This is a genomic window from Streptomyces sp. WAC00040, assembly GCF_056835925.1.
In genome coordinates this window covers 402,797-856,733 of sequence record NZ_JAKQZE010000003.1, presented here as the reverse complement: position 1 = coordinate 856,733, position 453,937 = coordinate 402,797, and the positions used below count along the sequence as shown (strand labels likewise).

Genomic DNA, 453,937 nt, shown 5'->3' with positions numbered 1-453,937 from the left:
GTTCCGCCACCACCCGCTCGCGCCCGATCATCAACACCCGTGACGAACCGCACGCGGACGCCGAGCGCTACCGCCGGCTCCATGTCATCGTCGGCGACTCCAACATGTCGGAGACGACGATGCTGCTGAAGGTCGGCGCGACGGACCTCGTCCTGCGCATGATCGAGGCGGGCACGGTCATGCGCGACCTCACGCTGGAGAACCCGATCCGGGCCATCCGCGAGGTCAGCCACGACATAACGGGCCAGCGCAAGGTGCGCCTGGCCAGCGGCCGGGAGGCCTCCGCGCTCGAGGTCCAGCGCGAGTACTACGAGAAGGCCGTCGACTTCGTCGACCGTCGCGGCATCCGCACCGGCACGGTCGAGCAGGTCCTGGAGCTCTGGGGCCGCACGCTGGACGCGATCGAGGAGGAGGACCTCGACCGGATCGGCACCGAGATCGACTGGGTCATGAAGTACAAGCTGCTGGAGCGGTACCGCGCCAAGCACAACATGTCCATGTCGCACCCGAGGGTCGCGCAGATAGACCTCGCGTACCACGACATCCACCGCCGGCGCGGCCTGTACTACCTCCTCGAGAAGAAGGGCCAGGCCGCCCGGATCTGCAACGACCTGAAGATCTTCGAGGGCAAGTCGGTGCCCCCGCAGACCACCAGGGCGCGACTGCGCGGAGACTTCATCCGCCGGGCGCAGGAGCAGCGGCGGGACTTCACCGTCGACTGGGTGCACCTCAAGCTCAACGACCAGGCGCAGCGCACCGTGCTGTGCAAGGACCCCTTCCGTTCGGTCGACGACAGGGTGGAGAAGCTCATCGCCGGCATGTGATCCGAGCCCGTCGCACGTGTGTCGGAACGTCACCCGGGCCCCGTACGTTTCTCGTGCGGGGCCCTCGGCACGCCCTAGAGTGTCCGCATCTACCAAGCCGTTAGAGATCTGAGGAACACGTGCGCCGACTTGCCGGCCTGCTCGTCGTACCCCTGCTGCTGTTGACGACAGCGGCATGCGGCGACGACAAGGGCTCCGATTCCGCTTCCACCTCGATGACGAACGGGCTGCCCACGATCACCGAGGGTGCGAAGTTCGGCGAGAAGCCGACCCTTGCCAAGGGCGAGGGCGAGCCTCCCAAGGACCTGAAGGTCAACGTCGTCAGCGAGGGCAAGGGCCAGACGCTCAAGAAGGGCGACGTCGCCCAGGTCGACTACCTCGGCCAGGTGTGGGACGGCGAGGAGCCGTTCGACAACAGCTTCGACCGCGGCGAGCCGTTCACCGTGACGCTCGGCGGCGGCGGTGTCATCGAGGGCTGGCAGAAGGCGCTCGACGGCCAGAAGGTCGGCAGCCGTCTCGAGGTGGCGATCCCGCCGGAGCTCGGCTACGGCCCGCAGGAGCAGGGCAGCATCCCGGCCAACTCCACGCTCGTCTTCGTCATGGACATCGTCAAGGGCACCACGCTCCCGACTTCCGCCAAGGGCAGCGAGGTCGCCCAGGACAACATCGACCTGCCCAAGGTCGGCACGAACACCGACGGCGAGAAGCCGTCACTGACGGTGCCCAAGAAGGACGCGCCGTCCAAGCTGGTGTCGAACTACGTGATCGAGGGCACCGGTCCCGCGGTCAAGGCCACGGACACCCTGTCCGTGAAGTACCAGGGCGTCCTGTGGAAGGACGGCAAGGAGTTCGACAGCAGCTACGGCAGGGGCAACGCACCGGTGAGCTTCCCGCTCGCCCAGGTCATCCCCGGCTGGCAGAAGGGCCTCGAGGGCAAGAAGGTGGGCAGCCGCGTGCTGCTCGTCGTCCCGCCGGACATGGGCTACGGCGACCAGGAGCAGCAGGGCATCCCGGCCAAGTCCACCCTCGTCTTCACGGTCGACATCCTGGCCGTTCAGTAGGACGACCGGGACGTTCTGCAAGACTGTCCCGGTTGATCACACAGAGAAACGCAAGGAGCAAGACCGTGAGCATCGAGAAGCCCGAGATCGACTTCCCGGGCGGCGAGCCGCCGGCCGACCTGGAGATCAAGGACATCTGGGAGGGCGACGGCCCGGTGGCGAAGGCGGGCGACACCGTCTCCGTCCACTACGTGGGCGTGGCCTTCTCCACCGGTGAGGAGTTCGACGCCTCCTGGAACCGAGGCACCCCGCTGCAGTTCCAGCTGGGCGTCGGCCAGGTGATCTCCGGCTGGGACCAGGGCGTGCAGGGCATGAAGGTCGGCGGGCGCCGCCAGCTGACCATCCCGGCGCACCTCGCCTACGGCGACCGCGGCGCCGGCGGCGGCCGCATCGCCCCGGGCGAGACGCTGATCTTCGTCTGCGACCTCGTCGCCGTCTGAGGCCTCGCGGAGCGACGTCGCGAGGGCCCGTGCCTGCCGGCACGGGCCCTCGCTTTCGTCCGGACACCCCGGGGCGGTACGGTCGACGGGCGTAAGGGATTTCATAAAAGAGGTGAAGGGCGTCGATGGCGATTGCCAAGGCCGAGCGGCTGATGAATCTGGCGCTGTGTCTGCTGGGGACCCGGCGTCCCCTCAGCAAGCGCGAGCTGCGCGGGTCCATCGAGGCCTACCTCGAAGCAGGTTCCGACGACTCGTTCAACCGGATGTTCGAGCGCGACAAGGACGATCTTCGGGAACTCGGCCTGGTGATCGAGACGGTGGAGTCCCTCGACGGGGACATCGGCTACCTCGCGCGCCGGGACAGCAACCGGCTGCCTCCCATCACCCTGGACGCCGAGGAGGCCGCCGCCCTGGGCCTGGCCGCCAAGGTGTGGCAGCAGGCGCGGCTCGCCGGGGCCGCCAGCGGTGCACTGCAGAAGCTGCGGGCCGCCGGCATGCCGGAGGCCGAGGACGCCTACGAACTCCACCACAGCGCCCTCGAACCGCGTATCCCCGTCCATGAGGCGGCGTTCGAGCCGCTGATGCTGGCCTGCCGCGACCGCCGGCCGGTCCTTTTCGACTACCGCAAGGCCAATTCGGCCCGCCCCGAGCAGCGCCATGTGGAACCGTGGACGCTCGAGTGCTGGCGGGGCCACTGGTACCTGGCCGGCTTCGACCGCAGCCGCGGCGCCGAGCGGGTCTTCCGCCTCTCGCGCATAACCGGCAAGGTGCGTACGTCACGCTCGGGAGCGTTCACCGCTCCCGTACCCGACGTCGTCACCGTGCGCGAGACCGTCGAGAGCTGGGCCGGGGAGACGGCGACCCGGTCGGCGCGCATCAGGCTGCGTACCGACAGCGGCTACCCGCTGCGCTCGAGGGCGACCGAGGTGCGGGAACTCGGCGACGGGTGGGACGAGTTGGAGATCCCGTACGGACACGGTCTGGACGCCTGGCTCGTCGAGTTCGGTCCGGACGTCGTCGTGCTGGAGCCCGCGGACCTGCGGGCGGACGTGGTCGACCGGCTGCGCGCCGTGGCCAAGGGCTGAGGGGGCGCACGACATGGCGATCAACGCCATCGACCAGACCCGGCGGATGCTGTCGCTGGTGACATATCTGCGCGAGCGCCCCGGCGCCCGTATCGCGGACGTCGCCCGTGCCTTCGGCATCACCGAGGACGAACTGATCTCCGACCTCGACGTGCTGCCCATGTGCGGGACGAGCTTCCGCGGCGGTGACCTGCTCGACATCGACACCGACGGCGAGCGGATCTGGTGGCGCAACCCGGACGCGTCCGGCGAGTCCACCGCCGAGCCGCTGCGGCTCGCCGCCGACGAGGCGACCGCGCTGCTGGTCGCGGCCCGCGCCGTCGCCACCCTGCCCGGACTGCGGGAGGGTGACCGCGAGGCGCTGGTACGGGCCACCGCCAAGATCGAAGGCGCGGCCGGCGAGGCGGCGGGCGCCTCCTCCCGGCTCTCGGTCACCTTCGAATCGGAGGGCGGGGTCTTCGCCGAGGTGGACCGGGCGATCTCCGAGCGCCGGAGGCTCTGGCTGAAGTACTACTCGCCGGCGCGCGACGAGCTCACCGAGCGCGAGGTGGACCCGATCCGGCTCTTCGCCGTCGGCCACACCTATATGGAGGCCTGGTGCCGCCTCTCGGAGGCGCGCCGCACCTTCCGCCTCGACCGGGTAGCGGAGATCCGGCTGCTCGACGCCCCCGCCGCGCCGCCCGAGATCGAGCTGCGCGACCTCTCCGAGGGCCTGGTGCAGCCCTCCGCCGACGATCCAGAGGTCGTCGTCGAAGTGGCGCCCGGCGGACGCTGGGTCGCCGAGTACTACCCGCACGACCTGGCGGAGGAACTGCCTGACGGCGGTCTGCGCATCACGCTGCGTACGCCGTCGCCCGCCTCGCTGCGCCGGCTGGCGCTGCGGCTGGGCAGGGACGGCCGGATCGTGTCGCCGCAGGACCTCGCGGACAGCGCCCGCACGGCAGCGCGCGACGCGCTCGCCGCCTACGAGGCCGTGGAGCTCAGCGAAGAGCACGGCAAGTACCCGGAGCACCAGGACCGCCAAGAACAGGGAGCCGGCGCCTGATGACCGTGACGCCCGGTGTCCCGGCGATGACCCCTGTCCCCGCCCGTGTCGGGCCGGTGCTCTTCCGGGCCGCGTGCCCCGACTGCCGGGCCCGGTTCGAGCTGTCCGCCGGCGCCCTGCGCCTGGCGATAGGCGGCAGCCGCCGCACCACGTTCTACTCCTTCACCTGCCCCGAATGCGGCTCCGCGGTCCGCAAGCCGGCCGGTGAACGCATCGTGGAACTGCTCACCGGCGGCGGGGTGCGGACCCTGCGCCTGCACTCCACCGTGTGACGTCCCGCTCGGAAACCGCTCCAGGAACGGTCTAGGCTCTGCGCATGTTCTGGCCCATGCTCGCCATCGCACTCGGCTTCCTCGGGATCGCCGTCCTCGGCGTCCTCGGTGTCCGGGTCTTCATCGAGGCCCGGCGTCTGGGCAGCGAGGTCGCCCGCACCACGGACCGGATCAACAGGGCCGCGGAGGACCTGGAGCGGGCCGCCACGTCCCTGGCCCGCTCGGGCGAGACCCTCCGCTGAGCCGACGCGCCGCTCGAGCCCTGCCGGAGACCGCTGACGCCCCCTGCTACGGCGCAGGCCCTGGCGGTACGCTGCTGGTGGCGGCACCGGTGATGAGGCGCCGACCGCTGACGGGAGTACGCACGGGGATTGCCATGCGTTTACCCGTGCGAGTTACGATCGCTGCCGGTCGCGGTTCGGACGCCTGTCCTACCGCGGTCAGCAGCCAGAGCCCCAAGCCGCCTCGGTGAGAAGGTAGACACAATTATGTTCCGACAGATCGGGCCCACCGAGATCATCATTATCGCGCTCCTCATCCTGCTGCTGTTCGGCGCCAAGAAGCTTCCGGACATGGCTCGTTCGCTCGGCAAGTCCGCGCGGATCCTGAAGAGCGAGGCCAAGGCGATGAAGTCCGAGGGGCAGCCCGCGGCGGCCCCCGCGGAGCCCAAGGACCCGGCCCAGGGCGACAGCCAGACCCCGCACCGCACCATCCAGGCGGCGCCCGGCGACGTCACCAGCGCCCGCCCCGTGAGCGAGCCCACCGACACCCCCCAGCGCTGACCCAAGGTCACGTGACCGTGGCCTGCCGCACGAGATGAGGACGTGGGTTGCTCAAGCCTGCCCGCTCGAAACTGAAGGAGAAGGACCCCGAGGGGCGCATGCCGCTCGCGGACCATCTTCGTGAGCTCCGCAACCGGCTCGCGAAGGCGATGCTGGCGATCGTCATCGCCTCCGTCGCCGCCGTCGCATACAGCCAGGAGCTGATGGAGTTCCTCACCTCACCGGTGCCCGAGTGCGTCGGGGACGGCCCCCAGAAGGGCGGCGTCTGCGCCAGGGTCGTCTACACCGACCTCCTGTCGCCGTTCACCACGACCGTCAAGGTCGTGCTGATGGCGGGCATCATCGTGTCCTGCCCGGTCTGGCTCTACCAGATGTGGGCCTTCGTCGCGCCCGGCCTGCACAAGAACGAGAAGAAGTACAGCTACTACTTCGCCGCCGCGGCCGCGCCGCTGTTCGCCGGCGGCGCGTACTTCGCCTACCTCGTCATGCCGGTGAGCATGAAGGTCCTGCTCTCGATCACGCCCGCTCCCGCCGAGAACCTGCTGAGCGTGGACAAGATCCTGGACTTCACGGTCCGGATGGTGCTGATCTTCGGTTTCTCGTTCGAGCTGCCCCTGCTCCTGATCATGCTGAATCTGACCGGGATGGTGACCGGCCGGCGGATGCTCGGCTGGTGGCGCGGCGCCGTCATGGGCATCTTCGTCTTCGGCGCGATCGCCACCCCCTCGACCGACCCCCTGGGCATGATCGCCCTGTCCGGACCGATCATCCTGCTGTACTTCCTCGCGGTCGGGTTCTCAACGCTCAACGACCGTCGCCGACGCCGTAATGACCCCGATGCGGAGCTCGACGACGACGAGGCGTCCGACATCGATCTCACGCCGGCCGCGCTCGGCGAGGTGGAGCCCGTCTCCGTCACGGCCCGCGCGCTGCCCGAGCAGGCCACCGGCGAGGCCGACGGCGGCCGCACGAACCGCCTGAACGGCTACGACGACATCACCTGAGGCGCCACCGCCATCAGGCCCGTCAGCGGGGCCCGCCGATCCGGCGGGCCCCGCTCGCGTATGCATCGCCCAAGGCGTGCGCGGGTACTCCGAGCGGTAGGTGCTCTCGTCCGATTAAAGATCCGCTCAGTGTCAGAGGTGGCGGGTAGGCTCGTGAACAAGATGACCGAGGACCTCTCTCCCGCAGAGCGCTATGCCGCCGCCCGCGTCCGCGCCGCCGAGGAGGCCACTGCGCTGGCCCCCTTCCGAGCGATGTACGACTTCGACCTCGATCCCTTCCAGATCGAGGCATGCCAGGCCCTGGAGGCGGGCAAGGGCGTGCTCGTCGCCGCGCCCACCGGCTCGGGCAAGACGATCGTCGGCGAGTTCGCCGTCCACCTCGCCCTCGAGCAGGGCCGCAAGTGCTTCTACACCACGCCCATCAAGGCGCTCTCCAACCAGAAGTACACCGACCTGGTCAAGCGCTACGGCGCCGAGAAGGTCGGGCTGCTGACCGGCGACAACAGCGTCAACTCCGGTGCTCCGGTGGTCGTCATGACCACCGAGGTGCTGCGCAACATGCTGTACGCGGGCTCCCAGGCGCTGCTGGGCCTCGGCTACGTCGTCATGGACGAGGTGCACTACCTCTCCGACCGGTTCCGGGGCGCCGTCTGGGAGGAAGTGATCATCCACCTCCCCGAGTCGGTGACCCTGGTGTCACTCTCGGCGACCGTGTCGAACGCGGAGGAGTTCGGCGACTGGCTCGACACCGTCCGCGGCGACACCGAGGTCATCGTCTCCGAACACCGGCCCGTGCCCCTGTGGCAGCACGTCCTCGCGGGACGGCGGATGTACGACCTCTTCGAGGAGGAGACCGACCACGGCGGCCGCGGGGTCGCCCGCCGTGAGGTCAACCCCGACCTCGTACGGCTGGCCAGGATGGAGAACAGCCGCACCTACAACCCCCGTGACCGGCGCCGCGGGAAGATGGTGCGCGAGGCCGACCGGGAGCGCGAGCGGCGCCAGCGTAGCCGCATCTGGACCCCCGGCCGGCCCGAGGTCATCGACCGGCTCGACTCCGAGGGACTGCTCCCCGCCATCACGTTCATCTTCAGCCGGGCGGGTTGCGAGGCCGCCGTACAGCAGTGCCTGTACGCCGGACTGCGGCTCAACGACGAGGACGCGCGCAGGGAAGTGCGCGAGATCGTCGAGGACCGGACCGCCTCCATCCCCGGTGAGGACCTCCATGTCCTCGGCTACTACGAGTGGTTGGAGGGCCTGGAGCGGGGCATCGCCGCGCACCACGCCGGCATGCTGCCGACCTTCAAGGAAGTTGTCGAGGAGCTGTTCGTGCGGGGCCTGGTGAAGGCCGTGTTCGCCACGGAGACGCTCGCCCTGGGCATCAACATGCCTGCCCGCTCCGTGGTGTTGGAGAAGCTCGTCAAGTGGAACGGCGAGCAGCACGCGGACATCACTCCCGGCGAGTACACCCAGTTGACCGGCCGTGCCGGGCGCCGCGGCATCGATGTCGAAGGCCACGCGGTGGTCCTGTGGCAGCGGGCGATGGACCCGGAGGCGCTGGCGGGGCTCGCCGGCACGCGGACGTACCCGCTGCGCTCCAGCTTCAAGCCGTCGTACAACATGGCCGTCAACCTCACCCAGCAGTTCGGAAGGCACCGCTCGCGGGAACTGCTGGAGACGTCGTTCGCGCAGTTCCAGGCGGACAAGTCCGTCGTCGGCATCTCCCGGCAGGTGCAGCGCAACGAGGAAGGCCTCGAGGGCTACCGCGAGGGCATGACCTGCCACCTGGGCGACTTCACCGAGTACGCACGGCTGCGCCGCGAGCTGAAGGACCGCGAGACCGAGCTGGCCAAGCAGGGCGCGGCGCAGCGCAGGGCAGCCGCCGCGACCTCACTGGAGAAGCTCAAGCCGGGCGACGTCATCCATGTCCCGACGGGCAAGTTCGCCGGACTGGCACTGGTCCTCGACCCCGGGCTGCCGGCCGGACGCACCAACGGCCACCGCGGTCTCGAGCACCACGACGGCCCGCGGCCGCTGGTCCTCACCTCCGAGCGCCAGGTCAAGCGGCTGGCGTCGATCGACTTCCCCGTGCCGGTCGAGGCACTGGAGCGGATGCGGATCCCGAAGTCCTTCAACCCGCGTTCCCCGCAGTCCCGTCGGGACCTCGCCTCCGCGCTGCGTACCAAGGCCGGGCACATCGTGCCCGAGCGGCACGGCAAGCGGCGGTCCGCCGCCGCGGACGACCGAGAGATCTCCCGGCTGCGCGCCGAACTGCGCGCCCACCCCTGCCACGGCTGCGACGAACGCGAGGACCACGCACGCTGGGCCGAGCGGTACTTCCGTCTCCAGCGCGACACCCGCCAGTTGGAGCGCCGTATCGAGGGCCGCACGAACACCATCGCGCGGACTTTCGACCGGATCGTGGCCCTCCTCACGGAGATGGACTACCTCCGCGGCGACGAGGTCACCGAGGACGGCAAGCGCCTGGCACGGCTCTACGGCGAGCTGGACCTGCTGGCCAGCGAATGCCTGCGCGAAGGCGTCTGGGAGGGACTGAACCCGGCGGAACTGGCCGCCTGCGTCTCCGCGTTGGTGTACGAGGCACGGCAGTCGGACGACGCGGTCGCACCCAAGGTCCCGGCCGGGAGGGCGAAGGTCGCCCTCGCCGAGATGGTCCGCATCTGGGGCAGGCTGGACGCCTTGGAGGAGGAGTTCAGGATCAACCAGGCGGAGGGCGTCGGACAGCGGGAGCCGGACCTCGGCTTCGCCTGGGCCGCCCACCAGTGGGCCTTCGGCAAGGGGCTCGACGAGGTGCTCGGCGAGGTCGGGATGCCGGCGGGCGACTTCGTGCGCTGGTGCAAGCAGGTCATCGACGTGCTCGGCCAGATCGCGGCGGCCGCGCCCCGGGACAACAGCACCGTGTCGAAGAACGCCCGCAAGGCGGTCGACGCGCTGCTGCGCGGCGTGGTGGCGTACAGCTCGGTCGGCTGACGTCAGTTCCCAGTTCTCGAGTGCGACCGGTCCGTGGTGGGCCGACTCCTGTGGTTCCGACAGGAACAGCTCACCCGGCCGTCCACGTGCCCGGTCGGGCGGCCACGCACGCGAACGGCCGGACCGCTGGACGGCCGCAGCCTCGGTCGTCAGCTCCAGGGGCGCAGTCCGGGCCGTCAGCTCCAGAAGGCGTCCATCTCGTCGAGGTCCTCCGTGCACGCGTCGATGTCGGTGACCTTGCCGCCCACGACGGTGAAGAAAAGCCCTTCGCGGATCTCGATCCCCCGGTCACCGCGGTCCGCCCGGACGGTGTGGAAGGACATGACGTGTCCGCGCCCGTCTGCGAGCACCGCCTCGAGCTGGATCTGCATGGTTCCGTCGGTCTCCTCGCCCATACGCCGGAACAGGTCGAGGATCGCATCGCGGCCCTTGTGGTGCCCGGAGAGCGGGTTGTGGCCCGGGACGTGGTACACGGCGTCGGCCGTCATCAGGTTGCCGAGCGTTTCCATGTCGCCGGAGACGAAGGCCGTGTAACCCTGGCGGACGAGGGCGCAGTCCGGGTGCTCGGACATGGTGATCCACACCTTCCGTCACTCGATTTCCCTTTTCGTCCATCATCCGCCGGGTCCTACGGGCTGTCCACGGACGGGCTTCCGGCCAGGGCGACGGCGAGGCCGGTGAGCTCCGGGTACCGCAGTACCCGGTCGCCGAATCCCGGCAGCGGCACGTGCAGCGGCGCCGTCCACCGTTCCGGTACCGCCCCGATGCCATGGACCGCGCCCGCCAAAGCCCCTGTCACCGCCGCGACGGTGTCGGTGTCGCCACCCAGGTCGATCGCGGCTCCGAGAGACTCCTCGAACGACTCGGTGGTGCGCAGCGCCCACAGTGCCGAGCCGAGAGCGGGCCACACCGCGCCGTTGAACTCGGTGGCGTCATCGGGATGCCAGCCGGGGGACAGGACCACCGACCAGCGCGCACGGTGGTCCGGGTGGACGTGTCGGAGCGTCTCGGGGACGGCGGCCGACGGGTCCGCGCCGTCCAGCGCGACGCGGATCAGCTCGTGGAGGACCGCCGTGCCCTCCCAGGCCGCCCGGTCGCCGTGGGTGAGGGCCGCGATACGGCGGGCAGCGTCCATGGTCGCCCGGCGGCCCCCGCCGGCGAAGTACACCGCTGAGGTGGCCGCGCGCATCAGCGAGCCGTTCCCTGCCGCTCGTCCTGTCCTGGCGAAGTGCAGCTCCGCGGCCATGTCCCATGGATCGCCGCTGGTCAGGACCTGCTCCGTCTGGAGTCCGATGTCCTTGGGCCCGCCCGCCGCCCAGCGTTGAAAGCGTCGGAAGAGGTCCGCCGGTTCCGGTCCGCCGTGCTCCAGGAGCGATTCGCCTACCAGCACGGCCATCTGCGTGTCGTCCGTGGCCTCGCCTGGATCCCAGCCGCCGCCTCCGCGCATCTCGCCGACGCCGTCGGGGAAGTGCCCCCGGTACACGCCCGGTGCGCCGAACTCGAAGGGCGCGCCCAAGGCGTCGCCGACAGCGGAGCCCACGACGGCGCCGATGGCGCGGCTCGTGCGGGCCGCAAGGTGCTCGTCCGTCATCCCGTCAGGCTATGCGGCGGACAAGTCGCTTGGGCACGAGCAGGAAGTCCGCAGTCGGCCATCGAAAGATTTGGCCGGACACCAATCCGTGGAATCCCCGGCCGCGAATAGGAGCTGAGGACGGCGCGAGGCCGGCCCGGTGGGGAGTGGGGACGACGGTGCAGCGCAGGCGCACGGCCGTGACGGGCAACCAGGTGGCCGGACGGTCCACTTCTTCCTGTCCGGGCCGGCCTACGGTTGCACGGCTGTGGACCCCGTCCGCGCGGACCGCACGTTCGCCCCGTCACCGCCATCTCCCTCAGGAGGGTGTCCAGTGAGCGTTCCCGTCATTTCCGCGACCCCGCGAACGTCGTTTGTCGACCCGCGCCGCCGACCGGACGTCGCCCGCCTCCCCAAGTCCTCCTGGCTGCGCGCGGCGGCAGCGGAAAGGCGCATGAGGCACACGATCGGCCGGCTGCCGCTGCGGATACGGCTCACGGGAACCGCGCAACCGGTCGGCCGCGGCGGACCATTGATGGAGGTGAGCGATCCGCACTCCTTCTTCCGCCGCACCGGCGCGAACGGGCTGGCCGGCTTCAAGGAGTCATACACGGCAGGAGAGTGGGATGCGGGCGACCTCGTCGGCGTGCTGACCGTGCTCGCGCAGCACGCCGACGCGCTGGTCCCCGAGCCGCTGGAGCGGACGCGCGGCGCGCGGCGCACCGGGGGGCCCGGCCCGCGCCACCGCGCCCCCAAGGCCGCGCGGGCCGACGCCGCCCACGAACTGCTCTCCCTCTTCCTCGACGAGACGCTGACCTACTCCTGCGCGCTCTTCCGGGGATTCCCCGCAGAGCACCAACTGCTTTCCGCCGCCCAGCATCGCAAGATCGACCGCCTGCTCGACCTGGCACATGTCGGCCCCGGCACGCAGCTGCTTGAGATGGGCACCGGCCGGGGCGAGCTCGCGATACGGGCCGCCGCCCGCGGCGCGCGCGTCCTGACAGTGACGCACTCCGCCGAACAGCAGGAACTCGCCACGCGGCGTGTACGGGAGGCGGGAGCGGGAGACAGGGTGACCGTCCTGCTGCGGGACTACCGACGGGTGCTCGGCCGGTACGACGCCATCGTGGGTGTCGAGACGGTCGAGGCCGTGGGCGCCGGGTTCTGGCCGGAGTACCTGATGACGCTGGACCGGCTGCTCGCGCCCGGCGGACGGGTCGCTCTCCAGGCCGTCACGATGCCGCAGGAGCAGGTGCCCGGCTCCCGTGCGGCAGGGAGCTGGGCGGAGAAGTACATCTGCCCCGCGGGGCCGCTGCCTTCGGCCCAGGCGCTGGAGGAGTTCACCGGCCGGTTCACCGGGATGAGCGTCACCGAGCGGGACGCGTTCGGAGCGCACTACGCGGAGACGCTGAGGCTGTGGCGCGAGCGGTTCACCGCCCGCGCCGCGGAGGCCGATGCCCTCGGCTTCGACAAGACGTTCCGACGGTTGTGGCACTTCTGCCTGGCGCACGCGGAGGCAGGTTTCCGGTCCGGACTCCTCGATGTGCAGCAGCTCCAGCTCACGAAGCCCTAGCAGGGGACGGCGGGACAGGCGGGTAACGGGGGCGGCCGAGCCGGCGGGCCGGGTCGGCTCGCCGGAGAGCCCTTGCCCGACCGCCGGCGGCCGCCCATGGCCCACCCCACCCCTCCCCAGGCCCGGGCGCCGGCGCACCGATGCCGGGCCCCACCGCCGCCGACCGCGGGGCCGGACCACCGGCCCGCCGGACCACCGGCTCTCGGCCGCAGTCGTCGGTCGGTCAGGCGGGGAGCGCCATCAGGGCCAGCGGGTCGGAGGTCGGATGCGGGGAACCGCCTGCCGGTTCGACGGTTATGCCGATGCCGGACGCGTCGTCCAGCGGCCCCTCCATCACCACGGCCCCCGTGGCGCCCGACACGTCCAAGAGGCCGGCGGACCTCATGGAACCGCCGTCGGCGAACCAGAGTTGGTACACCTTGCCCTCGGGTGGGTTCGGCAGCCCGGTGGCGAGGAACGCGGCCTTGTCACGGGTCCGTGAGGCGACCACCGTGCCGGTCGCCCCGTCCGAGAGCCTGCGGGAGACGACCCTGGCGTCCGGGGCGGTGAGCACCGAGGCCAGGTCCGCCGCCCGGCGTTCCGTACGCCGTTCCGCGTCACGGGCGTCCCGCACCTCCTGGTACTGCCAGAGGGCCAAGGAGCCGAACGTGGTGGCCGCCGCGATGCTCGCGGCCAGCGCGAAGCGGGAGAGCGCTCGCCCACGCCGGGTGCCGCCGCGCCTGCTCTGGCGTGGGACTCGCGGCGGCGCCTGCCGCTCTGCAGCGATTTGGGCCATCACCCGCTGCTTGAGCACCGGCGGGGGTACGACGGCGACCGCGGAGGCCAGCTTGCCCGTGGTGGCGGCCAGCTCGCGTACCTCCTCCGAGCACGACGGGCAGCCCGGAAGGTGCCGTTCGAAGTCGGCGTGCTCCCCGGGCGGCAGGGCGTGAAGCACGTAAGCGCCCGTCAGCAGGTGCAGATCACCGGTGTTCACGCGCTCACCCCCAGGCAGTCACGCAGCCGGATGAGTCCGTCGCGCAGACGGGTCTTGACCGTGCCCAGCGGTACGGACAACAGCTCGGCGACCTCCCGGTATGTCAGTCCCCGGTAGTAGGCCAGGGTGACCGACTCGTGCTGAAGCTCCGTCAGGGTGCGCAGACAGCGCCGTACCTGCTCACGCTCGAGCCGGGCGTCCACCTGCTCGGTGACCTCGTCGTACGCGGGCGTACGCTCCAGCAACGCCGCCCGGCGCTCGCGGTCGGTCGCGGCCTGCGCCGACCGCACCCGGTCGACGGCCCGCCGGTGGGCGAGCGTGAGGATCCATGTCATCGCGGAGCCGAGGGACGGCTGGTAGCGGGTGGCCGAGCGCCAGATCTCGAGCAGTACTTCCTGAGCCACCTCCTCGGACTGGGCCGGGTCGCGCAGCACCGTGCGGACCAGGCCGAGGACGCTTCCGCCGACCGCGTCGTACACCTGGGAGAAGGCGCTCTGGTCGCCTCTGGCCACCAGGCCGAGCAGTTCCTGAAGATCAGGGCCCGCGGGGGCGGGCCCACCGATATGTACGGCTGTTTTCACGCGGCGATCCTCCACGGTGCGGACGCGTCGAACGGACATTCCACCGGGCATTCGTAGCCGGACGCCCGGCGGATCGGTGCGGTCCGCGGCATGGTGTCACGACCGTACGAGTGCCTCGCCGCCGGCCGGGCTGCGGTGCGCCGTGCGAGCGGCCCCGCACGGCGAGGAAGATCAGCAGACCGATCGGTGAGAGCAGGATCGTGAGCATCAGCAGCGGCCCCATCACCAAGGGGTGGATGCCGAGCCGCCGTGCCTCGCGGTACATCCACTGGCCGAGCAGCAGGTCCCATGCGATGACCTGCGCCCAGACGGCGCCGGCGCCGTTCGCACGGGCGGTGAGGTCACGGAAGACGTCGATGTCGGGACTGCTGACCGCGGCCCACAGTTCGGGGAACACCGGGATCGCCATGGAGAGATGGACGAGGAGCACGGGGACGACGGTCAGCGGTGAGGCCGCGACGCGGGCCGTGAGCCGTCGGTGCGGCGCGAAAATCATCAGCAGCCAGACGGGGGCGACGAGCCAGAAGGACAGTTCGAAGAGGAAACCGGTCATGCCGCGAACTCCTTGTGTGTGTCCGATCCGGTGGTCCTGCCGGTTCCGCCGGTCCTGCTGGTCGTCCCGGCCGTCGGGCCGCCGGGTGGGGTGGTCCGGTGCAGCGCAGCCCAGGTGCCGGCCGCCGCGGAGAGCAGGAGGACGGCCGCGGCCGTGAGCGTCACCCCGTCCGGGCTTACCAGGGCCTGCCCGCGCAGCGCCTGCCACGTCACCAGGGCGAAGACCCCGGTGTACGTCCCTGATGCCACGAGGACCAGCCGCAACCGGACGCGTTCGTCACGCAGCCGGGCGAAACGCGGGGCGAGTACGACCAGGGCGAGCAGGACGAAGGGCAGGACCTGGAGTGCGTGCAGTCCCACAAAGTGAGGAACCCTCAGGTCACCGCCCGTCATCTCCCAGCCGGTCAGCGGCATCGAAGGGCCGCCGTCCTGCACCCCGACACCGTGCGCGCCGACGACCTCCGGGTTCCCTGTCTCCGCCTCGGCGCGCTGCTCGGGCGTCGGCCGCGCCATCCGGAACCCGATCAGGGCACCGGCCAACGAGAGCACGGAGCCGAATCGGAGGGCCCAGGCGGACGCCCGGTCGGCCGGGCCGGTGCGGAACAGCAGGACGGCGACGACCAAGGCAGCTGTCCACAGCACGACGACGGTCACGGCCATCGTGTCGAACAGCGCCTCGTCGAAGGGCGTTTCGTTGTTGAAGTGGCTGCGCCTGCCGCGCATCGCCTGACCCGTGATCAGCACCATCTCGATCGCGCCGGTGACGGCGACGACGGTGCCTGCCCACCAGCCGGCGCGCCGGAAGCGCGGCAGCAACGACAGCGTCCAGGCGAGTGAGAGTGCGTAGGCGAGGAACGAGGCCGAGAACTTGAAGGGCTTGAACCAGACCGGTGATCCGGCGACGAGCCGGTCGTCCACCGCTAAGCCCACGGCCGTCATCACGGTCAGTACGGCCATCGAGGCGGCGAAGACCATGAGTGGCCGGTGCCAGGAGAGCCAGGGTGGTGAGGACGCGGAAGGAGACATGGGTGTACCCCCGGGGAAATTATGGATAGTGGCGCTTACCGCTATCAGATAGTGGAACTATCTATGATGGGGGCCGAGGATGGCAAGAGGCGAAGGGTGAACGCGCGGTGCGCATCGGTGAGTTGAGTCGCAGGACCGGGGTGCCGGTACCGACGATCAAGTACTACGTACGCGAAGGGCTGCTGACGGCCGGGGAGTTGACCAGCCCCAACCAGGCGAGCTACTCCGACGCGCACGAACGCAGGCTCCGGCTGATCCGTGCGCTGCTGGAGGTGGGAGGGCTCTCCGTCGCCTCGATCAGGGACGTGCTCGGGGCCGTCGACGACCCGGACAGGTCCGTCCACAAAGTGCTCGGCGCGGCCACGGACGGACTCGTGCCGCGGTACGCGAACGGCGACGAGTCACCGGCCGCCCGGGAGAAGGTCCGCGAACTGATCGCGCGCCGCGGCTGGCGCGTGGACGCGGCCCACCCCGCGGCGGAGGCGCTGACCGAGGCGCTGGCGGCGCTGGAACGGGTGGGGCACGGCGCGTTCGCCGAAGTGCTCGACGACTACGCCTCCGCGGCGGAGACGGTGGCCCGCGCGGACCTCGCCCACGTGGGGCGGCACATCGGTCTGGACGACCTGGTGGAGGGGGTGGTGGTCGGCACGGTGATCGGTGACGCGATGCTGGCGGCGCTGCGGCGTCTGGCGCAGACGGACGGGTCGTCGCGGGCGTACGGGGAGGGGTGACGGTCGCGTGCCGCCTGCGGCGGGCTTGTTCCCCACCCCGCCCCTTCCCGAAACCGGGCTCCGCCCGGACCCGCCGCCGCGCTCCGCGCGGGGTTTCGGGGGCTGTGTCCCCGCACCCCGCGCCTCAAGCGCCGGCGAGGCTGATTTCGCGAAGCGAAATGCAGCCGCCTGGGGGCACCTCGCACGGCCGCCAGGCCGTAGGGGGAGTGAGGGCACCGCGCGGAGCGCGGTACGCCGCCCGTCGGGCGCGCCCCGGTTCGGCAAGAGGCGGGGTGGGGAAACGCCCTGCGCAGCGGCGACGCCGCCCGTGCCGGGGCACGCTCCTGCCCGCGCCCCTGCATGGCGACGGCTTGCGCCGGGCCACCGCTCCCGCGCCGGGCCACGCTCCGGCGCCGCGGCCACGCTCCCGCGCAGCGGACGCAGCCCGTGCCGGGCTACCGCCTCACCGAGCCTCAGGCGCCCCGTTCCTGTTCGCGTTCCACCTGCTCGTTCCACTCGCGCTTGACCGCTCGCCATGCCTCGTCCGTCTGGCCCAGGCGCCAGTAACCCGAGATCGACAGCTGCTCCTTCGGCACGCCCCGCTCGACCCGGAGCAGCCGGCGCAGTTCCTTCACGCAGGCCGCCTCGCCGTGGACGAACGCGCAGACCTTGCCTTCCGGGAAGTCCAGTGCCGTCACTGCCTCGACGAGTGCCTCGCCGACCGGGCGGTCGCCGCGGTGGAGCCAGGTGATGCCGACGCCGTCCGGGGTTGCGGTCTTCTGTTCGTCCGCGGGGCCCTCGACCTCGACGAAGGCGTGGACGACGGCGCCGGTCGGCATCTGCTCCAGCGACGCCGCGATCGCCGGCAGTGCGCTCTCGTCGCCTGCCAGCAGGTGCCAGTCCGCGTCCGGGGCGGGGGCGTAACCGCCGCCGGGGCCGAGGAGGCGCATCGTGTCGCCGACGCGGGCGCGGGCGGCCCACGGGCCGGCCAGGCCCTCGTCGCCGTGGACGACGAAGTCGATCGTCAGCTCGCGGTGGGCGGCGTCCCAGGCGCGCACCGTGTACGTGCGGTTGGCGGGCCACTGGTCGCGAGGGAATTCCGCGCGGATCCGGTCGAGATCGAACGGCTCCGGGTATGTGACGCCGTCGGCAGGGAAGATCAGCTTCACGTAGTGGTCGGTCCAGCCGCCGAGCTCGAACGCGGCCAGCCCTTCGCCCCCGAGCACCACCCGCACCATGTGTGGGGTGATCTGTTCCGTGCGCACCACCTGCGCCTCATGGACCTTCGGTGACGTGCGGGCCGGACGTTCCGCTCGGTCTGCCACGGCGTTACTCCCCTGGACGATCGATGCTTAGGCTTACCTAAGTTAACACCTCGTCCGGTGACTCAGCGCTTCAGGGCGTTCAGCAGTCGCACCACCGCGCCGCCCAGACCCCACTGCTCCGTCAGCCGGTCGAGGGCCACCGGGTCGCGGGGCGCGCTCGGCAGTGCGGCGTCGAACTCGGGGAGGGCCACGTCGGTGGCGACCTTGACGACCTTCGGGGCCACGGTGACGTAGGCCCTGGCCTCGTCCAGTCGTCGGCGCTGCGCCGGGGTGAGCTTGGGGCCGCGGTCGCCCACGGCCGCCATGATCCCGTCCAGGTCCCCGTACGTGTCGAGGAGCTTGGCCGCGGTCTTCTCGCCGATGCCCGGCACGCCGGGCAGTCCGTCGCTCGGGTCGCCCCTGAGCAGCGCCAGGTCCACATAGCCGGGCCCGTCGACGCCGTACCGCTCGCGCAGCCATGCCTCGTCCGTCGTCTGGAGCGTGCCGACGCCCTTGAGCGGATAGAGCACCCGGCGTTCGCGCGCGTCGTCGACCAGCTGGAACAGGTCGCGGTCGCCGGTGACGATGTCGACCGGGCCGGTGGCCCGCGCGGTGAGCGTGCCGATGATGTCGTCCGCCTCGTAGCCGTCGGCGCCGACGCGGGCGATGCCGACCGCGGCCAGAACGGCTTCGATCACCGGGACCTGGGGGGTGAGGGTGTCGGGAACCGCTTCCTCGTCGGGGCCCTGGTCGTGCTCGGCCGCGACCCGGTGCGCCTTGTACGAGGGGATGAGGTCGACGCGCCACTGGGGCCGCCAGTCGTTGTCCCAGCAGGCGACCAGATCGTCCGGGCGGTGGTCCTGGACCAGCCGTGCGATGAAGTCGATGAGCCCGCGCACCGCGTTGACCGGTGTGCCGTCGGGGGCCCGGACCGAGTCGGGGACTCCGTGGTAGGCCCTGAAGTAGAGGGAAGCGGTGTCGAGGAGCATCAGGCGTCGGGTCACAGGGACGATGATGCCGCAACCCACCGACAGGCGGCCCACAGCTCGGCCATCGCACCGCAGTAGCCGTCGGGCCACCTCCGCCCGGACGCTCCACCGAAGGGGTGGGTCCCGCGGAACCGGCGGGACCCACCCCTTCCGGTACCTGTTTCACCCGGTTCCGGCCCGCTCCCGGGCCTTTGCTCGTGCGCTTGTCGAGTACGGGTGGACGGATGGTGCGTATGGTGAGACAGGACCCAGGGGAGGGGAGCCCGGCCCATGGACGCGAAGGACGCGAAGGACATGAAGGAGAGGGAAGAACCTCTCCGGGTGGGTGCTGCCGTGCGCAAACGACGGCGGGCCCTCGGTCTCACGCTGGCCGCCGTCGCCGCCCGCAGCGGCCTCTCCGTGCCCTTCCTCAGCCAGATCGAGAACGAGCGGGCCCACCCGAGCATGCGCTCGCTCCAGCGCGTCTCCGACGCCCTCGACACCTCGGCGGAACGGCTGCTCGCGGCCTCCGACGCCGCCCGCACCGTGGACGTCGTACGCGCCGGCGACGACGCCAGGACCTCGGGGCCGTCCGACGGCGTCCGGGCCCTTGTGCGTGGGCAGCACCAGCTCCACGCCCTGGAATTCAGCGGCGAGAAGGAGACGGGCCGGGAGTTCGAGCACCGCAACGACGAGCTGCTGTACGTCGCGGACGGGGCGGTGGAGGTCGAGGCCGAGGGCCGGGCCTACCGGCTCGGCCCCGGCGACGCGCTGTTCCTCTCCGGCGGTGTCCGCCACCGCTGGCGCGCCACCACCCCGGACACCCGCATCCTCGTCGTCTCCGTCTCCGACCACATCGCCACGACCACCGACCCGCGTGGCTGAGGCGGACCGGTGCGCGTCGTCTCCCTGGTGCCCTCGCTGACCGAGGCCGTCGCGGCCACCGCGCCCGGGCTCCTCGTGGGAGTCACCGACTGGTGCACCCATCCGCCCGGCCTCGACGCGGCCCGCGTCGGCGGCACCAAGAACCCGGATGTTCCCGCTGTGCTGCGGCTGCGGCCCGATCTCGTGATCGCGAACGAGGAGGAGAACCGGGAACCGGACCTGACCGCCCTGCGCGAGGCGGGCGTCGAAGTGCTGGTGACCGAGGTACGCGACCTCGACCAGGCCTTCTCGGAGCTTGAACGGGTCCTGGTCGCGGGCTGCTCGCTCGCCCGGCCGCGCTGGCTGGACGAGGCGCGCCGGGCATGGGCGGCGGTGGAACCGCTGCCGGAGCTGCGCGCCGTCGTGCCGGTCTGGCGCCGTCCGTGGATGGTGCTCGGCCGCGACACCTTCGCCGGGGACCTGCTCGCCAGGCTCGGCGTCGTGAACGTGTACGCACAGCACCCCGAGCGCTACCCGCGCATCCCGCTCCAAGAGCTGACGGCAAGCGGCGCGCAGGCCGTCGTACTGCCCGACGAGCCGTACCGCTTCACCGCGGACGACGGGCCGGAGGCCTTTCCCGGCCTGCCCGCCGCGCTCGTCGACGGGCGGTACCTGACCTGGTACGGGCCCTCCCTCCGCCGTGCCCCGGCGGAGCTCAGCGCGGCGCTCGCAGCAGCTCGCCGCGCAGCAGACCGCGCAGGGTGAGCGTCCCGGCGACCGCCCAGGCCACCACCAGGCACACGTAGAGGGCCGTCGCGGACCACTGGTACGCCACCAGGCCCGTACGGTCCGCGAGGCCCTGAGCGCCGGTCACACACGTGCCCACCGGGAACGTGAAGGCCCACCAGCCCAGGGTGAACGGCATGCCGCGCCGTGCCGCCCGCACCACCATCGCCGCCGCGAGGGCCAGCCACAGCAGAGCGAAGCCCATGACGGGCACGCCGTACACGACGGCGAACAGGCCCATGCCCGCCGCATACGGCGCGTCGAGCACCCCGGGAGCGGCGTCGGCCAGCTTGTTCACGGCGGTGGTCGACTGGCCGAGCGGACCGAGCACCAGAAACAGTGCCGGGGTCGCCGCGATCGGCAGCGGGCCGTGGTGCACGAGCCGGGCGAAGACCATCGGCAGGATCAGCAGCGTCGCCAGCAGACTCAGTCCGAACATCGCGTAGCAGGCGAGCAGCGCCGCCTCCTGCCACTGGCCCGGCGGCAGATACGGCACCAGGAGCGGACCCGACGCCGCGGACACCATCGGCGCGACGACGGGCAGCAGCCACACGGGCGAGGCGCTGCCGACCTCGACGCTGTGCCGCGCCACCATCAGATACGGCACCGCGACGGCGCCCACGAGCCCGACGAGCGTCCCCGCCCCGAAAAGCAAGAATGCGGTGGCCACAGCGGGTCCTTCACCCACCACTTCCGCGCCGACCGTGAGCGTGCCCGTGCCGACGGCGAGCAGAGCCATCGACAGACAACCGTAGAACGGGGCCACGGCGGGATCCATGAGATGGGCACGCGCCTGGTCCCGGTGGCGGACCCAGTGCCCCGTACGCGCCGCTACGACCGCGCCGAGAAGCACCGCCGACAGCGCCCAGACGCCGGTGAACACCGTCCGCAGTCCCGGGACGTCCAAGGGCAGCGCGGCACCGGCGCTCGCGACGACAGCCGTGCCCATGACAGCCGCGTACCAGTTGGGACCGAGATGCCGCAGGGACCGGGGCCGAGGCGCGACGGCGGTCCGGACCGGGTCCGGCGGGCGGGGGAGGGACTCTACGGCGGTGACCATGACGTCACGTTCGCCGACTCCCGCCGCCCCCCACCAGGGACCTTCTTCCTATCGCCTCATAAGCTGTTCTTATGAGCGAAGAGCAACGTGTGCCTCTGGCACACCGGGTGCCCGACCTGGGGGCGCTGGAACTGCTGCTCGCCGTCGCCCGCCACGGAAGCCTCGGGCGCGCGGCCCGCGACGTCGGCATCACCCAGCCCGCGGCGAGCAGCCGTATCCGCTCCATGGAACGCCAGCTGGGCGTCGCCCTCGTCGAGCGCTCCCCACGCGGCTCCCGGCTGACCGAGGCGGGAGCGCTCGTAACCGACTGGGCCCGGCGGATCGTGGAGGCGGCGGAGGCGTTCGACGCCGGTGCCCAGGCGCTGCGGGGCCGCCGGGACTCCCGGCTGCGGGTCGCGGCGAGCATGACGATCGCCGAGTATCTGCTGCCCGGCTGGCTCATCGCGCTGCGCGCACAGCGCCCGGACACTGCGGTCTCGCTGATCGCGGGGAACTCGTCGGCCGTCGCCGCACGGCTGCTCTCCGGGGAGGCCGACCTCGGCTTCGTCGAGGGCCTCGCCGTACCGGAAGGCCTCGACGGCACGGTCATCGGACACGACCGGCTGTTCGTGGTCGTGGCGCCCGGGCACGCGTGGGCCCGGCGGCGCAAGGCCCCGCTGACCCCCGAGGAACTGGCCAGAACTCCGCTCGTCCTGCGCGAACGGGGCTCCGGCACACGACAGGTGCTCGACTCTGCGCTCTCCCGCCACGGCGGTCTCTCGGCACCGCTGATGGAACTGGCCTCCACGACCGCGGTGAAGGCGGCGGCCGTCAGCGGGGCGGGTCCGGCGGTCCTCAGCGAGCTGGCGGTGACGGAGGAACTGTCCTCGCGCCGCCTGACGCGGGTGCCGGTGGAGGGGGTGGCGCTCGAACGCGACCTGCGTGCGGTGTGGCCGCATGCGCAGCGGCCGGTGGGGCCGGCGCGGGAGTTGCTGGGACTGACGCGGGGCTGACGGCTGGCGTGGCCGCTGCGGACGCCTGTTCCCCTACCCTCCCCTACGGCCTGGCGGCCGTGGGCCCCCACTTCCCGGAACCGGGCTCCGCCCGGGCCCGCACCGCGCCGCAAACTCCGGCGGAGCCGGAGTCGGGGGTACCTCCCACAGAGGGATCGAAGGCACCGCCCGCAGCGCGGTACGGGGGCCTGACCCGCCACGAGGCGGAGCCGCACAATCCGCACAGTGGGAAGGAGCGGGGAGGGGGGGCAAGCCCGCCGCCGCCGTCACCGCGCCGCCGTCACCAGCGCCGTCATCACCCGCGTGTCCGACCCCATCTCCGGATGCCACTGCACCCCCAGCACCCAACCGCCGCCCTCCGCCGGTTCGATCGCCTCCACCGTGCCGTCGTCCTGCGCATACGCACTCGGCACGAGGCCCTCGCCGAGGCGGTCCACCGACTGGTGGTGGTAGGTCGGGACGAGCGACGCCTCGGGGGCGATCGAGCCGTACAGCGTTCCCGGCACCGGCTTCACGGGGTGCTCACCGAAGACCCCGACCGACGTCACGTGACCGTCCAGGTGCTGCACCAGCGTCCCGCCGAGCGCGACGTTCAGCAGCTGCATGCCGCGGCAGATGCCCAGCAGCGGTGTGCCGGACGCCAGCGCCGCGCGGATCAGTGCCAGTTCCCAGGCGTCGCGTTCGGGTGCCGGAGGACCGGTGCGGGGCTCGCGCGGCGCGCCGTAGCGCTCGGGGTCGACATCGGCGCCGCCGGCGATGACCAGTCCGTCGACGCGGGCCACCGTGGCCTCCGCGAGCGCCGGTTCGTCCGGCGGGAGCATCGCTGCGATGCCGCCCGCCGACTGCACGTGACGCGGATAGCCGGCGGGCAGCAGCGCGGCGGGCAGGTCCCACACGCCCCACCTGGCGGACGTCTCCCAGTAGGTACTGATGCCGATCAGCGGCTTGGACACATGCATCAGGTTGTCAGTTCCGTTCCAGTTCGGCCTCCGCGGCCGCCAGGGCCGCGAACTCCTCCTCCGGGGCCCGTGCCACCAGATGGTGGCGGCTGTAGAAGGCGAAGTAGGCGAGCGCCACCGCGTACACGCCGAGTGCCATGAACGCGGCGTCCTTGTCCACGAGGAAGGTCGCGACCAGCGCTGACAGCGCGAGCACGAAGGCGACGGAGGAGGTGACGACGCCGCCCGGTGTCCGGTACGGGCGCGGCAGTTCCGGTTCCCGGCGGCGCAGCACGATGTGCGAGAGCGCCATCAGCGCGTAGCTGATCGTCGCGCCGAAGACGGCGATGTTCAGCATCCGTGCGCCGTTGCCGGTGCCCGCCGCCAGGGCGAAGCCGATCGCGCCGGGGATCAGCAGGCCGAGGTAGGGGGACTTGCGGCGGCTGGTCAGAGACAGGAAGCGGGGCAGGTAGCCGGCCCGGGAGAGGGCGAAGAGCTGCCGGGAGCCCGCGTAGATCAGCGAGAAGAAGGAGGCCACGAGTCCGGCGAGGCCCGCGTAGTTGACGAAACGGCTCAGCGCGGTCGGGTCCCCGTCGCCCTGGAGGGCGACCACCAGCGGGTTGCCGGCCTCCTGGATGGCGGCCGAACCGCGGGCTCCGCTCGCCGCGAAGAAGGTCAGCAGCGCGAGCAGCACCAGGATGCCCATGGAGATCGCCAGCGCCCTCGGCATGGACCGCACGGGGTCCTTCGCCTCCTCCGCCGCCAGCGGCACGCCCTCGACGCCGAGGAAGAACCACATGCCGAACGGGAAGGCGGCCCAGATGCCGAGCAGGCCGAACGGCAGCCAGGAGTTCGCGCCGAACGCCTCCGTGTCGACGGGGATGTCGTCCAGTCCGCCGGTGCTGAACTCGGTGAACGCTCCCACCGCGAAGATCAGCAGCGCCGCGACGGCGATGGCGGTCACGACGAGGCTGAAGCGCAGGGCCTCGCCGACGCCCCAGAGGTGGATGCCGATGAAGATCGCGAAGCAGGCCAGATAGACGGGCCAGCCCGACTCCAGTCCGAACAGGCCCAGTGATTCGACGTAGTCGCCGATGAAGATGGAGATCGCGGCGGGGGCGAGGATGTACTCGATGAGGATCGCGGTGCCGGTGAGGAAGCCGCCCCACGTCCCGAGCGCGCGCCGGGCGAAGCCGTAGCCGCCGCCGGCGGTGGGCAGGATCGCGGAGAGTTCCGCGAGCGCGAACACGAGACAGGCGTACATCGCGCCCATCAGGAGGGTGGCGACGGCGAGACCGCCGAAACCGCCCTTCGAGAGTCCGATGTTCCAACCGGAGAAGTCGCCGGAGACGACATACGCGACGCCGAGTCCGGTCAGCAGCAGCCATCCGGCGCTGCCTCTGCGCAGAGTGCGCCGGTTCAGATAGGCGTCCGACTCCGGGTCGGATCCGGGTGGGGCGGCGGACGGGGGGCGCGATGTGGTGCCTTCAGCCATGGTCGCTCCTGGCTCAGGTCAAAGGTTTGTGCGGACACCTTTGCGGCACTCCGGCCGCAGCGCAAGCCCTGTGCGTAAACCCGGCGTTACGGATCCGCCCGCCGCCCCTCGCGCGTTGCCGCGCGCCTGACCGTGCCGCCCGTCCGGCCTCCCGCCCCTTCGTGCCCTCGGCCCGGCCGCTCAAGCCAGGAAGCCACGCAGCAGCGCCGCCGTCCCCTCGCAGTGCTCGCGCATCACCTCGCGGGCCCCGTCCGGGTCGCCGTCGAGCACGGCCTCGACCAGTGCGGTGTGCTGGTGCTGCGAGTGCTCCAGGTTCCTCACCAGCAGCGGGATGCAGTCGAGCAGGTCGTTCAGGGTGGCCCGGACCGCCGCGTACTGCGCGGTGAGCGAGGCCGAACCGGACAGCTCGGCCAGGGTCAGGTGGAGCAGCGTGTCCTGCCTGCGGTACTCGGTGAGCGGCGCGTCGTGCGTTGCTGTCAGGGCCGTGCGCAGCCGCAGCGCGCCGTCGTCGGTGAGGCCGTGGGCAGCGCACAGACCGGCCGCCCCCACCTCCAGCACCTCGCGGAAACGCAGGGTGTCCTCCACGTCCACGCCCGCGACCCGGCGGCGCAGTTCCTCCTCGCCGTGGCTGTCGGTGCGGTGCAGCACGAACGTTCCGCCGTAGCGGCCGCGGCGGCTCTCCACCAGCCCCTGGTCGGTGAGCACCTTGAGCACCTCGCGCAGGGTGACCCGGCTGATGCCCATGCGCTCCGCCAGTTCCCGTTCGGCCGGCAGTCGCTCCCCGCCGGGCACCAGTCCGAGGCGCAGCAGCTGGAGGATCTGCTCGAGCGCCTCCTCGAAGCCGTTGCCCGCCCGCACGGGGCGCAGCACCGGTGTCAGCCGGTCCGTCGGCGTGCCCGCGGCCCCACTTGTCTTCGCCACCTCGCGTTTCCCCTTCCCAAGCAATGGTCTTCAGTAATACCTTATGGCTTCCGGCTGACCCAAGGAGGCACCGTCCCGTGGCAGACCGCAAACCCCCGCTCGCCCTCGACGAGCTGCGAGCGCTCGTCGCGAGCGGCGAGATCGACACCGTCGTCCTGGCCTTCCCCGACATGCAGGGACGACTGCAGGGCAAACGGTTCGCCGCCCCCTTCTTCCTCGACGAGGTCCTCGAGCACGGCACCGAGGGCTGCAACTACCTCCTCGCCGTCGACACCGACATGAACACGGTCGACGGATACGAGATGTCGTCCTGGGAACGTGGCTACGGCGACTTCGCCATGCTCCCGGATCTCACCACGCTGCGCAGGATCCCCTGGCACGAGGGCACCGCACTCGTCATCGCCGACCTGGCGTGGGACGAGGGCCGGCCCGTCGTCGCCGCCCCCCGCCAGATCCTCCGGGCCCAGCTCGAGCGCCTCGCCGAGCACGGACTCACGGCCCACGTCGGCACGGAGCTCGAGTTCATCGTCTTCAAGGACACCTATGAACAGGCCTGGGACCGCGGCTACCAGGGCCTCACCCCGGCCAACCAGTACAACATCGACTACTCGGTCCTCGGCACCGGCCGCATCGAGCCCCTGCTGCGCCGCATCCGCAACGAGATGACCGGCGCCGGGCTCACCGTCGAGTCGGCCAAGGGCGAGTGCAACCCGGGCCAGCACGAGATCGTCTTCAAGTACGACGAGGCCCTCGTCACCTGCGACCAGCACGCCGTCTACAAGACCGGCGCGAAGGAGATCGCCGCCCAGGAAGGCGTCTCCCTCACCTTCATGGCGAAGTACAACGAGCGCGAGGGCAACTCCTGCCACATCCATCTCTCCCTGCGGGACACCGACGGCCGGGGCGTCATGGCGGGGGACGGCCCCGACGGCATGTCGCCGCTCATGCGGCACTTCCTCGCCGGCCAGCTCGCCGCACTGCGCGACTTCTCCCTGCTGTACGCGCCGACCGTCAACTCCTACAAGCGCTTCCGCCCCGGCTCCTTCGCCCCGACCGCCGTCGCCTGGGGCCACGACAACCGCACCTGCGCCCTCCGCGTCGTCGGCCACGGCCCCTCGACACGCTTCGAGAACAGGCTGCCCGGCGGGGACGTCAACCCGTATCTCGCCGTCGCCGGCCTTGTCGCCGCCGGCCTGCACGGCATCGAGCAGCGGCTGGAACTGCCCGACGCCTGCACGGGCAACGCCTACTCGGGCGACTACGAACACGTCCCCACCACCCTGCGCGATGCCGCCGAGCTCTGGGAGAACAGCCCCGTCGCCAAGGCCGCCTTCGGTGACGCCGTCGTCGCCCACTACCGGAACATGGCGCGGGTCGAACTCGAGGCCTTCGACTCCGCGGTGACCGACTGGGAGCTCCGCCGCTCCTTCGAACGCATGTGAGGCACCCCTTGGCTGACACGCACCACGACGTACTCGACCCGGCCACCGGACACGTCGTGCGGACCGTCCCCGCGACGACCGTCGCGGAGGTCGACGCCGCCGTCGCCCGCGCCGCGAGGGCCCAGGGGCAGTGGGCGGCCGCCGCGCCCGCCGACCGGGCCCGGCTGCTGCGCCGCTTCGCCGCCGTCGTCGACGACCACCTCGAGGAACTGGCCCGGCTCGAGGTCCTGGAGGCGGGCCACACCATCGGCAACGCCCGGTGGGAAGCGGGCAACGTCCGGGACCTGCTCGACTACGCCGCCGGGGGAGTGGAGCGCCTGAACGGCCGGCAGATCCCCGTCCCGGGGGGCATGAACTTCACCATCCTCGAACCGCTCGGCGTCGTCGGCGTGATCGCGCCATGGAACTTCCCCATGCCGATCGCCGCCTGGGGCACGGCACCCGCCCTCGCCGCCGGCAACGCCGTTCTGCTCAAGCCGGCCGAGACCACCCCCCTGACCGCCCTGCGGCTCGCGGAACTCGCCCTGCTGGCCGGCCTGCCCGAGCACCTCTTCCAGGTGCTGCCCGGCGCCGGTGACGTGACCGGCGCCGCGCTCGTCGAGCACCCCGGCGTCGCGAAGATCGTCTTCACCGGATCCACCAGGGTCGGCAAGGGCATCATGGCCAAGTGCGCGGAGCGCGTGAAGCGGGTGACCCTCGAACTCGGCGGCAAGAGCCCCAACATCGTCTTCGCCGACGCCGACGTGGACGCCGCTGCGGCCGCCACCCCCATGTCCTTCCTCGACAACAGCGGACAGGACTGCTGCGCCCGCACCCGGATCCTCGTGCAGGCATCGGTGTACGACCGCTTCCTGGACCTGCTCGCCCCCGCAATCGAATCGGTCGTCGTCGGCGATCCGTCCGACGAGAAGACGCAGATGGGCCCGCTGATCTCGCGCACCCAGCTGGAACGGGTACGCGGCTACGTCCCCGACGGCGCCGAGGCGATCCGGGGCACCGCCCCCGACGGACCGGGCTTCTGGTTCCCGCCGACCGTCCTCACCGACATCGCCCCGGACGCGCCCGCCGCTCGCGAAGAGATCTTCGGACCGGTCGCCGCCGTGATCCCCTTCGAGGACGAGGAGGACGCCGTACGGCTCGCCAACGCCACCGAGTACGGCCTCTCCGGCTCCCTCTGGACCCGCGACGTGGCCCGCGCCCTGCGCGTCTCCCGCGCCGTTCGCGCCGGCAACCTCTCCGTCAACTCCCACTCCAGCGTCCGCTACTGGACCCCGTTCGGCGGCTACAAGCAGTCCGGGCTCGGCCGTGAACTCGGCCCCGAGGCGCTCACCGCTTTCACCGAGACCAAGAACGTCTTCATCAGCACGGAGGCCTGAGACACCATGACCGAGACCCCGCTCTGCCGCCGCCTCGAAGGCCGCACCGCAGTGATCACCGGCGCCGGCAGCGGCATCGGCCTCGCGGCCGCGCGCCGGCTCGCCTCCGAGGGCGCGAAGGTCGTCTGCGGCGACATCGACGAAATCGCGGGCAAGGCCGCGGCCGACGAGGTCGGCGGCACCTTCGTACGTGTCGACGTCACCGACGCCGAACAGGTCGAGGCGCTGTTCAAGGCCGCGTACGACACCTACGGCAGCGTCGACATCGCCTTCAACAACGCCGGCATCTCACCCCCCGACGACGACTCGATCCTCACCACCGGCATCGACGCGTGGCGGCGCGTCCAGGAGGTCAACCTCACCTCCGTCTACCTGTGCTGCAAGGCGGCAATCCCGTACATGCAGCGCCAGGGCAGGGGCTCCATCATCAACACCGCCTCCTTCGTGGCGATCATGGGGGCCGCCACCTCCCAGATCTCTTACACCGCATCCAAGGGCGGCGTGCTCGCCATGTCACGGGAACTGGGCGTGCAGTTCGCCCGCGAGGGCATCCGGGTCAACGCCCTGTGCCCGGGGCCGGTCAACACCCCGCTGCTCCAGGAGCTGTTCGCCAAGGACCCGGAGCGGGCCGCACGGCGCCTGGTGCACATCCCGGCCGGCCGTTTCGCGGAGGCGGACGAGATCGCCGCCGCCGTCGCCTTCCTCGCCAGCGACGACTCGTCGTTCGTCAACGCCACGGACTTCCTGGTCGACGGCGGGATCTCCGGGGCGTACGTGACCCCTCTGTAGCCATGCCCCCCGCCGCCCATAAGGTGGCGGGATGAGCATGACGACCCCTCCCGGCTGGTACCCGGACCCCAACGCGCCGCACACCGAACGCTGGTGGGACGGCACGGCCTGGACCGCGCACTCCCGCGCGGCCCAGGCCACGGGCGGCGTGCCGGGACATCCGCCGCAGGGGACGGTCGGGACGTTCGGACCTCCGCAGCCGCACACCGTCCCGATGCGGCCCGCCGGCACCGGTCCGGGCGGCAGCGGCAGCGGCAACAAGCGGCTCATGGCGCTCGCTGCCGCCGGGGTCGTGCTCGTCGGGGCGGTCGCGACCGGGGCCGTACTCCTCGGCGACGACGGCGGGTCCGCCCCGCAGACCGCACCGAGCAGCAGCCCGACGCCCGCCCCGGTGACGGCCGATCCGAACTACAGCGCCACCGCGTCGCCCCCTGCGACCGAGGACGCCACGGTGCTCGAGGACCAGCTCAACGGCATCACCCTCGCCATCCCGGACGGCTGGGTGCGGGCCACCAGCTCCCTCGAGGAGGGCGCCACGATCTACACGGACGAGACCTACGACTGCCCAGGAGGAGGGTCCTCCCTCTGCCGCCGCGGTCGGGTCTCCTCCCTCGCCGCGAACACGGCCGCCGCCACGGCGGAGGCCGTGGCCAAGGAGGACGTCTCCCGGTACGCGGAAAAGGTGTACGGCGAGGACACCCTCGGCAACCGTCCCCACGGCGGCATCGAGTCCCACAAGGTCCTCAAGTCGCAGAACTTCGCCGTCGCGGGGAAGGCCGGATATCTGGTGCGCTGGCAGGTCGTCACCGGCGCCGGTCCCGGCGGCTACGTGCAGACGATCGCCTTCCCCTCACCCGCCGGCACCGGTGCGCTGATGGTGGTCCGCTTCGCCTTCGACGCGGCCCCGTCCGCACCCGGACTCGACGTGATGGACGAAGTGGCCGCGAGCATCCGCCCCGTCGGCGAGACCACGGGCGGCGGCGTCGGCAGCAGCATCGGCCCCGGCTGACGGTGCACCGCTGCGGCAGGGCCGCGCACGGGCATCAGAGGAAGGTGCGGCCCTCGCCCCGGTACGTCGGCGCGGTGCCTGTCACACGGTCGCCCTCGACGAGGTGCAGTGTGTCGAAACGCTCGCACAGCTCACCGGCCTTGGCATGCCGGAACCACACCTTGTCGCCGATCAGCAGATCGTCGGCGGGCGGACCCAGCAGCGGCGTCTGCACCTCGCCCGCCCCCTCCTGGGGGTCGTAGCGCAGCGCCTCGGGCAGCCACGGCACGGGCAGCCGGTCCCGGCCCGCGGCACCGGAGGCGGGATAGCCGCCGCCGAGCACCGTGACCGCTCCCACGCCGGGCCGGCGCACCACCGGCTGCGCGAACAGCGCGGCGGGCCGGGCAGTGAACGACGTGTAGTTGTCGAACAGGCGCGGCGCGTACAGGCCGGAACCGGCCGCGATCTCCGTGACCGCGTCCTCGGCCGCCGTGTGCTGCACACTGCCGGTGCCGCCGCCGTTGACGAACTCCAGACCGGGCTCCACCGCCCGCACCGCCCGCACCACGGCCGCCCGGCGGGCCGCCAACTCCCTACGGGACGCCCGCTGCATCAGCCGAACGGCGCGCGAACGCACCGGCGAACCGGCGACCGCGTCGCCCACACCTGCGACATGGCCCTCGTACGCCATCAGCCCCACCAGGCGGAAACCCGGGCGACGCGCGATCGACCGCGCCATCTCCGCGAGCCTGGCCGGATCACGCAGCGGCGAACGCCGCGCGCCGACCCTCACCCGGCCGCCCAACAGGTGGAGCGCCGTGTCCAGTTCCAGGCAGAGCCTGATCTCTTCCGTGCCACCGGCGCGTGAGGCGTCGATGAGCTCCAGCTGCTCGGGGTCGTCGACCATCACCGTCACGGCGGCGGCGAGCTTGGGATCAGCGGCGAGCTCGGCGAAACCGGCCCGGTCCGCGGAGGGATAGGCGAGCAGTACGTCGTCGAAACCGGCCCGCGCCAGCCAGATCGATTCGTCCAGCGTGAACGACATGATCCCGGCGAACCCGTCCATGGCCAGCACCCGTTCGAGCAGCGCCCGGCAGCGCACCGACTTGCTGGCGACGCGCACGGGCTTTCCTCCGGCCCTGCGCACCAGATCGCCGGCGTTGGCGTCGAAGGCCTCGAGATCGACGATCGCGACGGGTGCGTCGAGGTGGGCGGTGGCCTTGTCATAACGGGCCCGGTCTGCGGAACGGGGAGTCATGGGCCGAGCTTGCCAGACAGGATTACCCCGGGGGTAGGGGATGTTTTGGGCAGATCCCCACGGACCGCAGGCAGGTGGCCGACGCCGTCGATCGTGCCCGTTAGAGTGACGGCACGAGGTGACGCAGCGCCTGCCCGGAAGGGTGATCAGCCGGCGGTACGTGATTGAGCAACGGGGGGTGGAATGAGCACGGAGGCGCAGCGCCCTTCCGGCCCCCAGCCCCCGCCCCGCTCCCGCATCTCGGACGCCTTGCTGCCCCCGGACGACGATGCCTCCGGCCCGTCCCGCTCCGGCCCGCTGTCGAAGCCCCCGGCCGCGCCGGGCTCTCCCGCAACGCCCGCGCCTGGCTCTGCCACGACGGCTCCGGGTGCGCCCGCGCCTGGCTCTGCCACGACGGCTCCGGGTGCGTCCACGCCTGGCTCTGCCACGGCGCGTCCCGATACGCCCGACACGACGGCTCCCCGCACTGCGACCGCCCGGTCGGGCGCCGCGGCATCCCCGGCCCGGACCGGGGCCGGCGTGCCTTCGGCGCGCCCGGGTACCGGCGCTGTCCCTGAGCGCCCCGCCTCCCCTCCACTGCCCGCCGGTTCCACCCGGGCGGCGCCCCCGCGCGCCGCCGCGCCGGGACCTGCGGCCCCCGCCCGGCCGGTGTCCCCGCCGCCTCCCCCCGCCGTGCCGCCGTCCCGCCCCGCCACTGGTGTGGAGCGTCCCGCCGCGGTGCCGCCGTCCCGTCCTGCCACCCGCACGGACCGGCCTTCCGCGTCCCACACGGCCCCGCCTGGAGCGGTTGCCACCGGCACGGACCGGCCTTCCGCACCCCACACGGCCCCGCCGGGAGCGGTGCCGCCGCCCCGCCCCGGCCGGGCGGACGGACCCGCGGACGGCTCGATCCCCGAGGTCGAGACCACCACGCGGCTCCGACCCGTCACTGAGGGGCCCCGCCCGTCGGCCCCGGCTCGCCCCGCGCGGCCGCCGCGCCCGGTCGGCAGCGTCGACATGACGCCGCGGCCCGACGCGCCGCGCCCTCCCGCACAGCTTTGGATCCCGCCGGAGACGCCGGCGGAGATGACGACCCGGCTGCGTCCCGTACGCACCAGGCATCCCGCACGGACCGTCGGGGCCGTCGCCGCCGTCGTGCTCGGTCTCGGGCTGATCGGCGGAGCCGTCACCGGCACCTGGCTGACCGGCGACTCGAGCGCCGACACGGCCGAGGAGAACGTCTACGCCGAGGTGCGCACCGCCTGGCACAGCGTCCCCGTGGACACCCTCTTCCCGCGGCAGCTCGACGGCGACGGAGCCGGGCCCGGCGGCGCGGACCGCGTCTGGACCCGGATCGCCGTCGCACCCGACAGCGACTGCGCCACCGCGCTCGACCCGCTGCTCACCAAGGCACTGGAGCCCGTCGGATGCGCCCGTGTCCTGCGCGCCACGTACACCGACGCGACGGCCAGCAGCGTCACCACCGTCGGCCTGGTCTTCACCGAGGCGGACGAGAAGGGGATGCTCGCCCTGCACAACCGGTTCACGACCGAGTCGCTCGGCGAGCGCACCGACCTCATGCCCCGCACGTTCCCGGCCAAGGGCACCGTCTCCGCCGGATTCGGCGACGAGCAGCGCGCCAGCTGGACGGTGGAGGTCGTGACCGAGGCCCCGGTCGTCGTCTACGCCGTCTCCGGCTTCGCCGACGGACGTGCCGTGGCCGATCCCCAGCCGGCCGACGAGGCCCAGGCCGAGGGCGCCACGAACGCGCCCGCCCAGGCCGGGCTCGGCCACGAGGCCACTGGGATCGCGGAACGCATCGAGAAGGGCCTGCGCGGCGCCGTGGGCAAGCGCACGGAGGAGCCGCGATGAGACGCCACCGCCCGCGCATCGTCGCCGCCCTCGCCGCCGCCTCGTTCGTCGTACTGCCGGCCACACCCGCGCACGCGGACGGCATCCGGGCCCAGCAGTGGAGCCTCGACGCCATGAACACCGAGGAGGCATGGCGGACCACCAAGGGCGAGGGCATCACCGTCGCCGTGCTCGACACCGGTGTGGACGACCAGCATCCCGACCTGGCCGGCTCCGTGCTGCCGGGCAAGGACTTCATAGGCTTCGGCGCCGAACGCGGTGACAGCACCTGGGCCCGGCACGGCACCGCGATGGCCGGTATCGTCGCCGCCCACGGCCACGGCCCGGGACAGGAGTCGGGCGTCCTCGGCATCGCCCCTGAGGCGAAGATCCTGCCGGTCCGCGTGATCCTCGAGGGCAAGGACAAGGCCCGCGACAGGGCGCGCAAGACCCGCGGAACGGCCCTGGCCCAGGGCATCCGCTGGGCCGCCGACCAGGGAGCCGACGTCATCAACCTCTCGCTCGGCGACGACAGTGAGTCCGCGCACCCCGAGGCGGGCGAGGACGCGGCCGTCCAGTACGCGCTCTCCAAGGGCTCGGTCGTCGTGGCCTCCGCCGGCAACGGCGGAGAGAAGGGCGACCGCATCTCCTACCCGGCCGCCTACCCGGGCGTCATCGCGGTGACCGCCGTCGACCGCTGGGGCACCCACGCGTCGTTCTCCACCCGCCGCTGGTACGCCACCGTCAGCGCGCCGGGCGTGAACATCGTCATCGCCGACCCCGACCGCCGCTACTACGAGGGCTGGGGGACCAGCGCGGCTGCCGCCTTCGTGTCCGGCGCGGTCGCCCTGGTGCGCTCGGCGCACCCGGACCTCATGCCCGCGCAGATCAAGAAGCTCCTCATCGACACCGCGCGCGACGCCCCCAAGGGCGGCCGCGACGACTCCAAGGGCTACGGCATGGTCGACCCCGCCGCGGCGATCAGCGAGGGAGCCAGGCTGCGCCCCGGCGACCCGAAGGCGGCCACTGCGGGCTACCGCGAGGAGTTCTTCGGCCCCGGCCCCGAGCCCGAGGGTGAGGCCGGCGGCCCTGGCGGCTGGCTCGCCCTGGCCGCCGGCGGCGCCGGCGCGCTTCTCCTGGCCATGGCAGTCGTCCTCTGGCGCGGCGGTCGCACACGCCAGCCCTGACCGACGGCCGCCTCCATTCGCGACCTCGGTGGCCCGTGACACGGCGCGGCCGTGCGCGCCCCCGTGACGCGGCACCCGCACACACCACCCCTGGCCCGGGCGCGGCCGTTCCGCCCCCGCGGCCCGGGTGGCCACCGCCGGCCCCGCCCCGGCAGCCGCCGACAGGCGGCCGCCGGCAGGGCGTTAGGCTCGGTGCGTGGCGCTCAAGAACATTCCCGACCCCGGTTTCTCCGACGACGACGGCACCGCCGACCCGGCCCTGGAGGCGGCGCTCGCCGCCTGGTCCGTGGACCGCGGTGCCGAGCAGCCGGTGCTGGAGGCGCTCCGGGGCGCCCGGCTCCTGGTCCCGATCGTCGCCGTGCTCGGTGAGGTCGAGGAGGACCCGCAGACCGGTCTGCGCCGTGAGAAGACCAGCGACATGGCCGTGCCGACGCTCACGGCCGGCTCCCGCCGGGCACTGCCCGCGTTCACGTCGATCGCCTCGCTCGCCCGGTGGGACCCGAAGGCCCGTCCCGTCGCCGTGCCGCTGCACCAGGCGCTCCGGGCGGCGGCCCACGAGAAGGCGGACACCGTGGTCCTCGACCTGGCCGGGCCGGTCCCGTACCAGCTCACCGGTCCCGCCCTGCTCGCCCTCGCCGAGGGCCGCACCAGCACCGACCCGCTCGCCGACCCGGCGGTCACCGGGGCGGTACGCACGGTGGTCGCCGCCGAACCGGCAGTGCTGCGGGCCCACCTCGGGCCCGGCCGGGACTCGGACGGCACGCTCGCCCTGGTGCTGGCCGCGGACACCGAGCCGGCGGAGGCGGGTGGCCGCGTCGCGCGGGCGCTCGCGGCGGACGACGTACTGAGGGCCCGCCTGGTGCGGGGCCTCGACCTGGCACTGCTGCCTGCCGGGGCCACCCCTCCGGGCGAGCCCTTCTACGTGAAGGAATAGGCCGGCCGGTCAGCCGTAGACCGGACCGGTGTACTTCTCGCCGGGGCCCTGGCCCGGCTCGTCCGGCACCAGCGACGCCTCACGGAAGGCGAGCTGCAGGGACTTCAGACCGTCCCGCAGCGGCGCCGCGTGGAACGAGCTGATCTCCGTGGTGCTCGCGTCGAGCAGTCCGGCGAGAGCGTGCACCAGCTTGCGTGCCTCGTCCAGGTCCTTGTGGTCCTCGCCGTCGTCGGTCAGGCCGAGCTTGACGGCCGCCGCGCTCATCAGGTTCACCGCGACCGTGACGATCACCTCGACGGCCGGGACCTCGGCGATGTCGCGCGCCATGGCGTCGAAGTCGGGTGATTCGGGTGTTTCGTTCGGGGAGGTCGCGTCACTCATGACGCACACGATATGCCCCGTCCCTCGCGGCCCGGCCCCGGCCGCCGGTTAGCCCCGCCCTCCCGGAGCTGCTAGCCTTGTGTCACGACCGGCTGGACACGTCCGTGTCCGGCCCGCAAGTGGAGGCTCCGATCTCCCACCTGGCTGTCCCTCGGGACGGCGGGTCACCGGTCAGGCGGCCACCATCGTTCCGTACGGACGATGGAGTCGCCCGATGTGCGCCCCGCGGTACACCGCGGCGGTGCTCCGGTATTCAAGGAGCTGCCGCCTGTGTCCCGTCCGGGGCATTTTTGACGTTCCGGGGCGGTTGGTCTGACGAAACAGACGTTACGCGGCTGTCTGCCAGACATCCGTGTGGTGCTACTTAGGAGGATCCATCAGCGCCGAGCCCCGCATCAACGACCGGATTCGCGTTCCCGAGGTGCGACTTGTCGGTCCCAGCGGCGAGCAGGTCGGGATTGTTCCGCTTGCCAAGGCCCTTGAGCTTGCTCAGGAGTACGACCTCGACCTCGTCGAGGTGGCGGCGAACGCCCGTCCGCCCGTCTGCAAGCTCATGGACTACGGGAAGTTCAAGTACGAGTCGGCCATGAAGGCCCGTGAGGCGCGCAAGAACCAGGCGCACACGGTCATCAAGGAAATGAAGCTCCGGCCGAAGATCGATCCGCACGACTACGACACCAAAAAGGGTCACGTCGTCCGGTTCCTCAAGCAGGGCGACAAGGTCAAGATCACGATCATGTTCCGTGGTCGTGAGCAGTCCCGCCCCGAACTTGGCTTCCGTCTGCTGCAGCGCCTCGCCGCGGACGTAGAGGATCTCGGCTTCATCGAGTCGAACCCGAAGCAGGACGGCCGGAACATGATCATGGTTCTCGGCCCCCACAAGAAGAAGACCGAGGCGATGGCCGAGGCGCGTGAGGCCCAGGCCGCACGCAAGGCGGAGCGCCAGGGCTCGCCGGAGGGCGAGGGCGTCGACGCCCCGACCGACACACCTTCCGAGGCGTGACCGAGGGGCTGCCCCCGTGGCAGCCCCGGGCCCGGCCCGGAGACCACAACCAAGATCTGACGCTCCTGTAGTCCGGTGCCCGCACCGGGGGAGCGCCACTGACGAGGAGATAACGGCGCGATGCCGAAGAACAAGACGCACAGCGGTGCCAAGAAGCGCTTCAAGATCACCGGCTCCGGCAAGGTGCTCCGTGAGCGCGCCGGCAAGCGCCACCTGCTCGAGCACAAGCCGTCCAAGCTGACGCGCCGCCTGACCGGCAACGCCGAGATGGCCCCGGGCGACTCGAAGACCATCAAGAAGCTTCTCGGCAAGTGACGTTCGTGTCCCTTCGACGGGACACGCGCCGAGACCGGGACCAATTCGTTTCCGGGCCGTGTGACCACAACCACGGCCCCGCTACAAGGAGTTAACAAGTGGCACGCGTCAAGCGGGCAGTCAACGCCCACAAGAAGCGCCGGGCGATCCTCGAGCAGGCCAGCGGTTACCGCGGTCAGCGTTCGCGCCTGTACCGCAAGGCCAAGGAGCAGGTCACCCACTCCCTGGTCTACAACTACAACGACCGCAAGAAGCGCAAGGGCGACTTCCGTCAGCTGTGGATCCAGCGCATCAACGCCGCTGCACGCCAGAACGGCATGACGTACAACCGCCTCATCCAGGGTCTGAAGGCCGCCAACATCGAGGTGGACCGCAAGATCCTGGCCGAGCTCGCCGTGAACGACGCCAACGCGTTCGCCGCGCTCGTCGAGGTTGCGCAGAAGGCCCTGCCGAGCGACGTCAACGCCCCCAAGGCCGCCTGACACCCGCATCGAGCCGACCGGACCCGCAGGCCTCGGCCTGCGGGTCCGGTGCGTTTGCCCGCCCCTTCGCCCCGGCCCTCCCGGGCGAATGGAAGCGCCGTACCGAACCTCTTCGACCTTTCGACTTTCGTACGCAGCCCCGTGAGAGAGAGCCGCCGAGCCGCATGCCGACCCCCGAGCTGATCTCCCCCCGCTCCCCGCGCGTCACCGCCGCGCGGCGGCTCGCCAAGCGCAACTTCCGGGGCAAGGACCGTCTGTTCATCGCCGAGGGACCGCAGGCCGTCCGGGAGGCGGTCACCCACCGCGGACCCGACGGCGCGGCGACGCTGGTAGAGCTGTTCACCACCGTCGAGGCCGCCGAGCGCTACGCCGACATCGTCGACGCCGCCCACGCCGCGGGAGCCCGCGTCCACCACGCCGCGGACACCGTGCTCGCCGAGGTGTCCCAGACCGTCACGCCGCAAGGGCTCGTCGGCGTCTGCCGGTTCCTCGACTCGCCGTTCGAGGACATCCTGGCCGCCCGGCCCAAGCTCGTCGCCGTGCTCGCGCACGTACGCGACCCCGGGAACGCCGGAACGGTGCTGCGCTGCGCCGACGCGGCCGGGGCGGACGCGGTGATCCTCACCGACGCGTCCGTCGACCTGTACAACCCCAAGTCGGTGCGGGCGTCGGTCGGCTCCCACTTCCACCTGCCGGTCGCCGTCGGCGTACCCGTGGAACAGGCCGTCCTGGGGCTGCGCGAAGCCGGCGTACGCGTCCTCGCGGCGGACGGCGCCGGCGAGCAGGACCTCGACGACGAACTCGACGCCGGCACCATGGGCGGCCCCACCGCATGGATCTTCGGCAACGAGGCCTGGGGCCTGCCGGAGGAGACCCGGGCCCTCGCCGACGCCGTAGTCCGCGTCCCGATCCACGGAAAGGCCGAGAGCCTGAACCTGGCGACCGCCGCCGCCGTATGTCTCTACGCGTCGGCGCGCGCCCAGCGCGCCGGGGCCAAGGGTGCCCCGGCAAGCTGACGGACCACTCGCTCAGGGGGTCGGCGACGTCACTTTCAGCTAGTAGGGTGACGCACTCGGGGGCCCACTGCGCCGGCGGAGAGGTGGGGTACGGGGACATGACGGTCGGGACCAGCAGGCCGACACAGCCACAGGAGTTCCACCTGGGCCCCTCCGGCCGCCCCGAGGCTCCCGGGATCGATCCCGACGACCTCCCGGACGGCCTCGTCGTGGCCGACGAGACGGGCCGGGTCGTCTGCTTCAACCGGGCCGCCGTCCGCATCACCGCCGTGGCGAGGGCCGACGCGATCGGACGGCCACTGGAGCGGGTGCTGCCGCTCGAGGACCTCAAGGGGCGCCGCTGGTGGACCCTCACCGACCCCTACGGCGGACTCACCACCCGCGTCGGCCAGCCGGAGAGGAACCTGCTGCTGCCCGGCGGCCGCGAGGTCCTCGTCTCCGCCCGCTACGTACGCGAGGTCCCCACCGGGCCGGTGCGCAAGCTCGTCGTCAGCCTCCGCGGCACCGAGGCCCGGCGCCGCAGCGAACGCAGCCACGCCGAGCTGATCGCCACCGTCGCCCATGAGCTGCGCTCCCCGCTGACCTCCGTCAAAGGCTTCACGGCGACACTCCTCGCCAAGTGGGAACGCTTCACCGACGACCAGAAGCGGCTGATGCTGGAGACCGTCGACGCCGACGCCAACCGCGTCACCCGCCTCATCGCGGAGCTCCTCGACATCTCCCGCATCGACTCCGGACGGCTCGAGGTGCGCCGCCAGCCCGTCGACCTCGCCGCCGCCGTGCGCCGCCACGTCGACGCGCACGTGGCAGCCGGCCAGACCCCGGACCGGTTCAGGGTGGACGTGACCGGGCCGCTGCCCGACCTGTGGGCCGACCCCGACAAGGTCGACCAGGTGCTCGGCAACCTGCTGGAAAACGCGGTGCGCCACGGCGAGGGAACTGTCACGATCGACATAGCGCCCTCGCCGTCTGCCGGCGAGCAGAGCGGTATCGGCACCGCCGTCACCGTGAGCGACGAGGGTCCCGGCATTCCGGAGGAGTCGATGGCACGGGTCTTCACCCGCTTCTGGCGGGGGAGCAAGCGCGGTGGTACCGGCCTCGGGCTCTACATCGTCAAGGGCATCGTCGAGGCCCACGGCGGGACGATCACGGTCGGCCGTGGCCCCGGTGGTGGCGCCCGGTTCCGATTTATCCTGCCCGTCGGCACGCCGGCGCATCTCCTGTAGCGATCCTCCCGGATCGGCCGGCGAGAGCGTCCGAGCAGCCCGCGGGCTCATTCACCGTTCCACACCCCGTTAGACTCGACTTTTGGCACCTTTGCGTCCTCGGTCGTCCCTGGTCGACGTGCGGGGTCCCCAGCCAGCCCATCGGAAGTACGGGAAGAGATGTCCGCACCCAATAAGTCGTACGACCCTGTTGAGGTCGAGGCACTGAAACCGGAAGAGATCGAGCGCATGCGGGACGAGGCGCTCGCCGCCTTCGCCGCCGCGGACTCGCTCGAGGCGCTCGCCCACGCGAAGTCCGCGCACACCTCCGGCACCTCGCCGCTCTCCCTCGCCAACCGTGAGATCGGGGCACTGCCGCCGCAGGCCAAGGCCGAGGCCGGCAAGCGCGTGGGCCAGGCCCGCGCCGCCGTCGGCCGCGCGCTCGCCACCCGCCAGACGGAGCTCGAGGCCGAGCGCGACGCCCGGGTGCTCGTCGAGGAGGCCGTCGACGTCACGCTGCCCCACGACCGCGTCCCCGCCGGTGCCCGCCACCCCCTCACCACGCTCTCCGAGCGCATCGAGGACGTCTTCGTGGCCATGGGCTACGAGGTCGCGGAAGGGCCGCAGGCCGAGGCCGAGTGGTTCAACTTCGACGCGCTCAACATCGGCCCCGACCACCCGGCCCGCGGCGAGCACGACACCTTCTTCGTGCAGGACGCCGAGGGCGGCGCGGACTCCGGCGTCGTGCTGCGCACCCACACCTCGCCCGTGCAGATCCGCTCACTGATCGACCGCGAGCCGCCGGTCTACGTGATCTGTCCCGGCCGGGTGTACCGCACCGACGAGCTGGACGCCACGCACACCCCCGTCTTCCACCAGGTCGAGCTGCTCGCCGTCGACGAGGGCCTGACCATGGCGGACCTCAAGGGCACCCTCGACCACATGGTCCAGGCGCTGTTCGGCGAGGGCATGAAGACCCGGCTGCGGCCGAACTTCTTCCCCTTCACCGAGCCGTCCGCCGAGATGGACATGGTCTGCTACGTGTGCCGCGGCGAGTCCGTCGGCAATCCCGACCGGCCCTGCCGCACCTGCTCCAGCGAGGGTTGGATCGAGCTCGGCGGCTGCGGAATGGTCAACCCCAAGGTGCTCACGGCCTGCGGCGTCGACCCCGGCAGGTACAGCGGGTTCGCCTTCGGGTTCGGCATCGAGCGGATGCTGATGTTCCGCCACAACGTCGAAGACATGCGAGACATGGTCGAGGGTGACGTCCGGTTCACCCGGCCGTTCGGGATGGAGATCTGATGCGGGTCCCGCTTTCTTGGCTGCGGGAGTACGTCGACCTGCCGGCGACGGAGACCGGCCGTGACGTGCAGGCCAAGCTCATCGCCGCCGGGCTCGAGGTCGAGACCGTCGAGCGGCTCGGCGCGGGGCTCAAGGGCCCGCTCGTCGTCGGCCAGGTGCTGACCATCGAGGAACTGACGGAGTTCAAGAAGCCCATCCGCTTCTGCACCGTCGACGTCGGCCGGGCCAACGGCACCGGCGAGCCGCAGGAGATCGTCTGCGGTGCCCGTAACTTCGCCGTCGGCGACAAGGTCGTCGTGGTCCTCCCCGGCGCCGTGCTGCCCGGCGACTTCGCCATCGCCGCACGCAAGACCTACGGCCGGACGTCCCACGGCATGATCTGCTCCGGCGACGAGCTCGGCATGGGCGACGACGGCAGCGGCGGCATCATCGTGCTCCCGCCCGAGCACGAGGTCGGCACCGACGCGATCAAGCTCCTCGAGCTTGTCGACGAGGTCCTTGACATCGCCGTCACCCCCGACCGCGGCTACGCCCTGTCCATGCGCGGCGTCGCCCGAGAGACGGCCACCGCCTACGGTCTGCCCCTGCGCGACCCGGCGCTGCTCGACGTGCCCGGACTCAACTCGTACGGATACGGCGTCAAGGTGGCCGACCCGATCGGCTGCGACAGCTTCACCGCGCGCACCGTCGTCGGCCTCGAGCCGGAGGCCCGCTCCCCGATCTGGCTGCAGCGCCGTCTGCAGAAGGCCGGGATGCGCCCGATCTCGCTCGCCGTCGACATCACCAACTACGTGATGCTCGAGCTCGGCCAGCCGCTGCACGCCTACGACCGCTCCCGCCTCGACGGGCCGATCGGGGTGCGCCGCGCGGAGCCCGGCGAGAAGCTCACCACCCTCGACGGCACCACCCGCGTCCTCGACGCCGAGGACCTCGTCATCACCGACGACCGCGGGCCCATCGGCCTCGCGGGCGTCATGGGCGGGGCGAACACCGAGATCGCCGACGCGGCCCCCGACCCGGAGACCGGCCGGATCAACGGCACCACCGACGTCGTCATCGAGGCCGCGCACTTCGACCCGGTCGCCATCGCCCGGACCGCGCGCCGGCACAAGCTGTCGTCCGAGGCGTCCAAGCGCTTCGAGCGCGGCGTCGACCCGCAGGCCGCCGCGGCGGCCGCGCAGCGCACCGTCGACCTGCTGGTGCTCCTCGCCGGCGGCACGGCGGAGGGCGGCGTCACCCAGGTCGTCGCCCCCAGCGCTCCGCGCACCATCGCCATGCCGGCGGACCACCCGGACCGGGTCGCGGGCGTCACGTACGGCCGCGAGACCGTGGTGCGCCGCCTCCAGGAGGTCGGCTGCGACGTCTACGGGCAGGACGACCTCGTCGTCACCGTCCCCTCTTGGCGGCCCGACCTCGCCGAGCCCAACGACCTCGCCGAAGAGGTCATCCGGCTCGAGGGCTACGAGAACCTCCCCTCGACCCTGCCCACCCCGCCGTCCGGCCGCGGTCTCACCGCACGCCAGCGGCTGCACCGCCGGGTCGGCCGCGCGCTCGCCGGCGCCGGCTACGTCGAGGCGCCGAACTACCCCTTCATCGGCGAGCCGGTTCTCGACCAGCTCGGCCTGGAGGCCGACGACGCCCGCCGCCGGGTCGTCAAGCTCGTCAACCCGCTCTCCGACGAGGAGCCGGCGCTGCGCACCACGCTGCTGCCCGGACTCCTCGGCGCCCTGCGGCGCAACGACGGGCGCGGCAGCCACGACCTGGCGCTCTTCGAGACCGGTCTCGTCTTCCGCCCGACGGGCGAGGAGCGGCCGGCAGCCACGCCGCCGGTGGACCGCAGGCCCACCGACGAGGAGATCGCCTCGCTGAACGCGGCGCTGCCGCGTCAGCCGCGCCGCGTCGCCGTCGTCCTCGCGGGCGCCCGCGAGCAGGACGGCTGGTGGGGCAAGGGCCGCCCGGCCGACTGGGCGGACGCGATCGAGGCCGGCCGTGTCGTCGCCCGCGAGGCGGGCGTCGAGCTGACGATCCGCGCCGACCAGCACGCGCCGTGGCACCCCGGCCGCTGCGCCGCGCTGTACGCGACGGTGGACGGCGAGGAGACCCTCGTCGGCCACGCGGGCGAACTGCACCCGCGCGTCGTCAAGGCGCTGCACCTGCCGGACCGCACCTGCGCGATGGAGCTGGAGCTCGACGTACTGGAGCAGGCGTCGAACGGCGTCGTCCAGGCCCCGCGGATCTCCACCTTCCCGGTGGCCACGCAGGACGTCGCGCTCGTCGTCGCGAATGATGTGCCCGCGGCCGACGTCGAATCCGCCCTGCGCGAGGGCGCGGGCCAACTGCTGGAGTCCATCCGGCTGTTCGACGTCTTCACGGGCGAGCAGATCGGCGAGGGCCACAAGTCGCTCGCGTACGCGCTGCGTTTCCGCGCGGTGGACCGCACACTGACCGTCGACGAGGCGTCGGCCGCGCGTGACGCGGCGGTGTCGCTTGCGACGGAGCGCACGGGAGCGGTGCTGAGGGGCGCGTGAGCCGTACCGCGTGCTGTGGAAGGGCCCGCCCGGAGCGATCCGGGCGGGCCCTTCCGCGTGGCTGGGGCGGGGTGGCGCCTGCGGCGGCCCTCCCGACCTCTCGCTCGGCATGCCACCGGTTCGGGCGGTCACGCGCCGTTGACGTCGACGGCGCGGGGGCGACGCGGTGCGGCCGGCCAGGGGTGCCCTCCGGCGCAGGACCGATCGCGCCCCGAGGGGTAGACCAGCGTGTACGACAGGGGCGGGGCGACCCGGGCCGGGTACGCGACCGGCACGTCGGTCGCGTCATCGCGCAACGCCCGCCACCTCGACGGATCGCCAGTAATCGTGCTTCCAGCCGTACGGCACCTGCACCGGCCTGGTCAGCCGGCGGGCGTCCGTGTGCGCAGCGTGCCGGCACGACGGTTCCGGCCTCCGGCCGGCCGCGCCGGAAGGCGTGAGCGCACACCCGGTCGTGCAGCGCCTCGGACAGGATGGACAGCGGTGGGGTCTCGCGGAGACCGACCACTCCGTCGTTCAGCCGGACTGTTCGTCCGGGCCGCTCCAGTCGAAGGGGAAGTGCTTGCTCGACTTCCCCGACCGCTCCCAGGAGAAGCCGTAGGCGTCGGCGCGGTCGGTGGTGGCCCTTCCCCAGGTCGCGACCTGGCCGGGCCCCACCTCGGCGCCCGGTGCGTTGTGCACCTGTACGCGTGCTCCCTCCGAAGTGGTCGGCCCGGTCAGCGCCTCGGCGCGTGCCGATACCCGCCCGGGGATCTCCGCGCGCCAGGCGCCGAGGCCCTCGTCTATCTCGATCCGGATGGGAGCGAACTCCACGCCCCGCATCTCGGGGCCGAACATCTCACCGAACTCCGCGGGCCATCCGCCCGCCTCACCGCCGAAGATGCTCTGAAGGGCGGCGCGCTGCTGTTCGTCGGCGCGCTCGTCGAAGAACACCGCGGCGTAGGCGTCGGTGTGCTCGCGGGCCCATGCGTTGCCGACGAAGGAGCCGAGCATCAGCACGTTGAGATCGTCCAGCCGCACGTCACCGAAGGTGCCTTCCCGGATGTGCCAGGCCAGCACGCCCTCGCAGTCGCCGTAGGTGGGGGGCTGGGCGAATGTGCAGGGGCACGGAATGGCGCACTTGCACACGTCGAACCAGTCGCCGGTCAGGTGCCAGCGCGTACCGGTGGTGGCCTGTTCAGTCATCTCGCTTCCCTCCTGACGAGCCCGTACGAACTCACTGGGAGTGGCGAGACCGGGTGTCCCGGGCCCGCTCTCGAGGGATCGGGAAGCGGCCTCCATTCCAGAGTGCGCCTTACCGGCCCAGGAGGAAAACGGCTACATCGCGGGCCCGGACATCCGGAGGCCGGGCAGCAGCCATTCCTGGAAGGGTGCGAGTGCGGCCAGGACCAGGAAGGCGATGCCTACCGCCCAGGTGAGCCATGGGCCCCACCGCCACAGCTTCTCCAGGAAGATGACCGCCGCCAGGGCGGCCATGGCCGCCACGTTCATCACGCCGAGCGGAAGGAGGACGATCATCAGGCCCCAGCAGCAGCCCACACAGTAGAGCCCGTGATGCGCCCCCACGCGCAGATCACGGGCCCACGGCCGGAAGCGCGCGTACCGGACGAGGTGCGACAGCGGATTGCGGCAATGCAGCAGACATACGCGCTTCAACGGCCCGAACTGGTAGAGCCCCGCGAGCAGGAACGCGACGGCGCCCAGCCAGCGACCTGCCTCGGGACTGCCGTCCACCAGCGTCGCGGTCGCTGCCAATGCCCCGTACGCGACCAGGCCGAATGCCGTCCAGGCGATCAGATAGCCCCCGGCGAACTGGGCGATCCGAGAAGCGCGGGCGGCGCCGGCCGACTGCCGGCCGATCGCCCGCGCCCAGGTGATCGCCACCGGCGCCATGGACGGGAACATCATGGCGACCATCATGGTCACCCACAGCAGCAGGAAGAGCGGCAGCTCCAGACCCATGGTTCCCGGCTCCGTGCCCATGTCGTGGGACTGGGCGACTGTCAGTACCCATGCCGACCCGGCGAGCATGGCCATGAGGATCCAGGCGGCAGCGAGATCACGCCGCGGCAGGAGGTTGCCCGACTGCGCCGGCGAGGGGCCTGCAATGCGGTTGTGCAGCATGGAAATCCTCCCAGGGGCCGTCCCGCCGCCCGCTGCGACCGCCCGGCGATTTCACCACGGGCTCCTGACTGCCGCATCGAGTGCTGTCGGCCGCGAGATGACGCGCCGGCCCGACTCCTCCAGCACAGCACAGAAACATGCGCCGGAGAAGCCGGGCCGGGTCCGGACCGCCGCCACCCTGCCACCCCCACCCGCCCCGCCACGCGAAACGGCGCGGGCCGGAGGGGGAAGCCGGTCCGCGCCGTGCGAGGGGCGGGCCGGGAAGGGTCCGATGGACCGGCCGGGCCACCCGCGGCCTGGCGTCGCCCGCCCTGCCGCGGAGTGTCGGGCAGATCAGCAGGACGGACGACGCGATCGGGGCCGCCGCACTGTACGAGGGGGAGCCGGCGGCCCGGCCGCCTCTGTGAGAGGCAGTTCAGTCAACCGGTCCCGGCCGCACACCGGGAGCGTACGCAAGGCATGGAAGAGCGCACTTGTTTCACACCCCGTGCGAAACGGTCTCCACTACCCTGAGCGGACGCAAGTCACCGGAGGTGGCCGTGCAGCCGAACACCCTTCTCGACGCCCTGCTCGAAGAGGCGGGCTTCTCCCACGCCGGCCTCGCCGCCCGCGTCAACCGGGCAGGATCGTCCAGGGGTCTGTCGCTGCGCTACGAACACACGGCGGTGGCAAGGTGGTTGAAGGGCCAGAGGCCCCGCGGCCGGGTTCCCGATCTGATCTGCGAGGTGCTCGCGGAGCGGCTGCAGCGTGCGGTCACACTCGACGACGTCGGGCTCGGCGTGCCGGACGGACCCGTATCGCCCAGGAGTTCGTCGCTGTCCGGATTCGTGGAGCGGGCCACCGCCCTGTGGCGCTTCGACGCCCAGCAGCGGTCCGGGGACGCGGGTGCGCCCGCGCTCACCGGCACTCCCGCGGTGATGCCGGTGTGGGAGTGGGAGAACCCGCCCGAGGACTCGGACGTCTCACGCGCCGGGCGCACCCATGTCGACATGGCCGACATACAGATGCTCAGATCCGCCCGCGCGCACTACGAGTTGATGTACCGGCGGGCCGGCGGCATCGCGACCCGCTCGCGCGTCGTCGGCTTCCTCCACGCGGAGGCGGCACCGCTTCTGCGCGGCTCGTACGGCGACGCTCTCGGCCGCCAGTTGCACCGCGCCGCCGGTGGTTTGGTGGCGGTGGCCGGCATCTGCGCCTACGACTCCGACGCGCAGGGCCCGGCGCAGCGCTACTTCCATCAGGCGCTGCGGCTGGCCAAGGCGAGCGGTGACCGGGGGCTCGGCGCGTATGTGATCGCGCTGCTGGTCAACCAGTCGCTGTTCATGTCGGAGCACCGGCAGGCGGTCGCGTTCGCGGAGGCGGCGCTGCGGACGGCGGGCCGGCGGATCACTCCGGCGCTGGCTGCCGACCTGTACGCGATGCAGGCCAAGGCGTACGCGCACTTGGGGGACGGCCCGAGCGCGCGGCGCTGTATCGCGCGTGCCGAGTCGGAGGCCGAGCGGATCCGTCCCGGCCACGAGCCGGACGAGACCGGTTACGTCCAGCCGGGTCTGGTCAACGTCCAGGTGGCGGAGGCGCTGCTCGGTCTGGGTGAGCTGGCGGCGGCGAGGGAGCACGCGGCTGCCGCAGTCGGCACGCCGGCGCACGACCGTGGCCGGGTGCACAGGCTCGCCATGCTCAGTCAGATCGAGCTGCGTCAGGGCGAGGTGGACCGTGCGGCGCGGACGGCGGCGGAGATGGTGGAGCGTGCCCGGGGGATGGAGTCGCAGCGGCTGAGGGACCGGATGCGGGCGGTGCGCGAGCATCTGGCGGCGAGCGGCTGCGCCGGCGCGGAGGAGGCCGCGGAACTCATCGACGGTGCGCTCCGCGTTCCCCTCTGACCGTGCTCCTGCTGCCATGTTGGCCATCTACTTGTCGGAAGGTGGCAAAAACGTGCAGTGGACGAACTTGAGCGAACAAACCGTGTACGAGAACCGGTGGTTCAGGGTCAACCTCGCGGATGTCGAGCTGCCCGACGGCCGGCACCTGGACCACTTCCTGATCCGTCTGCGCCCGGTCGCCGTCGCGACCGTGGTCAACGATGCCAACGAGGTGCTGATGCTGTGGCGGCACCGTTTCATAACCGACAGCTGGGGCTGGGAACTCGCCGCGGGCGTCGTCGAGGACGGCGAGGACGTGGCTGCAGCGGCGGCGAGGGAGATGGAGGAGGAGACCGGCTGGCGGCCCGGCCCCCTCCAGCACCTGATGACCGTGGAGCCGTCCAACGGCCTCACCGACGCCCGCCACCACCTCTACTGGGCCGAGGAAGCCGCCTACACGGGGCACCCGGAGGACGACTTCGAGTCCTCGCGCCGCGAGTGGATACCGCTGAAGGTGGTGCCCGACATGATCGCCCGGGGCGAAGTCCCGGCCGCCGCGATGGCGGCCGGGCTGCTGATGCTGCACCACCTGCGGCTCGCCTGAGGCCGGGCCGGCTCGGTGGCGGGGTTCAGGAGTAGGTGTAGAAGCCCGAGCCCGTCTTGCGGCCGAGCCGCCCCGCGTCGACCATCCGCTGGAGCAGCGGGGGAGCGGCGTACAGCGGCTCCTTGTACTCCGTGTACATGCTGTCGGCGACCGAGGCCACGGTGTCGAGGCCGATCAGGTCGGACAGCTTCAGCGGGCCCATGGGATGGGCGCAACCCATCTCCATGCCGTTGTCGATGTCCTCGCGCGACGCGATGCCCGACTCGAACATCCGGATCGCCGAGAGGAGGTACGGGATGAGCAGTGCGTTGACCACGAAGCCCGAGCGGTCCTGGGCGCGGATCGGGTGCTTGTCCAGCACCTGCTGCACCACGGCCTCCGAGCGCTTGATGGTCTCCTCGGAGGTGGTCAGCGCCGGGATCAGCTCGACGAGCCTCTGCACCGGGGCCGGGTTGAAGAAGTGGATGCCGATGACCTGGTCCGGACGGGAGGTCGCGACGGCCAGCTTCACCAGCGGGATCGAGGAGGTGTTGGAGGCGAGGATCGCGTCCTGACGGGTCACCACCTGGTCCAGCACCTGGAAGATCTCCGTCTTGACCTGCTCGTTCTCCACCACGGCCTCGATGACGAGATCGCGGTCGGCGAACTCCCCGAGGTCGGTCGTGAAGCTCAGCCTGTCCAGGGTGGCGTCCCGCTCCTCGTCCGTGATCTTGCCGCGTTCGGCGGCCTTGGAGAGGGAGTTGAACAACCGGGTGCGACCGATCTCCAGGGCCTCGCCCGTGGTCTCGGCAACCTTCACCTCGAGGCCGCTGCGGGCACACACCTCCGCGATGCCCGCGCCCATCTGGCCGCAACCCACCACTCCGACGCGTGCAATGTCGGCCATTGAGTCCGTCACCTCGTGCCTTTCGCTGATCTTTCTGTCGGCAGGTCCCCCGTATGGTTCCGGCGCCCGCCCGACGCCCCGACGTTACTCCGAATGCCTGGGTGGCCGAGCGCCCGGGGCGGGCATGCTCTGCGGATACGACGGCGGACTCCGAGCCCGACAGGGGTGGAAATATGGGGCGAATCGGCAGAAGAGGGTTCGTGGTGACGGCTGCGGGGGCGCTTGCCGCGTTCGCGACAGCCGGTGACGCGGCGGCCCGTGTCCCCGCGGCGGCGTCCCATGGACGGGGGCGCGGCCGCCGATCCGGGCGCGAGTTCCGCGGGATGTGGCTCGCCACCGTGGGCAACCGTGACTGGCCCTCCCGGCCCGGCCTCACTGCCGACCGGCAGCGAGCGGAGCTGCTCGCCTACTTCGACACCGCCGTGGAGCGCCGGCTGAACGCCGTGGTCCTCCAGGTGCGGCCGACGGCGGACGCGCTCTGGCCGTCGCCGCACGAGCCGTGGAGCCAGTATCTGACCGGGGTCCAGGGGCAGGACCCGGGGTGGGACCCGCTCGGCACGGCCGTGCGGCAGGCCCACCGGCGAGGGCTGGAGCTGCATGCCTGGTTCAATCCGTACCGGGTGGCCAGTCACACCGACCCCTCCCGTCTCGTCGAGAATCATCCCGCCCGGCTGCACCCGGACTGGATCGTCGCGTACGGCGGGAAGCTCTACTACAACCCGGGCATCCCGGAGGTCCGGCGCTTCGTCGAGGACGCGATGATGGACGCGGTGGTCCGCTACGACATCGACGCCGTCCACTTCGACGACTACTTCTACCCGTATCCGGTGCCCGACCAGGTCTTCGACGACGACGCGACCTTCGCCCGGTACGGCGACGGGTTCCCCGACAAGGCGGCCTGGCGGCGCGACAACATCAACCGGCTGGTGCGGGAGATGGCGGCCCGGATCAAGGCCGCGAAGAAGCACGTCCGCTTCGGGATCAGCCCGTTCGGCGTGTGGCGCAACGCCGGCACGGACCCGCTGGGGTCCCGTACGGCGGCCGGTGTGCAGACCTACGACGACCTGCACGCGGACACCCGCCGCTGGGTCAAGGAGGGGTGGATCGACTACGTCGTCCCCCAGGTCTACTGGAACATGGGCTTCCCGCCCGCGGACTACGAGACGCTCGTGCCCTGGTGGGCGGAGGTCGCGGCCGGCACCGGCGTCGACCTCTTCATCGGGGAGGCCCTGTACAAGGTGGGCGTGGCCGGGCAACCGGAGGCCTGGCACGACCCGGCCGAACTCTCGCGGCATCTGACGTACGCGAAGCGGTACCCGGCGGTCGGCGGGCACTGTTACTTCTCGGCGATGGAGGTCGTGGCGGACCCGATCGGGGCGATGACCAGGGTGGTGGCCGACCACTACCCGACCAGGGTCCGGCCGCCGGCCTGACGCGCCGGGTGGTGTCAGGTCTTCTCGTGGTGCCTGACGACGGTGTCGGGTCCGGGGGACAACAGCGCTTCGTGCCCGTCCTCGAAGCGGACGCGGAACGGCGGATTGCCTTCGGACCCCAGCACCTCGACGACTTCGGCGACCTTGTCGTGCTGGCCCACGGTCCTGCCGTGCACCAGCAGTGTGTCGCCCACGTTCGCTTGCATCGCGACTGACCTCCTCGGAGCGGCTCTATCTATGGATTTGTCCGTTTTCTCGAGTCTACGGCCGGGGGAGTGCACCGCGCCTCAGGTGCGCCTCAGGTACGGGAACGCTGGGTGGCGGCGATGCAGACCAGGACGGCCACGGCCGCGAGCGGCGCCGCGGGGGAGAGCTCCTCACCCAGCAGCAGCACCGACCAGACGAGCGTCAGCAGCGGCTGGGCGAGCTGGAGCTGACTGGCCCTGGCGATCCCGATGCCGGCCATGCCCCGGTACCAGACGTACAGCCCGAGGAACGTGGATCCGGCGGCCACCCAGACCAGCCCGATCACACCGCGCACAGCGAGGTGGACCGGCTCGTACGCCAGGGCAACGGCCGATCCGGCGACGGCGAGCGGCAGGCAGAGGATCAGGGCCCAGCCGATCACCTGCCAGCCCGGCATCAGCCGCGCGAGCCGGCCGCCCTCCGTGTATCCCGCGGCACACACCAGCAGCGCGCCGAACAGATACAGATCTCCGGTGTGCAGTGCGCCGCCGCTCTGCTGCACCGTGAACGCGATCACGACCGCGGCGCCCGCGAGCGCCGCTGCCCAGAACATCCGGGACGGCCGGCGGCCCGTACGCAGGGCGGCGAACGCGGCGGTGGTCAGGGGCAGCAGACCGACCACCACGGCGGCGTGCGACGAGGTCGAAGTCTGGAGCGCGAGCGTCGTCAGCAGCGGGAAACCCACCACCACGCCGGCGGCGACCGTCGCCAGAGCGGCCCAGTGGCGGCGGTCGGGCAGCGGAACGCGGAGCGCCAGAAGGAACGTGCCCGCGATGGTCGCGGCGAGAGCGCTGCGCACGGCGACCAGCGACCAGGGGCCGAAGCTCTCGAGCCCCCAGACCGTGGACGGGAACGTCAGGGAGAAGGCGACGACGCCCAGCGCGGCGAGAAGTGTGCCGCTGCTGACCGCTATCGAGCCGGTGCCGGTAGCGCTATCCTGTGCTGTCATGCAAGAGCGTAGCAGTGTGGCCGAACTGGCGCAGTCGCTGAAAGCGGAGCTCGACCGCTACCCGATGGGTGGAAAACTGCCGTCAAGTCGTGCCCTCGTCGAGCGCTTCCGGGTGTCCCCGGTGACCGTGTCCCGCGCTCTCGCGCAGCTCGCCGCGGAAGGCCTCGTCGTGACCCGGCCCGGCGCCGGTGCGTACCGGGCGGAGCCGAGGCCCGACGCGCGCCCCGCGGGCGACACCTCCTGGCAGGAGGTGGCCCTCAGCGCCGACGCCGCGGCCGAGATCGTGCCGCGCGCGGTCGACGCCTCAGGCGTGCTCGTCACCCTCGCCGCCCCGCCGCCCGGTGTCGTCGAGTTCAACGGCGGCTACTTGCACGCCGGCCTCCAGCCGGAGAGCGCCATGGCAGCCGCGCTCGCCCGTGCCGGCCGGCGTCCCGGAGCATGGGGCCGCCCGCCCACCGACGGGCTCCCCGAACTGCGGGCGTGGTTCGCCCGAGGCCTCGGCGGCTCCGTCACCGCCGCCGACGTACTGGTCACCGCGGGCGGCCAGTCGGCGCTGACCACCGCTTTGCGTGCGCTCGCACCACCCGGCGCGCCCGTCCTCGTCGAGTCGCCCACCTATCCGGGCATGCTCGCCATCGCCCGTGCCGCCGGCCTGCGGCCCGTCCCCGTCCCGCTCGACACCGGAGGTGTCCGGCCCGAGCTGCTCACCGCCGCCTTCCGGGCCACCGGCGCGCGGGTCCTCGTCTGCCAGCCGCTGTTCCAGAACCCGACCGGTGCGGTGCTGGCACCCGCGCGGCGCCGCGCCGTTCTGCGCATCGCGCGGGAGGCCGGGGCGTTCGTCGTCGAGGACGACTTCGCCCGCCGGCTCGTCCACGAGGATGCGGGACCGCTGCCGCCTCCGCTGGTCGCCGACGACCGGGACGGAGTCGTCGTCCACGTGAGCTCACTCACCAAAGCGACCTCGCCAAGCCTGCGGGTGGGGATGCTCGCCGCCCGCGGTCCGGTCCTCGAACGGCTCCGCGCCATCCATGTCGTCGACAGCTTCTTCGTCCCCCGCCCTCTTCAGGAAGCGGCTCTGGAGCTGGTGGGTGCGCCCGCGTGGAGCCGTCATCTGCGCGGCGTCGCCGCCGAACTGAAGAGCCGACGGGACACCATGACCGCAGCGCTGCGGCTCCAGGTGCCCGACCTCGCCCTTCCCCACATCCCCTCCGGCGGCTACCACCTGTGGCTGCGGCTGCCTGAGGGCAGCGAGGAGTCCGCCTTCGTCGCCGCCGCCCTCCGCGCCGGCGTCGCCGTCGCACCGGGCCGTCCGTACTTCTCCGCCGAACCCCCGGGCGGACACGTGCGGGTGAGCTTCGCGGGCGTCGCCGGCGCGGCAGAGATCGCCGAAGGCGTGCACAGGCTGCGCACCGCCTGCGACGAAGTGCTGCGCTGAAACCGGTACGGCGGGACCGTCCTCCACTCGCGCGGGTGCTCCTTCGTCGGTGCGGCGGGCCTTTCCCTCGGCGGCCGTGCCTCGTGTGAGCCGGACCGATCCCGGCGGCCCGACCCCGCGGCCGCCGGCGCCGGGCGGGGCGGAAGCGGAGAGCCACCGGGGAACCCAGCGGCGCTCTCGCGGTGCGCCCGCCCACGGGAAACCCTTGACCTGCGAGGCTCCGGCCAGCACCATCACGCCATGAGTGTCCGGGTCACACTGATCGCCGCCGCGCGCACGTCCTCGCTGCTCACCGAGCGCTTCGACGACGACCGGCCGCTCGACCAGGCGGGCTGGCACGAAGTGCAGCTCGCCGCCCACGCACTCGTGCCGCTCAGCGCCGCGGAGCTTCGCTACTGCTCGCCGACGCCGCGCAGCCGGGCGACCGGGGAGGCCCTGGGCTTCGCGCCCCTGGCACAGCCCGCGCTGCGCGACTGCGACATGGGCCGCTGGCGCGGCTACACCCTCGCGGAGGTCACAGCCAGGGAGCCCGCCGCCGTCGACGCGTGGCTCTGCGACCCGCGCAGCGCGCCGCACGGCGGGGAACCACTGCTCGCGTTCATCTCCCGCATAGGGGGCTGGCTGGACACCCGCCCGACGGACGGAGGCTCGATCGTCGCCGTTGCGGAGCCCGCCGTGGTCCGGGCCGCTTTCGTGTACGCGCTGCGAGCGCACCCCTCGATGTACTGGAACGTGGACGTCCGGCCGTTGTCGACGGTGACGGTGACCGGTGTGCCCGGCCGCTGGAGCCTGCGCCTGGAGGCGGTCGCCTGATACGCGGCCCCGGCGCGGCCCGCCGGGGCCGGACGCCGCGCCGCGGCCGCCACGCCTTCCACGGCCTCACGGTTTCGGTGCTGGGCCCCGGCCGGCCGAGTGGCACGAAGCCCTCGCGGTGGCCACCGGTTGAACGCCGGGTCATCGCCGGCAGTGTCCCGACCACACCGCACACCGCCGTGACGATTTTGAGCCGGCGGGCGCCGCGCCGGGCGATGAGCAGGCCGATCGCGGCCACGGTGCTCCCAGATCCTCCTTCACGAGCACCAGCACCAGCACTGGCACCGGCACCGGCGTCAGCGCTCGATGAAGTGCTCCGACGGCCCCGGCCGCCGCCGGACCGCTACGAGCTGCGGCGCGGCTTGCCGCGCCTGCTGCCCTTGGCGCCGGCGGAACCGCTCCGCGGCCGCTTCCCGGCAGCGCTGCCCGCGGCCTTGCCCGCCGTCCGGCCGCCCGAGGACCTCCCGCCCGACGACTTACCGGACGTCTTTCCGCCCGACGTCTTCGCGCCGGTGACCTTCCGCCGTGCGTCGCCCGCTTCGGGACGCTTGCCCTTGGGCTGTTCCTGGGCCGGGCGGCCGCGTGAGCTGTTGACGGTCCGGCCCCGGACGATGCCGATGAACTGCTCCACGAGATCGGTGGTCCCGTCCTCCGGCCAGGACAGGGCGACACGCGACACCGGGGCGTCGGAGATCGGCCGGTAGGTGAGGTCCTTGCGGTGGTGCAGCCGGGCCAGCGACTGCGGCACGACGAGCACTCCCACTCCCGCCGCCACCAGTTCGACGGCGTCGGCCGTCGAGGCGGGACGCTCCATCGCGGGCAGCCCCGGCAGGCGCTCCCACTCGAGGGTGTCGTCGAGAGGGTGCAGGACGATGTCGTCGGCGAGGTCCTCGACGGTCACCTCGTCGACGGCGGCCACGGCGTGGTCCTTCGGGACCACCACCACCGTGGTCTCGGTGTAGAGGGGGATCGCGCTGAGATCGGTCCGGTCGATCGGCGACCGCACGAAACCGGCGTCGGCGTCGCCGCTTCGCAGCAGCCCAGGAGCTTCGGCCGCGGGGACGGCGACGAGGGTCAGTGGGACGTCCGGGAGCCGCTCGTGCCAGATCCGCACCCACTTGGTCGGCGTCACGCCGGGGACGTACGAGAGCCGGAACGAAGGGGATGTGTCGGAGCCTGTCACTCCGCCAGGTTACCGGTCGTGGTCAGAGGCATCGAACACCTCTCGATACGCTTGACACCATGACGTCGCACCAGACCACCCAGACCATGAAGCCCGCAACTGCGGCGAAGAAGCTGGGTGTGTACCTTCCGGCCACACCCACCGAGTTCCAGGAGGGTGTCGTCTCGCGCAACGAGCTCAATGCTCTGCAGGCCGACCCGCCCCAGTGGCTGCTGGACCTGCGCCGCGACGGGCCGCACCCCCGGCCGGTGGTCGCGGCGAAGCTGGGCGTCTCCATCGCCGGGCTCGCGCGGGGCGGAGTCACCGAGGCCCTGACCACGGAGCAGATCGACGGGCTGAAGAGGGACATGCCGGACTGGCTGCGGCAGGAGCGCGCCACCCAGGCCGAGGTCCGCAAGGAAGCCGCCCGCATCAAGGAGAAGAACGCGGCGAGGGCCGAGCAGGCCGGCGAGCGGCGTTCCTGACCCGACCTGCGCGACTGAGGCGGCGGTCGCCGGCGAATCTGTTCTGTCGCGGCGGATCGGGCGCCCGCCCGTGCCGGTCCGGTCGCGGCGGAGTCCGGGGTTCCTCATTCCGTGCCGAGGGCGGCCGGGATGTCGAGGACGGTGAGGAAGGCGGTCGCCGCGGGCGTGCGGCCGACGCGGTTCCAGACGACGTATTCGACGCGGGCCGGCGCGTCGGTGACCTCGATGGTGGTCACGCCGGTGAGTTGGGGCACGTAGGCGGCCGGGAGCATGGCGATGCCGAGGCCCTGCCCGACCAGTCGGGCCATGAAGTCCGCTGTGGTTACTTCGAAGGCGACGTCGCGGCTGAGACCGGCGGCCGCGAATGCCTGGTCGGACTGAATCCTTCCGGCCGTCCCGGCCGGCAGGTCCACGAACACCTCGGAAGAGAGCCTGCGCAGGTCGACCGTCGGTTCGTCGGCGAGGGGGTGGTCCGGCGCGACCACGGCGACGAGCCGGTCACGGGCGAGTTCGTGGGCGGCGACACCCTGAGGCCGCGCCGTGGTCGGCAGTCCGAGGAAGGCGACATCGACGATCCCTTGCTCGACCTGCTTGGCCAGGTCCTCGCTCGCGCCGACACGCAGGCCGATGCGTACGTGCGGGTACCGCCCGCGGAACTCCCGCAGCGCGGCTGGGACATCGACCGCGGCGACCGTCGGGATCAGGCCCACGGCGAGCCGTCCGCGTACCTCGCCGACAGCCGCGGCCACTTCGGCGGCCGCGCGCTCGGCGGCGTCCAGGCACTGGCGGGCGGCGGGGAGGAACGCCGCGCCGGCCGGTGTCAGCCGCACCCGGCGGCTGGTGCGTTCGAAGAGCCTCGCGCCGAGTTCCTGTTCCAGTCGGGCGATCTGGTGGCTGAGGGCGGACTGGACCACATGACACCGTTCGGCGGCGCGAGTGAAGCTGTTGGTCTCGGCGACGGCGATGACGTAGCGCATCTGCTGGAGCTCCATGGATCTATCGTGAATTGAGATCGGTGGAGTGACAAGCATGTATTGGACTCATTGATCGCAGCCGGGCGAGACTGCGGGTGTGACAAGTCCAGGAGCACAAAGAGTCCTTGACCGAGCCGGCAGCGGTGTCAGCGGTGTTTCCCGAGGAGGAAATCTGCCGCGGAGCGTCCTGACGGCACTCGCTCCGCTGGCGTGGGGCACGACCTATGTCGTCACCACCGAGCTTCTCCCGCCCGGACACCCTCTGTTCGCGGGACTCCTGCGCGCGTTGCCCGCCGGTCTGATCGCACTGGCCATCACCCGGATGCTGCCGCGCGGCGCGTGGTGGTGGAGGGCCGCGGTGCTCGGAGTGCTGAACATCGGGTTGTTCTTCCCGCTTCTGTTCATAGCGGCCGAACGCCTGCCGGGAGGTGTCGCCGCCACGTTGGCGGCAGCGCAGCCGCTCGTCGTCGCGGTCCTCGCGGTGCCGGTCCTTCGGGAGGGCCTGTCCGCGTGGCGCCTGTTCTGGGGAGCGATCGGGGTCGTCGGCGTCGGCCTGGTGGTGATCGGGCCGAACGCGGCGTTCGACGGCCTCGGCGTCGCGGCGGGCCTGGCGAGCGCGGCCACGATGGCGCTGGGGGTGACACTCACCAAGCGCTGGGGACGCCCGGCCGAGACCGGTCCCACCGCCTTCGCCGGGTGGCAGCTCACCGCGGGAGGCCTGTTCCTGGTGCCCGTCACCTTCCTTGCGGAGGGGGCACCGCCTCACATCGACCCGGCCGCCGCCCTCGGCTACCTCTGGCTGGGTCTGGTCGGCGGTCTGGCCGCCTATGTCCTGTGGTTCCGCGGCATCACCACGCTGCCCGTCGCCTCTGTCGCGGTGCTCGTCCTGCTGTCGCCATTGGTCGCCGCGGTCCTCGGCGCCGTCCTGCTCGGCGAGACGTTCGGGCCGGTCCAGCTCGCGGGGTTCGGCCTCTCGCTCGCCGCGATCGTCGCGGGGCAGCTGCCCGCCCCCACCCGCGCACGGGCCGGTGTCGCGACCTCCCGCCGGGAGTGACAGTGGACGAGGACCGCCGCCGTTCGCCGCTTCTGGCAGCGCCGGGACGCGGTGTTCGGACGAGTGTCCTCCCGACTGGGCAGCCTTGAGGCGCCCGTGGGAAAGGGCCTCGCCGTGAAATTCAGACTGCACGGCCACGTCTGGGGGATCTGCGCCGATGTGGAGGGCCTCTTCGGTGAGCCTCGGCGCGGGACGGACGAACTGTTCGGCCGGCCCCTGCGCCTGCCGCTCGTGCCGGTTCCACCGGCACGAGCGGCGGTGGCGGCGAGGTCGCGTCACGCCACGGCGGTCCCCTCGAGTTCGACCATCTGGCCGGGGATCGCCAGCCGCGTCACCCCGAGCATCGTGGTGGTCGGCGCCACCCCGGCGGCGCCCAGCCGCGCCGCCAGCACCCCGTAGTGCTGGAACAGCAGATCGACGTCGGTCGTGTAGACGTTGAGCCGGACCAGGTTCGCGAGAGACATGCCGGCCTCGGCGAGCACGGCCTCCACGTTGTCGGTACTCAGCCCCAACTGGGCCGCCATGTCACCGTCATGCTGGGGCTTGCCGTCGCCGCTCATCGCGGTCTGCCCGGAGATGTACAGGGTCCGGGTGCTCCCGGATACGACCTCGCCCTGGTTGAAACCCAGGTCCACGGACCACGCCACCGGGTTGACGGCCGTTCGTTCCATTGCCACTTCAGGCTCCATTCGATTCATGGGCAGTACGGACGTCCATCGGCTCGGTAGCCGCCGGCTTCGACGTCGTGTCGAGGAGCCTCGCAGCGAATCACGACATCCATGGTCATGTATTTCGATAAAGTTCTCGTATGCGCGCCGACCGGTTGGTCTCACTGGTGCTGTTGCTGCGTCAGCGCGGTCGGCTGACTGCGGACACGCTCGCCCGCGAGCTGGAGGTATCCACCCGCACCGTGCTGCGTGACATCGAGGCATTGTCCGCGGCCGGCGTCCCGGTCTACGCCGAACGCGGCCGGCACGGCGGTTTCGCGCTGGCGCCCGGTTTCCGGACCGAGCTCACCGGTCTGAACCGGGACGAGGCCCTTGCCCTGTTGACCGCCGGCTCGGGGCGCGGCGAGCAGGTGTTCGGCCTCGGCTCGGCCCTCGCTTCGGCCGTGCGGAAGGTGGTCGACGCGCTGCCCGAGAACCATCGGGCCACCGCGAGCGACGCGGCTCAGCGATTTCTCGTCGACCCGGATACCGACCTGCTCTCGCGTCGGCTGGTCACCGAGGAGGTACCGGGCACCACGATGATCGAGGTACGGCGCGCGGTGCTCGCCGGACACAAGCTGCGCATCCACTACGCGGCGACAGGCCGGGCACCGCGGTGGCGCACGGTGGACCCGATCGGCCTTGTCACCGTACGTGACCGGGGCTACTTGCTGGCCGCGAGATCCGGGGAGGATCGCACGTACCGGCTGTCGCGGGTGCTGGCCGCCGAGGAGCTCCCCGAAGCGGCAGAGCGGCCGAACCGGGTCGATCTGGACCGGATCTGGCGGGAACGCTCCGCGCAGTTCCTCTCCGGCGGCGACCACATCACAGTGTTGGTACGGCTGAACCCGGCGCGGCGGGAGGAACTGCTGGACACCGCGCTGGCCGTCCGCGCGGAAGCCCCCGACGCGGACGGCCGGCTGCGGCTGGAGGTGACGTTTCAGGATTCACGGCACGCCGAATGGGCGCTGTGGCAGCTCGGTACGGACGTGGAAGCCCTGGCCCCGCAGTCGTTGCGCACCTCGCTGCGCGACCGCGCCGCAGCCATTGCCGCCCGCTACGCCGAGTCGTTGTGAGAGTCCCGCGCCCGCGTCTGGAAGATCTCATCGCGCGGCCGCTGCCCACACTGTTCGTCACGGCCCCGTCCGGTGGATCCCCGCAGGCCTTGTCCAGTGGCGAAGCCGGATTCGTCGCCGACCGGATGTGCCGGAAAAGAGGCAGGCCGGCGCGCCGGCGGCACCCATTGGTGATCGACTGCCCACCCACTGGCCGCGCGGAGCGCGGCACACTCCACCCGATTGCATAAACCTGCGTAGCTGCGTATAGTCATGCCATCGATGAGGAGGATTTCGATGACCGTACGAGCAGCAGTGGCAGGGGCGAGCGGGTACGCGGGCGGAGAGCTGCTCCGGCTGCTCCTGGCGCACCCCGAGGTCGAGATCGGCGCCCTCACCGGCAACTCCAACGCCGGCCGGCCCCTCGGCACCATGCAGCCGCACCTGCTGCCCCTGGCCGACCGCGTGCTCATGCCGACCACCGCCGACGTGCTCTCCGGGCACGACGTCGTGTTCCTCGCGCTCCCGCACGGGGAATCCGCCGCCGTCGCCGAGCAGCTCGGGGACGACGTGCTGGTCATCGACATGGGGGCCGACTTCCGGCTGAAGGACGCCGCCGACTGGGAGCAGTTCTACGGCTCCGAGCACGCCGGCACCTGGCCCTACGGCCTGCCGGAACTGCCGGGCGCCCGCGCCGCGCTGGAGGGGTCCAGGCGTGTCGCGGTGCCCGGCTGCTATCCCACCGCAGTCTCGCTCGCGCTGTTCCCCGCGTACCAGGCGGGAATCGCCGAGCCGGAAGCGGTGATCACCGCCGCCACCGGGACCTCCGGCGCAGGCAAGGCGCTCAAGCCGCATCTGCTCGGCTCCGAGGTCATGGGCTCCATGAGCCCCTACGGCGTCGGCGGCGGCCACCGCCACACCCCCGAGATGATCCAGAACCTGAGCGCGGTCGCGGGGGAGCGGGTCACTGTGTCGTTCACGCCCACCCTCGCGCCCATGGCCCGCGGCATCCTCGCCACCTGCTCAGTGAAGGCGAAACCGGGCACGACGGCGCACGACGTGCGGGCCGCGTACGAGAAGGCGCTGGCCGACGAGGAGTTCGTGCACCTGCTGCCCGAGGGGCAGTGGCCCGCCACCGCCTCCGTGTACGGGTCGAACGCCGTGCAGATCCAGGTCGCCCACGACGAGAACGCCGGTCGCGTCATCGCCATCAGCGCCATCGACAACCTCACCAAGGGCACCGCCGGCGGCGCGGTGCAGAGCATGAACATCGCCCTCGGACTCCCCGAGAGCACCGGTCTTTCCACGATTGGAGTTGCGCCGTGAGCGTGACCGCAGCGAAGGGATTCACGGCAGCGGGCATCGCCGCCGGGATCAAGGCCAACGGCAACCCGGACCTGGCCCTCGTGGTCAACACCGGGCCCCGCCGCGCCGCCGCCGGTGTCTTCACCTCCAACCGTGTCAAGGCCGCGCCCGTCCTGTGGTCCGAGCAGGTCCTCACCGGCGGTGAGGTCAGTGCGGTGGTCCTCAACTCCGGTGGCGCCAATGCCTGTACGGGCCCGAAGGGCTTCCAGGACACCCACGCCACCGCGGAGAAGGTCGCCGAGGTGCTCGGGCACAGCGCCGGCGAGGTGGCCGTCGCGTCCACCGGCCTGATCGGCGTCCTGCTCCCCATGGACAAGCTGCTCCCCGGCGTCGAACAGGCCGCCGCCCAGCTCTCCGAGCACGGCGGTGAGAAGGCCGCCATCGCCATCAAGACCACGGACACCGTCCACAAGACCGCGGTCGCCCAGGGCGACGGCTGGACCGTCGGCGGCATGGCAAAGGGCGCCGGCATGCTCGCACCGGGCCTCGCCACGATGCTCGTCGTCCTCACCACTGACGCCGACCTGGATCCCCCCACCCTGGACAAGGCACTGCGCGACGCCACCCGGCAGACCTTCGACCGGGTCGACTCCGACGGCTGCATGTCCACCAACGACACCGTGCTGCTGCTCGCCTCCGGCGCGAGCACGATCACCCCCCGCTACGAGGAGTTCGCCGAGGCCGTACGGGCCGTCTGCGACGACCTCGGCCGCCAGCTGATCGGCGACGCGGAGGGAGCGAGCAAGGACATCAAGATCGAGGTGATCAACGCGGCCACCGAGGACGACGCCGTCGAGGTCGGCCGCTCCATCGCCCGCAACAACCTCCTCAAGTGCGCCATCCACGGCGAGGACCCCAACTGGGGTCGGGTCCTGTCCGCCATCGGTACCACCCGTGCCGCGTTCGAGCCGGACCGGCTGAACGTCGCCATCAACGACGTCTGGGTCTGCAGGAACGGCTCGGTCGGCGAGGACCGCGACCTCGTCGACATGCGCTACCGCGAGGTCCGGATCACCGCCGACCTCGCCGCCGGCACCGAGTCCGCGGTCATCTGGACCAACGACCTCACCGCCGACTACGTCCACGAGAACAGCGCGTACAGCTCATGAGCAGGACCAGGAAGCACACCGCGCTGCCCAAGGCACAGATCCTCATCGAGGCCCTGCCGTGGCTGACCCGCCACAACGGCAAGACCGTCGTCATCAAGTTCGGCGGCAACGCCATGATCGACGAGGACCTCAAGGCGGCCTTCGCCCAGGACGTCGTCTTCCTGCGCCACGCCGGCCTCAAGCCGGTCGTGGTGCACGGCGGCGGCCCACAGATCTCCGCGGCGCTCGACCGCCATGGTCTGGTCAGCGAGTTCAAGGCGGGCCTGCGGGTCACCACCCCGGAGGCGATGGACGTCGTACGGATGGTGCTCGCCGGGCAGGTCCAGCGCGAACTGGTCGGCCTGCTCAACCAGCACGGTCCGTTCGCCGTCGGCCTCACCGGCGAGGACGCCCACACCATCACCGCGACCAAACACCAGCCGCAGATCGACGGCGAGTTCGTCGACATCGGCCGGGTCGGCGAGATCACCGACATCGACACCGGTGCCATCACGGCGCTCCTCGCCGACGGTCGGATCCCGGTCATCTCCTCGATCGCGCGCTCACAGGACGACGGACATGTCTACAACGTCAATGCTGATACGGCGGCTGCGGCACTCGCTGCGGCGCTGGGCGCGGAGACCCTGATGGTCCTCACCGACGTCGAGGGCCTCTACGAGGACTGGCCCGACAGCGACGAGGTGATCAGCCGGCTCACCGCCACCCAGTTGGAGAAACTGCTGCCCGAGCTGTCCAGCGGCATGGTCCCCAAGATGGAGGGGTGCCTGCACGCCGTGCGCAACGGGGTCAACACCGCCCGTGTGATCGACGGCCGCGTCCAGCACTCGATCCTGCTGGAGATCTTCACGGACGAAGGCATCGGCACCATGGTCGTGCCCGACGAGGTACAGGGGGAAGCATGAACGGCAACGGGAACGAGCAGCTCGCCCAGCGGTGGCAGAGCGTCATGTCCGACAACTACGGCACGCCCGAACTGTCGCTGGTCCGCGGTGAGGGCTCCAAGGTCTGGGACGCGGACGGCACCGAGTACACCGACTTCGTCGGCGGCATCGCCGTCAACGCGCTCGGCCACGCGCATCCCGCCGTCGTCGAGGCCGTCACCCGGCAGATCTCCCGTCTCGGCCACGTCTCCAACCTGTACGTCGCGGAGCCGCCCGTCGCCCTCGCCGAGCGGCTTCTCCAGCTCTTCGGCCGGCCGGGCAGGGTCTACTTCGCCAACTCCGGTGCCGAGGCGAACGAAGCCGCCTTCAAGATCGGCCGGCTGACGGGCCGCAAGCACATGGTGGCCACCACCGGAGGGTTCCACGGGCGGACGATGGGCGCCCTCGCGCTCACCGGACAGCCCGCGAAGCAGGACCCGTTCCTGCCGCTGCCGTCGGACGTCACGCACGTCCCGTACGGCGACGTGGAGGCGCTGCGCGCCGCGGTCACGGAGGACACCGCCTTCGTGATCATCGAGCCGATCCAGGGCGAGAACGGCGTGGTCGTGCCGCCCAGGGGCTACCTCGAGGCTGCCCGCGAGATCACCCGCGCCACCGGCACGCTGCTCGTCCTCGACGAGGTCCAGACCGGTATCGGACGCACCGGCCACTGGTTCGAGCACCAGGCCCACCAAGGCGTCGAGCCCGACATCGTCACCCTGGCCAAGGGCCTCGGCGGCGGGCTGCCCGTCGGCGCGACCGTGGTCTTCGGTGAGGCAGCGGAGCTGCTGAAGCCCGGCCACCACGGCACCACCTTCGGCGGGAACCCTGTCGCGTGTGCGGCCGGCCTCGCCGTCCTCGACACGCTGGCGGCCGACGGAGCGCTCGACACCGTCAAGCGGTTGGGCGAGAAGCTGCGCGGGGAAATCGAGGCTCTCGCTCATCCGCTGGTCTCCCACGTCCGCGGCAGCGGCCTGCTGCTGGGTATCGTGCTCACCGGGCCCCTCGCGCCGAAGGTGCAGCAGGCGGCCCAGGATGCAGGGTTCCTGGTGAACGCCCCCGCGCCCGATGTCGTACGGCTCATGCCGGCACTGACCATCACGGACGCGGAGGTGGACGCGTTCCTCCATGCGCTGCCCGGCATCCTTGGTGCGAGCACGCCGGCCACGGCGGGCAACGGGGAAGGACGATCCGGGGAATGAGACGACGATGACCGACGCGAACGGCACCGAGCACGGCGGGCCCGCCGTACCGCAGACCCGCACGGCCCGCCACCGCCGGATCGTGGACATCCTCAACCGGCAGCCGGTGCGCTCCCAGAGCCAGTTGGCGAAACTCCTCGCGGACAACGGACTGCACGTCACCCAGGCGACGCTCTCCCGCGACCTCGACGAACTGGGGGCGGTGAAGATCCGCAACACCGGCGGCGAGCTCATCTACGCGGTGCCCAGCGAGGGCGGCTTCCGCACCCCGCAGGCCCCGCTGGGCGAGTCCGCGAAGGAGGAGCGCATGCGGCGCCTCTCCGGCGAACTGCTGATCTCGGCGGAGGCGTCGGCGAACCTCGTGGTCCTGCGCACACCGCCGGGCGCGGCGCAGTTCCTCGCGTCGGCCATCGACCAGGCGGAACTGCACGATGTGCTCGGCACGATCGCGGGGGACGACACGCTGATGCTGATCAGCCGCGATCCGGCGGGCGGTCAGGCGCTGGCGGACCACATGCTGAGGCTGGCCCAGAACGACCGCTAGGCCCTGCGGGGTGTTTCACCGGCCCCCCACGGCCTGGCGGTCGTGGGGGTCACTGTCCGTGCTCCGCGCGGTGTTTCGGGGGCTCCTCCCCCTACGCCTGGCGGCGTGGGGGACCCCTGCCGGACCCCGCGCCCCAAACGCCGGCGGGCTCGACTTGCCGTCGGGGCCGCACCCGCGGAGCGAAATCCGGCCTGCCCGGGGGCACCTCCCACGGCCGCCGCCCGGAGCGCGGCAGGGCGGAGCCGGTTTCGGGAGGGGCGGGGCGGAAACGGCTCGCGGCAGACGTCACGCGCACGCGGCCGCGGCCGACGCCCCCGCTCAGTCCGTGCGGGCCGGCAGCGGCAGCGGCAGGGCCGGGAGGCCGTCCAGGCTCACGCCGACCTTCTTCTCGCAGTACGCCGCGAACTCCTCCTGCGACTTCCGCCCGAAGTGCTCGGCGTGCTGCGTCCGTTCCTCCCGGTAGTCCATGAACGGCACGGCGAAGCCGCAGGCCTGGCTGATGCGGCGGGCGTGGACGACGATGATCGCGCGGGCACCCGGGCCGTCGGCGTCCTTGAAGCGGCCGATCAGTCCGGCCCAGCGCGGATCGTCACGGAAGACCGCCTCGCCCTGCCCGTGCACCCGTACCACCTGCGGCGGACCGGAGAACGCGCACCACATCAAGGTGATCCGCCCGTTGCCCTCCTCCCGTACGTGCGCGATCGTCTCGGCGCCGCTGCCGCCGAAGTCGAGGTAAGCGAGAGTCGATTCGTCGATGACGACGAGCGTGCCGCTGCGCCCCTTGGGCGACAGGTTGACGTGCCCGTCACCGGCCAGCGGGGCGGTCGCCGTGAAGAAGACCGGCTGCTGTTCGATGAAGTTCCGGAGCCGGCCCTCGATGCGTTCGAATGTTTTCCCCATGAAGGGATTATCGACGCCGTGATCCCCCGGCCCTCGGCCGGCCTCTGCGGCGGAGCGGTCAGGCAGGCGCGAGGCCGATCCGCCGGCGCGTCAGGTCCATGACGTGGTCGCTGAACAGGTGCGCGCACTGCCGGAGCAGCCGGTCCACCTCGGCGTCACCCGGGGGGACCTCGCGCATCCAGGTCAGCTGCTGCACCGAAGATTCCGCAGTGCCCCGCAATTCGGGGTCGCCATCCGCCAGCAGGGCCACGGAAGCCCGGAGTCGGACGAGACCGCCCTGCTCCCGCAGCAGCCGGAATGCGGCCCGGCGCGTCGGGGTGGGCCACCCTGGCGCCAGCCGCTCGGTGAGCCGGTCCGCGCAGAGCCTGCGGGCGTACGGGAGCAGCGCCCGTGCCGCCTCGCGGGCGACGGCCGCCGCCGGGTCGTCCACCAGCGGGAGCACGGTCTCGACGGAGGCCGATTCGAGCAGCCGCAGTCCGGCCACGGCCTGCGCCCGTACGCCGTCGGACGGATGCCTCAGCAGCGGTCGGAGCAGTGCGGCGTCCTCCCGCCGTCCGCACTCGGCGAGTCCGGCGACGACGTAGGGCGCCACGGTGTCGAGGTGCTCGCACAGCTCGAGACAACAGGCGTGCGGATCGCCGCCGTCCTGGCTGATGACCCAGCGCGCGCAGGCACGTACCAGTGCCGACCGGTCGGCGAGGTGGTGCACCGCCTCCTTCGCCCGCCCCGCCCGCCGCAGCGCCGTGACCCCCGCCGACCGTACGAACGGCAGGCGCCCGCCGAGCAGGATGTCGACGGCACGGTCGTCGGATCCGTCGGCCGCCATCCCGGCGAGCGCCGCGTCGGACCACAGCCGGGCCAGGGCCGGATCCCGGTCGTCTGCGGCGTGGCGCGCCAGCGCCCGCACGTCCAGCAGGCCGCGGTCCAGGATGATCCGCGCGGCGAGACGCCGCGTCGCGCTGTCCCGCGTGTCCCGCAGGAGGCTCGGGGCGAGCTGCGGAACGGCGCGCAGCGCTGCCTCGAACAGGTCTCGCGCCCAGGCGCCCTCCTCGCGGCGGCCCAGACGCAGCACCAGCGGCGTGAGTGCGCGCAGGGTCTGTTCCGTTCCGCTTCCAAGCCGCTCCTTGAGCAGTGCGCGGGCGCGCAGCCGCACCGGCTCCGCCCAGTCGGTGCAGCGCACGACGACGAGGTGCCAGAAGGCGGGCGTCCGGGGACCGGTCGCGAGCGCGTCCTCGCGGACCCGCCCGTCCGGGTGGCACAGGGCGGTCTCCGGCCGCTGCCGCAGCCGGTGGGACGCCCCTGGGTCGTACTCCTCCCACCCGTACCGCCCGAAGGCCCGGGCGGCCTCGTCCAGTGCCGTCCAGCAGACCGGGTCGTCGAAGTCCAGCGCCTCGCTCGCCGTGCGCCCCTCCAGCAGGAGCCGCACGGCCTCCCTGGCCGCCGCGTCGTTCCACCGCTTGCCCATTGCGCCGCCCCTCCCGAGCCGATGAACGCGGCCCACCCTAGGAGCGGGAGAGCAGCGCCGACCAGCGGGTTTCCCCGTCGATTGACAAACCATACGGAGGACTGCATAGTTATACCCATCAGCGTATGCACCGTAAGGAGAAACCCGTGACCGAGCGCGTCGTACTCGCCTACTCGGGCGGCCTGGACACCTCCGTCGCCATCGGCTGGATCGCCGAGGAGACGGGCGCCGAGGTCATCGCCGTTGCCGTGGACGTCGGCCAGGGCGGCGAGGACCTGGACGTCATCCGCAAGCGCGCGCTCGCCTGCGGTGCGGTGGAGGCCGAGGTGGCCGACGCCAAGGACGAGTTCGCCGAGGAGTACTGCCTCCCCGCGATCAAGGCCAACGCCCTCTACATGGACCGCTACCCGCTGGTCTCCGCCCTCTCCCGGCCGACGATCGTCAAGCACCTCGTCGCCGCCGCCAAGAAGCACGGCGCGACCACCGTCGCCCACGGCTGCACAGGCAAGGGCAACGACCAGGTGCGGTTCGAGGCCGGCATCGTCGCCCTCGCGCCCGAGCTGAAGTGCATCGCCCCGGTCCGTGACTACGCGATGACCCGGGACAAGGCGATCGCCTTCTGCGAGGAGAAGCAGCTCCCGATCGCCACCACCAAGAAGTCGCCGTACTCCATCGACCAGAACGTCTTCGGGCGGGCTGTCGAGACCGGCTTCCTGGAGGACATCTGGAACGCGCCGATCGAGGACATCTACGAGTACACCTCGAACCCGGCCGAGCAGCGCGAGGCCGACGAGGTCGTCATCTCCTTCAAGGCCGGCGTCCCGGTCGCCATCGACGGCAAGCCCGTCACCGTCCTCCAGGCCATCCAGCAGCTCAACGAGCGGGCCGGCGCCCAGGGCATCGGCCGGATCGACATGGTCGAGGACCGGCTCGTCGGCATCAAGTCCCGCGAGGTCTACGAGGCCCCCGGCGCCATCGCGCTGATCACCGCGCACCAGGAGCTGGAGAACGTCACCGTCGAGCGCGAGCTCGCCCGGTACAAGCGGCAGGTCGAGCAGCGCTGGGGCGAGCTGGTCTACGACGGCCTGTGGTTCTCCCCGCTCAAGCGTGCCCTGGACGGCTTCATCAACGAGGCCAACCAGCACGTCACCGGCGACATCAGGATGACCCTGCACGGCGGCAGGGCCGTCGTCACCGGCCGGAAGTCCGACGAGTCGCTGTACGACTTCAACCTCGCCACCTACGACTCGGGCGACACGTTCGACCAGTCCAAGGCGCAGGGCTTCATCGAGATCTTCGGCCTCTCGCAGAAGATCGCCGCCAAGCGGGACCTGGCGTAACCCGCCTGCGTTGAACAGTGCGCCTCCTCGTCGCGGCGGGGAGGCGCCTTCACACCCTCATCCAAGGAGCTCGAGCTGTGAGCAGCAACAACGGTGACGTCCGGCTCTGGGGCGGCCGCTTCGCCGACGGTCCGGCAGAGGCGCTGGCGAAGCTGTCCGCGTCCGTGCACTTCGACTGGCGGCTCGCGCCGTACGACATCGCCGGCTCCCGTGCCCACGCCCGCGTCCTGCGGAAGGCGGGCCTGCTCACCGACGACGAGCTGACGCGGATGCTCGACGGGCTCGACCGGCTCGAGGCCGACGTGGCGTCCGGCGACTTCACCGGCACCATCGCCGACGAGGACGTCCACACCGCCCTCGAGCGGGGCCTCCTCGAGCGTCTCGGCCCCGACCTCGGCGGCAAGCTCCGCGCCGGCCGGTCCCGCAACGACCAGGTCGCCACGCTCTTCCGGATGTACCTGCGCGACCACGCCCGGATCATCGGCGGCCTGATCGCCGACCTCCAGGACGCCCTCGTCGGCCTGGCCGAGGCCCACCCGGACGTGGCCATGCCCGGCCGTACGCACCTCCAGCACGCGCAGCCGGTCCTCTTCGCCCACCACGTCCTGGCGCATGTCCAGTCGCTCTCGCGGGACGCCGAGCGGCTGCGCCAGTGGGACACCCGCACGGCCGTCTCCCCGTACGGCTCCGGGGCTCTGGCCGGTTCCTCCCTCGGGCTCGACCCGGAGGCGGTCGCCGCCGACCTCGGCTTCGAGCGCGGCTCGGCAGGCAACTCCATCGACGGCACCGCGTCGCGGGACTTCGTCGCCGAGTTCGCCTTCATCACCGCGATGATCGGCGTGAACCTCTCGCGGATCGCCGAGGAGATCATCATCTGGAACACGAAGGAGTTCTCCTTCGTGACCCTGCACGACGCCTTCTCCACCGGTTCGTCGATCATGCCGCAGAAGAAGAACCCGGACATCGCGGAGCTGGCGCGCGGAAAGTCCGGCCGGCTCATCGGCAACCTGACCGGGCTGCTGGCCACGCTCAAGGCCCTCCCGCTCGCGTACAACCGCGACCTCCAGGAGGACAAGGAGCCGGTCTTCGACTCCTGCGACACGCTCGAGGTCCTGCTCCCCGCCTTCACGGGCATGATGGCCACGCTGACCGTCAACCGCGAGCGGATGGAGGAGCTCGCCCCGGCCGGCTTCTCGCTCGCCACGGACATCGCCGAGTGGCTGGTCAAGCAGGGCGTGCCGTTCCGCGTGGCGCACGAGGTCGCGGGCGAGTGCGTCAAGGAGTGCGAGCAACTGGGCATCGAACTGGACCAGCTGACGGACGAGCAGTTCGCCAAGATCTCCGAGCACCTCACGCCCGAGGTCCGCACCGTCCTGAACGTGCCCGGCGCGTTGGCCTCCCGCAACGGCCGCGGTGGCACCGCCCCTTCGGCGGTCGCCACCCAGCTCAACGAGGTCAAGGCCGACCTGGTGATACAGCACGCCTGGGCCACGGCCAAGCAGTAACGCGGGGGCGCCACGGCACCGCCGCCCCCTCCCGGCGCATCGACGCCGGACCGCTCCGACCGGTCCGGCGTCGATGCGCCGCTTCTTTCCCGCCGACGTCAGGAGCTCGTGAGGACGACGAGCTGCCTGGTCGCCCGGGTCATCGCCACGTAGCGGTCGACCGCTCCCTCGACGCCCTCGCCGAACTCGTCAGGGTCGACCAGGACGACCAGGTCGAACTCGAGCCCCTTCGACAGCTCCGGGGTCAGCCACCGGACCCGGGACGTCGATCGGGTTGTGCCCTCTTCGACGTCTCCGGCGCCGATGACGCAGGCGGTCCCGTCGGCATGCGCGGCGAGCCAGCCGTCGAGGATCGTGTCCAGCTCCGAAGCGGATCCGTGGACGACGGGGACGCCGCTGCTGCGGACGGACTTCGGCACGTTGGCGTCGGGGAGCGCCGCCCGGATCACCGGCTCTGCCTCGGCCATGATCTCTTCCGGCGTCCGGTAGTTGACGTTCAGGGACGCCAGGGTGATCCGGTCGAGCCCGACCCGCTCGAGCCGCTCCTGCCACGACTCCGTGAACCCGTGCCTGGCCTGGGCGCGGTCCCCGACGATGGTGAAGCTCCGGGACGGGCACCGCAGCAGCAGCATCTGCCACTCGGCGTCGGTGAGTTCCTGGGCCTCGTCCACGACGACGTGTGCGAACGGTCCGGCGAGCAGGTCCGGTTCGACGGCGGGCAGTTCGGAGTCGTCGACCAGACTGACCTTGGCGTCCTCGCCGCGCAGCATCGTCACCAGGCCTTCGCCGTCGTCGCCGTCGGCGCCCGAATCGGCCGCGGCCTGGATCAGGTTGTCGACGACCTGCGCCGTGCGCTCGCGCTGGGCGGCGAGGACGGCCTCGTGCCGACGCCTGCGTCGTGACGCCTCCGGGTCGCCGAGCCGCTGCCGCGCGGCGTCCAGGAGCGGCAGGTCGGACACCGTCCAGGCCCGGGGTTCCGCGCGCTGGAGCTTGTGGACCTCGTCCCGGCCGAGCCAGGGCGCGCACATCCGCAAGTATGCGGGTACCGACCACAGGTCTCCCACGAGGTCGGCCGCTTCGAGCAGCGGCCATGCGCGGTCGAGCGCCGTGATCAACTCCCTGTTCCCCCGCAGGGACTTGCGGAGCAGTTCGGGCGGGACGTCGTCCGCGCCGTCCGCGCCGTGCTTGTCCACCAGGATCGTCAGCAGTTCCTCCAGCACCTGGTCGCGCGCCTCGTTGTGCGGCGTACCGGGCTCCGCCGCTTCGAACGCCGCGGCCCAGTCGTGGGCGCTCAGCCGGATGTCGGACCAGTGGGTCGTGACCGTCATGCCCTTGGTGGGCGGTTCCTCGTAGAAGGCGACGGCCTTCTCGATCGCGTGCACCAGGTCCGCGGACGACTTCAGGCGGGCCACTTCCGGGTCGGCCTCGACCTCTGCCACGGCTCCTTCGGCGACGAGGTCACGCAGGGTGCAGATCTGCACGCCCTCCTCTCCGAGGCTGGGGAGGACGTCGGAGACGTAGCTCAGGTAGGGCCGGCTCGGACCGACGAACAGCACCCCGCCGCGGCGGTGACCGAGGCGAGGATCGGAGTAGAGGAGGTAGGCGGAGCGGTGCAGAGCGACGACGGTCTTGCCCGTACCCGGGCCGCCGTCGACGACGAGAGCGCCGCGGGACCCCGCGCGGATGACGGCGTCCTGGTCCGCCTGGATCGTGCCGAGCACGTCCCGCATCCGCGGCGACCGGTTGCTGCCCAGGCTGGCGATGAAGGCGGACTGGTCGTCGAGCGCGGCATGTCCGGCGAACCCGTCCGCCGTGAACACCTCGTCCCAGTAGTCGCTGATCCGGCCGCGGGTCCAGCGGTATCTGCGGCGGCTCGCCAGACCCATCGGGTCGGCGTGGGTTGCTCCGAAGAACGGCTCGGCCGCGGGAGAGCGCCAGTCGAGCAGCAGTCGGCGGCCCGTGCTGTCCTTGAGGCCGAGCCGTCCGACGTAGACGGGCTCGGGGTCGTCCGCGCCGCCCACCATGTGCCCGAGGCACAGGTCCAGACCGAAGCGGCGTAGTGCGCGCAGGCGAGCGGTCAGCCGGTGGATCTCCATGTCACGGTCCATGGCCTGCCGGCCGGTGCCGCCGGGTGCCCGGCGCTCGGCGTCGAGGCGGTCGGTCAGTTCGGCGATCGACTCCTCGAGGCACTGCGCGATGGCAGCGAAGTGCTGCTCGTCGCCGGCGATCAGCGTCGGGTCGGCCTTGGGGGAGAGGCGGTCGGGAAGGTCGAAGGCGCTGGTGGTCAGGGGGTTCACGTCATTGCTCCCATGTGAGGCCGCTTGCAGTCGTTGCGCGCAACAAGGCGTCGGGACCGGCGTGACGAATCCGGTGGCCATGGTGGGCGATGGCCATGAGGGCCACGTGCGCGTGCACTCGTGTTTCCGGTTCGTGGCTCGGCGGTCGCGTGATGTCACGCGGACACGGGCGGCCTCTCTCCGCCGGCCGTATCGAGCAGCAGCTTCGCGGCCACCGTCGCACCGTCGGTAAGGACCTTGCCGGCCATGGCCCGCGCCCGGTCGCGGGTCCCTGGCGCAAGGGCCGTCGCGAGCGCCGCCGACAAGGACTCGAAGGTCGGGGCAGGACCGTCGTGCGCCGCGCCGATGCCCAACTCGGCCACCCGGCCCGCCCAGTACGGCTGGTCCACCGACTGAGGCACAACCACCTGCGGTGCGCCGGAACGGGTGGCCGTCGTCGTGGTGCCCGCGCCGCCGTGGTGCACGACGGCGGCCACCCGGCCGAACAGCGCCTGGTGGTTCGCCTCGCCCACGGCGAAGCAGTCGTCGTGGTCGTCGATCAGTGCCAGATCGGCCCAGCCGCCGGAGACGAGTACGCGGCGGCCCTGTGCGCGGACGGCCTCGACGGCCACGCGGGCGGCGTCCGGCGAACCGTGCAGGGGCATGCTGCCGAAGCCGACGTACACCGGTGGTTCGCCCGCGTCGAGGAACGCCTCCAACGCGTCCGGGAGCGGGCGTTCGTCCGGCAGGAACCACGCGCCGGTCTGCACCACATCGAGATCCGCGGGCTCCAGCCACGGGTCGAGGACCGGGTCCGTCGCCAGCCACGGGCGGTCGCCGACCACGTAGTCGCGGACGTGCTCCACCGGGGGCAGACCGATCGACGCCCGGTGGATGTCGAGCGCCTCGCCGAACAGCGCGTCGATGCTCTGCTTGTCCAGATCCCACAGCACCCGGTTGTCGGTCACGTCCGGCGGGAAAGGCCTGCCCGCGTACGCCAGCGGCGAGTGGTACGGCGAGGGCAGGGTGAGCTGCTGGAAGGTCACGGACACGGAGCGGATGCCCAGTTTCTCGGCCACCGACAGCGCGCCGGCCGCGGCCGGCATCGGGCCCGTCGCCACCAGAACGTCACATCCCTCGGCGGCCGCGGGGATCGCATCGAACTGACCGGCGATCAACGCGGCCGCGCGCTCGGGCAGGGACGCCGGCGCCGGTGCGGCCGTCGTCAGCGCGCGCGCCGACGGGCCGACCGGCACCATCGGTACGTCCACGCCCGCCAACCGCTGAGCGAAGTCCTCGTCCGGCGGCGCGCACACCCGTACCTCGGCGCCCAGTTCCCGCAGCCGCACCGCGAGTCCCACCAGCGGTTCGACGTCACCGCGCGACCCGTACGTCGACAACAACACTCGCATTTCGTGACTCTCGCTTCCGCAGATTCCGGCTCAGGCCGGAGATTCTGCGTCACGACAGGGGCCTTGCCGCAAGCCCCCCAGTGCGCTATACCTTGAGAGTGGCAAGGAGTGGGCACAGCCCCCTTGCCCTTTTTCGTACCTCCGGACGGAGAGTTCCGGACCTGCAGCCCCGACGGGCAGCTTCGTCTCTCCGGACGGACAACCCGCCGGACGCGGATGCAGGTCGCGGGGAGCCGGTCAGTCGATCTGATCGCAGATGTCCGTCGTCGATCCATGGGCCATGGTGACCTTCTTGTAGCCGGACGGGCTGATGTCCAAGGTGTAGACGCCGTCCACGACGTACAGGCCCCGGTCGAGATTGCCGGCGCCCTCGCCGACCCCGACCAGTACCGGGCCGAGCACCGACCAGAACTGGGAGCCGTCGGTGCGGTAGTCGACGACAGCCGCGCCGCTGACGTCCGCGTGGTAGGAGTCGCCCGTCTCCTTGTTGGTGACCCGCACGATCAGGTCTCCCTTGTAGGCGACCAGTTTCGGCCTTCCGTCGGGGTGGCTGTCCAGCACGCGCCGGACCACCTCGTCCACGACGGGTTCGCCGTGGACGGGGAAGTCGCAGCGCAGGCCCGCCGCGACGTCCCAGGGCGCGGACGGCGCCGGCTCCCAGCCGGTGTCGAGGCCGGCGGCGAGTCCGGCGTCGACACCGGCGGACCGCGCGGCGGGCGCGGCGGCGGACGCGGGCGCGGCGCCTATGAGTGTGGTCGCGGCAACTGCCGCCAGGGCAAAGGCGATTCGTAGCATGGAGACTCCTTGAAGAGGTGGTCCGACCGAGACGTGACCGGGCCGGGAAGGACCGGACCGGGCAGTGGCCCCGCTGTCCGCCCCAGCCTGTCCCCGCCGTCTGACCACGCCCTCACCACCGCTGTGCACCGTCGCGCCCGCCAATTAGGCTCGCGGCTGCCATGGAGTTCCAGCTGCTGGGTCCGTTCGAGGCCCGTCACGAAGGAGAGCGTGTCCCGGTGGGCAGCCGCCGCCAGGAGCGCTGCCTGCTGTCGATCCTCCTGCTGGAGGCGGGACGGGTCGTGACCACCGGCCGTCTCATCGAACTGCTGTGGGACGGCGACGGGCCCACGTCCGCGCGGGGCACCGTCCACACCTACATCGGCCGACTCCGCGCCCGGCTGGGCGCGTACGGGGTCCGCGTCGAGACACGCCACGACGGTTACGTCCTCGACCCCGGCGTCCACGCGGTCGACGCCCACGAGTTCACGGACCTCGCTCGCCGCGCCGGGGGCGTTGCCGACGCGGCCCAGCGGGTGCGCCTGTTCGACCGGGCCCTCGGGCTATGGCGGGGGCCGCTGCTCGAAGACGTCGCGGACGACGGACTGCGTGAACGGCTCGGCGGGTCACTCGACGAACTCCGGCTGTCCGCGCTGGAACAGCGGGCGGAGGCCCAGCTGGAGCTCGGTATGCACGACAGGGTCGTCACCGACCTGACGCCGCTCGCCCGCGCGCATCCCGGCAGGGAACGGCTCGTCGCCGCGCAGATGACGGCCCTGTACCGGAGCGGCCGGCAGGCGGACGCACTCGAGCTGTACCGCGTCACCCGCAAGTCGCTGGTGACCGGCCTGGGCATCGAGCCCGGCGCCGCGCTGAACACCCTCCACGACCGGATGCTGCACGGCGATCCCCGGCTGAACCGCCCGCCCGCGCCCCTCTACGCGGCACGGGTCGACGAGGAGTGGCTGCCCTGGACCACCAGCGGCCATCCGGCGCTCGAGTTCTGCAACACCTACGCCGGCTGGGGCGGGCCGGGCCTGCCCGGATCGGAATGGCTGCGCAGCTACCGGACGCTCGCCGTCTGGGCGAGGCATCTGGATCTCGCGGAGGACTGGCTGGTGACCGGGCTGCTGAAGCGGGCGCGGCAGCGGCCGGACGAGGCCGCGGCCGTTCTGGAGGAGGCGCGGGAGTTCCGTGCGCAGCTGTACGCCGCTCTGACCGGTCCCGACGACGCGAGGGCGTTCAAGGCGGTGGCGGATGTCGCGGAGGACGCCGCGAAGGAGTCGGTGTTCGTCCGAGGCGAGGACGGCCTCGGCCACTGGCGAATGTCCCCGTCCGCCGGTCTGCGGCTGCCGGTACTCGCCGTGGCCCGCAGCGCCGCCGAGCTGCTGGCGGACCCGGGGAGGTTCACCGTCCGTGCCTGTCCCGGTGCCGACTGCGGTTGGCTGTTCCAGGACAGTAGCGGCCGGCGTAGATGGTGCAGCCTCCGGACCTGCGGAAAAGAGACGTCTGCGCACTGAATGAGACAATGATGTCTCACATGGTCTATGCTTGTCCCATGGCCATGGATCGAGACCACGTGCTGCGCGCCGCCGCCGCCCTCCTCGCCCGGAAATCGACCGCCACCATGGACGAGGTCGCCCGGGCCGCGGGCATCGGCCGCGCCACCCTGCACCGGCACTTCGCCGGCCGTGACGCGCTCGTCAGGGCGCTGGAACAGCTCGGCATCCAGGAGTTCGAGGCGGCGATCGACCGGGCCCGACTCGACGAGGACGGCGCCGCCGAGGCTCTGCGCCGGCTGATCAGCGAGATGCAGCCGGCGGCGGACCTGCTGGCCTTTCTCTACAGCGAGAACCAGCTCTTCGAGGGCGACGAGATCAACGAGGGCTGGGCCCGCCTCGACGCCCGCGTCTCCGACCTGTTCCGGCGAGGCCAGAACGAGGGCGAGTTCCGCATCGATCTGACACCGGCCTGGCTGACCGAGGCGTTCTATGCCCTTGTCGGCTCCTGCGCCTGGGCCGTCATGGACGGCCGCGTCGCCAAGAAGGACTTCCAGCACATGACCGCCGAGCTGCTGCTCGGCGGAGCACTACGGAGAGTGGATCAATGAGTAGCACCGTCCGGCTCACGGCAGGGACGGACGAGACCGTGTACCGCCCCGGCCGCTGGCTGGCCCTCGCGGTCCTGGTCCTCGCCGTCCTCCTCGTGGCCGTCGACGCCACCGTCCTCGGCCTCGCCACCCCGTTCCTCAGCGAGGACCTGGCGCCGACCGGCACCCAGCTCCTGTGGATCGGCGACGTCTACTCGTTCGTCATCGCCGGACTGCTCGTCTCCATGGGCAGCCTCGGCGACCGCATCGGCCGCAAGAAGCTGCTGCTGAGCGGAGCCGTCGCCTTCGGAGCCGTGTCGGTTCTCAACGCGTACGCCACCACCCCGGAGATGATGATTCTCGCGCGGGCGCTGCTCGGCGTCGCCGGCGCGACCTTGATGCCCTCCACGCTGGCGCTGATCCGCAACATCTTTCACGACCCCAGGGAACGCAGCTTCGCCATCGGCATCTGGGGCGCCGCCGCGTCAGCGGGCGCGGCAGTGGGCCCCGTCGTCGGCGGCTTTCTGCTGGAGCACTTCTGGTGGGGCTCCGTCTTCCTGATCAACCTGCCCGTGATGGCGGTCCTCGTCGTCGTCGGCGTCAAGCTCCTGCCGGAGTCGAAGAACCCGGTCACCGGCCCGTGGGACCTCCTCAGCGTGGCCCTGTCCCTCGTCGGCATGGTCGCCGTCGTCTACGCCGTCAAGGAGGCCGCCACTCACGGGGCGAGCTGGGAAGCGGGCGTGGCGGCACTCGCCGGCGCCGCCGGCCTGTACGGCTTCGTCCGCCGGCAGCTCACCCTGAGCGCGCCCCTGCTCGACATGCGGCTGTTCCGGCACCGCGGATTCTCGGGCGCGGTGCTCGCCGACCTGCTGACCATCCTCGGCCTGTCGGGTCTCGTGTTCTTCCTGTCCCAGTTCCTGCAACTGGTCCAAGGGCGCGCACCGTTCGAGGCGGGACTGGCGGAACTGCCCGCCGCGATCGGCGCGGTGGCGACCGGGCTGGTCGCGGGCCGGGCCGCCCGCCGGTTCTCCGTACGGTCCGTCGTCGCCGGCGGCCTGGCCGCCGTCGGGCTGGCCCTCGCCGTGCTGACGCTGCTCACCGGGTCGACCGGCTACCCGCTGCTCGGCGCGTCGCTGCTGGTCGTCGGCGCGGGCGCGGGATTCTCGTTCACGGTCACCGCGGATGTGATCCTCTCCAGCGTTCCCAAGGAGCAGGCCGGAGCCGCGTCCGCGGTGTCGGAGACGGCGTACGAGCTGGGCGCGGCGCTCGGCATCGCAGTGCTCGGCTCGATCGTCACCGGCGTCTACCGCGGCTTCACCGCGCCGGACGGTACGCCGTCGGACGTGGCCGCGGCCGCCCACGAGTCGCTCGGCGGCGCGGTGGAGGCCTCGGCCGCCCTCCCGCCGGCCCGCGCGGAAGCCCTGGTCACGGCGGCGCAGGAAGCGTTCACCGAGGGCTTGCGGATGGCTGCGGGGGTGGGGGCGGTCGTGCTCCTCACCACGGCGGCGGTGGCGTGGTTCCTGCTGCGGGGGCAGAAGCTGGCGGAGGACGTCGAGCACTGACGGGGTCGGCGGCGCGGGGTGCTGCCTGCGGCGTGCCTTTCCCCTCCCCGCCCCTTCCCGAACCGGGGCCTGCCCCGGTTCGGGAAGGGGCGGGGAGGGGTTGGGAAGCGGCTTACGCCGCCTTCGCCTTGGTCGCGTACATGTCCACGTACTCCTGCCCCGACAGCCGCATGACCTCCGACATCACCGAGTCCGTCACCGCCCGCAGCACATAGCGGTCACGGTCCATCCCCTCGTAGCGCGAGAACTCCATCGGCTTCCCGAAGCGGAGCGTGACCCGGCCGGGCCGGGGCAGGCCCGCGCCGCCGGGCTGGAGCTTGTCGGTGCCGATGACGGCGAAGGGGACCACCGGCGCGCCGGTCATCAGGGTGAGGCGCGCGATGCCGGTACGGCCCCGGTACAGACGGCCGTCGGGGGAGCGGGTGCCCTCGGGGTAGATACCGAAGATCTTGCCCTCCTCCAGCACCCGGCGGCCCGTCATCAGCGCGGCCACGCCGCCGTTGGCGCCGTCCCGGTCGACCGGGATCATGCCGCAGCCGGTGAAGAACCAGGCCATCGCGCGACCCTTGAGGCCCTTGCCCGTGACGTACTCGTCCTTGCCGATGAAGTACACCGGGCGGTCGCAGACCAACGGCAGGATCATGGAGTCGATGAAGGTGAGATGGTTCCCGGCGAGAATCACGGCCCCCGTCCCGGGGATGTTCTCCGCCCCTTCCACACGCGGGCGGAACATCAGGCGCAGGATCGGCCCGAGCACTGCCTTGATGAGCGTCAAGCGGGACAACGGGTCCTCCGGTGTCATGGGACGGGCGGTTATGACCGGTGAAGTCTGTGCAGGTGAGGACGATACTCGCGGGTCGCCCTCGCTCGCACATCGGGTTCACCGAGGTGATACGCAGTGTTGACGTGTGTTTCCGACGCGTTCGCGCAGGGTCTGCCGCAGGTAAGAGGTAACTGCCTACCATCAGGCGTTGCTTGGCAGGTGCGGGACATCACACGCGGTACATCACATGGAGGAACGTTTCATGACACACGGTGCGAGCAGCAGTCCGGCGCGTCGGAGCGTGCTGGGAGCCGCGGTCCTCACCACCGCGGCCCTCGGGGCCGGTGCGGGCGCGGCGCGGGCGGGTGAGCGCACCGGCGCTGTCCGCCCGTCCGGCGAGGACCGGGGCTCCCTGCCCGTCCCCACCGTGATCGCCCACCGCGGTGCCAGCGGATACCGGCCCGAGCACACCATAGGCGCGTACCAGTTCGCCCTCGACATGGGCGCGCACGTCATCGAGCAGGACCTGGTGCCCACGAAGGACGGGCACCTCGTATGCCGTCATGAGAACGACATCACGGGCACGACCGATGTCGCCGCGCACCCCGAGTTCGCCTCTCGCCGGACCACCAAGTCGGTCGACGGCGTCAGCCTCACCGGCTGGTTCACCGAGGACTTCACGCTGGCCGAGCTGAAGACGCTGCGTGCCAAGGAGCGGATCCCCGGCACCCGGCAGGAGAACACCCTCTACGACGGCCGCTGGACGGTGCCCACCTTCGAGGAGGTGCTGCAGTGGGCCGAGAAGGAGGGCCGCCGCCGCGGCCGCCCCGTGTGGCTCTACGTCGAGACCAAGCACCCCACCTACTTCCGGAACATCGGTCTCGGTCTGGAGGAGCGCCTGGCGAAGCTGCTGCGCCGGTACGGGCGGCACCGCGCGAGTTCCCCGACGTTCCTCCAGTCCTTCGAGCTGACGAGTATGGAGCGCATGGCCCGTCTCGTGGGCACTCCGCGTGTCGTCCTGTTGTGGACCCCGGACGACCGCCCGTGGGACTTCCGCGAGTCGGGCGACCCGCGCACGGTGGCAGATCTGGTCGAGCCGGACGGCCTGGACTGGATCGCGGGCTTCGCCCAGGGGATCGGCCCGCTGCTGGACCTCGTCATCCCCAAGGACGCGAACGGCCGGCTCACCGAGCCCACGACGCTGGTGCGGGACGCCCACGCGCGGGGCCTGGTCCTGCACCCGTACACGATGCGCAACGAGAACAGCTTCCTGCCCGCCGACTTCCGGCGCGGCACCGATCCGAACGCGTACGGCGACGTCTTCGGTGCGTACAAGGCGTACTTCGCGACGGGCATCGACGGCATCTTCACCGACAACCCGGACACCGGCCTGCTGGCCGCGTCCGACTTCACCGCCTGACACCGGCGGCCGGCGGCGCCGGCCTCCCGGGCCTGTGCATCCGCGAGGTTGACGCCCCGTCACGGGCGCGGCACGGGAAAGGGGCGCCGACGGCGCCCCGTACGGGTGATCGCGCCCCGGCCGGGCAACCACGGCCGGCCCCGGGCCGTCCCGCCCGGCATGACCGTTCTCGAAGAGCCCCCCACCTCCGGACAGGTCGTCGGCGCCCTCAAGGCGCTCGTGAGCGCGGAGGCGACGGCGGAAGCGCCAGGCGCCGCCATGGAAGCCGGCGACCTCGAACAGGCCGTGTGGGTACGGCTCCTGGAACGCCTCGGCGACGGCGGCCCGCCGCCCGACGCCGCCCGCTGGGTCAAGGCCGCCGTACGCGCGGAAGCCCGCCGTGCCCGCCGGACGGCCGCACGCGAACTCCCGTACCGCCACGAGCCCTCCGCCGACCCCGCGGGCGGCCCCGAGCGCGCCGCGCTGCTGGAGGAGCGGCGCCGGGTACTGCGGGCGGCCGTCGCCCGCACCCCCGGGAACTGCCCCCGTCTGCTGACTGCGATGTTGGCGCCGCACGACCCCACCTACCGGGAAATCGCAGGGACGTTGGGTATCTCACAAGGAAGTCTGGGGCCGATGCGTTCCCGTTGCCTGGGATGTCTGCGCAGAATGCTGGCGGCAGAGGTTGCAGCTCCTGAACATCGGGGAAAGGAGCGGTAGACAACCGGCGGTGACAGGTGAGCGGGAGGCGTGCGCACATGGGCATGAGCGTGACCATCTCGGCGGCGGCGGAGACCGACGCGGAGCACATCCTCAAGCTGCAGTATCTGTGCTATCAGACCGAGGCCGAACTCTACGGCGACTACGGCATCGAGCCCCTGACCCAGTCGCTCGCCGACCTCCGCGCCGAGATCACCCAGGGGCCGGCGCTCGTGGCCAGGCTCGGTGACGAGGTCGTCGCCTCCGTGCGCGCGAGCGTCGATGCCACGGGGACGGCCCGTATCACCAAGCTCATCGTCCATCCGCGGATGCAGCGCCACGGTCTGGGCGGCAGGCTGCTCGACGCGATCGAGGCGCGCTTCGCCGGGGACCCGGCCGCCAAGCGGTTCCAGCTGTTCACCGGCCACCGCAGCGAGAGCAATCTGCGGCTCTACCGCAGCAGGGGCTACGTCCCGGTCTCCCGCGAGGAGGTCGGCCCGCGGCTGACGTTGGTCACACTGGAGAAGGAGACCTCCGCCGGCGCGTACGTCGCCAGCGCCTGACGGCCCGCCGAACCGCGCCGCACCGCTGTGCGTCAGCCGCGTGCGCGGCGCAGCCAGAGCATCCCGGTGACCGGAAGCAGCACCGGGATGAAGATGTAGCCCATCCCGTACTCGGACCACACGGTCGAGTCGGGGAACGCCGAAGGGTCGAGGACCGTCCACGTCCCGACGATCAGGACGCCCGCCAGCTCGGCGGCGCAGCACACCAGCGCCGCCTTGCGGGCCGTCTCGCCGCCCCGCACCAGCGTGTACGTGATGAAGGCGTACACGACGGCGGCGACGGCCGACAACACATGAGCGAGCGGTGCGCTGCCGAAGTCGGTGAGGATCTGGTAGACGGAGCGGGACACGGCGCCGACGGACATCACGCCGTAGAGCCAGACCAGCAGCAGTCCCGGGCCCGCGACCAGCTTCGCCGGCCGCTTCGCGTCCGTGGTGGGCTCGGCCATCGTCAGCCTCCCCAGATGTCGTGGAGCCGGACCTCGAGCACCGCGAGCACCACCGCGCCGGCCGCCACCGTCGCGGAGCCCCAGCGGGTCCGCTCCGCCAGAGAGAGGAAACCGGCCGCGGGCACCGCGAGGGCCGAACCGATCAAGTAGGACACGAAGATCGCCGTGCCCTCCGACGCCTCGTCGCCCTGCGCCAGCCGCACGATCCCCACGACCAGTTGTGCGAACGCCAGCACCGTCACCACGGCCATACCGATGAAGTGCCAGTCCTTGGTGGGCTGGTCCTTGTAGGCGGCGAAACCGCACCAGGCGGCGAGGGCGAGCGCGGTCACACCGACCGCGACCGTCAGGGCGTCAAGCATGGGCTCGAGGGTATTACGGGCCGCGGGCCGCGATGCGCCCGGCCCCGGGCGCACGGCCGGCAGCGCACCGTCGTTCCCTGGCCCACTCGCGGGCGTGCGGCCGGCACGGGGTCCCGGCGGTAGCCCCGCGCAGGGGCGTGCGGGCGGTGCTCCGACCGTGGTCTTGACCACAGACGTCGACCGCTACGGCCCGCCGGGCGCCGCCCGGGCCCCCTGCCCAGGCAGCGTGTCCGCGCAGGTCACGACGGGGGGAGCCGGTCCCGGTGGGACCGCTCGCAGAGATCACGGCTGCGGACGGAACTGTCCACATGGCGCAACCATGATGTCCGCTATGCGGACAAGCCCGGTTCGGTCGCCCGCCCGTCTGTTTAACTTGCAGCCATGACCACGACGAGCAGCCGCATCCTTGCGACCGAGGCGAACACGACGCCCGGTGCTCGCCGCATGTGTCGAATGTGCGCCATCTGAGGGCCCCTGCCTGAGCCTCGCGCCCCGAAGCGAGACCGACAGCCGCGCCGCGTCCGAACGTCCCCGGAGATCAGGAACGCCTCGGACCGAGCCTGCCCCGCGCACGCGTTGCCCCGGCCACCAGCCGAACCAGCCGCGCCGCGTCGGAACCGAAATGCCCCGTGCCCGGCGGACACATCGCCGTGCACTCGACAGTGACGGATACCCCTGTGATCACCACTACGGGCCTTACCAAGGTCTACCAGTCGCGCGACGGCCGCGAGGTCACCGCTCTGGACGGCGTCGACCTGCACGTCCGTGAAGGCGAGGTCTTCGGCGTCATCGGCCAGAGCGGCGCCGGCAAGTCCTCGCTGATCCGCTGCGTCAATCTCCTCGAGCGCCCCACCTCCGGCACCGTGACGGTCGCCGGAACGGACCTCACCGCCCTCGCCGGCCGCGGCCGCCGCGCCTCCAAGGAACTGCGCGAGGCCCGCAGCCGCATCGGCATGGTCTTCCAGCACTTCAACCTGCTGTCCTCGCGCACCGTCAAGGGCAACGTCGAACTGCCCCTGGAGATCCTCGGCGTCCCCGGCGACCAGCGCTCCCGCAAAGCCCTGGAGCTGCTCGACCTGGTGGGTCTCGCCGACAAGGCAAAGGCCTACCCGGGCCAGCTCTCCGGCGGTCAGAAGCAGCGCGTCGGTATCGCCCGCGCCCTCGCCGGCGACCCGAAGGTGCTGCTCTCCGACGAGGCGACCAGCGCCCTCGACCCCGAGACCACCCGCTCGATCCTCCAGCTGCTGCGCGACCTCAACCGACAGCTCGGCCTCACCGTGCTGCTGATCACGCACGAGATGGACGTCGTCAAGACGATCTGCGACTCGGCCGCCCTGATGAGGAAGGGGAAGATCATCGAATCCGGAACGGTGAGCGAACTGCTCGCCACCCCGGGCTCCGAGCTCGCCCGGGAGCTCTTCCCCGTGGGTGGCGACGCCTCCGGCCCCGGCCGCACGGTCATCGACGTCACGTTCCACGGCGAGGCCGCCACCCAGCCGGTCATCTCGCAGCTGTCGCGCACGTACAACATCGACATCTCGATCCTCGGCGCCGCGATGGACACCGTCGGCGGCAGGCAGATCGGCCGGATGCGCATCGAGCTCCCCGGCCGTTACGAGGAGAACGTCGTCCCCGTCGGCTTCCTGCGCGAGCAGGGACTCCAGGTCGAGATCGTCGGCCCCGGCCCCGCGCGCGTCCCGGCGCAGAACACCCCCGAGCCGGTCAAGGAGGTCGCGAAGTGACCTGGTCCGAGATGCAGCCCCTGCTCAGCCAGGGCACCTTCGACACCCTTTACATGGTGCTCTGGTCCACCCTCGTCACCGTGGCCGGCGGACTGCCGCTCGGCGTGCTGCTCGTCCTCACGGACAAGGGGGGACTGCTGCAGAACACCCCGGTGAACAAGGTCGTCGGCGTGATCGTGAACATCGGCCGCTCGCTGCCGTTCATCATCCTGCTGATCGCGCTGATCCCCTTCACCACCCTCGTCGTCGGCACCTTCATCGGCCCCACAGCGATGATCGTGCCGCTCGCTGTCGGCGCCATCCCCTTCTTCGCGCGCCTCGTCGAGACGGCGATCCGCGAGGTCGACCACGGGCTCGTCGAGGCCGTCCAGTCCATGGGCGGCTCCGTCCCCACCATCGTGCGCAAGGTGCTGCTCCCACAGGCCCTGCCCTCACTCGTCTCCGCCGTCACCACCACCGTGATCGTCCTCGTCGGATACTCCGCGATGGCCGGCGCGGTCGGCGGCGAAGGCCTCGGATCCAAGGCCGTCACCTACGGATTCCAGCGCTTCGAGACGCAGTTCATGCTCATCACGGTCGTGATCCTCATCGCCATCGTCACCGTCGTCCAGCTCATCGGCGACGGAGCCGTACGGCTGCTGGCCCGCCGGGGTCGCGCCGCGAGCTGAACCCCCCGAACCTTCTCCCCACACAGCCCGCACTCCTTGTCCGGGCGTTGTTCCACCACCAGAAAGAGGCACTCTTCGTGCGTAAGAACATCAAGCTCGCCGCGGCCGCCACCGCCACCGCCGCGCTCGCCCTCGGTCTCACCGCCTGCGGCACGGCCTCCGACCCGGGAGCCGGCGCGGACGGCGGCGGCAAGGCCGACGCGTCCAAGGCGCTCGTCGTCGCCGCGTCCCCGACGCCGCACGCCGACATCCTGAACTACGTCAAGGACAACCTGGCGAAGAAGGAAGGCCTCACCCTCGAGGTCAAGGAGTTCACGGACTACGTCCTGCCCAACACCGCCACCCAGCAGGGCCAGGTGGACGCCAACTTCTTCCAGCACAAGCCGTACCTGGACGACTTCAACAAGAAGAACAAGACGACCATCGTCCCGGTCGTCGACGTCCACCTCGAGCCCCTCGGCCTCTACTCCAAGAAGGCCGAGGACCTCAAGGACCTCAAGGCCGGCCAGACGATCGCCGTCCCCAACGACACCACCAACGAAGGCCGCGCGCTGGCGCTGCTCGCCGACAACGGCCTGATCACCCTCAAGGAAGGCGCCGGCACCGACGCCAAGCTCTCCGACATCGCCGACGCCAAGGGCCTGAAGTTCAAGGAGCTCGAGGCGGCGACGCTGCCCCGCGCCCTGAACGACGTGGACGCCGCCGTCATCAACGGCAACTACGCCATCGAGGCCGACCTCAAGCCCGCCCAGGACTCCCTGGCCCTCGAGAAGGCCGAAGGCAACCCGTACGCCAACTTCCTCGCCGTCAAGGAGGGCAACGAGGACGACGCCCGCGTGCAGAAGCTCGCGAAGCTCCTCAACTCGCCCGAGGTGAAGAAGTACATCGAGGACAAGTACGACGGCTCAGTCGTCGCCGCCTTCGGCGCTGCGGGCTGAGAACCCGCGCACCCGTCAAGTGACGCTCAAGAGAAGCTACTTGACTCCGGCCCCGTGCACCTACCAAGGTGCGCGGGGCCGCCTCGTACCGGCACCCGGCCAAGCGCGGCCCGGACCCGATGTTGCATGCTGTGCCTTTACGGCCAACACGCCGTCAGGTTCGACCCGTAAACGACAGTCTTCGGCATGGAGCTGCGCATGACTACCACCTTCCCGGACGTGTCCATCAGCACGGAGCGGTTGGTGCTGCGCCCCTACGAGGAAGCCGACATCGCGGCCCACACCGAGATGATGAACGACGAGATGGTCACCGCCTGGACCTCCGTGCCCCACCCCTACACGGCGGCCGACGCCGAGGACTGGGTGCGCAGGATCGCTCCTGCGGAGCGCACGGAAGGCCGCGGCATCGTGCTCGCCGTCACCGAGTTCCTCACCCAGCGGCTCGTCGGCGTCGTGCACCTGCAGAACACCAACTGGCGCACCCTCTCCACCGAGGTCTCCTACGTCACCGCCCCCTGGGCGCGCGGCGAGGGCTACGCGACCGAGTCCGTGCTCGCCGTGGCCCGGTGGCTGTTCCGCAACCAGAAATTCGAGCGCATGGAACTGCGCACCGCCGCCGACAACACCGCCTCCCAGCAGGTGGCACAGAAGATCGGCTGCATCAGCGAAGGCGTCCTGCGCAACGCCTGGATAGCGCGCACCCGGCCCGACGACGGCACCGGCGCCTGGGTGGACATCCGCACCGACCTCATTGTCTGGAGCCTCCTCCCGGAGGACCTCGAGGCCGACCGCCTCGCGGAGGCGGGCTACGCCTCCTACACCGACTGGAACTGACCCTCCCGGGCGTAACGACACCCCTCCCGAGGGCAGCCCGACCGGTCCGCCAGGTACCCTCACGTGCGACGCGTACCCGCGGAACTGCTCCGACCTGCGACAACCCCAGGAGACTGACGACGATGGCCGACCGGGTCACGGTGATCGGCTGGGACGGTTCGCCACTCACCCGAGCGGCCAGGTCCGCCCTCTCCGCGGCCACCCTGGTCGCCGGCGCCGCCCATCATCTGGCGCTGCCCGAAGTGCCGCCCGGCGCCGAGCGCATCCGCCTCGGCAGCGTCGGCCTCGCCGCCCGCCGGATCGCCGGACACCGCGGAAGCGCCGTCGTCCTCGCCGACGGCGACCCCGGCCTCTTCGGCGTCGTCCGCACCCTGCGCGCTCCCGAGTACGGCCTCGAGGTGGAGGTCGTCCCCGCCGTTTCCTCCGTCGCCGCCGCCTTCGCCAGGGCGGGCATGCCGTGGGACGACGCACAGATCGTCGTCGCACACCGCCGTACGCTGCGCCGGGCCGTCAATGTGTGCCGCGCGCACACCAAGGTCGCCGTCCTCACCTCCCCGGGCGCCGGCCCCGCCGAACTCGCGCTGCTGCTCGACGGCATCCATCGCACCTTCGTCATCTGCGAGGAACTGGGCACCGACCGCGAACGGGTCACCGTCCTCACCTCGGACAAGGTCGCCGACCACATGTGGCGCGACCCCAATGTCGTCATCGTCATCGGCGGCACCGCCGGTCCCGCTCCCCTTACCGGGACCGGCGGCTGGATCGCCGGACGGGACCCCGGTTACCCCCCGGCGGTACGAGGCTGGGCCCTGCCGCCCGCCGAGGCGCCCACTCGCGGCGAGGGCGAGTTCACCGGCCTGCGGGCCGCCCAGCTGGCCCGGCTCGGACCCCGCACCGGCGACCTCGTGTGGGACATCGGCTCCGGCAGCGGCGCACTCGCCGCGGAGGCGGGCCGGTTCGGCGCGGCTGTGATCGCCGTCGACAACGACCCCGAGGCGTGCCGCCGCACCGAGGCGGCGGCACGGCGCCTCGGCGTCCAGGTCCAGGTGGTGCACGGGCGGGCCCCGCACGTTCTCGAGCGGCTGCCCGAACCCGACGTCGTACGGATCGGCGGTGGGGGAGTGCCGGTCGTCACCGCCGTCGCCGACCGCAGGCCGCAGCGCATCGTCGCCCACGCGTCCACTCGGGACGAGGCGGAGGCCATCGGCGCCGCGCTCGCCGCCGGCGGATACGGCGTCGAATGCGCCCTGCTCCAGTCCGTCGAGCTGGACACGTCCGACTGGTCGGAGCGGGAACGCTCCGTTGTCTTCCTGCTCTGCGGAAGGCAGCCCGACCCTCGCCCCCGGCCCCCCTCGACGGACGGTCCGGGGTAGGCTGGCCGATTGTTGTACCGCAGCCGGGCGTTCGTCGCTTCGTTCGTCAATGTCCGGAAAAGGGAGCCATTTTGGTTCCCGCATGTGGTACGTCGATACCGGGGGGTCGCGCGACGTGGCGCAGCCCACAGCGAACCGCGGCGGATCTTGCTGCCGCAGTGGCGAACGACCGCGACAATGCTTTGGTCCGTGGGTCGATCGTGCCGCGCGGCGCACACGCTCGTTCTTGTTCAAGGGCGTCAGGTGTGCCGCTGTCGGACGCCCCGGGCGAAGGGCGAAGGAGCAACCGATGGGCGAGGGGTACGCGCATGACTGACACCGGCCAGATCCCGGGCGAGGGGCTGCCGGAGGACGCAGGCATGGTGGAGCAGCCGGGCGTCCCCGCTCCCGGCACGTACACCTTCCTCGAACCCTCCGAGAACAGCCCGGAAGAGGACGACCTCCTGCTGATGCCCGGCGCACAGGGGGCGTGGAGCGAGTCCCACCAGCACGTGCCCGCCGCCCAGCCGGCGCCCGTCGGCGACCAGTACGCGGCCGCGCCCGCACCGGCGACGGCGCACCAGGACGGGGCGACGCAGCACCACAGCGGCGAATACCAGGTGGACTACGCCGCCGCCGGTTACCCGGCACAGGACTACGCGGCCGCCCCGGCGGTGCACGGAGTCGAGCAGGCCGCGCCCGCCCCGGCCGTCACGGCGTACGCGGAGCAGCCGGCGGTGCAGAACGCCGCGGCGCCCGCCCCGGCCTTCGTCGAAGTGACCCCGGCGGCCCAGGCGGCCGACGCCACCCCGCCGCAGGAGCCGCAGGTCCACGAGGTCCGGTCCCCGGAACCGCAGGAACAGGCCTTCCAGCCGCACGACCCCCAGCAGGCCCCGGCCCAGGCGCAGGAAGCTGCCGCCCAGGAGCCGTTGGCGCAGGTGCAGGGCACCATGTCCGTCGTCCCCGGCGGGGCGCCGGCAGGCCCGGAGGCCGTCGTGGGCGAGGCGGGCTCCGACTCCGGCCACGCGGCCCCGGTCGCGCAGGAGGCGCCGGCCGCACAGCAGGAACAGGCCCCCGCGCCGCAGGACAGCGGTGCCCACGAGGCCGGCGGCCGTGATTCCGGAGCCGTCGACCTCGGTGCCGTACGGACGCCGGCCGCCGCCACCTCCGCCATGCCGACGCCCGCGCGCCGGCCGCTCCACATGGGTCCGCCCGTGCCCGACACCTCGAGCGGCGTGGTCCGTTCGCTCGCCGACCGCGGCCCGGCCGGTACGCCGCCGCACCCGATGGTCATCCGCTCGGCCGCGGCGCAGTCCGCCACCACCGGCGTGGAGTACCTTGACGTGCCGCGTGAGGAGCCCGCCGCCGAACTGCCCGGACCGCAGCTCGGTGAGATCCCTCCGCCGGCCGGTGCTCCGTGGGACCCCCAGCCGCCGCGGAACCAGGCGCCCGTCGCGGGGCCGGGGGTGCCCGCAGAAACGGTCGTCCCGTCGGGCGCGGCGGCCGAACTGGCGAACGCGGAAGCCACCGTGCCCGCGCCCAGGACCGGCGACGTCGAGCAGCGGCCCGCCGCGGAGGGGGAGCCGGCCGTGGCGCCCGCGCCGGCCGAGCCGCAGCCGCATGCCGAGGCCGTTGCCGAGAGCCAGGATGTCGTGCACGAACCCGCACCCGAGTCCGTCGAACCCGCCGCGCCCGAGGCCGCCGCGCCCGAGGCCGCGGTGCGGGAAGCCGCGGTGCGGGAAGCCGTGACCGAGCCGGTCGCCGAGCAGCCTCCCGTCGAGCCCGCGGCCGCCGCGCAGGCACAGGTCGTGGCGCCGGAGGCCCCGGCTCCCGCGGTCGTGTCCGAGCCGGTGGCCGTCGCCCCCGAGGCCGCCGTGCAGGCAGCGCCCGCGGAGCCGGGCGAGCCCTCGGCGGACGTCGCTGCGGCGCCCGTCGAGGCGCCGGAGCCCGGTGACGTCTCCGCCCCGGCCGTCCCGTCGGAGGAGGCCGCCACCGCACCGGCCGCCGAAGTCCTTCAGGCCGAGGCCCCTCAGACCGACGTCCCGCAGGAGCAAACTCCGCAGGCCCAGGCCCCTGAGGCCGAGGCTCCGCAGGTGGAAGCCACGCAGGACCACGTGAACCGCGCCCCCGCCCCGGCGGACGCCGACCCGTCGGCGCAGTCCGTCGGGGAGGACGCCTCCCCGGCCGCCGCGGGGGCTCCCGAGGAGGGCGGGTCGCCCGAGCCGCAGCCCGCCGCCGCGACGCCCCCCGCACCCGGTTACGACGACGCCGAACGCGAGGCCGTCCTGCGCGTCATGCGCGAACGCCGAGACATCCGCAACGGCTTCCGCAGCGACCCCATCCCGCACGAGGTCCTGCTGAGGGTCCTCGAAGCGGCGCACACCGCGCCCAGCGTCGGCCACTCCCAGCCCTGGGACTTCGTCGTCATCCGCTCCGCGGAGACCCGCCGGACCATGCATGAGTTGGCGCAGCGTCAGCGCGAGGCGTACGCCAAGTCGCTGCCCAAGGGCCGGGCCAAGCAGTTCAAGGAACTCAAGATCGAGGCCATCCTCGACACCCCGGTGAACATCGTCGTCACCGCCGACCCCACCCGTGGCGGCCGCCACACCCTCGGCCGGCACACCCAGCCGCAGATGGCGCCCTACTCGTCCGCCCTGGCCGTGGAGAACCTGTGGCTCGCGGCCCGCGCCGAGGGCCTCGGCGTCGGCTGGGTCTCCTTCTTCGACGAGCGCGAGATGGTGCGCACGCTCGGCCTGCCCGAGCACCTCGAGGTCGTCGCCTACCTCTGCGTGGGGTACGTCGACGAGTTCCCGGAGGAGCCCGAGCTGATGCAGGCGGGATGGTCCAAGCGCCGCCCGCTTTCCTGGGTCGTGCACGAGGAGACCTACGGACGCCGTGCGCTGCCCGGCGAGGAGCCGCACGACCTGCTCCAGGAGACCGTCACCAACATCCGCCCGCTCGACGCCAAGGCGCTCGGCGAGTCGTGGGAACGCCAGAAGCGGATGACCAAGCCCTCCGGCGCCCTCGGCATGCTGGAGATCATCTCCGCGCAGCTCTCCGGCCTCTCCCGGATGTGCCCGCCGCCGATCCCCGAGCCCGCGGCCGTCGCGATCTTCGCCGGTGACCACGGGGTGCACGCCCAGGGTGTCACCGCCTGGCCGCAGGAGGTCACGGGCCAGATGGTGGCCAACTTCCTCGGCGGCGGGGCGGTCTGCAACGCCTTCGCGAACCAGGTCGGCGCCGAGGTCTGCGTCATCGACGTCGGCGTGGCCTCCGACCTGCCGGCCACTCCCGGTCTGCTGCCGCGCAAGGTGCGGCCCGGCACCGCCGACTTCACCACCGGCCCCGCCCTGACCCGCGAGGAGGTCCTCTCCGCGATCGAGGTCGGCATCGAGACCGCCCGCGACCTGGTGGCCGCCGGCAACAAGGCGCTGCTGACCGGCGAGATGGGCATCGCCAACACCACCGTGTCCGCGGCGCTCATCTGCGTGTACACGGGTGCGGACCCGTCGGAGATCACCGGACGCGGCACCGGCATCAACGACGAGATGCACGCCCGCAAGGTCGACGTCGTCCGCCGCGCGCTCGAGCTCCACCAGCCCGACCCGGCTGACCCGATCGGCGTCCTGGCGGCCGTCGGCGGCCTCGAGCACTGCGCGCTCGTCGGACTGATCCTCGGCGGCGCCTCCCTGCGGACCCCGGTGATCCTCGACGGCGTCAGCACGGGCGCGGCGGCCCTGGTCGCCCGCGCCGTGGCACCGGAGGCGCTCGCGGCGTGCATCGCGGGCCACCGCAGCGCGGAGCCCGGCCATGTGGCGGCCCTCAACAAGCTGGGTCTGCGCCCCCTGGTCGACCTGGACCTCCGCCTCGGCGAAGGCACGGGCGCCCTGCTGGCGCTCCCGGTGGTCCAGAGCGCCGCCCGGGCGATGCACGAGGTGGCGACCTTCGACTCGGCAGGCGTCACGGAGAAGTAGTCCGAGGTCCGGCCCGCGCATCCGGTCCACAGTGGACCGGATGCGCGGTGGCGAAGGCGCCGGAGGCAACCGTTCCGCAACGGTCCGGTCCGCCCTTCACGCCGGGGCCGTATCGTGTTCGCCAGGACCCTCACCCGTTCCCACCAGCCGCTTCACCGTCGCAGCGGCCTCACTCCCGCATCGCACCGCCCGAGGAGCCGCATCGCCATGGCCGAGCACGTCCCGCACGCCGAGCACCCCGCCTACCCCGTCGGCCTCCGACTCGCCGGGCGCCGCGTCGTCGTCATCGGCGGTGGGCAGGTCGCCCAGCGAAGGCTCCCCGCCCTGGTCGCGGCCGGTGCCGATGTCACCCTGATCTCCCCTTCCGCTACGCCGTCCGTCGAGGCAATGGCCGAGTCCGGCGAGATCACCTGGACCCGCCGCCGCTACGAGGACGGCGACATCGCCGACGCCTGGTACGCCCTGGTGGCCACCAGCGACGCCGACGCCAACGCCCGCGCCTCCGCGGAGGCCGAGCGCACCAAGACGTGGTGCGTCCGCAGCGACGACGCCGACGCCGCCACCGCCTGGACCCCGGCGACGGGCCGCAGCGACGGTGTGACCGTCGCCGTCCTCACCGGCCGCGACCCGCGACGCTCCGCCGCGGTGCGCGACGCGATCGTCGAGGGCCTGCGCGACGGCACCCTCGCCGCGCCCCACCACCGCAGCCGCGCCCCGTTCGTCGCCCTCGTCGGCGGCGGCCCCGGCGACCCGGACCTGATCACCGTCCGCGGCCGCCGGCTGCTCGCGGAGGCGGACGTCGTCATCGCCGACCGGCTCGGCCCGCGCGACCTCCTCGACGAACTTCCGCCGCACGTGGAGGTCATCGACGCCGCCAAGATCCCGTACGGGCGGTTCATGGCGCAGGAGGCCATCAACAACGCGCTCATCGAGCACGCGAAGGCCGGCAAGGCCGTCGTCCGTCTCAAGGGCGGCGACCCGTACGTCTTCGGCCGCGGCATGGAGGAGGCGCAGGCGCTCGCGGAGGCGGGCATCCCGTACACGGTCGTGCCCGGCATCTCCAGCTCCATCTCCGTCCCCTCCGCCGCCGGCATCCCCGTGACCCACCGGGGCGTCGCCCACGAGTTCACCGTCGTCAGCGGCCATGTCGCGCCCGACGACCCGCGTTCGCTCGTCGACTGGAAGTCCCTCGCCCGCCTGCGCGGCACGCTCGTGATCCTCATGGGCGTCGACAAGATCGGCGCCATCGCGGAGGCCCTCATCGCGCACGGCAAGGCACCCGAGACGCCCCTCGCGCTCGTCCAGGAGGGAACGACCGCTGCCCAGCGCCGGGTGGACGCCACCCTCGCCACTGTCGCGGAGACCGTCAGGGCCGAGGACGTGCGGCCCCCGGCCGTCATCGTCATCGGGGACGTCGTCGCCGTCGGCACGCGTAAGTAACCACCGGTAACCCGAGCTTGCGGGAACCGTTGGCACCGCACATCCAAGAAGGCAGTATCACCCTGTGGCCGATCTCATCACCATCGACGACCCCGACGATCCCCGCCTGCGGGACTACACGGGCCTGACCGACGTCGAACTGCGCCGCCGCCGCGAACCCGAAGAGGGCCTGTTCATCGCCGAGGGCGAGAAGGTCATCCGCCGCGCCAGACAGACCGGCTACGAGATGCGTTCCATGCTGCTCTCCGCCAAGTGGATCGACGTGATGCGCGACGTCATCGACGAGGTCCCCGCGCCCGTCTACGCGGTCGATCCGGCCCTCGCCGAACGCGTCACCGGCTACCACGTCCACCGCGGCGCGCTCGCCTCCATGCAGCGCAAGCCGCTGCCCGACGCGGCCGAACTGCTCGGCACGGCCCGCCGGGTGGTCGTCATGGAGTCCGTCAACGACCACACCAACATCGGCGCCGTCTTCCGCAGCGCGGCCGCCCTCGGCATGGACGCCGTGCTGCTCTCACCGGACTGCGCCGACCCGCTCTACCGCCGTTCCGTGAAGGTCTCCATGGGAGCGGTCTTCTCCGTTCCGTACGCACGCCTCGACGCCTGGCCGAAGGGCCTCGAAGCGGTCCGTGAAGCGGGCTTCCGGCTGCTCGCCCTCACCCCGGACGAGAAGGCCACCTCCATCGACGAGGCGGCCCCCCACCGCCTGGAGCGGGTGGCGCTGATGCTGGGAGCCGAAGGGGACGGGCTGTCCACCAAGGCCCTCATGGCCGCCGACGAGTGGGTGCGTATCCCCATGTCCCACGGCGTCGACTCGCTCAACGTGGGCGCGGCGGCTGCGGTCGCCTTCTACGCGGTCGCCACCGGCCGCCCCGGAGCCTGACCCGTCACAGCTTCTGGGCGGCCGCGATGCCCAGCGCGACGATCAGCGTCACCACGAAGAAGACGGTGATCCGCTGACGCAGCAGCCGGGGATTGGCCGGCCGCCGGCCCGTCGAGGTGGTCCGCACCCCCGGTCTGGTGCCCGGCCGGCCGTTGGTACGGGCGGTGCCCCGCGGCTGCTGGGGCCGGGACCCGCCACCGGTGCGGGACGACGTCTGCGGCCTGGGCAGCGACCCGTCCGTACGCCGCTCCATGCGCTCGGTGCGATCCGCACGCTCCGGATACCGCGCCGTCGGCCGGTTGAGCTCGACCCGTTCCCGCTGCACGGGCGGCCGGGCGTCATGCAATCCCTGTGCCTCCCTGGCCGCGATCTCCTTGAGCCGCATGGACAGTTGCAGCGTGCTCGGCCGCTCCTCCGGATCCTTCGCGAGGCATGCGGAGACCAGCGGCGCCAGCGCGTCGTGCACCCCTTGCAGCTGCGGCTCCTCGTGCACCACCCGGTACAGCATCACCTCGGAACTGCCGTGCCCGAAGGGCGAGTCCCCCATCGCCGCGTACGCCAGGGTCGCCCCCAGAGCGAACACGTCGGTCGCCGGCGTCACCGCCGCACCGCGTACCTGCTCGGGCGCGAGGAAACCGGGCGACCCCACGGCCGTGCCCACATGCGTCAGGGTGCTGGCGCCGGTCGCCCAGGCGATACCGAAGTCGATGATCCGCGGCCCCTTGGGGGACAGCAGGATGTTGGACGGCTTCAGGTCACGGTGCACCACACCGGCCTCGTGGACCGCCACCAGACCCTCGGAGAGCGCGGCACCCACCGCGGCCACGTCGGCGGCCCGCAGCGGACCCTCCTCGACCACCTTGTCGTGCAGCGACGGCCCCGGCACGTACTGCGTGGCGAACCACGGCCGGTCCGCCTCCAGGTCCGCCGCGACCAGCCGGGCCGTGCAGCCCCCGCGGATACGCCGCGCCGCCGACACCTCGCGCGCGAAGCGCGAACGGAACTCCTGATCCTCCGCCAGGTCCGGCCGGATCACCTTCAGCGCGACCCGCTGCCCCCGCCGGTCCGAGCCCAGGTACACGACGCCCATGCCGCCCGCGCCCAGCCGCCGGTGCAGCCTGAACGAGCCGACGACACGCGGGTCCTCGCGCCGGAGCCGCATCATCGCCATGTCCGTCCCCTACCTACGGTGGGGAGGCCCCACCCCGCTGCCCGGTCGTCCGCTTTTGACGTGGCACAGCTTACGTACCCCCGCGCCGGTGCGCTCATAGGCCGCGCCCTCCCGACCGGATCGTTTGTCAGTGCCGGGTGGGAGAATTGAGCAGTGGTCAGCGGAGGGCGGATCCCTCTCCCCTGACCCGTGCGTGATCTCAACGGTCAGTCGCAGAAGGGGGATTGGATCGATGAAGGGTGACCGCGTGGAGATAGTCGTGGACGCGGGAGACACAACCCGTACGTATGAAGTGGTGGCAAGCCGGGCGGGCCGCAGGGTCGAGACGGCGGTGCGTAGAGGGGTGGTCGAAGTGAGCGAAGTCACCCGTTCCGGGTCTGTCGTCCGGACGGCCCGATTCATGGCCACTCGGGTGCTTGCCCTGGTGGAGCAACCAGTCCCGCGGGCCGACACCGCGGAGTGACGCACGCCCCCTCCGGGAAGACCCCAACTCCCCGCCCACCGTCTCCACCCAGGGGAGTACGCCGGGGGGTGACGGCTCATCCTCGGGGAGGCCCGGCAATCGGTACGAGGGCATGACGTCCGGGGCCTTCGGTTTCCCTAATGTTGATGTCAAGCGGCGGGTGCAGCACTCGTCCCCCGAGGTCAGACACCCGCCGCTGCCAACCACGACAGGAGAAGGACGATGGCGGACACGGCAACGCGGACACTGATCCGCACGCAGGGACGCAAGGCATCCGCCGCGTTCGGCGGCCGCCAGTCCGGCACGCGCCACCCTCTGGTGGCGACGGCCATGGTCCTTCCCCTCGCGGCACTGCTGGTGGTCGTCTTCGGCGGCTGGGACGCAGTGGTCACACAGGCGTCGTCCGTAGGCGTGATGCTGGGGCGCTGAACGGCGCCCCGGGCCCGGAAGAGCGGTCCGGGCCGGGGACATCCGGCCAACAACCCCGTGGGGACGGGGGTGCGGCGGACGGCAGTGATGGCCGGTCAGCTGGGGAGCTGACCGGCCATCGCGCATGCCGCCCACCGGCGCGCATCCGCGGGCCCCGCATCTCTGCCTTCCACCCTGCCTCCCACGCACGCGCCCTCCCGGCCCACCGCCACCCGCACCCGGCACCCCTCAGGAGGCCCGGCCCCGCCCCACTCAGAATGTCGGCGCCCCGGCGGACCGCACCGGCCCCGCCCGACCGGGCGCCCGCCCCCGATACGCTGCACCCGTGACCGCCTCAGTCGTCCGCGCCCTCGCCACCGTCGCCCGCGACGCCGCCCACCTGGTCACACCCCGCGGCTCCTGCCGCGCCTGCGGCGCCCACGACGCCGAGACGCAGACGCTCGCCGACCGCCCTGACGGCATCGTCGTGCGCCATGGCGCGGCCGTCGCGAAGGCCCACGCTCGCGACACCGACCGGGCAGCGCACGAGATACGTGTCGCCCTGGCGGCCCACCCCGCGCTGGCGGGAATCCTGCTGCCGCCGCTCCCGGCCGGCCCCCTGGCCGGAGCAGGTCCACTCCCGAGCGAACCACGCCCCGTCACGACCTGGCCCTACGGCCTCCCTGTCGACCCCGCGGACCCGGATGCCGCGCCCTGGGAGGAGGCCGCGGTCCTGCTGGCGCGCCTGCACCGCGTCGCGCCGTCCCGGCTGTCGTGCGCAGCCCCGGGGAACGCCACCGCCGCCGACCCGCCAGCCACCACCCCCGGCAGCACAGCCCCCCTCCCACCCATGCGCGGTCCCGCCAAGGCCGCCGCCGCCGTGGCCCGCATGGAGGCGGCCGCGCAGGACCACCCGGCCGCGCGCGGCGTGCGACGCGCCTGGGAGCGCCTGCCGGCCTGGGCGCGGGGGGAGGCGCCGTCCCCGCGCCGGGACGCGGTGTGCCACGGTGACCTGCACCTCGGCCAGCTCGTGCGCCATCCCGCCCCGGACGGCCCGTGGTTGCTGATCGACGTGGACGACATGGGGCTGGGCGACCCGGCCTGGGACCTGGCCCGCCCCGCTGCGTGGTTCGCGACCGGCCTGCTGGCGCCGGAGATCTGGCAGCGGTTCCTCGGCGCGTACACCGCCGCGGACGGCGGTGCTGTTCCTTCCGTCGGCGACCCGTGGCCCCAACTGGATGTGCCCGCTCGGGCGCTGACCGTTCAGACCGCGGCGCTCGCTCTGGCGAAGTCGGCAGCGGAGGGGCGTCAACCGGACGAGGTCGAGCGGGCGGTGCTGGACGCCTGTACCCGAATCGGGACACTGTGACCCGAGTTGGGGTTCGATGCTCCGTCGTAGGGTGAAGTCATCGTCGCCGGGCATGCATCCGGGCGACGTCGACCGAACGGCGAGGAGCTGACCAGACGATGCAGTGTCCCAAGTGCCATGCAGCGATGCACACGTACAACCGCAATGGTGTTCAGATCGAGCAGTGCAGCGGCTGCCGGGGCATATTTCTCGACTACGGCGAGCTGGAGTCGCTGACGCGGCTGGAGTCGCAGTGGACCCAGCAGGCCCCGCCCGTGCCGCCGGCCCCGCATGCCCCGCATGCCCCGCAGGCCTACCCGGCCGCACCCCCGGCTCCGGCGTGGGGCGCCCCGCACCATGGCGGTCACCACGGGCATCATCGTCAGCGGAGCTTCGGCCGGATGCTGTTCTCTTCCTGAGTGCTTCGGGTGCGGCGGCCGGGCCACTGGCCCGGTCGGCCCTCCCGGCCCCCGCGGGCACCGGCCCTACCCGCCCCGCGGCGGGCCTGCCACGGAACGACGGAGCCCCCGGCCGTCTCGACGGCCGGGGGCTCCGGGTGGTGCGCGATACTGGGATTGAACCAGTGACCTCTTCCGTGTCAGGGAAGCGCTCTCCCGCTGAGCTAATCGCGCGGGGTGACCTGCGTTACTGCACTGCGTACCCGATCAGCATCCTGCTGCCCAGGGCTGCGTGATCACTGCGTACTGCTTCCTGCGTGCGCGATACTGGGATTGAACCAGTGACCTCTTCCGTGTCAGGGAAGCGCTCTCCCGCTGAGCTAATCGCGCTCGGACCCTCGCGGATCCAGTGGACGATACTGGGATTGAACCAGTGACCTCTTCCGTGTCAGGGAAGCGCTCTCCCGCTGAGCTAATCGTCCTTGGAGGTGGAGACGGGATTTGAACCCGTGTAGACGGCTTTGCAGGCCGTTGCCTCGCCTCTCGGCCACTCCACCCGGAGTGCAGGGGGTTCGGGAAGATCCCCCACTTTCTCGAGCGGACGACGAGATTCGAACTCGCGACCCTCACCTTGGCAAGGTGATGCTCTACCAACTGAGCCACGTCCGCTTGTCGTTTCCGTTCCGCTTGCGCGTCCCGGCGACGTGTTGAACTCTAGCGGATTCCTGGGCCAGTACAAAAACGCGTTTGTGCAGCTTGCCGCCATGTGTTCACGTCGCAGCAGCTCACCGGCGGCTCACCGGTGACTCTCCGGCGGCTCAGTGGCGGCTGATCGGCAGCTCGCCGCCGGCCGAGCAGCGGCTGTTCGGCAGCTCGTCGGGGGCCCGGCGGGGCCGGGCCGCCCGCACCCCGTCCTCGCCGGTCATACACTCACAGACGTGCACGACCTCGCTCCCATGGCCCGCTTCGGCCCCCTCGTCGCCACCGGCCTCCGGGACGTCACAAGCGATCCCGCAGCCCTCGACTCCCGCGGCTTCTGGGCCGTTGCCGCCGACTTCGAGGGCCGTCTGACCTGCGCCCGCTTCAGCGATGTCCGCCGTGAACCGGTTCCGGAGCCCGTCCCGGGCCGCTGGCGGGGGCCGGCCGCCGAGGAGTGGACGTCGTCCCTGGACCGGGCCGCCTACACCGCCGGCGTGCGGCGCATCCGCGATCACATCGCGGCCGGCGAGGTCTACCAGGCCAATTTGTGCCGGGTCCTGTCGGCCCCGCTGCCCGACCCGGCCGCGGCCGATGTCGACGAGCTGACGGCGCTGCTGGCGCGGGGCAACCCGGCACCGTACGCAGGAACGATCCGCCTGCCCGCGCACGGCGTGGAGATCGCGACCGCGTCCCCCGAGCTGTATCTGAGCCGCGACGGGCGCACCGTCGAGTCCGGCCCCATCAAGGGCACGGGCAGGACCGCGGACGATCTCCTCGAGAAGGACCATGCGGAGAACGTCATGATCGTCGATCTGGTCCGCAACGACCTGGGCCGGGTCTGCACCACCGGCAGCGTCACCGTGCCCGCTCTCTGCGCGGTCGAGCCCCACCCCGGCCTCGTGCACCTGGTCTCCACCGTCCGCGGTGAGCTTGCCCCCGGAGCGGGCTGGGGCGAGCTGCTCGCGGCGACCTTCCCGCCCGGCTCGGTCACCGGCGCCCCCAAGTCCAGCGCGCTGAAGATCATCGACGCGCTGGAGCCCGCCCCGCGCGGTCCGTACTGCGGCGGTGTCGGCTGGGTCGACGCCGACCGGCGCACCGCGCAGCTCGCCGTCGGCATACGGACCTTCTGGATCGACCGCGCGGCGAACGTCCTGCGGTTCGGCACCGGCGCCGGCATCACCTGGGGCTCCGACCCGGAACGGGAATGGGCGGAGACGGAACTGAAGGCATCGCGACTGCTGGCGGTAGCGTCGGGCGCGTACGCGGCAATCGGAAGGACAGCTCGATGAAGGTTTGGGTCAACGGCGCGCTCTCGGAGATCGAGGACGCCCGGGTGTCCGTGCTCGACCACGGGATGACCGTCGGCGACGGCGTCTTCGAGACCGTCAAGGCGGTCCACGGTCAGCCCTTCGCCCTCACCCGCCACCTGGAACGGCTGGCCCGCTCCGCCGACGGCCTCGGCCTGCCGGAACCCGATCTCGACGAGGTGCGGCACGCGTGCGCCGCCGTACTGGCCGCGAACCCGATGCCGCTCGGACGACTGCGCATCACCTACACCGGCGGACTGTCCCCGCTCGGGTCCGACCGGGGGACCGACGGTCCGACGCTGGTCGTCGCGGTCGGCGCGACCACGCGCCGCCCGGACGGCACATCGGTGATCACCGTCCCCTGGACCCGCAACGAACGCGGCGCGCTGACCGGGCTGAAGACCACCTCGTACGCCGAGAACGTCATCGCTCTCGCCAGGGCGCACCAGCACGGCGCCTCCGAGGCCCTGTTCGCGAACACCGTCGGACGGCTCTGCGAGGGCACCGGCTCGAACGTCTTCGTCGTCCTCGACGGTGAACTGCATACCCCGCCCGTCTCCTCCGGGTGCCTTGCGGGCATCACCCGCGCCCTGACCGTCGAGTGGACGGGCGCCAAGGAGACGGACCTGCCCATGGACGTCCTCGACGGCGCGGAGGAGATCTTCCTGACCTCCACGCTCCGCGACGTCCAGTCGGTCGCACGCGTCGACGGCCGCGACGTCAGCGTCGTCCCGGGGCCCGTGACGACGAAGGCCATGCGCGTCTTCGAGGAGCGCGCGGCGGCCGACCCCGACCCGAAGTCCGTGTAGCCGGCCGGGGAGCCGGAGGAAAACCTGGTGTCGGAGGGTCGCGGGGCAGGTAGAAACTCCTCGATGACCACAACCCTGCGGCCCACGGGGCCGATCCAGTACGACGCCGACGGCGCCGCCTCCCGCGGCTACGACGTCTGCGTGAACGGCCGGCCGGTCGGGACTGTCGAACTCGCCACGGACACCGGCGGCGGCCGTCCGGTCGGCTCCATAAGGTCGCTGCACATCGACGAGGCCGACCGCAGACGGGGCCGCGGCACCGTCGCGGCCCTCGCCGCTGAGGAGGTGCTGCGCGGCTGGGACTGCACCGAGGTCCGCGCGGCCGTCCCGGCCGACGCCGGCCCCGCCCTGCGTCTGGTCACCGCGCTCGGCTACACCGAGCGTGGCCGCAACATGATCAAGGAGACGTCCCGGCCGCTGCCCACGCTGCCGGAAGGCGTAGAGAGCCGCCCGATGGACGAGGACGAGTTCGGCCGCTGGCTCTCGCACGCCGTGCGCCACTTCGCCCGGGACTGGGTCTCGCGCGGCGTGCCGGAGGACGAGGCACTCGCCCGCTCCGAGGCCGTCCACGCCCGCCTGCTCCCGGAGGGCCGCGCGACCCCCGGCGCCCACGTCCACTCCCTGCTCGCCGAGGGCACCGTCGTGGGGCACGTCTGGGTGTCGGAGTGCGAGGTACGCCCCGGCGAGGAGGGCGCGTACGTCTTCGACGTGGAGGTGGCGGAGGCCTACCGGGGCAGGGGCCACGGAAGGGCCCTGATGCTGCTCGCCGAGCGCATCGCCGGCGAGGCCGGCCGGCCACTGATCGCCCTGCACGTCTTCGAGGGCAACCGTCCCGCGCTCGCGCTCTACGAGTCCCTCGGCTACCGCACCACCCACCGCAACTTCGTCAAGCGGCTCCTGTAGCCGGACCCGGCCGCATCACTGCCCGGCCAGGAGCCGGTCTGCGATCTCTTCGATACGCGCTCGCAGCCCTTGCTGGCTCTTGCCGCCGTCGAGCCGCTCGCCGCCGATGACGTACGTGGGCGTGCCGGTCACCCCGATCGCCTTGCCCTCGGCCTGGTCGGCGTCGACGATCAGGATGTGCCGGCCGTCGATCAGCGCGGTGTCGAACTCCTCCACGTCCAGGCCCAGTTCGCCGGCGACCTCCAGGAGGAACGGCTCACCCTTGGCAGCCAGCTCCTCGGCGCGCGCCAGCACGGCCTCCGCGTACGGCCAGGCCTTGCCCTGTGCCGCGGCCTCCTCGGCGGCCTGCGCGGCGGCGAACGCGTGCTTGTGCTTGTCGAGGGGGAAGTGCCGCAGCCGCGGCTCGAGCCGGTCGCCGTAGCGGTCGCGAAGGGCCCGCAGGTCCTCCAGCGCGGTGCGGCAGTCGGTGCACTGGAGCTCGCACCACACGTCGAGGACGGCGGGGGAGCCGGTCGGGGAGTCACTCATGCGGACAGTCTCCCAGCCCGGCGTCCCGCGCCCAACCGGGACCTGGGGAGGACAGCGTCCCGGAGATCTCCCCCAGATGTGCCCCCCAGCGCCTCGCGCCGTGGCCCGGAACGGCCGGGGCGGTGCAGGATGGAGGGGACGCAACCGCTCAAGCCGCCAACGCCTGGAGGACCGGATGCTTGCCGAGACCATTTGTTCCGCGGTGTCCGCGGCGGGCCTGGGCATCGCCGCGATCACGGCGTACCGCAGGCGTTTCCTGTCCGCGGCGCGTATCGCGGCCTACTCGCTGCTGCCGCTCGGCCTCGTCCTCACCGGGGCGGTCGAGTGGGCGGTCGGCACGGCGTTCAGCCTGACCGCCTGGGTCGGCTTCGGCCTCCTCGGCGCCGCATGGCTGCTCTTCCTGACGACCAGGGCCGTCGAGCGCCGGACGGGTGGGACACGCAAGGAACGCAGGGCCGCAGCCGCGGCCGCCCACCGAGAGGCCGCCGAACCGGCCGCGTCCCGACCCTCGCTCGGCCGGTCCGCTCCGGCGACCGGCCAGGCCGCGCCGGCGAAACCGAAGGCGTCCCGCGCCGACGACGACTTCAGCGACATCGAGGCGATCCTCAAGAAGCACGGCATCTGAACCGACCGTCCGCTGGGCAGATCCACCGGGCGGGGCCACCCGCACACGGCCTTCCGCGGCTGACGCACCGCGCCCACCGCCTTCCGCGGCCGTCGGACCGGGCCACGGGATGTGATGAACCACCGTTGCCGCAGGGCGTGTTGGTCGATCATCACCGCTCCGGCTGCGCCATGATCACCCCGAGATGCTCGATACCTCGCGGGGCCAGGCCCCCGTACCGACCCAGGAGCCGCGCGGATGCCTTTTCGCGCTCTCCCAGCCGCCCCTGATGATCTTCCTCGGGGTGATCGGCGTCCTGCTGCTGATGGCGGCCGTGCACGACCTCTTCTGGCTGTGAGGGACGCGGTGGGACACCACGGACACCACGGTCCGCTCAGCCCGCGGCCTCCTTGCGGCGCGCCCGGTAGGCCGCGACATGAAGTCGGTTGCCGCATGTGCGGCTGTCGCAGTAGCGGCGCGACCGGTTGCGCGACAGGTCCACGAACGCGCGCCCGCAGTCCGGCGCCTCACAGCGCCGCAGCCGTTCCTGCTCGCCCGCGACGACGATGAACGCCAGCGCCATCCCGCAGTCCGCCGCGAGATGGTCGGCGACCGACGCGCCCGGTGCGAAGTAGTGCACATGCCAGTCGTAGCCGTCGTGGTCGGTCAGCTGCGGGGTCGTGCCCGCGGCCGCGACCAGTCGGTTGATGACCTCCGCGGCCGTCCTGCTGTCCGGCGCGGCGAACACCTCGGCGAACAGCGCTCTGATCGCCTGCACCGCCTTGATGTCCCGCTGGGTCAGCTCCCCCACCCCGCTGACCTTGTGGCTGCGTACGAAGTCGTACAGCGCCCCGACGTCCGTCAGCCTGTCGTCCTGCCCGCTCTCCGGTGCGGTGTTCACCAGATCGACGACGGTGTCGAGGGCGATACGGGTGTCGTGGGGGATCAGCACGAATTCGCTCCCTGGCCGGATGCGGGCCGGTGCCCGCCGAATTGCGCTGACTCTAGCGGTTCGTGCCGAGAGCGCACCGGCGCCGTCGCCGCGGTGGATTCCGCGACGACGGCGCCGGTGTCATTCCGTATGAGGTTGTCCACGCGGCGCCGTCTCCCCGAGACGGACGGCGCCGTGCGGTCCTTCGCCGGCCGGACTGGGCTCAGCTCTCGGCCAGAATGTGCGACAGCTCCGTGTCGAGATCGAAGTGCCTGTGCTCGGTGCCTGGCGGCACCGCTGCGTCCGTCCGCTTGAGGAACGATTCCAGGGCCCGCGCCGGGGCCTCCAGCAGGGCTTCGCCCTCCGGGGAGCTCAGCGCGATGCAGACGACGCCCTGGCCATGGCTGCGTGAGGGCCAGACCCGTACGTCGCCCGTGCCGGTGGGCCGGTGCAGGCCCTCGGCGAGAAGGTCGCGGGCGAAGACCCACTCGACCGTCTCTTCGGCTCCGGTGTGGAAGGTGGCGTGCACGGCATAGGGATCGGCCGTGTCATACCGCAGGCCCGCGGGTACAGGCAGTGAGGACTCGCTCGATACAACGAGGCGCAGGTGCAGCTCGCAGCTGACCGTGGTGTTCATAAGCGCCAGGGCCTTTCGCTCAGTGTGCGCTCGGGGATTCGCACGTCGGCGAAATCGACATGCCACCTACGGTGCCGTTGTAAACCCCTCTGACCGTTTTGGGGTCCTTCAGGTCGCTCGTACGGCGGTGCATTACTTTGCGTTATACGGCCATTCTGGTGACGGAGTCCGATCCGGTAGGTTTGGATTTATGAACGCGCAGAGTGACGAGCGGGACGAGGTCGTCGCCGCGACGACGACCGACCCCGCCACGGGGGACGTGACGGACGGAGCGGCACAGCCGCTCCAGGAGGCGGCGAAGGAGGAACCGGCGCTCGGCTCGAGGGCGCCGCACTTCATCAAAAGGTCCAAGCCGCTGCACATGAGCTGGCAGGTCGGCGTCTTCATCGTCGGCCTGGCCGTGGTCGGCGCCGGTGTGTCCATGCTGGTGCTGCCCGGACCGGGCTGGGTCGTGATCTTCGGCGGTATGGCGATCTGGGCGACCGAGTTCGTCTGGGCCCAGCTCGTCCTGCGCTGGACCAAGCGCAAGGTCACGGAGGCGGCCCAGCGGGCCCTCGACCCGAAGGTCCGGCGACGCAACATCATCCTCACGACGATCGGTCTTGTCATCGTCGCGGCGCTCTGCGGCATCTATCTCTGGAAGTTCGGCCTCGCCCTGCCGTGGGACATCGACGAGTGACCGCCAAGTGGTCCGGGGCACCGGCTGACATGGGGTAATGTTTGCCGTGCGCCCGGGCGATTAGCTCAGTGGGAGAGCGCTTCGTTCACACCGAAGAGGTCACTGGTTCGAACCCAGTATCGCCCACCCGGAACGGATGCCCCGGAGACTTGACGGTCTCCGGGGCATCCGTCGTTCCCCCTGCCGTCACCGCATGCGGCTCAGGCTCTCCCGCAGCCTGCGGGCGTCCCGGAGCCGCTGTTCGTACGTCGCGCCCACACCGAGCAGCAGCAGGCCCGCGAGCGCGGGCGGCAGCCAGCGGGGGAGAGCTCCGACGACCTGGGCCACGTACGGGGCGAGCTCGTGCAGCGCGTCCAGGGCCAGCACCGCGCCGCCGAGGACGAGCAGCGCCTGGAGCCTCAGCCGGGCGCCGGCCAGGGTCACCGCCAGGGCCGCGAGCCCCAGCAGCAGCGGGCGCAGCCAGTGCTCGTCGCCCCAGGCGGCGACGAGGCTCGGGACCAGGGTCACGGCCAGGCCCGGACCGTACGCCGTCCATGAGGAGGCCCGCGGGTCCTTCCGGCGGCGCAGCACCCCGAGCGCCAGCGCCGCGGCGGTGACGGGCAGGGTGTAGGCCTCCGGGGACGTCACGTCCCAGGCAGCGAGCCGGACCCAGGTGGCCGCCACGAAGCACACCGCGGCCAGGTGGCCGGCCACCGGGCGTCGCTCCTCCCGCACGGCCGTACCGGCGGCGACGACACCGCACAGCGCCAGGGTCAGCGCCAGCGTCGGCTCGTCGCCCGCCGCGAGCGGCAGCGCGACCAGGCCGGCAGCGGCGCCGGTGATCTCCACCGGCAGGGCGGCGGAGTGACGGCGCAGCACGGCGCCGAGCACCGCCGTGAGCACCGGCACGGACAGCAGCACCAGCGCGGTCCGGTGTGCCGGGAGGTCGAACGCCGCGGCGCCCGCTCCGGCGAGGACTGCCGCGTAGAACGTCGCGGTGCAGGCGAGCAGCGCCTGTACCGGGCCCTTCGTCCGCAGGGCCGCGAGGGCGAGGGCCCCGACGAGCACGCCGAGGACGATGAAAGTCGCAGGACGCGTCGCGAGCGACAGCAGCGCCACGCTCACCGAACCGCCGAGCCCGCACACCAGCGCGGTGAGCGAGACGTCCGGGAGCCGCACGGCGGTGGCGAGGGCGAGGACCGCCAAAGTGAGGACGAGCTGCCAGGCGACGGCCGCGGAGTGGCCGAAGCCGAACACGATCGGCAGCGTGACCGCGGCGGCCCAGGCCACCGCTACCGCGCCGCACCGGGCGGTCGCCCGCATCCGGTCGCCGTGAGCGCGTCGGACCGCCGTGGGGGACAACGGCGCCCCGGGCGGTGCACCGGGCCCGGCAGCGGGCGGGACGGGGGCGGCCTTGTCGGCCTCGTCCCGGCCCCGGTCGGGGGCGTCGTCCCAGTAGCGGGCCACGGCGGCCAGGACCGCCGCTACGGTCAGGAGCGTCAGCGGGGCGGGGAGCAAGGTCGTCGTCGTGGCGTCCGGGTCCGGCAGGCCGGACCCGCCGGACCAGATGTCCGTCAGCGTCGTCGCCGGGCCCGCCAGAGCCAGCGCCGTCAGCGGAAGCACCGCGAGGAGCGCCGCCGCGTGCACGGCTGCCGCCGCACCGGCGAGGCCGCCGAGCAGTCGCCGGGGCAGTGGGGTCCGTACGGCGCCCAGCACAGCCACCGCGCACAGCAGGTAGCCGAGCACCGCCCAGCCGCCGGGGACCACGGCGCGGATCACGCCGCCGACGCCCGCCACCACGGCCAGGCCCGCCACCGCGGAGATCCAGGCGGCGGAGGTGCGCCACGCGGCGAACAGGGCGACGGCCGCCGCCACGGTCAGCAGCACCGCCGGACCGGCAGCAGCCGCGGCGTCGTCCGCCATCAGCGACCTGAACACACCGGTCAACAGCGCACCGCCGCCCGTCGTCGCGGCAACCGTCCAGGCGACCACCTTCACGGCGGCAGGCCGGCCCCGGAGCACGACGGCGACATCAAGCGTGGCGGTCAGCAGCAGCGCCCACTCGATCGGCGGCGCGGCAGCTTCCGCGGTCAGTGCCCAGAGGGGCAACGGGAGCTGCGCCGCCACGACGGCGGCCGGCAACGGGGTCCGCAGCCGGGGCAGCGCGACGCCGTACAACGTCCACAGTGCGGCGAGCGCCGCCGATGCCAGGGCCGAGTATCCGAGCCCGTCGGCCTCCGGCAGCCCCACCCGGTGCAGGGCGTACGCGTCGAGGACGGTCAGCACCAACCCGAGCACGGCCACGGACTCGGCCGTGGCGAACAGGCCCCTGCGGAGCAGGACCAGCGGCGTGCCGAGAGCGGCGACCGTCACGGCGCCGAGCACCGCGGAACGGCCGCCGATGCCCATCTCGCCCCAGCTGACGAGGGTGAACGCGATCGCGGCGATCGCCAGCAGCAGCCCGCCAAGCGTCAGCAGCAGGTTCTGGACGCCGGGCGGCGACGTCTCGGCCGCAGCGGGCGCGGCGAAAGGCCCGCCGAAACCGGCGGGCGGCGGGGCGATGGGCGCGGCGACGGGTGCTGCGGGCCGCAGCGCGGCCAGCAGCCAGGCCCTGCGGGCCAGCAACTGGGCGCGGCGCGAATCGAGTTGGCGCAGCTCACGGTCGAGTGTCGCCAGTTCCTCGGCCGGTGGTGGCACGTTCTCCATGGCCGAAGTGTGGCCCCGGCCACAGCCGGCGGCATGGGTGCGGATACTCAATTCCCGGTGAGTACCCCCCGGCAGGTGGCGCAGACTGGCCCCATGGACTGGTGCCGCTACAACTTCCGCAGCGTCTGGGACCTGCCCGCCGCGCCCGGCGACGTCTACCAGGCGCTGTCACGGGTGGAGGACTACCCGCGGTGGTGGCCGCAGGTGCGGGAGGTGACGGAGGTCGAGGAAGGGGTCGGCACCGCCCGGTTCCGCTCGTTCCTTCCGTACGACCTGTGCGTCACGGGCAGCGCACAGCGCAGCGATCCGGTGGACGGTGTGCTGGAGGTGCGGATGGCGGGGGACCTCGACGGCTGGTCGCGATGGACCGTGCGGGCCGGCGGCAGGGGCACCCGCGCGTTGTACGAGCAGGAGGTCGTCGTGCGAAGGCCCCTGATGAGAAGGCTCTCCGTCCCGTGCCGCCCGGTGTTCCGGGCCAACCACGCGTTCATGATGCGCGCCGGGAGGCGTGGTCTGGAGGCCTACCTGGAAGGAGTTTGAACCGAGCCCGCGGTGCCCTGTATTGTTCAGTCCGTTCCCGGGCGATTAGCTCAGTGGGAGAGCGCTTCGTTCACACCGAAGAGGTCACTGGTTCGAACCCAGTATCGCCCACCCGGAGAGGCCGGTCCGTCATCGACGGACCGGCCTCACTTGTTCCACCGTCAGGCCGCGGCCGCCAGTCCCGGCCGCAGCGGCCACGCGGGATCGACCGTCTCCGGCGTACCGCTGCGGGCGAACCACGCCTGGAGCCCGCGAGCCTGAGCCGCGTGCCACACCGCTTGGAGCGTGTGCAGTTCCGCCGGCGACAGGCGCTCCAGACGAGCGTTGAAACGCCGCCCCACCGCCCGTACGACCTCCAGCGCCGCCAGCGCGTCGGCCGCCGCGTCGTGCGCCCCGTCGAGCACCACCTCGTACTGCGCGCACAGGTCCGTGAGCGTCCGCCGCCCCTTGCGGTAGCGGTCCAGATGCTTGTCCAGCACTCGCGGATCCAGCACGCACAGCGGTGAACGGTCCAGGTAGCGGCTCAGCGACGACGCCCGATGCCGCCTCAACTCCCGGTCCAGCAGCGTCAGATCGAACGGCGCGTTCATCACCACCAGCGGCCGGCCCGCTGCGCACTGCTCGGCCAGCGACCTCGCTATCTCCTCCATCACCGGCGCGGGCCAACGGCCGTTGCGCTGAAGGTGGTCGTCGGTCAGCCCGTGCACCTCGATGGCGCCCGGCGGCACGGGCACGCCCGGATTCACCAGCCAGCGCGTGATCCTCGGCCGCCCGCCGGGCGAATCCTGGACCACGACGGCCGCGGACACGATGCGGTCCTCCTCGACGTCCACTCCGGTTGTCTCTGTGTCAAATGCGGCCAGGGGGCCGTCATACCAGTGCGTCATCCGCGAACTCCTCGCACGTACCCGGCAGATGGCGACAACCCCTGCCCGAATCGGTGATACCCGGGCTGTTTGCACCGTACGCAGGCCGGTGACAACACAGGTGACGGGGAAGGAAATTGCCATGGCGCTCGCCCAGCCCGAGCCGGGAGGGCTGTCCCCTGCAAGCGGGCGGTTGCCCCCGCCCCAGCGGACGCCCCCGCTGCGCGGAGCACTCGCCACCACCGCCTGCATGGAGACGCTCCAGGTGGGCTATCTGCACGCCGTCGCCGCCGCGGCGGGGTGCTCGCTCTCCCAGCCGTTCCCTGACAACGGAATCGACTGGCACCTCAGCCACAGCTCGGCCGGCCACACGGTCGACGACGAAGTGACCATCAAGGTGCAGCTCAAGTGCACCTACCAGATCCCACCGCACCCGCCGGGGCCCGCGTTCTCCTTCACCCTCGACAACGACCACCTGGTGAAGCTGGCCCGCACCCCCGTCTCGGTGCACAAGATCCTGGTCGTGATGCTCGTCCCGAGGACCCAGGACGAATGGCTGCGGGCCAGCCACGACCGGCTCGACCTGAGGCACTGCTGCTACTGGACCAACCTGGCCGGCCACGCGGTGACCGGCAGGCACCGGACCACCGTGCGCATCCCGACCTCGCGGGTCTTCGACGACCGGGCGCTCTGCGAGATCATGACGCGCGTCGGGGCGGGAGGGAGACCCTGATGCACCGGCCCTTCGACGACCATGTGCGTCCGCACCCGAGCGCCGCGGAGCCTCCCGGCCCCTGGCGCGGGGCGGCGGAACCCGATCCGGCGGAGGTCGATCCCGTCGTCCTCGGCGCGCTCCTGGACCGGCACGGCTGGCGCCGCCGCGGCGGCGCCGCGGGCCGCTACACCCGCTGGACCCCGCCGGGACACCACACCGGCGGCACGAGTCTGCTCGTCCCGGAGAGCAAGGCCTTCCCCGACTGCGAGGACCTGCTCGGCGAGGCCATCACCGCCCTCGTCCGCAGCGCCGCGCCCTCCGCCAAGGACGTTCTCGTCGGGCTCACCGTCCCCAGCGACGAGATCCGCTGGTGGCGCGACACCCCCGCGGGCGGCCCCTCGGGCACCGCCTCATGGACCGTCCAGGAACAGCTCCGCTCCGCCGCCCGGCAGATGCTGCTCGCCGGCGCGCTCGCCGCACGGGAACGCGCCGGTTACTACGGCGGGCGCCACCGCAGGCAGGCGCAGGCACTGCTCGACGGCGTCCTCGTGGGACCGGCGCCCGGCGGCCGTTCGCTTACCGCCTTCGTGCCCGTCGACTCCGGGCGGGCACTGGCCGTCCGGCTCTGCCACGCCGTGCAGGCCACCAGGGAGGCCATCGACTACCAGCGGGCGACGGGCGGCACCGAGGCGTTCGACGCGGCGGTCCGGGCAGGGGTGAGCCGCGAACTCACCGAAGCGGTCATCGCCCTCGTGCGCGGCTCCGAAGGCGCCCGCGTCTCCGTCGAATGGTCCCCGGCCGCCGGGGTCCCGCAGGGCTGCGCCGCCCGCATGGAACCGGTCGAGTTCTCCCCGGGCGATTTGCCCGTGCTGCGCGAGGCCGGTGCCCGTTACCTCCAGGACGAGCCGTCCCTGCCGGTACGGATCACCGGCACCGTGGTGCGGATGCGGCGCTCGGGACCGCGTGGCGCCGGAACCGTGCGGCTGCGGGTGCTGTCGGGCGCCGACGTGCCGCACGTGCGTGTGGCGCTCGACGAGGACGCCTATCGCACGGCCGGCCGGGCCCACCTGGTGGGGCTGCCGATCCGGGTGGCGGGACGGCTCGAGAGCCGGGGCGGCTTTCGTCGGCTGAGCGACGCGTCCGGGGTGGCGCCCGTACCGGTGGACGAGGCGGAGCGCGACCGGCTGATGAAGTCGCTCCAGGAGAATCCGGACTTCTTCGACGAGGCGGGCGAGCAGGAGGGCGAGGGGCCGCCGTAACCGTTTCGCGAGCGGCCCCTCCGGCTCGGTACGATTCCGAGTGCGTACGCACTACGAATCGGGTACGCGCCCGCCTTCAGTCAGGAGAGACCGGTGTCAGACGTCCGTGTGATCATCCAACGCGATTCCGAGCGGGAAGAGCGCGTGGTGACGACGGGCACTACGGCCGCCGACCTCTTCCCCGAGCGCACCGTCGTCGCCGCCCGCGTGGGCGGGGAGCTGAAGGACCTCGCGTACGAGCCGAAGGACGGCGAGGAGGTCGAGCCCGTCGAGATCTCCTCGGAGGACGGCCTCAACATCCTGCGCCACTCCACCGCGCATGTCATGGCCCAGGCCGTGCAGGAGCTCTTCCCCGAGGCGAAGCTCGGCATCGGCCCGCCGGTCAAGGACGGCTTCTACTACGACTTCGACGTCGAGAAGCCCTTCCACCCCGATGACCTCAAGGCCATCGAGAAGAAGATGCAGGAGATCCAGAAGCGCGGCCAGCGCTTCTCGCGCCGCGTCGTCACCGACGAGGCCGCGCGTGAGGAGCTCGCCGACGAGCCGTACAAGCTGGAGCTCATCGGCCTCAAGGGTTCGGCGTCCTCGGACGACGGGGCGGACGTGGAGGTCGGCGCGGGCGAGCTGACCATCTACGACAACCTGGACGCCAAGACCGGTGAGCTGTGCTGGAAGGACCTCTGCCGCGGTCCGCACCTGCCGACGACCCGGAACATCCCGGCGTTCAAGCTGATGCGCAACGCCGCCGCGTACTGGCGCGGCAGCGAGAAGAACCCGATGCTCCAGCGCATCTACGGCACCGCCTGGCCGTCGAAGGAAGAGCTCAAGGCGCACCTCGAGTTCCTCGCGGAGGCGGAGAAGCGCGACCACCGCAAGCTGGGCAGCGAGCTGGACCTCTTCTCGATCCCGGAGCAGATCGGTTCGGGCCTCGCCGTCTTCCACCCCAAGGGCGGCATCATCCGCCGGGTCATGGAGGACTACAGCCGCAAGCGGCACGAGGAGGAGGGCTACGAGTTCGTCTACACCCCCCACGCCACGAAGGGGAAGCTCTTCGAGACCTCGGGCCACCTGGACTGGTACGCCGACGGCATGTACCCGCCCATGCAGCTCGACGAGGGCGTCGACTACTACCTCAAGCCCATGAACTGCCCGATGCACAACCTGATCTTCGACGCGCGGGGTCGTTCCTACCGTGAGCTGCCCTTGCGGCTCTTCGAATTCGGAACGGTCTACCGCTACGAGAAGTCGGGTGTCGTGCACGGCCTGACCCGCGCCCGCGGTTTCACCCAGGACGACGCGCACATCTACTGCACCAAGGAGCAGATGGCGGACGAGCTCGACTCGACGCTCACCTTCGTGCTGAACCTGCTGCGCGACTACGGTCTGACCGACTTCTATCTGGAGCTGTCCACCAAGGACCCGGAGAAGTTCGTCGGCTCGGACGAGATCTGGGAGGAGGCCACAGAGACGCTGCGGCAGGTCGCCGAGAAGCAGGGCCTTCCGCTGGTCCCGGACCCGGGCGGCGCCGCGTTCTACGGGCCGAAGATCTCGGTGCAGGCCAAGGACGCCATCGGCCGGACCTGGCAGATGTCGACGGTGCAGCTCGACTTCAACCTGCCGGAGCGCTTCGACCTGGAGTACACCGGTCCCGACGGCACCAAGCAGCGTCCGGTGATGATCCACCGTGCGCTGTTCGGTTCGATCGAGCGGTTCTTCGCCGTGCTGCTGGAGCACTACGCGGGCGCGATGCCGCCGTGGCTGGCCCCGGTGCAGGCGGTCGGCATCCCGATCGGCGACGCGCATGTCGATTACCTGCAGGACTTCGCGGCGGACGCCAAGAAGAAGGGCCTGCGGGTCGAGGTGGACGCCTCCTCGGACCGGATGCAGAAGAAGATCCGCAACCAGCAGAAGCTGAAGGTCCCGTTCATGATCATCGTCGGTGACGACGACATGAACGCAGGCACGGTCTCCTTCCGCTACCGCGACGGCTCGCAGGAGAACGGCATCCCGCGCGAGGACGCCCTGGCGAAGATCGCCGACGTGGTGGAGCGCCGCGTCCAGGTCTGAGCCCCGCCGGCGATGGGCGGTCCCTTCCCGGGGCCGCCCCTGGGGCCTCGCATTTCGAAAGACCCTCGCCGCATGCCGCGAGCAGCGCCGAATATGCTGGCCCGCATGACGACAGAGCAGCCGGAGCAGCAGATCGGAGTCGGGACGCCTGACGCGTTCCAGCGACTGTGGACGCCCCATCGGATGGCTTACATCCAGGGCGAGAACAAGCCCACGGGTCCCGGTTCCGGAGACGGCTGCCCGTTCTGCTCGATTCCCTCCAAGAGCGACGAGGACGGCCTGGTCATCGCCCGTGGTGAGCGCGTCTACGCCGTGCTCAACCTCTACCCGTACAACGGCGGGCATCTCATGATCGTCCCGTTCCGCCACGTCGCCGACTACACGGACCTGGACGACGCCGAGACCGCCGAGCTCGCCAAGCTGACCAAGCAGGCGATGACCGCGCTGCGCGCGGCATCCGGCGCGCACGGGTTCAACATCGGCCTGAACCAGGGCTCCGCGGCGGGCGCCGGCATCGCCGCCCATCTGCATCAGCACATCGTGCCCCGCTGGGGCGGTGACACCAACTTCATGCCGGTCATCGGCAACACCAAGGTGCTGCCCCAACTGCTCGGCGACACCCGCAGGATGCTCGCCGAGCACTGGCCGAAGGGCTGACGCTCACGCGTCGTAGACGTCCGCCTTGCCGGGCGTCGGGTCCTGGACGAAGCCGCTGACGACGGTGGCGCGGTTGCCGAACTTCGAGGTGTCGACGCCGTTGTCCTCGAGGACCTTCAGCGCGGCCGCGTGCGCCACGCGCAGCACCGGTGCGGCGGCGCGCATCGCGTCGTCGGCCATGAACCGGTGGCGCCATGGCTTCTCCGCCCAGGCGTGCCGCAGGCCGAAGGGCTCGGGCAGTACCAGTTGGCCGCCGAGGAAGTCGAGCAGCGGCGGGTACCAGGTGAAGGGGGCCCGCACGGCGAGGCGGACGACCTCCTTGGCGTCCACGAGGGGCAGCACCCGGTCCACGGTCTCCCAGAACCGGACGGTCTTGCTGACGGTGACCGTCTTGGGCTCCGGCTTCGTGGTGAACAGGGAGTGCACGGGGCCGAGCGCGTGGCCGGTGACCTCGACACGCAGCGTCTCGTGGAGCACGGTGACGGTGATCAGCATGGTGATGACCAGCTGGCCGTCCCAGAGGGTGAACTGCACGCCCAGGTAGTGGCGGTTGCCGCTGCCGAACTGCTGGTGGTTGCAGATGCGCTGTATCTCGTGGCCCTTGATCTGGAAGGTCTCGACCTCCTGGCCCTCCGGCCGGGCGACGGCGGCGGCGTTCTCGCCGACGGGGGAGACGATCCAGTGCTTGACCGAGGGGGGCGGGAAGCCGCCGGAGTTCAGCGGGCCGCGTTCCAGGAGCTTGAGCTTGTCGTGGATGGCCCGTATGACGTCCCAGCTGCGGAACTGGTTGATCTCCTTGGCCGGGTCGTGGGAGACGAGCTCCTCCGCCATCTGCCAGCTGCCCCAGCGGGTCCCCATGCCGAGTATGCCCTTGGGGCCGGCGTAGAAGACGACATTGGACTGCTGCTCGGCGGTGAGCTTCTCCAGTCCCTGGCGGAGCTGTTCGCGGGCCGCGTCGCCCGGATTCCCCGGAACCGCCTCCGGCACCTTGGCGCCGATGCCGCCGCCGGAGAGGAGGGCGTCCCAGCGGGCGCGCATGTCCTTGGCGGACGACTCGCAGATGCGTTTGGCGAGGAACCAGCCGAGGACCGGTGCGACGAGCATCGCGCGGATGTAGTACGCCCAGAAGCCGCCGAAGGGAAGCCGGACGAGGAAGATCACGGCGAGGATGCCGATCGCCGCCAGCAGCAGGCTGCCGAGGGCGCCGGCGCGCTTGTTCTGTGAGCCGGCGAGGGTACGGCGCAGCTGGAAGACGCCCAGCCACAGGAGAAGGCCGGGCAGGAAGAGCAGTCCGCACACGGCCATCACGGCGGTGAGTCTGCCGTCGCGTTCGCGGCGCAGGCGGTTGGCGGCCAGGCAGTGTTCGACGACGGACTGGGGTTCGGTGCCGAAGGACTGGATGAGGGCCTTGCGGGCGCCGCCGAGCATCCGGACCTGGACGGCCCGGGAGAAGGCTTCTCCGAGGTTGGGTTCGAAGAGCGAGATCTTTCCCGGTTTCACCTCGGACTTGTGCCACTCGCTGTTGGCTTTGAGGATCTCCTTGAGCTCTGTGTCCCGGTAGGCGGCCGATGCGAGGGCGTGCGTCGCCGCGGTCTGTCCGGCCGCCCCCATGAGCGGGACCTGCGCCCCGGGCGTGAAATCGAATACGTCGTTGGCCACTACCGCCCCCATCGCCGCGTGCTTCCGCACTGCGGCCTGTTCCCAACTACCGTGCCCCGCACACCTTCTGAGCTGGGCAGCCCAGTCGGTGCGGTCAGCCTATCGAGGCTGCGGCCCTCGGATAAGGGCGCGTTCGGCCGTCCGCCCGCCCGGCGGCCGAGGCCGGCCTCCGGGCGGGCGGCGGGGTGAAGAGGCGGGCCGTCAGGCGCCGTTCGTCTGTTCGCGCACCTTGTCGGCGACCTGCTGGGGCATCGGTTCGTGCCGGGCGTAGCGGCGGCTGAACCGGCCGGTGCCGTGGGAGATGGAGCGGAGGTCCACGGCGTATCTGCCGATCTCCAGTTCCGGCACCTCCGCGCGAACGAGGGTGCGGGAGCCGGGCGTCTGCTCCGTGCCGATGACTCTGCCGCGGCGGCCGGACAGGTCGCTCATGACCGGTCCGACGTATTCGTCGGAGACGAGGACCTGTAGTTCGGCGACCGGTTCGAGCAGGTTGATACGGGTGTCCGCGGCGGCCTCGCGCAGGGCGAGGGCTCCGGCCGTCTGGAAGGCGGCGTCGGAGGAGTCGACGGAGTGCGCCTTGCCGTCGCGCAGGGTGATCCGCACGTCGACCAGGGGGTAGCCGGCGGCGACACCGCGGGCGGCCTGGGCGCGTACACCCTTCTCGACGGAGGGGATGAACTGGCGCGGTACCGCGCCGCCGACGACCTTGTCGACGAACTCGATCCCGGAGCCCGGGGGCAGCGGATCGACATCGATCTCGCAGATCGCGTACTGGCCGTGTCCGCCCGACTGCTTGACGTGGCGGCCCCGGCCCGCGGAGCTGTCGCTGAACGTCTCCCGGAGCGACACCTTGTACGGCACGGTGTCGACCTGCACGCCGTACCGATTGCGGAGCCGTTCCAGGGCGACATCGGCGTGCGCCTCGCCGAGGCACCACAGGACGACCTGGTGGGTGTCCTGGTTCTGCTCGAGCCGCATCGTCGGATCCTCCGCGACCAGGCGGGACAGCCCCTGGGAGAGCTTGTCCTCGTCCGCCTTGCTGTGGGCCTGGATGGCCAGCGGGAGCAGCGGGTCGGGCATGGCCCACGGCTCCATCAGGAGCGGCCGGTCCTTGGCGGAGAGCGTGTCGCCGGTCTCCGCCCGGGACAGTTTCGCGACGCAGGCCATGTCGCCGGCGATGGCGTGGGGGAGGGGCCGCTGCTGTTTGCCGAAGGGGGCGGACAGGGCGCCGACGCGTTCGTCGACGTCGTGGTCCTCGTGGCCCCGGTCGGCGAGCCCGTGCCCCGACACGTGGACCGTGTCGTCGGGCCGCAGCGTGCCGGAGAAGACGCGGACCAGCGATATCCGGCCCACGTAGGGGTCGGACGCCGTCTTGACGACCTCGGCCACGAGCGGGCCGTTCGGATCGCAGGTGATCCGCGGGCCCGGTGCGCCGTCGGGGGTGGTGACCACCGGCGGTTCGGACTCGAGGGGTGTGGGGAAGCCGGCGGTGATCAGATCGAGCAGTTCGACGGTGCCGAGGCCCTGCTTGGCGCCGTTCCCTGCGGGCGCGGCGGCGAGGACGGGATGGAAGGTGCCGCGCGCGACGGCCTTCTCCAGGTCGTCGATGAGCGTCTTGAGGTCGATCTCCTCCCCGCCGAGATAGCGGTCCATGAGGGTCTCGTCCTCGCTCTCGGCGATGATCCCTTCGATCAGGCGGCCGCGGGCCTCCTCGATCAACGGCGTCTGCTCGGCGTCCGGCGGGTTCTCCTTCCGCTCGCCGGACGAGTAGTCGAAGATCTTCTGGGTGAGCAGGCCGACCAGGCCGGTGACGGGCGCGTGCCCGTCCGCGTGCTGTGGTCCGTACTGCGGCAGGTACAGCGGCAGCACGGCGTCCGGGTCGTCGCCGCCGAAGATGCCGGCGCAGACGGCGGTGAGCTCGTCGAAGCCGGTGCGCGCGGTCTCCAGGTGTGTCACGACGATCGCGCGTGGCATGCCGACCGCGGCGCACTCCTCCCAGACCATGCGGGTCGCGCCGGCCACGGCCTCCGCCTCCTGTGCGGCGGAGACGACGAACAGGGCCGCGTCCGCGGCCCGCAGGCCGGCCCGCAGCTCGCCGACGAAGTCGGCGTATCCGGGGGTGTCCAGCAGGTTGATCTTGCACCCGCCCCATTCGAGGGGAACGAGCGAGAGCTGTACGGAGCGTTGCTGGCGGTGCTCGATCTCGTCGTGGTCGGAGACGGTCGTGCCGTCCTCGACCCGGCCGGCCCGGTTGACCGCTCCCGCGGTCTGCGCCAGCGCCTCCACGAGGGTCGTCTTGCCTGATCCGCTGTGGCCGACCAGCACCACATTCCGTACGGATGCGGGGCGGTCGGCCGTTACTGCTCTGCCGGCGGCCCCGGGGTGGTGTGCATGCGCCTTGTCGCCCATGATCTTGCCTCCCGATCGATTCACGGCTCGATTGCACGGCGAGGGAAGGAAGCCGCGGGCGGCGGGGGAGCCATGAAGGCGTCCCGAAGGGCGTCCGGGGCAGCTCCGGCGTTGCCCGCGGTGGTCTTTCGAGCTTTCCACTCCCGTCACTGTGCGTCCATACGTCGGACGCCGCCTCCCGGGACGGGTGCGCGGCGCTGCGCCCGTACGGTCCTGGCTACGATGGGCCAGCCGGTGGCCGTAGGGGCCACGCGGCCCACCGAACCCTCGGGAAGGCCATGCTGAACAAGTACGCGCGTGCATTCTTCACGCGTGTCCTCACACCGTTCGCCGCGTTTCTGCTCCGCCGCCGGGTCAGCCCCGACGCGGTGACTCTCATCGGCACGGCCGGAGTGATGGCGGGAGCACTGGTCTTCTTCCCCCGCGGAGAATTCTTCTGGGGCACGATCGTCATCACGCTGTTCGTCTTCTCCGACCTGGTCGACGGCAACATGGCGCGCCAGGCGGGGATTTCGAGCCGGTGGGGCGCCTTCCTCGACTCGACGCTGGACCGGGTCGCCGACGGTGCGATCTTCGGCGGCTTCGCGCTCTGGTACGCCGGCGGCGGCGACGACAACGTGCTGTGCGCGGTGGCCATCTTCTGCCTGGCCAGCGGCCAGGTCGTCTCGTACACCAAGGCACGCGGAGAGTCGATCGGCCTCCCGGTGGCCGTCAACGGGCTCGTGGAGCGGGCGGAGCGGCTCGTGATCTCGCTGGTCGCGGCGGGCCTCGCGGGCCTGCACGGCTTCGGCGTCCCCGGTGTCGACATCCTGCTGCCGATCGCGCTGTGGATCGTCGCCGTGGGCAGTCTCGTGACGCTCGGTCAGCGTGTCGTCACCGTACGGCGCGAGTCGGCGGAGGCCGACGCCGCGGCGGCACAGGGAAGCGGGGCGGAGGCGTCATGATGCGGGACAAGCTGACGGACGCCCTCTACGGGCTCGGCTGGAGTGCCGTCAAGAAGATGCCGGAGCCGATGGCCGCACGCCTCGGCCGCACCATCGCGGACACCGCCTGGAAGCGGCGCGGCAAGGGCGTGCTGCGGCTCGAGGCCAACCTCGCCAGGGTCGTACCCGACGCCTCCCCCGAGCGGCTCATGGAGCTGTCCAAGGCCGGCATGCGCTCCTACATGCGCTACTGGATGGAATCGTTCCGTCTGCCGGTCTGGAGCAAGGAACGCGTCGCACGCAGCGTCGAGATCCAGGACCTGCACCACCTGACCGACGGCCTCGCCTCCGGACGGGGCGTGATCCTCGCCCTGCCGCACCTGGCCAACTGGGACCTCGCCGGGGTATGGGTGACCAGGGCCCTCGGGGTGCCCTTCACCACCGTCGCCGAACGGCTTCGGCCCGAGTCGCTGTACGACCGGTTCGTCGCGTACCGCGAGAGCCTCGGCATGGAGGTCCTTCCCCACTCGGGTGGCGCGGCCTTCGGCACCCTCGCGCGCCGGCTGCGCGCCGGCGGCCTCGTCTGCCTCGTCGCCGACCGCGATCTGTCGGCATCCGGGGTCGAGGTCAAGTACTTCGGTGAGCCGGCACGCATGCCGGCCGGACCGGCGCTGCTCGCGCAGCAGACCGGGGCCCTGCTGCTGCCCGTGACCCTCTGGTACGGCGAGGAGCCCTTCATGCACGGGCGGGTCCACGCTCCCGTCGACGTACCGGAGACAGGTACGCGCGCCGAGAAGACGTCCTCCATGACACAGGCGCTGGCCGATGCCTACGCCACCGGCATTGCCGAACACCCGGAGGACTGGCACATGTTGCAAAGGCTGTGGCTCGCGGACCTCGAGGAGCGCCGGGCGTGAAGATCGGCATCGTCTGCCCGTACTCGTGGGACGTACCCGGCGGTGTGCAGTTCCACATCCGCGACCTCGCCGAGCATCTGATCCGGCTCGGCCACGACGTGTCCGTGCTCGCCCCCGCCGACGACGAGACCCCGCTGCCGCCGTACGTCGTCTCGGCCGGACGGGCCGTGCCCGTCCCGTACAACGGCTCCGTGGCACGGCTGAACTTCGGCTTCCTCTCCGCGGCCCGGGTACGGCGCTGGCTGCACGACGGCACCTTCGACGTGATCCACATCCACGAGCCCGCGTCACCCTCGCTGGGGCTGCTCTCGTGCTGGGCGGCCCAAGGCCCCATCGTGGCCACGTTCCACACCTCGAATCCGCGCTCCCGCGCCATGATCGCCGCGTATCCGATCCTCCAGCCGGCGCTGGAGAAGATCAGCGCGCGCATCGCCGTCAGCGAGTACGCGCGGCGGACGCTCGTCGAGCACCTCGGCGGCGACGCCGTCGTCATCCCCAACGGCGTCGACGTGGGCTTCTTCGAGAAGGCCGAGCCGAAGAAGGAATGGCAGGGGAACACGATCGGCTTCATCGGCCGCATCGACGAACCCCGCAAGGGGCTGCCGGTCCTGATGAAGGCCCTCCCGACGATCCTGGAACAGTGCCCCGGCACACGGCTGTTGGTCGCCGGACGCGGAGACGAGGAAGAGGCCGTCGCGACCCTGCCGGCCGCCATGCGCTCCCAGGTCGAGTTCCTCGGCATGGTCAGCGACGAGGACAAGGCGCGGCTGCTGCGCAGCGTCGACGTGTACGTGGCGCCCAACACCGGCGGCGAGAGCTTCGGGATCATCCTCGTCGAGGCCATGTCGGCGGGCGCGCCGGTGCTCGCAGCCGACCTCGACGCGTTCGCCCAGGTACTCGACCAGGGCGCCGCCGGCCGGCTCTTCGCCAACGAGGACGCGGACGCGCTGGCGGCCGCCGCGGTCGCGCTGCTGCGCGACCCCGAGGGGCGGGCGGAACTCCGGGCGCGGGGCAGCGCGCACGTGCGGAGGTTCGACTGGTCGACGGTCGGCGCGGACATCCTCGCGGTGTACGAGACCGTGACGGACGGGGCGGCATCGGTGGCGGCGGACGAACGCACGGGGCTACGGGCACGCTTCGGGCTGGCGGCACGCGACTGATCGCTCCGCGGGCTGCGCGCAGAGATCCCGGGTGTATCCCGGTACCGGTTCGTGTCGCCCCTGCGGGGGTGGCTTCCGGCCGTGTGGGTGTCGTGCCCGTGCGGGGCGTTGCCCGGTAGCCGTCGCGCCCCTGCGGGGCGGATCCGGGCAGGGGCCGGTGGTGAGCGTGGTGGTCCCGGTACAGCGGGCCGTGCGGCTGCGTTGGGCCCTTGCGTGGTGTGGCCCGGGTGCGTGTGTCGCCCTCCGCAGGGCGTGGCCCGGCCCCCGTTGCGTTGCGCCGGGTGCGGGGCGGGGCTGCGCCGGTGGGTGGGGAGCTTCGGAGGGGCGGAATGGCTGTCCTCGGCGCGCTTCGCGCGAGTTGTGACGCTTCGCTTCCGGACACCTCCATCCTCGACCCGCCCCCTCCCGCGCGCCGCCCGGACCGGCCGGTGGTTGTCGGGTCGTGCGGGCGCACTCTCGGCCGGGGACGGTGGGTGTCGTTGGTGCCAGGCGTGCCGGTCGGACGTCTTGCGGCGCGAAGCTGCCGTCCTGGAGGGCGTCAGCCCCACCGAAACTTCCTCCCTCCCGGACGGGGCAGGGGGCGGCACCCCGTGGGGCTCGGGGCTTGCCGCGGTTTCGGAAAGTGGGGTGGGGGAAAGAACCCCGCCCAGCGGCAAGGGCCGGGGCCACGACCGGGCCGCGCAAGGGCAGTACGGGACGCGGGGGCGCCGGCCGGCACCATTCCTTCCCGGGAGGGGGCGGGGACGGCAGCCCCCATGGGTCCTGGGCCTGCCCCGGTTTTGGGAAGGGGCAGGGCTTTGGAAACGCTCCGCGCAGCGGTATGGGGGCGGGTCGCGCAGGGGTGGTGAGGGGCGTTCGACCCGCACATTCCGTCCGCCGGCGGGGAGGGGTGCGGGCGTCGGCCCGCACGGGGCCCGGGGCCTGCCCCGGTTCGGGAAGGGGCGGGGGAGGGGGCCGCAGCGGGAAGCGTCGCGCGGGCGCCCACCGAGGGCCCGGTAGCCTTGCCGCCCGTGAGCACCCTGATCTGGATCGTCGTGGCCCTCGTCGCCATCGGCATGTACCTCAGCTGGACCGCCGGGCGGCTCGATCGGCTGCACACGCGGATCGACGCCGCCCGTGCAGCGCTCGACGCCCAACTTCTGCGGCGGGCCTCCGTCGCGCAGGAGCTCGCGACCTCCGGCGTGCTCGATCCCGCCGCGTCGATCGTGCTGTACGAGGCCGCCCACGAGGCCCGTCAGGCCGAGGAGGAGCAACGTGAGGTCGCCGAGAGCGAGTTGAGTGCAGCGCTGCGGGCCGTGTTCGGCGCGCAGGAGCAGGTCGAGGCGGTGCGTCAGGTGCCTGGCGGCGAGGAGACCGCCGGGGAGCTCGCGCAGGCGGTGCGCCGGGTGCCGATGGCGCGTCGTTTTCACAACGACTCCGTGCGTGCGGCGCGCGCCCTGCGACGGCACCGGACGGTCCGGTGGTTCCGGCTGGCGGGCCATGCCCCGTTCCCGCTGGCCTTCGAAATGGATGACGAACCGCCCGCAGCACTGGCGGACCGGCCCACCTGACCGGCGAAAACGATCCACCGGCTTTCCATTGGCCCTTGCAGTGGCCTGGTCGGTGGATGTTCCATCGGTGACGCATCGCAACGTCGTCATCGAGTGAGGTCCCCGTGTCCACCAGCCCCCTCCCGCAGACCGCTGACTCTTCGGCGATCGGCACCTCTCGCGTCAAGCGCGGCATGGCCGAGCAGCTCAAGGGCGGCGTGATCATGGACGTGGTCAACGCCGAGCAGGCGAAGATCGCCGAGGACGCCGGCGCCGTCGCCGTCATGGCCCTGGAGCGCGTGCCCGCCGACATCCGCAAGGACGGCGGCGTGGCCAGGATGTCCGACCCGAACATGATCGAGGAGATCATCGACGCGGTCTCCATCCCGGTGATGGCCAAGTCCCGTATCGGCCACTTCGTCGAGGCCCAGGTCCTGCAGTCGCTCGGCGTCGACTACATCGACGAGTCCGAGGTGCTGACCCCGGCCGACGAGGTCAACCACAGCGACAAGTGGGCGTTCACCACGCCGTTCGTGTGCGGCGCCACCAACCTCGGTGAGGCCCTGCGCCGCATCGCGGAGGGGGCGGCCATGATCCGCTCCAAGGGCGAGGCCGGCACCGGCAACGTCGTCGAGGCCGTCCGCCACCTGCGCCAGATCAAGAACGAGATCGCCAAGCTGCGCGGCTTCGACAACAACGAGCTGTACGCCGCCGCCAAGGAGCTCCGCGCCCCGTACGAGCTGGTCAAGGAGGTCTCCGAGCTCGGCAAGCTGCCGGTCGTGCTGTTCTCCGCCGGCGGTGTGGCCACCCCCGCGGACGCCGCGCTGATGCGCCAGCTCGGTGCCGAGGGCGTCTTCGTCGGCTCGGGCATCTTCAAGTCGGGCGACCCGGCGAAGCGCGCCGCCGCCATCGTGAAGGCCACGACCTTCTACGACGACCCGAAGATCATCGCCGACGCGTCCCGCAACCTGGGCGAGGCCATGGTCGGCATCAACTGCGACACCCTGCCCGAGGCCGAGCGCTACGCCAACCGGGGCTGGTGATGACGACTCCCGTGATCGGTGTCCTGGCGCTCCAGGGCGACGTACGGGAGCACCTGATCGCCCTGGCCGCGGCCGACGCCGTGGCCAGGCCGGTCCGGCGCCCCGAGGAACTGGCGGAGATCGACGCCCTGGTGATCCCGGGCGGCGAGTCCACCACCATCTCCAAGCTGGCCGTGCTGTTCGGTCTGATGGAGCCGCTGCGCGAGCGGCTGCGTGCGGGCATGCCCGTGTACGGCACCTGCGCCGGTCTGATCATGCTCGCGGACAAGATCCTCGACCCGCGCTCGGGTCAGGAGACGTTCGGCGGCATCGACATGATCGTCCGCCGTAACGCCTTCGGGCGGCAGAACGAGTCCTTCGAGGCGGCTGTCGCGATCAAGGGTGTGGAGGGCGACCCGGTCGAGGGCGTCTTCATCCGCGCCCCGTGGGTCGAGTCGGTCGGCGCGGAGGTCGAGGTGCTGGCGGAGCACGACGGGCACATCGTCGCCGTACGCCAGGGCAACGCGCTGGCGACGTCCTTCCACCCCGAACTGACGGGCGACCACCGGGTACACGCGCTTTTCGTGGACATGGTGCGCGATAGGGCCTGACGGGATCCCGGTAGGATCTCTGGGGTTCGTTCAGTAAAGGGTTACGCGAAGGAGACAGGCAGATGTCCGGCCACTCTAAATGGGCTACGACGAAGCACAAGAAGGCCGTGATCGATGCCAAGCGCGGCAAGCTCTTCGCGAAGCTGATCAAGAACATCGAGGTGGCGGCCCGTACCGGCGGCGCCGACATCGACGGCAACCCGACGCTCTTCGACGCCATTCAGAAGGCCAAGAAGAGCTCCGTGCCCAACAAGAACATCGACTCCGCGGTCAAGCGCGGCGGCGGTCTCGAGGCCGGCGGCGTCGACTACGAGACGATCATGTACGAGGGTTACGGTCCGAACGGTGTCGCGGTGCTCATCGAGTGCCTCACCGACAACCGCAACCGTGCCGCCTCCGACGTCCGTGTCGCCATGACCCGCAACGGCGGTTCCATGGCCGACCCCGGTTCGGTGTCCTACCTCTTCAACCGCAAGGGCGTCGTGATCGTCCCCAAGGGCGAGCTGACCGAGGACGACGTCCTCGGAGCGGTTCTCGACGCCGGCGCGGAGGAGGTCAACGACCTCGGTGAGTCGTTCGAGGTGCTCAGCGAGGCCACCGACCTGGTCGCGGTCCGCACCGCCCTCCAGGAGAACGGCATCGACTACGACTCGGCCGAGGCCAACTTCGTCCCGACCATGCAGGTCGAGCTGGACGAAGAGGGCGCGCGCAAGATCTTCAAGCTCATCGACGCGCTCGAGGACAGCGACGACGTGCAGAACGTCTTCGCCAACTTCGACGTCTCCGACGACGTCATGGAGAAGGTCGACGCCTGACGCACAGTCATACGGCACCCACGGACGGGCCGACGGGACACGCTCCCGTCGGCCCGTCCGTGCTCTGTCGGTGGCAGCCGATAGCCTGCACAAACAGATGAACGATGGGGAGGGGCGCGTGCGCGTACTGGGCGTGGACCCGGGGCTGACCCGGTGCGGCGTGGGCGTGGTCGAGGGCGTCGCGGGCCGTCCGCTGACTATGCGCGGAGTGGGAGTCGTGCGGACCCCGCCGGACGCCGAGCTGGGCGCCCGGCTCGTCGCCATCGAGCAGGGCATCGAGCAGTGGCTCGACGAGCACCGGCCCGAATTCGTGGCCGTGGAGCGGGTGTTCAGCCAGCACAATGTGCGCACGGTGATGGGCACCGCCCAGGCCAGCGCCGTCGCCATGCTGTGCGCGTCACGGCGCGGCATCCCCGTGGCCCTCCACACGCCCAGCGAGGTCAAGGCCGCCGTCACCGGCAGCGGCCGGGCCGACAAGGCGCAGGTCGGCGCGATGGTGACCCGGTTGCTGCGGCTCGACGCACCGCCCAGGCCGGCCGACGCCGCGGACGCCCTCGCCCTCGCCATCTGCCACATCTGGCGCGCCCCCGCACAGAACCGCCTCCAGCAAGCCGTCGCCGCGCACCGCACGACGTACGCATCGAAAGGACGTACCGCATGATCGCCTTCGTGAGCGGCCCCGTCGCCGCGCTCGCACCGACCACCGCGGTGATCGAGGTCGGCGGCATCGGCATGGCCGTCCAGTGCACCCCGAACACCCTCTCCGAGCTGCGGGTCGGTCAGGACGCGAAGCTCGCCACCTCGCTCGTCGTCCGTGAGGACTCGCTCACGCTGTACGGCTTCGCCGACGACGACGAGCGTCAGGTGTTCGAGCTGCTGCAGACGGCGAGTGGCGTCGGACCGAGGCTGGCGCAGGCCATGCTCGCCGTGCACAGCCCCGACGCGCTGCGGATCGCCGTCGCCACCGGCGACGAGAAGGCGCTCACCGCGGTGCCGGGTATCGGCAAGAAGGGCGCGCAGAAGCTGCTGCTCGAGCTGAAGGACCGGCTGGGCGAGCCGCTCGGTTCCGGCCCCGCCGTCGGCGCCCCGGTCAGCCACTCGTGGCGCGACCAGTTGCACGCCGCCCTGATCGGCCTCGGCTATGCCACCAGGGAGGCGGACGAGGCGGTCGCCGCGGTGGCGCCGCAGGCGGAGGCGATGGGGGCGGCCCCGGAGGTGGGCCCGCTGCTGCGGGCTGCGCTCCAGTCGCTGAGCCGGGCGCGGTGAGCTCTCCGAGAGGGGCCGCTTCCCCTGACCGCACCACCCACCACCGAGAAGGCAGACACACGTGAACTGGGAAGACGAGACCACCACCGCCGCGGACGCCCGGCTGGTCACGCCCTCCGCCGACACCGAGGACAGTGCCGTCGAGGCGGCCCTTCGGCCGAAGACGCTCGACGAGTTCGTCGGCCAGGAACGCGTCCGCCAGCAGCTGGACCTCGTCCTGCGGGCCGCCCGGCAGCGCGGCGCCACAGCGGACCATGTGCTTCTCTCCGGCGCGCCCGGCCTCGGCAAGACCACCCTGTCGATGATCATCGCGTCCGAGATGAACGCGCCGATCCGCATCACCTCCGGCCCCGCCATCCAGCACGCGGGCGACCTGGCGGCCATCCTCTCCTCCCTCCAGGAGGGTGAGGTCCTCTTCCTCGACGAGATCCACCGGATGTCCCGGCCCGCCGAGGAGATGCTGTACATGGCGATGGAGGACTTCCGGGTCGACGTCATCGTCGGCAAGGGCCCCGGCGCCACCGCCATCCCCCTGGAGCTGCCGTCGTTCACCCTGGTCGGAGCCACCACCAGGGCCGGTCTGCTGCCGCCGCCGCTCCGGGACAGGTTCGGCTTCACCGGGCACATGGAGTTCTACGAGCCGGTCGAGCTCGAGCGCGTCATCCACCGGTCCGCGCAGCTCCTCGACGTGGAGATCGACCCCGACGGCGCCGCGGAGATCGCCGGCCGTTCACGCGGCACGCCCCGTATCGCCAATCGCCTGCTGCGCCGTGTGCGCGACTACGCGCAGGTCGAGGCCGACGGCCGGGTCGACCGCGAGGTGGCCGCCGCGGCGCTGCAGGTGTACGAGGTCGACACCCGCGGTCTGGACCGCCTCGACCGGGCCGTGCTGCAGGCTCTGCTCAAGCTGTTCGGCGGAGGGCCCGTCGGCCTGTCGACGCTGGCAGTGGCCGTGGGGGAGGAGCGGGAGACCGTCGAGGAGGTCGCAGAACCGTTCCTCGTCAGGGAGGGACTGCTGGCCCGTACTCCCCGTGGCCGAGTGGCCACGCCCGCCGCGTGGACACACCTCGGGCTGACCCCGCCCCAGCAGGCGCATGGCGCAAGCGGACAACAGGGTCTGTTCGGGACGTGACGGCGAGGAGACTCGCACGTCCAGGAACCACGGTGGGATGCTGGGCGTTGTTCCATCGATGCGGACTCGCTTAGACTCCGCCGATGCCGCCCGTACAGGTCGGCGTGCCCACCCCCGTAGATCGGCCGCTCACACAGCGCGGTCATGCGAAGGAATTCCCCCGTGGATATCTTGACCCTCCTCCCCTTCATCGTGCTCATCGGGGCCATGTTCCTGATGACCCGCTCCGCCAAGAAGAAGCAGCAGGCGGCCGCCAACATGCGCGACCAGATGCAGCCCGGAACCGGCGTGCGGACCATCGGTGGCCTCTACGCCACCGTCAAGGAGGTCAATGACGACACGGTCCTCCTCGAAGCCGCTCCCGGCGTCCACCTGGTGTTCGCGAAGAACGCGATCGGTGCCGTGCTCTCCGACGAGGAGTACAACCGCATCGTCCACGGCGACGACCCTTCGGCCGACACCGACGTCGTTCCCGACGACGCCTCCTCGCTGACCGCCGACGACGCGGACCAGGGCGCGGACGACGCCAAGCTCGACCTCGGCAAGAAGACCGAGAAGACCGAGAAGACCGAGGGCGGCGAGACGGCCGAGAAGGACGGCACCGAGCCGAAGGACGGCAAGGCCGACGGCGAGGCCGACGCGAAGTAGCCACGATTCGGGGACCGCGGCGGCGCCGGCAGGCGCCCGTGCGGTCCCCCGGGCGTGCCGACTGATCGCGGGGGCAGGCCCCCACAACACTTCGTGGCCGCCCCGGGCGCACACCCTGCGCCGTGGGCGGTTGGACAGGGAGAAACGAGAAGGTGGCAGCACCGAACAGGGGCCGAAGGCCCGCGGGGGCTCAGGGCAAGCCGGGGCGTGCCCTGGCTCTGATCCTGATCGCCATGGTCGCGCTCACGGGCGGGATGTTCTGGGCCGGTCAGCTCACGCCGCGTCTGGGCATCGATCTGGCGGGCGGTACGACCATCACGCTCGAGGCCAAGAACCAGCCTGGCCAGGAGAACGCGGTCAACGAGACCAACATGAACACCGCGGTCGGCATCATCGAGCGCCGTGTCAACGGTCTCGGCGTCTCCGAGGCCGAGGTTCAGACCCAGGGCAACAGTCACATCATTGTGAACATCCCCAAGGGCACGAACTCCGAGCAGGCCCGTGAGCAGGTCGGTACGACCGCCCAGCTGTTCTTCCGGCCCGTTCTGACGGTCGCCGCCGGCGGCCCGGCCGCCCCCGAGCCCTCGCCCAGCGCCTCGGCCGGCGGTGCGGCCAAGGACGACAAGGACAAGGAGACGGCCACCCCGCCGTCCGGTTCCCCGTCCGGCACGCCGTCGCCCAGTGCCACCACACAGGGCCGCGCGGTCACCGAGGGCCTCAAGGCCCCGGCCGCCACCCCCAGCCCGTCTGGGTCCGGATCGCCCAAGGCGTCCGAGAGCCCCAAGCCCGGTGAGAGCCCCGTGCCGACCCCGTCGGCCGACCCGGCCACCGCGGCGCTGGAGAAGCAGTTCACCACGTTGGACTGCACCGACGACAAGGCCCGCGGCACGCTCGGCGACAACGTCAAGCCGACCGAGCCGACCGTCGCCTGCGGCAAGAACGGCGCCGGCCAGTGGGAGAAGTACATCCTCGGTCCCGCCGAGGTGAACGGCAAGGACGTCGACGACGCCAAGGGCCAGCTCGACCAGCAGCGCGGCATGTGGATCGTCACGATGGACTTCACCGAGGCCGGTGCCAAGAAGTTCCAGACGATCACCAGCCGGCTGTCGCAGCAGCAGCCCCCGATGAACCAGTTCGCCATCGTCCTCGACGGTGAAGTGGTCTCGGCCCCGCAGGTCAACCAGACCCTGAGCGCCAGCGCCGAGATCACCGGCAACTTCGACCAGGACTCCGCCCAGAACCTGGGCAACATCCTGTCCTACGGCGCGCTGCCGCTGTCCTTCGAAGAGGACAGCGTCACCACCGTCACCGCCGCACTCGGCGGCGAGCAGCTCAAGGCCGGTCTGATCGCCGGTGCGATCGGCCTCGCGCTGGTCGTCATCTACCTGGTCGTCTACTACCGCGGCCTGTCGCTGATCGCTCTGCTCAGCCTCGGCGTCTCCGCGATCCTCACGTACACGATCATGACGCTGCTCGGCCCCGCCATCGGCTTCGCGCTGAACCTGCCGGCGGTCTGCGGCGCCATCGTCGCCATCGGTATCACCGCCGACTCGTTCATCGTCTACTTCGAACGCATCCGTGACGAGATCCGGGAAGGACGCACCCTGCGCCCCGCCGTCGAGCGCGCCTGGCCGCGCGCCCGTCGCACCGTCCTGGTCTCCGACTTCGTGTCGTTCCTCGCCGCCGCGGTGCTGTTCGTCGTCACCGTCGGAAAGGTCCAGGGCTTCGCGTTCACGCTGGGTCTGACCACCCTGCTCGACGTGGTCGTGGTCTTCTTCTTCACCAAGCCGGTGATGACGCTCATGGCCCGCCGGAAGTTCTTCGCCAGCGGCCACCCGTGGTCCGGACTCGACCCGAAGCGGCTCGGCGCCAAGCCGCCGTTGCGCCGTTCGCGCCGTACCACCGCCCCGACGACCGAACCGAAGGAGGCGTGAGATGTCGCGACTCGGCAATCTCGGCGCCAGGCTCTACCAGGGCGAGGTCGGTTACGACTTCGTCGGCAAGCGCAAGGTCTGGTACGGCGTCTCCATCCTGATCACGATCACCGCGATCGTCGCCCTCGCCGTCCAGGGCCTCAACATGGGCATCGAGTTCAAGGGCGGTGCCGTCTTCACGACCCCGAAGGCGGACGTGAGCGTCAGCCAGGCCACGGAAGTGGCCGAGGAGATCTCCGACCACATCCCGATCGTCCAGGAGCTGGGCACCGGCGGTCTGCGGATCCAGATCAGCGGCGTGGACACGGCCGAGGCCGACCGCGTCCAGGCGGAGCTCGCCAAGGCCCTGAACATCGAGGCCGCCAGCATCAACGCCGACCTCGTGGGCCCCAGCTGGGGTGAGCAGATCGCCAACAAGGCCTGGACCGGCCTCGCCGTCTTCATGCTGCTGGTCGTGGTCTACCTGGCCATCGCCTTCGAGTGGCGGATGGCCGTGGCGGCCCTGGTCGCGCTGATCCACGACATCACCATCACGGTCGGCATCTACGCGCTCGTCGGGTTCGAGGTCACCGTCGGTACGGTCATCGGTCTGCTGACCATCCTCGGTTACTCGCTGTACGACACGGTGGTCGTCTTCGACAGCCTCAAGGAAGGCCAGAAGGACATCACCAAGCAGACCCGCTTCACCTACAGCGAGATCGCCAACCGCAGCATCAACAGCACCCTGGTGCGTTCCATCAACACCACGGTCGTCGCGCTGCTGCCGGTCGCCGGCCTGCTGTTCATCGGCGGCGGCTTCCTCGGCGCCGGCATGCTCAACGACATCTCGCTGTCGCTGTTCGTCGGCCTCGCGGCCGGTGCCTACTCCTCGATCTTCATCGCCACTCCGCTCGTCGCCGACCTCAAGGAACGCGACCCGCAGATGAAGGCCCTGAAGAAGCGGGTGCTCGCCAAGCGCGCGGCCGCAGAGGCCAGGGGCGAAACCGGCGAGGACCAGCAGGGCGAGGCGCCGGACGACGCGGTGCCGGACGGCGCGGCGCCCGCCGGCGCGGTCGTCGGACCCCGCGGCCGTGGCCGCGGCCGCCCCTCGGGCAGGCGCTGATGACGCTCAGCACCCAGGAGCTGCTGCTCAGCCGCATCCGTGACGTCGCCGACTATCCGAAGCCGGGGGTGATGTTCAAGGACATCACGCCGCTGCTCGCGGACCCGGTCGCCTTCACGGCGCTGACCGACGCGTTCACCGAGTTCTGCGTCCGGCACGGCGCGACGAAGATCGTGGGCCTGGAGGCCCGCGGCTTCATCCTGGCCGCGCCGGTCGCCGTCCGCGCCGGCATGGGATTCATCCCGGTCCGCAAGGCGGGCAAGCTCCCCGGGGCGACGCTCTCGCAGGCGTACGAGCTGGAGTACGGCACCGCCGAGATCGAGGTGCACGCCGAGGACCTCAGCGTGGGTGACCGCGTCATGGTCATCGACGACGTCCTCGCCACCGGCGGAACCGCGGAGGCGTCCCTCGAGCTGATCCGCCGGGCCGGAGCCGAGGTCGCAGGCGTCGCGGTCCTGATGGAGCTGGGATTCCTCGGCGGCAGGGCCCGGCTCGAGCCGGCGCTCGCCGGCGCCCCGCTGGAGGCCCTGATCACCATCTGACGCGCCTTTGAGCTGCGGATTCACCGACAGCCAGGAGCGCTCGCCCGCCGAGACGGGCACCCGGGAACAACCGGGTGCCCGTCTCGCGTTGTGAGCAGCCTCCCCTCCCGGCGCGATCGGGGCGGCAGAGGTCGATACGATGGCCTTTCCGGGCCTGACCCGGGGGACCCGGACCCGCACGAGGAGCGCTCTTGCCAGACGAGGCCCAGCCCGCCGCCGCGCAGCCCGACCAGAAGGCCGAAAAGGCCGCGGCATCTCCTGTCACGCCCGAGCCCGAGCGGGCGGAGAGGCCGGGGCCGGCCGCGCCCGAGCGAGTGAGCCAGGTCCCCGTCACGGCGCCCAAGCCGTTGCCCCCGAGCACGGCGCGCACCGGCGGCTCCTCGAACCGGGTACGCGCGCGTCTCGCGCGCCTGGGCGTGCAGCGCTCCTCCCCGTACAACCCGGTCCTCGAACCGCTGCTGCGGATCGTGCGCAGCAACGACCCCAAGATCGAGACGTCGACGCTCCGCCAGATCGAGCGTGCCTACCAGGTCGCCGAGCGCTGGCACCGCGGGCAGAAGCGCAAGAGCGGCGACCCGTACATCACGCATCCGCTGGCCGTCACCACGATCCTCGCCGAGCTGGGCATGGACCCGGCGACGCTGATGGCCGGGCTTCTGCACGACACGGTCGAGGACACCGAGTACGGCCTCGACCAGCTCCGCCGTGACTTCGGCGACTCGGTCGCGCTGCTCGTCGACGGCGTCACCAAGCTCGACAAGGTCAAGTTCGGTGAGGCCGCCCAGGCAGAGACCGTGCGCAAGATGGTCGTCGCCATGGCCAAGGACCCGCGCGTCCTGGTCATCAAGCTCGCCGACCGGCTGCACAACATGCGCACCATGCGCTACCTCAAGCGGGAGAAGCAGGAGAAGAAGGCCCGCGAGACGCTCGAGATCTACGCGCCCCTGGCCCACCGCCTGGGCATGAACACCATCAAGTGGGAACTCGAGGACCTCGCCTTCGCGATCCTCTACCCCAAGATGTACGACGAGATCGTCCGTCTCGTCGCCGAGCGGGCGCCCAAGCGCGACGAGTACCTCGCCATAGTGACCGACGAGGTCCAGTCCGATCTGCGCGCCGCCCGCATCAAGGCCACCGTGACCGGCAGGCCCAAGCACTACTACAGCGTCTACCAGAAGATGATCGTCCGCGGCCGGGACTTCGCGGAGATCTACGACCTGGTGGGCATCCGTGTCCTCGTCGACACGGTCCGCGACTGCTACGCGGCTCTGGGCACCGTCCACGCCCGCTGGAACCCGGTTCCGGGGCGGTTCAAGGACTACATCGCGATGCCCAAGTTCAACATGTACCAGTCGCTGCACACGACGGTCATCGGGCCGAACGGCAAGCCCGTCGAGCTGCAGATCCGCACCTTCGACATGCACCGCCGCGCCGAGTACGGCATCGCCGCGCACTGGAAGTACAAGCAGGAGACCGTCGCCGGCGCCTCCAAGATCCGCACCGACGTCCCCAAGGCGGGCAAGGGCACGGCCGGCCAGGACACCGTCAACGACATGGCGTGGCTGCGGCAGTTGCTCGACTGGCAGAAGGAGACCGAGGACCCCGGCGAGTTCCTCGAGTCGCTGCGTTTCGACCTCTCCCGCAACGAGGTCTTCGTCTTCACGCCCAAGGGCGACGTCATAGCGCTGCCCGCGGGCGCCACCCCGGTCGACTTCGCCTACGCGGTGCACACCGAGGTCGGTCACCGCACCATAGGGGCGCGGGTCAACGGGCGTCTCGTGCCGCTCGAGTCGACCCTCGACAACGGCGACCTGGTGGAGGTCTTCACCTCCAAGGCCGAGGGCGCGGGCCCGTCCCGCGACTGGCTGGGCTTCGTCAAGTCGCCGAGGGCGCGCAACAAGATCCGCGCCTGGTTCTCCAAGGAGCGCCGCGACGAGGCCATCGAGCAGGGCAAGGACGCCATCGCGCGCGCCATGCGCAAGCAGAACCTGCCGATCCAGCGGATCCTCACCGGCGACTCCCTGGTCACCCTCGCCCACGAGATGCGCTACCCCGACATCTCGTCGCTGTACGCGGCGATCGGGGAAGGCCATGTGGCCGCGCAGGGCGTCGTGCAGAAGCTGGTGCAGGCCCTCGGCGGCGAGGAGGCCGCCAGCGAGGACCTCGCCGAGTCCACCCCGCCGTCCCACGGCCGCAGCAAGCGCCGCAAGAGCGCCGACCCGGGAGTGGTGGTCAAGGGCGTCGAGGACGTGTGGGTGAAACTGGCGCGCTGCTGCACACCGGTGCCGGGCGACCCGATCATCGGGTTCGTCACCCGCGGCAGCGGCGTGTCCGTGCACCGCGCGGACTGCGTCAACGTCGACTCGCTCTCGCAACAGCCCGAACGGATCCTCGACGTCGAATGGGCCCCCACCCAGTCGTCGGTGTTCCTCGTCGCCATTCAGGTCGAGGCACTCGACCGTTCCCGTCTGCTGTCCGACGTGACCCGGGTCCTCTCCGACCAGCACGTCAACATCCTCTCCGCGGCCGTGCAGACCTCACGCGACCGGGTGGCCACCTCGCGCTTCACCTTCGAGATGGGCGACCCCAAGCACCTGGGGCACGTCCTGAAGGCGGTTCGTGGCGTGGAGGGCGTCTACGACGTCTACCGTGTGACCTCGGCGCGGCGGCCTTAGATCGCGGACGACAAGGGCCGGTTCCCCCGGAACCGGCCCTTCGGCGTGACCTGGGCTTCGCGTTCGCACGCTGCCGTACCCGGCGTGGGTCGGGCGCCTGCCCATGGTCCGCACCCGCGCCAAGGCGTCCCGCACCACTCCTGCGGGCCTCTCATCGACGCGGAGGTCCAAGGGGCGATGATTTCCCTGAGCCTGCAGCTCGCACGGCTGCTCAGGTCGGTCGGGCGTAGCAGGGACGCTTCACCGTACGGGCAAGCGCTTCGTGCCCGAGGCGCTTCTTGTGTGCCGGTGCCTGGCCGGTCTGCTCCAGACCCGCGTGCAACCACAGCCAGGCGTGCGAAGTGCTCCGTCATGCGCTCGACAGCCTCCACGACAGGCCGGCCTCGTCCGCCGCGGGTGGGGCGGCGGTACCGGAGACCGCCCGCCGCACGCCTGAGCCGGGGACGACCCGGCGGCGGGTGAACGAGTGCGCAACAGCCGGCACGGCAGACGGAAGCGGCCCGGAACGCCGTCGCGTTCCGGGCCGCTTTCCACGCGGACTGCCTCAGCCCCCGAACTCGTGCAGACCCTTCAGCGCCTGGTCCAGCAGCGCCTGACGGCCCTCGAGCTCCTTGGCGAGCTTGTCGGCCCGTGCGTTGTTGCCCGACGCGCGGGCCGCGTCGATCTGGCCGCGCAGCTTGTCGACGGCCGCCTGGAGCTGGCCCGTCAGACCCTCGGCACGCGCACGCGCCTCCGGGTTCGTCCGGCGCCACTCGTTCTCCTCGGACTCCTGCAGGGCCCGCTCCACCGCGTGCATCCGGCCCTCGACCTTGGGACGGGCGTCCCGCGGCACATGTCCGATGGCCTCCCAGCGCTCGTTGATCGAACGGAAGGCGGCACGGGCGGCCTTCAGGTCGTGCACCGGCACCAGCTTCTCCGCCTCGGCCGCGAGCTCCTCCTTGAGCTTGAGGTTCTCCGCCTGCTCGGCGTCCCGCTCGGCGAAGACGCCGCTGCGGGCGGCGAAGAACACGTCCTGGGCACCGCGGAAGCGGTTCCACAGATCGTCCTCGGCCTCGCGCTGGGCGCGGCCGGCGGCCTTCCACTGCGCCATCAGGTCCCGGTACCGGGCCGCGGTGACACCCCAGTCCGTGGAACCGGAGAGCGCCTCGGCCTCCGCGACCAGCTTCTCCTTCGTCCTGCGCGCCTCCTCGCGCTGCGCGTCCAGGGACGCGAAGTGCGCCTTGCGGCGCTTGGAGAACGCGGAGCGCGCGTGCGAGAACCGGTGCCACAGTTCGTCGTCGGACTTCCGGTCGAGCCGGGGCAGGCCCTTCCAGGTGTCCACCAGCGCACGCAGCCGCTCGCCCGCCGACCGCCACTGCTCGCTCTGGGCCAGCTCCTCCGCCTCGGCGACCAGGGCCTCCTTGGCCTTGCGCGCCTCGTCGGTCTGCTTCGCCCGCTGTGCCTTTCGCTCCTCACGGCGCTTCTCGACCGTCGCCACGAGTGCGTCGAGCCGCACCCGGAGTGCCTGGAGGTCGCCCACCGCGTGGTGCTCGTCCACCTGCTGACGCAGATGGTCGATGGCGGCCTGGGCGTCCTTGGCCGACAGGTCGGTGGTCTTCACGCGCCGCTCGAGGAGGCCGATCTCGACCACCAGGCCCTCGTACTTGCGCTCGAAGTAGGCCAGAGCCTCCTCTGGAGTCCCGGCCTGCCACGATCCGACGACCTGCTCGCCCTCGGCAGTACGCACGTACACGGTGCCCGTCTCGTCGACGCGGCCCCACGGGTCGCTGCTCACAGCGCCTCCTCAACCTGATGCCGACGAGGGGTTCCTCCCCCGGGCATCGTCCACAGTTTCCCGGACGGGCCTCGCCCGCCCTCCACGGCGCGCGTCCAGCACGCGCCGTACAACGCCCAATCTAGGCGACCGGCCGCCCGGCTGTCCGCACTCAGCGCGGCCGAAATTGCCGGCTAAGCCTTCGGGACGGTGGCCTTCTCGATGGTCACGGCCTTCTTCGGCGGACCGTCCGCGCCGCCGCCCTCGACCCCGGCCTTCGCCACGTCCTGGACGGCCTTCAGGCTCTTCCCGTCCATGGTGCCGAACGGCGTGTAGGTGGGCGGCAGTTTGGTGTCCTTGTACACGAGGAAGAACTGGCTGCCGCCCGAGTCGGGCTGACTGGTGTTCGCCATCGCGACCGTGCCCGCCGGGAACGTGACCGTGCCGTCGGCGCCGGCCTTGCCGAGCGCGTCGAGGTTCTCGTCGGGGATCGTGTACCCGGGACCGCCGGTGCCGTCGCCCTTCGGGTCGCCGCACTGCAGCACGAAGATGTTCTCCGTGGTGAGACGGTGACACTTCGTGCCGTCGAAGTAGCCCTTGTCCGCCAGCGACTTGAAAGAGTTGACCGTGTGCGGCGTCTTCGCGGCGTCCATCGCGATCGCGATGTCACCCTGGTCGGTCTTCAGCCGGAACGAGTACTTGGCCTTCTTGTCGATCGCCATCGCCGGCGCCGGCGTGCTGCTCTCGGAGGGGGAAGCGCTCGGCGGGGGATCGAGCGGCGCGGCGTCGTCCTTCTTGTCCTCCCCGGTGAGGCCCAGCGCATAGACGGCGCCGCCGCCCGCGAGCACCACGGCGAGCGCCGCCGCGATCACGGAGTTGCGGACCTTGGCCTTCTTCCGCGCCTGCTCCCTGCGCTGCTGCTGGCGCTCGAACTTCTCCCTGGCGAGCTGCCGCCGTCGCTGATCGCTGCTGACCACCGGGTCTTCTCCTTGTAACTCGTGGGTCGAAGGTCGTTCAAGGCGCGTACGTCGGATGAGGCCGACCGCCGGGCTTGCCCGTACCGTATACGGGTTGGCTGTGTGATGAGCAGCGCCGGTAGGCTCTGATCTGCTGCAATCCACTGCAAACCACGCAGCGGCCGACCGACGACGACCGAACTGAGGACGATCGTGCTTATTGCCGGGTTCCCCGCCGGGGCCTGGGGGACCAACTGCTATCTGGTCGCCCCCGCCGCAGGCGAGGAGTGCGTGATCATCGACCCGGGCCACCAGGCCACCGAAGGCGTCGAGGAAGCGCTGAAGAAGCATCGGCTCAAGCCCGTCGCCGTCGTCCTCACCCATGGGCACATCGACCATGTCGCCTCCGTCGTCCCCGTCTGCGGCGCCCATGACGTCCCGGCCTGGATCCACCCCGAGGACCGCTACATGATGAGCGACCCGGAGAAGGCGCTCGGCCGCTCCATCGGGATGCCACTCATGGGCGAACTCACCGTCGGGGAGCCCGACGACGTCAAGGAGCTCACCGACGGCGCCGCGCTCAGCCTGGCCGGCCTCGATTTCTCCGTCTCGCATGCGCCCGGCCATACCAAGGGGTCGGTGACCTTCAAGATGCCCGAGTCGGCGGACGTCCCGTCCGTCTTCTTCTCGGGCGACCTGCTGTTCGCCGGCTCCATCGGACGCACGGACCTGCCCGGCGGCGACATGGACGAGATGCTCGAGTCGCTGGCACGGGTGTGCCTGCCCCTCGACGACTCGACCGTGGTGCTGTCCGGCCACGGCCCCCAGACGACCATCGGCCGCGAGCGCGCCACCAACCCGTATCTGCGGGAAGTGGCCGCCGGCCTCGGGAGCGGTCGGCCCGCTCCCCGACGAGGAATGTGACGAGACTCCACAGGTGAATACCTTCCAGGCCCCCAAGGGCACGTACGACCTGATCCCGCCGCGGTCCGCGACGTACCTCGCGGTGCGTGACGCGATCTCCACTCCGCTGAAGAACTCGGGCTACGGCTACATCGAGACGCCCGGCTTCGAGAACGTCGAGCTGTTCGCGCGCGGCGTCGGTGAATCCACCGACATCGTGACCAAGGAGATGTACGCCTTCGAGACCAAGGGCGGCGACAAGCTGGCCCTGCGGCCCGAGGGCACGGCGTCCGTGCTGCGCGCGGCCCTGCAGGCCAACTTGCACAAGGCGGGCAACCTGCCGGTGAAGCTCTGGTACTCCGGCTCCTACTACCGCTACGAAAACCCGCAGGCCGGCCGCTACCGCCACTTCTCCCAGGTCGGCGCCGAGGCGATCGGTGCCGAGGACCCGGCGCTGGACGCCGAGCTGATCATTCTGGCCGACCAGGCGTACCGGTCGCTCGGTCTGCGCAACTTCCGCATCCTGCTCAACTCGCTCGGCGACAAGGAGTGCCGCCCGGTCTACCGCGAGGCGCTCCAGACCTTCCTGCGCGACCTCGAGCTCGACGAGGACACCCGCCGCCGTATCGAGATCAACCCGCTTCGGGTCCTCGACGACAAGCGCGACGCGGTGCAGAAGCAGCTGGGTGGCGCGCCCATGCTGCGTGACTACCTGTGCGACGCGTGCAAGGCGTACCACGAGGAGGTCCGGGCGCTGATCACCGCGGCCGGTGTCGCCTTCGAGGACGACGAGAAGCTGGTCCGCGGTCTCGACTACTACACGCGCACCACCTTCGAGTTCGTGCACGGCGGTCTCGGCTCGCAGTCCGCGGTGGGCGGCGGCGGCCGCTACGACGGCCTGTCAGAGATGATCGGCGGCCCCGCGCTGCCGTCCGTAGGCTGGGCCCTCGGCGTGGACCGCACCGTGCTGGCGCTGCAGGCGGAGGGCATCGAGCTCGACACCCCGGCGGCCACCAGCGTGTACGCGGTGCCGTTGGGCGACGAGGCGAGGCGCGTGCTGTTCGGCATCGTGACCGAGCTGCGCAAGGCGGGCGTCGCGGCCGATTTCTCGTACGGCGGGAGGGGCCTCAAGGGCGCGATGAAGAACGCCAACCGCAGCGGTGCCCGGTACGCGATCGTCGCCGGCGAGCGTGATCTCGCCGACGGCGTGGTCCAGCTCAAGGACATGGAGTCGGGCGAGCAGGAGCCGGTGCCGGTCGCCGAGGTCCTCACCCGGCTGCGCGGCCGGCTCGGCTGAGACGCCGCGCGGTCCGGCCGGCAACGGCGATCGCGGGGCCCGTGGCGGACAACTGCCCCGGGCCCCCGCTCTGTTGCGGGCCGGGCGGACCGGCCGGTCCGGATCTTCCTTATCCGGATCGAACGGAGAAGATCCGTACCGGTGCGGCAGAATGGCCGTGCCCAGCAGCCCCGGAGCGATGGAACGGCGAAATGACGAGTGCAGCTGCCAAAGACGTGTCCCCCGACGAGGACGCACCCGGTGGGCGCGGGGTCGGCGCCGGCAGGGCCTTCGCCTGGCTGCTCGTCGTCACCGGCGCCGCCGGTCTGCTGGCCGCGTGGGTCATCACGATCGACAAGTTCAAAATCCTCGAGGCGAAGATCGCCGGCACCACCTTCACACCGGGGTGCAGCCTCAACCCGGTGGTCTCCTGCGGCAGCGTCATGGAGAGCGACCAGGCCGCGGCGTTCGGCTTCCCCAACCCGATGCTCGGACTGGTGACCTACGGCATCGTGGTCTGCGTCGGCATGAGCCTGCTCGCCGGTGCCCGGTTCCGACGTTGGTACTGGCTGACCTTCAACGCGGGCACCCTCTTCGGCGTCGGCTTCTGTACGTGGCTGATGCAGCAGTCGCTGTACGAGATCAACGCGCTGTGCCTGTGGTGCTGCCTGGCCTGGGTCGCCACGATCTTCATGTTCTGGTACGTGACCTCGCACAACGTCCGCCACGGGCTGCTGCCCGCGCCGTCCTGGGTGCGCGGTTTCCTCGACGAGTTCACCTGGGTGCTGCCCGTCCTGCACACCGGCGTGATCGGCATGCTGATCCTGACCCGGTGGTGGGACTTCTGGACCTCCTGACCGGATCCGGCGCTGTCAGTGGGCTGACATAGGCTTCACAACGTGGAGCCCGACCTCTTTACCGCCGCAGCCGAAGAACGCCAGGAGAAGGACCCGACCAGCAGTCCACTGGCGGTCCGGATGCGCCCGCGCAACCTCGACGAGGTCGTCGGCCAGCGGCATCTGCTCAAGCCCGGTTCACCGCTGCGCCGCCTGGTCGGCGAAGGTGGCGGGGGAGGGCCGGCCGGCGTCTCGTCCGTGATCCTCTGGGGCCCGCCCGGCACGGGCAAGACCACGCTGGCCTATGTGGTCTCCAAGGCGACGAACAAGCGCTTCGTCGAGCTGTCCGCGATCACCGCGGGCGTCAAGGAGGTCCGGGCCGTCATCGAAGGCGCCAAGCGCGCCGCGGGCGGCTTCGGCAAGGAGACCGTCCTCTTCCTCGACGAGATCCACCGCTTCTCCAAGGCCCAGCAGGACTCGCTGCTGCCCGCTGTCGAGAACCGCTGGGTCACGCTGATCGCCGCCACCACCGAGAATCCGTACTTCTCGGTGATCTCCCCGCTGCTCTCCCGTTCGCTGCTGCTCACCCTGGAGCCGCTGACCGACGACGACGTCCGCGGCCTGTTGCGCCGGGCGCTCACAGAGGAGCGGGGGCTCGGCGGTGCCGTGTCGCTCCCCGAGGATGCGGAGGCGCATCTGCTGCGCATCGCGGGCGGCGATGCCCGCCGGGCGCTGACGGCCCTGGAGGCCGCGGCCGGTGCGGCCCTCGACAAGGGCGAGGACGGGATCAGCCTGGTGACCGTTGAGGAGACGGTCGACCGGGCGGCGGTGAAGTACGACCGCGACGGCGACCAGCACTACGACGTCGCCAGCGCGCTCATCAAATCGATCCGTGGTTCCGACGTGGACGCGGCACTGCACTATCTGGCGCGGATGATCGAGGCGGGGGAGGACCCGCGGTTCATCGCCCGACGGCTGATGATCTCGGCAAGCGAGGACATCGGCCTGGCGGATCCGACCGCGCTGCCGACGGCGGTGGCGGCCGCCCAGGCCGTCGCCATGATCGGTTTCCCCGAGGCGGCGCTGACCCTCAGCCATGCCACCATCGCCCTCGCGCTCGCCCCCAAGTCGAACGCGGCCACGACGGCGATCTCCGCGGCCCAGCAGGACGTGCGAGGCGGCCTGGCCGGCCCGGTCCCGCGCCATCTGCGCGACGGCCACTACAAGGGGGCGGCGAAACTGGGCCACGCCCAGGGATACGTCTATCCGCACGACGTCCCCGGCGGTATCGCGGCCCAGCAGTACGCACCGGACGCCGTGCACGGCAGGCGTTACTACGAACCGACGCGGTACGGCGCGGAGGCGCGGTACGCGGACGTGGTGGAGAAGGTGCGTGCGCGCCTGCGCGGCGAGGAGGACTGAGTGGCGTCAGAGGGACGCCGCCTCGAACAGTGTGTGCATCGCGCGGCGCAACTCGGTCACGTCCGCGACGGGTGCGGGGAAGTCGAAGCGGGCGTCGAAGCAGTGCTCGCCGGTGAACCGCACCCGCAGCCCGAACCGGTCCAGCGCCAGCGGTACCGCTCGCCGTCCTTCCTCTGCGGCCGTTCCTTCCCGATCGCCGAGCAGGGAGCCCAGGGCCTGCACCTGGTCGCTGTGCGCGGAGTGCAGATGCTGGAGCAGTTCGGTCTCGTGGGAGACGAGGGGGTCGACGGCCGCGTTCGCGAACTCCTCGGGTTCGACGCGGGCGGCACCCCACAGGTCGTCGACGCTCGCCTCGCCGACCTCGAGACGCAGCATCATGTACCCGGGCTCGGCCGCGAGGCCCGGGACGCTGGTCAGCCATCCGGAGACCCGGGCGCGGCCCCGGATACGGTCGCGCACGGCGACGGGCGCGACGTCGGTGAGCTCCAGTACCGCCGACAGCTCGTCGTCCTGTGCGTGGGTCGCGGCCCGCACGGCGGGCGAGTCGGCGGCGAACAGCAGGAAGACCTCCCCGTCGGTGCCGACCGCCCTGGCGTGGGGGCTCAGCTGCTCCGGCCGGGCGCCCTCCAGCCCCGGGACGAGCAGTACCGCTGAGCATGTACTCTGTACGAGAGTTCGTGTGCGCTCGGCTGCTGACGGCATCCGAGTGATTTCAAGCCCGCTGGGACGCGGCTGACCATGAGCTGATCGGACCTCCGTCACCTCGATGCCCGAAGAGGCATCGGCGTTGTTTGTGCTGTCCGTGATGCGCTTGGTGTTCCCAGGGCGAGACATGCGATCTCCTTGAGTAAGGTGAGCCTAACCTAACCTACAACGGAGGTCTGGAGAACGTGCCTAACCAGTCGCGTCCCAAGGTCAAGAAGTCGCGTGCGCTCGGTATTGCGCTGACGCCGAAGGCTGTCAAGTACTTCGAAGCCCGCCCCTACCCGCCGGGCGAGCACGGCCGTGGCCGCAAGCAGAACTCGGACTACAAGGTCCGTCTGCTCGAGAAGCAGCGCCTGCGTGCGCAGTACGACATCAGCGAGAAGCAGATGGCCCGCGCCTACGACCGCGCGCGCAAGGCCGAGGGCAAGACCGGCGAGGCGCTGGTCGTCGAGCTCGAGCGCCGCCTCGACGCCCTGGTTCTGCGTTCGGGCATCGCCCGCACCATCTACCAGGCCCGCCAGATGGTCGTCCACGGCCACATCGAGGTCAACGGCGGCAAGGTCGACAAGCCGTCCTTCCGCGTCCGTCCCGACGACGTCGTGATGGTCCGCGAGCGCTCCCGCGAGAAGACCCTCTTCCAGGTCGCCCGCGAGGGTGGCTTCGCCGCCGACGGTGAGACCCCGCGCTACCTGCAGGTCAACCTCAAGGCCCTGGCGTTCCGCCTGGACCGCGACCCGCAGCGCAAGGAAGTTCCGGTCATCTGCGACGAGCAGCTCGTCGTCGAGTACTACGCCCGCTGATCCTGGCGGTCCCTCCCGGCACCAGCCGGGGGAGGCGGCCGCTCGCAGCGCTTCAGCCCGCCGCTTCCCCACCGTTCCCGGTGGGGGAGTTGGCGGGCTCCCGCGTTTCCAGGGGCCGTACCCGCTGCGTGCGGACCGGCCCCGGCCGCGTGCTGCCGGGCGCCGCGAGCGCACGCCGCACCGCCGCGTCGAGGGACAGTCCACGGCCGTCGCGTACGCACTCCTCGAACCGCTCGTCACCCAGCAGCCGTCTCGCCCGCTCCTCGGACAGGGCGCGCGGCGCACCGAAATAGCCGGAGCCGAACAGGGAGGGGCCCACCGAGCCCCAGAGCGTGGCCGCCGCGCCCTGCAGGACCGCGGCCTCCGCCGGATCCCCCTCGCTGGCCGTCACCAGAGCCAGCAGCTCGAGGGCCAGGACCAGGCCGACGAGGTCGTTGAACCTGTGGTCGATGGCGACGCACACGTTCAGCAACTCCCGTGCCCTGTCGTACGTGTTCGACTCCCAGGCCGCGTAGGCGAGCACATAGAGCGCGTACGCGCGGGCCCACTGCTCGCCGTGGTCCTCGCAGACCTCATTGACCGCCTCGCACAGCGTGACCGCCGCGTCCAGCCGGTCCTGGAAGACCAGCGCCATGGCCAGTTCGACCCGGCCCATCAGGACGTTGCTGTTGAGCTCGCCCAGGTCCTCGTACGAGGCGAGCGCCGAGCGCAGCAGACCCTCGGCGCGCGGCATCTCGTCGGCGAGCAGGGCCAGGCAGCCCTTGCGGTGCGTCGCATAGGCGGCGGCAAGCCGGTCCTGCGCCCGGTCCGCCCGCTCGGCGCACTCGTGCAGCGCGGCCGCCGCGGCCGCCGGGTCGCCCTGCAGGACCGCCACGTAGCCGAGCACCCACAGTGCTTTGAGCCGTGTCTCCTCGTGCCCCGAGTCATCGGCGAGGCACCGGTCGAGCCAGTGCCGGCCCTCGGCGAGCCGACCGCAGCCGACCCAGTAGAACCAGAGGGTCCCCGCAAGATGCCGGCCCAGATGGGCGTCCTCGGGCTGTTCCAGGCACAGTTCGAGCGCCGCCCGCAGATTGGGGAGCGCGCTGTCGGCGCAGGCAGCCACTTCCGCCTGGCGCGGGCTGAACCACTCCAGTTCGCACCAGGTGGCGAGCCCCATGTACCAGTCGCGGTGCCGTCTGCGCAGCCGCTCCGCGTCGCCGATCGCGTGAAGCCACTCCGCCCCGTACTCACGGACCGTGTCCAGCAGGCGGTATCGCAGGCCGGCCGGCGTCTCCTCGCGGCAGACCACGGACTGGGCGACCAGCTCGCCGAGCACGTCGAGGACGCCGTCGGCGGGCAGGTCGGGGCCGGTGCAGATGTACTCGACCGCGTCCAGGTCGAACTGTCCGGCGAAGACCGACAGCCGTGCCCACAGCAGCCGTTCCTCCGGTGAGCACAGCTCATGGCTCCAGCCCACGGCGGTACGCAGGGTGCGATGGCGCGGAAGGCCTCCCCGGCAGCCGCCGGTGAGCAGTCCGAAGCGGTCGTCGAGCCGGTGCAGCAACTGGTCCAGGGAGAGCGCCGGCAGGCGTCCGGCGGCGAGTTCGAGCGCCAGCGGGATGTGTTCGAGTCGGCGGCACACCTCGAGGACCGCGGGCCGCTCGGTGCCGGTGGCACGGTGATTCGGCAGCACTGCGGCGGCCCGGGCCTCGAAGAGCGCCGCGGCGTCCTCCTCGGTCATCGAGGCCAGCTCGAAGATCTGCTCCCCGTCGAGCCGCAGCGGTCTACGGCCCACCGCGAGGACCTGCACCCCGGGAGCGCGGCGCAGCACGTCCCGTACGAGCTCGGCGCACTCGTCGACGATCTGCTCGAAGCCGTCCACGACGAGCAGCAGGCTGCTGCCCGCGAGTTCGTCGGTCACGACATCGCGGGGCGGCCTGGAGGTGTGATCGGTGACGCCGAGGCTCTCCGCAAGGGCGTGGGCCAGCAGATCGGGGTCCCGTAACAGGGACAGTTCGCACAGCCGCACCCCGTCGGCGTACCGATTCTGCACGGCCGCCGCTGCGTGCACCGCAAGGCGGGACTTGCCGACGCCGCCGGGTCCGACGACGGTGATCAGACGGGAGCTGTCGAGGGTGCCGATGAGCGCGGACAACTCGTCGTTGCGACCCACGAAACGGTTCAGTTCCGCGGGAAGACTGCTGTGGCGACGTCGCATAGGCAACGCAGAGTACTCATGCGTAAGCACTGCGTACAATCGGCCCGGAGAACCGGGCCACAGCGCGCCGGTAATGCGGTACGGGCCGCCGTCGAGGGCGCGATAGGCTCGGAGGGCGATTTCCCGTACACCCGAAGACGATGCAGAGAGCGGTGCGCAGTGACCGGTGGAGAGGTTGCCGGGATTCTGGTGGCCGTCTTCTGGGCGATCTTGGTCTCCTTCCTCGCCGTGGTGCTCGTGAGGCTGGCCCAGACGCTCAGGGCGACCACCAAACTCGTGGCGGACGTGACCGAACAGGCGGTGCCCCTGCTGGCCGACGCCTCGGCGACCGTGCGCTCCGCGCAGACCCAGCTCGATCGGGTGGACGCCATCGCGACCGACGTCCAGGAGGTCACCTCCAACGCCTCCGCGCTCTCCACGACCGTCGCCTCCACGTTCGGCGGCCCGCTGGTCAAGGTGGCCGCCTTCGGCTACGGCGTCCGCCGTGCCATGAGCCGCAAGGGCGACGACAAGCCCGTCGCGCCGTCGCGCCGTTCCGTGATCGTCGGCCGCACCGTGCCGGCGGCCCGGCGCTGGAACCGGAAGGGCTGAAGCACCATGTTCCGCCGCACGTTCTGGTTCACCGCCGGCGCAGCAGCCGGCGTATGGGCCACCACCAAGGTCAATCGCAAGCTCAAGCAGCTCACCCCCGAGAGCCTCGCCGCCCAGGCCGCGAACAAGGCCGTCGACGCGGGCCACAGGCTCAAGGACTTCGCGCTCGACGTCCGCGCCGGGATGGTGCAGCGCGAGGGCGAACTCGCCGAGGTGCTGGGGCTGCACGCGCCCGTCGACGGCGAACTGCCGGCCCAGCGGGGGCCGGCGGCTGTAGGGCGGGGGGAGCCCGCGCAGATCACGTACCTGCACGGCGGGAAGCCGGGCGGGAAGTCGTACCGCAAGCATTCGAACACCGAGCAGCCGCCCGGCGAAGAGCCGCACGGCGAGCATTCGTACAACCGGAATGAGGACCACTGATGGAGTCGGCTGAAATCCGCCGCCGCTGGCTGAGCTTCTTCGAGGAGCGCGGGCACACCGTCGTGCCTTCGGCGTCGCTCATCGCGGACGACCCGACTCTGCTCCTCGTCCCCGCGGGCATGGTCCCCTTCAAGCCGTACTTCCTCGGTGAGGTCAAGCCGCCCGCCCCGCGGGTGACCAGCGTGCAGAAGTGCGTGCGCACGCCGGACATCGAAGAGGTCGGCAAGACCACCCGGCACGGCACGTTCTTCCAGATGTGCGGCAACTTCTCGTTCGGCGACTACTTCAAGGAAGGCGCCATCGAGCTCGCCTGGGAACTGCTCACCAGCCCCCGGGACAAGGGCGGTTACGGCCTCGAGCCGGAGAAGCTCTGGATCACCGTCTACCTCGACGACGACGAGGCCGAGCAGATCTGGCGCGAGAAGATCGGCGTGCCCGCCGAGCGCATCCAGCGCCTCGGCAAGAAGGACAACTTCTGGTCGATGGGCGTCCCCGGCCCCTGCGGACCCTGCTCCGAGATCAACTACGACCGCGGTCCGGAGTTCGGCCCCGAGGGCGGCCCAGCCGTCAACGACGAGCGCTACGTGGAGATCTGGAACCTGGTCTTCATGCAGTACGAGCGCGGCGCCGGCGACGGCAAGGAGGACTTCCCGATCCTCGGGGACCTGCCGAGCAAGAACATCGACACCGGTCTCGGTCTCGAACGCCTCGCCATGATCCTGCAAGGCGTGCAGAACATGTACGAGACCGACACCCTGCGCGTCGTGATGGACAAGGCCACCGAGCTGACCGGCGTCCGCTACGGCGACAAGCACGAGTCCGACGTCTCCATGCGCGTGGTCGCCGACCACATCCGCACCTCCACGATGCTCATCGGCGACGGTGTCACCCCCGGCAACGAGGGCCGCGGCTACGTGCTGCGCCGCATCATGCGCCGCGCCATCCGCAACATGCGGCTCATGGGTGCCACCGGCCCGGTCGTGAAGGACCTCGTCGACGTCGTGATCGACACCATGGGGCAGCAGTACCCGGAGCTGATCACCGACCGTAAGCGGATCGAGACCGTCGCCCTCGCCGAGGAGGCCGCCTTCCTCAAGGCCCTCAAGAGCGGAACCAACATCCTCGACACCGCCGTCACGGAGACCAAGGCCAAGGGCAGCACTGTCCTGCCCGGCGACAAGGCCTTCCTGCTCCACGACACCTGGGGCTTCCCCATCGACCTCACCCTCGAGATGGCCGCCGAGCAGGGCCTGACCGTGGACGAGGACGGCTTCCGCCGCCTGATGAAGGAGCAGCGGGACAAGGCCAAGGCCGACGCCAAGGCCAAGAAGACCGGTCACGCCAACCTCACGGCCTACCGGGAGATCGCCGACACCTCGGGCAACACCGAGTTCACCGGCTACACCTCCACCGAGGGCGAATCCACCGTCGTCGGCCTGCTCGTCGACGGCGTGTCCTCCCCGGCCGCCTCCGAGGGCGACGAGGTGGAAATCGTCCTCGACCGCACGCCGTTCTACGCCGAGGGTGGTGGTCAGCTCGCCGACCAGGGCCGGATCAAGCTCCACTCGGGCGCCGTCATCCAGGTCCGTGACGTGCAGCAGCCGGTCCCGGGCGTCAGCGTCCACAAGGGTGTCGTCCAGGTCGGCGAGGTCACCGTGGGCGCCTCCGCCTACGCCGTCATCGACGTACGCCGCCGCCGTGCCATCGCCCGCGCCCACAGCGCCACCCACCTGACCCACCAGGCCCTGCGCGACGCCCTCGGCCCGACGGCCGCCCAGGCCGGCTCGGAGAACTCCCCGGGCCGCTTCCGCTTCGACTTCGGTTCGCCGAACGCCGTCCCCGGCACGGTCCTCACCGACGTCGAACAGAAGATCAACGAGGTCCTCGCCCGTGAACTCGACGTACACGCCGAGGTCATGAGCATCGACGAGGCCAAGAAGCAGGGCGCCATCGCCGAGTTCGGCGAGAAGTACGGCGAGCGGGTCCGCGTCGTGACGATCGGAGATTTCTCCAAGGAGCTGTGCGGCGGCACGCACGTCCACAACACCGCCCAGCTGGGTCTGGTGAAGCTGCTCGGCGAGTCCTCCATCGGCTCCGGCGTGCGCCGCGTCGAGGCCCTCGTCGGCGTCGACGCGTACAACTTCCTCGCCAAGGAGCACACGGTCGTCGCCCAGCTTCAGGAGCTGGTCAAGGGCCGCTCCGAGGAACTGCCGGAGAAGATCGCCGCCATGCTCGGCAAGCTGAAGGACGCCGAGAAGGAGATCGAGAAGTTCCGCGCGGAGAAGGTACTCGGCGCCGCCGCCGGGCTCGCCGAGGGCGCCAAGGACGTCCGTGGCGTCGCCCTCGTCACGGGCACCGTGCCGGACGGCACGTCCGCCGACGACCTGCGCAAGCTGGTCCTCGACGTGCGCGGCCGCATCCCGGGCGACCGTCCGGCCGTCGTGGCCGTCTTCACGACAGCCAACGGCCGTCCGCTCACGGTCATCGCCACCAACGAAGCCGCCCGCGAGCGCGGCCTCAAGGCCGGCGACCTGGTCCGCGCCGCCGCCAAGACGCTGGGCGGCGGCGGAGGCGGCAAGCCGGACGTCGCCCAGGGCGGCGGCCAGAACCCGGGCGCCATCGGTGACGCCGTGGCCGCCGTCGAGCGCCTCGTCGCCGAGACCGCGTGACCGAGGACAGGCCGAAGATGCGCCGCGGACGTCGCCTCGCGATCGACGTCGGGGACGCCCGGATCGGGGTCGCCTCGTGCGACCCCGACGGGCTCCTCGCCACGCCGGTGGAGACCGTGCCGGGACGTGACGTCCCGGCCGCCCACCGGCGGCTGCGCCAACTGGTGGAGGAGTACGACCCGATCGAGGTCGTGGTCGGCCTGCCCCGCTCGCTCAGCGGACGGGAAGGGCCGGCGGCCAAGAAGATCCGGGGCTTCGCACAGACGCTCGCACAGGGCGTCAATCCGGTGCCCGTCCGGTTGGTCGACGAGAGGATGACCACAGTGACGGCCACCCAGGGATTGCGTGCTTCGGGCGTGAAGTCCAAAAAGGGCAGGTCCGTCATCGACCAGGCTGCCGCTGTGGTGATCCTTCAGAACGCTCTGGAGTCCGAACGGGCGTCGGGCAATGCCCCGGGGGAGGGCGTCGAACCGATTGTCTGATCGCGATACGGTAACGTTCCGCGCGATGCGGCGGTGTTCGAACAGCCGCCGCACAGAAAAGAGGCGGAACGTTCCGCGCCGTCTCGCGGCCCTAGGGGATCGATGACTGAGTATGGCCGGGGCCCCGGCTCCGAACCGTGGCACCCTGAGGACCCCTTGTACGGGGATCAGGGGTGGGGAGGGCAGCAGCCCGCGGCCGGTCATGCTCCGTACGCCGGCGATCCGCAGCAGCAGTACCCGCAGCCGCAGCAGGGCCAGTACGACACCGGCCAGGGCCAGTACGCCCAGGGCCAGTACGACACCGGCCAGGGCCAGTACCACACGGGGCAGGGCCAGTACGCCCAGGGCCAGTACGACACCGGCCAGGGGCAGTACGACACCGGCCAGGGCCAGTACCACGACCCGTACCAGCAGGGCGGTCAGCAGCAGTACCAGGACCCGTACCAGCAGCCCCGGAACCAGCAGCCACAGCAGCACTACGACGGCGGCGGCTGGGACACCGGTCAGCACTCCGCGGCGCCGTACGGCTCCGACCCGTCCGCCACCTACGGCGGCGAGCCCGCCGGGTACGGCACCCGCCAGGAAGCCGACTACTACGGCACGCCCGACGCCTACCCGCCGCCGCAGCCACCCGGCCGGCGCCGCGCCGAGCCCGAGGCGGCCACCGACTGGGACGCCGAAGCCGCACAGGAGGAGACCCACCCCTTCTTCACCGGCGACGACAGCCGCGACGAGGACGACGGCTACGACGAAGAGGCGCGGGGCCGCGGTGACGGTGGCGGCCGCGACCGCCGTGGCAAGGGGACCAAGAAGAAGGGCGGCCGCAACGGCCTGGCATGCCTGGTCGTCGCGGCGGTCCTCGTGGGCGGCCTCGGGACCGTCGGCTACTTCGGCTACCAGTTCGTTCAGGGCCAGTTCGGTGAGCCGGAGGACTTCGAGGGCACAGGTATCGCCGCGACCGTCGAGGTGACGATCCCCAAGGGCGCCACGGGCAGCGAGATCGGGAACATCCTCAAGGAACTCGGCGTGGTCAAGAGCGTCGATGCGTTCGTCTCCGCCCAGGCCAAGAACCCCAAGGGCGGCACCATCCAGGACGGCGTCTACCTCCTGAAGAAGGAGCAGTCGGCCAAGAGCGCGGTCGAGTCGATGCTCAACCCCGCCAGCCGCAACAACCTGACGATCCCAGAGGGCACCCGCAACGCCACCGTCTACACGTCGATAGACAAGAAGCTCAAGCTCAAGCCGGGAACGACAAAGTCGGTCGCGGAGGCCAAGGCCGACAGTCTCGGGCTGCCCGACTGGGCGAAGAACCACAAGGACGTCAAGGACCCGCTCGAGGGCTTCCTCTTCCCGGCTGCCTACCCGGTCTCGCAGGGCGACAAGCCGGAGGCGATCCTCAAGAAGATGGTCGCCCGTGCCAACCAGGAGTACGAGAAGGCCGGCCTCGAGTCCAAGGCGAAGGGCCTCGGCCTCGAGAACCCGTGGGAGCTGCTCACGCTGGCCAGCCTCGTCCAGGTCGAGGGCAAGACGCACGACGACTTCCGCAAGATGTCCGAGGTCATCTACAACCGTCTCAAGCCCGAGAACACCGAGACGAACCAACTTCTCCAGTTCGACTCCGCCTTCAACTACCTCAAGGGTCAGAGCAAGATCGACATCTCTGAGGACGAGATCAACAGCAACCAGGACCCGTACAACACGTACACCCAGAGGGGTCTGACCCCGGGGCCCATCAGCAACCCGGGCAACGAGGCCCTGACGGCGGCCCTCAACCCGACGGACGACGGCTGGCTGTACTTCGTGGCCACGGACGGCATGAACAAGACCGAGTTCGCGAAGACGCTCGCCGAGCACCAGAAGCTGGTGGACAAGTTCAACGACTCGCGGGGCAGCTGATGGCGCCGCCCCGCCGGGCGGCCGTCCTCGGCTCGCCCATCGCGCATTCGCTGTCCCCGGTGCTGCACCGCGCCGCCTACGCCGAACTCGGCCTCGGCGACTGGTCCTACGACCGGTTCGAGGTCGACGAGGCCGCACTGCCCGGCTTCGTCGCGGCGCTCGACGCGTCATGGGCCGGCCTGTCGCTGACAATGCCGCTCAAGCGGGCGATCATCCCGCTGCTCGACGCGATCAGTGACACCGCTGCTTCCGTCGAGGCCGTCAACACCGTGGTGTTCACCGACGACGGCCGCCGGGTCGGCGACAACACCGACATCCCCGGCATGATCGCGGCGCTGCGCGAGCGAGGCGTCGAGACGGTGGACTCCGCCGCGATCCTCGGAGCCGGGGCCACCGCCTCCTCCGCGGTCGCCGCCCTGGCGCGTGTCTGCACCGGCCCGGTGACGGCCTACGTGCGCAGCGAGGCGCGCGCCGCCGAAATGCGTGGCTGGGGCGAGCGACTGGGCGTGGACGTCCGCACCGCCGACTGGTCGGCAGCGGCCGAGGCACTGCACGCGCCCCTGGTGATCGCCACCACTCCTGCCGGCACGACCGACGCCCTCGCCGCCGAGGTCCCGGCCGCGCCCGGCACCCTCTTCGACGTGCTGTACGACCCGTGGCCGACGGCCCTGGCGGCTGCCTGGTCGGGGAACGGCGGCGGGATCGTGGGTGGACTCGACCTCCTGGTCCACCAGGCGGTGTTCCAGGTCGAGCAGATGACGGGCCGGTCACCCGCGCCGCTACGGGCGATGCGTACCGCTGGTGAAGGCGCGCTCCGGGCCCGCTAGGATCGGCGCGTTCGATCAGGGGCACGTCAACAGCACAGGGGGAGCCCGGCCATGGAAACCGGTCAGCCGCAGGCGTCGATCGCCAAGAACATCTTCGAGGGCATCGTCTCGTTCCTGCCCGACTGGCTGCAGATCCCGATCATCTGCCTGATCATCCTGCTGGTCCTCCTCGGCTGGGCGTCATCGATCCGGAAGAAGATCGCCCGGCGCCGCGCCGCGCGCAACCCTCAGCCGGTGCCCGCGGCACCGGGCAACCAGGGCAGCGGTGCCGACTTCCTCGGCCCGTACGCCCCTGCTCAGCAGGCCCCGCAGCAGCCCGGCGGCGCCGCTTTCCTCGGCCCTCAGGCCCCCGCTCAGCAGGATCATCAGCAGCCCAGCGGTGCCGACTACCTGGGGGCGTACGCGCCCCAGCAGCGCCGCGACGGCGTCTGACCGGCTCGGGACCGGCTGTCCACGGGCGTCCGCCAGGTGGACCGGTGGCCGGGAGCGGGGCGGGGACGTGGGAGGATCGAGACAGGCGGGCCAGGGCCGCGCCTCCCCGGCCGCTGCCGGGAGGTTTCCCCAGGCCGCGCCGTCGCAGTTCCACGCGCGAGCATGAGGAGCACCGTTGAGCAGGTTGCGTTGGCTGACCGCAGGCGAGTCGCACGGACCCGCACTGGTGGCGACGCTGGAGGGTCTTCCCGCCGGTGTGCCGATCACCACCGACATGGTGGCGGACCACCTTGCGAGGCGGCGCCTCGGTTACGGTCGCGGTGCCCGGATGAAGTTCGAACGCGACGAGGTCACCTTCATCGGCGGCGTGCGCCACGGACTGACCATGGGCTCGCCGGTGGCGGTCATGGTCGGCAACACCGAGTGGCCGAAGTGGGAGAAGGTCATGGCGGCCGACCCCGTCGACCCCGACGAGCTCGCCCAGCTGGCACGTAACGCGCCCCTCACGCGGCCCCGGCCCGGTCACGCCGACCTCGCCGGCATGCAGAAGTACGCGCTCGAAGAGGCCCGCCCGATCCTGGAGCGCGCGAGCGCCCGTGAGACCGCGGCCCGGGTCGCCCTGGGCGCGGTGGCCCGTTCGTACCTGAAGGAGACGACGGGCATCGAGATCGTCTCCCACGTGGTCGAGCTGGCCGCGGCCAAGGCCCCGTACGGCGTCGTTCCCGTCCCCGCCGACGAGGAGCGCCTGGACGCCGACCCGGTCCGCTGCCTGGACGCCGACGCGAGCAAGGCGATGGTCGCCGAGATCGACCAGGCCCACAAGGACGGCGACACCCTCGGCGGCGTGGTGGAGGTCCTCGCGTACAACGTGCCGGTCGGCCTCGGCTCGCACGTCCACTGGGACCGCAGGCTCGACGCGCGTCTCGCCGCGGCCCTCATGGGCATCCAGGCGATCAAGGGTGTCGAGGTCGGCGACGGCTTCGACCTCGCCCGCGTACCCGGCTCCAAGGCGCACGACGAGATCGTGCCCACCGACGAGGGCATCCGCCGCACGTCCGGCCGGTCCGGCGGCACCGAGGGCGGCATGTCCACCGGCGAGCTGCTGCGCGTCCGCGCCGCGATGAAGCCCATCGCGACCGTTCCGCGCGCCCTGCGGACCATCGACGTGGAGACCGGCGAGCCCGCTGCCGCCCACCACCAGCGTTCCGACGTCTGCGCGGTGCCCGCCGCGGGCATCGTCGCCGAGGCGATGGTGGCCCTGGTCCTCGCCGACGCCGTGGCGGAGAAGTTCGGTGGCGACAGCGTCACGGAGACCCGCCGCAACGTCCGCTCGTACCTCGACAACCTGCACATCCGATGAGCGCCCCGCTGATCGTCCTCGTCGGGCCGATGGGGTCGGGCAAGTCCACGGTCGGCGAGCTGCTCGCCGGACGGCTCGGCGTGGCCTTCCGGGACACCGACGCGGACATCGTCGCCGCCGAGGGCCGCGAGATCTCCGACATCTTCGTCGAGGACGGCGAGGACCACTTCCGTGACCTCGAGCGCGCGGCCGTCCGGTCCGCCCTCGCGGAGCACCCGGGCGTGCTCGCCCTCGGGGGCGGCGCGATCCTCGACGAGGGGACCCGCGCGCTGCTCACCGGCCTGCCCGTCGCCTACCTGTCGATGGACGTGGAAGAGGCGGTGAAGCGCGTCGGGCTGAACGCGGCCCGCCCGCTGCTCGCCGTCAACCCCCGCCGGCAGTGGCGCGAGCTGATGGACGCCCGCCGGCCTCTCTACAACGAAGTGGCCCGCGTCGTCGTGGCCACCGACGACCGCACGCCCGAAGAGGTCGCACAGGCGGTCCTCGACGCACTGGAGCTGAAGGACGCATGACTGACCAGGCAGTGACCCGTATCCAGGTCGGCGGAACGGCCGGTACGGACCCGTACGAGGTGCTGGTCGGCCGGCAACTGCTCGGCGAACTGCCGGGCCTGATCGGGACCAAGGCCCAGCGGGTGGCGGTGCTCCACCCGGAGGCGCTCGCGGAGACCGGTGAGGCGCTGCGCGCGGACCTCGCGGACCAGGGCTACGAGGCCGTCGCGATCCAGGTGCCGAACGCGGAGGAGGCCAAGACCGTCGAGGTCGCGGCGTACTGCTGGAAGGCGCTCGGCCAGACCGGCTTCACCCGCACCGACGTCATCGTCGGCGTCGGCGGCGGCGCCACGACCGACCTCGCCGGGTTCGTCGCGGCGAGTTGGCTGCGCGGCGTGCGCTGGATCGCCGTCCCGACGACCGTGCTCGGCATGGTGGACGCGGCCGTTGGCGGCAAGACCGGCATCAACACCGCGGAGGGCAAGAACCTCGTCGGCGCGTTCCACCCGCCGGCCGGTGTGCTGTGCGACCTGGCGGCGCTCGACTCGCTGCCGGTCAACGACTACGTCAGCGGCATGGCGGAGATCATCAAGGCCGGCTTCATCGCCGACCCGGTCATCCTCGACCTCGTGGAGGCCGACCCGCAGGGCGCCCGCACGCCCGCCGGTCCGCACACGGCCGAGCTGATCGTGCGCTCCATCCAGGTCAAGGCCGACGTCGTCTCCAGCGACCTCAAGGAGTCCGGACTCCGCGAGATCCTGAACTACGGGCACACCCTGGCGCACGCCATCGAGAAGAACGAGCGCTACAAGTGGCGGCACGGCGCGGCCGTCTCCGTCGGCATGGTCTTCGCCGCCGAACTCGGCCGTCTCGCCGGGCGGCTGGACGACGCCACCGCCGACCGGCACCGCACGGTCCTCGAGTCCGTCGGGCTCCCGCTTACCTACCGCGGCGACCAGTGGCCCAAGCTGCTGGAGACCATGAAGGTCGACAAGAAGTCCCGCGGCAATCTGCTGCGCTTCATCGTCCTCGACGGCCTGGCCAAGCCGACCGTGCTCGAAGGCCCCGACCCGGCAGTCCTGCTCGCCGCCTACGGCGAGGTCTCCGCATGACCCGCCGGGTGCTCGTGCTCAACGGCCCCAACCTCGGCCGCCTCGGCTCCCGCGAGCCGGACGTCTACGGCGCGACCTCCTACGCCGGTCTGGTGGAAACCTGCCAGGCCCTCGGCAAGGACCTCGGCTTCGACGTCGACGTGCGCGAGACGAACGACGAGGGGGAGATGATCCGCTGGCTGCACGAGGCCGCGGACGGTTCAATTCCGGTCGTTCTGAACCCCGGTGCCTTCACGCACTACTCGTACGGGATGCGCGACGCCGCCGCCCAGCGGACGGCCCCGCTCATCGAGGTGCACATCTCCAACCCGTACACCCGCGAGGCCTTCCGCCACACCTCCGTGGTGGCCGCGGTCGCCAGCGGCACGGTGGCCGGCTTCGGTATCGGCTCCTACCGGCTCGCGCTGCGCGCGCTGGCGGAGGAACTCGACGGCTGACGCGCCGCCGCGCGGAGCAGGGCACTTCGAGCCGCCCTGGGCCGTTGTCGCTACGGCGGCCGGGCCCGGTCGCACATCCGAGCGGCACCGGGAGGGTACCGTTCGATAGCACGACGGCCGTGTCGGCCGTCCGACAGAGCGTCAGTCGTACGAGACGGAGTGGCACCGGATGCAGCACGCAGTGGGGGCTCCGCTGCCGCCGCCCCACGGACCGGGGCAGGGACCGACCGGATGGATACACGGTGCGCAGCACCCGGGCCCCGGGCTTCCCGCGGGTCCGCCACCGCCGCCGCCCGCGGCGCCCGCCGGCCCTTTGCCGCCACCCCCGCAGGGCTCCCCGGCGGGGCCCTCGGCGCCTCCCGGCCGGCCCGGTCCGGCACCGCACGGCGCCCCGCCGCGGCCCTCCCGCGAAACGACGGGGCACATCCAACTCCCGCCCGGCGGGCCGGTCCCCATACCCGCCCCGCCCCCGGCGGACAGCGGCACCGGCACGGCCATGCTCGCCGTGCTGCTGATCGGCCCGGCCGGCGCCGGAAAGACCACGGTGGCCCGCCACTGGGCCAACCACCGCCGGGTGCCGACGGCGCACATCAGCCTCGACGACGTCCGGGAATGGGTGTGCTCCGGCTTCGCCGACCCCCAGTCCGGCTGGAACGACAACTCCGAGGCCCAATACCGCCTCGCCCGCCGCACCTGCGGCTTCGCCGCCCGCAACTTCCTGGCCAACGGGATCTCCTGCATCCTCGACGACGCGGTCTTCCCCGACCGCCCCGCCGTCGGCCTCGGCGGCTGGAAACGCCATGTCGGCCCCGGCCTGCTGCCGGTGGTGCTCCTGCCCGGCCTCGAGATCGTCCTCGAACGCAACGCGGAGCGCAGCGGCAACCGACGTCTGTCCGACGAGGAGGTCGCAGGCATCCACGGACGGATGGCCGGGTGGTACGGGTCGGGCCTGCCGATCATCGACAACTCGAAGTACGACGTGGAGACGACGGCGCGCGTCCTCGACGACGTACTGGCACGCGCGATCGCGAGCCCCCCAAGCTGGTAGGCGGGTCGGGGTGCCGCCGCCTGCGGAGGGCTGCGCCCCCCGTACGGCCCGGCGGCCGGGGCGGCCCACTTCTTGAAACCGGAGCCCGGCCCCTACCTCCTGCGGGGGCGTACCGCGCTTCGCGCAGTGCCGTCGGACTCCACCTACGGCCTGGCGGTCGTGGGAGGTGCCCCGAACGGGCTGGAAGTGTCGCTGCGCGGCCTCCAGCCCTGCCGGCGGCTCAGGCCGCCTCCGCCGGACGGAGGAAATTCCAGCCTCGCCGGCGTGTGAGGGGCGGGGATCCGGTGAGCCCGCACCGCCGGGCGTAGGGGGAGAAGCCCCCGAAGCACCGCGCGGAGCGCGGTGACCGGTCCGGGCCGAGCCCGGTTCAGGGAAGTGACGGGTCCCCGGAACGCACGGCCGCACGGGAACGCGTTCCCGCCGCGCGGACCCGCTCGGCCCTGTCACCGGGCCCTCCGCGCCCCACGCTCGTACGCTCGAAGAATGTCTGAGGTGTATGGGGTCCGTCGTGGCCGACTGCGCGATCGATGCGCCGCGACCGGCAGCGCGGCGGCCCTGATCTCCCGGCCCGCGAACGTCCGGTATCTCGCCGGAGGGGCTCCGCCCGGTGCGGTGCTGCTCCTCGGGCCCGCCGACGACGTGCTCGTCTGTCCCCGCACGCCGACCGGCGATCCCGCCGACGGGCGGCCGGACGAGGGGCTGCGGCTTGTCGTGATGCAGACGTCCACCGGTGACGCGGCGGTCGCAGCCGCCGAGCTGGCGCGTACGGAGGGCGTCGAGTCACTGGCGGTCGAGGAACACCATCTGACGGTCGCCCGGCACCGTGCGCTCGGATCGGTCGCCCCCCGGCTGCGCTTCGCCGATCTCGGGCTCGCCGTCGAGCAGCAGCGGATCGTCAAGGACGAGGACGAGATCGCCTGTCTGCGTATCGCCGCGGAGATCACCGACCAGGCGCTCGGTGAGCTGCTCGAGTCCATCCTCGTCGGCCGCACCGAACGGCATCTCGCCCTTGAGCTGGAGCGCCGTCTGGTCGACCACGGCGCCGACGGCCGCGCGTTCCCGACCTCCGTCGCCACCGGCCCCAACTCGGGACGAACAGGGCACCGCCCGAGCGACCGGCGTGTGGAGGAGGGTGATTTCCTCTCCGTCTGCCTCGGTGCGAACTACCGCGGCTACCGTTGCGAGATCGGCCGTACCTTCGTGATCGGCACGACCCCGGCCGACTGGCAGATCGAGCTCTACGAGCTCGTCTTCGCCGCTCAGCGGGCCGGCCGGGAGGCCCTGCTGCCCGGCACGGCGTACCGCGACGTCGACCACGCCGCACGGCAGATCCTGGATGTCGCGGGTCACGGGGAGGAGCTCCCGCCCCGCACCGGGCACGGTGTCGGGCTCGAAATCGACGAGGACCCGCAGCTCGCCCCTGCGGCCATGGGTAAACTGGACGCTTGTGTGCCGGTCACCGTCGAACCGGGGGTCCACCTCCCGGGCCGGGGCGGAGTCCGGATCGATGACACGCTCGTCGTGCGCCAGGAGGCGGACGGCGGACCCGAGCTACTCACCATCACGACCAAGGAGCTGCTCGCGCTGTAGCGAGCCGCGGTGCGAAAGACTTGGTCGTCCACCCAGCGTCAGTCCAGGAGATTCCGCAACCGTGGCTTCCACGAACGACCTCAAGAACGGCATGGTGCTCAAGCTCGACGGAGGCCAGCTCTGGTCCGTCGTCGAGTTCCAGCACGTCAAGCCCGGCAAGGGCCCGGCCTTCGTGCGCACCAAGCTCAAGAACGTGCTCTCCGGCAAGGTCGTCGACAAGACCTTCAACGCCGGCGTGAAGGTCGAGACGGCCACCGTCGACCGCCGCGACATGCAGTTCTCTTACATGGACGGCGAGTACTTCGTCTTCATGGACATGCAGACCTACGACCAGCTGATGGTCGACCGCAAGCAGGTCGGCGACGCCGCGAACTTCCTCATCGAGGGCTTCACCGCCAGCGTCGCGCAGCACGAGGGCGAGGTGCTCTACGTGGAGCTGCCGGCCGCCGTCGAGCTGACCGTCCAGCACACCGAGCCCGGCGTGCAGGGCGACCGTTCCACCGGTGGTTCCAAGCCCGCCACCCTGGAGACCGGCTACGAGATCCAGGTCCCGCTCTTCATCACCACTGGTGAGAAGATCAAGGTCGACACCCGCTCGGGCGACTACCTCGGCCGGGTGAACAGCTAACCGTGGCTGCCCGTAACAAGGCCCGCAAGCGCGCCTTCCAGATCCTCTTCGAGGCCGACCAGCGCGGGGCGACCGTGCACACGGTCCTCGCGGACTGGGTCCGGCACGCCCGTACCGACGAGCGGCAGCCGCCGGTCGCCGAGTACACGATGGACCTCGTCGAGGGGTACGCGGAGCACGCGGACCGTATCGACGAGCTCATCGCCACCTACGCCGTCGGCTGGACCATCGACCGTATGCCGGTCGTGGACCGCAACATCCTCCGGCTCGGCGCTTACGAGCTGGTCTGGAAGGACGAGACCCCCGACGCGGTGGTGATCGACGAGGCGGTGCAACTCGCCAAGGAGTTCTCCACGGACGAGTCGCCGGCCTTCGTGAACGGCCTGCTGGGCCGTTTCAAGGACCTCAAGCCGAGCCTGCGCCGCGACTGATTCGCGTCCCCGCCGGTTTCACCAGGCCCGGGGCGGAAGACGAAAGTCTTCCGCCCCGGGCCTGGTGTTTTCCCACCGCCCGTGCAGCCCCGCCGGCCCGCCCGCGCCCGGCGCGGGCCGGTCGGGTGTGGTGGGTGGGCCGGGTCCGGAGGCCGGGCTGTCCCGGCGGGGCCCACGCCCGGTGAGGCCGCGGCGGGGGAGCGGGCCCGAGGGATGCCGGGGCCGGGAATGGCGGAGGGCGGGGCCGGTGGAATCCGGCCCCGCCCTCCGGCGTGACGTTTTTTCAAGAGTTCATGCAGAGCCAGCCGGGGATCAGCTCTCCTCGTGCGCCACCGCACGGCGCGCGTCCGCGTCCAGCACACCCCAACTGATGAGCTGCTCGGTCAGCACCGACGGGGACTGGTCGTAGATCACGGCCAGGGTGCGCAGGTCGTCCTGGCGGATCGACAGCACCTTGCCGTTGTAGTCGCCGCGCTGCGACTGGATCGTCGCCGCGTACCGCTGGAGCGGGCCGGCCTTCTCCTGGGGGACGTGCGCCAGGCGCTCCAGGTCCAGGACGAGCTTCGGCGGCGGCTCGGCGGCACCGCCGGGCGTGGTGCCGGGCAGCAGTTCCTGCACCGGGACGCCGTAGAAGTCCGCCAGCTCGGCGAGGCGCTGCACCGTGACGGCACGGTCGCCGCGCTCGTACGAACCCACGACCACGGCCTTCCAGCGGCCCTGGGACTTCTCTTCGACGCCGTGGAGGGACAGCCCCTGCTGGGTGCGGATGGCGCGGAGCTTGGCCCCGAGCTGTTTTGCGTATTCGCTGGACATATAGCTCCCCGGACGCAGTGACGACGTGCGGCTCCGCCGCGTGGCTGGTAACTCACTGTGAGGTTACGCAGCGTTACTTGGATGAGTCAAGCCGAATGGGTCCGGACCGGTTCCGGCCGGTGGCCGGTGGACCCGGATCAATGCATCCATCAAGCCCTGGTAACGTTGAGCGCGCAATTCCGACGTCCTTTAAGGTCCGTCCCGTGAGGCGGAGAAGGAGGTCCGTTTCCTATGGACGCTTCCAGTAGTTCCGATGCCGCCAGGCCCGTTCTCGAAGGCCCCGACATCGCGCGGGTACTGACCCGTATCGCCCATGAGATCGTCGAGCGCGCCAAGGGCGCCGACGACGTGGTACTCCTCGGCATCCCGACCCGCGGTGTGTATCTGGCCCGCCGGCTCGCGCAGAAGCTCGAAGGCATCACCGGCCGCAGGATCCCGGTCGGCTCCCTCGACATCACCATGTACCGCGACGACCTGCGGCTGAAGCCCGCCCGTGCGCTGGCCCGCACCGAGATCCCCGGTGACGGCATCGACGGTCGCCTCGTCGTCCTCGTCGACGACGTGCTCTTCTCCGGCCGCACCATCCGCGCCGCGCTCGACGCCCTCGGCGACCTCGGCCGGCCCCGGGCCGTGCAGCTCGCCGTCCTGGTCGACCGCGGCCACCGTGAGCTGCCCATCCGCGCCGACTACGTCGGCAAGAACCTCCCCACGTCGCTGCGCGAGACGGTCAAGGTCCAGCTCTCGGAGGAGGACGGTCGCGACACCGTCCTGCTCGGTGTGCGGGAGACCGCCCCCACCGCGGAGCGCTAGCACCCCCGTACGGCCACCCCTTCGTACGGCGTGCCCTTCCGCGCCCCCGCATGCCTCGCAACCTCCACAGACCTGGAGAAATCCTCCGATGATGCGTCACCTCATCTCGGCCGCCGACCTCACCCGCGACGAAGCCGTCCTCATCCTCGACACCGCGGAGGAGATGGCACGGGTCGCCGACCGGCCGATCAAGAAGCTTCCCGCCCTGCGCGGCCGCACCGTCTGCAACCTCTTCTTCGAGGACTCCACCCGCACCCGGATCTCGTTCGAGGCCGCCGAGAAGCGCCTCTCCGCCGACGTCATCAACTTCGCGGCCAAGGGCTCGTCCGTCTCCAAGGGCGAGTCACTGAAGGACACCGCACAGACCCTGGAGGCGATGGGCGTCGACGCCGTCGTCATCCGGCACGGTGCGTCCGGTGCCCCCTACCGCCTCGCCAACTCCGGCTGGATCGACGCGCCCGTCATCAACGCCGGCGACGGCACCCACCAGCACCCGACCCAGGCCCTGCTCGACGCCTTCACCATGCGCCGCCGCCTCGTCGGCAAGGACGACGGGATCGGGCAGGACCTGGCCGGCAGGCGCATCACGATCGTGGGCGACGTACTGCACAGCCGGGTCGCCCGCTCCAACGTGGACCTGCTGCACACCCTCGGCGCCGAGGTCACCCTCGTCGCCCCGCCGACCCTGGTGCCGGTCGGCGTGGAGACCTGGCCCTGCGAGGTCTCCTACGACCTGGACTCGACCCTGACCAAGTCCGACGCGGTGATGATGCTGCGCGTCCAGCGCGAGCGGATGAACGCCGCGTTCTTCCCCACCGAGCGCGAGTACTCCCGGCGCTACGGCCTGGACGGCGAGCGGATGGCGCGGATGCCGGAGCACGCGATCGTGATGCACCCCGGGCCCATGGTCCGCGGCATGGAGATCACCGCAGAGGTCGCGGACTCACCCCGCTGCACCGTCGTGGAGCAGGTCGCCAACGGCGTGTCGATCCGCATGGCGGTGCTGTACCTGCTGCTCGGCGGCAACGAGTCCGACGCCCCCACCACGAACACCCGTACCGAGGAGAAGTAAGACGATGAGCAAGACCCTGATCCGCGGTGCGAAGGTACTCGGCGGCGAGCCCCAGGACGTGCTGATCGACGGCGCGACCGTCGAGCGCGTCGGCACCGGCCTCGAGGCCGGGGACGCGACGGTGATCGAGGCCCAGGGGCAGATCCTGCTGCCGGGCCTGGTCGACCTGCACACCCATCTGCGCGAGCCGGGCCGCGAGGACTCCGAGACGGTCCTCACCGGCACCCGCGCGGCGGCGAGCGGCGGCTACACCGCGGTGTTCGCCATGGCCAACACCTTCCCCGTCGCCGACACCGCCGGTGTGGTGGAGCAGGTCTACAGACTCGGCAAGGAGTCCGGTTACTGCGACGTCCAGCCCATCGGCGCGGTCACCGTCGGCCTCGAGGGCAAGAAGCTCGCCGAGCTCGGCGCCATGCACGAGTCCGCGGCCGGCGTCACCGTCTTCTCCGACGACGGCAAGTGCGTCGACGACGCCGTGATGATGCGGCGCGCGCTGGAGTACGTGAAGGCCTTCGGCGGCGTCATCGCCCAGCATGCCCAGGAGCCCCGCCTCACCGAGGGTGCCCAGATGAACGAGGGCATCGTCTCCGCCGAGCTCGGACTCGGCGGCTGGCCGGCCGTCGCGGAGGAGTCGATCATCGCCCGCGACGTCCTCCTCGCCGAGCACGTCGGCTCCCGCGTCCACATCTGCCACCTCTCCACCGCCGGCTCCGTCGAGATCGTGCGCTGGGCCAAGTCCCGCGGCATCGACGTCACCGCCGAGGTCACCCCGCACCACCTGCTGCTGACCGACGAGCTCGTCCGCTCGTACAACCCGGTCTACAAGGTCAACCCGCCGCTGCGCACCGAGCGCGATGTCATGGCGCTGCGTGAGGCGCTCGCCGACGGCACGATCGACATTGTCGCGACCGACCACGCCCCCCACCCGCACGAGGACAAGGACTGCGAGTGGGCCGCAGCGGCCATGGGCATGGTCGGCCTGGAGACCGCGCTGTCCGTCGTCCAGCAGACGATGGTCGAGACGGGACTGCTCGACTGGGCCGGGGTCGCCGACCGGATGTCCTTCAGGCCCGCGGTCATCGGCGGGGCGAAGGGCCACGGACGGCCCGTCTCGGCTGGTGAGCCCGCGAACCTCACCCTCGTCGATCCGTCATACCGTGGAGCCGTGGACCCCGCGGGCTTCGCCTCCCGCAGCCGCAACACCCCGTACGAGGGCCGTGAGCTGCCGGGACGCGTCACGCACACCTTCCTGCGGGGCCGGGCAACGGTTGTGGACGGGAAGCTGGCGTGACACCTGCACTGATGATTCTGGCCGCCGAGCAGAAGTCGGCGGAGGTGACGGACTGGGCCGCCCGCATCGGCTGGGTCGTCGGACTGCTGGCCTTCGTCGCCTTCGTCTACTGGCTGATGCGCCAGGGATGGAAGTGGCGCGGCAGCCTCCAGTCGGACCTGCCGGAGCTGCCCGGCGTGCCCGCGGAGCCCGGTGACACGAAACTGGCCATGACGGGCCGCTACCACGGCTCCACCACCGCCGGGCAGTGGCTCGACCGGATCGTCGCCCACGGACTCGGCACCCGCAGCCGCGTCGAGCTCACGCTCACCGACGCGGGACTGGCCGTGGTACGTCCCGGCGCACAGGACTTCTTCGTACCGGTCCGGGCGCTGCGCGAGGCCCGCCTCGACAAGGGCATCGCCGGCAAGGTCCTCGCGGAGGGCGGTCTGCTGATCGTCACCTGGGCGCACGGCGACAAGCTGATCGACTCCGGGTTCCGCTCGGACCACGCGGCCGAGCAGAGCGAATGGGTCGACACCCTGACACACATGATCAAGACGACGGAAGGCACCGCACGATGACGACCTCCACCCGGGGAGCCGCCAAAGCTCCCGCCGTACTCGTCCTGGAGGACGGCCGCACCTTCCGCGGCCGTGCTTACGGGGCCGTGGGGGAGACCTTCGGCGAGGCGGTGTTCAACACCGGCATGACGGGCTACCAGGAGACGCTGACCGACCCGTCGTACCACCGCCAGGTCGTGGTCATGACCGCGCCGCACGTCGGCAACACCGGCGTCAACGACGAGGACGACGAGTCGAAGAAGATCTGGGTCGCCGGCTATGTCGTACGCGACCCCGCCCGAATCCCCTCGAGCTGGCGCTCCCGCCGCACCCTCGACGACGAACTGGAGGCCCAGGGCGTCGTCGGCATCAGCGGCATCGACACCCGCGCCCTCACCCGCCATCTGCGTGAGCGGGGCGCGATGCGCGTCGGAATCTTCTCCGGTGACGCCCTCGCGGACGAGGCGACGCTGCTCGCCCGGGTCCTCGAAGCGCCCGAGATGAAGGGCGCAGACCTGTCCGCGGAGGTCGCCACCACCGAGGCGTACGTCGTCCCGGCGATCGGCGAGAAGAAGTTCACCGTCGCCGCGCTCGACCTCGGCATCAAGGGCATGACGCCGCACCGCATGGCGGAGCGCGGCATCGAGGTCCATGTCCTGCCGGCCACCGCCACCGCCGACGACGTGTACGCGGTGAACCCGGACGGGGTCTTCCTCTCCAACGGCCCCGGCGACCCCGCCACCGCCGACCTGACCGTCATCAAGGCGGTGCTCGAGCGCAAGACGCCGCTGTTCGGCATCTGCTTCGGCAACCAGTTGCTCGGCCGCGCGCTCGGCTTCGGCACCTACAAGCTGAAGTACGGCCACCGGGGCATCAACCAGCCCGTGCAGGACCGGACGACCGGCAAGGTCGAGGTCACCGCGCACAACCACGGCTTCGCCGTCGAGGCCCCCCTCGACAAGGTGTCCGACACCCCCTACGGCCGCGCCGAGGTCTCCCACGTCTGCCTCAACGACAACGTGGTGGAGGGCCTCCAGCTGCTCGACCAGCCGGCCTTCAGCGTCCAGTACCACCCGGAGGCGGCCGCGGGCCCGCACGACGCCGCGTACCTCTTCGACCGCTTCACATCTTTGATGAACACCGCCATGGAGGCCGAGCGTGCCTAAGCGCACCGATATCCAGTCCGTCCTGGTCATCGGCTCCGGCCCGATCGTCATCGGCCAGGCCGCCGAGTTCGACTACTCCGGCACCCAGGCCTGCCGCGTCCTCAAGGCAGAGGGCCTGCGCGTCATCCTGGTGAACTCCAACCCGGCGACGATCATGACCGACCCGGAGATCGCCGACGCCACCTACGTCGAGCCGATCACCCCCGAGTTCGTCGAGAAGATCATCGCCAAGGAGCGCCCCGACGCGCTGCTGCCCACCCTCGGCGGCCAGACCGCGCTCAACACCGCCATCTCCATGCACGAGCAGGGTGTGCTGGAGAAGTACGGCGTCGAGCTCATCGGCGCCAATGTCGAGGCGATCAACAAGGGCGAGGACCGAGACCTGTTCAAGGGCGTCGTCGAGGCCGTCAACGCCAAGATCGGCCACGGCGAGTCGGCCCGCTCGGTCATCTGCCACTCGATGGACGACGTGCTCAAGGGCGTCGACACCCTCGGCGGCTACCCCGTGGTCGTCCGCCCGTCCTTCACCATGGGCGGCGCCGGCTCCGGCTTCGCGCACGACGAGGAGGAACTGCGCCGTATCGCCGGCCAGGGCCTCACCCTCTCGCCGACCACCGAGGTGCTCCTCGAGGAGTCCATCCTCGGCTGGAAGGAGTACGAGCTGGAGCTGATGCGCGACAAGCACGACAACGTCGTGGTCGTCTGCTCCATCGAGAACTTCGACCCGATGGGCGTGCACACCGGCGACTCGATCACCGTCGCCCCGGCGATGACGTTGACCGACCGCGAGTACCAGCGCCTGCGCGACATCGGCATCGCGATCATCCGCGAGGTCGGCGTCGACACCGGCGGCTGCAACATCCAGTTCGCGGTGAATCCGGACGACGGCCGGATCATCGTCATCGAGATGAACCCGCGTGTCTCCCGGTCCTCCGCCCTCGCGTCCAAGGCCACCGGCTTCCCGATCGCCAAGATCGCCGCGAAGCTCGCCGTCGGCTACACGCTGGACGAGATCCCGAACGACATCACCGAGAAGACCCCGGCATCCTTCGAGCCGACCCTCGACTACGTCGTCGTCAAGGCGCCGCGATTCGCGTTCGAGAAGTTCCCCTCGGCCGACGCCACCCTCACCACGACCATGAAGTCCGTCGGCGAGGCCATGGCCATCGGCCGGAACTTCACCGAGGCGCTGCAGAAGGCGCTGCGCTCACTGGAGAAGAAGGGCAGCCAGTTCGCCTTCACCGGTGAGACCGGCGACAAGGACGAGCTGCTGCGTGAGGCGGTCCGTCCCACCGACGGCCGGATCAACACCGTCATGCAGGCCATCCGCGCCGGGGCCACCCCCGAGGAGGTCTTCGACGCGACGAAGATCGACCCGTGGTTCGTCGACCAGCTGTTCCTGATCAAGGAGCACGCGGACGAACTCGCCGCCGCGGAGAAGCTCCATCCCGAGCTGCTCGCCGACGCCAAGCGCCACGGCTTCTCCGACGCCCAGATCGCCGAGATCCGCGGCCTGCGCGAGGACGTCGTGCGCGAGGTGCGCCACGCGCTCGGCATCCGCCCGGTCTACAAGACGGTCGATACCTGCGCCGCCGAGTTCGCCGCCCGCACCCCGTACTTCTACTCGTCCTACGACGAGGAGTCCGAGGTCGCGCCTCGTTCCAAGCCCGCCGTGATCATCCTCGGCTCCGGTCCGAACCGCATCGGCCAGGGCATCGAGTTCGACTACTCCTGCGTCCACGCCTCCTTCGCGCTGCACGACGCCGGGTACGAGACCGTGATGGTCAACTGCAACCCGGAGACCGTCTCCACGGACTACGACACCTCCGACCGCCTGTACTTCGAGCCGCTGACGCTCGAGGACGTGCTGGAGATCGTGCACGCCGAGTCGCTGGCCGGCCCGATCGCCGGTGTCGTCGTCCAGCTCGGCGGCCAGACCCCGCTGGGCCTGGCCCAGGCGCTCAAGGACAACGGCGTCCCGGTCGTCGGCACCCCGCCGGAGGCCATCCACGCCGCCGAGGACCGCGGCGCGTTCGGCCAGGTGCTCGCCGAGGCCGGGCTGCCCGCGCCGAAGCACGGCACCGCCACCACCTTCGCGGGTGCCAAGGCCATCGCCGACGAGATCGGCTACCCGGTCCTGGTCCGCCCGTCGTACGTGCTCGGCGGCCGCGGCATGGAGATCGTGTACGACGAGGCGCGCCTCGAGGCGTACATCGCCGAGTCCACCGAGATCTCCCCGACCCGCCCGGTGCTGGTCGACCGCTTCCTCGACGACGCCATCGAGATCGACGTCGACGCCCTCTACGACGGCACCGAGCTCTACCTCGGCGGCGTGATGGAGCACATCGAGGAGGCCGGCATCCACTCCGGCGACTCGGCCTGCGCCCTGCCCCCGATCACGCTCGGCGGCTTCGACATCAAGCGACTGCGCGCCTCCACCGAGGCCATCGCCAAGGGTGTGGGCGTGCGCGGACTGATCAACATCCAGTTCGCCATGGCCGGCGACATCCTCTACGTCCTCGAGGCCAACCCCCGTGCCTCCAGGACCGTGCCCTTCACCTCGAAGGCGACCGCTGTCCCGCTCGCCAAGGCCGCCGCGCGCATCTCGCTCGGCGCGACGGTCGCCGAACTGCGCGAGGAGGGCCTGCTGCCGAAGAACGGCGACGGCGGCACCCTGCCGCTCGACGCGCCGATCTCCGTCAAGGAGGCCGTCATGCCGTGGTCGCGCTTCCGCGACGTGCACGGCCGCGGCGTGGACACCGTCCTCGGCCCGGAGATGCGCTCCACCGGCGAGGTCATGGGCATCGACACGGTCTTCGGCACGGCGTACGCCAAGTCGCAGGCCGGCGCGTACGGCCCGCTGCCCACCAAGGGCCGCGCGTTCGTCTCCGTCGCCAACCGCGACAAGCGCTCGATGATCTTCCCGGCCCGCGAGCTGGTCGCCCACGGCTTCGAGCTGATGGCCACCTCGGGGACCGCCGAGGTCCTCAAGCGCAACGGCATCAACGCGACCGTCGTGCGCAAGCAGTCGGAGGGCGAGGGGCCGGCCGGTGAGAAGACCATCGTCCAGCTGATCCACGACGGCGAGGTCGACCTCATCGTCAACACCCCCTACGGCACGGGCGGCCGCCTCGACGGCTACGAGATCCGCACCGCCGCCGTCGCGCGGGGCGTCCCGTGCCTGACGACGGTGCAGGCGCTCGCTGCCGCCGTCCAGGGCATCGACGCGCTCAACCGCGGTGACGTCGGCGTCCGTTCACTGCAGGAACACGCGGAACACCTGACCGCGGCCCGCGACTAGCAACGACGAGGGGGACACCGGAAACGGTGTCCCCCTCCTCATGAGGACACCACTTCCCATGTACAAGTTCTTCTTCAATCTGGTCTTCAAGCGGATGGACCCGGAGCAGGCCCACTACCTGGCCTTCCGCTGGATCCGGCTCGCGGTCCGCGTCCCCGTCCTGCGCACCTTCGCCGCCGCGGTCCTGGCGCCCCGCTACAAGGAGCTGCGCACCGAGGCGCTCGGCCTGCGGATGCACGGCCCCTTCGGTCTCGCGGCCGGCTTCGACAAGAACGCCGTCGCCATCGACGGCATGTCGATGCTCGGCTTCGACCACGTCGAGATCGGCACGGTCACCGCGCAGCCCCAGCCCGGCAACCCCAAGAAGCGCCTCTTCCGGCTCGTCGCCGACCGTGCCCTGATCAACCGGATGGGCTTCAACAACGACGGCTCGGCCGCCGTCGCCGAGCGCCTCGCTGCCCGCCGCGAGATCTTCCGCACGGTCGTAGGCGTCAACATCGGCAAGACCAAGGTGGTCCCCGAGGAGGAGGCGGTCGCCGACTACGTGACCTCCACCGAGCGCCTGGCCGCCCACGCCGACTACCTCGTCGTCAACGTCTCCTCGCCGAACACCCCCGGCCTGCGCAACCTCCAGGCCACCGAGTCGCTGCGCCCGCTGCTGACCGCCGTGCGAGAGGCCGCCGACCGGACGGTGACGGACCGCCGCGTCCCGCTGCTCGTCAAGATCGCCCCCGACCTCGCGGACGAGGACGTCGACGCCGTCGCCGACCTCGCCCTGGAGCTGGACCTGGACGGCATCATCGCCACCAACACCACCATCGCGCGGGAGGGCCTCGGCCTGAGGTCCCCGGCCGATCTGGTCAAGGAGACCGGCGGGCTGTCCGGCCGGCCCGTCAAGGAGCGCTCCCTGGAGGTCCTGCGCCGCCTCTACGCCCGTGTGGGCGACCGCATCACCCTCGTCGGCGTCGGCGGCATCGAGAACGCCGAGGACGCCTGGCAGCGCATCCTCGCCGGCGCCACCCTCGTCCAGGGCTACAGCGCCTTCATCTACGAGGGCCCCTGCTACGCCCGCGCCATCCACAAGGGTCTCGCCGCGCGCCTCGCCGCGAGCCCGTACGCCACCCTCGCCGAGGCCGTCGGCGCCGAGACGCGAAAGGCCGCTTCATGACCCTCCCGGAAACCTTCGGCACACGGCTGCGCCACGCCATGGACACCCGCGGCCCGCTCTGCGTCGGCATCGACCCGCACGCCTCGCTGCTCACCGCGTGGGGACTGAACGACGACGTCGACGGCCTCGAACGGTTCACCCGCACCACGGTCGAGGCGCTGGCCGACCGGGTCGCCGTCCTCAAGCCGCAGTCAGCGTTCTTCGAGCGCTTCGGCTCGCGCGGCATCGCCGTGCTGGAGAAGGCCGTGGCGGAGGCGCGCGAGGCCGGCGCGCTGGTGCTGATGGACGCCAAGCGGGGCGACATCGGCTCAACCATGGGCGCGTACGCGGAGACCTACCTCCGTAAGGACTCCCCGCTGTTCTCCGACGCTGTCACCGTCTCCCCGTACCTGGGCTTCGGATCGCTGCGCCCGGCCCTGGACCAGGCAGTGCTGAGCGGCTGCGGTGTCTTCGTCCTGGCACTTACCTCCAACCCGGAGGGCGCGGAGGTACAGCGCTCGACCGCGGCCGGTGGGAAGTCGCTGGCCCAGGTGATGCTCGACCACATGGCCGCGGAGAACGCCGGTGCGCAGCCGCTGGGACCGGTCGGCGCGGTCGTGGGTGCGACGCTCGGCGACGCGGGCGTGGACCTCGACATCAACGGGCCGCTGCTGGCCCCCGGCATCGGCGCCCAGGGCGCGACACCGGCGGACCTTCCCGGTGTCTTCGGTGCGGCCGTCCGCAATGTGGTGCCGAGCGTGAGCCGTGGTGTCCTTCGGCACGGACCGGACGTGCCGGGGCTGCGTGACGCGGCCGCGCGATTCGCCGATGAGATCCGCGCGGCGGTCGCCTCGGTGTGACGGCCGCCGACCCGCCCGTCGCGGAAGCTCTCCGTGCATACGGCGTCGGCTCTGTGTAACGCCGTCACCAGCGGCGGACGCGCGGAATGGGTCCTTCAGGGCCGCCGGTCACCCCTCGCGGGGCGTTCGAGGAGCGGCGGCAGGGAGCGTCGGGAAGATTCTTTGACAGTTTCTTCACCCAAATCCCGGTTGTTTTGCCTGAATTGTCCTGGTCGGTCGATCCTGACCAGGACTTTTCGTCTGTTCTCGCTGACTGGAGCGGCCATGGCCGCTAGTCTCCGTCGAAGAGAACGTGCAGGGCAGAAGCACTGCGTTGCTCGTTGCTCCCCCTGGTGTGGGGCGACTAGGTTCCTCACCGGTCCGTATCCGACAGTTCGACATCCGAGGTGACGTAGGCGTGGCTCTTCCGCCCCTTACCCCTGAACAGCGCGCAGCCGCGCTCGAAAAGGCCGCCGCGGCTCGCCGGGAGCGGGCCGAGGTCAAGAATCGACTCAAGCACTCCGGCGCCTCCCTCCACGAGGTCATCAAGCAGGGCCAGGAGAACGACGTCATCGGCAAGATGAAGGTCTCCGCCCTCCTCGAGTCCCTGCCGGGCGTGGGCAAGGTCCGCGCCAAGCAGATCATGGAGAGGCTCGGCATCTCCGAGAGCCGCCGGGTCCGTGGTCTCGGCTCCAACCAGATCGCCTCCCTCGAGCGCGAGTTCGGCGGCGGCGCCGCCTGACGTCCCGGGCACTCCCGGGAGGCTGGAATAATCGCTGCATGGCAGCAGAGGTACGTCCGCGGCTGACCGTGCTCTCCGGCCCCTCCGGGGTCGGCAAGAGCACGGTCGTCGCTCATATGCGCAAGGTCCACCCCGAGGTCTGGCTCTCGGTGTCGGCAACCACGAGGAAGCCGCGTCCCGGCGAGAAGCACGGCGTCCAGTACTTCTTCGTCAGTGACGAGGAGTTCGACAAGCTGGTCGCCAATGGCGAGCTGCTGGAGTGGGCCGAGTTCGCGGGCAACCGCTACGGCACGCCCCGTCGCGCGGTCCTCAACCGCCTGGAGGCGGGCGAGCCGGTGCTGCTGGAGATCGATCTCCAGGGCGCCCGGCAGGTGAAGGAGTCCATGCCGGATTCCCGGCTGGTCTTCCTCGCCCCGCCGAGCTGGGAGGAGTTGGTCCGCCGCCTCACCCGGCGCGGCACCGAGTCCCCGGAAGTCATCGAGCGCCGGCTCACGGTCGCCAAGGTGGAGCTGGCGGCCGAGTCGGAGTTCGACACCACCCTGGTCAACACCTCCGTCGAGGACGTGGCCCGTGAGCTGCTAGCCTTGATGGCAGTTGTTTGATCTTTTGTCCGATCTTTCTGCAAGTTCTTCGGAAGGCATAGCGTGTCCTCTTCCATCACCGCGCCCGAGGGCATCATCAACCCTCCGATCGACGAGCTGCTCGAGGCGACCGACTCGAAGTACAGCCTCGTGATCTACGCCGCCAAGCGCGCGCGTCAGATCAACGCGTACTACTCGCAGCTCGGTGAGGGCCTGCTCGAGTACGTCGGGCCGCTCGTGGACACCCACGTCCACGAGAAGCCGCTCTCGATCGCCCTGCGTGAGATCAACGCGGGTCTGCTGACCTCCGAGGCCATCGAGGGCCCGGCCCAGTAAGCGCGGCACATCTCTTCCCACAGGCCCGGCGGACTGTCCGCCGGGCCTGTGGTGTGCATCGAGGGCGATGCGAGACGCTCGTCCGTGAGTGATGCAGCATGAGGACGTAACGATCCGGGCCCAACGACCGGTGGGCACCAGTGGAGGGCGGGAGACGCGGTGGTGGACTCAGTGGACGGCTCGGTGGACGCGGCGGTCAGGCCGAAGGTGGTTCTCGGCGTGAGCGGGGGCATCGCGGCCTACAAGGCGTGCGAGCTGCTGCGCAGGCTCACGGAGTCCGGCCACGAGGTCCGGGTCGTGCCGACGGCGTCGGCACTGCAGTTCGTCGGCGCGCCGACCTGGTCCGCACTCTCCGGGCAGCCCGTCCACACAGACGTCTGGTCGGACGTCCACGAAGTCCCGCACGTACGCATCGGCCAGCACGCCGACCTCGTCGTCGTCGCGCCCGCCACCGCGGACATGCTCGCCAAGGCCGCCCATGGCCTCGCCGACGACCTTCTCACCAACACCCTGCTCACCGCCCGCTGTCCGGTCGTCTTCGCCCCGGCGATGCACACCGAGATGTGGGAGCACCCCGCCACCCAGGAGAACGTCGCCACCCTGCGCCGCCGCGGCGCCGTCGTGATCGAGCCCGCCGTGGGCCGGCTCACCGGCGTCGACACCGGCAAGGGCCGGCTGCCCGACCCCGGCGAGATCTTCGAGATCTGCCGCCGCGTCCTCGCCCGTGGGGTCGAGACGCCCGACCTGGCCGGCCGCCACGTCGTCGTCAGCGCGGGCGGCACCCGCGAACCCCTCGACCCGGTCCGCTACCTCGGCAACCGCTCCTCCGGCAAGCAGGGCTACGCTCTCGCACGCACCGCGGCCGCCCGCGGCGCCCGCGTCACTCTCATCGAGGCGAACACCGGGCTGCCGGACCCGGCAGGCGTCGACGTCGTCCGTGTCGGCACGGCGGTGCAGCTGCGCGAGGCCGTGCTCAAGGCGGCCGCGGACGCCGACGCCGTCGTCATGGCGGCAGCCGTCGCGGACTTCCGGCCCGCCGCCTACGCCGAGGGGAAGATCAAGAAGAAGGACGGCGTGGAGGCCCCGGTCGTCACGCTGGTGCGCAACCCCGACATCCTCGCCGAGATCTCCGCTGACCGGGCCCGCCCCGGCCAGGTGATCGTCGGTTTCGCGGCGGAGACCGACGACGTACTGGCCAACGGTCGCGACAAGCTGCGCCGCAAAGGCTGCGACCTGCTCGTCGTCAACGAGGTGGGGGAGAACAGGACTTTCGGCGCGGAGGTCAACGAGGCCGTCGTGCTGTCCGCGGACGGCGGCGAGACGCCGGTGCCGCACGGCCCCAAGGAAGCCCTCGCCGACACGGTCTGGGACCTCGTCGTGCCCCGGCTCGCCTGACGTCCCTCCCGCGTCGTCAGGCGGGCGCCGCGAAGCCCCCGTCGACACCGGGCGACACGGGAGCGACGGGCCGACCACGGAAACCTGCGAAATGTGGCGAATCGCTCACCACTAGGCGCTATCGTCGTACCGTCTCGGTCGTGATCCCCAGGTCAGCGGACTCCCAGCCTGCGAGACGGGTTGTCCGGTCCCGGAGCGCGACCGATAAACTGGTCGCGGAACGTCGCGGGGCGCAGCCCCCTGCCGGTCCGTCAATGATCAGCCAGCAGCCGCTGCAACCCCAGGGAGCGATGTGTCCCGCCGTCTCTTCACCTCGGAGTCCGTGACCGAGGGCCACCCCGACAAGATCGCCGACCAGATCAGCGACACGATTCTCGACGCCCTCCTTCGGGAGGATCCCGCTTCCCGGGTAGCCGTGGAGACCTTGATCACCACCGGCCTCGTGCACGTCGCCGGCGAAGTGACCACCAAGGCGTACGCCGACATCCCCACGCTCGTGCGCAGCAAGATCCTCGAGATCGGCTACGACTCCTCGAAGAAGGGCTTCGACGGGGCCTCCTGCGGCGTCTCCGTCTCCATCGGCGCACAGTCCCCCGACATCGCGCAGGGCGTCGACACCGCGTACGAGAAGCGCGTCGAGGGCGACGAGGACGAGCTCGACAAGCAGGGCGCCGGCGACCAGGGCCTGATGTTCGGTTACGCCTGCGACGAGACGCCCGAGCTGATGCCGCTGCCGATCCACCTGGCGCACCGGCTCTCCCGCCGCCTGTCCGAGGTCCGCAAGAACGGCACCATCCCCTACCTGCGCCCGGACGGGAAGACCCAGGTCACCATCGAGTACGACGGCGACAAGGCCGTCCGCCTCGACACCGTGGTCGTCTCCTCGCAGCACGCCTCCGACATCGACCTGGACTCGCTGCTCGCCCCGGACATCCGTGAGTTCGTCGTCGAGCACGTCCTGAAGCAGCTTGTCGAGGACGGCATCAAGCTCGACACGGACGGCTACCGCCTCCTGGTGAACCCGACCGGCCGTTTCGAGATCGGCGGCCCGATGGGCGACGCCGGACTGACCGGCCGCAAGATCATCATCGACACGTACGGCGGCATGGCCCGCCATGGTGGCGGCGCCTTCTCCGGCAAGGACCCGTCCAAGGTCGACCGCTCCGCCGCCTACGCCATGCGCTGGGTCGCCAAGAACGTCGTCGCCGCCGGTCTCGCCGCGCGCTGCGAGGTCCAGGTCGCCTACGCCATCGGCAAGGCCGAGCCCGTCGGTCTGTTCGTCGAGACCTTCGGCACCGCGACCGTCGACGTCGAGAGGATCGAGCAGGCCATCGCCCAGGTCTTCGACCTGCGCCCCGCCGCGATCATCCGCGACCTCGACCTGCTGCGCCCGATCTACGCCCAGACGGCGGCGTACGGGCACTTCGGCCGTGAACTGCCCGACTTCACGTGGGAGCGCACGGACCGCGTGGACGCGCTGCGCACGGCGGCGGGCCTGTAGAGCGGCACGTACACGGCTCGACGAAGGGGCCCCGGACCGTTCTCGGTCCGGGGCCCCTCTCGTGGTTCGTGCGCGTGGCTCGTGCCGCGTGTCTCGCGTCGCTGGACAGGTGCCGGGCAGGTGCCGGGCCCGCGGCGCTGTCAGTGGTCTCTGGCAGGATTTGGCTGTGAGCAGCGAGGACAAGCAGCCTTCCGAGCCCGTCGGTGACGGGCCGGAGCAGCTTGCGTTCATCCGCGAGAGCGTCCGCAAGGCCAAGGTTCCCAAGGCGAAACCACGCACCTGGCGCGGAGCCGCGCTCGCCAAGGACCTCCCCGTCGCCCGCGTCATGGTCAACAAGGGCGCCCTCCACCTCGACCAGTTCTTCGACTACGCCGTCCCTGAGGAGCTCGACGCCGAGGCCAGGCCCGGAGTGCGGGTGCGGGTGCGCTTCGGCGCCGGAGCACACCGCGTCCGCGGCGGACGCCGCGAAGGCGGCGGCCTGATCGACGGCTTCCTCATCGAGCGGCGTGCTGAGTCCGACTACCAGGGAGCGCTCGCCGCACTCGCCTACGTCGTCTCTCCCGAGCCGGTCCTCAGCCCCGAGATCCTCGCCCTCGCCCGTGCCGTCGCCGACCGGTACGCGGGCAGCCTCGCCGACGTGCTCCAGCTCGCCGTACCCCCTAGGAACGGCCGGGCCGAGGCCGCCCCCTCCCCGGAGCCGCTGCCGCCGCCCCCCGCGCCCGCCCCCGCCACCTGGCAGCGATACGCGCGGGGCCCGGCCTTCATCGAGTCCCTCGCGGCCGGCGGATCGCCACGCGCCGTGTGGACCGCACTGCCTGGACCGCACTGGCCCGACGAACTCGCCCGCGCCGTCGCCGCGACCCTCGCGTCCGGGCGCGGCGCCCTCGTCGTCGTCCCCGACGGCCGGCGCGCCGCACGCGTGGACACCGCGCTCACCGCCCTGCTCGGCGAAGGGCGCCACGCACTCCTGACCGCCGAATCCGGCCCCGAGAAGCGGTACCGGCAATGGCTGTCCGTCCGTCGCGGCTCCGTCCGCGCGGCCGTCGGCACCCGGGCCGCCATGTTCGCCCCCGTGCAGGACCTCGGGCTCGTCGTCGTCTGGGACGACGGCGACTCCAGCCACAGCGACGACCGCGCCCCCTTCCCTCACGTCCGCGAAGTCCTCGAACTGCGTGCCACCCACGACCGGTGCGGATTCCTGCTCGGCAGCACCAGCTGCACCGTCGAAGCCGCCCAGCTGGTCGAGAGCGGCTGGGCGGCGCCGCTCGTCGCCGACCGGGCCCAGGTCCGGGCCGTCGCCCCCGCCGTACGGACGGTCGGCGACCACGACCTGGCCCGGGACGAGGCCGCCCGCGCGGCCCGCCTGCCGAGCATCGCCTGGCAGGCGGTCAGGGACGGGCTCGCCGACGGGCCCGTCCTCGTCCAGGTCCCGCGGCGCGGCTACGTCCCGAGGCTCGCCTGCGAGCGCTGCCGCACGCCCGCCCGCTGCCGCCACTGCGCCGGACCCCTTGAAGCGCCCGACGAACGCGACCTGCGGTGCGGCTGGTGCGGGCGCACAGAGCCCCAGTGGCACTGCGGCGCCTGCGGGGCCGTCCGGCTGCGGGCGCAGATCGTCGGCGCCCGCCGCACCGCCGAAGAACTCGGCCGCGCGTTTCCGGCCGTGCCGGTCCGGACCTCCGGACGCGACCACATCCTCGACAGCGTCCCCGCGCGCCCCGCGCTCGTCGTCTCCACGCCCGGCGCGGAACCCGTCGCCGACGGCGGATACGCGGCCGCGGCGCTCCTCGACGGCTGGGCCATGCTCGGCCGGCCCGACCTGCGCGCCGGTGAGGAAGCGCTGCGCCGCTGGATCGCCGCGGCCGCGCTCGTCCGGCCCCGGACGGACGGCGGAGTGGTCGTCGTCGTCGCAGAGCCGACCCTGCGGCCCGTGCAGGCACTCGTCCGCTGGGACCCGGCGGGGCACGCACTGCGAGAACTCGCGGAACGGGCCGAGCTCGGATTCCCGCCGGTGTCGCGGATGGCGGAGGTCGTCGGGGCGGCGCCGGCCGTGACGGCGTTCCTCGCGGACGTGGAGCTGCCCCCGGACGCGGAGATCCTCGGGCCCGTCCCCCTGCCTGTCCCGGAGCGCCCCGGTGCGCGCCGGCCCGACACGCCCGCTGAGAGCGCCCGGGCGCTGCTTCGGGTGCCGCCGGGCAGCGGGTCGGCGCTGGCGGCCGCGCTCAAGTCGGCGCAGGCGGCGCGCCTGGCGCGGGGCGGCCAGGACCAGGTCCGCATCCGCATCGACCCGCCGGACATCGGCTGACGGGCCGGGCGCGGGCCGGCTTCGGGTGTGCCGTCCCCGGGGGGCGGGTCCGGAAGCGTGCCGCCCCTGACGGTCCGGTCCGGTTGCGTGTGGCCCCCTGCGGGGCGGCCGGCATGCGGCGTTGTGCCCTGCGGGGCCTGGCCGGCATTGAGGCGTGGTGCCCGGGCGGGGTGGGCCGTGGTCCGAGGACGCGGCCCGGGCGGGGTGCGCCCCGGTCCCCTGTGCGTGTCTCCCGTGCGGGGCGGGCCTGGTCGAGGGCAGCCTCCATGCAACCTTGCCGCCTCTCCTGGGAAGCGGCGGCCCGGGGCCGGGGCCCCGGCCCCGGGCTACGCCCGGAGTGTCAGCCGTTGCGGGGGCAAGGAAAGGCGCTCGGGCGGGGGTCGCTCGACTGCGGCGGCATCGAGCGGGCCGCCGGCACCGCGGGGACGGCGGACAGGCCCGGCGGCGGCAGCGTGCCCGTCGCGGCGCCCTCCGCCTGCGCCGCGGCGGCCTGCCGCCGCGAGCCGTAACGGCGGTGCACCGCCTGCTTCGTGACGCCGAGGGCCGAGCCGACCGCGTCCCAGGAGAAGCCGAGGGAGCGGTCGAAGTCCACGGCCGCGGTCACGAGGGTTTCGACGCTGTCCCGCAGTTCCTGCGCGAGGCGGACGGTCGGGGCGGGGGCCCTGCCGTAGACGACGAAGCCCGTGGAAGGGCCGGAGCGGCGGGGGCGGTAGACGTTCCCCAGCTGAGCGGTGAGCGTGCGCAAGGCGTCCACCTGCCGGCGGACCCGCTCGATGTCCCGCACCAGCAGATGCAGGCTGGCCCGGGCTTGGGCGTCGTGGGTTGCGTGGTCGGCCATTGACAAGCCTCTCGAACCGGCGGTTAAAAGGGGTCGGGTCGCGTCCGGGGCGGCCCGCTTCGGTCAATCTCTCTTGACCAACGCGCCGGTGGGGGGTCTGGTCACGCTTCGGGGCGTATGTGCCTGTGTGTGGGGCGCACGGGCTCCCGTACGCCCCCTGCTGCCACGGCTCATAGACTGGTGTGCTGCTCGTCACCGCACGCCCCAGTCTGAGAGGCAGTCAGCCACCGATGAAGCTCGTCTTCGCAGGTACTCCCGAGGTCGCCGTCCCCGCCCTGGACGCCCTGATCGCCTCCGATCGGCACGAGGTCGCAGCCGTCGTCACCCGGCCCGACGCGCCCGCGGGCCGCGGGCGGCGGCTGGTCGCCAGCCCGGTCGCGCAGCGCGCCGCCGACGCCGGGATCGAGGTGCTCAAGCCGGCGAGGCCGCGCGACGAGGAGTTCCTCGCGCGCCTGCGGGAGATCGCCCCCGACTGCTGTCCCGTCGTCGCCTACGGCGCCCTGCTGCCCAAGGCGGCCCTCGACGTGCCCGTCCACGGCTGGGTGAACCTGCACTTCTCGCTGCTGCCCGCCTGGCGCGGCGCCGCCCCGGTGCAGCACGCGATCCTCGCCGGTGACGAGATGACCGGTGCGGCGACGTTCCGGATCGAGGAAGGGCTCGACACCGGGCCCGTCTACGGCGTGATCACCGAGCCGGTGCGCCCCACGGACACCAGCGGTGATCTGCTGACGCGGCTGGCCTTCGCCGGTGCGGGACTGCTCGCCGCGACGATGGACGGCATCGAGGACGGCAGCCTGCGGCCTGTGCCCCAGCCCGCGGACGGCGTCACCATGGCCCCGAAGATCACCGTCGAGGACGCTCACGTCGACTGGACCGCTCCCGCGCTGCGCGTCGACCGGGTCGTGCGGGGCTGCACTCCCGCGCCGGGGGCGTGGACGGCCTTCCGCGGCGAGCGCCTCAAGCTCGTCCAGGTCGCGTTGCTTCCGGACCGCAAGGACCTCGCACCCGGCGAGCTCGACGCGGGCAAGAACCATGTGCACGTGGGCACCGGGTCCCATGCCGTGGAGCTCCTGTGGGTCCAGCCGCAGGGCAAGAAGCCGATGCGTGCGGCGGACTGGGCGCGGGGTGTGCGGATCGCTCCTGGCGAGAGGGTCGGCGCACCGGTCGTAGGCTGAGAGGGATCACGTTTCATCGAACGCGGAGCACCTTTTGAGTGAGCAGTCCCGTCACCGTCCCGCCAAGCCGTACCGCCGCCCCAAGAAGGACCCCGTGCGGATCCTCGCCTTCGAGGCGCTGCGGGCCGTCGACGAAAGGGACGCGTACGCCAACCTCGTCCTGCCGCCGCTGCTGAAGAAGGCGCGCGAGAAGGACGACTTCGACGGGCGGGACGCGGCACTCGCGACGGAGCTCGTGTACGGGACGCTGCGCCGCCAGGGCACCTACGACGCGATCATCGCGGCCTGTATCGACCGCCCGCTGCGCGAGGTCGACCCGCCGGTGCTGGATGTCCTCGCGCTCGGTGCGCACCAGCTGCTGGGAACGCGCATCCCCACGCACGCGGCCGTCTCCGCGAGCGTGGAACTGGCGAGGGTGGTCCTCGGCGACGGGCGGGCGAAGTTCGTGAACGCCGTGCTCCGCAAGATCTCGCAGCACGACATGGACGCCTGGCTCGAGCGGGTCGCCCCGCCCTACGACGAGGACGCGGAGGACCATCTGGCGGTCGTCCATTCGCACCCCCGGTGGATCGTCTCCGCCCTGTGGGACTCGCTCGGCGGCGGCCGCGCCGGCATCGAGGACCTGCTGGAGGCCGACAACGAGCGGCCCGAGGTGACGCTCGTGGCCCGGCCGGGGCGTTCGACCACCGGCGAGCTGACGGACGTGCTGGGCGAGGACTCCGTCCTGCCCGGCCGCTGGTCCCCGTACGCCGTCCGGCTGGCCGAGGGCGGCGAGCCCGGCGCCATCGAAGCCGTGCGGGACGGACGCGCGGGCGTCCAGGACGAAGGCAGCCAGCTGGTGGCGATCGCCCTCGCCAACGCGCCGCTCGAAGGCAGCGACGAGCGCTGGCTCGACGGGTGCGCGGGGCCCGGCGGCAAGGCGGCGCTCCTCGGTGCGCTCGCGGCCGGCCGTGGCGCTTCCCTGCTGGCCGCCGAGAAGCAGCCGCACCGCGCCCGGCTGGTGGAGCGGGCACTCGCCGGCAATCCTGGGCCGTACCAGGTGGTCGCGGCCGACGGCACGCGCCCGCCGTGGCGTGAGGGCGTGTTCGACCGGGTACTCGTCGACGTCCCGTGCTCGGGACTCGGCGCGCTGCGCCGCCGTCCCGAAGCCCGCTGGCGCCGCCGCCCGTCGGACCTCGAGGGCTTCGCCCCGCTCCAGCGGGAGCTGCTGCGTGAGGCACTGAAGGCCGTACGGGTCGGCGGAGTGGTGGGGTACGCGACCTGTTCGCCGCATCTCGCCGAGACACGTGTCGTCGTCGACGACGTCCTGCGCGGTCGCGGCGGCCCGGCCGTCGAGGCGGAGTGGGTGGACGCCCGCCCGCTGATGCCCGGAGTCCCGGCCCTCGGCGACGGCCCCGACATCCAGCTGTGGCCGCATCTGCACGGCACGGACGCGATGTACCTGGCGCTGCTGCGGCGCACCGCCTAGCTTCCCCGGGCCCGCGGCCGGCTCACGGCCGCGTGGCCGGCCGGGCGTCCTCGCGGGACAGTTTGTGGGGCCACCAGACCTTCGGGCCCACGTCCAGGAAGAGCGCCGTGACCAGCACGGAGCGGACGACCAAGGTGTCCAGCAGGACGCCCAGGGCCACCGCGAAGCCGATCTCGGCGAACGCGACCATGGGCAGTGTCGCGAGGGCGGCGAACGTACCCGCGAGGACCAGACCGGCCGAGGTGATCACCGCGCCGGTCGCGGCGAGGCCGGTGACCACGCCGGGCGCGGTGCCCTGCCGGCGGGCCTCCTCACGGATACGGGTCGTGAGGAAGATGTTGTAGTCGATGCCAAGTGCCACCAGGAACACGAAGACGAACAGCGGGAAGTCCGTCGTCTCGCCCGCGTAGTCGAAGAGGTACCGGAAGGCGAGTGCGCTCAGCCCGAGCGCGGCGGCGAACGACAGGACCACGGTGCCGATCAGCAGCAGCGGCGCGACCAGGGCCCTCAGCAGCCCAATGAGGATCAGCAGCACCACGAGCAGCACCAGCGGGATGATCAGGATGTTGTCGTGGGTCGTCGCGGCGTCCATGTCGAGCAACGCCGCCGTGCCGCCGCCCACCTGCGAGTCAGCGTCGGGGACGGCGTGCACGGCGTCCCTGACCTGCTCGACGGTGTCCTTGGCGGCCTGGCTGTCGGCGGGATCCTCCAGCGTGGCCTCGAACAGCACCCGGCCCTCGTGCACGGGGGCGGTTCCGGGCGGCAGACCGAGCGAGGTGGGCACCACACCGGGCGTCGCGGCCACCGCTTCGCCCACCTGACGGGCCTGCCCCGCGTTGCTGATGACCACCAGGGGGTCGCCGCTGCCCGCGGGGAAGTACTCGGCCTGGACCTCCTGGCCGGTGATCGAGTCGGGCTTGCCGGTGAAGGAATCGGCGTTGCTGATGCCTTCCGCCCGCAGTTGCGTGAGACCCAGGGCGCACACCGCGAGAGCGACCGCCGTGGCGCCCCACACCGCCCGCGGCCGACGGGAGATCCACCGTCCCGTACGGGCCCAGAAGCCGCGCTCGGTGGGCTCGGGGGAGCCCAGGTGGGGGACCACCGGCCAGAAGATCCAGCGGCCGAAGATCACCAGGAGTGCGGGGAACAGCGTCAGCATGGCGACGAGGGCGACGGCGACGCCGATCGCGGCAACGGGACCGAGACCGCGCGTGGAGTTCATCTCCGCGGTCATCAGTACGAGCATGCCGAGGACCACCGTCGCACCGCTGGCGAGCACCGCCGGCCCCGCCCGGTGCAGGGCCAGCGCCATCGCCTCGTGCCGGTCCTCGTGGCGGCGCAGCTCTTCCCGGTAGCGGGCCACCAGCAACAGGGCGTAGTCGGTGCCCGCTCCGAACACGAGGACGGTCAGGATGCCCGCGCTCTGGCCGTTGACCGTCAGATCGGCATGCTCGGCCATCAGGTAGATCACGGCCTGAGCGGCGCCGAGTGCCGCGATCACCGAGAAGAGCGGGACCAGCAGAAGCGTCGGACTGCGGTAGGTGATCAGCAGCATCACGATCACGACGGCCATCGCCGAGAACAGCAGCGTCGAATCGATGCCCTCGAAAGCCTCGGAGAAGTCGGCCGCGGTGCCGCCGGGCCCGGTGACGTGCACCGACAGGCCGTCGCCGCCGGTGCCCGTCTCGGCGCGGATCGAGTCGACGGCCGGGGCGATCCGCTCCCAGCCCTCCTCGTCCATGGTGATCGGTACGAAGACCTGGGCGGCCCGTGGATCCGCCGGCCGGTCGAAGACCGGGCCGCGGGTCTCGGCGCCGCGCACCCCGTGGTCGCGCAACTCCTTGACGGCCGCGACGTCCGCGACGATCCGCTCGCGGTCGGCGGCGGTGAGACCGTCCTCGCGCGCGTAGACCACGATCGCGGGGATCACCTCCGGCCGGAAGTCCTCCGCCTCGGTCAGGACCTGGGTGGACTCGGCGCTGCCCGGCAGCCAGGAGGCGGCGTCGTTGTCCTGTGCGTCCGTGAGCTTCTGCGCCAGGGGGAAGGCCAGCACGATGACCGCGAGCCACAGGACCAGCACGATCCACTTGCTGCGCCGTCCGCAGACGAGATGCGCGATTCCCTTGCCGGTCGCCCTCGGGGGTGCCGTGTCGTGTTGCGCGTCCGCCATGACGCTCCCGTTGTCTGCCGCTGGTGGGGACCGAATCGCCGGGATTGCGGGGGGCTGGGCCGGTCCGGTGTGTGGTTGGTCCATACCGAGTGCCGTCCCGGGGAGGGGAACTGCCCGGGGACATGGCAGTCTTGGCGCATGGCCGTTCAGATCAACCCCAGTATCCTCTCCGCGGACTTCTCGCGCCTGGCGGAAGAGGCCAAGGCCGTCGCGGGCGCCGACTGGCTCCACGTCGACGTGATGGACAACCACTTCGTGCCCAACCTCACCTTGGGCGTGCCGGTCGTCGAGTCGCTCGCCAGGGCGACGGACACCCCGCTGGACTGCCACCTGATGATCGAGGATCCCGACCGCTGGGCTCCCCAGTACATCGAGGCGGGGGCCGGTTCCATCACCTTCCACGTCGAGGCCGCCGCCGCGCCCGTGCGGCTGGCCCGCGAGATCCGGGCGAAGGGCGCGCGGGCCTCGATGGCCCTCCGGCCGGCCACCCCGATCGAGCCGTACGAGGATCTGCTCCCCGAGCTCGACATGCTCCTGATCATGACCGTGGAGCCGGGCTTCGGAGGTCAGGCGTTCCTCGACATCATGCTGCCGAAGATCCGCCGCACCCGGGAGCTCATCTCCAAGCACGGCCTCCAGTTGTGGCTGCAGGTCGACGGCGGGGTGTCGGCATCGACCATCGAGCAGTGCGCGGAGGCGGGCGCCGACGTGTTCGTGGCGGGCTCCGCGGTCTACGGCGCTGACGATCCGGAGGCGGCGGTGCGGAAACTTCGTGACCAGGCGGCGGCGGCGACCGCTTCCGCGGCCTGGGCGTGCGGGCACTGAACCGTGCCCGCGCTTGTTCAACCGATGTTGGCCCGGCAGGGCTGATCAAGGGCGCACGGATCTGACAGGATGGCGGATCCGGAGTGTGTCCAGCGGCAAGTTTGTACGGCATGAACAGCAGTGAGGAGATCGCGGTGTCTGCTAGGTCGGCGGGACGGTCTGCCCTGCGGATGGGGCCCGCTGAGCTTGTGCAGGCGGCGGCCATGGCCCGTCGCTTCTACCTCGAGGGCAAGTCCAAGATCCAGATCGCCGAGGAGTTCGGCGTCAGCCGCTTCAAGGTCGCCAGGGTCCTGGAGACCGCTCTCGAGCGTGATCTCGTGCGCATCGAGATCCGCGTGCCCGCCGAGCTGGACGCCGAGCGTTCCGACGCGCTGCGCGCCCACTTCGGGCTCCGGCACGCGGTCGTCGTGGAGTCGCCCGCGGAGGGCGCGGACGAGTCGCCCGACCCGGAGAACCTGGGCGAGGTCGCCGCCGATCTGCTCGGCGAGCTGGTGGCCGAGGGTGACGTGCTGGGCCTCGCGTGGGGCCGGTCCACCATTCACATGGCCGCGGCCCTCGACCGGCTGCCGCCGTGCACGGTCGTCCAGCTCACCGGTGTGTACGACGCGGGCACCGCGGAGCGCGGCTCCGTGGAGGCGGTACGAAGAGCGGCCCAGGTTTCCGGCGGCGAGGCCCACCCCATCTACGCGCCGATGCTGCTGCCCGACCCCGCGACGGCCGCAGCGCTGCGCCACCAGACGGGCATCGCGCGGGCCTTCGACTACTTCGACAAGGTCACCGTCGCCTGTGTCTCGATCGGCTCCTGGGAACCCGGCATCTCCACCGTCCACGACATGCTCTCCGACGAGGAGCGCGCCCACTACGCCTCCCTCGGTGTGGCCGCCGAGATGTCCGCCCACCTCTTCGACACCCAGGGCCGCCGGGTCGGCCGCGACCTGGGAGAGCGCTGCATCACCGTCGAGGCCGACCGGCTGCGCCGCATTCCCGAGGTGGTGGCCATCGCGGGCGGCCCCCGCAAGGCGGAGGCGATCGGGGCCGTGCTCCGCTCAGGACTGGTCACCAGCCTCGTGACGGACACCGCGGCGGCCGACCTGCTGCTGACCGCGGCGCCCGGCCCGCGCCCGGCGCTGGAGCGCGCCGACCCGGACGACTGAGCGGCAGCGGGCCCGGGGCCCGCTGCCGACGCCTTGGTGCGATCACACCAAGGCACCCCTGCTGACCTGGACGATTGGCCCGAGCGGTTCCGGGGTGCCGGCATGGGAGAATGAAGTACGTGCGATTTCCTCCGGCTGCATCGCCGGGGGGCCGACTCCGATCGACTGGGATGTTAAGCACGTGCGTTTCCTCAACGACATCAAGCCGCCGTACGACCTGACGTACGACGATGTGTTCATGGTGCCGAGCCGCTCGGCCGTCGGTTCGCGGCAGGGCGTGGACCTCTCCTCCCCTGACGGGACCGGCACGACGGTGCCGCTGGTCGTGGCCAACATGACCGCCATCGCCGGCCGTCGGATGGCCGAGACCGTCGCCCGCCGCGGCGGACTCGTCGTCATCCCTCAGGACATCCCGATCGACGTCGTCACCGACGTCATCTCCTGGGTGAAGACCCGCCATCATGTGCTGGACACCCCGATCGTGTTGGTTCCGCACCAGACCGTCGCCGATGCCCTGTCGCTGCTGCCGAAGCGGGCACACGGCGCGGGCGTCGTCGTGGACGAGGAGCGCCGGCCCGTCGGCATCGTGACCGACCACGACCTGGCCGGGGTCGACCGGTTCACCCAGCTGTCCGAGGTCATGTCCAAGGACCTGCTGCTCCTCGACGCGGACATCGACCCCCGCGAGGCGTTCAACACCCTCGACGGCGCCAACCGGCGCTACGCGCCCGCCGTGGACGGCTCCGGCAGGCTCGCGGGTGTGCTGACCCGCAAGGGCGCCCTGCGCGCGACGCTGTACACCCCCGCGGTCGACGCCGCCGGCCGGCTGCGGATCGCCGCGGCCGTCGGCATCAACGGTGATGTGGCCGGCAAGGCCAAGCAGCTGCTCGACGCGGGCGTCGACACGCTGGTCGTCGACACCGCGCACGGCCACCAGGAGTCGATGATCAGCGCCGTCAAGGCCGTTCGCGCTCTCGATCCGCAGGTGCCCATCGTCGCCGGCAACGTCGTCGCGGCGGAAGGCGTGCGCGACCTGATCGAGGCCGGCGCGGACATCATCAAGGTCGGTGTGGGCCCCGGCGCCATGTGCACCACCCGCATGATGACCGGTGTGGGCCGGCCGCAGTTCTCGGCCGTTCTGGAATGCGCCGCGGAGGCGAAGAAGTTCGGCAAGCACGTCTGGGCGGACGGCGGTGTCCGCCACCCCCGCGACGTGGCGATGGCGCTGGCCGCGGGTGCGTCCAACGTCATGATCGGCTCATGGTTCGCCGGCACGTACGAGTCCCCGGGTGACCTGCAGCAGGCCCCCGACGGGCGGTTCTACAAGGAGTCCTTCGGCATGGCGTCGAAGCGCGCCGTGCGCAACCGCACCAGCGAGGAGTCCGCGTACGACCGTGCCCGTAAGGGCCTGTTCGAAGAGGGGATCTCGCACTCGCGGATGTTCCTCGACGCGAGCCGTCCCGGTGTCGAGGACCTGATCGACTCGATCATCGCGGGCGTCCGGTCCTCGTGCACGTACGCCGGCGCAGGCTCCCTGGAGGAGTTCGCGGAGAAGGCGATCGTCGGCATTCAGAGCGCGGCCGGTTACGCGGAGGGCAAGCCCCTGCACGCCAGCTGGAACTGACCCGCCGTCATATGGTCCGGCCCTCCCGGGACGTGGGGGCCGGACCTTGTCGATTTTCGGCCAACTCGACTTTGTAGGCATGCGGCACGGCGTCGCGGGTAGGCGCGCTGTCGCACTGACATCGGAGCAGGGGAGGACGAAGTGTCCACGGCGAGCACGGTCCCGACCGAACTCACGCGGCCTGAAGCGCAGCGCCCGGAAATCGTGGAGCTAGGGCTTCCGGAAGTGGAGAACCCGGGGGAGGTTGCACCCAAGGACGCACGTGAGATCTCGAAGACCTTCTTCGTGCGGCTGGCCTCTCTTGAGGAAGGCACCCACGAATACCAATACGTGCGCAACACCCTGATCGAGCTCAACCTGGCCCTCGTGAAGTACGCCGCGGGCCGGTTCCGCAACCGCGCGGAGCAGATGGAGGACATCATCCAGGTCGGCACGATCGGCCTGATCAAGGCGATCGACCGCTTCGAGCTGAGCCGGGAGGTGGAGTTCGCGACGTTCGCCGTCCCGTACATCATCGGTGAGATCAAGCGCTTCTTCCGTGACACCAGTTGGGCCGTGCACGTCCCGCGGCGGCTGCAGGAACTGAGGATCGACCTCGCCAAGGCCGTCGACGAGCTCTCGCAGAAGCTCGACCACACCCCCACCACGGCCGAACTCGCGGAACACCTCGGTATGGACGAGGAAGAGATCATCGAGGGCGTGGTCGCGAGCAACGGTTACACCGCCGGCTCGATCGACATGCCGATGGACGACGCCTCCGACCACGGGGCCGTGCCGCTGTCCGACCGGCTGGGCGCACCGGACGCCGATCTGGAGACCGCGGAGAACGTCCAGGCGCTCAAGCCGCTGATCGAGGAGCTCGACGAGCGGGACCGGCGCATCCTTCAGATGCGGTTCGGTGAGGAGATGACGCAGTCGGAGATCGGCGCGGAGCTCGGCGTCTCCCAGATGCACGTCTCCCGGCTGCTGTCGCGGATCACCGGACGGTTGCGTGAAGGGCTCCTCGTCGTGGAGTGACCTCTGCGGCACCGGCGGGCGGCCACGGCCGCCCGCCGTTCACCGCGCCAGGGTCCGGGTCCCTCGAAGGGCCCGGACCCTCACCGGAGCCCCCCACGGGAGAAGCGGCGTCCTGTCCGCCAGGACGCCGCTTTCCGGCCCGTCGTGCGCGTCCGGCCCGTCGTGCGCGTCCGGTTCCTTCCTGCACGCGTCCCGTCCGTCGTGCGCGTCAAATCCGTGCTGTCCGAGGACCTCAGGTCGCCGGCGGCGGGTGTGGGAGGGAAGAGGGAGCGGCGGTCAGCCGCCGGCCGTGGCGGGGCGCGCCCAAGTCGCTCGGATGCTCTTGCCATGGGGGACCTGACGAACCTCCACGCAGCCGGCGAGCCGCTGCACCATGTGCCATCCGAAGCCGCCGCCGCCCGCGAGGTCCGGCTGCCGGGGGACCGGTGGCAGCGGGCTGGAGTCGTCCATCTGCACGACCAGGGTGTCGTGTCCGACCGTCAGACGCAGCCGCCACCAGCCGGCGGTGTGGCGCACGGCGTTGGTGACCAGTTCGGAGACGACCAGCAGCACCGCGTCGGCGTCGGCCCACGTGCAGTGCTGCAGCAGGAACTCCGCGGTGGCCGTACGGGCACCCGCGCTGTGCCTGCTCTCCTGATGGGGCGATTCCTCGATCACCACCTGCGGCTGTGCGTTCATCACCGATCGCATACCCAGAAGTCGCGCGAGTATCAACCCCGCGCACCGGTATCTCGCACCACGACGGGAGCGCCAGGGTTTCCGGCGTTCGGGCGTGGCCGGGCCGAGGTCGGTCATGACCCTCCTGTTTCACCGGAGCGCAATGTTTCCCCGTGGCTCCCGTCAGCGCGCAATGATGGTCCGCCGATGCGCAACAACGGTGCATTACGGCTGTGAGCAGCGGACTCGTAGGCTCGACCCCCGTACCAGGAGTGGCGGTGACCGTCTGCTCGGCGGTTCCCCACCCATGCGCGGGCTTCTTCTGCCTGCCTGCGGGCCGCCGTCGGGCCGCCCCGCCGAACCGCAGCGATGAAGGAGCCAACGACGTGCTGGACCAAGGCGCAGCGCCACCGACGACCGAGCCGTCGAACGGAAGGAGCCGGGGGACCGGCGCCCGGTTGATGAGAAGGAAGCCGGTCGAGCGGCTGGTCGCGGAGGGCGGGCAGGGTGAGGGCGGTGCGCTGCGCCGCTCGCTGTCCATGTGGCAGCTGACCATGATCAGCATCGGTGCCACGCTCGGCACCGGCATCTTCGTCGTGCTCGGCGAGGCGGTCCCCGAGGCGGGCCCCGCCGTCACAGTCTCGTTCGTGATCGCCGGTCTGACCGCGCTCTTCTCGGCCCTCTCGTACGCGGAGCTGGCCGGCACCATCCCGGTCTCCGGATCGTCCTACTCGTACGCCTATGCCACGATGGGCGAGCTCGTCGCCTGGGTCTGCGGCTGGTGCCTCATCCTCGAGTACGGGGTCTCCGTCGCCGCCGTGGCGGTCGGCTGGGGCGAGTACCTCAACGAACTCCTCGCCGGCACCATCGGCGTCACCATCCCGCAGGCCCTGTCGGCGCCGCCCGGCGACGGAGGGTTCTTCAACCTGCCCGCCCTCCTCGTCGTGCTGCTCGCCATGGTGTTCCTGCTCGGCGGGGCCCGCGAGAGCGCCCGCGCCAACACCGTCATGGTCGTCGTGAAGATCGCCGCCCTGGTGCTGTTCTGCGCCGTCGGCGTCCAGGGCTTCCGCAGCGGCAACTACGAGAACTTCATGCCGCTGGGCATGGCGGGCGTCAGCGCTGCCGGAGCGTCGCTGTTCTTCTCGTACATCGGCTTCGACGCCGCCTCCACGGCCGGCGAAGAGGCCAAGAACCCTCAGCGTGACCTGCCGCGCGCCATCATGCTGTCCCTCCTGATCGTCACCGTGCTGTACGTGCTGGTCGCCGCCGTCGCCGTCGGCGCCCGCCCCTGGAAGGGCTTCGGCGAGTCCGAGGCCGCGCTCGCCGGGATCATGGAGGACGTCACCGGGCAGAGCTTCTGGGCCGTGCTGCTCGCCGCGGGCGCCGTCATTGCCATCGCCAGCGTCGTGCTGACGGTGCTGTACGGGCAGACCCGCATCCTGTTCGCCATGTCGCGCGACGGTCTGGTGCCCAAGGTGTTCTCCCGGGTGCACGCCAAGAGCGGTGCTCCCCGGGCCAACACGGTGATCGTCTCGCTGTTCTGCGGCGTGCTCGCCGCTGCCGTGCCGCTGGGCCGGCTCGCCGACGCCACGAGCATCGGCACCCTGTTCGCGTTCGCGCTCGTCAACGTGGCCGTCGTCGTGCTGCGCCGGACCCGCCCGGACATGAAGCGGACCTTCCGGGTGCCGCTGTCGCCGCTCTTCCCTGTGATCGGCTTCGGGTTCTGCGTGTGGATGATGTTCAGCCTCGACACCATCACCTGGATCGTGTTCGGGGTCTGGATGGCGGTGGGCCTGGCCGTCTACTTCGGCTATGGCATGCGCAGGTCCGCACTGCGGTGAGGCCGCGCCGGGGACCCTCGCCCGTATCCCTGATGGATACTGTCTTGACCAGGGAGCCGCTGCTCCCCGGCACGGACCGAGCATGGTGTGAAAGTTGCTGAACGACCTCGATGAGCGCATCGTCCATGCCCTGGCGGAGGACGCCCGCCGCTCCTACGCGGACATCGGCTCGATGGTGGGGCTCTCCGCCCCGGCAGTGAAACGACGGGTGGACCGGCTGCGCGCGGAAGGCGCCATCACCGGTTTCACCGTGCGGGTCGACCCGAAGGCGCTCGGCTGGGCGACCGAGGGGTTCATCGAGATCTTCTGCAGCCGCAACACCTCTCCCGAGGCGATCGAGCGCGGCCTCAAGCGCTACCCGGAGATCGCGTCCGCCTCCACCGTCACCGGTGAGGCGGATGCGATCGTCCAGGTCTTCGCCTCCGACATGCGCCACTTCGAGCGGGTGCTCGAACGCATCGCGGGCGAGCCGTTCGTGGAGCGCACCAAGTCGGTCCTGGTGCTCTCCCCGCTGCTGCGGCGGTTCTCCTCCGGCGCTCCCGCGTAACGCCCGTGGCTCCTCGGGGCGGCCCGGCTCCCCGGGGTCGGCCCCGAGGCGCGATCGCGCTGGTGAGCGCGACGCCGGGGACAGCCGGGGGTGATCGGAGCGCGACGCACGGTGGCGTGTCCGGGTGCCCCACCGCACGGCCTGTCGGGCTGCGCAACGAATCGCCGGATCAGGCCGCAACGACGCAACACATCGACTGTCCGCGCGCAACGCTCGCGCCTTGTCCCGGCCGATCGCCGGACCGTACCGTCATAGACGTCTCCCGTTCACCCGTCCCATGCCCGAGGTCACCCATGCCCCTGCGCACCGCCCTTCTCCAGAGTTCCGGCCGTCCGGGCTCGGTCGCGGAGAACCTGAAGGTGCTCGACGAGGCCGCGGGCCGGGCCGCCGAGGCCGGTGCGGGCCTGCTCGTCTGCCCCGAGATGTTCCTCACCGGCTACGCGATCGGGGACGACGTGCCGATGCTGGCCGAGCGGGCTGATGGTCCCGGCGCGCTCGCCGTCGCCGACATCGCCGTACGCCACGGCCTCGCGGTGCTCTACGGCTACCCCGAGCGGGCGGACGAGGGCAGCGGCACGGCCGGCGACACGGGCACGATCCACAACTCCGCCCAGCTGATCGACGCGTCCGGGCAGCGTCTCGCGAACTACCGCAAGACGCACCTCTTCGGCTGCTTCGAGCAGCGATGGTTCACACCGGGCGAGGACACCGTCGTCCAGGCCGAGCTCGACGGCATCCGCGTCGGCATGCTGATCTGCTACGACGTGGAGTTCCCCGAGAACGTCCGCGCCCACGCCCTGGCCGGCACCGACCTGCTGCTGGTCCCCACCGCGCAGATGCACCCCTTCCAGTTCGTCGCCGAATCGCTGGTCCCGGTCCGGGCATTCGAGAGCCAGATGTACGTCGCGTACGTCAACAGGACCGGCCCGGAAGGCGAGTTCGAGTTCGTCGGCCTCAGCTGCCTCGCCGCCCCCGACGGGACGGTGCGCACCCGCGCCGGCCGCGGGGAGGAGCTCGTCATCGGCGAGGTCGACCCCGAGCTGCTCAGCGCGTCGCGCGAGAACAACCCGTACCTGCGTGACCGGCGGCCCGGCCTGTACGGCTCGCTGACCTGACGCCCGCCTGCCCCCGCCTCACCGCCCCACCGCTTCGCCTTTCCCCGCAAGGAGTCCGTACCCCATGACGTCCACGGTGCCCACCACCGCCGTCCAGCACAGCGACGCGCAGCCGCCGATCACCATGTTCGGTCCGGACTTCCCCTACGCCTACGACGACTTCCTCGCGCACCCCGCGGGCCTGGGTCAGATACCGGCGACCGAGCACGGCGCCGAGGTCGCGGTCATCGGCGGCGGCCTCTCCGGCATGGTCGCCGCGTACGAGCTGATGAAGATGGGCCTGAGGCCCGTCGTCTACGAGGCCGACCAGATCGGCGGCCGGCTGCGCACCGTCGGCTTCGAGGGCACCGGCACGGACGAGTTGACCGCCGAGATGGGCGCGATGCGCTTCCCGCCCTCCTCCACGGCCCTCCAGCACTACATCGACCTCGTGGGTCTGACCACCCGGCCGTTCCCCAACCCGCTGGCCCCCTCCACCCCGTCGACCGTCGTCGACCTCAAGGGCGAGTCGCACTACGCGGAGACCGTCGACGACCTGCCGCAGGTCTACCGCGACGTGATGAACGCCTGGAACGCCTGCCTGGAGGAGGGCGCCGACTTCTCCGACATGAACCAGGCCATGCGCGAGCGCGACGTCCCGCGTATCCGCGAGATCTGGGCCAAGCTCGTCGAGAAGCTCGACAACCAGACCTTCTACGGCTTCCTGTGCGACTCGGAGGCCTTCAAGTCCTTCCGGCACCGGGAGATCTTCGGCCAGGTCGGCTTCGGCACCGGCGGCTGGGACACCGACTTCCCCAACTCCATCCTGGAGATCCTGCGGGTCGTCTACTCGGAGGCCGACGACCACCACCGCGGCATCGTCGAGGGCAGTCAGCAACTGCCGCTGCGCCTGTGGGAGCGCGAGCCGCAGAAGATCGTCCACTGGCCGCTCGGCACGTCGCTGGCGTCGCTGCACGAGGGCGCCCCCCGCCCGGCGGTGACCCGGCTCTCCCGCACGGCGGGCAACCGCATCACGGTCACCGACGCGGCCGGCGACATCCGCACCTACCGCGCGGCGATCTTCACCGCCCAGTCGTGGATGCTGCTGTCCAAGATCGCCTGTGACGACGCGCTGTTCCCCATCGACCACTGGACGGCGATGGAGCGCACCCACTACATGGAGTCCTCCAAGCTGTTCGTGCCGGTGGACCGGCCGTTCTGGCTGGACAAGGACGAGGTCACCGGACGCGACCGCATGTCGATGACGCTGACCGACCGGATGACCCGCGGCACGTACCTGCTGGACAACGGCCCGGACAAGCCGGCCGTGATCTGCCTGTCGTACACCTGGTGCGACGACAGCCTGAAGTGGCTGCCGCTGTCCGCGAACGAGCGGATGGAGGTCATGCTGAAGTCGCTGGGCGAGATCTATCCGGACGTCGACATCCGCAGCCACATCATCGGCAACCCCGTGACCGTGTCGTGGGAGAACGAGCCGTACTTCATGGGCGCGTTCAAGGCCAACCTGCCGGGCCACTACCGCTACCAGCGCCGGCTGTTCACCCACTTCATGCAGGACCGGCTGCCCGAGGACAAGCGCGGCATCTTCCTTGCCGGCGACGACATCTCGTGGACGGCCGGCTGGGCCGAGGGCGCCGTGCAGACCGCGCTCAACGCCGTGTGGGGCGTGATGGAGCACTTCGGCGGCGCGACCGACCCGTCCAACCCGGGCCCGGGCGACCTCTACGACGAGATCGCGCCGGTCGAACTCCCGGAGGACTGAGGCCCGGGCCTCAGCGCCAGGGCGTCAGCAGACAGCGCCCGACCAGGCCGACACCGGCGTCCAGACGCTCGGTGAACTCCTCGGCCAGGTCGGGCAGGTCCCGCAGTCCCCACAGCAGCCGTGCGGCCGACCAGGCGCTGTCGCGGGCCCGTTCGAGGCTCCACGCGCCAACCAGGTGGGTCAGCGGATCGGCGATCTCGAGCAGGTCGGGGCCGGGCATCAGATCCTCGCGGATGTGCTCCTCCAACTGCACGAGGATGTCGCCGACACGGTCGAACCCGCTCTCCAGGTCGGCCGGTCGACGGCCGAGCGCACAACAGGTGTCCACGACGGCGAGGGCCAGGTCGTGCCCGATGTGGGCGTTGATCCCGGCGAGCGCGAACTGCAGTGGCCGTACACCGGGATGGTGGCGGTACTGGAACAACGGCCGCCAGCACGCGGGCGGCCGCCGGCCCTCTGCCGCGTCCTCCACGGCCGCCAGATAGCGGCGGGCGAAGAACACGACGAGCGCGTCGGCGCCCTCCCGGTCGGTGAAGTGCCCGGCCTCGGCGTGCCGGCCGAACTCCTCCGTGACCGCGAGATACACCCGGTTGAACACCGCGATCCCGTCGCCCTGGGGCAGGGCGGAACGCAGCGAGCGCATCTGCTCCACCACGGACCCGACCGGGGAAGGACCGTGGCCCGCCCGCACCGCGAACTGTTCCGTCTGCGCCATGGGGGCCAGGGTCCCAGCCCCGGGCGTGTCCGCGCGGAGACGGGCCGGGGCTTCCCCGGAAAGAGGGACGTTTCCGCAGTGACTACCGCCCGGTCGTCGGACCGTCCGGCGTCCCCGCGGGCTCGGGGCCCCGGAACCGGCGTCGTACGAGGAGGTGCCGGAGTCCAGCAGCGGCTCCTCGTCCTTCATCTGCTCCTTCATGCATGTGGGCGGGGGCGAAGGCGCGGAGCACGTGGTAACCGGCATGAGCGGGCGCTTAGGATGAGACGTTTTCGGCCAGCACTGCACAGGAGCCCCGACCGTGACCACGCAAGCCCCTCCGACATCCGCCGCCCCGCTCGCCTCCGGCGTCGAGCACGGCGTGCTCGTCCCGGCGGTCGTGCACTTCGACGACCTCGACGCGCTCGGGCTGCTCCACAACGCCCGGTACCCGCTGATGGTGGAGCGCGCCTGGGTGACGTACTGGCAAGAGCGTGGAGTCGCCTTCGAGGGCGACTGGGCAGCGGCCGGGGACGCCTGCAACGCCGTCAAGGAACTGCGCATCGGCTACGAGCGCCCCGTGAACCGGACCGGCGACTACGCCGTGCACCTGTGGCTGGAAAGGCTCGGCCGTACCGGCCTCACCTACGGCTTCCGTTTCTGTTCCGGGGACGGCGCCGTGACCTACGCACAGGGTGTCCGGGTCCTCGTCAGGCTGGACCCGGACACCCTGCGGCCCGCGCCGTGGAGCGAGCGGTTCAGGGCCGCGGGTCGCGCACTGCTGGCGCCGGCGGAATGACCTTCACGCTCTCCCGCCCGGCCGAGCGCAGCACACCGGCGCCGAGGACCAGACCGAGCGCGAGCGCCGTCACCAGGCCGAAGGACACGACCAGGCTCGTCGCGTCGGCGACCGCGCCGATCGCCGACGGGGCGATCAGCCCCGAGGTGTAGGTGATGGTGGCGACACCGGCGATCGCCTGGCTCGGGTTCGGCCCGCTGCGTCCGGCCGCGGCGAAGGCCAGCGGCACGACCACGGCGACGCCGAAGCCGATCAGCGCGAAGCCGCACATCGCGACGGCCGGATGCGGCGCCAGGACCACGAGCAGTCCGCCGATCGTCGCGAGCACCCCGCCGACCCGCACGGTCCGCACAGGCCCGAACCGGTCGACGATCCGGTCGCCCGCCAGCCGTGCCACCGCCATCGTCAGCGCGAACGCCGTGGTCGACGCGGCCGCCAGACCCGGCGAGGTGTCCAGCACGTCACGCAGATAGACGGCCGACCAGTCCAGGCTCGCTCCCTCGGCGAACACCGCGCAGAACCCGATCGCGCCGATGATCAGCGCCGATTTCGGCGGCAGGGCGAACCGCGGCGGCGGCTCCTCGTCGGCGGAACTGCGCAGGTCCAGTACGCCCTGACAGGCGATCAGCCCGAGCGCGGTCAGCGTCAGCGCCGCCAGGGTGTGGTGCAGGCGTGCGTCACTGCCCAGGTGGGCGGCGAGTGTGCCGCCTGCCGAGCCGATCAGCGCACCGGCGCTCCACATGCCGTGCAGTCCCGACATGATCGACCGGTCGAGACGGTTCTCCACCTCCACGCCCAGGGCGTTCATCGCCACGTCGGACATTCCGGCGGTGGCGCCGTAGACGAACAGTGCCGCGCACAGGCTGAGCAGGTTCGGGGCGAACGCCGGCAGGACCAGGCTCAGGGTCCACAGTGCCAGCAGTCCGCGCAGCGCCGTGCGTGCGCCGAAGCGGTGGGTGACGGCTCCGGCCAGCGGCATGGCCACGGAAGCTCCGAGCGCCGGGAATGCCAGGGCGAGGCCCAGCTGACCGGCACTGACCCCGGCGTGGTCCTGGATCCAGGGGATCCGGGTCGCGAAGCTGCCGGTCACCGCGCCGTGCACACAGAAGACGGCGGCCACCGCGAAGCGGGCACGCCGCAACCGGGGCAGCCCGACGGCCGTTCGGCTCGATGCGCTGGACATGCGTGTACCCCTCCCCGAGAACGTGAGCGGTAAACTATCAGGAACCCTGCCTGATAAATAGACGGTATGCGTCTGGAAGGATTCCGGCATGCGCGCCTCACCGAGCACCGCCCGGGCCATCAACGATCGGCTCGCCCTGGAACTCCTGCAGGAAGAGGGGCCGTTGACGGCAGGACAGTTGAAGACGATGACCGGCCTCTCCCGGCCCACCGTCGCCGACCTCGTGGAGCGGTTGCAGGGCTCGGGGCTCATCCGGGTGGTCGGCGAGGCTGGTGCCGAACGGCGTGGACCGAACGCCCGCCTGTACGGGATCGTCGCCGACCGCGCACACCTCGCGGCGCTCGACGTACGCACCGAGAGCGTCTCCGTCGTCATCGCGGACCTGCTCGGGACGCGTCTCGCCGAAGCCTCCCTTCCGATCGGCGGCGACAGCGAGCCCGGTCCCGTTGTGCAGCGTGCCGCGGCGCTGGTGGAGCGCACGTCCCGGAACGCCGGAGCCGCCGCGCTGCACAGCGTCTGCGTCGGCGCGCCCGGTCTCATCGACCCGGCGACCGGTGAACTCCGCGACACGACCGGCCTGCCGGCCTGGCACCGCATGCTGGTGGCCGCACTGCAGCGGCGCCTGCCGGCCCGGGTGATCGTCGAGAACGAGACCAACCTCGCGGCCGTGGCCGAACATCGCCTCGGCGCCGCGGGCGACCGCGACTCGTTCGCGTTCCTCTGGCTGGGACAAGGGGTCGGCGCGGGAATCTTCCTCGACGGCCGGCTGAGGAGAGGGGCGTCCGGCGGGGCGGGCGAGATCGGCTTCCTGCCGGTGCCCGGCACGGCGGGCATTCCCTCCGCCGTCGACTGCGCCGGCGGCTTCCACTCGCTGGCCGGGGCGGCGGCGATCCGCGAACTGGGGCAGCGGTACGGGCTCGTGGGGCCTACGGCGGCACGCATGGTGGCGGCGGCCGTCGCCGAGGACCGCGGCGACTTCCTCGACGCCCTCGCCGACCGCCTCGCCCTCGGCGCGGCGGCGGTCGCCGCGGTCCTGGATCCCGGATGTGTGGTCCTCGGCGGCGAGACCGGGCACGCGGGCGGCGAGGCGCTGGCATCGCGCGTCGCGGCGCGGGTGGCCAGTCTGTCCCCGCTGCCTACCCAGGTCCGTGCCGGCGTCCTCGGCGACGACGCGGTCCTCAGCGGCGCGCTGCTGACGGCGGGGGATTCGGCGCGGGGGGAACTGTTCGGCTGACCGCCACCATGACCCGCACGGCCATCGGGGCGGTTGCCGCTGGTCGTGGCGGGAGCGTCGTCCCGGACCCGCCGGGTCCGACGACGGCAGCCGCAGCTCCCACCGCTGCATCCGGTCGGTCCTGAACTCGACCTCATGGCTCAGCCGGTCGGATTCGAAGCGGAACCAGACACGTGGACCGGGCCGGCGCCGCGTTCACCGCGCAGTCATGCTCTCCGTCTCCTCTCCGTCTACCGGATCCCGCCCGCGCGGGCGGGGATCAGAGGCTGCGGTTCGGCAGCCTCGGCGGATCCGAGGGCGAGCGCCGAGGACATCGCCGAAGGGCTCCGCGGAGGCAAGGGCCCGGCGGCGGCAAGGGCCGGTGACCGCCGCCGGGCTGCTCTGCGAGGGATGATCAGCAGGTGCCGAGGTCCTGCCAGACACCCCACTCCCCGGTCGTACCGGGCTCCTCGCCCTTAGTCCACCACTTCGACTTCCACTGGTGCGACTTGTGGGAGACGGTCACCCCGCCCCCGTACTCGGACGTCGCGTTCCACGCCGGCGCGGCGCATGCCCCGGGCGTGCCCGGCTCGGAGGGGGACGGTGAGGGGGAGGAACCGGAACCGGGCTCGACCAGCTTCGTTCCGCGGCCCAGGTCACCGGCGAGGGCGTACGCCGTGCCGGCGATGTTCACGGTCCAGTTCGACGGGGTCGAGACCGGCAGGTAGTAGTTGAAGGACAGCTCGACCGTGCCGCCGGGGGCCAGTGACTGCCAGGCCGGGAGCTTCAGCGCCACCCGGTGGAAGTCGCCCTTCAGGCCGCCGATGTTGCCGCCGGTGTGATCGCTCTTGATCACCTTGGTGCCGAAGCCGGACTGGTCGGAGGCATTGGCCGGGGCGGCGGTCGCGTAGTCGAACTGGAACTCCGTGCCGCCGGGCAGCGTGGCCGAGGTGTTGTTTGTGATCTTCAGCTTGGGCGTGATCGGGTAGTTGGAGTCGCCCAGCTTGAACTCGGTGAAGTCCACCGAGATGTCGACCGCGTCGGTGGGCAGCGGGGAGTTGGACTTCTTTGCCCCGTACGGAGCGGCCGACTTGAACTTCTCGTACATCGACGTGGTCAGCGTGTCGCCGATCTCGTACTGGCCCTTCGCCGCGTTCCAGTCGTAGTCGCCCGCGAGTTCCCAGACCATCGTGCCGCCGATGCCCCGGTCGACCACGTAGTCCGCCTTCGCGGCCACCGACTGCTCGTCCTCGGTGGAGAGGAAGACCTTCTTCTCGGCGTTCCACAGCCAGGGCGCGGCCAGCGTGGAGTCGTACTTGCGCACGTAGGCGCCGGTCAGCCGGGTGTCGGCCGGAAAGCCGTACTGCGTGACGTAGTCGCCGACGATCCCCTTCTCGAGGTTCTTGGCGTGCCACATCGGGTTGGAACCCGCCGGGGACTCCTTGCCGTTGTCGTCCTTGTCGTGCCACAGGTTGTCGATGCCGACGGCGCCGTCACCGCACTTGGTGAGGCCGGAGCCGGCCGGGCAGGAGGCCGCGGCGGCCTTGCCCCACAGGCCGTCCGTGCCGCCCTGCACGTTCTTGTGACCGCGGGTGTAGTACGGCAGGCCGATGTTGATGCGGCCGGCCGGCATGGAGCCCCGGAAGTAGTGGTAGGCCCAGTCGGTGTTGAGGTAGCCGATGCCGCCGTACTGGGCGCTGCCGTAGACGTTCGCCGAGGCCAGTTCGGCGTCCTTGCCGTCGTCGAAGAGCGAGGCGTTCGGGCCGACGTACTCGTTCCACGCGCCGTGCAGGTCGTACGACATGATGTTGACGTAGTCCAGGTACTTCTGGACCTGGAAGGTCTCCATGCCGCGCAGCAGGTAGCCGGACGAGGGTGCCGCGACGGTGAGCATGTAGTGCTTGCCGTCCGCCGCGCCGGCCCGGTCGAGCTTGTCGCGCAGGGTCTTCATCAGCGCCGCGTAGCCCTTGTTGAGGCCCCCTCGGCGGGCGTTGGAGACGGGGAAGTCGGCAGGGTGGCCGGCGTCCTTCATCGAGGTCGGGTACTCGTAGTCGATGTCGACGCCGTTGAAGCCGTACTTCTTGATGAAGGCGACGGCGGAGTCGGCGAAGGTGTTGATCCCCGCCTGGTTGACCGAGCCGTCGGCGTTGGTGGCCATCGAGTAGAAGCCGCCCGAGTTCACCCGCACGCCGGTGTCGTCGAAGTAGCCGCCGGTCTCCGCCCAGCCGCCGACGGAGATCAGCGTCTTCACGTCCGGATGCTGCTTCTTGAACTTGTTGAGCAGGTTGAAGTGGCCCTTGTACGGCAGAGCCGGGTCCATCTCCGCCCCGGCCACTCCCGGCCAGGTCATCCCCGTCGCGGCGTTCTTCTCCCCGTCCGTGCCGACCGAGAGCTTGTTGGACGCGTCGATGTGGCCGAAGGCGTAGTTGATGTGGGTGACCTTGTCCCACGGGATGTCGGACGCGAGGTAGGCAGGCTGCCCGTTCTTGCCGGTGCGCCAGCCTGTGAAGTAGCCGATGACCCGGCGCTGGTGGTCCGCGCCCATCTTCTCGCGGCCCTCGGTGTCGTAGACCGAGCAGTAAGGGACGTCGACGCCGGGGGTGGCGTAGAGCCCGTCGGGGCGGCAGTTCTCCTGCGGCGCGGCATGGGAGACGCCGGGGGAGAGCATGCCGGCCAGCAGCGCGGCTGCGGCGGCACCGGCTGCGAGCAGGGACGCCCCGGCTCTGGTACGGGTGGGGGACTGCACGATCAGTTCCTCCTGGTGGGGATCCCCCTGTATGGCCCGCCAGGAGCGCAGGGGGGTTCGGCCTCGCACAACTGACAGATGGGGCAAAGGGGTTGGCCCCGGTGTGCGCACACCGGCGGGCCTGGTCCGCGGAGGTGTCGCAGACATTAAGAGGACTAGACCAAAGCGTCAATAGGTCTGGACCATTGGATTCCGGCGTGACGGCGGGTGACGCCGTGTGCCCCTATGTGAGCGAGTCCACAGACATCACCCGCATGGCTCACCGCCGGCCGTGGCACACTGGCCCTGTATCAGCAGCAGCGCACTCCGGGGTCGGTGCAATTCCGAACCGGCGGTTACAGTCCGCGACCCGTCCGCAGCCAGCGGCCGGTTGACCAGGTGAGATTCCTGGACCGACGGTTAAAGTCCGGATGGGAGGCAGTGCGCGGCGGATGGCACCGTCAGGTGCGTCGGCCGTCTGTCGATCGCCGTGCACGCGCGGCGATCGCCGTTCAGGCATCGGCGTCCCCCAGTGGTGTTCCTCCGCTCTCTGTCGTCATCGACAGGCCCCGGAGTCCGTGCCCGAAGAGGCAGGAGGACCCGGTGGCCACCGCAGTCGAAGCAGACGCCATGCGTCGGGCGATCACGCTCGCCGCCCGCGGACTCGGCTCCACCAGCCCCAACCCGGTCGTCGGGTGCGTCATCACCGACGCCTCCGGACACGTGGTCGGCGAAGGTTTCCACCAGCGCGCCGGCGGACCGCACGCCGAGATCCACGCCCTGCGCGCCGCCGGGGTCCTCGCCCGCGGCGGCACCGCGTACGTCACCCTCGAGCCCTGCAACCACACCGGCCGCACCGGCCCCTGCGCACAGGCGCTCGCCGAGGCCGGCGTCGCCCGCGTCGTCTACGCGGTCGCCGACCCGAACCCGGAGGCCACCGGAGGCGCCGAGACCCTGCGCGCGGCCGGTATCGAGGTCGAACAGGGACTCCTCGCCGACGAGGCGGCCGCGGGCAACGCCGGCTGGCTCACCTCCGTACGCCTGGGCCGCCCCCACGTCACCTGGAAGTACGCGGCCACACTCGACGGCCGCGTCGCCGCCGCCGACGGCACCAGCCGCTGGATCAGCTCCCCCGAGTCCCGCGCCGATGTCCACCGGCTGCGCGCCGAGGCCGACGCCGTCCTCGTCGGCTCGGGCACCGCCCGCGCCGACGACCCCCACCTCGCCGTCCGCGGCATCGCGGGCGCCACCCAGCCGCTGCGTGTCGTGATCGACACCGAGGCGGTCGCAGTGAAGCCCGGGGCAAGGGTCCTCGACGACGCCGCGCCCACCGCCGTCGCGGTGGCCGAGGACGTCCTGCCCGACGCGACCGCGCATCTCGGCGAGGTCTGGCGGCTGCCCCGCTCGTCCGGCGGCGGCCTGGACATCGCCGCACTGCTGGCCGCCCTCCACGCGCGCGGGGTGCGGTCCGTGCTCCTCGAAGGCGGCCCGACGCTCGCCGGCGCCTTCGTCGCCGCCGGAGCCGTCGACCGCGTCATCGGCTATCTCGCCCCCGTACTCCTCGGTGCGGGCCCCGCGGCCCTCGCCGGCGCCGGAATCACCACCATCACCGACGCGTTGCGGCTCGATGTCACAGAGACCGTCCGTATCGGAACCGACCTGCGGGTCACCGCCACCGTCCCCAAGGGAGCTTGAGTGTTCACCGGAATCGTCGAAGAGCTGGGCGAGGTCACCGCCGTCGAGGACCTCGGCGACGCGTCCCGCTTCCGTCTGCGCGGCCCGATCGTCACCGAGGACGCGAAGCACGGCGACTCCATCGCCGTCAACGGCGTCTGCCTGACCGTCGTCGAGACCGGCGACGGGGAGTTCACCGCCGACGTCATGGCCGAGACGCTGAAGCGCTCCAGCCTCGGTGTGCTCCGGGCCGGATCCCGCGTCAACCTCGAGCGGCCCACGGCGGTCGGCGCCCGGCTCGGCGGCCACATCGTCCAGGGCCACGTCGACGGCACCGGCACCGTGATCGGGCGCACCCCGTCCGAGAACTGGGAGATCGTCAAGATCTCGCTGCCCTCCGGTCTCGCTCGATACGTTGTCGAGAAGGGCTCGATCACGGTTGACGGTGTGAGCCTTACCGTGGTCGACGCGGGCACCGACCACTTCACGATCAGCCTCATCCCCACCACCCTCGCCCTGACCACGCTCGGGATCAAGCAGCCCGGTGACCCGGTCAACCTCGAGGTGGACGTCATCGCCAAGTACGTCGAGCGGCTGCTCGGCACACAGGCCGAGGAGAGTGCCGAGTGAGCGCCATCGACTGGCTGAACGGCGAGGCCTTCACGGCCTTCGGACAGCACATCAAGTGGTCGGACATGATCGGCAACACGATCGGGCTGATCGCCCTCGCCCTCGGCTGGCGGCGCTCGATATGGACCTGGCCCGCCCAGTTCCTCTCCGGCGTCATCCTCTTCGCCGCCTTCGCCACGTCCCACCTCACCGGCAGCGCCGGCAAGCAGGTGGTGGTCATGGCAGTGGCCGCATGGGGCTACTGGCAGTGGACCCGCGGCCGGCAGCAGGCGCAGGACGGGTCGATCGCCGTCCGGTTCGCGACCTGGCGTGAGCGGGCCTACCTGTTCGGCGGCGCTGTCCTCGGCACCGCCGCCGTCGGCGGACTGTTCACCCTGTACCCGTCCCTGTCGTGGGACCCGTGGCCCGACGCGTACATCTTCGTCGGGACCCTCGTGGCGATGATCGCCCAGGCCCGCGGCATGGTCGAGTTCTGGTTCGCCTGGCTCCTCGTCGACCTGGTCGGCGTCCCGCTCAACTTCGCCAACGGCTTCGCCTTCTCCGGCTTCGTCTACGTCCTCTACGGCGCGCTCGTCCTTTGGGGCCTGCGTGACTGGTGGCTGCGCTCGCGGACGAGCGGCCGGCCCGCACTGGAAGGAGCGGCAGCATGACCGTGCGCCCGTCACCCACCACCACCCTGCCCGAGGCCCTTCGGGCCGCCCCCACGACTCCAACCTGGTTCGCCGCCGACAGCATCGAGGACCTCTCCCTCGACCCGGTCGAGCAGGCCGTCCGCGACATCGCCGCGGGCCGCCCCGTCGTGGTCGTCGACGACGAGGACCGCGAGAACGAGGGCGACCTCGTCATCGCCGCGGAGAAGGCCACGCCCGAGGTCGTCGCCTTCATGATGAGCGAGTGCCGCGGCCTGATCTGCGCCCCCATGGAGGGCGACGAGCTGGAGCGGCTCGACCTGCCCCAGATGGTCGGCGACAACACCGAGTCGATGCAGACCGCCTTCACCGTCTCCGTCGACGCGGGCCCCGCCTACGGGGTGACCACAGGCATCTCGGCCGCCGACCGCGCCATGACCCTCCAGCTGCTGGCCGGCGGCGAGGCAGGACCCGCCGACTTCGTACGCCCGGGGCACGTCTTCCCGCTGCGCGCCAAGCCAGGCGGCGTCCTCACCCGCCCCGGCCACACAGAGGCCGCCGTGGACCTCGCACGGCTCGCGGGCCTGCGCCCCGCCGGCGCGATCGTCGAGATCGCCGGCGAGGACGGCGTGATGCTGCGGCTGCCCGAGCTCGTGCCGTTCGCCCGCAAGCACGGCCTGACGATCATCTCCATCGAGGACCTGATCGCCTACCGCCGCAGCGAGGAGCCCACAGTCAAGCGCGAGGCGGAGGTCCATCTCCCCACCGCGGCCGGTGAGTTCACCGCGTACGGCTACCGCTCCACCGTCGACGGCGTCGAGCACGTCGCCCTGGTGCACGGCGACATCGGCGACGGCGAGGACGTCCTCGTGCGCGTCCACTCCGAATGCCTCACGGGTGACATCTTCCACTCGCTGCGCTGCGACTGCGGTCCCCAGCTCAACGCCTCCATGGAGAGCATCACGCAGGCCGGGCGGGGTGTCGTCGTCTATCTGCGCGGGCACGAGGGCCGCGGCATCGGGCTGCTGTCCAAGCTGCGCGCGTACGAACTCCAGGAGCGGGGGAGGGACACCCTCGACGCCAACCTCGAGCTCGGCCTGCCGGCCGACGCCCGCGACTACGCGGCCGGCGCCCAGATCCTCGCCGACCTCGGCGTGCGCAGCGTGCGGCTGATGACCAACAACCCGGACAAGTCGACCGCGCTCGTCAGGTACGGGATCACCGTCCTCGGACGCGAACCGATGCCCGTCCAGGCGGGCGAGCACAACCTGACGTACCTGCGCACCAAGCGCGACCGGATGGGCCACGACCTGCCGTGGCTCGAGGCGGCCCCGGCGACGACGTGCGGCAACCAGTAGAACTCGTCATCAGCACAACCACGTACAGCAGAACCGCGTGAGGCGAGACACCTCGCGCGGCCGGTAGAACTTCGCAACCAGTGAGAATCGCGCCGCCAGCAGGACTGTCCGACCGGCAGGACTGCGCAACGGCGGTGAAGAACGGCTAGGGAGAAACATGAGCGGCAAGGGTGCGCCCGAACTGTCCGTCCGCAACTGCGGAGACCTGCGCGTCGCGGTGATCGCGGCCCAGTGGCACGAGAAGGTCATGGACGGTCTCGTCGACGGCGCGCTGCGCGCACTGCGCGAGCTCGGCATCGACGAGCCGACGCTGCTGCGCGTCCCGGGCAGCTTCGAGCTGCCCGTCGTGGCCAAGGTGCTCGCGGGCCGCGGCTACGACGCGATCGTCGCCCTCGGCGTCGTCATCCGCGGCGGCACGCCGCACTTCGAGTACGTGTGCCAGGGCGTCACCCAGGGCCTGACCCAGGTCTCCATCGACACCGGCGTCCCCGTCGGCTTCGGCGTGCTGACCTGTGATACCGAGGAGCAGGCCCTCGACCGGGCGGGTCTCGAGGGCTCGAACGAGGACAAGGGGCACGAGGCGGTCACGGCGGCGGTCGCCACCGCGACCATCCTGCGTTCAGTATCCGAACCCTGGCGCTGAGCAGCGGCCGCTTCCGCGTAGTCTGGGACCACCATGTCCAATAAGACGTTCGAGGAGCTCTTCGCCGAGCTCCAGCAGAAGGCCGCCGAGGGCGACCCCGCCACCTCCCGCACCGCCGAGCTCGTCGGCAAGGGCGTCCATGCCATCGGCAAGAAGGTCGTCGAGGAGGCCGCCGAGGTGTGGATGGCCGCCGAGTACGAGGGCAAGGAAGCCGCCGCGGAGGAGATCTCGCAACTGCTGTACCACGTCCAGGTGATGATGGTCGCGCGCGGAATCTCCCTCGACGACGTCTACGCCCACCTCTGAACCAGCCCACCCCTCCGCACGTACACATCACGCGAACAAAGGAAGCCCGTCTCATGCTGCGCATCGCCGTCCCCAACAAGGGTTCACTGTCCGGACCTGCGTCGGCGATGCTCCATGAGGCCGGCTACCAGCAGCGCAAGGAGTCCAAGGAGCTCGTCCTCGTCGACCCGGACAACGAGGTCGAGTTCTTCTACCTGCGTCCGCGTGACATCGCGATCTACGTCAGCTCCGGCAAGCTCGACATCGGCATCACCGGCCGTGACCTGCTGCTCGATTCCGGCGCCGACGCCGAGGAGATCCTCCAGCTCGGCTTCGCCCGGTCCACCTTCCGCTACGCCACCAAGCCGGGCACCGCGGGCGGTGTCGAGGACTTCGGCGGCATGACGATCGCCACCTCCTACGAGGGCATCGTCGCCGCGCACCTCGCGGAGAGCGGCATCGACGCTTCCGTGGTCCACCTCGACGGCGCCGTCGAGACCGCCATCGAGCTCGGTGTCGCCCAGGTCATCGCCGATGTCGTCGAGACCGGCACGAGCCTGCGCAACGCGGGTCTCGAGGTCATCGGCAAGCCGATCATGACCTCGGAGGCCGTCGTCATCCGCCGCACCGGCGCGGACGGCGAGGACCCGAAGGTGCAGCAGTTCCTGCGCCGTCTCCAGGGCGTCCTGGTCGCCCGCAGCTACGTGATGATGGACTACGACTGCCGGGTCGAGCACCTGGAGCAGGCCGTCGCCCTCACCCCCGGCCTCGAGTCCCCGACGATCTCCCCGCTGCACCACGAGGGCTGGGTCGCTGTCCGCTCCATGGTCGCGGCCAAGGAGGCCCAGCGGATCATGGACGACCTGTACGCGCTCGGCGCGCGGGCCATCCTCACCACGGCCATCCACGCCTGCCGCCTCTGAGGGACCGACGACACACCATGTCCGCACCTGCTCCGGCGCCTCGGCCGCCCGCGCTCCCGGTCACCTTCCGGCCGACCCGTACCCGGATCGTCCTGCTGACCGTGGGCGTGGCCATGTTCGCCGCCGTCACCACCGTCACCCTGCTCCTCGACAAGCTCAGCCCGCCCGAGCAGGTCAGCTTCATCTTCACGGCCCTGCTCTTCCTCGCGGTCCTCGCCCTGCTGAGCCGGCCGAAGGTCGTCGCCGACGACGACGGTGTCACCGTCGTCAACCTCACCCGTACGCGACGGCTGGCGTGGGCGGAGATCCTGCGGGTGAATCTGCGCGCCGGCGACCCGTGGGTCTTCCTCGACCTCAGCGACGGCACCAGCCTGCCGGTGCTGGGCATCCAGCCCGGTATCGCCAGGGCGCGCGCCGTCGAGGACGCCCGCGCCCTGCGTGCCCTCGCCGAGACCCGCGGGACCCGGCCGGAGGAACCCGGCGACACCCGGCCGGACCAACACTGAGCGTTGGGGCCGACATTTGGGGCAGCACCCCTGCCCTCCACAGCCCCGGCCTGATTACTCTGGTGGCGGCGGCGCCGAGTGCGCCCCGCCCCGCACCGCACGGCCCGTCGGCCGGCGGGGCCACCCTGCGACCCGAGGAGTGACTCCCTCCAGCAATGGACGGATCGTCCGGTAGTACCTGCGCCGCCCCCTCTCCGGAGGCGGCGGCATGATCGTCCCGCTTCTGCTGCTCGCCGCAGCATTCCTTCTCATCCTGGCCAACGGCTTCTTCGTGGCCGCCGAGTTCGGACTCGTCACCGTGGAACGCCCGGACGCCGAACGCGCCGCGGCCGAGGGAGACCGCCGGGCCCGCCGCGTCGTCGGCGCGCTGCGCGAGCTGTCCTTCCAGCTTTCCGGCACCCAGCTCGGCATCACCATCACCTCCCTCGTCGTCGGTATGCTCGCGCAGCCCGCGCTCGCCGGGCTGCTCGGCGGGCCGCTGACCGCGACCGGGCTGCCCGAAGGCGCCGTGCCCGGTGTGGCGGTGGTCGTCGGCATGCTGCTGGCGTCCGCCGTCCAGATGGTGATCGGCGAACTGGTCCCCAAGAACTGGGCGGTGTCCAGGCCGCTCCAGGTGGCCAGGTTCGTGGCAGGCCCGCAGACCGCCTTCTCGTCGGCCTTCCGCCCCGTCATCACCCTGCTGAACGCCGCCGCCAACCGCCTGGTACGGCTGGCGGGCGTGGAGCCGGCCGAGGAACTCGCCTCCGCGCGCACCCCGATCGAGCTGATGTCGCTTGCCCGCCATTCGGCGCGGGCCGGCACGCTGGAGCAGGACACCGCGGACCTGTTCGTACGCACCCTGTCGCTCGGCCACCTCACCGCGCAGCATGTGATGACCCCGCGGGTGAAGGTGAGCGCGCTCCAGTCCGACGCCACCGCGGCGGACGTCCTCAACCTCACCCGGGCCACGGGTCTTTCGCGCTTCCCCGTCTACCGTGAGCGCATCGACGAGATCGTGGGCATGGTGCATCTCAAGGACGCCCTCGCCGTACGGGCGGAGGAACGCCGGCGGGTCGGCGTCGAGCGGATCGCCGTCGTCCCGCTGATGGTGCCGGAGACCCTCCCGGTGCAGCAGCTGCTCGAACAGCTGCGCAGCGAGCAGCCCATAGCCGTCGTCGTCGACGAGTACGGCGGCACGGCCGGTGTCGTCACCCTCGAGGACATCATCGAGGAACTGGTCGGCGAGGTCAGGGACGAGCACGACTCCGACTCGGACGCCCGTCCGGAACTGGCGCCCGTCGCCCCGGAGGACGGACGGGCCGCGTGGGAGGCCGACGGCAGCTGCCGTGTGCTGACGCTCCGGCGGATAGGCCTCGAGGTGCCCGACGGCCCCTACGAGACCCTCGCCGGCCTCGTCGCCGACCTGCTGGGACGCATTCCCGCCCCCGGCGACCGCGCGGAACTCCCCGGCTGGCGGCTGTCCGTGCGCCAGGTCCACCGCTACCGCGCGGAGCGGGTCCGTCTGATCCGCACCGCCGACGCGGTCACGCAGGCGGAAGCCGTGACGGGGGCCACCCGGTGAGCGCTCTCCAACTTCTGTTCGCCCTGCTGCTCGTCGTGGCCAACGGGTTCTTCGTCGGCGCCGAGTTCGCCCTGGTGTCCGTACGCCGTAGTCAGATCGAGCCACTCGCCGCGGCCGGCTCCTCGCGGGCCCGCCGGGTCCTGCACGGGCTGGAGAACCTGCCGCAGATGATGGCCGCCGCCCAGTTCGGTATCACCGTGTGCTCCCTCACCCTCGGCGCCGTCGCGGAACCGACCGTCGCCCGCCTGCTGGAGCCCGTCTTCCACGCGGCACATGTCCCCGAGGGGATCATCCATCCGCTCGGCTACGCGATCGCCCTGGCCGTCGTGGTGTTCCTGCACCTCGTCGTCGGCGAGATGCTGCCGAAGAACCTCGCCATGGCGGCGCCCGAGCGCACCGCCCTGTGGCTCAGCCCCGGCCTGGTCGGCTTCGCCCGCCTCTGCCGCCCCGTCACCACCGCGCTCGGAGCCTGCTCCCGGCTGGTGCTGCGGGCCTTCCGGGTCGAGCCCAGGGACGAGGTCGAGGCCGTCTTCACCAGCGTGCAGCTGGGCCGCCTCGTCGAGGACGCGGGCCAGGCCGGACTGCTGGCCCCCGCGGAGCAGGAACGCCTCGAGGACGCCCTCGAGCTCGGCAGCCGCCCCGTCACCGACGTGCTGATCCCGCGCGCGGCGCTGGTCACGGTCGCCCCCTCGGTCACCCCCCGGCGACTGGAGGAGCTGACCGTCCGCACCGGATACTCGCGCTTTCCCGTCTGCGCGGACGGAGAGAGCCCGTTCATGGGGTATCTGCACGTCAAGGACGTCCTCGACCTCGAGGACGGGGAGCGTGCCGTACCCCAGCACGTCTGGCGGCCCATGGCGACCCTGCGCGCCGAACTGCCGCTCGACGACGCCCTCACCGTCATGCGCCGTGCGGCCACGCATCTCGCGCAGGTCGCCGACGCGTCCGGGCGGGTCCTGGGACTGGTCGCGATGGAGGACGTACTGGAAATGCTCGTCGGCGAGGTACGCGACCCTTCCCACCGGATCGCGCCCGGCACTCCCCGGACGGCCTCCGCCCCGGCGGTGGCGACCGCGCCCGCGCCCGCCGTCACCGATGCGCGCGACAGCGATGCAGGAGCGCTCGTGAAGGGCTGAGCGGCGTAGGCATCACCCGAAGGGAGGCTCCTGCGGGCCGCGGCCCGCAGGACCGCGGCCCGACAGGACTTCCCCGTACGCCTGCATCAGATCGGGCAGCCGCAGCGTCGACAGGTCCTCGCGGGTCGGTGGACCGGGACAGCCGGACAGCCGCAGATCGCGGTACGCACAGCTCTTCTCGTACAGCGTGCGCAGGAAGCGGCCGTTGCCCAGCTCGTCGATCCAGCCCTGGTCGACCACATGGCCGCTGATCGAGCGGAGCTCGTCGCGCGCCTCCTCGTCCCACACATCGCCGTTGTCGGCGGCCAGCACCCCGCCGATCGCGGTCAGCTCCAGCGGCCGGTACGACGGGAAGTCGACGCGGGTGGTGAAACGGGACGACAGCCCGGGGTTGGCGGCGAGGAGCCGGTCCATGCCCTCCGGATAGCCGGCCAGGATGACGACGAGGTGATCGCGGTTGTCCTCGGCGCGCTTGAGCAGCACCTGCAGGGCCTCGTCGCCGTACGCGTCGCCCTTGCTGTAGCCGGAGTTGGACAGGCTGTACGCCTCGTCGACGAAGAGCACGCCACCCAGCGCCGAGTCGATCAGCTCGTTGGCCTTCACCGCCGTCTGGCCGAGGAACTCCCCGACCAGATCGGACCGTTGGGCCTCCACCAGATGGTCGCCCCCCAGGAGGCCGAGAGCGTAGAAGACCCGGCCGAGGATCCGGGCGACGGTCGTCTTGCCCGTCCCCGACGGGCCGGAGAAGACGAAGTGCCGCTTCGGCGGCTGTACGGGCAGCCCCTGCACGGCCCGTAGCCGGGCCATCTCCAGCTGCGCCGACAGCGCCTTCACCTGCCGTTTCACCGGTTCCAGCCCCACCATGCGCTCCAGCTCCGCAAGCGCCAGCGCGAGCAGAGCCGGGTCGGTGGGCCCGGCGGGGAACCGGGGGGGAGAGGAGGGCGACGACGCGGCCGACCTGCGGCGCGGACCGTCGGCCGGCACGACCGGCGCGGGTCCCGGCACGGTGACACCGGTGTCACCGCCGAAGCGCGGCTCGGGGCCCTGGGCCGTCTCGCCCTCGGCCTGGACGTCAGCCGTGTCACCGCCGTATCCGGCCAGGGAGACGGCGGCCAGACCGACCGAGTCGTCGTACACGTCGATCCCGTCGTACTCGGCGATGGCCGCCAGGCGGGCCGCGGTGTCCATGAAGGCCGGATCGATGCGGTGCACCGCGCGGTACAGGGGCAGTGCCGCCGCGCTGCGGCCGGTGCCCTCGTGCGCCCGCGCCAGCCAGTACCGAAGCTCCTTGCGCTGCGGCTGCTCGCTGCGGCAGCGCATCAGGGCCGCGGACAGCAGTGGCTCCGCCTGCCCGTACATTTCCAGCCGCACACGGGCCATGCCGCCGAAGAGCCCGGCCTCGATGCCCAGCAGCGGGTCGTCGACCAGCGGCTCCGTATGGCGTACGAGCTGCTCCCAGTCCTTGACGAGATAGGCCCGGCAGGCGTGCAGAAACCGCACCTGAGGGTCGGTGTCCACCGGCGGCAGCGCGGCGAGCGCCCGGTCGAGCTCGGACACATGGCGGCCGTCGAGCCAGTGGGAGGCGTGCGCGAGCAGCAGATCACGTCCGCTCTCCAGCACCGGCTGCACCCACCAGCCCAGCCAGTACCAGGAGTTGAGGGTGCGGCGGTGGCGTGCCCGCTGCTCGCCGAAGCGGTCGCGACTGCGGTACATGTGCAGCAGCGCCGTAGAGGTGTCCACCCGCAGCGCGTGCAGCCCCAGCCAGGCGTCGGCCATCCCAGGGTCCAGTCGGACGGCCGTGCGGAACTCCTCCTCGGCCTGCGGGTACGCGCCCATGGTGCAGGCGTCCACGCCACGCACCCAGGCCAGGTCCGCCGGCGACCGTGACCCTTGCGTGCCGATGTCCATAGGGTCCCCCCACTCCCCCCTACAAACCGTGCACCAGTGTTGTCGCGCCGGGCGGAGACCCACGACCGCTGCCGGAACAGCCATGCCACGAGGGGGAGTTGGGCGCCCGACCGTGGCGTGGCAGCCGTCAAAGGCTTCCAGTCGTGCATCGTACCTGCGCACGGGGCGGCGATTAAGAGCGCCACAACGACCCGGTGACGGCGCGGAGACGGTGACCCAGGGTGAGCGAAAGTGGTTCGCAAGAAGGAAAGAAGAAGGAAACGGGCAGAACGAAGCCCCCGATCACGGGGGAACAACCGGGGGCTTCGCGTCTGCGACGGCTTCGAAAAGCCGCACATTGAGAACGTAAGACCTGTACGCCTCGTCGGTCAAGCAGAGTTGAGGCACTCTTGAGACGTAATCCCGACACCTCAGAATGCCGGGGGAAGGCCATTACTGCGAGTGATCGATTGGTGCGAACCTGCACTCCCGGCGGGCACCTCGAGCCACTCGTAACCCTTCGGGCGCTCGCGTATCAGGGCATCGGCGAACGGTGCCGAAGGATCGGACAAGAAATGGCGCATCTCCGCCGCTGTCCATCCGTCCCAGAAGCCCGAGAGCGCCGCACCGTCTCGCGCTCTGCCGCGTGCCCAGGACTCCTCGGCGTCCCGGTCCATCCACAGCAGCGCCGCGAGATACGGGCGCAGCGCCCGCCGCCCGGCCCCGACGCCCTCCACCAGGACCACGGGCGCCGTGGGCAGCACGCGCGGTGCGAGGAAGCGCCGGAGGTTCCAGTCGTACGGGTGATAGGCCGCGTCCAGGCCGTGCGCCAGGGGCTCGATCACCTGGCTCAGCATCCGTCCCGTCCAGTCGAACAGCTCCTCGTGGGTGGCCAGATCATCGAGGTGCAGTACGGGCACGTCCGCGCCGAGCGCGTCGGCGAGCCGGCCGGCGAACGTGCTCTTGCCCGAGCCCGCGTGACCGTCCACCGCGACCAGGCGCACGGGGCCGCAGGAGGGCGGCAATGTGCGCAGCCCGGCGGCCCGGTCCTCGAGGTCGTTCATGGGGCCACCCTAAGAGGCGCGCGTCCGGCGCGGCAGTCCGGTCCGGTACGGCGCCCCAGGTCACCCCGCTGACCCCGGCGGCGGAACCGCCGGTGGACCAGACCAATATTGCTCCCGCGACGCGAGTCGAATCCCTGGCAGAAGCGAGGCGCGAACCGCGATAGTGGCCCCACTGTCGCGCTCCTGACTTGGGGGTCCCATGGCCAGACCTACTTCGCGCAGAGACGTACTCGGTGCCGCCATCGCGGTGGCCGCCACCGCCGGATCGCTGTCCGTCGCGACCGGCCGGGCGGTCGCCGCGAGCGGTGCGGCCGCCGTCCCGGCGGCACCTGCCAGACGCACGCAGCCGCTCGTCGACAACCGCTTCTGGTCCTCCTACACGGACTGGCGCTGCGGCGACCACGCCGGCACCAAGGCCGTCGCCGGCCGGCGCCCGGGCGTGGTGATCGCCCGGCCCGCCGGAACCAAGGACTACACCGACCCGCACACCGGCACCACCGCCACGTGGGAGTACGCGACCTGGACCTCCCCGGTGCACCGCTCACGTGTGCCCGCCACGGAAGCCATCGCCTCCTGGAACGCGGACACCCCCGCCGGGACGTGGCTCCAGGTGGAGCTGAGCGGCGAGTACTCGGACGGCACCGCGACGCCCTGGTTCGTGATGGGCCGCTGGGCGGCCGGCGACCAGGACATCCGCCGGACCTCGGTGGACGACCAGGGCGACGGCAGGGCGAGCATCTGGACGGACACCTTCTCCGTCGACGACGCCGCGAGCGGGCTGCGCCTCGACTCGTACCGGCTGCGCCTCACGCTCTACCGCCGGCCGGGGACCACCCTCACGCCCACCGTGTGGCGGCTGGGCGCGATGACCTCCGATATCCCGGACCGCTTCGGCGTGCCCGCCTCCAAGCCGGGCCTCGCCCGCGAGCTGATCGTGCCGAGGTACTCCCAGAACACACACGTGGGCCAGTACCCGGAGTACGACAACGGCGGCGAGGCGTGGTGCAGCCCCACGTCGTCGCAGATGATCATCGAGTACTGGGGCCGCAGGCCCACCGCCGACGATCTGGCGTGGGTCGACCCCGCGTTCGCCGATCCGCAGGTCTGCCACGCGGCCCGCTTCACGTTCGACCACCAGTATGAAGGCTGCGGCAACTGGCCCTTCAACGCCGCCTACGCCGCGACCTACCGCGACATGAGCGCCGTCGTCACCCGGCTGAACTCGCTGACCGATCTTGAGAAGCTGATCGCCGCCGGCATCCCGGCCATAACGTCCCAGTCGTTCCTGAAGGAGGAGCTGACGGGGGCCGGCTACGGCACCGCGGGCCACCTCATGACGGTGATCGGCTTCACCGCTGACGGTGACGTGATCGCCAACGACCCGGCGTCGCCGAGCAACGAGGCGGTGCGCCGCGTCTACCGCCGTGCCGAGTGGGAGAAGATCTGGCTCCGCACGAAGCGCTACAACGCGAGCGGGAAAGTGGTCTCCGGCACAGGAGGCGTCTGTTACCTGTACTGGCCCGCGCACCCCACGGCCGCCCAGCAAGCGGCTCTGGCGGCCGTCGGCGTCCACTGACGCGCGGCGAGCCCCCGGCGGCAGTGACGAACGTCTCTACCCCGGGGGCCGGTGCCGCTGGCACTGTTGTGTGGCCAGGATCTTCCGCCCGATCCGGACGAAAGATCCCCAGGGGGAGCCACCTGCCGGACGACCGAACGAGACGCACCATGACCTCGAACGCAGCAACCGCCGACCGCACCCTGCCGACGACCCGCACAGGCGGACCGGACGACGGACCCGATTTCCTCGAGCACGTCCTCGGCTGGACGCTGGTCGTGGTCCTGGCGATGCTCATCACCCAGGTCGGCCTGCTCTAGTCCCCGGTCTCCCGCCGGCGACGCCCCACTTCCCGGGAAGCGCCCCGCGGGCTGCGGCTTCCTCCCCGGCGGACTCGTGACGCCCGCGTTCCGATCGGGCATACTCAGGCGCGCCACAAGCCGCCATGCAGCCTCTTTCGTGATCCGGAAGGGCACCATCGGCCTGGCAGAACAACCGGCGGCGCGCCCACACCCTTTGTGCGTGACCGCCGCAGCGCCCGACAGGGAGGAAAGCGCCGCCATGCCCGACCGCGCCCCGCAGCCGGTGGACCGTCAACTGCCCACCGAAGAGGCCAGGGATCTGATCACCCTGGTCCGCGACATCGTCCAGCGGGAGATCGCCCCCCGCGCGGCCGAGGAGGAAGACGCCGGGCACTTCCCGCGCGAGGTCTTCTCGCTGCTGTCCGAATCAGGACTGCTCGGCCTTCCCTACGACTCCGAGCTCGGCGGCGGGGACCAGCCGTACGAGGTCTATCTCCAGGTCCTCGAGGAGCTCGCGGCGGCCCGCCTCACCGTCGGTCTCGGCGTGAGCGTCCATTCCCTGTCCTGCCACGCGCTGGCCGGATACGGCACCAAGGAGCAGCAGGGCGAGCACCTGCCCGCGATGCTCGGCGGCGGTCTGCTCGGCGCCTACTGCCTCTCCGAGCCCGCCTCCGGTTCCGATGCCGCGTCGCTGCGGACCAAGGCCGTCCGGGACGGCGACGACTGGGTCATCACCGGGACGAAGGCCTGGATCACCCACGGCGGCGTCGCCGACTTCTACACGGTCCTCGCCCGCAGTGGGGTGGAAGGCCCGCGCGGCATCACCGCGTTCCTGGTGCCGGGCGACGCGCCGGGGCTGAACCCCGCGCTGCCGGAGAAGAAGATGGGCATGAAGGGATCACCCACCGCTCAGCTCCACTTCGACGGCGTCCGGATCCCCGACTCGCGCCGTATCGGGGAGGAGGGCCAAGGCTTCGCCATCGCGCTGTCGGCCCTCGACTCCGGCCGGCTCGGCATCGCCGCCTGCGCCATCGGCGTCGCGCAGGCCGCGCTGGACGAGGCGCTCGACTACGCCACCGGACGCAAGCAGTTCGGGCGTCCCATCGCCGACTTCCAGGGCCTGCGCTTCATGCTCGCGGACATGGCCACCCGGATCGAGGCGGGGCGCGCGCTGTATCTCGCCGCTGCCCGGCTCAGGGACGCGGGACAGCCGTTCTCCCGGCAGGCCGCCATGGCGAAGCTGTTCTGCACGGACGCGGCGATGAGCGTCACCACCGACGCCGTCCAGGTCCTCGGCGGCTACGGCTACACGCAGGACTTCCCGGTGGAGCGCTTCATGCGCGAGGCCAAGGTGCTGCAGATCGTCGAGGGGACCAACCAGATCCAGCGGATGGTCATCGCCCGCCACCTGGCCGGCCCTGAGACGCGCTGACCCGCGCGCTCTGCACCGGCGGCGCCGCGAGTCTCGCCCACTCGGGGTCGCGGCGCCCCGGCAGCGTTCTGCCCCGGCTCGCCCACAGTTGGAGAAGCTCACGGTAGATGGGCGGATCGGTCGGGTGCGGAACCGATTCTTCATGAACGGGCACGACAAGGCGACGGCCTTGCGTGGTCGGGGGATGCAGGCTCATGCCCGGCCAACGCGCCACACACGGAAGCGGTTACCGGCGGGACTATTCGAGCGCCAGTGCAAGGGCTACACGGTCGTCGACCGCGGCGCGAGGCGCAGCGCGGTCACGTTCCTGCGGCACCGGAAGCATCCGAGGCCAGGGGCACGTCCGGGTCGTGTTCATCGGCGCGCCGGGAGCGCGTGCGGCGCCCCGGGCGCGTCTGCGGGTCATATTTGTGGTCCGGGGAGCACGTCGGGCTCCCCGGGGCACGTCCTTCAGGCGGCCCGCCGCATCGGCGGCACCTTCAGCGGCCGCGAGCCCGGGCCGCCGACGTGCGAGAACGGCTGGGTGCGCCAGTCCAGGCCCTGCGGAAGCGTCAGCAGGAGCGCGGTGTCCTGCTCCTGGACCTCCAGCGACTCGTCGGCGGGACGGGCGAGGGAGGCGTCCCGGCCGGTGCCCGAGCAGACCCTCAGACCGAACGGGTTCCACGGGGTGGGGCACAGTGCGTGCTCGGGCAGTACGTCCTCGTCCGCCAGCAGCGCGATCGGCTGAGCGCAGTCCGGGCATATCACCCGGTACATCTCGAAGGTGTCGTACGCGTCCAGGACGTCCGTCTCCGCCGGTTCGGCCGGATCAACAGGCTCCGGTTCGGTACGTCCCGACTTGGAAGACACAGTCTTGACACTCTGCATGGAGAATCTCCCCCTTGGATGGGCCGACCAGGCATGTGCGGCCTCGACCACAGCAAGCAATGCCCACCGTGCAGGTCGGATAACCGTGGGGTCACGGCGCATCGACCGGGCAAACCTGTGGCGTTGGTCACATGAGAGCCTCTGGCGCCCGTCCGGACGCTCCGGGACTGTGCCGGAAGCGATCCGGGGCCATAGGTTGATCCGCATGGAGGAGCTGGATCGTCAGATCGTGGACCTGCTCGTCAAGGACGGGCGGATGAGCTACACCGACCTGGGCAAGGCCACCGGCCTGTCCACATCGGCGGTGCACCAGCGCGTCCGCCGTCTCGAGCAGCGGGGCGTCATCCGCGGATACGCGGCGGTCGTCGACCCGGAGGCCGTCGGGCTGCCGCTCACCGCGTTCATCTCGGTGAAGCCGTTCGATCCCAGCGCGCCCGACGACATCGCGGACCGGCTCGCCGGTGTGCCGGAGATCGAGGCCTGCCACAGCGTCGCCGGCGACGAGAACTACATCCTCAAGGTGCGCGTCTCGACCCCCCTCGAGCTGGAGCACCTGCTCACCCGTATCCGCTCGCTCTCCGGCGTCTCCACCCGTACCACCGTCGTCCTCTCCACCCCGTACGAGGCCCGCCCGCCACGGATCTGACCCGCGGCGGTCCGCGGGCCGCGGCCACGGACCACCGGCCCGGTACGGGGCGCGCCCACCGGCTCTCTAGGCTTGCCCCATGACCGAGAGCACCGCCCCCCAGAGCGAACACCGCACCGTGCTGCTGCGCGGTGGAGAAGTCCACAGCCCGGCCGACCCCTTCGCCACCGCGATGGTCGTCGAGAAGGGACACGTCGCCTGGGTGGGCTCGGAAGGCGCCGCCGACGCCTTCGCCACCGGTGTCGACGAAGTGGTCGACCTCGAAGGGGCTCTGGTCACACCGGCGTTCACCGACGCCCACGTCCACACCACCTCGACCGGCCTCGCCCTTACCGGCCTCGACCTGTCGGGTGCGGCCTCCGTCTCCGACGCCCTCCGCCTCGTACGCGAGTACGGCGCCGCCCACCCTGCTCCCGGCCAGGTCCTCCTCGGGCACGGCTGGGACGCGACACGCTGGCCCGAGCAGCGGCCCCCGAGCCGCGCGGAACTCGACGAGGCGGCGGGCGGACGGCCGTTGTACCTGCCGCGGGTCGACGTCCACTCGGCGGTCGTCACCACCGCGCTGCTGGATCTCGTTCCCGACGTCAGCGGTCTGGCCGGCTACCACCCCGACGCCCCGCTGACCGCGGCGGCCCACCATGCCGTCCGCGCCGCCGCCCATGCGGCGCTCACGCCCGCCCAGCGGCGGGCCGCCCAGCGGGAAGCGCTCTCCCACGCCGCGTCCCTCGGTATCGGCAGCATCCATGAGTGCGCGGGCCCCGAGATCTCCGACGAGGCCGACTTCACCTCCCTGCTCGCGCTCTCCCGTTCGGAGCCCGGCCCACGGGTCGTGGGCTACTGGGCCGAACAGGTCGCCGACGAGAAGGACGCCCGGCGCATCCGCGAGCTCGGCGCCTTCGGCGCGGCGGGGGACCTGTTCGTCGACGGCTCCCTCGGCTCGCACACCGCCTGCCTGCACGCCCCGTACGCCGACGCTCCCGCCACCACCGGAAGCGCCCATCTCGACGCCGCGGCCGTCGCCGCTCATCTGGCCGCCTGCACCCGGGCGGGGCTGCAGGCGGGGTTCCATGCCATCGGCGACGCCGCCCTCAGCGCGGTCGTCGACGGAGTCCGGGCGGCGGCCGACCTGCTCGGGCTCGAGCGGATCCGCGCCGCGAGGCACCGGATCGAGCACGCCGAGATGCTTACCCCTGAAACCATCGCCGCCTTCGCCGAGTTCGGCCTCACCGCATCCGTCCAGCCCGCCTTCGACGCTGCCTGGGGCGGCGAGGACGGCATGTACGCCCAGCGCCTCGGCGCCGAGCGGGCCCGCACCCTCAACCCGTACGCGGCACTGCTGCGCGCCGGGGTGCCGCTCGCCTTCGGCTCCGACAGCCCTGTGACCCCGCTCGACCCGTGGGGCACGGTACGGGCCGCCGCCTTCCACCGGACGCCCGAGCACCGCATCTCCGTACGGGCCGCCTTCACAGCCCATACCCGCGGCGGCTGGCGTGCCGTCGGCCAGGACGACGCCGGCGTCCTCGTGCCGGGCGCCCCGGCCGACTACGCGGTCTGGCACACCGGGGCGCTGATCGTCCAGGCGCCCGACGACCGGGTGGCCCGCTGGTCCACCGACCCGCGCTCCGGCACGCCCGGTCTGCCCGACCTCGGACCCGGTGCCGAACTGCCCGTATGCGTCCGTACAGTGGTGGGAGGACAAACCGTCTTCGAGGGACCGAACGGGTGACGTAAGGACGAATCGCGCCGTCGGGCCGCCTTCCCACCGTTCCGCCTCGACCTGCGGATCTTCGCCCCTGACCTGGTGGTTCCCGTAATTCTCGCTGATCAGGCGACTGTTGACAGCGAGCGCCCACCGGCCGGTAGGTTCGGGACAGTCCACCGAAGAACTCCGACCGGCAACCTCCACGCAAGTCGTCGAACGCCGCTGGGTCATGGGGTGGTGTGCCGCACCGGCGCACCACCACTGGGAGCCAGGTTCAGCGCCCGCGCCTCGGGGGCAGAGGGAAGGTTTCCGCCGATCGGCAGGTGCGACCCGGGTGGGGCCCGGCGTTCAGTAGACAACGGCTCTCGGTCGACCCGCAGCCAGCGGGCCCCAGGTCGGCCCGAAGGACGCCGGGCCCGATCCGCTGCGTCTCGGGCCGGGCCGGCGCGTCGTTCACTCCCCATGCGATGTCCTCGTCGTTCCGCCGCAGCTCCGAAGATCCGTGCCGCCGGAGACGCCATGTCGGGGCTCGCTATGGTTGGGCTCTGCGACGGACTTTAAGGGGCAGCAGTGAACGACGGTGGTGCGGTTCCCCATGGTGGACCCCAGGGGAGGCGGTACGGCCCGCTCGGCCGAGTGTTGGTGATCATTCCCACCTACAACGAAGCCGAGAACATCGGGTCGATCGTCTCCCGGGTGCGCGCCGCCGTGCCCGACGCGGACGTGCTCGTCGCCGACGACAACAGCCCCGACGGCACGGGCAAGTTCGCCGACGAGCTCGCCGTGCAGGACGAGCAGGTGCACGTTCTGCACCGCAAGGGCAAGGAAGGGCTGGGCGCGGCCTACCTGGCCGGCTTCCGCTGGGGCGTCGAGCACGACTACGGCGTCCTGGTCGAGATGGATGCCGACGGCTCCCACCAGCCCGAGGAGCTGCCCAGGCTGCTGACCGCCCTCAAGGGCGCCGACCTCGTCCTCGGGTCCCGCTGGGTGCCCGGCGGGCGTGTCGTCAACTGGCCCAAGCACCGCGAGATCCTCTCCCGCGGCGGCAGCACCTACTCGCGCCTGCTGCTCGGTGTGCCGCTGCGCGACGTCACGGGCGGCTTCCGGGCCTTCCGCGCCGAGACCCTGGAAGGCCTCGGGCTCGCCGACGTCGCGTCCCAGGGCTACTGCTTCCAGGTCGACCTGGCACGGCGGGCGGTGGCCGCCGGTTTCCATGTCGTCGAGGTCCCGATCACCTTCATCGAGCGTGAGCTCGGCGACTCGAAGATGAGCAGGGACATCGTCGTCGAGGCCCTCTGGCGCGTCACCGCGTGGGGAGTCGAGGAGCGAGCCGGCCGCCTCCTCGGCCGCAAGGCGTCACCGCCCCGACGTCCGCGATCTTCCTGACAGCCCCCTTACGCCGCTCCGGCAGGCACCCAGGCACACTGGGAGCATGACGACCGGCGCACCGCCCCCGACCGCCCCGAGGCGCTCCCGCGCCCGCACATTCGTCCCCCTGGCCATCGCCGCCTGGCTGGTCCTGGAGATCTGGCTGCTGACCGTCGTGGCGGACACGGCGGGCGGCTTCGCCGTCCTCGGGCTGCTCGTCGGCGCTGCCGTGCTCGGTGCCGTGGTGGTCAAGAGGGCGGGGCGGCGGGCCTTCGCCAACCTCACCGCGACGCTTCAGCAGCAGACGGGCAGCGAGGAGGCCGCGGTATCCGGGCGCGCCGAGGGCAACGGGCTGCTGATGCTCGGAGGTCTGCTGCTGATGCTGCCGGGTCTCGTCTCGGACGTGGCCGGGCTGGTCCTTCTGGTACCGCCGGTCCGGGCCCGGCTCGGCCGCGCCGCCGAACGCTCGCTGGAGCGGCGGATGAACGCCGCGACGGCCGGCGGCCTCGGCGACGCTTTCCAGCAGGCCCGCATGCGTCGCCCGGACGGCAAGGTCGTCCAGGGTGAGGTCGTCCGCGACAGCACGCGGCCCCGCGACGACGAGCCCGGCCGGCGGCCGCCGCTGACCCCCTGACCCCGCCGGCTGCGGCTCCTTCCATGACGGCCGGGGCCGCAAGGCGCCGCGAGATTCCCGGATGCGGACATGACGAGAGCCGCGGCCGGCCCACACGGTGTGTGGGCCGGCCGCGGCTCTCGTGCTGCTCGCTTCGCGCGCCTGAACGCGCTACGCGGACTTGCGGCTGTCGCGCGGGTGCACCGCGATGTTCATGGCGCCGGAACGAAGGACCGCCAGCCGTTCGGCCAGCACCTCTTCCAGCTCCTCGCGGGTGCGGCGCTCCATCAGCATGTCCCAGTGCGTACGCGCCGGCTTGCCCTTCTTCTCTTCGGGGCCGTCCCCGTCGACCAGGAGTGCCTGGGCGCCGCACGCCTTGCACTCCCACTCCGGCGGAATCTCCGCCTCGACCGAGAACGGCATCTCAAAACGATGTCCGTTCTGGCATGCGTACTCCACCGCCTGGCGCGGGGCCAGGTCGATGCCGCGGTCCGTCTCGTAGCTGGTAACCACAAGTCGCGTGCCGCGGAGAGCTCGCTCACTCATGAATCGTGCCTCCCGGGCTTGTCGCCCACAGGACAGGTGTCGCTGTCGTCGTCATCCGGTCAACGTCCGGTCGGCGGTAAAGATTCCCGTTCCGGGTCATGCGTCGCCCGTCGTGCCGCTGCTTTGCCATTGGTTGGGGTACCCACCAGTGCCCGGTTTGTCACATCTGACAGAAAGTGTCACCCACTGATTTCACTATTCCAGCACGCAGTAACGGTCCGCCTGGCAAGCCAAAGGCGTACACTACCGGCCTTTTACTCAGGCGTCTAAATCCGCTCCGGTACCGGGTTCCCCGCAGCGGCCACCGCACGCCTCACGGGAACCCTCGCGAGCAGCGCGAATCCCACTCCGAAGAAGATCACCAAAGAGATGATCGCGTCACGGTAGCTGCCCGACATCTGATACGCCAGACCGAATACGAGCGGTCCGAGCCAGCTGAGTCCCCGGTCGCTCATCTCGTAGGCCGAAAAGTACTCCGCCTCCTTGCCCCGCGGCACGAGATGCGAGAACAGCGACCGCGACAGTGCCTGGCTCCCGCCCAGGACCAGGCCGATGCCGGCCGCGAGGCAGTAGAACCACAGCGGCTCGCCCCGGGGCAGGAAGTACGCCGCGGCCAGGATCAGGGTCCACACCGCGAGCGAGGCGAGGATCGTGCGCTTCGCGCCGTACGAACGGGCCAGCCGGCCCATGCCCAGCGCCCCCGCGACCGCCAGCACCTGCACCAGCAGCACCGCGGTGATCAGGGTGGTCTGGTCCAGGTCCAGTTCCTCCGAACCGTAGACGGAGGCCTGCGAGATGACCGTCTGTACGCCGTCGTTGTAGACGAGGTACGCGAGCAGGAACGAAAGGGTGAGGGGGTGCCGGCGCATGTCGCGGAGCGTCGCGACGAGCTGCCGCCACCCCGATCCGACCGCGCCCTCGCCGGACGGGGCGATCCTGCGGTCGCGCAGCCGGCGCAGCGGGATCAGCGTGAAGGCGCCCCACCAGAGACCGGCCGAGGCCAGGCAGATGCGGACCGCGTCGCCCTCGGAGAGGCCGAACGACTCGTGCCCCGAGTAGACGATCAGGTTGAGCACCAGCACGAGGGCGCCGGACGTGTAGCCGAAGGCCCAGCCGCGCGAAGACACCGCGTCCCGCTCCTGCGGCCCGGCGATCTGCGGCAGATACGCGTTGTAGAGGACCATCGACACGGCCAACGCGGCGTTCGCCACGATCAGCAGGAGAGCGCCCAGCAGATAGCGGTCGCCGTCCAGGAAGAACATTCCGGTCGTCGCCGCCGCCCCGACGTATGCGGCGACCGCGAGCAGCGGCTTCTTGCGGCCCGTCCGGTCCGCGGCCGCCCCGGCGAACGGCATGATCAGCACCGCGAGAACCACCGAGACCGACACCGCGTAAGGGAAGACGGAACCCGCCCTCACCGGGATGCCCAGGGGATGGACGAAGCCCTCGGCGTCGGCCGCGGCCTTCGCCACCGACGTCAGATAGGGCCCGAGGAAGACCGTGAGCACGCTCGTCGAATAGACGGAGCACGCGAAGTCGTAGAAGTACCAGCCTCGTTGCTCGCGTCTGCGGGCACCGTCGTCCTCGCTGGTGCCCTCGGTGCTGTCCGCCGTGTCCGCACTCACTCGGCGCCCCCTCGCTCATGCCGTCGCAGACGCCGGTGCCCCCGCGGCCGCGCGGGCGCGATCAGACCCACACTCCCCGGTCGGTCAGCACCGTGCGCAACGTCTCAAGATGATCGGTCATGATGCCGTCCACGCCAAGGTCCAGGAGCCGGGCCATCCGGTCGGCATCGTTCACCGTCCACACGTGGACCTGCAGGCCCCGCCGGTGGGCCGCGCGCACGAAACGCCGGTCCACCACGCGGATCCCGCCCTGCATCTCCGGTACCTGCGCGCACACCGCACCGCTGCGTACCGCCGCCGGTAGCCCGTACGAGCCGAGCCGCAGGCCGAGCACGCCCCGCACCCCGTACGAGGTCGCCAGGCGCGGACCCGCGAGCCGCATCGCCCGGGCCACCCGGGCCTCGGAGAACGAGCCGACGCACACCCGGTCCCATGCCGCGCTCCGCCGGATCAGCTCCACCAGCGGCGCCAGCGCGGACTCCGCCTTCAGGTCCACGTTCCACCGGGCCTCGGGGAACTCCTCCAGCAGCTCCTCGAACAGCGCCAGCGGCTCGCGGCCGGCCACCCTCGCCCTGCGTACCTCGCTCCACGGCAGGGCGGCGATCCGCCCCTTGGCGTCGGTCACCCGGTCCAGGGTGGTGTCGTGGAAGGCGACGAGGCGTCCGTCCGACGTCGTGTGCACATCGGTCTCGAAGTAGCGGTATCCGGCCGCGGCGGCCCGGCGGAAGGCCTCCGCAGTGTTCTCGATGCCGTCGGCCGCCCCGCCGCGGTGGGCGAAGGCGAGGGTCGCGGGGTGGTCCAGATAGGGGTGGCGTATGCGGGTCACCTCGGCAGTATGGCCTGCGAGGGTGACCCGGTGGCTACCACGGTGCTGCGTCCGTCCCCCTCCCGTACGGCGAACAGGCGCAGGAACAGCTGCGCCAGCGGCCCGATCGCCAGCGCGTACGCCACCGTCCCGATACCGACGGAACCGCCGAGTGCGAACCCGGTAGCGACGACGGCGACCTCGATCGCGGTGCGCACCAGCCGGATCGAGCGCCCGGTAAGGCGGTGCAGCCCGGTCATCAGGCCGTCCCGCGGGCCCGGTCCGAAACGGGCCGCGATGTAGAGGCCCGTCGCCGCGCCGTTGAGCACGATGCCCGCGACCATCAGCGGGATCTGCCCGGCGACCGTCGTCACCTGCGGTACGAGGGAGAGGGTGGCGTCCATGGCGATGCCGATGACGAACACATTGGACACGGTCCCGAGGCCGGGCCGCTGGCGGATCGGTATCCACAGCAGCAGCACCACGGCGCCCACGATGATCGACACCACGCCGATCGTCAGCCCGGTCAGCTCGGCCAGCCCCTGATGCAGCACCCCCCAGGGCTCGAGACCGAGCCCTGCGCGCACCAGCAAGGCGGAACTCGCTCCGTACAGCGCGAGGCCGACGTACAGCTGAAGCAGTCGGCGGGTGAGATGCGCGGACACGATGGCGCCCCCTGTCTGGTGTTCGTGGACTGACGCATGACACTCTGTGGCTATGGAACGACCGGCAACCATGGCCAATTCGAGGAAGGTGGACCGACTTCCATGACGCAGTGGACTTCTGCCGTGGGCGCGGCCCAGCTCGCCCGACAGCTCACGTCCCAGCAGGCGCGCCCCGCGGGACCGGGCACCCGCAAGCCGCCGGCCTACCGCGCGCTCGCCGACGGCATCCGCCTGCTCGTCCTCGAGGGCCGCGTCCCGGTCGCGGCACGGCTGCCCGCGGAACGCGAACTGGCGCTGTCCCTCTCGGTCAGCCGCACCACCGTCGCGGCCGCGTACGAGGCACTGCGCGGCGAGGGCTTTCTCGAGTCCCGCAGGGGCGCCGGCAGCTGGACCGCCGTACCCGCAGGGAACCCGCTGCCCGCCCGCGGCCTGGAGCCCCTGCCGCCGGAGTCGCTCGGCTCCATGATCGACCTGGGCTGTGCCGCCCTGCCCGCGCCGGAGCCGTGGCTGACCCGGTCCGTCCAGGGCGCCCTCGAGGAGTTGCCGCCCTACGCCCACACCCACGGTGACTACCCGGCCGGTCTGCCCGCCCTGCGCCGGATGCTCGCCGACCGCTACACGGAACGCGGCATCCCGACCATGCCGGAACAGATCATGGTCACCACCGGCGCCATGGGTGCCATCGACGCGATCTGCCACCTGTTCGCCGGCCGGGGCGAACGCATCGCCGTCGAATCGCCCTCCTACGCCAACATCCTCCAGCTGATGCGCGAGGCCGGCGCGCGGCTCGTGCCCGTCGCCATGGCCGAAGGACTCACCGGCTGGGACCTGAACCGCTGGCGCCAGGTGCTGCGCGATGCCGCGCCCCGGCTCGCGTACGTCGTCGCCGACTTCCACAACCCCACCGGCGCGCTCGCCGACGAGCACCAGCGCCGGGCCCTGGTCGAGGCCGCCCGCTCGGCCGGGACGGTGCTCGTCGTCGACGAGACCATGTCGGAACTGCACCTCGACCCCGACATCGAGATGCCCCCGCCCGTCTGCTCGTTCGACCCCGCGGGCTCCACGGTCCTCACCGTCGGCTCCGCCAGCAAGGCCTTCTGGGCCGGCATGCGGATCGGCTGGGTCCGCGCCGCTCCCGACGTGATCCGCTCCCTCGTCGCCGCCCGCGCGTACGCCGACCTCGGCACGCCGGTCCTGGAGCAGCTCGCCATCAACTGGCTGATGCGCACGGGTGGTTGGACCGAAGCCGTGTCCATCCGCCGTGAGCAGGCCCGTGACAACCGTGACGCGCTCGTCGCCGCGGTACGCAAGGAACTGCCGGCCTGGGAGTTCGACGTCCCCCGCGGCGGCCTCACCCTCTGGGTCCGCACCGGCGGCCTCTCCGGCTCGCGCCTCGCCGAGGTCGGCGAGCGTGTCGGCGTCCGGGTGCCGTCGGGCCCGCGCTTCGGGGTCGACGGCGCCTTCGAGGGCTACGTGCGACTGCCGTTCACCGTGGGCGGCCCGGTGGCGGAGGAGGCGGCGGCCCGCCTCGCCGCGGCGGCGCGCCTGGTCTCCAAGGGAGCGACGACGGGCACGGAGGCCCCCCGCACGTTCGTGGCGTAGCCGCCCCCCGGTGCCATTCCTCAACGCCGTTCGACCGGGCGATCGCCCGGTCGAACGGTCGCCTGCCCAGGACCTAGGATTCCGCCGGGACCGTGGGCTGGCAGAGCGGCTTCGCCGGGATCGCCGGCGACGCCGGGGGAGCTTCCGGAGTGTCCGGGCCGGCGGGCAGGAGGGCCAGGACCGCCTGCCGGTGGGCCTCCGTCGTCGCGTCGTCGAACGGGTCGGGAGTCGCCGGGACCTGGAGCCGCAGGACCGGGCCGTTGCCCAGCCGTGCGTAGCCCCGGCCGGCCGGGACGTCGGGGACGGGCATGGAGCGCGGGGTCTCCCCGAGCACGGACCTGATGTCGTCGGCACCGGCCGCGCCGAGCACCACCCGGGCACGGGTGTGCGTGCGTACCGCCTCGGTCAGCGCGCCGACGCTGTCGAACTGCTCGGCAACGACCACCGTCACCTGCGCGGCCCGCCCGTGCCGCAGCGGCACGGACAGCAGCTCCTGGGGGTCCATGTGCCCGTCGGCCGCAGCCAGGTGTCCGAAGACGCCGGGCCGGTCCACCAGGATCCACAGCGGCCGCCTGGTGTCCTCGGGGGCCGGCTGCCCGGCCTGCCGGGCACGGTTGGCGGCGATGAGCCGCCGCTCCGTCTCGTGTGCGGCCCATTCCAGGCTCGACAGAGCGCCGGCGAGACCGCATTCGACGGCAAGGACCCCCGCACGACCGGTGAGGCAGGCGTATTCGCCGGTTCCACTGCCCTCCACGATCAGTACGTCCCCGTGCTGCAGCGCCTGCAGGGCGATGGAGCGGAGAAGGGTCGTGGTGCCGCTGCCCGGTTCGCCGACGGCCAGCAGGTGGGGCTCTGTGGAGCGGGGGCCGGTGCGCCAGACGACCGGGGGCGCCTGGACGGTCCCTTCGCCCGTCGTGACCGGCACCGTGCGCTGGACCGCGTCGGCGTCGGTGAAGCCGAGGACGGTCTCGCCGGGGACGGTGACGAAGCGCTGGGCGGCGATGCCGGTGGACAGGGCGGGCAGCACGCTCATCACGAGCTCGTTGCACTCCTCGTCCCAGGTGAAGAGGTACTCGCGCCCCCGGCCGGACTTCGCGTGCAGCAACTGCTCGATCCGGGCCCGGGCGGCAGCCTCCCCGTCTGTGAAGTACGCGGGATACGTGACGCGCAGCCGGGTGAGGCGGCCGTTGCCGTCGAACTCGTACTCACTCAAGGCCTTGCTCCACTCCCCGCCGTGGGCGAACAGTGGAGCCGGGTCCTCGGGGACGGAGAAGTACGGAACGAGTGCCTCGTACAGCGCACGCAGCCGGGCGGTCTCCGCTTCGTCGGGTCCGGTCCTGACGGGGGTACTGACACGGCCCTGCCAGGCAGCCGCGCCCATCACCGAGATCAGGGCGATCAGGGGCCCGTACGGGATGAGCGCGACCACCAGGACGCAGGCGGCGACAAGGAACAGGGTCGGACCACGCCGCTCCTTGGGGGTGCCGACCCACTTCTGCCGGCCCTTCGCGGCTAGCTTCCGCAGACCGCGGGAGACCGTGATCAGCGGATGGAGGACGTCCGTGGCGCTGTCGGCGGCCGTGCGCGCGATCTCTCGGCTTCGGGTGATCTGCGCGCTGCCGCTGCTCAGAATGCGGGGGAGTGGACGCCGGGCCACATCGTCTCCTGTGTGTGCCGAAGGGACAGGCGGTCAGAACTTGATCCCGCCCAGCAGACCGGCCAGGCTCGTCGTGCCTGCCTGGATGCTGGGGGCGATCGCGGTGCCGGCGAGGAAGAAGCCGAACAGCGCGGAGACGAGCGCGTGCGAGGCCTTGAGGCCGTCCTTCCTGAAGAACAGGAAGACGATGATGCCGAGCAGCACGACGCCTGACATGGACAGAATCATGAGGTTCTCCTGGGTGAGGGGACAGTCACCATGAGTTCTTCCAGCCTTACCGAAAGTATCTATGCGACAAAAGGTGCAAAAGAGTGAAATTCTGGGCATTTCACTGCACTGGTGGACAGTCGGTCGTTGCCCGGCGGGCAGAGGGCCGGACCGCCCCGCACAGCGCCTCCGTGGCGGGATCCATTGCCGCCGCCGCGCCGCGTCATGTCGGCCGTCGGGCAGTACCCTGTCGATTCACTCGTACGGCTGCTCCTGCCGTGCGGGCCAGGTCAAACGGTGAAAGGCGGTACGTCCGATGAGTGAGGTCCCGGACCCCGAGGTGATCGAACTCGCGACCAAGGTCTTCGACCTGGCGCGACAGGGGGAGACCGAGGCGCTCGCCGCGTACGTCGACGCCGGCGTCCCGGCCGACCTCACCAACGACAAGGGCGACACGCTCGTCATGCTCGCCGCCTACCACGGCCACGCGGCCGCAGTGGAGGCGCTCCTCGCCCGCGGCGCAGAACCGAACCGGGCCAACGATCGCGGGCAGACCCCTCTCGCCGGCGCCGTGTTCAAGGGGGAGGACGCCGTCATCCGCGCTCTGCTCGACAAAGGCGCCGACCCCCACGCAGGCACCCCGTCCGCGGCGGATACCGCGAGGATGTTCGGGAAGACGGATCTTCTGGAGTTGTTCGAAGGCCGCTGAGCGGCTCGCGGGCAGCCGCGAGGGCCACCGCGGGGGGCGCCGTAAATGTGGTCGCGGTGGCGAAATGGGTGGGTCATCATGACGTCAGCCCCATCCCGGACGACATCAACCGGGAGTTTCCCCTGGGGCCACCGAAGAGAGGCAGAGGAAGATGGTCTACACCGAGCGGAAGACGCGTACGACGACGGGCGGCCCTGCATGCTGCTGCGTGGCCTAGGCACAACAGTCCCCGGTTGCGTCGACAGCTTGATGTGAGGCATTTTCCATGTTCGATCCAGTCATAGCGCCGAGCGGCACCCTGCTCGGCCTGCTGCAGAGGGGCCGTGGCGACGGCACGCTGCACGCGCTCGCAGCTCCGCGGGCCGAAGCACTCGCCGCCCTCAACCACTGCGTGCTCAATGACCCCCGCCACGACTGGCAGGTCGAGAACCGCTCCCTCTACTACGCACGCCTCTACCTCGATCTCCACGGCAGCCTCGAGGAGATCGAACGGCACCTGTGCGACGCCGACGACCACCTCGACACCGAGGATTGCCGGACCGGTCTCGCCCTCGCGGTGCTCGGCCATCTCGCCTCCTACGGCAGGGGCGACGCACTCGCCCTGCTGCGGCAGTACGCGAGGAACGGCGCCAACTGGGCGTGGGCGCTCGACGAGCTCGCCCTCCGCGACGACGACGCGGGGCTGCGGGCACTCGCCGTGCCCGTCCTGTCCCGGTTCCCCGCGACACCCGAAGGCGATGCCGAACTGGCCGCGGCGGTGCGGGACTCCTTCGAACCGCGGCCCTGGCGGCTGTGGGCGGAGGACGCACGGGAAGGCGTGGGCGCCAGGATCAGGGCAGCACAGGAAGCAGGTTCCTTCGACCGCTGGCAACGCCAGATGCGTCCCTCGGGGCCCCGGCCCGGCTGGAGCGTCCAGGCGGTCCTGGACTGGGCGGACGAGGGACTGGAGCGAGGCAGCGCCTTGCACGTCCCGGCAGCCCGGTGCCTCAGCGCCGTCGCAGGGCCGGAAGACCGGCCCGCCATCGTCGAGGCCGCCCGCAGTGGCCCGGACGGCGCGCGCTGCACCGCCCTCCACTACCTCGCCGAGTCACGCGACGCCGTCGTCCTCGACCTGATCGAGGCCGCGGTGGGCGCCGGTTCGAAGACCGTCGCCGACGTCGCCGTCGCCGCCTTCGAGCGGATGTGCGGTGAAGAGGCCGTCGACCGCGCACGGGCCTGGGTGCACCGCCCCGACGCCCTTGGCGCCTCCGCGGCCGGGGTGCTCGCCTGCCGTGGCCTCCCCGGCGACGCGCAGCTCGTCCTCGGCGCCCTGCGCGAGACCGTGCGGGGCGACGGGCCCGACTCGCCACGGCTGTGGACCCTGCTCGACGGCGCGGGACGGCTCGGCATCGCCTGCGCCGCCCCCGTGCTGCGCCATGTGTACCGGGAAACCGCCTCCTCGCACCTGCGGGGCCGCGCCGCCCGCGCCCTCGCCACCACCGACCCCTCCTTCGCCACCGGCTTCGCGGTCGAATGCCTGTGGGACTGCGAGGAGACCACCAGAGAAGTCGCCGCACTCCACGCGGAGACGGGTGACGTACGCGTCGCCGACCGGCTGCGCAGGCTCGCCGCCGATCCGGCGGAGGAGGTGGAGGTGCAGACCGCAGTACGGAGCCGGATCGGCCCTGACCGGCCGACGGTGTGACACGCATCCCGTGATGGACCCCCGGGCGCCTCGGGGTCCTGGGACGTCGGCACCCGGCCCGGCCGACGCCCGCGGGGGAGGGCGATCGGTGGATCGCGGTGGCTGACACCCCCATCGGCACCCGGCCCGGACACAAACGCTCATGGGACGTTCCACATACGGAAAGATCCACGTTGGCGCAGCCACTCCGGGGCCGACGACAACACGGGTATGCGTGTCGTCATCGTCACCGAATCCTTTCCGCCAGACGTCAACGGTGTGGCGCACTGCGCCCAGCAGACCGCCCGGCATCTCGCCGCCCGCGGTCATGAACCGCTCGTCGTCGCCCCGGCCGCGGCCGGGGCGACGAGCTGTGAGGCGGCCGCCCCCTTCCCGGTCGTGCGCGTGCCCTCGCTGCCGCTGCCCGGCTATCCGCAGGTGCGCGTCGCCCTGCCGAGCCGCCGGGTGGCGGCGGCGATCACCGCGCACCGGGCCGACCTCGTCCACCTCGCCAGCCCCTTCGTGCTCGGGGTGCGCGGCATGGCCGCCGCCGCGCGCCTCGGGCTGCCGGCCCTAGCCGTCTACCAGACGGACCTGGCCGGCTATGCGCGCACCTATGTAGGAGCGGGCGAGGGTGCCGCGTGGCGGCGTATCAGGGCCGTGCACGGCGCCGCCGACCGTACCCTCGCGCCGTCCACCGCCGCCGTGCGCGACCTCGAGGAACACGGTGTCGAGCGGGTGCGGCTGTGGCCGCGCGGAGTGGAGACCACGCGCTTCCGGCCGCAGCTGCGGGACGGGGAGCTGCGCCGCACCCTCGCGCCGGACGGCGAGGTGATCGTCGGATACGTCGGCCGCCTCGCACCCGAGAAGCACGTCGAACTCCTGGCCGGGGTCTGCGCGCTGCCGGGCGTACGGCTCGTCGTCGTCGGCGACGGACCCAGCGGGACGGCACTGCGCGCCGCCCTGCCCGGCGCCGTGTTCCTCGGCCGGCGGACCGGCGACGATCTCGCCCGGATCTTCGCCTCCTTGGACGTCTTCGCGCACACCGGCCCCTACGAGACCTTCTGCCAGACCGTGCAGGAGGCCATGGCCAGCGGGCTTCCCGTGATCGCGCCGGCCGCCGGGGGCCCGCTCGACCTCGTGGCGCACGGCCGGACCGGGCTGCTCGTGGAGCCGCACAGCGCCGACGCCGTACGTGCGGCGGTCGCCACGCTCGCCTGCGACCCCGCCCTGCGGGCGGCGTACGGGCGGGCCGGTCTCGCCGCCGTCGAGGGCAGGACCTGGGCGGTGGTCGGGGACCTGCTGCTCGACCACTACGCCGATGTGCTCGGCGCGCGTACGGCGGTGGCCGCATGAGCGGCGGACACGGGCTGCGCATCGTACGTCTGGCGAACTTCGTCACCCCCTCGTCCGGAGGGCTGCGCACCGCGCTCGCCGAACTGGGCCGCGGCTACCTGGCCGCGGGCCACGAGCCGGTGCTCGTCGTCCCCGGTGAGGTGGAGAGCGACCGGCTGACCGAGCAGGGGCGCGTCATCACCCTGCCCGGGCCGGAGATCCCCGGCACCGGCGGGTACCGGGTGCTCGCCGGGCGGCGCCGGCTCCGCGGCCTGCTGGAGGAACTGGCGCCCGACCGGCTCGAGGTCTCCGACCGCACCACGCTGCGCTGGACCGGAGAGTGGGCGCGGCGGCAGCGGATCCCCTCGGTGATGGTCTCGCACGAGACCGCCGACGGAGTGCTGCGCACCTGGGGCCTTGCCGAGTCCGTCGCCGCCGCCACCGCCGACCGGCTCAACCGCCGCAGCGCATGGGCCTATTCATGGATCGTCTGCACGACGGAGTGGGCGGAGCGGGAGTTCGTACGGATCGGGGCGCGCAATGTCGTACGGGCACCTCTCGGTGTCGACCTGCGGCGCTGCCGGCCGGAACGCCGCAGCGCACTGCTGCGCGCCCGGCACGCGGCGGGAGCCGACGTACTGCTCCTGCTGTGTTCGCGGCTGTCCGTGGAGAAACGTCCCGCTACCGCCCTCGACGCGCTCGCCGCACTGCGCGAGAAGGGCCTGCGGGTGTCGATGGTCGTCGCGGGCGACGGGCCGCTGAAAGCCTCGCTCGTGCGCCGGGCGCACGCGGACCGGCTGCCCGTCCACTTCCTCGGCCATGTCCCCGACCGGGAAGCGGTCGCCGACCTCCAGGCGGCGGCCGACGTGTGTCTGGCCCCGGGGCCGGCCGAGACCTTCGGGCTCTCCGCCCTCGAGGCGCTGGCCTGCGGTACCCCGGTCGTCGCCAGCGCCTCCTCGGCGCTGCCCGAGGTCGTGGGCGACGCGGGAATCGCAGCGGCCGACACGGGCGCGGACTTCGCGGCCGCTGTTGTGGAGCTGCTCGCCCGCCCGGAGGCGGCGCGCCGCCGGGCGGCTCGGGCGCGGGCCGAACTCTTCGACTGGCAGCGTTCGGTGACGGCGTTCCTTGCCGCACACCAGGCGCTGCCTGCCGGGAACCCGGCGTCCGGCCCGGGGAGCGGACGATGACGCCGGCCGGCACACCGGACTGCCTCCCGCCGCCCGCGACGGGGCGGGAAGCGGACGCCGGGCGTACGGACGAGCAGGCCCACGGTCCCGGCGCCCCGGCCGCGCCGTCCCGCCGAACGGGTAAGGCGCGGGGCGGCCGTGCCGTACGGACCGTACGGACCGTACGGTTCGCGGCGCTCGGCGACTCGTTGACCGCCGGCGTCGGGGATCCGGTCGGAGGCGGCCGGCGGGGATGGGCGGCGCTGCTCGCCGGCACGATCGGCGGCGACGGCACGTCCGTGCTCTTCCGCAACCTCGCCGTCAGCGGCGCCCTCAGTAAGGACGTCGCCGAGGCCCAGACGCCCGCCGCTCTCGCGTTCGCACCGGACATCGCGTCCGTCGTCGTCGGCGTGAACGACACCTTGCGCCGCACCTTCGACATAGCCGACGTCGCGCGGCTGCTGGACGACGTCACGTCCGCGCTCGCCGCCCGCGGGACCGTGCTACTGACGGCGTGCCTGCCCGACCCCGGCGCCATGTTCGGCCTGCCCGGCCCGCTCGCCCGCCCTCTGGCCAGACGCCAGCGGGCGGTCAACGCCGTGGTGCACGCCCTCTCCGACCGCTACGACACCGTCCACCTGCACGCCGCCGACGCGGCATGGGTGGCCGACCGCGCCATGTGGAGCGCCGACCGGCTCCACCCGGGGGAGCGTGGCCACCGGATGCTCGCCCGGCGCTTCCACGAGTTGCTCGCCGCCCGCGGTCTCGCCGACGGCTGTCCACCGGACGCCGAGCCCGACCAGCCGCCTCCGACCACGGCGGAGGCGGTGCTGTGGCTGGCGACCGCCGGCACCGCCTGGGTGGGCCGCCGCTGCACAGACCTGCTGCCGCAGCTGCTGCGCCTCGCGGGTGACGAGGTGCACCATTGGGCCCGGGGCACCGGCGCCCGCCTCGACCGCAGCGCCGAACTGGCCCTGTCCGCGGCGCTCGCGGCGATGTCTCCGGCCGTGCCGGGCGGGCACCTCGGGCCGGGGACGGGGGAGTGAGTGTGGCGCGGCGGCGGGTGCCGGGTCCCCTGGCGAACGGGTCGTCGCGCGGCGGTCAGAGGAGTTCGCGGTCGCGCGTCTCCGGCAGGCCGGTCAGGGCGAGCACGGCGAGCCCGTAGCCGGCGGCGCCGAGGACCAGGGCACCGCCCACGCCCCAGCTGTCGGACAGGAAACCGACGAGCGTCGGCAGGAACGCGCCCACCGCGCGGCCGCTGTTGTAGGTGAAGCCCTGCCCGGTGCCCCGGACCGCTGTCGGGTACAGCTCGCTCAGGAACGAACCGAACCCGCTGAAGATGGCCGACATGCAGAACCCGAGCGGGAAACCGAGCACCAGCAGCAGGCTGTTGGAGCCCGGGGGGATGTTGGTGTAGGCGAGGATCCCCAGGGAGGACAGCACGGCGAACAGCGCGATGTTCTTCTTCCGGCCGATCCGGTCGGTGAGACAGCCGCCGGTCAGATAGCCGATGAAGGCGCCGGAGATGAGGAACGCGAGATATCCGCCGGTGCCGACGACCGTCAGCCCGCGTTCGGTCTTCAAATAGGTGGGGACCCAGGTGGCGAGGGTGTAGTAGCCGCCCTGGACGCCCGTGGAGAGCAATGTGGCGAACAGCGTCGTGCGCAGCAGGTCCTTCTTGAAGATCGTGGCGAACGATCCGCGCGCGACGCCGGCGCGCCGCAGCTCCGCCGCCATCGGGGCGTCGCTCACATTGCGGCGCACGTAGATCACCAGCAGTGCGGGCAGTGCGCCGGTCCAGAACAGCACGCGCCACGCGGTGTCTGCGTCGACGAACCGGAAGACGAGGGTGTAGACGATCACGGCGAGCGCCCAGCCGGCCGCCCAGGCGCTCTGCACCGCGCCGAGCGTACGGCCGCGGTGCTTGGCGGCGGCGTACTCGGCGACGAGGATCGCGCCGACCGCCCACTCACCACCGAAGCCGAGGCCCTGAAGGGCCCGGAAGACCAGCAGTGTCTCGTAGTTGGGCGCGAAGCCGCAGAGCACGGTGAACACGGCATACGTGATCACCGTCGCCATCAGTGCCTTCACCCGGCCGACGCGGTCCGCGAGGATGCCCGCGAGGGCACCGCCGACGGCGGACACGACCAGGGTGACGGTGGTGAGAAGCCCGGTCCTTCCGTTGTCGAGGCCGAAGTAGGCGGAGATCGCGACCATGCTCAGCGGCAGGGTGAAGTAGTCGTACGAGTCGAGGGCGTAACCCCCGAACGCGCCGCCGAACGCGCGGCGGCCGCGTGGGCCGAGGGCGCGCAGCCAGGCGAACGTGCCGGTGTCCTCGGGGAGTTGGTCGTTCTTCTGCCGGACCTGTGGCGTGCTCATCTGCACCTCGCTGGGGGAGGGGAGCGGGACGAAGCATCTGGCGGTGTACGGTCACGCCAAGGTAGAGGATTGTTGAACGATACGGCAAGAGTCGTGTTGAGCGTTCCGGCCGTCACTGCGCCGTCCGGGCCTCACGCCCGGCGATACGGAGGCGTACTCCCTCGCTTCCGCGAGCCCAACCGGTCCCCCGCGCGGCCGGGTTGAGGCCGTGCGTGAAATGTCCACTGCGGCGCCTTCGCGCGGGCGGCGCCGAGGCCGGCGCCCCAGGGCGGCCCGCACGGCGCGGCCGTCCCTGGCGGGCGGCGCCGACGGGTGCTCTGCGTCGTTTCGACCGTTGTCGGTGCGAGGACCTAATCTGTGCTCCGTGACTTCGCCTGCCTCGACGGACCTCGCTCCGCCCCAGCTCAGCGCGGGGCCGCGCCCCGCGCAGGGCCCGGCCGCCGACGAAGGGCTCGCGCGGCGGCTCCGCGCGCTCGCGTGCACCGCGCCCCTGCACGACCTGGACGTACGCAAGGCGAATCTCGCGGGCGAGTACTCGGTCTACGCCATGGCGGAGGTCGCCCTCGCGGCCATCGACCTCGTCACCCTCAACATGGACTTCGACACCGGCGCCGACCACGACCAGATAATCGTGCGCCTCCTCCCGCGGGTCGCCGCCCAGGCCCCGGGGCGGCCTGCCGCCGAACACGAGCGCGTCGCCCGCTGGGTGCTGGAGAACCTGATCAACGTGGGCAGCGTGGACCGTGGTTTCCGCGCCGTGTACGGCACCTTCGGACCTGACGGCGTCTACACCCGCCGTGACTACGACTTCAAGCTCATCGAGGAAGTCCCCGGTCGCGACGGCACCGTCTATCTGCGCACCACTGACGAAGCGGTCAACGTGCTGGTCGGCGCACTCGACACCGATGTCACCAGCGCGCAGATCGCCGCCGAGGTGAAGCTCGAGGTACTCATCAACCGCGGCCGCCTCGCCGACGCGCAACTCGCGGCCGAGCAGGCCCGCTACCGGACCGTGCAGTACAGCGAGACCCTGCGCCGCACCCTCGAAGCCACCCGGCGCAACGTCCGCGCCGTCGACTGGCTCCGTTCCGTCCCCGACATGATCGCCGAGGCGCTCGACCACGTCGCCGACCGCTACCGCCACGAGAACGCGATCCTCACCAACATCCGCAAGGCCCGTGACGAGGCCGAGACCGGCGCCGACCCGAAGACGGCCGAGCACAAGCGGCGCGCCGCCGAGCTCGTGGACATAGTCAAGGACTGCATCCGGCGGCACACACAGCTCCAGTCCCGGCTGCTGGAGGCCGGACCCCTGTTCCGCGCCGAGCAGGACCGGCAGGCGTTCGCCCGGCCCGCCGCCCGCAGCGGCCTCGACCTGTACGGCCAGCTGCTGGCCCCGCTGCTGCCGCTGCCCGTGGAGTCGGCCATCCGCGTCACCGACGCCTTCTTCGCGAGCGGCACCGGGCTGCGCACACCGTCCTCCGTACGGGTCGGCGATCTGGTCGACCTGCTGCTGACCCCGCCGGCGGAACGCGAACACCTCGGCGCGGAGATGCCGGAACCGGACCTGATCGCCACCCCCGACGACAGCCGCTTCAGCGAGGAGCAGCTCGCGAGCGCCATGGACCTGCTCGACCTCGAGCACGCCGCGCCGCGCCGCCTGTCGGGGCTGCTCGCCGAGGCCCGTATCCGGGACCCCGAACTGCCGTACCTGGTCGCGCTGCTGGCCGTCCACGCGGCGAGCCCGCCGGTCGGCACCGCCTACCGCCAGGGCGAGCAGCGACTGCTGTTCGCCGTCGACGACGGCACCGAGCTCGACGACCCGGAGTTCGGGGGCGCCGACCTCATCGTCGGCACGGCGCTGCTCGACGCGGTGGGCATGGCGGCGGCACGCGCGGAGGCGACATGAGCCTCCACCCCGCCGGCCGTCCCGCTGCGCACGGGGGCGGTGTGCCCTCCGCCCGCGCCGGCCGTCCCACTGCCGCACCGCCGTGCATGGACGCGACATCGAGACCGCACCGCGCCGGCCGTCCCGCCGCGGCACCGTCGTGCCCCGCCCCCACCTCCGCCCCGACCACTCACCACCGAGGAGCCCCGTGAGCGACCACCACGCCGAGCCCCCCGCCGCGTGGAGCGACCAGGCCGCCCCGCAGGGACCCCCTTCCGGCCCGATGGCCACCACCGCGGCCGGCCCCGGCGGCGTCACCCCCGCCGACGCGGCGGACGCCGCGCGGCTCGTCTCCTTCGGCCTCCAGCCCAAGCTGCTGCCGGCCCGCGACGCCGAATACGCCGACCTGCTGCGCCGCTATCGCGAGGACCCCGCCTTCGCCCGCCTCGCCGACGCGGTCGCGACCGGCCTCGGCCTGGTCGTGCTCGAGGTGTCGCCCCGGGCGGGCGTGGCCGTCACCGCCGGCGAGGACTCGGTGTTCGCCGTACGGATGGGCGACTACGCCCGCCGGGCCTCCGCCGAGTCCGCCGACCGCTTCCTGCACGGCCTGGCCCATCTCGCCGTCGCCGCCATGGCCTTCCCGCGCCCCGAGGACCTCGCCGACGACGGGTACATCGGCCGGATCACCGTCAACGGCGTCGATGCCTTCGTACGTCAGGCCTGCCGGCGTCTCGAGGAGCGCGCCGACGAGCAGGGCGACAACACCGACCCGGCCAGCGACGCCCCCGGCCTCGAGGCGGCGTGGCGGGTCTACGCGCGCCGCAGCGCCACCGGCGCCACCAAGGACGCCCGCCGCCTCGCGGGCTCGACCACCGGCATCGTCGGCAAGGCCGTCGCCTTCCTCACCGACTCCGGTTTCCTCCAGCGGACCGGCGACGACGCCGGAGGCGCGTACCGCACCACCGCCCGCTACCAGTTGCAGGTCCGCGACATGGCAGGCAGCGCCGCGATGGCCGAGCTGCTGGAGCTGGGCGTCGTCCCGGTCGGCGACGGCTCGGCCACGCTCGTCGCGCCGCCCGACGGCGACGACCTCGACCTGGCCGCCGACGCCGGCCTGCCCTTCCACGCGTAACCGCCCGCGCAACTGTTAGACGACTGAGAGTCCGCCGCCATGTACGAGTTGTCCCGGGTCCGCCTCTACTCCATCGGTCCGGCCGGTGCGCGCTACGCCGACACCGTGCTCGACCTGCGCGGAGTCGGCGAGCCGGTGCCCGATCCGGCCCCCACGCAGGCCGAGTTCTTCGAGGAGGAGCCGGTCGGCCCGCCGCGCCGGCCCGCGCCCGCGGGTGTGCTCTTCCTCGAGAACGGCGGGGGCAAGTCCGTCCTGCTGAAGCTGATCTTCTCCGTGATGCTGCCGGGCCACCGCAACACCCTGGGCGGCGCCAGCTCGGGCGTGCTGCGCAAGTTCCTGCTCGCGGACGACTGCGGACACGTCGCGCTCGAGTGGCAGCACACGCTCACCGGCGAACTGGTGGTAGTCGGCAAGGTCAGCGAATGGCGGGGCCGCCAGGTGTCCAACGACCCCCGTAAGTTCGCCGAGGCCTGGTACTCGTTCCGGCCGGGCCCCGGCCTCGGTCTCGACTCGCTCCCCGTGGCCGAGTCCACCGCTGTCCGTCCGCCCGTCGAGGGGGTCTCCGGCGCCCAGGGCCGCCGCCGCACCATGAAGGGCTTCCGGGACGCGATCACCGAGGCGGGCAAGGCGTATCCGCATCTCGACGTGTACTGGGAAGAGATCCACGACCGCTGGAACGAGCACCTCGGCGACCTCGGCCTCGACCCCGAACTGTTCCGGTACCAACGGGAGATGAACGCCGACGAGGGCGAGGCGGCCGGCCTGTTCGCAGTGAAGAAGGACTCCGACTTCACCGACCTGCTGCTGCGCGCCGTCACCGACACCCGTGACACCGACGGTCTCGCCGACCTCGTCAGCTCGTTCGGCAACAAGCTCGGCCGCCGGGCGGAGCTCACCGCGGAACGGGACTTCACCGCGGGCTCCGTCGACCTCCTCGGCCGGATCATCGACGCGGCGGAGGCCAGGACCAGGGCCCGGGACGTCCACGCCGGCGCGGAGCGCCGCACCCGAAACCTGGCACGCCGTCTCTCCGCCCGCGCCGTGGACGAGCGCTCCCGCGCCGCTGACCTCGCCCAGCAGGTCACAGCCGCCGCGCACACGGTCACCGGCGCCGAGCAGGAACGCGATCACCGCTCCCTCGTCGCCGCCGAACTGGCGTACCGGCACGCCTCACTGGCACTCGCCGCCGCGGAGAAGGGCGCAGCGGCACAGCGCCGTGAGCTGATCGACGCGCGCACGCTCCACTCGGCATGGCTGGCCGCGGAGGCGGTGCTGCGCCACCGGGCGGCCGCCGACCGGTCCGCCCGTGTCGCCGCGGCGATCCGCGAGGCCGAACGGGACGCCGCCCCCGCGCTCGCCGCCCGGGCCAGGGCCGCCGGCGATCTGGTGCGCGCCCTGCACACCGCCGCGGAGGACGGCGAACGCGTCGCCAACGAGGAGGAGGAGCGTTCCCGCGCCCTCCAGGAGACCGGTGAGGCCGCCCACCGCGACGCCACCGCCGCCGCGACCGAGGCGCAGCGCGCCCGCAGCGAGATCGGCCACCTTCGCCAGCGGCTGAGCGAGGTCGAGCAGGAAACCGCAGAGGCGGTACGGGCCGGATGGCTCGACGACACCGCTCCCGACGCCGATCCGGCACGTGCTGCCCTGGCGGCGAGCGACGCGGAGAAGACCGCCGTCGCCGCATGGGACGAGGCCCGTGGGGCGGCCCGCTCGACGGCGGACCGGGCGAAGGAGGCAGCCGCGGCGGAGTCGCGCGCGGAACTGACGGCGGCCCGCGCCGCGGACGCCGAGCGCGCCGCCGAGGACGCCCACGAGGCGGAGCGCCGCGCCGCGGAGTCCATCGCGGGGGACGAACGCCTCGCGGACCTGCTGAGTCTCGCCCCGGCGCTGCCCGTTGCCCTCCCCTCCCCACGCACCGCGGCGGCCGACGGACAGAGCCCCACGACGGACGCACCGGACACAGCCCACCGCTCGGCAACGGCCGACGGGGACACCCCCGCGAGCAGCCGTCCCGGCCGGCTCTCCGGAGGCCTCCGCGGCCCCCGCCGTACCGGCGAAGGGCCCCTCACCGTCGAGGAGTTCGACGGATTCGCCGACGAGCTGCGGGAACTGCTCGACCAATCCGTCTCCTCCGCGGAACGGCAGCTGTTCGACCTTCGTACCGCCGCGGCCGACGACGCCCGCATCCTCGGCGCGCTCGGCGACGGCGGTCTGCTGCCCCCCGGCCCCGACGTCCTTGCCACCGTCGAATACCTGGGCGAGCACGGCATCCCCGCCCTGCCCGGCTGGCGCTACCTCGCCCAGTCCGTCGACCCCGCCGATCACGCCGCCGTGCTGGCGGCGCGGCCGGAACTGGTCGACGGTGTCGTGATCACGGACCCGGCCTCGCACACCCGCGCACGCGAAGTCCTTGCCGGAGCAGCCCTGCTGCCGCGGTCCGCCGTGGCCGTCGGGACCGCCGCCGCACTGCTCGCCCCCGTACCGCAGGGGAACGCCGACGGGGACGAGGGCGTTTTCCTCGTGCCGCCGAACCCGGCGATGCACGACGAGCACGCCGCCGACGAGGAACGTCACGCACTGCGCGCCAGGGCGGCCGCGAGGGACGAGGAGATCCGCGTGCTCGCCGCACGCCTCGCCGCCGACCGGTCCCTCGCGGCCCGGATCGGCGCATGGCGTGCGGACTGCCCGCCCGGCATGCTCGCCGAGCTCGCCGAAGGCGCCCGCACGGCCCGCGAGGCCGCACACGAAGCGCAGGAGACACTCGAGGAAGCCCGCACCGCCCGTGCCGAGGCGGAAGAGGTGGCCGCCGACGCCGCCCGTGTCCGCGACGAGCGGCAGGAAGCGGCCCAGCGGGCCCGCCGTGCCGCCGACGCCCTCGCCGGCCTCGCCTTCCGGCTCCGCGAGCGGGCGGCCTGGCAGGTGAAGCTCCGCGAACTGGCCGACGAGGCCGCCGAGTCGGAGGCCCGCGCCGCGACCTGCCTCGAGCGGGCGAAGGCCGCCGACGAGGACCGCAGGGCCGCCCAGCGCGCGGCGGACGACGCACGCCGCACCGCCCGCGCGCTGAGGGCAGAGCGTGCCGAGATCGCCGGAGCGCCCGAAAGCCTGCCGGAGCAGGACGACCGGACCCCCCGCCCCTCGCTGCCCGCGCTGCGCGAGGCCTACCGTGCTGCCTCCCAGCTCTACGAGAAGGTCGGCGTCGGAGCGGACCTGCGCGCCGAACAGGCCCGTGCGGAGAGCGACGAGAGCGCCGCGCTCGCCGAACTCGACCGGCTCACCAACAAGGTCCGTACCCGCGCCGCCCAGCTCCTGGAGGGCACGGACGGCGCCGACGGGCCCTCACGCCAGGCGGCCGCCGTCCGCGCGGAGTCCCTGGTGCAGATGCTGGAGACGCGGGCCTCCGAGGCCAGCGAGAAGCTGGGCCGGCTGCGCGGCGAGGCCGAGCGGCTCGCCCCCGCCGACGGCGAAGCGCACACCGAACTGCCCGAGGACCTCGTCCCCGCCGACGCCGAGCACGCCCAGGCCCTCCTGCGCACGGCCACCGCCGGGCTGGCCGCCTGCAACGACACCCTGGAGACGGCCCGCGCCGCCCACGCCGGACTGCTCCACGCCCACCGGGGCGCGGAGGACGCGGCGGGCGGCTTCGACGAGACGGCCGCGCTGCTCCGCGACCTGCTGCGCGACCACCACCAGGACGACGAACCGGCGCAGAGCCCGGAGCCGTACCCCGGCACCCTGGAAGAGGCCCGCCACTCCGCCGCCGAGGCGCGCCGCTCTCTGCGTGGATGCGCCACCGACCTGTCCACCGCGGAGGCGGCGGTACGGGAGGCGAGCGACGTGCTCGTACGGCACGCCAACTCGACCCGTTACGAGCAGGTACGCACCCCAGCCCGGCAGCAGATCCGCGAACTTCCCGCCGCCGCGCTGCCCGAGCACGCGGCCAAGTGGGCGGAGGCGTTCGCGCCCAGGCTCCGCGTGCTCACCGATGAGCTGGAGCAGCTCGAGCGCAACCGCGACACCATCGTCGACCGGCTGCGCGGCCTGGTGGAGTCCGCGCTCGCGACGCTCCGCTCGGCCCAGCGGCTCTCCCGCCTGCCGGAAGGGCTCGGCGAGTGGTCGGGACAGGAGTTCCTGCGGATCCGATTCGACGAGCCGGACCAGGCGACCTTGGCGGAGCGGCTCGGCGAGGTCGTCGACGAGGCGACCCGCGCGGCGGTCAAGAAGAACTCCGACCTGCGCAGGGACGGCATGTCGCTGCTGCTGCGCGGAGTGCAGGCCGCCCTCGAACCGCGGGGCGTGGCCGTGGAGATCCTCAAGCCCGACGCGGTGCTGCGCGCCGAGCGGGTGCCGGTCGGGCAGATGGGCGACGTCTTCTCGGGCGGCCAGCTGCTGACCGCGGCCATCGCCCTGTACTGCACCATGGCCGCGCTGCGCAGCAACGACCGGGGCAGGGACAAGCACCGGCACGCCGGGACGCTCTTCCTCGACAATCCCATCGGGCGGGCGAACGCGACGTATCTGCTGGAGCTCCAGCGCGCGGTCTCCGATGCCTTGGGTGTGCAACTCCTCTACACCACCGGGTTGTTCGACACGACGGCGCTGGCGGAGTTCCCGCTGGTGATCCGGCTGCGCAATGACGCGGACCTGAGGGCGGGTCTGAAGTACATCAGCGTCGAGGAACATCTGCGCCCCGGTCTGCCGCAGGTGGACCCCGCCGACGCGACCGTCCACGGGGAGATCACCGCGACCCGTATGTTCAAGCGGGCGCCGCTGCCCGGGCAGACGACGGGGGAGCAGTCCGCCACCCGCTCCCCGGACGGCGCGCACGGTCGGGCATAGCGAGCCGCTCAGCCACGCGGCCCCCGGCCCACGTGCCGCCGGGCGGTCCCCGCTGTGCCGTGCGGCGGTACGGCGCCATGCCCGGTGCCGCACGGCACACCGGCGCTATGCCTGTGAGAGCCTTCCGCCGGACCGTTGCCGTATGCGTGACGCCCCCCTCGCGGCGGCACGCGCGGCCCGGCGGGCCCGGCGGCGGTCGCGGCGCAACTGGCGCGCGGTGCTGCTGGGCACCGAAACCACGCCGTTGCGCTGGTTCCACACCTGACGGGTCACCCACACGTCGAGCACCGCCCACGTGGCGACCACCGTGCCGGCCACGGTGCTCAGCACGAACGGGAAGGCCAGCCATGCCCCGGAGAGTGTGAAGAGCAGGGCCGTCATCGCCTGAATCATCGTCAGCGACACGATGATCACCGCGCGGACAGCGGCTCTGCGGACAGGCTCGGGCATACGCCTTCTGGTCGCCGGCTCCTCCACCCAGAGCTGCCGCGGCACATACAGGTCGTCCGCCGTCGGCGTCGCCTCACGACGCTCGTCCGTGTCCATGGATCGTGTCACTCCCCACCTCAAGTCCGACTTAACGGTGGCTGCCCGGATTCTGCCGCCCTACTCCGGTTGCCGCACAACCGCAGCGCATCGCACCGCACTTCACGTGCCCCGAAATCGCGATCCCCACCGACAACGGCCGGATCCTTGTGCGTGGCGAGTGCGAACCCCCGGCGCCCCCGCAGGGAATGACGTACGGCCAGGCGCGATGATTCCCGCAGAGCGAAGAGATCCAGCCATCTGCCCGGGTCCCGAAAACGACGTGCCGACGTCCTCGGCCCGTACTCGCGGTAATGCCATCTCCACGAATACGGGGACATCCCATGATCAGACGGCGTTACGAAGGCCGAAAATCGTCCGGACGTGTCTTCGAGATGCCTGTGCGTCGGTAGTAGGCTCACGCCGTTTGCTGACGGAACACCACCCGCACCGTGCGGGTCGAGCAGGGGGAGGCCATGCGCTTTCGCGGGAAGTCCATCCGCCGGAAGATCGTGGCGCTGCTGCTCGTCCCGCTGCTGTCACTGACGGCCCTGTGGGGCTTCGCCACCGTACTGACGGGTCGGGAGGCGAGCCAGCTACTGGCGGCGAGTTCCGTCGCGGAGCAGGTCGGCAAGCCCGTCGAGGACACCATCGACGTCATCCAGAAGGAACGCCGGCAGACGCTCGTGTACCTGGCGGACCGGCGCGCCTCCGGCGCGCAGCAGGCCATGAACACCGGTCGCCAGGCCACGGACAGCGCCGTCGCCGCCGTGCGCCGCAACGCGCAGTCGTCCTCGGTCCGCGAAGACCTGACCTCCGACTCGTCGCGCCGGCTCACCTCGCTGATCGAGGCGTTCGACGGGCTCGACGCTCTGCGCCGGTCCGTGGACACCAACACCGTGACCCGCACACAGGCGCTGGAGTTCTACAACGGCCTCATCGACCCGTCGCACGGATTCCTGCTGACGCTGCACGCCCTCGACGACGTCGAACTCGAACGTCAGGGCCGGGCACTGGTCGGCCTCTCACGGGCCCGCGAGATGCTCTCCCGCGAGGACGCGCTGATCGCCTCCGCGCTGACGACCCGGAAGACGACCGCACGGGAGATCCGCGAACTCACCGACGACGCCGCGCACCGGCAGGTCTACTACGAGACCAACCTCGAGATGCTGCCCGCCCGCGACCGGGGGACGTTCCAGCAGTACTGGCGCAGCCCCGAGACGGCGCCCCTGCGCGACGCGGAGGAACGCATCATCGCCGCCGGGCCTTCCGACGGGCTCCCGCCGTCGGAGGCCGAGCGCTGGCAGCAGGCCGCCACCCCGGTCCTCGACAACCTCGACCGTGAGGCCTCCGACGCCCGCGACCGCTACCAGGACCGGGTCGAACCCGCCGCGTACGGCGTGCTCGTCAAGGCGGGCGTGGCGGGCGTGCTCGGCTTCCTCGCGCTGCTCGTCTCCGTCATCGTGTCCGTCCGCATCGGCCGCGACCTGGTCCGCGACCTGTCCCGGCTGCGCAAGGAGGCCCACGAGGTGTCCGGCGTGCGGCTGCCCAGCGTCATGCGCCGCCTCGCCGCCGGAGAACACGTCGACGTCGAGACCGAGGCACCTCGGCTCGAGTACGAGAAGGACGAGATAGGCCAGGCCGGCCAGGCCCTCAACACCCTCCAGCGGGCGGCCGTCGAGGCCGCGGTGCGCCAGGCGGACATGCGGCGCGGCGTCTCCGAGGTGTTCGTCAACCTCGCCCGCCGCAACCAGGTCCTGCTCCACCGCCAGCTGTCGCTCCTCGACACCATGGAGCGACGCACGGAGGACACCGAGGAACTGGCCGACCTCTTCCGGCTCGACCACCTCACCACCCGTATGCGGCGTCATGCGGAGGGCCTGGTGATCCTCTCGGGTGCGGCGCCCTCACGACAGTGGCGCAAGCCCATCCAGCTGATGGACGTGGTGCGTGCCGCGGTCGCGGAGGTCGAGGACTACGAGCGCATCGAGGTGCGCAGGCTGCCGCGCATCGGCGTCGGGGGCCCCGCCGTCGCCGACCTCACCCACCTCATAGCCGAACTCCTCGAGAACGCCACGGTGTTCTCGCCGCCGCACACCGGTGTCCAGGTCCTCGGTGAGCGGGTCGCCAACGGCTTCACCCTCGAGATCCACGACCGCGGTCTCGGCATGGCGGCCGACGCCCTCCTCGAGGCGAACCTGCGGCTCGCGGAGACACCCGAGTTCGAGCTCTCCGACACCGACCGGCTCGGCCTGTTCGTCGTCAGCCGCCTCGCCCAGCGCCAGAACGTCCGCGTGTCGCTCCAGCAGTCCCCCTACGGCGGCACGACCGCCGTGGTCTTCATACCGGCGGCCCTTCTCACAGAGGCGCCGGAGACCCAGGGCACCGGATTCCGGCTCGACCGCAAGAGCGAGAGCGCCGCCGGCAGGCGCGGCGACGGCCGGCAGCCGGCCCTCTCGAAGCTGCCCAACGGCCTCGGGACGGCCGCCGTCCTGGACGGCCCCGTCGAACTGGAGGCCCCGGTCGGCGCGCTGGGCCTCGACGACCGGGACCGCTCGCTCCTCGGCGACGACCGTCCCGTGTCGGCGGACCCCGGCCGCCTCGCCGACATCGAGGGCAGCGAGAGCGAGCGGGGCGGCATCTTCCGCCCGCGCCGCCGCGGCGATGCGGCGGGCGAGCAGCACCAGCCGGCCCCGGCGCAGTCGCAGGGGCACCGTTCCGGCCCGGTGCCCCTCCCGAGGCGCAGGCCCCCGACGCTCGTCGCCGATCACGGCCGCAGGGTCGACGAGCGAGGCGTGGACGGTCGCGGCCATCCGGCCACGGAGTCGGGCCGGGCCGTGGAGCCCACCCCCTTCGCGAGGCCGCCGCTCTCGGCCGCCCCCACCCCGCCCGCGTCCGACCGCCGCGACCGGGGCAGGTCCGGGCCGGCGCCCGTGCCGCCGTCCGGCGCCGCGGCACGACCGTGGCCGGCGCGGCAGCCGGACGAAAGCCCCGTCCCCGCCGCTCCGCTGCCGGACGGTCTGCCCCGCCGCGTACGGCAGGCCAGCCTCGCACCCCAGCTCCGTGCCTCGGCCGCCGCTGCCGCAGAGCAGAGCGCCGCCTCCCCGGCGGCGGGCGGACCGGAGCGTGACGCGGACGAGGTCCGCAACCGCATGGCTTCAATGCAGCGCGGCTGGCAGCGCGGCCGCCGCCGCAACGCCGAGGAAGCCGCGGCAGAACAAGGCACCGACCCGGCCGTCGGCGACGGCCGGACCGCACCAGGATCGACATCGGAGGGGGACGGTCGATGACCGCACCGCACGCCGCAGCAACCGACGCCACAGGGGACCGCTTCGGGGCCCAGCGCCCGGGTGGTCTCAACTGGCTCCTCGATGAGCTGGTCGACCGCGTCGCCAGTATCCGCAAGGCCCTGGTGCTCTCCAGCGACGGCCTTGCCACCGGTACCTCCCGGGAGCTCACCCGCGAGGACAGCGAACACCTCGCCGCCGTCGCGTCCGGCTTCCACAGCCTGGCCAAGGGGGTCGGCCGCCACTTCGACGCGGGCCAGGTCCGCCAGACCGTCGTCGAGCTCGACGAGGCGTTCCTCTTCGTCACCGCCGCGGGGGACGGCAGTTGCCTGGCCGTCCTCGCGGACGCCGACTCCGACGTGGGTCAGGTGGCGTACGAGATGACGCTGATGGTCAAGCGCGTCGGAGCGCACCTCGTCACCGCGCCACGGACCGGTCAGGCCGCCGGAGGGTGAGGCCATGAGTGAATCGCTGCGGCACGGCCGCAGGTCGCACCACTGGATCGACGCCGACGCCGGCCCGGTGGTGCGCCCGTACGCGATGACCCGCGGCCGCACCAGCCATGCCGGCCGGCACCGGCTCGACCTGATCGCCCTGGTCGTGCCGGAGGCAGCGGCCGACGACCCGGGCCGTGACCAGACGCTCTCGCCGGAACACGTCGAGATCGTCGAACGCTGTGGCAGTACCCCCCAGTCCATCGCCGAACTGGCCGCCGGTCTCGACCTGCCCGTCGGTGTGGTCCGTGTCCTCGTCGGCGACCTCGTCGACGACGCACTCGTACACGTAACCCGTCCCGTTCCGCCGGCCGAACTGCCGGACGTGAGCATTCTCCGCGAGGTGATCAATGGTCTTCGGGCGCTCTAGCCGCCGCAAGGCGCCGATCGAGCCGGTGACACTGAAGATCCTGGTGGCAGGCGGCTTCGGCGTCGGCAAGACCACCCTGGTGGGCGCGGTCAGCGAGATCAAACCGCTGCGCACCGAGGAGACGCTCACCGAGGCCGGACGGCCGGTGGACGACATAGCCGGTGTCGAGGGCAAGACGACCACCACGGTCGCCATGGACTTCGGGCGGATCACGCTCCGCGAGGACCTCGTCCTCTATCTGTTCGGCACCCCCGGGCAGGACCGGTTCTGGTTCCTGTGGGACGAGTTGGCGCAGGGCGCGCTCGGGGCGGTCGTCCTCGCGGACACCCGCCGCCTCGAGGACTGCTTCGCGGGCGTCGACTACTTCGAACGCAGGGGCATCCCGTTCGCGGTCGCCGTCAACTGCTTCGAGGGGGCGAACCGTTTCCCGGAGGAGTCCGTCCGGGCGGCCCTCGACCTCGACCCGGAGGTGCCGCTGCTGATGGGCGACGCGCGCTCCCGCGAATCTGTCAAGGACATCCTCGTCGCCGTGGTCGAGCACGCACTGACCCGCGCCGACCAGGTCCGCGAACACGCCGCGACCGCCGGCACCTGAGGCCGGGCGCGTACCCCGCCCGCCGGGGACGGACACGGCACGCATCCCCGCCGGCACCTGCCACCGGGCCCGTACCCTCGCCGGCACCTGGGACGGACACGGCCCGTACCCCGACCGGGGTACGGGCCGTGAGCTTTTCGCCCCTGCCGCTACGGCCCACCTGGACGTCGTGGGACCGGGGTGATCCGGATGCGCCCGGACGGAAGCAGCTAGCTCCCGCCGGCCTCCTCCTCCCAGCCGAAGCTCTTCTCCACCGCCTTGCGCCAGTTGTGGTACTCGCGCTCGCGGACCTCCGCCTCCATCCGGGGCGACCACTCGACATCGCGCTGCCAGTGGGTCTTGAGTTCGTCCAGGTCCGCCCAGACACCGGTCGCGAGCCCGGCCGCGTAGGCCGCGCCCAGACAGGTCGTCTCCGACACCTTGGGCCGTATCACCGGCACGCCCAGCACGTCCGCCTGATGCTGCATCAGCAGATTGTTGGCGGTCATGCCCCCGTCGACCTTGAGCGTGGTGATCTGCACGCCGGAGTCCTGGTACATCGCGTCGACCACCTCCCGCGTCTGCCAGCTCGTCGCCTCCAGCACCGCCCGTGCCAGGTGGGCCTTTGTGACATACCTGGTCAGGCCGGTGACGACGCCGCGAGCGTCGGAGCGCCAGTAGGGCGCGTAGAGGCCGGAGAAGGCCGGCACGATGTACGCGCCGCCGTTGTCCTCCACGCTCGCGGCGAGTGTCTCGATCTCGCCCGCCGAGCGGATGATGCCGAGCTGGTCGCGGAACCACTGCACGAGGGCGCCGGTGATGGCGATGGAGCCCTCGAGGCAGTAGACGGGTGACTCGTCGCCGATCTTGTAGCCGAGCGTGGTGATGAGCCCGCTCTTCGAGGGGACGGGCCGGTTGCCGGTGTTGAGGAGCAGGAAACTGCCGGTGCCGTAGGTGTTCTTGGCCGTTCCGGTGTCGTAGCAGGCTTGGCCGAAGATCGCGGCCTGCTGGTCGCCGAGAGCGGAGGCCACGGGCACGCCGGCGAGCTGTCCGACGGCCGTCCCGTACACCTCGGAGGAGGACCGGATCTCGGGCAGCACCGCCTTGGGCACGTTCATGGCGGCGAGGATCTCTTCGTCCCACTGGAGGGTCCGCAGGTCCATCAGCATCGTCCGGGACGCGTTGGTGACGTCGGTGACGTGCACCCCGCCGTCCGTGCCGCCCGTGAGGTTCCAGATCAGCCAGGAGTCGATGGTGCCGAAGGCGATCTCGCCCCGCTCGGCACGTGCGCGCAGCCCTGGCACATTGTCCAGCAGCCAGGCGGCCTTGGGCCCGGAGAAGTAGCTGGCGAGCGGCAGGCCGGTGGTGTCGCGGAAGCGGTCCTGTCCGTCGGCGCCGCCCAGTTCGTGACAGAGCGCGGCGGTACGGGTGTCCTGCCAGACGATGGCGTTGTGCACGGGCCTTCCGGTGGCCCGCTCCCACATGAGTGTCGTCTCGCGCTGGTTGGTGATGCCGAGCGCGCTGAGCCGGTCGGCCCGCAGACCGGCCTTGGCGACGGCCCCGGCGACGACGGCCTGCACCTTCGACCAGATCTCGGTGGCGTCGTGCTCCACCCAGCCCGGCCTGGGGAAGATCTGGCGGTGCTCGCGCTGGTCGACGGCGACGATGGCGCCGTGCTGGTTGAAGATGATGCAGCGGCTGGACGTGGTGCCTTGATCGATGGCGGCGACGAACCTGTCCGTCATGGCGTCCCCTTGTCGGATCGGCTTCGGAATCGGCCCCTGGCCCGTCGGCGGGAGAGCCGAGGCGCAGGGACCGGAGGCCCTAGAAGGCTGCGTTGAAGATGACCCCGGCCAGTAGCCCGCCGATGATGGGTCCCGCCACCGGCACCCAGGCGTAACCCCAGTCGGAGGTGCCCTTGTTGGGGACCGGCAGCACGGCGTGCACGATGCGCGGGCCCAGGTCGCGGGCCGGGTTGATGGCGTAGCCGGTCGGGCCGCCGAGCGAGAGGCCGATGCCGACGACCAGCAGCGACACCAGCAGGATGGAGATGCCCGAGCCGTAGATCCCGGCGTCCTCACCGGGGATCTGCCCGATGCCGATGCCGTCGTTCCTCCCGAACGCGAGGAGCGGGAGCACGAGTCCGATCGTGGCGATGACCTCGGTGAGGACGTTCGCCCACGGCTTGCGGATCTCCGGACCGGTCGCGAAGATCCCCAGCGTCGGCTGGGCGTCGGCGATGTTCGCGTTCGCCTGGAACTGCGCGAAGTAGACGAGGTAGGCGAGTACGGCGCCGAGGACCGCGCCCACCATCTGCGCCAGGATGTAGAGCGGTACCTTGCCCCATTCCCCGGTGTCGACGGCGAGTCCCACGGTCACGGCCGGGTTGAGGTGGCCGCCCGACAGGGGGGCGGCGGTGTACGCGCCGGCCAGTACGCCGAAGCCCCAGCCGAAGGCGATGACGACCCAGCCGGCCGCCCTGGCCTTCGAGTGATGCAGTGTGACGGCGGCACAGACGCCCGCGCCGAAGAGGATGAGTATCGCTGTTCCGATGACCTCGCCGAGAAATATGTCCGAGTTGCTCATGGCGGCTCCTTGGCCCTCACCCGGGACACCGGCCCCGGCCCTCCGTGCAGGGTTCGCGCTCCATGTGCGTTCCCATGGATTCCATGGCTGCGGAGCCGAGGGCAGGGTAGGTCCCCGCCAAGCCCGGCGTCCGTGACGAGCGTGGTGAGCGTGTGCGGCGGCCTGCGGGGCTGCCGACGAACAGGCAGTTTTCACCTGCCGTGATGGACCGTCAAGGTCGCCGACAGCACGCGCAGTTCACGGCCGGTGCTGGACACCGCCGCCGGGAACGTCAAGGTACTCCGGACGCTCGCCGGATGCCCACGACCGTGGAACCATGGCCGAAAGGGCCCCCGTCCACGGTGACCGCGGCACACGCCAGGGACCCGCCGGTCGCCGACGGTGCCGCCCGCCTGCCGGGTCGGTTCACGCGCGGCCGAGCGTCGCGTCATGTCAGGGGTGTGCCACGGGAGGAACGGGCCGTCAGCGGTTCTCCGCCAGCCACTTGGCCGCGATCTCGGCCAGTTCCCCGTCCTTGCCGGACAGCATCATCCGGATCATCTGCACGTCACCGCGGAGCGACCACGCGGGATGCCCGAACGTCGCCGGGTTGTTCTTCTCGATGAGGAAGTGGGCCGGCCACGCCGTTCCGTACCCGATGAGCGGCAGGGCGGCCAGATACCGCTTCCGCCCCCGCGCCAGCCCGTACACGCTGACCGCGAGCCCGGTCAGCGTGCCCGTCAGATGCACCCAGCGGGTCGCCGCCCGCGAGTGCATCGCGACGTAGTAGGGCCAGAACTCCTCGTACGACTCGAACGTCTGCTGCTGCGCCATTCCCGCACGGTAGCCGCCACGGCGCGCGGCGTCAGCCCACCCGGTGCCCTGCCACCGAACGCACGGCGACGGGGAAGTCGAAGTACGTGCCGGGGAACGGCTCCGGCTTGTACGTGAAGTGCCACCACTCCTCTGGCAGGTTGACGAACCCGACCGCCGCCAGCGTGCCCCGCAGCAGGTCGCGGTTGGCGCGCTGTTCGCCGGTGACCCGCGGGTCGTCCGTGTGCGACAGTGTGTCGAAGCAGTCGTAGCCGGTCCCCATGTCGACTGAATTGTCCGGGAAACGGTCGTCCTGCGGCGCGTAGCACGGCACGAGCGCCTCACCGGGGACGTACGGACGCGTGGGCGCCGCAGGCAATCGCACGATCGTCAGGTCCACCGTGCTGCCCCGGCTGTGGCCGGACTTCTCCGCGATGTAACCGTCGGCGAACAGCCGCGACTTGTCGACCTGCGGATAGAACTCCTCCTTCATCGCCTCGTCCTCGAGATCCTTCGCCCACCGGACGAAGTGGTCGACGGCGCGTTGCGGGCGGTAGCAGTCGTACACCTTCAGTGAGTAGCCCTGCCGCAGCAGCTGTGACTGCGCCCTGCGCAGGGCCTCGGCCGCCGGGCGCGTGAGGATGCACACCGGTTGCCGGTAACCGTCCACCGGCTCTCCCACGAAGTTGTGCTCCGTCGTGTAGCGCATCTCCTGGATGATCGTCGGCGTCACGGTGCGCAGCGCCACGAACTCCCGCGGCGCCTTCGGCTCCGGAGCGGCCTGCGCGGTGGGCGATGCCACCGACGTGACGCAGAGCAGAGCCGCGGCCGCGGCGGTCAGCATTCGGACGGCTGAACCAAGTCGAGTCATGCCCACCGTTTATCAGTAACCGCTCCTCGCGCAAAGGGTGATCGGATACAGTCCGCGCGTGTCCAAGGACTCCCACTGCGGCCATTGCGGAGCGCCGTACGGCGCGGAAGCAGGCTGGCCGCGCACCTGCCCGGCATGCGGAACGACCGCCTACCGCAATCCGCTGCCGGTCGCCGTCGCCCTTCAGCCAGTGCACGATCCCGCCCACGGCACCGGCCTAGTCGTCATCACACGCACCATCGAACCCGCCCGCGGCGGAACCGCCCTGCCCGGCGGTTTCATCGATCACGGCGAGGACTGGCGGCACGCCGTGGTCCGCGAACTGTGGGAGGAGACCGGTATCAGGGCCTTGGCGCACGAGGTGCGGCTCGCCGACGTCCTCAGCTCCCCGGCAGGCCACCTCCTCGTGTTCGGGCTGCTGCCGAAACGCCCCGCGGCGGCTCTGCCGCCGTTCGTCCCTACCGCGGAGACCGGCGGCCGGCGGCTCCTGCACACCCCGGAGCCCTTGGCCTTCCCGCTCCACACCATCGCCGCACGCAACTGGTTCGCCGGCGCCTACGACCGCTGACGTCGCGCCCGCCTCATTCGAGTCCCCGCACGAGCACCGGCCCCTCCACCGCCGACTGCCCGTCGTCCGTGGCCCGTTCCACCACCACACGCCCGTCGGCCAGCCGTGACGTGTACCGCTCGATCTCCGGCTCCGTCCACCCGTCGCCGGCGTCCCGCACCACCAGGCCGCCGCCCCTGCGCCCCGCGGCCGGCGCCCACACCTCCAACCCGACCCGGCCCGACCGCATGCCGCCGTACCGATTGCCACCGCCCGGGGCCCCGCCGTCGTCGTCGAGCACCGGAAGCACCGCCCCCGCCCGCGCGAGCACCGGGATCCGCGACGGCGGCGCGTCCACCAGCACCTGCCCGGGACCCTCGTAGGGACGGCCCGAGCCCGTGTCGTACCACCGTCCGCGCGGCAGCCGCACGGCCCGCCGGTCGGCCCCGGGCTCCAGGACCGGCGCCACCAGCAGCGAGTCGCCCAGCAGGAAGGCGTCCTCGCAGTCCCGCAGGGCCCGGTCCCCGGCGGAACGCCACCACAGGGGACGCACATACGGCGCCCCGGTCAGCCGCGCAAGGTGCGCCAGGGTCATGAAGTACGGCCCGAGCCGCTCCCGCTCCACCAGCACGGCCCTCGCGTGCGCCGTCACTTTGGGCCCGTACAACCAGGGCGCCGCGGAATCCCGCACCCGCAACAGCGGCAGATACGCCGACAGTTGGAGCCGGCGCAGATACAGCTCGGCCGACATCCCGTCGGCGCCCTCCACGTCCGGGCCCGCGTACGGGACGCCGCAGAGCCCGAGGCCCAGCACCAGCGACAGCGCGGCACGCAGCCCCGGCCAGCCCGCCGTCACGTCCCCCGCCCAGCTGCCCCCGTACCTCTGCATGCCCGCCCAGCCGGAACGGGAGACAAGAAAGGGCCGCTCGTCGGGGAGCAGCCCGCGCATCCCCTCGTACGCGGCCCGCGCCATGGTCAGCCCGTAAACGTTGTGGGCCTCCCGGTGGTCACCGCCGCGGCCCTCCAGCACGTGCCGTGACGAACGGGGGAGCGTCGCGCCGGCGAACGCCGCACAGGACACCGGCTCGTTCCCGTCCAGCCATACACCGGCGAAGCCCTCCGCGGCCCCCCGCCCGGCCAGCTCTCCCCACCACTCGCGCACCCGCGGATCCGTGAAATCGGGGAACACGCAGTCCCCCCGGCCGGCCGTTCCCCGCACCTCCGAACCTGCGGCGTCCCGGACGAAAAGCCCCGCCGCAGAGCCCTGCCCGTACAGCACCTCCCCGGGCCGGGCTCCCACCGCCGGACCCAGCCCACGCGCCAACCGCACCCCGTCCTCACGGAGATCCTTCGCCAGGACGGAAAGCCGGGGAAAACCGTCGAGGTCCGCCGCGGGCCCGGACGGCGCACCAGGGAGGCCGCCGCCGACATGGACCGCGGACAGCGGCAGCCCGCCCTCCCGATGGGCGTCGACCGCGCGGCGCACGTCCTCCTCGCCCCCGGCCGGCAGGACATGCTGCGGGCCCAGCGCCCACGACGGGGGCAGCGCCGCCCCGCCGGTCAGCTGCGCCCAGCCGCCGAGGACGCGCGCCGGTGTGCCCACCAGCACCCAGCTGCGCAGCGGCCCGCCGTCCATCCGCACCTCGACCGTGCCGGGCCTGTCGTGCCCGGAACCGGCGCCCTCCTGGCCCTCGCGCACAATGACGCGGCCGTCCCACGTGTTGTCGTGGAACGCCAGGTGGCAGCCGGCGTCGGCCACCACGGTCTGCACCGGCATCGTGATGTGCAACGGATCCTCGCCGGGGCCGAACCCCGCCAGCGGCGCCGTGTTCCACAGCCGGTACGACCCGTCACGCAGCCGGGGGCCGGACCCCCGGCCGCCGAGGCCGAACACCCGGGCGTCGGCCGCGATCTCACTGCGCTGCACCCAGCGGGCCGGGCCCCCTTCCACCGGCTCCCACCAGCGCGGAGGCAGGTCCCTGCGCAGCACTACGCCGCCGGGTGTACGGATCTCCACCGCGCCGTGCCGGGAGACGGCGACCGTCAGCCGCTCGGACACCACCTGCCAGCCGCCGTCCTTGTCCGGCTCCAGCCCTGCCCGCGGATCCGGCTCCGGGGCAGCACCGGCCAGCGCGTACGACGGCTCCGGCCGCGCGTCGTCCCAGCCACGGAACACCGCCCCGCCCACCGTCACCATGATGTGCAGCTCGGAACGGGCGAACCTGACGGTCCCCCCGCCCGGCAGCGGCTCCGCACCCTCCGCCGGCCCGGGCACTCTGGCCCGCTCGGCACCCCGGGGCGGCAGCCCCACGGCATCGGCCCGGTGCCGGCGCCACGCCGAGCGCATCGCACGCAGCCCCTGTGCCGTACCGAGAGTTGTCACCGCGCGCACCAGATCACGACCGTCCATGCCGTTCACCCTGCCACCGGGCAGGGAGCTCCGACGCGCTGTTCAACTGCCGTTCACCCATGGTGGGAGCACATATTCGCCACGCCGACCATGGGGGATCCGCCCTGGTGCGAATGACGATCACATGGCATCGTCCTGTCAGCCGCGTCCGCGCACACCCCGCTCGTGCGCGGCGCACGCATACGCCGCGTAGAGCCAGCCCGGGAGCCGCCCCATGACATCAGCAGCGAACCAAGCCCCTCTCTGGCGGCCCGACCCCGACCGCATCGCCGCCGCTCGCCTCACCCGCTTCCAGGCCTGGGCGGCCGAGCACCACGGGGCTCCGGCCGAGGGGGGATACCAGGCGCTGCACCGCTGGTCCGTCGATGAGCTGGAGACGTTCTGGCAGGCGGTCGCCGAGTGGTTCGAGATCCGTTTCTGCACCCCCTACGCACGCGTGCTCGCCGACCGCTCGATGCCCGGTGCCCAGTGGTTCCCCGGTGCCACACTCAACTACGCCGAGCACGCCCTGCGCACCGCCGAGGACCCGGCGCGCGCACATGACCCCGCCCTGCTCCATGTGGACGAGACACATGAGCCGACACCCATCAGCTGGTCCGAGCTCCGCCGCCAGGTCGGAGCGCTCGCCGCGGAACTGCGCGCCCTCGGCGTACGTCCCGGCGACCGCGTCAGCGGCTACCTCCCCAACATCCCGCAGGCCGTCACCGCCTTTCTCGCCACCGCCGCCGTCGGCGCCGTCTGGACCTCCTGCGCCCCCGACTTCGGTGCCCGCAGCGTCCTCGACCGCTTCCAGCAGGTCGAACCCGTGGTCCTGTTCACCGTCGACGGCTACCGCTACGGCGGCAAGGAACACGACCGCACGCAGACGGTCGCCGAACTCCGCCGCGAACTGCCCACACTGCGCGCGGTCGTCCACATCCCGCTGCTCGGCACCGACGCCCCTGAAGGCACCCTCGACTGGTCCGCGGTGACCTCGGGAGACGCCGAGCCGGTCTTCGAGCAGGTCGCCTTCGACCACCCCCTCTGGGTGCTCTACTCCTCGGGCACCACCGGCCTCCCCAAGGCCATCGTCCAGTCCCAGGGCGGGATCCTGCTGGAGCACTTCAAGCAGATCGGCCTGCACTGCGACCTCGGCCCCGGCGACCGCTTCTTCTGGTACACCTCCACCGGCTGGATGATGTGGAACTTCCTCGTCTCCGGCCTGCTCACCGGTACCACCGTGGTCCTGTACGACGGCAGTCCCGGCTACCCCGACACCGGCGCCCAGTGGCGCGTCGCCGAACGCACCGGTGCCACCCTGTTCGGCACCTCCGCCGCCTACGTCATGGCCTGCGCCAAGGCCGACGTCCACCCCGGACGGGACTTCGACCTCTCCCGCGTAAAGTGCGTCGCCACCACCGGCTCCCCACTGCCGCCCGACGGCTTCCGCTGGCTCCACGACGAGGTGGCGGACGACCTGTGGATCGCCTCCGTCAGCGGTGGAACGGACGTGTGCAGCTGCTTCGCCGGCGCCGTCCCCACGCTCCCTGTCGAGATCGGAGAACTCCAGGCCGCCTGCCTCGGCACCGACCTCCAGTCCTGGGACCCGCAGGGCAAGCCGGTCATCGGCGAGGTCGGCGAACTGGTGGTCACCAACCCGATGCCGTCGATGCCCGTCCGTTTCTGGAACGACCCCGACGGCAGCCGCTACCGCGACAGCTACTTCGAGATGTACCCGGGCGTATGGCGGCACGGCGACTGGATCACCATCACAGACCGGGGCTCCGTGATCATCCACGGCCGCTCGGACTCCACGCTCAACCGCCAGGGCGTCCGCATGGGCTCCGCCGACATCTACGAGGTCGTCGAACGCCTCCCCGAGATCCGCGAGTCCCTCGTCATCGGCCTCGAGGAACCGGACGGCGGCTACTGGATGCCGCTCTTCGTCCACGTGGCGGAGGGCGCCGTCCTCGACGACGCCCTCCGCGCCCGGATCAAGCAGTCCATCCGCGAGAACCTCTCACCGCGCCACGTACCGGACGACATCATCGAGGTCCCCGGCGTCCCCCACACACTCACCGGCAAGCGCATCGAGGTCCCGGTCAAGCGGCTCCTCCAGGGCACCCCGCTCGCCAAGGCGGTCAACCCGGGCTCCGTCGACAATCTCGAGCTCCTCGGCTTCTACGAGGACATCGCCCGCAACCGCACGTGAGCCGGGCCGGGCCCGGACCCTCTCCAGAGAGCAGGTCCGGGTCCAGGGCGGCTGCCGGAGCCGATTGTCAGTGCCTCCCACTACCGTGAGTCACGAATCATCGACAGCGCACTGGGGGAATCGGCATGGCGCACACCAAGCAGTCCAAGCGGACCGGCACCAACGCATCGCTGCGGCGCGCATTGCGCCGCGAAGTCCCGAGCACGGTCGGCATCCTCGCCGACGAACAGGACTTCACACGGATGCGCCGCTACCGCACCTTCGCCTTCGACGACTACCCGGCCTACCTCAGGCAGTCGGAGCAATTGCTTAAAACCCTGTCCGCCCAGCAACTCCACACGTCCGTCGCCCTCTTCGACCCCGAGGAGTTCGCCGAGTACTGCGCGGAGGCCGGCATCGATGCCGACGCCCCCGCCGGCCGCAGCCGTTTCACCGCGGAGCTCGCAGCCCGCGGCGCGAACGTCCCCTACACCGGCCAGCCGCTGGGAACCCTGCTGCCCAAGCTGATCGACAGGACCGTCCGCCGGGCCACCTGGGAGTACGCCACCCTGCTCCTGGCCGGCCTCGGCACGTGCGCCGACTGCGGCCAGGACATCGGCAGGTCCGCCTTCGACCGGGCGTCGAGCATCCTGATGCGCCTCCTCGAAGTCGCCGGGCCCGGGGAGCACCACCTCGTCTGCAGCGTCCCGGGTCCGGACGAGCAACTCCTCGCCGTGCTCCACGCCCAGGGCGGCACAGCGCCCTCCGCCCGGATCGACGCGGAGGAAGGAGCCGAGTTCGTCACCGTCGTTGCAGCCGGTATCGCGCTCGAGAGCACCGGCGGACTGGTCCTGCGCACCAGCACGCCGGACACCGCCGACCGCGTCCACGGCTGGCGCCTCCACCAAGGGCACCTGGAGCCGCTCACCGCCGGCGAGGTGTTCAGCGCCTACTGCACCGACGCGGCCACCGGCGACCCGCTTTCGCCGGAACCGGGCGTCGAATACTGCGCGGGCTTCCCCGTCACCACGGACGACCCGCACAGCCACCACTGACGGCAGAAGGGGCTTCCCGCCGTCGGCGGGAAGCCCCTTCTGCACCATCGTCCGGAGAGTGCCTACTCCCCGGAAAGCACCGCCTGCGCGGCCGTCCGGGCCTCCTCGGCGGTGTCCGACGCACGCGCCGCGGCCGCCGCACGCTCGCACTGCGCCAGCGTGTACTTCGCCAGCGTCGCTCGCACGTACGGGATCGACGCGGCGCCCATCGACAGCGACGTCACACCGAGACCGGTCAGCACACAGGCCAGCAGCGGATCGGAGGCGGCCTCACCGCACACACCACAGCTCTTGCCCTCGGCCTTGGCGGCCTCCGCGGAAAGTGCCACCAGGTCGAGCAGCGCCGGCTGCCACGGGTCCTGCAGCCGGGACACCGCACCCACCTGCCGGTCGGCGGCGAAGGTGTACTGCGCGAGGTCGTTCGTCCCCAGAGACAGGAACTCGACCTCCTGAAGGATCGACCGGGCCCGCAAGGCCGCGGAAGGGATCTCCACCATGGCCCCGAACTTCGCCTGCAGCCCCGCCTGCCGACACGCGTCCGCGAACGCCTTGGCATCGGTACGGTCCGCCACCATCGGCGCCATGACCTCGAGGTAGACGGGCAGCCCCTGCGCCGCCTTCGACAGCGCCGACAGCTGCGTCCGCAGCACCTCCGGGTGGTCCAGCAGCGAACGCAGGCCGCGCACACCCAGGGCGGGGTTGGGCTCGTCGGCCGGCGTAAGGAAGTCGAGCGGCTTGTCCGCGCCGGCGTCCAGCACCCGCACGACCACGCGGCCCTCCGGGAACGCCTCGAGCACCTTGCGGTACGCCTCGACCTGCTTCTCCTCCGACGGCGCCTGCTTGCTGTCGTCCAGGAAAAGGAACTCGGTACGGAACAGACCCACGCCCTCGGCCCCGGCGTCCACCGCCGCAGGAACGTCCGCCGGTCCGCCGACATTGGCCAGCAACGGAACCTTGTGCCCGTCCGAGGTGGCCCCCGGCCCGCTGGACGCGGACAGCGCGGCCTTGCGCTCCGCGGCGGCACGCTCCATCTGCGCACGCTTCTCGTCGCTCGGCTCCACGAAGATCTCGCCGGTACTGCCGTCGACGGCGATCAGTGTGCCCTCCGCGAGCTCACCCGCCCCCGGCAGCGCGACCACGGCAGGCACCCCGAGCGCCCGCGCGAGGATGGCGCTGTGACTCGTGGGCCCGCCCTCCTCCGTGACGAACCCGAGCACCAGGGCCGGGTCCAGCAGCGCGGTGTCCGCCGGCGCCAGATCGCGGGCGATCAGTACGTACGGCTCGTCGCTGTCCGGCACACCCGGCATGGGCACGCCCAGCAGCCGTGCCACGATCCGGTTCCGCACGTCGTCCAGATCCGCGACCCGGCCGGCCAGGTACTCGCCGGCCCCTGCCAGCAGAGCCCGGTAGGCCGCGAACGCGTCGTAGACCGCACGCTCGGCGGTGCTGCCGACGGCGATACGGCGGTCGACGTCGGAGATCAGCTCCGGGTCCTGCGCCATCATGGCCTGCGCCTCGAGCACGGCCTGCGCCTCACCACCGGCCAGGTTGCCCCGTGCGATGAGGTCGGCGGCCACCGCTTCGACGGCCTGGCGGGCGCGCCCCTGCTCGCGCTCCGCGTCCTGCGCGGGAATCTGCTTGGCCGGCGGCTCCAGAACCGCCGTGCCCATGTGCCGCACCTCGCCGATCGCCACTCCGTGGCTCACGCCGACGCCTCGCAGCGTTGTCTCCATTTCACCGTCTCCGATTGAGCGGCGGTCCAGCCGCCGCGATGGATGTCCGACTCTCCGTCACCGACGTCGGCGGTTCACTGCCAGCCGAAGAGGCTTTCCCCGGCCTTCACGTCCCCGTTCTCACGGACATCGGACAGGGAGTCGGGTGTGGCCTCGAGTGCCACGACCGGGCAGATCGCGGACTTCCCCGCGGCCTCCACGGCCGCCGGGTCCCAGCGCACCACGGACTGGCCGCGCCGCACCGAGTCGCCCTTGTTGACGAGGAGCTCGAAGCCCTCGCCGTTGAGCTGCACCGTGTCGATACCGAGGTGCGTCAGCACACCGTGCCCCTCGTCGTCGACGACGACGAAGGCGTGCGGGTGGAGGGACACGATGATGCCGTCCACCGGAGAGACCGCCTCCGACGGCTCACGCACGGGGTCGATGGCCGTCCCGGGCCCGACCATCGCACCGGAGAACACCGGATCGGGCACGGCCGCGAGACCGATGGCCCGGCCGGCAAGAGGGGACGTCACTGTGGTCATGGAGCCTCCCAGGGGCGGAGATTCGGCAGGCGTCGTCAGTGCTGGGACCGGACGGCGCGCTGCTCTGAAGAGTAGGTCATGAGAAGTCCTAGTTCCGCCCGTGATCTACCAGTTGACGGACCTAGGTGTGCACTGGAAAGGATTTGCGTCATCTGCCGGCGGAGTTGTAGTCTCGTACCTCTGTTGGACCCCAACGCGACGCTGAGTCGGGGGTTGCCGGCAGCACCTGTCAGGGCGAGATCCTAACTGGTCTAAACCACTGGACGTCCTCCGGGACGACCGTCTGGTGGTGGTCAGGAGGGCCGGAAAAGCCTGATAGTGTTTGAAACACCGAAGGGAAGCGCCCGGAGGGCCCCGAGAAGGGCTCGAAGGAAGCGTCCGTTCCTTGAGAACTCAACAGTGTGCCAAAAATCAACGCCAGATATGTTGATACCCCGTCCATCTTCGGATGGTCGAGGTTCCTTTGAAAAAGTCCATCCCGTTTGCGGGGTGGCAATCACAGCGAGGACGCTGTGAACGACCGGTCTTATTCCGACCGGTTGTTCCGCTCTTCGGATGTGCACCCGATCACGGGTAAACATTCATGGAGAGTTTGATCCTGGCTCAGGACGAACGCTGGCGGCGTGCTTAACACATGCAAGTCGAACGATGAACCTCCTTCGGGAGGGGATTAGTGGCGAACGGGTGAGTAACACGTGGGCAATCTGCCCTTCACTCTGGGACAAGCCCTGGAAACGGGGTCTAATACCGGATAACACTGCGGATCGCATGGTCTGCGGTTGAAAGCTCCGGCGGTGAAGGATGAGCCCGCGGCCTATCAGCTTGTTGGTGGGGTGATGGCCTACCAAGGCGACGACGGGTAGCCGGCCTGAGAGGGCGACCGGCCACACTGGGACTGAGACACGGCCCAGACTCCTACGGGAGGCAGCAGTGGGGAATATTGCACAATGGGCGAAAGCCTGATGCAGCGACGCCGCGTGAGGGATGACGGCCTTCGGGTTGTAAACCTCTTTCAGCAGGGAAGAAGCGAAAGTGACGGTACCTGCAGAAGAAGCGCCGGCTAACTACGTGCCAGCAGCCGCGGTAATACGTAGGGCGCAAGCGTTGTCCGGAATTATTGGGCGTAAAGAGCTCGTAGGCGGCTTGTCGCGTCGGATGTGAAAGCCCGGGGCTTAACCCCGGGTCTGCATTCGATACGGGCAGGCTAGAGTGTGGTAGGGGAGATCGGAATTCCTGGTGTAGCGGTGAAATGCGCAGATATCAGGAGGAACACCGGTGGCGAAGGCGGATCTCTGGGCCATTACTGACGCTGAGGAGCGAAAGCGTGGGGAGCGAACAGGATTAGATACCCTGGTAGTCCACGCCGTAAACGTTGGGAACTAGGTGTTGGCGACATTCCACGTCGTCGGTGCCGCAGCTAACGCATTAAGTTCCCCGCCTGGGGAGTACGGCCGCAAGGCTAAAACTCAAAGGAATTGACGGGGGCCCGCACAAGCAGCGGAGCATGTGGCTTAATTCGACGCAACGCGAAGAACCTTACCAAGGCTTGACATATACCGGAAAGCATCAGAGATGGTGCCCCCCTTGTGGTCGGTATACAGGTGGTGCATGGCTGTCGTCAGCTCGTGTCGTGAGATGTTGGGTTAAGTCCCGCAACGAGCGCAACCCTTGTTCTGTGTTGCCAGCATGCCCTTCGGGGTGATGGGGACTCACAGGAGACTGCCGGGGTCAACTCGGAGGAAGGTGGGGACGACGTCAAGTCATCATGCCCCTTATGTCTTGGGCTGCACACGTGCTACAATGGCCGGTACAAAGAGCTGCGAAGCCGTGAGGCGGAGCGAATCTCAAAAAGCCGGTCTCAGTTCGGATTGGGGTCTGCAACTCGACCCCATGAAGTCGGAGTTGCTAGTAATCGCAGATCAGCATTGCTGCGGTGAATACGTTCCCGGGCCTTGTACACACCGCCCGTCACGTCACGAAAGTCGGTAACACCCGAAGCCGGTGGCCCAACCCCTTGTGGGAGGGAGCTGTCGAAGGTGGGACTGGCGATTGGGACGAAGTCGTAACAAGGTAGCCGTACCGGAAGGTGCGGCTGGATCACCTCCTTTCTAAGGAGCACATGGCCGACTGCGAGCGAATGACTCGCACGGTTGCTCATGGGTGGAACGTTGATTATTCGGCACTCTTGACCATCTCTGGTCTGTCAGTACTGCTTCGGCGTGGAACACGGACTCGGGGACGGCGAGAGGGCCGGGCACACTGTTGGGTGTCTGAGGGTGCGAGCGTTGCTCGTCCTTCGGGATGCCGGCCCCAGTGAACTCACCTTGCAGGTGGGGTGATGGGTGGCTGGTCGTTGCTTGAGAACTACACAGTGGACGCGAGCATCTGTGGCCAAGTTTTTAAGGGCGCACGGTGGATGCCTTGGCACCAGGAACCGATGAAGGACGTGGGAGGCCACGATAGTCCCCGGGGAGCCGTCAACCAGGCTTTGATCCGGGGGTTTCCGAATGGGGAAACCCGGCAGTCGTCATGGGCTGTCACCCGCTGCTGAACACATAGGCAGTGTGGAGGGAACGAGGGGAAGTGAAACATCTCAGTACCCTCAGGAAGAGAAAACAACCGTGATTCCGGGAGTAGTGGCGAGCGAAACCGGATGAGGCCAAACCGTATGCGTGTGATACCCGGCAGGGGTTGCGCATACGGGGTTGTGGGATCTCTCTTTCATTGTCTGCCGGCAATGAGACGAGTCAGAAACCGTATGAATAGGCGAAGGACATGCGAAAGGTCCGGCGTAGAGGGTAAGACCCCCGTAGCTGAAATTCATGCGGCTCGTTTGAGAGACACCCAAGTAGCACGGGGCCCGAGAAATCCCGTGTGAATCTGGCGGGACCACCCGCTAAGCCTAAATATTCCCTGGTGACCGATAGCGGATAGTACCGTGAGGGAATGGTGAAAAGTACCGCGGGAGCGGAGTGAAATAGTACCTGAAACCGTGTGCCTACAAGCCGTGGGAGCGTCGCTGTATGTGCTTGCACATGCAGTCGTGACTGCGTGCCTTTTGAAGAATGAGCCTGCGAGTTAGCGGTGTGTAGCGAGGTTAACCCGTGTGGGGAAGCCGTAGCGAAAGCGAGTCCGAACAGGGCGATCGAGTTGCACGCTCTAGACCCGAAGCGGAGTGATCTAGCCATGGGCAGGTTGAAGCGGAGGTAAGACTTCGTGGAGGACCGAACCCACCAGGGTTGAAAACCTGGGGGATGACCTGTGGTTAGGGGTGAAAGGCCAATCAAACTCCGTGATAGCTGGTTCTCCCCGAAATGCATTTAGGTGCAGCGTCGTGTGTTTCTTGCCGGAGGTAGAGCACTGGATAGGCGATGGGCCCTACCGGGTTACTGACCTTAGCCAAACTCCGAATGCCGGTAAGTGAGAGCGCGGCAGTGAGACTGTGGGGGATAAGCTCCATGGTCGAGAGGGAAACAGCCCAGAGCATCGACTAAGGCCCCTAAGCGTACGCTAAGTGGGAAAGGATGTGGAGTCGCAGAGACAACCAGGAGGTTGGCTTAGAAGCAGCCACCCTTGAAAGAGTGCGTAATAGCTCACTGGTCAAGTGATTCCGCGCCGACAATGTAGCGGGGCTCAAGCGTACCGCCGAAGTCGTGTCATTCCAGCATGAGGGCCAACGCCCGCTGGGATGGGTAGGGGAGCGTCGTGTGCCGGGTGAAGCAGCCGCGGAAGCGAGTTGTGGACGGTTCACGAGTGAGAATGCAGGCATGAGTAGCGATACACACGTGAGAAACGTGTGCGCCGATTGACTAAGGGTTCCTGGGTCAAGCTGATCTGCCCAGGGTAAGTCGGGACCTAAGGCGAGGCCGACAGGCGTAGTCGATGGACAACCGGTTGATATTCCGGTACCCGCTTTGAAACGCCCAATATCGAATCAGGCGATGCTAAGTCCGTGAAGCCGCCGGCTGAGTCTTCGGACGAGGTCGGAGTGGTGGAGCCGACGAACCAGACTTGTAGTAGGTAAGCGATGGGGTGACGCAGGAAGGTAGTCCAGCCCGGGCGGTGGTTGTCCCGGGGTAAGGGTGTAGGACGTGGGGTAGGCAAATCCGCCTCACACATAGTCTGAGACCTGATGCCGAGCCGATTGTGGTGAAGTGGATGATCCTATGCTGTCGAGAAAAGCCTCTAGCGAGTTTCATGGCGGCCCGTACCCTAAACCGACTCAGGTGGTCAGGTAGAGAATACCGAGGCGTTCGGGTGAACTATGGTTAAGGAACTCGGCAAAATGCCCCCGTAACTTCGGGAGAAGGGGGGCCATCACTGGTGATCCGATTTACTCGGTGAGCTGGGGGTGGCCGCAGAGACCAGCGAGAAGCGACTGTTTACTAAAAACACAGGTCCGTGCGAAGCCGTAAGGCGATGTATACGGACTGACGCCTGCCCGGTGCTGGAACGTTAAGGGGACCGGTTAGTCACTCTTCGGGGTGGCGAAGCTGAGAACTTAAGCGCCAGTAAACGGCGGTGGTAACTATAACCATCCTAAGGTAGCGAAATTCCTTGTCGGGTAAGTTCCGACCTGCACGAATGGCGTAACGACTTCTCGACTGTCTCAACCATAGGCCCGGTGAAATTGCACTACGAGTAAAGATGCTCGTTTCGCGCAGCAGGACGGAAAGACCCCGGGACCTTTACTACAGTTTGATATTGGTGTTCGGTTCGGCTTGTGTAGGATAGGTGGGAGACTGTGAAGCTTGGACGCCAGTTCAGGTGGAGTCGTCGTTGAAATACCACTCTGGTCGTGCTGGATGTCTAACCTGGGTCCGTGATCCGGATCAGGGACAGTGTCTGATGGGTAGTTTAACTGGGGCGGTTGCCTCCCAAAGGGTAACGGAGGCGCCCAAAGGTTCCCTCAGCCTGGTTGGCAATCAGGTGTTGAGTGTAAGTGCACAAGGGAGCTTGACTGTGAGACCGACGGGTCGAGCAGGGACGAAAGTCGGGACTAGTGATCCGGCGGTGGCTTGTGGAAGCGCCGTCGCTCAACGGATAAAAGGTACCCCGGGGATAACAGGCTGATCTTCCCCAAGAGTCCATATCGACGGGATGGTTTGGCACCTCGATGTCGGCTCGTCGCATCCTGGGGCTGGAGTCGGTCCCAAGGGTTGGGCTGTTCGCCCATTAAAGCGGTACGCGAGCTGGGTTTAGAACGTCGTGAGACAGTTCGGTCCCTATCCGCTGTGCGCGTAGGAGTCTTGAGAAGGGCTGTCCCTAGTACGAGAGGACCGGGACGGACGAACCTCTGGTGTGCCAGTTGTCCTGCCAAGGGCATGGCTGGTTGGCTACGTTCGGAAAGGATAACCGCTGAAAGCATCTAAGCGGGAAGCCTGCTTCGAGATGAGGACTCCCACCTCCTTGAGAGGGTAAGGCTCCCAGTAGACGACTGGGTTGATAGGCCGGATATGGAAGCCCTGTAAGGGGTGGAGTTGACCGGTACTAATAGGCCGAGGGCTTGTCCTCAGTTGCTCGCGTCCACTGTGTTAGTTCTGAAGTAACGAACTCGCCTTGCCGGCTTGAGTTCCAACTTCATAGTGTTTCGGTGGTCATTGCGTTAGGGAAACGCCCGGTTACATTCCGAACCCGGAAGCTAAGCCTTTCAGCGCCGATGGTACTGCAGGGGGGACCCTGTGGGAGAGTAGGACGCCGCCGAACAATCATTGTGGGAAAGCCCCGCACCTCTGGTGCGGGGCTTTCCTGCGTTCAAGGGGGGCACTGCACAGGCCGGCACTCACTGCAGGTAAGGTCAGGGAGCATCGTCGGCACGTTCCACACAGGAGGCCCCCGGGTGGAGGTCCAGGAGACCCGCGTTCAAACGGACCGGGTACTCACCATCCCCAACATCCTGAGCATGGCTCGCCTCGTCGGCGTGCCTCTGTTCCTGTGGCTGATTCTCCGCCCCGAGTTCGGCGGGCCCAAGAGTGACGGCTGGGCGTTGCTCGTTCTCATGCTCAGCGGCGTCAGCGACTATCTCGACGGCAAGCTGGCCCGACGCTGGAACCAGATCAGCAGCCTGGGGCGCATCCTCGACCCGGCCGCCGACCGCCTCTACATCCTGTCGACCCTTGTCGGTCTCACCTGGCGGGAGATTCTGCCGCTCTGGCTGACGGCCGCGCTATTGGCTCGTGAAGTGATGCTGCTGGTGATGGTGGGAATCCTCCGTCGCCACGGCTATCCGCCGCCCCAGGTGAACTTCCTGGGCAAGGCCGCCACCTTCAACCTCATGTACGCCTTCCCCTTGCTGCTCCTGAGTGACGGAACGGGGTGGCTTGCGTCACTCGCGGCGATTTTCGGATGGGCGTTCGCGGGATGGGGTACAACTCTGTATTGGTGGGCAGGAATCCTCTATGTGACTCAGGTCCGCCGTCTCGTCAAAGCGGACACAATGGCCGATTGACCTCGTCGGTGTGGGAGCGCGCTGTGTCGCCGGCCGCGCGTGTCACCACACGTCACCAGCGGTCACCTGTGGACGGGGTGAAGTCGGCCAGACAGTCGTCTCTTCAAGGAGGACGCTTCCGACATGAAGGCCGTCGTGATGGCCGGCGGCGAAGGTACCCGACTTCGCCCCATGACCTCGAGCATGCCCAAGCCGCTCCTGCCGGTGGCCAACCGGCCCATCATGGAGCACGTGCTCAGGCTGCTCAAGCGGCACGGGCTCACCGAGACCGTTGTCACCGTGCAATTTCTCGCCTCACTCGTGAAGAATTACTTCGGTGACGGCGAAGAGCTCGGAATGGAGCTCACTTATGCCAATGAGGAGAAGCCGCTCGGCACTGCCGGCAGTGTGAAGAACGCAGAGGAAGCGCTGAAGGACGATGCCTTCCTCGTGATTTCCGGTGACGCCCTCACCGACTTCGACCTGACCGACCTCATCTCCTTCCACAAGGAGAAGGGCGCGTTGGTCACCGTGTGTCTGACGCGCGTGCCCAATCCGCTGGAATTCGGCATCACCATCGTCGACGAAGAGGGAAAAGTCGAGCGATTCCTGGAGAAGCCGACGTGGGGGCAGGTATTCTCCGACACGGTCAACACGGGCATTTACGTGATGGAGCCCGAGGTCTTCGACTATGTCCAGCCCGACGTTCCCGTCGACTGGTCCGGAGATGTGTTCCCGCAGCTCATGAAGGAAGGCAAGCCGATCTATGGCTATGTCGCCGAGGGCTACTGGGAGGACGTCGGCACCCACGAAAGCTATGTGAAGGCACAGGCCGACGTCCTGGAGCGCAAGGTGGACGTTGAGCTCGACGGCTTCGAGATCTCTCCTGGTGTGTGGGTCGCGGAGGGCGCGGAGGTACATCCCGACGCGACGCTGCGAGGCCCGCTCTACATCGGCGACTACGCCAAGGTCGAAGCAGGCGTCGAGATCCGCGAGCACACCGTCGTGGGCTCCAACGTCGTCGTGAAGACCGGTGCGTTCCTGCACAAGGCCGTGGTCCATGACAACGTCTACATCGGCCCGCAGAGCAATCTCCGTGGCTGCGTCATCGGCAAGAACACCGACATCATGCGCGCTGCCCGCATCGAGGACGGCGCCGTCATCGGTGACGAGTGCCTCGTCGGCGAAGAATCGATTGTCCAGGGCAACGTACGGGTCTATCCGTTCAAGACCGTCGAGGCCGGCGCGTTCGTGAACACGTCCGTCATCTGGGAATCCCGGGGACAGGCGCATCTCTTCGGTGCGAGAGGCGTCTCCGGCATCCTCAACGTGGAGATCACGCCGGAGGTCGTGGTGCGCCTGGCCGGTGCGTACGCCACCACGCTGAAGAAGGGCGCCACCGTCACCACCGCACGTGACCACTCGCGTGGTGCCCGTGCCCTGAAGCGCGCCGTGATCTCAGCGCTGCAGGCCAGCGCCATCGATGTACGCGACCTGGAGAACGTGCCGCTGCCCGTGGCGCGCCAGCAGACGGCCCGCGGAAGTGCGGGCGGCATCATGATCCGTACGTCGCCGGGGGTGCCCGACTCCGTCGACATCATGTTCTTCGACGAGCGCGGTGCCGACCTGTCGCAGGGCGGTCAGCGCAAGCTGGATCGGGTGTACGCGCGGCAGGAGTACCGGCGTGCGTTCCCGGGCGAGATCGGCGATCTGCACTTCCCGTCGAGCGTCTTCGACTCGTACACCGGCTCCCTGCTTCGGAACGTGGACACCACCGGGATCGCCGAGTCCGGTCTCAAGGTCGTCATCGACGCGTCCAACGGCAGCGCCGGGCTTGTGCTGCCTAGCCTGTTGGGACGCCTCGGGGTCGACGCGCTGACGATCAATCCCGGCCTCGACGAGTCCCGGCCGACGGAGTCCGCGGACACCCGGAGGTCCGGTCTGGTCCGGCTCGGGGAGATCGTCGCCTCCGCGCGTGCGGCGTTCGGCGTCCGGTTCGACCCCGTCGGCGAACGAATCTCGCTGGTCGACGAGCGGGGCCGGATCGTCGAGGACGACCGTGCGTTGCTGGTACTGCTCGACCTGGTCGCGGCGGAGCGGCGCAGCGGCGGCGTGGCGCTGCCGGTGACGACGACGAGGATCGCCGAGCAGGTCGCGGCGTACCACGGCACGCAGGTCGAATGGACGACGACGTCCCCTGACGACCTGACGAGGGTGTGCCGGGAGGAGACCACGATCTTCGGCGGCGACGGTCGCGGCGGCTTCATCGTGCCGGAGTTCAGCAGCGTCTTCGACGGTACGGCCGCGTTCGTGCGGCTGGTCGGCCTGGTCGCCCGTACGCAGCTCACGCTGAGCCAGATCGACGCCCGCATCCCGCGGGCGCATGTGCTCAGGCGGGATCTCGCGACGCCGTGGGCGGTCAAGGGGCTCGTGATGCGGCGTGTGGTCGAGGCTGCCGGTGACCGGCACGTGGACACCACCGACGGCGTGCGCGTGGTCGAGGCCGACGGCCGGTGGGTGATGGTCCTCCCCGACCCGTCGGAAGCCGTCACCCATCTGTGGGCGGAGGGGCCCGACGACGCGTCGGCCCAGGCGCTTCTGGACGAATGGTCGTCGGTCGTGGACAGCGCAGGTCACTGACACATTGCCGGTGTGCCGGCGGACTCCTGTGGGGCGTCCGTCGGCTCACCGGTGGGGCCATTCGGCGGTAGCGGTTGCGACGTGCGACGATGTGCGGCATGTCGCAGCAGCCCCCCGTTCGGAGCACAGGTTTTCCGCCCGCGCGCCCTGATGCGTCCATGTCGCTGCTCACCAAGTTCATGGAGCACAGCCTCGACGACGGTTACGCGGAGGCGGCGGCGCGCCGGGCCGAGGGTGGCGGCATGCCCCGCACGCTGCGCGCCAAGCTGGGCCTGGCGGCCGGGCTCGTGCTCGCGGCCGCCGTCGTCACGCTCGGAGCGGCCGAGGCGCAGATTTCGGCACCGGTCCTGGCCAAGGAGCGCGAGGAGCTCATCGACCGCGTCGAGGCGCAGACCGAGAAGGCCGACGCCGTGGAGCGCGACGTCGAGGCTCTGCGGTCCGACGTCGAGGAGCGGCAGCGCAAGGCCCTGAACGCGCAGGGCGAGGAGCAGGGCGCGACGGTTCCTCTGCTGGCGGGCGCCACAGAGGTGCACGGCCCGGGCGTCAAACTCGTCGTGGACGATGCCAAGGGGACCGACCAGGGCGGCGACGGGCCGCGGGAGAGCAGCGGTTTCTCCGACACCGGCCGGGTACGGGACCGGGACATGCAGCGGGTCGTCAACGGCCTCTGGGAGTCCGGTGCCGAGGCGATCGCGATCAACGGGCAGCGGCTGACCGCCCTGTCGGCGATCCGCGCGGCCGGCGACGCCATACTGGTCGACAACAGGCCGCTGGTGCCGCCGTACACGGTGCTCGCGGTGGGGGACGGCAGCAAGCTGCGTACCGCCTTCCAAGGCAGTGCCGACGGGCAGTATCTCCAAGTCCTCAAAGAGGACTTCGGAATCCGCACCAGCATCTCCGACGAGGAGTCGGTACGACTGCCCGCGGCCCCGAGCTTGATCGTACGAACAGCTGAGCCGACGACCGCCGACGCCCCGCAGGGCAGTGGGCCGGGAGCGGCCGAATCAGAGAAGGGCACATCGTGATCGCGGTACTGGGCCTCGTCGTGGGAGTCGTGGTCGGGCTTTTGGTCCGGCCCGAAGTGCCGGCGGTGGTCGAGCCCTATCTGCCGATCGCGGTCGTCGCCGCGCTCGACGCGGTGTTCGGCGGTCTGCGGGCCATGCTCGACGGAATCTTCGTCGACAAGGTCTTCGTCGTGTCCTTCCTCTCGAACGTCGTGGTGGCAGCGCTGATCGTGTTCCTCGGCGACAAGCTGGGCGTCGGCGCGCAGTTGTCCACGGGCGTGGTCGTCGTGCTCGGCATCCGGATCTTCTCCAACGCCGCGGCCATCCGCCGGCATGTCTTCCGGGCGTGACGATGAGCAGCGAAGAGACCCCCCAGAACGAGGCGCCGCAGTCGCAGCTGCCGCGCGCCCAGCCGCTCCCGCAGGCGCAGCCGCCCGCGCCCCCCGTCGCGCGGGAACCCGATCCGTCGAAGACCGATGTCCGGACCGGGCGGCAGCGGCTCGGTGCGGCGGTGTGGCCGCCGCGGGTGACCCGCGCCCAACTCATCGTCGCGGTCCTGCTGTTCGTCCTCGGTCTGGGGCTGGCCATTCAGGTCCGTTCCAACAGCGACGAGAGCGCGCTGCGCGGTGCCCGGCAGGAGGACCTGGTCCGCATCCTCGACGAACTGGACAACCGCACGCAGCGGCTCGAGGACGAGAAGCAGCGCCTCGAGGACCAGCGCACCGAACTCGAGAACAGCTCGGACCAGGCCGATGAGGCCCGGAAACAGACGCAGCAGAAGGAACAGCAGCTCGGCATCCTGGCCGGCACGGTCGCCGCGGAGGGACCGGGCATCACTCTCACGATCCAGGACCCCTCCGACACCGTGGAGTCGGACATGCTGCTCGACACGATCCAGGAGCTGCGGGCGGCCGGGGCGGAGGCGATCCAGGTGAACGGCACCCGGGTCGTCGCGGACACCTTCTTCTCGGGCGCCGCTGGGGGCATAGAGGTCGACGGCAAGCGGATCACGGCCCCGTACACCTTCAAGGTCATCGGCAAGCCGCAGGACCTGGAGCCTGCCCTGAACATCCCCGGCGGTGTCGTGCAGACCCTGGAGAAGGAGCAGGCCACGGCTACCGTGGAGCCGGCAGAGAAGATCATTGTCGACGCCTTGCGACCGGCGGAGCGGCCTGACTACGCTCGGTCGTCACCGCAGTGAAGCAGGGGGACATGGGGAGTGCCGGACCCGGGCAGAGGATTGCAGGGGGGCGACGCATCACATATGTGGTGCGTGGTGGAAACTGTCCGGAGGGTACGGACGTTGTGAGGGTGTCCGGTTCAGCAGGTGTGTTGGTTGAGGGTTCGTCCTGCCCCACGGGCGGGTCTATTTCGGTCAAGGGGAAACGCCCGTGAAGTTGTTTGCGAAGTTGTTCGGCAAGAGTTCACGCGAGGACGGCAACGCCCGCCATCGCGCGCCGCGTCATGGCCAGAGCGAGGAGCAGAGCGGCGAGCGCCCGCTGTTCCGGGACGAGGTGGCCGGTGGTGACAATTCGGGCGGACAGGGCGCGTCGTCTGTTGACCCTGCCGGTGCCCGCGGCATAGGTTTCGGGGATCCATCAACCTCAAGTGCGGGTGGAGGGTTTGCCTCCGACCCGTATGCGACCAATCCCCACGCGGGGCAGCCGCGGCAGGAGGATCCGTCCATGGCGGGTTTGCCGGTTTGTTCGAGGTGCGGCCACCGGAACACCGAGGCCGGTCGGTTCTGCTCCAACTGCGGTGCGCCGCTGAAGGGTGGCGCACCGGCCGAGCGTGCGTCGGAGACGACGTCGACGATCTCCATCTCCGGCATCGAGGCCTACGACTCTGAGGTGACCGGCCAGACCGCCGTTCCCTCGCTCTCGCCGGAGGCTCAGGCCGCCGTCGAGGCGCTGCCGCTCGGCTCTGCCCTCCTGGTGGTCCGCCGCGGGCCCAACTCGGGCAGCCGCTTCCTGCTGGACGGTGAACTGACCACGGCGGGGCGCCATCCGCAGAGCGACATCTTCCTCGACGACGTCACGGTGTCGAGGCGGCACGTGGAGTTCAGGCGCGGACCGGACGGCGGTTTCACCGTCTCCGACGTCGGCAGCCTCAACGGCACGTACGTGAACCGTGAGCGGATCGACTCCGTGGTCCTTGCCAACGGTGACGAGGTTCAGATCGGCAAGTACCGGCTGGTCTTCTACGCGAGCCAGCGGGGCGTGTAACCCTCCCCAGACTCCGTCCGGGGTGACCCCCAGGGAAGGCACATGCTGCGAACACCGACGGGCGGTGCCGGTCACGGCACCGCCGCCGCGGGCGACCGCCCGATGAGCATCGGCGCGGTCCTCGGGCACCTGCGCGACGAGTTCCCGGAGGTCACGATCTCCAAGATCAGGTTCCTGGAGGCAGAGGGCCTGGTCGAGCCGAGTCGTACCCCCTCCGGGTACCGCAAATTCACGGCCCGGGACGTCGAGCGACTCGCGCTGGTGCTGCGGATGCAGCGTGACCACTACCTTCCCCTGAAGGTCATCCGCGAGCAGTTGGACGCCTTCGAGCGCGGCGAGCAGGTGCAGCTGCCCGCACAGGGCGCCCAGCGGGACCTCTTCGATGATTCCTGGGAACCGGAGGCCGAGCGTCCCCGCGGGGGCCGTATCGGCCGGGCGGCCCTCCTGGCCGCCGCCGAGGTGTCCGAGGAGGAGCTCGTCGAGTGGGAGTCGTACGGCCTGCTCACCCCGGACGCGAGCGGCGCCTACGAGCCGGAGGCGGTCACGGTCGCACGGATGGTCGCAGAGCTGGGCAGATTCGGTCTCGAGCCCAGGCACCTGCGTGCCATGAAAGCCTCCGCGGACCGCGATGCCGGCCTGGTCGAACAGATCGTCGCACCGCTGCGCCGCCACCGTAATCCACAGACCAGGGCCCATGCGGAGGCCACCACCAAAGAGCTCGTGACCCTGTCCGTGAAGCTCCATGCGGCACTGGTGCAGACCGCCCTCGGAGTGCGGCTCCACTGATCTTGGACCAGCCCGACTACCCAAACCGGTCGCGCACGTCCTAGGGTTGCTGTGTGAACGAGCTCGACGTTGTGGGTGTCCGGGTCGAAATGCCCTCGAACCAACCGATCGTGCTCCTGCGTGAAGTGGGAGGCGATCGGTACCTCCCCATCTGGATCGGTCCCGGGGAGGCGACCGCCATTGCCTTCGCCCAGCAGGGCATGGCACCGGCCAGGCCGCTGACCCACGACCTCTTCAAGGACGTGCTGGAGGCGGTGGGCCAGGAGCTCACCCAGGTCCGCATCACCGACCTGCGCGAAGGCGTCTTCTACGCGGAGCTGGTCTTCGCCAGCGGGGTCGAGGTGAGCGCCAGGCCCTCCGACGCGATAGCGCTTGCCCTGCGCACCGGTACGCCGATCTACGGCAGTGACGGGGTGCTGGACGACGCGGGTATCGCCATCCCGGACGAGCAGGAGGACGAGGTGGAGAAGTTCCGCGAGTTCCTCGACCAGATCTCCCCCGAGGACTTCGGGTCCAGCAACCAGTGACGGTTCCGCCGACGCGTGGGCGGATCGCTCCCGTGGCGGCGCATTCGAGCAGCCTTTCCCCGGATGGGGGCACGGGAAACCACTCTCAGGGTGATTATCACTCGGCGTGCCGAGTGTGGCGATCGTTGACGCACCCTTGGTGACTCCCTACCTTCGAGGTGGCAGGTCAAGGACGGAGGTCGGCGTGAGAAGCAGCGGCGACAGTACGGTTGGGGGCGGCCCCGGACCCGGTCCGGTGGAAAGCGGGCCGTACCCGCTGCACGACAGCGCAGCCGCGCCCTCCACCGACACCATCGGCTACCGCGGGCCCACGGCCTGCGCGGCCGCCGGAATCACCTACAGGCAGCTCGACTACTGGGCGCGCACGGGTCTGGTGGAGCCGAGCGTCAGGCCCGCGTACGGATCCGGCACCCAGCGGCTCTACAGCTTTCGCGACGTGGTCGTCCTCAAGATCGTCAAGCGCTTCCTGGACACCGGAGTGGCGCTGCAGAACATCCGGGCGGCCGTCCAGCACCTACGGGCCCGCGGTTTCCGGGACCTCGAGCGCATGACGCTGATGAGCGACGGCGCGACGGTGTACGAGTGCTCCTCGCCCGACGAGGTGGTCGGCCTCCTCCAGGGCGGTCAGGGCGTCTTCGGGATCGCCGTGGGCGTCGTGTGGCGGGACGTCGAGACGGCACTGTCGCAGCTGCACGGCGAGCGGATCGACACGGGGGAGACCCTGGTGGGCCACAACCCCGCGGACGAGTTGGCCAGACGCAGACGCGACCGGGCCGTCTGACGGCGCTCGCCGCTCCGCGTTGTCAGTGCTGTGGGGGAGCATCGGACATGTGAGAACCGCGCCGACGATCCTGCATCTCGACATGGATGCCTTCTTCGCCGCCGCCGAGCAGGCGGCGAAGCCGTCGTTGCGCGGAAAGCCGGTGATCGTCGGTGGACTCGGTCCTCGGGGTGTGGTGGCCACGGCCTCCTACGAGGCCCGGCGTTTCGGCGTGCATTCGGCGATGCCGATGGCGCAGGCCCGACGGCTCGCACCGAACGCGGCCTGTCTCGTACCACGCTTCTCGCTGTACCGCTCGGTGAGCGAGCAGGTCATGGAGCTGCTGGGGCGGCTGTCGCCGCTCGTGGAACCGCTGAGCCTCGATGAGGCATTCGTGGACCTGGAGGCCGGTGGCGCGGCGCATGACGCCCCGTCCGCCCGTGCGACGGGGGAGCGGCTGCGTGCCGACATCCGGGCCGTCACGGGACTCACCGGGTCGGTCGGGCTGGCCGGCTCCAAGATGATCGCCAAGATCGCTTCCGAGCAGGCAAAGCCGGACGGTCTGGTGCTGATCGACCCCGGCACCGAGCGTGAGCTGCTCGGGCCGATGCCCGTCCGGACCCTGCCCGGTGTCGGGCCGGCGACCGGGGAGCACCTGCGGCGGGCGGGCATGACCACCGTCGCGGACCTCGCGGAGGCGGGCGAGGACGAGCTCGTACGGCTGCTCGGCAGGGCGCACGGGGCATCGCTGTTCCGGATGGCGCTGGGGCACGACGACCGGCCCGTGGTGGCTGAGAGGGACGCGAAGTCGGTGTCCGTCGAGGACACCTTCGACGTCGACCTGCACGACCGGGTGCGGGTCCGGCTCGAGGTGGACCGGCTTGCCGAGCGGTGCGTGCAGCGGCTCCGCGGCAGCGGCCACTCCGGCCGGACCATCGTGCTGAAGGTCCGCCGGTACGACTTCTCGACCCTGACGCGGTCGGAGACGCTGCGCGGGCCGACGGACGACCCCACAGTGGTGCGGGAGGCGGCCGGCAGGCTGCTGGAGTCGGTGGACACCACCGGCGGCGTACGGCTGCTCGGCGTGGGCGTGACGGGGCTCGCGGACTACACCCAGGAGGACCTGTTCGCGCAGGCCGCGGCGGAGGCGGAGGCGGAGGCCGGGGCCGAGGCGGCCGAACCGGACGAGGGTGCCCCCACGGCCCCGGAGGGCGCACCCGCCGGGGCGGGTGAATCGCACCGTACCGAGCCCGGCCGGCCAGACCCGGCCGAGCGGCGCTGGGCTGCCGGACAGGACGTGCGCCATGCGACGTACGGGCCGGGCTGGGTCCAGGGGAGCGGCGTCGGCAGGGTCACCGTGCGGTTCGAGGAGCCTTGGTCGGCGCCTGGCAGGGTCCGGACCTTCCGGGTGGACGACGAGGACCTCGAGGCCGCGGACCCACTGCCGCTGGTACGGCCCGCCGGGCAGGCGGAGCCGCCGCAGGCCGCGGCCGGCGGGGAGGCTGATCCGGCTGCGACCCCGGGCGAGGAGGCGGGGAGAACGCCGGGGGCTTCCCGGCCCGCCACCGGCTCCGGGACATCCATGGAACCGGCGCCACCGGGGGCCTCAGCGGCTTCCCCCGAAGGGGCGACGCCACAGTCCTCGCCGGCAGGCGGCACCGAGGCGCCGGAGCCACCGGTCATGCCTCGGGCGCCTGTCCCGGACCGGAGTCAGGGCTGACCGGGCTGACCGGGCGCGGCAGGGGAGAGGCGACCCAACGGCGGTGAGCAGAGAGCCCGGCCGTGCGGCCGAGCCCGGGTGAAGCCGACGTGCGGGCGGTCAGTCCTCCTGACCCGCGACCCGGCCGAAGGACCGATCGCCGGAGGCGGGCGCCGGCGCGGGAGGCGGACCGGAGAGGTCGAGCCCGTAGTGGTGGTAGAGCTGGAGTTCCTGCTCGGGCGACAGATGGCGGCCCACTCCGAAGTCGGGCGCGTCCTTGATCAGCGCGCGTTCGTAGGGAACGTGCAGCGCGTTGTCGACGAGCTCGCTCGGCTCGAGAGGGACGAAGGCGTCGCGGCTGAAGAGGCCTGTGCGCACGGCCGCCCACTCGGGCACGCCCGTGGCGTCGTCCAGGTACACCTCGTCAACGGTTCCGATCTTGTTGCCGTTGCGGTCGAACGCCTTGCGGCCGATCAGGCTGCGCGGATCGATGTCGGTCTGCACGGTCCCTCCAAAAGGTCGCAGCTGCTCTCCAACGACTACAGAAGTCCACATTGCGGGTGTCGGCCACTCGAGCGATCGTGCGGGATGCACGCTGGTACCCTGGCAAACGGCCGCTGACCCTGTGCGGGAGAGTCCTCCGAAGAGCAGTCCGGAGGCGCCGAAGGAGCAAATCCTCCCCGGAATCTCTCAGGCACCTGTACCGCACGGACGAGGTCACTCTGGAAAGCAGAGCGGGCGTCGGACGGCATCCGCTCTCACCGACGGTGAAAGCCGGGATGTCGCTCCGTGACGCCCGGTGAAGCTCTCAGGTCGAGATGACAGAGGGGGAGGCCGTCCGGGCATCCCTGCCGTGATGCCCCTCGCAGGTCGTGAAGACCAGGAGGCCTCCCACCATGACCGCCAACCGCATTCCGCTCTCCCAGCTGGAGCGAGGGATCCCGTTCGAGCAGCGGCACATCGGGCCCGACGCCGGTGCCCAGGCCAAGATGCTCGCCCATGTGGGCTACGGCTCCCTCGACGAGCTCACCGCCGCCGCCGTACCGGACGTCATCAAGAGCGCCGAGGCCCTTGACCTCCCTGACGCCCGCACCGAGGCGGACGTCCTCGCGGAGCTGCGCGCCCTGGCGGACCGCAACCAGGTGCTCGCCCCCATGATCGGCCTCGGCTACTACGGGACGTTCACGCCGCCGGTCATCCTGCGCAACGTCATGGAGAACCCGGCCTGGTACACGGCGTACACGCCGTACCAGCCGGAGATCTCGCAGGGGCGGCTCGAGGCGCTGCTCAACTTCCAGACCGTGGTCGCGGACCTGACCGGGCTGCCCACCTCGGGCGCCTCGCTCCTCGACGAGAGCACGGCCGCCGCGGAGGCCATGTCGCTGGCCCGCCGGGTGGGCAAGGTCAAGAACGGCGTCTTCCTGGTCGATGCGGACGTCCTGCCCCAGACCCTGGCCGTGATAGAGACGCGTGCCGAGCCCACCGGTGTCGAGGTCGTCACCGCCGACCTCAGCGAGGGGATCCCCGCCGAGATCGCCGAGCGCGGCGTGTTCGGTGTGCTGCTGCAGTACCCGGGCGCCTCCGGTGCCGTGCGTGACCTCAGGCCCGTGATCGAGCAGGCGCACGAGCTCGGCGCTGTTGTCACGGTCGCCGCGGACCTGCTGGCTCTGACGCTGCTCACCTCGCCCGGCGAGCTCGGCGCGGACATCGCGGTCGGCACCACCCAGCGCTTCGGTGTCCCGATGGGCTTCGGCGGACCGCACGCCGGCTACATGGCCGTCCGGGAGAAGTTCGCCCGCAGCCTCCCCGGCCGCCTCGTGGGCGTCTCCGTCGACGCCGACGGCAACAAGGCCTACCGGCTGGCGCTGCAGACCCGCGAGCAGCACATCCGCCGTGAGAAGGCCACGAGCAACATCTGCACCGCGCAGGTGCTGCTCGCCGTGATGGCGGGCATGTACGCGGTCTACCACGGCCCGGACGGGCTGCGTGCCATCGCCCGGCGCACCCACCGCTACGCCGCGATCCTCGCCGAAGGGCTGCGGGCCGGCGGCGTCGAACTGCTGCACGGCTCGTACTTCGACACCCTGACCGCCCGGGTGCCCGGCAGGGCCGCGGACGTGGTCGCCGCCGCCCGCGAGCGCGGCGTCAACCTGTACCTGGTGGACGCCGATCACGTCTCCCTCGCCTGCGACGAGACCACCGGCCGCGAGCAGTTGTCCGCCGTCTGGGCCGCCTTCGGCGTGGACGGCGACATCGACGCCTTGGACGCGTCCGGTGCGGACGCGCTGCCGGCCGCGCTGCTGCGCGACGACGAGTACCTGGCCCACCCCGTCTTCCACCAGTACCGGTCCGAGACCTCGATGCTGCGCTACCTGCGTCGGCTCGCCGACCGCGACTACGCGCTGGACCGCGGCATGATCCCGCTCGGCTCCTGCACCATGAAGCTGAACGCGACCACCGAGATGGAGCCGGTGACCTGGCCCGAGTTCGGCCAGATCCACCCCTTCGCCCCGGTGGAGCAGGCTCAGGGCTATCTGACCCTGATCCACGAGCTGGAGGAGCGCCTCGCCGAGGTGACCGGCTACGACAAGGTCTCCATCCAGCCCAACGCCGGGTCGCAGGGCGAGCTGGCCGGTCTGCTGGCCGTCCGCGCCTACCACCGCGCCAACGGGGACGCGGGCCGCACGGTCTGTCTGATTCCCTCCTCCGCGCACGGCACCAACGCGGCCAGCGCCGTAATGGCCGGCATGAAGGTCGTCGTGGTGAAGACCGCCGACGACGGCGAGATCGACGTCGAGGACCTGCGGGCCAAGATCGAGCAGTACCGCGACGAGCTGTCCGTGCTGATGATCACCTACCCGTCGACGCACGGTGTGTTCGAGGAGCACGTCGCCGACATCTGCGCCCAGGTGCACGATGCGGGCGGCCAGGTGTACGTCGACGGCGCCAACCTCAATGCCCTGGTGGGTCTCGCCAAGCCGGGCCGGTTCGGCGGCGACGTCTCGCACCTGAACCTGCACAAGACCTTCTGCATCCCGCACGGCGGCGGCGGTCCGGGCGTCGGCCCGGTCGGTGTGCGCTCCCACCTCGCGCCCTACCTGCCGAACCACCCGCTCCAGCCGGCGGCCGGCCCCCAGACGGGCGTAGGGCCGATCTCCGCGGCTCCCTGGGGCTCCGCGGGCATCCTGCCCATCTCGTGGGCGTACGTGCGCCTGATGGGCGGAGAGGGCCTCAAGCGGGCGACGCAGGTCGCCGTGCTCGCGGCCAACTACATCGCCAAGCGCCTCGAGCCGCACTACCCGGTGCTCTACACCGGTCCGGCCGGCCTGGTCGCCCACGAGTGCATCGTCGACCTGCGGCCGCTGTCCAAGGCGACCGGCGTCAGCGTCGACGACATCGCCAAGCGCCTGATCGACTACGGCTTCCACGCGCCGACGATGTCCTTCCCGGTGGCCGGCACGCTGATGATCGAGCCGACCGAGAGCGAGGACCTGACCGAGCTCGACCGCTTCTGCGACACCATGATCGCGATCCGCGGCGAGATCGAGAAGGTCGCGTCGGGCGAGTGGTCCGCCGACGACAACCCGCTGCGCAACGCTCCGCACACGGCGTCCGCGCTCGGCGGCGAGTGGGACCACGCCTACAGCCGCGAGGAGGCAGTCTTCCCGGCGGGCGTGAACGCGGCCGACAAGTACTGGCCGCCGGTGCGCCGCATCGACGGAGCGTTCGGCGACCGTAACCTCGTGTGCTCCTGCCCGCCGCTGGAGGAGTACGACAACTGACGCGAGCCGCGCGGCACATGCGTCGGGGCCGGTCCGGAAGTTCTCCGGGCCGGCCCTTCTGTTTCCCGTGTTACCGAAGAGGCCTAGGCGGCGGTCACCAGCGGGCCGGCGTCCGCTGTACGGCGCGGGGCGATGATCCGGCCGTCGGGCAGCAGCTCGCCGGTGTCCTCGAAGAGGAGCACGCCGTTGCACAGCAGGCTCCAGCCCTGTTCCGGATGGTGCGCCACGAGGCGGGCCGCCTCACGGTCGGCGGAGTCGGATGTGGGACAGGCTGGCTGGTGCTGGCACATGGATGGGTTCTTTCGCTGTGATGTGGTGTGTGTCGTGCGGCTCGATGAGGTGTTCATGGCCGCTCCCCCGTATCTGTCGGTCGGTCCCCAGTGTTCACCCACGGAGGTCGCTCCGCAGGCATTTCACAGCAGCTCTTCCTACTGATTGATGACGCACCACCCGCTCGGGCGGTTCAGTTCAACAAGGCTGTCCTTTCGGGTGGTTCGCAGTGGCCCGGCCGGGCTAGTCACAACGGGCCAGTACCCGGACACCGATACGCCCCGCGACCGGGAGGTCGCGGGGCGTATCGAGTGTCTCCTGTGGGTGCAATGCCCGGGATGTTCTCCTGTCAAGCGGCCGGCGAATCGAGCAGCGGGGCCGGCGTCACCCGCAGGGTCATGAGAGGCAGGAGGTCCGCGACCCGGTGCGGCCGGTGGGCGGCTATGCCCGGTGGCGCGGGGGCGAGGGGGACGAGGACGTCGGAAGGCTGCGGGGTGCCGGATGCGGCGTCGGCCTCGACGTCGCCGTGCAGCCAGAGGGTGAGCATGTAGAGCTCGGGAACGGACAGCAGTCTGGGCTGGAACGGTGTTCCCGTCGATTCGGCCTGGCGCAGGGCGCGTTCGGTCGAGTCGAGGTAGGGGCCCTCGAAGAAGTGGGAGAAGGTCCAGCCGTCCGGCGTGAGCATGGTGTCCGCGGCGGCCACGGTGCGGTCGCCGCTGCGGATCAGGAAACGCCAGCCGGTGAGCCTGGTGTGCGGTGTGCGGCCGCTCGGCACGATCCGGTCCAGTACATGGACCGGCAGCGGCAGTTCGGCGCTCAGGGGCCCCTGGACGGACCTCAGAGCGGGTGTTCGGGCCTCGCGGACGGCCGCGGGGGAACCGAGTGCCGCGAGGACGCTTCGCAGGGCAGGCGTGGGGGCCGGGGGGACAAGCAGCGGCATGGTGGGTCGCCTCTCACTCAGGAGACACGGTGGAGCGTGAAGGTGCGGACGTCACTGTCTGCGTGCGGGGCGGCCAGCCGCCGGAAGACACCGGATACGAACTCACCGCCCTCGCGGAGTTTATACGACGCGTGTTCACGTAATGTTTCCGCTACCCGTCGCGGGTATTTCAGGCAAGGCGTGAACCGGCCCGTTTCTTGCGGCATTTCTGGGGCTTTCCCGCGCTGTCGAGGCCGCGGCCTGCGGTTTCGGCTCCGGTGCGGTAGGCCGAATCAAGCCTGTGGTTTTCGCCGCCGTCCGTGCCTGCAATTGCTGTTCGCCTCGTGCCAGGGGAATGTGCCTGCCCGGCGTCTGTGTCCAGACTACCGGCCACCGAGTCCGCGTGGGGCGTTATGGATCAATGAGGCTGGGCATTATCGTCCGTGACGTGAGCGGACCTCGCCACGTGGGACCCACACGAGGAGGGACCCTTCGATGGGGGAGAAGGTCGAGGCAGGCGGGTTCGACCTGTCCGATCGGCAACGGTACCGAGGCAAGCTGCAACAGTGCCTGTCCGGCCTGGGGCGGCTTCTGGCGGAGAAGAGGTTCGACCGGCCCAAGAATCTGATGGGGCTCGAGATAGAGCTGAATCTCGCGGGTGCGGACGGGACGCCTCGTATGATGAATGCCGAAGTTCTCTCCCGTATCGCCAGTCCTGATTTCCAGACCGAGCTCGGCATGTTCAATCTGGAAGTAAACATCGTCCCGCACCGATTGGGCGGCCGTGTGCTCGACCAGCTGGCGGAGGAGTTGCACACCGGGTTGGGATATGCCGATCGCAAGGCGCAGGAGCTCGGCGCCGGGATCGTGATGATCGGCATTCTGCCGACGCTGACGCAGCAGGACCTGGTATCCGCGAACCTCTCCGACGTGGACCGTTACATGCTGCTCAACGATCAGATCGTGGCGGCACGCGGGGAGGACTTCACCCTCGACATCGAGGGGGTGGAACGGCTGACGTGCACGTCCGCGTCGATCGCGCCGGAAGCCGCCTGCACGTCGGTGCAGCTGCATCTCCAGGTCACCCCGGGTCGGTTCGCCGACGTGTGGAACGCCGCGCAGGCGGTGGCCGCCGTGCAGGTCGCCGTCGGCGCAAACGCGCCGTTCCTGTTCGGCAAGGAGCTGTGGCGCGAATCGCGGCCGCCGCTCTTCCAGCAGGCCACGGACACCCGTCCGCCGGAGCTCCAGGTGCAGGGGGTGCGCCCACGGACCTGGTTCGGTGAGCGCTGGGTGGACTCGGCCTACGACCTCTTCGAGGAGAACGTCCGGTACTTCCCCTCGCTGCTGCCCTTCTGCGACGACGAAGACCCCCTGCGGGTGCTGGAGGACGGCGGAGTGCCGCGGCTCCAGGAACTGGTCCTGCACAACGGCACGATCTACCGCTGGAACCGTCCGGTGTACGCCGTCGTCGACGGCGTCCCCCACCTGCGGGTGGAGAACCGCGTGCTGCCCGCCGGGCCAACGGTGACCGACGTGATCGCCAACGCCGCGTTCTACTACGGTCTGGTGCGAGCGCTCGCGGAGGACGCTCGTCCGGTGTGGACGCGGCTGCCCTTCGCGGCCGCCGAGGAGAACTTCGCGACCGCGTGCCGGCACGGTATCGACGCCGAGCTGCAGTGGCCCCGTCCCGGTCGTGGCGGCGTCACACGGGTGCCGGTCGTCAAGCTGGTCCGGGACGAGCTGCTGCCGCTGGCCGCGGCGGGTCTCGACGCGTGGAACGTGGCGCCCGCCGATCGCGACCTCTATCTCGGCGTGATCGAGGAGCGGTGCCGGCGCCGGATGAACGGAGCCTCCTGGCAGGCGGACACGTATCACCGCGCCCGTGAGGCGGGGCTGGAGCGGGAGCTGGCGCTGGCGGCGATGACCCGTCGCTACTGCGAGCTGATGCGGGAGGGACAGCCGGTGCACACATGGCCGGTGGGATTCCCGGGGGCGCGCTCCTGACCGACCCGGGCGTGCGTGCGGCCGCGTGGCGGCCGGGCGCGTGCGCGGGACCTGGCTGCGACCTCCGTAGGTTCGTCGGGCAAGCTGTGACGTCCCATGCGGTGGAGCAACTGGAGGCTGTAGTGCAGGCGCAGGCGGGAGACGCGGCCGGGTCCTTTCCGCGGGAGGCGGTGTCGCGCGGGACCCTCCGGTCGGAGATGCTGCTCGTGCTCGCCCTGTCGCTCGGCGCCAGTGGTGTGTCCGCGCTGATCAGCTTTATCGGATCGCTGACGAAACCCGGCGGGCTGAAGGACCAGGCCGCGACCCTCAACGGGTCCTTCGCGCCGGGGCGGCCGTGGCTCGATCTGGCCTGGCAGCTCTTCGGGATCGCGACGGCGCTGGTGCCCGTCGTGCTCGTCGCGCATCTCCTGGTCCGCGAGCGTGCCGGGCTCTCCTCGATCGGCTTCGACCGGAGCCGGCCCTGGTCCGACATCGGCCGTGGCGCGCTCGTCGCCGCCGGTATCGGCAGCGCCGGACTGGCCTTCTATCTGGTGGCGAGGGCCTCCGGTTTCAACCTCACCGTCGTGCCGGAGGCGCTGCCCGAGGTCTGGTGGAAGTACCCGGTGCTGATCCTCTCCGCGATCCAGAACTCCGTGGTGGAGGAGGTGATCGTCGTCGGGTATCTGCTGCGCAGGCTCGATCAGCTCGGCTGGACACCGATGGCCGCGCTGGTCGCGAGCTCGGTGCTGCGCGGCTCGTACCACCTGTATCAGGGGATCGGCGGGTTCGTGGGCAACATGGTGATGGGCGTGGTCTTCGTGCTGCTGTACCGCAGATGGGGCCGGGTGGGGCCGCTGGTGGCGGCGCACGCGCTGCTCGACATCGTCGCCTTCGTCGGATACGGGCTGCTGTCCGGGAAGGTGGACTGGCTTCCCACGCCGTGAACGGCGGCCCGGCAGCGCGACCGAGGGGGTGCAGGGCGGAGGCCGTGCACCCCCTCGGTCGTGGTGCGTTCAGAAAGTGGTGAGCAGTTCGCCGTCGACCACGGTCACCGCGTGCCCGGTCAGCAGGGTGCGGTCGCCGCGCAGCGCGGTGCGGACCAGGCCGGACCGGGCCGACGCCTGGAGGCCGGTCAGCTCGTCGCGGCCGAGGCGCCCGGACCAGAAGGGCGCGAGTGCCGTGTGGGCGCTCCCGGTGACCGGGTCCTCGTCGATGCCGACCTGGGGGAAGAAGCCGCGGGAGACGAAGTCGTAGCCGGCGGAGGCGTCCGCCGCGGCGGCGGTGGCGATGATGCCGCGCTCGGAATACGCGACCAGGGCGGTGAAATCGGGATCCAGAGCGCGCACGGACTGCTCGTCGGCCAGTTCGACCAGCAGGTCCCCGATGTGGGGCCCGGTGTCATGGGCGGAGAGCACCTTCGCGCCGAGCGCCTCGGCGACGCCGTCGGGGACCGTCACCTCTCGCAGTGGGGCGGTCGGGAAGTCGAGGGTGATCGTGCCGTCCTCGTGCGCGGTCGTCAGCAGGTCGCCGCAACGGGCGGTGAAGCGCACCGTGCCCTTCGCCGCCCCCGTGGTGTGCAGCACGTGTGCGGTGGCCAGGGTGGCGTGGCCGCACATGTCGACCTCGGTGGCCGGGGTGAACCAGCGCAGTGCCCAGTCCGCGTCGCTCCCGGCGGGCAGGGGATGGGCGAAGGCGGTCTCCGAGAGGTTCAGCTCCGCCGCGACGTGCTGGAGCCAGGTGTCGGGAGGGAATCCGGTGGAGTCCAGCAGCAGCACTCCGGCGGGGTTGCCGGCGAAGGGACGGTCGGTGAAGGCGTCGACGATTCGAATCCGCATGGGGCCGACCGTAGAGCTCCGGCGAACCGGCAGGCCAAGGCCAATTCGAGGTCGGCGGCCCGGTGAGGCCTTGTCGTTCCCTTGTTTCCGATATATCGTTGACGCATCGCGACTGATCAACGGTGGAAGGAGCGGAGCGATGCGTTCACGTGGAAACGGGCCGGAAGGTGGCCGCGGACACTGCGGGCCCGGCCATCACGGTTGGAGTGAGTACGAGGGCCGTCGCGCGGCGTTCGGCCCCTGGGGACCGCCGTTCGGCGGGCCTTTCGGTGGCGGACGCGGGCGTGGCGGAGGCCGGGGCAGGGCGCGGCGCGGCGATGTGCGCGCCTCGATCCTGGCCCTGCTGAAGAACCGCCCGATGCACGGTTACGAGATGATCCAGGAGATCGACGAGCGCAGCGGCGGGGCATGGAAGCCCAGCCCCGGGTCCGTCTATCCGACCCTCCAGATGCTGGAGGACGAGGGTCTGATCGTCAGCGAGAGCGACGGCGGCAAGAAGCTGTTCACGCTGACCGACACCGGGCGCGCCGAGGCCGAGTCGGGGCCGGAGGCTCCCTGGGAGGAGGCCGGCCGCGGTGTCGACTGGGACACGGTCAACGAGATCCGGCAGGCCGGCTTCGGTCTGATGGAGGCGTTCGGCCAGGTCTGGAAGTCGGGCAGCGCCGAGCAGCGGCAGAAGGCCGTCGCCGTGATCAACGAGGCCCGCAAGAAGCTCTACTTGATCCTGGCCGACGAACACTGAGGCGGGCGTGAAGGGTCCCGCGCCGGCGCGGGGCCCTTCTGCTGTGCCCGCGGCCGGCGCCGTCCGTGGAGGGCTGACCGGCCGGCCCGCGCGCGGCCGCTGGGTCAGGCCACCAGTCCGCCCAGCTTCCGGAGCGACTCGTTGAGCGCCGCGGTCGCCGAGTCCTTCAGCTTGCCGGCCATGAGCGAGACGGCCGCGCCGGTGAACTCGCCGTCGATGCGCACATCGGTCGCGCCGCCGGCCGGGGTGAGTGAGTAGCGGGTACCCACGACGACGGACATCGGTCCCTTGCCCCTGATGGCGAGCACCCGCTCGGCCTGCAGTTCCTCCACGGTCCAGGTCACTTCGGCCGGGAAGCCCATCAGCTTCATGTTCTCCGCGAAGGTGGCGCCCGTCTCCAGCGGTTCGGGGCCGCCCGCGGGGAAGCTCGTGTGAGTGGCGTTCCAGCGGCCGTACGAGGAGAAGTCGGTGAGCTGGGCCCAGACCTTCGCGGCCGGTGCCTCGATGCGCGCCTCCGCGGTGACTTCGGCCATGGGACCACCCTTTCGTGTCGGGTTCCGGTGCGCGGACCGTAGCCGTACGTGCGGCAACATTCAATACTGACGACATGTCAGGTGGCGTCCGGTCGCTCGGCACCGGCACGGCCGCCGCAGGGGGAGACTCAGGGACGGCCCGCCCCTTCTCATCCGCAAGGAGGAGCAAACGCCCGGGTGTGCCCAACTCCGGTGGGATGCGCGAATGCTTCCCCACGTGGACGCCGGGGCCGCGGATGCCTGATGAGGTGGAAGGCGTGCGAAGCCCTGCCCCGTGCCTGCCTCGGCAGCACCCCGCCGCCCCCGTCCGTGCCGATCTCGAAGCCGCGCTCACCGCGGAGCTGGCATCGGTGGTCGCCGGTGCCCGCAGGAGGGCGCTGCGCGACGGCGACAGGCAGATCGACACCGCCCACCTCCTCCACTCCCTGCTGGAACAGGGCCCAGAGGTCCGGGCCTTGTTCGGGTCACCCGCCCAAGTGGCGCGTGTGCTCGGCTACCTCGTTCAGCGCAGCATCGGCTACGGGCTCGCCTGGCAGGGCTCTGTCGAGGACTCGGGCGCACTGCCGGTCGTGCGGGAGGGTGGTGCGCCACGGCTGCCGTCGCCCGGCACTGTGGGGCCCGATACGGCGCGGGCGGCAGGTGCCGCGCTGCCCCACCTGCCGGGCTGGTCACCGTCGGCCGTGACCGCCTTGGCGGGTGCGCTGGCCAGGGCGAGGCTCCGTGGGGACACCCGCGCCGAGGGGATCGACGTACTGGCCCGCCTCGCGGCCGACCGGGACTGCCGGGCCGCCGAAGTGCTGCGCAGGGCCGGTGTCGACGTACCGCTGCTGGGGGCGCGGATCGCGGAACGGGTGTCCGCGGGGCCCGCCGCCCGGTCGGCCCCGGGGTTGCCGGCCCGGAAGCGTCTCGACATGTGTCACAGGGGTGACGGTGCTGACGGCTGCTGACATGATGTGCCGATGCAGGCGTCTCAGGGAAGGAGCGCCGGCCTGGGACTCGCCCTGGGCTCGGCGTTCGCGTTCGGTGGATCGGGTGTCGCGGCCAAGCCGCTGATCGAGGCGGGACTCGACCCCCTCCATGTCGTGTGGCTACGGGTCGCGGGCGCCGCGCTCGTGATGCTCCCGCTGGCCTGGCGTCACCGAGGACTGCTGAGGCGCAGGCCCGCGCTGCTGGCCGGTTTCGGTCTGCTGGCCGTGGCGGGCGTGCAGGCGTGCTACTTCGCCGCGATCTCCCGCATTCCTGTCGGCGTCGCACTGCTCATCGAGTACCTGGCCCCCGCGCTCGTGCTCGGATGGGTCCGCTTCGTCCAGCGCAGGCCGGTGACCAGGGCGGCCGCCGCGGGCGTCGTGCTGGCGGTCGCGGGCCTCGCATGCGTCGTCGAGGTGTGGGCGGGGCTGCGGTTCGACGTGCTCGGCCTGCTGCTCGCCCTCGGCGCCGCCTGCTGTCAGGTGGGCTACTTCGTCCTGTCCGACCAGGGCGGCGACAGCGACGACGCCCCCGACCCACTGGGTGTGATCGCGTACGGCCTCCTCATCGGCGCCCTGGTGCTGACGGTCGTGTCCCGGCCGTGGGGCATGGACTGGTCACTGCTCGCCGGTGGCGCCGACATGGGGGGAACCGAGATCCCGGCAGTGGTGCTGTTGGCGTGGATCGTGTTGATCGCCACCGTGCTCGCGTACGTCACCGGTGTCGTGTCGGTGCGCAGGCTCTCGCCTCAGGTGGCCGGTGTCGTCGCGTGCCTCGAGGCGGTCATCGCGACCGTGCTGGCATGGGTGCTGCTGCGTGAGCACCTTTCTGCGCCGCAGATCTTCGGTGGCGCGGTCGTCCTGTTCGGGGCGTTCATCGCGCAGTCCCAGGCGCCCCGGCCGCCGTCCGGGCCGGTGGCGGCCGGTGGGCCGGAGGCTCTGCCCGTGGCGGCCGACGACGGGTCCGCCGCCGGCGAGTTGTCCGCGGGGCACCGTGCCCCGTAGGGTGGCGATCATGCATTCGACCGTACTCCCGCCGCCCGCCGCCTAGCGCGGGCGGACGTTCTCAAAGGACCTGGCTCGGGGTGTCTTCCCCGAGCGGTCGGTGCTGCCCGCGTGACTGAGCCGAGCGATCAGCCGTCCCGTTCTTCATACGGAGAAGTCACGTGTCGAATTCCCTCTCAACTCCTGCTGTCGGCGTGCCCGCCATCATGTCCGTGGGCCGCGGCCTGACCTGTCTCGTCTTCGCCGGGTTCGCCTGGGGAACCGCCGGCGCCGCCGCCTCGCTCGTCTTCCGGGTGAGCGATCTCGGGCCGCTCGCCCTGTCGTTCTGGCGGTGCGTCGGCGGGCTCCTCCTGCTGCTGCCCGTCCTCGCGATGCGCGCCCGGCGTCGCCGGGGGGCCGCCCCGTCCGCCGAACCGCGCCGGCAAAGGGTGCTGCGCATCCTCGCCACGGGGGTCGGCCTCACCGTCTTCCAGAGCGCCTACTTCGCGGCCGTCGAGGCGACCGGCCTCGCCGTGGGAACCGTCGTGACGCTGGGCGCCGGTCCTGTGCTCATCGCCGTGGGGGCACGGCTCACCATGGGCGAGCGGCTGGGCCGCGGCGGGTTCCTGGCCGTCGCGGGGGCGCTGGCCGGGCTCGGCGTCCTTGTCCTCGGCGGCGAGGGGGCGGAGGTCCGGCCGACGGGCGTCGCGCTCGCCTTGCTGTCGGCCGCCGGATACGCGGCGATCACCCTGCTGACGCGCCGGCTCGGCCGGGGCGGAGGCGGCGGTGACTCGTTGTCCACCACAGCGTGGGCGTTCGCGATCGGGTCCGTCGGGCTGCTGCCGATGGCGCTCGGCGAGGGGCTGCTGCCGCACACGGCGGAGGCGGCCAGGGTCATCGGACTGCTGGTCTACGTGGCGGCCGTCCCGACGGCCCTCGCCTACGCCCTCTACTTCGCGGGCGCGGCCGTGGTCAGGGCTGCGACCGTCTCCGTGATCATGCTGCTGGAGCCGGTGAGCGCGGCGGTCGTCGCGGTGACCCTGCTGGGCGAGCGCCTGACGCCGGCCACGGTGGGGGGGACGCTGCTGCTGCTCACGGCGGTCGCAGGTCTCGCGGCGGCGGAGGCGCGGGGCGCCGCGGTCCTGAGGCGGGTGCCTGCCGCGGCGTGAGGCGGTCCCTCCCGGCGGTGAGCGGCCCTGCCGACCCCCGTTCGGCAGGGCCGCGGCTCATGCACCGGCGCGGCGCGGCGCGTCAGAGGTAGGCGGGGAGCGGCGTCGACGGGGAGAGGTCCGGCGCCGGGTCCGGCAGTCCGCGGGTGGTGGTGACGGGGACGACCCCCGCCCAGTAGGGAAGGTCCAGATCGGCCGGCTCGTCGTGCGGGCCGCCCGTGCGGGTCTTCGCCGACACCTCCGCCAGATCCAGGCGGAGCACCGCCGTCGCCGCCAGTTCCTTGGCGTTCGCCGGGCGGGAGTCGGTGGAACGGCCGGGAACGACATGGTCCACGAGAGCGTCGAGCGCGGTGCGCTTCTCCGACGGGTCGGTGACCTGCCGGGCGGTCCCGTGGACCACCACCGAGCGGTAGTTGAGCGAGTGGTGGAAGGCGGAGCGCGCAAGGACGAGACCGTCGACATGCGTCACCGTCAGGCACACGGGCAGCCCCGGGTCCGCCCCGCCCGCCATCCGCAGGGGACGCGACCCGGTCGACCCGTGGACGTACAGCCGCTCGCCGACGCGGGCGTAAAGCGTCGGCAGGACGACAGGGGCTCCGTCGCGGACGAAGCCGAGGTGGCAGACGTACGCCGTGTCGAGTATCGAGTGCACCGATTCGCGGTCGTACGATGCCCGCTCCCGCGAGCGGGTGGGAATCGTCAGGTCGGTCGGCTCGTACGGGGCTTCCGCGGTCTCCGGCATTGCGGTCTCCATTGCACTAGTGCATAATATCTTTTGTGCTAGGAGAGTATCGGATCGTTGGGCGGCGTGCATCCGAGATCGCCGCGAGCATCGAGCGGGCAGTGGGCTCCGGAGAGCTTGAACCGGGCCGACTGCTGCCCCCGATGAGGGAGTTGGCCACAGAACTGGGGGTGAACCCGAACACCGTCGCGGCCGCCTACCGGACCCTGCGCGAACGCGGAGTGATCGAGACCGCCGGCCGCCGGGGCAGCCGGGTGCGCCCCCGCCCGGCCAGTACGGTGCGCGGATCGATCCGGGTCGACGCACCCCCTGGCGTGCGCGACCTCGGCGAGGGCAATCCGGACCTGGCGCTTCTGCCGCCGCTGCACGAGGCGCTCGCCGCCGCCGCGGTGCGGCACGCCGAGGAGCCCGGACTGTACGGAAGGGCGCCGCTTGACCCCGAGTTCGCGCGCCTCGCACGCGCTGCGATGGACGCCGACGGGGTGCCTGCCGGGCCGCTCGCCGCCACCTCCGGATCGCTGGACGCCATCGAGCGGGTGCTCGCCGCGCATCTGCGTCCCGGCGACGCGGTCGCCGTGGAGGACCCGGGCTGGGGGAGTCTGCTCGATCTCTTTTCCGCGCTCGGCCTCAAGCCGGTGCCCGTCGCACTCGACGACGACGGGCCACTGCCCGGGGAGGTGGAGCGGGCGCTCGGGGCGGGAGCCCGCGCGATCGTCGTCACCGACCGGGCGCAGAACCCGACCGGCGCGGTCCTGAGCCGCGAGCGGGCGGACGAACTGCGTGCCGTGCTCGCCCGGTTCCCCCGCACTCTGCTCATCGAGGACGACCACGGGCACGCCATCGTCGACCAGTCGCTGCACCCCCTCGCGGGGCCGACCGACAGCTGGGTGTTCGTGCGCTCCGCGGCCAAGGCGTACGGGCCCGATCTGAGGGTCGCCGTCCTCACCGGGGACACTGTCACCATCGACCGCGTACAGGGGCGGCTGGGCCTGGGACCCGGCTGGGTCAGCCGGCTGCTGCAGCACACCGTCGCGCATCTGTGGGCGTCCGGCGTCGTCGACCCCGCCGCCGTCGCCCGCTCCTACGGTGAACGGCGCGACGCTCTGATCGGCGCGCTGGCCCGGCGGGGTGTCGAGGCGCGCGGCCGCAGCGGGATGAACGTATGGGTGCCCGTCCAGGACGAGACGGGAGCGGTGGCGCGGCTGCTGCACGCCGGGTGGGCGGTGGCTCCCGGGGCGCGTTTTCGGATGTCGTCGCCGCCCGGAGTCCGTCTGACCGTCTCCGACCTCACGGCCGCGGACATCGAGCCGCTCGCCGACGCGGTGGCCTCGGCGGTCGGCCCGGTGCCCGCCCGCAGCTACGGCTGATCCGGGCGGTGGGCGGTGCCGGCGGTCGGCGACCGTACGCGACGCCGAGGGTCCCGGCGCCGGCGCGGCCCAGGGGAGCGGGCCGCCCGCCGCCGAGGTCCGGGACCTCGCTTCGCTTCGGGGGGCCGGGTGGCCCCGGGGCTCGGTCGGCTCCGGGGCGGCGACGGGAACTCACATGAGCCCCGGATCCCATGCGGCTCAGGCCCGCTTCGGCCGGCTCTGCGTCAGTGCCGCGCCCACCAGGACGATCAAGGCGCCCACCGGGGTGTTCCAGGCCAGGTGCTCGTCGAGCAGCGCCACGCCCGCCGCGGTGGCGATGACCGGGATGAAGTACGTGACCATCTGCGCCGTAGTCGGCCCTACCTCCGCCACCAGCCCGTACTGGATGAGCAGCGCCAGCCCCGTGCCGAGGACGCCGAGCGCGATCACCGCGAGCAGGGGAACGAGCGGGAACGAGTCCGGCACCGTGGTGAACAGCGGTGTGACGACGGCGAGTTGCACAGTCGCCAGGCCGAGCTGGGCACCCGTCAGCGAGAGGTTGGAGTGGCTGGAGCCCGCCAGGGTGCGGCGTACATAGATCCAGCCGATCGGATAGCTCAGTGAGGCGAGCAGTGCCATGGCCGTGCCGGAGAAGTCGAGCCCCGAGAAGCCCTGCCAGGCGCCGAGAACGGTGAGGACACCGAGGAACCCGATGCCGAGACCCGCGACGCGTCGCCGGGTCGGCCGGTCCTCGGACAGTGCGACGAGGGAGAGCGCCATGCCCCACAGAGGCGAGGTGGCGTTGCAGATGCCGGCGAGCGTCGAGGGGATCGTGAGCTCGGAATAGGCGAAGAGCGAGAACGGCAGCGCGTTGAGCAGGAAGGCCGCGACCGTCAGGTGACCCCAGGTGCGCAGGCCGCTCGGCAGCCGGTCACGGCGGACAGCCATCGCGACCGCGAGCACCGCGGTACCGAAGAAGAGGCGGCCGAAGGTGACCTGGAACGGCGCGTAGGCCCCCGTGCCCACCTTGATGAGAAGGAAGCTGAAGCCCCACACGGCGGAGAGCACCGCGAAGCGGATGCGCCAATCGACGGCCCGGCGGGGCGGGCGGCCGACGGGGGCTGACCCGGCCGGGGCGGTCCCGGGCGGAGCCGGGGGAAGGGTGCGGGCGCGGGCCTCGTCGGCCTCGGTGGTTGCGCTGCTCATGGCCCCACGATCGCGTCTCACACCTCTTAGGACAAGCGAGATTTTCTCGACCTCTTCCCTTAGTGTTGCTTACATGTTGAACCTGGAGCGCCTGCGCACCCTGGACGCCCTGGCCCGGCACGGGTCCGTCAGCGCCGCCGCCGACGGGCTGCACGTCACCACCTCGGCCGTCTCGCAGCAGATGGCGAAGCTGGAACGGGAGGTCGGGCAGCAGCTGCTGGCCAAGAACGGGCGCGGCGTGCGCCTCACCGACGCCGGCCGGCTCCTCGCCGACCATGCCGCGCGCATCCTCTCCCAGGTCGAGCTCGCCCAGTCCGACATCGAGGCACAGAGAGGGCAGGCGGTCGGCGAGGTCAGGATCGGGGCGTTCCCCACCGCGGCCCGCGGCCTGTTTCCGGCCGCGGTGTCCACCCTGCGCCGCGAGCACCCTGAACTGCGGGTGCTCTCCACGGAGTTGGAACCGGAGGCCGGTGTCAGGGGGGTCATCCGCGGGGACCTCGACCTCGCCGTGGTGCTCGACTGGAGCAATAAACGGCTTCCCGTCCCCGGCGGCCTGGCGCAGGCTCAACTGCTCGACGACGTGCCCGATGTCGCCATGCCCGCGAGTCATCCGCTGGCGGACCGCGCGGAGGTCGACCTCGAGGACTTCGCCGACGACGAGTGGGTGTCCTGGCCGGAGGGCGAGTTCTGCCACGAGTGGCTGATGTTCACCCTGCGCTCCAAGGGTTTCGAACCCCGGATCGGTCACAGGGCGGGCGAACACCACACCCAGCTCGCCCTGATCGCCGCCGGGCTGGGCGTCTGCGTGGCGCCCCGGCTCGGCCGGGGGCCCGTTCCCGAGGGTGTCGCGCTCGTCCCGGTACGGCAGCGGATGCGCCGCCACGTCTACGCGGTGTGGCGCACCGACGCCGACCGCAGGCCCTCCATCAGGGCAGCGGTGGAGGCGCTGCGGGCCGCCGCCGGGCCGGTCGCGGAGTCAGAGCGCTGACAGCTTTCGGAAGTCCCAGGACGCGACGGCGTCCGGTGTGAGCCGCAGCCAGGCGTGCCGGCCGTCGTGGGGCATCTCGTCGAGCCCGAAGTTCTTGCGGGCGAACAGGGCTTCCGGTACGGCGAGTTCGGGGCAGTGCTCGCCGGTCCGTGGGGCCTCGCCCACGAACACGGCCGTGCCGGACAATTCGACGCCCCGCAGCTCGCCGTACTCCTCGCCGGCGTCGACGACCACGGCGAGCCGCGGATCGCGGCGCAGCTCCGCCCAGCGCCTGCTGCGGGTGAGGGAGTAGAGCCACAGCGACGTGCCGTCCCAGGCGAACCAAAGCGCGCTGACGTGCGGCCGCCCGTCGGGCGACACCGTGGCCACCCGGCACGTCCGCTGCCGGGTCAGGAACGCGTCCAGCTCCGCGGGGGTCATCATGATGCGACGGCCCCGGCGCTGTATGGCGGTCATGTGCGGCCTCCCCGGAAACGGCTGACACGGCGGAAGCCGTGACTGACGAGTCGTCAGAAATGTTGTCCGGCCAGCATGGAGGCTCTTCCCCTCGGGCGCAACGGCGGCTACCGTCGCGCCTCCCGCGCCGAAAGGCCGGGACACCGAGGAGGAGTCGCGTGTCATCCTTCCATCAGCTCGCGGAGCAGCTCGAGGCGCCCACCACCGCACTCCTCACCGTCGAATGCCAGCAGGGCGTCGTCGGCAAGGACAGCGCCCTGCCGGAACTCGCCGCGGCGGCGAGCTCCTCCGGGGCCCTCCGCAACGTCGCCCGGCTGGTCGCCGCCGCCCATGACGCCGGAGTGCAGGTGCTGCACGCGGTCGCCGAGCAGCGGCCCGACGGCAGAGGGTCCAACCGGAACGCGCGGCTTTTCAGGGCAGCCGCCCGTCTGCCCGTCCAGCAGCACAGCGGGTCCGCGGCGGTGCGTATCGCCCCGCCGATCGACGTGGCGCACGAGGACATCGTCGTACGACGCCTCCACGGACTGTCGCCGCTGGCCGGCACGGACGTCGACCCGATCCTGCGCAACCTCGGCTGCCGCACCCTCGTCGTCACCGGGGTGTCCGCGAACGTGGCGGTGCCCAACGCCGTCTTCGACGCCGTGAACCTCGGCTACGACGCCGTCGTCGTGGCGGACGCCATCGCGGGAGTGCCCGCCGAGTACACCCCCGCGATGATCCGCAACACCCTGTCACTGGTGGCGACGATCGCCACCACCGACGAGGTGGTCTCCTGCTGGAAAGACCGGCGCCGCGTCACGCGAGCTTGATCGAGTCACCCTCCACCGTGATCGCGGCGGGCGGCAGCGGCTTCGTCGCGGGACCTGCCTTGACGCTGCCGTCCGCGGCGTCGAACCGGCTGTTGTGGCAGGGGCAGTTGATGGTGCCGTCCGAGATGCCCGACACCGCGCAGCCCTGATGGGTGCACTTGGACGAGAAGGCCTTGAACTCACCCGCCACCGGCTGCGTGATCACCACGTCGCCGACGATCTTGCCGCCGCCTTCCGGGATGTCGGAGGTCTTGGCGATCACCGTGCCTCCGCCCGCGCCACCCCCGTTGGCGCCTCCCGAGGAGGCACCCTCGCCGGCAGGCTTGTCCGACACGGACTGCGGCGAGTCGTCCGAGCCCCCGCACGCCGTCAGGGCGACGGAGAGACCGGCACCACCCACGGCGGCGACGACGGTACGGCGCGCCACGGTCCGGGCGGTCTCCTGCGTTCCGGTCATGCTGGCTCCCTCGTCTCGTCCGGCCCTGGTACCGGCCGGTTCATGCTGTTGTACGCGCCGAGGGATCGCGACGTTCAAGGAATCACGAATTCCCGGCGAGCGGTCAAGGCGTAGTTCCGCTGGGGGGTCCGGTTTCGCCAGGTCGTTCACGCCGCTGCCGGGGACGGCTCGTGAACTGGGGAGTCAAACATGAGTGGGGTCTTGTCAACTTGATTGCCTCGCGCTATATAAAAGGTGTCGGTAGCTGAAGCGGATGACGGCAATCGATGAGGAGGCGATGACGATGCTGCTGCGCTCCGACCCGTTCCGAGAGCTGGATCGTCTTTCCGAGCAGCTGTTCAAGGGTGCGCGGCCGACGACGGCATTTCCGATGGACGCCTGGCGTGAGGGTGACGCGCTGCGGGTGCAGTTCGATCTTCCCGGCGTGGACCCGGACTCCGTCGACCTGAACGTCGAGCGGGATGTCCTGACGGTGCAGGCCGAGCGCAAGCCGGTGACCGGGGAGAACGCCGAGGTGCTGGTGAGGGAGCGGCCCACCGGGACGTTCACCAGGCGGCTCTTTCTCGGCGAAACCCTGGACGCCGACAACATCGAGGCCACGTACGAGGCGGGCGTCCTGAGCCTGCGGATCCCGGTCGCGCAGGGCGGCGGACGTCGCAAGATCGAGATCCGGGGCGGTCGGCGGAAGGAACTGCGGACCTGACGCCGTTGGCGGACGGCTCGTGGGGGGGCAGCGCTCACGGTCGCGATCACCGCTCGTAGTGGAGATCGATGCTCTCGACCGAGAGTGAAGCTCCCAACGGGGTGGCAGAAAGACTCGGGTCCTGGGCGAAGGGCCTCAGGGCCCGAGTCGTGCCCACGGGCCGGATCACCAGGTCGCCAGGCCCGCCGGAAACACCGGCCGCGGTGCTGTCTCGTTGCAGGGCCTGGCGCGGCGGCGGTCTGGTGCGTCCGGTGCTGCGGTCTCCTGACGCCGGGCCTGCTGCGCCCGCGCCCTGCGGTCCGTGCGTCGATCGCGTCCTGCTCAGATGCCTGCCGGGGGAGCCGGTGCCGGGGACCGGCCCGGCAGCCAGGCGGGCCGTCTGCGAGGTGCCGGGGCGGGGTCGGCGCAACCGGATCCGGCCGGCGCGAGCAGGTGGTGGCTCACGGCCGTGCGTACGGTGGCCGCCGTCGCCTGGGGTACGCGGTCGGAGACGGCGAGACGGGCGAACGGCGCCGCCGCCGGACGGAGGTCGACGCGCGCCACGGGGCCACGGCGGGGGCGGATCGCGACGAAGTCCCGCACCTCCGCCTGCTCGCACACGTCGCGCTCACCGAGATGCAACAGATCGCCGATCCACACGCCCCGGGAGGGCTCGCCTCGCACCGCGCGCCGCCAGTCGCGTTCCACGGTCACCTTCTCCACTGCCGCTAGCGGCACCCGGACGTCCGTGTGCCGTGCGGTGATCTTCTCCCACCAGGTCAGTTCGACGATGAGCTCCTCGCCCCTGACTGCAAGGCGGGCCATGGCGCTGCACCTCCTTCGTGAAGTGTCCTCGGTCGGAGCCGTACTGCTGTCGGCGGGGCCTTGCCGGTCGGATCACCGTGGAACGCGAGGCTCGCCGCTGCTTTCCTCCGCCGGCGGCCCCAGCGGCTCCGGCTGGACGTGCGCGGACGACCCGAGGAGGCGTGCCCCGTGCCGCTCCGAGCGGTGCCCGGACGAGTCGGTGATCTTCAATCGGGGTGTCTGGCCCGCCCCCGGGGGCGTAGGGACGGGCCGCCGCGCCAGGATGCGGCCCACCCATCGGCGGCCGCAGATGGGGCACGGCGGTGCGCCCGCGGGCGTGTACGGGGAGGCCACCGGGGTGCCGTCACGGGAGAAGTACTCCCACTGCCCGCCCTGGTCGTCGCGGTACTGCTGGACGTCGTAGTCGGCGCTCCACTCGTGCCAGCACCTGCCGCAGGTGAACTCCACGCGTTCGACGGCCATCTCGGTGATCACGTCGTCCACCTCCATCCCGTCGGATGCGGCCTCAGTTTCCATCTTAGGTATCTCCGCAGGGACGGCCTTGACAACACCCGACTCAAGTTTTATGTACATATTTGTCGAGGATCAGCCCGGTTCAGGGTGCTGCCGCCCCGCTGGGAAAGGAGGTGGGCGAGATGCCGGGGCCCTATCCCTCCCGTGACCATTACACGGTGCTCGGCGTCGAGCCGTCAGCGACGCCCCGCCAGATCACCACGGCGTACCGCCGGCAGGTCCGGGCCCTGCACCCGGACTCCAGCCCGGACGGAGCGACGCGGCTCGAGGAGCTCGCCGCCGTCGTGGCGGCGTACGCCATTCTCCGCGACCCGGAGCTGCGGCAGCGCTACGACGCCGACCACCACCGCGGACGGGCCTCCGGCGCCCGGCGGATCCCGGTGACGGCCGACCGGTCGCCCGGCCCTGCGACCCGTATGCGACCCGCCGAACCGACGCCGGCAGAGCCGCCGGTGGTCCTGGGAGGCGCCCTTCGGGGGCCGAGCGTGCGCGCCGGCCCAGTCCGGGTACACGTTCTTCCGCAGGAGGCCCCGTACTCCTCGGATCCGCTGACCCTGCTGCTGCGATGGGCCATGGACGTGGACCCGTGGCAGTGGCCGTGACCCGCCGTCTCCGAACGAGCGGTGGTGCGGTGCCCCCCGCGGTCGGACCTCCGGCGCGGCGCGCCCCCGGCGGGCGCGCCGACGAGCCTGTGCAGGAAGGAGAGCTGAGATGACCCGTGCAGTCGGTATCGACCTCGGTACGACGAACTCGGTGGTGGCCGTCCTCGAAGGCGGCGAGCCGACCGTCATCGCCAGTACGGAGGGTGCGCGGACCACGCCCTCGGTGGTCGCCTTCGCGAAGAGCGGCGAAGTGCTCGTCGGGGAGATCGCCAAGCGTCAGGCGGTGACCAACGTCGAGCGCACCGCCCGTTCGGTCAAGCGGCACATGGGGGAGGCGCAGTGGCGCTTCCCGGACTCGGGGTCCATCGACGGCAAGCGCTACACCGCGCAGGAGATCTCCTCCCGGGTGCTGCAGAAGCTGAAGCGGGACGCGGAGGCCTATCTCGGTGAGGACGTGACCGACGCCGTGATCACCGTGCCCGCGTACTTCAACGACTCGCAGCGCACCGCCACCAAAGAGGCGGGGGAGATCGCCGGTCTCAAGGTGCTGCGGATCATCAACGAGCCCACCGCCGCCGCGCTCGCGTACGGCCTGGACAAGGAGAACGACCAGACGGTTCTCGTCTTCGACCTCGGTGGCGGAACCTTCGACGTCTCACTGCTGGACATCGGGGAGGGCCTGGTGGAGGTGAAGGCCACCAACGGTGACACCCACCTCGGCGGCGACGACTGGGACCAGCGCGTCGTCGACCATCTGGTCAAGCAGTTCAAGAACGGCTACGGCATCGACCTCTCGAAGGACAAGATGGCCCTTCAGCGGCTGCGGGAAGCCGCGGAGCGGGCGAAGGTCGAGCTCTCCTCCGCGACCGAGACGACGATCAACCTGCCCTACATCACAGCCTCCGCGGAGGGCCCGCTGCACCTGGACGAGAAGCTGACGCGTGCCCAGTTCCAGCAGCTGACAGCGGATCTGCTCGAGCGCTGCAAGGCCCCCTTCCACAATGCGATCAAGGACGCCGGCATCAGTGTCGGCGACATCGACCATGTGATCCTGGTCGGCGGTTCGACCCGTATGCCCGCCGTCACCGAGCTGGTCAAGGAACTGACCGGCAAGGAACCGCACAAGGGCGTGAACCCGGACGAGGTCGTCGCCATCGGCGCGTCCCTCCAGGCCGGCGTGCTGCGGGGCGAGGTCAAGGACGTCCTGCTGCTGGACGTGACCCCGCTGTCCCTCGGTATCGAGACCAAGGGCGGCATCATGACCAAGCTCATCGAGCGCAACACCACGATCCCGACCAAGCGGTCGGAGGTCTTCACGACGGCCGAGGACAACCAGCCGTCCGTGCAGATCCAGGTCTTCCAGGGCGAGCGCGAGATCGCGGCGTACAACAAGAAGCTCGGGATGTTCGAGCTGACCGGTCTGCCGCCGGCCCCGCGCGGGGTGCCGCAGATCGAGGTCACGTTCGACATCGACGCCAACGGCATCATGCACGTGACCGCGAAGGACCTCGGCACGGGCAAGGAACAGAAGATGACCGTCACCGGTGGCTCCGCGCTGCCCAAGCAGGACATCGACCGCATGATGCGCGAGGCCGAACAGCACGCGGAGGAGGACCGGCGCCGCAAGGAGGCGGCCGAGACCCGCAACCAGGCGGAGGGCCTGGTGTACAACACCGAGAAGCTGCTGCGCGACCAGGCGGACCAGATCCCGCAGGACGCACGGCAGGAGGTCGAGACCGCGATCGGCGACCTCAAGGAGAAGCTCAAGGGCGACGACACGACCGCGATCCGCGAGGCCACGGAGAAGGTCAGCGTGGCCGCCCAGAAGGTCGGCTCCGCCATCTACGCCCATGCCCGGCCCGAGGGCGGAGCCGGCGCGACGGGCGGCGCAGGAACCGCCGGTGGCCAGGCGGCCGGCGAGGGAGGGAGCCCGGCGGACGACGAGGTGGTCGACGCCGAGATCGTCGACGAGGACAGGCGGCAGGGAGGCGAAGGATGAGCGTCCCGAACGACCGACGCGCTCACAGGAAGGAACAGCGTCCACCCGTGATCATCCGCGACCGGCGCCGCATCGATCCGGTCACCCTCGAGCTGCGCGGGACCACCGAGGCACCCGGGCCCGCGACCTCGGCGGACCCCGGCGCCGCGGCGCCGCGGGAGCCCGGTGCGGATGCGGGGGCCGGCCCGGAACAGGCACGGCACCCGCGCCCGGAGCCGGAGCACGGCCAGGCCGAGGGCCCTGGGCGGGGGCGCGTACAGGAGCGGACACCGGAGCGGGCACCGGCGGCCGACGGGCCCGGCGGCGACGAAGCGTCGGAGATGGCGAAGCTGCGGTCACGGCTGTCCGAAAGGACCGCCGACCTGCAGCGGACGAAGGCCGAGTACGACAACTACCGAAAGCGCGTACGACGCGACCGCAGAGCGGTGCAGGAGATCGCCGTGTCCAATGTGCTCGGCGCTCTCCTGCCGGTCCTGGACGTCGTCGTTCGGGCGCGCGAACACGGCGAGGACTCAAAGGGGTTCACGTCCGTCGCCGACCTCCTCGAGGACCGGCTGGCCGCGCTCGGCCTGCAGTCCGTCGGAGAGGTGGGGGAGCCGTTCGATCCGACGGCTCATGAGGCGCTCGACTACACGGAGTCGGAACAGTTGGAGCGGCCGGTCTGCAGCAGCGTGCTGCGGCCCGGTTACCGGGTCGGAGACCATCTCCTGCGGCCCGCGCAGGTAGTCGTCACCGGTCCGCCGGCCACCGGCACGGGTGGGGCGGGCACCCGCACGGATGCGGACACCGGTTCGTACGGGGACACCGGTTCGGGCGGGGTCGCGGCTGGTGGGCACGGCCCGCCGGTCGCCGGCGAGCGGGACGCCCGTCGGGAATCACCGGACGGCGGGCCGGGGGAGGGCGGCCGGCTCGGGTCCCGGTCCGACGTGTGACGGGCGTCCTGCGTCCGGCCCGGCACCGGAGCCCGGCCCGGTCCCGCCCGCCCGGAAAAGCAGTGCGGGTGTCCACCGGCACCGCCGAGCTGCGCCGGTGGACGTACCGAGTCGTCGTCCATCGGGGATCCGCCGTCCAGCGGTGACGCTACGGGGCGCTCGGCATGGGCGAGCCGGGAGATGCCCTCACGGCGCCTGCTGCTCCGCAGGGCATCCGACCCGGCGACGAACGCATGCTGACCTGCGATGGTACGGCGGCAAAGAGCTGCTGCGCGCCTTGGCCGCGCATCCTCGCGTCCACCGCGACCGCCGGAGCTTCGTCTCCCTGGCCCTGCGACGCACGCCGGACCGAGCCGGGCGCGAGCTACGACGGCCCCCGGCCGAGCCGTGCGACGGCCCATGTCGCCCGCGCCGGCAGATCGCCCAGCGACGAGCGGAGCTGCTTGGCGATCGTGGTAAGCAGGACCTGTCCGTGCCCCATCGTCTCCCGCGCGAGCTCCGCCTCGCCGGCCTCCACGGCAGCGAGTACCAGCTCCAGATGCTGCTCCGTGATCATGCGGCCGAGGCCCCGGCGGTGCCACTCGGACACCGTTTCGTCCGGCACGGCGCCGTCGAGTCCCACCGCCGCACGCGCGCGCTCCAACGCCCGCCGCGCCGCCGTCAGATCGCCCTTGCGCAGTTCAAGCCGTGCCAGCACGTAGGCTTCCGCAGCCAGCTCCCACCCCGTGTCCCGCAGCGGCAGCAGGTCGAACTGCGCCCGGGCCGCCTGCGCGTGGTCGCCGAGCCGTTCCAGCGCGCGGCTCAACTCCTGGAGTACCGCCGCGTCCGGGCCCGTGTCGTCCAGCAAGCGGATCAGCGCGACCCGGGCGTGCTCCGTGCGGCCTTGCCGCCGTGCCAGCTCGATCCACGTGAACTCGCTCTGCGTCGATGGGTCCCGGCCGTGGCGCTCCGCGTCTTCCTTCCGGGCCTGCTCCGCGGCGCCGGCGGCGTCCGTCACCAGGCCCCCGGTCGCCTCCCGCAGCAGCGGCACATCCTCCGCGCGGCCGTGCAGGCCCACCAGTACGGCGGCAAGGCGGCGCTCCTCGAACCATTCGGTCCGTTGGGTGTTCTCGCGCTCCAGCACAAAGCGCAGCAACGGCAGATCCTGCGCCCGGCGGTCGTACTGCGCGGCCCGGATCATCCCGGCCCGCAGCACCGCGTCGCCGCCCACCTCCTCCCAGGAGCCGGGCACGCCGGACCGCATCCTTTCCAGGGCCTCCCGCCCCGGCGTCAGCACGACGTCGCACAGCGAGCGCCGCGGTGGGTCTCCGGGCAGGCGGTAGGCCCTCAACTCCTCGGCATTGAGCAGGACATGGTCCGGCTCTGTGCGCCCCGCGGCGGACTCCGCCCTGGCGGCCAGCTCGACGAGGGGACGCTCGGGCAGGCCCAGCCCGATCAGCAATGCCGCCCGCTGGGCGTCCAGTTCGGGGGCGAACCGTTCGCGCGCCTCCTCGTCCCCTTCGCGTACCGCGGCGAGCAGCCGCTCCTCGTCGAGGCCCGGGCGGACACCCTCGCACCACCAGGGCAGCCTGATGACCGTCTCCAGCGCCTCGGTGACACTGTCGGCGATCAGTACGGCGTCCCCCTCCGAGGACGCGTACAGCACCGCGCCACCGCCGCAGACGAAGTACGTGCCGCCGGTGTCGTTCCCGGCGACCGCTTCCAGCGGGGCGCCGGACGCCAGCCGGACGTCCTCCACGTGATCGGCACGGCCGATGTCGAAGTTGAACGGGAACGCGGCGAGTTCGGCGAGCTCCGGACGGGTGCGCAGCAGCTCCAGGGCGTGATCGTCCATGCGGGCGAACCCTACTCGGCTGCTGAAGATCCCCGACAAGTACTGTGCTGCTCCAGCAGGACCTGTGCCCGCTGTCTCGAAGCCGACGTTCCGGTCCTCTGCGACGGGCCGCATCGCCGCCAGGTCTGTCCCGCTCGTTCTCTCTGTCCCCCCGCAATTCGGCCGCTGCGCGGACCTCATGAGGTCCGCCGCCCGAGGACATCACGTGGAGTCGCGGACGATGAGTTCCGTGGGCAGGACCACGTGCTGCCGCGGTACGTCCGGGTCGGTGATCTCGGCCAGCAGGATGCGGGCGATGGTGCGTCCGATCTCCTCGACGGGCTGGCGCACGGTCGTCAGCGGAGGGTCGGTGTGCCGGGCGATGAAGGAGTCGTCGAAGCCGATCACCGCCACGTCCTCGGGGATGCGTCGGCCCTGCGCGCGCAGTTCGCTCATCGCGCCGGCGGCCATCACGTCCGATGCGACGAAGACGGCGTCGAGTTCCGGGATGCGTTCAAGAAGTGAACGCATGGCCTGCCTGCCGCCCTCCTCGGTGAAGTCGGCCGCGGCGACGAGATGTTCACCGGAGTCCCGGCCCGCCGCGTCCAGGGCGTCGCGCCAGCCGCGCAGACGGCTCCGGCCGACGTCCATGTCGAGCGGTCCGGTGATCGTCGTGATGGTCCGCCGGCCCCGTTCCACCAGGTGCCGCACCGCGGCGGCGGCGCCGCCCACGTTGTCGGAGTGAGCGTGGCTCAGCGACTCGGCGGGGGAGCGGCGGCCGGCCAGCACGGTCGGCAGCCCCATGTCCTCGAGGAGCCCCGGCAGGGGGTCCTTCTCGTGCACGGAGACCAGAAGTACGCCGTCCACCCGTCGCGCGGCGACCGAGTCGGTGAGCTGGTCCTGTTCGCCCTCGTCCCGGACGAGAACCAGCTGGAGCTGGGTCCTGGTGTCGGCCAGGCCCGTGCTGACGCCCCGGATGACCGCGGAGAAGTACGGCTCGGAGCCCAGCCGGCTCTCGGATTCCGGGATCACCAGGGCGATCGAGTCGGTCCTGCTGGTGACCAGTCCCCGGGCGACGGAGTTCGGTACGTAGCCCAGCTCCGCGATCGCCGCCAGGACCGCGTCCCGTGCTTCGTCGCTGACGAGCTCCGAACCGTTGATGACGCGCGAAACCGTCGTGCGGCCCACACCCGCCCGCGCGGCCACCGTCTTGATGGTCGGCCGCCGGCTGCCCCCCATGGCTCCTCCCTCGTCGATCGGCGTGACACGCCGCCAGGCAGCGCATTTTGCCAGAAGTCCGGGCCGTGCCCGGCGATCATGCCGGTTCGCCTCCCGGATGTGCCACGTCGCGATCATGGCCGACCTCGGCGTCGGCGCGTACCGGTTCTCGATCGCCTGGCCGCGCGTGCAGCCGACCGGCCGCGGCCCGGCGGTGCAGAAGGGCCTGGACTTCTACCGCAGGCTCACCGACGAACTGCTGGACAAGGGCATCCAGCCGGTCGCCACGCTCTACCACTGGGACCTGCCGCAGGAGCTCGAGGACGCCGGCGGCTGGCCCGAGCGGGCCACCACCGACCGGTTCGCGGAGTACGCCGCACTCGCCGCCGACGCGCTCGGCGACCGGGTCCGCACCTGGACCACCCTCAACGAGCCCTGGTGCAGCGCCTTCCTCGGCTACGGCTCCGGTGTGCACGCACCCGGCCGCACCGAGCCGGTGGCAGCCCTGCGGGCCGCGCACCACCTCAACCTGGCGCACGGCAAGGCGGTTCAGGCGCTGCGCGCAGCGCTGCCCGGCAGCGCCCAGGTGTCCGTCACCCTCAACATCCACCATGTGCGCCCGCTCACCGGGCAGGCGCCCGACGTCGACGCGGCGCGCCGCATCGACGCCCTCGCCAACCGGGTCTTCACCGGGCCGATGTTCGAAGGGGCCTACCCCGCCGACCTGCTGGAGGGCACGTCCCACCTGACGGACTGGTCCTTCGTACGCGACGGCGACACCGCCGACATCAAGCAGCGGCTCGACTTCCTCGGCGTCAACTACTACACGCCGACACTGGTGTCCGCCGCGGCCGAGGGGACGAGTCACGGCTCCGACGGCCACGGCAGAAGCAACCACAGCCCCTGGATCGGCGCCGACAACGTGGCCTTCCACCTCCCGCCCGGCAGCACCACCGCAATGGGCTGGGCGGTCGACCCGACCGGCATGCACGACCTCCTGGTGCGCCTGGGCGCGGACCTGCCGGGCATGCCCCTCGTGATCACCGAGAACGGCGCGGCCTTCGACGACTACGTCGACCCGAGCGGCGAGGTCCGCGACCCGGACCGTATCGCCTATCTGCACGGTCACCTCACGGCGGTGCACCGGGCGATGGAGGCGGGCGTGGACGTTCGCGGCTACTTCCTCTGGTCGCTGCTGGACAACTTCGAGTGGGGCTACGGGTACAGCAAGCGCTTCGGCACGGTCTACGTCGACTACCCGACGGGCAGGCGCATCCCCAAGGCGAGCTCGCGCTGGTACGCGCAACTGGCGCGCACGGGCGCGCTGACGCCCCTCGACTGACGTCCGCCACGGGCCAGGGTCCGGTGCGCGGCGCCGGACCCTGGCCCGCAGGGCTGCACGAACGTCGGGAGAGTGCTGGGCGCTCGTCCCGCCAGGGCAGGTCCGACGTGGGCGTCTCCGATGACAGGGAAGGGCTAGACGCCGTCCGCGCCGCGGCTGAGATCGCCGCCGGTGAGCGCGTCCACCACCGCCAGGGCCAGCAGGGCCACGCCGCCGAGCGAGCAGAGGAGCAGGAACGAGCCGAGCACCGAATTCAGGAGGCGCAGGTGCGGGGCCTGCGGCACCAGCACGTCCGCAGGATCGCGCGGGTCGTAGCTGACCGTGACGTACGGGCCGTCGTCGCCGTGCACGAAGCCCCGGTACGTGCCGGTGCCGTCCATGTACACATACGCGCCCGGCGTCGCCGCCGCCGTGGCCGTCACGGTGATGCCGTGCCGGCGCAGCCACCGCTCGCGCAGCCACCGACGAACCGTGTACACGCCGACTCCGATGCACACCCAGCTGATACCGCCGATCGGGAGCATGAAGATGACCGACGCCGCGGTGCCTGCCAGACCTGCGACCACGGTGAGGGCGACGAGCGCCACGAAGAACCCGAACATGCCCCACAGAAGCCGGCGCACGAACCTCTGGTGCCAGGTCGGGGTGAGGGCGCGGACGACGGTCAGGGCGGTGCCGTCGGTTTCGTCGTCCTCCCGGTCCGGGAGCATCGCGTTCACTCCGTCGGCGAAGACGGCGGCGGCCGCCTCGCTCACGTCCTCCACCTGGTAGACGGTCGGGGCTGTCCCGCGCGGGGCACGCAGTTCGATCGTCACCGTCCTGCCCTCGGCGCGTACCCGCGCGACGGCTGCCGGCACGAAGGTGACCTGCTCGCGCGGGCGGTCCAGGATCAGCGCGTCACGGTCGGCGGTGAGGACGGCGCCGCCGCGGCCGTGGAGGACGGGGAGAGAGGACGGAGTGATGGGCATGAACATGATCGTAGAGCGGACGGTCCGGAGCCGTCAGCCCCTTGGCACGTCCGCGACCGGCAGGCTGGTGTCGCGGACGAACACGGGCTCGAGGTGCTTCTCGGGCAGGGCGTCGGGGAGTTGTGCAGCCATCGCCCGGGTGCCTTGGGGCAGCTCCACGAGGCAGCTCCATGCCCGGGCGCGGAAGAAGGCGGGTGTCGGGCGCGCCTTCCCGGCGCAGCAGGACGGCCGCGAGGTCGCGCCGAACGGTGGTGCGGGCCGCCTCCGTGAGGGCACCCGCGGGGGACGGTCCGCCGGATCAAGGGCGTGGCAGCTCCTGTGGCGCTCGTTATGGACGCAGGCCACGGAACCGCGGGCACCGAAGAGGTGGCAGCCCCGACCAGGGAGTCTCACAATGGCGGCATAAGTGTCACTGACGTGCCATCGCGGCTGAGGCTGTGCCAGGAAATCCGAGGCCTGCATGACAGTGCTCGGGGCCTTACCGGAGGTTGTTCATGCCCCGTCCCATCTGGTCCGGCGCCATCAGCTTCGGGCTGGTCACGATCCCGATCAAGGTCGTGCCCGCCACGGAGAACCACAGCATCTCCTTCCGGCAGGTCCACCTGGAGGACATGGGCCGGGTGCGCTACCGCAAGGTCTGCGAACTGGACGGGAAGCAGCTGTCCGACGACGAGATCGTGAAGGGCTACGAGGTCTCGAAGGACCAGCTGGTCGCCGTGACGGACGAGGACCTGGCGGAGATTCCGCTGCCGACGGCGAAGGCGATCGAGATCGTGGCGTTCGTGCCGGCGGGGTCGATCGACCCGGTACGGATCGGCGACTCGTACTACCTGGAGGGCGACGGTCAGGTCGCGGCCAAGCCGTACAAGCTGCTGCGGCAGGCACTGCAGCGGTCTTCGAAGGTCGCGGTGGCCAAGTTCGCGCTTCGCGGCCGCGAGCGCCTCGGACTGTTGCGGGTCAAGGACGAGGCCCTGGTCCTGCATTCGATGCACTGGCCCGACGAGATCAGGTCCCCCGAGGCGCTGGCGCCGCCGGCCGTGGAGATCGACGATTCAGAGGTCGACGGGGCCATCGCGCTCATGGACGCGATGGGGGAGGAGGACATCTCCCACTACACCGACCACTACCGCGAGGCCCTCGAGGAGCTCATCGCCGCCAAGGCCGAAGGCAAGCAGCCCGCCCCCGCCGCGGAGGCGGCGGAGCCGGGCGGCCAGGTTGTCGACCTGATGGCCGCTCTCACCGCCTCCGTCACCCGGGCACGCGAGTCCCGTGGCGAGGGCGAGGGCGAGCACGCCACGGTGCACGAGATGCCCGAGCCGAAGAAGAAGGCGGCGGCCAAGAAGGTGGCCAAGAAGTCGCCCGCGAAGAAGACCACGGCCAAGAAGACCACCGCCGGGACCACGGCCAAGACCACCAAGAAGGCCACCGCGAAGAAGGCCACCGAACGGCGGAAGCCACGCGCCTCCTAGCCTGCGTCGAGGCCGGTCCTGCGGCGAGACGTTCATTACCCCCGGCGTAATCGACCGCTCTCCCGTCCCCGGGCAGGATCGAGCACATCGGGGGAACCCCCGCCGGGATCCGGCCGCAGCCGCGAGGAGAGCGCCATGTCCGTCACGTCCACTGCCGCAACGGCGAGTGCCACCACCGCGAGTTCCGACGCCGACGCCACCCGGGCCGTGGTGCGGGAGTTCCTTGCCGCGCGGCTGGCAGGTGACACCGTGCGGCTCGTCTCGCTCTTCGCCGAGACGGTCGACTGGGTGCTCGCCGAGAACCCCGCCGTCCCCTGGATCCGCCCGCGGTCCACCGCAGCGGAATGCGCCGCCCAGTTCACGGAGCTGATGGAGCACACCGTGCCCAAGGACGCGCGCGCCTCCGTCGACACCTTCCTCGTCGACGGCGTTGACGCCGTCCTGATGGGGCGGGTGTCGGGGACCGTGCGTGCGACGGGAAAGTCCTTCGAGGGCCCGTTCGCGCTGCACCTCACCGTCGAGGACGGCCGTATCACCCGGCACCACCTCTACGAGAACAGCCTGTCGATCGCCGAGGCCTGCGCCCCGTGAGCGCGGGGCGGGCGGGCCTCGGCCTCGGCCATCGAGGGGGCATCGGGCCTTGAGGCGGCCTGGGGCGCGCCGCGCCCCAGGCCGGACGGAGGCCGGGCGGCTCACCAGGAGCCGTGCGGGGCGCGGTGCCGGTTGAGCACCGAGAGGGTTCCCCGGCGTCCTTGACGGGCTACTGGCCGCCCGACCGTACCGGCCCGTGCGGGACGGGTCAGGCGCGCAGGTCGAGCAGGGCCGACATCGCCGCCACCACGGACGGGGCGACCCGGTAGTAGACCCAGGTGCCACGCCGTTCGCAGGTCAGGAGGCCGGCCTCGCGCAGCTTCTTCAGGTGGTGGGAGACGGTCGGCTGCGACACGCCGACATCGGCGATGTCGCACACGCACGCCTCACCGCCCGGGTGGGAGGCCACTTTGGAGAACAGTCGCAGGCGCACCGGGTCCGACAGCGCCTTGAACATGCCGGCCATCCTCTCCGCGTCCGCCTGTGACAGCTCCGCGGCGGTGATCGGCGGGCAGCACGGCACCACGCTCTCGCCCTCGAGGACTGGCAACCCCACCACTTCTGATTTCGACATGCGTCTATGTTGACACTCGTCGATACGAGTGGCAAGCTTCGATGTATTGACGGACATCGAAACAGGGGGTTGTCATGACATCGATCCGCACCGCGCTCCGTGCCGCCAAGGCGCGCCGCACCGCCCGCCACCTGGCCGGCGTCAGCTTCTGCGACAGTCGCGCCCAGGTCAGCGACAGCACAGGCCGAGCAGCGCGGATCCGGGCGCACGCCGAACTGACCGCACTCAGCTACGCCCGCTGACGGCCCCCCGACCACCCTTCCCAATGAGGAGACCGAGCACCGTGACCAGCCACCAGCTTCCCGTCGTCGTCATCGGAGCCGGCCCCATCGGGCTCGCGGCAGCAGCCCACCTGCTGGAGCGCGGCATCGAGCCCCTCGTCCTGGAAGCCGGCGACGCGGCCGGGGCCGCGGTGCGTGAGTGGAGCCATGTGCGGCTGTTCTCCACCTGGGGCGAAGTCGTCGACCCGGTGGCCGAGAAGCTGCTGGCCCCGACCGGCTGGGTGAAGCCCGACGCGGGCACCTACCCGACCGGCGGGGACTGGGCCGAGCGGTATCTCCAGCCGCTCGCCGACGTCCTCGGCGACCGGGTGCGCTTCGGCTCCAGGGTCACCGGTGTCGCCCGTGCCGGCCGTGACCGGGTGGTCGACGCCGACCGCGAGAGCCGGCCCTTGGTCGTGCATGCCGAGTACGCCGACGGCCGCGAGGAACGTCTGAACGCCCGCGCCGTGATCGACGCCTCCGGCACCTGGGCCACCCCAGGCCCGGCCGGCGGCAGCGGCCTGTCCGCCCTCGGCGAGAAGTCGGCGGCGGACCGTATCACCTACCGCGTCCCCGACCTGAAGGATCCGGCCGTACGCGCTCGTCACGCCGGCAGGCGCACGGCGGTCATCGGCTCCGGAGCCTCCGCTTTCACCGCGCTCGTGGGCCTTGCCGACCTGGCGAAGGCGAGCGACGGTGCGGGCACGCACGGCGTGTGGATCCTGCGCCGCGGCCTCTCCGGCTCCACCTTCGGCGGCGGCGAGGCGGACCAGCTCCCCGCCCGCGGCGCCCTAGGTCTCGCCGCGAAGGCCGCCGTCGACCGGGGCCACGCCGACGCGGTGACCGGTTTCCGCACCGAGGCGATCGAACGCGACGGCGACGGCCGCCTCGTCATCGTCGGCGACGACGGCCGACGCCTCGACCCGGTCGACGAGATCATCGTGCTCACCGGCCTGCGCCCCGACCTCACCTTCCTGAACGAGCTCCGCCTCGGCCTGGACGAGCGCCTCCAGGCCCCGGTCGAGCTCGCCCCGCTGATCGACCCCAACCAGCACTCCTGCGGCACGGTCTACCCGCACGGCGTCAACGAGCTCTCCCACCCGGAGAAGGACGTCTACCTGGTCGGCATGAAGTCCTACGGCCGCGCCCCCACCTTCCTCGCCATGACCGGCTACGAGCAGGTCCGCTCCATCGCCGCGTCCCTGGCCGGCGACCAGGAGGCCGCCGAGCGCGTGGAACTGACACTCCCGGAGACGGGCGTGTGCGGCGGGGCCGGGCTGTTCGACGAGCCGGAGACCGCGCAGGCCGACGGCGGAGGCTGCTGCGCCGCCCCCGCCACCCTCCGGATCGGCGTCGGCGCCCCCGCCACCTCCGGCGGCTGCTGACGCTCCACCACCCACCCCGAGCAGGAGGACCCTCATGTCCCGCATACAGCTCGCCCTGCGCGTCCCCGACCTGACCGCATCCGTCGCCTTCTACACGAAGCTCTTCGGCACCGGGCCGACCAAGCTCCGTGACGGCTACGCCAACTTCGCCATCGCCGAACCTCCGCTCAAGCTCGTCCTCGTCGAAGGCTCGAAAGGGGAGGACACGCGCATGGACCACCTGGGCGTGGAAGTCGAAAGCACCGAGGCCGTCCACGCCGCCACCACCCGCCTGAGCGAAGCCGGCCTCACGACAGCGGAGGAGAACGACACCACCTGCTGCTACGCCCTCCAGGACAAGGTCTGGGTCCACGGCCCCGGTCAGGAGCCGTGGGAGGTGTACGTCGTCAAGGCCGACGCCGACAGCCTCACCAAGCAGCAGGGCAGCACATGTTGCTCCGGCGAGGCCGTAGCCGACGCCGGTGCGCGCGGCCCCGTCACCGCCGGCAACTGCTGCTGACGCTGCACCGACCTTCGCACCAGTGGGGCCGCGACCGGAACCGGGGACCGGTCGCGGCCTCGCCGTCTTCGCGCCCGTCTGCGGCCGTGGCGTCGGCCGTCCACAGACGTGCGGAAGTGACGGTTCCGGCCACGCCGTTGATCCTGAAGTACAGCCACCGGATAGCCTGGGAAAATGCTTACAGAGGTCACCGCGACCCGTTACGTCACGCCCCTGCGCGAGGGCGGCTCGCTGCCCGGGATCGTCGAGGCCGACGACCTCGGTACCTACGTCATGAAGTTCACCGGCGCCGGGCAGGGGCGCAAGACCCTGGTCGCCGAGGTCATCTGCGGGGAGCTCGGGCGGCGGCTCGGGCTGCGGGTGCCCGACCTCGTCACCATCCAGCTCGATCCGGTCATCGGTCTGTCGGAGCCGGACCAGGAGGTGCAGGAACTGCTCAAGGCCAGCGGCGGGCTCAACCTCGGCATGGACTTCCTGCCGGGGTCGCTCGGGTTCGACCCGCTCGCCTACGAGGTCGCGGCGGCCGAGGCCGGGAAGGTGGTCTGGTTCGACGCCCTGATCAACAACGTGGACCGGTCCTGGCGCAACCCCAACATGCTGGTGTGGCACGGGGACCTATGGCTCATCGACCACGGCGCCACCATGATCTGGCACCACAACTGGCCCGGCGCGGCCGCCTCCGCCGCCAAGCCGTACGACGCGTCCGACCACGCCCTCGCCCCCTTCGGCCCGGACGTCGAGGCCGCCGCCGCCGAGCTCGCGCCGCTGGTCACGGAGGAACTGCTCACAGAGGTCGCGGCGCACGTGCCCGACGAGTGGCTGATCGACGAGCCGGGCTTCGACTCCACCGACGCGCTGCGCCGTTCCTACGTCGAGGCCCTGCTGCCGCGTGCCGCGACGATCCACGAGCGGATCACACTGAACGCCCCCACGAAGCAGCGGCCGTCCCAGGCGCCCGGCTGGCTGACCGAACACGCCACGCCGTGGCCGCACGCCACGAAGAACCACGCGCAGACGGACGAGAAGGACGCACGCCGGTGACCGACCGCGATGTTTTCGAGTACGCGCTGCTGCGTGTGGTGCCGCGGGTCGAGCGCGGGGAGTGCTTCAACGCCGGCGTGGTGGTCTACTGCCGCGCCAGGACCTTCGTGGCCGCCCGCACCCACCTGGACGAGGGCAAGCTGCGGGCGCTCGACCCGGAGGCCGACGTGACCGGCGTACGGGCGGCGCTCCACGCCGTGGAGGGCGTCTGCCGGGGCGGCGAGGACGCGGGACAGGCCGCCCATGACGATGCGGGACGGCGCTTCCGGTGGCTGATCGCACCCCGGTCCACCGTCGTCCAGCCGGGCCCGGTGCACACCGGGCTCACGGCCGATCCGGCGGCCGAGGTGGAGCGGCTGCTCGACCTGCTCGTGCGCTGACGGACGCGGCTGATCGATGTGACATGCGCCGTGGATCCCTGGTGCCGTTGACACCGCGTGCCAGGGCTTCTAGCGTCCTGTCTGCCGAAGGTACTAAGCGGTTGCTCAGTCAAGGACCGCGACAGTCGCCGGCACAGGGATTGACGGGCTTCAAGGGCGAGGAGAACCAGAATGTCCACCACCGAGCAGCGTGTGGCTGTCGTTACCGGGGGCGCGCGCGGCATCGGCGCCGCCACGGCCGTCCGGCTCGCGGCCGACGGCCGGGCCGTAGCCGTACTCGACCTCGACGAGGCGGCCTGCAAGGACACGGTCGAGAAGATCACCGCAGCCGGCGGCAAGGCGCTCGCGGTGGGCTGCGACGTCTCGGACGCCGCGCAGGTGGAGGCCGCCGTGGCGCGCGTCGCGGCCGAGCTCGGCGCGCCGACGATCCTGGTGAACAACGCCGGTGTGCTCCGCGACAACCTGCTCTTCAAGATGAGCGAGTCCGACTGGGACACCGTCGTCAACGTGCACCTCAAGGGCGCGTTCCTGATGGCCAAGGCCTGTCAGAAGCACATGGTCGACGCCGGCTTCGGCCGGATCGTCTCCCTGTCCTCGTCCTCGGCACTCGGCAACCGCGGCCAGGCCAACTACGCGGCGGTCAAGGCCGGCCTCCAGGGCTTCACCAAGACCCTGGCCAAGGAGCTGGGCAAGTTCGGCATCACGGCCAACGCCGTCGCCCCGGGCTTCATCGTCACCGAGATGACGGCGCAGACGGCGGCCCGCGTGGGTATGGGCTTCGAGGAGTTCCAGGCCGCCGCCGCCACCCAGATCCCCGTCCAGCGCGTCGGCCGGCCCGAGGACGTCGCGAATGCGATCGCCTTCTTCGCCGGTGACGACGCCGGATTCGTCTCCGGCCAGGTCATGTACGTGGCCGGCGGCCCGCTCAACTGAATCGGGGTTCGAACGACATGGCAGCACAGACGGCAGGGGCGGGGCAGGCCGCGGACAGCGGCAAGGTCGCGCTGGTCACCGGCGCGAGCCGGGGCATCGGGTACGGCATCGCCGAGGCGCTCGTCGCCCGTGGCGACCGGGTGTGCATCACCGGGCGCGGCGAGGAGGCCCTGAAGGAGGCCGTGGAGCGGCTCGGCGCCGACCGGGTCATCGCGGTGGCGGGCAAGGCCCATGACGAGGCCCACCAGGCGGCGGCGGTCGAGCGCACCATGGAGGCCTTCGGCCGCGTCGACTTCCTCGTCAACAACGCCGGCACGAATCCGGTCTTCGGCCCGATCACCGAGCTCGACCTGAACGTGGCGCGCAAGGTCTACGAGACCAACGTGATCTCCGCCCTCGGCTTCGCGCAGCAGACGTGGAAGGCGTGGCAGAAGGAGAACGGCGGTGCGATCGTGAACATCGCCTCGGTCGCCGGTGTCTCCGCGTCGCCCTTCATCGGCGCGTACGGCATGAGCAAGGCGGCCATGGTCAACCTGACGCTCCAGCTGGCGCACGAGCTCGCGCCCTCGGTCCGCGTCAACGCCATCGCACCCGCGGTGATCAAGACCAAGTTCGCGGAGGCGCTCTACGAGGGCCGGGAGGCCGAGGCGGCCGCCGCGTACCCCCTGGGGCGGCTCGGCGTGCCGGCGGACATCGGCGGCGCGGCCGCGTTCCTGACCTCCGAGCAGTCGGACTGGATCACGGGGCAGACACTCGTCGTGGACGGCGGTATCTTCCTCAACGCGGGCGTCCACTGACGCCGAGCGGACCGTCCTGAGGCGGTTTGTTCCTGAATGATCCAAGTGCCCCGCCGGGCCTCCACATTGACCCGGCGGGGCGCTGCGGTATGGTTCGCCGACCCATGGCTGAACGAGGAGCGTGCACGTGTTCTACCGGACCTGTCTGCAGGCCGCTGCAGCCCTAGCGTCCATATCTCTGCTGGCGGGGTGCGGCCTGTTCTCGGACGAGGACGCCGACCGTGAACAGAAGATCTCCGTCGGTACGACCAGCGAGCCGAGCACTCTCGACCCGGCTGCCGCATGGGACGGTTCGTGGGAGTTGTACCGGAACGTCTTCCAGACCCTCGTGAGCTTCCCGACGGGGAGCACCGTGCCGCAGTCCGACGCGGGCGAGTGCCGCTTCGCCGACACCGGCAACAAGGTCTTCGAGTGCGAACTCAAGGAGGGCCTCACCTTCACCAACGGCGACAAGCTCGACGCCGCCGCCGTCAAGCACTCCATCGACCGCATCCGGACCATCGCCGTGCAGGGTGGCCCGAAGGGTCTGCTGGAGTCGCTCGACAAGGTGGAGACGACCGGTGACCGCACCGTGACCTTCCGTCTCAAGACCGCCGACGCGACGTTCCCGTTCATCCTCGCCACCCCGGCCATGTCGATCGTGCCGCCCTCCGAGTACCCGGCCGACAAGCTCCGGGAGGACGGCAAGCTCACCGGCTCCGGTCCGTACGCCCTGGCCTCGTACGAGAAGGGCGACCGGGCGGAACTGACCCGCTTCGCCAAGTACAAGGGCTTCGCGAAGGTCAAGAACGACGCGGTGACGATCCGCTACTTCCAGGACTCCGGCCTCATGATGACGGCCCTGAAGAAGCAGGAGATCGACGCGATCAACCGTGGTCTGACCGCGGAGCAGGTCGTCGAACTCCAGGAGAAGAAGCCGGAGAACGACCACCTCCAGCTGGTCGAGACGGTCGGCGCCGACATCCGCTACCTCGTCTTCAATCCGGCCGACCCCAATGCAGGCAAGCTCGCCGTGCGCCGCGCGATCGCGCAGATCATCGACCGCGGCGCGCTCGTGGAGAAGGTCTACAAGGGCACCGCCGAGCCGCTGTACTCGATGGTCCCCAAGGGCATCGCCGGGCACACCACCGAGTTCTTCGACCGGTACGGCGAGCCGGACGTCAAGAAGGCGGAGGAGATCCTCGAGGACGCGGGCATCACCGGGCCCGTTCCGCTGAGCTTCTGGTTCACCACCGACCGGTACGGATCCGCGACGGCCCCCGAGTTCGCCGAGATCAAGCGGCAGCTCGAAGCCACCGGCCTGTTCAAGATCACGATCCAGGGCAAGCCGTGGGCCGAGTTCCAGAAGGGCTACCAGGCGGGCCAGTACCCCGTCTTCGGCCGTGGCTGGTTCCCGGACTTCCCGGACCCGGACAACTTCATCGCACCGTTCGTCGGCCCGAACAACGTCCTCGGCACCCCGTACGACGCACCGGAGATCGCCGAGCAGCTCGTGCAGTCCCGGCGTGAGAGCGACCGCGGAGCGGTCACCAAGCAGTTCGAGAAGGCGCAGGAGATCCTCGTCGACGACGTTCGCCTGCTGCCGCTGTGGCAGGGCAAACTGTACGTGGCGGCCAGCGAGGAGATCGGCGGCGGCGAGCGTGCTCTCGACCCGCAGACCGTCATGCAGGTGTGGGAGCTGTACCGCAAGGCCAGCTGGTAGGGCTGTCAGTGCCCCCGGGTAGGTTCTGAGATCTCGGTTCCGGGATCTCGGAACCGGCCCATCGACGGAGGTTGTTGACGTGACCGACACCGACATGCTGCCCGAGTCCTGGCGCGGCGTCCTCGGCGAAGAGCTGCAGAAGCCGTACTTCAGGGAGCTCACCGAGTTCGTCGAGAAGGAGCGGGCCAACGGGCCGGTGTATCCGCCGAGTGCGGAGGTGTTCGCCGCGCTGGAGGCCACACCGTACGAGCGGGTGAAGGTGCTCATCCTCGGTCAGGACCCGTACCACGGCGAGGGCCAGGGGCACGGTCTCTGCTTCTCCGTGCGGCCGGGCGTCAAGACCCCGCCGTCCTTGCGCAACATCTACAAGGAGATGCAGAGCGAGCTCGGCCATCCGGTCCCGGACAACGGCTATCTGATGCCGTGGGCACGCCAGGGCGTGCTACTGCTCAACGCGGTGCTGACCGTCCGGGCCGGCGAGGCCAATTCCCACAAGGGCAAGGGCTGGGAGAAGGTGACCGACGCGGTGATCCGTGCGGTGGCCTCCCGGCCGGACCCCGCCGTCTTCGTCCTGTGGGGCAACTACGCGCAGAAGAAGCTGCCGCTCATCGACGAGGAGCGGCATGCCGTGGTGAAGGGGGCGCATCCCTCACCGCTGTCCGCGAAGAAGTTCTTCGGCTCCCGTCCGTTCACCCAGATCAACGAGGCCGTCGCGGCGCAGGGCCACGACCCCATCGACTGGCGCATTCCCGACCTCGGCTGAGGCGCACCCGGCTGACAGGCTCGGGCCGCAGCCCGAGCCTGTGCGGGATCGGCCCCGGCGGCGGCTAGCGTCGGTGTCCTCAAGCAGCACTTCGCCGCGGACGAGGAGGCCACAGTGATGGAGCAGCAGGAGGCGTCGCAGGACATCGTCATGACCCGGATCGGGCAGGCGATGATGCTGTTGCACGGGGGTGACCGCGAGGAGGCGCGTAATCGCTTCGCGCTGCTGTGGTCACAGATCGGCGAGGAAGGGGACGCCCTGCACCGCTGCACCCTCGCCCACTGCATGGCGGACGTCCAGGACGACCCGGCGGACGAGCTCGCCTGGGATCTGCGTGCCCTGTCGGCGGCCGACGGGCTGAGCGACGAACGGCTCGCCCGGCACCAGACACTCGCGGTCCGGGCCCTGTACCCCTCGCTCCATCTGAACCTGGCGGCGGACTACGTCAAGCTGCACCGCCCCGAGGAGGCGCGCGCCCATCTGGAGCGGGCACGCGCGTCCACGGACGCCCTGGCGGACGACGGTTACGGCCGCGGGGTGCGGGCCGCCATCGACCGCCTGGAGCGCACCCTGGGGGCAGGCTGAGCCGGTTGCCGCCCTCGCCCGGTCACTCGCCCGTGGCGCCGTCGATGTGCTCGCGCAGCAGGTCGGCGTGGCCGTTGTGGCGTGCGTACTCCTCGATCATGTGGGTGAGGATCCAGCGCAGGCTGAACGCCTCGCCGCCGCGGCTGCGGGACACCGACAGGTCGTCGAGTTCGTGCGCCGCGGTGACCTTGCGGGCGTCGGCGACCTGGGTGAGCCAGGTCGTGTGCGCCTCGGCCCAGGTGTCCTGTTCGGTGACATGGAAGTCCCCGTCCCGGTCCTCCTCCGTTGAGTACAGGTCGGGAAGGTCCTCGTCGTCCATGATCTCGCGGAACCAGTAGCGCTCGACCTCGGCGAGGTGTCGCACGAGCCCCAGCAGGGTGAGCTCCGACGGTGCAAGCGAGGCCGTCCGCAGCTGCGCGTCGTCCAGACCGGCGCACTTCATGATCAGGGTCTCGCGGTGGTAGTCCAAGAAGCCTTCCAGCATGGCGCGTTCGCCGGCGGTGGTGGACGGCTCGGTACGTGTGTCTGTGGTCATGGCGATCATCCTGCGTCACCTCCCGCCGCGCTGCCAGGAGTTATTCGCTCTGGCCGGCTTGCGCGCCGAGCAGACCGCGCAACAACTCCTGGAAACCCTTGCGCAGTTCTTCCAGGCTCGGTACCGCCGCGTGGTACGCGCCGACGGCGCAGGCGAACATCAGCCCCTCGCACCATGCGACGAGGGACAGGGCGTGGCGTTCCGGCTCGGGTGAACCCGCTTCGGCCATCAGCGCGTTGAGCGGGGTGCGGAAGCGGCTGCCCGTCCGGTCGTAGAACTCGCGCAGTTCCGGGCGCCGGGTTGCCTCCAGAGCCAGTTCGTAGCGGGCGACAAGCAGTTCGCGGTGGCCCGTGAGATAGCGGTGCAGGGCGAGCGCCATGGCGTCCAGCAGGTCGGCCCTGCCGCCGAGTGCGGGCGGCAGGGCCGCCACGGTGAGGACGGCCGCCTCGCGGTCCGCCAGCCGGCGCACCGCCGCCTCGAGCAGCGCCTGACGGGTGCGGGCGTGGTTGGAGGTCGAGCCTTGCGGCAGCCCTGCCGCCTCGTCCACGGCGCGGTGGGTGAGCCCGCGCATCCCGCGCTCTGCGAGGAGCGCGAGCGCGGTGTCGGCGATGAGTTCTGCCCGTGGGGCGCCGGGCGGGGCGGTGCGTGCGGCCATGCCGTCAATCTACCGCCGGAACTACAGATGTAGTAGCTTGGCCATGGCACTACATCTGTAGTAACCGAGTGGAGGAGCAGCCATGCCCGTACCGCGTAAAGCCGCACACGCAGTCGTTGTCGGCAGTGGGATCGGCGGCCTCACCGCGGCCGTCGCCCTGCGGCAGCACGGCTGGCAGGTCACCGTCCTGGAAAAGGCCGCGTCCCTCGAGCCCGTCGGCGCGGGCATCGGACTCGCCCCCAACTCCCAGCGCGCACTGGACGTCGTCGGACTCGGCGACGAGGTCCGCGGCCTAGCCGCCTGGCAGGGCCCCGGCGGTATGCGCACCCCCGCCGGCCGCTGGCTGTCCCGCATCGACAGCGCCGCCGCCGCGGAACGGTTCGGCGGACCCCTCGTGCTCGTCCACCGCGCCACTCTGATCGACCGGATCGCCCGCCGGCTGCCCGAGGGCACCGTCCGCACCGGCTGCCCCGGTGAAGTGGCCGACGCGGGGACCGCCGGTGGACGCCCGGCCCGGGTGACCACACCCGACGGCGACATCGAGGCGGACCTCGTCATCGGCGCCGACGGCATCCACTCCGCCGTGCGCGGCGCCCTCTTCCCCGACCACCCGGGGCCCGCGTACTCAGGGATGACGACCTGGCGCGTGGTCGGCCCCGCGCCGGAGCAGCCCTTCGAGCCGCACGAGACCTGGGGCCCCGGCTCCCTCTGGGGCACCCAGCCCCTCAAGGACGGCCGGATCTACGCCTACGCGGCCGCCGTCGCCCCGCAGGGAGGCAAGGCGCCGGACGGCGAGAAGGCCGAGCTGCTGCGCCGGTTCGGCGACTGGCACGACCCCGTCCCCGGCGTCATCGCCGCCGCCGCACCCGAGAGCGTGCTCCGCAACGACGTCCACCACATGATCCGGTCGCTGCCCGCCTTCCACCGCGGCCGCACCGTGCTCCTCGGCGACGCCGCGCACGCCATGGCCCCGACGCTCGGCCAGGGCGGCAACCAGGCCATCGAGGACGCGATCGTGCTCGCCCACCACACGGCCACCGGCCTCGACCTCGGCGCCGGGCTCGCCGCCTACAGTGCCGAGCGGCAGCCCCGTACCACGGCGATCGTCCGGAAGTCGGCCCAGGTCGCCCGGCTGATGTCCCTGCGCGGCGCACCCGCCGTCGCCGTCCGCGACGCCCTCATGTCCGCGGTCTCCCGCCTCGGCCCCGGCCTGATGCTGCGGACCTTCGACGGCATCGCCGACTGGCGGCCCCCACGGCGCACGTATGCTGCCGGAGCACAGGACGCGCACGGAGAGCCAGGCGCGCACGAAGAACAACCGGCACGGCGGTGAACCGGCCGGGCATGTGAGGGGGAACCCCGTGAAGGTCGGCTGCATCGGGCTCGGCGACATCGCGCGGAAGGCGTACCTGCCGGTGCTCACCACCCTGCCCGGGGTGGAACTGCACCTGCAGACCCGCACGCCGGCCACCCTTGCCCGGACGGCGGAGACCCACCACATCCCCGTCGAGCGGTGTCACACCGACCTGGACCCGCTCCTCGCACAGGGACTGGACGCGGCCTTCGTCCACGCGTCGACCTCCGCCCACGCCGAGATCGTCACCCGGCTCCTCGAAGCGGGCGTGGCGACCTACGTCGACAAGCCGCTCGCCTACGAACTGGCCGACTCCGAGAGGCTGGTGGCGCTGGCGGAGGAACGCGGCACCAGCCTCGCCGTCGGCTTCAACCGCAGGTTCGCCCCCGGCTACGCGCAGTGCCTCGAGCACCCGCGTGAACTGATCCTGATGCAGAAGAACCGCGTCGGCCTCCCGGAGGACCCGCGCACCCTCGTCCTCGACGACTTCATCCACGTCGTCGACACCCTGCGCTTCCTCCTCCCGGGAACCGTCGAGCACACCGACGTACGCGCACGGATCGTCGGCGGCCTGATGCACCACGTCGTCCTCCAGCTGTCGGGGGACGGATTCACCGCCATCGGCCTCATGAACCGGATGAGCGGCTCCACGGAGGAGATCCTCGAGGTCTCGGGTCAGGACTCCAAGCGCGAGGTCCGCAACCTCGCCGAGATCGTCGACCACAAGGGCCAGCCCAGCGTCCGGCGGCGGGGCGACTGGGTGCCGGTGGCCCGCCAGCGCGGCATCGAGCAGGTCGTGCACTCCTTCCTCGACTCCGTGCGCACGGGGAAGGTCCTCAGCGCACAGGACGCGCTGAGGACTCACGAGCTGTGCGAGCGAGTGGTCCGCCTGGCCCTCGAGCAGGCCGCCTGAGGGTACGCACACCGCCGACGGCGGCCAGCACGGCCAGCAGCGCCACCGACGCGTACACCGGCCAGTCGCCGAACCGGACGTAGAGCGTGGTCCCGGACACCAAGGGCACCTCGTAGACCGCGGCGGTGGCGCTCTCCGTCGAGAGCGGTGCTCCCACCCGGTCGCCGCCCGCCCCGTACACCGCGCTCACGCCGGTGAGCGTGGCATGCACCATCGGCCGGCCGCTCTCCGCCGCGCGCAGCGCCGCCAGCGACGCGTGCTGCTCGGGTGCCCAGCTCTCCTGGAACGACGACGTCGCCGACTGGGCCACCAGCACCTGCGCGCCGTCCCGTGTCAGCCGCCTGCTCATGTCGGGGAACGCCGACTCGAAGCAGACCAGCGGGCCGAGCCGCAGACCGGGCGCCCGCGTGCCGTCGTCCGGCAGCGTCATCACCACCGGGGCACGCCCCCGCAGCCGGTCCTCGCCCGCCGCCCGGCCCACCGACGTGGCCCAGCCGAGCACCGACCGGGCAGGGATGTACTCACCGAACGGGACGAGCCGCATCTTGTCGTACCGGTCCCCGGTCGGGCCGTCGGGGCCGACGAGCACCGAACTCTTGTAGATCCCCGGCGCACCCGAGGCGCCCTCGCTCCGTGCGTCCACATTGACCAGCACCGGTGCGCCGATCTCACCGGACAGGGCGGCCAGGCGCTCGGCCAGATCGGGCCGCGCCCGCAGGTCCGCGCCGACGCTGCTCTCGCCCCAGACCACCAGATCGGGATCGCGGCCCTTCAGCTCGCGCGTCAGCTCCTCGCCGCGGTCGAAACGCCGCTCCGCGCTGAGCATGCCGCCGACGACGCCCGGCTGGACCACCGCGATCCTCGCCCGGCCCGCTTCACGCGGCTGCGGCGCCCACGCCCACACCAGGGTCACGCCGGTCGCGCAGAGGACGACCGCCGCCACAGCGGCCCTACGGGCGCTCCTGACCGCCACGAGCAGCACGACCACCGTGTTGACGGCCACCACCAGCAGGCTCACCAGCCAGACACCGCCGACCGAGGCGACCCGCAGAGCCGGCGTCACCTCCCACTGACTCGCGCCCAGCAGGCCCCACGGGCCGCCGAGCCCCTCCCAGGAGCGAACCAGTTCGATCATGAGCCAGCCCGCGGGCACGGCGCCGACGGCCACCGCCGCCCGGGCCGTCGACGGCGTCCCGCCGAGCATGACCCGCACGAGCACCCCCCACGGCGCGCACAACAGCCCCAGCAGCGCCGCCAGCACCAGCAGGAAGACATGGAGGCTCGGCAGCAGCCAGTGATGCATGGCCATCATGAAACCGGCACCGCCGAGCCAGCCCTCGAACGCCGCACGACGGGCGGTGGGCGCGGTGCGCAGCAGCAGCATCCACGGGACCAGCGCGAGAAAGGCGAACCACCACAGCGACGGTTCCGGAAAGGCGAGCGCGGGCAGCGCACCGGCCACGAACGCGACGGCGCCCCGCGAGCCCCGCGAACGGAGAAACTGCTCGTGCCACCCGTCGTGCCGCGTCCTGTCCCGCCTGCCGACCGGAATCCGCATGCAGCGCCTCCTCGTCCGGCCTCGAGGGGCCACGAGCCGTTCACCACCAGTGTGCGCGAAGATCGGCGTCGGCGAACAGTGCGCCTCACCCGCCCCAGGCGCCACCGACATACGCGTCGTAGCGGGTCTCTCGGCCGACAGCGCGACTCCGTCGTGTCCCGCGTCGCCGGGTCCCGCCCTCCGGTGCCCGGTGTCGGCGGGCGCCGCAACCGTGCCGCGTCATGCCTCGCCCAGCTTCCCGCCGCCGCGTCGCCACCTCTCCTCGATCACCAGGGACCGCAGCCGCCAGCCGGCCTCCTCGCGGATCAGAACGAAGTTGTAGCGACCGCCCGAAACGAACTCGTCACCCGATTCGGTCCGCATCGGATTGAGGTAGTCGGCGCGCACCTCGGCCCGGTCACCCGGATACCCGTCCAGGTCCTGGACGGTCACCCGCCGGTTCACGATGAGGTGCTGGCGGACGGGAAAGAGCCGCATCGCACGTGCCAACCACTCGGCGACCTCGGCCGCCGGCCCCTCGATACCCCCGGAGCCGCGGTAGTCGGCCCGGCCGTCGCCCGTGAACAGCGCACGGTAGGCCTCCCAGTCGCCGTCGTCGACGGCCACCGCGTAGTCGGTGACGACATCGTCGACGGCAAGCCTGTCCATCACGGTCGCGAGATCCACGCGCTGTGTCATCGGCTCAGTGTCGGCCAAGCGGCCTGCCAGGCCAAGAGCCGTGCGCACCCGTCACCCGCACGGCGTCGGCAACCGGCCACACCCCACTCCCGCAGCACGCTGCGACTCGACCGCCGTCTTCGGCGGGCCGTGCATGCCGCGGTCGGCGAAGGAGGCCACGGCGGAGGGGCACCTGGAGCCGACCGTGCTCACGCCGCCGCCCCGGCTCGGCGGGGGCGGGTGGGGGCACGCTCGGCGGTGTGCGCGAGACCTCCCGCGCCCGGTACAGCCGTTGGCAGCGGGCCGACGCCTGAGCGGCCCGCTGGGAATCAGCGCCGTACTGCCTTGAGCACGACGAACTTGGGATCGCCGGCGACCACTTCGCAGTTGCCGAACAGCCGCCGCAGCCGCACGTGGTAGCCGAGATGCCGGTTGCCGACCACCCACAGCTCACCGCCGGGACGCAGCGCACGGCGCGCGTCGGCGAACATCCGCCGGGCCGCCGTGTCGGTCGTCGCGCGGTGCGAGTGGAACGGAGGGTTGTTCAGCACGACGTCCACCGACGCGTCCGCGAGGGCGGACAGCCCGTCGCCGACGAGGAACTCCGCTGTGCCGGACGGCACGTTGTCGTGGAAGGTGGCCTCCGCCGAGGCCACGGCGGAGTACGACTCGTCGACGAACGTCACCTCGGCGCCGGGATCGGCCAGCGCGGCCGCCGTGCCGACCACGCCGTTGCCGCAGCCCAGGTCCACGATCCGCACCGGGCCGCGGCCCCGCGGCAGGTGGCGCAGGAAGAAGCGGGTGCCGATGTCGAGGCGTTCCGCGCAGAAGATGCCCGCGTGGTTGGTGACGGTGCGGCCCGCGAGGACGCCGGTGTCGGACGGCAGGGCGTACCGCAGCGGCCACGGGCTCGGGAGCCGGGGGAGGGCCGTGTCGGGGGTGCAGAAGATCAGCCGGGCCTTCTTCGCCGCGAGTGACGTCCTGGTCGGCCCGATGATGCGCTCGAACAGCTTCAGCGTGGACGTGTGGATCTCCGTGACCATGCCCGTGCCGACGACGACGGTGTCCGCGTCCACGGACGGCGCCAGCCGGTGCAACTGGTCCTCGAGGAGCGCGAGGCTCTTCGGCACGCGGATCAGGAGCACGTCGATGTGCTCCGGCGGTTCGTCCCGCGCGGTGAGCAGCCTCACCACGCCCGGCTCGACGCCGGCTCGGCGCAGATTGCCGCGGGTCGCCTCCTGGCCGAGGAACGAATCGGTGATCTGGACGGTCTCGCCCGTCCCGTGGGCGGCGAGGGAGGTGACCAGGGCGCCCCATCGGTCGCCGACGACGGCCACCGTGCCGGACAGGTCCGTCGGCGCCGCGTCGTCGATGCCGTGAAGATGGCGCAGCAGGTACTCGTCGGCGGCGTCCCAGGCGCGGAGCGTGTCGCGCGGGTCCTCGGGGAAGCGGGCGAGCTCGTACGCGCCCCATGGCGTGGTCAGACGGTTCATCGTGCACTCAGGCTAGCCGAGCGGGGGAGGGCGGCTGCCCGGTCACGGGCGTCGTGGGCGGGCAGCGGCACGGGGCGCGGCCGCCGCCCGCTGGGCGCTACGCGGCGCGCTGTACGTCCTCGCGTGCCGCAGCGGCCCACTCCACCACCAGTGCCTCGTACTCCGGACGCCGGTCCTCGGGGAGTGCGCCGTCGGCCCACAGCTCTCGGATCCGTGCGTTCAGCTCGGATGCGGACAACGAGGTTTCGGATTCGGACTCGCGGGGAAAGGCGGACATGTCTGCCAGGTTACGGCCTTCGCCCCGCGTCCGTCTTCCGCGCGAACTGCTCGCTCAGCCCGCCGACTCACCCGCGTGCGGGCTCAGCACATCCGTCCCCACCAGGATGTACAGCAGGATTCCGAGCAGAATCCGGTAGATCACGAACGGCATGAAGCTCTTCGTAGTGATGAATTTCATGAACCAGGCGATCACCGCGTAGCCCACACCGAAGGCGATGATCGTCGCGAAGATCGTCGGCCCCCAGGACACATGGCCACCCTCGCCCGCGTCCTTCAACTCGAACAGTCCCGAGGCGAGCACGGCGGGGATCGCCAGCAGGAACGAGTAACGGGCCGCCGCCTCACGGGTGTAGCCCATCAGCAGACCGCCGCTGATCGTGGCGCCGGAGCGGGAGACGCCCGGGATCAGCGCCATCGCCTGGCAGACGCCGTAGACCAGACCGTCGCGGACGCTCAGGTCCTTCAGCGTCTTGCGCTCCTTGACCACCCGGTGCCGGCCACCCGCCTCGTCGCGGGCGGCGAGCCGGTCCGCGAAGCCGAGGACGATGCCCATCACGATGAGGGTCGTGGCGATGAGCCGCAGATCACGGAACGGGCCCTCGATCTGGTCCTTCAGCGTGACGCCGAGCACACCGATCGGGATGGAGCCGACGATCACGAGCCAGCCCATCTGCGCGTCGTGGTCGCTGCGCATCGCCTTGTCGGTGAGCGAGCGGAACCACGCGGACACGATCCTCGCGATGTCCTTGCGGAAGTAGATGAGGACGGCCGTCTCCGTGCCGATCTGGGTGATCGCGGTGAACGCGGCCCCCGGGTCGTGCCAGCCCGCGAACGCGGCGGTGAGCCGGAGATGCGCGCTGGAGGAGATGGGAAGAAACTCCGTCAGCCCCTGGACGAGCCCGAGGATGAATGATTCGAACCAAGACATGAAAGCTACGCCACCCAAGAGCTGATCACGGTCTGTCAGGCGCGCGCGAAGGCACATGACCCGTGAGATACGACTCACGTACGTCATCGGGCCGGCGCCGGTTGGCAGCGTAGCGCCCCAAAATGAAGGGCTTGCCGCAGCCCCCGCCACGGAGTCGGGAGACGTACCCGCCCGCGCCTGTCAGGCGGGGGTCCGAACACCCCGGCGCCCGGCCGCCGGGCGGCGTCCCGAGGCGCGTGCGTCAGCGGCCGGAGACTCCTACGCCGTGACCCGTCCGGTGCCTTCGGCGACGCGGCTGTCGCTGCCGGGGCCTTCGGCACCGTGGGAATCGGCGGTGTCGGCGCCTCCGGCTTCGGCGGTGCGGCCTTCGGTGCCGCGCAGGCGGTGGCGCTTGGTCCAGGCGACCGCGGCCGCGGCCAGGCCCGTCACCACGATGAAGCCCATCGCGATCAGGAAGGCCGGCGACGTGGGCGAACCCGCCCGGCTGCCGGCGACGACGTACGCCGCCGTGTTGGGGATCGAGCCCAGACCGGTCGCGAGGAGAAAGGGCACATAGCCCATGCGGGACACGGCCGCGCAGTAGTTGGCGGCGGCGAACGGCACACCGGGGAACAGCCGGATCGCCAGCATCGAACGGAAACCGTGCCGGCTGAGCTGACCGTCGGCGGCCTTCAGCCAGCGGCCACGCAGCAGCGGCCGGAGCGCTTCCTGACCGAGCAACCGGCCCAGCGTGAAGGCGATTCCGGCGCCCAGCACCGTGCCGGCGAGCGCCGCCGCGAGCCCGGCCTGCGAGCCGAACAGCGCCCCCGCCGCCAGATTGAGGATGGGCCGCGGCACGAAGGCCGCCGTGCACACCCCGTACCCGACGCCGAACAGCACCACGGCCGCCGGCCCGCCCAAGTGCGGCGGCCAGCCGGCCGAGAGCAGCCGCTGCGGCTCGTAGAGCAGGACCGTCACCGCCGCGGAGGCAAGCACCACCGCGAGAAGGGTCAGCCGCGACCATGGCGAGAACAGGGCCCTGGAGCAGCGGAAGGCGAGACCGGATGCCGGCCTGGGGACGGGGTCGAGCATCCGGGGAGACTAACCGACAGCCGCCCGTGATCGCCTTATTGTGTGCCGTATGACGCACGTCGTACCGCGAAGCGATCTCGCCGACACCGTCATGGCCCGGCTCGTCGTCGTGTACCCGGCCGCGGGGGACGCCGAGCGTGCCGCCAAGGCCGCCGCGTACATGAAGGGCGTCGCCCCGTTCCTCGGGATCCCCACGCCCGCACGGAGAAAGCTGTCGCGCACGGTCCTCGCCGGCACACCCCGGCCCGACGAGGCCGACTGCACGGCCGTGGCGCTGCGCTGCTGGGAACTGCCCGAGCGGGAGTACCACTACTTCGCCGTCGACTATCTCCGCCGTCACGCCGGCCGCTGCTCCTCCGGCTTCCTGCCCGTGGCACGCGGGCTCGTCACCACCGTGCCCTGGTGGGACACCGTCGACATGCTCGCCGTCCATGTCGTCGGGCCCCTGGTGGCAGCCGATCCGGCGCTCGGTGAAGTGATGGACGAATGGATCGACGACGAGGACATGTGGGTGGTGCGCACGGCACTCCTGCACCAACTGCGCTTCCGGGCCGCGACGGACAGCGCCAGGCTGTTCGACCACTGCCTCCGCCGGGCCGGGCACCCGGACTTCTTCGTCCGCAAGGCGATCGGCTGGGCACTGCGCGAGTACGCGAGGACAGACCCCGACGCCGTACGGCAGTTCGTCGACGGCGCACGCGACCGCCTGTCGCCGCTGTCCGTCCGCGAGGCGCTCAAGCACCTCTGAGGGGCGCCGGTGCCGGCTGATCGCACTGCTTGCGGCGGGCGCCCGGCCGGGTCCCCCCGCCGGGCCGCTTCTGCGTGAACGGCCGTGCCGGGAAAACCGTTCGACGGCCGCACCCGCACCGGGTGATCATTCACCCATGTTCCGGTACGCCTTCCTCGCAGCGCCGTCCGCATTCGCGGACGCGCCGAAGGCTGCCGTTCTCCCCGCAGCCGATGCTGCCGCAGCGCCCCTCGACGGCGCCCGAAGCTGACCCTTCCCGGATCGTCCGGCGGACCCCACAGGGGGAGGGTCGGCCAGGCCCAGGGGTCCCACACTTCGAGTTCCGGGAAGGAACCATCGCGCCATGCCCAAGACGGCATACGTGCGGACCAAGCCGCACCTCAACATCGGCACCATGGGCCACGTCGACCACGGCAAGACCACCCTGACCGCCGCCATCACGAAAGTCCTCAGCGAGCGGGGGAGCGGCACGTTCGTGCCCTTCGACAGGATCGACCGGGCGCCCGAGGAGGCCGCGCGGGGCATCACCATCAACATCGCGCACGTCGAGTACGAGACCGACACCCGTCACTACGCCCACGTGGACATGCCGGGCCATGCCGACTACGTCAAGAACATGGTCACCGGTGCCGCCCAACTGGACGGGGCGATCCTCGTCGTCTCGGCGCTCGACGGGGTCATGCCGCAAACCGCGGAGCACGTCCTGCTGGCCCGCCAGGTGGGCGTCGACCACATCGTCGTCGCCATCAACAAGGCCGACGCGGGCGACGACGAGTTGACCGACCTCGTCGAGCTGGAGGTCCGGGAACTGCTGACCGCACACGGGTACGGCGGCGACGCGGCGCCGGTCGTGCGCGTCTCCGGGCTGCGGGCGCTCGAGGGCGAGCCGCGCTGGACGGCCGCAGTGGAGGCACTGCTCGACGCCGTCGACACCTATGTGCCGATGCCCGTCAGGTACACCGACGCGCCGTTCCTGCTGCCCGTGGAGAACGTGCTCACCATCACGGGGCGCGGGACCGTCGTCACCGGTGCCGTCGAGCGGGGCACCGTACGGGTCGGCGACCGCGTGCAGGTGCTCGGCGCGGACACCGAGAGCGTGGTGACAGGACTGGAGACCTTCGGCAAGCCGATGGAGTCGGCGGAGGCGGGGGACAACGTGGCACTGCTGCTGCGCGGCCTCCACCGCGACCGTGTCCGGCGCGGTCACGTCGTCGCCGCGCCCGGCAGCGTCGTACCGAGCCGGCGCTTCACCGCGCAGGTGTACGTGCTCTCGGCCCGTGAGGGCGGACGGACCACACCCGTCTCCACCGGCTATCGGCCGCAGTTCTACATCCGCACCGCGGACGTCGTCGGCGACATCGACCTCGGCGCGGCGGGCGTGGCACGGCCCGGGGAGACGGTCGCGTTGACCGTCGAGCTCGGCAGGGACGTCCCGCTCGAGCCGGGGCTCGGCTTCGCGATCCGCGAGGGCGGCCGCACTGTCGGCGCGGGCACGGTGACGACCGTGCTGTGAGACGGGGGCGGCGGGACGGGGACAATGGCCCGGTGAACGAGCCGATCCCCGTCCTGTGCGCCGTCGATGGCGGCACCGCCAAGCTCATGCCCGACGTGGACCGGGAGCGGGCCTGGCTGCTGACCGTCGACGGCGCCCCGCAGTCGTACGTCGACCTGGACGATCCGACGCACCTCGAGTTCGAGTACCTGCGCCGGCTCGGCCACGTCGTCGACTGCGTGGCCGACGAGGGTGCACCGCTCTCCGTACTGCACCTCGGCGGCGGCGCCCTCACCCTGCCGCGCTACATCGCGGCGACCCGGCCCGGCTCCCGTCAGGACGTGGTCGAGTACGACGCAGGGCTCGCCGCCCTGGTCGCCGAGCACCTGCCGCTGCCCGAGGGGTCCGGCGTCACCGTCCACCGGGACGACGCGCGGAAGTGGGTCGAGGGGGCGGCGGCGGACTCCGTGGACATGGTGGTGGCGGACGTCTTCGGCGGCTCCCGGGTCCCGGCGCACCTGACCACGGTCGAGTACGCGAGGGCAGCGGAACGGGTGCTCCGGCCGGGCGGTGTCTACGCCGCCAACCTCGCCGACGGCGCGCCGTTCACCTTTCTCCGCTCCCAACTGGCCACCTTCGCGGAGGTCTTCACCGAGCTCGCCCTGATCGCGGAACCGTCCGTACTGAGGGGACGCCGCTTCGGCAACGCGGTGCTGCTCGCCTCGCAGTCGCCGATCGACACGGCGCCGCTGGCACGGCGGACGGCGTCGGACGCCTTCCCGGCCCGGGTCGAGCAGGGGGCGGCGCTCGCGCGGCTGCGGGGCGACGCGGGGCCGGTGGACGACACGACGGCGGTGCGGTCGCCGGAGCCGCCGGACGGGACGTTCACCGTCGGGTGACGGTCCGCTGCCGGGGCGCTTTCCCCGCCCCCACCCCTTCCCGAAACGGGCTCCGCGCGGACCCGCCACCGCGCTCCGCGCGGTGTTTCGGGGGCTCTGCCCCCGGACCCCCGCGCCTCAAACGCCGGCGGGGCCGGAGCAGCCAGGCAACTTCAGCCCGTGGGGCACCTCCCACGGCCGCCAAGCCGTAGGACACCGTACGAAGCGCGGTACGAGGTCCGGGGGCCTGCCCCGGTTCGGGAAGGGGCGGAGTGGGGAACAGCCCGCCGCAGGCGGCACGCGCCCGCCCGCTACGCCTGCGGCGCCGCTTCCTTCGACAGCGTCGGCGTCGACGGCCCGCCCGCCGCGACCGTCGCCCCGCGCCGCTTCAGGTTCCGTACGTCCGGAACGAGCAGCACCGCCGCCGTCACGACCACCACCAGCGCCGCGCACCCCAGCAGGGACGCCCTCCGTCCGAACAGGGACTCCGCCGGGCCGGCGAGCGCCGTGGCGAGCGGCAGCATCGCGACCGAGCCGAACCAGTCGTAGGCGGAGACTCGCGAGAGCATGTCCTCGGGAATCTCCTGGTGCAGCGCCGTCATCCAGGCCACACCGAACACCTCGATGGCCACGCCGCTGACGAACATCACCACCGCGAGGCCCTCCACCTGGAGGGGCACCGCGAGAGCCGCGGACGGCGCCGCGAGGGGGAAGACGCACAGCGTTCCGGCGAGCAGCAGCCGTCGCGGTTTCCACCGCATCATCAGCAGCGCTCCGCCGAGCGTGCCCACGCCGAACGCCGCGAGCGCCACACCCCAGGGCGCCGCGCCGCCGAGTTCGTCCCTGGCGACCAGGGGCCCGTAGACGGACTCGGCCGCTCCCACGACGGCGACGACCACCGAGAACTGTGCCACGATCGCCCACAGCCACGGTCTGGCGACGAACTCCTTCCAGCCGTCGCGCAGGTCGGCGAGCAGCCCGCCGCCCGCTTCCCGGGGTCTGATGTGGCTCACGTCCAGGAACGCCCGCAGCGCGCCCGCGACCGCGAAGGCCGCGGCGTCCACGGCGAGGACCCAGCCCGGTCCGATCGCGGCGATCATCGCGCCGCCGAGCGCGGCCCCGCCGATGGCCGCGCCGTGCATGGCCATCCGGAACAGGGCGAAGGCCCGGCTCGCCTGCTCGCCGCTGACGCTGGACATCAGCATGCCCTCTGCGGCGGGGTTGAAGAACGCCTGGCCGGTGCCGCACAGCGCGGTCAGCAGCATCATCTGCCACAGCTGTGGTTCGCCGGACAGTACGACGAAGGCGAACAGCGCCTGCGAGACGCAGTTGAGGGCGTTGGCCGCGACCATCACCCGGTGTCGCGGAAGCCGGTCGGCGATCGCGCCGCCGATGAGCAGGAACAGCACCAGCGGGAGGGTGCGGGCTGCGGCCACCAGGCCGACGTCCCCGCCGTCGCCGCCCGCCTGAAGCACCGCGAACGCCGCCGCGATCAGCGCACCATGGCTACCCAGGTTGGTGATGATCGCGGCGGCGGTCAGCAGTGTGTAGTTGCGGCCCGCCCACTCGGGGCGGCGCGATGTGCGGCGTGGCGCGGCAGCGGGAGATGTCACCGGAGGACTATCCCCGGTGTCGCCCGGACTTGCCAAACGACTTGTCGCGCCTCATCCCGTGGACGGCGGTCGGCGGCTCAGCCCGAGCTGCCGGCCAGCCGAACGGTGCTGAGGATCTGCTGGATCGTGGCGTCGGGTACCTCGTCAGGCACGCCCGTGTTGGAGTACAGCACCCAGCTGGCGAAGTCACCCTTCTCGTTCTTGAAGCTGAACGCGATCGACTTCCCGTCCGTCTCGCACTTGTTCTCCTTCTTCACACCGAGGGCTGTGGCTGTGGAGACGCTGCCCTTGAGGCCCGACTTCGTCGTGTAGTCGACGGCCTTGGTGATCTTGACGGTTCCCTCGGGCTCCGTCTGGGCGTAGGCGGCCCAGGCCCAGTTGCCGGCCTCGTTGTAGGCGGCCTCCGCGGTGCTCTTGGCGCCCTTGCCGCCCTTGGTGCCGGTGCCGGCCACCCCGTAGTCCTCTTCGCTGCCGTCCTTGTCGGAGTCGAAGAGACACCACTTGCTCTTGAAGTGGGCGGGTGCGGACATAACCACGACGGGTGAGCCGTCGCCCTTCTTCTCGTCCTCGAAGCCGGTGGCCGTGCCGGAGCTCGACACCTCCCACTCCGCCGGCACGTCGAACTGGGTGCCGTGCTTGGGGTTGGTGACGACCTTCCAGCCGGCGACGGTGGGCTTGGCCTCACCGCCGCGCGGGTTGCCCGTCGGCGACGGGGCCGGTTCGTCCGAGCCCTTCGGCTTGTCAGAGGCGTTCGGGTCGGCCGGCTGCGAGGCGGCGACGTCACCGCCCTTGCCCGACGACTTCTCGTCGTCCGGCAGTACGACGATGCCTGTCACGACGGCGGTCGCGACGACCGCGGTGGCCGCCACGATCGCGATGATCGTCGTCTTCCTCTTGTCGTCACCCGCCGGCTGCGGCGCTCCCGGCGTCTGGCCGGGCACGGCGTACTGCGGCGCGGTCGGCTGCTGGTACGGGTTGGGCTGCTGGTACCCCTGCTGCTGGTATCCCGGCTGCTGGTACGGATTCGGCTGCTGGTACCCCGGCTGCTGGTACGGGTTCTGGTCCTGCGGGTTCTGCTCGCCCCCGGGCGGCTGCTGTCCTGGCCACATGGCCAGTAACCATAGAGGTGCGGCCGTGGCTCTTCCACGTCCGGGCCCCGCGGGGGATGGCCAAGCGCATCTACTCGTGGGTAACATCCGGGGCATGAGCGCAGACCAGATGTCCATCGGCGAACTGCTCGCCGCCACCGTCCCGATGGTCAAGACCCTTAATCTCGAGTACCTCGAGACGACCGCGGAACGAGCCGTGCTCCGGCTGCCGGACCAGCCCGAGTACCACAACCATGTCGGCGGGCCGCACGCCGGCGCGATGTTCACCCTCGCCGAGTCGGCGAGCGGCGCCGTCGTCCTGGCCGCGTTCGGTGACCAGCTGAGCCGCTCGGTGCCGCTTCCGGTGAAGGCGGAGACCAGCTACAAGAAGCTCGCCAAGGGCGTCCTCACGGCGACCGCGACGCTCGGCCGCCCCGTTGCCGACGTCGTCGAGGAGCTGGACGCAGGGGAGCGCCCCGAGTTCCCCGTCACGGTCGCCATCCAGCGCGCCGACGGTGCCGTGACCGGCGAGATGCACATCGTCTGGACCCTTCGCCCCAACAGCTGAGCGCGTTCCCGCACCGCACAGGGCCGCCCGGCACCCCTGAGGTGACCGGACGGCCCTTCGCGCGCAGTGACGCACCTGGCCAAAGGTGTGCCCCGCGCCGCCTCGGCCTGTGCGGGCCCCGCTCCCGCGCGGTGGGCTCTCGGGCCTCAGTCCTTGTGCGCGTCCCGGTGCTGGGCGGCCAGGTCCAGATAGACCGCCGCGTTGAGCTTGATGCCCTCCTGCTCCTCCTCCGTCAGCTCCCGCCGCACCTTCGCCGGCACTCCGGCCACCAGGGAGCCGGGCGGCACCTGCATCCCCTGCGGCACGAGGGCCTGTGCCGCGATCAGCGAACCCGCGCCGATGTGAGCCCCGTTGAGGACCGTGGCTCCCATGCCGACGAGGACGTCGTCCTCCACCGTGCAGCCGTGCAGGATCGCGTTGTGGCCGACCGAGACGCGTTCGCCCACGGTGACGGGGAAGCCGGGGTCGCTGTGGACGGTGCAGTTGTCCTGGATGTTGCTCCCCGCGCCGATCACGATCGGCCCGCAGTCGCCGCGCAGCACCGTCTGGTACCAGACACTTGCCCCCGCGGCGACGGTCACGTCCCCCATCACGACCGACGTCGGCGCTGTGAACGCCTCGGGGGCGACGTCGGGCTCCTTGCCGCCCACACCCGCAACCAATGCCCGCTCCGTCATGCCTGCTCCCTCGTACCTCACCGGTCGTCCCGCGCCTACCTGCACCGTAAGCCCCCCGATCCCGCGACATGCGGCGAGGGCTCGGGTTCGCACGCGCCGGCGCACCCGTGCGCGCAGCCTTGCCGTCTGTCGTCCTTGTCTGCGGCTCAATAGCCTTTCGCGCATTGCCCGTTGCTGACGAGGGAGCCCCATGGCCACCGCACAGCACATCCCGGACATCCTGTCGTCCGAGTTCGCCGCCGACCCCTACCCCGCCTATCGGGCGATGCGCGAGCACGCCCCGCTGCTGTGGCACGAACCCACCGGCAGTTATCTGGTCTCCCGCTACGAGGACGTGGAGCGCGCCTTCAAGGACAAGGAGTCGGTGTTCACCACCGAGAACTACGACTGGCAGCTCGAGCCCGTCCACGGGAAGACGATCGTGCAGCTCAGTGGACGGGAGCACGCCGTGCGCAGGGCGCTCGTCGCTCCCGCCTTCCGGGGCAGCGACCTCAGGGACAGGTTCCTGCCGGTCATCGAGAGCAACGCCCGTGAGCTGATCGACGCCTTCCGGCACAAGGGCGAGGTGGATCTCGTCGACTCCTTCGCCACCCGGTTCCCCATCGATGTCATCGCCGACATGCTGGGTCTGGACAAGGCGGACCACGACCGCTTCCGCGGCTGGTACACGTCCGTCGTCGCCTACTTCGGCAATCTCGCCAGGGACCCCGACGTCGCCGCGGCAGGTGAGCGGACCCGCGTCGAGTTCACCGAGTACCTGATCCCGATCATCCAGGAGCGGCGCGAGAACCCGGGCGAGGACCTGCTCTCCACGCTCTGCACGGCGGAGGTGGACGGCGTGCGGTTGAGCGACGAGGACATCAAGGCATTCTGCAGCCTGTTGCTCGCGGCAGGCGGCGAGACCACCGACAAGGCCATCGCCGGCATGTTCGCCAATCTGCTGCTCCACCCGGAACAGTTGGTCGCGGTGCGCGAGGACCGGAGCCTCATCGACCGCGCCCTCGCCGAGACGCTGCGCTTCACACCGCCCGTCCATATGATCATGCGGCAGACCGCCGCGGAGGTCACCGTCACCGGCGGCACCATCCCGGCGGGTGCCACGGTGACCTGCCTGATCGGCGCGGCCAACCGCGACGGCGAGCGGTACCGCGACCCCGACCGCTTCGACATCTTCCGCGACGACCTCACCGCGACGACCGCGTTCTCCGCGGCCGCCGACCATCTGGCCTTCGCGCTCGGCCGGCACTTCTGTGTGGGCGCGCTGCTCGCCAGGGCGGAGGTCCGGACCGGGGTCGGTCAACTACTGGACGCCATGCCGGACCTGCGGCTCGCCGACGGCTTCGTCCCCCGCGAGCAGGGCGTGTTCACCCGTGGACCCCGCTCCCTGCCCGTGCGCTTCACACCCGCGGCCGGCTGAACCGGCCGGTGCATCGGAGCGCGCCGCAGGGTACGGCTCCCGTGGAGGGGGTGTGATCCACGACTCTCTGTTCGGATCCACCTTGCGGAGACCGGACATGGTCAAGCAATCTTCCTCATGTGCTGAATGATATTCAGCGCATGGAGGGGAGTGTCGTATGACCAGTGAGCGCGCCGCGCTGTACGAGATGTTCGACGACCGGTTCCGGACCGGCCGTTGTATGAACGGCGACGACGGCTTGGAGGTCCTGTACACCGGCTGCCGCTGGGCGGAGGGACCGATCTACCTGCCCGCCTGGCGGCAGGTGGTCTGGAGCGACATCCCCAACGACCGGATGCTGCGCTGGGACGAGGAGACGGGCGCCGTCAGCGTCTTCCGCCGCACCGCCGGGCACACCAACGGCAACACCCTCGACCGGCAGGGCCGGCTGGTCACCTGTGAGCAGGGCAACCGCCGGGTGACGCGGACCGAGCACGACGGCACCGTCACGGTGCTGGCCGACCGCTGGCAGGGGAAGCGCCTCAACAGCCCGAACGACGCGGCGGTGAAGTCCGACGGATCGATCTGGTTCTCCGACCCGGACTTCGGCATCACCAGCGACTACGAGGGCCATCGTGCCGAGAGCGAGATCGGTTCCAACAACGTCTACCGCATCGATCCCGATTCCGGCGAAGTGCGGCTGGTCGCCGACTGCTTCGGCGCCCCGAACGGTCTCGTCTTCTCGGCCGACGAACGGCAGCTCTTCGTCTCCGACACCCGGGCCGGCTGCATCCGGGTCTTCGACGTGCACGACGGCGGCACGCTGTCGGACGGCGCGACCTTCGCCGAGGCCGGGGCCCGGCCGAAGGCCCGCTTCGACAACCTCCGCTTCGACGACTCCGGTCGGCTCTGGGCCGCGGCGATGGACGACGGAGTGCACTGCTACGACCCCGACGGCACGCTGATCGGGCGGCTCGACGTCCCCGAGCCGGTCGCCAACATCGCCTGGGGCGGAGCCAAGCGCAACCGTCTCTTCATCGCCGCGGAAACCAGCCTCTACTCGGTGGTCATGGGCGTCACGGGCACGCACCCCACCGGCCCGGGACGCCGGCCGTGGCTGGACCCGGAGCCCGGCGCCGCTCGTCCCAGGGCGCGGTGAGCCGAACGGGAAGCGGGCCGCCGCAGCTCGGCGGGGACCGCTCCTCTACCGCTGATTCCCGCTCCCGTACTCCCCGAGGGCCACGACCGGTGTGAAGCTCACCGGCAACGAGGCCAGCCCCCGCATCCAGACCGACGGCCGCCAGGCCAGTTCGTCCGGTTCCACGGCGAGCACCACGTCCGGCAGCCGCTCCAGCAGCGTCTCCACCGCGGTACGGGCGATCACATCGGCGAGCATCGGTGCCGGATAGGGGCACCGGTGCTCGCCGTGGCCGAACGACAGGTGCGCCGAGTTCTCGGCGCCGATGTGTCCCTCCGGCCAGATCCGCGGATCGGTATTGGCGGCCGCGAGCCCCAGCACCAGACAGTCGCCGGCCCGGATCCGGCGGCCGCCGAGCGTGGTGTCGCGCACCGCCCAGCGGCCGATGACGTTCTGCGTCGGAGTGTCCAGCCACAGCACCTCGTTGAGCGCCTGGCCCACACTGAGCCGGCCACCCGACACGTTCAGCGCGAAGCGGTCGTCGGTCAGCAGCAGCCGCAGCGTGTTGCAGATCCAGCCGGCCGTCGGCTGCTGGGCCGCGGCGAGGACCATGACCAGGTCCTGTACGGCCTCCTGGTCCGTCAGGGCGGCCGGGTGCGCCAGCATCCGGGAGGTGACGTCGGGCCCGGGCGCGCGGCGCTTGTCCTCCACCAGCCGCTGGATGCGCTCCTGGACACGGACGTACGCGGCGACCGGGTCGTCGTTCTCCGCCGCGTCCAACGAGATCCGCAGGTCCCGTACCAGGCCTTCGGTGTCCGCCCCGTGGGCCGGCATCCCGCACATCCGCACGGCGGCGCGCATCGGAAGGGCATGCGCGTAGGCCGCCGTCAGGTCCGCCTGCCCGCTGCCGGCGAATGTGTTGATGAGCAGTTCGGCGATCTCGCGGCACCACTGGGCGAGTTCGAACTGGTCGACGGCCTCCAGCGCTTGTGTGACGACCCCGGCGCGGCGCTGGTGCTCCGTTCCCTCGGTGAAGAGCACGGACGGCTGATGCCCGACGAACGGCAGCAGCGGCCAGTCGGCCGGAACGGCCCCCCACTGGTTCCAGCGCCGCGAGTCGCGGGCGAAGAGCTCGTCGTGGGAGGTGACGTACGTGACCTCGCTGTAGCCGAGGACCAGCCACACCGGAACGTCCCCCTCCAGCAGGACCGGCGCGACGGAGCCGTACCGGCCGCGCAGGGAGCGGTACAGCTCCGACGGGTCCTGCTGGAACGCGTGGCCGCGGAGCCGGACCGCCTCCTCGTGGGCGGGGCAGCCTGGCGGGTGCGGCGCGTGTGCCGTGGTGCCGATGGGGTCGTTCATGGTGTCGTCTCCCGGGCCTTGGCCAGTTCATGGAGGTGGTCGGCGAGGCTGAGCAGGACGTGCTTGCCGGAGGAGCGGATCCGCGCGTCGCACTCGACCAGCGGGACGTACGGGTCGAGCGCCAGGGCCTGGCGGATCTCGGTCAGGGAGTAGACGGACGGGTCGTCGTCGAACCGGTTGACGGCGACGACGAACGGAGTACCGCGGTGCTCGAGCCGGTCGATGGCATACCAGGAGTCGCTCATGCGCCGCGTGTCTACGAGGACGACCGCGCCGAGCGTGCCGGCGAACAGCCGGTCCCACAGGAACCAGAAGCGTTCCTGCCCGGGTGCGCCGAACAGATAGAGGACCATGCGGTCGTTGAGGCTGATCCGGCCGAAGTCGAAGGCCACGGTGGTGGTCGTCTTCTTCGTCGCGACTCCCGCGGTCTCGTCGATGCCGACGCCGGCCTGCGTCATCACCTCCTCCGTGTTCAGCGGGCGGATCTCGCTCACGGACCGGACGAGCGTCGTCTTTCCGACACCGAAGCCGCCCAGGATCACGATCTTGAGGCCGCTCTCCGCATCCCTGCCCAACGGCGTGCGGCCGGGAAGCTCAGAGGTTGCGGAGTCCATCGAGCACCTCCTTCAAGAGGTCGGAGTCGGGCAGCGAGTCGCGGAAGCGGTCGACCGGCGGATGGCGGGCGGTGACGCGGCCCGTGGCCAGCAGGTCGCCCAGGAGGATCCGGACGACCGTCACGGGCAGCCGCAGCGCTGCCGAGACCTCCACGACCGCCGTGGGGGCGCGGCACAGTTCCAGGATCCGGACGTGCTCCGACTGCATGCCGGGCGCCGGCTCGCATTCACCGACGATCAACGTGACCAGGTCGAACGAGTCGTCGTCGGCACGGCTGCGTCCGCCGGTGACGGTGTAGAGCCGCTCCGGTTCACCGATGTCGACGGGACGCCGGGTCATGACCGGGGACTGTCCTGGGCCGGCAGCCGCGGCGCCGCCCGCAGACGGTCGCCGATCTGTTCGACCAGTTCGGTCATCCGGTGGCCGACCATGCCCGGGTCTGCGCCGTCCGCCGCGACGACCGCGAGGTGGGCGCCGGCACCCGCCTCGACGATGAACAGCAGGCCGCCGTGGAACTCGGTCATCGAGTGCCGGACGCCGCCGGTGCCGCTGCCGAACTCGATCGACGCGCCTTGGGCGAGGGCCTGGATGCCGGAGCAGATGGCGGCCAGCTGATCGGCCTGATCACGGGTGAGATGCCTGGTCCAGCAGAGCTTGAGCCCGTCGCGCGAGAGTACGAGGACGTGCCGGGTGCCGGGCGTGCGCTCCAGCAAGCCTTCCAGGAGCCAGGTGAGACTGGTGTCGGTGATCTGCATGATCGGGGTGGGCCGGGCGTCCGGTGAGGACCGGGTGTCGGCCTGTGCCTCCTGTCGGTTCCGGTGTACGGGACGGGGACGGACGGCGCCGCTGCGGCGGCGCGCCGGGCCCTGCTACGGGTCGGCCGTCCCGGACGTCTCCTCGGGGGGACCGCCGTGAGGGTCCGTGTACGTGGGCGCCCCGGGCGGGAACGACGGGCCCGTTTCCGCGGCGGGGAACCCGGAGTTCCCGGAACGGCGGGAGCGGTGGAACGCGCCGAACTGGGTGCCCGCGTCCCGGCCGGCCCCGGCGTGGCCCTCCGACAGGCCCGCGCCGGGGTCGCGGCCGCGGTCCGCCGCCGCCATCGTGCGGCCCGCCGGCCGCACCGGCAGCCCGCCGGGCGTCGCCACCCGCCGCACACCCTGCGGCGGGACGGGCACGCTGCCACCGCCCGCGCCCGCAGCCGGCGTGATCCCGGCAGCGCCTTCCCCCGGGGTCGCTCCGACCGTGCCGGTCCCGGCGGTTGTGGTTGCTGCGGTGCCGTCCCAGAAGCCTGTCGGGGTGGCACCTTCTCCGCCTGCCGTGGTCGCTGCCGTGCTGTCCCACGAAGTCGTTCCGACCGTGCCTGCCCCGGATGTCGTGGGGGCGTCGAGCAGGGGGACCGTGATGCCGTGGGCCGGGGTCACGTGCCCGGTCGCCGCCTGCTCCGGCAGGCCGCCGCGCGGCTGCGCCATCAACTGCGGCGGCAGCAGCACCACCACACCCGTACCGCCGCGCGACGACGGTCGGAAGCTGACGCTCAAGCGGTACTTCACGGCCAGCCTGCCGACCACGGCCAGCCCGAGCCGGGTGCCCTGAAGTGTGGCGAGGTCGGTGATCCTGCCGGACACCGCTTCCTCGGCCCGCCGCATCGCCGCGTCCGACATTCTCAGGCCGCTGTCCTCGATGGTGACGACCAGGCCCGCCGTCCGCTCCTCGACATAGACGTGGACCTCGTCGACCGGCGGGGAGAAGTTCGCCGCGTTGTCCATCAGTTCGGCGAGCAGGTGCATCACGCCCTCGGCGGCGAAGCCGGCGACGGCGGCCGTGCTGGAGGAGTGCAGCCGCACCCGCTGGTACGCGGCGATGCGCCCGACCGCGCCGCGCAGGACGGATTCCATGGGGATCGGCTTGTTCCAGGCGCGGCTGGCCCGGCCGCCCATGAGGAGCGCCAGCCGGTCGGTCATCAGGCCGAGCTGGGAGGCGTTGTGGTCGAGCTTCAGCAGGTCGCCGAAGACCTCCTCGCCGTGCCGGTCCTGCATCTCGCGGAGATCGGCGAGCATGGTCACGGCCTTCGCCTGCACCCGGCTGAGGGCCTTCGCGCTCGCGCCCTGGGCGGCCGCGGCGCGTCGCTCGCTGAGCGCCAGCTCCCGCACGGTCGTCTCGAGCAGCACCCGCAGCCGGGAGTCCGCGGGCCGGTCCAGGCCCGCCATCACCGTGTCGGCCGACGCGCCGGTGCGCAGATGCGCCACCGCGGCCGGCAGGGCGACCGTCGTCATCCGGTCGACGCCGTCCGCGGCCAGTGCCAACTGCCGCACTGCCGCGGCGCAGTTCGCCGCGGAGGCCCGTGCGCGGTGTTCCGCCGCGCCGATCTCGCCGGCGAAGGCCTCGAGCAGGCGCCGTAGTTGCGCGTCCTTCGGACGCGGTGTGCCGTTCAGGGTGTCCTCGACGGTGGCGCCGTCGCGCAGCCGCTTCACGACGGAGGGGACGGTGACGTTGAGCAGGTGCGCCGATTCGGCGGCGAGCTGCGCCGACCGGGCCCGGAGTGTGCGCAGTTCGCCGCTCGCGGCGTCGTTCGCGCCCCGGTGCCGGCGCAGCGTCGCCGACGCGGTGCCGGCGGCGACGCCCAGCCAGGCGACGCAGACCGTCGCGGCCACCCATGCGCCGGCGGAGGCGGGAGCGGCCACGACGACCGCTCCACCTGCCACGGCGGCCGCCAGCAGCGCGGTCAGCGGAAGAGGCACGGAGGAACGCCGTGGCGTACGTGTCCGGTGTGGTGTCGGAGCCACTGACATTCCGCGATCCCTCGCTGCTCGAGTGCGGGAAGAGCTGTGGGAAACAGGCGGCCGGCGGCGCATCGGCCCGTATCGCCTGCCACGGGCGACTGTTGACGCCGATCACTGACGGTGATCCTCCGGGAGCGTGCGGTGCTCATGCTAGCCACGGGGGAGGTCGCGGACTCCGGAGTGCGCGCACTGTCCACAGAACGGTGGAGTTGCGCGCGAAGTGGCCTGCGAAAGCGGCTTCCCGTGGTAAACGGCGCTTGGCGGGTGGCCCTTGGGGTGAACATCACAGCACGTCACGTCCGTCGGGAGGCCCGGGCGGACTACCGTGGGCGGGTGCCGAAGAACAGAAACACGTTCTCATCGCCTGCCGCCTGGTGGCGCCGCGGGCTCGCACGTGCCGTCCACCGCGGCTGGCAGTGGGTGCAGGAGGCGGGCGCCGTCACGGCCGACCGCCCAGGGCGGCTCGACTTCCGGCGGATCGGTGGCGGCACCCGGCTCGCCTTCCCGCAGGGGACCGTCTTCGGCGAACCGTGGATCGAGCTGGGCGAGCACTGCATCATCGCCGAGCAGGTGACCCTGACCGCCGGGATGATGCCGGGACTGGATCTCGGCCCCGATCCGATCCTGACCCTCGGGGACGGGGTGGTCCTGGGGCGCGGCAGTCATGTCATCGCCGACACCCGGGTGACCATCGGCTCGGACACGTACTGCGGTCCGTACGTCTACATCACCTCGACGAACCACAGCTACGACGACCCGCATGAGCCGGTCGGCAAGCAGTGGCCCCGCACCGATCCGGTCTCGATCGGCCCCGGTTGCTGGCTGGGGACGGGCGCGGTGATCCTTCCCGGCGCCCGGCTGGGCCGCAACGTGGTGGTGGCGGCGGGCGCGGTCGTGCGGGGCGAGGTGCCCGACCACTCGGTGGTGGCGGGCGCCCCCGCCCGCGTCGTGCGGCGGTGGGACGAGGCGGGCGGCTGGCAGCCGCCGTTGCGTACGCCCGCGCCGGTGCCCATCCCGGCGGGCGTCACCCCGGAGCAGCTGCGGGCGCTCGCCGCGCTCGAGAAGGAACTGCCGAGGACGGGCGTCGACGGCGTGGCTGCGCCGCGCAGGAATGCCGGGGACGGGACGGCGCCGGGGGCGGCGGCTCCCGGCCGGGCCGTGTCCGAGCTCGAAGGGCGCTGATCAGCCGCTCGCCAGCAGGACCGTGCCCACCAGTGCCAGCCCGGCGCCCGCGGCCTGCACCGCGCGCAGCCGTTCCTTGAGGACCAGCAGCGCCGCGAAGACCGTCACCACCGGATACAGATTGGCCAGCACCGCGGCCACCGTGACCGGCCCGGTCTGCGCGGCGATCGAGTACGTGCCGTTGGCCGCCACGTCCGCGAGGCCGACGAAGGCGAGCGCGGGCAGCGAGCGCAGGACGGTCCGCAGGCCGCCGTCCTCCGGCAGCGCCCGGCAGCCGCGCCTGACCGACACCCACAGGGCGGCCCCGCCGACGGCGACGTTGGTCACGCGCTGGACGAACAGTGCCAGGAACAGTCCGGTGAGCGTGGTCGACGCCTCCGCGATCAGAGCCAGTACGGCGCCGAACCCGAAGGCCGCGACGAGCGTCATCAGGACGGCCTGGCGCTGCACCGGCGCGCCGCGCAGCTCGGGCCCGCCCGCGAGGACGATGCCGGCCACGGCCACCGCGATCCCCGCGAACTGGAGCACTCCGGGGCGCTCGCCCAGCAGGAGCCCGATGCCGACGGGGACGGCGACGCCGAGGGAACCGAGGGGCGAGACCACGCCCATCGGGCCGAGCGCGAGGGCCTTGTAGAAGCAGAGCATGGCCACCGGCCCCACCGCGCCGGCCGCCACGGCGTACCAGAGGCGCGGCCCGGCCTCCGCGAAGCCGCCGGTCGCGACGACGATCGCGCCGAGGACCACCACCGCGACGGACTGGGAGGCCACGACCACGGTGAGCGCGGGCGTGCGTCGCGTGAGCAGGCCGCCGCCGAAGTCGGCCAGTCCCCACAGAAGGCTGGTGGCCAGGGCGAACAGTGCGGTCATGCGATGCCTCGCAGTACAGTGCGGTGAACGAATCGGTGCACCACACGGTAGTGCAATGTATTGAGCTATGTCATAGAAGATATTGGACGGAATGTGTCGGACCTCGACCAGCTCACGCAGTCGCTCGCCCGCAACCTCAAGCACTGGCGCGGCGAGCGGGGCTTCACCCTGGACGCTCTCGCCGCCCGTTCCGGGGTGAGCCGGGGAATGATCATCCAGATCGAGCAGGCGCGCACCAACCCCAGCGTCGGTACGACGGTGAAACTCGCCGACGCCCTCGGCGTCAGCATCACCACGCTCCTTGACTACGAGCAGGGCGCCCAGGTCCGCATCGTCCCCCCGGAACAGGCCGTCCGCATGTGGTCCACCTCCACCGGCAGCTCCACCACGCTCCTCGTAGGCAACGAGCGCGGCGGGCCACTGGAGCTGTGGTCCTGGCGGCTGATGCCCGGTGACGCGAGCGCCTCCGACCCGCACCCCGAAGGGACGACGGAACTGCTGCACGTCACCGCCGGTGAGCTGACCCTCGTCGTCGACGGACAGGCTCACGCAGTCCCCGCCGGCACCTCGGCCACCTTCGAGGCGAACGTCCCGCACGCCTACCGCAACGAGGGCGCGGAGGCCGTCGAAGTGATCATGGCCGTCTCCGTCCCGCCCGTCCGCTGAAACACCCGATCGCCGCCGTACGGCGCGGTGTTAACGTGCGGCACATGCGCGCACCCATCGGGAAGTTCGACGACGCCACCCCCGCACCCGACTGCCTCGACCTCCTCGTCGCACCCGTCGCGGCGGCCGTGCGAGCGTGGCACGGCGACGTGCCGGCCGAGCGGATCCTTTACGTCGACACCGACCCGGAGATCGCCGACACCGCCGTCTTCGTCGAGCACTACGGCCGCGAGCTGCTCGAGCAGTCGGCGAACTGCGTCGTCGTCGCCGGGAAGCGGGGAGGAGCCACCACGCTTGCCGGATGCCTGGTCCTGTCCCACACCCGTGTCGACGTCAACGGTGCCGTGCGCAGACAACTGGGCGCCCGCAAGGTGTCGTTCGCGCCCATGGAGACCGCGACGGGCGAGAGCGGCATGGAGTACGGCGGGATCACCCCGCTCGGGCTGCCCGGCGACTGGCCGCTGCTGGTGGACCCGGCCGTCGTCGACACCGAGTGGGTCCTCGTCGGCAGCGGCCGCCGGCGCGGCAAGCTGATCCTGCCCGGCAAGGCGTTCGCCGCCCTGCCCGGCGCCGTGGTCGTCGAGGGCCTCGGCATCTGACACCGGGCAGATCGGGCGCATGCCCCGACCAGGAGCGACCGCGGCTCAGCCCAGCCGGGGGATCTCGATCGCGGGGCACCGGTCCATCACCATGTCCACACCGGCCGCCCTGGTGCGCGCGTAAGCCTCCTCGTCGATCACACCGAGCTGGAACCAGACGGCCTTCGCGCCGATGGCGACGGCCTCGTCTGCCACCGCGCCGGCCAGGCCCGAGTTCACGAACACGTCGACGACGTCCACCGGGAACGGGATGTCGGCAAGGCTCGCGTACCCCTTCTCGCCGTGGACCGTCTCGGCCTTCGGGTGCACCGGCACGATGCGCTTGCCGTAGCGCTTGAGCACGTCGGCCACGCCGTATGCCGCCCGCCTCTCGTTGTTGGACAGGCCGACCACCGCCCAGGTCTCACCGGTGGCCGTCAGGATTCTGCGGATCGTCTCTGCGTCTGCGTACATGCCACGAGAACGGGCGGGAGGCACTCACGATTCCCCGGTGGCCGGACCCGCCCCGGACGCCGCATAGGGTGGCCGGATGCAGGAGCAGTACCGGACGGTCGCCCGCGAGGGTGTCCACGAGACCGAGATCAACCGATCGCGCTTCATCTGCGCGATGGCCCCGGCCGCCACGGAGGAGGAGGCCCAGGCCTTCGTCGCGCGCATCCGCAGGGAGCACCCGACCGCCACGCACAACTGCTTCGCCTATGTCGTCGGCGCCGACGCGGCCGTGCAGAAGGCGAGCGACGACGGCGAACCCGGCGGCACGGCCGGAGTGCCCATGCTGCAGATGCTGATGCGCCGGGAGATCCGCTACGTCGCCGCCGTCGTCACCCGGTACTACGGCGGCGTCAAGCTCGGCGCGGGCGGGCTGATCAGGGCGTACGGCGGCGTCGTCGGCGAGGCCCTGGACGCGCTCGGCACCGTCACCCGCAAGCGGTTCCGGCTCGCCACCGTCACCGTCGACCACCAGCGGGCCGGGAAGCTGGAGAACGACCTCCGGGCGACCGGCCGTCAGGTGCGCGACGTCACATACACGGATGCCGTCCGCATCGGGATCGGGCTGCCGGACGCCGACGTCGGCGCCTTCCGCGCCTGGCTGGCGGACGTCACGGCGGGCACGGCCGGGCTGGAACTCGGGGGCGAGGCGTACGGAGATGCGTGAAGCCGCCCGCATTGTCCGACCCCACCGATACGCTCACCGATCATGAGACTCCTGCACACGTCGGACTGGCACCTGGGCCGGTCGTTCCACCGGGTGAGCATGCTCGACGCCCAAGCCGCCTTCCTCGACCACCTGGTGGCGACGGTGCGCGAGCGCGAGGTCGACGCGGTGCTGGTGGCGGGAGACGTGTACGACCGGGCAGTCCCGCCGCTCGCCGCCGTGGCGCTGTTCGACCAGGTGCTGCACCGGCTCGCGGACGCAGGGGTGCCGACGGTGATGATCTCCGGCAACCACGACTCGGCCCGCCGCCTCGGCGTCGGGGCAGGGCTCATCGACCGGGCCGGCATACATCTGCGCACGGACCCGGCGGGCTGCGGCACCCCCGTACTGCTCGCCGACGAACACGGCCCGGTGGCCTGCTACGGCCTGCCCTATCTCGAACCGTCCCTCGTCAGGAACGAGTTCGGGACGGAGAAGGCGGCCCACGAGACGGTGCTCGCCGCGGCGATGGAGCGGATACGGGACGACCTCGCCGCCCGCGAGGAAGGCACCCGGTCCGTCGTGCTCGCGCACGCCTTCGTCATGGGCGGCGAGGAGAGCGACAGCGAGCGGGACATCACCGTGGGCGGTGTCTGCGCCGTCCCCTCCGGCGTCTTCCACGGCGTGGACTACGTGGCCCTCGGGCACCTGCACGGCTGCCAGACCATCACCGAACGGATCCGCTACTCGGGCTCCCCGCTCGCCTACTCCTTCTCCGAGTCCGACCACCGCAAGACGATGTGGCTCGTCGACCTCGACGCCTTTGGAGCCGTCACCGCCGAGCGGATCGACTGCCCCGTGCCACGCCCCCTCGCCCGGCTGCGCGGCACCATCGAGGAGCTCCTGGACAGCCCGGGGCTGGATCGGCACGAGGAGTCGTTCGTGGAGGCGACCCTCACCGACGCCGTGCGCCCGGCGGATCCGATGGCCCGGCTGACCCGGCGCTTCCCGCACATCCTCAGCCTGGTGTTCGAGCCGGACCGCGCCCCGCAGGACGGATTCGCCTCCTACGCCCAGCGCCTGCGCGGGCGCAGCGACCAGCAGATCGCGGAGGACTTCGTGGCGCACGTACGCGGCGGCAACGGCCCCGACGACGGCGAGCGCACCGTCCTGCGCGCCGCCTTCGAGGACGCACGGGTCGACGCCGCTGTGCGCGAGGTGGCCCGGTGAGACTGCACAGACTCGCCGTCACAGCGTTCGGGCCCTTCGGCGCCACCCAGGAAGTCGACTTCGACGCCCTTGCCAGCTCCGGCATCTTCCTGCTGCACGGGCCGACGGGGGCGGGCAAGACGTCCGTGCTGGACGCCGTCTGCTTCGCGCTGTACGGCGCGGTGCCCGGCGCGCGCCAGAGCCCCGGGACCTCGCTGCGCAGCGACCACGCCCCGGTCGGCACGCCGACCGAGGCCAGCCTCGAACTGACCGTCGCCGGGCGGCGGCTGGAGATCACCCGGCGCCCGGCGCAGCCCCGCCCCAAGGCCCGCGGCAAGGGGTTCGTCACCGAGCGGGCGCACAGCACGCTGCGCGAGTACGACACGGCGAGCGGCGAATGGCGGCCACTCAGCAAGTCGCACCAAGAGATCGGTGAGGAGATCACCCAGCTCCTCGGGATGAGCCGCGAGCAGTTCTGCCAGGTCGTCCTGTTGCCGCAGGGCGATTTCGCCCGATTCCTCAGGGCTGATGCGGAGGCCCGCGGCAAGCTCCTCGGACGACTCTTCGACACACGCCGGTTCGCCGCCGTCGAGGACCACCTCGCCGAACTGCGGCGCGCCGCCGAACACCAGGTGAAGGCGGGCGACGAACGGCTGCTCGCAGTCGCCCACCGGATCGAGCAGGCCGCCGGCCCGGCGGCCTCGGAGTGGACCTGCCCCGAGCAGCAGCCCGGCGACCCCGGCCTCGCGGACGCCGTCCTGCAATGGGCGGCGGTGGCCCGCACCGGCGCCCGTGAACGGCTCGACATCGCCGAGTACGCCCTCGCCGCCGCCGAGAGCCGGCAGGCAGGCGCCCGCCGGGCCCTCGAGGCCGAACAGGAACTGGACCGGCTCCAGCGGCGGTACGCGGAGGCGCTGGAGCGCTCCGAGGCCCTCGAGACACGGCGCGCGGAGCACGAGAGCCGGTGCGCCCGGCTGGAACGGGGCCGCAAGGCCGCGCTCGTCGAGCCGGCGCTGCGGATGCGCGACGCGGCGGAGCGCGAACACCGCACGGCGGCCGCCGAACGCGAACGGACCAGGACCGCACTTCCCGAGGAACTCGCCGACGCCGGCGCCGACCGGCTCACCGCAGCCGAACGCGCGCTGCGCCAGGAGCTCGGCGGCCTGGACGCCGCCCGCAGGTCCGAGGCCCGCGCCTCGGACATCACCCGCGAACTGGCGGACCTCGACCGGCAGGCCCGCGCCGACGACGACATCCTCGCCGAGGCGGCGGACTGGCTCGCCGATTGGGACGGCGTCCGCCGCGGCCACCAGGAACGGATCACGGCCGCGCAAGAGGCCGCCACCCGGGCCGAACACCTCGCGGGCCGACTCGAACCGGCCCGCGAACGACTGCGCGCAGCGCAGGAACGCGACGACCTCGCCGCCCGCGCGGACAAGGCGGCCGAACGGCTGCGCACCCTGCACGAGCGCGCCAACGAGGCCAAGGCGACCTGGCTCGACCTGAAGGAGCGCCGGCTCCAGGGCATCGCCACGGAACTGGCCTCGGCGCTCGTCCCGGGCGAGGCCTGCGCCGTCTGCGGCTCCGCGGAGCACCCGGCACCGGCCCGAGCGGGCGCCGGACACGTGGACCGTGCCGCGGAGGACACGGCCTACGACCGGTATGTACAGGAGCGGAAGGCCAAGGAGGACGCGGAACGGGAGCTGGCCGTGCTCGGTGGGTCCCGGGCCTCGGCGGCTGCCAGGGCCCGCGGCCCGGAGTCGTCGTCCGCCGGACACTCCCGGCCGGGCACGACCGTCCCCGTACCCCGGTCCGGCGAGGACCCGGCGGTGGCGGACCTGCGCGGCGTGGTGGAGGAACTGGAGCGGGAGTACGCCGGCGCGCGCGACCTGGCGGCTGGAACCCACGGCGCCCGCGAGGCACTTGAACGCGCTGAACGGGAGTACGAGAAGCGGGTCACCGCCCGGCAGGGTGCGGAGCGGCGCAGTGCCGCCCGCACCTCCCGGCGGGAGGCCCTCGACCAGGAACTGGCCCTGCTCGAGGACGACCTGTCCCGAGCGCGGGACGGCGCCCGCAGCGTCGCCGAGCGCGCCGCGCAGTTGGAGAGCCGGGCCGGTCTGCTGACCGCCGCGGCGGACGCCGTCCGCGCCGTCGACAGCACCGCGCTGCGCCTGAAGGAGGCCGACGACCGGCTCTCCGACGCCGCCTTCCGCGCCGGCTTCGACACACCCGCGGACGCGGCGGCGTGTCTTCTGACCGACGCCGAGCAGCGCGACATCCAGCACCGTGTCGACGCCTGGCAGGCGGAGGCCGCCGCCGTCGCCGACCGGCTCGCGGAGGACGACGCCCGCGCCGCCGCGGCCGGGCCCGCCGCGGCGCCCGGGACGGCCCGCGCCGTCCACGAGGCCGCGGAACGCGCAATGCGTGACGCCGTATCTGCGCTCGACGCCGCACGCGCCAGGTGCGCCGAACTCGACCGGCTGTCCCGGCAGGCAGGCACGGAGACCCTCGCGCTGCGCCCGCTGCGCGAGGAGTACGACCTGGTGGCCCGCCTCGCCTCCCTCACCGCCGGAACGTCCGCCGACAACGAACGCAAGATGCGCCTCGAGTCGTATGTGCTCGCCGCCCGCCTGGAACAGGTCGCGGCAGCCGCCACCGTACGGCTGCAGCGGATGTCCTCCGGCCGGTACACCCTCATCCACTCCGACGCCCGCACCGGCGGGAAACGCGCCGGCCTCGGACTGCGCGTCGTCGACGCCTGGACCGGCAGGGAGCGCGACACCGCGACCCTGTCCGGCGGCGAGACGTTCTTCGCCTCGCTCGCCCTCGCGCTCGGCCTCGCCGACGTGGTCACCGACGAGGCCGGCGGCATGCGGCTCGACACCCTGTTCATCGACGAGGGCTTCGGCAGCCTCGACGACCAGACCCTCGACGAGGTGCTCGACGTCCTCGACTCGCTCCGCGAACGCGACCGCAGTGTCGGCATCGTCAGCCATGTCGGCGATCTGCGCCGGCGCATTCCGGCGCAACTGGAGGTCGTCAAGGAGCGCGGCGGGTCGGCCGTGCGGCTGCGGACGGAGGCCGCCCTCAGCGACTGATCGGGCGGCCGCGCAGCGGCGAGGAGTAGACGACGCTCGTCGTCACCGACCCCAGCGCGCCGATCTTCCCTGACACCTGCTCGAGGTGGCTCATCGAGCGGGCGGCGACCTTCAGCACGAAGCAGTCGTCGCCGGTGACATGGTGGGCCTCGAGGATCTCGGGCGTCGCGTCCAGCAGGTCGTGGAACGGCTTGTAGTTGCCGTTCGGGTAGCGCAACCGTACGAAGGCGAGGATCGGCAGCCCGATCCGCTCCTGGTCCACGACCGCCGCGTACCCCTGGATGACGCCCGCCTCCTCCAGCCTCCGCACTCTCTCGGTTACAGCGCTCGGCGACATGGAGACGGCCCGCGCCAACTCCGCGAAGCTGGCCCTGCCCCGGGTCTGGAGGGCCTCGAGTATGCGCCAGTCGGTGGCGTCCGGTGAATATCCCGTCATGGCCACACACAACAGGGGATCGCCCGGCCGATCAAGGCGAGCGCCGGGGAATCCCACTTCCTGGAGGCGATCACCGACCGTAGGTTTCTGGACATGACCACGACGCAGAGCAACACCCCGGTGGACCAGTCGGCCAACCCCGTCCTGCGGGTGCCGCCCGCCGACCCGGCCGCCGCGGCGGCCTACTTCGGTGCGAGCCTGGCCTTCCACGCCGACGTCTCCGATGTGGCGGCCGCGCTCTCGGCCGGCGGCGACCCCGGATTCGTCGTCCTGGACTCCCGTTCCACAGAGTCCTGGGACCAGGGCCACATTCCGGGGGCGGTGCACCTGCCGACCGCGCTGATTTTCGAGCAGGCCGGGGAGCTCCTCGACAGGTCCGTGCCGATCGTCACTTACTGCTGGGGCCCCGGCTGCAACGGAGCCACCCGCGCGGCACTCGCCCTCGCCCGACTGGGCTTCCAGGTCAAGGAGATGCTCGGCGGCTTCGAGTACTGGGCCAGGGAGGGCTTCGCGTTCGAGACCCGGGAGGGCCGTACAGTCCGCGACGCCGACCCGCTGACCGCGCCTGCCGGCGCGGACGACTGCGGCTGCTGAACCGGCCCGGGGCCGCGCACCGGCGGTTCGCGTACAGGCCGCTTCGGCCCCCGGACGGACCCGTGGGGAAGGACGGCGTCGACGTCGCGGGCGTAGTGGCCGCTCACCCAGGCGGCGTTGGCCTCGACGACGGCCCCGCCGCATGCTCCGAAGGGTGTTGTACGGGACCGCGCCGCCGTACCGGGTTCGCCAGGAGCGCCCGGTCCCGGAAACAGCATGACAACGCCCGATGGATCGATCAGGATGCATGGCTATGGCCGGACTGCCGTCTCCCTCCGCCGAGTCGCTGCGCCGGGACCCCCTCCCGCTGCGCGGCCGCACCGCTCTCGTCACCGGGGCCAGCCGCACGGGCGGCATCGGCTACGCGGTGGCTCGGCGCCTCGCCGCGTACGGCGCGAGCGTCTACCTCCACCACCACGTCCCGCACGACGCCGCCCAGCCGTGGGGCGCGGAGCCCGGCGGGCCCGAAGCGGTCGCCGCGGGCGTACGGGAGGCCCTTGGGGACCCAGAGGCCCTCGTGTGCCACGGTCCCGCGGACCTGTCCGACGCCGATGCCCCGGCCGAACTGCTGGCCAAGGCCGCGGACGCGCTCGGCGGCCGTCTCGACATCCTCGTCGCCAACCACGCACTGAGCGGCTTCGACGGTCCGCTGGACAAGATCGACGCCGCCGTGCTCGACGCGCACTGGGCGGTCGACGCCCGCTCCGTGATCCTGCTGGTCCAGGCGTACGCGCGGTCGCGTGCCGTGCTGCCGGCTCGGACGGCGGGCGGCCGCGTCGTGATGATGACCTCGGGCCAGGACATCGCGGGCGGCATGCCCGGCGAGATCTCCTACGCCCTCGCGAAGGGCGCGCTGGCCTCTGCGACCCGCTCATTGGCGACCTCGCTCGCCGGCCTCGCCGTGACCGTCAACTGCGTCAACCCGGGTCCGGTGGACACGGATCACCTGGACGGCGAAGTGTACGAGGCCATCGCGTCGATTTTCCCGGCCGGCCGGTGGGGCATGCCGGACGATCCGGCCCGCCTGATCGCGTGGCTGGCGACGGACGAGGCGGAGTGGATCACGGGGCAGGTCATCGACTCGGAGGGCGGGTTTCGCCGCTGACGCCGCGCGGGCGGAGGTGGGGCCCCTGCGAGGGGGCGTTTCCCCCACCCGTCCCTTCCCGAAAACGGGCTCCGCCCGGACCGGTTGCGGGGGCTCCGCCCCGGACCCCCGCGCCTCAATTGCCCGGCCGGCTGGATTTCGCTCCGCGAAAACAGCCCTGCGGCGATTGAGGGCACCGCGCGAAGCACGGTACGGGGTCCGGGGCCCGCCCCGGTCTCGGGAGAGGGCGGGGAAGGGAACGACCCCGCGCAGCGGTGAATCCGCCCCGCCCCCGTCGTCACAGGCGGGACAGCTCCTCCACCAGGTCGTCCAGCCCCAGTGACCCCTGCGAGAGCGCCGCCATGTGCCACGCCTTCGCGTCGAACGCCTCCCCGTGCGCCCGGCGCGCATTCTCGCGGCCCAGCAGCCAGGCCCGTTCGCCGAGCTTGTAGCCGATGGCCTGGGCCGGCATCGACAGGTACCGGGTGAGTTCGCTCTCCACGAAGTCCGCCGGCCGGCCACTGTGCATGCCGAAGAACTCCTGTGCCAGGCGCGGCGTCCAGCGCTCGCCCGGGTGGAACGGCGAGTCCGCCGGGATCTCCAGCTCGAGGTGCATGCCGATGTCGACGATGACCCGGCACGCACGCATCATCTGGGCGTCCAGGTAGCCGAGGCGGCGTTCCGCGTCCTTGAGGAAGCCCAGCTCGTCCATCAGGCGTTCCGCGTACAGCGCCCAGCCCTCGGCGTTCGCGCTCACCTGTCCGACGGAGGACTGGTAGCGGGAGAGCCGGTCGGCGACATGGGCCCACTGGGCGAGCTGGAGGTGGTGGCCGGGGACGCCCTCGTGGTACCAGGTCGACACCAGGTCGTAGACGGGGAACCGGGTCGCTCCCATCGTGGGCAGCCACGTCTGGCCCGGCCGCGAGAAGTCCTCCGACGGTGCCGTGTAGTACGGCGCGGCGGCTCCCCCTGGCGGTGCGATACGGGACTCCACCCTCCGTACCCGCTCGGCGAGTTCGAAGTGGGTGCCGTCGAGCGCCTCGATCGCCTCGTCCATCAGCTGCTGGAGCCAGACCCGCACCTCCTCCTCGCCCTCGATGTGCTCGCCGTGCACGTCGAGGTGGGCCAGCGCCTCCCAGGGGCCCGCGCCGGGCAGGATCTTCTCCGCTTCCTTCTTCATCTCGCCGAGCAGCCGGTGGTATTCGGACCAGCCGTACGCGTAGGCCTCGTCGAGGTCGAGGTCGGTGCCGTTGAAGTAGCGGGACCAGCGGGCGTATCGCTCGCGGCCGACGGTGTCGGGGGCGTCCGCAACGGCGGGGGCGTACACGTCGCGCATCCAGTCGCGCAGTTCCGCCACGGACCGGGTGGCGGCATCGGCGGCGACGTCCAGTTCGAGGCGGAGCGCGGCGGGACCGGCGGACGCGAACTCCTCGAACCAGCCGCGGCCGGTGGCGCCGCCGCTCCACTCCGTCAGCTGCTGGATGAAGGTGGCCGTGGCGCGCGGGCCGCCGTACAGCTTCTTCTCGAGTCCGAGGGCGAGGGACTCGCGGTAGCCCTCCAGCGCCCGGGGGACGGCGCGCAGCCGCTCGGCGATCGCCGCCCAGTCGTCTTCGGTCTCCGCCGGAGTGACGGTGAAGGTCTCGCGGACCGTGTGGGCGGGGGAGTGGATGTTGCTGACGGCGCGCAGGCTCTCCTGCGCGTCGTGGACGGCGAGTTCGGCGGTGAGGCGCTCGCGCAGCAGTCGTCCGCAGCGGCGCTCGACGTCACTGCCGGCGTCCGGCAGCTTCTCCGCGTCGTCGAGCCGGGCCAGGGTCTCGCGGGCGAGGTCGGCGAGCGCTTGGGTCCCCGCGGGCGAGAAGTCGGGGAGGAGCCCTGAACTTTCCTTGATTCCCAGGTAGGTACCGAGGGCCGGATCGAGTTCGATGAGTGCGTCGACGTAGGCGTCGGCGACCTGACGGGGCAGCGGGCTGCTGGAAGTGTCTGGCATGGGGCCCATCCTCGTACGAAGACGTGCCCCTCGTCACCACCAATGGGGCCCGGTCGCCTGACATCCGGCTAGAAGTGGATCATCCGCCCGTGGGTGCCGCCGGGGGCAGTAGCGGCCCGCACTCCCACTGCTGGAAGATCAAGCGGGTCTCGACCCTGGCCACCTCGCGCTGCGACGTGAACTCGTCGATCACCAGACGTTGAAGATCCGCCATGTCGGTCACCGCGACGTGGACGAGGTAGTCGTCGGGGCCCGTGAGATGGAACAGTGCCAGCGACTCCGGAAGCGCGCGGATGCGTTCGACGAACGGGCCGATCAGTTCCCGCCGGTGCGGCCGTACCTGGACCGACAGCAGCGCCTGGAGCCCCCTGCCCAGCCGTGCCGGGTCGAGCGCGAGGCGGTGCCCGAGGATGACACCGGAGCGGCGCAGCCTGGTGACCCGGTCCAGACAGGTCGAGGCCGCCACGCCGATCTCCGCCGCGAGGTCCCGGTACGTGGTCCGGGCGTCGTTCTGAAGCAGGCGGAGAATCTGGAGATCGATCGGGTCCAGTGCGACGGAATCAGCCATTTACCGAACGTAGCACGGAGGAGATCCGCTACCTCCCGGTAACTGTTCACAGTGCGGCCATGGAGAACGCAGCCTCGGCCGCGCCCGTGACCCGGGCCCTGGCCACCGATGCCGTGCACGCAGGACGCGAGGATCTCGCGGAGCTCGGCCTGCACGCCCCGCCGATCGACCTGTCGACCACTTACCCGTCGTACGACGCCGCAGGCGAGGCCGCGCGGATCGACGAGTTCGCCACGACCGGAGCCCGGCCGGAGGGTCCGCCCGTCTACGCACGGCTGGACAACCCCACCACCGCCCGGTTCGAGACGGCGCTCGCCAAGCTCGAGGGCACGGAGAGCGCCGTCGCGTTCGCCAGCGGCATGGCGGCCCTGACCGCCGTGCTGCTGGTGCGGGCGAGCATGGGCCTGCGGCACGTCGTCGCCGTCCGGCCGTTGTACGGCTGCAGCGACCATCTGCTGAACGCCGGACTCCTCGGTACCGAGGTCACCTGGACCGACCCGGCCGGCATCGCCGAGGCCCTGCGACCCGACACCGGACTGGTTATGGTCGAGACCCCGGCCAACCCGACGCTCGCCGAGGTGGACCTGCGGGCCGTACGGCACGCCTGCGGCTCGGTGCCGCTGCTCGTCGACAACACCTTCGCCACCCCCGTGCTCCAGCGCCCCGCGGAAGAGGGCGCCCGGCTGGTCCTGCACAGCGCCACCAAGTACCTCGGCGGCCACGGCGACGTGATGGGCGGTGTGGTCGCCTGCGACGAGGAGTTCGCCCGCAAGCTGCGCCAGGTCCGCTTCGCGACCGGCGGCGTCCTGCACCCGATGGCCGGATACCTGCTGCTGCGCGGGCTGTCGACGCTGCCGGTGCGGGTGCGGGCCGCGTCCGCCACGGCCGCCGACCTCGCCCGAAGGCTCACCACCGACCCGCGGGTCGCCCGGGTCCACTACCCGAGCATCGGCGGGGCGATGGTCTCCTTCGAGGTGTACGGGGACCCGCACGACGTGATCGCCGGGGTACGGCTGATCACGCCGGCGGTGAGCCTCGGCAGCGTCGACACACTGATCCAGCACCCGGCTTCCATCAGCCACCGCATCGTCGACGTGAACGACCGGCGCTCGGCCGGCGTGAGCGACCGGCTGCTGCGGATGTCGGTCGGGCTCGAGGACGTCGAGGACCTGTGGCGGGACCTGACGCAGGCGCTCAGCGCTCGCCGCGTCCGGTCCGCTCCGTCCGCTCGTAGCGGGATCGCGGACGGCCGGCAGCCGCATCCAGTCGGGCGGTGACCACCAGGGTCCCCTCCTCGATCTGGTAGTCGAGGGGCAGGCCGAGGCCGCGCATGGCGGCGACCATCGCGGTGTTCGACGACCGGGTGACGGCGTACACGCTGTCGCAGCCGGCCTCGGACGCCATGTCTGCCAGCCGCTTCAGCAGTTGCGAGCCGATGCCGCGGCGCTGCCAGTCGTCCTCGACGAGCAGCGCCACCTCGGTCTCGTCGCCGTCCCACAGCAGGTGGCCGAGGGCGACGAGCCGGCCGGAGGCCGTCTCCACCGCCAGGGTCCGGCCGAAACGCGGGCTCAGCAGGTGGTTGAGGTAGCGGTCCGCGTCCCGGACCGGGCCGTGGTAGCGCATCTCGAGCGTCCGGGCGGAGCACCGTTCGTGCATGGCGAGCGCGGCGTCCACATCGTCCTGGTCGGCGCGGCGCACGGAGATCTCGTTGCCCTCGGGGAGGGTGAGGATGTCCTGGCTGCGGGGGACGCGCGGACCGAGGCGTGCGTCGAGCTCGACGAGGGCGCGGGCGCGGGCGAACTCGGTGGGGGTGAAGGGCAGATAGGCGCGTTCGACGATGATCGCGCCGCCGTTCGGGTCGCGCAGGTGCATCACCGTCTCCTCGAGGACGCCCTCCACCGGGGGCATCTCGCCGGTGGGGCTGCCCGTGGGGGAGACGGCCGGGCGGGACCGGATGGTGCAGCGGCCGAGCAGTTGCCGGAGCGCCAGAGGCAGTTCGGCGGCGTCCAGGGCGGTACGGGTGGCGAGGCCGAGCACCCGGGTGGGCGTGTCGACGAGGTCGTGCGCGTCGGCGCGCTCCGTCCAGGTGCCGCTGCCGCCGGCCGCGGCGACCTCGCGGGCGAGCTGCGGGGCCTGTAGGGACGCGGGGGCCCGCAGCAGGAATTCGTCGACCGTCCCGTCTGCCAGTGGATGGGTCTGCAGGGTCAGGATGTCCACGTCGAGGCGGGCCAGGGCGTTGCACAGGGCGGCGAGGCTGCCGGGGGTGTCCTGGACGGTGGTGCGCATCCGCCACAGGGCGGTCCCGCGGGGGCTCTGCTCCCCGGCTGCCTCCTGGGACGCGGCGGGGGCCTGGGCGTCCGCCGCGTCCGGAGGCGGCGCATGACTGTGGCGCCGTGCCCACCATGTGTGGAACGTGGCCGTCGCGGCCAGCGCCACCGCCGAGGCGATGAGCAGGAACGGCCCGTCGGGAGTGTGCCCGATCAGTTTGGCGATGGTGTCGGCGACCGCGACGGCAGTGAACATGGCGGCCAGTTCGACGAGGTCCCGCCGCCAGTGGTGCGGACGGCGGGCGCTCTTCGCGGAAGTCACATCTGTCATGGCTTCACTGTGACCGACCGGTGTTGCGTGATCACGAACGCTTTGTGACTGATGGGTTAAGCGCCGATCTGGAGCGCTATCAGCCGGTTTTGGTCGATTCTGGCGTGCAGTGTTCGCTTCCATGGTTCAACACGTACCGGTTTCCGTTCCGGCGCGCGTCCGCCCGACCCCCGCCGGATCCCGTCACTGGCCGACACGCCCCGGCTGAAGTGCCTTGGTGAAAAGCACAGTTCCGCCCTCCGCGCGCAGCCGCACCGTCAGCTCGCCGCTGTCGGCGTCGATGTCCACCTCCCCGAAGTACTGCGGAGACTCCATCGGTGACACGTTCGCCCGCTTCGGCGCCCGCACGAATACCCGGTCGGGGCCGAACGTCCCGTCCAGCGTGTTCGCCGGAAATCCGCCGGCGGCGAGCGGACCCGAGACGAACTCCCAGAACGGCGCAAAATCCTTGAAGGCCGCGCGCTCGGGAGCGTAGTGCTGGGCCGAGGTGTAGTGCACATCGGCGGTCAGCCACACGGTGCCCGTGATCCGGCGGTGCTTGACGTGCCGCAGCAGTTCGGCGATCTGCAGCTCACGCCCCAGCGGCGCGCCCGGATCGCCCTGCGCCACGGCCTCGAAGTTCGCGGAGCCGTCCGGCACCACGAGCCCGAGCGGCATGTCGGCGGCGATCACCTTCCACACCGCGTTCGACCGGTCCAGCTCCCGCTTCAGCCACTCGAGCTGACCGGCGCCGAGGATGCCCTCGCCCCCGTCCGCCTGCCGGTTCGGCGAGTTGGCGTCGCGATAGGTGCGCATGTCGAGCACGAACACGTCCAGCAGCGGACCGTGGCGGACCACCCGATGCATGCGGCCCCCAGTGCCGTCGCCGGCGGCGGAGAGCGTGCTTACGGGGAAGTACTCGGCGAACGCCCGGATCGAACGCCGGGCGAGGACGTCCACGTCCTTCTCGCTGTACCGGGCGTCGTCGAGGATCTGCCCCGGGTACCAGTTGTTGCGCACCTCGTGGTCGTCCCACTGAACGATCGTCGGCACCTGGGCGTTGAACCGGCGGACGTTCTCGTCCAGCAGGTTGTACCGGAAGTTGCCCCGGTACTCGTCGAGCGTCTCGGCGACCTTCGACTTCTCCTCCGTGACCACATTGCGCCACACCCGCCCGTCCGGAAGCGTCACGCTCGGCACGAGCGGGCCGTCCGCGTACACGGTGTCCCCGCTGCACAGGAAGAAGTCCGGGTCCAGACGGCGCATCTCCTCGTACGCCCGGTAGCCGCCGATGTCGGGGTTGATGCCCCAGCCCTGCCCGGCGATGTCGCCCGACCACAGGAACCGCACGCCGCGCCGCCGGTTCGCCGGCGCGGTACGGAACGTCCCGTACACCGCCTCGCCGGTACGCCGGTCGTCGTCCGGGTCGGTGAGCGTCACCCGGTAGTGCACCTGCTCGCCGGCGGGCAGGCCCCGCAACGCCGTCTTCCCCGTGAAGTCCGTGCCCGGTCCGAGCAGCGGTCCGTGCCACCTGCGGGCACGCCGGAACGACCCGGTCGCGGACGTCTCCACGATCATCCGCGCGGGCCGGTCGGAACGCACCCACACCAGCCCGGAGGTGGCCGTGACGTCACCGGTCTGCACGCCCCAGGCCGCACGCGGCCGTCCGGACAGAGCCAGCGCCGGGGCCGCGCCGACGCCGGGCAATGCCAGCGCCGCGGAAGCGGCCACCGTGCCGCGCAGGACGGAACGGCGGGCGGGGGGAGAACTCTGCGGGGTCTGCGACATTGCTGCGCCTCCAGGCGGTTCGGCCGGTGTGCCGAGCCATGCCTAGCGGCAGGCCGAGTCCGTTGTGCGAACGCCGGGTGAACGGCGTGCCGCATCCCCTTCGCCGCCGCCTCCCCGGTCAGGTCGGCGGCACCCCGCGCCGGTCCTGGCCCTCGCCCCCCGCGGCCGGCTCCGGCTCGAAGTCCCACGAACCGCGCTTGAACAGGGGCCGGAAGTCGGGGTGGTCCTCCCAGTGCCGGGCGAGGCCCACCAGTTGGTCCCAGTTGTGCGCCAGCGTCTGGTCGATGACGCGGCGCAACTCCGTTTCGGCCCCGGCGCGTTGCTCGCAGATCCCCTTCACGGCCGCCGCGCTCTTGACGGCACCGCTCAGCGCGCGCAGGGCACGCGAGGTGTCGTCCATGCCGAAGCCGTGGTCACTGCCGTTCTCCGGATCGAAGAGGGGCCGGAGCCGGTCCTCGAGGAACGAGGTGATCTCCGAGAAGTGCTGCTGGTCCATCACGGCTCCGTTTCCGCCCCGCCGCCGTCGGGCGAGCGGGGTCATTCACTCGTCTCCCGCGCGAGCCGCCTCTGTCGTGTGCCGCCGCGGGGCATGGTCATTCTCCACGCGACGGGGAGCGCCTGGCGCACCACCGGCTGCCGTCCGCCGGACCGGTCGCCGACAAGGCCCTCCGTGCGGCGCGGGACCGGATGCGGCGTGCCGGTGGCCGACGCCACCGGGCCGGCTCAGGCGCTGCCGTCGAGCAGCACCCGCGCGACCAGCGCCGGGTCGTCGCTCATCGGGACGTGCCCGCAGCCGGGCAGCCTGACGAGGCGGGCGCTGGGGATCACGTACTTGGCCCGCACGCCCTGGCGGCGCAGCAGCAGCCGGTCCTTGGTGCCCCAGCCGATGGTGACGGGAACATCGCGGACGTCGTCGCGGAACAGCACACCGCCGCCGGCCGCGAGCGTCTCGTGGAAGCCGGTCGCCCCGCGCAGTGCGCGCGTCTCCGCGACGGCGGCCTCGGGCGAACGGCGGCCCGGCCGCGCGTAGATGGTGCTCACCAGCGCCGTACGCCCCACCGCCGATCGGGACAACCGCTCGATCACCGGCAGCGGCAGGGACCGCGCGCCCACCCGCATGGCCCGCAGGGTGGTGAAGGCGTAGCGCCGTTCCGCCTCCGACCAGAATCCGGCCGGGGAGAGCGCGGTCACCGAGCGGACCAGCTTCTCGCGACCCAGTTCGAGGGCGAGGAGCCCTCCGAGCGAATTGCCGGCGACGTGGGGCCGCTCGACCCCGAGAGCCCGGCAGAACGCGCCGAGCGCCGTGGAGACCGTTGCCAGGTCGTACGGGACGCCGTCCGGCAGCGCGGGTGAGGCGCCGAAGCCCGGCAGGTCGACCGCGATCACATCGCGGTCGGCGGCGAGTATCCCCATCACCGGCTCCCAGGCCTGCCAGTGGTGACCGATGCCATGGAGCAGCAGCAGCGGCTCGCCGGCGCCCCTGCGCTCGTAGGTGACGGACAGCGTGCGGCTGCCCCGGGCGGTCTCGACGGAGAACGAGATCTCTGCGGCCATGACTGCACGCTCCATGCGCTGGGACAGACAGACTGTCAGTAACAATTACCGTTCAGTAGCTTGGAGTTCAAGGGGCCCGCCCAGGTGGAGGGGGTATCGGTGGTGCCGCCCCGTCTCATGACCGGGTCCTGCCATGAGTCGCCGTTCTGCACCGGACCGGCTTCATTCGCCGATGCAGCGCGCGCCGCACAGGAACCTGCTGGACAGCGGGCCCGTCGTCGGCTGGGATTGACGGGTGGCAGCAGACACCGTGACCGATCTCTTCGAAGAACACCGGCCCGTGCTGACCGGCGTGGCCTATCGCATGCTCGGCCGGATCGCCGACGCGGAGGACGTGGTGCAGGAGGCCTGGCTGCGCTGGTCGTCCGACCGGCGCGACGACGTGAAGGAACCGCGCGGCTACCTCGTACGGATCACCACCCGCCTCGCGATCGACCGGCTGCGGCACGTCAAGTCCCGCCGGGAGTCTTACGTCGGGCCGTGGCTGCCGGAGCCGATCGTCACCGACTTCGGCCCCTCGGTCCCCGACACGGCGGAACGGGCGGTGCTCGCCGAATCCGTGTCGCTCGCCGTGCTCGTGGTCCTCGAGTCCCTCTCCCCGCTGGAGCGAGCGGTGTTCGTGCTCCGCGAGGCGTTCGGCTTCCCGTACGCCGAGATCGCCACCACACTCGAGAAGTCGGAGGCGGCCGTACGCCAACTCGCCGGGCGCGCCCGCAAGCACGTGGACGAGCGCAAGCACCGGTTCGATGTGGATCCCGCCGAATGCCGTGACCTCACGGAGCGGTTCCTGTCCGCCGCCTCGGGCGGTGATCTGGAGGGACTGCTCTCCATCCTCGCCCCGGACGTGCGGCTGGTCGGCGACAGCGGCGGCAAGACCAAGGCGCCTCTTCGTGTCATGCAGAGCGCGGACAAGGTCGGACGCTTCGTCGTCGCGATCTCGCAGCAGCCGGTTCCGGACGCGGAGGTCCGTTTCGTCGAGGCCAACGGCGCACCGGCGATCCTCGTCCTGTCCGGGGGCAAGCCGGACACCGTCATGCAGATGGAGGTGCTGGACGGGCGCATCCAATGCGTCTACATCGTCCGGAACCCCGACAAACTCGCCGCCTTCGCCGGACCTGGCACGGACTGAGACCCCTTCTTCGCACGTCGGACCCCGTGGCCGTTATCCGGTCGCGGGGTCTTGTGCTGCCCCGCGGCTCTCAGTACGAAGGCCGCGTGAACGCCGTGCGAATCCCTACCGATGCGCAGCGTGACAACCGCAGGATTGGTCTTGACCAAGTCGGAGGCCCGTCCTATGGTCGCAGGGATAGTGCAGGAACCTTTAATAAACAAGGGCGCGGAAAAGCCGCCGCTGACACGGCGATTGCGGAGGATCAGGGTGGGGACCACGCAGTTGGAACCGGTGCAGGAGCCCAAGTACTGGCACCTGAAGACCGTGCTTGCCGAGGCGCTCGACACCGACTTCACCGTCGGCGAGATCCTGCCGAACGAGCGCGACCTCGCCGCCCGCTTCGGTGTCGCCCGCGCCACCCTCAGGCAGGCGCTCGAGCAGCTCGAGCTCGAAGGCCGCCTCCAGCGCCGCCGCGGCGTCGGCACCACCGTCGCCCCGCCGCGCGTGGGCGTCGACGTGACCACCTCGCACCAGGACTGGCCCGGCACCGGACACGACGCCTGGCAGGCGGCCGAGTGCACCGTGGCCGTGCCGTCGGCGGCCGTGGCCCGGCTGCTCGACACCGAGGCGGACGAAGAGGTGCACACTGTGCGCCGGCTGAGGGTGAACAACGGCCAGCCCGTCGCCGCCGAACTGCTCTACGTGCCGTCCTCGTCGGTGCCCGACCTCCCCGCCATCGAGGCGCCGTCCGGCCCGGCCCTCGCCCGCGGCGTCCTGCGCGAACTTCAGCGCCTCGATCTCGAGGGCCAGGACCGCGCCGTCGAACTCGGCTCCGCCGGTGCCGTCGACGCCAGAGAGCTGGACCGGCTGCCCGGCGCGCCCGTCCTCGTCGTCACCACCCGGTACTTCTCCGCAGGGCGCACCGCCGCGGTGTCCGTCGCGACGTACCGCGCCGACACCTGCCGCCTCACCTTCGGCGACACGGGGGACGTCGAGATCAGCCACGACGGTCAGCAGCGCCGCGCGTCCTGACCACCGGACCGTCCCGCCGTGACACCCGCGGCGGCGCGGGTCGGGCGAACGTCCCGCACCACACGCAGAAGGTTCGGCCCGCCCCACGTCACTCAGCGGCGGGCCGTCACCGTTCCCTCGACGGCGAAGAGCTGCTCCTCCACGTGGTCCAGCGCCAGCCGCAGCGCGCCGGTCGCCACCGCCGCCTCGCCCAGCATGGACAGCGCCACCCGCGGCGGCCGGAGGCAGTACCGCGCCAGCTCGTCGCGCAGCGGAGGCAACACCCCGTCCAGGCCGGCGGCCCAGCCCCCGATCACGACCAGTTCAGGATCGAGCGCCAGCACCAGCGCCGCCACATCGTGCACCAGGCGCTTGTTGAACCGCTCGACGGCCGCCAGCGCGCTCTTGTCGCCGCTCTTGGCCGAGGCGAAGACGTCCGCCACCGCCTGCTCGTCCAACGGGTGCAGCGGCTCCCCGGTCATCGACAGCAGCTTCTCGGGTGTCTCGTCGCGTCCGAGCAGGTGCAGCGCGCCGATCTCTCCCGCCGCCCCGCCGTAACCGCGGTGCAGCCGCCCGCCGATGAGCGAACCGGCGCCGGGACTGAGTCCGGCGAGCACGAACACGATGTCGTCGGAGTCCGTCGCCGCGCCCTTCCAGTGCTCGGCCACCGCCGCCGCGTTGGCGTCGTTCTCCACCAGCACCGGGCAACGGAACGATCTGCGCAGCCGCTCTCCCAGCGGAAGCCCCGTCCAGCCCGGCAGCGCCGTGGAGAGCCGAACGGTTCCGTCCGCCTCCACGATCCCCGGTGAGCCGACGCCCACCGCGCGCAGACCGCTCCGTGCCACACCGGTCCGCCGCAGCAGGTCGGCGACGACCGCCCGGACCCGCTCCAGCCGGTCGTCGGCGCCGGCCCGCTCGGAGACGTCCCGCGAACCGGCCCCGATGATGCGCCCGTCGAGCCCCGACAGCAGCGCCGCCACTCGGTGCGCCCCGATCTCGATGCCCAGCAGATGCCCGGCCTCCGCCCGGAACCTGAACCGCCGCGCGGGCCGGCCCTGCTTGCGGGCCTCGCCCTCCTCGGGGACGAACTCGACGACCAGCCCTGTCTCGATCAGCCCTTCCACCACACCCTCGACCGTCGGCCGCGACAGTCCGGTGATCCTGGTCAGGTCGGTGAGCGTGGGGGCGTCGGCGCCCCGCAGTGAATGCAGTACCACCGCGGAATTGATGCGCCGCAGCAGCGACGGGTCCCCGCCGGTCAGCCGCCCCACGTGTGTCCTCCCAGTTCGTGCCCGTGTTGGCCGGATCGTACTCGCTGCGGGCGCGCGTCGTGCCACGGGACCGGGACGGGCCCGGGGGAGCGGGTGACGGTGTGCCAACTGTCAGTGGCGGCAGGTTCAATGGAGTCATGACCACGGCACAGCACCTCGCTGCGATCGACCTGCTGCGCGGCCGGGCGTTCCCGGCACAGCGCGGCAGGTCGGAGTTCGGCGACAGCGGGCCCGGCTACCACCTGGCGGAGCTGCGCACGCCCGCGGACTGCCTGGACGCGGCGGAGCGTGCGGACGGCCGGTCGCGCGAGCCGTACGAGGCGGAGTGCGAGGCACTGGTGGGCGCGTTGAGCAGCCGCTGGGGGGAGGGCCAGTGGTTCGCTCTGTGGTCGGTCTTCATCGGGACGATCTGCGGAGAGGCGATCGCTCAGCCGTGGGGCGAGCTGAGCCACCGCGTCGAGGACCTGCACCTCTGGCGGGTCGAGGGCCATTGGATAGCGGTGGGCGTCTCACGCGCCGAAGGCGAGGACGAGCACCGGCTGATCGCCGTCGTCACCGACATCGACCCGCCCTAGACACCGTCTTCCCGTGGCACGTCACCCGGCTGAGCTTCTCCCGAACAACGCCTGGTGGCGACAGTCGGGCGGTGCCGTGCCCGGCGTGCACGGACAGCGGCAGCCCGCCCGGGCGGCCCGGCCGCGGCGTCGGGCGGTGTCCTTTGGTGCGTATTCGACTCTCAGGGCCGGTCGGCGGCCTTACGCAGCCTGCCGTACTCCTCGGCCATCGCCTGGAGCGTCCAATGGGCATTGAGCCCGCTGGGGTTGGGCAGCACCCACACCCGCGCGCCGCCGATCGTCCGTTCCTGCGGCCCGATCCGGGCGGACCGTTCCCCGAACGCCGTGCGGTAAGCGGTCACGCCCACCACGGCCAGCCACCGCGGCGCCAGCCGCTCCACCTTCGCGGCCAGCAGCCGGCCGCCCTCGCGGAGCTCCTCGTCGCTCACCTCGTCGGCCCGGGCGGTCGTGCGTGCCACCATGTTGGTGATGCCGAGCCCGTGGTCGAGGAGCTCACGCTGCTCCGACGGCAGCAGCCGCCGCGGCGTGAACCCCGACAGGTGCAGCACCGGCCAGAAACGGTTTCCGGGCCGGGCGAAGTGATGTCCGGTGGCACCGGACATCAGGCCCGGATTGATGCCGCAGAACAGCACGGAAAGGCCGTCCGCGACCACGTCCTCGATGACGCGGTCGCGGGCGGCCTCCAGCTCTGCCGGGGTGGGGCGGGTCAGAGGATCGCGCCCGGCGTGTAGGCGGCGGCCTCCGGGTGATGCTTGGCGATCTCCTCGATCCTGGAGACCACGGCGGTCACCTGGTCGCCGGCGGCACCGGTGAACGACAGCTTGTCCGCCATCAGTTCGTCCAGCTGCGCGCGGTCCAGCGGGATCCGCTCGTCGGCGGCGAGCTTGTCCAGCAGCTCGTTGCGCTCGGCACCCTGCTCCCGCATGGCGAGGGCGGACGCGACCGCGTTCTCCTTGATGGCCTCGTGCGCGACCTCGCGGCCGACACCGGCACGGACCGCGCCCATGAGGACCTTCGTGGTGGCGAGGAACGGGAGGTAGCGGTCCAGCTCACGGGCGACGACCGCCGGGAACGCGCCGAACTCGTCGAGCACCGTCAGGAACGTCTCCAGCAGCCCGTCGAGCGCGAAGAACGCGTCGGGCAGCGCCACCCTGCGGACCACGGAGCAGGACACGTCGCCCTCGTTCCACTGGTCGCCGGCGAGCTCGCCGGTCATCGAGGCGTAGCCCCGCAGGATGACCATCAGGCCGTTGACGCGCTCGCAGGAGCGGGTGTTCATCTTGTGCGGCATCGCGGACGAGCCGACCTGGCCCGGCTTGAAGCCTTCGGTGACCAGCTCGTGCCCGGCCATCAGGCGGATCGTCTTGGCCACCGAAGAAGGCGCCGCTGCCAGCTGTACCAGGGCGGACACGACGTCGTAGTCCAGCGAACGGGGGTAGACCTGGCCCACCGAGGTGAACGCGTGGCCGAAGCCCAGGTGGGCGGCGATGCGCTGCTCCAGCTCGGCCAGCTTCGCGGCGTCGCCGCCCAGCAGGTCGAGCATGTCCTGCGCGGTGCCGACGGGGCCCTTGATGCCCCGCAGCGGGTAGCGCCTCAGCAGGTCCTCGAGACGCCCGTGGGCGACGAGCAGCTCGTCGGCGGCCGTCGCGAACCGCTTGCCGAGCGTGGTGGCCTGGGCGGCGACATTGTGGGACCGGCCGGCCATGACCAGCTCCGCGTACTCACCGGAGAGCTTGCCCAGCCGCGCGAGCACCGCGACCGTACGGTCGCGCATCAGCTCCAGCGACAGCCGGATTTGCAGCTGCTCGACGTTCTCCGTGAGGTCACGGGACGTCATGCCCTTGTGGACGTGCTCGTGGCCGGCGAGGGCGTTGAACTCCTCGATCCGGGCCTTCACGTCGTGGCGGGTGACCTTCTCGCGCTCGGCGATCGACGCCAGGTCGACCTGGTCGAGCACCCGCTCGTAGTCGGCCAGCGCGGCGTCCGGTACCTCGATCCCGAGGTCCTTCTGCGCGCGCAGCACGGCCAGCCAGAGCTGACGCTCCAGCTTCACCTTCTGCTCGGGGGACCAGAGCACGGCGAGCTGCGCGGAGGCGTAGCGGCCGGCAAGAACATTGGGGATGCGAGGCTTCGCAGACACAGCAGTCACGTGTGCAGATTCTACTGTGGGTTTGCGCAGCTCAGCGCCCCGCCCGTGGTTGTAGCTTGCTACAAGGGTGTCAGGCGTCGGCCGACGGCGGCCTGAAGGGCGCGTAAGGCAGCAGGTCGGGCCGCTTGGCGGGCCTGCCGTCGCCGGAGGACCGCCCGGTCAGCCGCCGCCCGATCCACGGCCCCAGATGCCGGCGGGCGAACTGCGCGTCGGCGACCCGCCGCGCCGCCCAGCTCGACCGGAGCGCCGGCGGCAGTGGTGCCTGCCAGTCGTCCTCGGCCTCCAGGCCGAGCGTCTGCCAGACCGCCTCGGCGACCCGGCGGTGCCCCTCGGCCGTCAGGTGCAGCCGGTCCACGTCCCACATCCGCTGATCGCCGAGAGCGGAGGAGCCGTAGAGGTCGACGACGAGCGCGCCGTGCCGTGCCGCGAGTGAGTCGACATGGGCGAACAGCTCCTCCATCCGCGGACGGAACCGCTCCATCACCGGGCCCTGGCGGCCGGGGCTGCGCATCAGCACCAGCTGCCGGCACGACGGCGCGAGTTTCTCCACCGCCTCCTGAAGGAGATCACGCACCCGCACCATGTCGCACTTGGGCCGCAGGGTGTCGTTGAGTCCGCCGACGAGGGTGATCACGTCGGCGTTCATCGAGGCGGCGACATCGACCTGCTCGGCGACGATCTGTCCGATCAGCTTGCCGCGCACCGCGAGGTTCGCGTAGCGGAAGCCGGGGGTACGGGCGGCCAGCCGGCCCGCGAGGACGTCCGCCCAGCCGCGGTAGGAGCCGTCGGGGAGCAGATCCGACATGCCCTCCGTGAACGAGTCACCGACCGCGACGAAGCTGGTGTAGTTGGCACTGATCTCCATGGCGCAGCGATCCTACCGTGCGGTAGGGTCCGTCGGTTCCGTACCCGGAGGGGAGCTTTCGTGAGTGACGCGCTGCTCAACGCCCTGGCCGAAGCACTGGCCGAAGTGGTGACCCTGATCGACACCTGCGACGACGACGTGCTCGACCCGGACACCGCGGTGAAGTGGCTCGAATCCACCGCGTTCCTGCTGGACAGGCTCCCTCCCGCGGACCGCCGCGAGCTCGCGGAACGTGTCCGCGCGGCGGCCGGACGCCACCCGGAAGGCGGCTGGCGCGACGGCCTGCTCAGGGTGCCGGACAGCTTCGGCCTCGACGACGACCAGCACGAGCGGTACTGCGAGTCCATCGCGCACGTCGTGGCCGACTTCACAGCGGCGGTACGGGACGCGGACCCGGCGACGCCCGTCCCCACCTGCCCGGGCTGGACCCTGGCCGATCTGATCGCGCACCACGGCACGACGCACCGCTGGGCGGAGCACGTCGTACGCACCCGGGCCGCCGAGCGCGTCCGGGCGCGTGAAGTGCCTCTCGACCTGCCGGACGAGCCGTCGGCGTACCCGCAGTGGATGGCCGGCGCCGCCGAGTCCTCCCTGCGCACCCTGCGCACGGTGGACCCGGACCTTCCGATGTGGTCCTACGGCGCGGACCAGCGCGTCGCCTTCTACCCGCGGCGGCTGCTCTTCGAGGCGGTGATCCACTGCGCCGACGCGCAACTGGCCCTCGGGCAGGAACCCCGCCTCGAGCCGGGGACGGCGGCGGACGGCATCGCGGAGTTCTTCGAGAACGTGCCCTGTCACACCAGGACCATCGAGCGGCTGGCGTCGTCGGCCGGCGGCTCGGTCCGGCTGTTCGCCCGGGACACCGGCGCTGCCTGGACGATCACGTTCGGCGCCGCCGGCTTCTCGTGGACGCCCACGGCGGAGGCGGCCGACGTCACGGTGACGGCGGACGCGGCCGACCTCCTGCTCCTCGTCTACGGCCGCCGCCGGCCGAACGAGGACCGTTTCACGATCCGGGGCGGGGCCGCGGTGCTGGACGCGTGGCTGGGCGCCATGGCGATGTAGCCGCTGCGCGGGGCGGTTTCCCCCACCCGCCCCTTCCGTAACCGGGCTCCGCCCGGACCCCTACCGTGCTGCGCGCGGTGCCCTCGGTGCCGGGCGGGCTGGAAATGCCCCCGCCCGTCACCCCGGCTTGCCCACCAGCTCCCGCAGGATGTCCTCCATCGTGACCAGGCCCTCCGGCCGGCCGTTCTCGTCGAGGACGGCCGCCAGGTGCGTACGGCTCCGGCGCATCGCCGTGAGGACGTCGTCGAGCGGGGTCGTCGCCCGGACCCGCGCGATCGGCCGCATCGCCGACACGGGGAACGCCGTGTTCCTCGGCGCCGCGTCCAGGGCGTCCTTCACATGGAGGTAGCCGAGGATGCGCCGCCCCGCGTCCACCACCGGGAAGCGGGAGAAGCCCGACTCCGCGGACAGCCGCTCCAACTGTTCCGGCGTCGTACCGGCCTGGGCGTACACCACGCGCTCGATGGGCATCACCACGTCGCGCACGGGCCGCCGGCCGAGTTCGAGCGCGTCCCGCAGCCGTTCCGCGGAGCGGTCGTCGAGCAGCCCGGCCTCGCCGGCGTCCTGCACCAGGTTCGCCAGCTCGTCGTCGGAGAACGTCGCGGTCACCTCGTTCTTCGTCTCGACACGCAGCAGCTTGAGCAGGCTGTTCGCGAAGGCGTTGACCATGACGATGACGGGGTGCAGGGCGCGTGCGAGCGTGACCAGCGGCGGGCCCAGCCACAGCGCGCTGCGCACCGGCTCCGCGAGGGCGATGTTCTTCGGCACCATCTCGCCGAGCAGCATGTGGAGGTACGTCGCGAGCGAGAGGGCGATGACGAACGAGATCGGGTGGACCGCACCGTGCGGCACGCCCACCGCGTCGAAGACCGGCTCGAGCAGGTGCGCCATGGCCGGCTCGGCGACGATGCCGAGGACCAGCGTGCACAGCGTGATGCCCAACTGCGCGGCGGCCATCAGGTCCGAGACGTGCTGGAGACCCCACAGGACGCTGCGGGCCCGGCGGTCGCCGGCCTGTGCCTCCGGTTCGATCTGACTGCGGCGGACGGAGATCAGCGCGAACTCCGCGCCGACGAAGAAGGCGTTGGCGACCAGGGACAGGAAGCCGATGAAGAGCTGGATCGCGATCATCGTCCGGCCTCCTGGATCTCGTCGGCCCCTTCCGTGGCGATCGGCGGCGCGTGCATCAGCACCCGCGCCGCCCGCCGTCCGGACGCGTCGACGACATCGAGCTGCCATCCGTCCATGTCGATGCGGTCACCTTCGGCCGGGATGCGTCCCAGCTCGGTGGCGACGACTCCGGCGAGCGTCTCGTACGGACCGTCCGGCACCTGGAGGCCGATGGCCGCCAACTGGTCGGTGCGCGCGGCGCCGTCGGCCGACCACAGGATCCGTCCGTCGGCGTCCTCGCCCGCGGGGGCCAGGTCGGGCGTCTCGTGCGGGTCGTGCTCGTCGCGGACCTCGCCGACGACCTCCTCCACGATGTCCTCCATGGTCACGACACCTGCCGTGCCGCCGTACTCGTCGATGACGACGGCCATGGTGGACCTGCCCTGGAGCCGGTCGAGCAGCCGGTCGACGGTCAGTGACTCGGGCACGAGGACCGGTTCCCGCAGCAGTTCGGAGACGCGCAGCCGGCGGCGGTGTTCCGCGGGCACGGCCAGGACATCCTTGATGTGGGCGATGCCGACCACGGTGTCGAGGCTGCCCCGGTAGACAGGGAAGCGGGACAGGCCGGTGGCCCGGGTCGCGTTGGCGACGTCCTCGGCCGTGGCCTGCGCCTCCAGAGCCGTGACCTGCACCCGGGGGGTCATCACGTTCTCCGCGGTGAGTTCGCCGAGGCCGAGGGTGCGGACGAACAGCTCCGCGGTGTCCGCCTCGAGCGCACCCTCCTTGGCCGAGTGGCGGGCCAGGGCGACGAGCTCCTTGGGGCTGCGGGCGGAGGCCAGCTCCTCCGTCGGCTCCATGCCCAGCCGCGTCACCATGCGGTTGGCGGTGTTGTTGAGATGGGAGATCAGGGGCCGGAACGCGGCGGTGAAGATCCGCTGCGGCGTGGCGACCACCTTGGCGACGGCCAGGGGTGAGGAGATGGCCCAGTTCTTCGGGACGAGCTCGCCGACGACCATCAGGACGACGGTCGACAGGGCCGTGCCGATGACCAGCGCGGCGGACGACGCCACGGAAGGGGAGAGGCCGAGGTCCTCGACCGGTCCACGGATCAGCGTGGCGATCGACGGCTCGGCGAGCATGCCGACGACCAGGTTGGTGACCGTGATGCCGAGCTGTGCGCCGGAGAGCTGGAAGGTGAGGCTGCGGGCGGCCTTGAGCGCGCCGGCCGCGCCTCGTTCCCCGCGCTCCGCCGCTCGTTCGAGATCGCTGCGCTCGACCGTCGTGAGCGAGAACTCCGCCGCGACGAAGGCTCCGCAGGCGACGGAGAGCAGCACGGCCACGCCGAGCAGAAGCACTTCGGTCATCGGTTCACCTCCATCCCATGATCCGGCAGGGGGAGAAGGTTTGCGCGATGTCGGCTACTAGGAGGCTCGCCCATGGGCGGACGCTCACACCTTTCGTACGGGAGCGGACAGTGCGCCCATGGTAAAGGACGGGCAAAAGCGTGGAGGTGGCGGTGGAGTTCAGCTGAACGGTTTGACCCACCGGCGCCAGTGGTCCTCGCGTACGTACCCGGCGGAGGTCCACGCCCGGTGAGCCTGCTCGTTGGCCTCGAGGACCATCGCGTCCCCGCGGCGGCCTCCCACCGCGGCGAACCGGTTCTGCGCCGCGTCGAGCAGGGCGGTCGAGATGCCGCGCCGGCGGTGGGAGGGCAGCACGGCCAGTCGGTACAGGGAGCAGCGCCAGCCGTCGTAGCCCGCGATGACGGAGCCCACGAGCACGCCGTCCGACTCGGCGAGGATGAGCGCCTCGGGGTCACGGTCGATGAGCCGCGTGACGCCGTCCACGTCGTCCGTGATGCTCGTGCCTTCCGCGGCCTCCTTCCAGAAGGCCAGCACGGCCTCGGCCTCGTCGGGAGCGGCGTTGCGTATGAGCAGGTCGGTCATGGCGGTGAGCCAAGCACGCCCGCGACCGGCACCGCCACCGTCTTTCCGCGCTGTGAGACGGGATACGGCCGGGCCGCCCTTGCGCTGCTAGCACCTTCGCGCTAGCTTCAGGGTGTGGCGAAGACACAGTTGAACGTACGCGTGGACGAGTCCACCGCGGAGACCGCCCGCCAGCGGGCGATGCAACGCGGCGTGAGCGTGAACCGCTACATCGAGGAGCTCGTCAAACAGGACGCCGGCGAGGCGGGACGCACCTTCGTCGACGCGGCGGCCGACTTCATGAAGCAGTACGAGTCGGTCTTCGTCGAGGAGTTCGGCGACAAGCGTTGAGTCTGCGGATCGATCTTGCCTGGCTGCTCATGGTCGCGGAGCACAAGATGCCCGGCGACCCCCAGGTCACCGACTGGGGCGCGCTCGTCGCCGCCGTCAGCCGTCACGAGGCGGAGATATTCGGTGTCCCCGTCTACGGCGACCCGGCCTCCCGGGCCGCCGCGTTGCTGCAACTGCTGCTGCACGTACCGGCGCTGGAGCGTTCCAACGCCATGTTCGCCTCGGCCGTCGCCTACGGCTACCTCGTCGCCTGCGGACTGAAGGTCGTCACCTCGCCCGAGCAGGTACGCGACCTGGCCCGCCTGGTGAAGGACGGCAGCGCGGACATCGGGCGCATCGCGGAGGAACTGCGGAGCTGGAGCGGGTGAGCCGTGCAGCTCCCCGACTCCCGCCGGGGCCGGCCACCGGGCCCCGGCGCGACCGAGCGCCCGGAGCGCGAACCGGCCCCCGTCGCGGCGGCTACCCGTCCATGACCGGGCGGCGGGCGACGCCGAGCACGCACGGCGACGTCGGCAACTGCGGTCCATGGTCCGGCACCCGGAACCGCCGGTAGGGCCCGAGCTCGAAGCCCGCCTCCTCGATCGCGGCGATCGTGTCCCGCGCCGTGTGGCACCCGCCGAACAGCAGCGGCCACACCGTGCGGTCCAGGACCCGCTGGGTGGTCGCCAGGCCCCGGCCCTCCGCCCGCCCGTGCTCGAAGAACCGCAGCTCCGCGCCGGGCCGCAGGACCCGCTTGATCTCCGCCAGCGCCCTCGGCAGGTCGCGTACGGTGCACAGCACCAGCGACGCGACCGCCGCGTCGAAGCCCTCGCTCTTGACCGGCAGGGCCTCGGCCGCGCCGGGCGCCACGTCCACCGGGACCTCGGCGCGCAGGGCCGCCTCCGTCGCCAGCTTACGCAGCGAGCGCTCCGGTTCGATGGCCACCACTTCGGAGACCGTGGCCGGGTAGTGGGAGAAGTTCAGACCGTTGCCCGCGCCGATCTCGATCACCCGGCCGGACAGCCCGCGCAGGAGCTCCGCACGGTAGGCGGCGATGCCGCCCTTGAGGTCGGCCGTCACGCTCATCTTCGCGTAGAAGCGGGCGAAGAGAGGATGGTGGACGGCGTCCCGCGGGACGTTCGTACCTCGCTGGAGCGGGACCATGGGGGCCTCCTTGGGAGACGGGCCGGTCCCCGTCATTCTCCCCCGCTGCGCGCGGCTCAGCCGTCCGTGGCCGCCACGAAGCAGAATTCGTTGCCCTCCGGGTCGCGCATCACGAGGAAGCGGCCGTGGTCGTCGGTCACGATCGCCCCGACCCGCTCCGCCCCCAGGGGGACCGCCTCGTCCGCGGCCGCGTCGATGTCACCGGCGTCCAGGTCCAGGTGAAGGCGGTTCTTGACCGTCTTGCCCTCCGGCACCCGCTGGAAGGCGACGCGCACGAACTCCGGCGGATCGACGTACGACCAGTCGTCGGAGCGGTCCACCGGATCGCCGCCGAGGAGCGCGGCCCAGAAGCGCACCAGTCGGGCGGGGTCGTGGCAGTCGAAGACGATCTCGTCGATCTTTGCACGCATGGGCGTCAGCCTACGGAGGCGGTGAACGCCCCCGCATCCCACCGGCCGTAGAGGCGTGGCGTCAGCCAGGTCGCCGCCCGCGCCCTGAAATCGGCGGGACCGAGCGCGCCGGCGCCCTCCGGTACCGCCCCGAGCAGCGGTGCCCCCGCGGCCTCCGGAAGGTCCGCCAGATTGCAGCGCGCCGCCAGATCGGGTGTGCGCGGCCAGCTCCCGACCACCACGCCCAACTGCTCGAGGCCGCGTGCGCGCAGAGCCTCCGCCGTGAGCGCCGTCATGTTCAGCGTGCCGAGGCCGGCCGGGGCGACCACGAGCACGGGCGCGCCCAGCTCGGTGGCCGCGTCCGCCAGCGTGGCGCCGTCGTCGTCGAGCCGTACGAGCAGGCCGCCCGCGCCCTCCACCAGCACCAGGTCGTGCTCGGCCGCCAGCTTCTCGGCGGCATTCGCCACGTCCTTGGGTCGCACCGGTGCGAGTCCCGCCCGCCGGGCGGCGGTGGCCGGCGCCAACGGCTCGGGGAACCGGGCGAGTTCGGCACAGGTCACGTCGCCGGCGAGCCGCCGTACCACAGCGACGTCGCCGTCCTCGTCCGGCGCCAGCCCCGTCTGCGCGGGCTTCAGGACGGCGACGGACAGCCCTTGGGCCAGAGCCGCTGCGGCGACCGCCGCCGTGACGACGGTCTTGCCGATCTCGGTGCCGGTGCCGGTCACAACGATCACTGCCATGTGCTTGTGTGTCCTTCGTTCGATCCGCTGTCCGCTGCGACGTTCCGCGGCGGGCAACCTCAGCCCGCCGCTGCCGCCGCACGCACCGCGCGGCACACGCGGGCGAGGTCCTCGTCGTCCGTCACGTAGGGCGGCATCGTGTAGACGAGGTCGCGGAAGGGCCGCAGCCAGACCCCTTCCCGGACGGCCGCCGCCGTGGCCGCGGCCATGTCGACATCGTGGTCCAGCTGTACGACCCCGATGCCGCCGAGCACCCGCACGTCCTTCACCCCGGGCAGGTCCGCGGCCTCAGCGAGACCGTCGCGCAGCCCCGTCTCCAGGCGGCGGACCTCCCGCTGCCAGTCCTGCCCGAGCAGCAGGTCGATCGACGCGCAGGCGACGGCGGAGGCCAGCGGGTTGCCCATGAACGTGGGGCCGTGGGCGAGCACCGGGACCTCGCCCCGCGAGATGCCCTCGGCCACCTGCGATGTGCACAGCGTCGCGGCCATCGTCAGATAGCCGCCGGTCAGCGCCTTGCCCAGGCACATCACGTCCGGTGCGACGCCTGCGTGCCCGGCCGCGAACAGCGTGCCCGTACGCCCGAACCCGGTCGCGATCTCGTCGAACACGAGCAGCACGCCGTACTCGTCGCAGGCCTCTCGCAGGACGCGCAGATACTCGGGGGAGTGGAAGCGCATGCCGCCCGCGCCCTGCACGACCGGCTCGACGATCACCGCCGCCAGCTCGTCCGCGTGCCGGGCGATCAGCTCCCGCAGACCCCGCGCGTACGACTCCTCGTAGTCGGCGGGAGGCGCATCGGCGAAGAGCTGCCGGGGCAGCACCCCCTGCCACAGCTCGTGCATCCCGCCCTCGGGATCGCACACCGACATCGGCTGCCAGGTGTCGCCGTGGTAGCCGCCGCGCCAGGTCAGCAGCCGCTGCTTGGCGGGGCGGCCCAGCGAACGCCAGTACTGGAGGCACATCTTCACGGCGACCTCCACGGACACGGAGCCCGAGTCGCAGAGGAAGACGTGCCGCAGCGGCTCGGGGGTGATCTCCACGAGCCGGGCCGCGAGCCGCACGGCGGGCTCATGGGTGAGCCCGCCGAACATCACATGGCTCATCCGGCCCAGCTGCGCGGTCGCCGCCTCGTTCAGCACCGGGTGGTTGTACCCGTGGACGGCCGACCACCACGAGGACATGCCGTCGACCAACTCGCGCTGCCCGTGCACCTCTTCGGCGAGCCGCAGCCGTACGCCGGACGCGGACTCGACGACCAGCGGGTCGCTGCGGCCCGGCATGGGGCCGTACGGGTGCCAGACGTGCGCCCGGTCCAGCGCGCGGAGCTCGTCCGGGCCGAACTCAGGCATTGGGCGCGAGGTCCGTCCCGGCTCCCCGGCGGCGCACCGCCACCAGATCCGTACGCGCCGCGGACGCCTCACCCGCCGCGGTCGTCTCCGCCTCCGCCGCCTCCGAGGCGCACCCGCCCTGGTCGCCGTCGCCGCACACCGAGCCGCAGCCGCCGCCGGCCGCACGGTGGTCGGGCAGTGTCGTGGTGTCCGTGCCCTCCACCTCGAAACCGGCGTCCGCGATCATCTCGAGGTCGGTCTTGCCCGCCTGGCCCTCACTGGTGAGGTAGTCGCCGAGGAAGATCGAGTTGACCAGGTGCAGCGCGAGCGGCTGCATCGAACGCAGATGTACCTCGCGCCCGCCGGCCAGCCGCACCTCGACGTCCGGGCAGACGAAGCGGGTCATCGCGAGAATGCGCAGACACCGCTGCGGGGTGAGATGCCACTCCTTGGCGAGCGGCGTCCCCTCGAACGGGATCAGGAAGTTCACCGGCACCGAGTCCGGGTCGAGCTCACGCAGCGCGAAGACGACGTCCACCAGGTCCTCGTCGCTCTCACCCATGCCGGCGATCAGCCCCGAGCAGGCCGACAGGCCGGCGGCGTGCGCCTTGTTGACCGTGTCGACGCGGTCCGCGTAGGTGTGCGTGGTCGTGATGTCCCCGTATGTCCCTTCGGACGTGTTCAGGTTGTGGTTGTACGCGTCGGCGCCCGCGTCACGCAGTCGTTCGGCCTGGCCGTCGGAGAGCAGGCCCAGGCACGCGCACACCTCGACGCCCTCGTTCTGCTCCTTGATCGCCTCGATGGTCCTGGACACCCGGTCCACGTCCCGGTCGGTCGGGCCGCGCCCGCTGGCGACCAGGCACACCCGCTTGGCGCCGCCGGCCACACCGGCCGCCGCGGCCTCCGAGGCCTCCTCCGGCTTCAGCCAGGTGTACTTGAGGATCTCCGCCTTCGACCCGAGGCGCTGGGAGCAGTACGAGCAGTCCTCCGGGCACAGGCCGGACTTCAGGTTGACCAGGTAGTTGAGCTTCACCCGCCGCCCGAACCACTGACGGCGCACCTTGCCGGCAGCGGCCACCACATCGAGCACATCGTCGTCGGAGGTCGCCAGCACGGCGAGCGCCTCTTCGCGGGTCGGCAGCTCGCGCCGCAGCCCCTTCTCCACCAGTGTGTTCAGCAGGTCCATAGCGCCGATCCTGGCCTACCGCACAGGCCCCGGCCAAGGAGGAAGCCCACAACACCTGCGATTCGAGGTGTGTGCATGGCCACACCCGGTACCCGGGCCCGCCCGGCTAGGGTCTGTCCGCTGCCTACAAAAAGGACCGGACCGCCATGCCGAGGAATCCTTTCCACTGGATCGACGAGGAGTCGCGCCGACGCGAGCGGGCGGGTCTGGTCCGCACCCTTCGGCCGCGCCCCGCCGACAGTGCCCTCCTCGACCTGGCGAGCAACGACTACCTCGGCCTCACCCGCCGCGCCGAGGTCACCGAAGGCGCCGTGCGGGCCGCCCGCCGGTGGGGCGCCGGGGCCACCGGTTCCCGGCTCGTCACCGGCAGCACCGAACTGCACGCCGAACTGGAGCGTGAGCTCGCCGACTTCTGCGGCTTCGAGGCCGCCCTCGTCCTGTCCTCCGGCTACGCGGCCAACCTGGCCGCGGTCACCGCGCTCAGCGGCCGTGACGCCCTCGTCGTCTCCGACGCGGGCAACCACGCCTCCATCGTCGACGGCTGCCGGCTCTCACGCGCGGAGACGGCGGTCGTCCCGCACACCGACGTCGAGGCCGTGCGCAAGACACTCGAGGCCCACCCGGGCCGGCGCGCCCTCGCGGTCACCGACTCGGTCTTCTCCGTGGACGGCGACGCCGCACCGCTGCAGGGCCTCGCGGACGTCTGTCGTGAGCACGGTGCCGGGCTCCTCGTCGACGACGCGCACGGGCTGGGCGTCCTCGGCGACGGCGGCCGCGGCGCCCTGGACGCTGCCGGCCTCGCGGGCGCGTCCGGGACCGTCGCCACGCTGACGCTCTCCAAGTCGCTGGGCAGCCAGGGAGGTGCGGTCCTCGGGCCCGCCCCCGTCATCGACCACCTGGTCAACACCGCCCGCACCTTCATCTTCGACACCGGCCTGGCCCCGGCGGCGGTCGGCGCGGCACTCGCGAGCGTGCGGGTGCTGCGCCGCGAACCGGGGCTCGCAGGACGGGCGCGCGAGGTCGCGACGGCGCTGCACCACGGGCTGACCGACGCCGGACTGACCTCGGCCCGCCCGGACGCGGCGGTCGTCTCTGTGCAGGCCCCGTCCCCGGATGCGGCGCTGCGCTGGGCGGCGGACTGCCGCGACGCCGGACTCGTCGTCGGCTGTTTCCGGCCGCCGTCCGTACCTGACGGGATCTCCCGGATCCGGTTGACCGCCAGGGCGGATCTCACGGATCGGCAGATCGGAACGGCGCTCTCCACGATCATCCGGACCGCACCCGGCAGTTGAGCCGGGAGTGCTCCGCTGCCTCCGGTCGGTGGCCGTAAATACGGTCTGCCGTAGCAGAGTTCACCGCATCGAGCGACAGAAATGTGCGTCTCTCGGTGGATCGGCGCCACTGACGGACGATAAGTGGCAGTCTGACGCAGAAGCGTAATCCGTGGCCGTTCCCGCGTTTCATCCGCTACGAGTCGGAGCCCGGCCGCGGTGGGAAAGGGACAGCGCCGTCATGGCAGACCACCAAGAAGCATCCGCCACTCTGCCGAGCGATCCGGCGTCGGTAGCCGCCGCCAGGAGATATGTCACGGATGTTCTGTGCGAATGGGGGCTGGAGCCTGATGCCGAGACCGTCGAGACCGTCAAGCTGATCGTCTCCGAGCTCGCCACCAACTCCGTACAGCACACCTTCGGCCAGTCTCCGACCTTCACGGTGGATCTGCGCCTCGAGTGCGACGAGCAGTTGTGCATCGGTGTCACCGACAGCCATCCGCGCTGGCCTCAGCGGCTGCCCGCCGCCGTCCGGCAGGACAACGGGCGGGGCATGGTCATCATCCGTACGCTCACCGCGGAGTACGGCGGCCGGCTGTCCGTCATGCCCACGGAGGAGGGGGGAAAGACCGTCTGGATCGCACTGCCCTGGTCCGTGCCCGTGCAGAGCTGACCGCCGACCCGCCAGAAACGATTTGCCGGCTCGAACAGCCCGCGGCTCGAACAGCCCGTGCTTCGAACAGTCCCGGCTCAAACAGGCCCTTCTTCGCGGACGGACCGTGCCCTGCTGCCCGCCCTTGCGAACGCGCCGCGCATCAGCGCCCGCAGCGACCGAACGGCCGGACCCGACTCCTCGCCCCGGTGCGCCACCGAGATCGTCCTGCGGAACGACGCAGGTTCCAACTTCCTTACCCGCAGGGGCGTCGCAGCCATCGCGGCAACCATCTCCGGCACGACGGCCACCCCCAGTCCCGCGCTGACGAGCGCGCACACCAGTGCGTACCCCGGCGACTCACAGACCACGGTAGGTGTGGCGCCGGCGCTCGCGAGTGCACGCTCCACCCCCTTGCGCGGCGGATGCGACGGCGCGCTGCTGATCAGCGGCTGTCCCGCCAGGTCGCCCACGGGCAGCCGGCCGGAATCGTCGGCGAGCACATGCCCCGGAGCGGTCACGAGCACCAACTCCTCCACCAGGAGGGCCTCGACCACTACCCCCTGCGGCGCGGCGGCCGGCTCGGCCGGCTCATAGGCATGGGTCAGCGCCACATCGACCTCACCCGTGGCCACGGCCGTGACCCCGCCGGGCGGCTCGTACTCGGCGACGGTGAGCTCCACGTCCGGATGCGCGCGGCGGAAGGCGCTCAGCACGGGCGGCAGCAGATGGATCCCGACCGTCGTGAAGGTGCCGACCCGGAGCCGGCCGCCGGCCAGGCCGGTGAGCCCCGCCAGCTCATGGCGCGCCCGGGCCATCTCGTCCAGCACCCGGCGCGCGCGTTCCGCGAGCAGCTCGCCGGCCGCCGTCAGCCGTGCGCCACGGTGCGAGCGCACGAGGAGGACTGCCCCGGCCTCCCGTTCCAGCTTGGCGATCTGCTGCGAGAGCGCCGGAGCCGTGTACCCGAGCCGGGCAGCGGCCCGCGTGATGGAGCCGGCGTCCGCCACGGCGACGAGAGCCGTCAGCCGGGTCGGGTCGTACATGCCACCCCTTAAGCGTTGCTTCAGACCTCCCTGCAGAGATCGCAAGTACACGTTAAGGGCCGCGGGCGTCCACGCTGGGACGCATGGACGGACAGCTCATCGCTTTCATCGGGGTCGCCGCAGGCATGGTCGCCATGCCCGGCGCCGATTTCACGGTCGTCATGCGCAACGCGGTCGCCTCACGCCGCGCCGGTGTCGCCTGCGCGGCAGGAGTGGCCGGCGGGCTGCTCGTCCACACGGCCCTGGCCGTGGCGGGACTCGCCGCCGTACTCGCCACCGCGCCCGTTCTCCACCGGACGCTGCAGGCAGCGGGCGGTGCCTATGTGCTGTATCTCGGGGTCCGCTCGCTGCACGCCGCACTGCGCCCGTGCCCGGAGCCGGCAGATCCGCGGACCGCGGCCCCGTACGGCGTCGGACGCGGCCTGCGGCAGGGCTTTCTCACCAACGTCCTCAACCCGAAGGCGCCGGTGCTGTTCCTGAGCCTGCTCCCGCAGTTCGTTCCCGACGGCGCGGCCGTAATGCCGCGCACACTGCTGCTGGCCGGCACGATCGTGCTGATCGCGCTGCTCTGGTTCCCGGCGGTGGCGCTGATGGTCGACGGGCTCGGCCGGTGGCTGCGCCGGCCGCGGACCGCCCGCGCCGTCGAAGGCGTCTCGGGAGGCGCGCTGACCACGCTCGGCGCGGCCCTGCTGATCCGGTCGACCGCGCACTGACTCCACCCAGGTCCCACAGGACCTGGCGGCGCGTCAGCGCACGCGGCCGTACTTGACGCTCTTCGTCCAGATCTTGACCAGCCGGACCACGTCACCTGTCTTGGGCGAGTGCCAGATCTTCCCGTTCCCGGCGTAGATCCCCACGTGGTAGACGGCACCGCCGGCATGGAAGAACACCAGGTCACCGCGTTGTCGACGCGAGGCGGAGATATGACGGGTCCGGTTGTACTGCTGCTGGGCGGTGCGGGGCAGCTTCTTGCCCGCCTTCTTGTACGAATAGAGCGTCAGCCCTGAACAGTCGAAGCGGGACGGGCCCGTGCCGCCGTACCGGTACGGCGAGCCCTTCTTCGACGCGGCCACCTTGAGCGCCTTGCTCGCGTGGCTGCTGATCGCATGCGCTTCAACAGCGCCGCCCGGGGCCAGAAGCGTGCCGCCGACGGCGGCGATGGTGAGTGCCGATACGGCCCCCGCCCGTGAGAACAGGTGGGGGAGATGCATCTGCGCAGTCATGCGCAACCCTTCGTCAGCCGCCTGTGAAGGGTGACCTGTCGGGTTCGGACGGCGAAGACGCCCGGCCGCCGCAGCGGCTTCACCCCAAGGCGCGGCCGGGATCACCGGTCACGCCGTACTGCTGGGTCCTCCACTCCTGCCGATGCAATTCCGTCGACCAGACATCCGGTGCGGCGACAGGATTCAGCGTCCGCCCGGACCGCCCCGTCGAGGTGGCGGGGGCTTGTCGTCTCACGGATCGTTACCCACCGATGTCCGATTTCCGAGTTGAAACGGCTTTTGTGAAGCTGATCACGACTGGACCTTTCGGGTGGGCAGGCATCTCGGACCCCTTCTCCCGCGCTCCGGACCCGTCCCGTACCAGCAGTTGAAGCGCCTCATTGCGCCAGATCGGTGGTCCCGCCGATGCAAGTCCGGGGCCTTGCGACAACTTGGGCAAGGCTCCACCGAACGGGGTACGGGTGTCGCGCGCCGTGTCGGCGGGCGGCATCGGAACGTCCGTCAACTCGTGGAAACGGGAGGCATGGTCAGCCGGTTGGTCCTGCGCTCGCCGTCCAGGACGCGCAGCGCCTTGGTCAGCGTGTCCGTGTACACCTCGTTCTCCCCCCGGATGTGCATGAGTGTCAGGGCGTCCTTGAGTGCGGCGGCCCGCCCGACCAGCGCCTGCGCGGCGCGCAGGGCCCCGTAGGTATGGGTGGTGCGGGCGGGGTTGATCCTGCCGAGCAGGTCGACGACTTCGAGGTAGGTGTCGACGAACTCTGCCTCGGCGCGGGTCAGTGCCGGAAGTGGCGGCGGTTCGGGCGGCAGCATCCCGCGCTCACCTCGCCGTGGGTGGCACGGCCGAGAGCTTGCGGCTCGCGACGACATGGTCGATCAGGCCGTACTCCTTCGCCGCGGTGGCGTCGAAGATCTTGTCGCGCTCCAGGTCGGCCGTGATGCGGTCCAGGTCGTTGCCGGTGTGGCGCACCAGCATCGAGCCGAGTTGCTCACGCAGTCGCAGCAACTCGGCGGCGTGGATCTCCAGATCGGACGGCTGTCCGCGCAACGGCTCCTCGTATGCGGGCTGCTGCATCACGATCCGCGCGCCGGGCAAGGCCATGCGCTTGCCGGGAGTGCCCGCGGCAAGCAGGGCGACCGCTGTGGAGGCCGCCTGGCCCAGGCAGGTCGTCGCCACGTCGCACATGACGACCTGCATCGTGTCGTAGATGGCGGACATGGCGCTCAGTGATCCGCCGGGGGAGTTGATGTACAGGCAGATGTCCTGGTCGGGAGCCTCGTACTCGAGGTGCAGGAACTGCGCGATGACGTCGTTCGCCGCCGTGTCGTCGACGGCGGTCCCCAGGAAGACGATCCGCTCGGCCATGAGCTTCGAGTACGGATCGAGCGTGCGGGTCCCGAAGGACGTGCGCTCCGTGAGCTCCGGCAGGACATAGCGGGCGGACGGACGGTTCATGGCACACCTCTCGTCGTCACGGCTGTGGAGATCTCTCCGGGCCATGGAAAGAATGTACAGGATGTACAGACCGTTAGAATGGGGCCATGGCTTACGAAATTCCGGTGACGCAAGCTCGCGCCGAGCTCGCCGATCTGATCAACCGTGTCGTCTACGGCGGCGAGCGAGTGGTGGTGACCCGGCACGGGAAGCCGCTCGTCGCGCTGGTCTCCGCCGCGGACCTGGAGCGGCTGGAGCAGGAGGCCGAGGCGCCGGAGGCGGCGGAGGAGCAGATCATCAGCTCCGTGTCCTCCTTCGGATCGGCGTCCTCCGTCTCTCCCGGCCGCGGCCGCTTCGGACTGGCGGCCGAGCACCGCCCTCCGAGGGACCGCCCCTAGCGGCCCGGCCGAGGCGCCAGGGCCGGCCCGGTCGCGTGCGCCCGTCGCACGGTCCGGCGCCCTGGCGCGTCCGGACATGCGAAGGCCGCGCGCCCCCGTCCGCTGCAGCGGGGACGCGCGGCCGGTCGGATGGCCGGGACCTCAGCCGGTCAGGCGACCGGTACAGGCGCCGACCGCTCCGCTCCCGTAAGACCCGTGGCGCGGCGCCTACCGCCCATGAGCACGACCACCAGGCCCAGCGCCGCCCACACCGACAGCGTGAGGAGCGGTGCCGCGGCGCCGCGCCCGTCGAAGTAGGCGACCGAGCGCAGCAGTGTCGCCCCGGCGCCCGGCGGCAGCCACTGGCCGATCGCGCCCACCGGCTCCGGAAGCAGCTCCGGCGCGGAAGCGGCGCCGGAGAACGGATTGCCGAGCAGCACCATCAGCAGCGCGCCGAGGCCGATGCCCGGCGTTCCGAGCAGCAACCCGAATCCGGCCACGGCCGCTCCCGGCGCGGCGACCGTCAGGCTCAGTGCGGCCGCCTCCGCCCACCAGTCGCCCTGCAGCACACCGAGCCAGCTGTGGGCCATCGCCGCGGCGGTGACGCCCACCAGCACCGAGGCGCCGACGAGCGCGGCGGCTGCACGGGCCCCGCGCAGGCCGGACATCGTCACCAGCGCTCCCGCGGCGACTCCCCCGAGGGCCAGTGGCAGGGCGCTCGCCGCCAGCGCGGTGCCTCGAGGGTCCCCGGACGGGAGTGGGGCCACGTCCGTCACCTGTACCTGCGTGCCGGCGGGGGCCTGAGTGGTGACGGCCTCCTTGAGGAGCTGGGCGACCACGGGGCCGGCTCCGGAAGCGGTCAGCAGCTTCATGCCGCCCGGTCCCGCGACCACGGCGCCGTATACGACCCGGTCCTCGACCGCGGCCTTGGCCGAGGCCTCGTCGTCGTAGCGGTGGACGTCGAAAGCGCCTTCGCGCTGTTCGAACCCCCGCTCCAGCTGCGTGACGGCGGGCGCGGGTCCCGCGACGCCGATGGGCAGGTCGCGCGGGGCGGTCCTGGCGGCCGGCCAGGCGAAGGCCCACAGGGCCAGCGCCACCACGACGGGGACCAGGATCATCACCGCGACCATGCGGCGGGCCGGTGCAGCGGACATGGGGAGCTCCTTATAGAGAAGGATCGTTCGTTTTATCTTTCGCCACTGTCCTGCCGCCTCCGGTCCTTGTCAAGAAGGAATGTTCGTTTTACTTTTGGCGCATGGCACGTGTATCCCAGCAGCACCTCGACGCCCGCCGCCGGCAGATCCTCGAGGGCGCGGCCCGCTGCGTCTCCCGCAACGGCTTCCACGCCACATCGATGCAGGACATCCTGAGTGAGTGCGGCCTGTCGGCCGGTGCCGTGTACCGGTACTTCCGCGGCAAGGACGAGTTGATCGCCGCCATCGCCGACGAGGCGTTCAGCAGCCTCCGCGCCGCGTTCCAGGTGGCCGCGGCGACCACGCCGCCGCCCACACCCGATGTGCTCCTCGGGCGGGTGCTGCGCCACATGCTCGTCGAGGAGGTGCCCGGCGGCGATCGTCAGGCCTTCGCCCGGCTGGTCGTCCAGACGTGGACCGAGACCCTGCGCGACGAGCGTCTCGCCGCGATCCTCGCCAGCGGCTACAACGGCATGCGTCAGGCGTGGGCCGACCTCGTACACGCCTATCGGGCGAACGGACAGATGGAGGCGGACGTCGACGCCGACCATGTGGCGCGGACCCTGATCGCCACCGCCCAGGGGTTCATCGCGCAGCAGGCGCTGTTCGGCGACGTGCGTGTCGAGGTCCTCGAGGACGGCCTGCGGGCTCTGATGTCCATGCGGGATCCCAAGATCAGTTAACGCGCCGGAAAAATCCGCGCCCTAACGTTCAACCTCTGGTCGTGAGATGCCCGCGGACAGGTCAACAGGGTGTCGCTGCGCGTTACGGTCCTCACGCCCAGGGAGCTACCGGGCCGGACGACAGTGAGGTGGACGCGTGCAACTCTCCCCGCACGAGCAGGAACGGCTTCTCATCCATGTGGCCGCCGACGTGGCGGAGAAGCGCAGGGCGCGCGGGGTGAAGCTCAACCACCCCGAATCCGTCGCCCTCATCACCTCGCACATCCTCGAAGGCGCCCGCGACGGCCGCAGCGTCTCGGAACTCATGGCGTCCGGGCGCAAGGTGCTCACCCGTGACGACGTCATGGACGGCATTCCCGAGATGATCCACGACGTCCAGGTGGAGGCCACCTTCCCCGACGGGACCAAGCTCGTCACCGTCCACGACCCGATCGTCTGAGGGGCGGAACGATGATTCCCGGAGAGATCCTCCACGGCGACGGCCCGATCCTCCTCAACCAGGGCCGTGAGGTCACCCGCCTCACCGTCGTCAACGCCGCCGACCGCCCGGTCCAGGTCGGCTCCCACTACCACTTCGCCGAGGCCAACCCCGGCCTCGAGTTCGACCGCGCCGCCGCCCGAGGCAAGCGGCTCGACGTCGCCGCCGGCACCGCCGTGCGCTTCGAGCCCGGCATCCCGGTCGATGTCGCACTCGTGCCGATCGCCGGGCGCCGGATCGTCGCCGGGCTGCGCGGGGAGACCGGAGGACCTCTCGATGGCTGAACTCCACCGCGCCGTGTACGCCGACCTGTTCGGCCCGACGACCGGCGACCGTGTCCGGCTCGCGGACACCGACCTGATCATCGAGATCGAGGACGACCGCTGCGGCGGTCCGGGCCGTGCCGGTGACGAGGCGGTGTTCGGCGGCGGCAAGGTCATCCGCGAGTCCATGGGCCAGGCCCGTGCGACACGCGCCGACGGCGCGCCCGACACCGTGATCACCGGAGTGGTCGTCCTCGACCACTGGGGCATCGTCAAGGCCGACATCGGTGTCCGGGACGGCCGGATCAGCGGCGTGGGCAAGGCCGGCAACCCCGACACCATGGACGGTGTCCACCCCGACCTCGTCATCGGGCCCGAGACGGAGATCATCGCGGGCAACGGGAAGATCGTCACCGCCGGAGCCATCGACGCACATGTCCACTTCATCTCGCCGACCGTCGTCGAACAGGCGCTCGCCACAGGCGTGACCACCCTCGTCGGCGGTGGCACCGGCCCGGCGGAGGGCACCAAGGCCACCACGGTCACACCCGGCCCCTGGCACCTCGGCCGGATGTTCGAGGCGCTGGAGGCCTTTCCGGTCAACATCGGCCTGCTAGGCAAGGGCAACACCGTCTCCCGCGACGCCATGCACTCGCAGCTGCGCGGCGGCGCGCTCGGGTTCAAGATCCACGAAGACTGGGGCGCCACCCCGTCGGTCATCGACGCGTGCCTGCGTGTCTGCGACGAGACCGGCGCGCAACTCGCCCTGCACACAGACACGTTGAACGAGGCCGGGTTCGTCGGCGACACCCTCGCCGCCATCGCGGGCCGCACCGTCCACGCGTACCACACGGAGGGTGCGGGCGGCGGGCACGCACCTGACATCATCACCGTCGTCTCCGAGCCCCATGTGTTGCCCAGTTCGACGAACCCGACCCGGCCGCACACGGTCAACACCATCGACGAGCACCTCGACATGCTGATGGTCTGCCACCATCTCAACCCCGCCGTTCCGGAGGATCTCGCCTTCGCCGAGTCCCGGATCCGGCCGTCCACCATCGCGGCGGAGGACGTCCTGCACGACCTCGGAGCGATCTCGATCATCTCCTCCGACTCGCAGGCGATGGGGCGCATCGGGGAAGTGGTGATGCGTACGTGGCAGACCGCGCACGTCATGAAGAAGCGACGCGGCGCGCTTCCCGGCGACGGCCGCGCGGACAACCACCGAGCACGTCGCTATGTCGCCAAATACACGATCAACCCCGCGGTCGCGCAAGGCCTCGACGGCGAGATCGGCTCGGTCGAGACCGGCAAACTGGCCGATCTCGTGCTGTGGGACCCGGCTTTCTTCGGGGTCAAGCCGCAGCTGGTGATCAAGGGCGGCCAGATCGCGTACGCACAGATGGGTGACGCCAACGCCTCGATCCCGACGCCGCAACCCGTGATGCCACGACCGATGTTCGGGGCGATCGGGCGTGCGGCGGCCAGGGGTTCCTTCAACTTCGTCGCACAGGCGGCGATCGAGGACGACCTGCCTGGACGACTGGGCCTGGCAAAGAAGTTCGTGCCGATCAGGAACACCCGGCGGGTGACGAAGGTGGACATGCGCGAGAACGACGCCATGCCCCGGGTGGAGGTCGACGCCGACACCTTCACGGTGACGATCGACGGGGAAGCGGTCGAGCCGGCACCCGCCGCGGAACTCCCCATGGCTCAGCGGTACTTCCTCTTCTGATGCGCCCAACCGACACCGATACGCACATCGGCCACGAGGATGCCGCCGCCGGCGCTCGGCACGGGAAGTCCGCCGCCGGGGCCGTCCATGAGGCGCCTGCCGCCGTCCGCGCCGCGCTGCTCGTGCTCTGTGACGGGCGGTTCCCCGCAGGAGGGCACGCGCATTCCGGCGGGGCCGAGGCAGCGGTGAAGGCGGGACGCATCCGTGACGCCGACGACCTCGCCGCGTTCTGCCGGGGGCGGCTGCACACCACGGGCCTCACGGCCGCGGGGCTCGCCGCCGCGGCGGCGTTCGGCCACGACCCCGTAGCGCTCGACGCCGCGGCGGACGCCCGGACGCCGTCGCCCGCAGTGCGCGCCACTTCACGCAAGCTCGGCCGCCAACTGATGCGCGCCGCGCGGGCCGCATGGCCCGCCCCCGGACTCGACGCTCTGGCCTCGGCGTTCCCGCGCGGGGCGCACCAGCCGGTGGTTCTCGGCACCGCCGCCCGCGCGGCGGGCCTCGGGCCCGAGGACGCCGCGCACTGCGCCGCGTACGAGGCGGTCGGCGGCGCCGCCACCGCCGCCGTACGGCTGCTGTCCCTCGACCCGTTCCGCGCGACTGCCGTCCTCGCCCGTCTCGCCCCCGAGATGGACCAGGTCGCGGCTCGTGCAGCCGGCCTGGCCCGCACGGGCGTCGACGACCTGCCCGCCGCCTCCGCACCACTGCTCGACATCTGGGCGGAGCAGCACGCGGCCTGGCCCGTCCGTCTCTTCGCCTCCTGACCCGTCCCGCCTTCAGGATCCCCGCACGCACCAAGGAGCCGCAGCCATGCACATCGGCCACCAGCACGAGTCACCGGCCGCCGTCGGCGCGGACGCCGCCCGCCCCGACGGCAGCCGCCGAGCGCTGCGCATCGGCCTCGGCGGGCCCGTCGGCTCAGGGAAGACCGCCACGGTCGCCGCCCTGTGTGCCGCGCTCCGCGACACACTGTCCATCGCGGTCGTCACCAACGACATCTACACCCGTGAGGACGCCGAGTTCCTGCTCCGCAACGCGGTGCTGCCGCCGGAGCGCATCCAGGCCGTGGAGACCGGAGCCTGCCCGCACACGGCGATCCGCGACGACATCTCCGCCAATCTGGAGGCCGTGGAGGACCTCGAGGACAGCGTCGGCCCCTTGGACCTGATCCTCGTCGAATCGGGCGGCGACAACCTCACCGCCACGTTCTCCAAGGGCCTCGTCGACGCCCAGGTCTTCGTCATCGACGTCGCCGGCGGTGACGACATCCCGCGCAAGGGCGGCCCGGGCGTGACCACGGCCGACCTCCTCGTCGTCAACAAGACCGACCTCGCCCCGTACGTGGGCTCCGACCTCGGCCGCATGGCGCGCGACGCCGAGGAGCAGCGCGGCGAACTCCCCGTCGTCTTCACCTCGCTGCGCGAAGCGGACGGCATCGCGCCGGTCGTCGACTGGGTGCGCGCGCAGCTCGCAGCGTGGACCGGGTGAATCCCGGATGAGCGTCCACGCGACTGCCCGGATCGTCGCCGACCGCACGGGCCTGCCCGTCCTCACGAGCGATGGGCCGCTGGCGCTGCGCCGCACCCGCTCCACCGGACCACGGCTGCGGGTCACCCTCGTCGGCGCCATGAGCGCACCCCTCGGCGGCGACCGGCTCGCCGTCGAGGCCGAGGTGCGCGACGGCGCCCGCCTCACCGTCGACTCGGCCGCCGCGACCATCGCACTCCCGGGCGCCGAACGGCGGCACGCCCGGTACGACACCACGCTGGACGTCGGAGAGGAAGCCGAACTGCACTGGCTGCCAGAGCAGTTGATCTCCGCGCAGGGAAGCGACCTGCGGATGCGCACCCGCGTCCGGCTCGCCGCCACGGCACGGCTGGTGCTGCGGGAGGAACAGATCCTCGGCCGGTACGGCGAGCAGCCCGGCACTCTCGCCACCCGGCTCACCGTCCACCGCACCGGCCGCCCTCTGCTGGACACGGGGTTCTCCTGCGGCCCCGGCGCTCCGGGCGGTTGGGACGGGCCCGCCGTGCTCGCCGGCCACCGGGCGGCCGGCCAACTCCTCGTCGTCGACCCCGCGTACGAGGACAAGCCGCCGGAGCCGGTGTCCCTCGGCCCCACCGCGGCGCTCACCCCGCTCGCCGGACCGGCCGCACTGGTCACCGCGCTCGCGGCCGACGCCCTCACGCTGCGGCGCGTGCTCGACAGCGCCCTGCGGCACCTGCTCGGCAGCCCGTGACGCAGCCGTGGCCCCGGTTTGTCCTGGTCAGTCGGCGCGGTGCTCCGCCAGCCAGGTGTCCTCCGCGGCGTAGTCGAACAAGGCGTCCTTCCCGTAGTTCGCGGCCATCTTGGGGAACGCCTCGGTCCACTCCCTGCCGTGCAGGCTCGCCGCGAGCCACTCCACGGTCGCCGGCAGGGACTGGGCATAGCCGGTCACCGCGCGATAGCCCAACTCGTCCTCGGCGGCACTCATGTCGTAGACGACCGGATGCGCACCGGACCAGGGTGTCTCGCCCACCGATGACGACGGCGGCGGCCCGTCGACGAGGACGGTCTCGGCGGGACGGTCGAGCACCGCGTCGATCGCGTCGCCGATCTCGGCCACGGTGGGCGCGTCCGGGTCGGCCGCGTTCAGCACCCGCGAGCCGGGCCTGCGCGCCGACAGCCGGACCAGTTCCGCCACGTTGGACACATGGACGGGATGGAACCTGCTGAGACCGCCGTACGCCAGCACGCGCACCTGGCGGCCGTCCAGTGCCCGCTTGACGAAGTACAGCTCACGCGGAGTGCGGCAGTGCGGCCCGTGGACGGCGCCCGCCCGCAGCAGGGTCACGGGCAGCTCGTCCCCGGCGGCCAGCAACTCCTGCTCCAGCGCCACCTTCCGGGTGCCGTACGTCGACTCCCCGGCGGCCACGGTGGCCTGGGCCTCCGGAATCGGCACCGGGTAACGCGGAAAGCCGTCGGGCCGGCCCTGGGTGTCGAAGCTGCGCCCCCGGTCGTCCTGGTAGACCGCGCCGCTCGATATGACCACGGCAGACCCGATCCGGTCCGACATCCCCCTCAGTTGGCGGGCGTGCCCATGGCCGAACGCCACCATGTCGACGAGGACGTCACAGCCGTCTCCGACGGCCTCCGCGAGGGCCGAGTCGTCCTCCCGGTCCACCCGCACCGACCGCACCGTGTCGGGCCAGGCCTCGTCCGCGACGCCGCCCCTCGAGGCCGCCCGGACCGTCCATCCGTCCGCGACCAGGGCGGCCACGGCCGCCCGTCCCATCTGTCCTGAAGCGCCCAGCACGAACGCGTTTCCTCTGCTCATGACAGGCACGCTAGGCGCGGGGGCGGCGTGGCGGCCGCGAAATTAGCGGAGCGCAGATTCGCGGTCCGCGGCCCGGGCACGCCGCCGGGTTCCGCGGCGGGATCCCCGGCCGCGGTGCGGGAGATGCGCGGTCCGGGAGTTTGCGCTCCGAGGCCGCAATGCGCGGCCGGGGGCCTGAGCCGCGGTCCGGGCACGCCACCGGGGTGCGTGCGCCCGACGGCGCGCGGGCGTGGCTCAGGAGCGGCGCCCGGGGAGCCTCTTCGGCTTGGCGCCGCGCTGTTCCTGCTCCAGCCGCTCCTGCTGTTCCGCCTTCACCTCGGCGGCGTAGCGGTCGACGTACTCCTGCCCGGAGAGCTCGAGGATCGCGTACATGATCTCGTCGGTGACCGCGCGGATCGCCGCCTTCTCGTTCTCCATGCCCGCGTACCGCGAGAAGTCCAGCGGCTCCCCGAACCGGACCGTGACCCGCTTGACCTTCGGGATCACCTGTCCGGGCGGCTGGATCTCGAACGTCCCCACCATCGCGCAAGGCACCACGGGCACCCCGGCCTTGAGCGCCATGACGGCGACACCGACCTTGCCCTTGTAGAGCCGGCCGTCGTGCGAGCGCGTGCCCTCGGGGTAGATGCCCAGCAACTCGCCCTTGTTCAGCACCCCGAGCCCTTCCCGGATGGCGGCCTGCCCGGCTTCCTTCCCGGACCGGTCGACCGGGATCTGCCCGGCGCTGCGGAAGAACGCGGCGGTCAGCCGGCCTTTGAGGCCAGGCCCGGTGAAGTACTCCGCCTTGGCGAGGAACGTGATGCGGCGCTTGATGATCGCAGGCATCAGAAAGTGGTCGGAGAACGACAGATGATTGCCCGCCACGATCGCCGCGCCTTCGGCGGGGATGTGCTCCAGTCCTTCGATCCGCGGCCGGAAGAGCAACCGCAGCAACGGTCCGATGAGCACGTATTTCAGCACGTAATAGAACACGGCGTCTCTCCCAACTCTCCCCGGATCGGCCCTGAGGCCGTGTTCTGCCCGCGCACAGCCCGCACCCGCGGCCTCAGTCGCACTGTGGGCGAGGTCGACCCTGTACGGGTCTCATCGGACTCATGCTGCTCCTTGCTCCCTCACATCATGGGGCGTCAGATTGCTGGCGGCCGATGAAGGCTCTGCCTGCGTTCTCCGGCGATCGATCGTAGCCCGAGACCCCGCATCCCAGAACGGACATGCGTCGCTTCCGGCCCGGCACGACGACCGTCCGGGCCCCGCCGGCCTCCGGCGCCCGGGCGGACCGCGTCCGGTGCCTGGCACCGCCGGGCCGGGGTACCCGCCCTTCCGGGCCGGGAGCAGCCGGGTGCGGGCCCGGTGGGCCGGTCCGGAAGGGAGCCGAGCGATGGCAACCCCTGGTGATCTGCCCACACCCGAGCAGGGCCTTCTCCTCACGCACTTCCTGACCGTGCGAGACGTCGCGCTCTCGCGGCGTTTCTACGCCGAGATCTTCGGCGGCGACATCGTGCTGGAGGAGAACCCGGCGATCGTGAAGGTGGCAAACAGTTGGATCATCATGAACCCGGGAGGCGGCCCCACCCCTGACAAACCCGGCATCACTCTGGTGCCGCCGGAGGAGGACGGCACGGTGTCCGCGTTCCTGAACGTTCGTGTCGCGGACATAGCATCCTTCTACGCCGACGCCCTGGCCAAGGGCGCCCGCTTCCTCACCGCCCCCCTCGACCGCAAGGCCGAACTGCGCTGCTACCTGCGTGACCCCGACGGCTACCTCATCGAGGTGGGGCAGGCGACGGGCATGCTGAAGGGCGTGTTCGCAGACCGGCGCGACGGGTCGGCGGGATCGCAACCCTGACGGCGTCACTCCTGAGGTGACGGCGCAGGGTCGCGGCGCACCGGGTGCTTGCTCATGACGGAGACGCGGTTGAAGGCGTTCATGGTGATCGCCACCCAGATCACGGCCGAAATCTCGTCGTCCGAAAGAGCGGCCCGAGCCTCGGCGTACGCCGCGTCCTGCGCGCCGAAGTCCGCCGGACGGGTGGTGGCCTCCGCCAGGGCGAGCGCCGCCCGCTCCCGGGGGCTGAACAGCGCGGTGTCGCGCCACGCCGCGAGCACGCCCAGCCGCTGTGTGGTCTCGCCCGTGCGCAGGGCCTTCCTGGTGTGCAGGCTGAGGCAGTAGGCGCAGGCGTTGAGCTGGGAGACCCTGATATTGATCAGCTCGACGAGGATTCGGTCCAGCCCCGACCCGGCCGCGACGTTCTTGACCGCCTCGGCCGTGGCGGTCAGCGCGCGGTAGGCGTCCGGGCTCTGTCTGTCGATGAAGACCCGGCCGCCGGTCTCCAGTGCTGAGGTTTCCGCCACGTGCACTCCTTGGTCGCGCGATCTCTCGCTGCCCGTCCTATCATGAGGATGTTGAAAACGAAACTTTTTCTGAGGAGGGCTCGCGGTGAGCAATACGGAAGTGCACCCTGCCGAGTTGGCCTGCGGAGCTCGGGCGGACGGCGCGTCCCGACCTGCCGTCGAAGTCCTCACCGCGCGGAGCGTCCCCCTCGGCGGCCCACGCGCGATGACGGTGCGGCGCACGCTGCCCCAGCGGGCCCGCACTCTCATCGGCGCGTGGTGCTTCGCCGACCACTACGGACCCGACGACGTTGCCGCGACCGGTGGCATGGACGTTCCTCCCCACCCGCACACCGGGCTCCAGACGGTGAGCTGGCTCTTCACCGGCGAGATCGAACACCGCGACAGCCTGGGCAGTCACGCCCTCGTGCGACCGGGCGAGGTGAACCTCATGACAGGCGGATACGGGATCAGCCACTCAGAGGTGTCGACGCCCCGGACCACACGGCTGCACGGCGTCCAGCTGTGGGTGGCACTGCCCGAGCAGCACCGGAACGCCGATCGAAACTTCCAGCACCACGTACCGGACCCCGTTCCACTGGACGGCGGCGAGGCCCGCGTCTTCCTGGGTTCGCTCGCCGGCGTCACGTCCCCGGTGCGTACCTTCACGCCCCTGCTCGGGGCCGAACTCTCCGTGGCTCCGGGCGCCACCGTGACCCTCGGCACCGACCCGGACTTCGAGCACGGCGTTCTCGTCGACACCGGCGACGTCCGCATGGAGGGGACGACTCTGCGGCCCACCGAACTCGGCTACGCCGGCCCTGGCCGGAACACGCTCACCCTCACGAACGAGGCACCCGGGACAGCGCGGCTGATGCTGCTGGGCGGGCCGCCGTTCCCCGAGGAGATCGTCATGTGGTGGAACTTCATCGGCCGCACCCACGACGACATCGTCCGGGCCCGCGAGGAGTGGCAGAACGAGTCGGACCGCTTCGGCCGGGTCGAGGGCTACGACGGACACCGCCTCCCGGCACCCGCACTCCCCAACGCGATCATCTCCCCACGGAAGAACCCCGCCCCGCCCGCAGAAGGAATGACCATGACAGAGCAGACCGCCGTGCCCACCGTTCGCCACGTGCCGGCGGAGCACCGCTACGAGATCGAGGTCGACGGCGGGATCGCCGGGTTCACGGCCTACCGCGACCGCGGTGACCAGCGGGTCTTCTACCACACCAAGATCGACGACGCGTTCTCCGGACAGGGCATGGCCTCCCGGCTCGTGCACGACGCCCTGGACGACGTCCGCGCGGCGCACAAGCGCATCGTGCCCGTCTGTCCTTACGTCAATAAGTACCTGGAGAAGCACGACGGGTTCGCGGACATCTCCGACCCCGTGACGCCCGAGGTGCTCCAGTGGCTCGACGGCGAGCTCCACTGACACCACGTCCGCCCGCAGGGAGCCGGAAGCCGGCTCTCTGCCTGCCGAAGTCGCTTCCGGCGGCGCGTACTTGCGCCGACCGGGCACGTGGTGGCCCCGCGGTGCCGGTGGGCGGGCAGTTTCGACCCGTGAGAGGTGGGAACGCGTCGTACTCGGCACGCAGGAGGTGATGGCCATGCCAGGACGCGAAGAGCTTCCGTCCACGCTGGAACGCTCTCCCAAGGACGCTCAGCGCACCTGGATCAAGGCACATGATTCAGCGGTCGAGCAGTACGGTGAAGGGGAGCGGGCGCACCGTGTCGCGTTCAGCGCCCTGAAGCACAAGTACGAGAAGGTCGCCGACCACTGGGAACGCAAGGAGAAGGGGCGCAAGGGCCCCTCGGACCCGCGGGCCGCCACGCCGAGGCAGCAGCCGGCCCCCAGCGCCGAAGGTGTCGACGAGCAGGCCACGAAGCAGCACCTGTACGACCTCGCCAAGCGGCTCGACATCGGCGGCCGCTCCCACATGACGAAGTCCGAGCTGCTCGAGGCGATCCAGAAGGCGAATCGTTCGAGCACGCGCCGAGCCCGCTCAGGCTGAGCGCCGAGTCCCGGCACGCGGCGACGCCACGGACCCGACCGCAGGAGCCCTCGTCCGGTGACGATGGCTCCTGTGGTCGTCTGTGGCGTTCCCGGTCGGGTCGTTCGCGTCTCAGCGGGGCTGCGCCGGGTTCTGCGGGGTGCCGTGCGACGGCGGGTTCACCGGCGGGCCCGCGGTCTGCGGGGAGACCGCCGAACCGCCGGCCGCCCCCGGTGCCTGCTCCGGTGCGAGGCCGCCCGGAGCGCCGCCCGACGGGGTGGCGCCGGCGTCCAGTTCCTGCAGCCGGACCTGCATCGCCCGCACGATGGGAAGCCGGTTCGCGTGGGCCTCCTCGTAGGCCAGCACCTGCTGGAGATCCTCCCGCGCCAGTGTGCGGATGCGCTGCTGAAGGGCCTCCGTCGGCAGATGGTCGTAGTCGGGGAGAGGCAGCGCGTCGTGCCGGGGTGTCTGCGTGTCGGACTTCTTCTCGTCGGCCATCAGAGGCTCCTGCGGATCGTCGGGTTCTCGGTTCGGTGCGGGCGTTCCGGTGCCCGTCGCCGCCCGGCCCGCCGTGACAGCCTGTGACGGCGCCGATGCCGACGGCCCACGCCTCCGCGACACGCGGACCGGCCGAACCCGTCGCCGGGCTGCCCGGCGAGGACCGTGCGTCGTGGTGGGTTCCCGGATGTCCGCCGCCCACACAGACACGTCGCGCAGCCACAGCCGCCCCTCCTCCACTCGGGCCGCGGCGGCTTCCCGGTGCCGCAGCACGCCTGTGCTGCGCTTTTCGCCGACGGGCGGACGGGCATCCTGGCGGTGGTCGTCCGATCATGTGCGATCCGCCCCACCGTCCTGGAGGCCTCAGGAAGGCCGTCGTGTGGCACGCCGGCGGCGACATCCGTCTCACCGACGCGCCGGAACCCAAGATCCAGGACCCGTACGACGCGACCGACAGGGACCACCACGTCCGCCATCTGCGGCGCCGACCTGCACTTCGTGCAGGGAACCATGCCCGGCATGCAGGAGGGCCGGATCCCCGGTCACGAAGCCGTGGGTGTCGTCGAGGAGGTCGGCCGCGGCTACTGCCGCGCCGGCTGATACGCGCAGTGCGACAACGCCGACGCGGGGGGTCCGCATCCCGGCACCGCGTTCTTCGGCGGGCCGCCGGCCGGCGGGCCGTGTCCAAGGTGGCTTCCGACGGACCGGACCTGGCGCAGACGCAGGACGCGAAAGCGGCCTACGTGGCGCTCAGCATGGACGAAAGGGGTTCCGTGGTTCCCGGATTGGGTGAGTCCGCGGGCACCGGTTCCGCCACCACGGCGGGCAAGAACAAGGCGAACACGAACGAGTGAGCCACATCCGCCGCCGGTCCCGGCGGCGAACGGCGGACAGCAGCGCGCCGCATGGCCCGTCGGGCCGTACGGCGCGCTGTTCCATCTGTGTCCACGACGGCATCGGCAGCCACGTCTCATGCCGGCTTGAGCGGATCGTGGCCGATGTTCATCAGGCCGTGCCGCCAGTTGGCGTCACCTACCTTCGGGTCCATCTCGGCATTGCGCTGCGAACGGACGACGTCACAGACCCGCTGCATGACGCGTGCGTCGTCCGCGGTGAGGTCCGTGCGGCGCTTGCCCAGGATCTCGAGGACCTTGCGGCCCGTGGGCGGGCCGGCCTGATCAGGGAGTTCTTCGGTCTCCTCTGCCGCTGCTTCGACGCTCAGCCACTCCTGGAGTTCGCGGGAGGTCATGTTGACCACCGTGTGGAACTCGTCCCACAGTTCCGTGCTGACCTGGTCGGACACTGCCATGACATCCTCCTCGGCTCTTCCTGATCGGCGGGTAGCCGATTTCGCGCGGTGACAAACGCACGGTCACCCCGTCCGCCCGTCCTGGCGGGCAGCCGCACGCGAGCAGGGCCGACCCGGCGATGCCGGCCGGCCCTGCTCCTTCCGCGGAGCGGTGGAAAGCCCGTGCGAGCAAGCCGTCACCGCTCGTGGCGTTCACCCTTCGGACCCCGGCCCCGCTCGGTGTTCGGCCCCCGGGACCGGTACTCCGGATCCTGCCGGAGAGTGGCGTTGGCGTCCGTCCTCCGCCGCCCCCGGCGATACGGCCGGCCGCACGCCGCAGGCGTCCGCGCGACCGGCCGGTCATAGAACTGAATGAGCGACACCCGTACACGCAAGCACCAACCCGAGTGGTGAGGACGACGCATCGCCTTGACGGTTGTGCATGTCGCCGCTGTGGACCGACGAGCCGACGGACTGTCAGCTGACGCAGCCGCGACGAAAGGACCTCGCAATGCGCTCTGCCCGCATTCTCATTGCCTCGGCCACAGCTACGGCCGCTCTCGCCATCGCCGGGCCCGGGGCCTACGCCCTGGCCGTCGCCGACTCGGAAAAGGACGACTCGTCCTACAGCAGCGAGCACAACTGGAAGTCCGACAAGGACGAGGACAAGGACAAGTCCGAGGAAAAGGACTACGACAAGGGCGATAAGGACGACAAGGACTACGACAAGGGTGACAAGCCGCACGGTGGCGTGCACACCGGCGGCGGTGCCCTCGCCTCGGTCGGCAGCGACGAGTGGGACAAGGACAAGTCCGAGGACAAGGACGAGCACAAGGACAAGGGTCACGACAAGGGCGAAAAGGGCTACGACAAGGGCGACAAGCCGCACGGTGGCGTGCACACCGGCGGCGGTGCCCTCGCCTCGGTCGGGAACGACCACTGGGACAAGGACAAGGACGAGGACAAGGGCGACAAGGGCTACGACAAGGGTGACAAGCCGCACGGTGGTGTGCACACCGGCGGTGGCGCCCTCGCGACCCTCACCAACGACGAGTGGGACAAGGGCGACAAGGACTACGACAAGGGCGACAAGGGAGACAAGGGCTACGACAAGGGTGACAAGCCGCACGGTGGTGTGCACGCGGGCGGTGGCGCCCTCGCCACTCTGACCAACGACGAGTGGGACAAGGACAAGGACAAGGACAAGTCCGAGAAGGGTGACCACGAGAAGTCCGACAGCTGGAAGGGCGAGAAGCCCAACGGCGGCATGCACACCGGCGGCGGTGGCCTGGCCTCCTCCGGCAGCGGCATGGCGGCGGGCAGCCTGGTCCTGCTGGGCGGCCTCGGCGCCGGTGCCTACATGCTGCGGCGCCGCAAGGCCGGTGCCCCCGCGGCCTGACCGGATCCGCTCGCGGTGACATGTGCGGCCGCTGCCCCCGGGGCAGCGGCCGCCTTTTCGAGAGCAAGGTGGAGCCGTGCCCGTGCCCGTCATCATCGACTGCGATCCCGGACATGACGACGCCCTGGCCCTCATGCTGGCCGCCGGGGACCCGGCGGTCGAACTACTGGCGATCACCACGGTCGCCGGGAACCAGACTCTTGATAAGACGACCCTCAACGCCCGGCGGGTCTGCACCGTCGCAGGGATCACCGGTGTTCCCGTCGCGGCCGGCTGCGCGCGCCCGCTCGTCCAGCCCCTCAGGGTCGGGGGAGACGTCCACGGCGAGTCGGGGCTGGACGGGCCGCGGTTCCCGGAACCGGCGGTGGAAGCGGTGCCGGAACACGCGGTCGACCTCATGCACGAGGTCCTCTCCGCGCATCCCGAGCCGGTCACCCTCGTCCCGACCGGTCCGCTGACCAACGTGGCGCTCTTGCTGACCCGTCATCCGGACAGTGCCCGGCACATCCGGGAGATCGTGCTGATGGGCGGCTCCATCGGGCTCGGGAACACTACGCCGGCGGCCGAGTTCAACATTCTTGTCGACCCAGAAGCAGCCGACATCGTCTTCGGCAGCGGCCTTCCGGTCACCATGTGCGGTCTCGACGTCACGCATCAGGCGCTCGCCACGGCGGAGGTACTGGCCCGGCTGGAGCGTCTCGACACCCCACTGGCCCGCCTCTGCGTGGAGTTGATGGCGTTCTTCGGCTCGGCCTACCGCAGGCTGTGGGGCTTCGCCGCGCCTCCGTTGCACGATCCGGTCGCCGTGGCCCGCGTCATCGACCCGGAGATCGTGCGGTGCGTCGAGGCGAACGTGGCCGTCGAGTTGCACGGGCGGTACACGCGTGGGGCGACCGTCGTGGACCTGCACAAGTACCTCGACCGGCCCGTCAACGCACTCGTCGCGGTCGACCTGGACGCGGAGAAGTTCTGGGACCGGGTGATCGCGGCGGTCGAGACACTCGGCCGGCGCGCCCCGTGACCGCCCACGCCGGCCGAAGTCCTGACGACCGGTCAGCCTCCGCCGCGGCGACGCCCGTCGCCCCGAAAGGTGAAACATTCCGCCCGGATCACTCTTCGGGGCCACAGCATCGCCCGGATGCCGCTGCTCCGGGTGGTGAGGCGTCGCGAAGGGGCCGACCGTAATCACGTCGCCACTACTGCTCCCGGTGAAAGGTGTGCCCTCATGGCCCTGCAACAGCAAGCGAAGGAGCCGGCCGCGAAGCGTTCTCGCGGGCGTTCCCTGCTCTGGCCCCTGGCCGCTGTCCTGCTCGGCATCGTGTTGATCTACAACTCCGTCGGCACGACGGAGGACGCCAAATCCGCCGCGACCCCGCTGATCTCCGTGTCCGCCGCCCCCGGTACGAAGCCCAGCGCCTCTCCCGGTGCAGCCCCCAGCGCCTCGGTGAGTACCCGGCCGGGGCTACCACGCGCCGAACCGACGCGCTTGAAGATCCTTCCGATCGCTGTGGACGCGCCGTTCATGCCCCTGTCCATCGGCCCGTCCGGTCAGCTCGACGCGCCGCCGCCGGACGACAGCAACCTTGTCGGCTGGTTCCGTGAGGGGGTGACACCGGGGGAGGCCGGTACGGCGATCGTCGCAGGGCACCTCGACACGAAGACCGGGCCCGGGGTGTTCATGAGTCTCACTTCGCTCAAGCCGGGAAGTCTGGTGGACGTGGTGCGCAAGGACGGCACGACCGTCACCTTCTCGGTCGATGAGATCGAGAGCTTCAGCAAGTCGGACTTCCCCAACGACCGGGTCTACGCGGACACCCCCGACCCGCAACTGCGGCTGATCACATGCGGGGGCGAGTACGACAAGAAGGCGAAGGACTACAAGGAGAACGTGGTCGTCTTCGCCCACATGGTCTCCTCCCGGAAGGCTTGACGGCGCACGCTGCGCTGCTCTGGTCCCCGGGGCGACGGTGTCAGGCAGGAGCGCACGGGTACCCGCGCCGCTGTGCGGGGCCGGCCCGCGCGGAGGAGGAGGCGACGATGGCAGGCGACATGTGGGGCTACCCCGAGACCGCGCAGTACGTACCCGGGGCGCAGCTCGTCGGATACTCGGTCGAGGCGTCCGACGGGTCGATCGGCAAGGTCGACAAGCACACCGAGGAAGTGGGCCGCTCCTACCTTGTCGTCGACACCGGGCCGTGGATCCTCGGCCGGCGGGTCCTGGTGCCCGCCGGGCTGGTCTCGCAGATCGACACCGGGAGCGAGACCGTACGGCTTGGGTGCACCAGGGCCGAGGTCAAGGATTCGCCCGACTTCGAGAGCGTCAAGCACGAGAACGACGCGGACTACATCGAGCAGATCGAGCGTCACTACGCCAACCGCCACATGTGACCGGCCGGGATGTGATCGGCCGGGCCGCTGCGGCCCGCGGGAAGGCGAGGCCTGCGGGAAGGCCAGGCCTGCGGAAGGCCAGGCCTGCGGGAAGGCGAGGGTCAGCGCCCGCAGGGCTCGCCTGTCACTGTGGGCCTTCCTCGTCCGGGTCGTCGAACTGCGTGCCGGGCTCCCGGCGCAGCTCCGCCTCACTGCGCGCCCGCAGGCGCTCGGCGCGGTACCGGAGCCGTTCCGACTGCTCGGGGTCGTCGGCGCGCCCGGCCTGCTCGAACAGCCGCTCGGCTGTGTCCCTGTCGTGCTCTGCGTGTACGCGATGGCTGTCCTGCTCGGCCATGACATCCTCCTGCGGTCCGCGTCCCCCTTGTTCGCCGCGGTACGGCGCGGTACCTGGCAAAGAGCCGAATGCCCTCGCCGAATCCCGACAAACGCGGATCATTCGGTGATGGTTGATGCCGCCCCATCATGATGACGGGGAAGCGGTCCGGTGCTGGGGCGCGTCCGGCATGGGCGGCACAGAGGTACGACGAAGCGCTCACCGGGTGCGGCGGGGCCGTACGGAGCAATCGGAGCACCCGTACGCGCCAGGGCGCGGCGTGGCGCGTTGCCACCGGCCCCGTCCGCGGAGTGCTCTATGGCTCGCCCAGACAGCGCCGGCCGAGAGCCGGCTTCCCCGCCAGGAGCACCGGATGCACCGCAGCGCCGTTCTTGCCGCAGCCGCCCTACTCACCGCCGCCGCGGCCGTTCCCGCCGCGGCGTCGTCCGCTTCCCCCGTACCCGACCGGCCCGGCACCGTCGCCGCCGCGGAGCTGCCCGAAATGGTCCCCGACGCGGCCCCGGCGGCCAAGCGCGGGCTGTTCCTGACCCTGTCTGGATCGGAGAACACCTGGATCCGCGGCGTGCTGCTGCACTGCAGTCCCGTGCCCGCGGGACCCCACCCTGAGGCGGCGGCCGCGTGCGCCGCACTGGACGCCGCACGCGGTGACCTGGACCGGCTGTCGGGGGAGCGGCACCCGTGCACCAAGCAGTACGACCCGGTGACGGTCAGTGCCACCGGCGCCTGGCGCGGCAGACCCACCGCCTGGCACAAGACCTTCGCCAACGCCTGCGAACTCGCGGTGGCGACGGGGGCCGTCTTCCGCTTCTGACGGCGCCCGCCGGGCGGGGCGTGACCGGCTCAGGTGCCCTTCGAGGCCACCACTCCGATGGTCACCGTCCCGAGCACCACCCAGGCGAACCAGAGCCAGCCGTTGCTGCCGAGAGCCGCCGTGTACGCCGTCACGACCACCAGGGCCCCGACGGTCAGCACTCCCATCGCTTTCGTCGAACCGGACATATGTGCCCTCCTTCGACGGCGGGGGCCGTCGAGGACAATCGTCGCCCCAAAGGAGGGCCCGGCGCTACCGGCCGGCGACGACTCGCACGCCTCAGTTGCCGCGTGCCTGGAGGGAGGCGAGATAGGCGTTGTACGCGGCGAGCTCCTGGTCCCCGTCGCGGTCCGCCGCCCGGTCCCTGCGCTTGGCCAGCCGCTGGTCGGAGCGGTACCACTGGAAGACCAGCGCGAGCAGCACGACCACGGACGGGATCTCGCTGAACGCCCAGGCGATCCCGCCCGCGGCGTTCTGGTCGGAGAGCGCGTCGATACCGAGGGAGGCCGGCGGATCGCGGTACGCCCCGATCATCGGCTCCGTCGCCATCATCAGCGCGATGCCGAAGAAGGCGTGGAAGGGCATACCGGCGAAGAGCTCCAGCATCCTCAGCACGTAACCGGGCCGGTGCGGCCCCGGGTCCACGCCCATGATCGGCCAGAAGAACACGAGCCCGACCGCGAGGAAGTGCACCATCATCGCGATGTGCCCGGTCTTCGACCCCATCAGGAAGTCGAACAGCGGAGTGAAGTACAGCCCGTACAGGCTGGCGATGAAGAGCGGGATCGTGAAGACCGGATGCGTGACGATCCGCATGTAGCGGCTGTGCAGCAGCATCAGCAGCACCTCACGCGGCCCCTTGCGGCCGCGGCCGGCGACGGGCAGCGCCCGCAGCGCCAGCGTGATCGGCGCGCCCAGCAGCAGGACGATCGGCGACAGCATGCTGATCACCATGTGCTGCACCATGTGCACGCTGAACATGACCATGCCGTAGTCGTTCAGCTTGGTGCACATCATCAGCGCGATGCTCAGCACGCCGACGGTGAACCAGACCGTCCGGCTCACCGGCCAGGTGTCGCCCCGCTGCCGCAGCCGTGCGACACCCCAGCCGTACAGGCCGAGCGCGAGGAGGCAGCCGACGAGGAAGAACACGTCCGGTGAGAACTCGAGGCCCCGCCCCAGCGTGAACGGCGGCAGATCCATCGTCGTGCCGTGCCCGCTGTGATCCATCTGTGCACTCCCGGAGGGCTTCCTGATCCGTACCGGTGATTCGTACGGGATGTCCGCTTGCTCGCACCAGAGTAGAACCGCCCCCGGTCGCGGCTGCGACCGGGGGCGGTTCGTGGGGACTCCGTGCGGTTCCCAGGAGGTCAGAGGACCGTCTCGGCCTCTTCGTACCGCTCCACGGGCACCGTCTTCAGGGTCTCGGTGGCCTCCGCGAGGGGCACCATCGTGATGTCCGTGCCTCGCAGCGCCGTCATCATGCCGAACTCGCCGCGGTGTGCCGCCTCCACGGCGTGCCAGCCGAACCGGGTCGCGAGGACACGGTCGTAGGCGGTGGGGGTGCCGCCGCGCTGGACGTGACCGAGGATCACCGGACGCGCCTCCTTGCCGAGCCGCTCCTCCAACTCGACGGAGAGCTGACGGGCCACGCCCGCGAACCGCTCGTGGCCGTAGATGTCCTTGCCGCCCTCGTCCCACTGCATCGAGCCCTCGCGGGGCTTCGCGCCCTCCGCGACCACCACGATGGCGAACCGCTTGCCCGCCTCGAAGCGCGCACCGACCCGCTTGGTCAGCTCCTCGATGTCGAAGGGCCGCTCCGGCACCACGATCGCGTGCGCGCCGGCCGCCATGCCGGAGTGCAGCGCGATCCAGCCGGTGTGCCGGCCCATGACCTCGACGATCAGGACCCGCTGGTGCGACTCCGCGGTGGTCTTCAGACGGTCGAGCGCCTCCGTGGCCACGCCGACGGCCGTGTCGAAGCCGAAGGTGACATCGGTGGAGGAGATGTCGTTGTCGATCGTCTTGGGCACGCCCACGATCGGCAGACCGCTCTCGGACAGCAGACGGGCCGCCTTGAGGGTGCCCTCACCGCCGATAGGGATGATCGCGTCGAGGCCCAGATCGGCCACATGCCCCCTGGCCCGCTCCACGCCGTCGCGCAGATGCGCCGGCTGGACCCGGGAGGAGCCGAGGATCGTGCCACCACGGGCCAGGATGCCGCCCACCGCGTCGAGGTCGAGCTTGCGGTAGTCGCACTCCAGGAGGCCCTTCCAGCCGTCGTGGAAGCCGATGACCTCGTCACCGTGGTCGACTACGGCGCGGTGCACGACGGAACGGATGACGGCGTTCAGACCGGGGCAGTCGCCGCCGGAAGTGAGCACACCAATGCGCATTGCCCGAAAACCTTTACAACGTGGGCGGACTCCCGGACCACGTCGTCCGGTTGGTTCCGTGCCACCCTACCGGCGCGGGGCGGGGGTTCTGAAACGGGCGTCCGCCTGGTGGGACCGCGCCCACGGCCCCTCCGCTCAGCTGAGCGAAGGGGCCGCGGAATGGGTGCTCGGGTGAGCGGAGGGACCATCAGGCGGGCTGTGTCGCGGCCGCGATCCGCTCCGCGCGCAGCGCCTCGTACCACCGGTCGTCCGTCGGCGGAAGCGCGTTCACGTCGAGGGCCAGCTTCAGCAGCAGGTCCGCGATCTGCGGGTTGCGTGCCATCACAGGGCCGTGCATGTACGTGCCGAAGACGGTGTCGTTGTACGCCCCCTCCGTGCCGTCGCCGGTGCCGTTGCCCCGGCCGAGGACGGTCCGGGCGAACGGACGCGCCGTCGGGCCGAGATGTGTGATGCCCTGGTGGTTCTCGAAGCCGGTCAGCTGCGGCAGGCCCAACTGCGGGTCGATGTCGGCCAGTACGTCGCCGACACAGCGCTCGCCCTCGCCGCGGGTCGACACCACGTCGATCAGACCGAGGCCGGGCTCGCGCTCACCGAGGTCGTTGATGAACTCGTGGCCGAGGATCTGGTAGCCGGCGCAGACCGAGAAGATGATCGCGCCGTTCGACGCAGCCCGGCTCAGGCCACCGTCGCGGCGCAGCCGCTCGGCCGCCAGCCGCTGCGGACGGTCCTCACCGCCGCCGATCAGATAGATGTCGCCGGAGGTGGGCACCGGCTGGTCGCTGCGTACGTCGATGCGCATCACGTCGAGACCGCGCTGCCGGGCCCGGCGCTCCACCACGAGGGCATTGCCCTGGTCGCCGTAGGTGCTGAGCAGATCCGGGTAGACCCACACCAGACGCAGGCTGCTGTCACTCATTCTCATACGTCCTCTCCGTCCGTCCACCGGTCAGTTGCCGACACGACGGCGTACGTCCTGGAAGGCTGTGTAGTTGGCGATCAGCTCGATCCTGCCGGGCGGGGCGCTCTGCACCGCCTCGTCGACCGAGTCGCACACACGGAAGTCCAGACCCGCCACTTCCAGCCGCACCGCGAGGTCCAGCCTGCGGTCGCCGATCACGAAGATCGGGTGGCCGGCGAGACGGGTGTAGTCGACGTCCCACAGCCAGGAGGTGTCCGTGCCGTCCGCGCCGCGTGCGTTGACGGAGAGGATCACCGGCGTCGGCGGCGGGTCGATCAGCGAGAACGTCTCGAGCCAGCCGGCCGGGTTCTTCGCCAGCAGCAGCCGTACGTCACGGCCGAGGAAGGAGACGACGTCGTACCGACCGGCCACGGCCTGCACCTGGTACATGCGCTCCAGGGCCACCTGCGGCGGCACACCGAAGCAGGCGGCGACGGCGGCGGAGGTGGCGGCGTTGGCCTTGTTGGCGCGGCCGGGCAGCTGGAGGTGGATCGGCCAGGCGGAGCCGTGCGGGTCGATGACATGGTCGCCGCTGAGCACCCAGCTCGGCGCCGGACGGCGGAAACCGCACTCGCCGCAGAACCAGTCGTCGCCGGGGCGCTGCATCACACCGCCGCAGGACGGACACGACCAGGCGTCGTCCTTCCACTCCTGGCCGGCGGCGACCCACACGACATTGGGGGAGGAGGAGGCCGCCCACACGACCAGCGGGTCGTCCGCGTTGGCGATGACCATCGCCTTCGAACCGGCAAGACCCTCACGCCACTTCTCGGCCAGCATCCTGGTCTCCGCCGCGCGGTCCAGCTGGTCGCGCGACAGGTTCAGCAGGGCGATGGCCTTGGGCGTCACATCCCTCGCCACACCGGCGAGGTACTTCTCGTCGACCTCGATCACACCGAAGCGGGCGTCCGAGCCGCCCGCCAGGGCCGAGGTGATACCCGCCGGCATGTTGGCGCCGAGCGCGTTGGAGACCACCGGGCCACTGGCCCGGAGCGCCTCGGCGATCAGCCTCGTGGTCGTGGTCTTGCCGTTGGTCGCAGAAACGAGGACCACGTCCAGGTGCTGCGCCAGCCTCCCCAGCAGATCGGGGTCGAGCTTGAGCGCCACCCGGCCGCCGATCACCGATCCGCTGCCGCGTCCGGCGGCGCGGGACACCGCTGCTGCGGCCTTGCCCGCCGTCACGGCCAGCTTGGCTCGCGGCGTCAGGGGCTCCGAGTTGCCTGACATCGTCCTTGATCCTCCTTGCATCGGTCGGGACTCAGCCTATCCAGCTCCGGTCGGCCGCCCGCACCGCGGCACCGTCGGAGAAGGTCGAGGTCACGGGTGAACGGGCGGGAACGTACGCTGGGCGCCATGCGAAACCGGCCGATCCCCGGCAGTACCGGACGCGTCAGGCCCATGAGTCTGCTCGCCGATCCGGCCCTGCACACGCCCTGCGAGACCGTGACCGACTTCGGCCCCGGCCTGAAGGAACTCGTCGAGGACCTCTTCGCGACGATGTACGCGGCCCAGGGCGTCGGGCTCGCCGCGAACCAGGTCGGTGTCGCTTCGAGGGTCTTCGTCTACGACTGCCCCGACGACGAGGACGTCCGTCACCTCGGACACATCGTCAATCCCCGCCTCGTGGAGGCGGACGGTGTCACGGTCCGCGGCCCGGAAGGCTGTCTCTCGCTGCCCGGCCTGGAGGCGGGGACCGAACGCTTCGACCGCGCGGTGGTCGAGGGCGTGACGTGGGAGGGGGAGCCGGTACGGGTGGAGGGGACCGGGTTCTTCGCGCGGTGCCTCCAGCACGAGTGCGACCACCTGGAGGGGCTGGTGTACGCGGACCGGCTGTCGCCGTGGCGGCGGGCGAGGCTGGCGAGGGCGGTACGGAAGGCGTCCTGGGGGACGCCGGAGCGGGCGGGGCGGGTGCGGGCGGGCACGCGGGGGGCGTAGCGCCGCCGGCGGCATGCCGGGGGAGTGGCGCCTGCGGGTACGCCGGGGCGTTGCGCCTGTGGCGCCCGTTCCCCGACCTGCCCCTTCCGCTGTACCGATGTGCGCTCCGCCGGGTGGCGGGGCAGGACCCGTACCGCGCTTCGCGCGGTGTCCTCGATCTCCCCCTGGGGCCTGGCGGCCGTGGGAGGTGCCCCTGGGCGGGCTCAAGTTGCCCGGCGACTCAAGCCTCGCCGGCGTTCGAGGCGCGGGATTCCGGCGGCGGTCCCCCCCGCGCCGCCAGGCGTAGGGGGATGAGCCCCCGGTACGTTCCGCGCGGCGGGAGTTCAAAAGCCGGGGCCGTCCGCCCGGTCCTCGACCTGGAAGAGGCGGCCGCACAGAAGGTCCGTCAGGCTGGCCACCAACTCCGCCCGCGAGCACGGCCGTTCGCCGAGCCACCAGTCGCCCGCCGCGTGCATCATGCCGACGATGCCGTGGCCCCACACGCGGGCCACCAGTTCTCCGCCGGGGCCGAGGTCGACGCGGTCGGCGATGACCGTGCCGAGCTCCTCGCCGAGGCGCCGCAGCAGCGGCGCCGAGTGGCGGCCCACGTCGAAGCCGGCTTCCGAGGGCTGGTTGTCTTCCGCCGGGTGCATCAGGAAGCGGTACACCTGGGGTCGAGCCTCGATGGCGGCGAGATACGTGTCGAGTGTGCCGGCGACCCGTTCCCTGCGGTCGACGTCCGCGTCCACCGCCACCTGAAGGGCTCTCAGCAGCGCGTCGGTGTGGCGCTTGGCCAGCGCGCGGTAGAGGCCGCCCTTGTCGCCGAAGTGCCGGTAGAGGATGGGCTTGGTGATGCCCGCTTCCGCGGCGATGGCGTTCATGGAGGCGTGGGGCCCGTCCCGGAGCACCACCCGGTCGGCGGCCTCGAGGAGTTCCCGGCGCCGCTGGTCGGCCGACCGCTGGTGTTGTGTGGTCTCCATGTGTTTCTCCCCGCCCGGACGATTGCGTGACGCTTGCGCAAAGTAACACCCTGCCGCAAGGGTCACATGATCGGGCCATGGCTGGTTGACATGGGCTACCCGTCGGTAACAGACTGCCGTTACCGTAGGTAACATGCAGGTTGTCGCAGTAGCTCTGGAGGGGACATGACCGAGTTCACGCTCGACCTCAATGATGATCAGAAGCAGGTCCGAGACTGGCTCAACGGCTTCGCCAAGGACGTCATGCGCCCCGCCGCCGCCGAGTGGGACGAGCGTGAGGAGACCCCCTGGCCCGTCATCCAGGAGGCGGCCAAGCTCGGAATCTACTCCCTCGACTTCTACGCCCAGCAGTTCTTCGACCCCACCGGTCTCGGCATCCCGGTGGCGATGGAGGAGCTGTTCTGGGGCGACGCGGGCATCGCGCTCTCCATCGTCGGCACCGGGCTCGCCGCCGTGGGCGTCCTCGCCAACGGTACGGAGGAGCAGATCGGCACCTGGATCCCCCAGATGTACGGCGACGCGAGCGATGTGAAGGTGGCCGCCTTCTGCTCCTCGGAGCCCGACGCCGGCTCCGATGTAGGCTCCATGCGCACCCGCGCCTTGTACGACGAGGCGAAGGACGAGTGGGTGCTCAACGGCACCAAGACCTGGGCGACCAACGGCGGCATCGCAGGCGTCCATGTCGTCGTCGCCGTGGTCGATCCCGAGCTCGGCTCCAAGGGCCACGCCTCGTTCATCGTCCCGCCGGGCACCCCCGGCCTGTCCCAGGGGCAGAAGTTCAAGAAGCACGGCATCCGCGCCTCGCACACCGCGGAGGTCGTGCTCGAGGACGTCCGCGTGCCCGGCGGCTGCCTCCTCGGCGGCAAGGAGAAGCTGGACGAGCGGCTCGCGCGGGCCAGGGAGAAGGCCCGCACGGCAGGCGGCGCGGGCGGCGAGCGGGTGAAGAACGCGGCGATGGCCACCTTCGAGGCATCCCGTCCCGCCGTCGGGGCCATGGCCGTCGGCACGGCCCGCGCGGCGTACGAGGTCGCGCTCGACTACGCCAGGACCCGGGAGCAGTTCGGCCGCCCGATCATCGACAACCAGGGCATCGCCTTCCAACTGGCCGACATGCGCACGCGGATCGACGCCGCCCGCCTGCTCGTGTGGCGCGCCTCGTGGATGGCGGCCACCGGCAAGCCCTTCACCTCGGCGGAGGGATCCATGTCGAAGCTGTTCGCCAGCGAGACCGCCAAGAAGGTCACCGCCCAGGCGGTCCAGATCCTCGGCGGCAACGGTTTCACCCGCGAGTACCCGGTGGAGCGCATGCACCGCGACGCGGCGATCTACACGATCTTCGAGGGCACCAGCGAGATCCAGCGACTGGTGATCGCCCGCACCCTGTCGGGCATGCCGATCCGCTGATCCGGCGGACACGACGAAGGCTCCGGCTCCCCCGAGGGGTGCCGGAGCCTTCCGCGTGCCGGCTTTCTGCGTGTCTTCGGCCCTCAGCGCCGTGTGAGCTTCTCGATCAGCAACGAGGGCAGCAGCAGCACCACGAAGCCGAGTTTGAACAGCACCGGCGAGACCACGACCCCCAGAACGATCCCGAGCACGAAGGACCCGTGCGGCATCTCATAGCCGATCAGCGGCAGTGTGCCGCCCACGAACGCCTCGTAGGCGGCCCAGACACCCAGTGCCAGACCGAGCACCCCGCCGACGAAGCCGACGCCGAGCGGCCACATGGCATCGTCGTCCCTGCGTTTGTTCCCCACCGGATCCCCCCGGGAAAGGCAGCCAAAAGCGTCGCGCCCCGCGACGTCAGGCAGACAGTACTGCCTCGACGGCCGCCAGCACCTCGGGGGACTCCGGCTCGGTACCGGGACGGAAACGGGTTACTTCGCCCTGCGGGGAGATCAGGAACTTCTCGAAGTTCCACTGGACGTCGCCGGCCTCACCGTCGGCGTCCGCGACCTTCGTCAGCTCCGCGTACAGGGGGTGACGGCCTTCGCCGTTCACGTCCGTCTTCTCCAGCATCGGGAAGGACACGCCGTACGTCGCCGAGCAGAACGTGGTGATCTCCTCCGCGCTGCCCGGCTCCTGGCCCCCGAACTGGTTGCACGGCACTCCCAGCACCGTGAAGCCCCGGTCGCCGTATTCCTTCTGCAGCCGCTCCAGGCCCGCGTACTGCGGGGTCAGCCCGCACTTGGAGGCCACATTGACCACCAGGACGGCCTGGTCCCGGTAGTCGCCGAGCGAGGTCGGCTCGCCGGACAGGGTGCGCAGCGGGATGTCGTACAGAGTCATCGAAGCTCCTCACAGGGTCGCCGGCGCGCGGCCGGACGGCCGCACCGGTGGACGACCGATGAAAACACGGGTGCGCCCGTGACGGAGCACGGGCGGCACATCGGACAACGCCGCCGGGCGCGGCGATCTTCCCCGTACCGGGAGGACCGCGGCCGGCGGCCGGCTACACCGGCCGGAACAGGCCCTCCTGCACCACCGACACCAGCAGCCGGCCCTCGCGGTCGTAGATCCGGCCACGGGCGAGCCCGCGGCCGCCCGTCGAGATCGGCGACTCCTGGTCGTAGAGGAACCACTCGTCCGCGCGGAACGGACGGTGGAACCACATCGCGTGGTCCAGCGACGCCATGTCGAAGCCGCGGCGGCCCCACAGGGGCTCCACCGGGATCCGTACCGCGTCCAAGAGCGTCATGTCGCTCGCGTACGTCAGCGCGCAGGTGTGCACCAGCGGATCGTCCCCCAGCGGCCCGACCGCGCGCATCCAGACCGCGCTGCGCGGGTCGGCGTCCTTGATCTCGTCCGCCGTCCAGCGGAGCCGGTCGACATAGCGGATGTCGAACGGCTGGCGCCTGGCCATCCGCTCCAGAGCCTCCGGCAGCTCGCCCAGATGCTCCCGGATCTCGGTCGTCACCGTCGGCAGCGACTCGGGATCCGGGAAGTCGAGACGCGGCGGCAGCTGGTGCTCGATGCTGCCCGGCTCGGGGCGGTGGAAGGACGCCGTCAGATTGAAGATGGTGCGCCCTTCCTGCACGGCCGTGACCCGGCGGGTGGTGAACGAGCGGCCGTCCCGGACCCTTTCGACCTGGTACACGATCGGCACCCCGGGGCGTCCCGGCCGCAGGAAGTAGGCGTGCAGCGAATGGACCGGACGGTCGCCGTCCGTGGTCCTGCCCGCGGCGACCAGGGCCTGACCGGCCACCTGCCCGCCGAAGACGCGCTGAAGGGACTCGTTCGGGCTGAGTCCCCGGAAGATGTTGACCTCGATCCGTTCCAGATCGAGCAGATCGACCAGACGCTCGGCCGGATTCGTCATCCTCAGTTCTCCCTGTCAGAGCCGACCGACGGACGTGACCCGCACGACCGCCCGGCCCTCCTCGTCGGAGGCCGCCAGATCGACCTCCGCGCTGATTCCCCAGTCATGGTCGCCGTTCGGGTCGGCGAAGGTCTGCCGCACGCGCCACAGGCCGTGTGCCGCGTCCTCCTCGATGGCCAGGAGCTTCGGGCCGCGGGCGTCCGGGCCGGTGCCCAGGTCGTCGTACTCGTCCCAGTACCCGTCCATCGCCTCGCCCCAGGCGTCGGCGTCCCAGCCCGACTCGGCGTCCATCTCGCCCAGTTCGCCGACCCGGTCCAAGGCGGCAAGTTCCACCCGGCGGAACAGCGCGTTGCGCACCAGCACCCGGAAGGCGCGGGCGTTCGCCGTGACCGGCTTGACCTGGTCGGCCTTCTCCTGCGCCTCCTCGGCCGTCTCCACCTCCGGATTGGCGAGCTGCTCCCACTCGTCCAGCAGGCTGGAGTCGACCTGGCGGACCATCTCGCCGAGCCAGGCGATCAGGTCCTCGAGGTCCTCCGTCTTCAGGTCGTCCGGGATGGTGTGGTCGAGGGCCTTGTACGCGCTCGCCAGGTAGCGCAGCACGATGCCCTCGGTGCGGGCCAGTTCGTACCAGGAGGTGAACTCGGTGAACGTCAGCGCCCGTTCGTACATGTCACGGATGACGGACTTCGGGGACACCGGGTGGTCGCCGACCCAGGGGTGCGACTTCTTGTAGACGTTGTAGGCGTGCCACAGGAGCTCCTCCAGCGGCTTCGGGTACGAGATCTCCTGGAGCCGCTCCATGCGCTCCTCGTACTCGATGCCGTCCGCCTTCATCTTGCCGACGGCCTCACCGCGCGCCTTGTTCTGCATGGCGGCGAGGATCTGACGCGGATCGTCCAGCGTCGACTCGACGACGGAGACCATGTCCAGCGCGTAGGACGGGGACTGAGGGTCGAGCAGGTCGAAGGCGGCGAGGGCGAAGGTCGACAGCGGCTGGTTCAGCGCGAAGTCCTGCTGGAGGTCGACGGTGAGGCGGACGGTTCGGCCCTCCGCGTCGGGAGTGTCCAGCTGTTCCACCACTCCGCCGTCGAGCAGCGAGCGATAGATGGCGATGGCCCGGCGGATGTGACGCAGCTGGGCCTTGCGCGGCTCGTGGTTGTCCTCGAGCAGCCGGCGCATGGCCACGAAGGCGTTGCCCGGCCGGGCGATCACCGAGAGGAGCATGATGTTGGTGACCCGGAAGCGGGACGTCAGCGGCTCGGGCTCGGACGCGATCAGCTTCTCGAACGTGCTGTCCGACCAGGCGACGAAGCCCTCAGGAGCCTTCTTCCTGACCACCTTGCGGCGCTTCTTGGGGTCGTCACCGGCCTTCGCGAGCGCCTTCTCGTTCTCGATGACGTGCTCCGGCGCCTGCGCGACGACGAGGCCCGCGGTGTCGAAGCCGGCCCGGCCCGCACGCCCGGCGATCTGGTGGAACTCACGCGCCCGCAGTGTCCGCACCCGGCTGCCGTCGTACTTGGTGAGCGCCGTGAACAGCACCGTGCGGATGGGGACGTTGACACCTACGCCGAGCGTGTCGGTGCCGCAGATGACCTTCAGCAGGCCGGCCTGCGCCAGCTTCTCCACCAGCCTCCGGTACTTGGGCAGCATGCCCGCGTGATGCACACCGATGCCGTGCCGGACATAACGGGACAGGTTCTTGCCGAACTTGGTGGTGAACCGGAAACTGCCGATCAGGTCGGCGATCTTGTCCTTCTCCTCGCGGGAGCACATGTTGATGCTCATCAGCGACTGGGCGCGCTCCACGGCCTGCGCCTGGGTGAAGTGGACGATGTAGACAGGAGCCTGCTTCGTCTCGAGCAGCTCGGTCAGCGTCTCCGTGATCGGCGTCAGCCGGTACTCGTACGACAGCGGAACGGGCCGGGTCGCCGACCGGACGACGCTGGTGGGGCGGCCGGTGCGGCGGGTCAGGTCCTTCTCGAACATCGAGACGTCACCGAGGGTCGCCGACATCAGCACGAACTGCGCCTGCGGCAGTTCCAGGATCGGGATCTGCCACGCCCAGCCGCGGTCCGGCTCGGCGTAGAAATGGAACTCGTCCATCACGACCTGGCCGACGTCGGCGTGCTTTCCGTCGCGGAGGGCGATCGAGGCCAGCACCTCCGCGGTGCAGCAGATGACCGGCGCGTCGGCGTTCACGGACGCGTCGCCGGTCAGCATGCCCACGTTCTCCGTGCCGAACAGCTTGCACAGGTCGAAGAACTTCTCCGAGACGAGGGCCTTGATCGGTGCGGTGTAGAACGTGACCTGGTCGTTCGCCAGTGCCGCGAAGTGCGCGGCCGCCGCGACCAGGCTCTTCCCCGAGCCGGTCGGCGTCGAAAGGATCACGTTCGCCCCGGAGACCACCTCGATCAGCGCCTCCTCCTGAGCCGGATAGAGCGTGATGCCCTGGCCCTCCGCCCAGGAGGAGAAGGCTTCGTACAGGGCATCGGGGTCGGCGTCTGAAGGCAGCTGATCGATAAGGGTCACACCCCCATCTTGCCTGTCCCCGGGCCGGATCAGGGAACCGGCCGTGAGCGGCAAGATCATGACCGATACGCTGCCCTGTCAACTGGGGTCACGCACACGAGCGATGGGGCGACGATGGGGCGGGAACGCACATGATGGGGCCGGCGCACTCTCTGTCCGGGGCGGCCGCCTGGCTGGGGGTGGGAGCGGCTACGGCCGCCACGGGCCACCCCATGCCGTGGCCCGTCCTCGTCGTCGGAGCGCTGATCTGCGCGGGTGCGGCGCTGGCGCCCGACCTGGATCACAAGGCGGCGACGATCTCGCGGGCCTTCGGGCCCGTGTCACGCGGCCTGTGCGAGATCGTCGACAAGCTGTCGTACGCCGTCTACAAAGCCACGCGGAAACAAGGCGACAAGCGCAGGACCGGCGGGCACCGGACGCTGACGCACACCTGGCTGTGGGCGGTGCTCATCGGCTCGGGCGCCTCCGCGCTGGCGATCTTCGGCGGCCGGTGGGCCGTCCTCGCGATTCTGTTCGTCCACATGGTGCTGGCCGTGGAAGGCCTGCTGTGGCGCGCCGCCCGGGTCTCCAGCGACATCCTGGTCTGGCTGCTGGGCGCCACCAGCGCGTGGATCCTCGCGGGCGTCCTCGACAAGCCCGGCAACGGCGCGGACTGGCTGTTCACCGCGCCGGGCCAGGAATATTTGTGGCTGGGCCTGCCGATCGTTCTCGGGGCCCTCGTCCACGACATCGGCGACGCCCTCACCGTCTCCGGCTGCCCGATCCTGTGGCCGATCCCGATCGGCAACAAGCGCTGGTACGCCGTGGGGCCCCCGAAGCCGATGCGCTTCCGGGCCGGGAGCTGGGTCGAGCTGAAGGTGCTGATGCCGGCGTTCATGCTGCTGGGCGGCGTGGGCGGGGCCGCCGCGCTGAACTTCATCTGACGAGCCCGGAGCCCGGCCCCCGCTCGGTACGGGCAGGGGCCGGGCTCCGGGGTCACCCGTGCCAGGAGCGCCAGAGCGCCGCGTACGCGCCGTCCGCCGATACGAGCTCGTCGTGACTGCCGAGCTCGCTGATGCGGCCCTCCTCGACCACCGCGATCACGTCCGCGTCGTGCGCGGTGTGCAGCCGGTGCGCGATGGCGACGACCGTGCGGCCGTCAAGGACGCGGGACAGCGAGCGCTCCAGGTGGCGGGCCGCCCGCGGGTCCAGCAGCGAGGTGGCCTCGTCCAGCACAAGTGTGTGCGGGTCCGCGAGAACGAGGCGGGCGAGCGCGATCTGCTGGGCCTGGGCCGGGGTCAGCGAGAGGCCGCCGGAGCCGACCTCCGTGTCCAGACCGTCGTCCAGCGCCCGCGCCCAGCCGTCCGCGTCCACCGCGCCGAGAGCGGCCCACAACTCCGCGTCCCCGGCGGAGGAGCGGGCGAGGAGCAGGTTGTCCCGCAGCGAGCCGACGAAGACGTGGTGCTCCTGGTTGACGAGCGCCACGTGCTCCCGCACCCGCTCGGCCGGCATACCCGACAACTCCGCCGCGCCCAGCGTGACATGGCCGCTGCGCGGCGCGTAGATCCCCGCGAGCAGCCGGCCCAGGGTCGACTTGCCGGCGCCCGACGGGCCGACCAGCGCCATCCGGGTGCCGGGCGGCACCTCCATCGAGACCCTGTGCAGCACGTCGACGCCCTCGCGGTAGCCGAAGTGGACGCGGTCGGCGCGGACGTCCCGGCCGTCGGGCCGCAACCGTTCGTCGCCCGCCTCCGGTTCGATCTCCCGAACGCCCACCAGCCGCGCCAGGGACACCTGAGCCACCTGGAGCTCGTCGTACCAGCGCAGGACGAGGTTCACCGGGTCGACCATCATCTGGGCGATCAGCGCGCCGGTGGTCAGCTGGCCGATGCCGATCCAGCCCTGCAGTACGAACACGCCGCCGATCATCAGCACGGAGGTGAGCACGGTCGCGTGGGTGAAACTGATGACGGGGAAGAGGACGGAGCGCAGGTAGAGGGTGTGCCGCTCCCAGGACGTCCACTCCTTGATCCGCCGGTCGGAGAGAGCCACCCGGCGCGCCCCGAGCCGGTGCGACTCCACGGTGCGGCCGGCGTCGACGGTCTCCGCGAGCACGGCCGCCACGGCCGCGTACCCGGCGGCCTCTGAGCGGTACGCCGACGGCGCGCGCTTGAAGTACCAGCGGCATCCGCCGACCAGCAGCGGCACCGCCAGCAGCACGGCGGGCGCGAGCGGCGGCGCCGTCACGGTGAGCCCGCCGAGGAGCAGCACGATCCAGAAGACCCCGATCGTCAGCTGCGGCACGGCCTCACGCATGGCGTTGGCCAGGCGGTCGACGTCCGTGGTGATACGGGACAGCAGATCACCTGTCCCGGCGCGTTCGAGCACGCCCGGAGGGAGTCCGACGGAGCGGACGAGGAAGTCCTCGCGCAGATCGGCGAGCATCCGTTCACCCAGCATCGCCCCGCGCAGCCGCACCAGCCGGACGAAGACCGCCTGGACGACGAGGGCGGCCGCGAACAGTGCGGCGGTGCGTTCCAGGTGCAGGTCGCGCGCTCCGTCCGCCGCCTTCTCCACGAGCGACCCGAGGAGCCACGGACCGGCCATCGAGGCGACGACGGCGACCGTGTTGACGGTGACGAGGAGCGCGAAGGCGCCCCGGTGCCGCCGCAGCAGCTCGCTCACGTACGCGCGCACGGTGGCCGGTGTGCCCACCGGCAGGGTGGTCGCCCTGCGGAGGGCCGCCGGGTCGTACTCCGGTGGCCGCAGGCCGATCATGCCGTCTCCTCGATGTCTTCGGTGCCGGCCTTCGTGAGCTGTGCCTCGACCGGGCCGCGCGGGGCCGCGACGAGGCGCTGCTCCGTGTCGGTCTCGCGGGTCACGACCGCGCGGTAGCGGGGCTCCGCGCGGAGCAGTTCGCGGTGCGTGCCGACCGCCACGACCGTGCTCTCGTGGACCAGGGCGACCCGCTCGGCGCGGTCGAGCAGCAGCGGTGAGGACGTGAACAGGACCGTCGTGCGGCCCGAGCGCAGCTTGCGTACGCCGTCCGCGATCCGTGCCTCCGTGTGCGAGTCGACGGCCGATGTCGGCTCGTCGAGGACCAGCACCTCGGGGTCGGTGACCAGCGAACGCGCCAGCGCGAGCCGCTGCCGCTGGCCGCCGGACAGGGAGCGCCCGCGTTCGGTGATGGGCGCCGTCATCGGGTCGTCGGCGAGGGACGCCTGCGCCAGCGCGTCGAGCACGTCGCCGCACTCCGCCGCGGCCAGCGCCCGCTCCACGGCGACATCCCCGGACGCCGGTACGTCGAGCAGTTCGGTGAGGGTGCCCGAGAGCAGCACCGGGTCCTTGTCCTGGACGAGCACCGCGCCGCGTGCCTCTTCGAGCGGCCGGCCGTCCAGCGCGACGCCGCCGAGCAGTACGGAGGGCAGGCCGTCCGGTTCCGCCGGGTGCCCGCCGAGCCGTTCGGCGAGCAGTCCCGCCGCGTCCGGGTCGCCGCAGACGACGGCGGTGAGCGTTCCGGCCGGGGCGAGCAGGCCGGTGGCCGGGTCGTACAGATCGCCGGTCAGCTCGCGTGCGTCGTCCGCGGGGGTGGCCTGCCGGGCGCTCCGCTCGAGGGACAGCACCCGTGCCGCGCGGCGCGCGGAGGGCCGGGAGAAGGAGTACGCCATGGCGATCTCCTCGAAGTGCCGGAGCGGGTAGCTCAGCAGCATCACCGCGCTGTACACGGTGACCAGTTCGCCCACGGCGATCCGGCCGTCCCCGACGAGACCGAGGCCGTACCAGACGACCGAGATCAGCAGCAGGCCCGGCAGCAGCACCTGCACGGCGGAGATGGCCGACCACATACGGGCGCTGCGGACGGCGGCGGTGCGGACCTCCTGGGAGGCGTGCCGGTAGCGCTTCAGGAAGAGCTCCTCGCCGCCGATGCCGCGGAGCACGCGCAGGCCGGCGACCGTGTCGGAGGCGAGCTCCGTGGCGCGGCCCGCCTTCTCCCTCTGCACGTCCGCGAGGCGGGTGGCCCGGGGGAGCAGCGGCAGGACGCCGAGGGCCAGCACCGGCACGCCGACGGCCACGAGGACCCCGAGGGCCGGCTGGTAGATCAGCAGGCCGACGCAGACCAGCACGACGGTGAGGGCGGCGGCGAGGAAACGGGAGACCGCTTCGACGAACCAGCCGATCTTCTCGACGTCGCCGGTGGAAACGGCGACCACTTCCCCGGCCGCGACCCGCCGGGTGAGCGCGGAGCCCAGTTCGGAGGTCTTGCGGATCAGGAGCTGCTGGACGCGCGCCGCGGCGGTGATCCAGTTGGTGACGGCCGTGCGGTGCAGCATGGTGTCTCCGACGGCGATGCCGACGGCGGAGACGGCGAGCAGCGCGCCCGCCAGGGCGAGGGAGCTTCCCGACTTCTCCACGACCGCCTGGACGGCCCTGCCGACCCCGTAGGGAAGCGCCATGACGGACACGAAGTGCAGCAGTCCCCACGACAGGGAGCGGAGTTGGCCGCGCAGCTGCCGGCGTCCGAGCCAGATAAGGAATCCCGGCCCCGACCGGACGTCCGGCAGACCAGGATCGACATACGGAAGGTCGCGAATCTGCATGATGTCCCAGATCGTTCGGAAGGTCGGCACAGATCTGCCAGCGTCCCGCCCCGGGACGGGCGGCAGCAACCGATTTATCCCGGTCTCCGGGCTCCGCTGCCGGTGGGTCAGCAGCGCGGTCCGGGGCTGTCGACCAGGGCGGACAGCAGGCCGGCGAGGGTTTCACGCTGCTCCGTGGTGAGGGGGGCGAGCACGTCCTCCGCCGCCGCGCGGCGCGCGTCGCGCAGGGCGCGCAGCGTGGCGCGGCCCGTGTCGGTCAACTCGATCCGGGTGACACGGCGGTTGGCCGGGTCGGGCACCCGGCGGACCCGGCCGCCGGCCTCGAGCCCGTCGACCAGACTCGTGACAGCGCGGGGGACCACCTCGAGACGCTCCGCCAGATCCGCCATTCGGGGCGGCTCTTCGTAGTGGGCCACGGTGCGCAGCAGCCGCGACTGGGCGGGCGTGATCGCTATGTCCGCCGACTGGAGCTGGCGCTTCTGGCTGCGGTGGAGCCGGCGGGTCAGCCGGAGCAACTGCTCGGCGAGCAGGCCGTCGGCGTCGGGGGTGCTCATGCCGGGAACAGTATCAGGACCTTGTTCATTGTGAGTATAGGTAACAATGAGCTAGGCTTTTCACCGCATCCCTGCCTGAGGAGACCATTGCGGCCCGAACACACCACCTGGACCCCACCGCCCAAGGACCCGGACCAACCACCTGCCGAGGTGCGCCGGATCCTGCGGCTCTTCCGGCCCTACCGCGGCCGGCTCGCCGCCGTGGGCCTGCTCGTCGGCGCCTCGTCGCTGGTGTCCGTCGCCTCGCCGTTCCTGCTGCGCGAGATCCTCGACACCGCGATCCCGCAGGGCCGCACCGGGCTGCTCAGCCTGCTCGCCCTCGGCATGATCGCCACCGCCGTGATCACCAGCGTCTTCGGTGTGCTCCAGACGCTGATCTCCACCACGGTGGGCCAGCAGGTGATGCACGATCTGCGTACCGGGGTCTACGCGCAGTTGCAGCGGATGCCGCTCGCCTTCTTCACCAGGACCCGCACCGGCGAGGTCCAGTCGCGCATCGCCAACGACATCGGCGGCATGCAGGCCACCGTGACGTCGACGGCCACCTCCCTGGTCTCCAACCTCACCGCGGTCGTCGCCAGCGTCGTCGCCATGCTCGCCCTGGACTGGCGGCTCACCGTCGTCTCCCTCGTCCTGCTGCCGCTGTTCGTCTGGATCAGCCGCCGGGTCGGCCGCGAGCGCAAGAAGATCACCACCCAACGGCAGAAGCAGATGGCCGCGATGGCCGCCACGGTCACCGAGTCCCTGTCCGTCAGCGGCATCCTCCTCGGCCGCACCATGGGCAGGGCCGACTCCCTCACCAGGTCCTTCGCCGAGGAGTCGGAGCGCCTGGTCGACCTCGAGGTGCGCTCGAGCATGGCCGGCCGCTGGCGGATGTCGACCATAGGAATCGTCATGGCGGCCATGCCCGCCCTCATCTACTGGGCCGCGGGGTTCACGCTCAAGTCCGGTGGTCCCGCGATCTCCATCGGCACGCTCGTCGCCTTCGTCTCCCTCCAGCAGGGGCTCTTCAGGCCCGCGGTGAGCCTGCTCTCCACCGGGGTACAGATGCAGACCTCACTCGCCCTCTTCCAACGGATCTTCGAGTATCTTGATCTTCCGGTCGAGATCACCGAGCCCGCCAAGCCCGTGTCGCTCGACAAGGTGCGGGGCGAAATCCGTTTCGAGAAGGTCGAGTTCGCCTACGACCAGGCTCAGGAGCGGCCGACGCTCGACGCCATCGACCTCACTGTCCCTGCCGGCGGCTCGCTCGCGGTCGTCGGCCCGACCGGCTCCGGCAAGTCCACGCTCAGCTATCTCGTTCCCCGGCTGTACGACGTCACCGGCGGCCGGGTCACCATCGACGGCGTCGACGTACGGGACCTGGACTTCGGGACCCTCGCGCGGGCCGTGGGAGTCGTCTCCCAGGAGACGTACCTCTTCCACGCCTCCGTCGCCGACAATCTGCGCTTCGCCAAGCCGGACGCCACGCCCGAAGAGCTCGAGGCCGCCGCCCGCGCCGCGCAGATCCACGAACACATCGCCTCCCTGCCGGACGGCTACGACACCCTGGTCGGCGAGCGAGGCTACCGCTTCTCCGGCGGCGAGAAGCAGCGGCTCGCCCTCGCCCGCACCATCCTGCGCGACCCGCCGGTCCTGGTTCTCGACGAGGCGACCAGCGCCCTCGACACACGTACCGAGCACGCGGTGCAGCAGGCCATCGAGTCCTTGTCCCGTGGCCGGACCACCATCACCATCGCCCACCGGCTCTCCACGGTCAGGGACGCGGACCAGATCGTCGTGCTCGACGCCGGCCGCGTGGCCGAGTGCGGCACCCATCAGGAGCTCCTCGAACAGGGTGGCCGCTATGCCGCGCTGGTGCACCGCGACGCACAACTGACCCCCGCTGCCTCTTGAGCGCGGGCGGGCTCGTGTCCGCCGGGGTCGCACACGCCCGCCCGCCGATGCGGCGGCGCATTGCCCAGTCCGCCTCCACCGCCTCACAGGCCCTGCCGGACTGGTCCGGATTGCTCACCAGCCTGCCGACCCACCGCTGCCGCCACGGCTGCTCCTGCCGCAGCGCCGGCCCGGCATCCGGGCCCGGGACCTCGTCGCCCGGTGCGGGGGCAGCCCCGCACCAACGAGTACGCGGCGAAAGCCGCCGGGCCCTCTTTCGCCGCGACGCCGACACCGCCCGAGAAGCGGAAGACCGCACCACCGGGCAGACCGCGCCCCGCGCCCAGGAGCCCGGACAGTCGCGGCCGACGTCGGGGTGACCGACGTGATGCGCGAGTCCTCCGTACCGTTCGTCAGTCCTGATCACCGCGGTGGCCCATGCCCGGACCCGCCGGCGGCAGGCGGGTCACCGCCGCTCGGAACACGGCTGTCGAGGAGGGCATCCAGCCCTGCGGCGAGCCCCTCCGGCCCCTCGCGTTCGGCGAGGTCGGCGGTGGCGGCGCGGAGGCGGGGAAGTTCCTGTGCCGGCATCCGGTGCAGGCCGAGTCGGAACGCCGGATCGGACTCCTCCGGAGCGTCCACCATGGCTCGGAGTTCGACGAAGACATAGCCGAGCAGCCACGCGGTGTACGCCCGATGGGCTCTTGCCGCGGCGGCGTCATCCAGACCCGCCTGTTGCAGGAGGACCAGGACCCGCTCGTGGTCCCGGAGTACGGCCGGGGAACGGCGTGCGAGGGGGACGGCCAGCATCCGGGTCGCCAGCAGCGGCACTGCGTGGGGATGACGCAGGGCGACCAAGTAGGTCTGGCGTGCGACGTGGTGGAGTTCCGCGCGCCATGCAGGAGACGGTCGCGAGGCGTTCGCCGGCGGCGCTCCTGCGTCGTGGGGCCCAGTGGCCAGCGTGTCCTCCAGCTCCAGATACAGAGCCTCGACCAGGCCGTCCAGCAGGGCTTCCTTGCCCGCCGCGTACCGGTACAGAGCCATGGCCTCCACGCCCAGCTCGGCGCCCAGTCGCCGCATGCTCAGCGCCCCGAGCCCCTCGCGATCGACCACTTGCAGAGCGGTGGCAAGGACCCGTTCCCGGTTCAGTCGCCCGTAGCGGCCCTTGTCGCCGGCGCGACGGCCCGCACCCTGCCCGGTCTCCCTGGTCATGCGTCGCCTCCGATGGCGGAACGAGCCTTCCGGTCCTTCCTCTTGACCATATGCCCCGATGGGTGGAATGTGTACGTATACGCCGTAAATATACGGCCTACGGATACAAGGTCCCGAGCGCGAGGATCCCCGCAGTGGAAGCTGCGGCCGTGAGTCCAGCGCGGGCCTGCACCTCAGTACGCACGCCACTACGGAGCGTTGCCATGTCTACCAGGCGGCTCGCGATCTCCCACGACACCGGTGACGGCAGGGCCCTGTCCGATGCGGGCAGCGGGACGTCGCTGGAGGAGCAGATCCGGACGCTGTCCGGCGGACGTGTCGCACGGATCACGGCGGAAGGCCCCGTCTTCAGGCGGCGACCGCCCACCCGGTCCATACGCCCCGACACCTTCGTGCGCGTGCTGTCCGGCAGGGACCAGGCCGTGGTCATCGGTCTCGCCATCAGCTGGACGCTGGCCTTCGCCTGGTTCTGGATGTGGTGGCTGAGGCCGGAGCACCGGGTCGGATGGGCCGGGCTGATCGTCAACAGCCTCCTGCTCCTGTACCTGACGGCACTCCCCTTCTACTTCCTGTACACCGTCAACAGGCTGAAGCGGGTGAACCCCTCGCTGGAGGTTCCCGCCCTGCCGGTCGCCTTCGTGGTGACCCGGGCGCCCTCGGAGCAGTGGTGCACGGTCCGCAAGACGCTCGAAGCCATGACGGTTCAGGTCTTCCCCCACCCCTACGACGTCTGGCTGTGCGACGAGGACCCGAGCGAGGAGATCTTCCAGTGGTGCCGTCGCCACGGCGTCCATGTGTCGTGCCGCCGGGGCGTCCTGGCGTACCACCGGACCACCTGGCCCCGGCGTACCCGCTGCAAGGAAGGCAACCTCGCCTTCTTCTATGACCGTTGGGGTTACCGCGACTACGCGGTCGTCTCCCAGCTCGATTGCGACCATGTTCCGTCCCCCACCTACCTGGCCGAAATGGTGAGGCCGTTCGCCGACCCGGCCATCGGGTACGTGGCCGCTCCGAGCGTCTGCGACGTCAACGCCGCCCAGTCATGGTCCGCGCGGGGCCGACTGTACCGGGAGGCCGTCTGGCACGGGGCCGTACAGCTCGGCCACAGCAACGGACTCGCACCGATGTGCATCGGCTCGCACTACGCGGTCCGCACCGCCGCGCTGCGCGACATCGGGGGGCTCGGACCGGAGCTGGCAGAGGATTTCTCCACGACGATGCTTCTCAACTCAGCAGGATGGCAAGGGGCATTCGCGATTGACGCCGAGGCACATGGTGACGGGCCGCTCACCTTCGCCGACATGGTCACGCAGGAATACCAGTGGTCGCGCAGCCTCACCACGATGCTGTTCAGCCTCATCTGGCACCACCTGGGCCGTATGCCCTTCCTGTGCCGTCTGCGTTTCGCCTACGCGCTGGCCTATTACCCGCTGCTCGCGCTGACCGTTCTGGCCGGCATGTCACTGCCGCCGATCGCGGTGCTCACCGGGCTGCCCTGGATGAACGTCAACTACTTCGACTTCCTGCTCCACTTCTTGTTCATGCCCCTCTGGGTCCTGCTGGCCCTGTTCCTCATGCGGCGGTGCGGACTGCTGCGTCCGCCCTCCGCCCCGGTCATCAGCTGGGAGATCTGGCTGTTCGCCCTCGCCCGCTGGCCCTACATCGTGTGGGGCGTCCTGGGAGCGGCGCGCCAGCGGATGCACCCCCGGCCGGTGGTCTTCAAGGTCACGCCCAAGCAACGCAGCGGCCTGGAACCCCTGCTGACCCGCCTGGTGCTGCCGTTCGCCGTCCTGGCTGTGTCCCTGGCCGGTGTCAGCCTGTTCGGGGAGCTGACGCGTCCCGCGGTGGGCTACGTCTTCCTGTCCCTGCTCGGCGCCGTGACCTACGGTGTGGTCGCCCTGGCCGTGCCCCTGCTGCACGTGCGCGAGACGTCCCGCGCGGCGGGCACAAGCTTCCGTGCCGCCCTCGCCACAGCGAAAACATCGCTGCTCGTCGGTGTCGCCTCCGTCGTTCCCCCCATCTTGGCCATCACGTTCTTCCCCGCCTACGCGGCCGCTGTTCTCGGCTGGTGAGCCCCGGTGCCCGCAGTCAACCATCCCCTCGACCTTGCGAAGGAGAAGCCCGTGCCAGCTCCGTCAACCATCCTGATCACCGGTGGAGCAGGCTTCATCGGCAGCCACACCTGTGTCGAACTGCTCGATCACGGCTACGCCCTGGTGGTCGTCGACAACTACTCCAACAGCTCGCCCCACGTCTTCTCCCGCGTGCAGAAGGTCGCCGACCGCCATCTGAGCGCCGTCTACCGGCTGGATCTGCGCAACAGGCGCGCCCTCGCGGACGTGTTCGACCACCATTCCGTGGACGCGGTGGTGCACTTCGCCGGGAAGAAGGCCGTCGGTGAGTCGATGCGGAAGCCGATCGAGTACTACGACACCAACATCGGTGGTACGACAGCCTTGCTGGGAGCCATGGACGATCACGGGGTCCACCAGTTGGTGTTCTCCTCGTCCTGCTCCATCTACGGTGAGAGTGACAAGGTCCCGCTGAGCGAGCAGGATCCGGCCCGGCCCACGAACCCCTACGCCGCGTCGAAATGGGCGTGTGAGCAGATACTCGCCGACGTATGCCGGCTCCGTCCGGAATTCAGCGTGCTGTCCCTGCGCTATTTCAACCCCGTGGGCGCACATCCCAGCGGCCTGCTCGGCGAGTCGCCCCGTGGCGGCGACCTCAACCTGATGCCTCGCCTGGCCCAGGTCGCCGACGGCGAGCGCGGGAGCGTCACAGTGTACGGCGGCGACTACGCCACCCCGGACGGCACCGGGGTCCGTGACTACATCCATGTCATGGATGTCGCCGAGGCCCATCGGGTGGCGCTGGAGCATCTCGACGACGCACCCGGAATGCGAGTGTTCAACCTCGGCGTCGGATCGGGCACTTCGGTCCTGGAACTGCTGGCCGCCTTCGGTGAGGCCAGCGGCAGGGAGATGCCGTACACCGTCGAGGACCGCCGTCCGGGCGACGTGAGCGAACTCGTCGCCGATCCCCGCGTGATCGCACACGAATGGGGCTGGAGCCCGACCCGCGATCTCGCCGCGATGTGCCGGGACGCGTGGCGGTTCCGGCAACTCAACCCCCTCGGCTACGCGGACTGACCTGTCCGAGCCGTTTCAACCAAGGAGAACGACAATGCGGATGACAGTCATCGGCACCGGATACGTCGGAGTGGTCCATGCCGCGTGCATGGCGGACATCGGCCACGAGGTCCTCGGCGTGGACATCGACGAAGAGCGGATCGCGGCCCTGAGGGCGGGGAGGGCCCCGATCTACGAGTCCGGCCTGAACGAAATCCTCGCCCGAACCGTCAGGGCGGGACGGTTGCGCTTCTCCACCTCCATGACCGAGGCCGCCAGGTTCGCGCGTCTGCACTTCGTGTGCGTGGGAACCCCGCAGGTGCCCGGCGGTGAAGCGGCCGACGTCAGCCATGTCGATGCCGTCGTCGACAGCATGGCACCGCATTTGCAGCCCGGCAGCCTGATCGTCGGCAAGTCCACGGTGCCTGTCGGCACAACGGCCCGCCTGGGCGCCCGCCTGCGGGCCGTCGCACCGCACAGTGAGATCGCCTGGAACCCCGAGTTCCTGCGCGAGGGTTTCGCCGTGTCCGACACCAGGCGTCCCGAACGGATCGTCGTGGGCGTCGAGTCGCGGCAGGCCGAGGCGACACTTCGGGAGATCTACGAGCCCATGCTGATCGGCGGCGTCCCCTTCTTCAGCACCGACCCCGCCACCGCCGAACTCGTCAAGGTGGCGTCGAACGCCTTCCTCGCCACCAAGATCTCGTTCATCAACGCCATGGCGGAGGTGTGCGACGCCGCAGGTGCCGACGTGCTGACGCTGGCGGAGGCCGTCGGCGAGGACTCGCGCATCGGACACCGGTTCCTGCAACCCGGCCTGGGCTTCGGCGGCAGTTGCTTCCCCAAGGACATCCGTGCTTTCGCGGCGCGCGCCGAAGAACTGGGGGCCGGCGAGGCGATCGCCTTCCTCCACCAGGTCGACGAGATCAACACCCGGCAGCGGCGCCGCACGGTCGACCTGGCACGGCAAATGGTGGGTGGCTCCTTCGCCGGCCGGCGCATCGCGGGCCTGGGAGCGGCCTTCAAACCCGAAAGCGACGACGTGCGGGACTCGCCCGCCCTGGACGTCGCTTCGGCGATCCGCAGTGAGGGCGCCGAGGTCCGGGTGCACGATCCGGAAGCCCTCGACAACGCCCGGCACAGGTTCCCTGGGCTGCAGTACACCCTCGAAGTGCCCAAGGCGTGCGAGGACGCGGATCTCGTCCTGCATCTGACGGCATGGCCCGAGTACCGGCAGCTCTCTCCCGCCGAGCTCGGTTCTGTGGTGCGCAGCCGGCAGATCCTCGATGCGCGAGACACCCTGGACGCCGCCTCCTGGCAGTCGGCGGGCTGGACGCTGAGCGCGCTCGGCCGTCCCCGGATCAACGGCGCGTACGCCGCCTGAACGCGAGAACTTGGGAGGAATCATGCATGTTTTGGTCACCGGCGGGGGCGGCTTTCTCGGGTCACACCTGTGCGACGCCCTGCTGTGCAGAGGAGACCGCGTCCTGTGCGTGGACGACTTCTCGACCGGTGAATGGGAGAACACGGCGCATCTGCACGGGCACCCCGGCTTCACGCTCATCCGCGCCGACGTCTCCGCCGCATTCGATGTTCCGGGGCCGGTGGACGCCGTGGCGCACCTCGCCAGCCCCGCCTCGCCCCCCGACTACCATCGCCGCCCCCTGGAGACACTGGCCGTGGGCAGCAGGGGAACGGAGAACGCCTTGCGATTGGCGGTCAGTCACGGGGCACGTTTCGTCCTCGCCTCGACCAGTGAGGTGTACGGCGACCCGGTGGTGCACCCCCAGCGCGAGGACTACTGGGGGAATGTCAATCCGGTGGGGCCGCGCAGCGTGTACGACGAGGCCAAGCGGTTCGCCGAAGCGCTGTCCATGGCGTACCGGCGCAGCCTGGCCGCGAACGTCGGCATACTGCGGATCTTCAACACCTACGGACCGAGGATGCGTCCCTATGACGGTCGGGTGGTGTCGACCTTCATCCGGCAGGCTCTGACGGGGGAACCGCTCACCATCTACGGGGACGGGAGCCAGACACGCAGTTTCTGCTACGTGGACGACCTGGTCCGGGGCATCATCGCCATGATCGACTCTGATCTCCCCGGGCCTTTGAACCTGGGCAATCCCAGCGAGCGGACGGTGCGGGAACTCGCGGAACTGGTGCGCGAGACGACCGGATCGGCGTCGGGACTGGAGTTCCGCCCACTGCCCGTGGACGACCCTGTCCGGCGGCGTCCCGTGATCACGCGGGCGCAGCATGATCTCGGCTGGTTCCCTCAGGTGACCATCGAGGAGGGGCTGCGGCACACCGTGGGCTGGTTCATGTCCAGGCGCAGTCCCCTCCTGGCGGGGCGAACCGCCAAGGAGTCCGTGAGGGGCTGATCGGAATGCCAGGCCACTCCGCACGCCTCCTGGGGCACAACCGTGCGTGCGGCCTCGCCGCCGTGTCGGCGGCGGTGACGGCTGTTCTCGTCGCAGGTTGCGCCGCGACTCCGCATTACACACCCTCCCGCACCTATTACGTGAGTCCGGAAGGCGACGACGACAATGACGGCCGGTCCCCGGGCCAGGCGTGGCGTTCGCTCGAGCGAGCGGACGCAAGGGCCTTCGAGCCCGGCGACCGGCTGCTGCTTCGGGGAGACGGCCGTTTCCAGGGCTCGCTCAAGCTGGGCGAGGGCGAGGCGGGCCGGGCGGACGAGCCCGTGGTCGTGGGGAGCTACGGCGGCGGCAGGGCCACGATCGTTGCGGACAACGCCCCGGGCATCAGCATCCACAACACCGCCGGTGTCGAAGTCCGCAAGTTGGCCATCGTCGGAGGGAACGGCGCCTATGCCGGTCAGGGCGGCATTCATGTCTACAGCGACAGGCCCGACGGCAAGGAGCTGCGGCACGTATCGGTTGCCGGCGTGGAGATTTCCGGTTTCCGCATCGGCATTCAGATCGGCAGTGCCAGTTTGTCGAGCGGTTTCCGTGAGGTGCGGATCAAGGACTCCGTCATGCGGGACAACAAGGATATCGGGCTCCTGACATACGGCCCGGCGACCCGTGAAGAGGCCCCTCTCGGATATGCCCACGAGGATGTGGTGGTTTCGGGAGTCGAGGCGCACCACAACGCGGGTGACCCCCATGCCGACGATCGACACACCGGGAACGGCATCATCCTCGGCAGTGTCCGGGGCGGTCGGATACAGGGCTCTAGTGCTCACGACAACGGGACCCGCGCCTCGGCCGCAGCCGGCGAGGGGCCGATCGGTATCTGGAGCTACGACTCCACCGGCCTTCTCGTGGAACACAACCGCAGTTACCGCAATCACACGGGGTCGCGGGTCGACGGAGCGGGCTTCGGGCTCGACTCGAACGTTTCACGTTCGACCGTTCAATACAATCTGGCATTCGGTAACGACGGTCCGGGATTCCATGCGTACACCAGCAAGAAGAACGACGCCCACAACGGCAACGTGTTCCGTTTCAATATCAGCAGCAATGACGGACGCAAATGGCCGGAGAAAGGCGGAATGCATGTGCACGGCACCGTGATGCACAGCCTCCAGGTGTACAACAACACCGTGGTGATGACGGATACGGTGCGGCCCGGACCCGCGGTACGACTGACCGTCGAGGGACGGAACATGACTTTCCGTAACAACATTCTGGTCACGGACGGTCCACCGCTCGTTGTGGCGGACAAGGCGTTCCCGAGCGGACAGGCCCTGTGGCAGGGGAACGACTACTACAGCACCGCCGGCCGCGGGACCTTGCAGTGGGGTGGCAAGACCTACTCCGGTCTCGCGGAATGGCGGTCCGCCACCGGTCAGGAGACGACAGACGGGCGCGGAACAGGCTTCGAGGCCGACCCCTGCTTCAGAGGAGGGGAGGCGCCCGTCGTCAAGAAGGCGAGCGACGCCCCACTCCTGGCGCCCGTGTGCAACACGTTGGCGGACAAGGGCCTCGACCTGCGCGCTCTGTTCGGGACCGATGTGGGCAGGCAGGACTACTTCGGCGAGTCGCTTGGGCGGACATCGCCGGTCGGAGCCGCCCTGACGGAGAGCGACGGACCGGGCCGCGCCGACGGGCGGGCCCCATGACCGCGCTGCCGGGGGTGCGGTGACCGGCACGGACGACTCCCGGGCAGGTGCCGCTGCCGAGATGCACCGTGGACCTTCCGCGCCTACTCTCGAAACGGAGACCGCCCTGTAACTCCGAGGGCGGCATGGGAAGTTCTCGTCGAGCGTCGCGTCTGCCGTTGGCGGTTCCACTGGCTCGTGGCGGGCGATGCCCACCTGCGGATTCCCTCCCGCGTGAGGAGGCGGTTTCCTTGACGCGGATCCACCGGTTGATGGCTTGTTACCTCGCCTTCGTGGTCCCGTTCACGGTTCTCTATCTGACCTATCCGGACCGGCGTACCACCATGTGGGCCGTCATCGGGCTCGCCGGCGTCGCCGCCATCCTGGTGGGAATCCGCGTCAACCGCCCGTCCCATCGCTGGCCCTGGTTGACACTCGCCGCCGCGAACCTCGCCTTCACCGCGGGCGACACCGCGTACAACATTCTCAACAGCGTCTTCGATCAAAGTAATCCGTTCCCCTCGGTCGCGGACGGTTTCTATCTGTCCACCTACCCTCTCTTCGCCGCGGGGCTCATCGGTTTCATCCACTACCGATGGCCGGGAAGGGACCTGCCGAGCCTGCTCGACGCGCTGATCATCACTGCCGGTCTGGCGGTTCTCCTCTGGGTCTACCTGATCGGTCCACTGAGCCACGTGGAGGGAATGACCTGGATACAGCGGGCGATCTCGATCGCCTATCCGCTGGGTGACGTACTGATGCTGACGATGCTCACCCGTCTGCTCGCCTCCAACGTGGTCATCACGCGCAGTATGCAGCTACTCACCCTCGGTACCGTGGGCATCCTCGCTTCGGACCTGCTGTACGGGCTGCTGCAGTTGAACGGCACCTGGCAGGTCGGCACCCCCATGGACCTGGGCTGGGTGGTCTTCTTCACCGCATGGGGTCTCGCCGCGCTCCATCCGACCATGCGGGACCTGACGGAGCAGGTGCCCCAGCGCAGTTCCCCCGCCTTTCCCCCCAGATACAGGCTTGCCCTTCTCGCGGCCGCCTCGCTCATCGCGCCCGGCATTCTGCTCTACCAGGCCCAGCGCGGCAAAGTCAGTGACGCGGGCGTCATCGCCGTATTCTCCACGGCGCTGTTCCTCCTCGTCATACTGCGGCTGGCGGGCGCGGTGGGAGTCCACCGGCAGGCCGTGGCCAGGGAACGCAGTCTGCGCATGGCCGCTGCCTCGCTCCTGACAGCGGTCAGACCGCGTGAGGTAGCCAACTCCGTGGAGAGGGCAGTGAGTGCGCTGTTCGGGCCCGGCGTGCCCCACGTGACCGTCCTGCTGGCCGTGGAGGGAGAAACGGGCCTGTACGCCGTGAGCACCGACTCTCACGCGTGGAGTTGGAGGATCAGCAGGGACGACGACACCGGGCCGAATCTGGTCTCCGCGCTCAGCAACCACGGGGCCCGACTGGTCCCGCTCGCGGAACTCGACCGACACGTGGTCGACGGTCTGGACGACGTGCACACCGCGCTGCTGTGCCCCCTGGTACTGCAGGACCGGCCGACCGGGGAACCTCTCGTCGGGGCCCTGTTCGTGGCAGGCCCCGAGCACAAACTGATGGAGCTGTGGAGTTCGCTCGAGATCCTGGCCTCCCAGGCAGCGCTGGCGGTGGAGCGGGTCGGACTCAGTCAGGAGGTCAACCGGCGCAACAGCGAGGCGTACTTCCGCACGCTGGTGCACAACGCCTCGGACGTCATCCTCATCCTGGACGACGACGACACCGTCCGGTATGCGAGCCCGTCGGCCGACGGCATGTTCGGCAACGACAGCCTCATCGGCATGAGGTTCACCGCGCTGGTCGATCCGCAGGACCGGGAGCGGGCGTGCCGGGCGCTGGCGGGGATGCGGGTCACGGGTGACCAGGACATGCATGAGGACTGGCGGATGCTGAGTCCCGACGGTCGGCGCACCGACGTCGAGGCCCGCTGCAGCAATCTGCGCGACGACCAGACGGTCCACGGGCTCGTCCTCACCCTGCGGGACGTGACAGAACAGCGTCAGTTGGAGCGGGAACTCACACGCCATGCCTTCCACGACTCGCTGACCGGCCTGCCCAATCGCATGCTTCTCCTGGAGCGCATCGAGCGGGCCCTGGCGCGTGATCGCCGGGAGTCGACCATCGCCTGCGTGCTCTTCATCGACCTGGACGACTTCAAGGTCGTCAATGACACGATGGGCCACACGGTGGGGGACGAGCTCCTGGCCACGGTGGGAGCGCGGCTTTCCGCGACACTGCGGCGCAGCGACACGGCGGCCCGACTGGGCGGCGACGAGTTCGCGGTGCTGATGGAGGGGGCGAAGGTACCTCTCGATGCGGAGGTGCTGGCCAGCCAGGTCATACAGAGTCTCAACCAGTCGTTCCGGCTGTCCGACGGCATCGTCAGCGTATCGGCCAGCGTGGGCATAGCCACTGCACTCGACAGTGCGGACGCGGAGGAACTGCTCGGTCACGCCGACCTCGCCCTCTACGCGGCCAAGGCTGCGGGGAAGCGGCAGTGGCGCAGATACCAGCCCGCCCTCCACGCCGACATGCTGGAACGCCACGAACTCCAGGCCGGCCTGGACGCCGCGGTCTCGCAGGAGGGTTTCGCCCTGCGCTACCAGCCCATCGTCGCGCTCGGCAACGGCGAAATCATCGGCTTCGAGGCGCTGGTCCGTTGGCCGCATCCGCGGAGGGGCCTGGTACCACCGGACGAGTTCATCACGCTCGCGGAGGAAACCGGGCACATCATGCCGCTCGGCGCATGGGTACTGGGCCGAGCCACGGCCGACATCACGCGCTGGCAGCAGACGGTCCCACGTCCGGTCCCGCTCTGCGCCAGCGTCAATGTGTCCGCACGCCAGTTCCGGGACCCGGGGTTCCTGGACCAGGTGCGTCGCACACTGGAGTCGACCGGGCTGGCGCCGGGATCGCTGGTGCTGGAGCTGACGGAAAGCGTACTGATGCGCCGCGACGAACAGGTCCAAGGCGTGATGAGGATATTGAAGGATCTCGGCGTGAGTATTGCGATCGACGACTTCGGTACGGGATTCTCGTCATTGAGCTATCTCAGGGAATTTCCGATCGATGTCCTCAAGGTCGACAAGTCCTTCATCGACGACATATGCGTGGACTCCCAGCAGGTTGCACTCGTCGAGGGAATCGTCCGCATCGCCGACACTCTTGGTCTCCAGGTCATCGCCGAAGGCATCGAGGACCTGGAGCAGCGTGAGTTGCTGGCTGCTCTGGGCTGCCGCTTCGGGCAGGGCTACCTGTTCGCCCGTCCGATGACGGCGGATCAGGCGGAGACGCTGCTGCGCGGCGAGCGGCAGAACCGGACCGCCAGTCTGGTCGACAACAAGACGGGTCGAACGGCGCTCCAGCTGCCGAGCAGCCCTCTGCGTGAATCTCCAGCCGTCGGCCGGATGCCTCCGCAGAACGTCCCCACCCCTACGGGAAACGAGGAAGCAATGCGCAAAGCGCCCCCGGAAGCACAAGGCGTCCGGCACGACCCGAGATGGGGAGATCTCGAGCGCCTCCGCCAGACCAGTCCCATGAGCGACGCGGTTTTTGACGAGGTCGACGGACGTCGTATCCGCTGCGGCGACCACTGGCTGACCGATTTCGCGTCATGCAATTATCTCGGCTTCGATTTCGACCCGGAGATCATGGCATCGATCGAGCCGATGGTGCGGAAGTGGGGCACTCATCCCAGTTGGTCACGGATGATCGGCAACCCCCAGCTCTACCCGCAGATCGAGGAGAGGCTCACCGAGCTCCTCGGCGCACCGGACACCTTGGTCCTCCCCACGATCACCCTGATCCACGCTTCGGTGATCCCGGCCCTGGCCGGGGAGGGCGGACATGTCTTCGTCGAGGCGGAGGCACACCGGACGGTGTACGACGGCTGCCTGGTCGCCCGTGGACAGGGCGCGACCGTGCGGCGGTTCCATGCCGACCGGCCCGACCAACTCGTCGATCTGCTGCGGGCCGTTCCGCACGGGGGCGCCCGGGTGGTGTGCCTGGACGGCGTCAACAGCATGACCGGGAACATGCCCGACCTGGGCCAGCTCGCCGGGCTGTGCCGGGACTGGGGCGCCACACTGTACGTCGATGACGCGCACGGCTTCGGAATCATCGGTGAGCGCGGTCCGGATGAGACATCCCCCTACGGATCCCGCGGCAACGGCGTCGTGCGCCATCTCGGCGAGACGTACGACGGCGTCGTTCTCGTCGGAGGCTTCTCCAAGGCCTACTCCTCGCTCCTCGCCTTCATCGCCCTGCCCACCTGGCTGAAGGAGCATCTCAAGGTCGCCGCGGCACCCTACCTCTACTCCGGGCCTTCACCGACCGCCTCTCTCGCCACGGTGCTGGCCGGTCTCGACGTCAACGAGCGGCGCGGGGACGCCATTCGCGCCGACCTCCAGCGCAAGACGGCCACTGTCCTCGACCATGTGCGCCGGCTCGGCATCGCTACCCCCAACGTCCACGGTCTGCCCATCATCGAGCTCCCGCTCGCCGACGCCTCCGAGATCGACGCGCTCGGACGGTTCCTCTGGGACAAGGGCATCTACGTCACGCTGGCGGCCTATCCCCTGGTTCCCCGCAATCGTGTCGGATTCCGTATCCAGGTGACGGCGCTGAACACCGACGAGGACATCGACCGGCTCAATGACACGCTGACCGCTCTGACCGAGCGGTTCGAGTTCCGGCCCAAGCTGTGAGGCCCGTATGAGCGGCCCTCCAGCCGTGCCTCGCCGACCGATCCGCAACCAGGACGTGGACTGGGACGATTGGCCGGTCCAGGACTACCTGGCCGAGAACTACCGCGTGCTCCATCCCTGTGACGCCGCGGTGATCAGACACCACTCGAGCTTTTACCGGCAGTTCGCGCCCGGGTCCATCGAACGCTCCCTCGAATTCGGTGCCGGGCCCAACCTGTACCCCCTGATGTTGGCTGCCGCAGCCAGCCGCCGAATCGAAGCCGTCGAGCTCGGCGCCGGCAACGTCGCCTATCTGACCCGCCAGCTCCGAGAGGGACCCGACGAGAGCTGGCAGGCGTTCTACGCGCTGTGCCGTCGGCTGGACCCCGCGCTGCCCCCCGCCCTTACCGACGCCCTGTCCCGCGTGCGCGTCGTTCACAGCGATGCGCGATCCGTCGCACGTGGCACCTACAGCCTCGCTTCCATGAACTTCGTGGCCGAGAGCGTCACCGAGGACCTGGACGAGTTCACCGAGTTCTGCCACTTCTTCGCCGCGTCCGTGCGCCCGGGGGGCTACCTCGTCGCCTCGTTCATGGAGAACATGCCGAGCTATCGCATCGGCAGCGCATCGCACTGGCCGGGTTGCCCGGTGGACCGGGCGTCCGTACACAGAGCTTTCGCTTCCTGTACCGAGCGACTCACCGTCACCCGCATCGAAGCGGACGCCACCCTGCCCGACTACGGGGACACCGGCATGGTGTTGATGAGAGGCGTCAGAACTCGGCAGGCGTCTCCGGCGGGGCCCGGTACCGTGCGTTCACCGACGCGCCGGTCGGAGAGTCCAACGCCTTCTTCAGAGTGAACGCTGTGTCGACCAGGGCGATATGACTGCATGCCTGAGGAGTGTTCCCGAGCTGCCGGCGCCGCTGCGGATCCCACTGTTCGGACAGCAGGCCCACATCGTTGCGGATGTCCAGGACCCTTTCGAAGGTCTCGCAGGCCTCTTGCGGACGACCTGTGGCGGCGAGCGCGTCGGCGAACCACAGTGAACACGCGACGAATGTCCCCTCGGGTCCATGCAAACCGTCCACGCCGTGCAGGCCGTGCCCGAAGTCCGCATAACGGCGGAGGAACCCGTGGTCGTCCAGCGACCTGATGGCCTCGACGGTGCTCAACACCCGCTCGTCGTCAGCAGGGAGAAAGCCGAGCTTCGGGATCAGCAGGACCGAGGCGTCCAGCGCCTGGGAGCCGTAGGACTGAACGAACGCCCTCTGCCGGTCGTCCCAGCCCTCCCGGCACACCTCTTGGTGCACCTCGTGGCGCATCTCCCGCCAGCGGCCCACCGAACTGCTCACTCCCAGCATGTGTGCCATGCGCAGGGCGCGGTCGGCGGCGACCCAGGTCATCACCTTGGAATGGACGAAGTGGCGCCTGGGCCCGCGCACCTCCCACAGGCCCTCGTCGGGCTCACGCCAGTGCTCATCGAGGTAGCTCATCAGCGACTTCACCAGGCTCCACATATGGTGCTGGATGGGGATGCCCGCGCGCAGCGCCAGACAGAGTGTGTCCAGCACTTCGCCGTAGACGTCCAACTGGCGCTGGTTCACTGCGGCGTTGCCGAAGCGGACGGGCTGTGAGCCCTGGTATCCGGGCAGCCAAAGGGCCACTGACTCCTTGAGGCGTCGCTGTCCTGCCAGGCCGTAGAGCGCCTGCAGATCCGCCGGATCACCCGCGATGGCCCGCAGCAGCCACTCCAGCCATGCCTCCGCTTCGTCCCGGAACCCGCTGCGCAGCAGACAGGACAGGGTGAGGGTGGAGTCGCGGAGCCAGCAGAACCGGTAGTCCCAGTTGCGTTCCCCTCCGATGCATTCCGGCAACGATGTGGTCGCGGCCGCGACGATGCCGCCCGTGGGAGCGTAGGTGAGCGCTTTGAGCGTGATCAGCGAGCGCACCACCGCCTCGCGCCAGGGCCCCCGGTAGCGGCACTTGGCCGCCCACTCCTCCCAGAAGTCGAGGGTGCTGCGAAGTGCGGCATGCGGGTCGGCCCAGCCGGGCAAGGACAGGTGGGAGGGCGCCCAGACGAGCATCAGGGCGAGATGTTCGCCCGCCGAGACCCGGAAGTCGAAGAACATGCGGTCGTCGGCCATGTGGACACGCACCCGCTGATCAGCGCCCAGCCACACGGAGTCCGGGCCCGCCACCGCGATGGTGTACGTCTCGGTGGAGCGCATCCACGGGACCACACGTCCGTGGTGGAAACGCAGTCTCAGCTCTCCTCGCATGTCGACCGTTCCTGCGAGGCCTTCGATCCGCCGCACCAGGCAAGGCGGACCGGCGCGCGGAGGCATGAAGTCCGTGACCTTCACGGCGCCTGAGACGGTTTCCCAGAAGGTGTCCAGCACCAGGGTCTCCCCCCGGTACGCCCTGCGGCTGCAGGTGTCGGCACCTGCGGGCGAGACTCGCCAATACCCGTTGTCCTGCGTACCGAGCAGCGCCGCGAAGCAGGCGGGAGAGTCGAAACGGGGCAGGCACAACCAGTCCACCGACCCGTCCCGGCCGACAAGGGCCGCGGTCTCCAGGTCGCCGATGATGGCGTAGTCCTCGATCAGCCTGGCCATGAGGGGGCATCGCCGTATCCTCTTGACGTCACGGTGACAATTTTAGGATCGGCGCCGGACGGTCGCACCCGGACACCTGCCGCCGCAGCACGGAGCGTCGTGCGCAGTCGTCGGAGCGCTCAGCGGCGGCCGCAAACCTGACGAGCCGAACCGGAGACGACTCCCGACTTCATGAGATGTCCCTTTCCCGGCCGGTGCCGCCGCCGCGGTCCTGCTCCACGGCACGTACGCCGGGCAGATAGAGGAAGGCGAGGGTGACCACTGCGCCGATGACGCCTGCGGCGATGAAAGTCCGGCGCACTCCTACAGCCGCTGCGACAGGTGCCGCGAGGGCGTACGAGAGCGGCAGGAGCGCGAGTGAGACGAACCAGTCGACGCTGGATACCCGGCCCAGCAACTCGGCGGGTACCAGCCGCTGCTTCGCCGTGGCCCAGGCGATGATGCCGGCTGTCTCCAGTCCGTTGACCGCGGCGCAGGTGACGGCGAGTTGCCAGCTGCTGTTGGCGAGGCCGTATCCGGCGACCCCCAGTGTGGCGAAGGTCCAGGTCCAGTACATGAAGGTGATGAACCGGCGGGGCAGCCCGGCCTGTCCTACGATCACCGCCGCAAGAATGGCACTCACACCGCCGCTGGCGAGCACCAGTCCCAGCTCCGTCGCCGACCCGTGCAGCACGTGTTTGACCATGTACGGCAGCAGAACCTCGGTCGGGCCGAGGAAGAGCAGGTAGGCGAAGGTGGCCGACACGAAGGTGCCCCACAGCCAGGTGTTGGCCCTGACATAGCCGAGGCCTGTGCGCAGGTCCTTCCACAGAGACTCCCGCTCCTGGGAAGTGTCGGGCGGCAAGGGCCGAAGACGAGCCAGGCACCCGGCGGAGAAGAGGAAGGTGAGAGCGTCGAATCCGAAGGCCCAGCCGGGTCCCACTCCCGCGACGAGCACGCCGCCGAGGGCGGTTCCACCGATCTGCACGGCTGCCGGTCTGACGAATTGATCAAGTGCATTGGCCCCCACCAGCTCCGACTTGGGGACGAGAGTGGGCACAGTGGCGTCGAACGCGGGCGGGAAGAAGCCGGATGCCGCGCCGTACACCGCGACCGCGCAGATCACGTGCCACAGTCGCAGAGTGCCGCTCAGCGCGAGGACGGCCAGCGTTGCCAGGCAGGCACCACGGACCAGGTCACTGGAGAGCATCACCTTGCGACGGTCGAAGCGGTCACTGACGACACCGCCGACCAGCACCAGCGCAATCTGCGGGGCGGCCAGGGCCACACCGACGACGGACATGGCGCTGGGGGTGCCGGACAGTGTGTAGACCTGCCACGCGAGCGTGACGAGCAACACTCCGTCGCCCAGCAGCGAGACACTCATCCCGATCCAGAGGAGCCGGAAGTCGCGGTGGGCCAGCGGCGTCAGCAGGCGCACTCGACGGGCGCCTCCCGCAGCGTCGAGGATCCTCATCCAGGTCCTTGATGAAACATTTCGAGTGCCTCCCGGTTCGGCCCTCGGCCAGGGGGACCTCCCCAAGGGAGCGATCGCCGCCGCGGACGCGCCTGCCCGGGGTTTGAGATCACCCCATCGGGGGACTCGCGGCGCACACGGTCGCCGACCCGCGATCCGGCCAAAGGTTCCTCCTTCCCCGCGCCGACTCACATGCTCTCGAAGGGCTGCGATGAAGGGGCGGCCCTGACGGCCTCGCGCCGGTTGACGACGCGGTGCTCCTGAGAAGGCGTGGCATGCGCTGCTCACCCACGGGGCACGAAAGTTGTTCCTCGTGGTCCACCGTCATCGGACGGGCGAACTGACGCTCGTCACCGGACCGATGGCCCATGGATGTCCTCCGGCTTGTTCCACCTCTTCGAAGCATTCGGTAACCATCCGTAGGCCGAGCTTGTCGGCGCACGCACAATATCCGCAGCAAAGCGCTTCGTTGCTCATCGACACGGAGACCGGTCACTTACGGACAGTGAGGATGCCGTTTCCGACGCGAGCTGGGCAGCGGGAAGCGATATGACCCCCCGTTCGAGGACTTCCGTGAACGGCGACTTGGGGAAACGCAATCGCCTCGGGGGCTCTCGCGTCCGGCCTCGGCCTGCCCGCACAGGAAGATGCCTCCAGGGACATCTCGCTGCGCGAGAGCAGGTGGGACGGGACTGCCTCTGCTTCGGCTGAGCGCGGTTCAGGTGCTGGCGACTTGTTCGGGGTGCCCGTCCATGGCGAAGCGCGCCCGCACGTCGGGACTGTCGAGGAGCCTTGCCGGGTAGCCGGGTCCGGTGCGCACCGTGACCTCTTGGTGGTGCAGTGGTTCACCGCATGAGGAGCAGACGACCTTGGCCTGGGTGTCGTGGTCGCAGGCGGTGTGGTGCATCACCACAGGGGCGCCGGTATCGTCGGTCAGCCACCGGTCGCCCCAGGCGTTGATCGCGGCGAGCACGCCGAAGAAGTCCCGGCCCTTGTCCGTCGGCAGGTACTCGTGCCGGACCGGCTCGCTCTGGTAGGGGCGGCGCTGCAACAAGCCCGCGTTCTCCAGGAGTCGGAGCCGGTCGGTGAGGGTGTTGCGCGCGATGCCGAGCGAGTCGATGAAGCCGTCGAAACGCGACTCGCCGTAGAACACCTCGCGCAGGACCAGCAGCGTCCAGCCGTCGCCCAGGATGTCCACGGTGCGGGCGATCGAACAGGGCCAGTTGTCGAACGAGGTCCGTCTCATATCAACGACCTTATCAGTTTCATCATGAGATTCACTGCCCTCGGTGTCCCGGCCCGACTGGCGTCCCGTGAGTCTCATCATGCAACTTACGAGGAGGGGCGATGAGCTCCACGCCTGCGAGCACACCGGCGGTCACCGTTGAGAGGGACGGCCACGTCCTGCTGATGGGCCTGAACCGGCCCGCCAAGCGCAACGCCTTCACCAAGCAGATGCTCAGCGAGCTATCGGCCGCCTATGGTCTGCTGGAGTCCGAGGACGACCTGTGGTGCGGCGTCCTGTTCGCCCACGGCGACCACTTCACCGGCGGCCTGGACATGCTCGACGTCGGCGCCGAGCTGGCTTCGGGGAAGTTCGACGCTCCCGAAGGAGGGCGCGACCCCTGGCGCCTGGACGGACCGTGGTCCAAGCCAGTCGTCGCTGCCGCACAGGGCTGGGTGATGACGCTCGGCATCGAGCTGCTCCTGGCCGCCGACATCCGCGTGGCCGCCGAGGACACACGGTTCGCCCAGTACGAGATCCGACGCGGCATCTACCCCTTCGGCGGCGCCACCTTCCGCTTCCCCCGGCAGGCCGGGTGGGGCAACGCCATGCGCTGGATCCTGACCGGCGAGGAGTTCGACGCCGCGGAAGCGCACCGCATCGGCCTGGTGCAGGAACTCGCCGCCGACGGGCCGGCCGCCATTGCCCTCGCCACCGAGATCGCCACCCGCATCGCCGAAAAGTCCGTGCCCCTGGGTGTGCGCACCGTCTTCGCCTCCGCCCACCTGGCCCACGAGTACGGGGAGAGCGCCGCGATCGAGCGGCTGCTCTTCACCGGCCGCTGACCAGCCCGCCCAACCCCATCAGGAGAGATCTTGTGACCACCGTGAAGACGCCTTCCCTGTTCGACCTGCCGCCCGAGATCGCCGAGGCCCGTGAGTGGGCCCACGGTTTCGCCGAGAAGTACGTACGCCCCGTCGCCGCCGAGTACGACGAGCGGGAGGAGATGCCCTGGGCGGTCATCGAGGAAGCCGCCAAGGTCGGCCTGTACACCCCCGAGTTCGCACTGCAGATGATCGCCGACCCCACCGGACTCCTGCAGCCCGTGGTCGCCGAGGAGGTCTTCTGGGGTGACGGCGGCATGGGCCAGGCCCTGCTGGGCACCTTCCTGCCCGCCGCGGCCCTGTTCGGCGCCGCCACCAAGGAGCAGATCGACACCTGGCTGCCCGCCTTCTTCGGCACCCCCGGCGACCTGGCCGTCGCGGCCCTGTGCGCCAGCGAACCGAACGCCGGCAGCGACGCCGCCGCCATCCGCACCCACGCCCGCTACGACGAAGCAGCCAAGGAGTGGGTGATCAACGGCACCAAGACCTGGGCCACCAACGGCGGCATCGCAGGCATCCACGTCGTCAACGCCGTCACCGACCCCGACCTCGGCGCCCGCGGACACGCCCTGTTCCTCATCCCGCCCGGCACCCGCGGTCTCAGCCAGGGCCAGAAGTTCGTGAAGCACGGCCTGCGCGCCTCCCACACTGCCGAGGTCGTCCTTGATGACGTACGCATCCCCGCCGACCTGGTCCTCGGCGGCAAGGACGCGCTCGACCAGCGCCTGGCCGCAGCCCGCGCAGGCACCCGCGTCCGCGTCCCCGCGGCCATGGCCACCTTCGAGATGACCCGACCCGGCATCGGCGCGATGGCCGTCGGCGTGGCTCGCGCCGCCTACGAGTACGCCCTCGAATACGCGGGCGTCCGCGAGCAGTTCGGCCGGCCGATCATCGACAACCAGGCCATCGCCTTCACCCTGGCCGACATGGCCATGGAGATCGACGCCGCCCGCCTCCTCGTCTGGCGCGCCAGCCACATGATGACGCGCGGCGAGCCCTTCACCCACGCCGAGGGCAGCATGGCCAAGCTCAAGGCCAGCGAGGTCGCCGTCCGCACCACCGAACGCGCCGTGCAGATCCTCGGCGGCAACGGCTACACCCGCGACTACCCCGTCGAACGCTGGGCGCGCGACGCCAAGATCTTCACCATCTACGAAGGCACCAGTGAGATCCAGCGCCTGGCCATCGGCCGCGCCCTGTCCGGCCGCCGCATCCGGTAGACACCGTCTCCCGCACGTCCAGCCCTCCAGCCCTCTACCACCTCACCGGAGCATCACATGAGCACCCAGACGCCTGTCCTCGAAGGCAAGGTTGCCGTCGTCACCGGAGGCGGCCGCGGCATCGGCAAGATGATCACCCGAGGACTTCTCGAAGCCGGCGCCAAGGTCTACATCTCCAGCCGCAAGGAAGCCGACCTGACTTCGGCCGTCGAGGAGCTGAGCCCCCTCGGCGAGGTACACGCTGTGTCGGCCGACCTCGGCACCGCCCACGGTGTGCAGACCCTGGCCGGCCACCTCTGTGAACGTGAGAGTCGCGTGCACGCGCTGTTCAACAACGTCGGCGCCAACTGGGGGGCGCCCATCGAGGAGTTCCCCGACTCGGCCTGGGACAAGGTGCTCTCCGTCAACGTCAAGGGCGTCTTCGCCCTCACCCAGGCCCTGCTGCCGCTCCTGAAGGCGGCGTCGACCCCCGACGACCCCGCCCGTGTGATCAACACCGGCAGCGTCGACGGGCTGCGCGCTCCCGCCCCCGGCTTCAACAACTTCTCCTACAGCGCCAGCAAGGCCGCCGTACACATGCTCACCCGGCAACTCGCGGGATCCTTCGCCCCCGACGTCCTCGTCAACGCCGTAGCCCCCGGCCTGTTCGAGTCGAAGATGACAGCAGGCATCCTCAGCCTCGGCACCGACGCCGTCGCCGAGCAGATCCCCCTCAAGCGCATCGGCCGTCCCGAAGACATGGCAGGGATCGCCGTGTTCCTCGCCGGCCCCGCCAGCAGCTACATCACCGGGGTCGTCATCCCCGTGGACGGGGGAATCCTCGCCACCTGCTGAGCCCGGCAGGGGCCGCAAGGCCCCCGCCGGCCTCCTACTTCTCCTCGCCCTCATCGGTACCGGCACCAGCTGGGTCACGCAGAGGCCGCAGGCCGCCGCCGGGCCGGTACGATGGCGCGGAAGCTGCAGCGGCCCAGGCAGTTGAGGTGCGCGTGACGCAGCGGGGAGAGCCGGGCGACGTCCTCGTCCAGGACGTCGTACTCCCGCTCCTCCGGTGGCGGAGCCCGCAACTGCTCGACGTCCAGGTAGCGGGTGGTCCGGCGCACCGCGGCGTTCAGGACCAGGCCGAGCGCGCCGAGCTGGTCCTTCCGGCGCTTGCGGTACGCCTGCATGATCTGTCCGCAGCCCGTCCACGGAGGCGAGCAGCCCGTCGCCCCAGGGGGAGACGATCGGCGCTCGCGCCTGGGTCTCGATCAGCTCAGCGTTCGTCGCGGCGATGGTGTCGGCGCGCAGGCGCGGCTCCTGGATCGGCGTACATGTCCCGATTAGCGTGTCGATATGATGAACGAGCCCTCATCGCGGGGACGGCCCAGGCACCGGCCACGTCTGACGCGGCGCGGCCGGCTGGTGGTGGTGGCGGGCGCCGTGGCGGTGTCGGCGGCCGCGGTCCTGGTGCCGCTGCTCACCCCGGAGCCGGAGAAGCCGCACCGCCCGCCGCCGCCTCCGCAGCAGAAGCTCGTCATCCCCGAGGGCCGGCGTGCCACCCAGGTGTACGCCGCCGTCGACAAGGCCCTGAAGGTCGCGCCGGGAACCACCGGAAAGGCGGCCGCAACGGCGAAGCTGAGGCTTCCGCCCGACGCCCGCGGCAATCCGGAGGGCTACCTCTTCCCGGCCACCTATCCCTATGACGCCACCAGCACCCCGGCCGGGCTGCTCAGCTTCATGGTCAACACCGCCGACCAGCGTTTCGGCAGCCGGCGCATCGCCGACGGTGTCAGCCGCAACGGTGTGACTCTTCATCAGGCGGTGAACATCGCCAGCATCGTGCAGGCCGAGGCCGACAGCGCCGACGACATGGGCAAGGTGGCCCGCGTCATCCACAACCGGCTCGCCCAGGGCATGCCGTTGCAGATGGACTCGACGATCAACTACGCGCTGGGCCGCAGCACCGTGGACACCACGACCGCGGACACCCGGCTGCGCAGCCCGTACAACACTTATGAGAACCAGGGGCTGCCGCCCTCACCCATCGGCAACCCGGGGGAGGTCGCGATGCTCGCGGCGGTCGCCCCGCCGCCGGGCGACTGGCTGTACTTCGTGACGGTGAAGCCGGGCGACACCCGCTTCACCAGCAGCTATGAGGAACATCAGCGGCATGTGGCGGAGTTCAACGCCGCACGGGCAGAGGCGCGCGCCACGGACGGCTGAGACGTCGAGTTGTCGTCACGGCGCGCGTCGTGCGGGACGCTGGTCATGAGCACGCCCGCCCTCGGGCCGTACGCCCGTCAGACGGGTGCCGGTTCCTTCTCCAGCAGCCGGATGATCTCCCGTACGGCGGCCCGCCCGGCGCGGTTCGCGCCGATCGTCGAGGCAGAGGGACCGTAGCCGACGAGGTGGACGCGGGCGTCGCGCACCGCTCGGGTGCCGTCCACCCGGATGCCGCCTCCCGGCTCACGCAGGCGCAGTGGCGCGAGGTGGTCGATCGCCGCGCGGAAGCCGGTCGCCCAGAGGATCACGTCGGCTTCGACGCTCCGGCCGTCGTCCCAGGCGACCCCGGACGGTGTGATCCGGTGGAACATGGGCAACCGGTCGAGCACCCCCGTCCGCCGGGCCTGCCGAATCGCGTCGGTCAGTGGCAGACCGGTGACGGAGACGACGCTCCGCGGCGGCAGGCCGCGCCGTACACGCTCCTCGACCAGCGCCACCGCTGCCCTTCCGGCACCCTCGTCGAACGGGCCGTCCCGGAACACCGGGGGCCGCCGGGTCACCCATGTCGTCCCGGCCGCCGCCTCGGCCAGCTCCATCAGATGCTGCGTCCCCGACGCTCCGCCGCCGACGACGATCACCCGCTTTCCCGCGAACTCCGCGGGGCCGCGGTAGTCCGCTGTGTGCAGCTGCCGCCCGCGGAAGCTCTCCTGTCCCGGATAGCGCGGCCAGAACGGGCGGTCCCAGGTGCCGGTCGCGTTGATGAGGGCCCGCGTCGACCAGATGCCCTCCGAAGTCTCCACCGACAGCCGTCCGCCGTCCCCTTCGCGGACGGCCGCGACCGCCACGGGCCGGTGCACGGCCAGGCCGAAACGCCGCTCGTAGGCCGTGAAGTACGCGCCGATCACGTCGGCTGAGGGCCGGTCGTCGTCCGCGCCGGTCAGCTCCATGCCCGGCAGCGAATGCATTCCGTGCACCTTGCCGTAGGTGAGTGAGGGCCACCGGAACTGCCAGGCGCCACCGGGGCGCGGGGCGTGGTCGAGCACCACGAAGTCGCGGTCCGGCAGCAGGCCGGCGCGCCGCAGGTGATAGGCGGCGGACAGGCCGGCCTGCCCCGCGCCGACGACCGCGACGTCCACTTCACGAGCCACCAAGTCGTTCACGTTTCTACCAACAGGGTGGGCGGCGCGGATCTTCCCGCAGGGCCACACCGGGCGGCGAACGAGAAGATGGGGCCATGCCCGGAACCTTCACCACCAAGACCGTGACCATCAGCACCGGCTCCGACGAGGCGGTCACCGACCTGACGGGGGAGTGCGAGCGCTTCCTCAGCGAGAACGCGGGCGGCGCCGACGGCCTGCTCAACATTTTCGTCCCGCACGCCACCGCCGGTATCGCCCTCATCGAGACGGGGGCCGGCAGCGACGACGACCTGCTGACCACGCTGCACACCCTGCTCCCGGCCGACGACCGCTGGCAGCACCGGCACGGCAGCCGAGGCCACGGCAGGGACCACGTGCTCCCCGCCCTGGTCCCGCCGCATGCGACGCTTCCCGTGGTCGGCGGCCGGCTCGAACTCGGCACGTGGCAGTCCGTGTGTCTCGTCGACACCAACAAGGACAACCCGGACCGCCGGGTCAGGCTGAGCTTCCTGGGCTGACCGGCGCACGCCCGGGAAGCGCTCGCGCACCCCGGGCCTCGCCGTGCCCGGGCGCAGCCCTCCCGGGGAGACGCCTGTCAGCGCGGCATCAGCCGGCGGCCGGACTTCGCCGACTTCACCAGCTCCGCGACCGTGGCCAGCTTGACCCGCGGTCTTCCTTCGCGCAGGCCGCGGGCGACCTCGGCCCGTTCGATCGCCGCCAGCCCCGACGCGTCGACGACCTGGCGGTTGCGGCTGCGCACCAGCCGCTGGAACGCCTTCGCCGGCGACGGGGGCGCGGGCAGCGTGCCGGCGACGGCGTCGGAGAGGAGCGTGCCGACCGTCTCGGCGGCGCACGTACGGTTCGCGCCGATGCCGCCGGACGGCCCGCGCTTGATCCAGCCCACGACGTACGTCCCGGGCATCCCGGTCACGCGGCCGTTCTCGTGCGGCACGGTGCCGGTGGCCTCGTCGAAGGGCAGGCCGGCGATCGGCGCGCCCCGATAGCCGACGGCCCGTAGCAGCATGCCGGCGGGTATGTCCCGCGGCTTTGGCGTCCCCGTGGTGCGTACGGCACGCACGGTGTCATCGCCGAGAACCTCCGACGGTGCGGAGTGGAAGCGGAACACGATGCGCCGCCCCGGGGCAGGCGGAAGGGACCAGTCCATCTCGCGGCGGGTGACGTCCTTCAGATCGGCGGCCTTGTCCTTGGCCGCGGCGTTCTCGATGCTCGCGCCGATCCGTGGATCGTGGTCGTCCACCACCAGTTCCACACCGGGCAGGTGCTTGAGAGCGAGGAGTTCCGACCTGGTGTACGCCGCGTCCGAGGGGCCGCGACGGCCGAGGAGCACCACTTCGCGTACTTTCCCGGCGCGCAGGGCGGCCAGCGCGTGGTCGGCGATATCGGTGCCGGCCAGCGTCTTTGGGTCACGGGCCAGGATCCGCGCGACGTCGAGGGCCACGTTGCCGTTGCCGACCACGACCACGCGTTCGGCCGACAGGTCCACGGCGTCCGGCGCGACCTCGGGGTGGGCGTTGTACCAGGCGACGAACGTCGTCGCCGAGATGCTGCCGGTCAGGTCCTCGTCCGGGATCCTGAGCCGGCGGTCGAACGAGGCGCCGACGGCGTAGATCGCCGCGTCGTGGTGCGCGGCGAGTTCTTCCGCCGTGACGTCCTTGCCGACCTCGATACCCAGGTGCATCCGCACCCGCGGATGCGTGTGGAACCGCCCGAAGGTCTCACCGACCTTCTTGGTCGCGGGATGGTCCGGCGCCACGCCGTAGCGCACGAGACCGCCGGCCACCGGCAACCGGTCGACCAGCGTCACCTCGGCGTTGGTGTGCAGCAGCAGGTCCTGCGCCGCGTACATGCCGGCCGGGCCGGTGCCGACGACCGCGACCCGGATCGGCGCGAAGTCGGCCGGCAGGACGCGCTTGAACTCCGGCTCCCCCCAGACATGGAAATTCGGGCTGTCGCCCGCCGGTTCGGGCGCCTCTTCCTCGAAGTAGGCCGCGTTGATCGCCGCGTACTCCTGCTGCGACCCGGAAAGGCTGTCCACGGGGAAGACCGCGTCCACCGGGCAGGCGTCCGCGCAGGCGCCGCAGTCGATGCAGGATTTCGGGTCGATGTACAGCATTTCCGTGCTGCCGAAGGCCTGTTCCTCCGGGGTGGGGTGGATGCAGTTGACCGGGCACACGGCGACGCACGTGGCGTCGCTGCAGCAGGTCTGCGTGATGGCGTAGGTCATGTCGTCAACTCGGCTCGGCTCAGATTCGGTCGGGTCATCGGGTCGGGTCGCTCGTGGTGTCAGATCAGGTTGGCGCGCTTGTAGAAGAAGAGGGCGGGCCCGGTGAGCAGACCGGCCGAGGCCAGGAATTCCATGAGGCCCGAACAGCTCGACCGCATCATGGACTTGTGGTGCTCGTTGGCCTCGGCCTCGCGGACGGCGCGCTCCTTGTCGAGCCCGGCGTTCGCGTAGACGTTCTTGTTCACCATGCTGGTGACGATGACGTACGACGCGATGGCGACAATGAGGGCGTTGATCTGCCGCCGCAGGCGGCCTGCCCCGCGGAGGCGCTTGCGCGTCTCGTCACGGGCGAACTTCATGTGCCGGGACTCCTCGACGACATGGATGTTGTTGATGGTCCGGACGAACGGCACCACCCGCTCGTCGCGCATCCAGTCGCGTTGCATGACGTCGAGGACCTCCTCGGCGACGAGGATCGCGGCGTACGCCGCCTCGCCGAACGCGACGGTCTTGAAGACGCGGCCCAGTTCGACCGCGAAGCGGTGCGGCCGGTACGCGGGGGCCCCGAGCTTCTGCGCGCCACGGGCGAACATGATCGAGTGCCGGCACTCCTCGGCGATCTCGGTGAGCGCCCACTGGAACGTGGCGTCGGTCGGGTCCTTGGCGTAGATGTCGCGGAGGACCATCTGCTGAAGGATCATCTCGAACCAGATGCCGGTGCTGGCCACGGACGCGGCCTCCTGCCGCGTCAGCTCCTTGCGCTGGGCGTCCGTCAGTTCGTTCCAGTACGCGGTGCCGTAGAGGGTGCTCCACTCGGGGCTGGCGCCATGGAAGTCCTTGTCCAGCGGCGTCTCCCAGTCCACCTCTGTGGCGGGGTCGTACGCGAGCACGGCGGCCGAGTCGAGCAGTCGCCGGGCGACGTCATGCTCATGCGACGGTTCCTGCGTCTTGGGCCGGAGGGTGCTGCTGGACATGGTGCGGCTCCTCGAAACGAGTGGTGTGATGTTCCTTGTTCGCAGTCGGGTGCGGCCGGCAGGCACCGTCGGCCGTCCTCGCCGCCGTGATGCCGCCGCAGCTTATTAGACGCAGCGTCTAGCAAGCTGTTGGACGGACCGTATAGCAAGAGCGGATGCGGGCCTACCCCTCAGTACGAAATCGGCGAGAGGGCATGGCCGGATGTCGCCGGTGCGGGATTCCGTGGAGCGTCATGAATGCGGCGAAGTGCCGTGAATCAGGCAGAGGTGAAGGCCGGTTCGGCGACGGAAGAACCGGCGGCAGACGCCTGGGAGGGTCGGCAGGAGACGGCGCACCGACGCACCCGGCCCCGGGGGAACCGGAGTTCCGCGTCGGCAGGACGGCAGGACGGCAGACGCAGGAGGAGAGGACGGCAGGACGGCAGACGCAGGGCGGCGAGGGCGGCTGGACCGCAGGGAGGCTGCGGTGCGCCGGGCACGGCGACGGGCGGTCCTACTGCTGTCGCCCGCCCCGGACTCCTGTGGGGCTCAGTAGTTCCGCCACTCGTTGAGCGTGTACTCCAGCACCACCGGATCCATCAGCGTGCTCGCCCGGACGTCCAGGCGGCGGCGGTCCAGCGGGAAGACGGCGGCGGCCTCGAGGACGGAGTCGTCCAGGAACCGCAGCGGCGGCGCCTGTTCGGCCAGGCGCAGTGCCGGGGGCGAGCCCTCGGAGCCGGGGGTGGCCAGGATGAAGCCCCAGTTGCCGAAGCTCGGAACATCCACCTGGTACTCGGTCGTGCGGTATCCGGCCTCGCCGATGGTCGCGGCGATGGACCAGTACGACCTGGGGGCGAAGAACGGGGACCCGCCCTGCACCATGACCTGGCTCTCCGGCTTCAGGACCTGCTTGAGCAGGTGGTAGAACTCGACCGAATACAGCTTGGCCAGCGCCGCGCTGTCGGGGTCGGGGAAGTCGATGACGACCGTGTCGAACCGCCGCGTGGCGTCCCGCAGCCAGTTGAAGGCGTCGGCGTTGACGGACGTGACCCGGCGGTCGCGCAGCGCGTCCCGGTTCAGTTCACGCAGCGGCTCGAAGGTGCGGGCGAGCCTGGTCATCGCCGGATCCAGGTCGACCAGCGTCACGTCCTCGACGTCCTCGTAGCGCAGCACCTCGCGCAGGGCGAGTGCGTCGCCGCCGCCGAGGATCAGCACCGAGGAGCGCTTGCCCGACAATGCCGGGTGGACGAGGGCCTCGTGGTAGCGGTACTCGTCGACGGAGGAGAACTGCAGATCGCCGTTGAGGAACAGCCGCATGTCGGGGTCCCCGGTGAAGGCGGTCGACCGGGTGACGACTATGTCCTGGTACGGCGTGGTCTCGGCGTGCACGATCGGGTCGCGGTACAGCTGCTGACGTGCGGTCACCTCGATGTCGTCCGCCAGGGCGTACACCGTGCCGAGCACGGCGAGGACGGCCGCCATACCGGTCAGCAGTGACACGCGTACGACGCGGCGGGTCTGCCGGCGGAAGATCCACAGGACGACGACGACCCCGGCCACGGCGTTGACGGCGCCGACCACCAGCGCGCCCTTGAGCTGCCCGAAGGCGGGAAGCAGCAGCAGCGGGAAGCACAGCCCGCCGACCAGCGCTCCGATGTAGTCGACGGCGAACATGTCGGCGACGGCGCTGCCCGCCTCCTGCCGCCTGATCCGCTGGAGCAGCGTCATCAGCAGCGGGATCTCGGCCCCGATGAGGAGGCCGACGGCGAACGTGACCACCACCATCGACGGCATGTAGATCCGCAGCCAGGCGAACGACACGTAAAGGACAAGCACCGAGAGCCCGCCGACGAGCGCGAGCATCCCCTCCACCAGGGCGAACGAGCCGACCGCCCGCCGTTGCAGCGGTTTGGCGGCCAGCGAGCCGATGCCCATGGCGAAGACCATGACGGAGATGACCACGGAGGTCTGCATCACGGAGTTGCCGATGAGGTAGCTGCCCAGCGCCGTCAGCGCCAGTTCGTACACCAGGCCGCAGGCCGCGCAGAGGAACACCGCGAACAGGAGCAGGAAGCGGGACCATCGGGAGTAGGCGGCGAGGGAGGGCTCGGCGTCGGCCGCGGCGGGCGGGCCGTCCGCCGCGGCCGGGCACGCGGCGGTGTTCCCCGCCCCGTCCGGTGCCGCCTCGTCCGCGGCAGTGTCGTCCGAAGTGGTGGTGCTCATCGTCCGGTTCAGGAGACCGCGGCGCCGACCATGAAGGCCGTGCCGATGTACATCGCCGCCTGGACCCAGGCGGCGGGGTGGGGGCGGTCGCCGTTGTCGTCGAGCACGGAGTGACCCAGCCGGCCGGGCGTGAGGAGACCGACGACGACAGCGATGAACGTCATCACCACGACTCCGGACAGGCCGTACAGCAGGGTGCTGGCGAGCCCCAGGCCGAGGCCCTGCTCGGACTCGCTGGCCCGGATGGATTGGTCGATGACAAGGCCGATGGCTATCGTCTGGCCGGCGAGGAGGACTGCCGCGCCGCGGTTGCGCTCGGTCCACACCACATGGACGAGCTTGCCGGGGGTCACCAGGTCGAGGGCGATGAAGCCGACGGCCATGACGATGAAGCCGACCAGACCGTAGAGCAGGGCGACGCCTGCCGACTCGAAGATCTCTGCCACGGGGATGCCTTTCGGGGACGTCGTCGAGGAGTGCGGGTGGGTGCGGGACCGGGGACGCTACGGGGCGCGGTGGGCGGTCACTTGCCGGATCCGGGGCCGCCGCCGCGGAATTCGTTGCTGTCCGGGTCCGGCCACACGGACCGGATGTTGGACTTCCAGCGGTAATAGCCGGTGCGGTAGTCGTCGATCTCGATCCTGCTGCCGTTCTGGTGCGGGACGATCGAGACGATGTCGTCCCGGTAGCGCAGGAAGACCTTGCCCGAGTCGTCGATACGGTCACGGGCCGAGGTGTGGCCGTCGATCTCCTTCGCGACCTTGGACGTCGTGTCGCTGTTGTCGACATAGCCCACGCCGTTGCTGGTGTACTGCTGGCGGATCCAGGTGGACGGCACGTCGTTGTCGTCGTCCGGCTCACTGGAACAGGCGGTGAGCGCGATCGCGGCGAGTATCGTCACGGATATGAGTCGGGCTGTCTTCATCGGGCCTCCAGCCGGGTGTACGTCGCCACGATCTGGCGGCTCTGCGGGTAGGTGTGCCAAGTGCGCCATCCCGGCCCGGTGCTGAGCCGCTCGACGGTCAGTGCGGTGACCGCCTCGGGGGAGCCGGGGAAGATGCCGTGCAGCGACTCGGCGGCGTCGTCGGACCGCTCGCGGATCCGGTGCACCTCTTCGCTGAACCCGGCGGCGGTGAAGTGCCGGACGCGGGCGGTGAAGCGGTAGTGCCACTCGTCGAACTCGTGTAGCGCGGACCCGGGCAGGCCCCCGGCGACGCCGGGCAGGCAGGCCACGGTCTCCCGGACCGGCCCCGCGAAGACCTGATGGGACGCGCCGAGGAGCCGGAGCTGGATGTCGAGCCCGTCGACGGTCAGGTCGCGTACGGCGAGTGCCTCGCGTGGGGGCCGGCCGAGGGTGAAGGAGAGCTGGTCCGCGTCCGTGTCCAGGTACGGGGTCGTCAGTTCTATACCGCTCATGTGTCCTCGCCCGCGCGGACGCCGGCGACCGCCGGGAAGGGGCTCTGCGTCCGCGCGCCGGGCCGGGTGGGGAGGGCGGCGACGGGTCCGGTGCCGAGGGCGGCGAGATCGGGCTTCAACGGTGTTCCCCACGACTTCGGGACGGGCAGTGAGCGCGCTGAGTATGGCACAGCGTCACGGTGCCGCTTTCACGGGGGAACGCCGACTCCTCATGGCTCGGCAGCGCGAGGTCCGGCGTGCTCGTCAGCCGGCTCCCCGAGCCTCCTTACGACCGGGGCGCGGAGCGGTGATGGCGAGGAGGGCGGTGTCGTCGTCCACCTTGTCGAAGGAGTCGAGCAGGTCCCGCACTGCCCCGATGGCGGCCTGCGCGGTGGTCGGGGAGAGGGACCGGGCGAAGTCCAGGAGCGCCTCGTCGCCGTAGCGACCGCCGGCCGTGGTGGTGTGGGCCTCGGTGAGGCCGTCGGTGTAGAGGAGCAGCGTGTCGCCGGGCCGTACGCGGACGGTGGCGGTGGCGATGTCGGCGTCGGGCACGACACCGAGCAGCTGCCCGCCGGGGGTGTGTACGTAGTCGGCGCTCCCATCGGCGCGCATCAGCACCGCCGGCGGATGCCCCCCACTGGCGAGCGTGATGTGGAAACCGCCGCGGTCGGCGGGGGTGAGCAGGCCGTAGAGGACAGTGCAGAAACGGGGGTCCTCACCGTGGGGCTCGTGGTTCAGCACGGCGTTGAGGTTGCCGAGCACGGCCGCCGGGTCGGGGTGGTAGACGGCGGCGGCCCGCAGGGTGTACCGGGCCAGCGAGGTGACGGCCGCGGCGGCCGCACCCTTGCCGCACACATCGCCCAGGAACAGCCCCCAGGTGCCGGCGGTCAAGGGGAACAGGTCGTAGAAGTCGCCACCCACCTCGTCGATCGACGCGATGTGGTAGTGCGCGGCGACGTCCAGGCCGGGGACGTTCTCCAGCGCGGGCGGCAGGAGCGTCCTCTGCAGTGTGGTGGCCAGGCGCTGGAGGCGTTCGCGTTCCCGGTCGGCCTCCTGCCGGGCGCGGAGCAGCTCCGTCTCGTAAGCGCGGCGGTCACGGGCGTCGAAGACGGTGGTACGGATCAGCAGGGCCCGGCCGTCGCTGTCCCGCTTGAGGGCGGAGGTCACCAGGACCGGCAGCCGGCTGCCGTCGGTGGCCTTCATCTCCAGCGCGATACCGCTGACCTCTCCCTGCAGTCGCAGGAGCGGCGCGAAATGGGTCTCGTGGTAGAGCTTGCCGCCGACGGTGAGCAGGTCGGCGAACCGCTTGCGGCCCACGAGGTCCTCGCGCCGGTACCCCAGCCAGTCCAACAGGGTGCGGTTGATCTTGGCGATCTGCCCGTCCAGCAGGGTGGAGAGGTAGCCGCACGGTGCGTTCTCGTACAGGTCCTCTGCGCTGTCCTCCAGCAGCGCGGAGAACTGGCCGGTGCCTTCTCCGCCGCCGGGGGTCGCGCCGCCGTCCCGGGGGCCGGCTGTGCGGTCGGGGGTGTCCCCGGACGTCACCGGCCCGCTCCGGCGGCGAACGAGGCGATCGCCGCGGCGGTCGCCTCCGGCGCGCTGAGCTGCGGGCAGTGGCCGGTCGCGGTGAGCGTGACCAGCTCGCTCCCGTGGATCTGCGCGTGCACGAACTCCCCCACCTCCCGTGGGGCGATCGCGTCCTGGGAGCACTGGGCGATCAGCGTCGGAACGCGCACCTTGGCGAGGTCGTCCCGGTTGTCGGAAAGGAAGGTGGCGCGGGCGAAGACGCGGGCGATCTTCGGATCCGTGCGGCAGAAGCTGTTGGTCAGCTCCTCACCCAGTTCCGGGCGCTCCGGATTGCCCATGATGACCGGCGCCATCGCCGCCGACCAGCCCAGATAGTTCGATTCCA

At 71.2% G+C, this 453,937-nt stretch carries 421 protein-coding genes, 7 tRNA genes, 3 rRNA genes, 5 pseudogenes and 3 riboswitches (2 of these 439 cut by a window edge); of the genes and pseudogenes, 270 read left to right on the top strand and 166 right to left on the bottom strand.

All coding sequences use genetic code 11. The annotated features are described in order from the left end of the window. The 10 genes from pafA to MDN94_RS29330 all read left to right on the top strand — a co-directional run. Positions 1-824 carry the 3' portion of a Pup--protein ligase gene (gene pafA / locus MDN94_RS29375; protein ID WP_005319528.1) on the top strand. The gene continues 538 nt to the left of window position 1, outside the view, so 824 of the gene's 1,362 nt are visible here — the last part of the coding sequence; its start codon lies beyond the left edge, outside the window; it ends in the stop codon at positions 822-824. A gap of 119 nt (positions 825-943) precedes the next feature. Beyond that, entirely contained in the window at positions 944-1,885 is a 942-nt protein-coding gene (locus tag MDN94_RS29370) for an FKBP-type peptidyl-prolyl cis-trans isomerase (protein ID WP_482728870.1), read from the top strand. Positions 1,886-1,950: 65 nt separating this feature from the next. Continuing rightward, on the top strand, positions 1,951-2,325 hold the full coding sequence (locus tag MDN94_RS29365) for an FKBP-type peptidyl-prolyl cis-trans isomerase (RefSeq protein WP_100106326.1): 375 nt from the start codon (positions 1,951-1,953) through the stop codon (positions 2,323-2,325). 125 nt (positions 2,326-2,450) lie between these two features. After that, entirely contained in the window at positions 2,451-3,410 is a 960-nt protein-coding gene (locus MDN94_RS29360; protein ID WP_482728869.1) for a helix-turn-helix transcriptional regulator, read from the top strand. Between the two features lie 13 nt (positions 3,411-3,423). Further along, positions 3,424-4,455, top strand: coding sequence for a helix-turn-helix transcriptional regulator (locus MDN94_RS29355; RefSeq protein ID WP_482728868.1), 1,032 nt, complete (start codon positions 3,424-3,426; stop codon positions 4,453-4,455). Then, positions 4,455-4,727, top strand: coding sequence for a CpXC domain-containing protein (locus MDN94_RS29350; protein ID WP_364600450.1), 273 nt, complete (start codon positions 4,455-4,457; stop codon positions 4,725-4,727). Before MDN94_RS29355 ends, MDN94_RS29350 begins: the two co-directional genes overlap by 1 nt. Before the next feature lie 44 nt (positions 4,728-4,771). Then, positions 4,772-4,969: a hypothetical protein gene (locus MDN94_RS29345; RefSeq protein WP_441265397.1), complete on the top strand. Its 198-nt coding sequence runs from the start codon at positions 4,772-4,774 to the stop codon at positions 4,967-4,969. Between the two features lie 246 nt (positions 4,970-5,215). After that, positions 5,216-5,509: a Sec-independent protein translocase subunit TatA gene (gene tatA, locus MDN94_RS29340; protein ID WP_159693640.1), complete on the top strand. Its 294-nt coding sequence runs from the start codon at positions 5,216-5,218 to the stop codon at positions 5,507-5,509. A 47-nt stretch (positions 5,510-5,556) separates the two neighbouring features. Beyond that, positions 5,557-6,513, top strand: a complete 957-nt coding sequence (gene tatC / locus MDN94_RS29335; RefSeq protein WP_482728867.1) for a twin-arginine translocase subunit TatC — start codon at positions 5,557-5,559, stop codon at positions 6,511-6,513. Positions 6,514-6,675: 162 nt separating this feature from the next. Beyond that, positions 6,676-9,504 carry a DEAD/DEAH box helicase gene (locus MDN94_RS29330; RefSeq protein ID WP_482729113.1) on the top strand — a complete coding sequence of 943 codons (2,829 nt, stop codon included), beginning with the start codon at positions 6,676-6,678 and terminating at the stop codon, positions 9,502-9,504. 176 nt (positions 9,505-9,680) lie between these two features. Here MDN94_RS29330 and MDN94_RS29325 read toward each other — a convergent pair whose 3' ends face one another. Together MDN94_RS29325 and MDN94_RS29320 are read right to left on the bottom strand one after the other, a co-directional pair. Further along, entirely contained in the window at positions 9,681-10,076 is a 396-nt protein-coding gene (locus MDN94_RS29325) for a nuclear transport factor 2 family protein (RefSeq protein WP_482728866.1), read from the bottom strand. A gap of 56 nt (positions 10,077-10,132) precedes the next feature. Next, positions 10,133-11,095: an ADP-ribosylglycohydrolase family protein gene (locus MDN94_RS29320; protein ID WP_482728865.1), complete on the bottom strand. Its 963-nt coding sequence runs from the start codon at positions 11,093-11,095 to the stop codon at positions 10,133-10,135. A 433-nt stretch (positions 11,096-11,528) separates the two neighbouring features. Here MDN94_RS29320 and MDN94_RS29315 point away from each other — a divergent pair, with 433 nt between their 5' ends. Then, a complete protein-coding gene (locus MDN94_RS29315; protein WP_482728864.1) occupies positions 11,529-12,647 on the top strand; it encodes a class I SAM-dependent methyltransferase in 1,119 nt (372 codons plus the stop codon). 223 nt (positions 12,648-12,870) lie between these two features. Here the strand turns inward: MDN94_RS29315 and MDN94_RS29310 are convergent, their stop codons facing one another. From MDN94_RS29310 to MDN94_RS29295, 4 genes and pseudogenes are all read right to left on the bottom strand, one after another. Beyond that, positions 12,871-13,620, bottom strand: a complete 750-nt coding sequence (locus MDN94_RS29310) for an anti-sigma factor (protein ID WP_482728863.1) — start codon at positions 13,618-13,620, stop codon at positions 12,871-12,873. Next, positions 13,617-14,201, bottom strand: a complete 585-nt coding sequence (locus tag MDN94_RS29305) for a sigma-70 family RNA polymerase sigma factor (protein WP_482728862.1) — start codon at positions 14,199-14,201, stop codon at positions 13,617-13,619. Before MDN94_RS29305 ends, MDN94_RS29310 begins: the two co-directional genes overlap by 4 nt. A 96-nt stretch (positions 14,202-14,297) precedes the next feature. After that, positions 14,298-14,754: pseudogene (locus tag MDN94_RS29300) on the bottom strand (ABA4-like family protein). Then, entirely contained in the window at positions 14,751-15,779 is a 1,029-nt protein-coding gene (locus MDN94_RS29295) for a hypothetical protein (protein WP_482728861.1), read from the bottom strand. Before MDN94_RS29295 ends, MDN94_RS29300 begins: the two are co-directional and overlap by 4 nt. A gap of 107 nt (positions 15,780-15,886) precedes the next feature. On the opposite strand from MDN94_RS29295, the gene MDN94_RS29290 reads away from it, so the two are divergent. Beyond that, a complete protein-coding gene (locus MDN94_RS29290; RefSeq protein ID WP_482728860.1) occupies positions 15,887-16,510 on the top strand; it encodes a MerR family transcriptional regulator in 624 nt (207 codons plus the stop codon). 452 nt (positions 16,511-16,962) lie between these two features. On the opposite strand, the gene MDN94_RS29285 is transcribed toward MDN94_RS29290, so the two are convergent. Together MDN94_RS29285 and MDN94_RS29280 are read right to left on the bottom strand one after the other, a co-directional pair. Continuing rightward, positions 16,963-17,814, bottom strand: coding sequence for a siderophore-interacting protein (locus MDN94_RS29285; RefSeq protein ID WP_482728859.1), 852 nt, complete (start codon positions 17,812-17,814; stop codon positions 16,963-16,965). Positions 17,815-17,876: 62 nt separating this feature from the next. Then, a complete protein-coding gene (locus MDN94_RS29280; protein ID WP_482729112.1) occupies positions 17,877-18,782 on the bottom strand; it encodes a 5'-3' exonuclease in 906 nt (301 codons plus the stop codon). A gap of 270 nt (positions 18,783-19,052) precedes the next feature. Here MDN94_RS29280 and MDN94_RS29275 point away from each other — a divergent pair, with 270 nt between their 5' ends. Beyond that, entirely contained in the window at positions 19,053-19,646 is a 594-nt protein-coding gene (locus tag MDN94_RS29275; protein WP_189475197.1) for a helix-turn-helix domain-containing protein, read from the top strand. Positions 19,647-19,655: 9 nt separating this feature from the next. Then, positions 19,656-20,390, top strand: coding sequence for a helical backbone metal receptor (locus MDN94_RS29270; protein ID WP_482728858.1), 735 nt, complete (start codon positions 19,656-19,658; stop codon positions 20,388-20,390). Here MDN94_RS29270 and MDN94_RS29265 read toward each other — a convergent pair. Beyond that, on the bottom strand, positions 20,341-21,471 hold the full coding sequence (locus MDN94_RS29265) for a TDT family transporter (RefSeq protein ID WP_482728857.1): 1,131 nt from the start codon (positions 21,469-21,471) through the stop codon (positions 20,341-20,343). The genes MDN94_RS29270 and MDN94_RS29265 overlap by 50 nt on opposite strands. Positions 21,472-21,542: 71 nt before the next feature. Here MDN94_RS29265 and MDN94_RS29260 point away from each other — a divergent pair, with 71 nt between their 5' ends. After that, a complete protein-coding gene (locus MDN94_RS29260; protein WP_453467274.1) occupies positions 21,543-22,463 on the top strand; it encodes a LysR family transcriptional regulator in 921 nt (306 codons plus the stop codon). Between the two features lie 266 nt (positions 22,464-22,729). Here the strand turns inward: MDN94_RS29260 and MDN94_RS29255 are convergent, their stop codons facing one another. The 3 genes from MDN94_RS29255 to MDN94_RS29245 form a co-directional block, all read right to left on the bottom strand. Then, positions 22,730-23,422 (bottom strand): gamma-glutamyl-gamma-aminobutyrate hydrolase family protein, encoded by a 693-nt coding sequence (locus MDN94_RS29255; protein WP_482728856.1) that lies wholly within the window; start codon positions 23,420-23,422, stop codon positions 22,730-22,732. A 7-nt stretch (positions 23,423-23,429) separates the two neighbouring features. Then, a complete protein-coding gene (gene eat / locus MDN94_RS29250) occupies positions 23,430-24,896 on the bottom strand; it encodes an ethanolamine permease (RefSeq protein ID WP_482728855.1) in 1,467 nt (488 codons plus the stop codon). Positions 24,897-25,076: 180 nt separating this feature from the next. Then, the gene (locus MDN94_RS29245) at positions 25,077-25,817 is read right to left on the bottom strand and encodes a FadR/GntR family transcriptional regulator (RefSeq protein ID WP_482728854.1); all 741 of its coding nucleotides are present in this window, start codon (positions 25,815-25,817) and stop codon (positions 25,077-25,079) included. Between the two features lie 77 nt (positions 25,818-25,894). Between MDN94_RS29245 and MDN94_RS29240 the strand changes: the two genes are divergently transcribed. The 4 genes from MDN94_RS29240 to MDN94_RS29225 are packed head-to-tail and all read left to right on the top strand — an operon-like array spanning position 25,895 to position 30,433. Continuing rightward, a complete protein-coding gene (locus MDN94_RS29240) occupies positions 25,895-27,259 on the top strand; it encodes a glutamine synthetase family protein (protein WP_482728853.1) in 1,365 nt (454 codons plus the stop codon). 8 nt (positions 27,260-27,267) lie between these two features. Continuing rightward, positions 27,268-28,635, top strand: coding sequence for an aldehyde dehydrogenase family protein (locus MDN94_RS29235; protein ID WP_482728852.1), 1,368 nt, complete (start codon positions 27,268-27,270; stop codon positions 28,633-28,635). Positions 28,636-28,641: 6 nt separating this feature from the next. Then, on the top strand, positions 28,642-29,424 hold the full coding sequence (locus MDN94_RS29230) for a 3-oxoacyl-ACP reductase (RefSeq protein ID WP_482728851.1): 783 nt from the start codon (positions 28,642-28,644) through the stop codon (positions 29,422-29,424). 31 nt (positions 29,425-29,455) lie between these two features. Continuing rightward, complete coding sequence (locus MDN94_RS29225) at positions 29,456-30,433, top strand: DUF2510 domain-containing protein (protein WP_482728850.1); 978 nt, start codon at positions 29,456-29,458, stop codon at positions 30,431-30,433. 34 nt (positions 30,434-30,467) lie between these two features. Here the strand turns inward: MDN94_RS29225 and MDN94_RS29220 are convergent, their stop codons facing one another. Then, positions 30,468-31,670, bottom strand: coding sequence for an amino acid deaminase/aldolase (locus tag MDN94_RS29220; protein ID WP_482728849.1), 1,203 nt, complete (start codon positions 31,668-31,670; stop codon positions 30,468-30,470). A gap of 1,065 nt (positions 31,671-32,735) precedes the next feature. Here MDN94_RS29220 and MDN94_RS29215 point away from each other — a divergent pair. The 3 genes from MDN94_RS29215 (at position 32,736) to MDN94_RS29205 (ending at position 35,621) form a co-directional block, all read left to right on the top strand. After that, on the top strand, positions 32,736-33,521 hold the full coding sequence (locus tag MDN94_RS29215) for a hypothetical protein (RefSeq protein ID WP_482728848.1): 786 nt from the start codon (positions 32,736-32,738) through the stop codon (positions 33,519-33,521). Next, positions 33,518-34,687 carry a type VII secretion-associated serine protease mycosin gene (mycP, locus tag MDN94_RS29210; protein WP_482728847.1) on the top strand — a complete coding sequence of 390 codons (1,170 nt, stop codon included), beginning with the start codon at positions 33,518-33,520 and terminating at the stop codon, positions 34,685-34,687. Before MDN94_RS29215 ends, mycP begins: the two co-directional genes overlap by 4 nt. 196 nt (positions 34,688-34,883) lie before the next feature. Then, complete coding sequence (locus tag MDN94_RS29205) at positions 34,884-35,621, top strand: SseB family protein (protein ID WP_482728846.1); 738 nt, start codon at positions 34,884-34,886, stop codon at positions 35,619-35,621. 9 nt (positions 35,622-35,630) lie between these two features. On the opposite strand, the gene MDN94_RS29200 is transcribed toward MDN94_RS29205, so the two are convergent. Next, positions 35,631-36,002 carry a DUF1844 domain-containing protein gene (locus tag MDN94_RS29200; RefSeq protein ID WP_005319589.1) on the bottom strand — a complete coding sequence of 124 codons (372 nt, stop codon included), beginning with the start codon at positions 36,000-36,002 and terminating at the stop codon, positions 35,631-35,633. 352 nt (positions 36,003-36,354) lie between these two features. On the opposite strand from MDN94_RS29200, the gene infC reads away from it, so the two are divergent. The 7 genes from infC (at position 36,355) to pheT (ending at position 43,853) form a co-directional block, all read left to right on the top strand. Then, on the top strand, positions 36,355-37,005 hold the full coding sequence (gene infC, locus MDN94_RS29195) for a translation initiation factor IF-3 (RefSeq protein ID WP_005319591.1): 651 nt from the start codon (positions 36,355-36,357) through the stop codon (positions 37,003-37,005). Positions 37,006-37,125: 120 nt separating this feature from the next. Beyond that, on the top strand, positions 37,126-37,320 hold the full coding sequence (rpmI, locus tag MDN94_RS29190) for a 50S ribosomal protein L35 (protein WP_005319593.1): 195 nt from the start codon (positions 37,126-37,128) through the stop codon (positions 37,318-37,320). A 98-nt stretch (positions 37,321-37,418) separates the two neighbouring features. Further along, on the top strand, positions 37,419-37,802 hold the full coding sequence (gene rplT / locus MDN94_RS29185; protein ID WP_018103794.1) for a 50S ribosomal protein L20: 384 nt from the start codon (positions 37,419-37,421) through the stop codon (positions 37,800-37,802). Positions 37,803-37,966: 164 nt separating this feature from the next. Then, a complete protein-coding gene (locus MDN94_RS29180; protein WP_482728845.1) occupies positions 37,967-38,818 on the top strand; it encodes a TrmH family RNA methyltransferase in 852 nt (283 codons plus the stop codon). A gap of 98 nt (positions 38,819-38,916) precedes the next feature. Continuing rightward, on the top strand, positions 38,917-40,044 hold the full coding sequence (locus tag MDN94_RS29175) for a sensor histidine kinase (RefSeq protein ID WP_482728844.1): 1,128 nt from the start codon (positions 38,917-38,919) through the stop codon (positions 40,042-40,044). A gap of 159 nt (positions 40,045-40,203) precedes the next feature. Continuing rightward, a complete protein-coding gene (gene pheS / locus MDN94_RS29170) occupies positions 40,204-41,325 on the top strand; it encodes a phenylalanine--tRNA ligase subunit alpha (RefSeq protein ID WP_441265367.1) in 1,122 nt (373 codons plus the stop codon). After that, complete coding sequence (pheT, locus tag MDN94_RS29165) at positions 41,325-43,853, top strand: phenylalanine--tRNA ligase subunit beta (protein ID WP_482728843.1); 2,529 nt, start codon at positions 41,325-41,327, stop codon at positions 43,851-43,853. The genes pheS and pheT overlap by 1 nt, the downstream gene beginning before the upstream one ends. A 128-nt stretch (positions 43,854-43,981) precedes the next feature. On the opposite strand, the gene MDN94_RS29160 is transcribed toward pheT, so the two are convergent. The 3 genes from MDN94_RS29160 to MDN94_RS29150 form a co-directional block, all read right to left on the bottom strand. Beyond that, complete coding sequence (locus tag MDN94_RS29160; protein WP_482728842.1) at positions 43,982-44,149, bottom strand: hypothetical protein; 168 nt, start codon at positions 44,147-44,149, stop codon at positions 43,982-43,984. Positions 44,150-44,369: 220 nt separating this feature from the next. Further along, the gene (locus MDN94_RS29155; RefSeq protein ID WP_482728841.1) at positions 44,370-45,038 is read right to left on the bottom strand and encodes a DUF1326 domain-containing protein; all 669 of its coding nucleotides are present in this window, start codon (positions 45,036-45,038) and stop codon (positions 44,370-44,372) included. A gap of 132 nt (positions 45,039-45,170) precedes the next feature. Then, positions 45,171-45,977: a DUF2182 domain-containing protein gene (locus MDN94_RS29150; protein ID WP_482728840.1), complete on the bottom strand. Its 807-nt coding sequence runs from the start codon at positions 45,975-45,977 to the stop codon at positions 45,171-45,173. 539 nt (positions 45,978-46,516) lie between these two features. Here MDN94_RS29150 and MDN94_RS29145 point away from each other — a divergent pair. Together MDN94_RS29145 and MDN94_RS29140 are read left to right on the top strand one after the other, a co-directional pair. Beyond that, on the top strand, positions 46,517-47,857 hold the full coding sequence (locus MDN94_RS29145) for an NsdA family TPR-like regulatory protein (protein ID WP_482728839.1): 1,341 nt from the start codon (positions 46,517-46,519) through the stop codon (positions 47,855-47,857). 52 nt (positions 47,858-47,909) lie between these two features. Continuing rightward, positions 47,910-48,440, top strand: coding sequence for an NUDIX domain-containing protein (locus MDN94_RS29140; protein WP_482728838.1), 531 nt, complete (start codon positions 47,910-47,912; stop codon positions 48,438-48,440). A 25-nt stretch (positions 48,441-48,465) separates the two neighbouring features. Here the strand turns inward: MDN94_RS29140 and MDN94_RS29135 are convergent, their stop codons facing one another. Next, positions 48,466-49,326 (bottom strand): 3-hydroxybutyryl-CoA dehydrogenase, encoded by an 861-nt coding sequence (locus MDN94_RS29135; RefSeq protein ID WP_441265360.1) that lies wholly within the window; start codon positions 49,324-49,326, stop codon positions 48,466-48,468. A gap of 173 nt (positions 49,327-49,499) precedes the next feature. Here MDN94_RS29135 and MDN94_RS29130 point away from each other — a divergent pair, with 173 nt between their 5' ends. Then, a complete protein-coding gene (locus MDN94_RS29130; RefSeq protein ID WP_482728837.1) occupies positions 49,500-50,759 on the top strand; it encodes a glycoside hydrolase family 10-like protein in 1,260 nt (419 codons plus the stop codon). 14 nt (positions 50,760-50,773) lie between these two features. On the opposite strand, the gene MDN94_RS29125 is transcribed toward MDN94_RS29130, so the two are convergent. Further along, the gene (locus tag MDN94_RS29125) at positions 50,774-50,965 is read right to left on the bottom strand and encodes a DUF1918 domain-containing protein (protein WP_189475144.1); all 192 of its coding nucleotides are present in this window, start codon (positions 50,963-50,965) and stop codon (positions 50,774-50,776) included. Between the two features lie 92 nt (positions 50,966-51,057). After that, complete coding sequence (locus tag MDN94_RS29120) at positions 51,058-51,954, bottom strand: DMT family transporter (RefSeq protein ID WP_482728836.1); 897 nt, start codon at positions 51,952-51,954, stop codon at positions 51,058-51,060. Between MDN94_RS29120 and MDN94_RS29115 the strand changes: the two genes are divergently transcribed. Beyond that, positions 51,953-53,389 (top strand): aminotransferase-like domain-containing protein, encoded by a 1,437-nt coding sequence (locus MDN94_RS29115; RefSeq protein ID WP_482728835.1) that lies wholly within the window; start codon positions 51,953-51,955, stop codon positions 53,387-53,389. The two genes, MDN94_RS29120 and MDN94_RS29115, sit on opposite strands and share 2 nt — an antisense overlap. Positions 53,390-53,629: 240 nt before the next feature. Next, positions 53,630-54,202 carry a histidine phosphatase family protein gene (locus tag MDN94_RS29110; protein ID WP_482728834.1) on the top strand — a complete coding sequence of 191 codons (573 nt, stop codon included), beginning with the start codon at positions 53,630-53,632 and terminating at the stop codon, positions 54,200-54,202. A gap of 343 nt (positions 54,203-54,545) precedes the next feature. Here MDN94_RS29110 and MDN94_RS29105 read toward each other — a convergent pair whose 3' ends face one another. Then, complete coding sequence (locus MDN94_RS29105; RefSeq protein WP_482728833.1) at positions 54,546-55,385, bottom strand: LysR substrate-binding domain-containing protein; 840 nt, start codon at positions 55,383-55,385, stop codon at positions 54,546-54,548. A gap of 59 nt (positions 55,386-55,444) precedes the next feature. Between MDN94_RS29105 and MDN94_RS29100 the strand changes: the two genes are divergently transcribed. Further along, on the top strand, positions 55,445-55,849 hold the full coding sequence (locus tag MDN94_RS29100; protein ID WP_482728832.1) for a DUF5997 family protein: 405 nt from the start codon (positions 55,445-55,447) through the stop codon (positions 55,847-55,849). A gap of 104 nt (positions 55,850-55,953) precedes the next feature. On the opposite strand, the gene MDN94_RS29095 is transcribed toward MDN94_RS29100, so the two are convergent. Further along, positions 55,954-56,841, bottom strand: coding sequence for a LysR family transcriptional regulator (locus tag MDN94_RS29095; RefSeq protein ID WP_482728831.1), 888 nt, complete (start codon positions 56,839-56,841; stop codon positions 55,954-55,956). A 154-nt stretch (positions 56,842-56,995) separates the two neighbouring features. On the opposite strand from MDN94_RS29095, the gene MDN94_RS29090 reads away from it, so the two are divergent. Continuing rightward, on the top strand, positions 56,996-57,877 hold the full coding sequence (locus tag MDN94_RS29090) for an EamA family transporter (protein ID WP_482729111.1): 882 nt from the start codon (positions 56,996-56,998) through the stop codon (positions 57,875-57,877). 275 nt (positions 57,878-58,152) lie between these two features. Here MDN94_RS29090 and MDN94_RS29085 read toward each other — a convergent pair whose 3' ends face one another. After that, positions 58,153-58,548 (bottom strand): RidA family protein, encoded by a 396-nt coding sequence (locus MDN94_RS29085; protein WP_482729110.1) that lies wholly within the window; start codon positions 58,546-58,548, stop codon positions 58,153-58,155. Between the two features lie 137 nt (positions 58,549-58,685). Between MDN94_RS29085 and MDN94_RS29080 the strand changes: the two genes are divergently transcribed. The 6 genes from MDN94_RS29080 (at position 58,686) to MDN94_RS29055 (ending at position 64,779) form a co-directional block, all read left to right on the top strand. Further along, positions 58,686-59,660, top strand: coding sequence for a helix-turn-helix transcriptional regulator (locus MDN94_RS29080; protein WP_482728830.1), 975 nt, complete (start codon positions 58,686-58,688; stop codon positions 59,658-59,660). 276 nt (positions 59,661-59,936) lie between these two features. After that, a complete protein-coding gene (gene argC / locus MDN94_RS29075; RefSeq protein ID WP_482728829.1) occupies positions 59,937-60,965 on the top strand; it encodes an N-acetyl-gamma-glutamyl-phosphate reductase in 1,029 nt (342 codons plus the stop codon). Beyond that, a complete protein-coding gene (gene argJ, locus MDN94_RS29070) occupies positions 60,962-62,113 on the top strand; it encodes a bifunctional glutamate N-acetyltransferase/amino-acid acetyltransferase ArgJ (RefSeq protein WP_482728828.1) in 1,152 nt (383 codons plus the stop codon). The genes argC and argJ overlap by 4 nt, the downstream gene beginning before the upstream one ends. Continuing rightward, positions 62,110-63,015: an acetylglutamate kinase gene (gene argB / locus MDN94_RS29065; RefSeq protein WP_482728827.1), complete on the top strand. Its 906-nt coding sequence runs from the start codon at positions 62,110-62,112 to the stop codon at positions 63,013-63,015. Before argJ ends, argB begins: the two co-directional genes overlap by 4 nt. Beyond that, complete coding sequence (locus MDN94_RS29060; protein ID WP_482728826.1) at positions 63,012-64,235, top strand: acetylornithine transaminase; 1,224 nt, start codon at positions 63,012-63,014, stop codon at positions 64,233-64,235. Before argB ends, MDN94_RS29060 begins: the two co-directional genes overlap by 4 nt. Before the next feature lie 7 nt (positions 64,236-64,242). Next, positions 64,243-64,779, top strand: a complete 537-nt coding sequence (locus MDN94_RS29055) for an arginine repressor (protein ID WP_307705459.1) — start codon at positions 64,243-64,245, stop codon at positions 64,777-64,779. A 318-nt stretch (positions 64,780-65,097) separates the two neighbouring features. Here the strand turns inward: MDN94_RS29055 and MDN94_RS29050 are convergent, their stop codons facing one another. Together MDN94_RS29050 and MDN94_RS29045 are read right to left on the bottom strand one after the other, a co-directional pair. Next, positions 65,098-65,679 (bottom strand): pyridoxamine 5'-phosphate oxidase family protein, encoded by a 582-nt coding sequence (locus MDN94_RS29050; RefSeq protein ID WP_482728825.1) that lies wholly within the window; start codon positions 65,677-65,679, stop codon positions 65,098-65,100. Positions 65,680-65,737: 58 nt separating this feature from the next. Next, entirely contained in the window at positions 65,738-67,144 is a 1,407-nt protein-coding gene (locus MDN94_RS29045; RefSeq protein WP_482728824.1) for a hypothetical protein, read from the bottom strand. Between the two features lie 146 nt (positions 67,145-67,290). On the opposite strand from MDN94_RS29045, the gene MDN94_RS29040 reads away from it, so the two are divergent. Beyond that, entirely contained in the window at positions 67,291-68,484 is a 1,194-nt protein-coding gene (locus MDN94_RS29040) for an argininosuccinate synthase (protein ID WP_037775206.1), read from the top strand. Between the two features lie 77 nt (positions 68,485-68,561). Beyond that, on the top strand, positions 68,562-69,989 hold the full coding sequence (argH, locus tag MDN94_RS29035; protein ID WP_482728823.1) for an argininosuccinate lyase: 1,428 nt from the start codon (positions 68,562-68,564) through the stop codon (positions 69,987-69,989). 98 nt (positions 69,990-70,087) lie between these two features. Here argH and helR read toward each other — a convergent pair whose 3' ends face one another. The 3 genes from helR to MDN94_RS29020 form a co-directional block, all read right to left on the bottom strand. Then, positions 70,088-72,286 (bottom strand): RNA polymerase recycling motor ATPase HelR, encoded by a 2,199-nt coding sequence (helR, locus tag MDN94_RS29030; RefSeq protein WP_482728822.1) that lies wholly within the window; start codon positions 72,284-72,286, stop codon positions 70,088-70,090. A gap of 155 nt (positions 72,287-72,441) precedes the next feature. Next, on the bottom strand, positions 72,442-73,677 hold the full coding sequence (locus tag MDN94_RS29025; protein WP_482728821.1) for a glycosyltransferase: 1,236 nt from the start codon (positions 73,675-73,677) through the stop codon (positions 72,442-72,444). 237 nt (positions 73,678-73,914) lie between these two features. Continuing rightward, on the bottom strand, positions 73,915-74,472 hold the full coding sequence (locus tag MDN94_RS29020; protein ID WP_482728820.1) for a hypothetical protein: 558 nt from the start codon (positions 74,470-74,472) through the stop codon (positions 73,915-73,917). A gap of 161 nt (positions 74,473-74,633) precedes the next feature. On the opposite strand from MDN94_RS29020, the gene MDN94_RS29015 reads away from it, so the two are divergent. From MDN94_RS29015 to MDN94_RS29005, 3 genes are read left to right on the top strand one after another with little or no spacing between them, the layout of a single operon-like run. Continuing rightward, the gene (locus tag MDN94_RS29015) at positions 74,634-75,971 is read left to right on the top strand and encodes an AfsR/SARP family transcriptional regulator (protein ID WP_482728819.1); all 1,338 of its coding nucleotides are present in this window, start codon (positions 74,634-74,636) and stop codon (positions 75,969-75,971) included. A gap of 38 nt (positions 75,972-76,009) precedes the next feature. Beyond that, a complete protein-coding gene (locus MDN94_RS29010; protein ID WP_482728818.1) occupies positions 76,010-76,561 on the top strand; it encodes a TetR/AcrR family transcriptional regulator in 552 nt (183 codons plus the stop codon). After that, positions 76,558-78,102 (top strand): MFS transporter, encoded by a 1,545-nt coding sequence (locus MDN94_RS29005; RefSeq protein ID WP_482728817.1) that lies wholly within the window; start codon positions 76,558-76,560, stop codon positions 78,100-78,102. The genes MDN94_RS29010 and MDN94_RS29005 overlap by 4 nt, the downstream gene beginning before the upstream one ends. 112 nt (positions 78,103-78,214) lie before the next feature. On the opposite strand, the gene MDN94_RS29000 is transcribed toward MDN94_RS29005, so the two are convergent. After that, positions 78,215-78,877: a lysophospholipid acyltransferase family protein gene (locus tag MDN94_RS29000; protein ID WP_402249858.1), complete on the bottom strand. Its 663-nt coding sequence runs from the start codon at positions 78,875-78,877 to the stop codon at positions 78,215-78,217. Between the two features lie 250 nt (positions 78,878-79,127). Here MDN94_RS29000 and MDN94_RS28995 point away from each other — a divergent pair, with 250 nt between their 5' ends. From MDN94_RS28995 to MDN94_RS28985, 3 genes are all read left to right on the top strand, one after another. After that, positions 79,128-80,285, top strand: coding sequence for a glycerophosphodiester phosphodiesterase (locus tag MDN94_RS28995; protein ID WP_482728816.1), 1,158 nt, complete (start codon positions 79,128-79,130; stop codon positions 80,283-80,285). Between the two features lie 159 nt (positions 80,286-80,444). Next, positions 80,445-80,984 carry a sigma-70 RNA polymerase sigma factor region 4 domain-containing protein gene (locus MDN94_RS28990; protein ID WP_482728815.1) on the top strand — a complete coding sequence of 180 codons (540 nt, stop codon included), beginning with the start codon at positions 80,445-80,447 and terminating at the stop codon, positions 80,982-80,984. Between the two features lie 38 nt (positions 80,985-81,022). Beyond that, positions 81,023-81,526: a GNAT family N-acetyltransferase gene (locus MDN94_RS28985; protein WP_482728814.1), complete on the top strand. Its 504-nt coding sequence runs from the start codon at positions 81,023-81,025 to the stop codon at positions 81,524-81,526. A gap of 32 nt (positions 81,527-81,558) precedes the next feature. Here MDN94_RS28985 and MDN94_RS28980 read toward each other — a convergent pair whose 3' ends face one another. After that, the gene (locus MDN94_RS28980) at positions 81,559-81,975 is read right to left on the bottom strand and encodes a hypothetical protein (RefSeq protein ID WP_441265334.1); all 417 of its coding nucleotides are present in this window, start codon (positions 81,973-81,975) and stop codon (positions 81,559-81,561) included. A 2-nt stretch (positions 81,976-81,977) separates the two neighbouring features. Further along, positions 81,978-82,337 carry a hypothetical protein gene (locus tag MDN94_RS28975; protein ID WP_441265333.1) on the bottom strand — a complete coding sequence of 120 codons (360 nt, stop codon included), beginning with the start codon at positions 82,335-82,337 and terminating at the stop codon, positions 81,978-81,980. 677 nt (positions 82,338-83,014) lie between these two features. On the opposite strand from MDN94_RS28975, the gene MDN94_RS28970 reads away from it, so the two are divergent. From MDN94_RS28970 to MDN94_RS28935, 8 genes are all read left to right on the top strand, one after another. Beyond that, a complete protein-coding gene (locus MDN94_RS28970) occupies positions 83,015-84,079 on the top strand; it encodes a methionine ABC transporter ATP-binding protein (protein ID WP_482728813.1) in 1,065 nt (354 codons plus the stop codon). After that, positions 84,076-84,747, top strand: a complete 672-nt coding sequence (locus MDN94_RS28965; RefSeq protein WP_159693773.1) for a methionine ABC transporter permease — start codon at positions 84,076-84,078, stop codon at positions 84,745-84,747. The genes MDN94_RS28970 and MDN94_RS28965 overlap by 4 nt, the downstream gene beginning before the upstream one ends. A gap of 77 nt (positions 84,748-84,824) precedes the next feature. Continuing rightward, positions 84,825-85,685: a MetQ/NlpA family ABC transporter substrate-binding protein gene (locus tag MDN94_RS28960; RefSeq protein WP_482728812.1), complete on the top strand. Its 861-nt coding sequence runs from the start codon at positions 84,825-84,827 to the stop codon at positions 85,683-85,685. A gap of 186 nt (positions 85,686-85,871) precedes the next feature. After that, positions 85,872-86,519 (top strand): GNAT family N-acetyltransferase, encoded by a 648-nt coding sequence (locus MDN94_RS28955; protein WP_482728811.1) that lies wholly within the window; start codon positions 85,872-85,874, stop codon positions 86,517-86,519. Between the two features lie 122 nt (positions 86,520-86,641). After that, positions 86,642-87,892, top strand: a complete 1,251-nt coding sequence (gene cbiE, locus MDN94_RS28950) for a precorrin-6y C5,15-methyltransferase (decarboxylating) subunit CbiE (RefSeq protein ID WP_482728810.1) — start codon at positions 86,642-86,644, stop codon at positions 87,890-87,892. 308 nt (positions 87,893-88,200) lie between these two features. Beyond that, positions 88,201-91,845 (top strand): nicotinate-nucleotide--dimethylbenzimidazole phosphoribosyltransferase, encoded by a 3,645-nt coding sequence (gene cobT, locus MDN94_RS28945; protein WP_482728809.1) that lies wholly within the window; start codon positions 88,201-88,203, stop codon positions 91,843-91,845. A 207-nt stretch (positions 91,846-92,052) separates the two neighbouring features. Further along, positions 92,053-93,285: a uroporphyrinogen-III C-methyltransferase gene (gene cobA / locus MDN94_RS28940; RefSeq protein WP_482728808.1), complete on the top strand. Its 1,233-nt coding sequence runs from the start codon at positions 92,053-92,055 to the stop codon at positions 93,283-93,285. Between the two features lie 64 nt (positions 93,286-93,349). Beyond that, entirely contained in the window at positions 93,350-94,168 is an 819-nt protein-coding gene (locus MDN94_RS28935; protein WP_482728807.1) for a TrmH family RNA methyltransferase, read from the top strand. 4 nt (positions 94,169-94,172) lie between these two features. Here MDN94_RS28935 and MDN94_RS28930 read toward each other — a convergent pair whose 3' ends face one another. Then, positions 94,173-95,339, bottom strand: a complete 1,167-nt coding sequence (locus MDN94_RS28930) for a serine/threonine-protein kinase (RefSeq protein ID WP_482728806.1) — start codon at positions 95,337-95,339, stop codon at positions 94,173-94,175. Positions 95,340-95,571: 232 nt separating this feature from the next. On the opposite strand from MDN94_RS28930, the gene MDN94_RS28925 reads away from it, so the two are divergent. The 4 genes from MDN94_RS28925 to MDN94_RS28910 all read left to right on the top strand — a co-directional run bounded on the left by MDN94_RS28925 (position 95,572) and on the right by MDN94_RS28910 (position 97,977). Next, a complete protein-coding gene (locus MDN94_RS28925) occupies positions 95,572-95,802 on the top strand; it encodes a hypothetical protein (protein WP_441265325.1) in 231 nt (76 codons plus the stop codon). Positions 95,803-96,024: 222 nt separating this feature from the next. Then, on the top strand, positions 96,025-96,231 hold the full coding sequence (locus MDN94_RS28920; RefSeq protein WP_159693780.1) for a hypothetical protein: 207 nt from the start codon (positions 96,025-96,027) through the stop codon (positions 96,229-96,231). Positions 96,232-96,556: 325 nt separating this feature from the next. Beyond that, positions 96,557-97,579: a phosphotransferase gene (locus MDN94_RS28915; RefSeq protein ID WP_482728805.1), complete on the top strand. Its 1,023-nt coding sequence runs from the start codon at positions 96,557-96,559 to the stop codon at positions 97,577-97,579. A gap of 98 nt (positions 97,580-97,677) precedes the next feature. Further along, positions 97,678-97,977 carry a TFIIB-type zinc ribbon-containing protein gene (locus MDN94_RS28910; protein WP_482728804.1) on the top strand — a complete coding sequence of 100 codons (300 nt, stop codon included), beginning with the start codon at positions 97,678-97,680 and terminating at the stop codon, positions 97,975-97,977. Positions 97,978-98,115: 138 nt separating this feature from the next. Here MDN94_RS28910 and MDN94_RS28905 read toward each other — a convergent pair. The 5 genes from MDN94_RS28905 to MDN94_RS28885 form a co-directional block, all read right to left on the bottom strand. Next, positions 98,116-98,190 (bottom strand) — tRNA-Val (locus MDN94_RS28905). Positions 98,191-98,274: 84 nt separating this feature from the next. Then, a tRNA-Val gene (locus MDN94_RS28900) sits at positions 98,275-98,346 on the bottom strand. Positions 98,347-98,366: 20 nt separating this feature from the next. Then, positions 98,367-98,438: transfer RNA gene (locus MDN94_RS28895), tRNA-Val, on the bottom strand. A 1-nt stretch (position 98,439) separates the two neighbouring features. Beyond that, positions 98,440-98,513: transfer RNA gene (locus MDN94_RS28890), tRNA-Cys, on the bottom strand. Between the two features lie 39 nt (positions 98,514-98,552). After that, positions 98,553-98,625 (bottom strand) — tRNA-Gly (locus tag MDN94_RS28885). A gap of 269 nt (positions 98,626-98,894) precedes the next feature. Here MDN94_RS28885 and MDN94_RS28880 point away from each other — a divergent pair. From MDN94_RS28880 to MDN94_RS28870, 3 genes are all read left to right on the top strand, one after another. Then, positions 98,895-99,944 carry a chorismate-binding protein gene (locus MDN94_RS28880; RefSeq protein ID WP_482728803.1) on the top strand — a complete coding sequence of 350 codons (1,050 nt, stop codon included), beginning with the start codon at positions 98,895-98,897 and terminating at the stop codon, positions 99,942-99,944. After that, positions 99,941-100,771 carry an aminotransferase class IV gene (locus MDN94_RS28875; protein ID WP_482728802.1) on the top strand — a complete coding sequence of 277 codons (831 nt, stop codon included), beginning with the start codon at positions 99,941-99,943 and terminating at the stop codon, positions 100,769-100,771. Before MDN94_RS28880 ends, MDN94_RS28875 begins: the two co-directional genes overlap by 4 nt. Positions 100,772-100,834: 63 nt before the next feature. Beyond that, on the top strand, positions 100,835-101,674 hold the full coding sequence (locus MDN94_RS28870) for a GNAT family N-acetyltransferase (RefSeq protein WP_482728801.1): 840 nt from the start codon (positions 100,835-100,837) through the stop codon (positions 101,672-101,674). Positions 101,675-101,689: 15 nt separating this feature from the next. Here MDN94_RS28870 and MDN94_RS28865 read toward each other — a convergent pair whose 3' ends face one another. Next, on the bottom strand, positions 101,690-102,202 hold the full coding sequence (locus MDN94_RS28865; RefSeq protein ID WP_482728800.1) for a DsbA family protein: 513 nt from the start codon (positions 102,200-102,202) through the stop codon (positions 101,690-101,692). A gap of 175 nt (positions 102,203-102,377) precedes the next feature. Between MDN94_RS28865 and MDN94_RS28860 the strand changes: the two genes are divergently transcribed. Both MDN94_RS28860 and MDN94_RS28855 read left to right on the top strand, forming a co-directional pair. Continuing rightward, positions 102,378-102,827, top strand: coding sequence for a hypothetical protein (locus MDN94_RS28860; RefSeq protein ID WP_482728799.1), 450 nt, complete (start codon positions 102,378-102,380; stop codon positions 102,825-102,827). Positions 102,828-103,011: 184 nt separating this feature from the next. Further along, positions 103,012-103,164: a hypothetical protein gene (locus MDN94_RS28855; RefSeq protein WP_005319706.1), complete on the top strand. Its 153-nt coding sequence runs from the start codon at positions 103,012-103,014 to the stop codon at positions 103,162-103,164. A 36-nt stretch (positions 103,165-103,200) separates the two neighbouring features. Here the strand turns inward: MDN94_RS28855 and MDN94_RS28850 are convergent, their stop codons facing one another. Both MDN94_RS28850 and MDN94_RS28845 read right to left on the bottom strand, forming a co-directional pair. Next, positions 103,201-103,758, bottom strand: coding sequence for a CGNR zinc finger domain-containing protein (locus tag MDN94_RS28850; protein WP_482728798.1), 558 nt, complete (start codon positions 103,756-103,758; stop codon positions 103,201-103,203). A 202-nt stretch (positions 103,759-103,960) separates the two neighbouring features. Next, complete coding sequence (locus MDN94_RS28845; RefSeq protein WP_003959770.1) at positions 103,961-104,374, bottom strand: SsgA family sporulation/cell division regulator; 414 nt, start codon at positions 104,372-104,374, stop codon at positions 103,961-103,963. Positions 104,375-104,564: 190 nt separating this feature from the next. Here MDN94_RS28845 and MDN94_RS28840 point away from each other — a divergent pair, with 190 nt between their 5' ends. Next, complete coding sequence (locus MDN94_RS28840) at positions 104,565-105,053, top strand: TIGR02611 family protein (RefSeq protein WP_482728797.1); 489 nt, start codon at positions 104,565-104,567, stop codon at positions 105,051-105,053. 54 nt (positions 105,054-105,107) lie between these two features. Continuing rightward, positions 105,108-105,179 (top strand) — tRNA-Val (locus tag MDN94_RS28835). Positions 105,180-105,239: 60 nt separating this feature from the next. Here the strand turns inward: MDN94_RS28835 and MDN94_RS28830 are convergent. After that, a complete protein-coding gene (locus MDN94_RS28830) occupies positions 105,240-107,738 on the bottom strand; it encodes an SCO7613 C-terminal domain-containing membrane protein (protein WP_482728796.1) in 2,499 nt (832 codons plus the stop codon). A 93-nt stretch (positions 107,739-107,831) separates the two neighbouring features. Here MDN94_RS28830 and MDN94_RS28825 point away from each other — a divergent pair, with 93 nt between their 5' ends. Beyond that, complete coding sequence (locus MDN94_RS28825; protein ID WP_482729109.1) at positions 107,832-108,278, top strand: SRPBCC family protein; 447 nt, start codon at positions 107,832-107,834, stop codon at positions 108,276-108,278. Positions 108,279-108,317: 39 nt separating this feature from the next. Next, positions 108,318-108,389 (top strand) — tRNA-Val (locus MDN94_RS28820). A gap of 50 nt (positions 108,390-108,439) precedes the next feature. Here the strand turns inward: MDN94_RS28820 and MDN94_RS28815 are convergent. Further along, positions 108,440-109,165 carry a 3'-5' exonuclease gene (locus MDN94_RS28815; RefSeq protein ID WP_005319721.1) on the bottom strand — a complete coding sequence of 242 codons (726 nt, stop codon included), beginning with the start codon at positions 109,163-109,165 and terminating at the stop codon, positions 108,440-108,442. A 121-nt stretch (positions 109,166-109,286) separates the two neighbouring features. Between MDN94_RS28815 and MDN94_RS28810 the strand changes: the two genes are divergently transcribed. From MDN94_RS28810 to MDN94_RS28795, 4 genes are all read left to right on the top strand, one after another. Further along, complete coding sequence (locus MDN94_RS28810) at positions 109,287-109,877, top strand: DUF4365 domain-containing protein (RefSeq protein ID WP_482728795.1); 591 nt, start codon at positions 109,287-109,289, stop codon at positions 109,875-109,877. Further along, positions 109,877-111,118 carry a hypothetical protein gene (locus MDN94_RS28805; protein ID WP_482728794.1) on the top strand — a complete coding sequence of 414 codons (1,242 nt, stop codon included), beginning with the start codon at positions 109,877-109,879 and terminating at the stop codon, positions 111,116-111,118. The genes MDN94_RS28810 and MDN94_RS28805 overlap by 1 nt, the downstream gene beginning before the upstream one ends. Before the next feature lie 93 nt (positions 111,119-111,211). Further along, positions 111,212-113,185, top strand: coding sequence for a threonine--tRNA ligase (gene thrS, locus MDN94_RS28800; RefSeq protein ID WP_482728793.1), 1,974 nt, complete (start codon positions 111,212-111,214; stop codon positions 113,183-113,185). A gap of 93 nt (positions 113,186-113,278) precedes the next feature. Next, positions 113,279-113,842: an HIT family protein gene (locus tag MDN94_RS28795; RefSeq protein WP_441265419.1), complete on the top strand. Its 564-nt coding sequence runs from the start codon at positions 113,279-113,281 to the stop codon at positions 113,840-113,842. Positions 113,843-113,845: 3 nt separating this feature from the next. Here the strand turns inward: MDN94_RS28795 and MDN94_RS28790 are convergent, their stop codons facing one another. Both MDN94_RS28790 and MDN94_RS28785 read right to left on the bottom strand, forming a co-directional pair. Continuing rightward, entirely contained in the window at positions 113,846-115,501 is a 1,656-nt protein-coding gene (locus MDN94_RS28790) for a hypothetical protein (protein ID WP_482728792.1), read from the bottom strand. Between the two features lie 201 nt (positions 115,502-115,702). Next, entirely contained in the window at positions 115,703-117,910 is a 2,208-nt protein-coding gene (locus tag MDN94_RS28785) for an elongation factor G-like protein EF-G2 (protein ID WP_482729108.1), read from the bottom strand. Between the two features lie 278 nt (positions 117,911-118,188). Here MDN94_RS28785 and pgsA point away from each other — a divergent pair, with 278 nt between their 5' ends. The 15 genes from pgsA (at position 118,189) to MDN94_RS28710 (ending at position 134,186) form a co-directional block, all read left to right on the top strand. Beyond that, on the top strand, positions 118,189-118,854 hold the full coding sequence (gene pgsA / locus MDN94_RS28780) for a phosphatidylinositol phosphate synthase (protein WP_482728791.1): 666 nt from the start codon (positions 118,189-118,191) through the stop codon (positions 118,852-118,854). Continuing rightward, entirely contained in the window at positions 118,854-119,750 is an 897-nt protein-coding gene (locus tag MDN94_RS28775) for a phosphatidylinositol mannoside acyltransferase (protein ID WP_482729107.1), read from the top strand. Before pgsA ends, MDN94_RS28775 begins: the two co-directional genes overlap by 1 nt. Beyond that, the gene (locus MDN94_RS28770; RefSeq protein WP_482728790.1) at positions 119,747-120,910 is read left to right on the top strand and encodes a glycosyltransferase family 4 protein; all 1,164 of its coding nucleotides are present in this window, start codon (positions 119,747-119,749) and stop codon (positions 120,908-120,910) included. The genes MDN94_RS28775 and MDN94_RS28770 overlap by 4 nt, the downstream gene beginning before the upstream one ends. Before the next feature lie 1,055 nt (positions 120,911-121,965). After that, positions 121,966-122,460 carry a hypothetical protein gene (locus MDN94_RS28765; protein WP_482729106.1) on the top strand — a complete coding sequence of 165 codons (495 nt, stop codon included), beginning with the start codon at positions 121,966-121,968 and terminating at the stop codon, positions 122,458-122,460. Positions 122,461-122,564: 104 nt separating this feature from the next. Next, positions 122,565-123,482, top strand: a complete 918-nt coding sequence (gene pdxS / locus MDN94_RS28760; RefSeq protein ID WP_189473589.1) for a pyridoxal 5'-phosphate synthase lyase subunit PdxS — start codon at positions 122,565-122,567, stop codon at positions 123,480-123,482. Further along, positions 123,482-124,072, top strand: coding sequence for a pyridoxal 5'-phosphate synthase glutaminase subunit PdxT (gene pdxT, locus MDN94_RS28755; RefSeq protein ID WP_453465404.1), 591 nt, complete (start codon positions 123,482-123,484; stop codon positions 124,070-124,072). The genes pdxS and pdxT overlap by 1 nt, the downstream gene beginning before the upstream one ends. A gap of 62 nt (positions 124,073-124,134) precedes the next feature. Further along, positions 124,135-124,887 carry a YebC/PmpR family DNA-binding transcriptional regulator gene (locus MDN94_RS28750; protein ID WP_482728789.1) on the top strand — a complete coding sequence of 251 codons (753 nt, stop codon included), beginning with the start codon at positions 124,135-124,137 and terminating at the stop codon, positions 124,885-124,887. 118 nt (positions 124,888-125,005) lie between these two features. Beyond that, complete coding sequence (ruvC, locus tag MDN94_RS28745; protein ID WP_441265307.1) at positions 125,006-125,548, top strand: crossover junction endodeoxyribonuclease RuvC; 543 nt, start codon at positions 125,006-125,008, stop codon at positions 125,546-125,548. Further along, on the top strand, positions 125,545-126,153 hold the full coding sequence (gene ruvA / locus MDN94_RS28740) for a Holliday junction branch migration protein RuvA (RefSeq protein ID WP_482728788.1): 609 nt from the start codon (positions 125,545-125,547) through the stop codon (positions 126,151-126,153). Before ruvC ends, ruvA begins: the two co-directional genes overlap by 4 nt. A gap of 61 nt (positions 126,154-126,214) precedes the next feature. Beyond that, complete coding sequence (gene ruvB, locus MDN94_RS28735; RefSeq protein ID WP_482728787.1) at positions 126,215-127,285, top strand: Holliday junction branch migration DNA helicase RuvB; 1,071 nt, start codon at positions 126,215-126,217, stop codon at positions 127,283-127,285. A 162-nt stretch (positions 127,286-127,447) separates the two neighbouring features. Further along, positions 127,448-127,933, top strand: a complete 486-nt coding sequence (yajC, locus tag MDN94_RS28730; RefSeq protein WP_482728786.1) for a preprotein translocase subunit YajC — start codon at positions 127,448-127,450, stop codon at positions 127,931-127,933. Positions 127,934-128,085: 152 nt separating this feature from the next. Beyond that, positions 128,086-129,867 (top strand): protein translocase subunit SecD, encoded by a 1,782-nt coding sequence (secD, locus tag MDN94_RS28725; RefSeq protein ID WP_482728785.1) that lies wholly within the window; start codon positions 128,086-128,088, stop codon positions 129,865-129,867. A 1-nt stretch (position 129,868) separates the two neighbouring features. After that, positions 129,869-130,969 carry a protein translocase subunit SecF gene (secF, locus tag MDN94_RS28720; protein ID WP_482728784.1) on the top strand — a complete coding sequence of 367 codons (1,101 nt, stop codon included), beginning with the start codon at positions 129,869-129,871 and terminating at the stop codon, positions 130,967-130,969. Next, positions 130,969-131,511 carry an adenine phosphoribosyltransferase gene (locus MDN94_RS28715; protein ID WP_482728783.1) on the top strand — a complete coding sequence of 181 codons (543 nt, stop codon included), beginning with the start codon at positions 130,969-130,971 and terminating at the stop codon, positions 131,509-131,511. Before secF ends, MDN94_RS28715 begins: the two co-directional genes overlap by 1 nt. Positions 131,512-131,825: 314 nt before the next feature. Further along, a complete protein-coding gene (locus tag MDN94_RS28710) occupies positions 131,826-134,186 on the top strand; it encodes a RelA/SpoT family protein (RefSeq protein ID WP_364594456.1) in 2,361 nt (786 codons plus the stop codon). A gap of 544 nt (positions 134,187-134,730) precedes the next feature. On the opposite strand, the gene MDN94_RS28705 is transcribed toward MDN94_RS28710, so the two are convergent. Next, positions 134,731-135,960 carry a DUF349 domain-containing protein gene (locus MDN94_RS28705; RefSeq protein ID WP_482728782.1) on the bottom strand — a complete coding sequence of 410 codons (1,230 nt, stop codon included), beginning with the start codon at positions 135,958-135,960 and terminating at the stop codon, positions 134,731-134,733. Positions 135,961-136,133: 173 nt separating this feature from the next. Further along, positions 136,134-136,916, bottom strand: coding sequence for a peptidylprolyl isomerase (locus tag MDN94_RS28700; protein WP_441265297.1), 783 nt, complete (start codon positions 136,914-136,916; stop codon positions 136,134-136,136). 192 nt (positions 136,917-137,108) lie between these two features. On the opposite strand from MDN94_RS28700, the gene MDN94_RS28695 reads away from it, so the two are divergent. The 4 genes from MDN94_RS28695 to MDN94_RS28680 all read left to right on the top strand — a co-directional run bounded on the left by MDN94_RS28695 (position 137,109) and on the right by MDN94_RS28680 (position 141,332). After that, positions 137,109-137,819 carry an MBL fold metallo-hydrolase gene (locus MDN94_RS28695; protein ID WP_005319802.1) on the top strand — a complete coding sequence of 237 codons (711 nt, stop codon included), beginning with the start codon at positions 137,109-137,111 and terminating at the stop codon, positions 137,817-137,819. A gap of 13 nt (positions 137,820-137,832) precedes the next feature. Beyond that, the gene (gene hisS / locus MDN94_RS28690) at positions 137,833-139,095 is read left to right on the top strand and encodes a histidine--tRNA ligase (protein ID WP_482728781.1); all 1,263 of its coding nucleotides are present in this window, start codon (positions 137,833-137,835) and stop codon (positions 139,093-139,095) included. Positions 139,096-139,286: 191 nt separating this feature from the next. Then, positions 139,287-139,931 carry a vitamin K epoxide reductase family protein gene (locus tag MDN94_RS28685; protein WP_482728780.1) on the top strand — a complete coding sequence of 215 codons (645 nt, stop codon included), beginning with the start codon at positions 139,287-139,289 and terminating at the stop codon, positions 139,929-139,931. A 42-nt stretch (positions 139,932-139,973) separates the two neighbouring features. After that, positions 139,974-141,332 carry a replication-associated recombination protein A gene (locus MDN94_RS28680; protein WP_482728779.1) on the top strand — a complete coding sequence of 453 codons (1,359 nt, stop codon included), beginning with the start codon at positions 139,974-139,976 and terminating at the stop codon, positions 141,330-141,332. A gap of 6 nt (positions 141,333-141,338) precedes the next feature. On the opposite strand, the gene MDN94_RS28675 is transcribed toward MDN94_RS28680, so the two are convergent. After that, positions 141,339-142,034 carry a DUF2470 domain-containing protein gene (locus tag MDN94_RS28675; RefSeq protein WP_482728778.1) on the bottom strand — a complete coding sequence of 232 codons (696 nt, stop codon included), beginning with the start codon at positions 142,032-142,034 and terminating at the stop codon, positions 141,339-141,341. A gap of 188 nt (positions 142,035-142,222) precedes the next feature. Between MDN94_RS28675 and rpsD the strand changes: the two genes are divergently transcribed. Continuing rightward, entirely contained in the window at positions 142,223-142,837 is a 615-nt protein-coding gene (gene rpsD, locus MDN94_RS28670; RefSeq protein WP_005319815.1) for a 30S ribosomal protein S4, read from the top strand. 52 nt (positions 142,838-142,889) lie between these two features. Here rpsD and MDN94_RS28665 read toward each other — a convergent pair whose 3' ends face one another. Further along, a complete protein-coding gene (locus MDN94_RS28665; protein ID WP_482728777.1) occupies positions 142,890-145,034 on the bottom strand; it encodes an ATP-binding protein in 2,145 nt (714 codons plus the stop codon). Positions 145,035-145,193: 159 nt separating this feature from the next. Between MDN94_RS28665 and MDN94_RS28660 the strand changes: the two genes are divergently transcribed. The 15 genes from MDN94_RS28660 (at position 145,194) to nusB (ending at position 159,448) form a co-directional block, all read left to right on the top strand. After that, entirely contained in the window at positions 145,194-145,625 is a 432-nt protein-coding gene (locus MDN94_RS28660; RefSeq protein WP_482728776.1) for a DUF948 domain-containing protein, read from the top strand. A gap of 6 nt (positions 145,626-145,631) precedes the next feature. Further along, on the top strand, positions 145,632-146,045 hold the full coding sequence (locus MDN94_RS28655) for a DUF6167 family protein (RefSeq protein WP_482728775.1): 414 nt from the start codon (positions 145,632-145,634) through the stop codon (positions 146,043-146,045). Further along, on the top strand, positions 146,045-148,714 hold the full coding sequence (gene alaS, locus MDN94_RS28650; RefSeq protein WP_482728774.1) for an alanine--tRNA ligase: 2,670 nt from the start codon (positions 146,045-146,047) through the stop codon (positions 148,712-148,714). Before MDN94_RS28655 ends, alaS begins: the two co-directional genes overlap by 1 nt. Before the next feature lie 17 nt (positions 148,715-148,731). Continuing rightward, complete coding sequence (gene ruvX, locus MDN94_RS28645) at positions 148,732-149,196, top strand: Holliday junction resolvase RuvX (protein WP_482728773.1); 465 nt, start codon at positions 148,732-148,734, stop codon at positions 149,194-149,196. Between the two features lie 102 nt (positions 149,197-149,298). Then, positions 149,299-151,092 carry an endolytic transglycosylase MltG gene (gene mltG / locus MDN94_RS28640; protein WP_482728772.1) on the top strand — a complete coding sequence of 598 codons (1,794 nt, stop codon included), beginning with the start codon at positions 149,299-149,301 and terminating at the stop codon, positions 151,090-151,092. Then, positions 151,092-151,919, top strand: coding sequence for a shikimate dehydrogenase (locus MDN94_RS28635; RefSeq protein ID WP_482728771.1), 828 nt, complete (start codon positions 151,092-151,094; stop codon positions 151,917-151,919). Before mltG (MDN94_RS28640) ends, MDN94_RS28635 begins: the two co-directional genes overlap by 1 nt. A 51-nt stretch (positions 151,920-151,970) precedes the next feature. Continuing rightward, complete coding sequence (locus MDN94_RS28630) at positions 151,971-152,351, top strand: hypothetical protein (protein WP_482728770.1); 381 nt, start codon at positions 151,971-151,973, stop codon at positions 152,349-152,351. A gap of 175 nt (positions 152,352-152,526) precedes the next feature. Beyond that, positions 152,527-153,711, top strand: a complete 1,185-nt coding sequence (aroC, locus tag MDN94_RS28625; protein WP_482728769.1) for a chorismate synthase — start codon at positions 152,527-152,529, stop codon at positions 153,709-153,711. Then, positions 153,708-154,223, top strand: a complete 516-nt coding sequence (locus MDN94_RS28620; RefSeq protein WP_482728768.1) for a shikimate kinase — start codon at positions 153,708-153,710, stop codon at positions 154,221-154,223. Before aroC ends, MDN94_RS28620 begins: the two co-directional genes overlap by 4 nt. Further along, positions 154,220-155,314, top strand: a complete 1,095-nt coding sequence (gene aroB, locus MDN94_RS28615) for a 3-dehydroquinate synthase (RefSeq protein WP_482728767.1) — start codon at positions 154,220-154,222, stop codon at positions 155,312-155,314. Before MDN94_RS28620 ends, aroB begins: the two co-directional genes overlap by 4 nt. Continuing rightward, a complete protein-coding gene (locus tag MDN94_RS28610; RefSeq protein ID WP_482728766.1) occupies positions 155,311-155,751 on the top strand; it encodes a type II 3-dehydroquinate dehydratase in 441 nt (146 codons plus the stop codon). Before aroB ends, MDN94_RS28610 begins: the two co-directional genes overlap by 4 nt. Before the next feature lie 169 nt (positions 155,752-155,920). Next, positions 155,921-156,799: a Pro-rich N-terminal domain-containing protein gene (locus MDN94_RS28605; RefSeq protein WP_482728765.1), complete on the top strand. Its 879-nt coding sequence runs from the start codon at positions 155,921-155,923 to the stop codon at positions 156,797-156,799. 483 nt (positions 156,800-157,282) lie between these two features. Continuing rightward, positions 157,283-158,389 carry an aminopeptidase P family protein gene (locus tag MDN94_RS28600; RefSeq protein ID WP_482728764.1) on the top strand — a complete coding sequence of 369 codons (1,107 nt, stop codon included), beginning with the start codon at positions 157,283-157,285 and terminating at the stop codon, positions 158,387-158,389. Between the two features lie 61 nt (positions 158,390-158,450). Next, positions 158,451-159,017 (top strand): elongation factor P, encoded by a 567-nt coding sequence (gene efp / locus MDN94_RS28595; protein WP_005319856.1) that lies wholly within the window; start codon positions 158,451-158,453, stop codon positions 159,015-159,017. A 2-nt stretch (positions 159,018-159,019) separates the two neighbouring features. After that, the gene (nusB, locus tag MDN94_RS28590) at positions 159,020-159,448 is read left to right on the top strand and encodes a transcription antitermination factor NusB (protein ID WP_005319859.1); all 429 of its coding nucleotides are present in this window, start codon (positions 159,020-159,022) and stop codon (positions 159,446-159,448) included. A 312-nt stretch (positions 159,449-159,760) separates the two neighbouring features. Here the strand turns inward: nusB and bldD are convergent, their stop codons facing one another. Beyond that, entirely contained in the window at positions 159,761-160,261 is a 501-nt protein-coding gene (bldD, locus tag MDN94_RS28585; RefSeq protein ID WP_005319862.1) for a transcriptional regulator BldD, read from the bottom strand. A gap of 231 nt (positions 160,262-160,492) precedes the next feature. Between bldD and pyrR the strand changes: the two genes are divergently transcribed. The 14 genes from pyrR (at position 160,493) to MDN94_RS28515 (ending at position 177,286) form a co-directional block, all read left to right on the top strand. Next, positions 160,493-161,071, top strand: coding sequence for a bifunctional pyr operon transcriptional regulator/uracil phosphoribosyltransferase PyrR (pyrR, locus tag MDN94_RS28580; protein ID WP_482728763.1), 579 nt, complete (start codon positions 160,493-160,495; stop codon positions 161,069-161,071). 88 nt (positions 161,072-161,159) lie between these two features. After that, positions 161,160-162,143 (top strand): aspartate carbamoyltransferase catalytic subunit, encoded by a 984-nt coding sequence (locus MDN94_RS28575; RefSeq protein ID WP_189473620.1) that lies wholly within the window; start codon positions 161,160-161,162, stop codon positions 162,141-162,143. Positions 162,144-162,147: 4 nt separating this feature from the next. Further along, the gene (locus MDN94_RS28570; protein ID WP_482728762.1) at positions 162,148-163,434 is read left to right on the top strand and encodes a dihydroorotase; all 1,287 of its coding nucleotides are present in this window, start codon (positions 162,148-162,150) and stop codon (positions 163,432-163,434) included. 11 nt (positions 163,435-163,445) lie between these two features. Further along, positions 163,446-163,997, top strand: a complete 552-nt coding sequence (locus MDN94_RS28565) for a PH-like domain-containing protein (RefSeq protein ID WP_482729105.1) — start codon at positions 163,446-163,448, stop codon at positions 163,995-163,997. Then, positions 163,994-165,142, top strand: a complete 1,149-nt coding sequence (gene carA, locus MDN94_RS28560; RefSeq protein ID WP_482728761.1) for a glutamine-hydrolyzing carbamoyl-phosphate synthase small subunit — start codon at positions 163,994-163,996, stop codon at positions 165,140-165,142. Before MDN94_RS28565 ends, carA begins: the two co-directional genes overlap by 4 nt. Further along, positions 165,135-168,443: a carbamoyl-phosphate synthase large subunit gene (gene carB, locus MDN94_RS28555; RefSeq protein WP_482728760.1), complete on the top strand. Its 3,309-nt coding sequence runs from the start codon at positions 165,135-165,137 to the stop codon at positions 168,441-168,443. Before carA ends, carB begins: the two co-directional genes overlap by 8 nt. 58 nt (positions 168,444-168,501) lie before the next feature. Continuing rightward, a complete protein-coding gene (locus MDN94_RS28550; RefSeq protein WP_482728759.1) occupies positions 168,502-169,611 on the top strand; it encodes a quinone-dependent dihydroorotate dehydrogenase in 1,110 nt (369 codons plus the stop codon). Continuing rightward, a complete protein-coding gene (pyrF, locus tag MDN94_RS28545; protein ID WP_482728758.1) occupies positions 169,608-170,450 on the top strand; it encodes an orotidine-5'-phosphate decarboxylase in 843 nt (280 codons plus the stop codon). The genes MDN94_RS28550 and pyrF overlap by 4 nt, the downstream gene beginning before the upstream one ends. A 397-nt stretch (positions 170,451-170,847) precedes the next feature. Further along, positions 170,848-171,171: an integration host factor gene (locus MDN94_RS28540; RefSeq protein WP_005319887.1), complete on the top strand. Its 324-nt coding sequence runs from the start codon at positions 170,848-170,850 to the stop codon at positions 171,169-171,171. Between the two features lie 38 nt (positions 171,172-171,209). Continuing rightward, on the top strand, positions 171,210-171,773 hold the full coding sequence (gene gmk, locus MDN94_RS28535; protein WP_482728757.1) for a guanylate kinase: 564 nt from the start codon (positions 171,210-171,212) through the stop codon (positions 171,771-171,773). 42 nt (positions 171,774-171,815) lie between these two features. Beyond that, positions 171,816-172,088, top strand: a complete 273-nt coding sequence (gene rpoZ, locus MDN94_RS28530) for a DNA-directed RNA polymerase subunit omega (protein ID WP_005319902.1) — start codon at positions 171,816-171,818, stop codon at positions 172,086-172,088. Between the two features lie 159 nt (positions 172,089-172,247). Then, positions 172,248-173,483, top strand: coding sequence for a bifunctional phosphopantothenoylcysteine decarboxylase/phosphopantothenate--cysteine ligase CoaBC (coaBC, locus tag MDN94_RS28525; protein WP_482728756.1), 1,236 nt, complete (start codon positions 172,248-172,250; stop codon positions 173,481-173,483). A gap of 292 nt (positions 173,484-173,775) precedes the next feature. Continuing rightward, positions 173,776-174,984, top strand: coding sequence for a methionine adenosyltransferase (gene metK, locus MDN94_RS28520; RefSeq protein WP_482728755.1), 1,209 nt, complete (start codon positions 173,776-173,778; stop codon positions 174,982-174,984). A gap of 166 nt (positions 174,985-175,150) precedes the next feature. Continuing rightward, on the top strand, positions 175,151-177,286 hold the full coding sequence (locus MDN94_RS28515) for a primosomal protein N' (RefSeq protein WP_482728754.1): 2,136 nt from the start codon (positions 175,151-175,153) through the stop codon (positions 177,284-177,286). A 340-nt stretch (positions 177,287-177,626) separates the two neighbouring features. Here MDN94_RS28515 and MDN94_RS28510 read toward each other — a convergent pair whose 3' ends face one another. Further along, the gene (locus MDN94_RS28510) at positions 177,627-178,124 is read right to left on the bottom strand and encodes a hypothetical protein (protein WP_482728753.1); all 498 of its coding nucleotides are present in this window, start codon (positions 178,122-178,124) and stop codon (positions 177,627-177,629) included. 230 nt (positions 178,125-178,354) lie between these two features. Between MDN94_RS28510 and fmt the strand changes: the two genes are divergently transcribed. Beyond that, positions 178,355-179,299, top strand: coding sequence for a methionyl-tRNA formyltransferase (gene fmt, locus MDN94_RS28505; RefSeq protein WP_482728752.1), 945 nt, complete (start codon positions 178,355-178,357; stop codon positions 179,297-179,299). Between the two features lie 34 nt (positions 179,300-179,333). Then, positions 179,334-180,767: an RsmB/NOP family class I SAM-dependent RNA methyltransferase gene (locus MDN94_RS28500; protein WP_482728751.1), complete on the top strand. Its 1,434-nt coding sequence runs from the start codon at positions 179,334-179,336 to the stop codon at positions 180,765-180,767. Between the two features lie 22 nt (positions 180,768-180,789). On the opposite strand, the gene MDN94_RS28495 is transcribed toward MDN94_RS28500, so the two are convergent. Then, a complete protein-coding gene (locus tag MDN94_RS28495) occupies positions 180,790-182,937 on the bottom strand; it encodes an MMPL family transporter (RefSeq protein ID WP_482728750.1) in 2,148 nt (715 codons plus the stop codon). A gap of 138 nt (positions 182,938-183,075) precedes the next feature. Here MDN94_RS28495 and rpe point away from each other — a divergent pair, with 138 nt between their 5' ends. The 4 genes from rpe to MDN94_RS28475 all read left to right on the top strand — a co-directional run bounded on the left by rpe (position 183,076) and on the right by MDN94_RS28475 (position 187,557). Continuing rightward, the gene (gene rpe, locus MDN94_RS28490; protein ID WP_482728749.1) at positions 183,076-183,762 is read left to right on the top strand and encodes a ribulose-phosphate 3-epimerase; all 687 of its coding nucleotides are present in this window, start codon (positions 183,076-183,078) and stop codon (positions 183,760-183,762) included. 110 nt (positions 183,763-183,872) lie between these two features. Next, positions 183,873-184,916, top strand: coding sequence for a sugar-binding transcriptional regulator (locus tag MDN94_RS28485; RefSeq protein WP_005319937.1), 1,044 nt, complete (start codon positions 183,873-183,875; stop codon positions 184,914-184,916). 181 nt (positions 184,917-185,097) lie between these two features. Then, a complete protein-coding gene (locus tag MDN94_RS28480; RefSeq protein ID WP_482728748.1) occupies positions 185,098-186,540 on the top strand; it encodes a GuaB1 family IMP dehydrogenase-related protein in 1,443 nt (480 codons plus the stop codon). A gap of 141 nt (positions 186,541-186,681) precedes the next feature. Further along, positions 186,682-187,557, top strand: coding sequence for an RNA polymerase sigma factor SigF (locus MDN94_RS28475; RefSeq protein ID WP_482728747.1), 876 nt, complete (start codon positions 186,682-186,684; stop codon positions 187,555-187,557). Between the two features lie 276 nt (positions 187,558-187,833). Here MDN94_RS28475 and MDN94_RS28470 read toward each other — a convergent pair whose 3' ends face one another. Continuing rightward, a complete protein-coding gene (locus MDN94_RS28470; RefSeq protein WP_482728746.1) occupies positions 187,834-188,235 on the bottom strand; it encodes an ATP-binding protein in 402 nt (133 codons plus the stop codon). Positions 188,236-188,600: 365 nt separating this feature from the next. On the opposite strand from MDN94_RS28470, the gene MDN94_RS28465 reads away from it, so the two are divergent. The 4 genes from MDN94_RS28465 (at position 188,601) to MDN94_RS28450 (ending at position 193,479) form a co-directional block, all read left to right on the top strand. Next, complete coding sequence (locus MDN94_RS28465) at positions 188,601-190,055, top strand: amino acid permease (RefSeq protein ID WP_482728745.1); 1,455 nt, start codon at positions 188,601-188,603, stop codon at positions 190,053-190,055. A 94-nt stretch (positions 190,056-190,149) separates the two neighbouring features. After that, complete coding sequence (locus MDN94_RS28460) at positions 190,150-190,602, top strand: Lrp/AsnC family transcriptional regulator (RefSeq protein ID WP_005319952.1); 453 nt, start codon at positions 190,150-190,152, stop codon at positions 190,600-190,602. A 293-nt stretch (positions 190,603-190,895) separates the two neighbouring features. Next, positions 190,896-191,717 carry a carbon-nitrogen hydrolase family protein gene (locus MDN94_RS28455; RefSeq protein ID WP_482728744.1) on the top strand — a complete coding sequence of 274 codons (822 nt, stop codon included), beginning with the start codon at positions 190,896-190,898 and terminating at the stop codon, positions 191,715-191,717. 64 nt (positions 191,718-191,781) lie between these two features. Next, on the top strand, positions 191,782-193,479 hold the full coding sequence (locus MDN94_RS28450; RefSeq protein WP_482728743.1) for a flavin monoamine oxidase family protein: 1,698 nt from the start codon (positions 191,782-191,784) through the stop codon (positions 193,477-193,479). 10 nt (positions 193,480-193,489) lie between these two features. Here MDN94_RS28450 and MDN94_RS28445 read toward each other — a convergent pair whose 3' ends face one another. Further along, a complete protein-coding gene (locus tag MDN94_RS28445) occupies positions 193,490-194,194 on the bottom strand; it encodes a DUF5995 family protein (protein WP_482728742.1) in 705 nt (234 codons plus the stop codon). 301 nt (positions 194,195-194,495) lie between these two features. Between MDN94_RS28445 and MDN94_RS28440 the strand changes: the two genes are divergently transcribed. After that, positions 194,496-194,972: an acyl-CoA thioesterase gene (locus MDN94_RS28440; RefSeq protein ID WP_482728741.1), complete on the top strand. Its 477-nt coding sequence runs from the start codon at positions 194,496-194,498 to the stop codon at positions 194,970-194,972. Here MDN94_RS28440 and MDN94_RS28435 read toward each other — a convergent pair. Beyond that, positions 194,932-196,155 (bottom strand): MFS transporter, encoded by a 1,224-nt coding sequence (locus tag MDN94_RS28435; protein WP_482728740.1) that lies wholly within the window; start codon positions 196,153-196,155, stop codon positions 194,932-194,934. The two genes, MDN94_RS28440 and MDN94_RS28435, sit on opposite strands and share 41 nt — an antisense overlap. A gap of 88 nt (positions 196,156-196,243) precedes the next feature. Between MDN94_RS28435 and MDN94_RS28430 the strand changes: the two genes are divergently transcribed. Then, positions 196,244-197,389 (top strand): ROK family transcriptional regulator, encoded by a 1,146-nt coding sequence (locus MDN94_RS28430; RefSeq protein ID WP_482728739.1) that lies wholly within the window; start codon positions 196,244-196,246, stop codon positions 197,387-197,389. Positions 197,390-197,783: 394 nt separating this feature from the next. Here MDN94_RS28430 and MDN94_RS28425 read toward each other — a convergent pair whose 3' ends face one another. After that, positions 197,784-200,114 (bottom strand): chitinase C-terminal domain-containing protein, encoded by a 2,331-nt coding sequence (locus MDN94_RS28425; RefSeq protein WP_482728738.1) that lies wholly within the window; start codon positions 200,112-200,114, stop codon positions 197,784-197,786. A gap of 297 nt (positions 200,115-200,411) precedes the next feature. Then, positions 200,412-200,542: riboswitch (FMN riboswitch) on the top strand. 154 nt (positions 200,543-200,696) lie between these two features. On the opposite strand from MDN94_RS28425, the gene ribD reads away from it, so the two are divergent. The 10 genes from ribD to MDN94_RS28375 all read left to right on the top strand — a co-directional run bounded on the left by ribD (position 200,697) and on the right by MDN94_RS28375 (position 209,438). After that, positions 200,697-201,788, top strand: a complete 1,092-nt coding sequence (gene ribD, locus MDN94_RS28420) for a bifunctional diaminohydroxyphosphoribosylaminopyrimidine deaminase/5-amino-6-(5-phosphoribosylamino)uracil reductase RibD (protein WP_482728737.1) — start codon at positions 200,697-200,699, stop codon at positions 201,786-201,788. Then, a complete protein-coding gene (locus MDN94_RS28415; protein ID WP_441265252.1) occupies positions 201,789-202,397 on the top strand; it encodes a riboflavin synthase in 609 nt (202 codons plus the stop codon). It abuts the gene before it with no gap. Positions 202,398-202,402: 5 nt separating this feature from the next. Then, positions 202,403-203,047 (top strand): nicotinamide mononucleotide transporter family protein, encoded by a 645-nt coding sequence (locus MDN94_RS28410; protein WP_453455341.1) that lies wholly within the window; start codon positions 202,403-202,405, stop codon positions 203,045-203,047. Further along, a complete protein-coding gene (locus MDN94_RS28405) occupies positions 203,044-204,384 on the top strand; it encodes a bifunctional 3,4-dihydroxy-2-butanone-4-phosphate synthase/GTP cyclohydrolase II (RefSeq protein ID WP_482728736.1) in 1,341 nt (446 codons plus the stop codon). The genes MDN94_RS28410 and MDN94_RS28405 overlap by 4 nt, the downstream gene beginning before the upstream one ends. Before the next feature lie 157 nt (positions 204,385-204,541). Next, positions 204,542-205,027: a 6,7-dimethyl-8-ribityllumazine synthase gene (gene ribH / locus MDN94_RS28400; protein ID WP_482728735.1), complete on the top strand. Its 486-nt coding sequence runs from the start codon at positions 204,542-204,544 to the stop codon at positions 205,025-205,027. A gap of 33 nt (positions 205,028-205,060) precedes the next feature. After that, positions 205,061-205,333 carry a phosphoribosyl-ATP diphosphatase gene (locus tag MDN94_RS28395; protein ID WP_005319995.1) on the top strand — a complete coding sequence of 91 codons (273 nt, stop codon included), beginning with the start codon at positions 205,061-205,063 and terminating at the stop codon, positions 205,331-205,333. A 53-nt stretch (positions 205,334-205,386) separates the two neighbouring features. Beyond that, a complete protein-coding gene (gene hisG / locus MDN94_RS28390; protein WP_441265250.1) occupies positions 205,387-206,235 on the top strand; it encodes an ATP phosphoribosyltransferase in 849 nt (282 codons plus the stop codon). A gap of 17 nt (positions 206,236-206,252) precedes the next feature. Continuing rightward, a complete protein-coding gene (locus MDN94_RS28385; protein WP_482728734.1) occupies positions 206,253-206,741 on the top strand; it encodes a PH domain-containing protein in 489 nt (162 codons plus the stop codon). A gap of 208 nt (positions 206,742-206,949) precedes the next feature. Next, entirely contained in the window at positions 206,950-208,302 is a 1,353-nt protein-coding gene (locus MDN94_RS28380) for a hemolysin family protein (RefSeq protein ID WP_482728733.1), read from the top strand. Beyond that, a complete protein-coding gene (locus MDN94_RS28375) occupies positions 208,299-209,438 on the top strand; it encodes a hemolysin family protein (RefSeq protein ID WP_482728732.1) in 1,140 nt (379 codons plus the stop codon). Before MDN94_RS28380 ends, MDN94_RS28375 begins: the two co-directional genes overlap by 4 nt. A 12-nt stretch (positions 209,439-209,450) precedes the next feature. Here MDN94_RS28375 and MDN94_RS28370 read toward each other — a convergent pair whose 3' ends face one another. Then, positions 209,451-211,346, bottom strand: a complete 1,896-nt coding sequence (locus tag MDN94_RS28370; protein WP_482728731.1) for an AAA family ATPase — start codon at positions 211,344-211,346, stop codon at positions 209,451-209,453. Between the two features lie 410 nt (positions 211,347-211,756). Beyond that, a complete protein-coding gene (locus MDN94_RS28365) occupies positions 211,757-212,389 on the bottom strand; it encodes a uridine kinase family protein (protein ID WP_482728730.1) in 633 nt (210 codons plus the stop codon). 199 nt (positions 212,390-212,588) lie between these two features. Here MDN94_RS28365 and MDN94_RS28360 point away from each other — a divergent pair, with 199 nt between their 5' ends. From MDN94_RS28360 to MDN94_RS28350, 3 genes are all read left to right on the top strand, one after another. Beyond that, on the top strand, positions 212,589-213,965 hold the full coding sequence (locus MDN94_RS28360) for a peptidase C39 family protein (RefSeq protein WP_482728729.1): 1,377 nt from the start codon (positions 212,589-212,591) through the stop codon (positions 213,963-213,965). A 149-nt stretch (positions 213,966-214,114) separates the two neighbouring features. Continuing rightward, positions 214,115-214,264, top strand: a complete 150-nt coding sequence (locus MDN94_RS28355) for an SCO1431 family membrane protein (protein WP_159693922.1) — start codon at positions 214,115-214,117, stop codon at positions 214,262-214,264. Between the two features lie 241 nt (positions 214,265-214,505). Beyond that, positions 214,506-215,678: an acyl-CoA dehydrogenase family protein gene (locus tag MDN94_RS28350; protein WP_482729104.1), complete on the top strand. Its 1,173-nt coding sequence runs from the start codon at positions 214,506-214,508 to the stop codon at positions 215,676-215,678. 450 nt (positions 215,679-216,128) lie between these two features. On the opposite strand, the gene MDN94_RS28345 is transcribed toward MDN94_RS28350, so the two are convergent. Continuing rightward, complete coding sequence (locus MDN94_RS28345; protein ID WP_482728728.1) at positions 216,129-216,545, bottom strand: hypothetical protein; 417 nt, start codon at positions 216,543-216,545, stop codon at positions 216,129-216,131. 205 nt (positions 216,546-216,750) lie between these two features. Here MDN94_RS28345 and MDN94_RS28340 point away from each other — a divergent pair, with 205 nt between their 5' ends. The 4 genes from MDN94_RS28340 (at position 216,751) to fxsA (ending at position 220,895) form a co-directional block, all read left to right on the top strand. Then, complete coding sequence (locus MDN94_RS28340; protein ID WP_159693926.1) at positions 216,751-217,191, top strand: Lrp/AsnC family transcriptional regulator; 441 nt, start codon at positions 216,751-216,753, stop codon at positions 217,189-217,191. 79 nt (positions 217,192-217,270) lie between these two features. Next, positions 217,271-218,917: an amidohydrolase gene (locus MDN94_RS28335; protein WP_482728727.1), complete on the top strand. Its 1,647-nt coding sequence runs from the start codon at positions 217,271-217,273 to the stop codon at positions 218,915-218,917. Between the two features lie 546 nt (positions 218,918-219,463). After that, entirely contained in the window at positions 219,464-220,279 is an 816-nt protein-coding gene (locus MDN94_RS28330; RefSeq protein WP_482728726.1) for a polyprenol monophosphomannose synthase, read from the top strand. A 46-nt stretch (positions 220,280-220,325) separates the two neighbouring features. Continuing rightward, positions 220,326-220,895, top strand: a complete 570-nt coding sequence (gene fxsA, locus MDN94_RS28325) for an FxsA family membrane protein (protein WP_482728725.1) — start codon at positions 220,326-220,328, stop codon at positions 220,893-220,895. Positions 220,896-221,045: 150 nt separating this feature from the next. On the opposite strand, the gene MDN94_RS28320 is transcribed toward fxsA, so the two are convergent. The 4 genes from MDN94_RS28320 to yczE form a co-directional block, all read right to left on the bottom strand. Beyond that, positions 221,046-221,420 carry an RNA polymerase-binding protein RbpA gene (locus MDN94_RS28320; RefSeq protein ID WP_003959706.1) on the bottom strand — a complete coding sequence of 125 codons (375 nt, stop codon included), beginning with the start codon at positions 221,418-221,420 and terminating at the stop codon, positions 221,046-221,048. Between the two features lie 266 nt (positions 221,421-221,686). Beyond that, on the bottom strand, positions 221,687-223,045 hold the full coding sequence (locus MDN94_RS28315) for an MFS transporter (RefSeq protein ID WP_482728724.1): 1,359 nt from the start codon (positions 223,043-223,045) through the stop codon (positions 221,687-221,689). A 61-nt stretch (positions 223,046-223,106) separates the two neighbouring features. Then, a complete protein-coding gene (locus MDN94_RS28310; protein ID WP_482728723.1) occupies positions 223,107-223,871 on the bottom strand; it encodes a glycerophosphodiester phosphodiesterase family protein in 765 nt (254 codons plus the stop codon). Next, positions 223,868-224,587: a membrane protein YczE gene (yczE, locus tag MDN94_RS28305; protein ID WP_482729103.1), complete on the bottom strand. Its 720-nt coding sequence runs from the start codon at positions 224,585-224,587 to the stop codon at positions 223,868-223,870. Before yczE ends, MDN94_RS28310 begins: the two co-directional genes overlap by 4 nt. A gap of 30 nt (positions 224,588-224,617) precedes the next feature. Between yczE and MDN94_RS28300 the strand changes: the two genes are divergently transcribed. Continuing rightward, a complete protein-coding gene (locus MDN94_RS28300; protein ID WP_482728722.1) occupies positions 224,618-226,117 on the top strand; it encodes an SCO1417 family PLP biosynthesis transcription factor in 1,500 nt (499 codons plus the stop codon). A 73-nt stretch (positions 226,118-226,190) separates the two neighbouring features. Here the strand turns inward: MDN94_RS28300 and MDN94_RS28295 are convergent, their stop codons facing one another. Continuing rightward, positions 226,191-227,774, bottom strand: coding sequence for a hypothetical protein (locus MDN94_RS28295; protein WP_482728721.1), 1,584 nt, complete (start codon positions 227,772-227,774; stop codon positions 226,191-226,193). 33 nt (positions 227,775-227,807) lie between these two features. Next, on the bottom strand, positions 227,808-228,002 hold the full coding sequence (locus MDN94_RS28290; protein ID WP_005320068.1) for a hypothetical protein: 195 nt from the start codon (positions 228,000-228,002) through the stop codon (positions 227,808-227,810). A 295-nt stretch (positions 228,003-228,297) separates the two neighbouring features. On the opposite strand from MDN94_RS28290, the gene MDN94_RS28285 reads away from it, so the two are divergent. From MDN94_RS28285 to MDN94_RS28265, 5 genes are all read left to right on the top strand, one after another. Continuing rightward, on the top strand, positions 228,298-228,690 hold the full coding sequence (locus MDN94_RS28285) for an ankyrin repeat domain-containing protein (RefSeq protein WP_482728720.1): 393 nt from the start codon (positions 228,298-228,300) through the stop codon (positions 228,688-228,690). Positions 228,691-228,955: 265 nt separating this feature from the next. Beyond that, the gene (locus tag MDN94_RS28280) at positions 228,956-230,374 is read left to right on the top strand and encodes a HEAT repeat domain-containing protein (protein ID WP_482728719.1); all 1,419 of its coding nucleotides are present in this window, start codon (positions 228,956-228,958) and stop codon (positions 230,372-230,374) included. A gap of 210 nt (positions 230,375-230,584) precedes the next feature. Beyond that, positions 230,585-231,709, top strand: a complete 1,125-nt coding sequence (locus tag MDN94_RS28275) for a glycosyltransferase family 4 protein (protein WP_482728718.1) — start codon at positions 230,585-230,587, stop codon at positions 231,707-231,709. Then, positions 231,706-232,875 carry a glycosyltransferase gene (locus MDN94_RS28270; RefSeq protein ID WP_482728717.1) on the top strand — a complete coding sequence of 390 codons (1,170 nt, stop codon included), beginning with the start codon at positions 231,706-231,708 and terminating at the stop codon, positions 232,873-232,875. The genes MDN94_RS28275 and MDN94_RS28270 overlap by 4 nt, the downstream gene beginning before the upstream one ends. Further along, on the top strand, positions 232,872-233,900 hold the full coding sequence (locus MDN94_RS28265; RefSeq protein WP_482728716.1) for an SGNH/GDSL hydrolase family protein: 1,029 nt from the start codon (positions 232,872-232,874) through the stop codon (positions 233,898-233,900). The genes MDN94_RS28270 and MDN94_RS28265 overlap by 4 nt, the downstream gene beginning before the upstream one ends. A 55-nt stretch (positions 233,901-233,955) precedes the next feature. On the opposite strand, the gene MDN94_RS28260 is transcribed toward MDN94_RS28265, so the two are convergent. Then, positions 233,956-235,233 carry an MFS transporter gene (locus MDN94_RS28260; RefSeq protein ID WP_482728715.1) on the bottom strand — a complete coding sequence of 426 codons (1,278 nt, stop codon included), beginning with the start codon at positions 235,231-235,233 and terminating at the stop codon, positions 233,956-233,958. Positions 235,234-235,597: 364 nt separating this feature from the next. Here MDN94_RS28260 and MDN94_RS28255 point away from each other — a divergent pair, with 364 nt between their 5' ends. The 3 genes from MDN94_RS28255 to MDN94_RS28245 all read left to right on the top strand — a co-directional run bounded on the left by MDN94_RS28255 (position 235,598) and on the right by MDN94_RS28245 (position 243,089). Further along, positions 235,598-237,142 carry a hypothetical protein gene (locus tag MDN94_RS28255; protein ID WP_482728714.1) on the top strand — a complete coding sequence of 515 codons (1,545 nt, stop codon included), beginning with the start codon at positions 235,598-235,600 and terminating at the stop codon, positions 237,140-237,142. Positions 237,143-237,329: 187 nt separating this feature from the next. Continuing rightward, entirely contained in the window at positions 237,330-238,253 is a 924-nt protein-coding gene (locus tag MDN94_RS28250; protein WP_482728713.1) for a hypothetical protein, read from the top strand. Positions 238,254-238,292: 39 nt separating this feature from the next. Further along, positions 238,293-243,089, top strand: a complete 4,797-nt coding sequence (locus MDN94_RS28245; RefSeq protein ID WP_482728712.1) for a hypothetical protein — start codon at positions 238,293-238,295, stop codon at positions 243,087-243,089. A gap of 105 nt (positions 243,090-243,194) precedes the next feature. On the opposite strand, the gene MDN94_RS28240 is transcribed toward MDN94_RS28245, so the two are convergent. Next, positions 243,195-243,635, bottom strand: coding sequence for a hypothetical protein (locus MDN94_RS28240; RefSeq protein WP_482728711.1), 441 nt, complete (start codon positions 243,633-243,635; stop codon positions 243,195-243,197). Between the two features lie 455 nt (positions 243,636-244,090). Between MDN94_RS28240 and MDN94_RS28235 the strand changes: the two genes are divergently transcribed. Genes MDN94_RS28235 through MDN94_RS28220 form a run of 4 tightly spaced genes read left to right on the top strand, consistent with a single transcriptional unit; the run spans position 244,091 to position 248,360 of the window. Continuing rightward, complete coding sequence (locus MDN94_RS28235; RefSeq protein WP_482728710.1) at positions 244,091-246,904, top strand: nitrate- and nitrite sensing domain-containing protein; 2,814 nt, start codon at positions 244,091-244,093, stop codon at positions 246,902-246,904. Beyond that, entirely contained in the window at positions 246,901-247,356 is a 456-nt protein-coding gene (locus MDN94_RS28230; protein ID WP_159693960.1) for a roadblock/LC7 domain-containing protein, read from the top strand. The genes MDN94_RS28235 and MDN94_RS28230 overlap by 4 nt, the downstream gene beginning before the upstream one ends. A gap of 4 nt (positions 247,357-247,360) precedes the next feature. Beyond that, complete coding sequence (locus MDN94_RS28225) at positions 247,361-247,765, top strand: DUF742 domain-containing protein (RefSeq protein ID WP_005320095.1); 405 nt, start codon at positions 247,361-247,363, stop codon at positions 247,763-247,765. Next, positions 247,746-248,360, top strand: coding sequence for a GTP-binding protein (locus MDN94_RS28220; RefSeq protein WP_005320097.1), 615 nt, complete (start codon positions 247,746-247,748; stop codon positions 248,358-248,360). The genes MDN94_RS28225 and MDN94_RS28220 overlap by 20 nt, the downstream gene beginning before the upstream one ends. A 209-nt stretch (positions 248,361-248,569) precedes the next feature. Here the strand turns inward: MDN94_RS28220 and glpK are convergent, their stop codons facing one another. The 4 genes from glpK to MDN94_RS28200 all read right to left on the bottom strand — a co-directional run bounded on the left by glpK (position 248,570) and on the right by MDN94_RS28200 (position 252,588). After that, positions 248,570-250,084 carry a glycerol kinase GlpK gene (glpK, locus tag MDN94_RS28215; RefSeq protein ID WP_482728709.1) on the bottom strand — a complete coding sequence of 505 codons (1,515 nt, stop codon included), beginning with the start codon at positions 250,082-250,084 and terminating at the stop codon, positions 248,570-248,572. Positions 250,085-250,163: 79 nt separating this feature from the next. Then, complete coding sequence (locus tag MDN94_RS28210; RefSeq protein WP_482728708.1) at positions 250,164-250,925, bottom strand: MIP/aquaporin family protein; 762 nt, start codon at positions 250,923-250,925, stop codon at positions 250,164-250,166. A gap of 462 nt (positions 250,926-251,387) precedes the next feature. Further along, the gene (locus MDN94_RS28205) at positions 251,388-251,738 is read right to left on the bottom strand and encodes an Mpo1-like protein (protein ID WP_441265221.1); all 351 of its coding nucleotides are present in this window, start codon (positions 251,736-251,738) and stop codon (positions 251,388-251,390) included. Between the two features lie 31 nt (positions 251,739-251,769). After that, positions 251,770-252,588, bottom strand: coding sequence for a M15 family metallopeptidase (locus MDN94_RS28200; protein ID WP_482728707.1), 819 nt, complete (start codon positions 252,586-252,588; stop codon positions 251,770-251,772). 58 nt (positions 252,589-252,646) lie between these two features. Between MDN94_RS28200 and MDN94_RS28195 the strand changes: the two genes are divergently transcribed. Further along, positions 252,647-253,156 (top strand): NUDIX domain-containing protein, encoded by a 510-nt coding sequence (locus tag MDN94_RS28195; RefSeq protein ID WP_482728706.1) that lies wholly within the window; start codon positions 252,647-252,649, stop codon positions 253,154-253,156. 13 nt (positions 253,157-253,169) lie between these two features. Here the strand turns inward: MDN94_RS28195 and MDN94_RS28190 are convergent, their stop codons facing one another. Then, the gene (locus MDN94_RS28190; protein WP_482728705.1) at positions 253,170-255,545 is read right to left on the bottom strand and encodes a glycoside hydrolase family 31 protein; all 2,376 of its coding nucleotides are present in this window, start codon (positions 255,543-255,545) and stop codon (positions 253,170-253,172) included. Positions 255,546-255,759: 214 nt separating this feature from the next. Between MDN94_RS28190 and MDN94_RS28185 the strand changes: the two genes are divergently transcribed. Further along, positions 255,760-257,736: an acetoacetate--CoA ligase gene (locus MDN94_RS28185; protein WP_482728704.1), complete on the top strand. Its 1,977-nt coding sequence runs from the start codon at positions 255,760-255,762 to the stop codon at positions 257,734-257,736. A 125-nt stretch (positions 257,737-257,861) separates the two neighbouring features. Next, the gene (locus tag MDN94_RS28180) at positions 257,862-258,770 is read left to right on the top strand and encodes a hypothetical protein (protein WP_482728703.1); all 909 of its coding nucleotides are present in this window, start codon (positions 257,862-257,864) and stop codon (positions 258,768-258,770) included. A gap of 62 nt (positions 258,771-258,832) precedes the next feature. Here MDN94_RS28180 and ptsP read toward each other — a convergent pair whose 3' ends face one another. Both ptsP and MDN94_RS28170 read right to left on the bottom strand, forming a co-directional pair. Further along, complete coding sequence (ptsP, locus tag MDN94_RS28175; RefSeq protein WP_482728702.1) at positions 258,833-260,503, bottom strand: phosphoenolpyruvate--protein phosphotransferase; 1,671 nt, start codon at positions 260,501-260,503, stop codon at positions 258,833-258,835. Between the two features lie 74 nt (positions 260,504-260,577). Then, positions 260,578-261,027 (bottom strand): PTS sugar transporter subunit IIA, encoded by a 450-nt coding sequence (locus tag MDN94_RS28170; protein WP_482728701.1) that lies wholly within the window; start codon positions 261,025-261,027, stop codon positions 260,578-260,580. Between the two features lie 580 nt (positions 261,028-261,607). Here MDN94_RS28170 and MDN94_RS28165 point away from each other — a divergent pair. The 13 genes from MDN94_RS28165 to MDN94_RS28105 all read left to right on the top strand — a co-directional run bounded on the left by MDN94_RS28165 (position 261,608) and on the right by MDN94_RS28105 (position 277,116). Continuing rightward, a 16S ribosomal RNA gene (locus tag MDN94_RS28165) occupies positions 261,608-263,135 on the top strand. A 281-nt stretch (positions 263,136-263,416) separates the two neighbouring features. Continuing rightward, positions 263,417-266,541, top strand: a 23S ribosomal RNA gene (locus MDN94_RS28160). A 75-nt stretch (positions 266,542-266,616) separates the two neighbouring features. Beyond that, positions 266,617-266,733, top strand: a 5S ribosomal RNA gene (gene rrf / locus MDN94_RS28155). The 16S, 23S and 5S rRNA genes sit together here, the layout of an rRNA operon. A gap of 133 nt (positions 266,734-266,866) precedes the next feature. Further along, positions 266,867-267,475, top strand: a complete 609-nt coding sequence (gene clsA / locus MDN94_RS28150; RefSeq protein ID WP_482728700.1) for a cardiolipin synthase ClsA — start codon at positions 266,867-266,869, stop codon at positions 267,473-267,475. A 123-nt stretch (positions 267,476-267,598) separates the two neighbouring features. After that, positions 267,599-270,094 carry a mannose-1-phosphate guanyltransferase gene (locus tag MDN94_RS28145; RefSeq protein ID WP_189470220.1) on the top strand — a complete coding sequence of 832 codons (2,496 nt, stop codon included), beginning with the start codon at positions 267,599-267,601 and terminating at the stop codon, positions 270,092-270,094. A 98-nt stretch (positions 270,095-270,192) separates the two neighbouring features. Then, positions 270,193-271,119 carry a DUF881 domain-containing protein gene (locus tag MDN94_RS28140; protein ID WP_482728699.1) on the top strand — a complete coding sequence of 309 codons (927 nt, stop codon included), beginning with the start codon at positions 270,193-270,195 and terminating at the stop codon, positions 271,117-271,119. Further along, a complete protein-coding gene (locus MDN94_RS28135; protein ID WP_003970459.1) occupies positions 271,116-271,448 on the top strand; it encodes a small basic family protein in 333 nt (110 codons plus the stop codon). The genes MDN94_RS28140 and MDN94_RS28135 overlap by 4 nt, the downstream gene beginning before the upstream one ends. A gap of 2 nt (positions 271,449-271,450) precedes the next feature. Beyond that, positions 271,451-272,299 (top strand): DUF881 domain-containing protein, encoded by an 849-nt coding sequence (locus tag MDN94_RS28130; protein ID WP_482729102.1) that lies wholly within the window; start codon positions 271,451-271,453, stop codon positions 272,297-272,299. Positions 272,300-272,447: 148 nt separating this feature from the next. Then, a complete protein-coding gene (locus MDN94_RS28125) occupies positions 272,448-273,323 on the top strand; it encodes an FHA domain-containing protein (protein WP_482729101.1) in 876 nt (291 codons plus the stop codon). Between the two features lie 42 nt (positions 273,324-273,365). Next, positions 273,366-274,109: a transcriptional regulator FtsR gene (gene ftsR, locus MDN94_RS28120; RefSeq protein WP_482728698.1), complete on the top strand. Its 744-nt coding sequence runs from the start codon at positions 273,366-273,368 to the stop codon at positions 274,107-274,109. Positions 274,110-274,162: 53 nt separating this feature from the next. Beyond that, positions 274,163-274,636, top strand: coding sequence for a bifunctional nuclease family protein (locus tag MDN94_RS28115; protein ID WP_005320145.1), 474 nt, complete (start codon positions 274,163-274,165; stop codon positions 274,634-274,636). A gap of 235 nt (positions 274,637-274,871) precedes the next feature. Further along, entirely contained in the window at positions 274,872-275,417 is a 546-nt protein-coding gene (locus MDN94_RS28110; protein ID WP_244258316.1) for a MerR family transcriptional regulator, read from the top strand. 49 nt (positions 275,418-275,466) lie between these two features. Next, positions 275,467-277,116, top strand: coding sequence for a DNA polymerase IV (locus tag MDN94_RS28105; RefSeq protein ID WP_482728697.1), 1,650 nt, complete (start codon positions 275,467-275,469; stop codon positions 277,114-277,116). Positions 277,117-277,215: 99 nt separating this feature from the next. Here the strand turns inward: MDN94_RS28105 and MDN94_RS28100 are convergent, their stop codons facing one another. Beyond that, positions 277,216-277,599 carry a PRC-barrel domain-containing protein gene (locus MDN94_RS28100; RefSeq protein ID WP_441267472.1) on the bottom strand — a complete coding sequence of 128 codons (384 nt, stop codon included), beginning with the start codon at positions 277,597-277,599 and terminating at the stop codon, positions 277,216-277,218. 114 nt (positions 277,600-277,713) lie between these two features. After that, positions 277,714-277,811: riboswitch (glycine riboswitch) on the top strand. A 180-nt stretch (positions 277,812-277,991) separates the two neighbouring features. Here MDN94_RS28100 and gcvP point away from each other — a divergent pair. After that, positions 277,992-280,877, top strand: a complete 2,886-nt coding sequence (gene gcvP / locus MDN94_RS28095; RefSeq protein ID WP_482728696.1) for an aminomethyl-transferring glycine dehydrogenase — start codon at positions 277,992-277,994, stop codon at positions 280,875-280,877. Positions 280,878-280,960: 83 nt separating this feature from the next. On the opposite strand, the gene MDN94_RS28090 is transcribed toward gcvP, so the two are convergent. Together MDN94_RS28090 and MDN94_RS28085 are read right to left on the bottom strand one after the other, a co-directional pair. Next, positions 280,961-281,167 carry a DUF5999 family protein gene (locus MDN94_RS28090; protein ID WP_307705317.1) on the bottom strand — a complete coding sequence of 69 codons (207 nt, stop codon included), beginning with the start codon at positions 281,165-281,167 and terminating at the stop codon, positions 280,961-280,963. Positions 281,168-281,496: 329 nt separating this feature from the next. Next, positions 281,497-282,087: a hypothetical protein gene (locus MDN94_RS28085; protein ID WP_482728695.1), complete on the bottom strand. Its 591-nt coding sequence runs from the start codon at positions 282,085-282,087 to the stop codon at positions 281,497-281,499. A gap of 474 nt (positions 282,088-282,561) precedes the next feature. On the opposite strand from MDN94_RS28085, the gene MDN94_RS28080 reads away from it, so the two are divergent. Both MDN94_RS28080 and MDN94_RS28075 read left to right on the top strand, forming a co-directional pair. Then, a complete protein-coding gene (locus MDN94_RS28080; RefSeq protein WP_482728694.1) occupies positions 282,562-284,070 on the top strand; it encodes a glutamate-cysteine ligase family protein in 1,509 nt (502 codons plus the stop codon). 122 nt (positions 284,071-284,192) lie between these two features. Continuing rightward, positions 284,193-284,993: a CPBP family intramembrane glutamic endopeptidase gene (locus MDN94_RS28075; protein WP_482729100.1), complete on the top strand. Its 801-nt coding sequence runs from the start codon at positions 284,193-284,195 to the stop codon at positions 284,991-284,993. 69 nt (positions 284,994-285,062) lie between these two features. On the opposite strand, the gene MDN94_RS28070 is transcribed toward MDN94_RS28075, so the two are convergent. Continuing rightward, positions 285,063-285,884 carry a PhzF family phenazine biosynthesis protein gene (locus MDN94_RS28070; protein WP_482728693.1) on the bottom strand — a complete coding sequence of 274 codons (822 nt, stop codon included), beginning with the start codon at positions 285,882-285,884 and terminating at the stop codon, positions 285,063-285,065. A 139-nt stretch (positions 285,885-286,023) separates the two neighbouring features. On the opposite strand from MDN94_RS28070, the gene MDN94_RS28065 reads away from it, so the two are divergent. Beyond that, the gene (locus tag MDN94_RS28065; RefSeq protein ID WP_482728692.1) at positions 286,024-286,626 is read left to right on the top strand and encodes a PadR family transcriptional regulator; all 603 of its coding nucleotides are present in this window, start codon (positions 286,024-286,026) and stop codon (positions 286,624-286,626) included. A gap of 104 nt (positions 286,627-286,730) precedes the next feature. Here MDN94_RS28065 and MDN94_RS28060 read toward each other — a convergent pair whose 3' ends face one another. Continuing rightward, a complete protein-coding gene (locus MDN94_RS28060) occupies positions 286,731-287,159 on the bottom strand; it encodes a type II toxin-antitoxin system Rv0910 family toxin (RefSeq protein WP_482728691.1) in 429 nt (142 codons plus the stop codon). A gap of 257 nt (positions 287,160-287,416) precedes the next feature. Here MDN94_RS28060 and MDN94_RS28055 point away from each other — a divergent pair, with 257 nt between their 5' ends. The 3 genes from MDN94_RS28055 (at position 287,417) to MDN94_RS28045 (ending at position 290,277) form a co-directional block, all read left to right on the top strand. Beyond that, positions 287,417-288,106, top strand: a complete 690-nt coding sequence (locus MDN94_RS28055; protein WP_482728690.1) for a serine/threonine-protein kinase — start codon at positions 287,417-287,419, stop codon at positions 288,104-288,106. Between the two features lie 12 nt (positions 288,107-288,118). Further along, on the top strand, positions 288,119-289,129 hold the full coding sequence (locus tag MDN94_RS28050) for an EamA family transporter (protein ID WP_482728689.1): 1,011 nt from the start codon (positions 288,119-288,121) through the stop codon (positions 289,127-289,129). Between the two features lie 206 nt (positions 289,130-289,335). Then, positions 289,336-290,277, top strand: a complete 942-nt coding sequence (locus MDN94_RS28045) for a DMT family transporter (protein ID WP_482729099.1) — start codon at positions 289,336-289,338, stop codon at positions 290,275-290,277. A gap of 82 nt (positions 290,278-290,359) precedes the next feature. Here MDN94_RS28045 and MDN94_RS28040 read toward each other — a convergent pair whose 3' ends face one another. After that, entirely contained in the window at positions 290,360-291,031 is a 672-nt protein-coding gene (locus MDN94_RS28040) for a pyridoxamine 5'-phosphate oxidase family protein (protein WP_482728688.1), read from the bottom strand. Positions 291,032-291,054: 23 nt separating this feature from the next. Here MDN94_RS28040 and MDN94_RS28035 point away from each other — a divergent pair, with 23 nt between their 5' ends. After that, complete coding sequence (locus MDN94_RS28035) at positions 291,055-292,386, top strand: aminotransferase class I/II-fold pyridoxal phosphate-dependent enzyme (RefSeq protein ID WP_482728687.1); 1,332 nt, start codon at positions 291,055-291,057, stop codon at positions 292,384-292,386. A 198-nt stretch (positions 292,387-292,584) separates the two neighbouring features. Here MDN94_RS28035 and MDN94_RS28030 read toward each other — a convergent pair whose 3' ends face one another. After that, entirely contained in the window at positions 292,585-293,571 is a 987-nt protein-coding gene (locus tag MDN94_RS28030) for a DMT family transporter (protein ID WP_482728686.1), read from the bottom strand. A gap of 73 nt (positions 293,572-293,644) precedes the next feature. On the opposite strand from MDN94_RS28030, the gene MDN94_RS28025 reads away from it, so the two are divergent. Further along, positions 293,645-294,559: a LysR family transcriptional regulator gene (locus tag MDN94_RS28025; RefSeq protein WP_482728685.1), complete on the top strand. Its 915-nt coding sequence runs from the start codon at positions 293,645-293,647 to the stop codon at positions 294,557-294,559. Here MDN94_RS28025 and MDN94_RS28020 read toward each other — a convergent pair. Beyond that, the gene (locus MDN94_RS28020) at positions 294,548-295,015 is read right to left on the bottom strand and encodes a pyridoxamine 5'-phosphate oxidase family protein (protein ID WP_482728684.1); all 468 of its coding nucleotides are present in this window, start codon (positions 295,013-295,015) and stop codon (positions 294,548-294,550) included. The two genes, MDN94_RS28025 and MDN94_RS28020, sit on opposite strands and share 12 nt — an antisense overlap. Positions 295,016-295,173: 158 nt before the next feature. Here MDN94_RS28020 and MDN94_RS28015 point away from each other — a divergent pair, with 158 nt between their 5' ends. After that, entirely contained in the window at positions 295,174-295,824 is a 651-nt protein-coding gene (locus tag MDN94_RS28015; protein WP_482728683.1) for a cysteine hydrolase family protein, read from the top strand. Here MDN94_RS28015 and MDN94_RS28010 read toward each other — a convergent pair. Next, positions 295,811-296,281 (bottom strand): Rieske (2Fe-2S) protein, encoded by a 471-nt coding sequence (locus MDN94_RS28010; protein WP_482728682.1) that lies wholly within the window; start codon positions 296,279-296,281, stop codon positions 295,811-295,813. The genes MDN94_RS28015 and MDN94_RS28010 overlap by 14 nt on opposite strands. 253 nt (positions 296,282-296,534) lie before the next feature. Between MDN94_RS28010 and MDN94_RS28005 the strand changes: the two genes are divergently transcribed. Continuing rightward, the gene (locus tag MDN94_RS28005) at positions 296,535-296,984 is read left to right on the top strand and encodes an Hsp20/alpha crystallin family protein (protein ID WP_482728681.1); all 450 of its coding nucleotides are present in this window, start codon (positions 296,535-296,537) and stop codon (positions 296,982-296,984) included. A gap of 321 nt (positions 296,985-297,305) precedes the next feature. Here MDN94_RS28005 and MDN94_RS28000 read toward each other — a convergent pair whose 3' ends face one another. Together MDN94_RS28000 and MDN94_RS27995 are read right to left on the bottom strand one after the other, a co-directional pair. Then, the gene (locus tag MDN94_RS28000; protein ID WP_482728680.1) at positions 297,306-297,788 is read right to left on the bottom strand and encodes a hypothetical protein; all 483 of its coding nucleotides are present in this window, start codon (positions 297,786-297,788) and stop codon (positions 297,306-297,308) included. Positions 297,789-297,860: 72 nt separating this feature from the next. After that, positions 297,861-298,304, bottom strand: coding sequence for a hypothetical protein (locus MDN94_RS27995; RefSeq protein WP_482728679.1), 444 nt, complete (start codon positions 298,302-298,304; stop codon positions 297,861-297,863). Positions 298,305-298,423: 119 nt separating this feature from the next. On the opposite strand from MDN94_RS27995, the gene MDN94_RS27990 reads away from it, so the two are divergent. The 3 genes from MDN94_RS27990 to grpE all read left to right on the top strand — a co-directional run bounded on the left by MDN94_RS27990 (position 298,424) and on the right by grpE (position 301,834). Continuing rightward, positions 298,424-298,903: a J domain-containing protein gene (locus MDN94_RS27990; RefSeq protein WP_482728678.1), complete on the top strand. Its 480-nt coding sequence runs from the start codon at positions 298,424-298,426 to the stop codon at positions 298,901-298,903. Between the two features lie 109 nt (positions 298,904-299,012). Then, positions 299,013-300,902: a molecular chaperone DnaK gene (dnaK, locus tag MDN94_RS27985; RefSeq protein ID WP_482728677.1), complete on the top strand. Its 1,890-nt coding sequence runs from the start codon at positions 299,013-299,015 to the stop codon at positions 300,900-300,902. 47 nt (positions 300,903-300,949) lie between these two features. Next, on the top strand, positions 300,950-301,834 hold the full coding sequence (gene grpE, locus MDN94_RS27980) for a nucleotide exchange factor GrpE (protein ID WP_482728676.1): 885 nt from the start codon (positions 300,950-300,952) through the stop codon (positions 301,832-301,834). Positions 301,835-302,198: 364 nt separating this feature from the next. Here the strand turns inward: grpE and MDN94_RS27975 are convergent, their stop codons facing one another. Both MDN94_RS27975 and MDN94_RS27970 read right to left on the bottom strand, forming a co-directional pair. Further along, positions 302,199-303,668, bottom strand: a complete 1,470-nt coding sequence (locus MDN94_RS27975) for a hypothetical protein (RefSeq protein ID WP_482728675.1) — start codon at positions 303,666-303,668, stop codon at positions 302,199-302,201. A 201-nt stretch (positions 303,669-303,869) separates the two neighbouring features. Continuing rightward, positions 303,870-304,886, bottom strand: coding sequence for a LacI family DNA-binding transcriptional regulator (locus MDN94_RS27970; protein WP_482728674.1), 1,017 nt, complete (start codon positions 304,884-304,886; stop codon positions 303,870-303,872). A gap of 46 nt (positions 304,887-304,932) precedes the next feature. On the opposite strand from MDN94_RS27970, the pseudogene MDN94_RS27965 reads away from it, so the two are divergent. After that, a pseudogene (locus tag MDN94_RS27965) lies at positions 304,933-306,207 on the top strand (glycoside hydrolase family 1 protein); the annotation flags it as partial. A 134-nt stretch (positions 306,208-306,341) separates the two neighbouring features. On the opposite strand, the gene MDN94_RS27960 reads toward MDN94_RS27965, so the two are convergent. Both MDN94_RS27960 and MDN94_RS27955 read right to left on the bottom strand, forming a co-directional pair. After that, the gene (locus tag MDN94_RS27960; RefSeq protein ID WP_482728673.1) at positions 306,342-307,175 is read right to left on the bottom strand and encodes a hypothetical protein; all 834 of its coding nucleotides are present in this window, start codon (positions 307,173-307,175) and stop codon (positions 306,342-306,344) included. Between the two features lie 33 nt (positions 307,176-307,208). After that, entirely contained in the window at positions 307,209-307,334 is a 126-nt protein-coding gene (locus tag MDN94_RS27955) for a hypothetical protein (protein ID WP_482728672.1), read from the bottom strand. A gap of 335 nt (positions 307,335-307,669) precedes the next feature. Here MDN94_RS27955 and ku point away from each other — a divergent pair, with 335 nt between their 5' ends. Together ku and MDN94_RS27945 are read left to right on the top strand one after the other, a co-directional pair. Then, on the top strand, positions 307,670-308,644 hold the full coding sequence (gene ku, locus MDN94_RS27950) for a non-homologous end joining protein Ku (RefSeq protein ID WP_482728671.1): 975 nt from the start codon (positions 307,670-307,672) through the stop codon (positions 308,642-308,644). A gap of 135 nt (positions 308,645-308,779) precedes the next feature. Next, complete coding sequence (locus tag MDN94_RS27945; protein ID WP_482728670.1) at positions 308,780-309,235, top strand: nuclear transport factor 2 family protein; 456 nt, start codon at positions 308,780-308,782, stop codon at positions 309,233-309,235. Between the two features lie 208 nt (positions 309,236-309,443). On the opposite strand, the gene MDN94_RS27940 is transcribed toward MDN94_RS27945, so the two are convergent. Continuing rightward, the gene (locus tag MDN94_RS27940; RefSeq protein WP_482728669.1) at positions 309,444-309,809 is read right to left on the bottom strand and encodes an ArsR/SmtB family transcription factor; all 366 of its coding nucleotides are present in this window, start codon (positions 309,807-309,809) and stop codon (positions 309,444-309,446) included. 74 nt (positions 309,810-309,883) lie between these two features. On the opposite strand from MDN94_RS27940, the gene MDN94_RS27935 reads away from it, so the two are divergent. The 10 genes from MDN94_RS27935 to MDN94_RS27890 all read left to right on the top strand — a co-directional run bounded on the left by MDN94_RS27935 (position 309,884) and on the right by MDN94_RS27890 (position 318,154). Then, complete coding sequence (locus MDN94_RS27935) at positions 309,884-310,051, top strand: hypothetical protein (RefSeq protein ID WP_482728668.1); 168 nt, start codon at positions 309,884-309,886, stop codon at positions 310,049-310,051. 23 nt (positions 310,052-310,074) lie between these two features. Then, positions 310,075-311,454, top strand: coding sequence for an FAD-dependent oxidoreductase (locus MDN94_RS27930; RefSeq protein ID WP_482728667.1), 1,380 nt, complete (start codon positions 310,075-310,077; stop codon positions 311,452-311,454). 34 nt (positions 311,455-311,488) lie between these two features. Beyond that, positions 311,489-311,953: an ArsI/CadI family heavy metal resistance metalloenzyme gene (locus MDN94_RS27925; RefSeq protein WP_482728666.1), complete on the top strand. Its 465-nt coding sequence runs from the start codon at positions 311,489-311,491 to the stop codon at positions 311,951-311,953. A 174-nt stretch (positions 311,954-312,127) separates the two neighbouring features. Then, positions 312,128-312,994, top strand: coding sequence for a HipA family kinase (locus tag MDN94_RS27920; protein WP_482728665.1), 867 nt, complete (start codon positions 312,128-312,130; stop codon positions 312,992-312,994). Further along, entirely contained in the window at positions 312,991-313,374 is a 384-nt protein-coding gene (locus MDN94_RS27915) for a DUF3037 domain-containing protein (RefSeq protein WP_482728664.1), read from the top strand. Before MDN94_RS27920 ends, MDN94_RS27915 begins: the two co-directional genes overlap by 4 nt. A 171-nt stretch (positions 313,375-313,545) precedes the next feature. After that, complete coding sequence (fabG, locus tag MDN94_RS27910) at positions 313,546-314,307, top strand: 3-oxoacyl-ACP reductase FabG (protein WP_482728663.1); 762 nt, start codon at positions 313,546-313,548, stop codon at positions 314,305-314,307. Between the two features lie 17 nt (positions 314,308-314,324). Beyond that, positions 314,325-315,104, top strand: a complete 780-nt coding sequence (locus tag MDN94_RS27905) for an SDR family oxidoreductase (protein WP_482728662.1) — start codon at positions 314,325-314,327, stop codon at positions 315,102-315,104. 127 nt (positions 315,105-315,231) lie between these two features. Next, a complete protein-coding gene (locus MDN94_RS27900) occupies positions 315,232-316,806 on the top strand; it encodes an ABC transporter substrate-binding protein (RefSeq protein WP_482728661.1) in 1,575 nt (524 codons plus the stop codon). A 79-nt stretch (positions 316,807-316,885) separates the two neighbouring features. Further along, positions 316,886-317,569 (top strand): uracil-DNA glycosylase, encoded by a 684-nt coding sequence (locus MDN94_RS27895; RefSeq protein WP_482728660.1) that lies wholly within the window; start codon positions 316,886-316,888, stop codon positions 317,567-317,569. 114 nt (positions 317,570-317,683) lie between these two features. Continuing rightward, a complete protein-coding gene (locus MDN94_RS27890) occupies positions 317,684-318,154 on the top strand; it encodes a hypothetical protein (protein WP_482728659.1) in 471 nt (156 codons plus the stop codon). A 22-nt stretch (positions 318,155-318,176) separates the two neighbouring features. On the opposite strand, the gene MDN94_RS27885 is transcribed toward MDN94_RS27890, so the two are convergent. Beyond that, positions 318,177-318,698, bottom strand: coding sequence for a DinB family protein (locus tag MDN94_RS27885; protein WP_453457935.1), 522 nt, complete (start codon positions 318,696-318,698; stop codon positions 318,177-318,179). Between the two features lie 31 nt (positions 318,699-318,729). Beyond that, on the bottom strand, positions 318,730-319,344 hold the full coding sequence (locus MDN94_RS27880; protein WP_482728658.1) for a TetR/AcrR family transcriptional regulator: 615 nt from the start codon (positions 319,342-319,344) through the stop codon (positions 318,730-318,732). A gap of 82 nt (positions 319,345-319,426) precedes the next feature. Between MDN94_RS27880 and MDN94_RS27875 the strand changes: the two genes are divergently transcribed. Both MDN94_RS27875 and MDN94_RS27870 read left to right on the top strand, forming a co-directional pair. Further along, a complete protein-coding gene (locus tag MDN94_RS27875) occupies positions 319,427-320,677 on the top strand; it encodes an FAD-dependent monooxygenase (protein ID WP_482728657.1) in 1,251 nt (416 codons plus the stop codon). A 28-nt stretch (positions 320,678-320,705) separates the two neighbouring features. Beyond that, a complete protein-coding gene (locus tag MDN94_RS27870) occupies positions 320,706-321,611 on the top strand; it encodes a Gfo/Idh/MocA family protein (protein ID WP_482728656.1) in 906 nt (301 codons plus the stop codon). Here MDN94_RS27870 and lnt read toward each other — a convergent pair. The 6 genes from lnt to MDN94_RS27840 form a co-directional block, all read right to left on the bottom strand. Then, positions 321,535-323,169 (bottom strand): apolipoprotein N-acyltransferase, encoded by a 1,635-nt coding sequence (gene lnt, locus MDN94_RS27865; protein WP_482728655.1) that lies wholly within the window; start codon positions 323,167-323,169, stop codon positions 321,535-321,537. The two genes, MDN94_RS27870 and lnt, sit on opposite strands and share 77 nt — an antisense overlap. A 219-nt stretch (positions 323,170-323,388) precedes the next feature. Beyond that, positions 323,389-323,847 carry a nuclear transport factor 2 family protein gene (locus tag MDN94_RS27860; RefSeq protein WP_482728654.1) on the bottom strand — a complete coding sequence of 153 codons (459 nt, stop codon included), beginning with the start codon at positions 323,845-323,847 and terminating at the stop codon, positions 323,389-323,391. 308 nt (positions 323,848-324,155) lie between these two features. Continuing rightward, positions 324,156-325,319 carry a methyltransferase gene (locus MDN94_RS27855; RefSeq protein WP_482728653.1) on the bottom strand — a complete coding sequence of 388 codons (1,164 nt, stop codon included), beginning with the start codon at positions 325,317-325,319 and terminating at the stop codon, positions 324,156-324,158. Positions 325,320-325,416: 97 nt separating this feature from the next. After that, positions 325,417-325,596, bottom strand: a complete 180-nt coding sequence (locus MDN94_RS27850; protein WP_482728652.1) for a hypothetical protein — start codon at positions 325,594-325,596, stop codon at positions 325,417-325,419. Positions 325,597-325,650: 54 nt separating this feature from the next. Beyond that, complete coding sequence (locus MDN94_RS27845) at positions 325,651-326,526, bottom strand: undecaprenyl-diphosphate phosphatase (protein WP_482728651.1); 876 nt, start codon at positions 326,524-326,526, stop codon at positions 325,651-325,653. A 258-nt stretch (positions 326,527-326,784) separates the two neighbouring features. Continuing rightward, positions 326,785-327,597, bottom strand: a complete 813-nt coding sequence (locus tag MDN94_RS27840; RefSeq protein WP_482728650.1) for a TVP38/TMEM64 family protein — start codon at positions 327,595-327,597, stop codon at positions 326,785-326,787. 49 nt (positions 327,598-327,646) lie between these two features. On the opposite strand from MDN94_RS27840, the gene MDN94_RS27835 reads away from it, so the two are divergent. From MDN94_RS27835 to MDN94_RS27825, 3 genes are all read left to right on the top strand, one after another. Next, positions 327,647-328,345 (top strand): DNA alkylation repair protein, encoded by a 699-nt coding sequence (locus MDN94_RS27835; protein ID WP_482728649.1) that lies wholly within the window; start codon positions 327,647-327,649, stop codon positions 328,343-328,345. A 343-nt stretch (positions 328,346-328,688) separates the two neighbouring features. After that, the gene (tuf, locus tag MDN94_RS27830; RefSeq protein ID WP_482728648.1) at positions 328,689-329,858 is read left to right on the top strand and encodes an elongation factor Tu; all 1,170 of its coding nucleotides are present in this window, start codon (positions 328,689-328,691) and stop codon (positions 329,856-329,858) included. Between the two features lie 32 nt (positions 329,859-329,890). After that, a complete protein-coding gene (locus MDN94_RS27825) occupies positions 329,891-330,736 on the top strand; it encodes a spermidine synthase (RefSeq protein ID WP_482728647.1) in 846 nt (281 codons plus the stop codon). Between the two features lie 290 nt (positions 330,737-331,026). Here MDN94_RS27825 and MDN94_RS27820 read toward each other — a convergent pair whose 3' ends face one another. Then, positions 331,027-332,328 (bottom strand): MFS transporter, encoded by a 1,302-nt coding sequence (locus tag MDN94_RS27820; protein WP_482728646.1) that lies wholly within the window; start codon positions 332,326-332,328, stop codon positions 331,027-331,029. 77 nt (positions 332,329-332,405) lie between these two features. After that, on the bottom strand, positions 332,406-333,437 hold the full coding sequence (locus MDN94_RS27815; RefSeq protein WP_482728645.1) for a DUF8017 domain-containing protein: 1,032 nt from the start codon (positions 333,435-333,437) through the stop codon (positions 332,406-332,408). Positions 333,438-333,531: 94 nt separating this feature from the next. Here MDN94_RS27815 and MDN94_RS27810 point away from each other — a divergent pair, with 94 nt between their 5' ends. Then, positions 333,532-333,984: a DUF4442 domain-containing protein gene (locus MDN94_RS27810; protein ID WP_482728644.1), complete on the top strand. Its 453-nt coding sequence runs from the start codon at positions 333,532-333,534 to the stop codon at positions 333,982-333,984. A 146-nt stretch (positions 333,985-334,130) separates the two neighbouring features. Here the strand turns inward: MDN94_RS27810 and MDN94_RS27805 are convergent, their stop codons facing one another. Then, positions 334,131-334,661 (bottom strand): gamma carbonic anhydrase family protein, encoded by a 531-nt coding sequence (locus MDN94_RS27805; RefSeq protein ID WP_482728643.1) that lies wholly within the window; start codon positions 334,659-334,661, stop codon positions 334,131-334,133. A 190-nt stretch (positions 334,662-334,851) separates the two neighbouring features. Here MDN94_RS27805 and MDN94_RS27800 point away from each other — a divergent pair, with 190 nt between their 5' ends. Together MDN94_RS27800 and MDN94_RS27795 are read left to right on the top strand one after the other, a co-directional pair. Further along, a complete protein-coding gene (locus MDN94_RS27800) occupies positions 334,852-336,078 on the top strand; it encodes a cytochrome P450 (protein ID WP_482728642.1) in 1,227 nt (408 codons plus the stop codon). Positions 336,079-336,235: 157 nt separating this feature from the next. Beyond that, positions 336,236-337,216, top strand: coding sequence for an SMP-30/gluconolactonase/LRE family protein (locus MDN94_RS27795; protein ID WP_482728641.1), 981 nt, complete (start codon positions 336,236-336,238; stop codon positions 337,214-337,216). 45 nt (positions 337,217-337,261) lie between these two features. Here the strand turns inward: MDN94_RS27795 and MDN94_RS27790 are convergent, their stop codons facing one another. The 5 genes from MDN94_RS27790 to MDN94_RS27770 form a co-directional block, all read right to left on the bottom strand. Then, positions 337,262-338,557, bottom strand: a complete 1,296-nt coding sequence (locus MDN94_RS27790; RefSeq protein ID WP_482728640.1) for a cytochrome P450 — start codon at positions 338,555-338,557, stop codon at positions 337,262-337,264. Further along, complete coding sequence (locus tag MDN94_RS27785) at positions 338,554-339,171, bottom strand: GTP-binding protein (protein WP_482728639.1); 618 nt, start codon at positions 339,169-339,171, stop codon at positions 338,554-338,556. The genes MDN94_RS27790 and MDN94_RS27785 overlap by 4 nt, the downstream gene beginning before the upstream one ends. Continuing rightward, the gene (locus MDN94_RS27780) at positions 339,152-339,511 is read right to left on the bottom strand and encodes a DUF742 domain-containing protein (RefSeq protein ID WP_482728638.1); all 360 of its coding nucleotides are present in this window, start codon (positions 339,509-339,511) and stop codon (positions 339,152-339,154) included. The genes MDN94_RS27785 and MDN94_RS27780 overlap by 20 nt, the downstream gene beginning before the upstream one ends. Continuing rightward, complete coding sequence (locus MDN94_RS27775; RefSeq protein WP_482728637.1) at positions 339,508-339,927, bottom strand: roadblock/LC7 domain-containing protein; 420 nt, start codon at positions 339,925-339,927, stop codon at positions 339,508-339,510. Before MDN94_RS27775 ends, MDN94_RS27780 begins: the two co-directional genes overlap by 4 nt. A gap of 114 nt (positions 339,928-340,041) precedes the next feature. Then, the gene (locus tag MDN94_RS27770) at positions 340,042-341,910 is read right to left on the bottom strand and encodes a sensor histidine kinase (protein WP_482728636.1); all 1,869 of its coding nucleotides are present in this window, start codon (positions 341,908-341,910) and stop codon (positions 340,042-340,044) included. A gap of 375 nt (positions 341,911-342,285) precedes the next feature. Here MDN94_RS27770 and MDN94_RS27765 point away from each other — a divergent pair, with 375 nt between their 5' ends. Next, a complete protein-coding gene (locus MDN94_RS27765; protein WP_482728635.1) occupies positions 342,286-343,134 on the top strand; it encodes an acyltransferase in 849 nt (282 codons plus the stop codon). On the opposite strand, the gene MDN94_RS27760 is transcribed toward MDN94_RS27765, so the two are convergent. Continuing rightward, positions 343,135-344,001: an EamA family transporter gene (locus tag MDN94_RS27760; protein WP_482728634.1), complete on the bottom strand. Its 867-nt coding sequence runs from the start codon at positions 343,999-344,001 to the stop codon at positions 343,135-343,137. A 93-nt stretch (positions 344,002-344,094) separates the two neighbouring features. On the opposite strand from MDN94_RS27760, the gene MDN94_RS27755 reads away from it, so the two are divergent. Then, positions 344,095-344,667, top strand: coding sequence for a helix-turn-helix domain-containing protein (locus MDN94_RS27755; protein ID WP_482728633.1), 573 nt, complete (start codon positions 344,095-344,097; stop codon positions 344,665-344,667). A 44-nt stretch (positions 344,668-344,711) separates the two neighbouring features. Further along, a complete protein-coding gene (locus MDN94_RS27750; RefSeq protein ID WP_482728632.1) occupies positions 344,712-345,266 on the top strand; it encodes a YbaK/EbsC family protein in 555 nt (184 codons plus the stop codon). A 45-nt stretch (positions 345,267-345,311) separates the two neighbouring features. On the opposite strand, the gene MDN94_RS27745 is transcribed toward MDN94_RS27750, so the two are convergent. Further along, positions 345,312-345,719, bottom strand: coding sequence for a CoA-binding protein (locus MDN94_RS27745; protein WP_482728631.1), 408 nt, complete (start codon positions 345,717-345,719; stop codon positions 345,312-345,314). Positions 345,720-345,795: 76 nt separating this feature from the next. Here MDN94_RS27745 and MDN94_RS27740 point away from each other — a divergent pair, with 76 nt between their 5' ends. From MDN94_RS27740 to MDN94_RS27730, 3 genes are read left to right on the top strand one after another with little or no spacing between them, the layout of a single operon-like run. Continuing rightward, a complete protein-coding gene (locus tag MDN94_RS27740) occupies positions 345,796-346,422 on the top strand; it encodes a YigZ family protein (protein ID WP_482728630.1) in 627 nt (208 codons plus the stop codon). A 42-nt stretch (positions 346,423-346,464) separates the two neighbouring features. Beyond that, positions 346,465-347,631 carry an exonuclease SbcCD subunit D gene (locus MDN94_RS27735; RefSeq protein WP_482728629.1) on the top strand — a complete coding sequence of 389 codons (1,167 nt, stop codon included), beginning with the start codon at positions 346,465-346,467 and terminating at the stop codon, positions 347,629-347,631. Then, positions 347,628-350,708, top strand: a complete 3,081-nt coding sequence (locus tag MDN94_RS27730; RefSeq protein ID WP_482728628.1) for an AAA family ATPase — start codon at positions 347,628-347,630, stop codon at positions 350,706-350,708. Before MDN94_RS27735 ends, MDN94_RS27730 begins: the two co-directional genes overlap by 4 nt. On the opposite strand, the gene MDN94_RS27725 is transcribed toward MDN94_RS27730, so the two are convergent. Next, on the bottom strand, positions 350,698-351,144 hold the full coding sequence (locus MDN94_RS27725; RefSeq protein ID WP_441265953.1) for an Lrp/AsnC family transcriptional regulator: 447 nt from the start codon (positions 351,142-351,144) through the stop codon (positions 350,698-350,700). The genes MDN94_RS27730 and MDN94_RS27725 overlap by 11 nt on opposite strands. A 93-nt stretch (positions 351,145-351,237) precedes the next feature. Here MDN94_RS27725 and MDN94_RS27720 point away from each other — a divergent pair, with 93 nt between their 5' ends. Next, positions 351,238-351,738 carry a rhodanese-like domain-containing protein gene (locus MDN94_RS27720; protein WP_482728627.1) on the top strand — a complete coding sequence of 167 codons (501 nt, stop codon included), beginning with the start codon at positions 351,238-351,240 and terminating at the stop codon, positions 351,736-351,738. A gap of 253 nt (positions 351,739-351,991) precedes the next feature. After that, complete coding sequence (locus MDN94_RS27715; RefSeq protein WP_482728626.1) at positions 351,992-352,843, top strand: SDR family oxidoreductase; 852 nt, start codon at positions 351,992-351,994, stop codon at positions 352,841-352,843. Positions 352,844-353,120: 277 nt separating this feature from the next. On the opposite strand, the gene MDN94_RS27710 is transcribed toward MDN94_RS27715, so the two are convergent. Next, entirely contained in the window at positions 353,121-354,809 is a 1,689-nt protein-coding gene (locus tag MDN94_RS27710) for a DUF885 domain-containing protein (protein ID WP_482728625.1), read from the bottom strand. Between the two features lie 79 nt (positions 354,810-354,888). Continuing rightward, a complete protein-coding gene (locus tag MDN94_RS27705) occupies positions 354,889-355,377 on the bottom strand; it encodes an Lrp/AsnC family transcriptional regulator (protein ID WP_364599518.1) in 489 nt (162 codons plus the stop codon). A 59-nt stretch (positions 355,378-355,436) separates the two neighbouring features. Between MDN94_RS27705 and MDN94_RS27700 the strand changes: the two genes are divergently transcribed. After that, entirely contained in the window at positions 355,437-356,654 is a 1,218-nt protein-coding gene (locus tag MDN94_RS27700; protein ID WP_482728624.1) for a trans-sulfuration enzyme family protein, read from the top strand. Here MDN94_RS27700 and MDN94_RS27695 read toward each other — a convergent pair. The 4 genes from MDN94_RS27695 to MDN94_RS27680 all read right to left on the bottom strand — a co-directional run bounded on the left by MDN94_RS27695 (position 356,572) and on the right by MDN94_RS27680 (position 361,296). Then, the gene (locus MDN94_RS27695) at positions 356,572-357,975 is read right to left on the bottom strand and encodes a GNAT family N-acetyltransferase (protein WP_482728623.1); all 1,404 of its coding nucleotides are present in this window, start codon (positions 357,973-357,975) and stop codon (positions 356,572-356,574) included. The genes MDN94_RS27700 and MDN94_RS27695 overlap by 83 nt on opposite strands. Before the next feature lie 183 nt (positions 357,976-358,158). After that, positions 358,159-359,742, bottom strand: coding sequence for an alkaline phosphatase D family protein (locus tag MDN94_RS27690; RefSeq protein ID WP_482728622.1), 1,584 nt, complete (start codon positions 359,740-359,742; stop codon positions 358,159-358,161). A 118-nt stretch (positions 359,743-359,860) separates the two neighbouring features. After that, the gene (locus MDN94_RS27685) at positions 359,861-360,238 is read right to left on the bottom strand and encodes a hypothetical protein (protein WP_482728621.1); all 378 of its coding nucleotides are present in this window, start codon (positions 360,236-360,238) and stop codon (positions 359,861-359,863) included. Positions 360,239-360,465: 227 nt separating this feature from the next. Next, positions 360,466-361,296 (bottom strand): alpha/beta fold hydrolase, encoded by an 831-nt coding sequence (locus MDN94_RS27680; protein ID WP_482728620.1) that lies wholly within the window; start codon positions 361,294-361,296, stop codon positions 360,466-360,468. Between the two features lie 235 nt (positions 361,297-361,531). Between MDN94_RS27680 and MDN94_RS27675 the strand changes: the two genes are divergently transcribed. Together MDN94_RS27675 and MDN94_RS27670 are read left to right on the top strand one after the other, a co-directional pair. After that, the gene (locus MDN94_RS27675; protein WP_482728619.1) at positions 361,532-362,425 is read left to right on the top strand and encodes an RNA polymerase sigma-70 factor; all 894 of its coding nucleotides are present in this window, start codon (positions 361,532-361,534) and stop codon (positions 362,423-362,425) included. Between the two features lie 249 nt (positions 362,426-362,674). Then, positions 362,675-363,439, top strand: a complete 765-nt coding sequence (locus MDN94_RS27670; RefSeq protein WP_482729098.1) for a GntR family transcriptional regulator — start codon at positions 362,675-362,677, stop codon at positions 363,437-363,439. A 92-nt stretch (positions 363,440-363,531) separates the two neighbouring features. Here the strand turns inward: MDN94_RS27670 and MDN94_RS27665 are convergent, their stop codons facing one another. Next, positions 363,532-364,689, bottom strand: coding sequence for an ROK family transcriptional regulator (locus MDN94_RS27665; RefSeq protein ID WP_482728618.1), 1,158 nt, complete (start codon positions 364,687-364,689; stop codon positions 363,532-363,534). Between the two features lie 137 nt (positions 364,690-364,826). Here MDN94_RS27665 and MDN94_RS27660 point away from each other — a divergent pair, with 137 nt between their 5' ends. Continuing rightward, positions 364,827-365,264, top strand: a complete 438-nt coding sequence (locus MDN94_RS27660; RefSeq protein WP_482728617.1) for a hypothetical protein — start codon at positions 364,827-364,829, stop codon at positions 365,262-365,264. 161 nt (positions 365,265-365,425) lie between these two features. On the opposite strand, the gene mug is transcribed toward MDN94_RS27660, so the two are convergent. From mug to MDN94_RS27645, 3 genes are all read right to left on the bottom strand, one after another. Then, complete coding sequence (mug, locus tag MDN94_RS27655) at positions 365,426-365,974, bottom strand: G/U mismatch-specific DNA glycosylase (RefSeq protein ID WP_482729097.1); 549 nt, start codon at positions 365,972-365,974, stop codon at positions 365,426-365,428. Then, positions 365,971-367,413 (bottom strand): adenylosuccinate lyase, encoded by a 1,443-nt coding sequence (gene purB, locus MDN94_RS27650; RefSeq protein WP_482728616.1) that lies wholly within the window; start codon positions 367,411-367,413, stop codon positions 365,971-365,973. The genes mug and purB overlap by 4 nt, the downstream gene beginning before the upstream one ends. A gap of 70 nt (positions 367,414-367,483) precedes the next feature. Further along, positions 367,484-368,278 (bottom strand): SGNH/GDSL hydrolase family protein, encoded by a 795-nt coding sequence (locus MDN94_RS27645; protein ID WP_482728615.1) that lies wholly within the window; start codon positions 368,276-368,278, stop codon positions 367,484-367,486. A 60-nt stretch (positions 368,279-368,338) separates the two neighbouring features. Here MDN94_RS27645 and MDN94_RS27640 point away from each other — a divergent pair, with 60 nt between their 5' ends. Further along, a complete protein-coding gene (locus MDN94_RS27640) occupies positions 368,339-369,343 on the top strand; it encodes a maleylpyruvate isomerase family mycothiol-dependent enzyme (protein ID WP_482728614.1) in 1,005 nt (334 codons plus the stop codon). Positions 369,344-369,460: 117 nt separating this feature from the next. Here MDN94_RS27640 and MDN94_RS27635 read toward each other — a convergent pair whose 3' ends face one another. The 3 genes from MDN94_RS27635 to MDN94_RS27625 form a co-directional block, all read right to left on the bottom strand. Beyond that, entirely contained in the window at positions 369,461-370,474 is a 1,014-nt protein-coding gene (locus tag MDN94_RS27635) for a hemolysin family protein (protein ID WP_482728613.1), read from the bottom strand. Then, on the bottom strand, positions 370,471-371,817 hold the full coding sequence (locus MDN94_RS27630) for a hemolysin family protein (protein ID WP_482728612.1): 1,347 nt from the start codon (positions 371,815-371,817) through the stop codon (positions 370,471-370,473). The genes MDN94_RS27635 and MDN94_RS27630 overlap by 4 nt, the downstream gene beginning before the upstream one ends. Before the next feature lie 159 nt (positions 371,818-371,976). Continuing rightward, complete coding sequence (locus tag MDN94_RS27625) at positions 371,977-372,399, bottom strand: GNAT family N-acetyltransferase (protein ID WP_482728611.1); 423 nt, start codon at positions 372,397-372,399, stop codon at positions 371,977-371,979. Positions 372,400-372,513: 114 nt separating this feature from the next. Between MDN94_RS27625 and MDN94_RS27620 the strand changes: the two genes are divergently transcribed. Further along, entirely contained in the window at positions 372,514-372,729 is a 216-nt protein-coding gene (locus MDN94_RS27620) for an antitoxin (RefSeq protein WP_482728610.1), read from the top strand. Continuing rightward, complete coding sequence (locus MDN94_RS27615) at positions 372,726-373,097, top strand: fic family toxin-antitoxin system, toxin component (RefSeq protein WP_482728609.1); 372 nt, start codon at positions 372,726-372,728, stop codon at positions 373,095-373,097. The genes MDN94_RS27620 and MDN94_RS27615 overlap by 4 nt, the downstream gene beginning before the upstream one ends. A gap of 91 nt (positions 373,098-373,188) precedes the next feature. Here MDN94_RS27615 and MDN94_RS27610 read toward each other — a convergent pair whose 3' ends face one another. The 5 genes from MDN94_RS27610 to bioB are packed head-to-tail and all read right to left on the bottom strand — an operon-like array spanning position 373,189 to position 377,515. Continuing rightward, a complete protein-coding gene (locus MDN94_RS27610; protein ID WP_441265931.1) occupies positions 373,189-373,872 on the bottom strand; it encodes a class I SAM-dependent methyltransferase in 684 nt (227 codons plus the stop codon). Between the two features lie 56 nt (positions 373,873-373,928). Further along, a complete protein-coding gene (locus MDN94_RS27605; protein WP_482728608.1) occupies positions 373,929-374,282 on the bottom strand; it encodes a VOC family protein in 354 nt (117 codons plus the stop codon). Between the two features lie 5 nt (positions 374,283-374,287). Then, complete coding sequence (gene bioD, locus MDN94_RS27600) at positions 374,288-375,001, bottom strand: dethiobiotin synthase (RefSeq protein WP_482728607.1); 714 nt, start codon at positions 374,999-375,001, stop codon at positions 374,288-374,290. A 59-nt stretch (positions 375,002-375,060) separates the two neighbouring features. Then, on the bottom strand, positions 375,061-376,350 hold the full coding sequence (locus tag MDN94_RS27595) for an adenosylmethionine--8-amino-7-oxononanoate transaminase (RefSeq protein ID WP_482728606.1): 1,290 nt from the start codon (positions 376,348-376,350) through the stop codon (positions 375,061-375,063). Then, positions 376,343-377,515 (bottom strand): biotin synthase BioB, encoded by a 1,173-nt coding sequence (gene bioB / locus MDN94_RS27590; protein WP_482728605.1) that lies wholly within the window; start codon positions 377,513-377,515, stop codon positions 376,343-376,345. Before bioB ends, MDN94_RS27595 begins: the two co-directional genes overlap by 8 nt. A 146-nt stretch (positions 377,516-377,661) precedes the next feature. Here bioB and MDN94_RS27585 point away from each other — a divergent pair, with 146 nt between their 5' ends. Continuing rightward, entirely contained in the window at positions 377,662-378,807 is a 1,146-nt protein-coding gene (locus MDN94_RS27585; RefSeq protein ID WP_482728604.1) for an 8-amino-7-oxononanoate synthase, read from the top strand. Positions 378,808-379,027: 220 nt separating this feature from the next. Further along, complete coding sequence (locus MDN94_RS27580; protein ID WP_482728603.1) at positions 379,028-379,459, top strand: ATP-binding protein; 432 nt, start codon at positions 379,028-379,030, stop codon at positions 379,457-379,459. A 77-nt stretch (positions 379,460-379,536) separates the two neighbouring features. Here the strand turns inward: MDN94_RS27580 and MDN94_RS27575 are convergent, their stop codons facing one another. Further along, a complete protein-coding gene (locus tag MDN94_RS27575) occupies positions 379,537-380,481 on the bottom strand; it encodes a LysR family transcriptional regulator (RefSeq protein WP_482728602.1) in 945 nt (314 codons plus the stop codon). An 83-nt stretch (positions 380,482-380,564) separates the two neighbouring features. On the opposite strand from MDN94_RS27575, the gene MDN94_RS27570 reads away from it, so the two are divergent. Beyond that, on the top strand, positions 380,565-381,194 hold the full coding sequence (locus tag MDN94_RS27570; RefSeq protein WP_482728601.1) for a LysE family translocator: 630 nt from the start codon (positions 380,565-380,567) through the stop codon (positions 381,192-381,194). Positions 381,195-381,227: 33 nt separating this feature from the next. On the opposite strand, the gene MDN94_RS27565 is transcribed toward MDN94_RS27570, so the two are convergent. The 3 genes from MDN94_RS27565 to MDN94_RS27555 form a co-directional block, all read right to left on the bottom strand. Further along, positions 381,228-381,704 carry a C40 family peptidase gene (locus tag MDN94_RS27565; protein WP_482728600.1) on the bottom strand — a complete coding sequence of 159 codons (477 nt, stop codon included), beginning with the start codon at positions 381,702-381,704 and terminating at the stop codon, positions 381,228-381,230. Positions 381,705-381,707: 3 nt separating this feature from the next. After that, positions 381,708-381,870: riboswitch (cyclic di-AMP (ydaO/yuaA leader) on the bottom strand. A gap of 335 nt (positions 381,871-382,205) precedes the next feature. After that, complete coding sequence (locus MDN94_RS27560) at positions 382,206-382,514, bottom strand: hypothetical protein (protein ID WP_482728599.1); 309 nt, start codon at positions 382,512-382,514, stop codon at positions 382,206-382,208. 7 nt (positions 382,515-382,521) lie between these two features. Continuing rightward, positions 382,522-383,157, bottom strand: a complete 636-nt coding sequence (locus MDN94_RS27555) for an ATP-dependent Clp protease proteolytic subunit (RefSeq protein ID WP_482728598.1) — start codon at positions 383,155-383,157, stop codon at positions 382,522-382,524. Positions 383,158-383,243: 86 nt separating this feature from the next. Here MDN94_RS27555 and MDN94_RS27550 point away from each other — a divergent pair, with 86 nt between their 5' ends. After that, positions 383,244-383,534 carry a type II toxin-antitoxin system Phd/YefM family antitoxin gene (locus MDN94_RS27550; protein ID WP_482728597.1) on the top strand — a complete coding sequence of 97 codons (291 nt, stop codon included), beginning with the start codon at positions 383,244-383,246 and terminating at the stop codon, positions 383,532-383,534. Positions 383,535-383,683: 149 nt separating this feature from the next. Here MDN94_RS27550 and MDN94_RS27545 read toward each other — a convergent pair whose 3' ends face one another. Then, positions 383,684-384,667, bottom strand: coding sequence for an ABC transporter permease (locus tag MDN94_RS27545; protein WP_482728596.1), 984 nt, complete (start codon positions 384,665-384,667; stop codon positions 383,684-383,686). Positions 384,668-384,768: 101 nt separating this feature from the next. Between MDN94_RS27545 and MDN94_RS27540 the strand changes: the two genes are divergently transcribed. From MDN94_RS27540 to MDN94_RS27510, 7 genes are all read left to right on the top strand, one after another. Beyond that, positions 384,769-385,389, top strand: coding sequence for a TetR/AcrR family transcriptional regulator (locus MDN94_RS27540; protein ID WP_482728595.1), 621 nt, complete (start codon positions 384,769-384,771; stop codon positions 385,387-385,389). Positions 385,390-385,525: 136 nt separating this feature from the next. Beyond that, positions 385,526-385,828, top strand: coding sequence for an urease subunit gamma (locus MDN94_RS27535; protein ID WP_453459361.1), 303 nt, complete (start codon positions 385,526-385,528; stop codon positions 385,826-385,828). Between the two features lie 11 nt (positions 385,829-385,839). Beyond that, positions 385,840-386,151, top strand: coding sequence for an urease subunit beta (locus MDN94_RS27530; protein WP_441265916.1), 312 nt, complete (start codon positions 385,840-385,842; stop codon positions 386,149-386,151). After that, positions 386,144-387,865 carry an urease subunit alpha gene (locus tag MDN94_RS27525; RefSeq protein ID WP_482728594.1) on the top strand — a complete coding sequence of 574 codons (1,722 nt, stop codon included), beginning with the start codon at positions 386,144-386,146 and terminating at the stop codon, positions 387,863-387,865. The genes MDN94_RS27530 and MDN94_RS27525 overlap by 8 nt, the downstream gene beginning before the upstream one ends. Continuing rightward, positions 387,865-388,629, top strand: coding sequence for an urease accessory protein UreF (locus MDN94_RS27520; RefSeq protein WP_482728593.1), 765 nt, complete (start codon positions 387,865-387,867; stop codon positions 388,627-388,629). Before MDN94_RS27525 ends, MDN94_RS27520 begins: the two co-directional genes overlap by 1 nt. Before the next feature lie 46 nt (positions 388,630-388,675). Next, complete coding sequence (gene ureG / locus MDN94_RS27515; protein ID WP_482728592.1) at positions 388,676-389,353, top strand: urease accessory protein UreG; 678 nt, start codon at positions 388,676-388,678, stop codon at positions 389,351-389,353. Between the two features lie 7 nt (positions 389,354-389,360). Next, positions 389,361-390,104 (top strand): urease accessory protein UreD, encoded by a 744-nt coding sequence (locus MDN94_RS27510; RefSeq protein WP_482728591.1) that lies wholly within the window; start codon positions 389,361-389,363, stop codon positions 390,102-390,104. 27 nt (positions 390,105-390,131) lie between these two features. Here the strand turns inward: MDN94_RS27510 and MDN94_RS27505 are convergent, their stop codons facing one another. Then, positions 390,132-391,181 (bottom strand): NAD-dependent epimerase/dehydratase family protein, encoded by a 1,050-nt coding sequence (locus MDN94_RS27505; protein WP_482728590.1) that lies wholly within the window; start codon positions 391,179-391,181, stop codon positions 390,132-390,134. A gap of 234 nt (positions 391,182-391,415) precedes the next feature. Next, entirely contained in the window at positions 391,416-392,153 is a 738-nt protein-coding gene (locus MDN94_RS27500; protein WP_482728589.1) for a lysophospholipid acyltransferase family protein, read from the bottom strand. Between the two features lie 406 nt (positions 392,154-392,559). On the opposite strand from MDN94_RS27500, the gene MDN94_RS27495 reads away from it, so the two are divergent. After that, positions 392,560-393,027 (top strand): VOC family protein, encoded by a 468-nt coding sequence (locus tag MDN94_RS27495; RefSeq protein ID WP_482728588.1) that lies wholly within the window; start codon positions 392,560-392,562, stop codon positions 393,025-393,027. Positions 393,028-393,032: 5 nt separating this feature from the next. Here MDN94_RS27495 and MDN94_RS27490 read toward each other — a convergent pair whose 3' ends face one another. Next, a complete protein-coding gene (locus MDN94_RS27490; RefSeq protein ID WP_482728587.1) occupies positions 393,033-393,539 on the bottom strand; it encodes a carboxymuconolactone decarboxylase family protein in 507 nt (168 codons plus the stop codon). Between the two features lie 79 nt (positions 393,540-393,618). On the opposite strand from MDN94_RS27490, the pseudogene MDN94_RS27485 reads away from it, so the two are divergent. The 3 genes and pseudogenes from MDN94_RS27485 to MDN94_RS27475 form a co-directional block, all read left to right on the top strand. Then, a pseudogene (locus MDN94_RS27485) lies at positions 393,619-394,587 on the top strand (pirin family protein); the annotation flags it as partial. An 18-nt stretch (positions 394,588-394,605) separates the two neighbouring features. Further along, a complete protein-coding gene (locus tag MDN94_RS27480) occupies positions 394,606-394,950 on the top strand; it encodes a GNAT family N-acetyltransferase (RefSeq protein WP_482729096.1) in 345 nt (114 codons plus the stop codon). A 175-nt stretch (positions 394,951-395,125) separates the two neighbouring features. Then, on the top strand, positions 395,126-395,530 hold the full coding sequence (locus tag MDN94_RS27475; RefSeq protein WP_482728586.1) for a ChaB family protein: 405 nt from the start codon (positions 395,126-395,128) through the stop codon (positions 395,528-395,530). A gap of 111 nt (positions 395,531-395,641) precedes the next feature. Here MDN94_RS27475 and MDN94_RS27470 read toward each other — a convergent pair whose 3' ends face one another. After that, positions 395,642-396,007, bottom strand: coding sequence for a DUF8129 domain-containing protein (locus tag MDN94_RS27470; protein ID WP_441265906.1), 366 nt, complete (start codon positions 396,005-396,007; stop codon positions 395,642-395,644). Between the two features lie 510 nt (positions 396,008-396,517). Here MDN94_RS27470 and MDN94_RS27465 point away from each other — a divergent pair. Continuing rightward, the gene (locus MDN94_RS27465) at positions 396,518-396,607 is read left to right on the top strand and encodes a hypothetical protein (RefSeq protein ID WP_482728585.1); all 90 of its coding nucleotides are present in this window, start codon (positions 396,518-396,520) and stop codon (positions 396,605-396,607) included. Between the two features lie 89 nt (positions 396,608-396,696). Further along, positions 396,697-396,861, top strand: a complete 165-nt coding sequence (locus MDN94_RS27460; protein WP_482728584.1) for a hypothetical protein — start codon at positions 396,697-396,699, stop codon at positions 396,859-396,861. 116 nt (positions 396,862-396,977) lie between these two features. Here the strand turns inward: MDN94_RS27460 and MDN94_RS27455 are convergent, their stop codons facing one another. Beyond that, the gene (locus tag MDN94_RS27455; RefSeq protein WP_482728583.1) at positions 396,978-397,316 is read right to left on the bottom strand and encodes a DUF3140 domain-containing protein; all 339 of its coding nucleotides are present in this window, start codon (positions 397,314-397,316) and stop codon (positions 396,978-396,980) included. Between the two features lie 490 nt (positions 397,317-397,806). Here MDN94_RS27455 and MDN94_RS27450 point away from each other — a divergent pair, with 490 nt between their 5' ends. The 4 genes from MDN94_RS27450 to MDN94_RS27435 all read left to right on the top strand — a co-directional run bounded on the left by MDN94_RS27450 (position 397,807) and on the right by MDN94_RS27435 (position 401,082). Then, positions 397,807-398,694, top strand: coding sequence for a hypothetical protein (locus MDN94_RS27450; RefSeq protein WP_482728582.1), 888 nt, complete (start codon positions 397,807-397,809; stop codon positions 398,692-398,694). Positions 398,695-398,770: 76 nt separating this feature from the next. Then, on the top strand, positions 398,771-399,715 hold the full coding sequence (locus MDN94_RS27445) for a nucleoside hydrolase (protein ID WP_482728581.1): 945 nt from the start codon (positions 398,771-398,773) through the stop codon (positions 399,713-399,715). Between the two features lie 204 nt (positions 399,716-399,919). Then, positions 399,920-400,624, top strand: a complete 705-nt coding sequence (locus MDN94_RS27440; RefSeq protein WP_482728580.1) for a class F sortase — start codon at positions 399,920-399,922, stop codon at positions 400,622-400,624. 107 nt (positions 400,625-400,731) lie between these two features. Further along, the gene (locus tag MDN94_RS27435; protein WP_482728579.1) at positions 400,732-401,082 is read left to right on the top strand and encodes a PRC-barrel domain containing protein; all 351 of its coding nucleotides are present in this window, start codon (positions 400,732-400,734) and stop codon (positions 401,080-401,082) included. A 124-nt stretch (positions 401,083-401,206) separates the two neighbouring features. Here MDN94_RS27435 and MDN94_RS27430 read toward each other — a convergent pair whose 3' ends face one another. Then, entirely contained in the window at positions 401,207-401,416 is a 210-nt protein-coding gene (locus tag MDN94_RS27430) for a DUF6381 family protein (RefSeq protein WP_482728578.1), read from the bottom strand. A 352-nt stretch (positions 401,417-401,768) separates the two neighbouring features. Between MDN94_RS27430 and MDN94_RS27425 the strand changes: the two genes are divergently transcribed. Further along, on the top strand, positions 401,769-402,227 hold the full coding sequence (locus tag MDN94_RS27425; RefSeq protein WP_482728577.1) for an SSI family serine proteinase inhibitor: 459 nt from the start codon (positions 401,769-401,771) through the stop codon (positions 402,225-402,227). Positions 402,228-402,256: 29 nt separating this feature from the next. Here the strand turns inward: MDN94_RS27425 and MDN94_RS27420 are convergent, their stop codons facing one another. The 5 genes from MDN94_RS27420 to MDN94_RS27400 all read right to left on the bottom strand — a co-directional run bounded on the left by MDN94_RS27420 (position 402,257) and on the right by MDN94_RS27400 (position 406,808). Next, positions 402,257-402,415 (bottom strand): hypothetical protein, encoded by a 159-nt coding sequence (locus MDN94_RS27420; protein WP_189469930.1) that lies wholly within the window; start codon positions 402,413-402,415, stop codon positions 402,257-402,259. A 91-nt stretch (positions 402,416-402,506) separates the two neighbouring features. Next, positions 402,507-403,457 carry a cytochrome c oxidase assembly protein gene (locus MDN94_RS27415; protein WP_482728576.1) on the bottom strand — a complete coding sequence of 317 codons (951 nt, stop codon included), beginning with the start codon at positions 403,455-403,457 and terminating at the stop codon, positions 402,507-402,509. A gap of 140 nt (positions 403,458-403,597) precedes the next feature. Further along, a complete protein-coding gene (locus MDN94_RS27410; protein WP_482728575.1) occupies positions 403,598-404,623 on the bottom strand; it encodes a 6-phosphofructokinase in 1,026 nt (341 codons plus the stop codon). A gap of 187 nt (positions 404,624-404,810) precedes the next feature. Next, positions 404,811-405,539: a type 1 glutamine amidotransferase gene (locus MDN94_RS27405; protein ID WP_005320403.1), complete on the bottom strand. Its 729-nt coding sequence runs from the start codon at positions 405,537-405,539 to the stop codon at positions 404,811-404,813. A 30-nt stretch (positions 405,540-405,569) separates the two neighbouring features. Continuing rightward, complete coding sequence (locus MDN94_RS27400; protein ID WP_441265896.1) at positions 405,570-406,808, bottom strand: MurT ligase domain-containing protein; 1,239 nt, start codon at positions 406,806-406,808, stop codon at positions 405,570-405,572. Positions 406,809-406,934: 126 nt separating this feature from the next. Between MDN94_RS27400 and def the strand changes: the two genes are divergently transcribed. Continuing rightward, on the top strand, positions 406,935-407,516 hold the full coding sequence (gene def / locus MDN94_RS27395) for a peptide deformylase (RefSeq protein WP_482728574.1): 582 nt from the start codon (positions 406,935-406,937) through the stop codon (positions 407,514-407,516). A 323-nt stretch (positions 407,517-407,839) separates the two neighbouring features. On the opposite strand, the gene MDN94_RS27390 is transcribed toward def, so the two are convergent. Then, on the bottom strand, positions 407,840-408,475 hold the full coding sequence (locus MDN94_RS27390; RefSeq protein WP_482728573.1) for a TetR/AcrR family transcriptional regulator: 636 nt from the start codon (positions 408,473-408,475) through the stop codon (positions 407,840-407,842). Positions 408,476-408,640: 165 nt separating this feature from the next. Between MDN94_RS27390 and MDN94_RS27385 the strand changes: the two genes are divergently transcribed. Then, positions 408,641-409,879: an acyl-CoA dehydrogenase family protein gene (locus MDN94_RS27385; protein WP_482728572.1), complete on the top strand. Its 1,239-nt coding sequence runs from the start codon at positions 408,641-408,643 to the stop codon at positions 409,877-409,879. Between the two features lie 83 nt (positions 409,880-409,962). Here the strand turns inward: MDN94_RS27385 and MDN94_RS27380 are convergent, their stop codons facing one another. The 4 genes from MDN94_RS27380 to MDN94_RS27365 form a co-directional block, all read right to left on the bottom strand. Next, complete coding sequence (locus MDN94_RS27380) at positions 409,963-410,229, bottom strand: hypothetical protein (RefSeq protein ID WP_482728571.1); 267 nt, start codon at positions 410,227-410,229, stop codon at positions 409,963-409,965. Positions 410,230-410,275: 46 nt separating this feature from the next. Beyond that, complete coding sequence (locus MDN94_RS27375; protein ID WP_482728570.1) at positions 410,276-410,761, bottom strand: glutathione peroxidase; 486 nt, start codon at positions 410,759-410,761, stop codon at positions 410,276-410,278. 163 nt (positions 410,762-410,924) lie between these two features. Beyond that, the gene (locus MDN94_RS27370) at positions 410,925-411,791 is read right to left on the bottom strand and encodes an acyl-CoA thioesterase (protein ID WP_441265891.1); all 867 of its coding nucleotides are present in this window, start codon (positions 411,789-411,791) and stop codon (positions 410,925-410,927) included. Positions 411,792-411,806: 15 nt separating this feature from the next. After that, positions 411,807-414,380, bottom strand: a complete 2,574-nt coding sequence (locus MDN94_RS27365; RefSeq protein ID WP_482728569.1) for a DEAD/DEAH box helicase — start codon at positions 414,378-414,380, stop codon at positions 411,807-411,809. A gap of 71 nt (positions 414,381-414,451) precedes the next feature. Between MDN94_RS27365 and MDN94_RS27360 the strand changes: the two genes are divergently transcribed. Next, positions 414,452-415,243, top strand: coding sequence for a metal-dependent hydrolase (locus MDN94_RS27360; RefSeq protein ID WP_482728568.1), 792 nt, complete (start codon positions 414,452-414,454; stop codon positions 415,241-415,243). A gap of 52 nt (positions 415,244-415,295) precedes the next feature. On the opposite strand, the gene MDN94_RS27355 is transcribed toward MDN94_RS27360, so the two are convergent. The 3 genes from MDN94_RS27355 to MDN94_RS27345 all read right to left on the bottom strand — a co-directional run bounded on the left by MDN94_RS27355 (position 415,296) and on the right by MDN94_RS27345 (position 419,451). Further along, positions 415,296-417,077 (bottom strand): ABC transporter ATP-binding protein, encoded by a 1,782-nt coding sequence (locus MDN94_RS27355; RefSeq protein WP_482728567.1) that lies wholly within the window; start codon positions 417,075-417,077, stop codon positions 415,296-415,298. Then, a complete protein-coding gene (locus MDN94_RS27350) occupies positions 417,074-418,897 on the bottom strand; it encodes an ABC transporter transmembrane domain-containing protein (RefSeq protein WP_482728566.1) in 1,824 nt (607 codons plus the stop codon). The genes MDN94_RS27355 and MDN94_RS27350 overlap by 4 nt, the downstream gene beginning before the upstream one ends. Before the next feature lie 107 nt (positions 418,898-419,004). Then, positions 419,005-419,451: a MarR family winged helix-turn-helix transcriptional regulator gene (locus MDN94_RS27345; protein ID WP_482728565.1), complete on the bottom strand. Its 447-nt coding sequence runs from the start codon at positions 419,449-419,451 to the stop codon at positions 419,005-419,007. An 87-nt stretch (positions 419,452-419,538) separates the two neighbouring features. On the opposite strand from MDN94_RS27345, the gene MDN94_RS27340 reads away from it, so the two are divergent. Then, entirely contained in the window at positions 419,539-421,347 is a 1,809-nt protein-coding gene (locus MDN94_RS27340) for an ABC transporter ATP-binding protein (protein ID WP_482728564.1), read from the top strand. A 402-nt stretch (positions 421,348-421,749) separates the two neighbouring features. On the opposite strand, the gene MDN94_RS27335 is transcribed toward MDN94_RS27340, so the two are convergent. Beyond that, positions 421,750-422,538, bottom strand: a complete 789-nt coding sequence (locus tag MDN94_RS27335; protein ID WP_482728563.1) for a TetR/AcrR family transcriptional regulator — start codon at positions 422,536-422,538, stop codon at positions 421,750-421,752. A 203-nt stretch (positions 422,539-422,741) separates the two neighbouring features. On the opposite strand from MDN94_RS27335, the gene MDN94_RS27330 reads away from it, so the two are divergent. The 7 genes from MDN94_RS27330 (at position 422,742) to MDN94_RS27300 (ending at position 435,330) form a co-directional block, all read left to right on the top strand. Continuing rightward, a complete protein-coding gene (locus MDN94_RS27330) occupies positions 422,742-424,610 on the top strand; it encodes a glycosyltransferase family 2 protein (protein ID WP_482728562.1) in 1,869 nt (622 codons plus the stop codon). A gap of 51 nt (positions 424,611-424,661) precedes the next feature. Next, the gene (gene galE / locus MDN94_RS27325; protein WP_482728561.1) at positions 424,662-425,690 is read left to right on the top strand and encodes a UDP-glucose 4-epimerase GalE; all 1,029 of its coding nucleotides are present in this window, start codon (positions 424,662-424,664) and stop codon (positions 425,688-425,690) included. Positions 425,691-425,724: 34 nt separating this feature from the next. After that, positions 425,725-427,053 carry a UDP-glucose dehydrogenase family protein gene (locus MDN94_RS27320; protein WP_482728560.1) on the top strand — a complete coding sequence of 443 codons (1,329 nt, stop codon included), beginning with the start codon at positions 425,725-425,727 and terminating at the stop codon, positions 427,051-427,053. Positions 427,054-427,075: 22 nt separating this feature from the next. Further along, positions 427,076-428,050, top strand: a complete 975-nt coding sequence (locus MDN94_RS27315; protein ID WP_482728559.1) for a UDP-glucuronic acid decarboxylase family protein — start codon at positions 427,076-427,078, stop codon at positions 428,048-428,050. Between the two features lie 62 nt (positions 428,051-428,112). Then, a complete protein-coding gene (locus MDN94_RS27310) occupies positions 428,113-429,753 on the top strand; it encodes a right-handed parallel beta-helix repeat-containing protein (RefSeq protein ID WP_482728558.1) in 1,641 nt (546 codons plus the stop codon). 251 nt (positions 429,754-430,004) lie between these two features. After that, positions 430,005-434,489, top strand: coding sequence for an aminotransferase class I/II-fold pyridoxal phosphate-dependent enzyme (locus MDN94_RS27305; RefSeq protein WP_482729095.1), 4,485 nt, complete (start codon positions 430,005-430,007; stop codon positions 434,487-434,489). Positions 434,490-434,496: 7 nt separating this feature from the next. Next, positions 434,497-435,330, top strand: coding sequence for a class I SAM-dependent methyltransferase (locus MDN94_RS27300; protein ID WP_482728557.1), 834 nt, complete (start codon positions 434,497-434,499; stop codon positions 435,328-435,330). Here MDN94_RS27300 and MDN94_RS27295 read toward each other — a convergent pair. The 3 genes from MDN94_RS27295 to MDN94_RS27285 form a co-directional block, all read right to left on the bottom strand. Further along, positions 435,242-437,086, bottom strand: coding sequence for a glycoside hydrolase family 15 protein (locus tag MDN94_RS27295; RefSeq protein WP_482728556.1), 1,845 nt, complete (start codon positions 437,084-437,086; stop codon positions 435,242-435,244). The two genes, MDN94_RS27300 and MDN94_RS27295, sit on opposite strands and share 89 nt — an antisense overlap. 169 nt (positions 437,087-437,255) lie before the next feature. Further along, positions 437,256-438,542, bottom strand: coding sequence for an MFS transporter (locus MDN94_RS27290; protein ID WP_482728555.1), 1,287 nt, complete (start codon positions 438,540-438,542; stop codon positions 437,256-437,258). A 718-nt stretch (positions 438,543-439,260) separates the two neighbouring features. Then, positions 439,261-439,788 carry a winged helix-turn-helix transcriptional regulator gene (locus tag MDN94_RS27285; protein ID WP_482728554.1) on the bottom strand — a complete coding sequence of 176 codons (528 nt, stop codon included), beginning with the start codon at positions 439,786-439,788 and terminating at the stop codon, positions 439,261-439,263. A gap of 101 nt (positions 439,789-439,889) precedes the next feature. On the opposite strand from MDN94_RS27285, the gene MDN94_RS27280 reads away from it, so the two are divergent. The 3 genes from MDN94_RS27280 to MDN94_RS27270 are packed head-to-tail and all read left to right on the top strand — an operon-like array spanning position 439,890 to position 442,705. Then, positions 439,890-440,612 (top strand): crotonase/enoyl-CoA hydratase family protein, encoded by a 723-nt coding sequence (locus MDN94_RS27280; RefSeq protein ID WP_482728553.1) that lies wholly within the window; start codon positions 439,890-439,892, stop codon positions 440,610-440,612. Positions 440,613-440,644: 32 nt separating this feature from the next. Further along, on the top strand, positions 440,645-441,871 hold the full coding sequence (locus MDN94_RS27275) for an acyl-CoA dehydrogenase family protein (RefSeq protein WP_482728552.1): 1,227 nt from the start codon (positions 440,645-440,647) through the stop codon (positions 441,869-441,871). A 57-nt stretch (positions 441,872-441,928) separates the two neighbouring features. Continuing rightward, positions 441,929-442,705 carry an SDR family oxidoreductase gene (locus MDN94_RS27270; protein WP_482728551.1) on the top strand — a complete coding sequence of 259 codons (777 nt, stop codon included), beginning with the start codon at positions 441,929-441,931 and terminating at the stop codon, positions 442,703-442,705. 34 nt (positions 442,706-442,739) lie between these two features. Here the strand turns inward: MDN94_RS27270 and MDN94_RS27265 are convergent. Further along, positions 442,740-443,046: pseudogene (locus MDN94_RS27265) on the bottom strand (Tn3 family transposase); the annotation flags it as partial. Continuing rightward, positions 443,045-443,158: pseudogene (locus MDN94_RS27260) on the bottom strand (Tn3 family transposase); the annotation flags it as partial. The pseudogenes MDN94_RS27265 and MDN94_RS27260, both read right to left, overlap by 2 nt. Before the next feature lie 45 nt (positions 443,159-443,203). On the opposite strand from MDN94_RS27260, the gene mltG (MDN94_RS27255) reads away from it, so the two are divergent. After that, positions 443,204-444,073: an endolytic transglycosylase MltG gene (gene mltG, locus MDN94_RS27255; RefSeq protein ID WP_482728550.1), complete on the top strand. Its 870-nt coding sequence runs from the start codon at positions 443,204-443,206 to the stop codon at positions 444,071-444,073. Between the two features lie 77 nt (positions 444,074-444,150). Here the strand turns inward: mltG (MDN94_RS27255) and MDN94_RS27250 are convergent, their stop codons facing one another. Next, complete coding sequence (locus MDN94_RS27250) at positions 444,151-445,233, bottom strand: NAD(P)-binding domain-containing protein (protein WP_482728549.1); 1,083 nt, start codon at positions 445,231-445,233, stop codon at positions 444,151-444,153. A gap of 74 nt (positions 445,234-445,307) precedes the next feature. On the opposite strand from MDN94_RS27250, the gene MDN94_RS27245 reads away from it, so the two are divergent. Beyond that, complete coding sequence (locus MDN94_RS27245; protein WP_441265882.1) at positions 445,308-445,730, top strand: secondary thiamine-phosphate synthase enzyme YjbQ; 423 nt, start codon at positions 445,308-445,310, stop codon at positions 445,728-445,730. Between the two features lie 77 nt (positions 445,731-445,807). Here the strand turns inward: MDN94_RS27245 and MDN94_RS27240 are convergent, their stop codons facing one another. From MDN94_RS27240 to MDN94_RS27200, 9 genes are all read right to left on the bottom strand, one after another. Then, a complete protein-coding gene (locus MDN94_RS27240) occupies positions 445,808-447,457 on the bottom strand; it encodes an FAD-dependent oxidoreductase (RefSeq protein WP_482728548.1) in 1,650 nt (549 codons plus the stop codon). A 59-nt stretch (positions 447,458-447,516) separates the two neighbouring features. Next, positions 447,517-448,431, bottom strand: a complete 915-nt coding sequence (locus MDN94_RS27235; protein WP_482728547.1) for an AurF N-oxygenase family protein — start codon at positions 448,429-448,431, stop codon at positions 447,517-447,519. 528 nt (positions 448,432-448,959) lie between these two features. Continuing rightward, a complete protein-coding gene (locus MDN94_RS27230) occupies positions 448,960-450,633 on the bottom strand; it encodes a polyamine aminopropyltransferase (RefSeq protein ID WP_482728546.1) in 1,674 nt (557 codons plus the stop codon). 8 nt (positions 450,634-450,641) lie between these two features. Then, the gene (locus MDN94_RS27225; RefSeq protein ID WP_482728545.1) at positions 450,642-451,079 is read right to left on the bottom strand and encodes a DUF350 domain-containing protein; all 438 of its coding nucleotides are present in this window, start codon (positions 451,077-451,079) and stop codon (positions 450,642-450,644) included. Positions 451,080-451,156: 77 nt separating this feature from the next. Beyond that, positions 451,157-451,558: a DUF4247 domain-containing protein gene (locus MDN94_RS27220; RefSeq protein WP_482728544.1), complete on the bottom strand. Its 402-nt coding sequence runs from the start codon at positions 451,556-451,558 to the stop codon at positions 451,157-451,159. Next, a complete protein-coding gene (locus MDN94_RS27215; RefSeq protein WP_482728543.1) occupies positions 451,555-452,049 on the bottom strand; it encodes a DUF2617 family protein in 495 nt (164 codons plus the stop codon). The genes MDN94_RS27220 and MDN94_RS27215 overlap by 4 nt, the downstream gene beginning before the upstream one ends. Beyond that, entirely contained in the window at positions 452,046-452,219 is a 174-nt protein-coding gene (locus MDN94_RS27210) for a hypothetical protein (RefSeq protein ID WP_482728542.1), read from the bottom strand. Before MDN94_RS27210 ends, MDN94_RS27215 begins: the two co-directional genes overlap by 4 nt. A gap of 73 nt (positions 452,220-452,292) precedes the next feature. Next, positions 452,293-453,570, bottom strand: coding sequence for a PP2C family protein-serine/threonine phosphatase (locus MDN94_RS27205; RefSeq protein WP_482728541.1), 1,278 nt, complete (start codon positions 453,568-453,570; stop codon positions 452,293-452,295). Next, positions 453,567-453,937 carry the 3' end of an alpha/beta fold hydrolase gene (locus MDN94_RS27200; protein ID WP_482728540.1) on the bottom strand. The gene runs 439 nt beyond the window's last position, so 371 of the gene's 810 nt are visible here — the last part of the coding sequence; its start codon lies off the right edge, out of view; it ends in the stop codon at positions 453,567-453,569. The genes MDN94_RS27205 and MDN94_RS27200 overlap by 4 nt, the downstream gene beginning before the upstream one ends.

Bases quoted from the DNA above. Each gene is read 5' to 3' on its own strand.
- MDN94_RS29360 (WP_482728869.1), top strand. From the start codon at position 2,451: ATGGCGATTGCCAAGGCCGAGCGGCTGATGAATCTGGCGCTGTGTCTG.
- MDN94_RS29355 (WP_482728868.1), top strand. From the start codon at position 3,424: ATGGCGATCAACGCCATCGACCAGACCCGGCGGATGCTGTCGCTGGTG.
- MDN94_RS29350 (WP_364600450.1), top strand. From the start codon at position 4,455: ATGACCGTGACGCCCGGTGTCCCGGCGATGACCCCTGTCCCCGCCCGT.
- MDN94_RS29345 (WP_441265397.1), top strand. From the start codon at position 4,772: ATGTTCTGGCCCATGCTCGCCATCGCACTCGGCTTCCTCGGGATCGCC.
- tatA (WP_159693640.1), top strand. From the start codon at position 5,216: ATGTTCCGACAGATCGGGCCCACCGAGATCATCATTATCGCGCTCCTC.
- MDN94_RS29330 (WP_482729113.1), top strand. From the start codon at position 6,676: ATGACCGAGGACCTCTCTCCCGCAGAGCGCTATGCCGCCGCCCGCGTC.
- MDN94_RS29325 (WP_482728866.1), bottom strand. From the start codon at position 10,076: ATGTCCGAGCACCCGGACTGCGCCCTCGTCCGCCAGGGTTACACGGCC.
- MDN94_RS29320 (WP_482728865.1), bottom strand. From the start codon at position 11,095: ATGACGGACGAGCACCTTGCGGCCCGCACGAGCCGCGCCATCGGCGCC.
- MDN94_RS29315 (WP_482728864.1), top strand. From the start codon at position 11,529: ATGAGGCACACGATCGGCCGGCTGCCGCTGCGGATACGGCTCACGGGA.
- MDN94_RS29295 (WP_482728861.1), bottom strand. From the start codon at position 15,779: ATGTCTCCTTCCGCGTCCTCACCACCCTGGCTCTCCTGGCACCGGCCA.
- MDN94_RS29280 (WP_482729112.1), bottom strand. From the start codon at position 18,782: ATGCTCCTCGACACCGCTTCCCTCTACTTCAGGGCCTACCACGGAGTC.
- MDN94_RS29275 (WP_189475197.1), top strand. From the start codon at position 19,053: ATGGACGCGAAGGACGCGAAGGACATGAAGGAGAGGGAAGAACCTCTC.
- MDN94_RS29265 (WP_482728857.1), bottom strand. From the start codon at position 21,471: ATGGTCACCGCCGTAGAGTCCCTCCCCCGCCCGCCGGACCCGGTCCGG.
- MDN94_RS29260 (WP_453467274.1), top strand. From the start codon at position 21,543: ATGAGCGAAGAGCAACGTGTGCCTCTGGCACACCGGGTGCCCGACCTG.
- MDN94_RS29255 (WP_482728856.1), bottom strand. From the start codon at position 23,422: ATGCATGTGTCCAAGCCGCTGATCGGCATCAGTACCTACTGGGAGACG.
- eat (WP_482728855.1), bottom strand. From the start codon at position 24,896: ATGGCTGAAGGCACCACATCGCGCCCCCCGTCCGCCGCCCCACCCGGA.
- MDN94_RS29230 (WP_482728851.1), top strand. From the start codon at position 28,642: ATGACCGAGACCCCGCTCTGCCGCCGCCTCGAAGGCCGCACCGCAGTG.
- MDN94_RS29225 (WP_482728850.1), top strand. From the start codon at position 29,456: ATGAGCATGACGACCCCTCCCGGCTGGTACCCGGACCCCAACGCGCCG.
- MDN94_RS29220 (WP_482728849.1), bottom strand. From the start codon at position 31,670: ATGACTCCCCGTTCCGCAGACCGGGCCCGTTATGACAAGGCCACCGCC.
- MDN94_RS29215 (WP_482728848.1), top strand. From the start codon at position 32,736: ATGACGACCCGGCTGCGTCCCGTACGCACCAGGCATCCCGCACGGACC.
- mycP (WP_482728847.1), top strand. From the start codon at position 33,518: ATGAGACGCCACCGCCCGCGCATCGTCGCCGCCCTCGCCGCCGCCTCG.
- MDN94_RS29200 (WP_005319589.1), bottom strand. From the start codon at position 36,002: ATGAGTGACGCGACCTCCCCGAACGAAACACCCGAATCACCCGACTTC.
- rpmI (WP_005319593.1), top strand. From the start codon at position 37,126: ATGCCGAAGAACAAGACGCACAGCGGTGCCAAGAAGCGCTTCAAGATC.
- MDN94_RS29180 (WP_482728845.1), top strand. From the start codon at position 37,967: ATGCCGACCCCCGAGCTGATCTCCCCCCGCTCCCCGCGCGTCACCGCC.
- MDN94_RS29175 (WP_482728844.1), top strand. From the start codon at position 38,917: ATGACGGTCGGGACCAGCAGGCCGACACAGCCACAGGAGTTCCACCTG.
- pheS (WP_441265367.1), top strand. From the start codon at position 40,204: ATGTCCGCACCCAATAAGTCGTACGACCCTGTTGAGGTCGAGGCACTG.
- pheT (WP_482728843.1), top strand. From the start codon at position 41,325: ATGCGGGTCCCGCTTTCTTGGCTGCGGGAGTACGTCGACCTGCCGGCG.
- MDN94_RS29155 (WP_482728841.1), bottom strand. From the start codon at position 45,038: ATGACTGAACAGGCCACCACCGGTACGCGCTGGCACCTGACCGGCGAC.
- MDN94_RS29150 (WP_482728840.1), bottom strand. From the start codon at position 45,977: ATGCTGCACAACCGCATTGCAGGCCCCTCGCCGGCGCAGTCGGGCAAC.
- MDN94_RS29135 (WP_441265360.1), bottom strand. From the start codon at position 49,326: ATGGCCGACATTGCACGCGTCGGAGTGGTGGGTTGCGGCCAGATGGGC.
- MDN94_RS29130 (WP_482728837.1), top strand. From the start codon at position 49,500: ATGGGGCGAATCGGCAGAAGAGGGTTCGTGGTGACGGCTGCGGGGGCG.
- MDN94_RS29125 (WP_189475144.1), bottom strand. From the start codon at position 50,965: ATGCAAGCGAACGTGGGCGACACACTGCTGGTGCACGGCAGGACCGTG.
- MDN94_RS29115 (WP_482728835.1), top strand. From the start codon at position 51,953: ATGCAAGAGCGTAGCAGTGTGGCCGAACTGGCGCAGTCGCTGAAAGCG.
- MDN94_RS29120 (WP_482728836.1), bottom strand. From the start codon at position 51,954: ATGACAGCACAGGATAGCGCTACCGGCACCGGCTCGATAGCGGTCAGC.
- MDN94_RS29110 (WP_482728834.1), top strand. From the start codon at position 53,630: ATGAGTGTCCGGGTCACACTGATCGCCGCCGCGCGCACGTCCTCGCTG.
- MDN94_RS29100 (WP_482728832.1), top strand. From the start codon at position 55,445: ATGACGTCGCACCAGACCACCCAGACCATGAAGCCCGCAACTGCGGCG.
- MDN94_RS29095 (WP_482728831.1), bottom strand. From the start codon at position 56,841: ATGGAGCTCCAGCAGATGCGCTACGTCATCGCCGTCGCCGAGACCAAC.
- MDN94_RS29085 (WP_482729110.1), bottom strand. From the start codon at position 58,548: ATGGAACGAACGGCCGTCAACCCGGTGGCGTGGTCCGTGGACCTGGGT.
- MDN94_RS29080 (WP_482728830.1), top strand. From the start codon at position 58,686: ATGCGCGCCGACCGGTTGGTCTCACTGGTGCTGTTGCTGCGTCAGCGC.
- argC (WP_482728829.1), top strand. From the start codon at position 59,937: ATGACCGTACGAGCAGCAGTGGCAGGGGCGAGCGGGTACGCGGGCGGA.
- argB (WP_482728827.1), top strand. From the start codon at position 62,110: ATGAGCAGGACCAGGAAGCACACCGCGCTGCCCAAGGCACAGATCCTC.
- MDN94_RS29060 (WP_482728826.1), top strand. From the start codon at position 63,012: ATGAACGGCAACGGGAACGAGCAGCTCGCCCAGCGGTGGCAGAGCGTC.
- MDN94_RS29055 (WP_307705459.1), top strand. From the start codon at position 64,243: ATGACCGACGCGAACGGCACCGAGCACGGCGGGCCCGCCGTACCGCAG.
- MDN94_RS29050 (WP_482728825.1), bottom strand. From the start codon at position 65,679: ATGGGGAAAACATTCGAACGCATCGAGGGCCGGCTCCGGAACTTCATC.
- MDN94_RS29045 (WP_482728824.1), bottom strand. From the start codon at position 67,144: ATGGGCAAGCGGTGGAACGACGCGGCGGCCAGGGAGGCCGTGCGGCTC.
- MDN94_RS29025 (WP_482728821.1), bottom strand. From the start codon at position 73,677: ATGCGAGTGTTGTTGTCGACGTACGGGTCGCGCGGTGACGTCGAACCG.
- MDN94_RS29020 (WP_482728820.1), bottom strand. From the start codon at position 74,472: ATGCTACGAATCGCCTTTGCCCTGGCGGCAGTTGCCGCGACCACACTC.
- MDN94_RS29015 (WP_482728819.1), top strand. From the start codon at position 74,634: ATGGAGTTCCAGCTGCTGGGTCCGTTCGAGGCCCGTCACGAAGGAGAG.
- MDN94_RS29010 (WP_482728818.1), top strand. From the start codon at position 76,010: ATGGCCATGGATCGAGACCACGTGCTGCGCGCCGCCGCCGCCCTCCTC.
- MDN94_RS29005 (WP_482728817.1), top strand. From the start codon at position 76,558: ATGAGTAGCACCGTCCGGCTCACGGCAGGGACGGACGAGACCGTGTAC.
- MDN94_RS28995 (WP_482728816.1), top strand. From the start codon at position 79,128: ATGACACACGGTGCGAGCAGCAGTCCGGCGCGTCGGAGCGTGCTGGGA.
- MDN94_RS28990 (WP_482728815.1), top strand. From the start codon at position 80,445: ATGACCGTTCTCGAAGAGCCCCCCACCTCCGGACAGGTCGTCGGCGCC.
- MDN94_RS28985 (WP_482728814.1), top strand. From the start codon at position 81,023: ATGGGCATGAGCGTGACCATCTCGGCGGCGGCGGAGACCGACGCGGAG.
- MDN94_RS28980 (WP_441265334.1), bottom strand. From the start codon at position 81,975: ATGGCCGAGCCCACCACGGACGCGAAGCGGCCGGCGAAGCTGGTCGCG.
- MDN94_RS28975 (WP_441265333.1), bottom strand. From the start codon at position 82,337: ATGCTTGACGCCCTGACGGTCGCGGTCGGTGTGACCGCGCTCGCCCTC.
- MDN94_RS28955 (WP_482728811.1), top strand. From the start codon at position 85,872: ATGGAGCTGCGCATGACTACCACCTTCCCGGACGTGTCCATCAGCACG.
- cbiE (WP_482728810.1), top strand. From the start codon at position 86,642: ATGGCCGACCGGGTCACGGTGATCGGCTGGGACGGTTCGCCACTCACC.
- cobT (WP_482728809.1), top strand. From the start codon at position 88,201: ATGACTGACACCGGCCAGATCCCGGGCGAGGGGCTGCCGGAGGACGCA.
- cobA (WP_482728808.1), top strand. From the start codon at position 92,053: ATGGCCGAGCACGTCCCGCACGCCGAGCACCCCGCCTACCCCGTCGGC.
- MDN94_RS28930 (WP_482728806.1), bottom strand. From the start codon at position 95,339: ATGGCGATGATGCGGCTCCGGCGCGAGGACCCGCGTGTCGTCGGCTCG.
- MDN94_RS28925 (WP_441265325.1), top strand. From the start codon at position 95,572: ATGAAGGGTGACCGCGTGGAGATAGTCGTGGACGCGGGAGACACAACC.
- MDN94_RS28920 (WP_159693780.1), top strand. From the start codon at position 96,025: ATGGCGGACACGGCAACGCGGACACTGATCCGCACGCAGGGACGCAAG.
- MDN94_RS28910 (WP_482728804.1), top strand. From the start codon at position 97,678: ATGCAGTGTCCCAAGTGCCATGCAGCGATGCACACGTACAACCGCAAT.
- MDN94_RS28875 (WP_482728802.1), top strand. From the start codon at position 99,941: ATGAAGGTTTGGGTCAACGGCGCGCTCTCGGAGATCGAGGACGCCCGG.
- MDN94_RS28870 (WP_482728801.1), top strand. From the start codon at position 100,835: ATGACCACAACCCTGCGGCCCACGGGGCCGATCCAGTACGACGCCGAC.
- MDN94_RS28865 (WP_482728800.1), bottom strand. From the start codon at position 102,202: ATGAGTGACTCCCCGACCGGCTCCCCCGCCGTCCTCGACGTGTGGTGC.
- MDN94_RS28860 (WP_482728799.1), top strand. From the start codon at position 102,378: ATGCTTGCCGAGACCATTTGTTCCGCGGTGTCCGCGGCGGGCCTGGGC.
- MDN94_RS28855 (WP_005319706.1), top strand. From the start codon at position 103,012: ATGCTCGATACCTCGCGGGGCCAGGCCCCCGTACCGACCCAGGAGCCG.
- MDN94_RS28845 (WP_003959770.1), bottom strand. From the start codon at position 104,374: ATGAACACCACGGTCAGCTGCGAGCTGCACCTGCGCCTCGTTGTATCG.
- MDN94_RS28840 (WP_482728797.1), top strand. From the start codon at position 104,565: ATGAACGCGCAGAGTGACGAGCGGGACGAGGTCGTCGCCGCGACGACG.
- MDN94_RS28830 (WP_482728796.1), bottom strand. From the start codon at position 107,738: ATGGAGAACGTGCCACCACCGGCCGAGGAACTGGCGACACTCGACCGT.
- MDN94_RS28825 (WP_482729109.1), top strand. From the start codon at position 107,832: ATGGACTGGTGCCGCTACAACTTCCGCAGCGTCTGGGACCTGCCCGCC.
- MDN94_RS28815 (WP_005319721.1), bottom strand. From the start codon at position 109,165: ATGACGCACTGGTATGACGGCCCCCTGGCCGCATTTGACACAGAGACA.
- MDN94_RS28810 (WP_482728795.1), top strand. From the start codon at position 109,287: ATGGCGCTCGCCCAGCCCGAGCCGGGAGGGCTGTCCCCTGCAAGCGGG.
- MDN94_RS28805 (WP_482728794.1), top strand. From the start codon at position 109,877: ATGCACCGGCCCTTCGACGACCATGTGCGTCCGCACCCGAGCGCCGCG.
- MDN94_RS28795 (WP_441265419.1), top strand. From the start codon at position 113,279: ATGCTGGCCCGCATGACGACAGAGCAGCCGGAGCAGCAGATCGGAGTC.
- MDN94_RS28785 (WP_482729108.1), bottom strand. From the start codon at position 117,910: ATGGGCGACAAGGCGCATGCACACCACCCCGGGGCCGCCGGCAGAGCA.
- pgsA (WP_482728791.1), top strand. From the start codon at position 118,189: ATGCTGAACAAGTACGCGCGTGCATTCTTCACGCGTGTCCTCACACCG.
- MDN94_RS28775 (WP_482729107.1), top strand. From the start codon at position 118,854: ATGCGGGACAAGCTGACGGACGCCCTCTACGGGCTCGGCTGGAGTGCC.
- MDN94_RS28765 (WP_482729106.1), top strand. From the start codon at position 121,966: ATGTACCTCAGCTGGACCGCCGGGCGGCTCGATCGGCTGCACACGCGG.
- pdxT (WP_453465404.1), top strand. From the start codon at position 123,482: ATGACGACTCCCGTGATCGGTGTCCTGGCGCTCCAGGGCGACGTACGG.
- MDN94_RS28750 (WP_482728789.1), top strand. From the start codon at position 124,135: ATGTCCGGCCACTCTAAATGGGCTACGACGAAGCACAAGAAGGCCGTG.
- ruvA (WP_482728788.1), top strand. From the start codon at position 125,545: ATGATCGCCTTCGTGAGCGGCCCCGTCGCCGCGCTCGCACCGACCACC.
- secF (WP_482728784.1), top strand. From the start codon at position 129,869: ATGTCGCGACTCGGCAATCTCGGCGCCAGGCTCTACCAGGGCGAGGTC.
- MDN94_RS28715 (WP_482728783.1), top strand. From the start codon at position 130,969: ATGACGCTCAGCACCCAGGAGCTGCTGCTCAGCCGCATCCGTGACGTC.
- MDN94_RS28685 (WP_482728780.1), top strand. From the start codon at position 139,287: ATGACGAGTGCAGCTGCCAAAGACGTGTCCCCCGACGAGGACGCACCC.
- MDN94_RS28675 (WP_482728778.1), bottom strand. From the start codon at position 142,034: ATGCCGTCAGCAGCCGAGCGCACACGAACTCTCGTACAGAGTACATGC.
- MDN94_RS28665 (WP_482728777.1), bottom strand. From the start codon at position 145,034: ATGCGACGTCGCCACAGCAGTCTTCCCGCGGAACTGAACCGTTTCGTG.
- MDN94_RS28655 (WP_482728775.1), top strand. From the start codon at position 145,632: ATGTTCCGCCGCACGTTCTGGTTCACCGCCGGCGCAGCAGCCGGCGTA.
- alaS (WP_482728774.1), top strand. From the start codon at position 146,045: ATGGAGTCGGCTGAAATCCGCCGCCGCTGGCTGAGCTTCTTCGAGGAG.
- ruvX (WP_482728773.1), top strand. From the start codon at position 148,732: ATGCGCCGCGGACGTCGCCTCGCGATCGACGTCGGGGACGCCCGGATC.
- mltG (WP_482728772.1), top strand. From the start codon at position 149,299: ATGACTGAGTATGGCCGGGGCCCCGGCTCCGAACCGTGGCACCCTGAG.
- MDN94_RS28635 (WP_482728771.1), top strand. From the start codon at position 151,092: ATGGCGCCGCCCCGCCGGGCGGCCGTCCTCGGCTCGCCCATCGCGCAT.
- MDN94_RS28630 (WP_482728770.1), top strand. From the start codon at position 151,971: ATGGAAACCGGTCAGCCGCAGGCGTCGATCGCCAAGAACATCTTCGAG.
- MDN94_RS28620 (WP_482728768.1), top strand. From the start codon at position 153,708: ATGAGCGCCCCGCTGATCGTCCTCGTCGGGCCGATGGGGTCGGGCAAG.
- aroB (WP_482728767.1), top strand. From the start codon at position 154,220: ATGACTGACCAGGCAGTGACCCGTATCCAGGTCGGCGGAACGGCCGGT.
- MDN94_RS28610 (WP_482728766.1), top strand. From the start codon at position 155,311: ATGACCCGCCGGGTGCTCGTGCTCAACGGCCCCAACCTCGGCCGCCTC.
- MDN94_RS28605 (WP_482728765.1), top strand. From the start codon at position 155,921: ATGCAGCACGCAGTGGGGGCTCCGCTGCCGCCGCCCCACGGACCGGGG.
- MDN94_RS28600 (WP_482728764.1), top strand. From the start codon at position 157,283: ATGTCTGAGGTGTATGGGGTCCGTCGTGGCCGACTGCGCGATCGATGC.
- bldD (WP_005319862.1), bottom strand. From the start codon at position 160,261: ATGTCCAGCGAATACGCAAAACAGCTCGGGGCCAAGCTCCGCGCCATC.
- pyrR (WP_482728763.1), top strand. From the start codon at position 160,493: ATGGACGCTTCCAGTAGTTCCGATGCCGCCAGGCCCGTTCTCGAAGGC.
- MDN94_RS28575 (WP_189473620.1), top strand. From the start codon at position 161,160: ATGATGCGTCACCTCATCTCGGCCGCCGACCTCACCCGCGACGAAGCC.
- MDN94_RS28570 (WP_482728762.1), top strand. From the start codon at position 162,148: ATGAGCAAGACCCTGATCCGCGGTGCGAAGGTACTCGGCGGCGAGCCC.
- MDN94_RS28565 (WP_482729105.1), top strand. From the start codon at position 163,446: ATGATTCTGGCCGCCGAGCAGAAGTCGGCGGAGGTGACGGACTGGGCC.
- carA (WP_482728761.1), top strand. From the start codon at position 163,994: ATGACGACCTCCACCCGGGGAGCCGCCAAAGCTCCCGCCGTACTCGTC.
- MDN94_RS28550 (WP_482728759.1), top strand. From the start codon at position 168,502: ATGTACAAGTTCTTCTTCAATCTGGTCTTCAAGCGGATGGACCCGGAG.
- pyrF (WP_482728758.1), top strand. From the start codon at position 169,608: ATGACCCTCCCGGAAACCTTCGGCACACGGCTGCGCCACGCCATGGAC.
- gmk (WP_482728757.1), top strand. From the start codon at position 171,210: ATGGCAGCAGAGGTACGTCCGCGGCTGACCGTGCTCTCCGGCCCCTCC.
- MDN94_RS28510 (WP_482728753.1), bottom strand. From the start codon at position 178,124: ATGGCCGACCACGCAACCCACGACGCCCAAGCCCGGGCCAGCCTGCAT.
- fmt (WP_482728752.1), top strand. From the start codon at position 178,355: ATGAAGCTCGTCTTCGCAGGTACTCCCGAGGTCGCCGTCCCCGCCCTG.
- MDN94_RS28495 (WP_482728750.1), bottom strand. From the start codon at position 182,937: ATGGCGGACGCGCAACACGACACGGCACCCCCGAGGGCGACCGGCAAG.
- rpe (WP_482728749.1), top strand. From the start codon at position 183,076: ATGGCCGTTCAGATCAACCCCAGTATCCTCTCCGCGGACTTCTCGCGC.
- MDN94_RS28485 (WP_005319937.1), top strand. From the start codon at position 183,873: ATGAACAGCAGTGAGGAGATCGCGGTGTCTGCTAGGTCGGCGGGACGG.
- MDN94_RS28470 (WP_482728746.1), bottom strand. From the start codon at position 188,235: ATGAACGCACAGCCGCAGGTGGTGATCGAGGAATCGCCCCATCAGGAG.
- MDN94_RS28455 (WP_482728744.1), top strand. From the start codon at position 190,896: ATGCCCCTGCGCACCGCCCTTCTCCAGAGTTCCGGCCGTCCGGGCTCG.
- MDN94_RS28450 (WP_482728743.1), top strand. From the start codon at position 191,782: ATGACGTCCACGGTGCCCACCACCGCCGTCCAGCACAGCGACGCGCAG.
- MDN94_RS28445 (WP_482728742.1), bottom strand. From the start codon at position 194,194: ATGGCGCAGACGGAACAGTTCGCGGTGCGGGCGGGCCACGGTCCTTCC.
- MDN94_RS28435 (WP_482728740.1), bottom strand. From the start codon at position 196,155: ATGTCCAGCGCATCGAGCCGAACGGCCGTCGGGCTGCCCCGGTTGCGG.
- MDN94_RS28430 (WP_482728739.1), top strand. From the start codon at position 196,244: ATGCGCGCCTCACCGAGCACCGCCCGGGCCATCAACGATCGGCTCGCC.
- MDN94_RS28405 (WP_482728736.1), top strand. From the start codon at position 203,044: ATGACCGTGCGCCCGTCACCCACCACCACCCTGCCCGAGGCCCTTCGG.
- ribH (WP_482728735.1), top strand. From the start codon at position 204,542: ATGAGCGGCAAGGGTGCGCCCGAACTGTCCGTCCGCAACTGCGGAGAC.
- MDN94_RS28395 (WP_005319995.1), top strand. From the start codon at position 205,061: ATGTCCAATAAGACGTTCGAGGAGCTCTTCGCCGAGCTCCAGCAGAAG.
- hisG (WP_441265250.1), top strand. From the start codon at position 205,387: ATGCTGCGCATCGCCGTCCCCAACAAGGGTTCACTGTCCGGACCTGCG.
- MDN94_RS28385 (WP_482728734.1), top strand. From the start codon at position 206,253: ATGTCCGCACCTGCTCCGGCGCCTCGGCCGCCCGCGCTCCCGGTCACC.
- MDN94_RS28380 (WP_482728733.1), top strand. From the start codon at position 206,950: ATGATCGTCCCGCTTCTGCTGCTCGCCGCAGCATTCCTTCTCATCCTG.
- MDN94_RS28370 (WP_482728731.1), bottom strand. From the start codon at position 211,346: ATGGACATCGGCACGCAAGGGTCACGGTCGCCGGCGGACCTGGCCTGG.
- MDN94_RS28365 (WP_482728730.1), bottom strand. From the start codon at position 212,389: ATGAACGACCTCGAGGACCGGGCCGCCGGGCTGCGCACATTGCCGCCC.
- MDN94_RS28360 (WP_482728729.1), top strand. From the start codon at position 212,589: ATGGCCAGACCTACTTCGCGCAGAGACGTACTCGGTGCCGCCATCGCG.
- MDN94_RS28355 (WP_159693922.1), top strand. From the start codon at position 214,115: ATGACCTCGAACGCAGCAACCGCCGACCGCACCCTGCCGACGACCCGC.
- MDN94_RS28350 (WP_482729104.1), top strand. From the start codon at position 214,506: ATGCCCGACCGCGCCCCGCAGCCGGTGGACCGTCAACTGCCCACCGAA.
- MDN94_RS28345 (WP_482728728.1), bottom strand. From the start codon at position 216,545: ATGCAGAGTGTCAAGACTGTGTCTTCCAAGTCGGGACGTACCGAACCG.
- MDN94_RS28340 (WP_159693926.1), top strand. From the start codon at position 216,751: ATGGAGGAGCTGGATCGTCAGATCGTGGACCTGCTCGTCAAGGACGGG.
- MDN94_RS28335 (WP_482728727.1), top strand. From the start codon at position 217,271: ATGACCGAGAGCACCGCCCCCCAGAGCGAACACCGCACCGTGCTGCTG.
- fxsA (WP_482728725.1), top strand. From the start codon at position 220,326: ATGACGACCGGCGCACCGCCCCCGACCGCCCCGAGGCGCTCCCGCGCC.
- MDN94_RS28320 (WP_003959706.1), bottom strand. From the start codon at position 221,420: ATGAGTGAGCGAGCTCTCCGCGGCACGCGACTTGTGGTTACCAGCTAC.
- yczE (WP_482729103.1), bottom strand. From the start codon at position 224,587: ATGGTTGCCGGTCGTTCCATAGCCACAGAGTGTCATGCGTCAGTCCAC.
- MDN94_RS28300 (WP_482728722.1), top strand. From the start codon at position 224,618: ATGACGCAGTGGACTTCTGCCGTGGGCGCGGCCCAGCTCGCCCGACAG.
- MDN94_RS28290 (WP_005320068.1), bottom strand. From the start codon at position 228,002: ATGATTCTGTCCATGTCAGGCGTCGTGCTGCTCGGCATCATCGTCTTC.
- MDN94_RS28285 (WP_482728720.1), top strand. From the start codon at position 228,298: ATGAGTGAGGTCCCGGACCCCGAGGTGATCGAACTCGCGACCAAGGTC.
- MDN94_RS28280 (WP_482728719.1), top strand. From the start codon at position 228,956: ATGTTCGATCCAGTCATAGCGCCGAGCGGCACCCTGCTCGGCCTGCTG.
- MDN94_RS28275 (WP_482728718.1), top strand. From the start codon at position 230,585: ATGCGTGTCGTCATCGTCACCGAATCCTTTCCGCCAGACGTCAACGGT.
- MDN94_RS28270 (WP_482728717.1), top strand. From the start codon at position 231,706: ATGAGCGGCGGACACGGGCTGCGCATCGTACGTCTGGCGAACTTCGTC.
- MDN94_RS28265 (WP_482728716.1), top strand. From the start codon at position 232,872: ATGACGCCGGCCGGCACACCGGACTGCCTCCCGCCGCCCGCGACGGGG.
- MDN94_RS28260 (WP_482728715.1), bottom strand. From the start codon at position 235,233: ATGAGCACGCCACAGGTCCGGCAGAAGAACGACCAACTCCCCGAGGAC.
- MDN94_RS28245 (WP_482728712.1), top strand. From the start codon at position 238,293: ATGTACGAGTTGTCCCGGGTCCGCCTCTACTCCATCGGTCCGGCCGGT.
- MDN94_RS28240 (WP_482728711.1), bottom strand. From the start codon at position 243,635: ATGGACACGGACGAGCGTCGTGAGGCGACGCCGACGGCGGACGACCTG.
- MDN94_RS28235 (WP_482728710.1), top strand. From the start codon at position 244,091: ATGCGCTTTCGCGGGAAGTCCATCCGCCGGAAGATCGTGGCGCTGCTG.
- MDN94_RS28230 (WP_159693960.1), top strand. From the start codon at position 246,901: ATGACCGCACCGCACGCCGCAGCAACCGACGCCACAGGGGACCGCTTC.
- MDN94_RS28225 (WP_005320095.1), top strand. From the start codon at position 247,361: ATGAGTGAATCGCTGCGGCACGGCCGCAGGTCGCACCACTGGATCGAC.
- MDN94_RS28220 (WP_005320097.1), top strand. From the start codon at position 247,746: ATGGTCTTCGGGCGCTCTAGCCGCCGCAAGGCGCCGATCGAGCCGGTG.
- glpK (WP_482728709.1), bottom strand. From the start codon at position 250,084: ATGACGGACAGGTTCGTCGCCGCCATCGATCAAGGCACCACGTCCAGC.
- MDN94_RS28210 (WP_482728708.1), bottom strand. From the start codon at position 250,925: ATGAGCAACTCGGACATATTTCTCGGCGAGGTCATCGGAACAGCGATA.
- MDN94_RS28205 (WP_441265221.1), bottom strand. From the start codon at position 251,738: ATGGCGCAGCAGCAGACGTTCGAGTCGTACGAGGAGTTCTGGCCCTAC.
- MDN94_RS28200 (WP_482728707.1), bottom strand. From the start codon at position 252,588: ATGACTCGACTTGGTTCAGCCGTCCGAATGCTGACCGCCGCGGCCGCG.
- MDN94_RS28190 (WP_482728705.1), bottom strand. From the start codon at position 255,545: ATGGACGGTCGTGATCTGGTGCGCGCGGTGACAACTCTCGGTACGGCA.
- MDN94_RS28185 (WP_482728704.1), top strand. From the start codon at position 255,760: ATGACATCAGCAGCGAACCAAGCCCCTCTCTGGCGGCCCGACCCCGAC.
- MDN94_RS28180 (WP_482728703.1), top strand. From the start codon at position 257,862: ATGGCGCACACCAAGCAGTCCAAGCGGACCGGCACCAACGCATCGCTG.
- ptsP (WP_482728702.1), bottom strand. From the start codon at position 260,503: ATGGAGACAACGCTGCGAGGCGTCGGCGTGAGCCACGGAGTGGCGATC.
- MDN94_RS28170 (WP_482728701.1), bottom strand. From the start codon at position 261,027: ATGACCACAGTGACGTCCCCTCTTGCCGGCCGGGCCATCGGTCTCGCG.
- MDN94_RS28145 (WP_189470220.1), top strand. From the start codon at position 267,599: ATGAAGGCCGTCGTGATGGCCGGCGGCGAAGGTACCCGACTTCGCCCC.
- MDN94_RS28140 (WP_482728699.1), top strand. From the start codon at position 270,193: ATGTCGCAGCAGCCCCCCGTTCGGAGCACAGGTTTTCCGCCCGCGCGC.
- MDN94_RS28130 (WP_482729102.1), top strand. From the start codon at position 271,451: ATGAGCAGCGAAGAGACCCCCCAGAACGAGGCGCCGCAGTCGCAGCTG.
- ftsR (WP_482728698.1), top strand. From the start codon at position 273,366: ATGCTGCGAACACCGACGGGCGGTGCCGGTCACGGCACCGCCGCCGCG.
- gcvP (WP_482728696.1), top strand. From the start codon at position 277,992: ATGACCGCCAACCGCATTCCGCTCTCCCAGCTGGAGCGAGGGATCCCG.
- MDN94_RS28090 (WP_307705317.1), bottom strand. From the start codon at position 281,167: ATGTGCCAGCACCAGCCAGCCTGTCCCACATCCGACTCCGCCGACCGT.
- MDN94_RS28085 (WP_482728695.1), bottom strand. From the start codon at position 282,087: ATGCCGCTGCTTGTCCCCCCGGCCCCCACGCCTGCCCTGCGAAGCGTC.
- MDN94_RS28080 (WP_482728694.1), top strand. From the start codon at position 282,562: ATGGGGGAGAAGGTCGAGGCAGGCGGGTTCGACCTGTCCGATCGGCAA.
- MDN94_RS28070 (WP_482728693.1), bottom strand. From the start codon at position 285,884: ATGCGGATTCGAATCGTCGACGCCTTCACCGACCGTCCCTTCGCCGGC.
- MDN94_RS28065 (WP_482728692.1), top strand. From the start codon at position 286,024: ATGCGTTCACGTGGAAACGGGCCGGAAGGTGGCCGCGGACACTGCGGG.
- MDN94_RS28060 (WP_482728691.1), bottom strand. From the start codon at position 287,159: ATGGCCGAAGTCACCGCGGAGGCGCGCATCGAGGCACCGGCCGCGAAG.
- MDN94_RS28050 (WP_482728689.1), top strand. From the start codon at position 288,119: ATGCAGGCGTCTCAGGGAAGGAGCGCCGGCCTGGGACTCGCCCTGGGC.
- MDN94_RS28045 (WP_482729099.1), top strand. From the start codon at position 289,336: ATGTCCGTGGGCCGCGGCCTGACCTGTCTCGTCTTCGCCGGGTTCGCC.
- MDN94_RS28040 (WP_482728688.1), bottom strand. From the start codon at position 291,031: ATGGAGACCGCAATGCCGGAGACCGCGGAAGCCCCGTACGAGCCGACC.
- MDN94_RS28030 (WP_482728686.1), bottom strand. From the start codon at position 293,571: ATGAGCAGCGCAACCACCGAGGCCGACGAGGCCCGCGCCCGCACCCTT.
- MDN94_RS28025 (WP_482728685.1), top strand. From the start codon at position 293,645: ATGTTGAACCTGGAGCGCCTGCGCACCCTGGACGCCCTGGCCCGGCAC.
- MDN94_RS28020 (WP_482728684.1), bottom strand. From the start codon at position 295,015: ATGACCGCCATACAGCGCCGGGGCCGTCGCATCATGATGACCCCCGCG.
- MDN94_RS28010 (WP_482728682.1), bottom strand. From the start codon at position 296,281: ATGACCGGAACGCAGGAGACCGCCCGGACCGTGGCGCGCCGTACCGTC.
- MDN94_RS28005 (WP_482728681.1), top strand. From the start codon at position 296,535: ATGACGGCAATCGATGAGGAGGCGATGACGATGCTGCTGCGCTCCGAC.
- MDN94_RS28000 (WP_482728680.1), bottom strand. From the start codon at position 297,788: ATGGCCCGCCTTGCAGTCAGGGGCGAGGAGCTCATCGTCGAACTGACC.
- MDN94_RS27995 (WP_482728679.1), bottom strand. From the start codon at position 298,304: ATGGAAACTGAGGCCGCATCCGACGGGATGGAGGTGGACGACGTGATC.
- MDN94_RS27990 (WP_482728678.1), top strand. From the start codon at position 298,424: ATGCCGGGGCCCTATCCCTCCCGTGACCATTACACGGTGCTCGGCGTC.
- dnaK (WP_482728677.1), top strand. From the start codon at position 299,013: ATGACCCGTGCAGTCGGTATCGACCTCGGTACGACGAACTCGGTGGTG.
- MDN94_RS27975 (WP_482728675.1), bottom strand. From the start codon at position 303,668: ATGGACGATCACGCCCTGGAGCTGCTGCGCACCCGTCCGGAGCTCGCC.
- MDN94_RS27970 (WP_482728674.1), bottom strand. From the start codon at position 304,886: ATGGGGGGCAGCCGGCGGCCGACCATCAAGACGGTGGCCGCGCGGGCG.
- MDN94_RS27960 (WP_482728673.1), bottom strand. From the start codon at position 307,175: ATGCCCATCACTCCGTCCTCTCTCCCCGTCCTCCACGGCCGCGGCGGC.
- ku (WP_482728671.1), top strand. From the start codon at position 307,670: ATGCCCCGTCCCATCTGGTCCGGCGCCATCAGCTTCGGGCTGGTCACG.
- MDN94_RS27945 (WP_482728670.1), top strand. From the start codon at position 308,780: ATGTCCGTCACGTCCACTGCCGCAACGGCGAGTGCCACCACCGCGAGT.
- MDN94_RS27940 (WP_482728669.1), bottom strand. From the start codon at position 309,809: ATGTCGAAATCAGAAGTGGTGGGGTTGCCAGTCCTCGAGGGCGAGAGC.
- MDN94_RS27935 (WP_482728668.1), top strand. From the start codon at position 309,884: ATGACATCGATCCGCACCGCGCTCCGTGCCGCCAAGGCGCGCCGCACC.
- MDN94_RS27930 (WP_482728667.1), top strand. From the start codon at position 310,075: ATGAGGAGACCGAGCACCGTGACCAGCCACCAGCTTCCCGTCGTCGTC.
- MDN94_RS27925 (WP_482728666.1), top strand. From the start codon at position 311,489: ATGTCCCGCATACAGCTCGCCCTGCGCGTCCCCGACCTGACCGCATCC.
- MDN94_RS27920 (WP_482728665.1), top strand. From the start codon at position 312,128: ATGCTTACAGAGGTCACCGCGACCCGTTACGTCACGCCCCTGCGCGAG.
- fabG (WP_482728663.1), top strand. From the start codon at position 313,546: ATGTCCACCACCGAGCAGCGTGTGGCTGTCGTTACCGGGGGCGCGCGC.
- MDN94_RS27905 (WP_482728662.1), top strand. From the start codon at position 314,325: ATGGCAGCACAGACGGCAGGGGCGGGGCAGGCCGCGGACAGCGGCAAG.
- MDN94_RS27885 (WP_453457935.1), bottom strand. From the start codon at position 318,698: ATGATCGCCATGACCACAGACACACGTACCGAGCCGTCCACCACCGCC.
- MDN94_RS27880 (WP_482728658.1), bottom strand. From the start codon at position 319,344: ATGGCCGCACGCACCGCCCCGCCCGGCGCCCCACGGGCAGAACTCATC.
- MDN94_RS27875 (WP_482728657.1), top strand. From the start codon at position 319,427: ATGCCCGTACCGCGTAAAGCCGCACACGCAGTCGTTGTCGGCAGTGGG.
- lnt (WP_482728655.1), bottom strand. From the start codon at position 323,169: ATGCGGATTCCGGTCGGCAGGCGGGACAGGACGCGGCACGACGGGTGG.
- MDN94_RS27860 (WP_482728654.1), bottom strand. From the start codon at position 323,847: ATGACACAGCGCGTGGATCTCGCGACCGTGATGGACAGGCTTGCCGTC.
- MDN94_RS27855 (WP_482728653.1), bottom strand. From the start codon at position 325,319: ATGAACCGTCTGACCACGCCATGGGGCGCGTACGAGCTCGCCCGCTTC.
- MDN94_RS27850 (WP_482728652.1), bottom strand. From the start codon at position 325,596: ATGTCCGCCTTTCCCCGCGAGTCCGAATCCGAAACCTCGTTGTCCGCA.
- MDN94_RS27845 (WP_482728651.1), bottom strand. From the start codon at position 326,526: ATGTCTTGGTTCGAATCATTCATCCTCGGGCTCGTCCAGGGGCTGACG.
- MDN94_RS27840 (WP_482728650.1), bottom strand. From the start codon at position 327,597: ATGCTCGACCCCGTCCCCAGGCCGGCATCCGGTCTCGCCTTCCGCTGC.
- MDN94_RS27835 (WP_482728649.1), top strand. From the start codon at position 327,647: ATGACGCACGTCGTACCGCGAAGCGATCTCGCCGACACCGTCATGGCC.
- tuf (WP_482728648.1), top strand. From the start codon at position 328,689: ATGCCCAAGACGGCATACGTGCGGACCAAGCCGCACCTCAACATCGGC.
- MDN94_RS27815 (WP_482728645.1), bottom strand. From the start codon at position 333,437: ATGTGGCCAGGACAGCAGCCGCCCGGGGGCGAGCAGAACCCGCAGGAC.
- MDN94_RS27810 (WP_482728644.1), top strand. From the start codon at position 333,532: ATGAGCGCAGACCAGATGTCCATCGGCGAACTGCTCGCCGCCACCGTC.
- MDN94_RS27805 (WP_482728643.1), bottom strand. From the start codon at position 334,661: ATGACGGAGCGGGCATTGGTTGCGGGTGTGGGCGGCAAGGAGCCCGAC.
- MDN94_RS27800 (WP_482728642.1), top strand. From the start codon at position 334,852: ATGGCCACCGCACAGCACATCCCGGACATCCTGTCGTCCGAGTTCGCC.
- MDN94_RS27795 (WP_482728641.1), top strand. From the start codon at position 336,236: ATGACCAGTGAGCGCGCCGCGCTGTACGAGATGTTCGACGACCGGTTC.
- MDN94_RS27790 (WP_482728640.1), bottom strand. From the start codon at position 338,557: ATGAACGACCCCATCGGCACCACGGCACACGCGCCGCACCCGCCAGGC.
- MDN94_RS27785 (WP_482728639.1), bottom strand. From the start codon at position 339,171: ATGGACTCCGCAACCTCTGAGCTTCCCGGCCGCACGCCGTTGGGCAGG.
- MDN94_RS27780 (WP_482728638.1), bottom strand. From the start codon at position 339,511: ATGACCCGGCGTCCCGTCGACATCGGTGAACCGGAGCGGCTCTACACC.
- MDN94_RS27775 (WP_482728637.1), bottom strand. From the start codon at position 339,927: ATGCAGATCACCGACACCAGTCTCACCTGGCTCCTGGAAGGCTTGCTG.
- MDN94_RS27760 (WP_482728634.1), bottom strand. From the start codon at position 344,001: ATGACCGCACTGTTCGCCCTGGCCACCAGCCTTCTGTGGGGACTGGCC.
- MDN94_RS27750 (WP_482728632.1), top strand. From the start codon at position 344,712: ATGCGCGCACCCATCGGGAAGTTCGACGACGCCACCCCCGCACCCGAC.
- MDN94_RS27745 (WP_482728631.1), bottom strand. From the start codon at position 345,719: ATGTACGCAGACGCAGAGACGATCCGCAGAATCCTGACGGCCACCGGT.
- MDN94_RS27740 (WP_482728630.1), top strand. From the start codon at position 345,796: ATGCAGGAGCAGTACCGGACGGTCGCCCGCGAGGGTGTCCACGAGACC.
- MDN94_RS27735 (WP_482728629.1), top strand. From the start codon at position 346,465: ATGAGACTCCTGCACACGTCGGACTGGCACCTGGGCCGGTCGTTCCAC.
- MDN94_RS27725 (WP_441265953.1), bottom strand. From the start codon at position 351,144: ATGACGGGATATTCACCGGACGCCACCGACTGGCGCATACTCGAGGCC.
- MDN94_RS27720 (WP_482728627.1), top strand. From the start codon at position 351,238: ATGACCACGACGCAGAGCAACACCCCGGTGGACCAGTCGGCCAACCCC.
- MDN94_RS27715 (WP_482728626.1), top strand. From the start codon at position 351,992: ATGGCCGGACTGCCGTCTCCCTCCGCCGAGTCGCTGCGCCGGGACCCC.
- MDN94_RS27710 (WP_482728625.1), bottom strand. From the start codon at position 354,809: ATGCCAGACACTTCCAGCAGCCCGCTGCCCCGTCAGGTCGCCGACGCC.
- MDN94_RS27705 (WP_364599518.1), bottom strand. From the start codon at position 355,377: ATGGCTGATTCCGTCGCACTGGACCCGATCGATCTCCAGATTCTCCGC.
- MDN94_RS27700 (WP_482728624.1), top strand. From the start codon at position 355,437: ATGGAGAACGCAGCCTCGGCCGCGCCCGTGACCCGGGCCCTGGCCACC.
- MDN94_RS27695 (WP_482728623.1), bottom strand. From the start codon at position 357,975: ATGACAGATGTGACTTCCGCGAAGAGCGCCCGCCGTCCGCACCACTGG.
- MDN94_RS27690 (WP_482728622.1), bottom strand. From the start codon at position 359,742: ATGTCGCAGACCCCGCAGAGTTCTCCCCCCGCCCGCCGTTCCGTCCTG.
- MDN94_RS27685 (WP_482728621.1), bottom strand. From the start codon at position 360,238: ATGGACCAGCAGCACTTCTCGGAGATCACCTCGTTCCTCGAGGACCGG.
- MDN94_RS27680 (WP_482728620.1), bottom strand. From the start codon at position 361,296: ATGGCCGCAGAGATCTCGTTCTCCGTCGAGACCGCCCGGGGCAGCCGC.
- MDN94_RS27660 (WP_482728617.1), top strand. From the start codon at position 364,827: ATGACCACGGCACAGCACCTCGCTGCGATCGACCTGCTGCGCGGCCGG.
- MDN94_RS27645 (WP_482728615.1), bottom strand. From the start codon at position 368,278: ATGGAGATCAGTGCCAACTACACCAGCTTCGTCGCGGTCGGTGACTCG.
- MDN94_RS27635 (WP_482728613.1), bottom strand. From the start codon at position 370,474: ATGATCGCGATCCAGCTCTTCATCGGCTTCCTGTCCCTGGTCGCCAAC.
- MDN94_RS27630 (WP_482728612.1), bottom strand. From the start codon at position 371,817: ATGACCGAAGTGCTTCTGCTCGGCGTGGCCGTGCTGCTCTCCGTCGCC.
- MDN94_RS27625 (WP_482728611.1), bottom strand. From the start codon at position 372,399: ATGACCGACCTGCTCATACGCAACGCCGCTCCCGACGAGGCCGAGGCC.
- MDN94_RS27610 (WP_441265931.1), bottom strand. From the start codon at position 373,872: ATGGTCCCGCTCCAGCGAGGTACGAACGTCCCGCGGGACGCCGTCCAC.
- MDN94_RS27605 (WP_482728608.1), bottom strand. From the start codon at position 374,282: ATGCGTGCAAAGATCGACGAGATCGTCTTCGACTGCCACGACCCCGCC.
- bioD (WP_482728607.1), bottom strand. From the start codon at position 375,001: ATGGCAGTGATCGTTGTGACCGGCACCGGCACCGAGATCGGCAAGACC.
- MDN94_RS27595 (WP_482728606.1), bottom strand. From the start codon at position 376,350: ATGCCTGAGTTCGGCCCGGACGAGCTCCGCGCGCTGGACCGGGCGCAC.
- bioB (WP_482728605.1), bottom strand. From the start codon at position 377,515: ATGGACCTGCTGAACACACTGGTGGAGAAGGGGCTGCGGCGCGAGCTG.
- MDN94_RS27585 (WP_482728604.1), top strand. From the start codon at position 377,662: ATGCCGAGGAATCCTTTCCACTGGATCGACGAGGAGTCGCGCCGACGC.
- MDN94_RS27580 (WP_482728603.1), top strand. From the start codon at position 379,028: ATGGCAGACCACCAAGAAGCATCCGCCACTCTGCCGAGCGATCCGGCG.
- MDN94_RS27575 (WP_482728602.1), bottom strand. From the start codon at position 380,481: ATGTACGACCCGACCCGGCTGACGGCTCTCGTCGCCGTGGCGGACGCC.
- MDN94_RS27570 (WP_482728601.1), top strand. From the start codon at position 380,565: ATGGACGGACAGCTCATCGCTTTCATCGGGGTCGCCGCAGGCATGGTC.
- MDN94_RS27565 (WP_482728600.1), bottom strand. From the start codon at position 381,704: ATGACTGCGCAGATGCATCTCCCCCACCTGTTCTCACGGGCGGGGGCC.
- MDN94_RS27560 (WP_482728599.1), bottom strand. From the start codon at position 382,514: ATGCTGCCGCCCGAACCGCCGCCACTTCCGGCACTGACCCGCGCCGAG.
- MDN94_RS27555 (WP_482728598.1), bottom strand. From the start codon at position 383,157: ATGAACCGTCCGTCCGCCCGCTATGTCCTGCCGGAGCTCACGGAGCGC.
- MDN94_RS27550 (WP_482728597.1), top strand. From the start codon at position 383,244: ATGGCTTACGAAATTCCGGTGACGCAAGCTCGCGCCGAGCTCGCCGAT.
- MDN94_RS27545 (WP_482728596.1), bottom strand. From the start codon at position 384,667: ATGTCCGCTGCACCGGCCCGCCGCATGGTCGCGGTGATGATCCTGGTC.
- MDN94_RS27540 (WP_482728595.1), top strand. From the start codon at position 384,769: ATGGCACGTGTATCCCAGCAGCACCTCGACGCCCGCCGCCGGCAGATC.
- MDN94_RS27530 (WP_441265916.1), top strand. From the start codon at position 385,840: ATGATTCCCGGAGAGATCCTCCACGGCGACGGCCCGATCCTCCTCAAC.
- MDN94_RS27525 (WP_482728594.1), top strand. From the start codon at position 386,144: ATGGCTGAACTCCACCGCGCCGTGTACGCCGACCTGTTCGGCCCGACG.
- MDN94_RS27520 (WP_482728593.1), top strand. From the start codon at position 387,865: ATGCGCCCAACCGACACCGATACGCACATCGGCCACGAGGATGCCGCC.
- ureG (WP_482728592.1), top strand. From the start codon at position 388,676: ATGCACATCGGCCACCAGCACGAGTCACCGGCCGCCGTCGGCGCGGAC.
- MDN94_RS27510 (WP_482728591.1), top strand. From the start codon at position 389,361: ATGAGCGTCCACGCGACTGCCCGGATCGTCGCCGACCGCACGGGCCTG.
- MDN94_RS27505 (WP_482728590.1), bottom strand. From the start codon at position 391,181: ATGAGCAGAGGAAACGCGTTCGTGCTGGGCGCTTCAGGACAGATGGGA.
- MDN94_RS27495 (WP_482728588.1), top strand. From the start codon at position 392,560: ATGGCAACCCCTGGTGATCTGCCCACACCCGAGCAGGGCCTTCTCCTC.
- MDN94_RS27480 (WP_482729096.1), top strand. From the start codon at position 394,606: ATGACCATGACAGAGCAGACCGCCGTGCCCACCGTTCGCCACGTGCCG.
- MDN94_RS27475 (WP_482728586.1), top strand. From the start codon at position 395,126: ATGCCAGGACGCGAAGAGCTTCCGTCCACGCTGGAACGCTCTCCCAAG.
- MDN94_RS27470 (WP_441265906.1), bottom strand. From the start codon at position 396,007: ATGGCCGACGAGAAGAAGTCCGACACGCAGACACCCCGGCACGACGCG.
- MDN94_RS27465 (WP_482728585.1), top strand. From the start codon at position 396,518: ATGCCCGGCATGCAGGAGGGCCGGATCCCCGGTCACGAAGCCGTGGGT.
- MDN94_RS27455 (WP_482728583.1), bottom strand. From the start codon at position 397,316: ATGGCAGTGTCCGACCAGGTCAGCACGGAACTGTGGGACGAGTTCCAC.
- MDN94_RS27450 (WP_482728582.1), top strand. From the start codon at position 397,807: ATGCGCTCTGCCCGCATTCTCATTGCCTCGGCCACAGCTACGGCCGCT.
- MDN94_RS27440 (WP_482728580.1), top strand. From the start codon at position 399,920: ATGGCCCTGCAACAGCAAGCGAAGGAGCCGGCCGCGAAGCGTTCTCGC.
- MDN94_RS27435 (WP_482728579.1), top strand. From the start codon at position 400,732: ATGGCAGGCGACATGTGGGGCTACCCCGAGACCGCGCAGTACGTACCC.
- MDN94_RS27430 (WP_482728578.1), bottom strand. From the start codon at position 401,416: ATGGCCGAGCAGGACAGCCATCGCGTACACGCAGAGCACGACAGGGAC.
- MDN94_RS27425 (WP_482728577.1), top strand. From the start codon at position 401,769: ATGCACCGCAGCGCCGTTCTTGCCGCAGCCGCCCTACTCACCGCCGCC.
- MDN94_RS27420 (WP_189469930.1), bottom strand. From the start codon at position 402,415: ATGTCCGGTTCGACGAAAGCGATGGGAGTGCTGACCGTCGGGGCCCTG.
- MDN94_RS27415 (WP_482728576.1), bottom strand. From the start codon at position 403,457: ATGGATCACAGCGGGCACGGCACGACGATGGATCTGCCGCCGTTCACG.
- MDN94_RS27410 (WP_482728575.1), bottom strand. From the start codon at position 404,623: ATGCGCATTGGTGTGCTCACTTCCGGCGGCGACTGCCCCGGTCTGAAC.
- MDN94_RS27405 (WP_005320403.1), bottom strand. From the start codon at position 405,539: ATGAGTGACAGCAGCCTGCGTCTGGTGTGGGTCTACCCGGATCTGCTC.
- MDN94_RS27400 (WP_441265896.1), bottom strand. From the start codon at position 406,808: ATGTCAGGCAACTCGGAGCCCCTGACGCCGCGAGCCAAGCTGGCCGTG.
- def (WP_482728574.1), top strand. From the start codon at position 406,935: ATGCGAAACCGGCCGATCCCCGGCAGTACCGGACGCGTCAGGCCCATG.
- MDN94_RS27390 (WP_482728573.1), bottom strand. From the start codon at position 408,475: ATGGAGACCACACAACACCAGCGGTCGGCCGACCAGCGGCGCCGGGAA.
- MDN94_RS27385 (WP_482728572.1), top strand. From the start codon at position 408,641: ATGACCGAGTTCACGCTCGACCTCAATGATGATCAGAAGCAGGTCCGA.
- MDN94_RS27375 (WP_482728570.1), bottom strand. From the start codon at position 410,761: ATGACTCTGTACGACATCCCGCTGCGCACCCTGTCCGGCGAGCCGACC.
- MDN94_RS27370 (WP_441265891.1), bottom strand. From the start codon at position 411,791: ATGACGAATCCGGCCGAGCGTCTGGTCGATCTGCTCGATCTGGAACGG.
- MDN94_RS27365 (WP_482728569.1), bottom strand. From the start codon at position 414,380: ATGATCTTGCCGCTCACGGCCGGTTCCCTGATCCGGCCCGGGGACAGG.
- MDN94_RS27360 (WP_482728568.1), top strand. From the start codon at position 414,452: ATGATGGGGCCGGCGCACTCTCTGTCCGGGGCGGCCGCCTGGCTGGGG.
- MDN94_RS27355 (WP_482728567.1), bottom strand. From the start codon at position 417,077: ATGATCGGCCTGCGGCCACCGGAGTACGACCCGGCGGCCCTCCGCAGG.
- MDN94_RS27350 (WP_482728566.1), bottom strand. From the start codon at position 418,897: ATGCAGATTCGCGACCTTCCGTATGTCGATCCTGGTCTGCCGGACGTC.
- MDN94_RS27345 (WP_482728565.1), bottom strand. From the start codon at position 419,451: ATGAGCACCCCCGACGCCGACGGCCTGCTCGCCGAGCAGTTGCTCCGG.
- MDN94_RS27335 (WP_482728563.1), bottom strand. From the start codon at position 422,538: ATGACCAGGGAGACCGGGCAGGGTGCGGGCCGTCGCGCCGGCGACAAG.
- MDN94_RS27330 (WP_482728562.1), top strand. From the start codon at position 422,742: ATGTCTACCAGGCGGCTCGCGATCTCCCACGACACCGGTGACGGCAGG.
- MDN94_RS27320 (WP_482728560.1), top strand. From the start codon at position 425,725: ATGCGGATGACAGTCATCGGCACCGGATACGTCGGAGTGGTCCATGCC.
- MDN94_RS27315 (WP_482728559.1), top strand. From the start codon at position 427,076: ATGCATGTTTTGGTCACCGGCGGGGGCGGCTTTCTCGGGTCACACCTG.
- MDN94_RS27305 (WP_482729095.1), top strand. From the start codon at position 430,005: ATGGCTTGTTACCTCGCCTTCGTGGTCCCGTTCACGGTTCTCTATCTG.
- MDN94_RS27300 (WP_482728557.1), top strand. From the start codon at position 434,497: ATGAGCGGCCCTCCAGCCGTGCCTCGCCGACCGATCCGCAACCAGGAC.
- MDN94_RS27295 (WP_482728556.1), bottom strand. From the start codon at position 437,086: ATGGCCAGGCTGATCGAGGACTACGCCATCATCGGCGACCTGGAGACC.
- MDN94_RS27290 (WP_482728555.1), bottom strand. From the start codon at position 438,542: ATGAGGATCCTCGACGCTGCGGGAGGCGCCCGTCGAGTGCGCCTGCTG.
- MDN94_RS27285 (WP_482728554.1), bottom strand. From the start codon at position 439,788: ATGAGACGGACCTCGTTCGACAACTGGCCCTGTTCGATCGCCCGCACC.
- MDN94_RS27280 (WP_482728553.1), top strand. From the start codon at position 439,890: ATGAGCTCCACGCCTGCGAGCACACCGGCGGTCACCGTTGAGAGGGAC.
- MDN94_RS27270 (WP_482728551.1), top strand. From the start codon at position 441,929: ATGAGCACCCAGACGCCTGTCCTCGAAGGCAAGGTTGCCGTCGTCACC.
- mltG (WP_482728550.1), top strand. From the start codon at position 443,204: ATGATGAACGAGCCCTCATCGCGGGGACGGCCCAGGCACCGGCCACGT.
- MDN94_RS27245 (WP_441265882.1), top strand. From the start codon at position 445,308: ATGCCCGGAACCTTCACCACCAAGACCGTGACCATCAGCACCGGCTCC.
- MDN94_RS27240 (WP_482728548.1), bottom strand. From the start codon at position 447,457: ATGACCTACGCCATCACGCAGACCTGCTGCAGCGACGCCACGTGCGTC.
- MDN94_RS27235 (WP_482728547.1), bottom strand. From the start codon at position 448,431: ATGTCCAGCAGCACCCTCCGGCCCAAGACGCAGGAACCGTCGCATGAG.
- MDN94_RS27230 (WP_482728546.1), bottom strand. From the start codon at position 450,633: ATGAGCACCACCACTTCGGACGACACTGCCGCGGACGAGGCGGCACCG.
- MDN94_RS27220 (WP_482728544.1), bottom strand. From the start codon at position 451,558: ATGAAGACAGCCCGACTCATATCCGTGACGATACTCGCCGCGATCGCG.
- MDN94_RS27215 (WP_482728543.1), bottom strand. From the start codon at position 452,049: ATGAGCGGTATAGAACTGACGACCCCGTACCTGGACACGGACGCGGAC.